Genomic DNA, 451,818 nt, shown 5'->3' with positions numbered 1-451,818 from the left:
AGCGACAAGAAGAAATAGTGCCGACCCGCTCCGGCGCGACGGCCCTCCGGCCGTCCCGCGAACACCCGGAAGGATAGCAACATGACCGCCGACAAGCGCGCAGCGGAAAATCTCTTCCGCGCGCCAAAGCCTAAAAGAGCCTCGCCCGAAAAAGCCTCCGATGCCGAAAAGCTTCAGGATATCCGCAAGCGGCTGCGCCTGAGACAGCGCGAAATCAGGCAGGACGAACGCCGCGAGCGCCAGAAAACGCGAGCGACACCGCCCGCCGCCTCGTCCTGAAATTGTCTACCACGCTTCATTCAAAGAGTTCGGCGTGGGTACCGGCAGTAACGAACACCACCAGGTTCTTCCTTTCGTCCACGGTGTAGATGAGAAGAAAGTCGCCGCCGATATGACATTCTCGATGATCTTTCCAATCACCCGTCAGTTCGTGGTCCTTCATCTCGGCAGGCAGTGGGCCATCGTTGCCGACGATCAAACCAATGACCCTCTTCAGTGCGACCATGTCATATCGGCCGGATCTGGAGAGTCGCTCCCAATCCTTTTGAAATTGCTTGGTATGGTTTGATTGTCGCGGTATCGAAGCCCGCTTGGTGGAGGCGGGCTTCGCTCGGTCCTTATCACTTCGCAAGCTTGCTGCCCTCGAGCGACTGAATCAGCTCCTCGGCACTATCGAAGTGCTTGCCATGGCCCGCCTTGATTGCTCTTGCTTCTTCCATGGCAGCGATCGTCCTGGCGTTCGGTCGAGTCAACTCGACCGGAAGAGCCTTATCTCGGGCAATTCTGGTCAAGACGATGCGGATGATATCAGAGGTGGTCAACCCAAGGCTATCAAGGACCAGGGCGGCATCATCCTTCACGGAAGAGTCGATACGGGCACGAACATACGCGTTTGCGGCCATCTTCAGCCTCCTTATCATTTCGATCTGTATGTAGCCCAATTGAGCAACATATTCAAGAAACGATAATCGACGAAGTCCGGTTCACCGACGATGTGTTCACCTCGCCCTTGGATTTCCCTCACTCTTCAAAAGGCGCCTGCGCGACAAGATCGACCGAGGATGTCGGAACCGCATAACCGGGCAGGAGACGTTCGCCGAAATCCCGCACGAAATTTGTCACTGAGGATAAGGCTGCGCGAGCCAACCCCCCATCCAGCGAAGGTTTACCCATGCCGGCAGGCGTGGACTGAGCCGCCGCGACACGGCCGCCATCCGCAGCTAGAAAGCGTCTAACTCAGAACGCTTTTGGAAGACCCGCTTGCTTCAGCGTTTCATTGGCCGTGTGCCGGGATTTGACACCATGATCGAACGTGAAATGGCGATCTGAAATCGGACTGAACCAAATTTCATGGTCGCCTTTTCCCGGCCGAACATATTTGCAGCCGGCTTTCAAAAGTAACTCTTTAAGTTCCTTGAGATAGCCGGCCATGCGGTCAGTAGGTGGGATTGGGAATGCGAACGAGCTGCTCAGCCATGATATGGACAGGGATTTCCGGTAGGTCAGACGTAAATCCGTTCAGTTCCAAAAGATCCGTTATGGCAGCGATAACCTTGGGCTCGAGAGCTTCCAGGCTATTGGCCTCGACGGCCAGTCCATCGATGTCGTTACTGCTGGCGATCCAGACGGCAGCCTCTTCATCCCACTCGGCGCGCACAATGATCGATACGTGCTTCATACGATGAGTTCTCCAAATCGGACAGGATTGTCCGACACGTACACGCGCCACCGGTGTGGCTCGCTCTGGTGTCATGTGCACATATGTAGCGGAAAGAAAGTGAATTTTTAGTAGAGCGATGTCCGCGGTCGTGATCTCCGGGCAAACCCGGCTTTCTTCGCCCGGAACGCCGAAGGCCCACCCCTCACGCCTCTGCCTCAGCCGGCAGGGTGAAGATGAAAGTGGTCCCGCGCGGCTCGTTCGTTTCCGCCCAGAGCTGCCCGCCATGCGCCTCGACGATCGAGCGGCAGATCGCGAGCCCCATGCCCATCCCCTGCTCTTTCGTCGAAAAGAACGGCTCGAATATCTTGTCCGGAAATTCGATGCCGGCGCCCCGGTCGCTGACTTCGATGCGCATCATGCCGTCGGCCTTGCGCACCCGCACGCCAAGCAGCTTGTCTCCGGCAACGGCTTCCATCGCATCCATGCCGTTGCGCATGAGGTTGATGAGGACCTGCTGGATCTGCACCCGGTCGAAAGGAACCTGCAGAACGATGTCGTCGCTGTCGATATCGAAGCGAATATCGCGCCGCGCGGCCTCCTCGGCGAGCAGATCGCCAGTCTCGACGATGACGCGGCCGAGCGTGACGCAATCGCGCTTGTCTTCGGCACGCTTGAACAGGGCGCGGACGCGCTTGACGACATCGCTTGCCGAATTGGCGCTGATGATGATGCGCTCCAGGGTTTTCTGCGCCCGCTCTAAATTCGGCGGCTCCGTCATCAGCCAGCGCCGGCAGGCGTCCGAAGAGCTCAGAATGGCCGAAAGCGGCTGATTGACCTCATGCGCGATGGAGGCCGAAAGTTCCGCGAGGCTCGCCGCCTGGCTGGCGCGCGCCAGACTTTCCTGCGCCGCCAGCAGCTTTTCCTGTGCCCGCACCTCGCCATCGATATCGAGGCAGACGACGTTCCATTGCACGATAGCGCCTTCGGCGTCGCGCATCGGTGCCGCGCGTGTCTCCACCCAGCGATATTCGCCATCGAAACGGCGCAGCCGATGCCGTCGGGCATAGGGTTCGCCGGTGGCAAGCGCATGAGCATAACGCTCCTTTACATCAGCGACTTCATCAGGGTGGATGCCGGCATCGAGCGTGCCGGCCAGCCGGGATTTTCCGCTCCCGTCCAGCGCCTCCAGATCATAGCCGAGGAATTCGCGCAGCCGCTGGCTGCGGAAGATCGGCTCGCCCTTGGGATCGGCGCAATCGATCATCGCCGGCAGGGTTTCCACCAGCTGACGCAGGAACCGCTCGCTTTCGCTGAGGGCCTCCTGGGTGGTGACCATGTCATGGATATCGGTGCTTACACCATACCAGCGAAGGATGGTGCCGGCCTCGTCCCTCAGCGGCTGCGCTCTGGTGTCGGTCCAGCGATAACTGCCATCGGCGCGGGCCTGGCGGTATCTCTGGGAATAGGGTTCACCCGTGGTGAAGGAATGCCGGATCGCCCGCCGCGCCGCCTCCCGATCGTCAGGATGGATGACGCTGAGCGACGGCAATCCGTCGGGCCCAATCATCTCTTCGAGCGTTGCGCCCGTCACCTCGATGAAGGGCTTGTTGACATAGATCGGCCGCCCGTCCGCCGACGTGCTCCAGATCAGCGCCGGCACGGTGTCGATGAGCTGCTGCAGCTGCCGCTCGCGCTCGCGCAGCGCTGCCTCGGTGCGCTTGTAGGCGTCGATATCGACAGTCACGCCATACCATCCGGTAATGCGCCCCTGCCCGTCGCGTGTCGGCCGCGCTGCGGCGCGGTGCCAGACATAGGCGCCATTGGCGCGCAGCACCCGGTATTCGAAATTCCAGTGCTCGCCGGTCTTCAGCGCATGGCGCAGCGTCGCGGCGGCCTCCTCACTGTCATCGGGGTGCACGCCGCGCTGCCAGCCCTGCCGCCCGCCCTCGATGAAGGGCTTGCCGTCGAGCAACAGGTTCAGATCTTCGAGCGCCATGGCAATCGAGGTCTGCGCCGTCGGTGTCGCATAGGTGAATTGCCCGGATGCATCCATCGCCCAGGCGCCGCCATAAAGGTTCTCGATGGCGAGTGCGGCGCGCACCGCCTCGCCGGTCTCGCCGAGCTCGCTCGCCGTCGTCCACCGCTCGTCCTGCCGCGCGACGGCCGGATCGACCGCGACGCTGGTGCCATATTTCGGCTCCACCCGGAACTCGACCCATTGGTAGCTGCCATCCGGCTGAAGCTTGCGGAAGCTGCTGACCTGCGGAATGCCGTGGAAGAAAGCTCGCGCACGCGCCTGCTCCACCGTCGCCCTGTCATGCGGGTGAACCTCTGCCATTGGCGGCAAGGTGTCTGATGCCGTCATATCGGCGGCAGAAACACCGGGATCGTCCGCAGCGAGTTCGTTGCGCGGAGGCGCGATTTCGGTATCGATGACGGTACCGTACCATCCGGTGATGACGCCGTTGCCGTCGCGCAGCGGCTGTCCCGTGCTGCGCGTCCAGCCATAGCCGCCGGTGGGGCGCAGCATGCGACTGTCAACGCTGTAATGCTCGCCCGTCTGCAGGCAGCGTCGCCACAGCGCTGCGGCAACCTCGTAATCGTCGGGATGGATGGCCCGCTTCCATCCGAATTCCTTGTTGGCCAGCGGCGCATTGAAGTCTTCCAGGGTAAGCCCCAGAAAGGCAAGGACGCTCGGCGTCACGTAGAGGAAGGCTCCGGCGGCATCGGTAGCCCAGGCAATGCCCGTCAGCCGCTCCACCGATTTCGCCGCCCGCACGGCATCGGCATCCAGCCTCTCCGCCATCCTGCCGGAAAAGATCGGCCCGAGAGACAGCGAAAGCGCACAGAAAGCCGCCCATGCCAGGGCAGCCTCGCGCATTCCGGCATCAAGCACGGCTGCCAGAAGCGCGCCCCCGAGACCCGCCGCCAGCATGACGTAAACCGGCCTGACGACACGGCCGCGCGCATACAGAAAAGCCGCGACGACAGGACCGATGAGCCCAAGCGGCGACAATGTCAGCCAGGACACCGCAAGGCCGACGAGGCAGGCGGTGACCGCAAGCCCAAGACGCCGGTGAGAGAGATCCGCCATCAGCATGGGCCCATCCCGCCATCGGGCAGAGGCTGAAAACGATTGGCGGCGCGGCCGCTATCGGCCGCTGGCGTCCGGTCGCATGGAGGCATGGTTCGACCTGATCCCATCATGTCAGAAGATTAGAATACCCTGTCTTTGTCGAGGATAGCGCCGCCGGACGCAATTGGAAGAGCACCGGCCGTCGCAGGCATTGCGGCCCGCAAGACCCCGTCCGGCACCGGTTCAGGCCCGCTTGAGGGCTGCAAGATCGCCGCTCTCCAGCGCCGGCAGATTGGCCTCGATCTTGTCGATCGGCCAGTCCCACCAGGCAAGGTCGAGGATCTCGCTGATGACCTCGACGGAAAAGCGCATGCGGATGATCGCAGCCGGATTTCCGCCGACGACGGCATAGGGCGGCACATCGCGAGTGACGACCGATGCGGCAGCGACGATCGCGCCCGCACCGATCCGGACACCGGGCATGATGACGGCATCATGGCCGATCCAGACATCGTTCTCGACCACCGTATCCTTCACCGGCAGATCCTTGTAGCCGAAGGTTTCCGGCTTGAAGATGCGGAACGGATAGGTGGTGATGCCGCCCATCGGGTGGTTGGCCGAACTGGTGATGAAATAGCTGCCGCGGGCGATCTGCACGAACTTGCCGATGATGAGCTTCTCGCGGCAGCCCGGCCCCAGATAGGGCGCGAGGATCTCGGCCGTCTCCTCCAGCTTTCCGTAATGGGTGAAATAGCTGTAATCGCCGATCTCCATACGCGGATGATCGATGACATTCTTCAGATACATCGTCGTCTTCGAAACCCGGCCATCGGGATGGGTGACCGGAAAGGCAAGATTCGCATCGAGAAGCGGCATGAAGAGACCTTTGCTGAGAAGGGAATCCGGAGGCGGGATTCCGTATACCCGATCCATCTGCAGTATCCAAAATCTCTCAAGGCCAGCACCGCCTGCCGCACCGGTCGAGATTCACGTCGGCAACTGAGGCTCGCTGCCTTCGGCCCTTCATCGCCCTCTCATATGCCGGTGGTAGCAAAGCAAATGGCGGCCGCCTTATGGACAGAGCGCCGCCGACGCCTATCTGCCGCATCTGTAAATCCAACTGGAGGGAAAGCAATGTCAGAACTTGTAGTGCTTGGTTTCGATACTGCCGACAAGGCGGATGCCGTGCTCAACCGACTCGTCCAGCTTGAAAAGGAATATCTCGTCGATCTCGAGGATGCCGTCATCGCCGTGCGCGATGCTTCCGGCAAGGTGCGCCTCAAGCAGAGCGTCAATCTTACCGCAGCGGGTGCTGCAAGCGGCGGCCTCTCCGGCGCGATCTGGGGCACGCTCGTCGGCCTGCTCTTCCTCAATCCGCTGGCCGGCATGGTTGTCGGTGGGGCGGTTGGTGCCGGCTCTGGTGCGCTCGCCGGCACGATGACCGACTACGGCATCGATGACGATCTCATCAAGAAGCTGGCAGACACCATCCCCATCAACAGCTCCGCCCTATTCCTGCTGATCCGCAAGGTACAGCCGGAAAAGGTTCTGGCCGAATTCAAGGGCGAGCACGCCACCCTCCTGCGCACCTCGCTCTCGCCGGAGCAGGAAGAGCAGCTGCGCAAGGCGCTGGCAAACGAAGCCGCTGCTACGATGCCTGCGGCGTGAGCAAGCTGATGCCGGGCGCAAAGCTTGCGGCCGGCACTTCTGTCTCCAGATTGAGGTGTCGGTCAATGCAGTGCGGCGCCTACAGTCTAAATTCGACGAATACTTCCCCTCCGTCACTCCTGTGCTTGTCACAGGAATCTAGCCACACGCGTCCGCGCGGTGAATGACTCGCTTGCCGCAGAGGAAAAAGTCTCTCCTGCCCAAGGACTTGGGCAGGCTGGATTCCTGTGACAAGCACAGGAATGACGGAGTGGGGAGGAAGCGTTGGTGCCACAAGAGAGGTTCCTGCGTAATCTGATCAGTGCACTTTCTCGTCTGCCAGCCCACCACCGTAGTCGCTACGGTATCACCACCAGAACCGGCGCCCCCATCACCAGCGTCACCTCCTCGCTCTTCCCCGCCGGGGAAACTACCCTCGCCTCGCCCGTCTTGCGGGCGCGGTCGAGCTTGGCGAGGATCTGTTTGCCGCCCTTCAGCCCGCAGATGGAGAGCGCCCCGATTGCACCTGGCTCGATGCCGTCGCTTGCCGCGAAGAACAGCACGGCATCGTCCCAGATCGAAAGCGGACCGGAAGAGGCGCGCACCTGGGCGGCGATGATGGTGTGATGGCGGCTGGCGCCGATGGCGGGCAGCGCCCTGTCGAGCACCGCCTGCGGCAAGGGCTGCGACTCGGGAAGCGGGCGGACTTCGCCATCCTCGCCGATCGTGGCGGACAGCGGGATCCTTGGCCCCAGGCCTTCGCGATCCGCGGTGATGCCGGCGTGGTGCATGACGTCGGTGACGGAAACGCCGAGGAAGGCTGCGATCTCGGCCGCCTCCTCCATCGTCATGCGGCGTTTGCCCGAGAAGGTGCGGGAAACTGCGGAGGCATCCTTGCCGAGATGGCGGGCGAGCGCGCGCAGCGACTGGCCCTTGCCCTCCAGCTGGCGATGAAACCAGTCGCCATCGATCTCAGCCATCAGCGTCCCCATGCCTATATGCAGCGTTGCTGATTTGTTGCAAAAAACGCAACGCCATGCAAGCAACCGCACCGGGCTTTTTACCGTCAACCTTTCACATGGTTGATCCGCTGTGGTTGCACCGTCATCCGCTGCTGTGCCCGGAAAACAGGCCTTTTGGCACTCGGATGCAAAAGATAGGTATTTTTTCCTATTTTGGATTGACGATGCGATTTCGACAACATAATCTCAACTCCAACAACAAGAGACGCAAGGCGGGAGGGAAGGATCGGCATGGCAAAGGCGGGAATGCCGCGGCAGACGATCGCCCCCTCGCACCCGATGCCGGAGGAGCGAATGCGTAAGGAGCCGCTTTCCATGCTGGCGCAATCGGATCTGATCGATGCGCTGATCGGGCGCTGCGTCATGCGCGGCGGCGAGTTGGCCGGCGAAACACTGCTGGTGATCGACAAGGAGGCCGTCGACGACCTCTTGCAGCTTGCCAACCGGCTGCGCCGCCTTGCGCTTTTCGAAGACCGCATCCGGGCGATGATGATGGCCGCGCCTTAAGGCTCGGCCGCGCCCGGAACCGCAATCTCAACACAGAAGACATCAGGCGGCCGCCCGATCGGACGGCGCGCGCTCCAAACATGTGAGGACCGATATGCAGACGATCACGACACGCCCGACCCCATCGGCAGCGCCCGCCCCGCTTGCCATCACCAAGCCCCTGCTCTGCCCCTGTTGCAAGCAGCCGGTCACCACGCCGCAGCCCGAGATCGTCATCGATCAATATGGATTGACGCCGATGGAAGGCCGCATCTTCCAAACGGTCTGGAAGGGCAAGGGCCTGCCCGTCATCACCGAGCGTATCTTCACCGCCATGTATATCGACGATCCCGATGGCGGCCCCTCGCCGGACAAGATGTACCTCGCCTTCAAGGTGGCGCTCTGCCACCTGCGCCAGAAGCTGGAAGGCTCCGGCATCGGCATTGCCAATGTCGGCTATCGCCGCGGCTACCGGCTGGTGCTGGAGGGCAAGTTTCCGAGCGCCACGGCCCCCTGAAACTCCCGCGAAAAGACACGATAACCATGGCCGCCGCCCGCACCGCGCCGGCCGTGTTGCGATAATTACAACATCCATTGCAAGAGCCGCAACATGCCATCAGATCTCGAACGGCTTCGCCGCGATGTGTCGCTGTCCGAGACAGCGGCGCATTATGGCTGCAGGCTGCAAGGGAATGGGCATGAATATCAGGCCTGCTGCCCCTTCCACGCCGAGAAGACGCCGTCCTTCACGATCTTCAGAGCGCAGGATGGCATCGAGCGCTTCCATTGCTTCGGCTGCGGTGCAAGCGGCGATATCCTGGATTTCGTGCAGCAGATCAAGGGCGTCGATCTGGCGGAAGCAATCCGCATCCTCGATGGCAACAGCCATATCAGCCCGAACATCGCCCCGCGCAGGCAGCCGGCGCGCGACCCCTATGAGGGCATCACTCCGGTCGCGCCGCCCTCCGAGCCGATCAAGCCGGGCATCCGCATCCGCCTCTATAATCCCAAGCGCAAGGGCGAACGCTCCGAATGGGGCTCATTCGCTCCATCCATGGTCTTTCCCTATCGCGGGGCCGATGGCGCGCTGACCGGCTACGTGCTGCGCCACGATCTTGCCGATGGGGGCAAGGAAACGCCGATGGTCATGTTCGCCCGTCTGCCCGACGGCAGCGAGACCTGGTGCCGCTATCCCTTTCCCAAGCCGCGCCCGCTCTATGGTCTGCAGACGCTCGGCAAGACGAAGCAGGTGATCGTCGTCGAGGGCGAAAAATGCCGTGACAGGCTGGCTGAGAAAACCGGCCGCACCGTGCTGTCCTGGGCCGGAGGCACGCAGGGCGTCAAGCACACCGACTGGTCGCCGCTATCAGGCCGCGATGTGGTGATCTGGCCGGATTTCGATGTGCCCGGCCTTGCGACGGCAGACGAGATCGCAGCGATCCTCTCCGGCCTCGGCGCGCGCGTGCGCCTGACAGGTTTTGCAGATGCCGGGGCCGCGTCCGATCTCAAACCCTTCACCTACCGCGACTGGCAGGGGGGCCACTCTCCCGACCGCGGCTGGGATTGCGCCGATGCGATCGATGCCGGGTGGACGCGCCTGGAGCTCGATGCCTTCATGCGCGCCACCATCCGCCGCTGCGCACCCGCCCCGGCCGGATCACCACCGGCCGAAAAGCCGGGCAAGCCGGGGCCGAAGACGCCGCCGCCGGGCGCCGATGGCATTGACCGCATGCCGGAATGGTTTCCGAGTCAGCCTTTCGGCTCCGAAGTCTGGCTGGCGCGCATCTTCAACGAGCATCTGGAGCAGGCCTGCGGCGGGCGGATCGTGCGCGCCGACGGCAAATTCTGGGCCTACGGCCCCTCCGCCTGGCGGCCCATCCCCGAGCAAAAGATCCGCCTTGCCATACATGCCTTCGATGCCGTCGGCATAGGCCCGAAGGAAAAGCCGCTGAAACTCGGCCGGCACATGATCGACGGCATCGTCAATGAGCTCGGCACGCGCGTCACCGATGCCGGTTTCTTCGCCAATCCCGTCATCGGCCTCAATGCGCGGAACTGCACCATCATCCTCGATGACAAGGGCAAGGTGATCTGTCGCGAGCATGACCCTGACGATCGTTTCCGCTTCACCATATCGGCCGATTACAACCTGCATACCGAGAGCGACCCGCCTGAGGGATCGCTGCTGCACAAGCTACTTTACGGCGCCTTTCGTGACGATCCCGATGCCGCCGACAAGATCGACCTCGTTGCCGAGATGCTGGGTGCCGCCGCCTTCGGCCTTGCCACGCGCCTGCGCCAGCCGAAGGCCTTCATCCTGCTCGGCGAGACCGCCAGAAACGGCAAATCCACCATCGCCTCGCTCTTTCGCGCGCTGTTGCCGGAAGGCTCGGTCTCCTCAGTCTCGCCGGCCTTCTTCAATGATGAGAAGCGCATCGTCAATCTCGCCGGCAAGGCCGCGAATGTCGCCGACGAACTGAGCGGGGCGGCGATCGCCGGCGAGGAATTCAAGGCCGCCGTCACCGGCAACCCCCTTGAGGGCCGCAGCCTCTACAGGAATGTCGAAAGCTTCATCCCGCGCGCACTGCATTGCTTCACCACCAACACCCTGCCCCGCTTCAACGGCGGCATCGACCGCGGCCTGCGCCGTCGCCTCGTCGTCATCCAGTTCAACCGCTCCATTCCCGATAACGAGGTCATCCCCGATATTGCCGAGCGCATTGCCGAAGAGGAGATCGAACTGCTGCTCGGCCTTGCTGTCGCCGGCGCCCAGCGGCTGAAGCGCAAGGGCAGCTACACCATCCCCGAAAGCTCCAAGGAAGCGCTGAATTCCTGGCTGCTGCTCGATCCGCTGAACGAATGGTTCGACATCCGCGTGGTGCCCGCAGAAGCCGAACCATTCGGCGGCTGGCTGCGCACCGCAAAACTGTTTGAAGATTTCCGCAAATGGGCGATCGATCAGGGCTACCGCGAAAGCTTCCTGCCGCCCGTCAACACCTTCTCCCAGCGCCTGAAAGCCATGCCCGATGTGCGCCTGGTGCGGTTTGCGGACGGCACAGTCGCGCAAGGCGTCACGCTGAAGGAAAGCGCATCTACTCCTGCGGTGAGTTATGCCGACGTGTTCTAAGCCTCTGCTTCCGCTGGGTGAAATTTCCGGCTCTACCGCTCTCGTCGCACAGGCCAACGGCGACACCGGAACTAGCCCAAAATGATTAGGAGTCATCGCGGAACGATTTTGCAGGATCGCAGTTGTTAAGCCGGCCTTCGAAGGCCGGCCGCCGCGCCCCACTCCGCCTTCCTGTTGCGGAGGCGGCGGTCCCCGCCGCGAGCCTCATCGCCCCTGCCTGAATCCCGCCCCTGACCGGCCATCATGCGACAGGCTCAACTGTTGCGAATGAAAAGTTGCTGCGATCCCATCGACAAGGACCGCGGCATGACCAGCACCAATTTCCCAGAATGCCTTTCCATCACGCTTGCATCCGAAGGCGGCCTTTCCACCGAGCGCACCGACCCCGGCAACTGGACCGGCGGCAAGATTGGCAAGGGCACGCTGAAAGGCACCAAATACGGCATCTCGGCCGCCGCCTTCCCCGCCCTCGATATCCGCAACCTGACGCTCGACGACGTCAGGCCGATCTACAAGGCGAAATACTGGGACGAAATCGGCGGCGACGCCCTGCCCGCCGGCCTCGACCTCGCCACCTTCGACTATGCTGTCAACTCCGGCCCCGCCCGCGCACTGCGCGACGCGCAGGCGGTGATCGGCGTCCCCGCCGACGGCAAATTCGGTCCGGTCACCCGCGCTGGGGCCGCAGGCGCCGGCATCAAGGAAATCAAGGCCCTCTGCGCCAAACGGCTGAGCTTCATGCAAAGCCTGGCGATCTGGAAGACCTACCGCAAAGGCTGGTCGGCACGTGTGGCGAAGATCGAGGCGAAGGCGGTGGCGATGGCCCTGCGCGCCCAGCCGGGCGTGGATGCGAAGGCGGCGCTGGCGGATGAGGCGATTAAGGCCGAGAAGACAGCCGGCACGCTGCAGAAAGCAGGCGCGGCGATTGCGGTAACCACCTCAGGTGGGGCTGGTACGGGCGCTGCACTACCATCCGAGCCGAATTTGCTGCTGCTTGGTGGGCTGATGCTGGCCGGGCTGGTCATGGCGGGTGTGCTGGTCGTGAAGGCCGTAAGAGAGAAGGAACGCGCAGAGGCATACCGGGCGGCCGGGCGGTAACGACGGAAGCTGGTCCGCCTCGAATGTGAACGCCGGTTCACCGATCAGCCCATCCAGTTTATCTCCCTTGGTTACCTCCGCAACAAGGGCGTCGCCGGCTGCCACACACAAGTCATCCAGCGACGCAATTTCAACCTAATGCAGAAAAAATAAATAGATTAAAGAACATATTTCCCGCAGCACGAGAATCAAAATAAAGATACCTCGCCAGTCACAGCATAACACGCTGTCAGCAGCACAATTGAGGGATAATCATGCGCACCTATATTTCATTGACATTGATTGCCACCGGATTGCTCACCGGCTGTGTGCCGACCGAGAAACAATATAATGCAGCTGTCAGGGTGGTGCGAGGCAGCGAGAGTCAGAGAAACGGGCTTTTGGACGAGTGCATCAGGCAGGTCGGCTTTTCCGACAAGAAGGCCCGCCATAACGCCGCTGTCGCACTGAATGTGGCAGACAAGGACGCTCCGAAAGCTGTCTGCAGCCGATACACAAATGCGATCGTTTCCGGCGACATAACCTATCAGGATACGCTCGACCTCAGAAATCACCGCTACACCCCGAGGCTGATCAAGATCTTTCGGGGCGGTTGAGGCGGACGTATTGAATGTCTTTATGCGCCCGCCCTTGCGAATGGAAAGGCGGGCGGCCGAATACCGGGAATTCGCCGGATCGGCAGCAATCAACCGGCCCATGACATGGCGGTCCTCGCCCAGATGCCGCGCTGCGCCTCCGGCACGGGATCTATCGCATTGAGCCGCATCGTTATCGAGCAAGCCTCTTCGTCGCTGAGTTCGGCAAGATTCGTCAGCTTTTGCACCTCCGCTGCGGTCACACGCAGGTGCTGTGTGATCATTTGCGAGATATCCTGCGCGGTCAGCTTCACTGCGGCGGGCGGGCGGGACTTGCCGTCCTCATAGGCCAGGCGTTTGGCTTCCATAACTTGCCAATAGCTCTCTTTGATCTGGGGAATGGCCTGTGCGGCCTGAGACACCCGCATACTCATAAGATCCTTGCAGCCCTGCGGATAATATCGCGCAAGAGCCTCGTTGAGCGCAGCCGTCTTCTTCAAGACATCGATCGCAATGGCATCGTTTGCCCGCGACAGCGCAGGATTGCCATATTTCGCCACCATCGCGGCCGCTTGTGCTCGCGGATCGATCTTGCCTCCCGAGGCTTGCGCCTGGGCAAACAACTGCCGCGTTTCATCTTCGTGATCCATGAAGACCGCGTGAACGAAAGGATTGATGCCGGCGAGGACCTTCATCTCCTTTTCGAACGAGCCGGCCTTCGTTTCCTGTGCAGCCGCGCCCGATGCGGGCTTCGCACCTGCGGCAGGCTTTTGCTTCTCCGGGGACGGACCGAGCGAGAGCAATGCCCTGCCCCAATCGCCCTGCAGCTCTTTCGGCAAAGCGCGTACGTTATAGAGTTTCTTCGCGATCGAGCACATGTCTTGGTCGCTCACCCCGGCAGGAGCCTTCAGCGCCTTGTGTATCTCACCCCCGGTCATCCCCAGGTACCGCTTCATGACGTGGTACCGCTCCTTGCCGGACATCAAGGCAATCGGAGCTCGGAATTTCCCATCCTCATAAGCATAGGTTTTCGCTCGCAGATCATCCATGCGACCATTTCTGACTTCGACAACGGAATACCAGTCAGGCATATTGCCGGTGAAGAAATATTCGCAGCCTTCAGGATATTTAGCGGCCACGATATCTGCAAGCGCGGCCGTCTTGTTCATGATTGCAATCACGGCGCTATCGCCTGCGCGAGAGAGGGCAGGAGTGCCATACGTGGCGATGACAGCCGCAAGGGTTTTCCTCTGTTCAACCCATTTTTGATGGGACGCCTCCGCATAGACTTTCAGCGCGACATCCCCGTGATCCCGGTAAATGGCCTGCAGAAAAGGATCTATCCGTCCGGTCAATCGGATCACTGTATCCAGGGGATCTTCCTTGGCATCTTGCGCAATTGCGCCGGATGCGAAGACTGTGATCGCAGCCAACAGCGACAATAACTTTTTCATGAAACCCCACCCCGATTAGTTGCAAATCTTCTATGTTTGAAATTCAAGGCCGTCTACGACCCATTCAAAAACTGGTAAAAATATCAGAGGAATAACCGAGGCACCGTCACAAGCGGCACCTCCGGTATCACGTAGCGTCAGCCACGCCGAACCTAATATCGGCAGCTCATCACTGCCGCTGGGCGTGGGTTGTGGGCTCAGCTATCCAGCTTCAGCGCCAGCTGCTGCCCGCCGAAAACCTTCAGTACATGCTTGTTGATCGGCCGCATGGCCTCGATGCGGCGCTGCTCTTCCCGCCGGCGCGCCTCGTGGCGCTCGCGGTCTGCGCGCAGCTGCGCGGCAAAGGCCATGGCCTTGTCTGCTGCTCCTGAATAACTCGGGCTTGCTGCCATCGAACTCTCCATCAGAACATAGATGAGAACGTTTTATTTGTTCTCATTTTGTTCTCTTTTCTGGATAAGTCAAGAGTATCGTTTCAGGGGGATAACAAGGGTGAGTCTTCGGCAAAGGATAAGCGGTGCCGGTAAAAGGAAGGGAAAGCACCATGTCTTTGGCGCAGCAGACTATTCTCTCGACTGAATCCAGACCATGGCGAAAGACATGAGACCGCAAAGGATGGCGATCAGAAGCAGGCTGTCCATCGAAATCCTCCTGTTTATGGCAAAAACGCGGCAGAAGGATTTTGGTTCAATCGCCTTTTATTTCAGGCGGTTCGCCCATCTACGCTGGCCTGATCACCGTCATGATGACGATATTGCCGGCTTCGTCCCGAGCGCTGTCTGTCGTGGCAATCACCTTGCCGTCAAATTCCGCCTCCGCCTCGGCGAAAGCCTCCCGCACCAGCCGGAGCGTTTCCAGATAGGCGCTATTGTCTCGCCTGGGCATGGCGAGCAATGCCTTGATCCCTGCGCTATCGTCTGCCATCAGGCTCGCACTCCTTTGCTCGATCCCGAGATCGGGAGGATGGGGGATCGTCCGGCGTTGCCTTCCTGTAAAACAACGGGTGGGTCAAGTGTACGAAATTGCTCCCGGCGGGTGGCGGCCGCGCCCTCGAACGCCATCTCGCTTTATCCCCAGCTCTCATGTATAAGCCCTCGTCCCATCGCCAAGCCCCGCTCCGGCCTTTCGCCATGGCGGGCTTGCAGGATCGGGCCTCCGCCACGACATGAGGCCACGGGACCAGATGATTGCACGAAAGAAGAATAGAGATCATGACCACGGCGAAGACGGCTGCAGCAGAGACGAACCAGCGCTATTTCAAGGCGCCGGTTTTCGCCGTTGCGCCTATGATCGACTGGACGGATCGCCACTGCCGCTACTTTCACCGCCAGATCAGCCGTAACGCCCTGCTCTATACGGAAATGGTCGTGGCTGACGCCATCATCCACGGCCCGCGCGAGCGCCTGCTCTCCTTCGATACCGCTGAACATCCCGTCGCCCTGCAGCTCGGCGGTTCCGATCCGGCCAAGCTGGCGGAAGCGGTGCGCATTGCCGAGCCCTATGGTTATGACGAGATCAACCTCAATGTCGGCTGCCCGTCGGATCGCGTCCAGTCCGGCACCTTCGGCGCCTGCCTGATGCAGACGCCGGAGACGGTTGCCGAATGCATCGCCGCCATGAAGAAAGTCGCCAAGGTTCCGGTCACGGTCAAATGCCGCATCGGCGTCGACGAGCAGGATCCGGAAGTGGCATTGCCCAGCCTGATGACCCAGGTGCTGGAAGCCGGCGCCGACGCGATCTGGATCCATGCCCGCAAGGCCTGGCTGAAGGGCCTGTCGCCGAAGGAAAACCGCGAGATCCCACCGCTCGATTACGAGATCGTCTACCGCATGAAGGCCCGCTTCCCGCATGTCTTCATCGGCATCAACGGCGGCATTCAGACGCTGGACGAGGCAGAAAGCCATCTTGCGCATGTCGATGGCGTCATGCTCGGTCGCGCCGCCTATCAGAATGCCGCTATTCTCGCTGACGTCGATCACCGCTTCTTTGGCGCCGCTGCCGCAGAGCCGGACTGGAACGCCTTGCGCGACCGCATGATCGCCTATGCTCAGCGCCATATCGCCAGTGGCGGCCGCCTGCAGCATATCGCCCGCCACATGGTCGGCCTCTTCACGGGCCTGCCCGGCGCACGCCGCTACCGCCAGATCCTGTCGACCGACGCCGCAAAACCCAATGCTGGCCCGGAAGTGATCGCTGCAGCCTTCGCAGCCGTGGATTTCGCAGGCACGGCGGAAGCCGTCAGCGCCTGAGGCGACATAGGGGCAATCCGCTCCGTTCCTTTCCGTGTTTGAACGAAGTTCGATCGAACGCGTTTATGACTATCTCCAGGAAGGAATAGGAAAGGAAACGCTCATGAAGAACCTCATGATTATCGCCGCTGCCGCCTCCCTCGGTTTTGTTCCCGTGGCCGAGGCCGCGAGTCAGCACAAGCAACCCAAACATGCCGCCCAGCAGGTGGTCGCCAACGAACCGAGGCAACGTCTCGGTACCCTCTCCTGCGAAGTCGCGGGCGGAGCCGGCATGATCATCGGCTCGAATAAGGCGGTCGATTGCAGCTTCAAGCAGAAAACCGGCAGGGTCGAACACTACACGGGCTCGATCGGCAAACTCGGTCTCGATATCGGCGTCACCGGCAAATCCTACCTCAGCTGGATCGTCCTCAACACCGCCCCCACACGCGTCGGCGATGGCGCTCTCGCCGGCACCTATGTCGGCGCCTCCGCCAATGCTGCTGTCGGCGTCGGCCTCGGAGCGAACGCCCTGGTGGGCGGAAATTCGAAGAATTTCGCATTGCAGCCGCTCAGCGGCGAAACCGGAACCGGCGTGAATGTAGCCGCCGGCGTCTCCCGCCTAGAGCTGAGAGCGACGCGTTAAATCCTGCCGGCGGCGGCCCACCCCTGTCGCCGCCGGTATTCTTCCCGATTGCCAGCCCAGATAATGCTCGTCGCGCGTTTCACCCCGGGCAAGCCGTCACGCCCCAATTCCATTGGCCTTTCACAGGAATTGTCGTAATCCGGTGCACGACCTCACGCGGAAACGAACATGCGGATCAGACAGGCAACCCGGGACGATTTCGACGCCTTGCGATCGATAGAGCTGGCCTCGTTCGAAACGCTGCGCGCCGCAGGCGCCGTCAGCGGGGAGCCTGAAGCCAGCAGCGACGAGGAACTACAGCATTATCTAGAACACGCCCTCCTCTACGCCGCCTGCGATCATAGCGACCTGCCGGTCGGCTATGCCGGAGCCTATGTCGCGGAAAAGTCCCTGCACATCGGCGAAATGGACGTCCATCCGGACTTTCAGAAAAAAGGCCTCGGCCGCAGGCTCATGGAAACGCTCCTTGCTGAGGGCCGCTCGCGGAAGCTCGCGGAAGCGACGCTGACGACAGATCGTTTTGCCCCCTTCAACGCTCCTTTCTACGTGTCGCTTGGCTTTCGGCTCCTCGAAAAAGACGAATGCTCCCCGCGTCTGCAGGCAATCCTTACTTCCGAAGCCGAAAAAGGCCTCGACCCGTTCCGCCGCATTGGTATGGTCCTGTCGTTCTGATACCGACATATAGGAGGCCATCAGCATGGAAGACGTGCTGGCCCTGGTAACCGGCGCAAGCCGCGGTGTCGGCCGCGGGATTGCGCTTGCCTTGCTCGCCGAGGGCGCCACGGTCCATGTGACCGGAAGGACGCGTTCGGAGGCGGAAGCAAACGGGAGCAAACGCACAGGCTCGCTGGAAGGGCTCGCGCTTGAGGCTGCGAACCTGCCCGGACGCCTCGTCGTTCATCCTTGCGATCACAGCAACGATGCTGAAACCGAGCAGGTCGCCGCAGAGATCAGGGCCGGCGGCAGGCTGGACATTCTGGTGAACAATGCGTGGCCCGGCTATGAAAACATGGTTGAGGACGGCGATTTCACTTGGCCTCGCGCTTTCTGGGAGCAGCCTGTGTGGCGGTGGGATGCAATGATCGGCACCGCGCTCAGGGCGGCTTTCATGATGTCGCGTGCGGTTGCACCCGTCATGGTCTCGGCCGAGCGCGGCCTGATCGTCAATATCTCGTTCTGGGCAGCGCAATTCTACGACGGCAACGCGATCTACGGCACTGCGAAAGCCGCCGCCGACAAGATGGCCGCAGACTTCGCGCATGATCTGCGTCCGCACCATGTCGCCGCCGTCGCCCTCTATCCCGGCCTGGTACGCACCGAAGCGGTCATGCAGAATGCCGAATATTTCGACCTGTCCAATTCCGAGTCGCCACAGTTCATCGGCCACGTCATATCAGAACTCTGGCGAGACCCTGCGCTGATGTCGAAATCCGGCCAAGTCTTGGTCGCGGCCGAGCTTGCTCGGGAATATGACATCGCCGACACCAATGGCTACAGGCCTGTTCCCCTCACAGCGGCTGACTTTGCGAAGAGCTAAATCACCGGCCTTTTCGAGGCCGGATGCGGATTCAAGCCATCACCAGCAGCAGCACATACGCCACGACCGTTACCATCAGCCCGCGGAACGCAATCGTCACGAAGCGGTATTTGCTGCGGGCGATATGCGAGAGAATGTCGGCATTTTCCAGATATTGATCGAAGAGATAGCGCTCGTCGCGGCGGATGGCTGCCTCGAAGAAAGTGTCGCGGTGTCTAGGCCAGGCACCCCAGAACATTGAGGTGGAGCGATCGAGCCGCCGCGGCAGCACGACGAGGATGGCCGAGAGAATCGAGAAGACCGAGGCCGCCGCCAGCAGCCCGGAAAAGAGAATGGCCTGCGGCGTGCCCTGCGCATAGCGCGCAAAGGTGAAGACCGCCCTGACCTCGGCGGAGCTCACAAGAAAGGCGAGCATGAAAGTAAAGATATACGCCGCCTTCTGATCCGATATCTTAATCTGATCGTAGAATATGTCGTTGATTTTCTTGATATGGTCGAAATATTCCGAACCGATATCCTCGCTTGATGGAGAAGCGGAGGGCAATTCCGCGTAAATCTCGAACTCGCTCACTTAAATCCCCCGGCCTGCAATAGTGTTTCCCTAATAATACACTCGAAGCTTAAAGCAAGAACACGTGTGCATCCGGCTTGACTTTTAAACCCTGCTTGGCCAAAGGGGAAAAGGATGCGGGGGTATCTGGAATGTCGGGGTGGCAGTCTTTTCTGAACGCAAGCACGTCTCTTGCGATCACATCGTTTCTGTTTGCATTTCCCGTTGCGGCCGAGCCGTTGCAGCGCCCGACGCCCGTTGCAGGCTCCGTCATTGCACGCAAGGCCGGCGAGGAAGTGCGCTTCGTCGATGTCACCAACTGGCGCGTCGTCGATCTCAATCAGGACCTGCTCGATGGTGACGTGCTGCGCACCAATGCCACCGGTCAGCTCGCCATCCTCTTTTCCGATCACACGCAGATTCGCCTCGGCCGCAATTCGGCGCTGCAGGTCAAGAAAATGTCTGCGACGGGCGACACGATCCTCAACCTGCAATCCGGTACCATCTGGGCGCGCGCCCAGCGCGGCGGCCAGGGCCTGACGGTCGAGACGCCTGCCGCCGCCGCCGCTATCCGCGGCACGGACTGGACCATGACTGTCGAAGGCGCCAAGACCTCGATGATCGTGCTCGAAGGCCGCGTTTCGCTCACCAATCCGCAGGGCAGCGTCGACGTCAACGAAGGCGAAGGCGCTGTCGCTACTATCGGGCAGGCGCCGCACAAAATTATCAGCGTCAATCCTGACGACCGCGAGCAGATGCTCTTCTATCTGGACTTGCGCGACGGCTTCGGCCTGATGCCGACCTCGCCGCTGCGCGCCGACCGCATGGCGACAGAGCGCCGCCGGCTGCTGGCACTGCCGCCCGAACGCCGCACGACGGAAGACTGGCTGGAACTTGCCGAAGTACAGAGCGCCTTCGACGGGCGTCAAGCCGCTGCTGCAACGTTGCAAAATATCCGCGGCCGCAAGCTGACAGTAGCCCAACAGGCGCGCGTCGACCTGCTTGATGCGACCATCGCCGGCTCCGAAAAGCGCTATGGCGATGCCGCGAAACTCTTCGAAAAAGCCCTGCCGCATCTCGATCCGACACGCCGCAACATGGCGCAATATGGCGGCTATTTTGCCCGCTCGCTGGCCGATCCTACTCATGCCGAACAGCCGCCAGCAAATACCGCCGGACCCTATGGCGCAATCATGCAGGCCTATACGGCAGGCTTCCTGGAAAACCCGCGCGCAGCCCTCGACATCATCAAGAAGGCGGAACAGCGCTATCCCGATGATCCGACCCTGCCGGCGATCCGCGCCCAGCTCGCGCAGCTCGTCGATGACCGCAAGCAGATGAAGGAAGCATATGAACGCTCGCTGGCGCTCGACCCCGATCATCCAATGGCGCTCGCCGCCCGCGCCGGCTACAAGGCTGCCTATGAGAGCGATATCAACGGCGCGCTGGCGGACCTGAACCGCGCCATCGAGCTGGCACCCGGCGCATCCGGCACGCTGAATTCGCTCGGCCTGCTGCAGAGTTCGCGCGATGCCAATCGCGAGGCGGAAGAAGCGTTCAAGAAGGCGATCGAGCTCGATCCGCAAGATCCAGTAGCGCATGCCAATCTGGCCATCCTCTATCTCGACCAGGGGCGCATGAAGGAAGCCAAGCGCGAGATCGATACGGCGATCGCGCTCGATCCATCCTTCGATATCGCCCTGCTCGCCCGCGGCCGCTACTATCTGCAGACCGGCGAGCGCGACAAGGCGCTGGAAGATCTGCTGGCCGCAAGCACCGCCAATCCGGGTCACTCGCAATCGCAGCTGATGCTTGCCGCCGCCCATTACGAGAAGGGCGATCGCCTCCCCTCGGAACAGGCGCTCGACAATGCCAACCGCCTGGATGACAACGATCCGGTCATCTCAGCCTTCCGCACCGCCGTTGATATCGACGACTACAATGCCGATGGCGCAATCGCCAACGCGCAGGAATTCCTGCGCCGCTCGCGCGCCCGCGGCGGTGATTTCAGCGGGCTCGGCGCCAATCAAAGCGCCGGCTCGACCCTGAACAACGCTTTCCGCCTGCAGGGACTGGATGCCTGGGGCCGCTATTATGGCGATGCCGTCTTCGATCCCTTCAAAGGCAGCGGCTATATCGACCAGTCGATCAAGGGCAGCATCTTCCCATTCGTCAATGCGACGAGCTTCAGCGATGACAATGTCATCCAGTACCGCAACAATGCGTCAAGCTATTCATCCTTCATCCAGGGTCTGCTGCTCTCCCCGCACATGCTGTCCGGCCGTTCCCGCGCGGCAACGCTGTTCGATGTGCCCTTCATCGAAGGCTCGCTCGGCGGCGGCATCAACAGCGTCGACGGCCATACGCGCCGCACCGGCGAAGCGGAAATCCAGGGCTATTCGAACGCTACCTTCCCGATCAGTTTCTACGGCAACCTGACCTGGGAAGAGCTGGCGCTGGATGGCGACTACCGCGATTTCGGTGGATTCGCGCTGGACAAAAAACTGCTCACGGGCAATGCCTACCTGACGGCCACGCTGACGCCGGATGACCGTATCGTCAGCTTCATCAATCACGGCAAAGCCTACGGGCCGCTCAACGCCCTGACGACAAGCACCGCTTTCACCGATCGCCTGAACGAAGAATTCTTTCTGCCGGTCTTAGGCGGTGTAATACCGACGTTGGAGCTGCCCCTCTATCAGAACAGATATGATGAGGGTGAGACGACGATTGGCGGTGTCGGCTGGAGCCACACCTTCGGATATCGGAATGTGCTGAATACCGCACTCCTTTATTCCGAGGGTAAGGCGAAAACCGTCTTCGATCAGACGTTTGATGCCTCCGACGCGACCGGTGCCCCCGCTCCAGATCTTATTCCGTTCATGGAAACAAGCCTGGAGAGTGCCTCCAAAACCTATATAGCGGCAATCAGCCATAGCATCGGCGATGACACCCTGACCTGGCGATACGGTATCGAAGGCGGATGGACCGATAGTAGCAGCAAAGCGATGAGGCATTTCGATACCCTCATACCGGGCTTAGTGTTGGTGGACGAGGAGACAATTGGTCCGCCCGACGAGAACAGCCGCGTCAATATCGGCCGCACCTATATCGATCTCCTGCACGAAATCACGCCTGATCTGAAGGGTGAATACGCACTGTTCGCCACACGCCTGGAAGGCGACGATACCGATGTCAGCCGGCTTGAACCGCGTTTCGGCCTTGCCTGGCAGCCCGTGCAAAATCAGTGGCTACGCGCAGCCTTCATGCGTCAGGGCCTGGACACGGGCGTACCATCATTGGCGCCGGTCGGCATCCTTGGCCTGCAGGCCAACCAGTTTTCGGTCGGAGCAGAGGGTTACGCCGATACTGTTGCCTTGCAATGGGATGCCGAATGGACGGACCGCTTCTTCACGTCGGTCGAATACCAGCATCAGGAATTGCACGATTTCTCGATTGGTCTGCCAGTCACCGGCCTCGCGCTCATCGACAGCCAGACTTACGGGCGCGGCACCATCGATCGCGCTGCCGTTACGGCCAACCTTGCTCTGGGATCCGGCTTTGGCCTCTCGGCCACCTATGCCTATATGGATTCTGAAAACGAGGATCCGACGACCTTCAATTACCACGGCGACCTGCCTTTCATTCCGCAAAACTCCGGCCAGATCGCACTGACCTGGGTCAACGAAGCCAAGGTCAAAGCGACCGTTGCTGCAAACTATATCGGCGAACGCACCGGCGATCTGGTTGGCACGAAACTCGACGATTACTGGAGCCTTGACGCCCATCTCATCTGGGAGCCTTTCGACAAGCGCATCGCGCTGGAGGCTGCTGCCTACAATCTGCTCGACGAAGATTTCGAGGTTCTGCCCGGCACCCCAGGCTGGGGCCGCGCCTTCAAGGGCAGCCTGAAGATCCGCTTCTGATGATGGCGCGCCCGGCCGCCCTGCGACGTCTTCAGGCAGAGCGGTCGCCAGAACCGGGTCTTGAGGCTGGTCGCCCGCCCGGCTGGCCTTTCTCCAGCCGCGGCATCCGTCTTCTGGTGCTGGCACTGATCACCTTGGTGACGATCTCGCTGATGTCGCGCCTGCCCGCCTGGACGCTGACGGAGCTGCGCACCTTCGACTATCTCTCCACCATCGACGACCCGTCTCCGCCCGATGGCGGGCCGATCATCGTGGCGATCGACGAGCCCTCACTTGCCGACATAAACGCCCAATGGCCCTGGCCGCGCAGCTTGCATGCCGAACTCGTGCGCCAGCTGCGCGCTGCCGGCGCAAAGGCCATCGCCCTCGATATCATCATGGCCGAGCCCTCGACGCCCGAGAACGACCAGGCGATATCATCGGTCGTTGGCCCGGATGTGGTGCTTGCCGGCGACGAGACGCTGATCAAGACACCGCAAGCCGATCAGCTGCTGCGCACCACGCCGCTGCCGCAGATGACCGAGGCCGGCGCGCGCACCGGCATCGCCTCCATCACGCTGAATGGCGACGGCGTCTTTCGCAACGTTCCATCCTATGAGGATGGCTTTGCCATAGAGCTTGCGAAGGCTACGGGCATCAAGGCGCCGCATCTGCCGGCGGGGTCGCTTATTCAGTCCTTCGGCCCGGCCCGCAGCTACCCGACGGTCTCCTACTATCAGGCGCTCGATCCGAAAAATTTCCTGCCGCCCGATATCTTCAAGGATCGCGTGGTTCTCGTTGGCCTCAGCCTGCAGAACGCCCCCGAGATCGACCAGGGTGGCGTCGATGCCTATGCCACCCCCTATACCGTTCACACCGGCAAGCTGATTTCCGGCGTCGAAGTGCAGGCCACCATCTACGACAATATCGTCCACGGCCTGGCGATTTCCGAAGCCGGCCTGCCGGTCGTCGCGATCTGCATCCTCATTGCGGTCGCCCTCGCTGCAGCCACTGTCTGGAAGGCCACGAGTTGGCGCACGCTGGTCGCAACCGCTGCTGCCGTGCTGGCCTTCGCGGCGGCAAGTTATGCCGGCATCCGCTTTACCCATATCTTCGTCTCGCCGCTTGGGCCGACCGTCGCCTTCGTCGCCGTTGCCTTCGGCCAGGCGGCCTTCGATTACGCGCAGGAGCGGCATCAGAAGCACCAGATCACCCGGGCCTTCGCCCAATATATCTCGCCCGATCTCGTCCGCCGCCTCTCCAACGATCCCTCGCAGCTGAAGCTCGGCGGCGAGCGGCGCACGCTGACCGTCCTGTTTTCAGACGTGCGCGGCTTCACCACCATCGCCGAGACGATGAAGGACGATCCCGAGCAGCTGACGACGCTGATCAACCGCCTGCTGACGCCGCTCTCGGATGTGGTGATGGATCACGGCGGCACGATCGACAAATATATGGGCGATTGCATCATGGCCTTCTGGAACGCGCCGCTGGATGATCCCGACCATGCGCTGCATGCCGTGAAGGCCTCGATTGCCATGCAGGATGCGATCGGCACACTGAACCGCGAGCTGGAGCGTGAGGCAGCCGCCACCGGCCGGCCGCTGCATGTCCTCAAAATGGGTGTCGGCATCAACACCGGCGAATGCATCGTCGGCAATATGGGCTCCACCCGCCGCTTCGACTATTCCTGCCTCGGCGATAGCGTCAACCTCGCCTCGCGCCTCGAAGGCGCCTCAAAGAATTACGGTGTAGCCCTGCTGCTCGGCGAGGAAACCGCCCGCCTCGTCGCCGACCGGTATGCCGTGGTCGAGCTCGACCGCATCATCGTCAAGGGCCGCACCGTCCCCTCGCCGATCTTCACCGTGCTCTACGGTTCGCACAGCGCGGCACTGCCGGAGCATAACGCCTTCCTGAAAGCCAAATATGCGGGCACGCTCACCATAGCAGATCCGGCCTTCGAGACCCTGCCGAAAGCCATCCCGGAGCTCTCAGCCTATTATGCTTTGATGCGCGGCAGCCTCGCACAACACGACGCAGCCCTGTAAAGCATTTCCAGCAAAGGTGTGGAGCCACCTTGCGTCCGGAACTGCGTCAGAACAAAAACATAGCGCACTTTCCCCCCGCCGCCTTTTGCGTCTAGGATATCGACAGACTCGTCAATCAGCCAAGAAGCCTCGCCATGTCCTTTCCCGCCACCGTCATTCCCCTGCCGCAGCCCGTTCTCCTGCCCGTCGAAGGCAGCGCAGATGCCTTCCCCGTGCGCCGCGTCTATTGCGTCGGCCGCAACTATGCCGACCACGCCATCGAAATGGGCCACGACCCCAACCGCGAGCCGCCCTTCTTCTTCCAGAAGAACCCCGACAATCTCTTCGCAGGCAACGATTTCCCCTATCCGCCGTTGTCGAACGACGTGCATTTCGAGGTCGAATGCGTGCTGACGCTGAAGGCCGGCGGCGCAGATATTCCCGCCGATAAGGCGCTCGATTGCATCTATGGCTATGGCGTCGGCATCGATTTCACCCGCCGCGACCTGCAGGCGGAAGCCAAGAAGCTCGGCCGTCCTTGGGAACTCGCCAAGGCCTTCGAACATTCCGCCCCGGTCTCGCCGATCGTTCCGGCAAGCCGCATCGGCCATCCCACCGCCGGCCGCGTTTGGCTGGAGGTGAATGGCGTCAAGAAGCAGGATGGCGACTTAAACCAGATGATCTGGAAAGTTCCGGAAATCATTGCAGAGCTGTCGAAACTCTTCGTTCTCGCGCCCGGCGATGTCATCATGACCGGCACGCCATCAGGTGTTGCCGCCATCAGCAAGGGCGACAGCATTTCCTGCGGCGTCGATGGCGTAGCAACGCTCTCGCTCAAAGTGATTTGAGGAACACCATGGCGACCTATGCGCTCGGAGCTTTGAAACCGAAACTGCCTTCGTCTGGCACCTTCTGGATCGCCCCCGACGCGCATGTCATCGGCAATGTGGAACTCGCCGAAGAGGTCGGCATCTGGTTCGGCGCCGTGCTGCGCGGCGATAACGAACCGATATCGATCGGCAAGGCCACCAACCTGCAGGAAGGCGTATTAGTCCACACCGACCCCGGCTTTCCCGTCAGCGTCGGCGAAAATTGCACCATCGGCCACCACGCCATCATCCACGGCTGCACGATCGGCAACAATTCACTCATCGGCATGGGCGCAACCGTCTTGAACGGCGCAAAGATCGGCAACAATTGCCTCGTCGGCGCCAATGCGCTCGTCACTGAAGGCAAGGAATTCCCCGACAATTCCCTTATTGTCGGGTCGCCTGCCAAGGCGATCCGCACGCTGGACGACGAGGCGGTCGCCAGGATCACCCAGTCTGCAAGAAACTATGTCGGCAATTGGCAGCGCTTTGCGCGGGATCTGGTGCGGATCGATTGAAACTCGACCACGAGCGGATCGACTGACGTCAGCCGCGGGCGAATCGACTAAATGGAGTGTGGCGACAGCGACGGCTGGCGCTGCCAGCCTTGACACCTTACGATGTCTGGCACGCATTGTTCGTTGGTTTTTGGCCTCACCGCTGTAGTTTTGGACGCGCGATGATTTCCACGCCTGCCGCATTCGTAACCCTCGCTTGCGCGGCCACCCGATCGAGCAGGCTCTGGCGGAAAGGCGGGGGATCGCCTGGATTGACGAACAGTTTGCCGAAGTTGACCGCAATGTGCTTGCGGTCAATCTCTCCCGCGATCCGTTTGCACTGCCTCACGTCGGCTTCGTAGGCGTCGTCCATGACCAGCTCGACTGCCATGACGCTGAGGTCTTCCGTCTGATCGTAGCCGCGGCGAATCCAGTCTTCCGGCTCCGGCGAAGGGTTCTGCGGCGCCAGCGGCGGATCGCCCACGAAGGTAAAGACGGCACGCACCTCGCCAAAGTAAATGCCGTTACCATCCTCGTTCCACACCTCCAGGACAGGACCGGCGGTACGGTACTTCAGCGTTCCGCTGCCGCCGGTGTAGAATCTCGATAGCAGGTCGTCCTGCGGCGGGCCGAAATAGTCATCCACCGGTTCGAACATGACAGTGACGCTGCCCTCGCCATCATTGAGCATATGGTTGTCAATCAGCCATCGCACTTCGGCGATTGGGCCGCCCTTCAGCAGATTAAGGGCATAGCGCGTCGTCGTCTTCAGCCGGAACGCGAACGCGTTGTACTCTTTCTCGGGAAACCAGCAGACACGCATTTTGACGGCACCCTGGCGATCGAGCCGCCGCTCGACACCGATCACAGCCGAACCCAGTTTGGCCAGATTGACCGGCGTGGCCGAGGCGTGGCCCTTTGCCAGATAGTCGGCCTCGTCGTCGGTAAACTTCATCTCGAAATCACGCGCGGCCGCGCTCAACTCGTTTCCGAGGAAAACCACAGCGTCGATGCCGAGCAGGTCGTCGGGATCGATGATCTCATCCAGGCCGGCGGCATCGGCCAGCGCGTCGCGCAGTTGGCCGGAGATTGCGTCCTTCACCGAGTTGGTGATTGCCTTGACCGCGTTCTTGCGTGCGGCCGCATCGCCCAGCCGGTCGAGGCGCGTCTGGATGTTGTCTATTGGCGCGACCACCATGTCGTTCGCATCGCGCGATAATTCGTTGTCGTACCCGCCATTGATCAGCTTCGTCAACTCGACGGATAGCGCAGGCCCGAATACCTTATTGAACTTCTTCTGTCCTGCTTCCGAAGTACTGGGCGAGAATGCGTCCTGATCCCAAAGCAGCGCGACCATTCCCCCCAGGCCTGGAAACCATCCCCCTATTTCCAGCAAGGCCGGCCGAAGGCGGAACGAACGCGTCCCCAGCGCTGCCGGAATCGGCAGCGTAGCCGGTGCATCCACGTCGCGGGACCCAAGCAGCCAGGGGCTCGCCGGAGCGCCGCCTTCGAACGTCTTTACCCCGATCGAAGGCAAGAGGCTGCCGGGCGGCGGCGCAGTGATCGTATCCGCGTCGGCCTTGAAACCGAGAATCCACATGTAGGGCTCGTCACCGCCGGAGTCCTCGGTGGCGCGGACGTCCATCTGAAAAAGAGCGAAAGTGACGTCGATTTCTGCCGGTCGCATAGCAAACACCTTTCGCAGACACGCTCTGCGGCTTGATTGGCTCATCGGATGCTTTGAATGGACGAATGCAATTGGATGCTAATGCACAGATAGCATGTACTGCTGATAAATTCCAGAAAAACGTGTATTGCCTCTTGGTGCCGCCCTACCACAGATTGCCTGAACGGCCGCTGCTATGCACCCAACGCGGTAGCATCGGAACGGGCAACCACCTGCAGTGGCACGGCGACGACCGGATCAAACAGCGTCGACCGGAAATTATTCGAGCCGCAAGCTCACCCAGGAATGCGCGGCGTCGTTATAGACGCTTTGGCTGGGCGCAAGATCGGTGACGTCGTCAAAGCAGCCCAATGCAATCGCCACTAGGCCCGGCCGAAAGCCTGGCATCCAGTAAACGGTCGAGCCGCATGACGGACAGAAATAAAAGGTCAGATCCTTGCCGCTGTCCCCAACGCGCACATAGGTGGAGGATTCTCCCGCGTAAGCGACTTCTGCAGCGTTAAAAAATACCGCAACTCCGAATGCCGAGCCGGTGCGGCGCTGACAGGATTTGCAATGGCAGGCCGACACTTTCAGCGGCGGACCGCTCGCAATGGCCGACAGGCTGCCGCAAGAGCATTTCGCCGAACGCTCCATCTTTACCTCTCCCTGAGACCTGCATCAGATCGCCGCAGACGCATGATACCCGGCTGTCCTTATGGCGCTATGACACAATGAACAGGCGGCAAACCGGGTGTTGAGATGAGCCTGCCCTCTAACCTGCATCGCCGATATCAAAACGCACGATCTTGTCGGCTTCCATACGGAAGATATGCGTCACTGTCTTATCCTTCAGGCCATGATCTTGCCCCTTCAGCGGCTGGCCATTCAGATCAAAGACCCTCTGGATCACCTCGACTTCGATGGCGCCGTCTGGCGCATGGCGAAATGCCACCGGTTCGACATGCGGGCTGATGATCGCCCATTGGCGGGTCCAGTAATCCCGAACCGCCTCACGGCCATGGACATGGCCGCCTTCCATGCCATTCGCCCAGGTGACATCATCGGCGAGCACGGCAAGTACCCCATCAATATCGCGCGCATTGAAGCGCTCATAGATGCGCTCGATAATTTGCGTCTGTTTTTCCGACATGCTGTTTCCTTACCATGGTTTAAAGCCGTTTGAGCGGGTCGGGCCGGCATTGACCAACACCACAGCTATAGATACATACGTACATATGTAACTTAGTCAATGGCAGGCAACGAGCAAATGGAATGAGTGAAGACGTGCTTTCCACGCCGGGGCATCTCATCAGCCTCGCAGCGCGAGGCTTCGCCCGCCTCAGCGAGTCACGTCTCAAACCGCTCGGCTTCGGCGTCGGGCAATTGCCGGTTCTGGTGGCGCTGAAAAATGGCAAGGCAAGCACGCAACGCGATCTCGCCCGCTTCGCGAAGGTGGAACAGCCGCCAATGGCGCAGATGCTCGCCCGCATGGAGCGGGATGGCTTGATCCGGCGTACACCCGACCCTGCCGACCGCCGAAGCAGCCGCATCGTGTTGACCGAGGACGCGCAGACACGCATGCCCGAGGCGATAGCAACCTTGTTTCAGGGCAACCGCGAAGCCTTGGATGGCTTCACACCATCAGAAGCGGAGCAATTCGTCGCCATGCTGGCGCGATTGATCGTAAATCTGGATAAAATCGCCGCTGCCGATCCGCCGTGATCATTCGTACCGTCATCAAGATCCTCAGCGCGTCGTTGTCTCCACCTTCCGCGCAAACGGCACCCATAGCAGCGCGCACCCCGTCAGCACCGCAACCACCATCCATGCCTCGTTGATCGCCTGAACCGTCGCGGCAGTCTGCACCAGCGGATCGAGCATCGCCGTCGTGTCCGCGTCGAATTCGCCCTGATACCCGGCAATCGCCTGCAGCGGCGCGCCGACGAAGGCGGCAATATCCACATCCCCCGCCTTCAGCCGGTCCCAGATACCTTGGCCGAGTGGGTCCGAGCGGGTGTAGATGACGGTGTCGATGAGCGCGATGCCGATCGCGCCGCCGAGATTGCGCATCAGATTGAACAGACCGCTCGCATCGGGAATATGCTCCGGCGGCAAGGTGCCGAGCGCCAGCCGCGTCGGCGGCAGCAGGCAGAACATGATGGCACTGCCGCGAATGACCTGCGGCCAGAACATCGCATCATAATCGGTCTGCGGGTCCTGAAAGGCGCTCATGCCGATACCAACGGCAAAGAGCGCAAAGCCGGCGGCAGAGAGCCATCGCGCATCCGTCCGCTTTTCGAGCGCCACCGCAATCGGCGCGGTGATGAGCTGGGCAATGCCCGTCACCAGCATCGTCATGCCGATCTCCAGCGCATCGTGTCCGCGCACGAAGGCGAGGAAGACGGGCATGAGATAGACGGAGCCGAAAAGGCCGATGCCGAGAATGAAGCTCATCGCCGAGCCGGCCAAAAAGTTCCTGTCACCGAAATTGGCGAGCTCGACCACAGGCATTGCCCTGTGCAATGTCCGCCAGGCAAACGCGCATCCGCAAATCAGGAACAGGCCGAGCAGGCCGGTGACGATGAGTGAAGTCCAGCCGCTCGTCGGCGCCTCCTTCAGGCCGATCTCCAATGCGGCAAGGCTTACCGCCATCAGCAGCAGGGAGATGATATCCAGATGCCAGAGTTCGGCGAGGTTGACGCTCTCTCGGGGAAGCGAGCGCATGGCAACGAGCGCGGCCAGAATGCCGGGCACGATATTGATCAGGAACAGCCAGTGCCACGAATAGGTCGCCGTCAGCCAACCGCCGACGATCGGTCCGATGGTCGGCGCAAGCACGGCGAGAACACCGGCGATCGTCGTGGCAAGCGCCTGCCGCTTATCCGCAAACAGGATGAAGACTGCCGAAAACACCGAGGGGATCAGCGTGCCGCCGGAAAAGCCCTGGACGACGCGCCAGGCAACGAGCTCGCCGAAACTGCCGCTCGCAGCGCAGCCCGCAGAAGCGGTCACGAACAGCAGGAGCGAGGCGACGAAAAGCCAGCGCATCGTCAGCAGCCGGGTCAGAAAACCCGTCAGCGGGATCGCCACCACCTCGGCGATGAGATAGGCGGTCTGCACCCAGCTCATCTGATCCGGATGAATATCGAGCGCTGACTGGATGGTTGGAAGCGAGGTCGCGACGATCTGCACGTCGAGGATCGCCATGAACATGCCGAGGCACATCGCCAGAAAGCCGATCCATCTGCGCTCTGGCGCAACTGCTGACGAAACGGGTTCAGACTGGTCGGGCATGGAATGGTCCTGCGAGAGCGACGTTCTGAGACGCGACCGGGATGGCCGGAATCGACGCGTGGCAGGCGACAATAGCAGGGCATGGCGCAGCCTGCCAAAACACAATGGCAGGAGAGCGCCGCAGCGAGCAATCACGCAGTACGGATGAGAAATTCAGCGATCAGCCGCGTTGCCACGGCCGCATGCGTTTCGAGCAGGAAATGCCCGCCATCGAGGATAGGCGCTTCCATTCTCGGCAGCGCCTCGATCCAGGACAGGGTTTCCCTGAGGTCGAAAAAGGCGTCGTGTCGCCCCACATCTTCAAGGGAAAATGCGCCCCCCGTCGGAGAAACGAAATATCGCAGATTCTCGATCTCGCCTCTTGCAATCCGGGCCGACACGCATCATATCACGGCTTCACCTGAAAACGAACTTGCGCTTGGTATCGACGTTGGTCGAGCCGCGTTCGAGCTTCACAGGACAAGGGCGCTCCCCGCAAGGGTCGAGCGCCCTTTTGATTCCGCCTTTTCAGGCGTAAGCCGTGCCCGCCATCGCCGCCTTCACACCCAGACTTCCCCGATCGACGAGCGCAAGGAAGACGGACTTCGCCTTCTCCGCATCCCGCCCCTGCCGGAAGCTCCGGTGCGCCTCGATGAAGGCGACGCTCCAGCTTGCGAGCAGCATGGCGGCCGCAAGCTTCGCCTTGGGATCGTCAGCGTCCTGCCCTGCGCTTTCGGCAAGCGCCACCGCCAGTTCCCCCGCAATCTCGTCCCGGATTGCCCGCGCCCTCGCCTTCAGCGTCTCGCTATTCTCCACGGTCTCGAAAAAGACCTCGCTCACCGTGGAAAACAGGAGGTAAGGCGTCTGCTGCCTGACGAGCTGATGCGCCAGCAGCCGCAATGTCTCGATGGGCGAAACCTCGGGATCGCGCTGCCGCAGGGCTTCGCGCAGCGTCTCGCGCGCCTCCTTGTCCCGATCGAAGAACATATCCTCCTTGTGCGGGAAGTGGTTGAACACCGTCATCCTCCCGACATCGGCCGCCGCCGCAATCTCATCGACGGTCACATTCTCGAACCCCTTCTCGAAAAACAGACGATCGGCGGCAAGCGAGATGGCGCGGCGCGTGGCAAGGCGCTTTCGGGCACGCCGGTCGAGCGGAGCGGCATCCGCCGTTTCCATCTCCGAAGGCGTTGCGCCCGCTACTGTTTCGTCCTTTTGTTTAGACATGCCGCTTGAATAGCAGGATTCATGTACTGAGTACACCGATGTTGACAGACAGCACCCACTTGCATATTACTGTACTGAGTATAAATTTGGATTAAGTCCGAAAAATCTGCAAATGCCGCCGTGGAACCGGGCTGCCCGCCCGTGGCCGCGAACGGCACGGCTTTGCGCCACTATCCCCACTCGCCCCCAAAAGGAAAAGCCGATGGCTCTTGCCACCAACAAACCCTTGATCGTCATCTTCATTGCGATCTGCCTCGATGCCGTCGGCATCGGCTTGATCTTCCCCATCCTTCCGCGCCTGCTGCAGGAGGTGACACACGCCGCCGACATCGCCGTCTATATCGGCCTCATGACGGCGCTCTATGCCGCCATGCAATTCGTCTTCGCCCCGGTGCTTGGTGCGCTCAGCGACAATATCGGTCGCCGTCCCGTACTTTTGATGTCGCTCGCCGGCGCGGCGGTCAATTACGTCATCATGGCCTTTGCGCCTTCCCTCTTGCTGCTCTTTGTCGGCCGAGCCATTGCCGGCCTCACCAGCGCCAACATGTCGGTCGCCTCTGCCTATATCACCGATATTTCGGCCGCCGATCAGCGAGCCCGCCGCTTCGGCCTGTTCAACGCCATGTTCGGCGCCGGCTTTATCATCGGCCCTGTGCTCGGCGGCCTGCTCGGCGATTACTGGCTGCGCCTGCCCTTTATCGCCGCAGCCGTGCTCAACGCCGCAAACCTGCTGCTCGCCCTCTTCATTCTGCCCGAATCCCGAATGCCGTCCCGACGGAAGATAAACTTCGCCGCCCTCAATCCGCTTGAGCCCTTCAAATGGCTCGTCTCGATGAAGGCGCTCATGCCGATCGTGCTGGTCTATTTCGTCTTCAGCGCTGCCGGCGAATCCTACGGCACCTGCTGGGCGCTCTGGGGCTTCGACACATTCGGCTGGAACGGCTTCTGGATCGGCCTGTCGCTCGGCGCCTTCGGCATATGCCAGACCGTTTGCCAAGCGTTCCTGCCCGGCCCCGCAACTCGCCTGCTCGGCGAGCGCTGGTCGGTCATGACAGGCATCGCCGCCGCCGCGACAGCTTTGACAGTCATGGCCTTCGCAAATCAGGGCTGGATGATCTTCGCCGTCATGCCGGTCTTCACGCTCGTCGGCATCGGCAATCCCGCCTTCCAGGCGCTCGCCACAAGCAAGGTCGCCCCCGATCGGCAGGGCGAACTGCAGGGCCTGCTCGCCTCCACCATCAGCCTCGCCTCCATCATCGCGCCGCTAGCCTTCTCATCCCTCTATTTCGTCACGCGGGAGAACTGGCCGGGCGGCATCTGGCTTTCGGTGATTGCGCTTTATGCGCTTGCGGTGCCATTGGTGCTGATAAGCACGAGAACCCGTGGCAACGTACAGACCGCAAGCGCCTAGAGGTCCCGCGAACATTGCATCTCCTCGAACTGCCGTCAGCGCTGGGGCAGTCCCGCCTGCCGCAGGCCCTCGGCAGTTCGGGCTGCCCATTCCGGAACACCTTGAAACACCGGTCTCGCCAGATACCGCTCGATCGTAAAGTTTGGCTCAATCTGCATGAGCTTCCGCGCAGCCCATCGCGCCGTCTCCAGGTCGCCATTCATCGCCGCCCAGGCAGCCGTCATTCGATAGGGCCAGGTGACATCAGGATGTTTGTTGATGACCTCCCGGGCGATAGCAACAGCCTCGGAAAGGGAACCTGCCATGGCCAGCGAAAGGGCCATGCCCATTCTCATATTGAATGCCAGCGGGTCGGCCGGGCTGAGCATCAGCGCCCGCTCGAACCGCTCCGTGGCACCAGTCTCACCCTTGTAGCTCGCAACCCAGCCGTAGCGCGCCCATGCCCAGGCATTGTTCGGATCGAGCGCCAAAGCGCGCTCGAGATAGGCGGCCGCACGCTCCTGATCGCCACAATGGCTCAAGGCGCCGCCGACAGCCGTCAATGCGGTCGGATCATCATCGATGCGACCCGCCGCAGCCTCGACCGAGCGCAAGACCAGTTCCAGGTACCGCTCCGGTTCTTCGGTCCAGATGTAGCCGAGGTGCTGTGCGTAACACCATGCCAGAAATGCGTGAGCCCGGCCATAGGCAGGGTCGATCGCGATGGCATCCTGAAGCAATGGTATTGCCCGCTCGTTGGTCGCCTTGCTCTGTCCCCAGAGATAAGGGTAAGCGCGCATGACGAGATCATAGGCCCGCAGGCTGTTTGGCGGCTTGCACATCGACAGCTCGATTTCGGCGCTGCGGATGGCTGGATGGATTGCGCCGGCAACCTGCGCCGCAATCCTGTCCTGAAGCTCGAATATGTCCTCGGCCGCTCCTTCATAACGCTCGGACCAGAATTGCGTGCGTGTCTCGGCATCCACCAGTTGCACGGAAATCCGCAGCCGGTCTCCTCCGCGGCGAACGGTCCCCTGGACGACATAATTGACGCCGAATTCCTTGCCGACATCACGCACGTCGACAAAACGGCCCTTGTAGGTAAAGGCGGACTGCCGCGCGATGACGAAGAACTCCCGGACGCGCGAGAGGGCCGCAGTGATCTCCTCCACGACGCCATCGACGAAATACTCGTCGCCCTGACCGCTGAGATTGTCGAAGGGCATCACCACGATCGACGGCTCGTCTCTGCCGAAGCGGTCGCCAGGCGATGGCGCCGGCCCGGCATCCGCCTTTTCCGGCGCCTCCTGCCGCCAGTCGACCCGAAAGACGGAAATCGGCCTCGGGATATTCTTCAATTCTCGTTCGCCGAGGCTGGTCAGCGCAAACGGCACCTTCCCATAGAGGTGCTCGCGCACCGACCCGGAAATGCAGATGCCTGACGGGGGCGCCATCGCCTGCAGGCGCGCGGCGATATTGACGCCGTCGCCTAGCAGATCGTCGCCCGACACGATGACGTCGCCCAGATTGACGCCGATGCGGAACTCAAGGCCGCGATCCTGGAGGGTATCTTCCGGATTGCCGGAGAGGCGGCGCTGGATTTCGACAGCGCACCTCGTAGCCTGAACAGCGCTTGCGAACTCGGCGACGAAGCCGTCACCCGAGGTGCCGAAGATGCGGCCGTCATGCTCGCGCACGATGTCGCCGATCTGGCTGAGGCACAGGTTGAGAGCATGAATCGTGCCCTCCTCGTCCAGCGCCGCAAGGCGGCTGAAACCGGCAACATCGGCGGAAAGGATGGCTGCGAGCTTTCGATCCACGGCGGTGGTTGCTCCTGCGGCATGGAATAACCTTGCATGAATATGCGCGGATTCTGACAAATTCATAGGGTTTTGTCGCAGCGGAACGGATGAACGACCGCCTTTGGTACAATCCGCGGTCGCGGCGCCGAAAGCACGTGGAGCGGGCATTCAGTGGCAAGTCCAATCGCTTCGTGATAACAGGCGGGATACGCACCCACGTCTCGTATCCCTATGCCCGATGCTTCAACCTTCCTGACTTTTTTCGTCGCACTCGCCGTTCTCGACATAACGCCAGGGCCGGACATGATGCTCATCATCGCTCGCGGCGTGGGACAGGGGCGCAGGATTGCCTTGCTCACAGTAGTGGGCATGGTTCTTGTGGCTGGCGTGGTCCAGATCGGCCTTCTGGTTCTCGGGCTGGCGTCTTTTCTCAAAGCCTATCCGTCGGCTCTGATCGTCATTCAATGGGCGGGAGCGGCTTACCTTCTCTATCTCGGCGCCAGGATGATCCGGGCAAGCTTCCGGCATCAACGGGACGGCGGTTTGAAGACAAAGCCTGTTTCGGGATGGACGGCGGTGCGCGAGGGCGCGCTCAACAATCTGACGAACCCTAAGTCGCTTCTCTTCATGTTCACCTTTCTTCCGCTCTTCGTCGATCCCAATGCAGGCCCGGTCTGGCTTCAGCTTCTGGTGCTGGGTTCGATCCAGAAACTGACCGGCATCATCTCGCTTGGTGGAGTCGCTCTGGCATCCGGCTCGGTGGGTCAGTTCCTGCATCGCTGGCCGAAATTGCTTGCATGGCAGGAGCGCTTTACCGGGTTCGTCCTGATCGGTCTCGGCATCAGGCTGCTCATCTCCGGCAATCCTGCGCCCGCGCCGGCAGTGGCTCGATAAGGAAGCTTTCGGCCATCGCGCGATGAGCCAAAATGCGTCACATATCCTTCACCCTCCTCCGTTAGGCAGGCCGAAACCCGGAGACTGAACATGCACTCGGCCCCCCAGCCAAACCGCCCCAAGATCGCCGAAACCGTTATCCATCCGACGGCGAGCCTGAGGGATTCCAGCATCGGCAAATGCTGCGAAATCCTGGAGAATACTTCGCTGCACACGGTCGAGCTCGGCGATTACTCCTATCTCGGCCAGCGCTGCATCGTCGGCGATGCAAAGATCGGAAAATTCTGCGCCATTGCCGCAGAGGTCAGGATCGGCGCGCCCAATCACCCGATGGACCGCCCGTCCATGCATCGCTTCACCTACTGCCCGGAATATTATTCTGAAGATGCCGTGCGCGACCATGCCTTTTTCGCCGATCGAAAGGCCGATCGCGCCATCATCGGCAATGACGTCTGGATCGGTCACGGCGTCATCGTGCTTCCGGGTGTCACGGTTGGAGATGGTGCCGTGCTTGCCGCCGGCGCTGTCGTCACCAAGGATGTCGAGCCGTACACCATTGTCGGCGGCGTTCCCGCCAAAGTCCTGCGCGAGCGTTTCTCGCGGGATATCGCGCAAAAGCTTGCCTCCATCGCCTGGTGGGATTGGCCCTTCGAGACCATCATGGCGCGGCTCGCCGACTTTCAGTCCAGTGACATCGAGGCCTTCTGCGAGCGCTGGTCCTGATCCAGCCCGCATCGGCCCCATTGACGACGGAAAACGAGGCCCGGCTATCGCCGGACCTCGCCGAATGAACCGGACCTGGGACAGCTCCGGTTATCGCATTTCTCGCAAATGCCCGGCTCGCTTGACGCGAGCGGGCGTGCTTCAGGGCTAGCCCGATTGCGGTCAGTAGTCCCAGAAGACCGGCACCCAGCGAAAGCTGTCGCCATCGACCGCCACCCGGCCGACGGAGGGAAACGGCAGATGGGTCGCCACCAGCTGTTCGCCGTTCGCCGCCAGCTCGCGCAAGAGATTGATGCGGACGCGGGCCGCTTCCTCGGGGTCGTGTTCGAACCCGTTGAACCAGTCCGGATGCTCGAATCCGACCGCGAACACGGCATCGCCGGCGAATGTCAGCTTCTCGCCACGCGAGGCCAGGCGGACCACGCTGTGCCCGGGCGTGTGGCCGCCGGTGCGACGGACAATCACGCCCGGCGCCAGCTCGTATTCATCATCGAACAGCCGCAGATGGCTGCCGTATTCGGCGAGGAACCGCTTTGCGGTCGCCCGAAGCGCGTCGGGAAAGCCCGGCGGCATGGCGACGTGGCTGAAATCGGGCGCTTCCCAGAACTTGGCTTCGGCCGCCGCCGCGTGGATCCGCAGGTCCGGACGCAGCCGCTCCTTCACGCCGTCGACGAGCAGCCCGCCGATATGGTCCATATGCATGTGGGTCAGCACCACGTCGGTGACCGAGCCAAGATCGATGCCGGCAGCCTCCAGTCGCTTGATCAGCTGACCGGCCCGCGGCAGGTTCAGGTCCGGATCCAGGCCGAGCCCGGCGTCGACGAGGATGGTTTGCCCGCCGCTGCGCACCAGCACAACATTCAGCGCCCAGTCGAAAGCGTCCTGCGGCAGGAACATATCGCCCAGCCAGGCTGCCCGGTCGGCCTCGGCGGCATTGTGTCCGAGCATCTTCGTCGGAAGCGGCAACACGCCATCGCTGATGATCAGCACCTCGATATCGCCGACCTGCACTGCATAACGCGACGGAACCAATTCTTCGGGGCCCGATCTACCGGAGTGTGAACTATTCTCTGGGGGACGGATTTTGGTTTCTAACTGCGACATGACGCGCTCCTGTGTTGCGTGGACACCAGCCCGCCACTTTCCATTCGGTCTTGCACTGACGTTGCAGACCGTCATGGAACCGCGCCCGAACATCATGTTTCAATGCTCGAGCGCCTCTTTGGTGGCGGCGCTGAAGGAGTACAGCCACCAGCGACCGCCGGTAATCCAAACATAGGTTCTATGGGCTGCCGACGCCGTTCGAACGGCCTAACCCGGAAACGGCTCCAGCGTGCCGAGCCAGGCAACGAGCGCGATAATACCGGTGGCGACGATCATTTCCGCGACGGTTCCGGCGGCCAATGCCCTGTCGGCGGTGGGCGAGCGGCCTATGCGCGGCACCAGCTCGTAGCGGTTGAAGATCGCCATCAGCACCATGATCGCGACAAGGCAGATCTTCAGCGAAAGCAGCCGCTGATAAGGCACGCTCCAGTCGAGCGGCAGACCGCCCGTTATCAGCAGGCTGTTGGTGAGCCCGGAGAGAATGACCAGCGCAACAGCGACATGCCCTGCCCTCGAAAAGCGGATGAGCGCCATCAGTGCCTCGGCGCCTTCAGTGCGATCGCCAAGCCGGGAAAGCACGAGCGCCACGGGAGCGAGCGCCCCGATCCATGCGCCGCCGGCAAGCACATGCACCATATCGTTTGCCCGGTGCAGCAAACCCAGCCCGCCATCGTTCATCGCCGCATGGCCGGTCAACGCCAGCCCGCAGAGCAGCAGGCCGGAGATGATGGCGGTCGCCGCCATTTTCCGCCGGACCGGCATCCATGTCACCGCCAGGAGAACAGCTGATAACGCGGCCTGCCATGCCCAGGCAGTGCCGATGGAAGTCCCCGTCAGCACGGCGATCGTCGTTTCCGCATCCAGCCCGTCCGCCCAGCCATTGCCGAGCATGGCGCTGCGCACCGGCAGAAGTGCTGCGGTGGCGATCACCGCCAGCACGACGGCGACGGCATGCGCCCGCCGGAGTTTCGCCGCGATATGGCTGCTCAATCCCCTTGGTACGAGCAGCCACAAATAGACGGCGCTGCCCCAGAGAAACAGGGCAGCCCCATCAAAGACGAAGCGGCAAAGGATGAAAGCCGTATCCGGTGTCATCACGGCCAAACTATCAGGGGTTGACGGTAAAGCTGAATGTGCCGTTGGACTTGTGCCCGTCCGTCGAGAGCACATACCAGTCGACTGTATAGCTGCCAGGGGCCAGCTTGCCCGAGACCGGCACCATCAGCTCCTTGTTTCCTTCCATCAGCATGCCCTCGCCGAGCTTGATCTGCTGCTTGTCCGGACCGGTCATGGCGACGCCGCTGAACTTGAGGTTCACCTCTTCGGTAAAGGTGAGATCGAGTTCGGTGGGCGCAGCGACAGCGGCCTTGTCGGCCGGCTCGGAGCTTTTCAGATGCGCATGGGCGAAGGCCTGGCCGGCAAGGGCGATGCTGGCAAGGGCGGTGACGGAGAGAATGCGGATCGTCGGGGACATCAGATCATGCCTTTCGGTTCATTGGGACGGGCGATGGCGCATCTGGCCGTCGCTTGATTAGACAGTCGGAAAGCGGAATTATTCCGCGCCCTCTCGTAATTCAGTGGCGGGCTTCGCTCATTGCGCTGGGTCATCTGCCTCCCTCGTCATCCGCCCAGCAATACATCGCGGATCTTCGCGAGTGCGGCGTCACGATCCGCGCCGTAGGGAATCAGCCCCTTCAGCCGCCCGTCGGCGTCGATGAGCAGCAGCGAGACCGTATGGCTCATGTGATAATTGCCGTCTTCCGAAGGCAACCTGGCCGCATGGATGAACCAGCCGTCGGCGACCTTCTTCATCTCTGCCGGATCGCCGGTAATGCCGGTGATGCGGCTGGAGAAGGCGGTGACGTAATCATGCATCACCTCCCGCGTGTCGCGCTCAGGATCGATCGAGAAGAAATAAGCCTTTAGCGCCCTGCCCTGATCGCCGAGCGTCGTCAGCCAGTCCGCCACCTCGTAAAGCGTCGTCGGGCAGGCCTCAGGGCAATGGGTGTAGCCGAAATAGACGAGTGCCGGATGTCCCCGGAAGATCGACTGGTCGACACCATTCCCCCGGTCGTCGACGAGCGAGAACTGCGTATCGAACGGCCCGGGGCGCGGCTGCGAAAGATAGAGCGAGATCATCAGAGCGATCAGCGCGCCGACGAAGACGGCACTTGCCGCAAAGCCTGAAATGGCAAGGGTGCGCGTTCTCATTGGCCATGCCCCTCATGGCCGCCGTGCCCGCCACCAGCCTCTCCCGCCATCATGACGGTGCCCTCGAAGCTCGCAAAACGCGCCAGCACGTTCGGGTCGAGCCCGGCTTCGACCTTCGCCAGTTCTGCCGCCAGCACGCTGGCATCCTCAGCCGAAAGCCCGGCCTTTTCCAGGGCCGCCGCCTCCCTGATCCCATCGCCGCTGCAGAGCACGATGCTCCAGCCATGATGGTTCTTCTTGAGGAGCGCCCGCCCGCCACGGCCATCCTGCTGCCAGCCGGCAATCGCCCAATCGTTCTGCACCACGACCGGCAGAATGGTCAGCGGCTTTTCCGGCGTCTCGAACATGGTCTTCAGCGTTGCAGGTATCGCCTCTTCCGGCGGCGGCCCGGACATATCCATGTCCATCCCCTGCATGCCGGGCGTCTCCATCGCGCCATGATCCATGGAGCTGTGACCCATAGCGCCATGATCCATGCTGCCACCGGCTCCGCCGACATCATCGAGCGGCCCGGCGATCCTGCCGACGGTAAAATCCACTGTGACCTCGCCGGCCTTCTCGAAGCTCAGCACCGCCCGGATCGTCTCGCCCTGCTGGAAGGGCTTGCTCACATCCTGGAACATCAGGTGGTAGTTGGGTTCAAGCGTCACCGTCTGCCCGGCGGGAATGGCAAGCCCGCCCTTCAGCTCACGCATGGTCATGATGCCATTGTCCATGCTCATCTGATGCAGCTGCACCTTCCCCGCCCGCTCCGAGCGCGCGCCCACCAGCCGGTCCGGCTCGCTGCCCGTATTGGTGATGACAAGGTAGCCGTCGCCGACCTTGGCGCCCGGCACCATAGAATGCGAGGCGGCATGATCGATGCGGATCGTGTCCTGCGCTGCCGCAGCCGTCGCGATCAGCAGGCCGACAAAAAGCGTGATAATCGTCTTCATCATCCCCTCCTCAGGCAAAGGCGCGCTTCAGCGGCGGCACGAAACGGATCACCATCTGGTCGACGGCGATCATCAGCAGGATCGTGAGCCCGCTCATCGGGAAGGCGACGGCGAAGGCGAGAACGATGGTCCAGAGCCCGAGATAGACCGAACGCCGCGGCGGCATCGGCGGCACACCGATCCGCCCCGCGGGCCGCCGCTTCCACCACATGACGATACCGGTCACACAGGAAAGGATGACCGCCAGGCAGGTCGCCAGCATCAGCAGCTGGTTGACACGCCCGAACTCCTGCCCCTGATGCACATTGATGCCCCATTCGATCGCCTGGCCGAGGAACGGATATTGCCCGAAGGAGAGATCGATCAGCGGCTTGCCGGAATATTGGTCGATATGGAGAGTGCGCTCTTTGGCGAGATCGTCGGGATAAACAGCCGCCGTATAGACGCCCGTCTCGCTGCCGGGAATGGCGAGATCGAAGCCCGGCGCCATGCCGAGTCCCCTCGCAATCTCCACCGCACGATTAAGTCCGATCGGCTTCTTCGATTGCGCCTCTGCGATCTCCGACAGCGGCACCGGCGCCTTCTCGACGATCCAGCCGGTTTTCGGCAAGATATCGTCCGTCACCTTCTGCGATTTCGGCACCGCGTCCCAGAGCTGCGCGGGATAGCCGAGATCATGGCTTGTCAGCCATGCATTGACATTCGCGCCCCAATATCCCGACCAGGGCATGCCCGTGATCGCCATGAAGAATATTAGGATACCGGCAAACGCGCCCGTCACCGCATGCAGGTCGCGCCAGAAGATGCGTCGCGCCGGCGTGCTGCGCACGGTCACGACGCCGCCCGCCTGCCGCCGCGGCCACCAGAGATAGATGCCGGTCACGACCAGCACCATGGCAAAGCCGCCGGTAATCTCGATCAGCTTGTTGGTGATATCGCCGAAGAGCGCCAGGCTATGGATACGCTTGATGACATAGTTGAACTCGTCGGTCGTGCCCACCGTATCGAGCACCTTGCCGTCATAGGGATTGACGAAAACCAGGCTCGCGCCGGCATCGGTGGAGACGGTCACGATTGCCGAGCGGTCGAGCCCGGCGGGATCCTTGTAGGAACTCGCGACGGAGCCCGGCACGGCAGCGGCTGCAACATCGGCAATCTTTTGCGGCGAAAGCGGCTCGCCCGACGGCTGAACATGATAGCGATAGGCAAAGACCGTATCGTTGATCTCGTCCTTGAAGAGATAGAGCGAGCCGGTGATTGCGAGATTGAGCAGGAAGGGAATGATGAGCAGGCCGGCAAAGAAGTGCCAGCGCCAGATGGCGCGATAAAGCGAAACGCCTGTTACGGCGCTCTCCGCCGGTTCGGCGGCAATGGTGGTAGACATGAAACTGGATCCGAATCCCCGGCCGGCAGCGGCAATGCAGCCCGGCCACGATTGCAAGACGCATCACGGCGCCTCGCCGCAATGCGGGTTCAGGTAAGGGTCGGTGTGGCAGGCGGAGCGCGCGGCCCCGTATTCGGCGGGAAAAGCTGGCGGTGGAAGGCTTCGGCGCGGCGCGGCAGCAGGGCGGCAACCGCAAAGCCGATCCGCGCACCGGTGATATCGGCCGGCTGCGGCAGCACCACGGCGGCGCTGATGCGGCAGGCTTCGCACGGATTGAGATGCGCGATCTTGCCATGTTCCTTGCCGCTGTCGTCGACAACGGTAACGCAGAGCGTCGGCAGCGTGCCGTCAGGCAGCACGTATTGGGCAAATGCGGCAGGGCTGAGAGCGTCCTCGGCTGCCGCCGGAACCTGATGCGCAAAGCCGACGAAGACGAGCGCGATGGCGCACAGAATGCGCACGATCAATTGCTCGATTCTATCAAGACGGTGTTGCATCTTTCCCCAGCGGCCCAAGACCCGTGCCTCAGCATCGAATCCGTGATAGCGGCATCTCGACCAAAGCTCAATGCGACATTCGTTCGCCCACGCTTGGCATGAGGCTGAGCCCGCCCCTGCGCTGCTCTGCCGGGCCGTCTGGAGTCGAGCAAGGTTCACCCCCCTCTGTCCTGCCGGACATCTCCCCCACAAGGAGGGAGATCGGCTAGAGGCACGAGCTTCGCACATCTCTGACGGCGCGCAGATTGTAACATCAGTTGTTTGGGGAAACCGGCGCCCCCAGCCAATCTCCCTCCTTGTGGGGGAGATGCCCGGCAGGGCAGAGGGGGGGGTGAAACCTTGCTTGACAGTTGTCGATCGCAGTGCATCGTCCAGCGGATCACGCCGGCACGGTGCAGGATCTGTCATCCCGCAGACGAGGACACTGTTCACATGCGATGCGAGAGCGTGTGCTGATGCCGTTCGTAAGCGTGTCGTGCCTCGGCCAGCGCCTCGTCGATACTATGCGACCGGCCTGCCAGCGGCGTATCGCCCAGCGTGCCGTCGCCAATCTGCAGCCGCCATCCCCAGGGTTTTGCCGCCGATAGGGTGTCGCCATCGCTGGCAATGGTTCCGACATATTTGCCGTCGACGGTCAGGTGGAAAACATTCGGCTCGCCTGACGGCACAAGCGCGAAATTCGCGCCTTCCTGACGTCCAGTCATGGCTTTGCTCCAGCTGCTGATGATGACGTTTCGAACCGCCTCGTTACGCCTTTGTTCCCGAAGCCCGTCGCCGCCGGAAGCCTGTCACCGTGCGGCGACGAGAGATCCGACCGTGATGATCACGGCGACAAGCAATATCAGGCCGATATAGATCGACATGTACTTGACCTGGTATTTCGTCGCCGGCGTCACGGCGCGGCCTCCGGAGGAATCTCGTCTTCGCCAGGATCAGGCGCCGGCTCGTCGCTGCCCTGCTTGTCGGGCATCGGCTCCTTCACGGGCGGAGCGGGTTTTCCAGGCGGCGGAACGGGCACCGACGGAGGTTCGGGCGCCAGGATCCTGATCGCTGCAACAGGACGTGTCATGGTCTTGTCCTCCTGAGGAAACTCAACGAGCCCGGACCAGCAATGTTCCAGAGACAAAACCTTTTTCCCGCCGGCGGGAACCTTGGCGCTCACATCAGGTTTGAAAGTCTCTTCGAAAGGGAAAATCATGCCGGATCGATCCCAAATCCTGATGCCTGCCAATTTTCAGGACATGAACGACGAGCTTGCCGATCGCGGCTTCATCGTGACGTCGGCAGACGATCTCATCACCTGGGCACGCACCGGTTCGCTGATGTGGATGACCTTCGGGCTCGCCTGCTGCGCCATCGAGATGATGCAGGTCGCCATGCCCCGTTACGATATGGAGCGCTTCGGCGTCGCACCCCGCGCAAGCCCGCGTCAGTCCGATCTGATGATCGTCGCCGGCACGCTCTGCAACAAGATGGCGCCGGCGCTGCGCAAGGTCTACGACCAGATGCCGGAGCCCCGCTACGTCATTTCCATGGGCTCCTGCGCCAACGGCGGCGGCTATTACCACTATTCCTACTCGGTCGTGCGCGGCTGCGACCGCGTCATCCCGGTAGACATCTACGTCCCCGGCTGTCCGCCGACTGCCGAGGCGCTGCTTTATGGCGTACTCCTGCTGCAGAAAAAGATCCGCCGCCAGGGGTCGATCGAACGCTAGGCCGGCAGCGAGCGCGTCGAACGTCCAGTGTGTATCGTCACCCCTCTCTCCCAATCATTCTTTCCGAGCGCATAGCTTCGTCCTTCATCAACTCTTGCGAATCACATAAGTCTGTGCTTATGTGTTATTCATGATGGAACACGATATTTTCCGCGCGCTCGCCGACCCGACCCGCCGCACGATCTTCGAGAAGCTGGCGGCCGGCAGCATGAATGCCAGCGCGCTGCGCCAGGGCATGGACATCAGCCAGCCGGCCATGTCCCAGCATCTCGCCGTGTTGCGGGCAGCAGGGCTGGTGCGCGAGCAGAAGGAGGGCCGTTTCGTGAATTACGAAGTCGATCCGGACGGGCTTGCCCTCATCGCGGAATGGCTGGCGAAATATCGCGCCTACTGGCCTGCCCGCATCGACGCTCTCAGGCTCTTGCTGAAGGATATGGACCAATGAACGACGTGAAGGCCAAAGTGCAGGCCAGGCAACAACAAAGCGGCTTCGAACAGACGTACGAGCTGGATGCTCCGCCGGAAAAGGTCTGGCGGGCAATCAGCATCGCCGAGTTCCGGGAAAAGTGGCTGCCGAAGGAAGCGCTGGCCGAGGCGCAGTCACTATCCGAGATGCCGGGCCGGGAAATCCGCTACAAGCTGCGCGACGATACTCCGCCCTATCTCGAAAGCACCGTCACCTTCGCGATCGCGCCGAATGCATCGGGCGGCACCAGCCTGCGGATCATCCACGAGCTGACCGGCGCCACCTTCGAGCGGCTTTCAAAAACGGTCGCCAACAGCAACAGCCCGACGCTCATGCTCGCCGCCTGAGGCGGCAGCCTGTCCCTGTCAAAAACTGGAAGATTGGAGTTCGCCAATGCGCGAAGCGATGCAGCTCGTCCCCATGGTCGTAGAGCAATCCTCAAGAGGGGAGCGCTCTTTCGATATCTATTCCCGCCTCCTGCGCGAGCGGATCATCTTTCTGAACGGCGAGATCAACGATACGGTTTCCGCCCTCGTCTGCGCCCAGCTTCTGTTTCTCGAAGCCGAAAACCCGAAAAAACCGATCAATCTCTACATCAATTCGCCGGGCGGCGTCGTGACCAGCGGGTTTGCCATGTATGACACGATGCGCTTCATCCGCGCGCCGGTGCACACGCTCTGCATGGGAACGGCCCGCTCGATGGGCTCGTTCCTGCTGATGGCGGGCCAGCCCGGAGAGCGCTATGCCCTGCCGAACGCCAGCATCCTCATCCACCAGCCGCTCGGCGGCTTCCAGGGCCAGGCCTCGGATATGCTCATCCACGCCGAGGAGATCCGCAAGACCAAGCAGCGCATGACGAGCCTCTATGCCGAGCATTGCGGCCGATCCTACGACGAGTTCGAGCGGGCGATGGATCGCGACCGTTTCATGACAGTCGAGGAGGCCTTGGAATGGGGGCTGATCGACCGCATCCTGCAGGGTCGGGAAGAAATGGAAGACGCTATCTCGTACTAGATCTCGTCAAGGTCGCCGGCGGTCGGCGGACAGCGCATCCAGGGAAATCATGTCCGCGGCCCTCTCCGCTCCGTGTGAGATTAGGGCCGCGGCTCAATTCGCGGATAACAGGCAGGGCTGGCTTACGCCTCAGCCACCGGCCTTGAGCGCCGTATTGCAAAGGCTCCAGAAACCGCCGCCCTTCTGGATCCATTTCAGATCGCTGAGCGTGCCTGCATCCTTGTTGGCATGATAGCTGTCGACGCAGGTATGCAGGCGGCCCTTGGCGGGCGTTTCGTTCGCATATTTCTTGTCGATCGCCTTCGGCATGGTCACGCTCTTGGGAGCCTTGATCGTCGGCTTTTCGGGTTCCTTTTCCGTCGTCGCGGCAACGGCCTTGTCATCGGCGGCGTCTTCGGCGGCAGCATCGGCGCCGCAGAACTTCGCCCGGAAGTCGTTCCACTTCATGTCCTTGGCCGAACCATCGGCCTTGGCCGTCTGATATTTGGCGCTGCATTCCTTCATGGTCAGCGCGGAGGCCGGAGAAACGAAGGCGGCGGCAGCAATCAGCGCTCCGACGGATGCTGGCACAAGCAATTTTGCAATCATGGGATATCCTCGGTTGGGGCAGTCAAGGCATGCACGTCTAAGAGGCTTGCGAAAGGGTTCCGCCAGGCGTCGCGGCATCGACCGCTTTCGGCAGATGCTCGGCGAGCAACTTGGCCACGTCGTCGGTATTGACGCCGAACTTGGCGGCGAGATCGCGGAGTTGATCCGAGGACAAGGCTTGCTCGATCTGCTCTGCCGATACGGGAAGATTGTGGCCGGTGCCGATCCAGGATGAGACCTGCTCACCGAGGCCGGCCGAATTGAGCTGGGAAACAATGCCCTGCAGCCCGCCGGCATTGTCGAATATTCGGGTCGCGACTGCGACGTAATCGACTTGCCTGCCGGCAAGCACATCCGAGAGAACACTGCCTAAGCCGTCGAAAATACTCATAGTCTCTCCTCCACCAGTGGATATCCATTTAGCACGAAGTCAAATTCGTGTCATCGCTGATTTGCGAAAGCGAAGGCGTTGCCACCGCAATCGGCACCCATCTTGCGAGCACCCTTTACCCTGCCTTAGATATGTGAACGGCGCATCACAGCGGTCAAACCATTCATGAAGGCAGGTCAGAAATGAAACGTCACGATTTCGATGATCTCGCCGCCTTCGTCATCGTCGCCGAGGAGAAGAGCTTCACCCGCGCCGCCGCCCGGCTTGGCATTTCCTCCTCGGGCTTGAGCCACATGATGCGTCAGCTGGAGGAGCGGCTCGGCATGCGCCTGCTTGCCCGCACCACCCGCAGTGTGGCGACGACAGAGGCCGGCGAACGCCTTCTGCTCACCCTCCAGCCGGCCTTCGCCGAGATCAACCGCGGCCTGCAGGAACTCGGCAATTTCAGAGAAAGACCCTCCGGGACCGTGCGCATCACGGCAGGCAAACATGCCGCCGCCTCGCTCGTCATGCCCATCTTGCCGGAATTTCACCGCACCTATCCCGATATCCGTGTGGAGCTCATCGTCGGCGACCGTTTCGAGGATATCGTCGCCTCGCGCTTCGATGCCGGCATCCGTTTCGGCGAGCGCATCGACAAGGATATGGTGGGCTTGCGCATCGGCCCCGATATCCGCGCGGCGATCGTCGGCTCGCCCGATTATTTCGCCCGCTATCCGCTGCCGAAACGGCCTGCCGATCTCGCCGACCATGATTGCGTTACCTATTACATGGCCTCGATGGGCGGACCCTATGCCTGGGAATTCGAGGAGAATGGCCGCGACATCGAGGTGAAGGTCTCGGGCAGCTTCATGGTCAATGATTCCGAGATGATGATCGAGGCGGCCCTTGCCGGTTCGGGCCTCGTCTATGTCTTCGAGGATTTCGCCGCCGAACATATCAAAAGCGGTCGGCTGATCCGCGTGCTCGAGGACTACTGCAAGCCGTTTACCGGCTATTCCATCTATTATCCGAGCCGGCGACAGATGCCGCCGGCCCTTTCGGTCTTCGTCGAGGCGCTGCGGGCCATCCCGAAACGCCACCCAGATTAGCAATTTTGGGAGATCAGGCGGCCTGTGCAGCCGGCATCGTCGCCATGTCGATGACGAAACGGTAGCGCACATCGCCCCGCTCCAGCCGTTCGAAGGCTCTGGCGATATCGCCCATGGCGATCATCTCGCATTCCGGCAGGATATTTCTGCGGCCGCAGAAATCCAGCATCTCTTGCGTCTCTTTGATCCCGCCGCTCGGCGTGCCCGCGATGCGCCGGCGCCCCTTGATCAGCGGCAGGTTGCTGAATTTGGGCGTATCGACCAGCGAGCCGGCAATGACAAGCGTTCCGTCCGAATCGAGCAGGTTGAGATAGGGGCCGAGATCATGCTCATAGGGCACGGTATCGATGATCACGTCGAAGGCAAAGGCGGCCGCCTCCATCTGCGCCGCATCGGTCGACAGCAGCACCTTGTCGGCGCCGAGTGCGCGCGCCGTGCCGATCTTGCCCTCCGAGCGCGTCAGCACCGTCACTTCGGCGCCCAGTGCAGAGGCGAATTTCACCGCCAGATGCCCGAGCCCGCCAAGCCCGATCACGCCCACCCGGCTGCCCGGGCCGACATTCCACGTGCGCAGCGGCGAATAGGTGGTGATCCCCGCGCAGAGCAGCGGCCCGACGCGCGCAAGATCCAGCCCATCCGGCACCCTGAGCACGAATTCCTCGCGCACGACGATATGATCGGAATAGCCGCCATAGGTGGTCTCGCCCGTCACCCGATCCCGGCCGTTATAGGTGACAGTGACGCCCTTGTAGCACATCTGTTCTTCATTGCGCCGGCAGTTGGGGCACTCCATGCAGCTGTCGACGATGGTGCCGACAGCGACATTATCGCCCGCCCTGAAGCGCGACACAGCACTGCCGACGGCCGAAACACGCCCGACGATCTCATGCCCCGGCACGACCGGATAGGCTGAAAAGCCCCAGTCGTTGCGGGTCATGTGCAGGTCCGTGTGGCAGACCCCGCAATAGAGGATGTCGATCGCCACGTCCTCGGGACGCAATTCCCGGCGATCGAAGGAGAAAGGTTGCAGCGGCGTATTCGCATCGGTTGCGGCATATCCTGAGGTTCTCAATGGCTTGTCCCTTGCAGAAGCTGTTGGAAACAGAGAGCGCGGGAGGCCGCGCCGACGGGGATATAGCGCCGCCGGATTATCCGGATTAGCGGCCGAATGCCGGAAAGGCTTGTGAGTTGGGCTCAGGAATTGTCCGGCGCTTGTAATCGGGAACGAACGTTACATTTACAGTTGCGTACTTGCCGGATGCCTGCGCCGTCCAGGATGATCGTAAACCCGCGCGAGCAGTTCACCATCGGCAGGTTCTGCGTCTGCATCAGCGGCGAGACGAGCAGGCGGCGATCGTACGGCAGCCTCTGAATACCGGAGCCATAAGACGGGGAAGGGTTCATGACAGCGAATACTCCGCACCCGCCAGGCAGGAAGAAGCACGGCAGGCTGACGGCTGTCATGGCGGTCTTTCTCATCTGTTTGCCTGCATGTCTTCCCCGCAGTGCCCCTGCCGCCCCGGCCGAGTTTCCGGACCGCGAACTGGTAATCGGCACCAAGCAAGCCCCGCCCTTCGCGATCAAGGGGCCGGATGGCGCCTGGACGGGCCTTTCGATCGATCTATGGCAACAGGTCGCCGGCAAGCTCGGCGTCAAATACCGGCTGGTCGAGGAGCCCTCCGTCCAGAGCCTTCTCGATGCGACGAAGCGCGGCGACTATGACGTCTCGGTCGCGGCCATCACCATCACCGCCGAACGGGAGCGCAATGTCGATTTCTCGCAGCCCTTCTACGACACCGGCCTCGGCATAGCCGTCTCCGTCCAGAGCATTTCCGTCTGGCACGAGATCATCCGGACGATGACCTCGCTCGGCTTCTTGCAGGCGGTTGGCGCCCTGATCGGCATTTCGCTGGCCGTGGGAGCCTTGATCTGGCTGTTCGAGCACCGCCACAACGAGGATTTCGGCGGCGGCGCGGCCCGGGGCCTCGGCGCCAGCATCTGGTGGTCCGCCGAAGCGATGACGCAGGCAAGCACCGGCCATCGCGGGCCGAAGACACTTGCCGGACGCATGTTGGCGATTATCTGGATGGTCGTCTCGATCATCACCATCGCGGTCTTTACCGCAAGCGTTACATCAGCGCTGACCACGCGTCAGATCAGGGGACTGGTGAATGGCGTCGAGGATCTGCCAAGGGTGCGCGTCGGCGCGGTCGCGGGATCGGCAACGACGGGATATCTCGACGGCGAACGCATCCGGCACCGGGATTTCGACAAGGTGCAGGACGGCTTCAGGGCTCTCGCCTCCGGTTCCATCGACGCCTTCGTCTACGACAAGCCGCTGTTGGCCTGGACGGCCGCGCAAGAGTTTGCCGGAAGCGTTAAGGTGCTGGACACGGTCTTCGAACCGCAAAACCACGGCATGGCCATGCCGGCCGGCAGTCGCTACCGCAAGGCGATCGATGTCGCCATTCTCGAAGCGATCCATGACGACGCGTGGAAAGAGACCCTGTTCCGATATCTGGGCGAGAAAAAGTGATGGATACCGCCCGGCCGGCCTACCAATTACCAGGATCAGCGGTGTGATCGGCAGCGGCAAATTCATCTGCCTTTTCCCGATCCAGCGTCAGGCCGGTTGCCCTCTTCGTCTCGTCCATGATCAGGTAGTGAAGGGGCGGCGCTTCCCTGGCGAGCTCCTGATAGAGGAGAAGCGCGGCTTCCTCCGCGGTATCGGCCTCGATCTCTCGGGTGATGGACACAGTGAATTTGTGCATGGCATCTAGCCTTCTCGATCGTCGCGTTCACAGCCGGACAATAGGCTGAGAGCGAAAGAGTTCAAGCCGTCGCGCCCAGCCGCCCGACCGGCCCGTTTCAAACCGACCGCATCAACCCGCCGTCCACCTTCAGGCTCTGCCCGGTAATGTAGCCCGCCCCGTCCGACACCAGAAAAGCAATCGTGGCCGCCACTTCGGCACTCGTTCCATAACGCTTCATCGGCACGTTCTCGCGCCGCTCCTCGGTTGCCGGCAGGCTGTCGATCCAGCCGGGCAGCACGTTGTTCATGCGAATATTTTCGGCCGCATAGGTGTCGGCAAAGAGCTTTGTATAGGCGGCAAGGCCGGCACGAAAGACCGCCGAGGTCGGGAACATCGTCGACGGCTCGAAGACCCAGGCCGTCGAGATATTGACGATCGCGCCCTTTTTCTGCGCCTGCATGATCGGCGTCACCAGCCGCACCGGACGGATGACGTTCATCAGGTAGACATCCATGGCCGTATGCCACTGCTCGTCGGTGATCTCATTCAGCGGTGCGCGCGGCCCGTGGCCGGCGCTGTTGACGAGAACGTCGATGCGCCCCCATTCCTTCATGGCCGCATCGACCAGCCGTTTCAGGTCGTCATTCGACTGGTTGGAGCCGGTCACGCCGACACCGCCGAGTTCCTTCGAAAGCGCCTCCCCCTTGCCCGACGAGGACAGGATCGCGACCTTGTAGCCATCGGCTGCAAGACGCCTTGCGCTCTCGGCCCCCATGCCGCTGCCGCCTGCGGTGATAATAGCCACTTTTTCTACTGACATGCAGATGCCCTCCACGATTCGCGACCTTGATTGATCGCTGGAAAGCAGCAAGGTACCATGTCCGTAACACATCGACGAAACAGTTCTCCTTCTCTTTACCAGTAGAAAAACTATCCCTAACGACAAGAATATCGAATGAGCGATGTCATCGGAAATCTTCCCTCCCTCAACGGCCTTAAGGCTTTCGAGGTCGCCGCGCGCCACCTGAACTTCCGGCTGGCAGCCGAGGAACTCGGCGTCACCCAGGGTGCTGTCGCCCAGCAGGTTCGCGGTCTCGAAGCACAGCTCGGAATGAACCTCTTCGAACGCCTGCCGCGCACGCTGGCGCTGACATCAGAAGGCCGCCGCTATATTGCCGATATCAGGCGCGCCTTCGAGATCATCGCGCGGGCAACCGGCGAATTGAAACCGCAGGCGATCAAGCTGACGATCAGCACGACGCCGACCTTCGCCTCCAAATGGCTGATCCCGCGTCTGCCCGATTTCACCGCTCTGCACCCCGATCTTGACCTTCACATCCTCGCTGTCGAGCGCCTCTCGAACTTTCAGGTCGATGGGGTGGATCTTGCAGTGCGCTATGGCCGCCCGCCCTTCGGACCGGGTCTCAACGCCGAGCTTCTCTTCGAGCAGGAGATCGTCGCCGTCTGCAGCCCCCTGCTGCTTGCCGGAAGGCCGGCGCCGCGCACGGGGGAAGAACTGGCTGCCTATCCGCTGCTGCATGACGCTCATAATTTCTGGCCGGAATTCGTCGAACGCTACTTCGCCAACAGCAAAAGCCCTTACTTCAAGGGCATCAGCTTTTCACAAACCTCACACGCGATCGAAGCGGCCATTGCCGGCCAGGGCATCGCCCTTGCAAACCGCGGATTCGTCGCCGACGATCTTGAGAAAGGCCGGTTGCAGCGCGTCTTCGAAGGCACGCTGCGCGGTCCATCGGACTTCTATCTCGTCTGGCCTCGCTACCGGAAATCCCCGGCCCTCGATACCGTCATAGACTGGCTGCTCATCGAGGCGCAGAAGCAAGGCTGAACCCATCGGTTCCGGCGCGAAGGATATGTTGGAGACAGCGAGCCCCGGAATACCTGACAAAAAGCCTCGCTTGCATGTGGCGCTCCGAGGTCTCAGAAAGGTCCTTGCGCAGCCGGCTCTAGACACCCACATTCCCCAAATCATCGGATTCATTCTCTTCACTCCGGCCCGTAACCCAGGATAATCACAGGCATATTTACATGTTTCATGTTGTCCTCGGGCTCCCCTGGCTGTTGGTCGTTCTCCGCTTTCTTCTGCCCCTGCCTTGGATATGGCCCGCCAAGGTCCTCGCTGCCGGAGTGCTCCTAGTCGGCTCCCAGCAGGTCCTGCTGAACCGTATCTCGTCAGGTTCCGTCTTCGCGCCCGAATATCCGCGCCCGCTGATTATCGTGCTGAATTTCCTCTTCGGCGCGACGCTCCTGCTGGCAGTCTTCCAGATCGCGCTCGATGCCGCCTCACTCGTCCTTGCTCTCGTGGAGGGGCAATTGCCGGCAGTGCCCCCCGAGATCCGCTATGGCATCGGGCTCGCGGCCTTTGGCCTGGCCGCTTTCGGCGTCGCTGGAGCCGTGCGCATTCCGCCCGTGAAGAATGTCGAGATACCAATCAAGGATCTCCCCGAAAGTTTTGACGGCTACCGCGTCCTGCAATTGACCGACCTCCACCTCAGCCGCCTCTTTCCGGTCTCCTGGGCGGAAACTGTCGTGAAGAAAGCCAATGAGCTGGACGCCGATCTGATTGTCGTGACCGGCGATTTCATCGACGGCCGCCTGGAGAGGCGCCGCGGCGATATCGCCCCGCTGGCGAGGCTCCAGGCACCCGACGGCATTTTCGCCATCCCCGGCAATCACGAATATTATTTCGGCTATGACGACTGGATAGAGCACAACGCCAGCCTTGGCATGCGCATGCTGACGAATGAACATGCGGTCATCGCGCGCGGTGCTGATCGCATCGTCATTGCCGGCGTGACGGATCTTGCGGCTTTCGGGAGAATCATGCCGAATCCCGATCTTGCGGCGGCATTGAACGGCGCTCCGCCCGGAGCCCCGGTCATTCTCCTCGATCATCAGCCGAGAATGGCAGCTGAAACGGCAAAGCGAGGCATCGCGCTGCAACTGTCCGGCCATACCCATGGCGGCATGATCCTCGGCCTCGATCGCCTGGTCGCCCGCGCCAATGGAGGCTTCGTCTCCGGCCTCTACGAGGTCGGCGGCATGTATCTCTACGTGAATAATGGAACTGCACTTTGGCCCGGCTTTGCGCTGCGGCTCGGCCGGCCTTCGGAACTGACGGTGTTCACGCTGCGCAGGCGTGCCTAGTACGTCCGAGCCGATCGCCTTTGATCCTGGCGCAAAGATGCTCGCCAGAATGCCGCAATCTAACCAGGAAAGGCTCTAAAGCGCCCCGCGGTCTTTCTCCTCCGCGACCAGCTTGCGAATGCGCTTGGCGACATCGGGATCGACGGGATTGTAGACGACCATATTGAGATCCGGCCGGCCGTCGATGGCAAAGCTCGAATATTCCAGCGCGATATCGCCAAGAACGGGATGTCTCAGCCGTTTGGTACCCTCGCCATGGGAGATCACGTCGTTCTCCTGCCAGATCCTCTTGAATTCGGGACTGGCGAGGCTGAGCTCCTCGACCAGCGCTGATATCTCCGAGGTCGCGCCGGCGCGCGCTGCATCCGCCCGAAAGGCGCCGACGACGAAGCGGGCCATGGTTTCCCAGTCATGCTGGACGTTGCGGACATTGGGGTTGCAGAAGAGCAGACGCAGGACGTTGCGGTCTTCGGGTGCAAGCTTGCCGTAATCGGTCATGACGACGGTCGCCGCCCGGTTCCAGGCAACGATGTCCCAGGCGGGCGTGCGCACCAGCGCCGGGCTCACCTCCAGCGTATCGATGAGACGCTGCAGGCGTGGGCTGATGCCCTCCACCGCGCGGTAGCGCACCTCGGGCGGCCGGCCGAGGCCGAGGATGAAGAGATGCTCGCGCTCCGGCTCGGTCAGCATCAGGCCATTGGCGATCCGGTTCAGGACGTCGGCCGATGGCGCTCCGCCCCGTCCCTGCTCCAGCCATGTGTACCAGGTCGGGCTGATATTGGCGCGCTGTGCCACCTCTTCCCGCCTCAAGCCCGGCGTGCGCCGGCGCCCGGAAAAACCGAATACGGCCGGATCGAGGCGCGTGCGGCGGTCGCGAAGGAAGGTGCCAAGAGCGTTGGCGTCAGTGCTCATACTGTTCCTGTTAGCCATTATAATAGGATAAAGTCACTACTTTAACAGCATAAAACATAGCGCAATAGTGGGCTTCTTCGCAATAAGGAGACACGACATGCGCATATTCCTCACCGGCGCCACCGGCTTCATCGGCTCGGCCATCGTGCCGGAACTCCAGAAGGCAGGCCATCATGTCATCGGCATGACCCGTTCCGACGCCGGCGCGAAAACGCTCGAAGCAGCCGGCGTCGAGGTCCACCGCGGCGTGCTGGAAGAGCCCGAAAGCGTGCGAGCCGGCGTCGAGAAGGCCGATGCCGTCATCCATACGGCCTTCGACCATGATTTTTCCCGCTTCGTCGAGAATTGCCAGAAGGACGGTCGCGTCATCGCGGCGATGGGCGAGGCCCTGAAAGGCTCGAACCGCCCCCTCCTCATCACCTCCGGCACCGGCATCGGCAATGCCCATCTCGGCGAACCGGCGAGCGAGGATGTCTTCAACATCGAGCATCCGAACCCGCGCATCGCTTCCGAGCTTGCCGGCAATGCCCTGCTTGATCAGGGCGTCAACGTCTCCGTCATGCGCCTTCCGCAGGTCCACAACACGTTCAAGCAGGGCCTCGTCTCGCCGCTCATCGAAATATCGAGAGCCAAGGGCGCATCCGCCTATGTCGGCGAAGGCCGCAACCGCTTCCCGGCAGCCCATCTGCTCGATGTCGCCCTGCTCTATCGCCTTGCGATCGAACGCGGCGAACCTGGTGCCCGCTACAATGCCGTCGACGAGGAAGGTGTGACGATGCGCGAGATCGCCGAGGCGCTGGGCCGCGGCCTGAAACTGCCCGTTATCTCGCTTGAGCCGGAAAAGGCAGCCGAACATTTCGGCTGGATGGCAATGTTTGCCGGTCTCGACTTCCCGGCATCGAGCGAAAAGACCCGCCGCATCCTCGGCTGGCACCCAACCGGACCCGGCCTGATCGCCGATCTCGACGCGATGGACTACGGCAGCCTTGCGGCCTGACCGGTCTCACAAGACGGCCGCCTGCGGAATTTCTCAGCTCCGCAGGCGGCAGGCCGTTTTGATTTCAGACCTGCAGCCCGCCGGAAATGTCGATCACGCCGCCGCTGATATAGCCGCCATTCGGCCCGGCCAGGAAACCGATGGCCGCCGAGACTTCCTCCAGCGTCGCGATGCGCCGGATCGGATGCAGGTCCATGACCGCGTCAGGCAGATTGTCGCGCACATCGGCCGCCATATCCGTCGGCATGATGCCGGGCTGAACGACGTTGACGGTAATGTTGCGCCGGCCGAGATCACGCGCCACACCCTTCGCATAGCCTGAAATCGCAGCCTTCGTTCCCGCATAATCGGCAACTCCCGAGAACGGCACGCGGCTGCCGAGCAGCGAGCCGATGAAGATGATCCGCCCGCCATCGGAGATCACCTGTGCTGCTGCCCGCGTCGTCGCCACCGCACCCATGACGTTGACCTGCCACTGGCGATCGAGATTGACCGTATCGAGCTCGGGATCGTCGACCGTCCGGCCCTGCACGGCAATCGCCGCGTTGTTGACGAGGATGTCGAGCCTGCCGAAATAGGCGAGGACCTTGCCGACCAGCGGCTTGGCCGCTGCCATATCCGCCTGATCGCTCTGGATCGCCAGCGCCCGCACACCCCTCGCCCGCAGCTTTCCGACGACAGCTTCCGCCTTCTCGGCCGAGGCGACATAGCTGATCGCGACATCCGCCCCCTGCTCCGCCAGCGCCTCTGCCGCAGCAGCACCCAGCCCGCGCGAACCGCCGGTCACGAGTGCGACCTTTCCCTTCAAAATGTCAGACATATCAGTCCTTTCCATACCCATCGAGCCACCACGGGACCCTACTGTCCGGCAGGGCGCTAATTTCGTAACGATCGTTACGATAACGATTGGTATGAAATCTGGACAAAGGCTGTCAAGTAGTTTAATAACGATCATTATGAAATTCATTTGAGTCGATCTGATGGGACGCCATCGCGAGTTTGATGTGGAAAAAGCGCTCGATGCCGCGCTTTGCGTCTTCTGGCGCAAGGGCTATGAAGGCGCGTCCTATGCAGATCTGACCGAGGCGACCGGCGTCGAACGGCCGGCGCTCTATTCCGCCTTCGGCAACAAGGAAGCGCTCTTCCGCCAGGTGCTGGATCGTTATTACGAGCGGTACCTGGATTATATCCCGAAAGCATTGGAGCTGCCGACATCGCGGGAGGTCGCTGCGTTCATCCTATCCAACGCGATTGATCTCCACACGCGTTTTCCCACCCACAGGGGCTGCCTCGGCATCAATGGCGTGCTGGCGGGATCGGATGAATCCGAACCGGTGCGGCAGGCCCTGATCGAGGCCCGTGCGGTCGGCGAAAGACAGCTTCGTGAGCGTTTCGAACGGGCAAAGACCGAAGGCGACCTGCCCGAGACCGCCAAGCCCGCTGCGCTGGCGGCATTCCTGTTGGCAGTCGGACACGGCATGGCCGTGCAGGCCAAGGCCGGTTTCAGCCGCGAGATGCTGGAGGCCGTTGCCGAACAGGCGCTTTCGACTTGGCCTTCGAAATCTTCCTGAGCTTCAGCAGCCAGAATTTAGCTCGCCGGCGCATCCATCTTCGCCCGCACTTCCAGAAACGCCGCCGTCAGCCGCGCCAGAACCGGCGATTTGACCGTGCCATTCGCCCCGCCGATCGGATCCTCGATATGGATCCGACGCAGGTCCGCCATGAACTCGTCCCAGAGCGGCTGCCCGCCCTCTTCCAGCAACTCGGCGCGGATGCTTAGATCCTCGCTGACCGGCAGGTGCCGGCGGCCCCAGGCGCCGATCATCGCGAACATGGGCACGAGCTGGATGGAGGCTTCCGTCAAGCTGTAGATCGCCTTCTGGCTATGGGAGGGATCGTCGAGTTTGCTGATCAGCCCGTAGGACATCAGCCGCTTCAGCCGTGCCGCCAGAATGTTGGAGGCAATGCCTTCCTCCGACCGGTTCAGAAGTTCGCGAAAATGACGCCGGTTGCCGAACATGATATCCCTGATGATGACGAGGCTCCATCGGTCGCCCAGCACCTCCATCGTCAGGTTGATCGGGCAGCCCGACCGTATTTCGATATCCATATCCGACTCCGCACGAAAACCAGTTGCATTATAGGATCGGTAATGCAACAACTCAACTAGTTTCAAAACGCAATCAGATGGAGGCTGATATGACCCGTGTACGCGTCGCTGCATTTTCTCTTTCGATCGATGGTTTCGGCGCCGGCCCCGACCAGAGCATCAACGATCCCCTGGGCAAACGCGGCATGGAACTGCACCAGTGGTTCTTCGGCACGCGCACCTTCCGCACCATGATCGGCAAGGACGGCGGTTCGACCGGCGTCGATGAGAAATATGCCTCTGCCGGCAATACCGGCTTCGGCGCCTTCATCCTCGGCCGCAACATGTTTGGCCCGATCAGGGGCGAATGGCCGGATGAAGAGTGGAAAGGCTGGTGGGGGCCGAACCCGCCCTATCACGCGCCGACCTTCATCCTCACCCACTATGCCCGCGAGCCCATCGTCATGGAGGGCGGCACCACCTTTCATTTCATCACCGGCGGCATTGAGGAAGCGCTGGAAAAGGCGAAGGCCGCAGCCGGCGACAAGGACGTCAAGATCGGTGGCGGCGTCAGCACCGTGCGCCAATATCTGAAAGCCGGCCTGATCGACGAAATGCAATTCGCGATCTCCCCCGTTGTCCTCGGAAAGGGCGAAGCCATGTTCGAAGGCATCGACCTGCCGGCGCTCGGCTTCTCCGTCAAATCCCACGAGATGACCGAACTGGCAGCGCATATTATTCTGTCGAAATAAGGCCCGCATGATTGGCCGATGTCCCCGACACCGGCCAATCGGACCGACGCTCAGACCAGCCCCTGGCTGAAGCCGAATACGCCTTCCGCTTCCGCCGCACGCACATCCTCGCCGAACAGCATGTCATTATGCGGCCGGCCGCTGCGGACCATCGGATAGACATTTTCGAGCGCCGCGACCCGGCAATCGAAAAGCACCGGCCGGTCGATCGCGATCATCTCCCGGATCTTCGCATCCAGTTCATCCGGTTTCTCGCACCGGATGCCAACCGCCCCGTAGGCTTCCGCCAGTCTGACGAAATCCGGCAGGGAGGCGGAGTAGGATCGGTCCCGGCGGTTGCCATGCAGGATCTGCTGCCATTGCCGGATCATCCCGAGCTGCGCATTATTGAGGATGAAGATCTTGACCGGCGCCTGATGCTGCATCGCCGCCGAAAGCTCCTTCAGCGTCATCTGTACCGAGCCATCGCCGACAATGCCGAGAACCAGCCGTCCGGGATGGGCGATCTGCGCCCCGATTGCCGCCGGCAAACCGTATCCCATCGTTCCGAGCCCGCCTGATGTCAGCCACCGGTTCGGCCCCTCGATGCCGAAGAGCTGCGCCGCCCACATCTGATGCTGGCCGACATCGGTCGTGACGATTGGATCCAGATCGGTCGTCAGCGCATGCAGCCGTTCCAGCGCATACTGCGGCATGATCTCGTCCCGGCGCATCTCATAGGCAAAGGATTTTCGCGCCCTCCACCCCTCGATCTCCGCCCACCATGCATCGAGCCGTTTCCGCTGCGGCGCCTCGGGCAGCGCCCGCCATGCCTCGATCATCTCCGCAAGGACCGCAGCGGCATCACCCGTGATACCGATATCGACAGCGACATTCTTGTTGATCGAGGACGGATCGATATCGATATGGATCTTCCTCGAGCCCGGCGAGAACTTGTCGGTGCGCGAGGTGACGCGATCGTCGAAACGCGCACCGATCGCGATCATCAGGTCGCAATCATGCATCGCCATATTGGCCTCGTAGGAGCCATGCATGCCTGACATCTTCAGCCAGTTCGGCCCGCTCGCCGGATAGGCTCCGAGCCCCATCAGCGTGGAGGTAACCGGGAAGCCCGTCAGTCCCACGAGTTCCCGCAGCAGGCGCGACGCCTCCGGCCCCGAATTGATGATGCCGCCGCCGGTGTAGAGGACCGGGCGTTCAGCCTGCGCCATCAGCCCGACCGCCGCCGCAATCGCCTCGCGATCAACACCCCGCCGTGGCTGGAAGCGCGCCGGCATCGAAACCTCCTCTGGACCGATATAGACACCGCTCGCAAACAGCACATCCTTCGGCATATCGACCAGAACGGGCCCCGGCCTCCCCGATGTGGCGATCCGGAAAGCGAGATGGATTGTCCTCGCCAGATCGTCGATATGGCTGACGAGGAAATTATGCTTGGTGCAGGGTCGCGTGATACCGACGGTATCGCATTCCTGAAAGGCATCCGTGCCGATCAGCGTCGTCGGCACCTGCCCCGTCAGGCAGACGAGCGGAATGGAATCCATCAGCGCATCCTGCAGCGCCGTCACCGCATTGGTGACACCTGGCCCTGACGTGACCAGCATGACGCCGACCTTGCCGGTTGCCCGCGCATACCCTTCGGCCGCATGTCCGGCGCCCTGCTCGTGGCGAACCAGGAGATGCCTGATCTCGTCCTGCTGAAAGATTTCGTCATAGATCGGCAGCACGGCAGCGCCCGGATAGCCGAAAATATGCTCGACACCATTGTCGCGCAGCGCCCGCAGCACGATTTCGCCGCCGTTCATCAGAAGGCCGAAAGAAGAAGGATTAGGGGAATTTCGGGTAAAGCTAGCCTTATCGCCGGTCATACGGGAATCGCGGTAATCACAGGCAAAACAGGCGCAACTACAACTAAAGGATGCGCTACAACTATCTGAGTAATTTTCCTGCGTGTTCTTCCCTGCTAGAGCAACCGAAAATTGCCGAGCCCTGGAGGAAGTCTCGATGCCTATATCTTCAAGATCAAAGTATTTTGATAAGCAATGGTGGAAAGCCGCTCTGTATTCGAGGTGGAAAGACGCAGTAACCTCGTTCGGATTTCAACCTTATGAGGCGAAACTGGCGGTCAATGATATATCGTTCATCTTTGCGGTAACAACGCCCCTTGCGAAAAACTGGTACGCACAAAGAGAGAATGATCATTCCCACGAACTCGATGCATTGATGGCACTTGGCCTGAAGGGCGCAACGGTTTTCGAATGCGGCGCTCACCATGGTCGCGATTGCACGCTGCTGGCGAAGATCGTCGGGCCCGAGGGTCGCATCATCAGCTTTGAGCCGCATCCGGACAATATTCGCGTGCTACGGCGGAATGTGGAGCTCAATCGCCTGCAAAATGTGATCGCGGTCAACGCCGCTGTCGGGTCGAAGCCCGGCTCGCTTTCCATAAAATCCCGTTCGAACGCGAAAGTCTCGCATAACGGCGGAATTGAAGTCCCGGTCGTCACCCTGGATGAATGGGCAGAAGCGAACGGCATATGGCCTGATCTGATCAAGATCGATGTGGAGGGCTACGAGTTCGAGGTTCTGCGCGGCGCCAGGAAAGTTCTGGAGAGGACGCCAACCGTCTTCGCCGAGGTTCACTGCAATATCGTCGGCGAGTTCGGCGCAACGCCCGAAGAAATCTGGAAACTCATCGACCTCTCAAAATACGAGGCCTGGATCCAGCCGCATGACGGAGTAGCAGTCGAACCCCTCGCCGGTAGGACACAGCTCAATGGGCGTCCGCACTTGTTGTTCGTGCCTCGCCACCGGGCTTCGGCTCACCGCCTCACTCCGCCAGTTCCCGCATCACCTTGATGAGATCGGACTTGCCCTCGAAGCCGATGCCCGGCAGCTCCGGCATCGTAATGTGCCCGTCGATCACGGCAACGCCATCAGGGAAGCCACCATAGGGCTGGAAGAGATCCGGATAGCTCTCATTGCCGCCAAGGCCGAGGCCGGCGGCGATATTGAGCGACATCTGGTGGCCGCCATGCGGAATGCAGCGCGAGGGCGACCAGCCGAACTGGCGCAGCACATCGAGCGTGCGCAAATATTCGACGAGACCATAGGAGAGCGCGCAGTCGAATTGCAGATAGTCGCGGTCGGCGCGCATGCCGCCATAGCGCAAAAGGTTTCGGGCATCCTGATGCGAGAAGAGGTTCTCGCCGGTTGCCATCGGCGCATCGTAGAATTCCGAGATCGCCGCCTGCAGCGAATAATCCAAGGGATCGCCGATCTCCTCGTACCAGAAGAGCGGATAGTCGCGCAGCATCTTGGCATAGGCGATGCCGGTCTCCAGATCGAAACGACCATTGGCATCGACGGCGAGCTGCGCTTGAGAGCCGATCTCCTCCAGCACGGATTCGATGCGGCCGCGATCCTCATCGATCGAAGCCCCGCCGATCTTCATCTTGACCACGGTATAGCCGCGGTCGAGATAGGTGCGCATCTCTTTGCGCAGCGCGCTATTGTCTTTGCCGGGATAATAATAGCCGCCGGCAGCGTAAACGAAGACTTTGGGATCGGCCTCCCTGCCCTTCATCTCGGCGAGCAGCCGGAAGAGCGGCTTGCCCTCGATCTTGGCAACGGCGTCCCAGACCGCCATGTCGATCGTGCCGACCGCAACCGAGCGCTCGCCATGACCGCCGGGTTTCTCATTCTTCATCATCGCCGCCCAGACCCGGTGCGGATCGAGATTAGTGCCGGCATCATTGACGAGGCCTTCCGGTGCCGCCTCCAGAATGCGATCCCGGAAACGCTCGCGGATGAGACCGCCCTGCCCGTAACGGCCATTGGAATTGAAGCCGTAACCGACCACGCGGCGGCCGTCTTTCACGACATCGGTGACGACGGCCACCAGGCTCGCCGTCATCTTGCTGAAGTCGATATAGGCGTTGCGGATCGGCGAAGCGATCGGCTTTGTGACTTCGCAGACATCGATGATACGCATTGTCGTCTCCATTCCGGGCCTGAGGCCACTGCCTCGCATGATCCTGTCCTAGAAAAATCCGCCCCGGCCGTCCAATGCCGTTCCGGGCTCATTGAATGCCGTATCAGCATAGTCAATTCCTCGATTTCCGGCTAAACATCTTGAAATTGCAAAGGAGATACCGTTTTCTCAATGCCTTCAAGGCATTGTGATACGAGGTGAAATATCGTGGAAACGGCCTGGCTCTCCGATCTCAAGGCGCTCGCGGAAACGCTGAATTTTTCGCGGGCCGCAGAGAAGCGCCACATCACCCAACCGGCCTTCGGCCGTCGCATCAAGTCGCTCGAAGACTGGTGTGGTTCAGAACTCGTCGACCGCTCGACGCATCGATTGAAGCTGACGCCTGCCGGCGAAACCATGCTGGAGGCGGCAGACGATATCGTCGCAAGGCTGGAGCGCGTCAGTCGGGATCTCGAGCAGATGCGCACGGCGACCTCGACCGTGACCTTCGCCGCCACCCACGCGCTCTCCTTCATCTTCTTCCCCGGCTGGATTCAGGCTCTCGGCCACGAGGCATCGACGATGCCGATCCGCCTGCTCTCCGACAATATGAACGAATGCGAGCGGATCATGACGGAAGGCCGCGCCCAATTCCTGCTCTGCCACGACCATCATGACAGCAGGATCCGCCTGGACAGGACCGCCTACCGGCAGCTGCGGCTTGCAACCGACCGCCTGATCCCCGTCAGCGGGCGCGACCAGGGCGGCCAGCCGCTCCACAGTATTTCCGAAGCGGCCGACCGCGCAGTCCCGCATCTCGCCTTCGAGGAAACATCCGGCATGGGCCGCATCCTGTCATCGGCGCTTGCCGCCCGCGCACATCAGCTGCACCTCTCGACGGTCTTCACCTCGCATCTGGCAATGGCGCTGAAGGCGCTTGCGATTGACGGTAAAGGCATCGCCTGGATACCGGAAAGCCTCGCGGCCGGCGAGATGGGGCCGGCTGGAAGACTGGCCTCGGCCGGACCGGACGATTGGGCCATCGATGTCAGCATCGTCCTGATCAGACCGCGAGCGCGCATGACGGACATTGCGGAGAGCTTCTGGAGCCTGGCGCAAACCGCCGCGGCCCAGATGCCGGCCACTATTTCATGAGCGCGGACTGTCTCAACGCGGCGTGGATATCGCTGACGACGGCAGCACCCTCGCCGACCGCCGCCGCAACCCGTTTCGTCGACCCGGCGCGCACGTCGCCGATCGCAAAGACGTTCGGCACGCTGGTTTCAAGCGCGAGCGAGGCCCGCCCGAGTTCCATTTCCACATCGGGAGCAAAACCCGCGCCGGTCCTGATGAAGCCCTTGTCATCCGTCTTGATGCGGCACTTGATCCAGTCGGTATTGGGGTCGGCGCCGATGAACATGAAGACCTTGCGAAGGTCGTAGGTTGTCTCGCTTCGCTGCTGAAAGTTCGTGACCGTGGCCGTCAGGCGGCCATTCTGGCCCTCGGAGAGCGCCGTCAGCTCGCACCCCACATGCATTTCCACATTTGGCAGCGCGGCTATGCGTTCGATGAGATAGGTGGACATGGTCTCCACCAGGCTTCGGCGGATCACCAGATGCAGGTGCCGCACCCGCGGTGCCAGAAAGGCGACGGCCTGGCCGGCCGAATTGCCGCCGCCGACGAGCGCGATATCGTCATTTTCGCAAAGCTTCGCTTCGATTGCCGAGGCCCAATAGGAAATGCCAGCTCCTTCGAAACGGGCGATGTTGGGAATGGCGGGCCTGCGATATCGGGCGCCCGACGCGATGACGACGGTTCGCGCCTTCACCGTCCTGTCTCCATCGAGACGCAGCATTATCGGATCGATTCCCAGCCGGTCTGCTGGCGCAGGGACCAGCTCGCTGACATCGAGCGGCAGCGCGATCTCCGCGCCGAACTTGAGCGCCTGATTGAAGGCGCGGCCGGCGAGCGCCTGGCCCGAAATTCCGGTCGGAAAGCCGAGATAGTTTTCGATGCGCGAGGAACTGCCGGCCTGCCCGCCAATTGCGCGGGCATCGATGGCGATGACGCGCAGCCCTTCGGAGGCGGCATAGACGGCGGCCGCAAGCCCCGACGGTCCGGCGCCCACGATCGCCACATCGTAGAGGATGGCCGGATCGAGCTCCGGCATGATGCCGAGGCAGCAGGCGGCTTCCGCATCGGTTGGGTGTTTGAGTACGCTGCCGTTGGGGCAAACCATCAGCGGCAGCTCGTCGGGCAAGATGCCGAGCCTCCCCACCAATGCCCGGCCCTCATGGTCCGAGGCGGCGTCGAGCACGACATGCGGATAGCCGCTCCGGGACAGAAAACCCTGAAGCCGCGTGAGATCGCGCTCGCCGGGATGGCCGATCAGGGTCGAGCCGGCGCCGCCGAACTGGATCAGTTCCACGCGCCGCAGGATGTAGGCGCGCATGATGATCTCGCCGATCTCGGCCGAACCGATGATCAACGCCTTCAGATGGGCGGCATCGAAGGCCAGCGCCACACATCCTTCCGGCCCCGCACGCCCGCCGGCAAGCAGCGGCCTCCCGGAGAGCTGGCTGACCTCTCCCGAAAACTGCCCCTCACCATGGCTGGTAATCAGGGCTTCCGGCATCGACAATCCGTCATGCCTGAAAGCATCCAGACGGCCGGAAAGGACCAGCCATGCGGGCGCATTCCGGTCACCGATCTGGTAGACAAGCTCGCCGGGGGCAAAGCTGTGCGGCCCGCCGCTGGCAAAGCGCCTCGCCATCTGAACCTGCGCGGCACTCAGCACCGGAAACATCTGATAGCGGCGGGATTCCAGATTATCGGCGCTCATGGGTGCTCTCAGTAATAATGTGGGATCGGGCCGCGCTGCGGCGTCTGATCGGGAAGCTCCACCATTATCTCGTCGAGATAGCACCAGCCCCAGCCTTCAGGCGGATCATAGCCCTCGATGATCGGATGTCGGGTGGCGTGGAAATGCGCCGTCGCATGCTTGCCTATCGATTGATCGCAGCATCCGACATGGCCGCATTCCCGGCAAAGGCGAAGATGCACCCACTCCTGGCCAATCTCCAGGCACTCTTCGCAACCAAGTGTCCGTGGCGTGACGGATCGAACACTTGCGACATGCTTACATCCCGACATCTGAATCTCCGGTGGTGATTGAAGTTTATTCATGCCGGGTGAACATAGATCACGAGGCGATCTTCTCCATCTATACGCAAGGATAGAAACCCACGTTCGCGCTCGATGCAATCAAACCGTTCCCGTCCCCCCGTAAACCGGCTTATTTTCTCATAGCGTGAATCGGCGAAGACGAATGCGAGGCAGGAATGACCGACGACACATTACAGGACGTAGCGGCGCGGTGGGATGACAATGCCGATCAGTGGGCCCATGACGTGCGCAATGGCTATGACACCTATCGCGAGCTCTTCACCTTCCCCGCTTTCATCGATTTCCTGCCGCCGCTGGCCGGGCTCGATGTGATCGATTTCGGCTGCGGCGAAGGAACGAACACCCGTCTCTTCGCGCAGATGGGCGCACGCATGACCGGCATCGATCTTTCCGAACGCATGATCGGCCACGCCCGCAAGGCCGAGGAGGAGAATCCCCTCGGCATCGCCTACAAGGTGGCCTCCTACAGCGCCGACACAGGTTTCGCGGAAGGTTCTTTCGATGCGGTTGTCTCCACCATGGCGCTGATGGATGGCCCGGATTTCGAGGGCGCCATGCGGCAGGCTTTCCGCCTCACCCGCCCGGGCGGCTTCCTCGCCTTCAGCGTGCTCCATCCCTGCTTCATCACGCCCGGCCTTGCCTGGCAGAGGAATGAGACCGGCATTGCCACCGCCCTCTGCGTCTCGCGCTATTTCGACCACGCGAGTTTCACCGAAGAATGGCGTTTCGGCAGCCGTCCGGCAGACGAAGAGGTCAAGCTCTTTGCCGTCCCGCGTTTCCCCCGCACCATGTCCGATTATCTGAACGCGATTGCCGCTGCCGGTTTCCGCATCCGCAAGATCGGCGAACCGCAGCCGAGCAGCGAGATCTGCGAAGCCTCGCCGCGCTTTGCCCGCTGGCGCGACCTTGCCGCCTTCCTCCTGCTCGTCATGGCCGAGCGCCCCTAGATGGATTCCACGAGCTCTATCGATGATAACGTGAACTTGTTCAGCTTCCGCTAGAAAATATTGGCATGCTGTGACCACGGTCACTACCCGGAGCATCCACTGCGTGTATTTTGCCCTCGCTGGATGCTGCACCTACCAGCAGGAGAAGGGTCGCCGGGCCCCACTTGGTGGCCCTTCTTATTCTCTCTCAATATTGTCTAGCGGAACCCTGTTCAGCGGAACATTGACGTCTCGCTGCCGATCCTGCCGCCTTTTTTTACGCCGATCGTCGCGACAGGCCGCGGGTCGGATTGCTCGGCATGGAGCCACGACATGATGATCAAAAGAGCCGCAACGGCAAGCAGCGGCGGACCAAGGTAGACGATCAGGAGGGAATGTAGCGGTTTCGCGGTGGTGGTGGTTTCAGGTTTCACGGCTCTTCCTAGGATCAATGCGGCAATTATGCCTGGGTGGAAATTATCGTGATCGGATGTCAGTGCCGCTTGCCAGGCATCTCCCGTGGAATGACGGATGTCTCGACCGGCCGGGAAGCATCCAAGGTCTGATAGATTTCCCGGGCACTATAATAGGCGCTACCCCACATCAGCAGGCTGACCTGACACGCGATGAAAAACAAGTAGATCCTCACGAACTTCCCTTCCGGCTAGTGCTTGAAAGTGCCAAAAGTTCAAACTTAATCTGCAGCACACTTGTACTTAATCTCAGAATATCTTCTATATCTCAAAATTTATCGCTTTACTATTATAGCCGTCACGACATAAAAGGTGAAACGATAACCCGAATGGGTGAAATTGCGAGCTATAAAAAGAACTATACTTACGACTGGGCGCAAAGGCTCGTCTTTTCATTGCCGAAACATCAGGAGCGCCGCCCCGAGACGTGGTCCCAGAGGACATCGGTCAGGTGGCTATCATAAGAGATATGAAATCATCTCAGACCGTCAGAACCAGAGATCGCGCACGCACCGCCCCTTGGAGGGAGGGTCGTCGAATGTATCCAGCCCGTCGAAATGATCGATCGGCAGGTCGGCCACGAGGTCCGGCGGCGCCAGTCGCAAATTGACTGCCATGCGCCGGCGCCAGCGTCCAGCCCGCCTTGCCGCAATGACATGAGCCGATCAGCATCAGCGCACCATCTTATCCCGCCTGTTCCGACGAGCCATCTTGCCCCACTGGCGTTCCGAAGCAAGTCCCTTCCCACTGCGCTTGACTCTCTCCAAAATGAGAACATAATAGGAACATTCGTGGCGCGGCGGCCGCCATCCCGACAATCTGAAACTGAAGTGCTCTGCAAGGAGAATGAGAACATGCGTCCGCAATTGGCCCCGAAGACATCAAACCCAACGATCGAAAACGAAGACCTGAGCTGGGAAGTCGAGGCCGTGCTCTCCTGGCATGACGAGGATGCCAAGGCCGCCATCGCCACGCTGCTGCAAGACTGCCGCCACCTGCGCGCCCAGCTGGCTCTTGCCGAGGGCGCGATGAGCCGCGGCATGGTGCGCGGCTGGCGCCCTGCCTTCGAACGCTCCCTGCTTGAACGGCCCCTCATCGAGCATCTCCCTGTCGAAAACAGATGAAACACCGCCGCAGCATCGATCTCGTCGCCAGCCATGAGGCCGTGGCAACCGACAGGGAAACACTCGCGTCCCTGCCGCAATGGTACGTGCTTCACGCCCGCTGCCCGGCCTGCCAGCGCCAGGCGATGCTCGACCGGCGGGAGCTCGCCTACCACTATGGCAAGAATCTGATACTGGCGAGGATCGGCATCCGCCTGATATGCAAGAGCTGCGGCAACCGCAGGACAAACCAGCTGCTGATCGGCAAGCTGCCGCGGGATTGACGATGGCCCGGTTACGAACCGGCTGCCGCAACAAGCTGCCTTGCGGTCACCATCGCCCCGTCCGTCCGGATCATCCGGCTGACGGATGACGCGCGCTGACAGATCTCGGGTGCGAGTGCTGCCGCAAGCGCACCGGAAAAGCTTTCAAGCGTCGGCGTAGCCCCTTCATGCGCCACGCCGATACCGAGCGCGGCAACGCGGCCAGCCCAATAAGGCTGGTCGGCGATCTGCGGCACCACCACCTGCGGTACGCCAGCCCGCCCGGCTGCTGCCGTCGTTCCTGCCCCGCCATGATGGACGACGGCAGCGACCCGCGTGAACAGCGCCTGATGATTGGCCTCGTCAATGACGAAACAATCGCTGCCGTCGTCGTCCGGCAGCAGGCCGGCCCAGCCTTGCGACAGGACCGCCCGCCGCCCCTGCTCGCGGATAGCAGACAGGATCAGACTGACGGCATCCCTCAACGCATGCATCGGCATACTGCCGAAACCGACATAGACCGGTGGGTCGCCGGCATCGAGAAAGGCTTCCAGCGCCGGTGGCAGCCGCCGATCGTCATCAAGCATCCACGCCCCAGTCTGCACCGCATCGATCAGATCCGTCTTCAGCAATGGCCCAAGCACCGGATCGGCCGCAAGCAGGGGCCGGCGGGTCAGAACGAGATCGCGCACATTCTCCACCGGCGCCATGCCCATGGAGCTGCGCAGACGATTGAAAGTTCCGCCGAACATCACGTTCTTGGTTTCGATATCATAATCCCAGAGCGCCCGGTTCTCCGTCACCCCTGGCGGATGCGGCCGGCCGGGAAACGCATGCGGCTTGTGATGCTCGGACGGCAGGAAAATTGGGCAGAAGGCGGCGCCGAAATAGCCGATACCCGCCCTGTCCGCCACCAGCCGCGCCGCCGCCATCGAGGGAAAGAGACCCGCCGCGACAATCAGGTCGCAGCTTTCCGCAGCCGCCGAAAGGGCTTCGACCTGCCCTGCCATGATCCCCGCCGCCCGTTCCGAAATGCCTTCGGCGGAACGCTCGCGCGTGTCGCCCGCAGCGCTCCTCTTCATCACCTCGCTGACCCACTGCCGCACCGGCGCATTGGCTGCCGCCAGCGGCACCCCGAAACGGTCGAGCAAGGCTGCAAATTCCTCATCCGGCGGCGCGCACACGATCGCCTCTGCGCCCGTTGCCCTCAAAGCCACAGCCAGCGCGACCAGCGGCTGTACGTCTCCCCGCGACCCGTATGTGGACAATAATACACGCATGCTCTTCTCCCGATGCTGTTGATCAGGATAAGCGTTCTACGCCTCGAACCGGGTCTTGCCGCAAGTCCCCCCTGCGCCATATCTAAAGGCATAGCAGGGGCGTGATGGTTCACACCCGAAATCACCTCTCATCGCGCCACAGGTTTCAGGTCAAAAACCTGCTGAGATAGGCATAACTGCGCGCCGCAAATTCGAAGGGCTGCCTCGGATTGTCGTGTTCGACGACGAAGAGCCGCACTCCGCTTGCAACCGCCGCCCGCCAGAGCGAGGGCCAGAGGAGCACACCGGAGCCGACATTCGCCCAGCCACCCTCTTGCGGATCCCTGTCGTCGGGCGCCTGATCTTTCACATGCACCGAAGTGAGCACGCCGGCATAGTGTCTGATCCATTCGCCGGCATTCGGCTGGGCGCGGGCCAGCCAGGCAATATCCGCCTGCCAGACGAGCGGGCTGCCCCTCGCTGCCTCGAACATCAGCTCGAAACCGTAGCGCCCGCCGATGGTGCGATTGAAGCCCGCCATCATATTGTGATAACCGAGCACGATGCCATCGGCTTTCATCCGCTCGGCGAGCGCGCCGAGTTCATGGCCGACCCGCTGCCATCCCGCTTTCGTATCCTTCACCAGCGAAGGCCCCGGATGCGGAACGAACAGCTGACCGATACCGCACTGCTCGCAAGCCTCGACAAAGCGTTGCCGCTCCCTGCGCAGCGCCTCCAGCCCGACATGCGCCGACGGTGCCGTCAGCCCGTTCGCGGCAAGCCCGGCCCGCAGAGTATCGACATCCCGCAGATGCCCCTCGAGCGGCTCGACCGCGCCAAATCCGGCGCTTGCGGCCTTTTCAAGCTGCGTGCCGAAATCTCCAAGGCCGCGCATCGAGAAGAGTTGCAGCGAAAGCATCGGCTTGGTCGTCATTGTCATCAGCCGCTCACATCATGCCATTGCCGCCATCGCAGGCGGCTCGAATCCCCTATAGCATTGAATGACCGGATTTTCTCGGTGCAGCGATCGATGTCGCCTCAACCCGATGCCGGCAGGGCGCCTTTCGGCAGCAGCTTGCGCTTCAGGTTGACGATATGGCGGCCGAAAGATCTGTCGATGCGCTTCACGTCGATGAGCGTCAGGTCGCCGCAGGTGGAAAATGTGTGCAGCCCGTCAGGATAATCGGCAGCGGCCAGATCCCCCGTCAGCTGCACCGGCAGATGCTCTGAAATCACATGCGTTTCACTGAGCAAGTCAAAACGCAGGAAGCGCAGGCTGCCGCCATAAGTGATGCTGCAATCCTGAACCGGCAGCACGATCTTGCCGCAGGCATCGACAAAAGGCGTGCCGCCCGGCCGGGCGCCGGAGCGATCGACGAGAACAGGATTTTGCGGATGAGTTTTCCACGGGCCGGTCAGGCTGTCGGCAAAGGCGACATGCAGCTCGCGCTGGTCTCGCGCGCCGGAACCGACCACCGTGTAGAACATCCACCATTTGCCCTGATACTCGACAAGGCAGGCCTCAGCCGCGGGAATATCCCGCAGAAGCACGGTCTCGCGCACCCAGTCGTCCGGAAAGGCGCGCGCCCGGTAAAGCGCCACTTCACCCGCCTTATGGCTTTCCGGCATCATCAGCACCTCACCTTCCCGCTCGATCAGGAACGGATAGGAGAGATGGAAAGGCCGCGAAAGTGCTGCCGCCTTGCCGCGCCAGCCGAGATCCGGCCCCAGTTCATGGCGCTCGATGAAGCCATGCTTGGTGCGATAGTCATAGGCCTCGACGAAGACATGCAGGTTCTCGCCCCTTTTCACGGCGAAGGGATCGGCGAGGTAGCGCCACGGGCCGGGATCGGGCAGCCATGTGATACGGCGGGCGCAATCGGCAAGCGTCTCGGCATCGAGCAGCGCTTCGGCCGGCGCCGGCACGATGCCGACCTGCCAGAAATCACTCTTGGGCCTTAGTCGCATAGATCAACCGTGGCTGGCCGATGGCAGTAGCGGTCTGTCCTGCGGCCCCGGCCAGAACCCGGGAATAGAAATCCAGAACATTGCCGATACCCGCCGATCGAGAGAAGGGAGCCAAGTCGTAGCTTACGCGCGACAGACGGACAACAGACTCTTCCCTCAGCACGTCGGCAAGTGCGGCCGACAGCTTCTCGACCGAGCCGGGCTCGACCAATGTCACCGGGTGGCGACTGAGATATTCCGAGGGTCCCTCGGCGGCCGTGGCGATGATCGGCAGCCCCTCATGCATGGCTTCGAGAATGGCAAGGCCTGCCGATTCCTCACGCGAGGGAGACACGAAGAGATCCAGGTTCCGCAGGAACCCCGGCACGTTGTTGCAATGGCCGGGCAGATGGATGCGGCTATCACCCTTGGCAAGCTTTTCCAGCGCAGCGCGATGCGGCCCCTCGCCGGCGATGACGAGAGCGGCATTATCGGGCGCCGTCTGCCGGAAGGCCGACACCAGCACGTCATAACCTTTGCTGAGATGCAGACGCCCGACGCTGCCGATAAGCCGTGTGTCGCGCGGCAAATTCAGCTGCGCACGCAGGTCGAAGCTTTCGGCGGATTTGACATCGGGCAGCCAGTTGGAAATCAGCGCCGACTGGCCGTCATATGTGCCGAGCCGCGTTGCCTGAGCGGAGTTGACGCAGATCACCCCGTCGAGGCAGGCGTGCTGCCTGGTCTTGTACCCGACATGAAGCGTAGCGATCCTGGCGACGTTGTCGGGCGTCATGGCAAGCGCCTTGCAGCCATGGCTGAGATGCCCATGCGCGACCTCGATTCCCTCCCGCACCGCCAGTCGCCGCAGCCTGAGACCGCGTAGAAACGGCACGCCAAAGCCATGGAAAATAACCTCTCGGGAGAGCAGTTTCGCCATCGGCGAGCCGTATCGTCCAGCGACATGCACCTCGTGCCCGAGAGCCGCCTGCCCGTTGGCGAGATCGACGCAGTACCGTTCCGATCCCGCAACTCTGGAAGAGAATAAGACATGCAGAATTTTCAACTTATGAAGAGCTGCCGGATGGGCAGCCTCATAGGCACGCGGGTGCTCATCACCCACGAAATGATTTCGAGCGCTCAAGATACACCTCAGACCAATGGCCGATCGAGTTGAGATGTTGCAAAAACACTGCTCGATAGCTTCTGGCCATGGTCTACATCGCCGGACAGTCGCGGACAAGACTGCATAACTATACGGAATCGTAAGGTTTTACGTCACAGAAAGAACATCTTTGAGGTAACTTTCTGAAGTAGCTCTCGAAAAATTGCAGCAGGATCAGGCAATACTGAAACAGCTCGCGAAAGTGCCGCAATAAGTCTTGAGCCGGACTTGGCCGGCGACAGACAAGCCGCTCCTCTTCACGAGCAGGCACCCTGGCGGGGAACATCAGCTTTTCAACGCGTAGTTGATCCGTCTGATCGTCTCGGTGATGCGGATTGCATAGGTCGGCAACCGCCTCCACCAGGGAAATTTGGTGGCCTTGTAAACGGATCGCGTACCGATATTGGAGCTGCCCTCGTTTATATCGGTCACGTTCCGGCGCGTCGTATAGATCTGCGCACGCGATGCCCAGCCCCGCTCCAGTTCCATATCCCAGGGAAACCGCATGACGGCCATCTGCTTGAGGAGCTTCAGCGCTCCGATCCGCGTCACAGCATAGCAGGCGGCCGACCCTTGCGGACCATGCGTCGCCCGGCCGATTTCATCGCCGGCGTGGGAGGTGGCGACAGCCCTGAAGCCGACGATGCGGTGGTTGACGAGCTTGATCACATCGGCGCCGGGCACGGCTGCAAGTGCCGCCTCGGAGCGCGCAACGAGATCGGCGCTGAGCACAATATCGTCCTCGACGATGATGCAGGCGGCCGCGCCCGTTTCCAGAAAGGCTGCAAGCGCCTTCAGATGGCTCCGGTAGCAGCCATATTCTCCCGCCAGCAGGGTGCGCCCATTGTTGCGCTGAAAGGCACGCTCATCCAATCCGCTGCGCTGATCTGCGGGAACCTCTCGCCCATCGACGCCGGCAATGCGAACGAGATCGAACTGCAAGGCTTTGGCCTGATCGGAAAGCGCCTTCCACCGGTCAGCAGACCGGTCGAGATTGATCACATAAATGCTGATGCTCATCGTCCAACCAGGGTTTCTGCTGCTCGAGGCCGCCATGGGCACCTTGCATCGGGATTGCGCATCCCATCGAAAAACGCTCGCCTAGCACTTCCCCCGGCGGCTGTGCAACCTGCTGTCTCGGCATCGCAGCGTTACCGGGCAAAATTTTCTTCAGTCCGTAGCTTGGTCGACAACCCGCTCATATCACCTTGAATTGCCGGCCCGGAGCCTCTAGCACTCGTAACCTGCCGATCAGACTTCAGGACTCACAAGCTTGCCCGCCTTCCCCTTCTCCTTGAACGATCCCATTCAGCATCATGGCCCGCTTCCGAAAACTTCCGACGTCGTGATCGTCGGCGCCGGCGTCATCGGCGTGACGACGGCGCTGTTTCTGGCGAAGCGCAGGATCTCCGTGACGCTCGTCGAGAAGGGACGTATCGCGGCCGAACAGTCCTCCCGCAACTGGGGCTGGATCCGTAAGCAGGGCCGCGATGCCGACGAGCTTCCCATCGTCATCGAAGCCTGCCGCCTCTGGAAAGAGCTGGCGGAAGAATGCGGCGAGGACATCGGTCTGAACCAGACCGGCGTCACCTATCTCGCCAACTCGGACAGGGAGATGGCCGGCTTCGAAACCTTCATGAAGCTCGCCGGCGCCTACAATCTCGACACCCGCCTGCTCGACAGCGGGCAGACCTCGGCGCTCTTCAAGGGTATCTCCCGTAAATTCACCGGCGCCATGACCACGCCGTCCGATATGCGCGCCGAGCCTTGGCTCGCAGTCCCCGCTCTTGGCCGACTGGCCGCCCGCCTGGGCGTCACGATCGTCGAAAATTGCGCCGCCCGAACCCTCGATATCTCCGCCGGCAAGGTAAGCGGTGTGTGGACCGAGGCAGGCCGCATCGAAACTTCGACCGTTCTCGTCGCAGGCGGCGCCTGGTCGTCGCTCTTTCTCAGAAACCACGGCATCTCCATCCCGCAGCTCGCCGTCCGCGCCACCGTCGCCGCAACCGAGCCCATGGCCGAAGTCCATGGCGGCGCTGCCGCCGGAGCGGAGGTCGCCTTCCGCCGCAGGCAGGACGGCGGCTATACGCTGGCGCCGGGAAGCCACCGCCTCCATCTGGGCCCCGACGCCTTCCGCCACGCCACAAAATACCTGCCGGCGCTCATGGCTCACCCCCTCGGCACGCACTATTCGCTTGCAGCCCCCGAAGGCTTTCCCGACAGCTGGTCGACCCCGCGCCACTGGACGGCGGATGCTGAGAGCCCGTTCGAACGGATGCGCGTCCTCAACCCTGCGCCGGAGAAATCCGGCCTCGCAGCGATCGAACGCGGTTTCAAACGCCTGTTTCCGCAATTCGAAACCGTTCGGCTGAAGGCGAGCTGGGCCGGCATGATCGACGCCATGCCCGACATCGTACCGATCGTCGATCGCGCACAGACAATCCCCGGCCTCTTCGTCGCCACCGGCCTGAGCGGCCACGGCTTCGGCATCGGCCCGGGCATCGGCCGTGTGGTCTCCGATCTCATCCAGGGCAACGCCCCCGGCCACGACCTCAACCGTTTCCGGCTGTCGCGCTTCAACGACGGCAGCCGCATTCGGCCGGGGCCGGCGATCTAGGGGGCGCGAAACCCGCTCCCTTATGGGGCGTCCGCCCGCCTGCGCCTCGCGACAAAAACCGACGTCGTCATGTTCCTGGTGACGATGCCGCCGAAATCGTCCCTTGCCAGATCTTCCAGCGCGTCCAGCAATTTCTCACGCTTCCCCGCCTCCAATGCCACGACATTCGAATAGGTCGCATAGAGCCGCCGCACTGCGGGCGGATCGAGTGTCAGCGTCCACTCGAACATAGAGGGCGGCTCGCACTGGAATGAAGCCGCCTCGAAATCCCTGAGCCGCGCCTCGCTATCGAGCCCGTAGGGCGTCTGCGTCGTTCCTCCGCCGGACGGGCTTGGGCGATGCCCGGCGAATAAATGCGCACTCGCCTCATGAAATGGATCAGGCCTGCTGTTGTCGCCAAAAACGTTCCAGATCAAGGCGACAGCGCCGCCATCGCGAAGCAGAGCATGGATGCGCCGCAGCGCCGGGATGGCATCGAGCCAGTGAAATGCAGTGGCGCTGACGACCAGATCGTAGGATTGCGGAGCCTCGTTCAGCTCTTCGAAGGGCTGCTCGATCACTTCGAGTTCGGGGCAAAGCAACCGGGCGCGCAGAAATTCGGCAAGCCGAGAATCCGGTTCGACGGCCAGAAGCCGTTGCGGGTCATGCGCCAGAAGATGTTCGGTGGCGAGACCCGTGCCTGCGCCGATCTCCAATACCGAGATGCCGGCTCGCAATCCGGCCCGCCGCCGCAAGAGCTCCCAAACCGCCGGCGGATAGGCCGGTCGGGCCAGGTGATAATTTTCTGGACTGAGCCCAAAAGCTTTCCGACCAAACGATCGGGCAAGCGTCTCACCGGACATGACGATCTCCGTGCTGATCGGCCCAGACCTAGCCGCGATTGCCGCACTCAACAAGCATCCCTGTTTCACCGACTATGCCGCAGCCAGTCACATCAGCTAAGGCCCGCGCAATCGTCGTCTTCCCACTGCCCGGCAAACCGCCGAAAATGATCAGCATGAACAGGCGCCTCCCTCAAAACCGCGCTTAGATCGGAACGCAGAGCCCCACCTTGATCCTGTCCATGGCAACGAATGTTCGAAACCGCTTCACATTGTTGTTGCCGAAGAACAGGCGCCGCGTCAGCGCTTCGTAATCGGCCATCGAAGGCACGATGATGACGAGCACGAAATCGGCCTCCCCTGTCACGTAATAGCATTGCTGGATTTCCGGCGCCGCAGCGAATTCGCGCTTGGCCTGCTCGATCTGCTCCGCTGTCTCGCTGATGACCTCCACCTCCACGAATATGGTGATCGCCTGGCCGACGGCGGCGGGATCGACGACCGCGATATTTTCCCGGATGACGCCCTCTTCCGTCATGCGCTTGATGCGCCGCTGCACCGCCGGGGCCGAGAGATTGACGGCCTCGCCGATCGTGCGCTGCGGCGTGGTATTGTCGCGCTGCAGGATCTCGAGGATCTTGCGGTCGAAAGCATCGAGTTGTGCCGGCATGAGGGGCTCCGCGAAACAAACTTGCAAAACAACGGTCAAATATCAGCGCCTTTTTTCGTGCACGCTGCAATATCTTTCCGCCAGACAGCAAACGAGGCGCAAATGTTCATCCTCAACAGCAATGCAGATTACAGGCAGCCGCTCACGCCGGGCGATGCGGAAACGCTTGGGCTGGCCGCAGCCGAAGGCGTGGAGCACCACCTGCGCTACCGCGAAAACCATGCCGAAACCCCGCTGATCTCCCTGCCCGGCCTTGCCGCCGCATCCGGCGTGGCCGCCATCCATGTGAAGGATGAGGGAAAGCGCCTCGGTCTCGGCAGTTTCAAGGCGCTGGGTGGCGCCTATGCCGTCATCCGCATTGTCCTCGAAGAGGCCGAAGTTAGGCTCGGGCGGCCAGTCGACATGGCCGAACTGCACGCGACCGATATTAGGAAGATCGCCGAAACCATGTGTTTTGCCTGCGCCACCGATGGCAATCACGGTCGCTCGGTCGCCCAAGGCGCCGGCCTCATCGGCGCGCGGGCGGCGATCTTCGTGCATGCCGGCGTCAGCGACGAACGCGTCGCGGCCATCGCCCGCTTCGGCGCCGAGATAATCCGCGTCGCCGGAAGCTACGATGACTCGGTGCGGGAGGCCGCGCGCGTCGCCAAAGAGCGCGGCTGGACCATCGTCTCCGATACGTCCTGGCCGGGTTACGAGCGCATCCCCGGCCTTGTCATGCAGGGTTACACGGTGCTGGTGCGCGAGGCGTTGAGGCAGTTGCCCGCCCCGCCGACACATGTCTTCATCCAGTCCGGCGTCGGCGGCATTGCCGCTGCCGTCGCCGGCCATCTGGCAATCGCGCTTGGGGCGCAGCGTCCGATCTTCACGGTCGTCGATCCCGCCCGCGCCGCCTGCCTGTTCGAGACGGCCCGCGCCGGCCATCCGGTCACCGTGCCGCATGCCGAACCGACCGTCATGGCGATGCTCGAATGCTACGAGCCGTCGCTGGTCGCCTGGCGCATCCTCTCGCGCGCCGCTGATGCCTTCATGACCGTTGACGAGGAGGATGCCATTGCCATCATGAAGCGCCTTGCCAACCCGGTCGGCAATGATCCCGCCGTCATATCAGGCGAAAGCGGCGGCGTCGGTCTTGCCGGCCTCCTGAAGGCCGTTGCCGACCCCGAGATAAAGGCGGCCCTTTCCATCGATCCGTCGTCCCGCATCTTCGTCGTCAACACCGAGGGCGCCACCGATCCCGGCAAATATCGCGATATTGTCGGGCTCTCGCCCGAAGACGTCCTGTCGCGAGGTGCAGCGTGAACAATCTTTCGATAGACAGCGCGCGGCTGCTCGGCCGGCTCCGTGAACTTGGCGCGATCGGCCGCGATGCCGAAGGCCGCCTCACCCGCCTTGCCGCATCCGATACGGATAGGGAGGGCCGCGACCGGCTCGCCGCCTGGATCAGGGCGGCAGGCCTCGAACTCGCGATAGACCAGATCGGCAATATGTTCGGCATCTGGACGCCCGATGGCACGGAAGGCCGTGCGCCGCTGATGCTCGGTTCGCATATCGACACCGTCATCAATGCCGGCATCTATGACGGCTGTTACGGCGTGCTCTCCGGCCTCGAAGTCCTGGAAACGCTGAAGGAGGCTGGCTTCGCGCCCGCCCGCCCGATCGTCCTTGCCGCCTTCACCAATGAGGAAGGCGTTCGTTATGCACCCGACATGATGGGCTCGCTGGTCTATGCCGGCGGGCTCGATATCGATGTAGCGCTTGCGACCATTGGAACCGACGGGTCACTGCTCGGTGATGAGCTTGGGCGCATCGGCTATGCCGGCGAGAAACAGCCCGGTTTCCTGACGCCGCACGCCTATATCGAACTGCATATCGAGCAAGGCCCGGTGCTGGAGCGCGAGGGCATTCCCCTCGGCGCCGTCGAAAACCTGCAGGGCATTTCCTGGCAGAAAGTGACGATCGAAGGCGATGCCAATCACGCCGGCACGACGCCGATCTCCATGCGCCGCGATGCCGGCCACGCGGCTGCCCGCGTCATCACCTTCCTGCGTGAGCGCGCCAAGGCCTCGAACACGCCGACGGTCGCGACCGTCGGCTGCATGGAATTCCAGCCGAACGCCATCAACGTCATCCCCTCGAAGGCAATCTTCACCGTCGATCTGCGCGATCCCGACGAGATCAGGCTCAAGCAGGAAGAGGCTGCCCTCGCCCGCTTCCTCGAAACACTCGCCGTCGAAGAGGATGTGACAATCTCGGTGGAGCGCCTGGCCCGCTTCGAACCCGTTACGTTCGACGAGCGCATCGTCACGGAGATCGAGAGAGCCGCCAGGGCGCGTGCGCTCCCCTGCCGGCGCATGACCTCCGGCGCCGGTCACGATGCCCAGATGATCGCCCGCATCGCCCCGGCAGCGATGATCTTCGTGCCGAGCCAGGCCGGCATCAGCCACAACCCCAGGGAATTCACTGCCGATGATGATATGATCGCCGGCGCGAACATCCTGCTCGATGTGGCGAACAGCCTGACGCGGGAGGAATAGCCGATGGATCTCGATCGCCTGGTCTGCGAGATGCGCGGCTGGCGCCGCCACCTGCACGCCCATCCGGAATTCGGTTTCGAAGAACGGCAGACGGCCGCCTTCGTCGCCGATAAGCTGCGCGAATTCGGCCTGGACGATGTCGCGGAAAGCGTCGGCGGCACCGGTGTCGTCGGCACGCTGAAGCGCGGCAGCGGCAATCGCTCGGTTGCGCTCAGAGCCGATATGGACGCGCTGCGCATTCCCGAACAAGCCGACCGGCCCTACGCCTCGCGCAACCCCGGCATCATGCATGCCTGCGGACATGACGGCCACACCGCCATGCTGCTCGGTGCCGCCAGGATGCTCGCCGAAGACGGCGGCTTCGACGGCACGGTGCGCTTCGTCTTCCAGCCCGCCGAGGAATGGGGCAAGGGCGCACTCGCCATGATCGAAGACGGCATTTTCGAACGCTTTCCCTTCGACGAGATCTACGGCATTCACAATCTGCCCGGCCTGCCGACAGGCCATTTCCAAACGCGCGCCGGTGCGCTTATGTCTGCGGAGGATAATTTCGAAATCGTGCTCAAGGGCATCGGCGGCCACGCCGCCCGCCCGCATGCGACGAACGAAGTCCTGGTCGCCGCCTGCGCACTGGTCATGAACCTGCAGACCATCGCCGCCCGCCGCCTCGATCCAACCGCTATCGGCGTCGTCTCCGTCACAGAACTCCTGACCGACGGGACCCGCAATGCGCTGCCAGGCCTCGCCCGCATCCTTGGCGATTGCAGGAGCTTCCACCCCGATGTCAGCGCCGAGATCGAAAAGCAGATGCGCGTCATCGCCGAGGGCACCGCGCTCACCTACAATCTCTCAAGCGAGGTCACCTATACCAGGGAATTCGTGCCCCTTCTGAACGATCCCGCCCTGACCGAAGAAGCCTTCGCAGCTGCTCGCGACATCTTCGCGCCCGAGAGCATCGAGATCCGCAAGCAGCCGATGACAGCATCGGAGGATTTCGCCCGCTTCCTTGCTCTGAAGCCCGGCTGCTACGTCTTTCTCGGCAACGGAAAGGATTCGGCGCCGCTGCATAACCCAACCTTCGATTTCAACGATGACGGGTTGCTCCATGGAGCGAAGTTCCACGCCAGCATCGTACGCCGGCGGCTTCCGCTGGTGACTGCGAGTTGAAACGACAGGCCCGCTTCAGATTGCTCGACATCGGCTAAATCCAGGTCGGCGGCAGTCTTGCTCCCGAAACCTCCTGCCCTAATTCTTGGACGACTATGGAGGCAGTATGGATAAAGTTCTGAGCAAGAAAGCCGAAACCGGTATAGCCGGTTTGGACGATGTATTATTCGGAGGGTTTACACGCCGGCATGTATTCCTGGTGGAAGGCTCGCCCGGCACTGGAAAAACCACCATTGCCCTGCAATTTTTGTTTGAAGGCGCAGCTCTGAATGAGCGCTGTCTCTATATAAGTCTTTCCGAAACCGAGGAAGAGCTGCGCGATAGCGCCGCCTCGCACGGAATGAAGCTCGGCGACCGCATCGAAATCTTCGAGCTCGTGCCCCCTGAAAGCCTGCTCGATGCAGATCAGCAGCAGAGCCTTCTTTATTCCTCCGATCTTGAGTTGGGCGAAACCACCAAGCTGATCTTCGAAGCTTTCGAGCGGGCAAAACCGCAGAGGGTCGTCATTGACAGCCTCTCTGAAATCAGGCTGCTTGCCCAAAGCTCGCTGCGTTATCGCCGGCAGATCCTTGCGCTGAAGCATTTCTTCGCCCGGTCGGATGCTACGGTCCTGCTCCTCGACGACATGACCTCGGATATTCTCGACAAGACCGTCCACAGCGTCGTTCATGGGGTGATCCACCTCGAACAGCTTGCACCGAATTACGGCTCGGAGCGTCGGCGACTGCGGGTCGTCAAGTATCGTGGCCAATCCTTTCGTGGCGGCTACCACGATTTCGTCATCAAAACCGGCGGCGTGTCTGTCTTTCCGCGGTTACGGGCGATCGAGCACAAGAAGGGCTTTGACAGATCGACACTTTCAAGTGGCATCGAGGAATTGGACCATCTTCTGGGCGGCGGAATCGAGCGTGGCTCCAGCACGCTGCTGATCGGCCCAGCCGGCACCGGCAAGAGCCTGTTCGCCCTGCAATTTGCCTATGCTGCAGTCAAGCGTGGCGAAAAGGCGGCTATTTTCATCTTCGATGAAGAGCTTGGACTGTTGTTTACGCGGACGAAATCGCTGGGCATTAATCTGGAGAAAATGAGCGATGAAGGGCTGATCCACATCGAGCAGCTGGATGCGGCCGAGCTGTCCCCCGGCGAATTTGCTCAGCGCGTCAGGGATCGGGTCGCAAGCTACGACGCCAAGACCGTCGTCATCGACAGCATCAATGGTTATCAGGCATCGATGCCGGAGGAGAATGCTCTTATCCTGCACATGCACGAGCTTCTTCAATATCTGAATCGCCAGGGCACAAATACCTTTCTCACCGTCGCGCAGCATGGCCTCGTCGGAGACATGAAGGCACCGATCGATGTCACCTATCTCGCCGACACCGTCATCCTTCTGCGATATTTCGAGGCGCTAGGAAAAGTGCGCCGAGCGATTTCCGTGGTCAAGAAACGAACCGGCGGTCATGAGGAGACCATTAGGGAGTTCCGGATCACAAATGCCGGGCTGACGCTCGGTGAGCCGCTTTCCGGATTCCAGGGTGTGCTTCGCGGCGTTCCGACATTCGTCGATGAAAAACGACCGCTTCTTGATGTGTCAGAAGAGGATAGAGACAATTCCTAACAGAAACGCCATCGGCCTGATCCATGCCCCGATCGGCCGCGATGCGCAGATCGCCGCGTCGCTTCTGCGGGAAGTGGGCATACCGACAAAAACAGCGCCGGATCTCTCCTCTTTCGCCGAAGCCCTTAATGACGACGTTGCGTTTGCCGTCGTCACCGAGGAGGCGTTGCGATCGGCCGATCTGCGCGCTATCTCCGCCTGGATCGAGCAGCAGCCGAGCTGGTCCGACCTGCCTTTCATTGTTCTGACCAACAGAGGCGGTGGCCCGGAACGCAATCCCGCAGCCGCCAGGCTTTCCGAAGTCCTGGGCAATGTCAGCTTCATCGAACGGCCGTTCCATGCGACGACGTTTGTCAGCGTGGCTCGTTCCGCCATGCGCGGACGGCGGCGTCAATACGAGGCCCGGTTGCATATCGAGGCCCTCGATGAAGGCGAGCGCCGGCTTCAGACCGCCCTGGAAGCAGGGCGGCTCGGCGCCTGGGAACTTGATCTTGCGACGGGAATGCTGACGACCTCGGCAACCTGCAGGACCATTTTCGGCCGGCGCCCCGAAGAACCCTTTACCTATGAGGATCTGCAGCGGTCTGTTCACTCTGATGACCGGATACGTGTGCAGGCTGCAATGGACGCGACTGTCGAAACCGGCGCGGACTATTCCGTCGAATACCGGACGGTCTGGAGGGACGGCTCTGTTCATTGGGCCGAAATGCGGGCGCAGCTCCACAGGGACCGGTCGGGAAAAGGCATCAAGCTGGTTGGCGTCTCAGCCGATATTACCGCTCGGCTGCAAGCCGAGGAACACCAGCGCCAGCTCAATGAAATCCTCGAGGAAAAGGTCGCCGAACGCACGCGCGAGCTGGAACGGGCACACGCCGCGGTCATGGCGGAAGTCAGCCAGCGCGAACGTGCCGAAGAGCAGCTCCGCCAGGCCCAGAAGATGGAGGCGATCGGCCAGCTCACCGGTGGCGTGGCGCACGACTTCAATAATCTCTTGATGGCCGTGCTCGGCAATCTCGAACTGCTGCGCAAGTATGTCGGAAACGACCCCAAGGCCTGCCGCCTCATCGATGGCGCTCTGCAGGGGGCCAAGCGCGGTGCCTCTCTCACTCAGAGGCTGCTCGCCTTTGCGCGGCGACAGGACCTGCACATCGATCCGGTCGACCTGCGCGCGCTCGTGCTCGGCATGACGGACCTCTTGAAGCGCTCCGTCGGCTCGACCATCATGATCGAAACCACGGTTCCCGATGATCTTCCTCTGGTGTCGGCAGACGCCAACCAGGTCGAGTTGGCCCTGCTCAATCTTGCCGTCAACGCTCGCGATGCAATGCCTGATGGCGGCACGATCCGCATTGCGCTGAGGCAGGAGAAGCAGACTGCACCGACCGATGAACTCGCCGCCGGCAGCTACGTCGTCCTGACCGTGGCCGACCAAGGGCATGGCATGGACAAGGAAACGCTGCAAAGGGCCATAGAGCCTTTCTTCTCGACAAAGGAATTGGGCAAGGGAACGGGCCTCGGGCTCTCCATGATCCATGGCCTCGCCCTGCAATTGAAGGGTGACCTCAAACTGGAAAGCGCCCCGGGCAAGGGCACGACGGCCGAACTCTGGATCCCCGTCTCCACATCGGCCCGAGCCCGTACCGAATCTGATCATCCGCTGCCGGCTGACGCTGACAAGGTCCAAAGCCCGAAGCGCATTCTGCTCGTCGACGACGACGTTCTCATCGCTATGAGCTCGGCCGACATGCTCACCGATCTCGGCCATGAAGTGGTCGAGGCTCACTCGGCAAGAGAAGCGCTCGAGTGCCTCGGCAACGGTGGGAACTTCGACCTGATGATCACTGATTACTCCATGCCCGGCATGACCGGTGGAGACCTCGCCAAAGCCGCCCGTAGGATCGCACCCGGCTTGCCTATCCTCATTGCCTCAGGATATGCCGAACTCCCGCCCGGGCTGGACCTCGACGTCGCCAAGCTTGGAAAGCCCTACACCCAGGATCAGCTGGCTCTGGAAATCGGCAAACTGATGGTCGCGCCTAAATCGAGTCCTGCCCGGCCGCCGGCAGACCCACACCCGTTGTCTTAGCCTATCGGTTATTTTCCGCGAGACGCCCCATCTCTTTCGCGCTATGAAGATTATCGATAATTCCGCCACTTCCGAACCGAGGTCTCCCACATGGCTCTGAAAATCCTTTTCATTGGCGGCACCGGCCAGATTTCCTACCCCTGCGTCGAGCGCGCCGTCGCCGAGGGCCATGATGTCAGCGTCTTCAACCGCGGCCTGAGAGGCGATCCGCTGCCCGCGGGTGTCACCTCGATTGTCGGCGAGCTTGGATCATCAGCCTATGCCGATCTCGCCAAAGCCAATTACGACGTCGTCGCCCAGTTCATCGCCTTCACGCCCGACCAGATTGCCCGCGACATCGAGATCTTCTCGGGCCATTGCGGCCAGTACATCTTCATATCCTCGGCCTCGGTCTATGAAAAACCGGCACGCCATTACGTGATCACCGAGGAAACGCCGGCGATCAACCCCTACTGGCCCTATAGCCAGGCCAAGATTGCCTGCGAAGAATTGCTGAAGAAGGCCGATAATCTCGCCTGGACGATCGTGCGCCCCAGCCACACCGTCCGCACCGGCCTGCCGATCATGATGGGCGATAGCGATATCATGGCGCGGCGTATGCTGGATGGCGAGCCAACCATCGTGGCCGGCGACGGCCACACCCCCTGGACATTGACCCGCTCGGCGGATTTCGCCGTGCCCTTCGTCGGCCTGTTCGGCAAGCAGAAGGCGCTGCAGGACATTTTCCACATCACCAATGATCGTGCCCACATCTGGGACGATATCCAGAAGGCGATCGCCCGCCTGCTCGGCGTCGAGGCAAAGATCGTGCATGTGCCGACGGATACGCTGGTCAAATACAATCCGGAATGGATCGGCCCGTTGACCGGTGACAAGGCCTGGACGGCGATTTTCGATAATTCCAAGGTCAAGAGCGTCGCCGGCGACTTCACCTGCGCCGAAAGCCTCGACGAAATCCTCGCCGAGCCGATCATGCATCTCAAACAGCGTTTCGCCAAAGGTCGTCCGCCGAAGGGCGCGTTCGATGCCCTGATCGACCGCATCTGCGCCGAACAAAGCGCGCTGGGCTAACCGAAGGCACTTCATGACCTCGCGCAGTCCCTTCGTCAGACGTTTGTCGCGGCGGCGAGGACCGAGGTCAACAAGTCGTGGTTCTGGGGATAGCGGCCGCTGGGCTTTAAATAGCGCGCCGGGGCTGGCGAAAACCGGTTCACCCCTTATGTCACTGCGGGACGAGACAAACGGCAAAGGACCGCACCATGCAAAAGAACACGATCTGCGTCTGGTATGACAAGCACGCCGAGGAAGCAGCCCGCTTTTACGCCGAAACCTTTCCGGACAGCAGCGTCGGCGCCATTCATCGAGCCCCCGGCGACTATCCGGCCGGCCAGCAAGGAGACGTTCTGGTTGTCCATTTCACGGTCTGCGGCGTTGCCTGCATCGGCCTGAATGGCGGACCTGAGATCAAGCACAATGAAGCCTTCTCCTTCCAGATCTCGACGGAAACTCAGGAGGAAACCGACCGCTACTGGAACGCCATCGTCAATAATGGCGGCGAGGAAAGCGCCTGCGGCTGGTGTAAGGATAAATGGGGCGTCTCCTGGCAGATCACCCCGCGTGTCCTGATGGAAGCGCTTGCCGCCGGTGGGCCTGCGTCAAAGCGGGCCTTCGACGCGATGATGACCATGCGCAAGATCGACGTTGCAGCGATCGAAGCGGCCCGCCGCGGCTGAGGCAGCGGGTCCTTGCAATAGATCGCGGCACTCGGGCAGCCGATCGGTCCGATCCTTCGAAAACAGCCGGACCTGTTCCACAGGTGCCGGCTTTTCGCTAGAGCCGACAATTCTTCAAACTTCGTCGATTTCCGCGTTTTAAAGTCAATCGCTGAGAGAAATTTAGATTTTGCCGTCCGGTTCTACTCCTGATAATTTGAGCAGCAGGTAATCGCTTCGGCATATCCTTTCACGGCATGTTCAGCTGGATCTTTCGCGGCACCTTCAAGAATAGCCGCAGCTGATAGCAACCGCCGTCGTTTCAAGGCGTGCGTATCCGGTTGGGCGCCCGGCATCTTCCATAAAATCCCGAAATCTTCCCCCATCGCAAAAGGAGTATCCCGATGGCCAATGCCCGATGCAGCTGCGGTGCACTCAGATTGACGCTGCCGGACGAACCAAAAGCGGTGATCGCCTGTCACTGCATCGAATGCCAGAGGCGAACAGGCGCCCCCTTCGGCGCCGGCGCCTTCTACCCAGCCGAAGCCGTCACCATCTCGGGAACGGCCAGGCAATACACGCGCGATGCGGCGAGCGGCGGAAAGGTGCATTCCTATTTCTGCCCGGACTGTGGCTCATCGGTTTGTTGGAAAACGGACAATCTTCCGACGATGATCGGCGTGGCGCTCGGAGCGCTGGATAATACCAGCCTGCTGCCTGTTCCCGCCAAATCGATCTTCGAGCGGTCGAAGCACCATTGGGTGCGGATCGAAGACGCCGGCGAGCATTTTCAGCAGGGCAGCGTTATCAGGCACGCAGATTGAAGCCTCGCCATCCTTACCCGCCTTGAAAGCGGAACTGGCCTGCACCTCACACGGTTCGGTACAGGCCCAATATCACCGCAATCGCCCCTTCGCGGGACAGGGCGCTTATCGAGAGCTATTTCCTGAAGCCCCCATCAGCTCGTAACGGGCACGGCTCAGGCTGACCAGACTTGCAATCGCCGCGCAGCCGGCGGAGATGACCACTGCAAATTCGGGCGCGGCGGAGAGCGGCAGCGTTGCGAAGATGATTGACATCGAGATTCCGCCCAGAGCCTGGCCGAGAAGTCGCGCCGTGCCCTGCACCGCGCCTGCCGCGCCGCTTCTGGCTTTCGGTGCCGACAGAAGCAGAATACGGTTGTTCGGCGTCTGGAACAGTCCGAAACCCAGGCCGGCGATGACAGTGCCGGCTACAAACGCGATGCCTCTAGGATCGGCCGGGCCGAGAACGGCCACAAGCAGGCCGGCACTTAACAGTGCGCCGCCTGTGGCGCAAAGCCATGCTGTCTTGACGCGGTTTGCCAGACGTCCCGAAACCGGCGCGATGATCGCGGTCGCAACAGGCCAGGGCATCATGTAGAGACCGGCCAGAACCGGTGTCATGTGCAACCTGTGTTGAAGATAAAACGGCAGCGCGATGTAGCTCAGCATCTGGCCGCAGAAGCAGGATATGGAGGCAATGACCGCCACGCGGAATGCCGGTGCCGCCAGCAGATCCGTCGGAATGATCGGGGCAGCGCTGTTGCGTTCCAGGCGCAGCAGGATGAAAAGGCAAACGATCGATGCAGCGATGAGGACCGTGCCAACTGCCGGCGCATTGGCTATCTGGTCGGTGCCGCAGAAGAAGAGGATGAACATCAACGTGTTGGCCAGCAAGGCCTTGGCGTTCAGCTTCCGGTTCGTGCCCTGCACCTTGCCCAGCAGGCCGCCGCTGAGCAAGACAATGATGCCGAGCGGTATATTGACCGCAAACAGCCAGGGCCAGCTCGTGACTGAAAGGATCGCGCCTGCAATGCCGGGGCCGGCAGCGGAAGAAATGGCGATGACCATGGCATTGACGCCGATGATCGGACCGAGCATGTGCTGCGGCAAGGCTGAGCGCAGGTTCATCATCGCAAGCGCCATGATCGCACCCGCGCCAAGGCCCTGCATGAAACGGGCAAGGATCAGCAAGGAGAGGTCGCCCGCGAAGGCGCAGGCAGCTGAAGCCGCGGTGAACAGCGCGACGCCGATCAGAAAGACCCGCCGCGCGCCATAGATTTCCCCGAGCGCGCCGCACGGCAGAAGGGCGACCAGCACGGCCAGCTGATAGGCAGAGACGACCCATACGGTGCTGCCGGCTTCCGCATGCAGCGAGAGCGCGATCGACGGCAAGGCGACGTTGGCGATCGCTCCGTCCAGAACGACGAGAACGATTGTCGAAAGTATGAGTGCGATGGCCAGATACCGTCGAGGCGATGCCAGGCCGTCCTCAGAGATCGGTGCGGTGGAAGCAAGGGACATTGAGAAACTCCCAATAATTGTCGGACGGCCGAATAGGTAGACTCTTCCTGATAACCGCGCCAGACGCAACAGAATCAACTGACTATTGCGCGTAACGCCACACATGATACAAGAAAGTCATGTCCGATCTCGATCTCAACCTTCTGGTGGCGCTGGATGCGCTGCTGCGCGAGAGAAGCGTATCTGGCGCCGCGCGCCGTCTTGGCCTTAGCACCTCCGCCATGAGCCGGACGCTGTCGCGCTTGAGGATCGCACTCGGCGATCCCATCCTTGTGCCGGCCGGGCGCGGCATGGTCGCCACTCCGCACGCCCTAGCGATTGCCCAGGAAGTGCATTCGTTGAACGAGGCTGTGAAGGCGGTGCTCAGTCCGCCGTCATCAGTAGAAATCGGCCAGGTCCAGCGTGATTTCACGATCCGTGCCAATGAGGCATTCGTACTTATCTTTGCCGCGCGCCTGAGCGCCGCCGTCGCGAACGCGGCGCCAGGGATAAGGCTTCGGTTCGCGCCGAGATCCGACAAGGATGTTCAATCCTTGAGAGACGCGGCCGTGGATCTGGATATCGGCGTCCTGCCGACGAACAGCGGGGAACTGCGTTGCCAGACCCTTTTTGAAGATCGATATGTCGGTCTCGCGAGGGTGGGACATCCGATTTTCGACGCCGATCAGATCACGGTCGAAAACTATGCCGCATGGGGCCATGTCCTCTTCTCACCGCAAGCGGATTTCGCCGGTCCGGTTGATAGGGCGCTCGCCGAACTCGGCGTTTACCGCGATGTCAGATTGATCGTGCCAAGCTTTCCAGCTGTCATCGCGGTTGCGGCGGCTTCCGATTTGATCGGCGCGATTCCGAATTCCTATCGCAAATCCGTCGAGACAAACCAGATCGAGACATTTGACCTGCCGGTCGCCGTGCCTGGTTTCAACGTCGTACAGGCGTGGCATCCTCGAATGGACGCAGATCCTGTTCATCGCTGGCTGAGAGCGCTGATTTTTGAAACGTTCAAGACAATGAACTGAATGCACGTTCTGATCGAAGAATGGCCGCTCTGGCGTATCGCGGCCAGATCGCGTTACCGGAGCGCAGGGAGATCTCCAAAATTTCTAATTGAGATTGCAGCCGGAAGGTGATTCCATGCAGTCCGCGTAGCCGAGTCCTCCACCTTCCCGATTTCCGATCCGAGAGGCTCAAGTCGATCATGTCGATTTCAGATGCGATCTACCGTCCCTTCGAAACGCTGATCCGGCCGCTCGATATTCCCTACCGGCCGCTGCCGTCGAAGGGGCCTTTGACGGTGCTCCTGCACTTCATCTCGATGTTCCGTGGCGTGCTGATTGCGCTCGCGCTTTCAACTATGGCGATCGAGGCCATGAATCTGACAATCGTCTGGGGGCTGACGGTCATCGTTGATGGCGTAACGCAGCAGGGCGCACCTGCTTTCCTGCACAACGAATGGCCGCTGCTGACTTTTCTCGGCCTGCTGCTCTTTCCCGGCATTCCAATAACCTCCTTCCTGGTCAACACGCTGACTTCGCACACGCTCGGCATCGGCATGCCCGCAGCCATTCAGTGGCAGGGCCACAGGGCCGTAGAGCGCCAGGATCTCGCCTTCTTCCACGATCTCTATGCCGGACAGGTTGCCTCGCGCCTGCAGCAGGTGGCTACAGCCGTCCAGCAGCAGGTCATTTCAGCGTTCCAGTCCATTCCGCGCTTCGTGATGCAGATGGTCGGCTCCGTCATCCTTCTGAGCGCGCTATCTTGGCCGCTGGCCCTGCCGTCCATCGTTTGGATCACGCTCAATATCCTGCTTGCCGTCAGGCTGGCTCCGGTCTTCACCGAGCGCTCGCGCCGCTCCGCCAAACGACGCAGCCTGATTTCCGGCGCGATCACCGATCTCTACGCCAATATGCAGATGGTGAAGCAATTTGCCGCCGAAGACAGCGAAGCCGGCGCCATCCGCGGCATCATCGGCAAAGCGATCAAGGCACAGCAAAGCGAACAGCGCATCTATCGCACGGCGGAACTGACCGTTGTCGTCCTCAATATGATGCACTGGCTGGCAATCCTGTCGATCGGCTTTACGGGGCTTGTCGACGGGTTCGTCACGATCGGCGAGTTCACCGGTGCGGTCTACGTTCTGAACCGCTTGTCCGGCCACACCTTCACTTTCCTGCAGATGGGCCAGCAAATCTTCCAGGCGATCGGCACCATCAAGGACGCCATGCCGGTCATGACGACGCCGCCGACCATTATCGACCGGCCGGATGCGAGAGAGCTTGCCGTGCCATCGGGGGAAATCTGCTTCGAGCACGTCAGCTTCGCCTACAAGTCCGGCAAGTCCGTCATCGACAATCTGTCGCTGACGATCCGGCCCGGCGAAAAAGTTGGGCTCGTCGGCCTCTCCGGTGCGGGCAAGACGACACTCGCCAATCTGCTTCTGCGCTTCTACGACATCAAGGACGGTGCCATCCTCATCGACGGCCAGGATATCCGCACTGTGACCCAGTCGAGCCTGCGCCGCGCCATCGGCGTCATCGCCCAGGATGTGGCGCTCCTGCACCGCTCGGTCGGCGACAACATCCGCTACGGCCGGCCGGAGGCGACACAGGAGGAGATTGAGAGCGTGGCGAAGATGGCGAGCGCCGATCTCTTCATCGCCGATCTCGCCGATAGCGAAGGCCGCAAGGGCTACGAGGCCTATGTCGGCGACCGCGGCATCAAGCTGTCGGGCGGCCAGCGCCAGCGCGTGGCGATCGCCCGCGTACTCCTCAAGAACGCGCCGATCCTCGTGCTCGACGAGGCTACATCGGCGCTCGACAGCGAATCCGAAGCCGCCATCCAGGAACGGCTGAACCTGGTGATGGAAGGAAAAACCGTCATCGCCATCGCCCACCGGCTCTCCACAATTTCCAGCATGGACCGCATCGTCGTGCTCGACCACGGCCGCATCATCGAGGAAGGCCGGCCGGAAGACCTGATCGAAGGCGACGGCCTGTTCGCGCGCCTGTGGCGGCGGCAGACGGGTGGGTTTATCCCGGAGGAGATTGAAGAGGATCCGCCGGGTTAGCACATGGCAGCGGACGCCGGGGGATCAAGCCTCTCGTTGCCGACCGGCCGGCTCGGATACTTGACGACAGGCCCATTCGAACGCTTCGTCGATGGCGGCAAACTTGACCGCCTGCCAATGTCGATAGTCACGGATCAGCCCTGCCCCAATCCAGAAACCACTGCGCTCACCGGCGAGGTCCCATCCACAAGCCTCAAGCAGCTGAGCGCGATCGAAAAGGCGCCGCGCGTGGGTTCGGGAGATGGCGTATCGCTTGAAGAATTCTCCGATGCGCAAAGGGCCAACAGACATGCGCGTTTCCAGCTCTTGCTCCGGCGAAACTCGAGACATCAGATCGTGCAGGATGTTGCTGCCGGAAGCAGTTCGAACGAAAGCATCCACCGTTTGCGGCGGGCTGGCCCAGTCTGGATCGTGAAAGAGGCTCTCCGACATTCTTGGCTGCGCATACCAGAGCAGGCGCCGATCGGCCGATGATCGTGAGAATCGCGTGCCCCGATCGAGCATGTCGAGTGATTTCAGATGTTCGTCGAACCATTCGCGGATCAAGGCTTCGGCGGTGTCGGAAATTCTGAGCTGGCGAACGCGCCTGTCTCCGCTTTCATGAGTATCAACCAGGAGACCGTAATTGCGCATCTCTGCGAGATGCGCGAACGCCGTGTTCTTTGAGGCAACTTCGCTCTCGGCGATGAGGGCGTTCAGCTTGGCGGCCGTAAGGCCCGGATGAGACGGCGATGTAACGCGCTGAAAATGAAAAGCCACAATCGACTGCGTCAGCAGCCATCGTTTCATATCTGCGGTATAGCGGACGATACGAGGCGCGGCGTCGTGCATGGCAATGAGCTTCAGCGCGGCATCCCTTAAGGCGAACGCATAAAGGCGATTTTCCACAATGGCTTCGACGGTCAAAACCTTCGCTGCATCCGGGGCGAAACGCATTGCGGTTGATATGGAGGTCACGGATCTCTCCAGGCAAGGTTGAATTAAGCAAGCTACGGCCTGAGCGATCTGCACTATGTCTCTTAAAATAGAATTGCAACGGGGCGAAAGCCTCCGCAAAACCCTAAGCCGGAGGCTCTGTCGCGCAGATCGCGAAGCGGTCCTGCATCATGCCGCGGCAATTCGGCGATCACGCATCCGATGCCGGCGGGCCGAAAAGGCCCTGAGCGATATTCTCCAGCTCGATCGGTTTTTCGCAGAGAATATAGCCGCCGAACCGCCCCGGGATGACGGAGGGATCGTAAGCGGTGGCGAACACGAAGGGTATGTCGAGCTCTTGGAGGCGCTCTGCCACGGGAAATACCAGCGTGTCTGACAAGAAAACATCGAGGATGGCAGCGTCGATCTGCTCATCTTCGATCAGGGAGAGCGCATGGTCGACGCGTGGTGTCGGACCGATCACGATCGCGCCGAGCTTCGTAAGCTCCGCGCGGGCTTCCTCTGCGAGCAGAAACTCATCCTCGACGACGAGCACGCGCTTTCCGGCAAAGAGGGAACTGTGGGGAAAGCTGGATTTCAACGGCTCATTCCACCTAGTTGCTAGTTGACCGGGAAAGAGAGATTGACGGTCAAACCGGCGGTAGCGAAATTAGTTTCAACCTGTTCACCGAGCCGAACCAATTTCCCCGGGCATCAAGGACATTCCATCCGCCTGCGGTTTCTTGACAGTCGGACTGCTATCGGTTGCAAATATCTTTACTCTCGGTAGCCGTGACAGTCTCTCCATGTGCTCGCCCATGAAAATGGCGATCGAGTAGACTTCCTCGCCCGTTGCGCAGCCCCAAGACGCGCTGCGTGTCGGTCGCGTCTCTCAAAGGTGCCGCTGGCATCAAAGCCTGCCGATTCCCGCGAAATAGCCGGATTGCTCGCAAGCCTCAAGGGGCATCAGGCACTTCGATGACCGCGGGCGCGGGTAACGCAGTTCCGCGCCTTCAGCGGAAAACCTAAGCCAGAGGCTTCGTCGCACAGATCGCAAAACGATCCTGCACCATCCGCTCCAGTCCGCGCAGGAAAGGCATCTTGCGCGCCTGCGCCCAATGGATATCCGAGAGCTTGCGGTCGACGACGATATTGTCGAAGCCGGCCTGCCGCAGCAGCTCGACGATCGCTTCGGCCGGCATCTGGTCGGAGAAATAGACGCGCGAGCGAATGGCCTGATGGCGGGCCATCATCTCCGGCTTCATGTGGCTCGCTGGCGCCTTGCCCGTCAGCTTCGTCCAGAGCTTCTGCAATCCCTTCACCCAGGTCTCCTTGCCCATGTTGCCGTCGACGATCAGCACCTTGCCGCCGGGCTTCAGCACGGAAAACCATTCGCGGAAGGCCGAGGGCGGATCGACCAGCGTCCAGACGAGGTGCCGGTTGGTGATCACGTCGTAGCTTTCTTTCGGCTCCATGGTGTTTTCCGCATCGCCTGAGACGAAGCGGATATCGGTGCCGCGCTTCTTCGCCTTGGCGCGCGCCTGCGCCAGCATCGCATCCGACCAGTCGAGCCCCGTCACCTTGAAGCCTGCTCCATTCATGAGATGGGAAATGACCGCCGTGCCACAAGCAAGATCGAGCGCCGCACGCCCCTGTCCCTCGCCGAGATGCTTGCGGATCAGGCGCTGCCAGCCTTTTCGTTCCGCTTCGGAAAATATTTCGTGGCCGACACTCTCGTCGAACGTCGCCGCCCTTTCCGACCAGAAATCCCGGATTTCATCGCGAATGGAGTAATTCGTGTTCATCGTATTCATCATCTTCACCCCGGCACCAGACTTACTTTGGAAAAGCTCTAAAACATAAAACTTGATTCCAAAACTCAGTTTTTCTATGCCTCGGGAAATAACCGAGGACGGGGAGAGTTTCCAGATGAATTTTATGAAATTGCTTGCGCTAATCGCCGCCGCAGTTGCGGTACTGTTGCCGTTCTCGGTCTCTGCCGATCCCTTCACCATCAAGGATGTCGCCGGCCGCGAAGTGACTTTCGAGAAGCCGGTCGAGCGCGTGATTCTCGGCGAAGGCCGCATGCTCTATGCCGTCGCCCCGATCGAGAAGGATGATCCCTTCGCCAAGATCGTCGGTTGGCGCAACGACCTCTGGACGACCGACAAGGACGGTTTCAACGCCTATGTCGAAAAGTTTCCCAAGGCCAAGGACCTACCCTTCCTCGGCAACCTGACCGATGGCACGCTGCAGACCGAAACGGTCGTAGCACTCCACCCCGACCTCATGCTGCTGCCGATCGGCAACAAACAGGCCGCCGACGAGGTGAAGCTCGAGGACATGCTGAACAAGATCGACGTGAAGATCGTCTATATCGATTTCCGCGAGCACATTCTCGCCAATACCGAGCCGAGCCTGAAAATCCTCGGCAAGCTCTTCGGCCACGAAGACCGCGCCGAAGCCGTCGCCGCCTATTGGAAAGAGCAGATGGCGCGCGTTACCGACAAGCTGAAGGAAGCCAACCCCAGGAAACCAAACGTCTTCATGTATCGCGCCGCCGGCCTCGTCGAATGCTGCGGTACCTTCGGCCCTGATAATTTCGGCCTGATGGTGGATTGGGCCGGCGGCCACAATCTCGGCTCCGATTTCCTGCCGGGCTATACCGGCTCGATCAATGCCGAACAGGTCGTCGCCTCCAATCCCGATGTCGTCGTCGTGACAGGCTCGAACTGGAGCCAGACCAAGGACGCCAAGGACTATGTCAATGTCGGCCCCGCTGCCGCTGGCACGATCGACGACAGCCGCAAGGCGCTCGATGCGCTGATGCAGAACCCGGCCTTCACCGGCTCCGAGGCCGTTGCCGATGGCAATGTGCATGCGATCTGGCACCAGTTCTACACAAGCCCCTACCAGTTCGTCGCCGTCCAGCAACTGGCCAAGTGGTTCCACCCGGATCTCTTTGCCGACCTCGACCCGGATGCCACCTTCAAGGAATTCCACGAAAAATTCCTGCCCGTCGCCTATCAGCCGGGTTACTGGGTCGACGCCAAGGCTGGAAAGTAAGATCAATGGCAGAGATCGCCGCCATGCCGATCGAAGCCGAGGAAGGCAGGGCGCGCTATCGCGCCCTCGCCCGCCGCAAGCTTGTGATTCTCTTTGCCATGACGGCAGCGCTCTGCCTGTCCTTCGCCGTCGATCTCGCCTGGGGGCCGGCCCGCTACGGCCTCGACGAGGTCGTCACGGCCCTCTTCGATCCCGACTCCGTCTCGGCGCAGATCCGCGCCGTCGTCTGGGATATTCGCATGCCGGTCGCCGTCATGGCGATCGTCGTCGGCGCCTCGCTCTCCGTTGCCGGCGCGCAGATGCAGACGATCCTTGCCAATCCGCTGGCAAGCCCCTTCACCTTAGGCATTTCCGCCGCCGCAAGCTTCGGCGCGGCCCTTGCGATCGTCACCAGCGTGCCGATCCTGCCCGTCGCCGCCGGCCTGCTGGTACCGGTCAACGCCTTCGTCATGGCGCTGATCGCCACCCTCTTCATCCATTTCATCTCGCAGGCGCGCGGCGTTTCGGTGCAGACGGTCGTGCTGCTCGGCATCGCGCTGGTCTTCACCTTCAATGCGGCTCTCGCCTTCCTGCAATATCTCGCCTCCGAACAGGCACTTTCGGCCGTCGTCTTCTGGACCATGGGCAGCCTGACCAAGGCCACCTGGCCGAAGATCTGGATCACGCTTACCGTGCTCCTGATTTCCCTGCCGCTGTTTGCCCGCCACGCCTGGGCGCTGACGGCAATCCGCCTCGGCGAGGACAAGGCGGCAAGCTTCGGCGTCAACGTGCGCCGCATCCGGCTGGAGACCATGCTGATCATCTCGCTGCTGGCAGCCGTTCCCGTCAGTTTCGTTGGCACGATTGGCTTCGTCGGCCTCGTCGGCCCCCATATCGCCCGAATGATCCTCGGCGAAGACCAGCGCTTCTTCCTGCCCGGCTCGATCCTTTCGGGCGCGCTGCTGCTCTCGCTGACCTCGGTCGTCTCGAAGTCGATCATTCCGGGCGTCGTTTTCCCGATCGGCATCATCACCGCGCTCGTCGGCGTGCCCTTCTTCTTCTCGCTCATCCTCTCGAACAGGAGCCGCTCATGGTAGCGCTTCAGCTGCAATCGGTCGGTGCCTATCACGGCCGCAAGCTCTTCGTCGAAGGCGTATCGACCCCGAAACTGAGTGCCGGCGAGCTCGTCGCCGTCATTGGCCCCAACGCCGCCGGCAAGTCCACCCTCTTCAAGCGCATTACCGGCCTCCTGAAAGGCCCGGGAAACGTGCTGGTCGAGGGCGCGAAGACCAGAAACGCCATCAGCTACATGCCGCAGGATACTTCGGCCAACGCCGTGCTGACGGTCTATGAATCGATCCTGCTTGCCCGCAAGCAGGGCCAGTCCTGGGGCGTCGGCGATCAGGATCTCAGGCTGATCGACGATATCATGAAGGCGCTGAACATCGAGGCGATCGCCTTCCGCGATCTCGGCGCGCTCTCGGGCGGCCAGCGCCAGCTCGTCTCCATCGCCCAGGCGCTGGTGCGCGAGCCCGAGATCATGCTGATGGACGAGCCGACCAGCGCGCTCGATCTTCACCGCCAGGTGGAGGTTTTGGATTTCATGCAGCGCCAAGCCCGCAAGCGCGGCATGATCGTGCTGATTGCCATCCACGACCTGAACCAGGCGCTGCGTTTCGCAGACAAGGTGCTGGTGATCCAGAACGGCCGCATGCGCGCCTGCGGCAAGCCGCGCGATGTCGTCACCGTCGACATGCTGCGCGAGGTCTACAGAATCCACGCTCGTATCGAGAAATGCTCTATGGATTATGACCACGTCATCGTCGACAGCACGGCGCATTAAAGCATGTCGCGCAAAAATGTGCCGCGGTTTGGCGGAGCATCCGATGCTCGATAAAAACCTGAAGCGCCGGAGGCCCCGACGCCTCTGTTTCATACCGTTGCTGATTTCAGCCCGTTATCGGCCACGCGGTATAGTCTGGTCCTGCTTCATCGCGTCGACATCTTGTGCCCGACGGAGCTCCCGCTCGGCATCTTCGTTGGCTTCGTCCACCGTGCGGTGGTGGCCGGTCGGCAGGATATCGTCACGCAGTTCCGGATCGAGCAGCGGCTCCTCATCGAGATCGTAGCCACGAGTTCTATATCGCGATGCTGCGAGAGCTTCGTTCGACTTCCGGGCATCCCAGCCCTCCGCCCGCCAGAGGTCTGCACGCTCGTCCATGTCGATCGAGCCTTCGTCGTCGAGAATGTCATGGGCGATGCCGTAGGTCGCGTCGTCGACCTCGACGGAGATCAGAAAGCCGCCACGGCGCAGGCCTTCGGCATATACAGAGCGGTCCTCATCCGGAAAAAGCCAATCCTCCAGCTTCGCCCAGAAACCGCCACGGTCGTCGCCGGCAACACCGGCCTTGTCGCTATCCGCCTCATATCCCGGCATCATTCTGACGCTGGTGATGCCCAAATTCCTCAGCCGGTCGATAGCATTCTCCGCATCATCACGGCTGTCGAAGAAAGCAGTCAGCGTGCTGCGGCCCTCGCCGCCTGAAAATTCGGGGGCGCTGTCGTTATGGAGATTGCTCATGGGACTCCTCCTCGATGTCATCCTCTCCGCAAACGGACGAAGAAGCCCGAGGTTCCCGATGATACCCGCAGCCGTCAAAATGCTGCTCAGACGAGCAGTTCCACTCGATCCCCCGGAAAGCGGGTGACAAGAAACTGGATCGGCCCTCCGCATCGATATCGATGCCCTCGGCCCTCAAGAGCGCCGCCGCGCCTGGCGATATCAGCAGCTGGACAATCTCACCGGCCTCCGCATGCTGGGAGGTGATCCGAGTCGAATGACGGTGTAAATCTCCACACCGAAGGCCTGCAGAGCCGTCGTGATCGGGAGCGGGGTTTATCTCGATGAGGTGGTCATCGATGATACGGCCGACGGATATTGCCTTTTGGACACGGACAATAGCGACAATAACCGGAACCCTGAATGAAAACCGTCCGCATCGCCGCCGCCCAGACCTTGGAATATCGCGAAAATGTCGAGGCCGCCCTGACATACGCGCTCGATGTGATCCGTCACGCCGAAGCTGAAGGCGCCCGCCTCCTCATCTTTCCCGAAGGTTTTCTGCAGGGTTATCTGACGGAGGCCGGAGCGGCACGAAGAGCCGCCATGGATCTCGGATCCCTGGCATTCGCCGCCGTCAAAAGCCGGCTCGCCGATGCCGCCCCCATGATCGTCATGGGCATGATCGAGGCTGAAGGCGAAGCACTGTTCAACACCGCCGTCGTCATCGAAAAAGGCAAGCTGATCGGCCGATATCGCAAGGCGCATCTGCTCAAGGGAGAAAGTTTCTTCCAGCCGGGAACCGAGACGCCAGTCTTCACGGTCGATGGCCTGCGCTTCGGCATCAACATCTGCTACGACACCGGCTTCCCCGAGGCCGCCCGCAAGGTCGCACTCACAGGCGCATCCCTGCTCGTCTGCTGCGCCAACAACATGATGCCGCGCGCCAATGCCGAGGAATTCAGGGACATACACAATGCTGCGAGAGGCGAACGCTGCCGGGAGACGGTCTGTGGCTGATATCGGCCGATGTGACGGGAGAACGCGAGGGCCGCATTTCCTGGGGGCCGACGGCGGTGTTGAACCCGGCGGGAGAAGTGGTGGCGCAGTTGCCGTTGGAAGTGCCGGGGTTGCTGGTGTTTGATATGGCGATTGAACGGTAAATCGCAGTGGCTGAGGGCAATAAACCCCTCTCCAAAGAGGGAGGGCCTAAGCTGGAGCACCACCTCGCTCCTTTTGAAACATCGAAGATCTGGAAAGCCAGGCGCGGCAGGTTAAGCCCCTCCCCTTGTGGGGAGGGGTTGGGGTGGGGTCTTCTGTCTCCAATCTCCATCACGCCTTCGTTACCACCACGTCTGTAACAACCCGCTTTCCCGTTGCGAATACCCGACGTGCCCCGCTGAAACAGGGGCGTTTCAAGCAACGGAGACTACCAATGTTGAAGACTTCCATCAGCACCGCCCTTCTTGCCGGCGCAATCACATCCGCTCTTGCCACGATGGCAAGTGCCGCCCCGCTGACCAAGGCCGAGGCCAATGCTGCCATCGCCGCCCACAAGGAAAAGTGCTTCGGCGTCGCACTGAAGGGCCAGAACGATTGCGCCGCCGGCCCGGGCACGACCTGCCAGGGAACCTCCGTGAAGGACTTCCAGGGCAATTCCTGGAAATTCGTCCAGGGCGGCACCTGCGCCTCGCTTGAGCTGCCGGGCGGCCGTCACGGCTCGCTGAAGCCGCTGACGCGCGACATCTAAGCCGAAAATCGGGCTGATATCAGGAAAGCGGAGGCGCCTATGGCAAACGTCACCTTGACGACCAACCTTCTGATGGAGACGGAAAGCACCCTCCGCTTCCCGACATATTCACTCGCCGGCCAGGCCGGCACCAGCTTCAAGCCGGAGCATCTGGCGGCCATTGCTGCGCAGACCGGGCCCCAAGCATTGGGTCCCCGGAATTTCTTCGAAATCCACGCCGAAAATTATATGGGCGCCGGCGGCCCGCCGCATCGCGCGCTGGAACGCGTGCGCCGCGACCACCCGATTTCTCTGCATGGCGTGTGCATGTCGCTCGGCGGCCCGCAGCCGCTCGACCGCGAGCATCTCGGGCGTTTCAAAAGCCTCGTCGACCGCTATGAGCCGGCGCTGGTCTCCGAACATCTCGCCTGGTCGACCCATGTCGATACCTATCTGAACGACCTGCTGCCATTGCCCTATACGGCGGCGACACTGGCCCATGTCTGCGATCACATCGACGAGATGCAGAATGCCATCGGCCGGCCGATCCTGCTCGAAAATCCCTCCACCTATGTGCTCTTTGCGGAATCCTCCATCAGTGAGACGGATTTCATCCGCGAGATATCGAGACGTACGGGCTGCGGTTTGCTGCTCGACATCAACAATGTCTTTGTTTCCGCCACCAATCACGGCTTCTCGGCGCTGGAATATCTGCGCGATTTTCCCCTGGCGAAAGTCGGCGAGATCCATCTCGCCGGCCATGCCGAACAGGAGGATGACGAAGGCGAGCTGCTGTTGATCGACAGCCATGACGGCCCGGTCGCCGATGCCGTCTGGCAGCTCTATAAGATCGTGATCGCCCGCTGTGGCCCGATCCCGACGCTGATCGAATGGGACAGCAAGATTCCCGACTGGCCGGTGCTGCGCGCCGAAGCGCTGGCGGCGCAAGCCATTCTCGATCGCCATGCGAGCGACAGGAAGACATCCCATGCACTCGGCTGACATCCTGCCGATCCGGCCAATGGCATCAAATTTCGCCGGGCAATTTTCCGCAGCCCTGCTTTCCCCCGATGCCCCCGCCCCTGATCTGGTAACCGGCCCGCGCGGCAAGCGGGCCGAGAAGCGCTACAATGTCTACCGCAATAATGTCACCGTCAGCCTGATTGCGGCGCTTTCTTCGATCTTCCCGGCAGTCGAGCGCATTACGGGCACGGATTTCTTTCGCGCCATGGCCCGTTTCCACGTGCGCGAGACGCCGCCTGCCTCGCCGCTCCTCTTCGAATACGGACGCGACTTCGCCGATTTCATCGACCGTTACGAATATGCCGCCGATATGCCCTGGCTTTCGGATGTGGCGAGGATCGAGCGTGCCTGGCTGGACGCCTATCACGCGGCCGATGCACCGGCCTTCCGCGCCGAAGCGCTCGCCGCCGTGCCGCAGGAAGATCTCGGTGCGGTGATCTTCCGCCCGCACCCGGCGACGCGGGTGATTTCATCTGACCATCCCGCCGTCACTATCTTCGCCATGAATCGCGGCCCAGGCCCAATCGGTCGCGTCGAGGATCGCCCTGAAGACGGACTGATCACTCGCGCCGACGACGAGGTCACGGTGCGCCTCCTGCCGCCTGGCGGAGCCGCTTTCTTCAACGCGCTTCTGTCAGGCGAATGCCTTGCCGCCGCCGTCGCAGCCGGGCTCGACACCTGCCCCGCATTCGATCTCTCAGCCGCCATCGGCGAGATGATCGCATCGGGCGCCTGTTCCGCTATCGAACCGGAGATTTCCAATGTCTGATATGCTCGACTCCGTACCTCGCAATGGGCCTCGCAACGGCGCTCTCTCCCCGCTCGCGAGGCTTGTGGCGGCGGCTGACGGACTTGTCCGCGCCGTCGCCCAACCCGATTTCGTCCAGGCCGTCATCCGCGTGGCGCTCGCCGTTCCCTTCTGGCGCTCAGGCATCCTGAAATGGGATGGCTTCCTGCAGCTCAATGATACGGCGATCGATCTCTTCACGCAGGAATTCATGCTGCATCTGCCGGGCGGCCCCTATCCCTTCCCCATGCCGGCGGTGATGGCCTTCCTCTCCGGCTGCGGCGAGATCACCTTTCCGATCCTTCTTGTGCTCGGTCTCGCCACCCGTTTTGCCGGTCTCGGCCTGCTCTTCATGACGCTCATCGTGGAACTCACCGTGCCCGATGGCTGGCCCATCCACATCACCTGGGCGGCGATGGCACTTGCCATCATGCGCTATGGGCCGGGCCGCCTATCGCTCGACCATCTGATTGCGCGGATGTCAGGCGCTGCCAACCGCTAGAACACATAGCAGCAGTCATCGACACGAACGCCCGCCCGGCTCCGCATCGAGCCGGGCGGCTTTTGCGCTTTGTTGCCGCACTACTCTTGCCGTTTGCCCGCCGATGCGCTCAATAGGCGCCGACGCCGGCCTTGCCTCACGTGCCGCGTCATCAAAATTCTCAGGATGACGGTAATAAACACGTGGGTCCGTGCGTAGAGGATAGTGGCGGATGAAATATTCGGCCCGCGAAGAGGAATGGGCGGCCTGGATGCGCGCGGCAATCGCCGGCGACGCGCTGGCCTATGACCGTTTCCTGAAGGCCGTGACACCCTATCTGCGGTCGATCGCGCGCCGGCGCTGCGACCAGTTCGGTGCCCCGCCGAGCGAGGTGGAAGACGTGGTGCAGGAAGTTCTGCTGGCTGTGCACCTGAAGCGCGGCACCTGGGATATGTCCCGGCCGATCGGCCCGTGGCTTTCGACCATCGTGCGCAACAAGCTGATCGACAGCCTGCGCCGGCGCGGCCGTCATGTCAGCGTGCCGATCGAGGACGTGATGGAAACGCTGGAAGCCGACCGCCAGGAAGACGGCGCCGATCGGATCGATGTCGACCGCATGCTGGAAGGCCTGCGCGATCCGCAGCGCGAAATCGTCCGCTCGATCTCGCTCGGCGGCGCCGGTATCCGCGAAACCGCCGAGAAGTTACATATGACGGAAGGCGCCGTGCGAGTGGCGCTGCACAGGGCACTCAAAGGATTGGCGGCCCTCTATCGGAGCAATACGCGTGAAAACGGATGACCTGATCAACCTGCTGACAAAAGATGCGCGCGTGCGCGTCCGCTTCGGTCGCGTCTTTCTGATCGCGCTTGCCATCGGCGTGGTGTTCTCCGCCGGCCTGCTGCTCTCCACCATCGGCATTCGCAGAAATATGGCCGAAATGATCGAGACGCCGCGCGTCCTCTTCAAGCTCGGCATCACCCTGTTGCTCGCCATATCAGCCACCCGCCTCGCCTTCCTGATCGGCAAGCCCGGCGTGTCGCTGCGCTCGGCGGCCATGACGCTCGCCCTGCCGCTGGCGGTTCTGGTCATCGGCATCGCCACCGAACTGCTCGTCGTGCCCCAGGCAGCCTGGGCAAGCAGCATGGAGGGCCATTTCTCCGCCTTCTGCCTGTTCTTCGTCCCCACGCTGTCGATTGCCCCGCTTGCGGCGATCCTCTATTCCGTCCGCCAGGGCGCCCCGGAAAATCCGGGCACGGCAGGTGCTGTCGCGGGCCTTGCCGCCGGCGGTATTGCAGCCGCCATCTACGCCTGGCACTGCCCGGACGACAGCCCGTTGTTTCTGGCGACATGGTATTCGATCGGCATATTGGTCGCGACCGCGGCGGGATTTCTCCTTGGCCGAAAAATCCTTCGCTGGTAGCGCCGGTTATCGCCGATATCGATATTCCCCGCCCAGGAGGAAGCCGGCGGAACAAGAGCAGAATATTCATCAGGCTGCGGGAACTTTTGATCTCGATTTCAGTCTGGCATGCGGACCGTACGGCGCACTTCCTTTGACGGAACCATGCACCTCACGGCGCGTCATGCGGTCCAGCCTGTATTACCCAAAAAACAGCAATTTGGCCCGCTTCGGCGGGCCTTTTTGCCTCTGTGACCGGAGCCCATGCGCAATCATGTCGACACAAAGACCTGGCGATCGCGACACGCTTTAGCGCGTCCGCTTTCCCGTCAGCGCCTGCCAGGCAAACCGCAGCGTATCGAGGCGGGAGCGAATGCGCTCCTGTTGCGGGATGGCGAGCCGGTTGCGGAAATCGGCAAGTGCCTGGGCTTCGAGCCTGCTTCCGAGTTTTTCCGGCAGATGCGGCACGGGCGCGCCGGTCTGGCGGTCGATCACAATCCAGTCGTCTTCGTTCCGGCGCTCGATGTCGTAACGGTTCATGGCGGTCAGGATCTCTAAATTAGGGATATGGACGACAAAAGAGCGGCTTTCTCATTCACATGCAATCGGCAAAATGTGAGCAAACGTCAGAAAATGCAGTCATGGTCAAAATAGCGTTGCCAAGCCTGATATTACACATCCGGTTTCGTCGCTCTCGTCTTGCCGAAATGCTTGCGGATCTTGCCCGGCCTGGCCTTCAGTTCTGCCTGCGCATATTTCAGGTCCATGAGAGGCAGCGGCCGGGCGTTGATCGCGGCAATCTCGGCTTTGAGCGCGGCCGGCTCCACCGTGATCTCGTCGAACATTCTGGCTTCCATCTGCCCGTCCTCCGCTGTGGTTCTCCCGGCTGTCAGGCTAGCATCCGATAAATTGGCAGGCCAATGCCACATTGGAGCTAGCCCGAATGAACCTCGTTTGCCGTCTTTTCGCCATCGCCGCGACATGCATTCATAGCATTACAGATGTAAAGTACCGCAAGCGTCGGAAACCAGTCACCGGAGGACAACCATGCACGAGATGACCCCATCGGAAATGCTGAGAGATCCGTTGATCCGCCAGATGCTTCATGCCGACAAGGTCAGCCTGGCCTCATTTGCGAACCTGCTCGACACGGCGGTCCGTCAGAACGCCCGTCCAGCAAGCGACAGGAGCTTTGCGCTCCCGAAGAGGCCGGACAGCTGGAACCTTGATGCGGCGGCCCATATCTAAGCGTTTTTCCTATGCCCGTCCGACTCCGGGCACCCCTGAGGCCCGCTCCCTGGTGAGCGGGTCCTTTTTGTTGGAGAGAACGCCAGCTGCCGATTTGCCTTTCATTCCGGGCGATGAAGGCGGCAGGCCCTCATGAATGCCTGCCGCCTCCCACCTCCGAGCGTCCGCCGCCCAGCGCTCAAGGAGGGAGGGACAAGATAGCCGGGCATTGTGGCCGTTAGGTCAGTTTCCCGGAAGATATCCCTGGTGTCATCGGGCGGTCACATCACCCATCTGGGGCAGACCGACCACTTAGAAGCATATGTCGTTGAAAGCGTTGGGGGAGAATTCAGCAATACCTGTGGATAACCTGTGGAAATAGTGTGGATCGAAATCCGTGGAGGCGCAATTTGGCGTCGGAGGTTGCCATTTCGTTCCAGATACCATCCTCGGGTCCAGCCGCCCGCCGTCCGCAGGAACAAATAAGTCACTTGCTCAACATTCACGCATTCCGCAATTCCGAATTTCATAATTCGCGCGTATAGTGTGTTTACGGGTCTTAATCTCCGTGCCTTGAGGGGTCCAGGACAATGAGCTGGAACACATCGTCGGCATTCGCGCCGGTCGGGCTGGTTTTGCGCGGTCGGGAAACGCACACGGTCGTGCGTACGCTCGGCGATGCGGCATATCTGCTGATAAAGGACTGGCCTTTTGATGACGGAGAAGAATATATGATCGCCGTCAAGGCGTGTATCGACGCCATCACCGGAGAGGTTGCCCCGGAGAAGTTCCGTGAGGCATTTTTGCGCGCCGCCGATGAGGCGGGCATTGCCGCGTTGACCATCGTTCATTGAAGCCAAAGGCATAGCTGCGGTAATTTCCGGGCGAAGCCTCCATCTCCGGCGGCGCGAACGCACCCATTTTCCGTGCCTCCCCGCAAAAATCGCCTTGCATCCTACCGACCGCATGAAGACATAGAAAATAACCATGCCGCCTGTCGCAAAAGGCGCGGCACGTTCGTCTTAAGGCAGAACCACTTCTTTCAGACATGGATACAGGAACACCATGACCAGTGAACCCTTGCTTTCAGAGATTGAAGAACAGGCCGAACTGCCGGTCGAAGACCATAGCGCCCGTAACCGGCTGGTGATCGGCCTGCTGCTCGTCTCCGCCTTCGTGGTCATTCTCAACGAAACCATCATGGGTGTGGCGATCCCGCACCTGATGAACGATCTGAAGATTCCGGCTAGCTCCGCCCAATGGCTGACCTCCGCCTTCATGCTGACAATGGCCGTCGTCATACCCGTGACGGGCTTTCTCTTGCAGCGGCTGAACACGCGGCCGGTCTTCATCCTCGCCATGTCGCTCTTTTCCGCCGGTACGCTGGTCTCCGCCCTCGCTCCCGGCTTTCCCTTCTTGGTCGTCGGCCGCATTGTCCAGGCATCCGGCACGGCGATCATGATGCCGCTCCTGATGACGACAATCATGAATCTCGTTCCGCCGCATTCGCGCGGCCGGACAATGGGCAATATCTCCATCGTCATCTCGGTGGCGCCTGCCATCGGCCCGACGATCTCCGGCCTCATCCTCTCCACGCTCGACTGGCGCTGGCTCTTCCTTCTGGTGCTGCCGATCGCGCTTGCGGCCCTTGCGCTTGGTGCGGCGAAAATCGAAAACGTCACCGTGCCGTCAAAGGCGCCGCTCGATGTTGTCTCCGTCGTGCTGTCGGCCATCGGCTTCGGCAGTTTCGTCTTCGGCGTCAGCGAACTCGGCGCCCCGCCCGAAGCGGGTGCGACGCCATTCGATCCGCGCGTCATGCTTCTTGCCGGTGCCGCCGTTATCGCCATCTTCGTCTGGCGGCAGATCCATCTGCAGAAGCGTGAGCGGGCACTGCTCGATCTGCGCACCCTGCAGACGAAGACCTTCACGATCGCTGCGGGCATGATGGCGATCCTGATGATGTCGATGTTCGGGGTCTTCATCCTGCTGCCGATTTATCTTCTGTCGGTGCTCGGCCAGACGACGCTCACGACCGGCCTCCTCCTGCTGCCGGGCGGCCTCATCATGGGCCTCTGCGCCCCCTTCGTCGGCAGGCTCTTCGACCGCTACGGGCCTGCCCGCCTCGTCATTCCCGGCGCCGTCCTCTTCAGCGGCGTCATGTGGAGCCTGACCTTCATCTCCACGACGACCCCGGTCTGGATGGTCCTCGCCATCCACATCGTGCTCAGCATCGGCCTTGCGCTGATGTTCACGCCGCTCTTTACCGTCAGCCTCGGCTCGCTGCCGCCGAAACTCTATTCCCACGGCAGCGCCATCATCGGCACCACCCAACAGGTCGCCGGCGCCGCCGGCACGACGCTCTATGTCGCCATCATGACCTGGCGTGCCGGAATCCTGACTCAAGGGAAAGCAGATGCCGCAACGGCAACCGTCGGCGGCATGCAGTCCGCCTTCTTCGTCGGCGCGCTGATTTCGCTGGCGGCCGTTGTCGCATCCTTCTACGTCCGCCGCCCGCCCAGCCAGCCCAGCCAGCCCAGCCAGCCCGAGGGGCAGCCACTCGGCCATTGAGGCCCATCACGCTGGCTTAGTGGAATGTCACGATGGGATCGAACATCCTTTGCAGAAAGGAGCGCTGCGCCATCTGCGCATATTCCCGGGGAATGTCGTGCCCGCATTCGAACACGTGGAGCGTCACCGGCACTCCGGCCTCAGAGAGCGCATCCGAGAACCGTTCGGCCTGGGCAACGGGCGCTCGCTCGTCGAGCCTGCCGTGCAGCAACAGGGTTTCTGCCCGCATCCTCTGTGCGTGATACAGGGCCGAGCGGGCGAGAAAGGCGTCGCTCGTAAGACCGGCTTCCTGCTCGATCGCCCACCGCAGACCTTTCGAACCGGTCTCATAGGCAGCCTTGAGATCGTAGACGCCGCTGCGCAGAATGACGGCCCTGAGATCGGGAGCCTGGGTCGCCACCATTGCCGAAGCGACCGCTCCCCTGCTGTTGCCGTAGAGAACGATGCGGGACGGATCGACAGCAGGCTGCTCCCGCAGGAAGGAGAGCGCCGCGACGATCGCCCGCTGCGTGTCCGGGCCGCAGAAATCCGCCGGTCCATCAGAACCTCCGAAACCCGGTTGCGAGACCGCCGCCGCGGTAATCTTCAAACCGGAGCAGAACCGAACCAGCGCGCCAGCATCGACGGCCTCCTTCGCGCCAATGAGCCGACCGCCCTGATTGCCGTGGACAAAGAGGATCGCTCCAACCGGCGTTTCACTCTCAGGCCGCGCTTGAAAAAGCTCCACACTCGCCCCGTCGCCCCTGTCGATGAGATGTCGCGTCACATCCTTCGCATCTCAGGCAGGAGGCGCGCCACCGGCCAGCCTCTCCTCCCTCCAGATTGGAGAAAATCGCACGTCGAAACCGGCAAGTCTTCCATAAATTCCCTGGGAATTTGTCGGCATACTGTCGCGTGCTTCGTCCTCAGGTCGAGATCCAGCCCTGATGGCGCGGATCGCCAAGAGGAGAAACATCCATGAGAAAGATCATCGCCTCCACGTTCGTCAGCCTCGACGGCGTCATGCAGGCACCCGGCGGCCCTCACGAGGATCCCGTCAACGGTTTCAGGTTCGGTGGCTGGGTATTCCACTACTGGGACGAGGCAACGGGAGCCGTGATCAACGAGCTCTTCGCAAAGCCCTTTGCCCTGCTGCTCGGCCGCAGAACCTACGACATCTTCGCCGCCTACTGGCCCTATCAGAACGACGACATCGCCAAGGCCTTCAATCCGGCAACGAAATATGTGGCAACACACCGCCCGGACTCGCTGACCTGGCAGAACAGCCATGCGCTCGGCCCCGACATCGTCGCAAGTCTCAAGAAAATAAAACAGGAAAACGGGCCTGACCTGCTGATCCAGGGCTCCGGCGATCTCATCCAGACCCTGCTTGCCAATGATCTGATCGACGAAATGACCGTGCTGACCTTTCCGCTGCTCCTCGGCAAGGGCAAACGGCTGTTTGCCGACGGCAGCGCGATGCCGCGCGCGCTCCATCTCACCAGATCGCTGATATCGAGCAAGGGCGTCATCGTCGCGACCTATGAGCGGAACGGCGAAGTGCCGACGGGTTCGTTTGCCGATGATCAGCCGTCCGAGGCCGAACTCGAACGCCGTCGGAACTGGCACTAGCCATGCCCTGATCGCAGCAGCGGCGGGTAGCTCGATCCCGCCGCTGTCGGAATGATGCCACTGCTGTCGAAAAAGTGATTTCGTTCCAACAGCTTCTGTCATCCGTGGGCTTGCCAGAGACGATGAATGCCCATCTTCTGCCCGAATGTTGGGGTTCTAGTCGGGCTTCACCCACAAGGATTGCCCACACCGGGCAAAATGCGCGCCGCGACAGTATTTTTATCGAGTTTCGAGGACATCAGAATGCCGCTTAGACCATCTTCCCGCTGGATTGCGCCGCTGGCCGGTCTTCTGGTGCTCTCGGGGAGTGCAATTGCCGTGCGCGCCGAGCCGCAGCCGGCGGCCCCACCGGTCACTCAGGCAAGCCCGAAGCCCGGCTACACGGTTCCCGCCCGTCGCCCCGTCCATATCGTCCGACAGGATACGGGCACGTCGCTGTCGGCTTTTTTTGATTCAGCCAGCGGCAATCAGGCCAAAGTGCTGAACGAAATGGACAGCCTCCAGATCTCGATGAACAACGACATCGCCGAGGCGGTCGAGGCTTATTATGCCCAGCCTAAAGCGAAGCTCATCTGGGTCAATGGTAAGGGGCCGACAGCGAAGGCCGCACAGGCCCTCGACCTCCTGAAACAGGCCGATGACTGGGGATTGAATGCCGGCGATTACGCCGTTGCCCCTCCTCAGGGAGGCGACCGCGGCAAGGCTCTCGCTGCGTTCGAAGTGTCTCTTTCCAGCAAGATGCTGATGTTCCTTCAGGATAATTTCCGGGGCCGCATCGATCCCAACAAGCTCTCCAACTACTATGATTTCAAGCGCAAGCCGGTCGACCTGAAGGGCACCATTGCCCAGCTCGCCGCCACGCCGGACTTGATGGTGGTCTTCGACCGCCTGCTGCCGAGCAACCCGAAATTCGCCCAGCTCGCCGCCGAACTGCACTACCTGCGCACGTCAGGCCAGGGCGGCGGTAACTCCGCCAATATCAACAAGGTGATCGTGGCGATGGAGGAAATGCGCTGGCTGCCGCAGGAATTTCCGGAGCGATACGTCTTCATCAACCAGCCGGCCTACATGGCCTATTATTATGAAAACGGTACGCTGACGCTCTCGATGAAGGCCGTGATCGGCCAGCAGGACCACCAGACGAATTTCTTCGACGCCTCGATCAAGACGGTGGAATTCAATCCGGACTGGGGCGTGCCGCAATCGATCATCCGTAACGAGATGCTGCCGCATCTGAAGCGCGACCCCGCCTATCTGGACAAGGAAGGCTACGTCGTCTCGGTCAAGGGCAAGACCATGCCGTCAGCCAAGGTGGACTGGTCGCAGCCGCTTGAGAATATCGGCGTCGTCCAGCCCCCAGGCCCGGACAATGCGCTCGGCCAGTTGAAGATCCTCTTCCCGAATTCGCACGACATCTACATGCACGATACACCGGCACGCGGTAAGTTCGCCTCGCAGGACCGCATGTTCAGCCACGGATGCGTGCGCCTGGAGAATCCGAAGGCCATGGCCGCTGCGGTTCTGAAGGCTCCGGTCGAATTCGTCGATCAGCAGATCTCCGATGGCGTCAAGAAGGACATGCCGGTGCCGGAAGAGGTGCCTGTCTACGTCTCCTATTTCACCGCCTGGCCGACGGATGACGGCGTCATCCACTATTTCGACGATATCTATGGCCGCGATGCGCAGACGCTGAACGCGATTTCGGCAACGACCGCGAGCCGGACGTAATCTTAGACGGAACCCTCACCTGTGCGGCGCCCGAAAACTGTGGCATAACTAGCCAATGGCGATCCATGTCTTGGCAGTCCATCGTGATACTGTCGGGACGGAACAGGCGGCAGGCGGTTCGCTTGCAGGAGCCTATTCCGTAGGTGTCCTCTGTTGGCTGCTGTCGGCCGGGGTTTACATCGCCGCCAAATGGGTTTCCGCAGAAATGCCGCCCTGGGCGCTCTGCTTCTGGCGCGTACTGATCGCCTTCGCAATCCTGCTGCCGATCGTGCATCACCATTTTTCCGATATGCTTGCGCTGGTGCGAAACCGCGGCCTGGAGCTGCTTTTTATCGGTGGCATGGGCCTGGCCGTCTGCCAGGGCCTGATCTTCGTCGGCCTCCAGCATGCCGATGCCACCACCGCCGGCATCATCATCGCGCTGATCCCGATCATCACCATGATCCTCGCTCGCCTGATGCTCTCAGAGCCGATGGGAAGCTGGCAGGTGGCTGGCTCGATCCTCGCCTTCCTCGGCATCGTCGTCATCATCGTCAAGGGCAGCCCGGACGTGTTGCTGCGCCTCGATCTCAATCCCGGCGAACTCTGGATCGTCGCCGGCGCCTTCTGCTTCAGCCTCTACACCGTGCTGCTGCGCCGCGCGAAGTTCGATCTGAATCGCCTGGCCCTGCTGGCCTGCTTCTCGGCGCCGCCGCAGTGACTGCTCTTCCCTTCTATCTCTACGAACTCGCCTCCGACGAACGCTCGACGCTCAACGCCGGCGGCCTCATCGCACTCGCCTACGTCGCGATCCCCGGCGGCGCGCTGATGTATTACCTCTTCAATCGCAGCATCGAGGCGCTTGGTGCCGCCCGCGCCGGCGTGCTGCTCTACATCCAGACGATCTTTATTGCCGTGCTCGCCTATTTCATCCTCGGTGAAAAGCTGCAGACCTACCACCTCGAAGGTGCGGTCCTCATCATCGCCGGACTGCTGCTGATTATTCTGCTGAAGCCGAAGACGAAGGCCGCAGCCGCCGCCTGAAGGCGGCGCGCGCAAACCCTAGTCTTTCGCCCCCGCCCCATAACGCAGCCCGTCCACCAGGAGCGCGATCATCCGCCGCGTCGTCGCCGGATCATCCCCCTGCCCGAGATTGGAAAGCTGCGCGCCGGCGCGCAAGAGTTCGCTCGCCTCCACATCGCCGCGTGCAGATCCAGCCGCAACGGCTCGATCCAGCAGTCCCTGCAAGGCGGGGATCATGCGCTCATCAAAATAGGCCGGCAGCGCCTGATAGGCCGGATCGCCGGAGTGGAGTGCCGCGGCAAGGCCGCGCTTGGCCATGATGAAATCGGCAAAGCGCTGCATCCAGCGCGACAGCGCCTCGCCGGGCTCATGTTCGGCCGCAAGCGTCGTAGCTGCATCGGCGCAGGCATCCACCTCGTTGCGCATTACCGCCTTGATGAGATCGGAGCGCTGCGGAAAGTGGCGGTAGACCGTGCCGACGCCGACGCCGGCTTTCTCCGCGATCTCGCGCACCGGCGCATCCACGCCCGATGTCGCAAATACCGCCAGGGCGGCCTTCAAGAGCAGATCCAGATTGCGCCGCGCATCCGCCCGCACCGGCCTTTCATGGCCGCCATCGGCCTCACGCGCCTCGCCCGGGCTGTCCATCCCGTCCATCACATCAACACCCCTTGCAAAGCGGAACATTGTTCCGTATAAACGGAACCGCGTTCCGGATGCGCTTTTATACCCTGTTCGGCAGGTCTTTGCCAGTGGCAAGGCCTGTCCGCCGGGGCTTTTACCCGATTCAAAAACCTGCCCGCGAGGGTAGCGCGTTCAAAAGGAAACGAAGATGCAATACCGTCCCCTTGGCCGCACTGGCATCAAGGTCAGCCCCTATTGCCTTGGCGCCATGATGTTCGGCGCGATCGGCAATGCCGATCATGACGATTCCATCCGCATCATCCATAAGGCACTTGATACCGGCATCAACTTCATCGACACCGCCGACATGTATAGCCACGGCGAATCCGAGGAAATCGTCGGCAAGGCGCTAAAGGGCCGGCGCGACAATGTCGTGCTCGCCACCAAATGCTTCATCCCAATGGGCCAGGATCCGAACCAGCAGGGCAGCTCGCGCCGCTGGATCTATCGCGCGGTCGAGGACTCATTGCGCCGTCTGCAGACCGATTATATCGATCTCTTCCAGATGCATCGCCCCGCCCCCGATACCGATATCGAGGAAACGCTGTCGGCGCTGACAGACCTGATGCGCCAGGGCAAGATCCGCGCTATCGGCTCCTCCACCTTCCCTGTCTCCGAGATCATCGAGGCGCAATGGGTGGCCGAAAAGCGCGGGCTCGCCCGCTTCCGCACCGAGCAGCCCCCCTATTCCATCCTGCACCGTGGCATCGAACGCGAAGTCCTGCCGGCCCTCGAACGCTACGGCATGGGCGCGCTGGTCTGGAGCCCGCTTGCCATGGGCATGCTCACCGGCCGCTATCGCCGCAATGCAGCACTCCCCGAGAGCGGCCGCGTTGCCTATTTCCCGAAGCAGATGTCGAACGAAAACAGTCTCGATGCCGTTGAGCAGCTCATCCCGATCGCGGAAGGCGCCGGCATCTCGCTCACCCACATGGCGCTTGCCTTCGTCATTGCACATCCGGGCGTCACGTCGGCCATCCTTGGGCCGCGCACCATGGAACAGCTCGATGATCTCCTGGCCGGCGCGCAGGTGCGGCTGAGCGACGAACTGCTCGATGCCATCGACGCCATCGTGCCGCCAGGCACCGAGACCGGCCCGCTGGAGGCCAACTACCGGCCCCCGGCAATCCAAACCGCGAGCTTGCGCCGCCGCCCGCCCGCCGAGCGCGCCGCCGCCTGATCGGCAAGACAGCATCGAAGGCGCCGCTATTCCCGCGGGGCCTTCAGCACATCGGCAACATAGTCGAGACCAATACGCCTCTTCGGGAGCCGAGCGGGTCCGGGGAAGCGGCTTCTGCCGAGGATGGCGAATCAAGCCCCTTCGCCAGTCAATCGCTGCAGCTTGCGTTGCGCCTCCTCCACCTCGGTGGCGAGTTCTTCCAGGCGCTCGTCCCACATATCGAGCGCCCTCAAGCCTTCTCGAGTCCGAAACAGGTAGTCGGCCGAACTGCCGATGCTGCCCGAAGCCGTGGCAAGCCGTTGAATGATCACCTCCCGGGAAAGCCCGCCGGCATAGGTATTTGCAAGCGGGTTCATGGTGAACGTGATGCCCCGTCCAAAAGGCGCGCCCTCCTGATCAAGCAAATCGACCCAACGGGGAATATAGGCCTCGGCCACCATCTCCCGCCGCCACAGCAGCTCGAGTTCGTGCAGAAGACCCTCCTCTTCCAGGCGCAGGGCAACGCCATCACAGCTCCCGCCGGCATCAAGCCCGAGCACGAGACCTGGATTGTCCGGCGAACCCCTCCCGGAAACGGTGGTCAGGCAGAAGGACCGGCTCCAGCCCTCGATGCGGGCTTTCCGGCTCTCCACGCTGAGAATGATCGGATTCCAGATCAGCGACCCATACGCAAAAATCCAGACATCGCCCGCCGGCCGTTCGGCAAGTATCGATGCGAGGGATGCCTGTCGCTCCTCGTCACTCAACAGGCGGAGCGTCGGCGCTTCCGTGGCAAGCAAGCCGGCAAAGGTGCCGCTCAGCAGCAGCTCACGTGAAAGGATTTCCTCGCCGCAGCAGGCGATGGCATCGCAGGTTTTGGTATTGACGGTCATGACACTCCGATTCCCTGGGCCAGGGACATCAGCCATGGCTCCGTTCTGCCGCCATCATCCATGCCTCGCGCGCGGAATAAAGCCGGCCGCCACGGACACACTGTCTCCATTACCGGAACAATCGGGTCCGATGATCTTGTCGTTCCTGAGCAGGCGGCTACACTTTCCGTTCCCGAAATCAGCACCACATCGCTCTGAATACAACCATGAGGCGGGGGAACTGACATGAGCGAAATCGGCCGTCTGCTCGGCGCCGGCAAGGAAGCGGAAGTCTATGAACATGGGACGCTGGCGCTGAAGCTTTACAGGCCTGGCCGGCCGAAGGCCCCGGCCTTCCGCGAGGCCGCCAATCTGGCAATCGTCGAGCGGCTTTCCCTACCCGCGCCCCGGATTCACGTCGTCGGCGATTACCACGGCCGCTGGGGCCTGCTGATGGACCGCGCGACCGGCTCGAGCCTTGCCGATGAGATGACGCCGGAACCGCCGCTCACCGCCATCAAGGAGATGGCCGCCCTCCACCTGCGCCTGCACCGCGAACCGGGCACCGGCCTGCCCTCGCTGAAATCGAGACTATCGGCCAATATCGAAAGCGCCGAAGTCCTGTCATCGGACCTGCGCGACCGGCTGCTTCTGACACTTGCCGCCCTGCCTGATGACAACTGCGTCTGCCACGGCGATTTCCACCCCTGGAATATCCTCGGCTCCGGCCAAGACACTGTGATCGTCGACTGGCTGGATGCCTGCAGCGGCAACCCTGCCGCCGATGTCTGCCGCACCTATCTCCTGATGCGCCGTGTGCTGCCGGCAATCGCCGAAGCCTATGTCGTCACTTATGCCAAGGCGGCCGAGTTGACCTCGGACGAGATCTTCACCTGGTTGCCGGTCATCGCCGCCGCCCGCCTTGCCGAGAATGTGCCTGAGGAAAACGAGGACCTGCTGCACCTTGCGGCGCTGGCGCCCGCTTGCGGATAGGCAGATCGTCGCTTCCGAATTTGGTCAGAATGCAAGACTGAGGCCGGTTACATTCTTGATAGCTGTCTTGAGAAGATCGAATACTGCCGACAATATCTTCTGGGCGGCGGCATAGGCCAGAAACTTGAACTCGACGAGCGCACTAGGCGATAACAACGCGGAACAGCGTCAAGCCGCACAAGCTTCGCAGGTGCCGCGGATTTCGATCGTCGTCTTCGCCGGCTTGAACTTTTGGCTGCGCACCCAGCCCATCAGGCGGTGATCCACTTCATGATCGTGGAATTCGATCACCTGTCCGCAGCTTTCGCAGATCGCGAAGGCAACGATGCCGTGGCTGTGGCAGTCTTCGCCCGGATGGGCGCAGGCGACGAAGGAGTTGATGCTTTCCAGCCGATGCACGACGCCATATTCCAGCAGCTTGTCCAGCGCCCGGTAGACCTGCAGCGGTGCGCGAAAACCCTGGTCGCGCAATTTGTCGAGGATCGTGTAGGCGCTGAGCGGCCCCTCGGCTTTCTCCAGCACATCGAAAACGAGCGCCTGATTGCGAGTGAGTTGAGGTGCGTTCATGAGCCTTGTCCTTGCAGGTTCCTGCGCCCGCGCCAGGCGGGAAGCAGGCTCAGAATGAAGAGAATGAGGGCGGCCACCACGATCGACGGGCCGGAGGGCGTATCATAGGTCAGCGAGCCGAACAGCCCGCCGACAACGGCAACCGCGCCGATCAGCGAAGCGAGCACGGCCATCAGCTCCGGCGTCGAGGAGAAGCGCCGGGCGGTCGCTGCCGGAATGATGAGAAGCGATGTGATCAACATGATGCCGACGATCTTCATGGCAATGGCGATGACGACGGCCATCAGAAGCATGAAGAACAGCCGCGCCCGCTCCGGCCGCAAGCCTTCGGCTTCGGCGAGTTCCGGATTGACGGTGGCGGCCAGCAGCGGCCGCCACAGCCAGGCGATCGCCGCCAGTACGAAGATGCCGCCGCCCCAGATGAGCGCGATATCGGTTGTCGAGACGGCGAGGATATCGCCGAACAGGAAGGCAATGAGATCGATGCGCACCCAGGTCATGAAGGCGACCATGACGAGACCGATCGCCAGCGTCGCATGCGAGAGAATGCCGAGCAGCGCATCGGCCGATAGCGCCTGACGCTTCTGCAGGAAGAGCAGCAGGATCGAGACAACAGCCGCAACGACGAAGACGGCCAGCGTCAAGTTGAGTTCAAAGAGCAATGAAAGCGCCACGCCCAGCAATGCCGAATGGGCGATCGTATCGCCGAAATAGGCCATGCGCCGCCAGATGATGAAGCAGCCGAGCGGCCCCGTCGTTAGAGCCAGGCCGACGCCGGCGAGGATCGCGCGCACGAAGAAATCGTCAAGCACGACTGTCCTCCCCGCTTTTGGCCCCGCTCTGGAAATGCGTGTGCGTATGGGCGTGCGCTTCTGCATGCGCATGCTCGGAATGATTGACGTCGGCATCAGCGCGAGCATGGGCCTCGGCATGATCGTGCGCATGCGCATGCGGGTGATCATGTTCATGATCGTGATCGTGATCGTGGTGATGCCCATCCTCGGGATGGCAATGATCGGTCACCGATCCATCTTCATGCAGCACGCGCCCGTCGGGCAGATGCGTATGGTCGTGATGGTGGCTGTAGACCGCAAGCGTCTGCGCCGCGCGGCTGCCGAAAAGGCGGACATATTCCGGGCTCTGGCTCACCGTCTGCGGTGTGCCGCGGCAGCAGACATGGCCATTGAGACAGATGACGGTATCCGTCTCGGCCATCACCACATGCAGGTCGTGCGAGATCAGCAGGATGCCGCAGCCGGTCGTATTGCGGATCGACTTGATGAGGTCATAGAGCGCGATCTCGCCGGCAAAATCCACGCCCTGCACCGGCTCGTCGAGAACCAGAAGATCCGGCTTGCGAGCAATGGCGCGCGCCATCAGCGCCCGCTGGAATTCGCCACCGGAGAGGTGCTGCACCTGGGCATCCAGCATATGCGCCATACCGGACGCTTCGAGTGCCGCCATGATATCCGCCTCGGGCAGCGGCCCGGTCAGCGTCATCAGCCGGCGCACGGAAAGCGGCAAAGTCCAGTCGATCGCGAGCTTCTGCGGCACATAACCGACCTTGAGGCCGGCCTTTCTCATCACCTTGCCCTCATCGGCCTTCAACACGCCGATCGCGGCTTTCGCACTCGTCGATTTGCCGGAACCGTTCGGGCCGATCAGCGTGACGATCTCGCCGCGCGAAACGGAGAAATCCACACCGCGCACCAGCCAGCGGCCACCGCGGCGCACACCGACATTCTCGAGCGAAACCAGCGTTTCGGCCCTGCTATTGTCGGGACTATTTGCGGGAGAGAGCATCAAATTTTCCGAAAGTGCTGTTGCGTCCTGCTATTGCACACGTTATAGCATAACGCAATTGATGTAATAACATAACGACTGCAATTCAAGCGGAGCATTCTGATGAAACTGGCGACGGGCCTTACCCTCGCAATTCCGGCTCTTCTTTTCGCCGGGTCTCTCCAGGCGGCCGATGCCCCTGTCGTCGTCACCTCGATTAAGCCGGTCCATTCGCTGGTCTCAGCCATCATGGAAGGCGTTGGCAAGCCGGAACTGATCGTCGATGGCGCCGCCTCCCCGCACACTTATAATCTGAAACCCTCCAATGCCCGCGCCCTGCAGGATGCCAAGGTCATTTTCTGGGTCGGCCCGGGCCTCGAAGCCTTCCTCGAAAAACCGCTGCAATCGCTGGGTTCCGACGCGATTGTCGCTCGGCTCGACGAAGCCCCGGGTCTGGTGAAGCTGCCCTTCCGCGAAGGCGGGGCTTTCGAGGCTCATGATGATGCCGATGAACATGCTGAGGCCGATCACGATCACGATCATGAAACGGCCGAAGCCGGACATGACCACGATCATGAGCACGGCGCCTTCGACACTCATCTCTGGCTCGACCCCATGAATGCCGAGGCGATGGCAACCGAGATCACCACGACGCTGGTCGCCGCCGACCCGGAGAATGCGCTGACCTATGAGGCCAATGCCAAGGCGCTGGATGACAGGCTCGACGCGCTCGACAAGGAAATCGCCGCCACCGTGTCACCGGTGAAGGACAAGCCCTTTGTCGTCTTCCATGATGCCTATCAATATTTCGAGCACCGCTACCATATCCGCGTCGCCGGCTCGATCACCGTCAGTCCCGAGACCATTCCGGGCGCCGAGCGCGTCTCGGAAATCCACAAGAAGATCGGCGATCTCGGCGCGACCTGCGTCTTTGCCGAACCGCAATTCCAACCACGCCTCGTCAACGTCGTCATCGAGGGCACCAAGGCCAAGTCGGGCGTGCTGGACCCGGAAGCCGCCACCCTGCCCGCCGGCCCGGATCTCTATTTCACCCTCATGCGTGGCATTGCCGCCAGCATGAAGGATTGCCTCTCCAGGGCTGCCTGATCGGAGGCCGGTTTTCCGAAAGGAGCCGGCACCAGTTGGCGAGGATGCCTCGGCGCGACCTGCCGAACTTGCAGCCTCCCCGCGAGCGCTGCGGCGAAAGAAGGCGGTGACACCCCCGTACCGCCTTTTTTGTCAAATAAGCATGTTACGTTATAACATAATAGGAGCATATCATGGATAAGCGACTTCCCGTCACCGTCCTCTCCGGCTTCCTCGGCGCCGGCAAGACGACGCTGCTCAACCACGTCCTCTCCAACCGCGAAGGTCTGCGCGTCGCCGTCATCGTCAACGACATGAGCGAGGTGAATATCGATGCGGCGCTCGTGCGCGATGGCGGCGCCAATCTCTCGCGCACCGAAGAGCAGCTGGTGGAAATGACCAATGGCTGCATCTGCTGCACGCTGCGCGATGATCTGTTGAAGGAAGTGCGCCAGCTCGTCGAACAGGGCCGCTTCGACTACCTGCTGATCGAATCCACTGGTATTGCCGAGCCGCTGCCCGTTGCCACCACGTTCGAATTCCGAGATGAGAATGGCCACAGCCTCTCCGACATCGCTCGCCTCGATACGATGGTCACCGTCGTCGATGCGGCCAACCTGCTCGCCGATTATGCTTCCGCCGATTTCCTTGCCGACCGCGGCGAAATCGCCGGCGACGGCGACAACAGAACCATCGTCGATCTCCTCGTCGAACAGATCGAGTTCGCCGATATCGTCGTGCTGAACAAGGTCAGCACCGCGAGCGAAGACCAGCACGCCGCCGCCCGGAGGATCATCACCGGCCTCAACCCGGATGCCCGCATCATCGAGACCGATTTCGGCATGGTGGCGCTGAAGGACGTGCTCGGCACCAACAGCTTCGATATCGAAAGGGCCGAGACGCATCCGCTCTGGTACAAGGAACTGCACGGCTTCAGGGACCATGTTCCGGAAACCGAGGAATACGGCATCCGCTCCTTCGTCTACCGCGAAAGGCGTCCCTTCCACCCGGCAAGACTGCAGACCTTCCTCGACAAGAGCTGGCCGGGCGTGGTGCGCGCCAAAGGTTTCTTCTGGCTCGCAACCCGCCCCCATTATGTCGGCGAGATCAGCCAGGCCGGCCCCATCGTCCGCACCGGCAAGATGGGCCTCTGGTGGACTGCCGTGCCGCGGAATCAATGGCCAGACGCGCCCGGCTTCCTCAGCGCCATCGATCCCTATCTCGACCCCATCTGGGGCGACCGCCGCCAGGAAATCGTCTTCATCGGCGCTGATCCGATGGACGAAAGCTGGATCCACGCGGAGCTCGACGCTTGTCTGGTGGAAGCCGATGCATTCACGCCCGAGCGCTGGCGTAACCTGCATGACCCCTTCGTCAGCTGGAGCCGACAAGCGGCATGAAGGCGATAACGATCCGACCCTACCGGTGCCTCTGCATAGAGTGCGAGCCCCTGCCGCCGATCGAGGGGCTGCATCCTTTGACCTATGGAGATGAGAGGCAGGATGAAGCGCGCAAACCGAAGGGCTTTCTTGCTGTTATCGCCGCGCGGGTAACGTCGCGAGGGCGAGACTAAGAAATTGCGGCCCAACCGCTCTCGAGATGAATCTTTATGCAGCTCTGCTTGATGATCTTTTTTTCATCATCCGGAATTCAATAAATGGGCAAGGCGAGACGAAGCCCAATGCCTCGCCGGCCCGATCTCCTGCAATCACAGGGTTCCCCTGCAATTCCCGCGACTGGCATACCGCTTGCACCGGTTTCACCGAAAACCACCGGATGCACCATGCCGCCTATCCTCACTGATCTCCTGCTCGCAGCCACCCTCGCGCTCAGCCTGCGGCGCTTCATCCTTCCTTATGTGGTGGAGGATGACATCGTCAGGGCTTCAGCCCCGGTGACAATGGTCGCAAGCGCAGTGTTTCTCGCCGCACTCGCGCTCACCTGCTCGGACAAGACATTCTGGAGCGCGGCGGTCACGCTCACGGGTGGAGCGTTGCTGGCCTTCATCCTTGACGACAGATGGCCAAAGCTCGCCGTTGCCGCCGCAGCCGCCTGCCTTCTCGCGTACCTGAGTATGCGCTAAGCTGCGGCATCCTCCCGCTTGCCGCTCTTCGGCAATGCGCGCGCAACAGCGCTTAGCAGATCCGTCTGCGAAATTACCCCCCGGATTCGCCTCTCCTCATCGACGATAATGACTGCATGCGTGCGCCCGTCCGTCAGATCCGGCAGCAGTCCCATCGCCACGTCATCAGCATGGGCCGTCGTCGCCGGCGAGACCAGCCGCTCCACCGAGCCCGAGGCAAGCGCAAGCTCTCTCAAGCCCACCGTACCGATCAGCTTTCCGGCCTCATCGCGAACCGGCAAAGTCCTTATGTTGTGATTCAACAGCAGCCAACGCGCCTGCTCAACCGTCGCATCGGCATCGATGGCGATCACATCACGCGACATGATATCGGCGCAGCGAATCTCGGCATTCGAGCGCGCTACAGCCTCAAATTCCACCTGGCGCAACAGCCGGGCGAGATCGGCGCGGTCGATATCGAACGTCTCGTTGAACTTGGCGAGTGCCGCATCGAGATCCTCTTCCTGGAAACCGACGCGTTCAGTCGGCGGTCGGTCCGCCGTCTGGTGCGTGTTGACGGGCGCTGCCGCCACATGCGGATAATTGTGCCGCGACAGCTTGTGGAAGACGAGGCCGAGCGCCACCAGCAGGCAGGAATTGAGCGCCACCGGCACGAAGGGAAAGAGCATGCCCCAGCTGGCGACGACAGGGCCGCCGAGCACGGCGGTCAGCGCCGCCGCCCCGCCCGGAGGATGCAGGCAGCGGGTAAAGGACATGGCGGCAATCGCCAGCGATACGCCAACCCCGGTCGCAATAATCGGATCATGGATCAGGCTTGCCGCCGCAACGCCCATGATCGCCGAAATCGTATTGCCGCCGATGATCGACCAGGGCTGCGCGAGCGGGCTTGCCGGCACCGCAAAGAGCAACACGGCCGAAGCCCCCATGGGCGCCACGATCAGCGGCAGATGTGAACCCTCGCCAAAGAGCGCGCCGCATAGCAAGCCGGTCAGCGCAATGGAAACGAGCGCGCCGAGACAGGCGAGCAGCCGGTCGCGCAGCGTCGCGCCCGCAAGGATCGGATGAAACAGCCGCGAGATGGAGAGCCGGCGGGGCGTCTCGTCTGGATTTGGTATGCGCATGAAGAACTCTTTGAAGTCGGCTAGGGAGGCGGATGGAGGACGCCGCTATTGCAGCGTGGCGGGAGGATTGGCGGACATGAGCATGATCTGCTCGAAGACCTGCAGCGGCTTGGATCGCCGCTCGCGTCGGGAAATCAGCAGAGTATCGACGGGACCGAGCCGATGAATCGTGACCTCGGCTCTCCAGGGCAGCATGTCGAGCACCGAGCGCGGCATGACGCCGACGGCATTGCCGGCGACGACTTGCGCCAGGATCGCATGATAGGAGGTCATTTCCACCGTCGGCAGGCTCGCGCCGGCCCTGATCCATCGCTCGGCAATCTGCCGGTAGGTGCAGCCAGGCTCGAGCGCTGCAAGCGCCGGAAGACGGATATCCTGCGGTGCGGCGACGGAGGCATGATGCGGCGGCAGCACGAGCAGCAGATCCTCCTCGCAGACGCGCGCCCGATGCAGGTCATCGGCGTCGACCCCGGCAGACGATAGCCAGCCGGGCTCGCCCTGTGGTGTCGCAATCAGCGCGCAATCGAGCTCGCCGGATATGACGGCTTTTGTCAGCTCCCGCGTGGCGCCGAGTGTGAGCTTCAGGGAAATATCGGGGTTCTCGTCGTTGAAGCGGGCAAGCACGGGCGGAAGCCGGCTCGCCGCCGTGCTTTCCATCGTGCCGAGACGTAAGATCGGCTGCGGGCGGGCGCTCTTCAGGGCAAGCCGCGCTTCTTCCGCCAGCGCCGTCAGCCGCTTCGCATAGGAGAGGAAGAGCTGCCCTTCGGGCGTCAACGTCATGCGCTTGCCATCGCGGCTGAAGAGCACGGCATGCATCTGCCCTTCCAGGGCCTGAATACGGGTCGTCACATTGGACGGCGCACGCGAAAGCCGCTTGGCCGCGCGCGTGACGCTGGCCTCTTCGGCAACGACAAGGAAAATTTCCAGGGAAGACAGATCCACATCGATCTCGCTTGATGAACGAATTCATCCAATATTCCAAAATGGAGAATGATCGCAATCGCGGAAGCGTTCAAAATCGTCGCAGGAAGTGAAAACTTCTTCCGGTCAAGCAGCCGGATGCAGAAAGACGAACCAGACGCCTTGAATATGGGCTTAGAGGACGATGGAATCCGGCCGGTCGTTTCCCTGCGTTCGACAGAAGGAAACGAAATCCCGGAGGAAGCGTTCGGCGGCGTACCGGTTGGCGGGACGATTTAGAATCTCCCGGATCGATTCCGGCGTCTCGTTCATGACGGGAAGTCGGAAGAACAGGTTTTCGTTGAAATTGGCGCTGATGGTCGAAAGCACGGTTCGCAGAATGGTCAGCATGTCGTCTCCCCGGTGGGAGGCGTGCGCGAGAGCGATCGGCTTGCCCACGACCTGATCTCCGGAAACGAGCCAGTCAATCGCATTTTTCAGACCGCCGGGAATGCTGCGAACATATTCGGGGCTGGAGATGAGAAGTCCGTCACAGTCGGAAATCATTCGCATGAAGGTCCGAACGCTGTCGGGCAGATCGGGTCCTTCCAGATCAGGCGAAAACACGGGCAAATCGCCGACACCGTCGAAAACATCGATGGTGATGTCGTCAGGGGCAATGGTTTGCATTGCCCTCAACAATGCCGTGTTGGTGGACGCGTGTCGCGCACTGCCGGAAATCGCAAGTATCTTCATCATGTGACGTTAGCGCCCCGGGTATACACCGGCAATCCGTCGTTTCGCGATTGCCAGAATTCTCGGCGACTGCCGCAAAACTCCTGATTTTCCCAACATTGGATCTGGCTGTGTTGCGTCGACGGAGATGACGGCGAGGAAGCTTCTCTCCGCCGCAGCCATCACCAACTGCGCGCAGCGGATTGGGGCAGTCAGCAATCCAGCCAAGCTTCGAGGCCATCCAGCGTCTGCAGCCCGTATTCGACCGCGCCGAAGCCGATGACGAACCGGCGCCGCTCGGGGCTGGGATGAAGCTGGCGCATGGTCAGCACCGTCTTGCCGTCGGACTGCTCATCGAAAGTGACCGTGACACGGAAACGGTCGGGGTCGTTGGGATCGGGCGTGCCATAGTCCATCACGATCCGCTCGTTCGGCACGATCTCCCGAAAGCGCATGAGGTTCGGGAAGCGCCTCTCCTGGCCCTCGAACACGCCCACCATATCGAAGCGCCAGATCCCACCTTCGCGGATATCGGCTTCGTGGCTCTCGATTCCAAGGCCGGTCGGGCCGTACCATTCGGCAAGCGCCTTGGGATCCATCCAGGCCGCGAAAACCTTCTCGCGTGGGTGATTCAGCAGCTTGACCAGCACGATCTCGCGATCGAGCGACCAGGTGTCAAACAGGTTTGCCATGTCCTTCATCATCCTCTTCGGTCTTGTCCAGATAGGCTTCCAGCCGATCCAGCCGCTCGGTCCAGCGCCGCCGCTCCGCTAGCATCCAGTCCGCCGCCTCGTCGAATCGCGCCTGCACCAGCCGGCACCAGCGGCTACGTCCGCGCTTCTCGCTGGCGATCAGCCCGCAGTCCTCCAGCACCTTGAGATGCTGGGCGAAGGAGGGCAGCGCCATGTCGAAAGGCTCGGCCAGGACGCTGACCGGCACCTCGCCCTCAGCCAGCCGCGACACCACCGCGCGGCGGGTCGGGTCGCTAAGAGCATGAAAGGCAAGGTCGAGGGGAGTCGAGTGGTGAGGCATGTGATCTATTAAAACGAGTTCAGCCGCGGGTCAAGGACAATAAGGTAGTTGCCTTAGTGTCGAAACTCGATATAAAGGCACTTACCTTAGTATCGACCCCGACCAACCCTCCTAAGGAGAGTTTCAATGGCAGTACGTGTTGATCTAATGATTTCGCTCGATGGTTTCGCAACAACGACGGACCAGACCCCTGAAGTCCCGTTCGGCGAGGATTGGCCGCGTCTCGTCGGTGCCTATGTCGCAACGCGAACGTTCCGGGAGCGGGTATTCAAGGATACCAGCAGGGCTGGGACCACCGGTCTCGATGACGATTACGCGAGAGACTACTTCGCTAATGTGGGTGCCGAGATCATGGGCGCCGGCATGTTTGGCCTCCACAATTTCCCCGACGATCCGAACTGGCGCGGATGGTGGGGCGAAGAGCCGCCCTTTCGGGTTCCGGTCTTCGTTCTCACCCATAAAGCTCGCCCCTCCATAGAGATGGCTGGTGGCACGACTTTCCATTTCATCAACACCACTCCGGCTGAGGCGCTGCAACAGGCTGCTAAAGTGGCGGGCGGCAAAGACGTGCGCATTGGCGGCGGCCCAACAGTCGTTCGCGATTTTCTGAAAGCAGGTCTTGTCGACCGCCTGCATGTTGCAATCACGCCGATTCTGCTTGGGCGCGGCATATGCCTGTGGAACGATCTGCGTGGCTTGGAAATTGGCTACACAGTCAGATCGGAAACGGCGCCGAGCGGCGTCATCCACATTACCTTCCAACGCTAACCCGTGACTTGCTGAGATCATGGACTGTCGACAAGTGGTCCATGATCTCGGCGTCTCGAGCGCTTCCAGCGGGCGAAGGAAGTGCTCTCGCTGCTGCTCGGCGTCTTCGGCACCATCGTCGGCTATTATTTCGGTTCGGGAAACCCCGAGACCTCCGGCCGGTACCCTTCGAACTGCCGAGCCCGGATCTGTCGCCCTGCCGGTCGGACCGGCGGGCCAAAGGGCGGCCGTACCCGCCCTCTCCGGGTCTCGCGTGAGATCAGTGATTGGCGGCGATGATGCTGGTGATCAGGCCGGTGGCGACGCCGACGAGAAGATAGTCGTTATCGGCCTTCACCCAATGATAGCCGCGCGGCGGCGGTGCCAGGCGGTAGCGACGGTAGTCGCGAACTTCGCCGTAGCGGCCGCGCTCGGCAGCCGACATGCGGTAGCCCTTCGACCAATGATGCGGACGGACCACGACCTTCTCATGGACGACCTTCTTGTGGACCACGACCGGCGGACGATGATGATCGGCGGCGCTGGCCTGCGATGCGATAATCGGCGAGAGCAGGAAAGAAGCGGAAAGAAGAGCTGCAAAAATCTTTTTCATGAGGGGTTCCTCGTGTTGAACACAGCCCGAAATTACGCCTACGAAAATGAACGAAAACTGAAAATAAAATTAAAAATATGTAACAGAATCGGTATCTTATTACTATTTTCTAAAGTTATAATCGCGGGCTAACGAAGCGTGGTGACATCATGGCATCGGGGATCACATCTGCGTAATTGGTCGTGATGAGGATTCGACAGAGGCGGCGCAGCGTCCCTTCTCCCCAGCGGGGAGAAGGGAGATCACCAAAAGATCATCGCCATATTGATGACGTCGGTATAGTGCCCCTCGACGCAGAAAGCATCGCGGCTCACCCCTTCCCGCACGAAACCCACCCTCTCATAGAGCCGGATTGCCCGCACATTATCCGCATGCACGCCCAATTCGATGCGGATCATACCTGCTTCCCGCGCCGCCTCTATCGCCGCCTCGATCAGCCGCCGGCCGAGCCCTTTCTCGCGATAATCCGACAGCAAGCCCATGCCGAGAGAGCCGCAATGGGCACGCGAGGGAAAGAAATGCCGGCGGATATCGCACCAGCCGACCAGCGCGTCGCCATCGAGAGCGACGAGATGCACGTTGCCGTTCGCCATCGACGACAACGCGAACTTGCGTGTGTCCTCAAGCGGCGGGGCTTCCAGCAGGGTCAGGTATTTCCGCTCCCGCGCTACGATATCGAGAGCCCGGTGAAAGCTCTCGATATGTGCTTCGGTCATCCGCTCGATACGGATATCGTCCATCGCCCTTCTCACAGTTCCTCGTAGTTGAACCAGTCGAAATCGGCCGTCCTTGCCCGGCCCGACGTATCGAAGGCGAAGACGCCGGCAAAGGCGCCGGTAAACGAGCCATGCTCGCCGCGCCCGCCCTCATCCGAGACGACGCCGGCGTCGAGCACCGGGCCGATCGGCTGCCAGGCGCCCTTGCCCTCCGTCTGCCAGAAGAATTGCAGGTCGTTGTCGCGGATTTCCATGGCCAGCTGCACGCGGCCATCGGCCGGGATCGCCACGCCGGCATCCGCCGGAAAGGTCATCCGTCCGTTCGGATAGTCGCCATCGCAGGAGAAGATCGTGACACAGCGGCCGAGCTTCTCATGCAGCGTCACGACGACGGCATGGAACTTGTGGCGATTATAGTAATGTGTCAGGCCGGCCACCTGCTGATAGGTATCCGGCGTGAACTCGACCACCGTCTCGGCACGGAAACTGTGGTGTTCCTGCCGGCGGGCGACCAGCGCCTGTTCGAACCAGGAGCCGATGCTTTCACGGCCGATCAGGCGCAGGTGGCCGGGACGCTCCGTCAGGTTGAAGATGCGCTCGGGCTGCGGCGTGCGCAGCCACTGGAAATCGGCCGGCAGCGTGCCGCCATCGAAATTATACTCGCTGCGAACAGGCTTTTCGGTCCGCTCGGCACCGCCGAGACCCGGCACCTCGACATCGGGAACAACAGTTCCGTTTTCCAGATAGAGCCACCCATCCTCGCGCCACTGACACTTCTGCAGCGCGGTTTCGCGCCCCAGCGTGCAGCGGCGCTTCGGCGGCAGCGGCCGGCCGCAGAGATGCGTGTGATAGACCTGGCCATCGGGCGTCTCGACATATTGCCCATGCCCTGCCCGCTGCAGCACCGCTTCCGGATGATCTTTTGAGGTGATCAGATGCCGGTTCGGATGCAGTTCATAGGGGCCGTCGATATTGCGGGAGCGCGCCATCGTGACTGCGTGGTCGTAGCCGGTGCCGCCTTCGGCGGTCGTCAGGTAGTACCAGCCGTTCTTCTTGAACAGATGCGGGCCTTCGACGAGACCGAGCGGGCTGCCGGCGAAGATGTTCTTGATCGGGCCTTTCAGCGACTTTGTCTGAGCATCCCATTCCTGCAGGAGGATGCCGTCGAAAGCCGGCGACTTCGGCGAGCCGCCATAGCTTTCCGTGCGGTGGTTCCACTGCATGTTAATGAACCATTTGCGCCCGTCATCGTCATGGAAGAGCGACGGGTCGAAGCCCGAGGAATTGACATAGACCGGCTCCGACCATTCACCCTCGATAGTGGGCGAGGTCACGATGTAATTATGCGCATCCTTGAAGTTGCCGTCGAAACGCTTCACGTCGGTATAGACCAGCCAGAACTGTCCGTCCGCATAGGAAAGACATGGCGCCCAGATGCCGCAGCTGTCGGGGTTGCCGCGCATGTCGAGCTGCGAAGCGCGCTCCAGCGGCCGGCGCACCAGCTTCCAGTTCACCAGATCGCGCGAATGATGGATCTGCACGCCAGGATACCATTCGAAGGTGGAAGTCGCGATGTAATAATCATCGCCGACGCGGCAAATGGACGGATCGGGGTTGAATCCGGGCAAGATGGGATTGCGGATCATGGCGGCTCCTCCTCTGAGCAACAGTTTCTGCTGCACGTACATCAAATTATACCTGGAAAACGCCCGGGGTTTTGCCCCGGGCGTTGAAACTCATTCCAGCTCAGCCGACTTGGCCCAGAGATTGATGTCGGCTTCCTTGGCGTAGACATCGATTTCCTTGAGCTCCTCGGCGGTGAAATTGAGATTGTCGAGCGCTGCGACGCAATCGACGATCTGCGAGGAACGGCTGGCGCCGATCAGCGCCGACGTCACGCGCCCGCCGCGCAGCACCCAGGCGATCGCCATCTGCGCCAGCGTCTGGCCGCGCTTTTCGGCGATCTCGTTGAGCTTCCTGATATTGTCGATGATCGCGGAGCGAATGAAATCCTTCTTGAGGAAGTGGTTCTGCGCCGCGCGGCTGTCGGAGGGAATGCCGCCGAGATATTTCGTCGTCAGCATGCCCTGGGCAAGCGGCGAGAAGACGATCGAGCCCATGCCGACTTCGTCAAGCGTATCGAGCAGCTTGTCGTCCTCGACCCAGCGGTTGAGCATGGAATAGCTCGGCTGGTGAATGAGGCACGGCGTGCCGAGATCCTTCAAAATCGCGGCTGCTTCGCGGGTGCGCTGCGAATTATAGGAGGAAATGCCGACATAGAGCGCGCGGCCGGAGCGTACGATATAGTCGAGCGCGCCGCAGGTTTCTTCGAGCGGGGTGTCCGGATCGAAACGGTGCGAATAGAAGATATCGACATAGTCGAGGCCCATGCGTTCCAAGCTCTGGTCGCAGGAAGCGACGAGATACTTGCGGCTGCCCCACTCGCCGTAAGGACCCGGCCACATATCGTAACCCGCCTTGGAGGAGATGATCAGCTCGTCACGCAACCCGGCAAAATCGGTGCGCAGGATTTCGCCGAAGGCAGTCTCGGCGCTGCCGGGAGGCGGGCCGTAATTATTGGCGAGATCGAAATGGGTGATGCCGAGATCGAAGGCCGTGCGGCACATGTCGACCTTGCGGTCATGCGGCGTGTCGCCGCCGAAATTGTGCCAGAGGCCGAGGGAAACGGCCGGCAGCTTCAGGCCGGAACGGCCCGTGCGATTATACTTCATCTTCGAATAGCGGTCTTCGGCGGGTTGCCAGCTCATCTTAGGTCTCCTCAACCTATAAAGTGCTTCTCTTCCGTATCCGCGCGGGGCGGCGGTCGAAAGCTGAAAACGTCGCTGCCCCTCGTGTGGGGCCGGGCGCGACGGCACTATTGGATCAAGCACGCCGATACGGCAAGCGCGTAGCGCGTGTTCTCGACGACTTCACGTAAGACGTTGGGCCCTGCCCTCACACGCCGTCATGTCTGGGCAAGCCCTGTCCGCATATGCCGTCATGCTCGGCCCTGTGCCGAGCATGTGCTGAGCCCTCGGCAGATGTCAAAGACAAGCCCGAGGATGACGAGACCATTGAGCAAGCGCGCCGCACGACAAGCATACGGCGCACTCCTCGCCTTACTTCAACAGCGCCAGAGCCTCTTCGATACCGAGAGCGGCCGGCTGCGTGCAGGTGGTCGTCAGATCGACGAACCGGCCTTCCGCGCCCGACTTCAGGATCGAGGTCATGATATCGACGCCATGAAGCGTACGGTCGAGCGAGCAGCGTGCATCGCGGCCCTCGATCAGCGACATGGCCATGTCGGCAAGACCGGCCGTGCGGTAATTGGCGCGCGGGCCATTTGGGCTTTCCTGGTTGAACTTGCCGAAGGGGTGATCCCAGCCAGTGACCTCTTTGATGTCCTTGTTGCGGCCGCTGGCCTCGACGACACCGCCGAAAAAGTTCGGGTCCGGCACGTAGAGAGAACCATCGGTGCCGTAGAGCTCCATATTGGCATGGCGGTGTGACCAGACATCCCAGCTCGCCGTCAGCGTGACCGTGGCGCCCGAGACGAATTCGAGCAGCGCCTGGATCGTCGTCGGCGTCTTGACCGGGATCACCTCGCCGTTGCGCGGCTGGCTGGTGATGGTGCGGGTTTCCGACGCCATCGAGGTCATGGCGCCGACGCGCTTCACCGGTCCGATCAGGTTGATCAGGTTGGCGATGTAATAGGGACCCATGTCGAGAATCGGGCCGCCGCCCGGCAGGAAGAAGAAGTCAGGGTTCGGGTGCCACATTTCCATGCCCGGACCCATGACATAGCAGGCGCCAGACGTGATGCGGCCGATACCGCCGTCATCGACGAACTTGCGGGCAAGCTGATGCGCGCCGCCGAGGAAAGTATCCGGCGCGCAGCCGACGGCGAGCCCCTTTTCCTTCGCGATGCGGCGAAGGTCTTCGCCCTGCTCCAGCGACAGTACGAGCGGCTTTTCCGAATAGACGTGCTTGCCGGCTTCGAGCGCTGCTTTCGATACCGGATAATGCGCGTCCGGGATCGTCAGGTTGACGACGACGTCGATCTCGTCATTAGCAAGAAGCTCTTCAATCGTCTGTGCCGTCACGCCATATTCTTCGGCGCGAAGCTTGGCTGCCTGCGCGTTGATATCGGCGCAGGCGAGCACCTTCAGCCCCTTGAAGAGCGGTGCCAGCGAAAAATAGGTGGTGGAGATATTGCCGCATCCAATGATGCCGACGCCAAGTTCCTTGGTCATGGTCTGCCTCAGTAGCTCTTGAAGGAAGCGATCGAGCGCGTGATGTTACGGTCGATATCGTTGGGATTGTCGTGCTCGACGACGAAATGCCGGGCCTTAGTCTTTGCCTTGACCACCGGAAGCAGTTTCGCCCAGCCGATCGTGCCGTGGCCCACATCGGCCCAGCCGCCTTCGTCGGTCGCTTCGCCTGCCGGCGCGATGTCCTTGACGTGGACTGCGCTGATGCGGGGCCCAAGCTTCTCGACCCATGCATAGGGGTCCGCACCGCCGCGAACGACCCAGGCGATATCCGCTTCCCAGGAAATATCCGGCGCGCCCTCGAAGATGCGCTCGATCGGCAGCGACCCGTCGGAGAGCTTCACGAATTCGAAGTCGTGATTGTGCCAGCCGAACTCATAACCCGCATCCTTGTAGGGCTTGCTCATTTCCTGCAGGCGCTTGCCAAAGGCGAGCCAGCCGGCCGCATCCGTCGGGCGCTGGTCGGGCATCAGGTGCGGCGCATAAATCGAATCCATGCCGAGAATCTTGGCAATCTGCAGCGACTTCTCGACGCTGCCCTCGAGGAAGTCGGGGCTGAAATGGCCGGTTGCCATCACGAGGCCGTTCTTGTCGAGATCCGCGCGCAGGCCCTTCAGGCCGGCCTCGTCCAGTTCGGCATAGATGCCGCCGAAACCTTCGACTTCGGCATAACCGGCCTTGCCGAGCTTTTCGAAAATCGCCGACAGCGGCGGGAAATTGCGGGCGCTATAGAGCTGATAGCTGAGCTTGGTCATGTCATCCTCCTCGGGCCTCGTGCCCGTTCTCACGTAAGATCAATCTGCCGACTGGCAGGAATGCAGGTCGTAGAAGCGGAATTCCGGCAGCTTATCCCCCTCTAGGGGCTTTGCCGGGGTAAAGGTGATGCGGCGGCTTTCGCCCGCCGCAAGGTCGAAAGCATTGTCGGAATATTTGCCGTCCGTATCGGTCTCGATCATCACGAAGAGCGCCAGTCCCTTAGCGGTGACGGTGAGATCGACTGAGCCGTTCTCCTCGACAAATTCGCGGATCACCGAGAGACCCGCCGGCTCCAGTTCCAGAGCCTTGTAGGTGCCGTTGACATAATGTCCCTCGCCGCCCATGCCGTTGGACGCGGTGAAGTGCCAGGCAAGCAGCGTGCCCTCGGGTATCTCGGACATGTCGAGCGTCGCTGCAGTGCAAGCCGCATCCGGCGCGCACATGGCCTGGACGTTCTTCAGATGCTTGCGCTCGCCCTTCATCGTCAGGATGGAAATTGCGAGATCGACGCTGACATCGGCAAGCGTATCGTTGACCAGCGAGAAGCGGATCGACTTGCCGTCATCGGAGGGGATCGCGGCAACTGCCACCGGCTGGAAGAAGCGCTTGACGAGATAGTGCATCGCCTTCCAGCGACCGCCGTAATCGAGGCTCGACCAGGAGGCGACCGGCCAGGTATCGTTGAGCTGCCAGTAGATCGTGCCCATGCAATGGGGTTTGAGCGATCGCCAATATTCCACGGCCGTCTTGATCGCCAGGCCCTGCTGGATCTGAGAGAGATAGACGAAATTCGGAAAATCCTTGGGGAAGCGGAAGTAGCGGAACATCGTGCCGGCAATGCGCTCATTGCCGCCGGCGTTCTTCTGGTGCAATTCCATGACGGGCGATGCCACGTTCATGTCCTTCGGGTCGGCATAGGTCTTGATGACCGGCAACGACGTATAGGACTGGAAGCCGAATTCCGAGCAGAAGCGCGGACGCACCGAGCGGTAATTGTCGAACGACTTGTTTTCGTGCCAAACCGACCAGTAGTGCATGTCGCCGGAACCATCGGCATGCCAGGCATCGCCGAAATCGAGATAGCCGGAAGCCGGGCTGGACGGCCACCAGATGGCGCCCGGCAGCGCCTTCTTCACCGCCTGTTCGATCGTGCGGTTCAGGCGGTCGTAGGAAACGAGATAGCGATCGCGATCCCTACGGGACTCCTCGAACCATGTCAGCGCGCCGACCAGCTCGTTATCGCCGCACCAGAGCGCGATCGAGGCATGCGAGGACAAGCGGCGAACCTGGTAATCCACCTCGACGGCAACATTCTCCAGGAAGTCGTCGGTCGAGGGATAGAGGTTGCAGGCGAACATGAAGTCCTGCCAGACCATCAGGCCGAGCCGGTCGCAGATATCGTAGAACCAGTCGTGCTCGTAGAACCCGCCGCCCCAGACACGGATCATGTTCATGTTGGCGGCCTTGGCCGACTGCAGCAGATCCTCGGTCTTTTCCTGAGACGATAGCGAGAAGAGCGCATCGGCCGGGATCCAGTTGGCGCCGCGGCAGAAGATTTCGTGTCCGTTGACCTTGAAGGCAAAACGACTGCCGGCAGCGTCCGGCGTGGTGATGAGTTCGATGGTCCTGAGGCCGATCTGCTTCGTCACGCTGTCGGACGGCAGTTCCACGGTCAGCGTGTAGAGCGCCTGCTCGCCGCTGCCCGAAGGCCACCAGAGGCGCGGATTATCGATCTGGAAGACGTGATTGACATTCGTCTCGCCAGTAGCGACGCCGACATCGAGCCGCACGCGCTCGCCATCGAGATCGAAATGCAGCTGGGCGATGCCGGGATCCCTAGCAAAGAGCGTTGCCGTGACCTGTAGCTCTACCGAACCGTCGGCATTATGCGTCTGGCGCGTCAGCACATGCTCGATGCGCGCCGTTTCCAGCTTCTTCACCGCAATCGTGCCGTAAAGGCCGAGCGGCGCAATGGCGATATTCCAGTCCCAACCGAAATGGCACTGCGGCTTGCGCAGCATGTTACCATCAGGGATCGGCGAGTTACCCGTGCTGTAGGGAATGTAGAAAGGCTGCTGCTTCTGCCGCGCAGCACCAACGGCAACGTTCGAGGCAAAGACGATGCGTATCGAATTGTCGCCTGATTTCAGCATGCTCGACACATCGGGCCGGTAGCGACGGAAGCTGTTATCGGCTTCGAGCGCCAGAAAGCCGTTGACGTAGACGCTGGCGACCGTGTCGAGATAGTCGATGTCGAGATACCAGTCACCCTCTGCATCAACAAGCGTAAAGTTCCGCTCGACGATCCATTCGCGATGCGCCACCCATTGGACCACCTGCTCATTGCGCCCGAAATAGGGATCGGGAATGAGATTGGCCCGGTGCAGCGCCGTATGCACGTCGCCCGGAAGCGTGATCGCGCATTTCGCTTCGCCGTCGCCGGAAGAGAGTTGCCAGGAGCCAGATAGGTCAATGGAGGTCGTGGACTGGGTCATTGCTTGATCTCGATCTTGGACGAGGGACGGCGCCCTCCTGATGATTGAGCCGGAACAGAGGATGTCCCCGCCGGTGCCGGAGCAAGTCCCGCACCCTGCCCCTCCCCGTGAGCCGGCATAGGCCGGTGGGGAGAGGATGGTCTTTTCATTCTGCGTTGCCGCCAGGCCGGGCAGTGTCGGCGGACTCAGGCGAAGATGCCACCACCCTCGCCTTCACTAGGCTCTGGTCAAGGTCTCAGATGCGGTTTTCCGTCGTCGCGTCGAAAAGTGACGCAAGCGACATGTCGAAATTGAGCTTCACCTTGGCGCCGACATTGAAGCGTCGCGCACCGTTGACGCGCACCGACATCGTGTGGCCGGCGTGCTTCAGCCAGAGCAGATTATCCGCGCCCATGGGTTCCTCGATATCGACGGTGGCATCATGTTCTTCACCACCCGTATTCTCGTTGACCTTGATGTGCTCGGGGCGAACGCCGAGCACCACCTTGCGGCCGGGCTGCAGCGTTTCACCGGCGTCGTAGCCGGCGAGCGAGAAATTGACGCCGTTGGCCGTAAAGGCCATCCCGCCGCCCATGCTGACCAATTCGCCGCGCAGGAAGTTCATCGACGGCGAGCCGATGAAGCCGGCGACGAACAGATTGCGCGGCCTGTTGTAGATCGTCGTCGGATCGTCGAGCTGCTGAATGATGCCGCTCTTCATGATGGCGATACGGTCAGCAAGCGTCAGTGCCTCGATCTGGTCGTGCGTGACATAGATCATGGTGTTCTTCAGCGACTGGTGCAGACGCTTGATTTCGACGCGCAATTCCGAGCGCAGCTTGGCGTCGAGGTTCGACAGCGGCTCGTCGAAGAGGAAGACGTCGACATCGCGCACGAGGGCACGGCCGATCGCCACACGCTGGCGCTGACCGCCGGAAAGCTCGGCCGGCTTGCGCTTCAGAAGCGGCTGGATCTGCAGGATCTCGGAGGCACGCGCCACCCGCTTGTCGATCTCGGCCTGCGGCACCTTGGCGACGCGAAGCCCGAAGGAGAGGTTCTTTTCGACGGTCATCTGAGGATAGAGCGCGTAGGACTGGAAGACCATGCCGATGCCGCGGTCCTTCGGCTCCTCCCAGGTGACGTTCTTGCCCTTGATGAAGATCTGGCCTTCAGAAGCATCGAGCAGGCCGGCGATGCAGTTGAGCAAGGTCGACTTGCCACAGCCGGAGGAGCCGAGCAACACCAGGAATTCGCCGTCGTTGATGTCGAGGTTGAGATCCTTCAGCACGCTGACCGATCCGAAATTCAGCGATAGATCCTTGATGGAGACGCTCGAATTGGAGACAGTTGAATTCATGTTCATGTGATCACCCCTTCACTGCGCCGGCGGCGATACCGCGAACGAAAAGCCGCCCGGAGACGAAATAGACGATCAGCGGCACCAGGCCGGTAAGGATCGTTGCTGCCATGTTGACGTTGTATTCCTTCACACCCTGGACGGAATTGACGATGTTGTTGAGCTGCACGGTCATTGGGTAGGTATCCGGCCGGGTGAAGACCACGCCGAACAGGAAGTCATTCCAGATGCCGGTCACCTGCAGGATCATCGCCACGACGAAGATCGGCAGAGACATAGGCAGCATGATCTTCAGGAAGATCTGCCAGAAGCCCGCCCCGTCGACGCGCGCCGCCTTGAACAGTTCCTCCGGCAGCGAGACGAAATAGTTGCGGAAGAGCAGCGTCAGGATCGGCATGCCGAAGATCGAATGGACGATGACGAGGCCGGTCAGCGTGCCGTAGATGCCGATCTCGCGCAGGATGATGACGATCGGATAGATCATCACCTGATACGGAATGAACGCGCCGATGATGAGGATAGAGAAGAAAAACTCGGATCCCTTGAAGCGCCAGTTTGCAAGCGCATAGCCGTTCACCGAGGCGATGGCGATCGAGATGATCACCGACGGCACGGTAATGCGCACCGAATTCCAGAACCCACGCGACAGGCCGTCGCAATTGAGCCCGGTGCAGGCTTCAGCCCAGGCTTTCACCCAAGGTTCGAAAGTGATCTCCATCGGCGGCGAGAAAATGTTGCCGAGGCGGATCTCCGGCATGCCCTTCAGCGATGTCACGACCATCACGTAGAGCGGCAGCAGGTAATAGAGCGCCGCGACGATCAACGTTCCGTAGAGCATGATATTGCGTGCCGACAGCGTCGGGCGCGGCTTCGGCCCGCTCGGGCCATCGCCGAGCCTTGACGAGACCGCATCGATGCCGGCGGCGGTAGTGTTGAGAGTTCCTATATTAGCCACGCTTGCGCCCTCCTCCGAATTCCAGGTAGGCCCAGGGAACGACAATGATCGCGACCGTAACGAGCATCATTGTCGATGCGGCGAAGCCCTGACCCAGATTCTGCGCCTGGAACATGTAGTCGTAGACGTATTTTGCTGGCACTTCCGACGAGATACCGGGGCCGCCCGATGTCTGCGCCACGACGAGGTCGTAAACCTTGACGATCCCGGAAGCGATGATGACGATCGTCGTGATGAAGACCGGCCGCATCATCGGAATGACGACGAGCAGATACGTCTTCCACATCGGGATTCCATCGACGCGCGCTGCTTTCCAGATATCCTCGTCGATGCCGCGCAGGCCGGCAAGCATCAGGCACATCACGAGCCCGGTTCCCTGCCACAGCGCCGCGATCAGAATGCCGTAGATGACGATTTCGGGCGTATAGAGCGGATTGAAGGTAAAGCTCGTCCAGCCGAGCGAGCGCACCACCGACTGAATGCCGAATTCCGGGTTCAGAACCCACTGCCAGACAAGGCCAGTCACGATGAAGGACAGCGCGAAAGGGTAAAGGAAGATAGTGCGGAAAGTGTTTTCGAAACGGATCTTCTGATCCATCAGCGCAGCGAGCACGAAACCGATGACCAGGCTGAAGATCAGGGAGAGAATGCCGTAAACGGCGAGGTTCTCGATCGCCGTCACCCAGCGGGGCGCTGCCCAGAGACGATGATACTGGTCGAGACCGACGAAGCTCAACCGTGGAAGCAGCTTGGAATTGGTGAAGGAATAAACGACCGTCCACAACGTGCCGCCGACAAAAATCACCAGCGCTGTCAGGATCATCGGTATGGATGCAATCTTGGCATTCAGATTGCGCAGTAACTTGATTGGCCGGCCTGCTTGCGCTTGACCCGTCATGAACACTTCTCCTCAAATCGCAACTGCGACCCGCGGCAGAACGGCATGAGGCCGTCTGCCATCCCTGCCCCGGATTTACCGGGACGCCGCAGAGACGCCGCCATCCGCCCATTCATCGGGAAGGATCCGGCTCTTGCGGAGCCGGATCGCAAAGGCAGCGAATCTATCGATCAGTCAGCCGAAGCGATGATCTCGGCGAAACGCTTCTGCGCAGCTTCCGGCGTCATCGACGGATTAGCGAAGAATTCGGAGAAGAGATCCTCCTTCTGCTTCTGGCTGTCGGCCGAGAGCAGCTGATCGGTGCCCTCGATGACGTTGCCCTTCGCCAGGATATCGAGACCCTTCTTCATGCAGTCGTTGGCGGCAGCAAGATCGACGTCGCCGCGAACCGGCAGAGAGCCTTTTTTCAGGTTGAAGGCAACCTGGGTCTTGGGATCGAGCAGGGTCTTGGCGAGCACGGCCTGAGCCTTGGACTTCTCCGCGTCCTTCAGGAGCGGGAAATAGAAGGCATCGCCGCCGGTCGAGATGATCTCGTTCACACCGAGGCCGGGCAGGCAGGTATAGTCAGTGCCAGCCTTTTGCCCGGCAAGCGCGAATTCGCCTTGCGCCCAGTCACCCATGATCTGGCCGCCGGCCTTGCCCGTGATGACGAGGTTGGTCGCCTGGTTCCAATCCTGAACGTTGCTGCCCTTGGACATGCGGCGGGCATCGTCGGCAGCCTTGAAGACCTTGGCGATCTCGGGACCGGCGGCAGCTTCCGCATCCTTGTCCTTGAAGACCTTGTTGAAGGTATCTTTGCCCGCAATGGCAACCATCAGCACGTCAAAGGCACCAGCGGCCTGCCAGGGCTGACCGCCCACTGCGAGAGGAATGATGCCTGCCTTTTCGAGAGCCGGAGCAGCGGCGACGAACTCGTCCCAGTTTTTCGGAACTTCAACGCCAGCCTTCTTGAAGGCCGCATTCGAAAGCCACAGCCACTGCCAGGAGTGGATGTTCACCGGCGCGCAATAGATCTTGCCATCGATGGTGCAGGAATCGAGCAGGCTCGACGGACGAACAATGTCCTTCCAGTGCTCTGCGGTCGCCACGTCGGTCAGGTCGCGCATCAGGCCAGCCTGGACGAGTTCCTCGGCCTGGCGGCCATGGTTGAACTGGGTGGCGCCCATTGGATCGCCGCCGGTGATGCGGCTGATCATGATCGGGCGGGCGGTGCCCCCGGAACCGGCGATAGCGCCATCGACCCAGTGGTTGCCGGTGGCGTCGAATGCCTTTGCCAGCTCGGCGACTGCAGCGGATTCACCGCCCGAGGTCCACCAGTGTGTGACTTCGAGATCGGTAGAGTTGGCGGCGCCGAACGGAAGCGCGACGGAAGCGGCAAGCACGGCCGCCATCATACGAATTTTCATGAGTTCTCCTCCCTCACTGAAACGTTGCCGGAAAAACTTAGAGCAATCGATTTATCCGCGCAACCGCCCGCTCGCAAAATTTTCTTCGAAAGGCGGCATTGCAGCCTTTGCGGGTAATCATCTGTTCCATCTTTGCTCAATAAGAGAAGTACAAGCAAGCGGTTTTGCAACTGCCATTTTTATCTATATGCCTGTTTTCGCGGATTAATTTTCAATCAATCCGACAATTTCAATCTTCGTAAATTTCGCAATTGCAAAAAATCGTCAGCCGGATTGACGATTCAACCGCAGAGGGTTGCTAAGCAATCCCGGCCAGAAAAAAGGCTCGACATTTATCCTGTATCGTTACAGATTGGCTCGCTTAGGGAGGAGAGCTTTTTCGGCGCCGGCGTACTTACAGCGCACCAAAAAGCTTCTATAAGGCGAAGCAAATCGCGCGAGGCAGGCCTAGAGGGATGGAAAACAACGGAAATTTCGGGGGAGCGGCGTCCGGTTCCATTCAACGCGAGCGCCCGACATTGAAGACGATTGCCTTCATGACCGGCCTTGGCGTGACGACAGTGTCGCGGGCACTGAAAGATGCACCGGATATTGGCGCTGAAACGAAGGAACGGGTGCGCATGGTCGCCCGTCAGCTCGGCTATCAGCCGAACAGGGCCGGCGTACGCCTCAGAACCGGCAAGACCAACGTCATTGCGCTGGTCCTCAGCATCGACGAGGAGATCATGGGCTTTTCCAGCCAGATGGTCTTCGGCATTTCGGAAGTTCTGACCGGCACGCCCTACCATATCGTCGTCACCCCGCATTCACACAGCAAGGATCCCATGCTGCCGGTGCGCTATATCCTGGAAACGGGTTCGGCCGACGGCGTTATCATCTCGCGCGTCGAGCCCGACGATCCGCGCGTGCGCCTGCTTGCCGAGAGCGGCATGCCGTTCACCACCCACGGCCGCACCGATGGCGGGCTCTCGCACCCCTATCACGACTTCGACAACGAGGCTTACGCCCATCAGGCAGTGGAAAAGCTCGTCAACCGCGGCCGTAAGCGTGTCGCTCTGCTCCAGCCGCCAAGCAAACTCACCTACTACACCCATACCCGCATCGGCTTTCAGACTGGCTTGCATGACTACGGCGCGGAAGAAGTGCCGCTGCGCGTCAACATCGATGCTCCGCTTGCCGAAATCCGTGACGCCGTAGAGCAGCTGATGCGCTCGCCGGGTGCGCCTGACGGTATCGTCTCGTCCGCTGGCAGCGCCACCATCGCCGTCAACGCCGGCATCGAGGCCGCCGGCAAGCGCCTCGGCCATGACGTCGATCTCGTCTCCAAACAATCCGCCCCGATTCTCAACTGGATTCGCCCGGAAATCATCGCCGCCTACGAAGACGTGCGCCACGCCGGCCGCGAGATGGCAAAACAGGTGATCGCGCGGATCGATGGGGTGGATGCGGAGCTGCTACAGAGTATCAGCAAACCGGAATGGCCTGCGGGGCGGTAAGCATCCGAACTGCCGTTTGGCGTTCAAGCGCGAGAACACATGCGGGAAATCGAAATACCGACGGCACGCACGATCCTCCGCTCCTTCAGGCCGGAGGATGCCAGCGAAGTCTTTGCCTGCATCTCCCCCGAGATCACCCGCTTCACCGCCTGGAAGGCGCCAACGAGCGAGGAAGCCTTTGCCGAAGTCTGGCAAAACTGGCTGCCTGCAATGGAAGATGGATCGGAACTCACGCTCGTCCCCCGCAGCCGTGATGATCGCCGGTGCCTTGGCATTCTCGGCGTGCACGCCATCAACTCCGAGACCCCAGAGCTTGGAATCTGGCTGCGCCGCGATGTGCATGGCAAGCGGTTCGGCCATGAGCTGATCGGTGCCGTGGCGAGATGGGTGAGCAAGACGCAGCCGGTCCGATATTTCGAATATCCGGTTGCCGAGGAAAACGTTGCCAGCAGGCGGATTGCCGAGGCTTACGGCGGCGAGGTCAAAGAACGCCGCCAGAAGCCTAAATATGGTTGCGTCGTCTATCACATTCCGCCGATCTTGCCGTGAACGGGTGTTCTCGGGGCGAGGCGCTTGAGTGCGTGCACCCCTAACCCCTCCCCGCCCGGTAGAGAGGGGACTTTCCGCACGAGATCTTTGAGATTGCGGAGACACTCGCTGCATACGCTTTCTCGCCAGCGAGGAGAAGGTGCCCGAGGGGCCTGTTCTCCAGAGTCAACTTTACTCAGATCGCCTGATTGAATGCCGCCTCGATCCGATACCCATCCGGATCGATGACGAAAGCTGCAAAATAGTTCGGTCCATAATGCTGCCTCAGCCCCGGCGCACCATTGTCGACACCGTCATGCGCAAGCGCCGCCGCATGAAATCCAATCACCGACTGCCGGTCAGGCGCCGCAAAGGCAAGGTGAAAACCTGCACCCGGTGCTGCCTGGCCCGCCTCGACCAACTTGATCGCCAGCTTGTCTCCGCCACCCGGCGGTCCATAACCAACAGCCTGTCCGGTCTCGCCCGGCCGCAGATCCTCCCAGACTCTGATATAGCCGAGCGCGCCAAGCGCAGCATCGTAAAACCGTGCCGCCCGCTCGATATCGGTCACCCCGAAGGAAGCGTGGTGAAGCATGTCGAAAACCTCCCGTTCGCCATTAGCCTTATAACAAAAAGCCCGACACTATGGCCGGGCTCTTCATCTCCATTATCGCAAACCTCAGAAGGTCGATGCACCGCTGCCCCACGGGCCGTGGTGGAAGTCCTTGCCGTCGAGGCGGTCGAAGCCATGGGCGCCGAAGAAGTCGCGCTGCGCCTGAATCAGGTTGGCAGTGCCGCGGGCCTGGCGGTAGGCGTCGAAATAGGTGAGCGCCGAGGTCAGCGCCGGAACCGGCAGGCCGGCGGTAAGCGCTGCAGTCACGACGCGGCGAAGCGCCGGGATCGATTCCTTGACCATAGAAGAGAAGGCCGGCGTGACGATGAGGTTTGCCGCATCGGGCGCATCGGTGAACGCCTTGGTGATCTCGTCGAGGAACTGCGAGCGGATGATGCAGCCGGCACGCCAGATGCGGGCGATCGTCGGCATCGGCAGCGACCAGTTGAACTCCTTGGAGGCTTCGGCCATGACAGCAAAGCCCTGCGCATAGGCGCCGATCTTGCCGGCAAAGAGCGCCAGTTCCAGATCCTTGTTGAAGTCAGGGCCATAGGCGACGGGAAAAGCCGCACCAAGATCGCCGAAGATCTTCTGGGCGGCTTCGCGCTGTTCCTTCATCGACGACAGGCTGCGGGCGGCAACCGCGGCTTCGATGCCGGTTGCCGGAATGCCCATGTTCTGCGCTTCGATCGCCGACCACTTGCCGGTGCCCTTCTGGCCGGCCTTGTCGAGGATCATGTCGACCATCGGCGTTTTGGAGATCGGATCGGTGGCGGCCAGAACCTTCTCTGAGATTTCGATCAGGTAGGAGTTCAGGCGGCCCTTGTTCCATTCGCCGAAGATGCCGGAGATTTCCGAAGCGCTCTTGCCGAGGCCATCGCGCAGGATGCCGTAAATTTCGGCGATCATCTGCATGTCGGCATATTCGATGCCATTATGGATCGTCTTGACGAAGTGCCCAGCGCCGTCATTGCCGAGCCAGGCGACGCAGGGATCGCCATTGTACTTGGCGGCGATCGAGGTCAGAACCTTCTCGACGCGCTTCCAGGACTCTTCCGTGCCGCCGACCATGATCGACGGACCGTGGCGGGCACCTTCCTCACCGCCGGAAACACCCATGCCGATGAAGGTCAGGCCCGTATCCTTGAGGCGGTCGAAGCGGGCAACCGTATCGCGGAAGTTGGCATTGCCGGCATCGATCATGATGTCGTTCTTTTCCAGATGCGGGCGCAGCGCCTCCATCTGCTGGTCAACCGGATCGCCGGCCTTGATCATGATGATGATCGGACGCGGCGGGCGGATCGCCTCGACGAACTCCTCGATCGTCTTGCAGGGAATGATCTGTTTCTTCAGATCGCCGGCGCTTTCGTAGAATTCATCCGTTTTTTCAGGAGTGCGGTTGAAAACCGCGATCTTGTTGCCTTTTTCCGCAATATTGAGCGCCAGGTTGGAACCCATGACGGCAAGGCCGATCAGTCCGATTTCTGCCTTTTCCACGACAAACCTCCGATGAGTGAAATGGTGCGATGTTGTGGCACTCTCTCGGCCAAACGGCAAGGTCGCCAATGGCGATTCGGGTCGAAAAAGGCAGTCGGAACAGGCTTTTCGAATGGCCTTCACAGCACCATATGATGCAGTTTGGGAGGCCGGAATGACGGTCAGCACTGCCATGCAAAGCGATATCAGGCCGCTCTTGGCAAAGACAGCCGGGCGCTACCGCGAATACGCGCCTTCGTCCGCCCTTGCTCCGCATTTTCGCTGTCTCTGGTCACACGAGCTGCTGACAGCAGGCCCGCTCGCCATCGTCCCGGACGGCTATTGCGATCTGCTCCTCGTCGATGGCAGGATATATGTTGCCGGACCGGATCGCACGGCTGCCTTTCCCCCGATTGCGCCGGGCATGCATGTTCTTGGTGCCCGTTTTGCGCCGGGTGCCGGTGCCAACTGGCTGACGGTCCCGCTCTCCGAAATCACCGGCCTCTCCATTCCCTTGCGTGATCTCGCGCCTGAAAAGGCCGTCTTTCTCGAATCGCGCCTGTCCGACTGTGTGGATGGAGCCGCAGCGCGTTCGCTCTTCGCCAGCCTGCTGACCGAGCTGGCACGAGATGAAAGAGAAGCCGAGCCCGAAGCTCGCCTGATCTTTGCCGCTGCCGATAGCGGAGCGGGCCGCATACGGGATCTGCAGCAGAGGCTCGATATCGGCGAGCGGCAATTGCGCCGTCGCGCCCACCATCATTTCGGCTATGGCATCAAGACGCTGGAGCGCGTGCGCCGCCTGCAGCGTTTCATGGCGCTCTGCCGGGCTGACAAGAGCCTGCCGCTCGCCGTCCTCGCCCTCGAAGCCGGCTTTTCCGATCAGGCGCACATGACTCGTGAGATCGCCGACCTGACGACGTTGACGCCCGCCGCCATGCATAATCAACTGATTGGCAACTGTCCGGCCGCTGACCGTTTCGTTCAAGACGCAAGGAACGGGCCTGCTAGTCTGGCACAGAATAATGGACAGACCGATGACCACAATGCCCGCCCGTATCGTTCACATCTCGATCGATAGAGACTGGCGCGATGTCTATGACTTCGCCGGCAGACCGGAAAACATGCCGCTCTGGGCATCCGGCCTTGCGACCGGCCTCAAACCTGACGGTGAGGACTGGATTGCCGAAGGGCCTCTCGGCACGATCCGTGTGAGTTTCGTACCGGCAAACGAGTTCGGCATTATCGACCATACCGTGATGATCGAATCCGGCCTGCGCGTCTATAACGCACTGCGTATCGTGCCGAATGGCGATGGCTGCGAGGTGATGTTCACGCTGCTTCGCCTACCCGGCATGACCGACGATCAATTCGCCGCCGATGCCGCCCATGTGCAGAAGGACCTGGCGACGCTGAAATCGATGATGGAGAAATAAGATGGCCAGCAACGACGCTGAAAATGACCGCCGTATCGACTATGTCGAGTTTAACGTTAGCGATATCGCCGCAACCAAGGCCTTTTATGGCGCTGCCTTCGGCTGGCGCTTCACCGATTATGGCGAGGAATACTGCGAGTTCGACGATGGCAGGCTGAAAGGCGGCTTCACCACCCTCGGCCCGGTGCGCACATCGGGCGGCCCGCTCGTCATCCTCTACGCGGAGAAGCTGGAAGACGTTCTTGCGGGCGTCGAAAAAGCCGGCGGCACGATCGCCAAGCCGATCACGCCCTTCCCCGGCGGCCGCCGCTTCCATTTCCTGGACAAGGACGGCTACGAGCTCGCCGTCTGGAGCAAGGATTAGAACCTCCCCGGTCAGGCGTCAGCCGCTGCCGGGCCGCCGAAATCTGGATGGTGATGAGCGCTCCCAGCACCTTGTTCGATGCGTCGTTGAGCGGCACCATACGGCAGCGGTTACGCCGCTCATTGTGCTCGTAGACGTAATCGATCGCCGCTCCGCCAAAACAGGCATCGAGCTTTTCCTTCACCCCGTCGGCAAAGCGCTTTTCGCCGATGAATTCGACGATATGGCGGCCGATGAGCTGCATGGCATTCTTGCCGAGATGGGCGCAATTGGCGGGATTGGAATAGAGATAACGATAATCCTTCGTCAGCACCGCCACGCGATCCGGCAGCGTCTGCAGGATCGCCGCATTGAGGAACTGACCGTTATCGGTGTCGGGAATATAGGCGGGCGGCTGCCTGAGCTTCATGTCCGGCAACGGCACGCGCCAGTCCGGTGCATGGGCGCCGAAATAACGATCGAGCAGGTAGGAGAGCACAGCGGCATATTGCGCCACGAAAGCCCCGTCATCGGCATCCTGGCCGATGAGGTAGCTTACAAATTGAAGCTGCATATATACTTCAACGAGGCTGGACGCCCTGCATGCGAGAATCGCCTCGACCAACGGCTGGATATCGCCGTCGAGCGCCGCCACGCGCTCATCATCCCCTAGCCTTATCGCTTCCTCAATCTGCGCACAGCGCAAGGAAAAGGCCCTGAACAGCTCAAGCAAGATACCCCCATATCCATTTCCTGAGAAACGTTCCGAAACCGGTCGAGGCCTATGCTTAACAAGATTACGCCTTACGGTTGACGCTTTGCGCGCCCTAGTAGAGACGCGTAACATGGACTGCTAATCGTTTCAACCAAAGCAGACCTGTCGCTTTTCACCGATCATAAATCGGGAGCAAAATCTTGCAGGCACAATCTTATAGGCTGACGGAACGCTTGATATCCCAACGGTCGTGATACCACAGCCATTGAGCCGGGTATTCGCGCACCCAGCTTTCCACCTTGTCATTCATCATCTGCGCCGTGGCGGTAAGGTCCAGATTGCCCTTCGCGTCGCGCGGCATCTCCATCTTCGGCTCGATCTCCAGCCGATAACGATTGCCGGGCAAACGGATGCAGCGGGCCGGATAGACCTCGCAATTGAATTGCCGCACCAACTTTGGCAGCAGCGGGTTGGTTTTGGTGTCGAGCCCGAAGAACGTCGTCTTCAATCCGCGGCCAAACTTCTGGTCGACGAGCACGCCGACGCCCTGCCCTACCTCGAGCTGCCGCGCCAGCGCAAAGGAAGAACCCGCATGCGAGGGTACCAGCTTGCCCATACGGCCGCTGCGGAAATCGAAGACCTTCTGGGCCACGTAAGGATTGTTCGGCGGCCGGAAGAGCACAGTCACGCTGAGACCGAAGGCATTGCCCGCAACCGGCAGCAGCTCGAAATTGCCGGTATGGCCGGTAAAGACGATGAAGGGGCGCGGATTGTCGCGCAGCTCCAGGAAGATCGGAATGCCGGACACTTCCACCCTGCCCGGCTCGGAGCTTTCAGGATCGAAATCGAAGAGCTGGTCGAGGAAGACATATTCGGCCGCAAGCCGGCCCATATTGCCCCAACTCTCCAGCGCAATCTCTTCCAGCTCGGCATCGCTCTTTTCCGGGAAAGCCCGGCGCAGATTATAGAGCATCAGCTTGTGGCGCTTCAGCCGCTTGCCAATCTGGCGCGTCATCCAGTCGGCGAAGCGCATAGCGCCATCGGCCGGAAACAGCTTCAGGAAGTTCAGGAAGCCGAACATCAGCTGCGCCACCAGCCATTGCTGGAAATGGCGCAGCGCCAGAACGATCCTGGTAATGAAAAGCTTCACGCCGATCAGTCCATCTTCAGGATGATCTTGCCGAAGATTTGCCGGCCTTCCATGCGCTCCAGCGCGCGGTCGATATCGTCGAAGCCGACTTCCGTATCGATGACGGGATGAACGAGGCCACGGCCCATCTTCTGCATGGCGTCAGCCATGTTCTCCATGCGGCAGCCGAAGGAGCCGAGCAGCTTCAACTGCTGTTGGAAAAGCATCATCAGGTTCATCTCGGTAGAGACACCAGAGGTCGAACCGCAGGTGACGAGACGCCCGCCCCGCTTCATGCAGAGCATCGAGCCTGCCCAGGTATCCTTGCCCACGTGTTCGAAGACGACGTCGACGCCCTTCTTCTTGGTGAGCTTGCGCACCACGCCCTCGAAGCGGTCGGTGCGGTAATTGATGACGTGATCGGCGCCGAGCGCCTTCGCCTTTTCGATCTTGTCGTCGGAGCCGACGGTGGTGATCACGGTGCAGCCGATCTTCTTGGCAAGCTGGATCGCTGCCGTGCCAATGCCGGAGCCGCCGGCATGCACGAGAATGGTTTCACCGGGCTCGAGCTTGGCGTTGTCGAAGAGCATATGTTCGACCGTGCCGAAGGTGACCGGCGCAAGTGCTGCACCGATCGCATCGACGCCGGGAGGAGCCGGGACGAGCAGCCGCGCCGGCAGGTTCACCTTCTCCTGCGCAAAGCCATCCAGATGGAAGCCGTGTACGCCGGAGACATGTTCGCAGAGATTGTCGCGGCCTTCGCGGCACGGACGGCAGAGGCCGCAGGTGCGCGCGCCATAGATCGACACGAGCTGCCCGGGCAGAACGTTCGCCACGCCGGGACCAATCGCTTCGACCACGCCGGAGGCTTCGGCACCGATGACGAGCGGCATCTTGCGCTTGGCGAAAGCCATGCCGCGCCAGCCCCAGACATCGATATGGTTCAGCGCAACCGCCTTGACGCGCAGCGTCACTTCGCCGGCGGCAGGCGCCTCCGGTTCCGGCAGGTCGGTGATCTCAAGCTTGCGGTCATCGATCAGTTGCAAAGCGCGCATGGCAAAACCTCTCGCCTTGAAGGCGTTCTTTTTGTCTCAGTGTTGTCGGGAACCGCTTATGCCGGTTCGAGCGCCATGACAAGGCTGGCGTTCTGTCCGCCGAAGCCGAAAGAGTTGGAAAGCACGGCCGAAACCTGGGTTTCCCGTTTCTTGTTCGGCACGACATCGAGAACGATCGACGGGTCGGGATTGTTGTAGTTGATCGTCGGCGGCAGCGTGCCGGTCAGCATCGTCTGCAGCGAAAAGACGGCCTCGACGGCTCCTGCCGCCGTCAGCGTATGGCCGATCATCGACTTGTTCGAGGAGACTGGGATGCCGACCAGCTTCTCACCGAAAACGGCAGACATGGAACCATATTCCATCTTATCGTTCTCGGGCGTCGAGGTGCCGTGCGCATTGATATAGCCGATATCGTCCTCGCTCATGCCGGCATCGGCAAGCGCCGCGCGGATCGTCGCAATCGCTGGACCGCCGTCGGGCGAAGAACGCGTGCGGTGGAAGCTATCGGCCTTGTCGCCTGCCCCCTTCATGATGCCGAGCACCTTGGCGCCGCGGGCAATTGCCGATTCCAGCGATTCCAGCACCAGCGTCGCCGCGCCCTCGGCGATGACGAAACCGTCGCGATCCTTGCTGAAAGGCTTGGAGGCCTTGGTCGGCGGATCGTTCTGCGTGGAGAGAGCAGACAGCAGCGAAAAGCGGATCAGCGCTTCCGCGCTCAGCGAACCATCGGTCGCAACCGTCAGCGCCCGGTCGGTGCGGCCCTGGCGGATCGCCTCGATGCCGAGCTGAATCGCCGTCACACCCGATGCGCAGGCCGTCGACAGTGTGACCGGCAGGCCACGCGTGCCGAAACGGTCGGACAGACGCTCGGAGATCGCGCCGAAAAGTGCTGCCTCATGGAAAGCGGGATCGGGACGCTGGCGCATGGCAGCCAGGAACCGCTCATAGGCATCGCCCGGATGGTCGGCGGCCGGCGAACGGTCGGCAAGTTCGAAACGAGCGCTCCATTCCGGCTCGATCGGCGGTGCGGCCAGGAACAGCGGGCCGTTGAAATCGCCGGAAATTCCGGCATCGGCGAGCGCTTCGATCGTTGTTTCGCGGGCAAAGGCATAGGACCGCTCGACGGCGTTCGGCGCGGGAATGTCGATGAAATCGACCGTGCCGGCGATGCGCGTCGAAAGCCCCTCGGTCGGGAAGCGGCTGATCTCATGGATGCCGGACGTGCCGGACGAAAGAGCTGCCCAATTGTCCTTCAAGCCCTGACCGAGCGAAGTAATGATGCCCATGCCGGTGACCGCAACGATTGGCCGGCCGAGATGATCCCTGTAAGCGGACGCTGTCATTTCAGTCACTCCTCACGCTTCTGCGGAAAGAACGGCGACGCCTTCGCCGCGCTGATGGCCAACGGTCGTGACGACGGCGGCCTTCGCGCCGGCCGTCATCGGTGCCTCACTCGCGGCATCGAAGGGCGGAACCTTGGCCGCGACATCAACGGCAAGGGCTGCCAGCGCGAGACCAAGCGTGAACTGCGCCTCGATCGTGTGGCCGGAAACGCCGCCGAAGCCGCGGATCGCAGCTCCCGGAAGCTGATGCTCCAGCACCGCCTTTTCACGGGCCGCAATCTCATGCATGCCGGTCGAGCCGGAGAAGATCGCCGTGGTTTCAGCCGCAAGGTCGGCGGCAGGCTTCAGAAGCCGCTCCATGCGCTTTTCGAAATTCCCAGCGCCGCGATTGCCGCGATCGCCCTCGACAGCGTCGATTGTCGCATAGATATGCGCGCCGCGCTCTTCAGCATGCTTGCGCGATTCCAGCACCAGAAAGGCGCCGGCCGAACCGGTGATCATGCCGCCGCCTTCGAGGCCGGAGCGCGACCAGAGTGGCGCCCAGTCGCCGCGCGTATGGGCGCCGATTGCTTCCGTCAGCAGGATCATGTCCGGACGCTCGGCAGCAAAGGCACCTCCGACAAGCGCATGGGTGGATTCACCGGACTTGATGCGCCAGAAAGCCGTCTCGACGGCGGAAACGCCGGAGGCTTCTTCACCCATGAAGGTGCGCGAGGAGCCGGTGACCTTGTGAACGATGGAAATATTGCCTGCGAGCAGGTTGGACAGCTGCGCTAGGAACAGCGTCGGACGCAGTTCCGTCGTCAGTTTCTCATTCAGCAGCAGTTCGCGGTCATTGCGCTTCAGGCCCTCGTCGACGATCAGCGTATCGACATTGATGTCGCGCTCGCCGCCGCCGGCCGCCACGATCATGTCCATCGTGCCGCAGGCTTCCAGATCGTCCTTGAAGCCGGCATCGTCGAGCGCCAGACCGGCTGCGAAAACGCCGATGCGCTGCCAGTTTTCCATCTGGCGCTGGTCGCCACGCTTGGCGATCTGCTGCGACCAGTCGATCTCAGGCAGCGGATGAACAGGATAGGGCTTGAATTTCTCGGTTTCGACGACAGGCTTCGGCGCGGCATCGGCTGTCAGTAGCGCGATATGCGCATCCTTGCCGACACCCTGACAGGTCACGATGCCGATGCCGGTGATGACGACGTCATTGGCGGCCTTGCTCATCTATTCACTCCCCTGGGCCTTGGCCCCCTGCTGAGCGATGGCGGCCATGAGGCCCACCTCTTCAGCACGTTTCCTAACGATATCGCCGAGCGGAACCTCACTGAAAGGCATGGTGCGCAGCTTGAGCTGTGCATCGCAAACCTTCTTGCCGCCGCTGGTAATCTTTGCCTTGGTGACGGCAAAACCGGAGCCGTCGTGTTCGAGAAAAGCCTCGATGTCGAGCACCGCTTCCGGCTCGACGAAGGTGCGCATCTTGGCGCCATCGACCGACATCAGGAAGGGCATGGATGTAAAATCGGTCGCCGCCAGCACCAGCATGCCGGAGGCCTGCGCCATGGTTTCGATAAGAAGCACGCCGGGAACGAGCGGCATGCCTGGAAAATGCCCCTCGAAAACGGGGCTCTTGGCCGGCACGACCGAGCGCGCAACCAGCGTGCGCTTCTCGAGGTGCACCGCCTCGACGCGGTCAATCATCTGGAAATATTCCAGCAGCATCAGTCTTCTCCGGCGCGACGCGCAAAAGCCCGTCGGAAGGCCTACTTAGGAACAAAATCGCCCGGCCGCCATATCAACGGCGGCAGGGCGTGAAAAAAACCGATGATGTTGCTTCAAGCCTTTGCGGCGCGCAGCTCGTCGATCTTGGCACAGAGGTTCTTCAGCACGAAATACTCTTCGGTGGAAACCTTGCCCTCGTTGACTTCCTGCGTCCACTTCTCGAGCGGAATCTTGATGCCGAATTCCTTGTCGATGGCAAAAACGATATCGAGGAAGTCGAGGCTGTCGATACCGAGGTCGTCGATCGTATGGCTTTCCGGCGTGATCGTTGCGCGGTCGATCTCGCTGGTTTCAGCAATGATGTCGGCAACTTTATCGAATGTAGCGGTCACTCGCTCTACCTCTTGGAAATGAAGATTCTCCCCCTCATAGGCAAATCCATTTCAAAAGCCAATGCTTTCGTCCCGCTTGCAAGCCAAATTGGCGCGAAAGTGTTGCCTAAACAGCAATGGAATGACGCCCTTTGGCCCGCACCAGATAGGCATCGAAGCGCGAAGCGACCACCCGGCTAAAGGCTTTTGCGGCCTCCTCGATGGCGCCGAGACCGCCCTGATCCAGACTGCAACGTTGCGCGCCTCTGATATCGGAAGCCAGTTTGATCTGGATCAAACTGGCTTCCGTCGAAATTGATAAACATCAAGATGCAACGCAAGAAATCGGGATAGATGACGACAGGGCCGCGGCGTAACACGCAGGCAGGCCATATGGGATAGAGGCATCGAACATGGATATCGCGCGCAGTGAAGATCCTGACATTACAATTCCGGCGACCTGCCGCATTTGCGAGGCGCGTCATGGCGTCGTCTGCAGCGCGCTGACGTCGGCACAGCTGCGCGAGCTCTGCAGGCATTCGATGCGCCGAAAGCTCGACGCCGGCAGCGAGATCCTTGCCCAAGGCGAAGATGTCTCCTCCTATTCCAACATCGTGAACGGGGTGGTGAAGCTCTGCAAGGTGATGCCGGACGGGCGCCAGCAGATCGTCGGCCTTCAATTTGCCCCCGATTTCATCGGCCGTCCCTTCGTCCATGAGAGCACACTGTCTGCCGAAGCCGCCACGCCGACCGAAATCTGCGTCTTCCCTCGCCGGCTGCTTGACCGGATGATAGCGGATACGCCCGACCTGCAGCATAACCTGCATGCTCAGGCGCTGAAGGAGCTGGATGCTGCCCGGGAATGGATGCTGACGCTCGGCCGCCGCACGGCCCAGGAAAAGGTCGCAAGCCTTCTTTTTCTCATCGCCACGAATGCAGAGCCGGAAACGACCTACGGCACCGCCTTCGACCTGCCACTCTCACGCGCCGAAATCGCCGATTTCCTGGGGCTGACGATCGAGACCGTCAGCCGCCAGATGACGAAGCTGCGCAAGCTTGGCATCATCCGCATTGAGCATAACCGTCATATCGTCGTGCCCGACATGGATGACCTGGAGCGCCTGATTACCATGTGATTTGATCACTGCGTGATCACAACGCGGGTATTGGCAAGGCCGTTTTCCTGCGTCAGCGAGAAGAATTGCGCCGCATTATTGGGATCGAGACGAACACAGCCATGCGAAGCCGGCGTGCCGAGCCGCTTGCGGTCGAAGGTGCCGTGCACGGCATAACCGCCGTTGAAGAAGACGGCGAAGGGCATCGGCGCATTGTCGTATTTCCTGGAGCGGTGATCGCGCGACAGCCACTTCGCACCCCACGAACCGGTCGGCGTGTAGTAACCCTTGCGCGCCGTCGAGACCTTCCAGCGATATTTCACCCAGCCGTCCTCGGTAACGGTCATCGTCTGCTTGCTGAGGCTGATATTGGCGACCAGCGTTGCCGCCTCGGCAGCAACGGGAGAAAACTGCAATAATAATACTGCGGTCGCAGCCGCTAAAAACGTCTTCATGATCGTCCCTTTGTCGAATCTTTAAAAGGCTTGTTTTCGCCAACGAGAAGAGACTACGGCAATACTTCCTATTTTGTTTTAAGACGAATGGTAATCACATTTTTAAAGATGAGGGCGAACTGCGGCACGAAATGTCACTCCGGAAAACCGGCCTTGCGGTATCCGTCGACGAAATGCGCAAGGGTTGCAGCGTCGCGGAATGGTTCCATCTCAGCCCAATGGCTGATCGAAAATTGCGGATTGGCAACGAGGAACAGATCCGCCTCCACGCGCGCCTCGTCAAACCGGCCGAGCTGCGCAAGGCCGGCTGCCAGGAACCGGCGTGAACTCGTACGATAGGTCTCCTCTCGACGCAGCGTCTCCACAACGGCTTCGTAGTCGCGGGCGGCATATTGCGCCTGTCCGAGCGTCAGGTAATACCAGCTGGCCGGAAACGGGTTCAGCCGGAAGGCCTTGCCGATATGTGCAAGGCCCTCATCGATCCGCCCGGCGAGCACCGCGATGTCCGACATGGCCGCCCAGGTATCGGCCTCGTTTGGATCGAGTTCGATGGCTTTTTCAAATTCCGCATCGGCCTCGGCAAAATGGCGCTCATAGGCAAGCAGGTAAGCCAGAACCCAGCGGCAGCCGGCATCGTTGGGATCAAGCGCGACAGCCTTTCGCGCCAATTCCAGCGCTGTCCCGCGATCGGCCTGCGATGGCCCGCCGGAATGCACCCAGCCCATCCACTGGTTCAGCGCAAGCCAGCGATGGGCCTCGGCATAATCGGGATCGAGCGTAATCGCCCGCGTCAACATCAGCTGCGTTTCCCGCGCGGTCTGCGGCGCATCGTCCATCAGCGTGCGTGCCCGTACGCAGAGATCATAAGCTTCGAGGTTCTTGGGTCGATTGCGGGGCGGCAGCGGACGCAGCCGCCCTAGCAGTGCCTCGACGATCCTGCCGGTCACCTCGTCCTGGACGGCAAATATATCGTCCAGGCTGCGATCATAACGCTCTGCCCAGAGATGCTCGCCCGTGCGCGCGTCGACCAGCCGGGCATTGATACGCACACGTCCGGCCGCGCGCCTTGCGCTGCCGTCGAGCAGGTAGCGCACGCCAAGCTCCTCAGCGATATCACGCACATCCATCGCCTTCCCCTTATAGGCAAAGGCCGAATTGCGGGCGATGACGAACAGGCCCGATATGCGCGAGAGATCGGTGATCAGATCCTCGGTTAGCCCGTCCGCAAAGAAGTTCTGCTCGGGATCGCTGCCAATGAAGGGCAGCACCGCAATCGACGGCTTGTCGGGCAGCGGCAGGGATTTTCGCTTTGCTTCGGCAAGCTGCCTGATCGTCCCGGTGAAGCGATAACCGATGCGCGGAACCGTGGAAATCCATTCCCCACCATTCTCGGCAGGCCCCAGAACCTTGCGCAGCTGAGCGATCTGGACGGTGAGGTTGCCTTCTTCGACAGCCATGCCCGGCCAGGCCGCGTCCATCAACTCGGCCTTGCCGAGGATTTCGCCGGGCCGCCCGACGAGCGCGGCAAGCAGCTTTATCCCGCGATGACCGACGCCAACGGGATCATCATCCCGAAGCAGCGTTCCCGCTTTCGGATCAAGCACAAACGGACCAAAGGCGAAGCGCGCTCCCTGCATGGCGCGCATCCTAGAGATTTTCAGATGCGGTTGAAACCTTGCGGCGGCGAAGTGGTAAATGCCTCAAGAGAACACCTGGTCTCAGTCCTGCCGGACGATGGCGCCGATCGCATTGACGAGCAGGCGGGATGCCGTCAGCGCCGACAGGCCGTCAATGTCGGCCTGAGGATAGAGCTCCACGAGGTCGAAGCCGGCAATGCGCGCCCGCCTGCCAAGGCCGGCGATCAGGTCGATCACCTGCGTGTAGGTGAGCCCGCCCGGTGTGCGCGCTGCCACCCCCGGCATGATGGAGGGATCGAGGCCGTCGCAATCGAGAGTGACGACCACGCGCGCGCCCTCAGGAATATGCAGCAAGGCGGCTTCGACGCCGGCGGCGCGGATTTCGCGGGCGGTAACGAGATGGCTGCCATAGCGCAGCGCGGCTTCGATCTCGCTCAGGCGCGCGCTGCCGACGCCGCGCATACCAACCTGCACGATGCCGGCGACATGCGGCATCTCGCTGACCCGCCGCATCGGATTCGAATAGCCGTAGCGCTCCCCGTGGAGTTCGTCGCGCCAGTCGATATGGGCATCGATCTGCAGGACCCAGACCGGCCCATGATCCGCAAAGCCGGCAAGAAAGGGAATGGGCACGGAATCATCGCCGCCGAGCAGGATCGGTACAGACGACAAGGCCAGCACCTCACGCGTCTTCGCCTCGATCCGCGCCCGGTTGCCTTCATTGTCATGCATGGTGGTCTCGATCTCGCCCGCATCGACGCAGGAGACCGGCCCGCCGGCAAAGACCGGACCACCGAGATCGAAATCCCAATGCTCGATCAGATCGGCATCCTCCCGGCTCGCGGCGCGAATGGCATTTGCGGCGAGCGCATAGCCGCTGCTGTCCTTGCCGGGATAGGTGCTGCCGTGAGCTGCCGAGAAGATCACCGCTTGCGGCGTGCGGCCGTCGGCGAGGCGATCGGGAAGGCCGAGAAAGGAAAGCGAGCCGGTCATATCCTGTTGTCCTGATGAATCACGCCGTTAGTTTGGTATCCGTCGCCAGAAAGTCCTCCAGCGCCTTGAGCAATGCCGTCCATCCGTGCTTGCGGCCTTCGGCACCGTCACTTGGAGGAATGACACACATTTGTTCGGTATAGGTCAGTCGGGTACCGCCGCCATGATCCGCAAAGACGACGGTGGCGAGCGAAACCGAGTGAATTCTTCCATTCAGCGCCATTGAATAGGCAAAGACGATCCGTTCACGGTCCTTGATCTCGAAATACCGGGTTTCGTTCGTGTGCGTGCCCATATCGGAGACGTGCGTGAGATGCTCAGCCCCGCCTGGCCAGAACTCCAGTTTGGTCATGCCTTGGCCGAGCCACGCTTTCTTCTTTTCCATCAACGCCCAGGCAGACCAGACATGGTCGCGACAATTCGGCAGGATGCGTTCGATCACGATCGTTTCGTGAACTTGCTTTGGATTTGTCATCTCATTGCTCCTGATTAAGAAACGTTGCCAGGCGATCAAGGCTGCCTTCCAGGGCCCGGCGGTGCTCGTGCACCCATGACTCGACCCAACCCAGTGCATCCGGCGCGAGGCTGACGGTTCGAACCCTGCCCGATTTGACGGATGTGACAAGCTCGGCCTCCTCGAGAATCCGCAGGTGCTTGAGAAACGAAGGACGCGCCAGATCAAAGGGTTCGGACAACTCCGAAACCGACGCGGGCCCTTTCACGAGCCTTTCGACGACCGCGAGACGCGTCGGGTCTGAGAGAGCGCCAAAGATGCGCGGCAGGCTTGGTTCATACGTAGCCATATGGCTACCTGACCACAGAAGCACCCCGCCGTCAAGATAGGTAGCCAAATGGATACCTTTCGCTCGCTTTGGAAATAATTGAGAACTTTTTGGAAGCGCTTAAGTACCGCGCTCGCCTCCTCCTCCAGACTCCGGGCTCGTTCGATGTCGAAGGTCCCGAAATTTCAACCCAATGGAGGTCATCATGAGCGATTGCTGCGCCCCTGCACGCGTCTCACATCGCAGACCATCACACCGGCATCACGGCCTGATCGTCCTGCGAAGCGTGATTGCACGCTGGTTCTGGCGCATCCGTATCCGTCGGGAGCGGAAGCAAAGATCGAAGATCAGCCCCGTCCTGATCGATGATCTCGGCCTGACGGAACAGCAGGCCGGGAGCGAAACAGCCGGATTCTTCTGGCACGTGTGAAGGCGGACGAAACAATGACGGACGATCGCCAGTTCCAGTCTGCCGCGGCGCTTCACCAGCCCGTGCACAGTACGACATCACCGCAAGGAGCCCCTGTCCCCTGGGCAGCAATGGCGGGCATCATCACGACGGTCACGGTCTTTGCTGTGGCGCAGGGGCTGACCTATCCGCTGCTGAGCTTCATCCTGGAGCGGCGGGGCACGACATCGGGGCTGATCGGCCTGTCGGCCGCGATGACACCATTCGGTTTCATCGTCTCGGCGCCACTCGTTCCCGCACTCTCAGGGCACATCGGCGCAGCGCGGCTGGCGGTTCTCTGTTCTGTCCTTGCCGCCCTCACCCTCGCCGCCATTGCCTCGATGCAGAATGTCTGGGCCTGGATGCCGCTGCGCCTCCTGCTCGGCGTCTTCGCCAATCCGCTTTACGTGATCAGCGAGACCTGGCTGGTCTCGCTCACGCCGGCGTTGTACCGGGGCCGCATCATGGGCCTCTATTCGTCGATCGTTTCGGCAGGCTTCGCGCTCGGCCCGCTATCCCTTGGCCTCGCCGGCACCGAAGGCTGGCCGCCCTTCCTGATCGGCATCGCCGCCTTCCTCTTCTGCGGCCTGATCGTGCTCGCAGTCGTCGCACGCCTGCCCGCCATGCCGCAGGAGAGAGAGGCAATCTCGGTCATCAGCTTTTTCGCGCTTGCGCCGCTCCTCCTGTTTGCAGTCTTCACCGCTGCCGCTTTCGAGCAAGTTCTGCTCTCGCTGTTTGCGGTTTATGGCGCAGCATTCGGCAGCGATGAACAGCGGATTGCCTCCCTCATCACCTGTTTCATCACTGGCAATGCAATCCTGCAGGTCCTGCTTGGCCGTATGGTTGAACGGTTCGGCTCGCGGCGAACCCTGCTCTTCTGCGTCCTCACCTGTCTCGCTGCCTGCCTGCTGCTTTCGCCAAGCTTCGACACGTGGCTGATCTGGCCACTGTTCTTCGCTTGGGGCGGCGTCTCCTTCGGCCTTTACACCCTGTCGCTGATCCAACTCGGCGAGCGCTTCACAGGCCCGTCCCTCATCGCCGGCAACGCCGCCTTCGCCTTCGTCTGGGGCCTCGGCGGCATCCTTGGCTCGCCCGCGACGGGCATGGCGATGCAGATGATCGGCCATCACGGTCTGCCGCTATCGCTTGGCCTGCTGAGCTTAACCCTTACGGTATTGTTGATGGTGGAGAGACGGCTAGCCTAGAGCAGGCAGACAAAGGCCACGAAGGCAAGCAGGGTCAGCGACATACAGCTGGCCTGGAAGACCGAAATCCCGTCCTCGACATCACCTGCCGTCGCCACATCCCGGCCGGTGCCGTTGATCATCGGCTCGCGCACGACGACACCCGAATAGACGCGTGGGCCGGCCAGCTGCAGGTCGAGCGCGCCGGCCATGGCCGCTTCCGGACGGCCGGAATTCGGCGAGCGATGCAGCTTGCCGTCACGCAGGCCTACACGGAAGGAATCGCTGAAGGCGGTCGTGCCGCGGCGGATGCCGGCGCCCATGGCGATCAGCAGGATCGACAGGCGCGCCGCCGGCCAGTTGGCGATATCGTCCAGCCGGGCCGAAGCCCAGCCGAAATCGACATATTTCTCCGAGCGGTGGCCGATCATCGAATCCGCCGTATTCAGCATCTTGTAGAAGAACAGGCCCGGCAGGCCGAAAATCGCATACCAGAGAGCCGGCGCCACCACGCCATCGGAGAAGTTTTCCGCAAGGCTCTCGATCGCCGCGCGGCAGACACCCGGCTCATCTAATGTTTCCGGGTCACGTCCGACGATCCGCGACACCGCCTTGCGCCCACCGACGAGACCTTCGGCCCTCAGCGCCGTTGCCACCGCCGCGACATGATCCGACAAGCTCTTCTGCGCCAGGAAGATCGCCACGCAGAAAACTTCGAGCAGAATACCAAGGGGGCCGAAGAGCATGAAGAACCAGTGCAGCACCAGCCCAGTGACGACGGCGAGCACCGAAAGCGCCAGGATCGCCACGACGCCATTCTGTTTGCGCTGCGCCTTGCTCAGGCTCTCGCGATTGAAATGCTGATCGAAATAGCCGATCGCCCGGCCGAAGATGGCAACTGGATGCGGCACGCGCACCCACAGCCATTGCGGATCGCCGATGATGCGATCAAGCAGCAAGGCCAGAACCAACACGAGAGAATGTTCGTCCAAATTCATCGATCAAAGCTCCGAAGGGCCGCAGCCAGTCTCGCGTCGTCAGCGGCGTCCGGCGCAAGGCCGAAGCGCAGCCAATCCGGCGCGTAGTCGAACCGGCGGACGAGAATATGATTGCGGCAAAGAGTCGTGTAAATGCCGGGGGCTCTGCCGTCGACAACAAGAGTGAAAAGCGGCGTGCCGCCTGCCACCGTAAGGCCGGCGTCGACTAGCACGGCATGAAGGGCAGCCTGCCGCTCGGCGATCGAGCGGAGAATAGCGGAAACATCCGAATTCAGCAGCGAACCGGCAAGAAAAAGCGCCGGCCCCGACACGGCCCAGGGGCCGAGCCAGTCCTCGAAACGCGCAAGAATATCGCTCCGCGCAATGGCAAAGCCGAGCCTCAGCCCCGCAAGCCCGAAGAATTTGCCGAAGGAGCGGAGGATGATGAGGTTGGAAAGCGCAGCCGCTCGCGGCGCGAGGCTCGTTTCCGGGCTCGTATCGCCGAAAGCCTCGTCGACCACGAGAAAGCCGCCATTTGCCTTGAGCCGCTCGTGCAGCGCCTCCAGCCGGCCGGCAGTATAGACCCGGCCATCAGGATTGTTTGGATTGACCACCACGGCAAGCCCATGCTCCGGGCCGATATCATCGATATCGCTGACCGTATCGACGGCAAAACCCGCGGCGCCGAAGGCCCGTGCATATTCTCCATAGGTCGGAGACAGGATCGCCACCCGCCTGCCCGGCTGCGGGAGCCGCGGCAGAAGCTGGATCACGGACTGCGTGCCGGGAACCGGAAGCGGCAGGATCGCGCCGCTGCGATAATGATCGCGCGCAGCATAGCGCGCCGTCTCGACCAGATGCCGGTCCGGCAGCCGCTGCCAGACCCTCGTCGGGATCTCCGGCAGCGAAACCGGATTGGGATTGATACCGGTCGAAAGGTCGAGCCAGTCTTCCACGCGTCCGCCAAAGGTCGCCGCCGCCGCGGTAATGCCGCCGCCATGAATGATCGGCGCATTCACGATGCGGCTCCCGCAAGGTCGATCAGATGCATATAGGAGCCGGCCACCTGCCCGCGCCGCAGGCCTGCCTGGCCGAGATCGTTGCCGAGCGCATCCTCGGCGGCAAAGAGCCGATCGGCCTCGCCTTCGGAGACGATGGTGGAATAATGAAACTCGTGCGCCGTCATCACCTTGTCGAAGAAGGCGCCCTCAAGTGGCGTCACGCGGCGATAGCCGAGATGCCGCTGCCGCGCCTGGTAGCTGGTGACGACAGGCAAGAGGCCGAGCATTTCATGGCGCGCGCCTCCCGCGTCGATCAGCCCGTCGCCGAGCACCATGTAGCCGCCGCATTCGCCATAGATGCGCACGCCGCGTGCTGCCGCAGCCTTCATCGCCGCGGCAAAATTCTGCGCCGCCGACAGCCTGCCCGCATGCAGCTCGGGATAACCGCCCGGCAGATAGATCGCATCGGCATCCGCTGCCGGCGCTTCATCGGCCAGCGGCGAAAAGAACGAAATCTCCGCGCCGCGCCGTCGCCAGCCGAGCAGCATATGCTCGTAGCAGAAGGCAAAGGCGATATCGCGGGCAACGGCAATACGGCTGCCGAAGGGCATCAGCCGGGCGATATTGGCGGCCGACGGCCGGTTCAGCCCCTGGCGTGCGATGCGCATCAGGAATTCGAAATTGCACTCTTCGGAGACGGCATCCGCGGCGTAATCGATGAATTCCTCGAGCGCCGCATGTTCGCCCGCCTGCACCAGCCCGAGATGTCGCTCCGGCAGGGCGAGCATCGCATCCTTGCGGATGACGGCGACGACAGGCATGCGGATCTTGTCCAGTGCCTGCCGCAACATCGCCTCATGCCGGTCGCTGCCGACTTTGTTCAGGATGACACCGGCAATGCGCACATCGGCGCGGAAACCGGCAAAACCGCTGACAAGCGGCGCAACGGATTGCGACAGGCGCGAGGCATCGACGACGAGAACGACGGAAAGCCCGAGCTGCGCTGCCAGTTCCGCCGCCGTGCCACGCCCGTCCGCAGCGCCATCGAACAGGCCCATCATGCCCTCGATCAGCAGGATCCGGTCGCCGGAACGGTGCAACGTCGCATTGGCCGAAATCAGCTCCGGCCGCATGCCCCAGGGATCGAAATTGAGGCAGAGCGCGCCGCTTGCCGCCGCATGAAAGGCTGGATCGATATAGTCAGGCCCCGTCTTGCCGGGGGCCACACCAATACCGCGCCGTCGCAATGCCCGCAGCAGCCCCAGGGTAACGGTGGTCTTGCCGGACCCGGAAGACGGTGCGGCGATCAGAAGTCCGCTCATGCCGTCTCCTTTCCCCGACCTTCCGCATGCTTGAAGGGATCGGGCTGCAGGCGCCGCCCGCCAAGCGCACCCAGCCAGTCGAGCGAGCCGCGCAGCCGCACCACCTCACCGACCACGACGACCGCCGGCGGCTCCAGCCCGGAGGCCGCAACGGCCTCGGTCGCCTGCCCGAGCGTCGTCTCCAGCACCTGCTGCGCGCCGGTCGCCGCATTGCAAACGAACGCCACGGGTTCGGATGCCGAACGGCCGGAGGCAATGAGATTGGCGCTGATCTGGGCGATATGCTTCATCGCCATATACATGACGATGACGGGCGAACCCTTGCCGATCGCTTCCCAGTTGATCGCATCGGGCACGATGCCGGAAGAGTCATGTCCGGTGAGGAAGGTCACGGCATGATTGATCTCGCGATGGGTCACCGGAATGCCGGCATAGGCAAGCCCGCCGATGCCGGCGGTAATGCCCGGCACGATGCGGAAAGGAATATTATGCTCGACCAGCGTCAGCGCCTCTTCCCCGCCTCGCCCGAAGACGAAGGGATCGCCGCCCTTCAGCCGCAGCACGCGCTTGCCGGCCCGCGCCAGCTCCACCAGTCTCAGCGAAATATCCCGCTGCTTGGCGGAGGGCTTACCGCCGCGTTTACCGGCATATTCAAGCTCGGCGCCGGAGCGCGCAAGCTTCAGACAGTCCTCGTTGACCAGCGCGTCATGGACGATCACATCGGCCTCGGCGAGCCCCTTGGCAGCAAGCAGCGTCAGCAGACCAGGATCACCCGGACCGGCGCCAACGAGCCAGACGCTGCCCGGCTCCAGCGCCGGCAGATGTGAGAATGTGCTGTCGATCATTCCGCTGATCTAGGCCCGCTAATAGACGAGGTCAACGCTCTCGCTTGCCGTGCACTGGAACTTGACGAAATCGACTTGAATCAACTTCGCAAGAACCGGAATTTCTTTCGAAGAAAATGCACTCAACAGATTGATTGGATTCCAAAATACGGAACGGGCCGACAGCGAGGTGTAATGCCGGCCCGTTGAAACGATCAGGCGCGCAGAAGCGTATCACGGATCAGGTCGATCACCTTTTCCGACTCGATGCCGGTGGCAACGACCTGACTCGGCAAGCCATCCCAATGCCCTGGCGGGAAGCGGCGGCCATCCGGCTTGACGATCGTCTGGCCATCGGCAATGCCGCCGCAGACGACGCGCACTGCACCCGTGATCGTGGTGAACAGTTCGGGCGCTACGACATAGACGCAAGCGCAGCTGTCATGCACCATCATGCCGTCCTCGACCGCATGCTTGTAGAAATCGATGTAGAACTGCGAGAGCTCGTCGAGCTGCTTGACAGCCTTGTCGCCCTTGGCGGCCATGTCGCGCAGATAGCCGCGGCTCATCGTCGTGATCGCCGTGACATCGAGGCCGATGACGACCACCTTCCACGGCGCGGTCATGATAATATCGGCCGCTTCCGGATCGCCATGAATATTGGCTTCGGCAACCGGCGAGACGTTGCCCGGCAGATAAAAGTTGCCGCCCATGATGACGACTTCCTTCACCAGGCCCGCAATCTCCGGATCTTCCTTCAGCGCCAACGCCAGGTTCGTCATGCGGCCGACAGCAACCAGCGTCACCTCGCCCGGATTGGCGCGCACTGTGTCAATGATGAAGCGATGCGCCGGACGCGGGTCGAGCGGCAGGTCGATTGTGTCAGGCACCGGCATGTTGCCGAGGCCGTTATCGCCATGCACCATGGTCGGCCACGGGCGCTCGTGGCGCGACGGGTCGATGGTGACACTGGCGCCCTTGGCGACCGGTGCCGCAATATCCCACTCCCGCTTCAGGAACAGCGCATTGCGCGTCGTCGTTTCAACCGAAGCATTGCCGAAGACAGTGGTGATACCGATCAGGTCGATCTCCGGATGGCGATGCAGGAAGAGAAGCGCCATGGCGTCATCGACGCCCGGATCCGTGTCATAAATGACCTTGTGCATGTGTTTCCTCTGGATGTGGATTATGAAATGGAGCAAATTCAGATCACGATCTGAACGTGGGGGTTCTTGCCCATGCCACTGAGAACGCTGATAAAGTGACAATGTCAACCTTATCGGTCCTTCTGCCTCGCGAGCAATGTGGTGCGCCGGCTTTCAAGCCGGGCGATCAGGCACTGCCGGTCTTTTCGGGCGGCGCATATGAGAAGCGGACTTCACGCGTGGAAGCGGCGTCAGCCTGCGGCTGGACGATAATTTCGTACAGATCGGGCCGCCTTACCCTGAGCCACCGCCGCCCCTGGCTCATGGGCAGCAGGTCCAGGTCCATATCGGCAACCACCATCTCGTCGCGGGCCGCCCATGTCTCGGTCAGAACGCGTCCGTAGGGATCGATGATCATGGCGTTGCCGGTGCGCACTTCGCCATTGTCCTCGCCGATGCCGTTGCTGAAAACGACGAACATCCCGTTGTCGCGGGCGCGCGAAGGAAGCCAGCGCATCAGCCATTCGCGCCCCTTCGGCCCCAGGATTTCCTTTTCGATCGCTTCGGGATCGCGCTCGCGGTTCCGCCAGATATCGACATCGATCAGGCCCAGTGCATGCGGACTGGCCGAATGGCAGCCGCCAGTCTGATGAGGGGCAAGCAGGATGTCGGCTCCCATCAGGGCCGTTGCCCGGGCATTTTCGAGGATGTTGTTGTCGTAGCAGATCAGAATACCGATGCGCACGCCCCAGGGCGTATCGAAGACTGTATATCTGTCGCCACTCAGGATCGCATCGTGTTCGAACGCATGCAGTTTCCGGTGAACGTGAACGGTGCCGTCCGGTAGCGCCACGAAGTAGCTGTTGTAGAGTTTTCCATTCTCCGAGCGCTCAATGAGCCCTGCCCCGATGCCGATGCCGAGATCGGCCGCAAGCTGGCGGACATGACGGCAGGAGGGACCGTCAGGCAAGGCCTCGCTCAATGCCTCCAGTTCGTTCACGCTCAAGCCGGGCACATGCCAGTAGCCGGTGATGCACATTTCGGGCATCGCGATCAGCGCCGCCCCCTCTTCTGCCGCCTTCGCGGCATAGGCCTCTATCCTGCCCATATTATAGGCCTTGTCGCTCGCCCTGTGCTGAAACTGAACGCTGGCGACACGAAGCACATTTTTCATCGCACCGATCCTCCTTTATGATCCGGCTGGGCCTTCAATCCGAGACAGGTCATTGCTGCCACAGTGAGCCCGGTACGTCACGCCTGTTACGAACCGATGCGGGCTATTGCCGCTGTCGCATGTGCGGATTTGATCTTGCAGAGCATCAGCTGTGCCTCTGCTCCGATAGCCGCAAGCGCCGCCGATTCCGCCACTCCATGGCAGCCGACGCGGGCAAAGACGATCTCGGAGGGATTTTTCAGCCGCGGCGTTTCCTCTTCCAGCCTTGATGCGTCAAAGAAGACTGCCGGAACGTCGAAATGCTCCGCAACGGCGAGAATGGCCGGTTCCTGCCTGCGGCTGTCGATCGAGCCAATGGCGGCAAGCTCCGCGCTCTTTATGCCGGCCGCCTCCAGCGCCTCGATGGCAAGCGCCAGAACCTCGGCAGGCAGCGCGCCGCGCTCGCAGCCGAGCCCGAGCACATGCCGTCTTGCGCCATCGAAAGTGATCTCGCTCATTCCCATCTGTTGAATAGGCCCCGCTGTTTCTTCGGAGCCATTGCAGCTTGTGGCGGGAAATGCAACAAGGCCGCCCGAACGCCCCCGCACTCGCCCTCGAATGCTCCTCCCGGACTAGCATCTTGCCTGACATTGCCTTCCATCTGCTTCTGCTGCTCTGCGCGGCCGCCTTCTTTGCCGGTTTCGTCGATTCCATTGCCGGCGGCGGCGGCCTCATCACCGTCCCCGCCATGTTGATCGCAGGCATCCCGCCGCTGCAGACGCTCGGCACCAACAAGGTGCAATCGCTCTTCGGCGCCGCTTCGGCAACCATCGCTTATGCCCGCAAGGGCCATGTGAAGCTTTCGGAACAATTGCCGATGGCGCTGATGGCCGTCTTGGGCGGGTCGCTGGGTGCGGCCCTTGCCACGCTCGTTCCCGGCCAGGTGCTGCAGGCCGTCATGCCGGTGCTGTTGGTGGCGATCGCCATCTTTTTCGCCGTCAAGCCGAACCTCAACGATTCTGATACGCACCGCCGGATGACGCCCTCCCTTTTCGGCCTGACGCTGGTTCCGGTCATCGGCTTCTACGACGGCGTCTTCGGCCCCGGCACCGGCTCCTTCTTCATGCTGGCTTTCGTCACACTCGCAGGCTTCGGCATGCTGAAGGCGACGGCTCACACCAAGCTTCTCAATCTCGGCTCGAACTTCGGCGCACTCGTCGTCTTCGCGAGCTTCGGCGCGACCCTCTGGAAGATCGGCCTCCTGATGGGCGCCTGCCAGTTCCTCGGCGCGCAACTCGGTTCCCGGCTTGCCATGCGCATTGGCGCAAAGCTCATCAAGCCGCTGCTCGTCATCGTCTGCATCGCCTTTGCGGTGAAGCTGCTTTCCGACCCGGCAAACCCGCTGCGCGTCTCGCTTGGCGTTTAATTCCGGCACATCAGAAATCGAATACCGTCACTCTCCTTAAAGGCGATTAAGGAAGCGCACACAATCTTGGCGGGACCTATCTTGCCCGGCAAATCAAAACCCGCTTAGATAAAACGGCAGACGGCGATCGAAATCGCACCACGGCATCGGGCATTCAGCAAAAGCGCCCAGCGGTTTTGCGCCTGAAACTGCTTAAAACAAAGAGATGGAGCATTTTCGCGATTTGAAGAAGAGCGGAAATACGCCCGTCCTGTAAAGCATATCCATCATAGCCGTACTACCGACAGCAGAACGTTTTTACTGATCAGTTCCTCAATCCGGAAGCAGGTGGGGTATGACTGGCATTGACGAACCTTCCTATTTGAGCCTTTTCATAACAGATCCGGTAAGCGGACGCCCTACATCAGGGCTCCCAGTCTACGCCGAACTCATCGTGCCCTTCACGCCGGCGGCACGGGCACCCAGTCGCCGGCTGCGGGAGCCGGTCTTTTCTGCGGTCACCAATTTCGACGATTCCATTCCAGAGGCGGAACGTGCCCGGATAGTGGACATGATACTTGCCGCGCTGGCATCGATCCTCACGGAAGAGGCAGAATTATCGCTTGCGGCCGATCCCAACGAAGCGCGCGAGCTGGTTTACGCTGTGCTGAAACGCGTATTCGACACGGCCGGCGTCGACAGCCTGCAGGATATAACGCAGGCCAAACTCAGCGTCCTCATCAAGCAAGGCATGAAAGACGTTGCCGAAGAACACGATCTGGAACTCGCAGCGGAAGCGGAACCGCAGGAGGTCGTCTACGCCGAGCCGCTCGGCATCCTCACCACCGATCATGTCGGCTATCTGTCCTTCGATCTCATGCGGCTTCAGCCTCAATCGCGCCTCATGCTCTCCCTTGCAATGGCTGAGCGGCGCGCCGATAAAAACGCACCGCAGAAGGTGCAGATCCTGGTCCAACCCTTCGGGCAGGAAGCCGCCGTCGACGTCTTCGGCCAAGCCCGCTTTGCCGCAAACGCTATCGTCGGCCGCGTCATGGCTCCCAAAGCGGACCTGCCCGCGGCGCTCGTCAACATGGGCGGCCGCGCGCTTCAAAATCCAGGCCTGACCGACTGGCAGCTCTCGCCTGCCTCCTTTGCGGCCAGTCCGAAATCGTTGCTTGGCGAAGACGGCTGCGAGCAGCTCCTGCCTGCAAATCTCGCGCTGCAGGAATTCATGCTGCGGCAGGTGGTCCGCGTGGCCGACCCGCCCGCAGGGCAGAATCTGCCCGCGGATACGCGCTTCGCCTATGTCGACGACTACAAGGTTTCCTGGTTCTCGATCGGTCATTCCCTCGGCGAAATTCTCTACAGCCTGCCGCTCGCGCCGGCCGAAACGGTCAAGCTCGCCGTCATCGACTGGTCATGGGACAGCCTCACAGAGCGGCAGGAGGACACGAAGCTGACGGAGAACCTGCTGCACCAGACCCATCGCGACCGGCTCATTTCCGAAGTCGTCAAGGCGGGCGTGAAAGAACTTCAGCACGGCTCCTCCTTCATGGCCGGCACGGCCAATTCCGTCGGCGGCAGCTTCGGCGCCAATCTGGGCATTGTCGGCGTCGGTGCGGCTGCCGGCAATACCATGGCGCTTGGCGGCTCGACGGCAAGCAGCGAAGGCAGCCGTGATCTCGCCGCCGACAATGTGCAGCGCATCAACGACAGCTTTTCCCAAGCCTCTTCGGCCGTGCGGGAGCTGACCTCCACTGTCGTCATCCAGGCCCGGCAGGAGGAGAAGGAGAGCATCCAGACCCGCACCTTCACCAATTACAATCACAGCCACACGCTGACCATTCTCTATTACCAGGTTCTCCGGCACTACCGCGTCACCGTGGAATGGATGCGCCGGCGGGCCGCGGTACTGGCGAAGATCCCCGCACGTATCGCCACCTTCGACGCCAAGACCCTGCTCGCCTATCGTTCGGTGCTGGAAGCCAATCTGCTGGATGCAAGCCTGAAGCCCGGGTTCGACGCGCTTGCCAAGCAGGAATCGCTGCGCGATTATCAAACCACTCAGAACATCGTGCCCGGCAATGTCTGGACCTTCCCGCCCTGGGAGGGCGATGAGGAGTTCACAACCTTCGAAATCGGCATAAAGACGACCGAGAGCGATCTCTCGGATTCGACTATCGTCATTTACGTGATCACGTCGGACGAATGGGTGCAGGAGAAACGCCACGAGCTGCACTATGTCTATCGCGGCGGCCATATGGGTGAAGGTGAAAATCAATTTCACAACGTGAACAGCGGCGAACGCTTCGGCGAGAAAGGTTCCGTTCAGTGGACTTTCTGCAAGATCTTCGATCAGATCACGGGGAAAGGCACAACCGTCAAATGGAAAGATATCATCGGCTTCCAGTTCGAAAAATGGGGCGATGACGACTGGCGCATCGACGCCCTGTGCATCAACGCCTTCGGGCAGAACGGCATCTGCCGCTGGCTGACCTCCCCCGAGGGATTACGGGATGTCGATCTTTATTTCCGGGGAGAAGAACCCTCCTCGCAAAGCTTCACCTGGCTGAACAGGCCGGGGCCGAGGCCGGCCGGATTGCCACCGGTCGTCGGGCCGGAGCAGAGCCTTACGCTGGAAGAACTCGGCGCGGCAAAGCGGCTTTCGAACCATTTCGAGAAGAACAACGCCTATTACAATCGTGTTATCGCGCTGACGACCGACGAAAGCGAACTCGCTATCCAGTTCGAGGGAAAGGCCTGGACCACGCCGGGACAGAATATGGCCGATCACGCCGATCCGACACCGCTCGAACTGTTTGGCAGCTATGTCGCCTATCCGCTGGCCCGGCCCGCCGATGCGGCAAACGATGCGCTTTACGTCGATCTTGCTGCAGCAATCAACAGCGGCGACCCTGCACGCCAGAAATGGGTCCAGGACAAGCTCGCGGCCATGAACGAGGACGACCGCGCGAAAGCGCTCGAGGGAATAGCGCTTGCCTCGGCCAAATCCGAACGGCTGATCACCCTGCCGACCCGCGGCGTCTTCGCGGAAGGCAAACTTGGCCATTGCAACATTTCCGAAGAGATCGACAACACCCGTTTCTGGAAATGGGAAGAACATCCGATACCGATTGAGGCGCCCGAGATCGGAACCGTCACGCCGGTGCAGCCGACACCGCAGGCGGTCAATCCGACGCCGACGCCATTCCCGCAATCGCTCATCAATATCGTCACCCCCTCTCCGGTTCCGGACCCGACGGGCCTCGGCGCAGCGCTCAACCTGCTCGCTACGCCCAACCTCTTCCGCGACATGTCCGGCCGGCAGGAGGTCGCCGATCTCCTGAAGAAACTGTCGGACAACTCGATCAGCATCGCCGAAGCGGCCAACAAGGCGCGCGAAATTCAGGCCAAATATGGGACCGATCTCGACAAGCAGCAGAAGGATTACGATCTTGGGGTAACGAAGGCCGCGGCGGAAACGGAGGGCAAAGCCATAGAAGCGGATGCTCAGGTTCAGATGGCAAAGGCCAAGTCGGCCGATGCACAGGCAGCGAAAGACGAGGCAGAAGCCAAGAAAGCCACCGTGGAAGCCGCCTCCAAACAGGCCGATGCCGCCAAAGACGTGCCGAAAGCCTATCGGGCGCCGATCTACGCGGATTCCGCCGCCACCCTTGCGGGAAATCCGACGAAGACCAAGGTCGTCGTTTTCAAGACCAAAGCCTTTGACGGTCAGGACATCCCAGGCGAATTCTCGCTTTACGTCCACGAAGTGGGCAATATGCCGATCATTAATGGCGACAAGGTAGTGAGCTACGGCGCCAAATCTGTCACCTTCTCGACGGCAACGCCGGTCATCAACGCTCGTGCGATACGCGCCGCCTTCAATCTGAAATTCGGCGACATCGATCTCAGCATGCCGGCCATATCAATCACCAACGAAGGAAATTCCTATGAAGTGGGCAAATCCCACAAGACCGTAGACCTGCTGTTGAAGCAGGACGCCATGGCCGTCTCCTTCAAGGCGAAATCGACCAATGGCGCCGTAGACGAGCTGATGAACAAGTGGGGCGTCGAACTCGGGGTCGACAAGACCGTCGCTGCCAAGATTGTCGCCGATTATGAGAAGAAGAACAAGATCGAGCACACGACCGAAGAGGAAAAATCCTATTCCTTCAATGTGCCGACCCAGACCTACAAGCTCTCGATCACAAGCCACTAAAGCATGTCACGCAAAAAGACTGAAGCGCGGCCAGTAAATCCCGGTACTCGCGACACGGTTCGGGGCAACTCGTAACATCGCCATGTCCGCTCCGGAGCATCACTTGCCGAACTTGATCTCATCGATCGAGGTCAGCGTCGTCTTGGCCGAAACACCCGGCGCATTCGCAAAGTGCCAGGCGACATACTGCTCGGCATAAGGATCGGTCGAGGACATGCCATCGACGGGCAGAATGACGTTCATGCCTTTCAGCGCCGCGTAAGCCGCCGTGTTCAGCACCGCGCCTTCCGACGCCGTGCCAGTGACGATCACGGTCTTGATGTGCTTCTCCGCCAGGATCCTTTCGAGATCGGTATTGATGAACTTATTGGCGCCCGACTGCACGACGGCATCGCCCTCTTTCGGCGCGAGCACGCTGGCGATATCACCCTTCGTCGCGCCGCCCGTGATGCTGTAGACGACGGGCACGCCGCTCTTGCGCGCCTCTTCCATCAGCTTCTCCACTTTCGGCAGCGAGGCAATGCAGCGCGGCTTGTTCTTCGTGTTGCACGGTCCCTTCGACGGGTCCTGCGCACCGTTGAAATCGAGGAGCAGCAGCGCCGTATCCAATGTATTCACCCTAACCGGCTTCAGCACTGGTGCAGCAGGGGCCTTGATCGTATTCCATTCGTCGATAACGGTTGCCTGCGCCGCAGATGCGCCGAGGATGGCGACAGCCAGGGCGGCAAAGGCTTTGTACCTACGGGTTTTCATGGCATGTCTCCTCCGAAGCAAAAGGGTCGCCGCAAATCTCCGGGCTCCCTCTCCGCCTGTCAAATCACCAAGGCGCGACCTGAACTTGATCTCGAACGGATCAGGCTTCCATTACCTCCGGCGTAATTGATAGGCTGCACCGCATTCGCCCATGATCGCCCTGCCTGGAATTGACCGGCGATCAAAAGGAGATGACCCGATGAACGACGCAAATACCAACGCCAAGCTCTATCTCGCCATCTGGAACGAGACGGATACCGCCCGCCGCCGCGCTCTCATCGCCGAGAGCTGGACGGAGGACGCTACCTATATCGATCCGCTGATGCGCGGCGAAGGCCATGAGCAGATCAACTCGCTGGTCGAGGCCGTGCAGAACCGCTTCCCCGGCTTTCGCTTCGAACTGATCGGCACGGCGGATGGCTACGGTGATGTCCTGCGCTTCTCCTGGGGCCTCGGCCCTGAGAATGGCGAAGCACTGATCAAGGGCACGGATTTTGCCGAACTCGAAGGCGGCAGGCTGAAATCCGTCCGCGGCTTCATCGATCAGCTGCCGGAAGCCGCGTGATGACGCCGACCGCCCGCTCTCTTGGAGATTGCCTGCGCGAATGGCGCCAGCGCCGCCGCATGAGCCAGCTGGACCTCGCGCTGGAAGCCGATATCTCGCAACGGCACCTGAGCTTCATCGAGAGCGGGCGCTCGACCCCGAGCCGCGAGATGCTTCTGCATCTGGCCGAACGCCTCGGCGTCCCCCTGCGTGACCGGAACCCGCTATTGCTGGCGGCGGGTTTCGCCCCCGTCTTTGCCGAACGCAAGCTCGACGATCCCGCCCTTGAGCCGGCGCGCCGCGCCATCGATATGGTGCTGAAAGGCCACGAGCCCTTCCCGGCGCTTGCCGTCGATCGCCACTGGACGCTGATTGCCGCCAATGCAGCGCTGGCACCTCTCATCACAGGCGTTGCCGATCCAGCGCTGTTGGAACCGCCAGTCAATGTGCTGCGCCTCGGGCTGCACCCACGGGGCCTGGCGCCCCACACCGTCAATCTCGCGGAGTGGCGCACCCACCTCATCGACCGGCTGCGCCAACAGATTTCAGCCTCGGGCGACCCCGTACTGGAAAAGCTGCTGAAGGAACTGCTCTCCTACGCCGCGCCCGAAGATACTGGGGAGACCCATGCCGACCACGCCGGCATCGCCGTTCCCCTGAAGCTTTCGACCAGGGCCGGCCTGCTTTCCCTGATCTCGACGACCACGGTCTTCGGCACGCCCGTCGATATCACGCTGTCGGAACTGGCGATCGAATCCTTCTTCCCGGCCGACGAGGAAACCGCCGCGATCCTGCGCAGCCTTGCACTGAACTAAGGGCTTTGTTTCTCCGCAATTCCGGATGCTGAAACTGCTCTTCTTTCACACAAGTCCGGACGCAAACAGCCACGCACTTTTGCTGGAATTGCTTTAGAACTCCACGCCCGGCTGCCCCTTGATACCGGAGCGGAAGGGATGTTTGATCAGTTCCATCTCGGTCACCAGATCGGCGATCTCGATCAGCTCTTCCTTGGCATTGCGACCCGTCAGCACGACATGCGTCATGTAGGGCTTCTCGCTCTTCAGGAATTCCACCACCTCATTGATGTCGAGATAGTCATAGCGCAGCGCGATATTGATCTCGTCGAGCAGCACCATGGAATTGCGCTCGTCGCGGATCAGCTCCTTGGCCTTTTCCCAGGCAGTGCGGGCAGCCGCCACATCCCGCGCCCGGTCCTGCGTCTCCCAGGTGAAACCCTCGCCCATCGTATGGAACTGGCAGACGTCGGAGAAATGCTTCTCGATCAGATCGCGCTCGCCGGTCCACATGGCGCCCTTGATGAATTGCACGACGGCAGAAGGCTTGCCGTGGGCGATATGCCGGAAGATCATGCCGAAAGCGGCAGACGACTTGCCCTTGCCCTTGCCGGTATGGACGATGACGAGCCCCTTCTCGTCCGTCTTGGTCGCCATGATCTTGTCGCGGGCGGCCTTCTTCTTCGCCATCTTCTCGGCGTGACGGGCATCATCCTTTTCGGCTGGTACGACGGGCTCTTCGCTCATGATAGGCTGCCTGCTCTTTTCTTGGTTCGTTGATGTCAGTAAGATCGAATTGCGCCGAGTTGCTGCGCGGCGTCCAGAGCTTGCGCTCGATCGCCTCCATCAGCCGCTCCTTCATTTCGGAAAGCGCGGCCGGGTTCTTCTCGGCCATGAAATCGCGCACCTTGGGATCGGCGAGGAAGGCCTGATAGACCGCTTCGAAATGATGATTGCCGACGGCACCGGTCGTCGCCGCAAAGGCAAAGAGATAATCGACGGTCGCCGCAATCTCGAAGGCACCCTTGTAACCGTGGCGCATGACGCCCTCGATCCATTTCGGATTGACGACGCGCCCGCGCACCACCCGCCCGATTTCTTCTTCGAGCGAACGAATGACCGGCTTTTCCGGCCGTGAATGATCATTGTGGTAGATCGCCAGCCGCTCACCGCCGAGTTCTTCGGCCGCCGCCGCCATGCCGCCTTCGAACTGGTAGTAGTCGTCGCTATCGAGCAGGTCGTGTTCGCGATTGTCCTGGTTCTGTACGACGGCCTGGATGGAACGCAGCCGCTCCTCGAAGACGCCGCGCTCGGCCCGCCCTTCCTCGCCCGCACCATAGGCATAACTGCCCCAGACGAGATAGGCTTCGGCAAGATCAGCCCGCCGCTCCCATCCCTTCTCGTCGATCAGCGCCTGCAGACCCGCACCATAGGCACCGGGCTTGGAACCGAAGATACGATAACCCGCCCGCTTCGCCGCCGCCTTCTCATCGAGCCCGGCCTCGGCAAGCCGCGCCGCCTCGCCACGCATGCGCCCGGCTATCGGATTGTCGGCCGCATCCTCATCCAAGGCGCCAACAGCGCGGATCGCCTTGTCGAATAGGGCGATCTGCTCGGGAAAAGCGTCACGGAAAAAGCCGGAAATACGCAATGTCACGTCCACTCGCGGCCGCCGCAGCATAGCCGGTGGGATGATCTCGTAGCCCGTGACGCGCCGCGAAGCCATGTCCCACACAGGTTTGACGCCGATCAGCGCCAGCGCCTGGGCGATGTCGTCGCCGCCAGTGCGCATGTTGGAGGTTCCCCAGGCCGTCAGCCCGAATGAGACGGGCCATTCGCCGTGATCCTGTGCGTAACGGCGGATCAGCAGTTCCGCGGATTTCCGGCCGAGCTCGTAGGCCGCCGGCGTCGGCACCGCGCGGCTGTCCACGGAGTAGAAATTTCGCCCCGTCGGCAAGACATCGGGCCGCCCGCGCGTCGGCGCCCCCGATGGACCGGGCGGCACAAAACGGCCATCGAGGCCACGCAGCAGGCTGGCGATTTCGGCCGGGCCGCAGGCAAGGATGGAGGGCTTGAGGCGGCCTTCGATTTCATCGAGCACGCATCTGGTTCGGGACCAGAGGGTTGGGCAGGCGAGTTCACCGGAAACCAGTTTTGCTGCGAGCAGCTCGATGCGCTCTACCGTGTCGCCGTTCGTGCGCCAGGGGGCATCAATGATATCTGCGAGGATAGCCGGGCGTGGGCCAATCCAGGGGGCAGCCATGTCGCAATTGAGAGGGTCAAAAGAAGACCCCTCCCCAACCCCTCCCCACAGGTGGGAGGGGCTTGCTGGGCGCACCGTTGCGCCGTCGGCTTTGATCTCGGCGACGGCCGTAAGCTCAACGGTAAGTCCCTCCCCCTTGTGGGGAGGGGTTGGGGAGGGTTTTTTCAACACATCCCCCGCAATCGCCCGCTGCAAACTCGCATCCCCACCCTCGCCAAGCCCGCGCGGCACGCGGGCCAGCGCCACGGTGAGATCCGTCAACAACCGCCCCTCTGGCGACACTCCGAATACATGCAGCCCATCACGGATCTGCATTTCCTTGAGATCGCAAAGATAGGCATCAAGCTTCTTCAGCGCCTCGCCTTCGGCCTCGCCCTGGGCAATCCCCGCATCCCGATCCAGCCCGATATCGGTAACAAGCTCCAGGATCTGCCGGGACAGCAATCGGATGCGCCTGGGATCGCCGCCGGAAGCCTCGTAATATTCATCGACCAGCGCCTCCAGATCCTTGAGCGGCCCATAGCTTTCGGCCCGCGTCAGCGGCGGCGTCAAATGATCGATGATGACGGCAGCGGTACGGCGCTTGGCCTGCGTGCCCTCGCCCGGATCGTTGACAATGAAGGGATAAAGATGCGGCAACGGCCCTAGAATGGCCTCCGGATAGCAGGCTTCCGACAGTGCCAGCGCCTTGCCCGGCAGCCATTCCAGATTGCCATGCTTGCCCATGTGAATGACGGCATCGGCACTGAACTCCTGGCGGAGAAAAGCGTAGAAGGCGAAATAGCCGTGCGGCGGCACGAGATCGGGCGAGTGATAGCTTTCCTTGGGATCGATATTATAGCCCCGCGCCGGCTGGATACCGACGAGCAAGCCGCCGAACCGGGCAAAGGACAGCGCGAAACTGCCCTCGCGCACATAAGGATCGGCCTCGGGATCGCCCCAGCGGGCCGTCACCTCATCCTGAATCTGAACGGGAAGAGAGGCGAAGAAGCGCTTGTATCGACTCAAGGAAAGCGTCTCGCGCACCACCTTGCCTTCGAAACCGGAATTGGTCGGCCCCGCCATCAGATGCCGCATCAGGTGATCGCCATCGGCGGGAATATCGGCGACCGAATAACCGGCCTTCTCCATCGCCCGCATCACCTCGATCGTCCCGGCGGGCGTATCGAGCCCGACGCCATTGCCGAGCCGTCCGTCACGATTCGGGTAATTTGCTATGACGAGCGCGATGCGGCGCTCCGCTGTCACTTTCCGCCGCAGCCGTGCCCAGTTGGCGGCAAGTGCGGCCACGTATGTCATGCGCCCGGCATCCGGTTCGCTGGAAACAATATTGGTTTCAACCGCAGCATCGTAACGCGCCGCCGCCTTGAAAGAGACGGCGCGCGATAGCACGCGGCCATCCACCTCCGGCAGCGCGACATTCATGCCGAGATCGCGGGCCGAGAGCCCTTGGGACGAGGCAGCCCACGCATCTCGCGACGAAGCGGAAAAGATCGCCTGCAGCACGATGGCGTCATTCGCCTCCAGCACGGTCGGTTCGCGATCGGCGCCGGGTGCGGAAACGGCAAAGCCTGTCGTGTTGATGACGATATCTGGCTTGAGTTCGGCGAAGATGGATTCGAGGATGCCTTTGGAGACCGGGTCCTTGAGGCTGTAGGCGAAGACCGGCAGCGGGCGCAGGCCTTGCGCCTGCAAGGCTTCGATTAGGGCTTCGACAGGGCGGGTTTCGCCGCTTTGGACAAGGGCACGATAGAAAGCGATGGCGACGACTGGGGGTTCAAACCCCTCCTCCGCTACCATACCCCCCTCTGCCCTGCCGGACATCTCCCCCACAAGGGGGGAGATCGAATCGTGGAGGGCTTCTCCCCAAACAACCGACGTAGGGCGATGGTCCTGCCGCTTGCCGATCTCCCCCCTTGTGGGGGAGATGTCCGGCAGGACAGAGGGGGGTGCCACGCTTTCACTGGCTACGGAATAAACGCCCGAAACAAGCCGCCGCCACTCCTCAACTCCGACAAGCCCCCGCCCCGGCCACCATATTCCGGCTTTCATCAGCGGCGCGGCCGGTGCGGGCTTCTCCGCTCCCGAGAGCATCGCTGCCGCATAGGCCAGAAAGCCCCGCGCATTGGCGTCCCCGCCCTCGATCAGGTATCTCCAGAGCGCGTTGAGATCGTCGAGCGCCACATTGGAAAACGGTGTCAAGCCCGCATCCGGCTTGGCATCGCCCGGCAGCACCGCAATCAGCGCCCCATTGCGTGCCGCAACCGCATGCAGTGCCTCCAGCGCATAGTGAAAATAGCTCGCCCCGCCGAGCGCCCGCACGATGATCAGCTTCGCATGCCGCGCGGTCCGCTCCGCATAGGTGTCGACCGACATTGGATGCTTCAGGCTCATCAGGCTCGCAAGCCGGAGCGTAAGCCCCGTCGCTCCGCCGGCATGAGCCGCGGCAATCGACGCGAGTTCGGTGTCGGCAGCCGACAGGAACAGGATGTCGCCCGGCGACTGGCCGAGGTCGATCGCCTCTTCCCCGTCGCTGATCGTTCCCTGCTGGGCGAGAAGCAGATGCATTCGATGTCCTCAGATGAGCGCCTCGATCGCCTTGCGCATCGCGTCCTGATCCATCTCGTGCAGACCGATGACGACGAGGCGCGTGTTGCGCGCTTCGCCCGGGGCCCAGGCGCGGTCGAAATACTGGTCGATGCGGGCACCCACGGCCTGCAGCTGCAGGCGCATGGGCTTGCCCGAAACGTCGATGAAGCCTTTCAAGCGCAGCACGTCGTGTTCGGCAATGATACCCTTCAGCTTCTCGACGAAACCGGCGGTATCCGAGACAGCGCCAAGCTCGATGACGAAACTGTCGAATTCATCGTGGTCGTGCGGCTCGCCATCCTCATGCTCCAGCTCGTGATGGGATTTGCGGTTGACGATATCCTCTTCCGTGCCGATACCGAGGCCGAGCAGCACGCTTGCCGGCACCTCGCCGTTCCTGGCTTCGATCATCACGGGCTTGCGGGCAATGCGCGAGGCGACTTCGCTCTTCACGCGGCCGAGGCCGTCGGCGTCGATGAGATCGGTCTTGTTGAGCACGATCAGATCGGCACAGGTCAGCTGATCCTCGAAGAGCTCCTCGATCGGGCTTTCGTGATCGAGCGATTCATCCTCGACACGGCGCGCATCGACGGCATCGTGATCGTCGGCAAAACGGCCGGCGGCAACAGCCGCGCTATCGACCACCGTGATGACGCCGTCGACGGTGACTTCGCTTCTGATATCCGGCCAGTTGAAGGCGGCGACCAGCGGCTGCGGCAAAGCGAGGCCCGACGTTTCGATGACGATATGGTCGGGGCGTTGGTCGCGCTCCAGAAGCTTGGTCATGGTCGGAATGAAATCGTCGGCGACCGTGCAGCAGATGCAGCCATTGGTGAGCTCGATAATGTCGTCCTCGGTGCAGTTCTCCGCGCCGCAGCCCTTCAGCACGTCGCCATCGACGCCGAGATCGCCGAACTCATTGATGATGAGCGCGATCTTCTTGCCGCCGGCATTGGTGAGCAGGTTGCGGATCATGGTCGTCTTGCCGGCGCCGAGAAAGCCGGTGATGACGGTTGCGGGAATCTTCTGCTGCATGGAACTAACCCTTCATTTTCAGCGGCAGACCCGCTGCGATAAAATAAACATCTGTGGCCGAAGCCGCGATCATCTGGTGCAATCGGCCGGCATGGTCGCGAAACTCCCGCGCCATGCGATTGTCAGGCACGATGCCGAGCCCGACTTCATTGGAAACGATGACGAGCTGTGCCCTTGCCGTGGGAAGAAATGCGGCAAGCGCGGCAGACTGGGCGGCGATATCGCGCCCGTCCATCATCAGATTGGTAAGCCATAAAGTCAGGCAATCGACGAGGATTGCCCTGCCCTCTGCATCGATGGCCGCAAGGCGCTCGGCGAGATCGAGCGGCTCTTCATGCGTAGTCCAGGACGGGCCGCGATCGGCCTTGTGCTTGATGATGCGTGCCTGCATCTCTTCGTCCCAGGCGCGACCGGTGGCAATGTAATGGCGCTCGAGGCCACCTGTGGTGATGAGGTTTTCGGCGAAACGGGATTTGCCGGAGCGTGCGCCGCCGAGGATGAAGGTGACGGTCATAACGACACCGACCGTTGAGGATGGGCACGGCCTTCCCCACACCCCTCATTCCTGTGCTTGTCACAGGAATCCAGCCTGCCCAAGTCCTTGGGCGGGAGAGACTCATTCTGCGATAGCGCTGATTCATTCACGGCGCAGACGCGCGGTGGCTGTATTCCTGCAAGCACAGGAACGAGGGGGGAGAAAACAACACGTCCCGAGGTCCCCTCATCCGGCCCTTCGGGCCACCTTCTACCCGCGGGGGAGAAGGGGAAACCCATGCGCACCACACGACGCAGTGCCGAACCATATCCTTCAGCCAAGACAACCTCCGTGCTGGCAGCGGGCAAATGCCCAATTTGGGCTTGATGCCCGGCACAGATGGCAGGTCTCCTGGCTCGCAGTTATCGGCCGCGACCGGGGCGACCTGATGCGGTCGCCCCTGATCGTGCCAGCGGATCTGCCTCGCCTTCCCGGCTGCGTCTCGTGAAAAGGCGGACGATTCGTAGAAATAGAGGCGTCCTGCCTCGGCTGATCACGATGCATTTCCAGTGGCTTTTCCGGCACTTGCCCGCTCTGCCCGCCTGCACCACGCAGGCTGTCAGCTTAACGGCCCAAATGCCGGCCGGAAGACCCTGACTGCTCTACAGTCGCGGGGTCGGCTGTGATGAAGGCGCCCGGCTTGGGTCCGCCCCGTCACATTCCCTTTTCATCCGGAAGGCGTAAGGCCGATCCGGAACCATCCATTATGTGGTTTCATGGTTAGGCGCGTGCAACCCCCATGTCAATTGCCGTGCAACGAGCCAAAGCCGTTCATCTCGACTTACACTACCAAGATTATCGTGTTTATTCAAAAACTTACGTCATAAAAACTTTACTGCTCGGCCGGTATTTTGCCGCAATTGGCAAGCATGCGGATGCCGCCCGTCACCTTGACCGTTCCTCCTGCCGCCTAGTTCTCCTATGATGCTCTCCCGAATGGATATCCGCCGCTTCCGGCCCCTCACCACCATTTTCGATTTGGGGCGTCTGCGTGCCCTCGTAAGACAAAGCGAAATGGGCTTGGTCTTTGCTGGCGCGCTGGTTGGCATCGCTGCAGGACTGGCGGTCAGCGCCATGAGTTTTATCTCCGAGGAGATGCACAAGCTGATCTTCGGGATCGCGACCGAGACCCGGCTCAGCGCTTCGCAGATCGACAATCAGTTTCTGCTGATGACGGCGCCTTTCGCAGGCGGCATCCTGCTTGGCCTCTTGATCTTCATTCTCGCCAAGTGGCGCAAGAAGCCGATGGTCGACCCGATCGAGGCCAATGCGCTGCATGGCGGCCGCTTGTCGCTGACCGACAGCATCCTCGTGGCCGTCCAGAACGTCGTCTCCAACGGCTTCGGCGCCTCCGTCGGTCTCGAAGCCGGCTATACGCAGCTTGCCGCCGGCATCGCCTCGAAATTCGGACTGAAGCTGCAGCTTCGCCGAGCGGATCTTCGCATTCTCGTCGGCTGCGGTGCGGCCGGCGCCATCGCCGCCGCCTTCAATGCGCCCCTGACCGGCGCCTTCTACGCGTTCGAACTCATTATCGGCACCTATGCCATCGTCTCGCTGACGCCGGTCGTCGTCGCAGCCCTCGTCGCCACGCTGGTTGCCCGCCTGCTGGCCGGCAGCGATTTCGTCATCGATGTCGGCAGTTTCGGCGCTGTCCAGCCGGCCGATTACGTGCCGGCGATCGCCCTTGGCGCCTTCTGCGCCGGCATTGGTATCCTCCTCATGCAGGGCGTCGCCTTCGTCGAGGAACTGGCGCGCAAGAGCTCCGTCCCGCTGCCCTTCCGCCCGGCGCTTGGTGGCATCGTCGTCGGCCTGCTGGCGCTGATTTCACCGCAGGTTCTGGCCGCCGGCCATGGCGCGCTGCATCTGAACCTCGCTAATGAAGTGACGATCCCCGCGCTCGTCGGCCTGTTCCTTTTGAAATCGATCGCGTCCGCCGTCTCGATCGGCTCCGGCTTCAGAGGCGGCCTCTTCTTCGCCTCGCTCTTCATGGGCGCCCTGCTCGGCAAGCTCTTTGCTTATTCGGCCCCCTATTTCGCCGATGCGACGCTGACGCCGGTCATCTACGCTGTCGTCGGCATGAGCTCGCTCGCCGTTGCCGTCATCGGGGGACCGCTGACCATGACCTTCCTGGCGCTGGAGATCACCGGCGACTTTCCGATCACCGCCTTGGTGCTCGCGGCTGTGATCACGTCATCGCTCGTGGTGCGCACCACATTCGGCTACTCCTTCGCCACATGGCGCTTCCACCTGCGGGGTGAGAGCATTCGCAGCGCCCATGATGTCGGCTGGATCAGAAACCTGACCGTCGACAAGCTGATGCGCGCCGATGTGAAGACGGCCAAAAAAAGCATGACGCTCGACGACTTCAAGGCGGCCTACCCGATCGGGTCGACGCAGCGCGTCATCCTCGTTGACGACAGCGACAAATATGCGGGTCTCGTGCTCGTCCCGGAAATCTACGCCAATCCCACCAGTTCGCAGGACGAAGCCCAGAACCTTGCTGATTTCATCCGCTACAAAAACGACTTCCTGCAGCCGCAGATGAATGCCAAGCAAGCGGCCGCGATTTTCGACAAGACCGAAAGCGAAGCGCTCGCAGTCGTCAACAATCTGATCGAGCGCAAGGTGATCGGCCAGCTCAGCGAAAGCCACACGCTGCGTCGCTACAGCGAAGAGCTCGACCGCCGCCGCCGCGAAGTTTCGGGGGAAATCTAGTCGCCGAGGAGGCCGGCAAGAAAACGCTCATCGAGGGCGTGTTCCAGCTCGCCAGCAACCTCGTCCAGTGCCTGATCGACGCTTTGGCGATAATTCGCCCGCTCCCCCGAAAGCCCGAAGCTTTCCAGAAGCCTGGCCCGATAGGCATCCGAACCGAACAGCCCGTGCAGATAGGTGCCCATGATACGCCCGTCCGCCGAAACCGCCCCATCAGGCAGGCCATCGACAATAACCGCCGGGCGCTCGCAATCCGTGCCTCGTGTGATGCCGAGGTGGATCTGATAACCCGAGAGCGGCACCTCATACTGGCAAGAGCGTGCGCTGCTGTTACGCACGGTCTTTTCCGGCGCCATCTCTGTATCGACATCGAGCAGGCCAAGCCCTTCGATATCAGTTACCGCCCCTTCGATGCCTAGCGGATCGCGCACCCTTTGGCCGAGCATCTGGTAGCCGCCGCAAATGCCGATCACCCGGCCGCCGCGCCTGACATGCGCGGCAAGGTCACGATCCCATCCCTGCGCCCTGAGATCACTGAGATCCGATATCGTCGATTTCGAGCCTGGCAGGATGATGAGCCCGGCATCGCCTGGCAGCCGCTCGCCTGATCGCACGAAGACGAGTTCGATATCAGGCTCGGTGCGCAACGGATCGAGATCGTCGAAGTTGGCAATGCGGGGCAGAACAGGCACGGCGATCTTCAGCGCGCCAGCTGGTCCTTTTGCAAGCCGCTCCAACACAACGGAATCCTCAGCCGGCAGCCGCCCAGCCGCCTTCAGCCAGGGCACGACGCCGAAGCAGGGCCAGCCGGTAAACGCCCTGATCGACGCGATCCCGTCGTCGAACAGGCTCACATCGCCGCGGAACTTGTTGATGATATAGCCTGATATCATCCGCCGGTCCTCTTCCGTCAGGATCGCATGGGTGCCGACGAGCGAAGCGATCACCCCGCCGCGGTCGATATCCCCCACGAGTACGACCGGCACGTTCACGCGCGTCGCAAAGCCCATATTGGCGATATCGCCGGCCCGGAGATTGATCTCGGCCGGCGATCCCGCCCCTTCGACGATGACGAGGTCGGCATCTTCCGACACCCTGGCGAAACTCTCCAGCACGGAAGAGAGGAGCTGCGGCTTCAGCCGCTGATAATCGCGCCCCTTCGCCTGCCCGAAGACTCTGCCCTGCACGATGATCTGGCTGCCATTCTCCGACTGCGGTTTCAGCAGCACCGGGTTCATATGCACCGAGGAAGGTGTCCGCGCGGCCAGCGACTGCAGCCACTGCGCCCGGCCGATCTCGCCGCCGTCGTCGGAAACTGCCGCGTTGTTCGACATGTTCTGCGGCTTGAAGGGGCGCACTTTCAGCCCGCGATTGGCAGCCAGCCGGCAAAGGCCCGCCACCAACACCGTCTTGCCGACATCCGAGCCGGTTCCCTGCAGCATGATGGCTCTGGTCATTGAGGTCTATCCGTGAAGCGTTTCCCGCAGGCCTACAATGAGCGTTGCGGACCGGTCAACAGAGAGCCAGAAATGCGAAAACCGCGATCAGGCCATAAGCCCAACGCGGTTTGCCATAAAACGCTGACGCCCTCACCATTACGCGATGAAGCTCGCTTTCTCCGGGACGCTCTACCTGATCCGGAGAAGCAGCGGTTGTCCCCCGCCGCGTCACAAGTGATAACGGCACATTCTTACTGGATGGTTATTGAACGCCCGCCTTAACGCGAATTTCGACCTTTTTTGCACTTTTTCTAATTTCTCTCATTTGAAACCGCTTTCAGCTCATCCCGAGGGGCGCATCTGCCTCCGTCGCGTATAGGGTCGCACCGCCATGGATGCCGGCATAAATTCTTCGGATTCAATAATTTAGTGACTGAGGGAAGACAGAAAAGGGAGTTGATTTCTTATCGTAAATCCTTAGGCTTGCTCATAATCAACCATCGATAGAAATGGCCAGCGACGAGCCGCCGGAAAACCAGACGAACGGCGCCGCAGACAGGAAGGCCCGCCGAGCATGTTCCGGCCGGGCGATGGGCACCTGAAGCGGCGGAGAGATTTGTCGGCTAATTGCCCCCGGTGCATGCACGTTCGATCCTATAAAATTTCGGGGACTTATAATGAAGACATTTTTCACGTCGCTCATCCTTGCCGTCTGTCTTTATGCGGGAACTGGTGAGGCGCAGGCTGCCGAATGCGGCAAGGTCTCGATTGCCGAAATGAGATGGGGCTCCGCGGGCATTGCCGCGAGCTTCGACAAGTTCATCCTCGAGAAAGGCTACGGCTGCTCGGTCTCGATCGTCGACGGTGACACGCTGCCGACTTTCGCCTCCATGAATGGCACGGGCACCCCCGATATCGCCTCGGAATTCTGGACAAAGGCCGTCCAGCCGCAGCTCGATACCGCCATCAAGGAGGGCCGGCTGGTAGAGGGCGCCGAAATCCTTGCCGACGGGGCGATCGAAGGCTGGTACATTCCCAAATTCATCGCCGATGCCAATCCCGATATCGGCTCGGTACAAGATGCACTGAAGCATCCGGAACTTTTTCCCGATATCGACGATCCCTCACACGCCGTCGTCCATAATTGTCCGGGATCCTGGGCCTGCGAGATCTCGACCCGCAACCTCTTCAAGGCACTCAATGCCGGCAAGCTGGGGTTTGCGCTGGTCGACAGCCGCACCCCCGACGATTTTAACGATTCAATTGCCCGCGCCTTCGACAACAAGGTTGGCTGGCTCGGCTATTACTGGTCGCCAACAGCAGTCATCGGCAAGTATGACTTGAAGAAACTCGGTTTCGGCGTGCCGCATGACCAGGCCGAATGGGACGCCTGCACCTCTGTTCGCGGTTGCGCCAATCCCAAGGTGAACGCCTATCCGGTGTCGCAGGCCTTCACGCTGATGACCCGGTCCTTTGCCGACCGCGCCGGCCCCGTCATGAACTACCTGAAGGCGCGCAGCTGGGATAACGAAACCATTAGCCAGGTGCTGGCCTGGCAGGACGAAAACGGAGAGAACAACGAAAATGCCGCCCTTTATTTCCTGCAGAATTACGAGGAACTCTGGAGCCGCTGGGTTCCGGCCGATGTAGCCGAGAAGGTCAAGGCCAGTCTATAAACCGTCCCGGCAACAAGAATTGGACGATTCGTTATGACTGGCACGGTACCCTTCCCCGATCGCGATACCGTCGCGGAAAAACTTGCGGCGCTTTCCGAAGCCGACACATCCTATCTGTCGCTGCTGATGGAAAATCCTGTTCAGGACGATAACCTGCTGGAGGGCCTGCACCGTCATCTGGACCTTGCCTCTACCTCTCGCTTCCTCAATTCGCTGAAGCTCGAAACCCTCGGTAAGTGGCTCGGGGAAGCTGCACCTGCCCGGCTGCAGATCAGGCTAATGGAAGCGGCGTGTTCCAGCCAGCACCCGGCCTATGCCGCATTCCGGACCGGGCTGACCCGATCCGGCGGGCTGGAAAAAGCCTATCCTGCTTCGAAGATCTGAAATCGATTACCTCTTCGCGGCCCGATCGACACTGCGGCCAGCATCCTGTGTGGCATTGACGGCATTTGCCGTATCCCTGCCCACGCCACGGATCGTGTTGGCGCAAGAAGAAAGCGCAAGAAGGATCATCAAGGCGGATGCTATTTTACCCGTGGTCGTCATGTGCGAAATCCTTTTTTGAAATCAAGCCCGAACGGCTGAAGCCGCCCGGGCGGGATAACGCATTCGTGAGCGAAAAGTTCACCGGCTAAGCGAAATCAGGCAGCCGCTGCTTTAGACCTCTCTGCGAAGGATGCGCGGATGCTGTCGGCGACCGTCTCGATCGGCCCCGTCATCTGCGATGCCGTCAGCAGCTGGATATCGAACGAGCCCAGTTCCGGAAGCCCTTCCTGGATGCCGAGGATCGCCATGTCATCGCTGACATAAGAGAGCGGCAGAGGCGCGATGGCGAGATCGGAGACCACGGCGGCGCGCTGCGCCATCGTGTGGGCGCTGAGATAGGCCACACGATAGGGCCGCTTATTGCGCTCGAGCTGGGTGATCGCTTCCTGCCGCCAGATGCAGCCGTCTTCCCAGATCGAGATCGGCAGCGGATCGCGGCGATGGGCCGAACCGCACTTGGCGCCTGCCCAGACGAGCCGCTCACGATAGACGACCTCGCCATTGGTCGGGAACGGCCGCGTCGCGCAGTTGATGAGTGCGAGATCGAGGCGCTGCTCCTCCATCCGCTTTTTCAGGCCGATGCTCATGTCGATCGTCACGTCGACCATGATGCCCGGATAGGTCTCTGCGAAACTCTTCAGGATCTGCGGCAGCAGTCGTTCGCCAATATCCTCGGGCGCGCCGAGCCGCACAACGCCACTGAGCTCGGGCATGATAAAGCGCGATACCGCCTCGTTGGAGAGCGCCAGGATGTTACGCGCATAGGACAGCAGCATTTCGCCATGCTGCGTCAGCGTCACAGAGCGCGCATCGCGGCGAAACAGCGTCACGCCGAGCTGTTCTTCCAGTTTCTTGATCTGCATGGAAACCGCGGACGGCGTGCGAAAGACGGTTTCGGCTGCGGTCGAAAAATTTCCGGTTTCTGCAATGGCGACGAAGGTGCGCAGCACGTCATTGTCGAGCAACGGAATGGGACGGCGAAACGGGATGGTCATCGTCACATCTTTCAATTTTTCTGAATGACAAAGCATTATCATTCTATTTGATTGAAAGTCAACCGAACCCCTGTTTTTGGAGGGGCGATCATTGCGATGTCGCCTGATCTCATCTCTCTTGCTGAATCATCCCTCGGTGCCGAAACGGCTGGTCTTAAAGCTCTTTCCGGCAGCGCCGGCCGCAACCGCCCTGCCCTCGCCGCGGCTATCAGGATAGGTCGTGCCGATCATGGCCGGCGCCGTCAGCTCGACCGTGGCCTCCGGAGATCGTACGGCCCATGCGATCAGCGCCCGTGCAGACATCTCGCCGACGCCGCCCGAGACATGCCGCGACGCGGAGACCGGCAGCACCGCGATCTGCTCCGCCGTCGGCGCCGGATGGATGAGCCTGTCGGCAACGAGCGCAGCATTGGCGGGCTTGCGGCCGATGACGAAGCGCGTGAAGTCGGCCTGAGCCCGCTGGACGGATGCCGACGCCGGTGCAATTGCAGGAACCGGCGCAAGGGCTGGTATTGGCGTCTCGCTCTCGATGGCCTCGCTGTCAACGGGCCGCAGCGCGGGAAGCGGAACGGTAAGCGAGGCGAGATCGGCAAAGCCGCGATCGGCCGCCTCCTGGTCCTCCGGTTTGGCCAATTGCCGCGTCAGTCCGAGATCGGCCCGTTTCTGCGGCGTCGGCAACATGGCCGTGACCAGGCTTCCGGTGACGACAGGGTCCGGCTTCTTGACCGCGGCGGGCGCGTCGTCGTCCTCTTCCTCGTTGGCGGCAATCAGGATCGGCGCGGAGCGAATGCCCTTCTTGCGTTCGGCAAGCGCCTGCTGATAACCCGGCAGCGGACGTCCATCCGCCGGCAGATGGATGGTACGTCCATCCGGGAACAGTCGCGCCAGTTCCTGGCGCGACATGCGCGGCCAGGCGCGCACATTGCCGACATCGAGATGCACGAAGGGTGAGCCCGATGTCGGGTAATAGCCGACGCCGCCCACCTGCATTTGCATGGCAATCGCGCGCAGCGTCGCGAGCTTGACGCCCGGAATATAGAAATCCATCGCCTTGCCGAGCATGTGCTGGCTATGTTTGGCAACACCGGTATTGCGCGAGCGGGTGCGCAGCATATTGTTGGTCGCCGGCGAACGATAGGCTGAGACAACGTGGATCGTCTCCTTCGCCCCGCTCTTGCGATAGACTTCCCACACGAGATCGAGCAGGCGCGGGTCCATTTTGGCGGGCTCGTTACGCCGCCAGTCGCGCAGGAAGCGATTGATCTGGGCGAGCCCGCGCTGATCGTACCTGCCGTTGCGCTTGAAAACGATCGTCGCCCGCTCCCCCGTATGCGTGAAGAAGAGCTTCAGCGCCCGATCCTCCGCCGTTGCCTCGCTCGATCCGGCAATGATGGCGAAAACAAACGCCACGGCAAGTGCCATGCGATGGGCGACGAAAGACAGAAACCAGGCTGACGCGGTCGCCGGAATGGCGGCGATGGCTTGATGAAGGGACACAGGCTTCGTCCTTGGGCGAGACACGAAAACATCACAGGCACCGCATACGCGGCGGCGTTAAGCCTTCATTATGGTCAACAGATTCTTAAGAGGGGGTTTATGAGCCCCAGATACTAGCAAGCACCGGGACGGAAGGGGCGGCGTGCAAATTCTCAGGCCATTCCGGCCGGGAGAAGTTTTGCCGTAATTAACTCGCTCACGGGCATGATCTTCGACAGGAACCCTCGCAAAGCGAGACGAGATCGCATAGTTTCGATGCAGCATTATCAGCGAAACAGGCCAAAGTTTGTATACCGAAATAGCCATCGTCGTCCTTCTCACCATTCTCAACGGCGTCCTTGCCATGTCGGAGCTCGCGATCGTCTCCGCCCGCCCGGCACGCCTCAAGGTCCTGGCGGACCAGGGAAGCAGAGGAGCGCGACTGGCCCTGCGGCTTGCCGAAGACCCGGGCCGGTTCCTGTCGACGGTGCAGATCGGCATCACCCTCGTCGGCGTCCTCTCCGGCGCTTTTTCCGGTGCGACGCTGGGTGCGCGATTCTCCGCCTGGCTCCTGGCACAGGGGCTTCCCAATGCCTGGGCAGACGGGCTCGGCGTCGGTTCGGTCGTCGTGATCATCACCTATCTCTCCCTCATCATCGGCGAGCTGGTGCCCAAGCAGATGGCGCTGCGCGCGCCCGAAGCGCTCGCCGCCAGGGTCGCTCCGACGATGACCTATCTGTCGAAGGCTGCACTGCCGCTCGTCTGGCTGCTCGACGGCTCGGGCAAACTCATTCTCGCCCTACTCGGTCAGTCCGGAAAGAACGCCGATGGCGTCACCGATGAGGAGATCAAGACGGTTCTTGCCGAAGCCCAGAGCGCCGGCGTGATCGAGAGCGGCGAATCCGCCATGATCACCGGCGTCATGCGCCTTGCCGATAGAACGGCGCGCGCGCTCATGACGCCACGGCGCGATGTCGAGCTGGTCGATATCGAGGATTCCGCTGAAGAGATCCGCAAGACCATCCAGTCGACGTCGCGGACGCGACTGCCAGCCCGCAAGGGCAGCTCCGACGAGGTTCTCGGCGTTCTCGCCGTCAAGAATTACTACGACGCCCTCGCTGCCAGCCGATCGGTCGACATTATGACGCTTGTGCAGGAGGTTCCGATCATCTCGGACCTCGCTCCCGCCTCCTCGGTGATCGACGCGATCCGCAAGTCGCCGCAGCATATGGTTCTGGTTTACGACGAATATGGTCATTTCGAGGGTGTGATCACCTCAGGCGACATTCTGGAATCGATCATGGGCGTCTTCGGCGAAGCGGCCTCCGGCGAGGAGCCGGCGATCAAGCGACGCGACGATGGCTCCTACCTCGTTTCCGGATGGACGCCGATCGACGAGTTTTCCGAATTCATGAATTTTCCGCTCGACGAGGACGTCGAATATCAGACTGTCGCCGGCCTCGTTCTGGAAGAGTTGAAGCATCTGCCCGAACTTGGAGAGACCTTCGTCAAGAACGACTGGAAATTCGAGGTGATCGATCTCGACGGGCGGCGCGTCGACAAGCTGCTGGTCAGCGCCCTGACAAAGGATGAAGCGCGGGCGGAAACCTGATTGGAGACCGGATGTGTCCGGCCCCGGCCCTTGCGCCCCCGGCTTGCGTCCGACGTGCCATTCTCAGGTTGTGCCCCATATCTTTCATTCCGAGCAGCAATCCAGGCCAGACAACAATCAGTGCCCACAACGATCAGGAAGCGTCCATGTCCGCAACCGCTCACGACGCAGACCGGTTCCATCCAGGCCAGCAAAAGTTTGCCGCCCTCGTGCTCGGGGCGATCGGTGTGGTCTATGGAGATATCGGCACAAGCCCGCTCTATGCCTTCCGCGAAGCGCTTCGCCCCTTCGTCCATGACGGCGTGACGCCGCAGGAAATCATCGGACTGATCTCCCTGATGATCTGGACGCTGACGTTCATCGTAACGTTCAAATACGTGCTGTTTCTTCTGAGGGCAGACAACGAAGGCGAAGGCGGAACCCTTTCCCTGCTCGCCCTTCTCATGAAGAAGACCAGCCGGCACGCTACCATCTTCTTCTTCGCAGGCATCATTGGTGCCGCGCTGTTCATCGGCGACGCGATGATCACACCTGCCTTGTCGGTGCTGTCGGCGCTCGAAGGGCTGAAGCTCGTAACCCCTGTTTTCACGCCCTATGTCCTGCCAATCGCCGTCGCGATCATGCTGGTCCTGTTCCTGATACAGTCGGTCGGCACCGCGTCAGTATCGAAGCTCTTCGGCCCGATAACGCTCCTTTGGTTCGTGGTAATGGGCATTGGCGGGTTGGTCCACATCGCAGACGATCCCGCGATTTTCGCCGCGCTCAATCCACTCTACGCGTTCAACTTCATCACCCATGCCGGCCTGGTCGGTCTGGTGGTCCTCGGTGCCGTCTTCCTGACCGTGACGGGCGCAGAGGCGCTCTATGCCGACCTCGGCCATTTTGGCAGGAAGCCGATCCAGGCCGCCTGGTTCGTAGTGATTTTCCCCTCCCTTCTGTTGAACTATCTCGGCCAGGGCGCGCTGGTGCTCGCCAACCCCCGGGCCGCGTCCGATCCGTTCTTCCTGCTGTTTCCGGAATGGGCGATCCTTCCAGTGGTCCTCCTTGCCACGGCTGCCACGATCATCGCCAGCCAGGCGGTCATCACCGGGGCGTTCTCGCTTGCCCGTCAGGCGATCCATCTCGGCTTCCTTCCGCGGCTGGAGATCTGCTTCACCTCTGCCGCCAACACCGGCCAGATTTATGTGCCGGCGGTGAATATGGCGCTCCTGTTCGGCGTTCTTGCCCTGATCTTCGCCTTCGGTTCTTCCGAAGCCCTTGCAACGGCCTATGGAATTTCGGTCACGGGTGCAATGGTCGTCACGACGATCCTGTCCTTCCAGTTTCTCCGCGTCGTCTGGGGCTGGACGGTGATGAGCGCCCTTGCCGTTCTCCTGCCGCTCTTCGTGCTCGAGGGCGTCTTTCTCGGTGCCAACCTCCTGAAGATCCACGACGGCGGCTACGTCCCCGTGCTGATCGCCGGCGCGCTGATGATAATGATGTGGACCTGGAAGAAGGGAACCCTGCTCATCCGCGACAGGTCGTCGAGAAACGACATACCGCTGATACCGTTCCTGAGGTCGATCGAACGGCCATCGGATCACGCGCCTACCGAGGTCCCGGGCACGGCAGTCTTCCTGACCAGCCTTCCCGATAGCGTCCCGGGCGTGCTTCTGCATAACCTGAAGCACAATCGCGTCCTGCACGCCCATAATGTCATTCTCACCGTGAAAACCGCGCCGCGCCCCTATGTGGTGGAGACGGAACGCGTGACGATCGAAAAGCTCTCGGAGCGCTTCATCAAGATCCAGCTCCTCTTCGGCTTCATGGAGGATCACGACGTTACCAAAGCCCTGCCGCTCTGCCGCAAGGCGGGCTTCGATTTCGAGATCATGTCGACCTCCTTTTATGTCGGCAGGCGCAAGCTGATCAGTGACCCGAATGTCGGCCTTCCCGCCTGGCAAGACCGGCTCTTCATCGCGATGGCAAGCTTCGCCATCGATCCCTCGGATTATTTCCAGCTTCCCAACAACCGCGTGGTGGAGCTTGGCGAGCAGATGGTAATTTGAGACTGCGCCCCGCGCCCTCTACTTTCAATTTCGCTGAATCTAAAGGCCAGTTCATTTCATTTGTTTGAATCAACCTGCGGACCTATATTTATCTTGTGACGATGAGGCTGAGAAAAAGGAGGCCGAACATGTCGCAAGTAGCAGGCTTCAACATCCTCCAGGCTTTCTTCGCGTTTCGCGCACGCATGTTTCGGGTGGCGGCACGCGAACGGATCAGGCAGGAAATGAAGCATTATCCGCCGCATCTTGCGGCCGATATCTGCGCCCTGCCCGCTCTCGACGAGCAGCAGCGATAGTTCAAAACCGCTTATGGTACTCATAAAATCTATTCGTTTGAATGATGAGTGCCGCAAGCGCATATTTCATCTCAAGGATACGGGAATCCCGTGTCCTGCCAGGAAAGGAAACGGCAATGACCTCAATGACCTACAGAGATGGCGGCAAGAGCCTGTCATCCTATGGCAGACATCTTTCGCTCGGTTCCTATGCCGACAAGCTCGTGCGCGCATGGCGCCGCTGGCAGACGGAGCGGCAGATCGAATCCATGCCCCTCGACATCCGCAAGGATATCGGCTGGCCGAGCGCCGATGAGACCGGCAAGAACAGAGCTCACTAAAGACAGGGCTCCTTGATGCAAATATATGCAATGAATGCGACATACCTCCCAAGCTAAGGCGGTGCCTGCCCCACGCAGCACCGCCTTTTTCATATCCGCCACATGCTTTTTCCCCATTAAATTTCGTCGAACTTCCGCACCGCAGCGACATCTGTCGCTCCTCGCGCGCCGCAAATCACGAACAATGTCGCAGATTTGCTCTTCCTAGCCGCATTTATCCATGCCAATGTCGCTTTTAGAACATCGGAACGACGCTTTCCAAGCAACGAATATGGCGTAGCCCTCGAGCATGGATTTTCCAATGAACAAGATGCAGCTCAAGAAACGTTCCGTAGTCTTCTTCATGGTTCCGCAATTCACCATGCTGCCGTTTTCGGCGGCAGTGGATACGTTGCGTATCGCAAACCGCATGCTCGGCTATCAGGCCTATACATGGCGCCTGAGCTCCGTCGACGGCGAAAAGGTCTATTCCTCCTGCGGCATCGGCGTGGAGGCCAATTCCTCGCTCGCCGAAGAACGCCGGCATCTCGCCGGCGAAAACCGCCCGGGCATGGTGCTCGTCTGTTCCGGCATCGATGTCGAGACCTTCAACAACAAATCCGTCAATGCGTGGCTCCGCGAATCCTACAATCGCGGCGTTGCCGTCGGTTCGCTCTGTACGGGCGCCCACGTGCTTGCTCAGGCGGGTCTCCTGAACGGCAAGCGCTGTGCGATCCACTGGGAAAACCTGCCGGGCTTCTCCGAGGCCTTCCCGCAGGCCGAGGTCTATGCCGATCTCTATGAGGTCGACAACAATCTCTACACCTGCGCTGGCGGCACGGCCTCGCTTGACATGATGCTGAACCTCGTCGGCGAGGATTTCGGTGAAAGCCTCGTCAACCGCATCTGCGAGCAGCATCTGACCGACCGCGTGCGCAACCCGCATGACCGCCAGCGCCTGCCTCTGCGTGCGCGCCTCGGCGTCCAGAACGCCAAGGTGCTCTCGATCATCGAGCTGATGGAAGGCAATCTCTCCGAGCCGCTGTCGCTCCTGGAGATCGCCGAAGGTGCCGGCCTGTCGCGCCGCCAGATCGAGCGCCTCTTCCGCCAGGAAATGGGCAGGTCCCCTGCCCGCTACTATCTGGAAATCCGCCTCGATCGCGCCCGCCACCTGCTGGTTCAGTCCGCTATGCCGGTCGTGGAAGTGGCCGTCGCCTGCGGCTTCGTCTCTGCCTCGCACTTCTCCAAGTGTTATCGCGAACTCTACCATCGCTCACCGCAGCAGGAGCGCGCCGATCGCAAGATGACCATGGCGACGGCCCGCCAGCAGGCAGTTGCGGCTTGAGCCGTCACTTCCGCCATGCTCGGGCTTATCCCGAGCATCTGCCGCCGGTCTTGTTTTGATATGTGTAGATCCTCGGGGAACAGGCCGGAGGATGACGACAGAGCGGTTCTACTGCGCCGCCTCCTCCGTCATCTTGGCATCCGAATAGACCAAATTTCGTCCTTTGTGCTTGGCCATATAGAGGAACTGGTCCGCCGCATTCAGATAGTTCTCGAACGTCTCATAACCGGCGATCTCGGCCACGCCGATCGACACTGTCACCGCCAGTTCCTCGTCGTCGGCCGTCACTCTCAGTCGCGATATATCCGAGCGGATCTCGTCGCAAAGCTTGGTGGCGGCCAGCGAATCCATTTGCGGAAAGAGAATGGCGAATTCCTCGCCGCCAAGGCGTGAGAGAAGATTGTCGCTGCCTTCGAAGATCGTGTGCAGCCTGTCTGCGACGGCCTTCAGCACCCTGTCGCCGATCTCATGGCCATATGTGTCGTTCAGCCGCTTGAAATGGTCAATATCGAGAATGGCGACAGCGCTCGGCATCTTCAGCCGCAGGCACTCGTTCACCAGCTTCGGGCCGTTATCGTAGAAATAGCGGCGATTATAAAGGCCGGTCAGGTAATCGCAGGCCGCTGCAGCGCGCAGTTGCTTCATCTGCGTCAGCGTCTCTACATTGTTGGCGATACGGCATTGCAGCTCTTCGGCGACGAAGGGCCGGTAAACGAAATCGCTGGCGCCGGCCTTCAGGAAACTTGCCGACAGCATGCGGTCGTTCGAGGAGGAGACGCCAATGACGCGCATCTTGTCCGAGCCGAACCGGTGGCGGATGCGCCGCGTCAGCTCATAACCGCTCATGTCGGGCATGTGATGATCGGTGACGACGAGTTCGATATCGCCGAAGGCTTCCAGCGCCGCGAGCGCCTCCAGGCCGGAATTCGCTTCGACCACCAGATATTGCTGGGCCTTCAGGAGATCGACCAGCACCTGGCGGGCAGACGGCACGTCATCGACGACGAGCACCCGCGTCTTGCGGTTCATGATCGCCCGGCGCACGGTTGCGACCAGATTGTCGAGCGCGAATTCATTGTCCTTCAGCACATAGTCGATGACATTGCGCTCGAGGATGCGGGACCGCGTGTTGAGATCGAAGGTCGCGGTGAAGACGATAGTCGGAATATCGTGCTCGATCGTGCAGTCGAGCGCCTCGCCATAGGGTGAATCCGGCAGGTTCAGATCGACGACAGCGATGCCGTAGCCATGACCTTCCCGCGAGAGTTCCGCACGAAGCGCCTTCAGCGAAGAGCAGCAGACAACGCTGAGGTTGAGTTCCGTTTGGAACCGATGGCAGAGCACGGCCGAAAACATCCGGGAATCCTCAACCAGAAGTATGCGGACTCCTCCGAACCGAGGACCTGCGTTCTCCCGCTGAAAATCCGCCTGGAATGTCACAGCTGTCTATCCCCCCCACATGCCCGAGGGGGTCGACTCGCCCCCTGCTGCAGTGTGCCGGACGATAACCGAGGCCTTCCCTTCCGTGAAGGGGCGAATGGCGGAAACAACACCTGTGATTGCAAAAATATGATGTTCCGTCATATTTTTTCGGTGTACGCCGATCACGGAGGTGCTTCCCCCCACCCGATCTTCGCGGCCGGGTCAGGCAACTGCCCGTTCCCTGCGCATCGACTGGATCTGCAGGAGCGTATCCAGGTTCTGGTTGACGCGGCAATAGAACTCTTCGTCGATGAACGGCCGCAGCATGAAGTCGTTGCCGCCGGCCTTCAGGAATCGCGCCGAAAGCAAGCGGTTGGAAGAGGAGGAAACGCCGATAATGCGCAGCTCGTGTGAGCCGATCGAGGCACGGATACGGCGCGTCAGCTCGAAACCATCAATATCGGGCATGTTATAGTCGGTGACGACAAGGCCGATATCTCTGTTGGCCTTGAGGATCTCCAGTGCCTTTGCGCCACTCTCCGCGGTGCTGACGCGGAAATTATAGCGCTTCAGACGGCTCGACAGCAGCGCGCGGGCCGTGGCGCTATCATCGACGATCAGTACGTGATGGCGATGGTTGGTCAGGAAGCGGCAGATCGATTCAGCAAGGAGGTCGACGGCAAAGACATTGTCCTTGAGGATATAGTCGACGATATCCTTCGCGAGCAGCTTGTCGCGCATGCCTTCCTGGAACGTGCCGGTGAAGACGATCGTCGGGATCGACAGGTCGACCAGATATTCCAGCGCCTCGCCGTTTTCGGCGCCCGGCAGGTTGATGTTGGAAATCGCCAGCGTAATCGGATCGGAAGACTTGTCGTAGGATAGCTGCAGATCTTCGAAGGTACGGCAGATCTCGACGTCGATATCGAAGAGTTCCTTGAGCCGCTTTCCGATCATCGAGGTGAAGACGTTTGAATCTTCAGCGAGGATAATACGCGCGCCGGCAAACATTTCTCCGGAATATTGCATTCCCGAAATACCTAGAAACGCCATGACAAACCTTTAAATGGAAATTGTGCCCCCGAACGAAACGGTTACATGAATTCATTTGCATAATTATTAATCGGCAAGCCGTAGGCAGCTATCAAAAAGGCGGCCGGTGGTGCGGCCGCCTCTTTCTTGACAATATGCTTAAAAAATCAGGCACGAAGCGCGGCGTTTTCGGCATCGAACGGGCTCTCGCCGACGACGGTCGCGTTGTAGGTCGTGCCGAGGATCTTGATCTTCAGCTTGGTGCCTTCCTTGGCGTAATCGGGGCGTAGCATGGCAAGCGCCAGCGAGCGGTTGACGCGGAAGCCGAACGTGCCGTTGGTGGCGCGTCCGACAAGCTCGCCGGCCTCGTTGTAGATCGCCTCCGAACCACGCGCATCGACATCGTTGCCGGTTTCGACGACGAGTGTCGCGAAGTTCCACTTCAGACCCTTTTCCTTGTAGGAAAGCAGGCCTTCGCGACCGAGGAATTCCTTCTCCGGCTTGATGAAGCGGTCGAGCCCGGATTCATAGGCATTGTATTCGATCGACATTTCGCGCGGGATCAGGCGGTAGGATTTTTCCACCGACATGGAGAGCATGGCGCGGATGCCGAAAGGCTTGATGCCGAATTCGGCGCCAGCTTCCATCAGCTTATCGAAGATGTAGTTCTGCATCTCGATCGGGTGATGCAGCTCCCAGCCGAGCTCGCCGACGAAGTTGACGCGCAGCGCGTGGGCATTGGCCGCACCGACGGAGATCTCCTTGCCCGAAAGCCAGGGGAAATCCTTGTTCTCCAGGCTGGTGCGCGTCAGCTTCTTCAAGACGTCGCGCGATTTCGGTCCGGCGAGAACCAGCACGCCATAGGCCTGGGTAATCGGAGTGAACTTCACGCTGCCGTCTGAGGGCAGCAGCTTGCGCATATAGTCATGGTCATGCGCTTCATAGGCTCCGGCCGAGACGAGGTAGAAGGTGCCGGGCGCGCTTTCGTAAACGGTGAATTCCGAGCGCACGCCGCCTTCCTTGGTCAGCATATGGCAGAGCGCGATGCGGCCGCGCTTCTTCGGAATGGCATTGGCGAAGATCGAATCCAACCATTCGCGCGCGCCGGGACCGGTCACCAACGCCTTGGCGAAGGCCGACATGTCGAGCACGCCTACATTCTTATGAACGTTCATGACTTCATTGCCGACATGCTCGAAATAGTTCGAGCGGCGGAAGGACCACTTTTCCAGGATGCGTCCGTCTTCGGTCGGCTCCGAGTGATTGTGGTTGGTCAGGACGTCCGCTCCAACGCCGATCTGGTCCTTCGGCAAATCGTAGCCTTCGGGCGCAAACCAGTTGGCACGCTCCCAGCCATAGACTGAGCCAAAGACGGCGCCCAGCTTCTTCAGCCGGTCATAGACGGGCGTCGTCTTCAGCGGACGGGCAGCAGCGCGCTCCTCGTCCGGATAATGCATGGTGAAGACGTTGGCATAAGCTTCCTCGTTCTTGGCGATGAGGTAGCCCTCCTTCGCGTAAGGGCCGAAGCGACGCGGATCGACGCCCATCATGTCGACCGTCGGCTCGCCATCGACGATCCATTCGGCAAGCTGCCAGCCAGCACCACCGGCAGCCGTGATGCCGAAAGAATGGCCTTCGTTGAGCCAGAAGTTCTTCAAGCCCGGTGCGGGACCGACAATCGGATTGCCATCAGGCGTATAGGCGATAGCGCCGTTATAAACCTTTTTGATGCCAACTTCGCCAAAGGCCGGCACGCGGGCGATCGCGGTTTCGATATGCGGCATCAGGCGCTCCAGCTCTTCCTGGAAAAGCTCGTATTCGCTGTCGTCGGACGGACCGTTGACATAACAGACCGGTGCGCCATGCTCGTAAGGGCCAAGCAGCAGGCCGCCATTCTCCTCGCGCATGTACCAGGCGCTGTCGGATTCGCGTAAGACTCCCATTTCCGGCAGGCCCTTGGCCTTGCGGGCGAGAATGTCGGGATGCGGCTCGGTGACGATATACTGATGCTCGACCGGGATGACCGGAATGTTGATGCCGACCATCTCGCCGGTCTTGCGGGCAAAATTGCCGGTGCAGGAAATGACGTGTTCGGCAGTGATCTCGCCCTTGTCGGTCGTCACCTTCCAGAGCCCGTCCGCCTGCTGCTCGATCGCGGTCACGGTCGTATTACGATAGATGGTGGCACCACGGTCTCGCGCGCCCTTGGCAAGCGCCTGGGTGAGGTCCGCCGGCTGGATATAACCATCGTCCGGATGCTGAATGGCGCCAAGCAGGCCGTCCGTCTCACAGAGCGGCCAGATCTCCTTCACCTGTTCGGGGGTGAGGATATTGACCTTCACGCCGATCGTCTCGGCAATGCCGGCATAATACATGTACTCGTCCCAGCGATCCCTGGTGCGAGCCAGACGGATATTGGAAACCTGGCTGAAACCGACATTCATGCCGGTTTCCTCCTGCAGTTCCTGATAGAAGCGCACGGAATATTTATGGATCTGGCCGACCGAGTAGCTCATGTTGAAGAGCGGCAGCAGACCCGCCGCATGCCATGTGGAGCCAGAGGTCAGCTCCTTGCGCTCAATGAGCACGCTGTCACCCCATCCCTTCTTCGCAAGATGATAGAGCGTCGAAACGCCAACCACGCCGCCGCCGATGACCACTGCCCGCGCATGTGACTTCATGGAGAAAATACCCTCTTTTATCTGATGTCCGGCAGCCAACCGGACGAACTCCCGATATCCGGCGGTTTACGCCGGACGAACTCTTGTCATGAAATATGCAGCGAGGCCTGCGTCATGAGAGGCCTGTTTACGACATGGGAAAAGCTTGACGCGACGAGGCGCAAATAGACAAGCGTCAAAAGCCGTGAGGCGCGAAAATTCATGAAAATCGGCGATAGCGGGCCTGAAGCGCCGTCACTTGATGACGGCGGAACCCTTGACGATCTCGATCGTCTCGTCGCCGGAAAGCCCGATGCGGTCGCCATCGGGCGTCGTCATGAAGCAGCCGGAGGGGCAGACCGGTTCGGATGCACCGGCATCGACGACGACTTCCACGCGATTGCCACCTTCCGTAACGGTCAGTACGACGGGTGCCCCATCCTTATTCGTGACGGAGGCCGCCAGTGCTGAAGGTGCGGCGGAAAGGAGAAGAAGAAATGCGACTGCAGAACGTGCCACGGTATGCGACATGGGCTTTACGCCCTCCCCTCAAGCGCTCGTCGCCGCCACCCGGCAGCGATCGATTGCATGAAGTTATAGCGCGATAGCCGTGAATGAGTGCTGAATGATCCGTTCAGCCTTTGAGCTTGCCGTCTGCCGTCCTGCCGCGCAACTGGCGCACCGGCTGCTCGTCGTCAACCATTTCATTGTCCCTGGTTTCATCTTCAGCCGAGGCATCCTCGGGCTCTGTCGGCTTTTCGACGAGCACCTTCTCCATGTCGGCGTTCGCCTGTCGGTGGATGGTCAGATCGCTCTGCGGCAGCGGGATCTCGATGCCCTCAGCCCTGAAGCGCTTGAGGATCTCGATCCTCAGATCGTTGCGCACCGTGAGCCCATCGCCCATGTCGGCGAGGAAGAAGCGCAGCTCGAAATCGAGCGAGTAAGGCCCGAAGCGCAGAAATTCCACATGCGGTTCCGGATTGCGCAGGATAAGCGGTACGGCCGCCGCCAGTTCCAGCAGGATACTCATCACTTTGCGCGGGTCGGCCTCGTAGCTGACGGAAACCGGGATTTCTGAACGCCCCAGCTTATTGCGATGCGTCCAGTTGCCGACGAGCCCGTTGATGAGCTCCGAGTTCGGTACGATGATCGACTGCTTGCGAAAGGTCTCGATTTCGGTGGCGCGCACTGAGATGCGTTTGACGATGCCTTCGGCCGTTCCCGAAACGACATGGTCGCCCACCTTAAAGGGGCGTTCCACCAGCAGGATCAGGCCGGAAACGAAGTTGGACACGATATTCTGCAGGCCGAAACCGATACCGACCGACAGTGCCGAAGCGACGAGCGCGAGGTTGGAAAGGTCGATGCCTGCTGCCGAAATGCCGAAGATGGCGGCCACACCGACGCCGAGATAGCCGATCCCGGTCTTGACAGAGTTGCGTACGCCAAGATCGACATGGCTGCGCGCCATGACATTGCTGTCCAGCCACTTCTGCACCCAGCGCGTCGCCAGATAACCGCCGGCAAAGAGCAGAATGCCCGTGAAGATGCCGAGCAGCGAAATGCTGATGCCGCCGAGCCGCACCTCGGTGAACAGTCGGTAGGCGAGCAGCTGCAGGTCCTGCACATGGAAGCCCCAAAGCAGCAGGATGAGCGGGATGCCGGTCAAAAGCGCCACCGCATAGATCAGCAGCCCGACGACCAGGCCGACCTGGTCGATTGCAACATCGCCGAGGTTGAAGCGGCTGCGCAGGAAGCGCCCGAGGAAAGTTTCGCCAAAGTTGTCCTGACGCGAGACCGCCTTGCCGAGCAGCAGGCCGATATAGGTGGTGACGATGATAGCACTGGTGATGATGAGCTGCGTCGCAACGAAGCGCGCCAGGCCGACATAACCCGACAGCGCCGCAAGGATCAGCCCCGCGCCGAAGACACGCAGCAGGATCGCCATACCGCGCGGCCAGTGGCGGCCCGGTGCATCCGGATCGCCATTCCTGGCCAGCATCGGTTTGCCGAAGGATCCGGCAATCAGAATGACACCGATGATCAGCGCCGCAAGCAGGCTGCGCACCACCGTCAGAACCAGCGGTGACCCCATCGCCTCGCCGATGGCGCCAAAGAGATAGTCGAGCGCGTTGACGACGGCCATGGCAATCAGGCAGTAGCCGACCGACCGAGCGCCGAGATTGGAGAGGCGCACCAGACGCCAGGACGGATCATTCGGCGCAAAGACCGCATTGACGAAGCGGCCCACGAAGTAGACGAGGCCGATCGAACCGAAGAGCGCAGTAACGACAGGCGTGATGTCGCTCCTCAGCACATTGAAGCCGTCGAGAAAGATCAGCGACGTCACCAGCAGCACGTCGAGTGAGGCCGTTCGGATCAGCGTCGACCAGAAGGCAAAGGAAAGGCGGCTGATATAGGAGGGCTCCTCGACATGGACATCGCGCCGTAGATACTGGCCGAAAAGCCGGTAGCCGCCGGAGAGCAGGATCAGGGCCGTTGCGAGCGACAGGAAGATCGCTGCAAACAGCTGCAGGCTCTTGAACTTCCAGACGAAGGTGATCCAGCTTGAAAGCGTCTGCGAAAACTCGCTCGCCTCCTGGACAAAAGCGCCCGCCGCATCGTCGATGACAGAGATGGAAATTTCAGTGCGCCGGAACAGCGTATCGGCAAAGAGCTGGCGCCGCGTCGCCGTAATCACGTTGGAAAGCTTGGTGATCGCGATCGACAGGTTTTCCGCATCCCCCGTGACGGCATTGATCTGCGAGCGTTCCGCCGTCAGCGCATTGCGCTCGTCAGTGACGATCTGCGCTTCCGGGGGCTGGCCGTCCTTCGGCGGCTCGCCAAGTTCGGCAAGACGGTTCTTGATCTGGTCGAAACGCGGGCGAAGGCTGACGGATGTCGCGATAACGCCGCGGCCGAGCTCGTCCGCCTGGCCGGCAAGCTCCACGAGGGCGTCGTCATTGTCGGCGTTCTGCTTGACGCGGTCCTGCAGGGAGACAAGCTGGTTCTTTGCCTTGTCGATATCCTTCAGCGCCTGGTCGAGCGTGCTGTTGGCAAGCGGTGCCTCGGACGGAGCTGCCTGCGTCTGCACAGGCTGCGTCTGGGCCTGACCCGCCGGCTGCGGGGCCTGCGCGAAAGCGGCGTTTCCATCGAGATGCAGGCCGGCAATAGCCAGCGACAGCAGAAGAACGGTGCGAAGCAGCCAGTGTATCAAGCGCAAGAAGCCCCCGCGTGGATTCGTCTCATCATTTAGATGACCGCTTTTATAGGAAAGAAAGGCGACAGAAAGGCGGAATTTCCGGACGGCAGCTCAGAAACCTGAGCCGGGAAGCGCCAGATAGGCAAGTTCGGCCTCGCTGGACTCCCGCCCGACAATGGCGTTGCGATGCGGAAAGCGCCCGTAAGTCGCGATCACCTGGCGGTGGCGAAGCGCGTAGTCACGGAACTCTTCGTCGCCGAGCGCCGTAAAGAGCGCCACCGAGCGGTCCTGCTCGACGAGGTCTTCCGCATGCTCGAACGGCATGTAGAAAAAGGTCTTCTGGATGCCGTCGACGGCGTGATCGGCGCCAACGGCAAGCGCCATTTTCGCCTCGCGCAACGCCAGCCCGTCGGTCGCAAAGGCAAGCGGCGTGGCCCGATAGATATTGCGCGGAAACTGGTCGAGCACGATGACGGCTGCAAGCCGGCTCTCGGGGCTGGAGCGCCATTCCTCGGTCACGCCGCGGGCAAGCGCGAGGTGGGTTGCACGAAATCGTGCCCGGATTTCCTCGTCCAACTCGGCAGTCGATTCGAACCATTCCTTCCGGCCGCAGCGGACGAACCAGAAATCATGGACCTCCCCGGGCGTGCAGACGACATCGCTATTCATGATGCTCCTTCCGACGCGTCAGCTCACGGAAAAAACCAGTATCGCCTTCGTGCCGCGATGCTCCGGATCATATGTAAGTTCAGATTTCAGACTGCCGGCCATAGCGTTCAATATCCTCGTGCCGAGACCGGTTCCCTTCGCCGAATCCGATGGGTCGAAGCCCTGGCCACTATCTTCCACAGTGACCCTGAGCACATCACCTTCCTGCTCGGCGATGACCTTGATCTCGCCCGGGTTGCCCTCCGGATAAGCATATTTGAAAGCGTTGGTGACGAGTTCGCTGACGATCAGGCCGAGCGTGATGACCTTATCTGTCGCAAGATTGGTCGGCTGGGCGGTCAATACCACGTGATGCGGCCGTTTTTCGTCTCGCATCGAGGCTTCCAGCTCGGTCAGCAGGCTACTCAGATACTCATCTACCTGCACCATGCCGACCTGCCGGTTGGTGTAGAGACGGCGGTGGACGCTGGCGATCGCATTGATGCGCATCTGCGTTTCCTGCAGCGCGTCGATCGCCACCTGATCCCTCGTCACGGAGGACTGCATGCGGATCAGTGCGCCGACGAGGCCGAGGCTGTTGGCGATGCGATGATTAACTTCGGCAAGCAGCATCTCTGCATGGTCGCGCTGCTGGCGGATCACCTCCTGCGCCTGTGCCGTGTCCCGCAGGAAACGAGCGCGCTCCAGCCCCTGTTCGAGGGCAGCGGCCAGAAGATCAAAATAATCGGGCGAAACGCCCTTGAGGACATAGTCGTCGGCGCCGGCTTTCAGCGCTGCGACCGCAACGCTCGTATCGTCCGAGCCGGTGGCATAGATGACGGGCGGATGATCCGGCATCGCCACGATGCGCGGCAGGATATCGAGCCCGGTTTCAGTCTTCAGGGAATGTTCGAGAATGACGGCTTCGATACCTCCTTCGGCGAGCAGCGCAAGGGCGGACGCCCCGTCGCTCGCCCATTCGAGCGTAAAGCCGCGCCTGCCGAGATTTTCCTGCATCAGCAGCGCCAGCGCTTCGTCATCGTCTATATAGAGGATACGGATGGGATCGCCCGTATTGCCGCTGGACCCGCTCATTCTGCCTCCGGGCTTGTTTCCGCAGCAATACCGGCTGCGAGGCCGCCGATTCCTTCTGCATGAAACTGTCGTACATGGACAGGCGCACGTAGACTACACCTATCATTTGGCATGAGAAGACGCCAAATGATAGGCAGATCGAAGGAGAGTAGCATCGAGAATATCGCCCCTTCCCGGCTGCAGCCGGAACCCCTCTAAAAATTGTGAACACGGATACTGAAATTCATGCGTTAACGCAGGGGAGTGCAAATGGTTCCGCGGTCAGTCAACTTTTTTGAAAGCGCCGGTGATGAGAAACTTCAGCACCCGCATCGGTAGCAAGCTGCAGGAAGCGCAGGCAGGATAAAAAGCCGATCATGCCGACCACGAAGAAGGCCCAGCGGAAATCACCGAGCATCGGGTCCGCAGCCCCGCGAAGCCCGGAGGAAATGTTGAGCACTGCCGCCGCAACCGCAACGCCGAGCAGCATGGAAATCTGTTGCAGCATGCTGGACAATGTCGAGGCCGAACTCCTCTGCGACGGGCCGATATCGGCAAAGGATAGCGTATTGAGCGCGGTGAATTCCATCGATCGCGAGAGGCCTGCAATGAGGAGCAGCGCCGAGATGACGACTTCAGGCGTTTGCGGCGTCAGAAAACCGCAGGCGACAATCGAGCCGGCGGCGATGAGCCCGTTGAAGAAGAGCACGTTGCGGAAGCCGAAGAAGCGCAAAAGCGGCGTCGTAACCACCTTCATGCCGAGATTGCCAAGAAAATAGACCAGCAGATAGGTGCCGGCGGCAATCGAGCTCAGGCCGAAGCCGAGCTGGAAGAGCAGCGGCAGGAGGAAGGGCGTCGCATTGATCGAGACGCGGCAGGCCGTACCCGCCGAAAGCGTCGTCATCGAGAATGTCTGCACCTTGAAGGCGGCGAGATCGAGCAGCGGATTGTCGACCCGCAGAAAGTGCCGCGTCGCCATGACGGAAAGCACCAGGCCTGCGGCAAGCATGACCAGGAGCGGCAGGAAGCCACCCTGCCATTTGACCGATAGTTCGAGCCCGGCAAGCAGAAAGGTCAGCCCTGCGGCGCTCAGGAAAAATCCCTTGATATCGAGCGGCCCGACGCGTTCCTCGCGCTGCTCCGGTACGAAGCGCAATACCAGCGCGATGCCGACAAGGCCGATCGGAATATTGATCAGGAAGTTCCAATGCCAGCTGGCATAGGTGGTGATGAAGCTGCCGAGCACCGGGCCGACGACCGGGGCAGTCAGCGCCGGCCAGGTGATCAGAGCAATCGCCTGTACCAGCTCGGACTTGCGGGCATTTTTCAACACGATGATGCGCCCGACCGGCGTCATCAGCGCACTGCCGACGCCCTGCACCGCTCGCGCGATAACGAATTCGGTGAGGCTTCCCGACAGGCCGCAAAACAGCGACGCTCCTGTGAAGATGGCGATCGACAGGAGGAAGACGCGCCGCGCCCCAAACCGGTCTCCGAGCCAGCCCGAAAGCGGAATGAAGGCCGACATGGTCAGCATGTAGACAGTGATGCCAATGCTCATGGCGACCGGCTGTACGCCGAAAGTCGTCGCCATCTGCGGCAACGAGGTTGTGACGATCGTCCCGTCGAGAATCTGCATGAAGAAGGAAACGGCAACGACCAGCGCTACGATCTTTGCCTGGCGGGCGCCTGCCGCCTCATCTGTCTTGTTACTCGTCTGAACTGCGGTCATCGATCTGCCAATGCGAATTTCGGGTGCGCGGGCAAAGGCGGGAGAGTTGAAGGGCAAACCGCGCGAAGGGATATGCAGCCTGCATACGCCGCTTATCCCGGATCGGAAAGGTCAAATGCCGCAGAAGTCGAATCTTTTGTCAACATGTTCGGCAGCAATCCGATATCAGCGGCCAACAGCGGCCTCGGTCGGCCTTGCAATCACGCCTGCTTGCGGAAGCTTGCCGAGCTCGGATCTGCGTCTGGCCGTATCGAGCTCGGAGAAATCGTCGGGCAATTCGGATGTAAATTCGCCCTGCACCACACAGTCGATCATGAACATCGGCCGGCGCTTGTGCTCCTGTACGAGGCGGCCGACATATTCGCCGAGCGTGCCGAGCGCGATGAGCTGGATCGCACTCAAGGCGGAAATCGCCGCCATGATGCTCGACCAGCCGGTGACGACATTACCCTCGAACCATTGCACGAGCGTATAGATCAGCAGCCCCACCGCAAAGACGGCGGCGACGAGCCCCATCCAGGCGCTGACCCGCAGCGGAATGATGGAGAAACTGGTAATCGCATCGATCGCAAAACGGATCATCTTCTTCAACGGATATTTCGTCGAGCCGGCATAACGGGCGTCTCGCGTATAACGCAGCGCCACCTGCCTGCCGCCGATCCAGCTCACCATGCCGCGGATGAAACGATGCCGCTCCGGCATGTTGAGCAGGATATGAACGATGCGCGCCTTCATCAGCCGGAAATCGCCGGTGTCCTGCGGGATCGAAATGGATGTCAGCCGCGTCAGCAGCCGATAGAAAACGGAGGCGGTGATGAGCTTGAATCGGGTCTCGCCTTTGCGCTCGTTCCGCTGCCCGTAAACGACATCGGCGCCCTGATCCATGATCGCCATCATCTGAGCCAGCAGCTCCGGCGGATCCTGCAGGTCGGCATCGATAAGTAGGACACGTTCGCCCCGCGCCACCGCAAGGCCCGAAGTCGCCGCGAGCTGGTGGCCGTGATTGCGCAGAAGCTTGACGCCGAGCACCTGTGGAATGTCTGCCGCAAGCGCCGATATGACGTCCCAGGTATCATCGCTGGAGCCGTCATCGACGAGGATGATCTCAAAGGATCGGCCGACAACTGCCTCCGCCGCTGCCCGCGCGCGCCGGCAGAACTCGTTCAGCCCCAGGGCCTCATTGTAGCAGGGCGCCACGATGGAAAGCTTCGTCGTCACATCGCCGTCATCAACGGATTTGCCCATTTCCACCGAATCTCCCAATCCCCGCAGGAAAGCATGCCCAATCGCCGGATGGCACACAAGCAGAGCCCTGGCCTCGAAGGCAGAACCCGCGCCGCCGGCAATGGTTTGATATCATGCGCCTGCTTTGCATATCCTAAAGGCAAAGCGGTAAATGGATTGCAGAGCGTGAGCGGAGGGAGGAGTCATGCAGACTGTAGCACCCGATCTCGGCCGCAGGGCCGCCGAAGCCAATGCCAAGTTTCTCGTGGCCCTCGCCGTCATGGTCTTCCTGGCGGCGGGTACGCTCGCGTACTGGCAAGGCTGGCTCTTCGTCGCCCATTTTGCCGCCTGGGCGGCTGGCACCTCGATCTATTTCTATTATCGCGACCCGGCACTTCTGGAAAAGCGCATGCGCGGCGGGCCGGCCGCCGAAACCGAACCGGTGCAGAAACGCATCCAGATTTTCACCAGCATCGTCATGGTCGCACTTATCATCGTCTCGGTACTGGATTACCGCTTCCACTGGTCGGCCGTTCCTTTATGGGCGGTCATTGCAGGCAATCTGCTGATCGCCGCAGGTTTCCTGTTCGTCGTTATCGTCCTGCGGGAAAATACCTTTGCCTCGGCCACAATCGAGGTCTCCGAAGGCCAAAAGGTCGTCTCCACCGGCCCTTACGCGTTTGTACGCCACCCCATGTATGCCGGCGTCCTGCCGCTCGCATCTGGCATCCCGCTGGCGTTAGCCTCCGTGTGGGGCCTTCTCTTCGTGCCACTGATTTTCGCCGGCCTGATCCTGCGACTCCTCGACGAGGAAGGCCAGTTACGCCGGAACCTACCCGGCTACGAGGATTATTGCCTTAAGGTGAGATACCGGCTGTTTCCCGGCATCTGGTGACAGACGATCGGGCTCACGGTTCGTAACGGCTGATCTCCAGCCCCGATCCGACCGGCAAAAGCACGCTGGTAATGCCGGGCTTGCCTCTGATGGCCCGGGCATAGATCCTCACATCTTCAGTGACAGGATAAATCATGTTGTCGGCAACGATGACAGCGCCCGTATTGAGCTTCGGATAGAAGGCTTCGAGGCAAGGCAGATAGAGATCCTTCCAGAGATCGACGAGCACGAAATCCACCTTGCCTCGCAATTCGCGGATCATGGCGACCGCATCTCCCACCCGGAAATCGATATGCTCGGCAAGCCCGGCCTTTTCGGCCATCGCCTGCGCGTAGGCGGATTTATAGCCATGCACTTCCATGGTGATCAGCCGCCCGCCGGTCGCCCGCGCGGCCTCGGCAAGCCAGATACCGGAATAGCCGAAGGACGTGCCTAGTTCGAGAATGGTCGGCGCCGTCAGACCGCGGACGAGAATGTTGAGAAATCGGCCGGTTTCAGGACCGACAGCTCGCATCCGCTGATCCTGCCCCCCATCGCGTCCTCCCGGCGCATCCTGGCGCGAACTGCGGCGCTCCTCATCGATTCGCCGGTGGTAGGAATGCAGAACATCGAGAACTTTCTCATCCAGCCGATGTTCGTCGACCAAGGTGGGATGGTCCTGCTTATCATTGCGCATCGACACTCCTCCAGGGTTTGGCCAGCGGCGGCAGATGCCGCGGCAATGACCTCGGCCCACGAGTTAAATACCGAGCGAGATTTCCGGCAAGCGCAGAATGATGAGGGCAAGGCCGCCGATGATTCCCGCTGGCGGAATCAGCGGAATCGAAAAAACAGAAAAAGCCGACAAGCCCCGGATATCAAAGGCTTTATCTGCGACGTTCATTCTCATTGAAGGAGAAATTGGTGGGTGATGTAGGGCTCGAACCTACGACCCGCTGATTAAGAGTCAGCTGCTCTACCAACTGAGCTAATCACCCGTCCGCGCTTGGCTGCGCGGTGTGACGGGGCATATAAATAGGATCGTCCGGCTTGTCTAGCGCCCTGTCGAAAATTCTTTGGTTAATTGCAAAGTTTTTTTGTCAGGTGCCGGAAATCCAATGAAATCAAAGGTCGAGCGTGCCGGTTGCTATCCGCACCGCCTGACCGCCGATCCGGGCGTTCGAGATGGCCCCGCCTTCGATATCCATATGCAGGTGGATGAAGGACGGCCGGCCCATTTCCACGCCCTGCTCGATGAGAACAGGGTGATGCCCGTCCGTCAGCCGGTCGAAATGGTTGATTGCGCCGGAGAGAGCGGCGGCTGCAGAGCCTGTCGCCGGGTCCTCGGAAATGCCCATGCCGCTTGCAAACATGCGGGCATGGAACTTCGCGACATGGTTGACGCCGCCGCGACAGTAGACATAGGCCGAGGCGAGCGCGCCATCGACGAAGGGAACGGTCTTTTCCCAGAGCTGCGGATCGAATTCCATACGCCTCGCCGCGCCGACATCGTGAACCGGTACCATGAGGAAGGGAACGCCGGCGCTCCAGATCGACGGCACGTGATTCTCGAAGCCGATTTCCGTCGCCTTCAGCGACAGCGCGTCGGCGATGCCGGCTTTGTCGAGCGACAGGTGGATCTGCTGGGATTTGCGCGGCAGGTCGAATTCGGCAAAGCTCGCCTCGCCTTCCCGAAGCCTGACGGCGCAGCGCACCGGCCCGACATTTTCCTCCAGCACCGAAACGAGGTCGAGTGTCCCCGCCGGGTGTGCCTTTTCCGCCAACGCAATCGCGGTACCGACGGTCGGATGGCCGGCAAAGGGCAATTCACGACCGGGCGTGAAGATGCGGATACGAGCCGTATAGGCCGGATTGTCGGCCGGCTGCACGAAAACCGTTTCGGACAGGTTCGTCTCGCGAGCGATCGCCTGCATGGCGGCGTCGCCAAGTCCTTCGCCGTCGAAGATCACTGCCAGCGGATTGCCGGCAAGCTTGGTGTCGGTGAACACGTCATAGACGCTGTAGCTCAACGCCACATTGGCCTCCCTGAATCGGTCATCGAAGAGCCAACCTGCCCGACAGGACGCCGGAGTGCAAGATTACCTGTTGAAATACCAGTCGATGATTGGAAGCATAGCGACGTTGTAAGGCTGCGCAGCCGGATCGGCAGAACGAATTGCGACAGCGCCCGATATTTCCTTGTCATCGGCAACCAGCATATGCCGGCTAATGAAATCGACCATGTCATCTGCCGTCATATCGAAACGGAACAGCTTGAAAATCGAAACCGACCGGCGGATGTGGCTGGCATGAAGCCCCTCGCCTGCAACGGCATCGGCGAGATCGAGTCCGGTCTCCTCCATCACCTCGCGGGCCATGTTACCGTGGATATCGCAACGTCCATCAACGACATCATCGGGCTCCAGCGAGCCGGCGGCGAAATAGACCTGGCCGGCATTGGCTGTATGCGCGCCCATGCGAATCGCAACCAGCGCGCCGTCGGATGATTCCAGCACCGGATAGGCAAAAAGATGGATGGCGCCCTTCCGCTCCGGCTGCCTGCGCCACCACATGAAGGTCGAGAAGGGAACGGTGTGGGCCTCGCTCACAATCCCTTCTTCGGAAAGCTTCAGCCGATGCTGTAGCACCATGCGGCCGTCGAAGAGCGCCGGGTTGGCGGCGATTTCCCTTTCCCAATTCTCGCGGATCGATGTCCGGTTGGCCGTCAGCAGCGGATGATCGCCGTCAAGCACGCGCAGATCCGTGCCGGCGATCGGAAAAACCGTCTGTTCCGGCGGAAAGGCTGAAAGGTCCTCTGAAAAATCTGAGGTCATAAGAGATCCAGTGTCATGACAACGGGGCAATGATCGGATGCCTTCGGCCTGTCCCAGCCGGTGCGTGGGTAGCGCTCCACCTCCTGCCCCGGCGGGAATATCGTGCGGTAGGGTTGTCCGAAGCGGATGATTTCGGGGATGCGCTTGGCATTGGCGGCGGCAAGAGCCGGCGATATCAAGAGATAATCGAGTTGGCAGAGCCACTGCTCCTCCGGGCCGCGCGCATGATAGAGCGTCCAGCGGTCGAGCGGGGGGCGCCGGCGCACGACGTTTTCGGCAAATCCGTCATGGCTGAAGACATCGAGGGCGCTCTCGTCCTCGTCCCGATGCTCGAACCGGTAGCCGGTGCCACGCCGGCCGATCACATCGACACGCTCCTGATAATCGTTCATATCGCCGCAGATGACGAAGTTTTTCTTCGCGGTATGGCCTGCGCCGAATCGATCTTCAATGATACGGCGAACGGCTCGCGCCTCCGCCCTGCGGATCGGCAAGGTCGATTGCCGTCCATCGAGCCCGTCATGCGCGCCACCCATCGATTTGAAATGCACGACATAGAGCGTCAACGGCACGCCGCCGATCCTCAAGTCCAGTTCCAGGCAGTCGCGCTTGAAGATCTTGTCGTCGAGCCGGTTGGTCTTGGCGATATCGTCGTCGAAAAGACCGAAATCGCGATAGGTCAACATCGCATGGCTCTTGATGTCCTTCAGATCGATCTTCTGTCCGTCGCGCGTCTCCTCGCGCATCAGAACGGCGACATCGATGCCGCGGCTGTCATTGCCTTCGACGAGGTATTTCTGCCGGTAGCCGTTGCCGACCATGCGGTAGAGATAGCCATATTCAAAGGCCTGAAGTGCCGCCATACTGTCGATTTCCTGCAGGCAGAGAATATCCGCGTCCGCATCGGCAATGGCGAGCGCCGTCATCTGCCTCGTATCGTCGGTCGATGCGATCACCCGCGCCTGCTCCAGCTGCTGGTAGACCCCCTCGTTATTGACTTCGAAGAGCTTGATGACACGGTCCTGCCGGAGCTGGTTGCGATAGCCTGTGAAATCGAAGCGGGTCAGCAGGTTCTCGACATTGAAGGTGGCAAGGCGAAGCGACATCAGGCATTCCCGGTTGGCATCAGCGCCATTACTAAAGCAATTCCAGCAAAAGTGTGCAGCGGTTTTTGCGTCCGCAATTGCGTGAGCATTCCAGAAGACGAACAGGCGCTTTGCAAAGCCGTTTGTCCCTCATAGCCGCCAGCCGGCGCGGATGACGACGTGCACCGCCTCATCAGGCACGACCGCCACACGGCTGTAGGCGCGCAACATCTGACCGTTGCCGAGCGCCAGCTTCACCGCGTAACGCTCACCTTCGAAGAGCACGGATTGAACGGTCGCAGGAACTCCCTCGCCGCCGATGACAACGTCTTCCGGCCGAACAAGAATATCGACGCCATCAACATTGGCAGCATGCAGCGCTCCCTCCAGCTCGTCCCACTCCAGCTGGCGCTCGCCGCCCATGACCGGCAGCGTGATGATCGCGCCGCGGCCGATCAGACCGCCGACCATGGGCCCCTCCGGCCGCGCATAGATTTCCGCCGGCGGCGCCACCTGCAACAGCCGCCCCTCGGACATGACCGCGACATCGGTCGCGAGCGCCATTGCCTCGCTCTGATCATGCGTCACATAGATCATCGTGGCACCGGAGCGCTGATGGAACTCGCGGAACGTCTCCTCCATCTCCTGCTTCAGGTGCCGGTCGAGATTGGCGAGCGGCTCGTCGAGCAGCACGACATCCGGCGATGTCACCAGGCAGCGGGCGAGCGCCACACGCTGCCTCTGGCCGCCGGAGAGATCGGCCGGTCGCCGCTCGGCATAATCGGCGAGGCGCACAGTCGACAGCGCCCTACGCACCTTGATCTTGTAGGCCTCGCCGGAGATGCCGCGCACCTTTAAGGGATAGCCGACATTATCGGCCACACTCATATGCGGCCAGAGCGCATAGGACTGGAAAACCATCGCCATGTTGCGTTTTTCCGGCGGCAGCGATCGTGAAGCGTCTGCCAGCAGCCGCTCGCCGAGATGGATGGAGCCGTCGCTCGGCGTCTCAAAACCGGCGATCATGCGCAGCACCGTGGTCTTGCCGCAGCCGGAGGGACCAAGCAGCGCCAGGAAACCGCCTTCGCGCACATCGAGCGAAAAGCCACTGACAACAGCCCTGCCCGTGCCGAAATCCTTGGCCACCTGATTGAGGATCAGCTTCGCCACGGCACCACTCCCTTGGGCAGATGTTTCGCCAGAAGCTCCAGAAGCAGCATCATGGCGACGACCATGAAGACGACAAGGACGGAGAGCGCCGAGGCAAGATCGGAACTGCCGCTGTCATCGAGATTATAGATGGCGACTCCGAGCGTCTGAGTGCCTGCCGACCAGAGCAGCGCTGAAATTGTCAGCTCATTGCAGGCAATCAGGAAAACGAGGATCACGGATGCGCCTGCCGCCGGCGCGATCAGCGGCACGATAATATCCTTCAGCCGCCGGAAGAAGCCAGCGCCCGAAAGCCGAGCCGCCTCCTCCAATGCCGGATCGAGCTGGTGAAAGGCACTGACCACAGGCTTCAGGCTGACGGCGAAGAAAGAGGAGAAATAGGCGACGAGAATGATCCAGACCGTGCCGTAAAGCGTCACGTTCAGCACCGGGATCGGAGCTGCGAACACAAGGATGAAGCAGACTGCCACGACGATGCCCGGCAGCGAATAGGGTATTTCGACTAGGCTGGAGACGATGCGCGACAGCCTGTCTCTGCGCCGCGTCAATGCATAAGCCGCCAGTACCGTCACGCAGAGCAGGCCGACCGCCGCGCCGCTTGCGAGAGACAGCGAATTGATAAAGGCGGTGCGCGTCACCGCCTGCCGGAAGAGGATTTCCTCGAAGGCATGGAACGTCATGGTCTTGAAGGTGAGCGGCACGCCATAGGCCGGCACCAAGGCACCTGCGACGAGCGCAAAGAAAGGTGCCGCCAGCATGAAGAATAGGATGATCCAGAGGAGTGGTGCAAAGAAAAGCTTCCACCGGCCGAGCTCGAAGGCGGCCGCGGCGCCTGAAAGACCAATGACGCGATAGTCGCGCCCGCGCAGCGCCCGGTCCTGAATAGCTAGCCCGGCGACAGAGATCAGTGCGATGATCGCCGACAGCAGCGCCACATCGCCAAAGGTGCGGCTGGAGAAGGCGGTGAACTTGGAAAAGATCAGCGTCGGCAGGGTGAAGATCGAAGCCGGGATGCCGAGAATGGCGGGAATTCCGAAATTGCCGGTGCATGAGACAAAGGAGATGGCCGCACCCGCAATGATGCCCGGCAGCGACAGCGGCAGGATAATATCGCGGAACACCCGAAGGCTCGACGCACCCGACAGCCGCGCCGCCTCCACCCCGTCGCGCGGCAGGGTCATCAGCCCTGCCCTCAGCGCCAGATAGACGAGAGGCGCGTGCTGCACGCCATAAAGCAGCGCAATGCCGCCGACCGAATAAAGCGGCTGCGGCGATCCCATCGGCGGGGCGATATGCAGCGCCTTCAGAAGCGGGCTCGACGGCCCTGACATCTGCACCCAGGCAAGCGCGGTGACCTGCGGCGGGATCATCATCGGCAGCACGAAGAAGAAACTGAGCGGCCCCTTGGCCGGTATATCGGTCAGCGTCAGCAGATAGGCAAAGGCGCAGCCTATGAAGAGCGAAATGATGGTACCCAGGATCGCCGTAAGGATGGTGTAATAGACGGCCGACCAGACCATGGGATCGGACAGAACCACCATGACACCGCCATTGGCAAAAGCGGAAATGCCGACGATCGCGAGCCGCGCCAAAGGCAGCACGCTGAGGAAAAGCACCACACAAACAATAAAAGGAAACAGCCAGACGGGCTGACTGTTTCCTGGACGTACATAGCCCTGCATGGGTCTATTATTTCGAACCGAACAGATCCGTAAAGGTCTTCAGATCCTTGTCGGTATTCTCTAGCGCTTGGGCAGCATTGACCGGCAGAACCTTGATCGTGTCACGTGCCGGGAAGCCATCGGGCAGCTTCATGCCGTTGCGGGCCGGGATGTAGCCGAGTTTCAGGAAGCCTTCCTGGCCCTTTTCGGAGAGCACGTAATCGACGAACTTCTTGGCGGCGTCGACATTCTTGGCGCTGGCGAGAATGCCGACCGGCTCGGTGACGGCCGAAACGCCTTCGCTCGGGAAGACGAACTCGAGCGGAGCGCCCTTGGCCTTTTCGCGGATCGGCAGGTAATCGACGACCATACCGTAAGCCTTCTCGCCCGAAGCGACGGACTTCAGGACGACGCCGTTGCCGCCGGAAGCGACAGCGCCGTTATCGGCGAGCGACTTGTAGAAATCCCAGCCGAGCCCCGGAACGGCAGCAAGCGTCTGGGCGTGGATGAGAGCGGCACCCGAAGCAAGCGGGCTCGGCATGGTGACGAGGCCCTTGGCTTCCGGCTTGGCAAGATCCTTCCAGCTCGTCGGCTTCATGGCAGCCGAGGTGTTGTACATGATGCCGGTCGTGATCAGCTTCGTGGAATAGTAGTAGCCGTCGGCGTCGTAGAGAGCGGCGTCGTAATTGGCTGCTTCCGGCGACTTGTAGGCGAGCAGCTTGCCGTCTTCCTTGAGGCGCTCGAGCGTCACGACATCGGCGATCAGGAGAACGTCGGCAACCGGGTTGCCCGCCTGGATTTCAGCCTGCAGCTTCGCCATGATCTTCGGCGTACCGTCGCGCACCCAATCGACCTTGATATCGGGATTGGCGGCCATGAAGCCGTCAACGGTCGCCTGCGCATCTTCATTCGGCTGGCTGGTGTAGAGGACGAGGCTGGCAGCGGAAGCCGGGATCGCGAGAAGGCTCGCGGCGAGCAGTGCAGCGGCAGAAACTAGAGTTTTCATGGAAGGTATCCTCGGATGGTGATGCCCCTCCTTATTCGGGGTGTTTTACAGCGGTGTGACAGGGAACGGTAGCTTCGATCTGGCCGACGATGCCATTGATTGGCCATACCTTCCCATCTTTCTTTCCGACAAAAATGCGTACTTTCCCGGTAGGGTTTAAACCAAAACCATATTAACTTAAGATTGTATCATTTACCTCTGCAACGCCGATCCATTTTCACTATCCTGGAGTTTGCATGAAGATCCGAATTGTGACCCTGCTTGCCTGCGCGAGTCTCGCCGCATGTCAGACGACAGCCGGTAAACCGTCCAAAGATTTGAAGGATTATCCCGAGGGTGTCGCCTACAACGACTGCCTCTTGTCGCGCGCAGTTGCGTATGCCCCGCAGAGCGGCTCGCCATTGGAATTGGGATTGATCGCTGCCAACTCCTGCAGTTCTTCACGTCAGGCCTTGCTCGACGCCGTCAGCAAAAATGAAAGCCCGGGCTTCGTCCGCGAATTGTCGCGCAGGATGGAGCGAAGCCAACCGCTCGTTGCAGCGGATATGATCATCGCTTTGAGGACAAAGAAATAGCGCTTGTTACGGGCTACATACGTCGCGCTCGCATAGAAACCCATTGTCTAATATCCTCGCACAGGCGTCGGCAAAGGCGTAAATACGCAGGCGTGAACGGCATCGAGCTTGCCTCGGCATTGCGTTGCGGTACGTCAGTCAGGCCATTTTCATGAGGAGGAATTTCAATGGAATATCGTTTGCTCGGCCGATCCGGCCTTAAAGTTTCCACCGTGACCATGGGCACGATGACCTTCGGCGGCGTCGGCTGGGCAAAGACCGTCGGTGACCTCGGCGTGCAGGAAGCCCGCCGCATGGTCGATATCTGCCTCGATGCCGGCGTCAACCTGATCGATACGGCCAATGTTTATTCCGATGGCGAATCGGAGCGCATCATCGGCGAAGTGCTCGGCGGCAAGCGCCCGAACGGCGTGCTGCTCGCGACCAAAGCTCGCTTCGGCATGGGCGATGGCCCGAACGACCGCGGCCTGTCGCGCTACCATCTGATCCGCGAGTGCGAGGCGAGCCTCCAGCGCATGAAGACCGATGTCATCGATCTCTATCAGGTCCATGAATGGGATGGTGAAACGCCGCTCGAAGAGACGATGGAAGCGCTCGATACCCTGATCAGGCAGGGCAAGGTGCGTTATGTCGGCTGCTCGAATTATTCCGGCTGGCACATCATGAAGGCGCTCGGCATCGCCAACGAATACAAATACCAGCGCTTCGTCAGCCAGCAGATCCACTACACGCTGGAAGCCCGCGACGCCGAATATGAGTTGCTGCCGATCTCTATAGACCAGGGCCTCGGCGTGCTCGTCTGGAGCCCGCTCGCCGGCGGCCTTCTCTCCGGCAAGCATCGCCGCAATGCCGTAGCCCCCGAAGGTACCCGCCAGTTCGCCGGCTGGACCGAACCGCCGATCCGCGACGAAAATCGTCTCTGGAATATCGTCGAGACGCTGGTGGCGATCGGTCGGGAACGCGGTGTTTCGGCAGCACAGGTCGCACTTGCTTGGCTGATCGGCCGCAGGGCGGTCACATCGGTCATCATCGGCGGTCGCACCGAGGCGCAGTTCAAGGACAATCTTGCCGCCGCCGACCTGAAACTCTCGGATGAGGAGCGCAAGCGCCTCGACGATGTCAGCGTACCGCCGGTGATCTACCCCTACTGGCATCAACTGAACACGGCAAACGACAGACTGAGCGAAGCCGACATGGAACTCTTTGCGCCGCACGTGAAGAAGTAAATTCTCTAAAGCGTTGCATGGCGGAAAACCAGCGTCACAAAAGCTGCGTTTCGCCATGCTATCGTGGCACCTCGTCCCCCCACCACGAGTTCACCATGCTCCGGAATTACAAGGTGCTGAAGGGCACGGCTTCGGCGCTCGCCCTTGACGACGACAACGATCCTCATATCGAAATCCGCATCGAGGCCGGCGGCACAAGCTATCGCATCGCCCTCAACGTGCGCTCGAAGGAATCGCCGCACGACTTGCTTTACGCCAATGTCACGGATTTCCAGCACGCGGAGCTGACCGCAGAGCTTGCCGCCCTGCCGATGGGTCTTACGGACATCAGGGGAGACCGCAAGGATCTCGCTATCGACTATGTGCGCGGCGGCATGATCGAGCGCGAGGACATGAATGTCGCCCCGTTCCAGCTCGACGGGCCGAAGAACGACCTGCGCGATTTCATCGAGCCGATCGTGCAGGAGGGCATCGCCGACAAATCCATCCACTTCTATGCTTTCGGCGAAGCCTGGGGGCCGGAGCAGAACAAGCCGGATGAATATTTCGGCTTCGAGCCCGGCAACGGCATCCACGACATCCATATGAACCAGGGTGACAGCGGCAGCTTCAGCGCGACCAGCGGCCCCAATCAGGACGGGGCGCTGCTGATCCAGTTTTCCGATGAAGACCATTGGGCAGCGATCTTCCTCGGCTTCCAATCGCAGAACTGGAATACCGACGCCAATACAGGCCGCCCCGTCGGCGACAACAGAGGCGGTCAGGGCCGCGGCGAAGGCACCCGCCGTCCGCAGCCGATCGTCGCTTCGTCGCTGCGCATCGTCGCTGCGATGATCAATCCGGTGAACCATCCCGACGGCACCGAAGATGAGACGGTGACGCTGGTCAATCGCTCCGACGTTACGACATCGATCGAAGGCTGGTCGCTGGAAGATGGCGAAGGCCGCCGCCAGAAGCTCTCGGGTTCGCTCGCTCCAGGCGAATTCCGCACGATCACACTCGACCCGGAAAATGGCGGTCCGCAACTCGCCAACAAGGGCGGCGATATCATCCTCATCAATGCCGATGGCGCGGTCGCCGACCGTGTCGGCTACGGCAAGAGCGAAACCGCGAATGAAGGCTGGACGACGATTTTCTGATCGCCGCCCATTCTTGAATTATATCAGCCGATCTCGCTGGCAATCAGTTTGCCGAGACGGCTGATGCCCTCGTCGATCATCTTTTCGTTGGCGCAGGAGAAGCTGACGCGGAATGTGTTGGCGCCCGAACCATCGGCAAAGAAGGCCTTGCCCGGGACGAAGGCGACCTTGGCGCTTTCGAGGGACTTCGCAAGCAGCTCGGCACCGTCCATGCCCTTGGGCAGCGTGACCCAGATGAACATGCCGCCTTCCGGCTTCGTCCAGCTTGTGCCCGCAGGCATGTATCTTTCGAGGGCTGCCAGCATGCAGTTGCGGCGATGGCTGTAGGCGGCCCTGATCTTGGCGACCTGCGCATCGAAACCGCGCTCGGCGACTTCCGCAATCGCCATCTGGTTGATGGTCGAGGAGTGCAGGTCGGCTGCCTGTTTCATCAGCACCAGTTTGCGGATCACGGGCGCGTTGGCGACGATGAAACCGACCCGAAGGCCAGGCGCCAGCGTCTTGGAGAAGCTGCCGCAATAGATCGTGCGCGTATTGTTGATATGGCCCTTCTCGACAATCTCCAGCGCGAGGATCGGCGGGATCGGATCGCCATCGTAGCGCAGCGACTGGTAGGCCGCATCTTCGATGACCGCGATGTCGAGCTCTTCAGCAAGCTTCAGGAGCTTTTCGCGGCCATCGCGGTCGACGGTTTCGCCGGTCGGATTGGAGAAGTCTGCCGAAAGATAGGCGAACTTTACCTTGCCGCCCTTCTGGGCGGCGGCTTCGCGGTAGGAGGCCGGCGTGCGGTTGCCGCCGGGCGTCAGCTGGTCATAGGCAGGCTCATAGGCATTGAAGGCCTGCAGCGCGCCGAGATAGGTCGGCCAGGTGACGAGTGCCGTATCGTTGGGCGAGAGGAAGAGCTTGCCGAAATAATCGAGGCCCTGCTGCGAACCGGAAACGATGAAGACATTGTCGAGCCCGCAGGGAATGCCGAGAGCGGCCATCTGCTTGACGAGCCATTCCCGCAACGGCTTGTAGCCTTCGGAAACCGAATATTGCAGAGCAGAGTTGACGGCCGAACTGTCGAAAATCTCCGCATAGGCCTGCTTGAACTCCTTGTCCGGAAACAGCGCCGGATCCGGAATACCGCCGGCAAAGGAGATGATGTCAGGCCGGTCGAGAAGTTTCAGGAGCTCGCGGATCTCCGAAGCGCGCATCCTCGAAGAGCGCGTCGCAAACATTGCGTCCCAGTTCAGCATGGATGTTTCCTCATTTTTTGTAATGCCTGCAGCTCACCATGGGGGAGAAATTATGTCAATAATACTGACCTATTTTCTTTTCACTGTGACAAGTTTAGGATCCTATAATTGAAAGCCTTGAGGCCGATCGGGCTGACATCGGAGATTTCACCCAACCAGATCGAATGGCTTGCCTCGCTTGTGAAGGTTCGCCACATCAGGCGTTTATTCCTCTGATCAAAAAGCCGAAACCGGCTGATTCAGACCTTTCCAAAACCGGCCCGGCGGCAGTAGTGTGCCGGCCATTATTCAATGGACTATCAAGGTGCCAGCAATGACCGCGACGTCGACCTCTCCTGAAATCACAATCGAATTCCACAAGTCTCCCGTCCCCGACGCCGACCGCATCAAGGCACTGGAAACGCCCGGCTTCGGCAAGATCTTCACCGATCACATGGTTTTGGCACGGTGGACGGCCGACAAAGGCTGGCACGATGCGAAGGTTACGCCGAGGCGTCCTCTGGAGCTCGATCCCGCGAGCGCCGTGCTCCACTATGCCCAGGAAATCTTCGAAGGCATGAAAGCCTACAAGGCAGACGATGGTCGGATCCTGCTCTTCCGACCTGAAGAGAATGCCCGCCGCTTCGCGAAATCGGCTGCCCGCATGGCAATGCCTGAAGTGCCGGAAGACCTTTTCCTGAAGGCGGTCGAAGAGCTTGTTCGCGTCGACAAGAACTGGATTCCCTCCGGCGACGCCAGCCTCTACCTGCGCCCCTTCATGTTCGCCAACGAGGCATTCCTCGGCGTTCGCCCGGCCCAGGAATATATCTTCTGCATCATCGCCTCCCCGGTCGGCGCCTATTTCAAGGGCGGCGCCAAGGCCGTCTCGCTCTGGGTCGAGACCACGTATACCCGCGCAGCCGCCGGCGGCACGGGCGCTGCCAAGTGCGGCGGCAACTATGCAGCCAGCCTCGTCGCACAGGCAGAAGCAGCAAAGAAGGATTGCGACCAGGTCGTCTTCCTAGATGCTGCCGAGCATCGCTGGGTCGAGGAACTCGGCGGAATGAACGTCTTCTTTGTCATGAATGACGGATCGGTCGTTACTCCGCCGCTCGGCGGCACGATCCTGCCGGGCATCACCCGCGCCTCGGTGATCGTGCTCGCCAAGGAAAAAGGCCTGCGCATCGAGGAACGCCCCTACTCCTTCGAGGAATGGCAGGCAGATGCTGCCAGCGGCAAGCTGGTCGAAGCCTTCGCCTGCGGTACGGCCGCGGTGCTCGCCGGCATCGGTCTCGTGCGCCACGCCGGCGGCGAGTTCAAGGTCGGCGACGGACAGACCGGCAAGCTGACCACGGATCTGCGCCAGCAGCTCGTCAGCCTGCAGAAGGGCATCACGAATGACGAGCGCGGCTGGACGCGCCGCGTTCTGTGATCTGAACTCCGGATAGCGGGATCGCGATGGCGACACAGACTTGACTCTAAAAAGATATCTTGAAACCGGGCGTACTGCCCGGTTTTTTTGCGGTAAGAGATCCTACGAAAGCCAGGAAGCTCTTGCTTCAATCGGAGCTTGAGAAATGCTAGTTTCCTCCCGGGATAGCTCGCACTGGAACTTACTGACGGTATCGATTCAATGACGAAGATGACGATTTCACTTCCGGATAGTCTGGCAGACTACATCGCTGTCCGTGTGACCAGCGGTAAGTACAGCGACGCCAGCGCGTTTTTTCGCGATCTCGTCCTCCGCGATCAGGAAAACCACAAGTTCGATGATGACGAACTGCGAGACATCCTGAAGAAGGCCGAGCAGAGCGGCCGGAGCGATAGACGCATTCCGGACATTCTGGCAGACAAGAAGGCAAAGTTGCGTGGCCGCATATAGGCTTACTCAAACCGCAGACGCCAGGCTTTCAGGCATTTACGAATATTCCCATCTCACCTTCGGCGAAGCGCAGGCCGACGCCTATTTGATTGACCTGCACAGGATTTTCGAACTTCTCGCAGAAACGCCTTTCATGGGAAGAGACTGCAGCGAACTCGGCACCGGCCTTCGCCGCATCCTTCATAGACGGCATGTCGCCTTCTATCGCATAATGCCGGAAGGCGTGCTCATCGTCTATATTATCGGAGCTGACCAGCTCCCAGAAAAACATCTTCGGCCCGACCAATAATTAGGATCGATATTTTTCTCATGTCCAACAATGATACGTCCGCTTTCTACCACGACAATGCGGAAACTTACGCGACGCGCGATCGTAAGCCACCCACAACAAGGCTCGACGCCTTCCTCGCTGCCCTCCCCGAGCAGGCGCGCATTCTCGAACTCGGCTGCGGCGGCGGACAGGACTGCGCCTACATGCTGTCGAAGGGCTTCGAAGTAACACCGACCGACGGCTCGGCCGAGCTTGCCCGGCAAGCCGAAAAACTGATCGGCAGGCCGGTGAAGGTCATGGGCTTCGAGGAGCTTGCCGCATACGAAGAATTCGACGGCGTTTGGGCCGAAGCGAGCCTCCTGCATGTACCCCGCGCCGACCTCGCCGGCGTTCTTGCCCTCATCCGCAACGCTCTGAAGGAAGACGGCATCTTTCATGCGAGCTTCAAGGCCGGCACCGCCGAAGGCCATGATGGTTTCGGGCGTTACTACAACTATCCTTCAAGGGAATGGCTGCAGGACTTACTCGTTGCCGGCGGCTGGAGAGACGTCACGATCAACGAAGCGGATGGCGGCGGTTACGACGGTAAGCCGACCCGCTGGCTATATCTTGCCGCCCGTAAATGAAAAGGCCGGAGCTTTCGCCCCGGCCTTTCGCAATGCCACTATGAGAACCAGTTAATTGACGTCTCTATAGTCGAATGGGTTGAAAACCTGGACAGGAAAGGCCTCGAAATCACGGGTATTCCGGGTCGCTACGGTCATATTGTGCACAATCGCCGTTGCAGCGATCAGACAATCCTCGATCAAGTCGTCCGACGACCGATCCATCAACTCGGCCCATTTTCGGAAGACAGCCGCGGTAGCAGGCAAGACCGGCAGGGAAAGCAGCAGGCCGTCCAACCACGCCTCAATTTCTCGAGCCTTCGCGGCATCCTGCCGGCGCGTCATCTCGATGCCGGCCTGGATTTCGCCAGCAGTGACCGCCGCAATATGAAAGCTTCCTTCCGCAAGACCGTTGAACCAGCTCAAAACAGCCCCGTGCGGCTTCCTGCGCCGAAGTTCAGATATGACATTGGTGTCGAGGATATACATTACTCGAATACGACAGGCTTGCGCCGCTTCAGACCGCCTCTCGGTGGAATATCGAGTTCAAATCTCGGCTCCGGTGCAAGAAGCACCTCTTTCGCCGTCGGCCTTGCCCTTTGCTTGAGCCTTTCCCATTCGTCGACCGAGATCAGCACAGCCTTCGGCTCGCCACGCTTGGAAACGAGCTGCGGTCCCTCTTCAAGCGAGGCATCCAGCATTTCGCTGAAACGCGCCTTCGCATCCTGCACCTGCCATTGACGCATCGACTTTCTCCTGACTAGTCAGAAACCTAGTCTTTTAGCGGCCAAATAACAAGGCCGGAGCTTTCGCCCCGGCCTCTCGCAAGCACAGTCCGAGAACCGCTTAGTTGACAGCCTTGTCGACCAGCTTGTTCTTGCCGATCCACGGCATCATGCCGCGCAGCTTGGCGCCGACTTCTTCGATCTGGTGAGCGTCGTTGTTGCGGCGGATGCCCTTGAAGCGGGCCATGCCGGAACGGTATTCCTGCATCCACTCGGAGGTGAACTTGCCGGTCTGAATGTCCTTCAGCACGCGCTTCATCTCGGCCTTGGTTTCTTCGGTGATGATGCGCGGACCGGTGACGTATTCGCCCCACTCGGCCGTGTTGGAGATCGAGTAGTTCATATTGGCGATGCCGCCTTCGTAGATCAGATCGACGATCAGCTTCACTTCGTGCAGGCATTCGAAATAGGCCATTTCCGGCGCGTAACCGGCTTCAACAAGCGTTTCGAAACCGGCGCGGATGAGCTCGACGAGACCGCCGCAGAGAACGACCTGTTCGCCGAAGAGGTCGGTTTCGCACTCTTCGCGGAAGTTGGTTTCGATGATGCCCGAACGGCCGCCGCCGACGCCGCAGGCGTAGGAGAGGGCGAGTTCAAGTGCATTGCCGGAAGCGTTCTGGTGAACGGCAACGAGGCAGGGAACGCCGCCGCCCTTCTGGTATTCACCGCGAACGGTGTGGCCCGGGCCCTTCGGGGCGATCATGACGACGTCGACCGAAGCCTTCGGCTCAATGAGGCCGAAGTGAACGTTGAGGCCGTGTGCGAAGGCGATGGCAGCGCCGTCGCGAATGTTCGGAGCGATATCGGCCTTGTAAATGTCGGCCTGCAGTTCGTCCGGGGTTGCCATCATCATCAGGTCCGCCCAGGCGGCAGCTTCGGCAACCGTCATGACCTTGAAGCCGTCGGCTTCGGCCTTCTTGACCGTCGGCGAACCGGCCTTGAGTGCGATGACGACGTTCTGGGCGCCGGAATCCTTGAGGTTCAGCGCATGTGCGCGACCCTGCGAACCATAGCCGATGACGGCGACCTTCTTCGACTTGATGAGGTTGAGATCGGCATCACGATCGTAATAGACGCGCATTGAAATTCCTTCCCTTTTGCTTGTCTTGTTGACTGTATAAAACGGGTCAGCCGAGGATCGGCATCTCCGCCAAAACCTTTTCCGTACCGTATAGGCGCAGGAAAGCGGTCACTGCCTTCTCCGCCTGACGCGCGGTATCCTTCAGGCCCGGCTCGCCGAGCAGCATGCGTACATGCAGATCGGAAACGACGAGACCGTAAAGCGTATGGTAGGCTTCGTCGGCATCCATGAAACGCAACAACCCTGCCCTCTTGCCGGCATCGATCAGCGCCATGGCACGGCGGTCGATCTGCCGGCGGCCGCGCTCGAGCAGGAGCTTGCCGAGCTTGGAGCCGTCGCGATGCGCCTCCGTCTTGTTGATTTGGCCGATCGCCAGCCGGTTCAGCGCCAGCGACACGTCGCCGGCGAGAACTTCGAGCAGGTCACGGGCGAAAATCACGAGATGGTCGTGCAGGCTCGTATAGGTCAGCCGCTCGCCGCTGCGCTCGAAGGTGCGCACCTTGCTCGCCTGATAGGCGATCATCGCCGACAGCAGACCGTCACGATCGCCGAACCACTTGTAGAGACTTTCCTTGGAGCAGTTGGCAGCGCGCGCCACACCCGAGGTCGTCAGCGCCTTCTCGCCGCCATCGACGAGTAGCTGCAGCGCCTGCTCCAGAACAGCGTTCTGGCGTGGCGAAAACTCGCTTGGCTCTGCGACATCGACTGACACGGTTCCAACTCCCCATTTACGTACCGTACGGTACGGTTCGTGGCGTTTATGCGCCAGAACGCAGGCTCCCGTCAAGAAGCATCAGCAGATTTTTTCATCTCATATGAAACAGCGGAATTCGACTGTTCGAAGGCGAGCAAATGGGTGAGCATTCGGCCTCAAGGAGAATCGCCATGAAGAGAACAGCATTTGCCGCCGCCTTGTCGCTCGCCCTCGCCGTTCCGGCTATTGCCGCCGAGACGCGCTGCGGCTGGCTCGAGAACCCGACGCCTGCCAACTGGTGGCTGGACGACGCGGAAAACACCTGGACGATCATGACGCAGGGAGCCGACGACGAGCCCCAGGGCATGGACCTGATCCCTGATATTTCCGAGCACGACTATGTGCGCACCAACGGCAATTACGGCTATGCCTGCGCCTGCCTGAGCGTCGAGACAGACGGCAAGGAACGCATCACCCGCATCCTCTCCTTCCGCCAGCTGGCACTTGCCAAGTGCCGCAACGACAAGGCGCTGAAATTTCCGGGCTGAGCCTATTCTGCAGCGATGGCGTCTCGCGCGCCGTCGACATCGCGCGCCGGCGATGCGCCATAGAGGCGACTATATTCGCGGCTGAACTGTGACGGGCTCTGATAGCCGACCTGATGGCCGGCCGTACCCGCATCGAGCCGTTCCACCAGCATCAGCCGCCGCGCCTCGTGCAGGCGAAGCTGCTTCTGATACTGCATCGGCGTCATTGCCGTCACCGACTTGAAGTGGTGATGGAAGGAGGACGCACTCATGCTGACGTGATCGGCAAGATCCTCGATGCGCAGCGGTCGGGCGAAGTTTTCCTTCAGCCAGGCGACGGCGCGCGCGATCCTGTTGCTGTGGCTGTCGGCCGTCGCGATGTTGATCAGCCGCTCGCCATCGGGCCCGGTCAGTATCCGATAGAGGATTTCCTGCTCGATCAGCGGCGCCATGGCCGGAATGTCATTTGGACGATCGAGCAAGCGCAACAGGCGCAGGGCAGCGTCCAGCAGCTCCGGCGGCGCGACGTTGACGGTCATGCCGCGCTGGCCGTCGGTGTGGGACGCTGGGCGCGGAATATCAATGCGGCTCAAGAGCTCCAGCAGCTTTTCGGAGTCGATCGCGAGCCCCAGACAGAGATGCGGCACTTCCGGGCTTGCTTCGGCGATGCGCCAGGCGACCGGCAGATCGAGCGAGGTCAGAAGATAGTCTCCGGTTCCGTAACTGATGAATTCATTCCCGAGGCGCAGGCTCTTGGCGCCCTGCAGCACAAAGGCAAAGCAGGGCTTGTAGCTGCTGTGCAGCGGATCGCTCGGGTTCGAGCGCCGGCTGATGTGGAGATTGCCGATTGCGGTCCGAAACTCGCCATCGCCGGGCGCAAAGCGCATCGCGATATCGACGATTTCCCGATAGGGATTGAAAGGCAATGTCATCGGCAATTCTTTCTGTCTGGCGCCAGCGATACCGTCTCTATGTAAAGACGCTTTTTCATTTCGCAAACAGGTGTCCGGCTCACTTTTGCAGGATCGTGCAAAAAGCTGAGAGTATCGCTCTAACGCTTTGACGTCGTTCGGCGCGATAGTCCGCTCACCCTCTCACCCACCCCTCCCAAATCGAAAAAGGATGGTTCCCATGCCTATCGCTAGAGGCTACGCCGCGACTGACGCTTCCAAGCCGCTGACGCCCTTCACCTTCGAACGCCGCGATCCAAATCCGGATGATGTCGTCATCTCCATCAAGTTTGCCGGCATCTGCCATTCGGACATCCACACCGTCCGCAACGAGTGGAAGAACGCCGTTTATCCGATCGTACCGGGCCATGAGATCGCCGGCATCGTGACTGCCGTCGGTTCCGAAGTGACCAAGTTCAAGGTCGGCGACCGGGTCGGCGTCGGCTGCTTCGTCGACAGCTGCGTCGGCTGCGCCTCGCGCGACGTCGATCTGGAGCAGTATATGCCGGGCCTCGTCGGCACCTACAACGAGTTCGAAGCCGACGGCAAGACCCGCACCCAGGGCGGCTATTCCGACTCGATCGTCGTCAAGGAAGGCTATGTCATGTCCATTCCGGACAACCTTCCGCTCGATGCGTCCGCACCGCTGCTCTGCGCCGGGATCACGCTCTATTCGCCACTGCGCCACTGGAAGGCCGGCCCCGGCAAGAAGGTCGCGATCGTCGGCATGGGCGGCCTCGGCCATATGGGCGTCAAGCTCGGTGCCGCCATGGGCGCTGATATCACCGTCCTCTCCCAGACCCTCTCCAAGAAGGAAGACGGCCTGAAGCTCGGCGCCAAGGAATATTACGCCACCAACGACGCGGAAACCTTCACGAAGCTCGCCGGCACGTTCGACCTCATTATCTGCACGGTCAGCGCCGAGATCGACTGGAATGCCTATCTCCGGCTCCTGAAGGTGGATGGCGCCCTCGTCGTGGTCGGCATTCCCGAGAATGCGATCCCGGTCCACGCTTTCTCGCTGGTTCCCGGCCGCAAGAGCATTTCCGGCTCGATGATTGGCTCGATCAAGGAAACCCAGGAAATGCTCGACTTCTGCGGCGAGCACAACATCGTCTCCGAAATCGAGAAGATCAACATCCAGCAAGTCAATGAAGCCTACGAGCGCGTGCTGAAGAGCGACGTGCGCTACCGCTTTGTCATCGATATCGCCTCACTGGCAGCGTAACGAAACAGAGAGGGCGGCTCCCGGGCCGCCCTTTTTCTTTACAGCTCATTCGCGCCCTACCCGTCGTCGCGCATCGTCTCGCGCTGGGTGATCAGACGGGCGCTGTGCTGGCCGCTGAGATAGATCCACAGCCAATTCCAGGCGACCGTGAAGCGCGAGCGCGTGCCGATCAGGAAGTAGATATGCGCAAGGCCCCAGATCCACCAGGCGATCCAACCCTTGAGCTTGATCCGGCCGAAATCGATGATCGCAGCACTCTTGCCGATCGTCGCCAGGCTCCCTTGATGAAAATATTTGAACGGCGCCGGCGCCGGCTTGCCCGATATGCGGGCGCGGATCACCTTTGCAACATAAGCGCCCTGCTGCTTGGCGGCCGGCGCAATGCCCGGCACCGGCTTGCCGTTCTCCTGGGTCACGGAGGCGGTATCGCCGATCACGAACACATCCGGCAGACCGGGCGCCGTCAGATCCTTCTCGACAATGGTTCGCCCTGCCCGATCGGCCGGCACACCGAGCCACCGCGCTGCATGTGAGGCCTGCACGCCCGCCGCCCAAACAATCGTCCGGCTTGGAATGAAGGTCTCGCCAACAGTCACGCCATCGACGGTGCATTGCGTCACCGGCGTTCCCGTCAGCACCTCGACGCCGAGCTTTTCCAAGGCTGCTCGCGCATAGGCCGAAAGCTCCTCGGCAAAGGCCGGCAGGACGCGGGCGCCTGCCTCGATCAGCACGACGCGAGTCTTGCGCGTGTCGATGTTACGGAATTCTTTTGGCAGCGTGAAATGCGCAAGTTCGGCGATGATGCCCGCAAGTTCGACGCCTGTCGGGCCTGCGCCGACGATGGAGAAGGTCAGGTATGCATCGCGCACGGCCGGATCGCTTTCCACTTCCGCCCGCTCGAAGGCGAGCAGTACACGACGCCGGATCGTTGTCGCATCTTCGAGTGTTTTCAGGCCGGGCGCGACGGGCTCCCATTCGTCATGGCCGAAATAGGCATGCGTGGCGCCGGTCGCCAGCACCAACGTATCGTAGTTCAGCACCATGCCGCTGCGCAGCGAAACACTCTTTGCTTGCGGGTCGACGCCATTGACTTCGCCGAGCAGCACGGTCACTTCGGGCCGGTCGGCATAGAGATGGCGGATCGGCCAGGCGATCTCGGACGTGGACAGAATGGTCGTTGCCACCTGATAAAGAAGCGGCTGGAAGAGATGGTGGTTACGCCGGTCGATGAGCGTGATCCTCACGCCCGCACCTTTCAATCCGTTGACGAGCTGCAGCCCGCCAAAACCGCCGCCGACAACGACGACGTGATGTTCGCTCATGACCCTACCCTTTCGTCATTGCGCTGCAACAAATGTCGCCTTTCGAACGAAGGATTCAACCACCGTTTCGGCATGTCTGCCCACAGCGTCAGGCATAGGAAACGGGTATGGACGTACCCTGTTTCAGGAGTTCCATAGAGATCGAAGCCGACACGTCGAAAAGCTCGATCCGCCGCACGATCCGTTTGTAGATGACATCGTAATGCTCGACGCGCGGCAGCACGACCTTCAAGATGTAATCGTAATTGCCAGTCAGCCGGTGCGCTTCGACGATCTCGGGTATATCGCTGATCGCCCGCCGGAAGCTCTCCGTCCATTCGTCGGAATGATGCGCCGTCTTGACGAGCGCGAAAACTGTCGTCGGCACGCCCATGCGCTCCCGGTCCAGCACGACGATGCGTCGCGCTATATGACCGGTCTCCTCCAGCCGCTGGATACGCCGCGAGCAGGCCGAAACCGAAAGCGCCACCTGTTCGGCAAGATCGGTCACGGAGATGCCTGCATTCTCCTGCAGCATATCGAGAATCCGCCTGTCGCGATCGTCGATCATGATTGCACTCCTCACGCCCGAAATTTGCGAGATACCGAAAAACGACGCGAAACATTAGCATATATCGCGATAAGAGCACAAACTTTGCAAACAAACGGCGCCCGATTTACCGCATCATCAGCGCATCTTAGAACACCAGAGGGAGCGACCATCCATGAAAACAATCGGCCTGATCGGCGGCATGAGCTTTGAGAGTTCGGCAGTCTATTACCGCCTCATCAACGAAATGGTGCGCGAGCGCCTGGGCGGTCTCGCTTCCGCCGAACTGACCATGCATTCGGTGAATTTCGAGGAGATTGTCGCCCTGCAGAAGGCCGGCGCCTGGGATATGGCCGCTTCGCGCCTCGGCGACATCGCACTGCGCCTGCAGATCGGCGGCGCCGATTGCGTGCTGATCTGTACCAACACAATGCACCTGATCGCGCCGGAAGTTGCTACACATATCTCCGTGCCGCTGATCCACATCATCGACGAGACCGCGAAGACGATCCACGCCGCCGGCTGCAAGCGCCCGCTGCTGCTCGCCACGCGCTACACAATGGAGCACGGCTTCTATAGCGGTCGCATGAAGAGCCTCGGCCTCGACATCGTCGTGCCTGATGCCGCCGACCGCACGACGGTCCACGACATCATCTTCAACGAGCTCTGCGCCGGCAAGGTGCTCGACAGCTCGCGCGAGAAGCTGATGGCCGTGATCGAACGCGCCCGTTCCAAGGGTGCCGACAGCATCATCCTCGGCTGCACGGAGATCTGCCTGATCCTCGATCCCGACCACCTGCCCCTGCCCGGCTTCGACACGACGGCGATCCATGCCTGCGCCGCCGTCGATTTCGCACTCGAAAGCGAGATGACCGAGGATGAAGAGGATGCAGCCTAAGTCATCAAATTAGTTGACTCAGTCAATTAAAAGCGGCAGGGTATCTATCAGGAGACCCTGCCATGACCCAACTCGCCCTCATCGAATCCGCCCGAGATTTCAACCGCTTCTACACGAACTTCCTCGGCCTCTTGAACAAGGCCTATCTCGACACGCCCTTCACGCTCACCGATGCCCGCGTGCTCTTCGAGATCGGCTCGCATGACGGCGTCAATGCCGGTTTGCTCGCCCGGGACCTGCACCTCGACCCCGCCTATCTGAGCCGTATTCTCAAGCGCTTCCGTGAAGAAGATTTCATCGAGACATCGCCCGATCCGACCGACCAGCGCAGCCAGATCATCACTGTCACCGGCAAGGGACGCGCCCAGTTCGAAGAGCTTGGCCAGCGCTCCAATGCCCAGATCGCCGCCCGTTTCGACACTTTGGCCGATGGCGAAGCGCAGGCAGCCGTTGCCGCCATGCGGACCATCCGTTCTATCCTGGATCCGCAGGCAAAACCCGCCGCCGCGATCATCCGCCCGCATCGCGCCGGCGACATCGGCTGGATCGTCCAGAGCCAAGGGCGTTTCTATGCCGAGGAATATGGTTGGGACCTGCGCTTCGAAGGGCTGGTCGCCGAAGTCGCCGGCAAGTTCCTCGCAAATTTCGATCCCGAGATGGAATATTGCTGGATCGCCGAGCGCGGCGGCATCAATCTCGGCTCCGTGCTGATCACCAATGGCGGCGACGGCGTTGCTAAACTCCGGCTGCTCTATGTCGACAAGGCCGCCCGTGGTCTTGGCCTCGGCAGGCAACTCGTCGATGAATGCATCGCCTTCTCGCGCCGCAAAGGCTACCGGCAGATTTCGCTCTGGACCAACGACATCCTGCATGCGGCCCGCGCCATCTACCAGAAAGCCGGTTTCCGGCTTGTCTCCGAGGAGAGACACAGGATGTTCGGTCCGGAGGCCAACGGCCAAACCTGGGTGCTCGATCTCTGATTTTGCTGCGTCGCGAAAATTTCACTTGATTTGGAAACGATCATTTCCTAATTGATCGGCATGACACTTGCCGACCCTACGACACCCGACACCAAAACCCGCAGCCGTGGCCGCCCGCGCGCGTTCGACATGGACGCTGCACTCGATGCTGCGCTGCGCGTCTTCTCAGAGCGCGGCTATCATGCTGCCTCCATCAGCGAACTCACCGAAGCCATGGGCCTTGCCTCAGGCAGTGTCTATAAGGCGTTCAAGGACAAACGCGGTATCTTCCTTGCCGCCTTCAAGCGCTATCGTCAGCTCGGCCGTGGCCGCCTGGAAGCCAGGATTGCAGCCGCAAAGACCGGCCGCGAAAAGGTTTTCCAGATGGTGCTGTATTATGCCGAGCTTTCCCATGGCGAAGCCGGCCTCAAGGGCTGTCTCGTCGTCGGCGGTGCGAACGATATTTCCCTGCTGGACCAGGACACGGCGGAGCACGTGGCCGCCGCCTTTTCCGCAGACGAAAAGCTGATGGCCGATCTCATCCGCATCGGTCAAGCCGATGGCACCATTCCGCTTGGCGTGGACGCAGATGCCACGGCCCTCACCTTTCTCTGCCTTACCAAGGGCTTCCGCGTCATCGGGAGGACGGGACGCGGCGAGGAAGAGATGATGGCTGCGGCCGAAGCTGCGATGCGGCTCGTGACGTGACGACATAAATATCGGCATCCGATCAGGGATCGGGTGGCGACAGACGATTAAATTGCATTCAATCCTCCCGATCATTGCCTATTGGAGTTTCTGATGAGTGTTTCAGCCACCACGCCGGATGCGGCCATGCCCCGAGCCCTATCCCCCTGGCTAACCTTCCTTTTTGCAGCCTCGTGCGGCTTCGTGGCCGCCAACCTCTATTACGGCCAGCCGCTTGCTGGCCTGATCAGCGCCGATCTCGGCTTCTCGCCTGCCGCAACCGGCCTGATCGTCACGCTGACGCAGATCGGCTACGGTCTCGGCCTTCTGCTTCTGGTGCCGCTTGCCGACCTCTTTGAAAATCGCCGTCTCATCCTGACGCTGACGGTCGGCTCCGCACTTGCGCTCATCGGTGCGGCCTTCTCCTCCACGCCCGGCATGTTCCTGACAGCGTCGCTTTGTATCGGCCTCGCCTCGGTCGCAGCGCAGGTCCTCGTTCCCTTCGCCGCCAGCATGGCGCCGGATGCGACACGCGGCCAGGTCGTCGGCAATGTCATGAGCGGCCTGCTCTGTGGCATCATGCTCGCCCGCCCCTTTGCCAGCCTCGTTGCCGAAGCCTCGTCCTGGCACATGGTCTATTACGTCACCGCCGCCGTCATGATTGCGCTCGGCATCGTCCTGCGCGCCAACCTGCCGGTCCGCATCCCCCATACCAAGCTGCGTTATGGTGAACTGCTGGCCTCAATGGGCCATCTGGCGCTGAACTCACGCGTGCTGCAGCGCCGTGCTCTCTATCAGGCAGGCATGTTCGGCGCTTTCAGTCTGTTCTGGACGACCGCACCACTGCTGCTCGCAAGCCCCGCTTTCGGCATATCGCAGAGTGGCATAGCCCTCTTCGCTCTGGCGGGCGCTGCCGGCGCCATCGCCTCGCCGATCGCCGGCCGCCTGGCCGATCGAGGCCTGACGAAAGTCGCCTCCACGCTCGCGATGCTGCTTGGCATGGGGTCCTTCCTCATCAGCCAGTTCGCCACCGACGGCTCACTGATGGCGCTGGTCCTGCTGACGGCTGCTGCGATCCTTCTGGATTTCGGTGTGACGACCAACCTCGTCTGCGGCCAGCGCGCCATCTACGGGCTGAGCCCGGAACATCGCGGCCGCCTGAACGGTCTGTTCATGGCGACTTTCTTCACCGGGGGCGCGATTGGCTCTGCACTCGGCGGCTGGGCTTATGCAACCGGTGGATGGAACATGGCAGCGTGGATCGGCTTCTGCTTCCCGGCCATCGCCTTCCTATTCTTCCTGACGGAAGGCCGCGAGAAGTAATCAAATCCGGATCAGGCGGAATGCCCGCCTGATCCGGTCTCTCATTCTTCTGAGTCGAACCGCAGCCGTGCGGCGCGAACCTCGTCATGGTTCGCCTCCGCCCAGTTCAGAAGCTGCGACAGCACTGTGTAGAGCGACCGCCCAAGCTCGGTCATCCGGTATTCGACACTCGGCGGCTTCGTCGGAAAAACCTCCCGCTCGATATAGCCGTCCCGCTGCAGGTCGCGCAGAGACTGCGTCAGCATGCGCTGGGAAATATCCGGGATCATCCGGCGCAATTCCCCGAAACGATAGGGCTGCTTGGCCAGCGCCTCGAGCAGCAGCGTCGACCATTTGCCGCCAATCTTCTGCAACACGTCTCTGACAGGGCAATTAGTAAAATCCAGACCGGCAAGGTCGATTTCGCGCCGCGCACCCGACGTTCTCGCCTTGAGATTGAGAATGGTTCCGGCCACGAGCTGGTTCCTTTTTAGTAACGAACTCCCGAAAAACTGCCTTCTTTACAGGCTGAAGTCAATTCCTATTCTAGTGCTACTCTCTTTTTGAGACCACCTATCAACCACTAGAGGATACTATGAGCGAAACCATTCTCGTCACCGGCGCTGCAGGCCAGCTCGGCCAGCGCGTCATCCATCACCTGATCGAAAACTACAGGGTCGCCCCGGCCAATATCGTCGCCGCGACCCGCAGCCCGGAGAAGCTCGCCACCCTCGCCGCCAAAGGGGTCATCACCCGAAAAGCGGATTTTGATGACGCCGCCAGTCTCGAAGCAGCCTTTGCCGGCGTCGACCGCCTGCTGATCATCAGCACCGATGCGCTGGATACGCCCGGCAAGCGCCTGACGCAGCACAAGGCAGCCGTTGCCGCTGCCGTGAAGGCCGGCGTGAAGCACATCGCCTACACTTCCATGCCTTCCCCGGATAATTCGCTCGTCACCTTCGCGCCCGACCATCTCGGCACCGAAAACGCCATCAAGGAGAGCGACATCCCTTACGCGATCGTCCGCGACGCCTGGTATCACGATAACTACCTGCACAGCATGCCGCACAATCTGCAGGCCGGAAAATGGTTCACCTCGGCCGGCGACGGCAAAATCTCGACCATCTCGCGTGATGACTGCGCGCTCGCCATCGCCTCGGTCCTCGCCGCCGGAAGCACCGGCATCTATACGCTGACGGGCAAGCAGTCGCTGACTCCAAAGGAAATCGCCGCGATCGCCACCGAAGCCACCGGCAAGCCGCTGGACGTCGTTCCCGTAAACGACGAGCAGCTCGGCCAGGGCATGCGCGGTGCCGGCCTGCCGGGCTTCGTAGCCGACATGCTGGTCTCCGCCGACGCCAATATCCGCGCCGGCAAATTCGATATCGTCACCGACGATTTCACGAGGCTGACGGGCAGAGAGCCTCAGACGCTCAAGGATTATTTCGTCGCCAACAAGGCCGCGCTGTCAGCCTGAGCCGACCCCGCCCGAGGTGACTTTGGGCCTGCCCTGCATCCACCGCGGCAGGCCTCTTCTTTCAGATTTTCTGGCCGCAGGCCCGGCAGAAGCGGCGCACCGTTTCCGCCATGCCGTATTCCAGCGCATCGGCCGTCAGCCCGTGGCCGATCGATACTTCCGCAAGGCCGGGAATACGCTTCACCAGCGCAGGCAGGTTTGCCACCGTCAGGTCATGGCCGGCATTCACCGCCAGTCCCAAGGCAATCGCCGCATCTGCAGTCTTACCGAGCCCATCGAGGATCGGCCCAACCCTTTCGGGCGCATCATAGCAGCCGCCATAGGGCCCGGTATATAGCTCGATTCGATCGGCACCCGTCGCCTTCGCGAGCTTCACCGCCTCTGCGTCGCCGTCACCATCGGCAAAGAGCGAAACGCGGCATCCCATCTTCTTCAGCCGCGACACGACATCGGTGAGGAACGCCTGATGCTTGCGAAAATCCCAGCCGTGGTCGGAGGTCGCCTGCGAGGGATCATCGGGTACCAGCGTCACCTGCTCCGGCGCAGCAGCAGCGCAAAGCTCCAGAAACTCCTCGGTCGGATAGCCCTCGATATTGAATTCGGCTTCCGGGAATTCGTCGTCGATCAGGTTGCGGATCACAGGCAGGTCGGAAAAGCGGATATGCCGCTGATCCGGCCGCGGATGCACGGTTAGACCTGAGGCCCCCGCCTGGAGCGCGATGCGCCCGAGCCCTTCCACGCTCGGCCAGGGCAGATCGCGACGGTTGCGCAGCATGGCGATGGCATTGAGGTTCACGGAAAGTTTGGCAGGCATGGCATGATCCATCAGCGGTGGAGACTGAGCCTGCTTTTAAGCCAAGCCGCCTGTGAAGGCCAATGAGATTCGCACATGCATCCACGCCGAACGGTAATGGCTGCGCCCTTCATAGCCACTCGCGTCACATGCGTACCGGAAACAATAATTCCCGTTTGCTGCGAAGATCATCCGTCAGCGGCGGCAAACCATATGGTGCGTCTATACCACATGTCAGACGAGGGGATGGATGGAGGCGTCAGAACGTTGCTATCCCATTTAAAAACGGTTATTTTTAGCACTTATAAAAGAGACCGTCCGCGCATAGTGTGGGCGCTGCGTAACGAGTAAGTACGCCGAGTCCTGCTTCTTCCAAGAATTAAGAACGCTTGAGGAAACCCCACTCGCTGCGCTCCGGAAGCAATTGGCAAACCGCATGAGGTGCAACTAGCTGCCCCAGGAGGGTTCATGCCAGACGGTTCCAAACGCCTGTTTGCTGCCGCCGGTATCGCTTCGGAGGCCCGGTCGAAATACCGGTTCCTGCCTTCGGCCGCTTTGCCGCCGGATCTCCCACAAGGTCAAGTGCCCATCGCCGACATGGCAAATGCTTTCGGTGTCACCCACCGGACGTTGCATTTCTACGAGGAAAAAGGCCTGATTTCCGCAAACCGCATCGGCCTGATGCGCGTTTACGATCAGGATGACGTCATGCGCATGGCGGTCATCACCGTCTGCCGCGAAACCGGCATGCCGATCGCCGTCATCCAGGAATTGATGGACGTTTTGCGCGGTGCAGCCTCACAGGAAGAGGCCGAATCGATTTTCCATGACGCCCTTTCCCAACGCAAGCGGGAGCTGACGGCCGAAATGTCGACGCTGCACCGGCAGCTGCAGCAGGTGAGCGACCTTCTCGACTACGACGCCAGCCTCGACCTGCCGCCGATCAACGACAACAGGGATCCGGCAAACCTGACCGATCAGGAGCGTCAGTGCCTGGAGCTGATGGCCGAGGGATATTCAACGCCGCGCATCGCCCGCGCGCTCGACCTCAAGCATGAGGAAGCGCGTGCTCTGGAAGCTGATATCATCCTGAAGTTCCACGCCAACAACCGCTTCCAGGCAATTGCCAAGGCGGTTCTCCTCGGCGTCGTGCAGGCCTGATCTCCCCGGCCGCCACCGGTTGCCTGCGCGCGGGAGCAGAAATACTCAACGGACGATCGTCAGCGTCTCCGCCGCACGTGTGATCGCCGTATAGAGCCAGCGCTCGCGTGTATCTCGGAAGGCCCAGCTTTCGTCGAACAGCACGACATTGTTCCACTGCGAACCCTGCGCCTTGTGGACCGTCAGCGCATAGCCGTAATCGAATTCGTCATAGCGCTTGCGAGTATTCCAGGGGATCTCGCCTTCGACATTTTCGAAAGCCTGCTTGAGCAGCTTGATCTTGGCGGCACCTCGATCCATGTCATCGTCTTCGGGGCGAACAAGCAGATTGATGCCGGGCTTCGTCGTTTCCTTCGAAGAGGTCATGACCTGCCAGAGCGAACCGTTGAGGAGGCCCTTGGCTGGATCGTTGCGCAGACAGACCAGCTTGTCGCCCGTCTGCGGATACTCGGTGGTAAAGCCCTTCAGCTCGCGCAGGCGCTGATTATAGCGGCGGCGTGTCTTGTTGGTGCCGACGAGCACCTGGTCGGCATCCATGACGAGCGGCTGCGTCACCTCGTTTTTCGAAATCACCTGCGCCGTGCCGTAATCGCCATACATGATCTCGTTACCCTCACGCACCTGCATGGCAAGCTGGATGATCGGATTATCTCGCGCCTGCCGGTGGATATCGGTCAACAGATAATCCGGCTCCTGATTGGTGAAGTAGCCGCCGCCCGATACCGGCGGCAGCTGGCCGGGATCGCCGAGCACGAGGATTGGTGTGCCGAAGCTCATCAGGTCCTTGCCCAGCGCCTCGTCGACCATCGAGCATTCGTCGACGATGATGAGCGCCGCTTTGGCGACCGGGCTTTGGCGGTTAATCGAAAACATCGGCGCAATCGAGGTCTTGCCGGTCTCCTCGTCCTCCACCTCTTCCTCGCCACGTGGCCGGTAGATCAGCGAATGGATGGTCTTCGCATTCGATGCCCCGCGGGAGCGCAGCACCTGTGCGGCCTTGCCGGTGAAGGCGGCGAACAGCACGTCGCCATCCACATGCTCGGCAAAATGCTTGGCAAGCGTCGTCTTGCCCGTTCCGGCATAGCCGAACAGACGGAAGAGCGGCGACCTGCCCTCCTTCAGCCAGTTCGAAACGGCCTTCAGGGCTTCATCCTGTTGAGGGGCGAATTGCATGAAAGCGACTTGGCAGGATTCGCCTCGCATAGGCAAGGCGGAAATTCACCGCTACCGCTGACGTGCCGGAGCGGAAAGTCCGGCACGTCTCGATTCGATCTGGCTCATGCGAGCCGCATCATTGACTAGTTGCTTGCAGCTGCCTTTTCGATCAGCTCCGCGACCTTGTCGGGATGCGAGACCATGACGACGTGGGATGCGCCAGGCACGACGACCGTGTCCTTCGAGTGAGCGCGGTCGGCCATCCACTGCAGGGCCTTTGCGGGAATGTTCTTGTCCGCATCGCCGTAGACGAAATAGGCCGGGATCGTCTTCCAGGCGGCCTTGTCACTTGCCTCATTGAGCGCCGCATCGGTGATCGGACGCTGCGTCGCCGCCATCAGCCGGGCCTCGTCTTCCGGCACATCGGCTGCGAACTGATCATGGAACTTGGTCTGATCGATATAGAGGTCCTTGACGCCGCTATCGAGCGCAACGGGTTCGGCAAGCGCGGAAGCCAGCGTGCCTCCCGGAAATTTGCCCGACAGCGATGCAGCCGTTTCCCCGCTATCCGGTGCAAATGCGGCCACATAGACCAGGGATTTCACATTGTTTGCCGAAGAGGCAGCCTCCGTGATCACAGAGCCGCCATAGGAGTGCCCGACGAGAACGACAGACGTTTTGACACCCGCAACGACGCGCCTCACATAGTCGCCATCGGACTTGACTCCGCGAAGCGGATTGGCGACGGCGATGACAGGATAACCATCCTTTTCCAGCTTCTCGATGACGCCGTTCCAGCTCGACGCATCGGCGAAAGCGCCATGCACCAACACTACGGTTGGCTTCGAATCTGCCGAGAACGAGGGATAAGCCATTGCCGAAACTGCGCCGGCAACCAGTGCCATCTTCAGAAAATTACGCATGTTGTGTTCCTTTCGATTACCAATGGCGAGTTCAATAATACACAATTTAATTGTGCGCAATTAAATTGAAACGAACCAGGGCTTCACTCTTCCGTGAGATCTGAATGAAGGATAGCAATCCCTTCGATTTCGTTGAGCTAGCCTTTGGCGGCTTCTCTGATGATCCGCTCGCGCAACAACCCGACGAGATAAAGCGAACCCGTTAGGATCACCCAGGCGCCGGCGGCGGCAGCCCGCTCGAGCGCTTTCTCATAAGCTTTCTGCGGATCTTCGATCACGTCGCAGGAAAGACCGATCGTATCGGCAAGCTTCCGCAATTCGGCAGGCGAGCGGAAACGGTCCGAAACCGAGGTGAAGATCGGCGAAACACCGTAACGGCCCATCACCTCGAGGAGCCCAGCCGCATCCTTATCCGCCGCAATCGCAACGACCGCGATGCCCGGTCCGGCAAACCCATCCATGCCGGAGAGATCGTCGAGTACGGCTTCGAGGTTGAAGGGCACATGCGCCCCATCGAGCGCGACGGAAACGCCCCTGCCCGCGACGGGCACGACGAAGCGCTCCAGCCGTCCCGGCAATTGCGATTCCTGCTCGGCTGCCCTGTCGATCAGCCATCCTCCAACCTTCCGGCCGTCCTGCCCTTCGACACCGAGTTCGCGGAGCACGTCGAGTGCGGCACCCGCAACCGCGACGTTGCGCTCGGCAATCGTTTTCAGCCCGGAAAAATCCGGTCGGACAAGCCGCGCTTCGATTTCCGCAGCGCGCTTGGCAATGACCGCGCCCGCCTCGTCGTCGGCCTCAAGCGGTGTCACAACGGTCGAATGTGGCTTGATGATGCCGGCCTTTTCGAAGGCGATGGCAGCCCGCGTCTTGCCCAATATCTCCGTATGTTCCAGGCCGATATTCGTGATGATGGAAACGTCGCTCGCAACGATATTGGTGGAATCCAGCCGCCCGCCGAGACCCGTCTCGACCACGGCCCATTGTAAGCCCGCGTCCCGGAAGATCAGGAAGCCGGCCGCCGTCAGCATGTCGAACCATGTCGCAGCCTCCGCCGCTGACCCCTCCGTCCTTGCGGCGCGCAAGGCATCGAGCGCCAGGAAGAGCGCCTCGGCCAGTGCAGCCTCCTCGACGGGCCGGCCGTTGATGCTGACACGCTCGGAAATGTGCTCCACATGCGGCGAAGCATAACGCCCGACGGAAATGCCGGCATGGCGCAGACCCGCTTCGAGCAGTGCGGAGGTCGAGCTCTTGCCCTTGGTGCCCGCAACATGGATCGAGCGAAAGGCCCGATGTGGATTGCCGAGACGGGCGGAAAGATCGAGAATCGGCTCCAGCCCCACGCGCATTTCGCCGCGCGGACGCTGTTCCCAGTTGGTGAGCTGATCAAGCTGCGAAAGGGCTTCGATAAGGCGGGGATTCTGGTTTTGCATGGGCATGGCACACGGGTATCGGGGTTCATTTTGTGCCCAGGCGAGCGGCATCGGCAGCCTGCGCTTCGCGATGGTTCTCCATCTGTCTCGCCAGTCACGCAGGCCGCGAGACACTAGCATATTCCGAGGCTCTGCCTAGCCTTCGAAGCGTCATCGAAACCACTCCGCCACGACTCGCTCGATGCCGCCCGTCATGACGACACCCGAAGGCCGCGTTGCTATAGGGTTTCGCCGGAAGCTGAGAATGGTCAAAGGAAACGGGAATAAAACAAACGGCTGCCGTGTCTCATGTCCGGTATCGCAAAAATGCGTGCCTAACCGAGGAGAGAGACCATGAAGTCCGTGAAATTCCTGTCCGTGCTGGCAGTTGTTGCTGCCACCGCCACTGCAGCCTTCGCCGCGCCTGCCGTTACCACCGTCGAAACGGCCAAGGGCAAGGTTCTTGCCGGCGAAAAGGGCATGACGCTCTATACCTACAAGAAAGACGAAAAGGGCGTCTCGAATTGCTACGACAAGTGCGCCACCAATTGGCCGCCCTTCCTCGCCCCTAGCGACGCCAAGGCCGAAGGTGCATACTCGCTCGTCGAACGCAAGGATGGAAAGAAGCAGTGGGCAAAGGACGGCATGCCGCTCTATTACTGGGTAAAGGACACCAAGTCCGGCGACACCACCGGCGACGGCGTCGGCGGTTCATGGGAGGTCGCAAAGCCCTGATGAGGCAAGCGTGAAGACGCCTCCACCCGATACGTTCGAGGGCCAGATCCTGGCCCTCCTTCCCTCGCTCCGCCGCTATTCCCGCAGTCTCACTCGTTCGGATGCCGAAGGTGAGGATCTGCTGCAGGATTGCGTGGAAAAGGTTCTGGCCCGGCGCGGCCAGTGGCGCGGCCTCAATCTGCGCGGCTGGGTGCTGACGACGATGACCAATCTCTACCGCAATAACCGCCGCGCAAGCCCCCGCGACAGGATGGTCGAGCTCGATGCCGCCGAAAAGATGGCCGTTCCGGAAGCTCAAGCCGATCCGCTGGAGCGCCTGCGTCTGGAACAGGCGCTCGACAGCCTGTCGGAAGAACACCGCTCTGTGCTGATGCTCGTCGTCATCGAGGGCTATAGCTATGGCGAAGTGGCCGCCATGCTGGAAATACCGATCGGCACCGTCATGTCGCGCCTGTCGCGCGCCCGCCAGCGCATGAGCGAGCATATGAAAGCCGATAATGTGATTGCGCTTCGGAGACCGAAATGAACGAAACCAACCCCACCGTGACCGAAGCGGACCTGCACGCTTACGCCGATGGGCAATTGCCGGAGGCAGCCCGCGCCCGCGTAGAAGCCTACCTAGCCGAAAACCCTGATGAAGCTACCGCGGTCGCCGGCTGGCAGATCCAGAATGCCGGCATCAGATCCCTGTTTGCAAGCTACGAGAAGAGCCGCGACACCGATCTCCAACTGGTGACACCGGAAGAGCCGGCCTCCCCCTGGAAGATGCGCTCCGCGTTTGCTGCCGCCGCTGTCGCACTCTTCGCGCTCGGCGCCGTCAGCGACCGGTTGATCCCGCCGCTCTTCGAACGTCCGCCGCTGCAGCTTGCCGAAACTGAAACGCTGCCGAAACAGGCCGAAACCGCCTTCCTCGTCTATGCCAGCGAAGTGCGCCACCCGGTCGAAGTCTTCGCCAATGAGGAGGCCCATCTCGCCACCTGGCTCGGCAGGCGGCTGGCAATCCCCGATCTCAAGGTGCCGGACCTCAAATCCCTCGGCTTCCACCTCGTCGGCGGCCGCCTGCTGCCGGTCGATGGCAGGCCCGGCGCCATGTTCATGTATGAGGATCAGGGCGGCGAGCGGCTCACCGTCATCGTCGGCCGCAACAAGGAAAACAAAACCACGAGCTTCCGCTTCGCCTCCGCCAAAGATGTCGAGACCTTCTACTGGATCGATGGCGAACTCGGCTATGCGGTAACAGGTGAAATCTCCCGCGATATGCTGCGCAAGGTGGCGGAGGAATGTTACCGGCAGTTCCCGTCCTGGTGAGGGGACACGGTCGACTCAGCGCAGCGGACCGTTGGCGAGCTCGATCGGCTTGCCGTGCGGCGTCGCCTCAGCCGCCCGCTGCCAGCTCTTCTGCAGCTCGAAAATAACGGCGGCATCCGCCACACCTCGATTGACGAGCAGATCCGAAAGGGCGGCCACCCAGCAGTCGAAATAGTCGCTGCCATCCTCGGCCCGGCCCGGCTTATGCAACTCCTTCGACAGGGTTTCCGCCCATTCGCCCCAGGCAAACAGACCCTTCTCATGAAGGTGTACGGTCATGGCGAAAGCCTCGGCAGCCCAAGGTTCCGGAAAGATCGGGTCACCCTTCGGTGACTTCGGCAGACCGGGCGATTGAGCCAGTTGGAAACGCGCCTCACATACGCTCAAGATAGCTCTCCCACGCATCGATCGAGACCGTCAGCGTTGGATCGGCCCCTTCGCCCCATATTTCTCTCCCATCAAGGACGACGGTATAGAGCCATTGCGGATTCTCACCCTTGCCGTGGGCATTATCGTCAGGAAAGACGAAAGAGCCCTGCACCGCCTCGATGACGCCGGGCTTGGCGCGCGCATAACGCGGCAGCCGCGTATGGGTGGTCAGGTTGAAATTCTTCGTCTTCACCGTCTCCCCGACGACGAAGAGCGGCGCAGTCTCGACCGGCCGGTCGCAGGGACCGCCCTTGGCAAGCACGCCGGGCACCATCTCCGCCTTCAGCACCCGCTTCGGCACCGCCCCATCCTGCAGCTTATGGCCGGAGAGCAGCTCTTCGTGCGTCGCGAAGCCATGGCGCTCCAGCAGCATGTCGATGCCGCGGATCCAGATCTCATAATAGCTTGCCGCAAGGTAATCGGCTGGCGGGATGTTCTCCCGCGCATGCCGGCTTTCGTCGATCGTCCAGGCGCCGAAAGCGCCGCAGGAGAGCGTGATTCCGAGCGCCCGCTTTTCCCATTCGGCATGGAAATAGGGCTCGTTCCTTTCAGGCGCGACTGGGCCGAAACCCATCTGTCCCCCGAGATCGTGCGGCCCGTTCACGTCGGCACCTTTGTGCCGGCAATTGCCGTGCCGATCATCGCGTCGCGGCTGACGAGATCGGCAAGCGCCTCCTCATCCAGGCCTTCAGTGCCCTCGGGCCGCTCCGGAATGACGAGATAGCGAAGCTCCGCCGTCGAATCCCACACGCGCACCTTCTTGCCTTCCGGCAGCGTCAGCCCGAATTCGGCAAGCACGCCGCGCGGATCAATGACGGCGCGCGAGCGATAAGCCGGCGCCTTGTACCAGACCGGCGGCAGACCGAGCACCGACCACGGATAGCAGGAGCAAAGTGTGCAGACGATGAGATTATGCGTTTCGGGCGTATTGAAGACGGCGCGCATATGCTCGCCCTGTCGGCCCGTATAGCCAAGACTGGCGATTGCCTCCGTCGCATCCCGCTTCAGCCATTCGGCGAAGTCCGGATCGCTCCAGGCCTTGGCGACGACACGCGCGCCGTTGCGCGGCCCGACCTTCGTCTCATAGGTCTCGACGATCGCATCGATCGCCGCCGGGTCGATCAGCCCCTTTTCCGTCAGCAGCGTTTCCAGCGCTTTGACGCGCGCCTGCATGTCGGAATAGTGGTTGTCGTGGTGGTGATCGTGGCTATGGCCGTGATCGTGGTGATGATCGTCGTCGTCGTGATCGTGGTGATGATCGTCGTCGTGGTCGTGCAAACTAATGTCCTCCTCCCCTTCTCCCCGGCGCGGGTCCGAAGGACGGGTTGAGGCCAGTGGCTCAACTCCGGTTAGTGGCTCGAAGCGTCGGCAACAGTTTTAAACATATGTCAGAAAGCCGCCAAGCCCTTAAGCATTCTGCGCTAGGCTCGACCCATGAACATCCTGATTCTTGGCGCTACAGGTTTTATCGGTTCCGTCATCGCGGCGCGTCTCGCCGTCGAAGGCCACGTCGTCACCGGCCTTGGACGCAACGCCGCCCGTGCCGCAATCAAGCAACCAGCAATCCAATGGCGCCGCGCCGATCTCTCCCAGATGACCCGACCTGATGACTGGCGCGATATCCTCAAAGGCCAGCACGCCGTCGTCAACTGCGCCGGCGCACTTCAAGATGGCCTCTCGGACGATCTCTCGGCAACGCAAACCGAGGCTATGCTCGCCCTCCACGCCGCAGCAAAACCTTCCTCGATACTCATCGTCCAGATCTCCGCTCGAACGGACGGCGCCGGCAGCCATCTCCCCTTCCTCGCCACCAAACGCGCCGCCGATACCGCACTTGCATCGTCGGGCTTGCCTTACGTGATCTTGCGCCCCTCTCTCGTCCTCGGCCGCAATGCCCATGGCGGCACGGCGCTGTTGCGCGCACTCTCAGCCTTTCCCTTCGTCCTGCCGCTCATCCACGCCGACAGCTCGATCGAGACCGTCGCCGCTGAAGATGTCGCCGCCGCCGTCTCGGCCGCAATCTCAGGCTCACTCCCCTCCGGCAGCGATATCGAACTGGCGGCCGAGGAACGGCACACGCTCGCGAGCCTCGTCAGATTGCACCGCGCCTGGCTCGGCTTGCCCGATGCTCCGGTCTTGCCCATTCCCCCTGTCCTGGCAAGGCCGGTCACATGGCTTGCCGATATCGCCGGCCATCTCGGCTGGCGCTCTCCGCTGCGCTCCACTGCCATGACCATCATGTCCGAAGGGGTCAGCATGAACAGCTCGACGCCATCAGGCCTCCCGATCCTTTCAGCCGCCGCAACGCTCGCGGCCAATCCCTCCGGCGTTCAGGATCTGTGGTTCGCTCGCCTCTATCTCTTGAAGGCGCCCGTTATCGCTGGCCTGTCGCTCTTCTGGCTCCTGTCAGGCCTGATCCCACTTCTCGCTCCGGGCCGGGCAAGCGCCCATTTCCTGCCCTTCATGCCCGCGGGCGCGGCCATGACACTGACAATGACAACCTGCCTGATCGATATAGCGCTCGGCGCCTCTGTGCTTTTCCGGCCCTTCGCCCGCCGCGCCCTCGTCGGCATGATTGCCGTCTCGCTCGCCTATCTAGCGGGTGGCACAATCCTGGAGCCCGCCCTCTGGCTCGATCCGCTCGGTCCATTCGTCAAGGTGCTACCGTCGCTGCTTCTGACACTCGCCGCCCTTGCGATTCTGGATGAACGCTGATGCTCGCCGAATTGCTATTACTTGCTCATGTGGTCGGCGCGACCGTGCTCTTCGGCACCGGCGCCGGCATCGCCTTCTTCATGGTCATGGCGCACCGAACCGGCAATCCCGTGCTGATTGCTCATGTCGCCGGCACGGTCGTCATCGCCGATACGATCTTCACCGCCACAGCAGCTATTCTCCAGCCGGTGACAGGCTATCTGCTTGCCAGGATCATCGGCTGGGAACTGAGGGAAAGCTGGATTGCGCTATCGCTGGTGCTCTATGTGGTGACTGGCATTTTCTGGCTGCCGGTCGTTTCGATCCAGATCCGGCTTCGCAATCTGGCGCGCGCCGCTGCCGCTTCGGGTACAGGCCTGCCGCCGGCCTATTTCAGCCTCTACCGTGTCTGGTTCGCCTTCGGCTTCCCGGCTTTCTTCTCAGTCCTTGGCATTCTTTGGCTGATGCTCACAAAGCCGACATTATTTTAGCATCGGCCAGAGGCTGAGAACGAGCAGCAGCGCCATGGTGATGTTGAACCATTTTAGGCGCACCGGGTCGGACAGCCATTCCCTGAGAGCCGAACCGAAGCCTGCCCAGGTGGAAACCGAGGGAACATTGACCGCCGCAAAGGCAAGTCCGACCAGCAGCACACTGATCATATAGAGCTGCGGATTGGTATAGGTCGCCATGGCCGTGATCGCCATCACCCAGGCCTTCGGATTGACCCATTGGAAAGCGGCAGCGCCGAGAAACGACATGGGCTTCACGCCGCTCTTTCCTTCGCTGAGCGACCGCGAACTCGCAATCTTCCACGCGATCCAGACGAGATAGGCCCCACCCGCGAATTTCAGCGCCGTATAGACCGCCGGCATCGTGTGCAACAGCGCGCCCAGCCCGAGCCCGACGCCGAGCAGCAGCGACAGGAACCCCGCCCCGATGCCGATCATATGCGGGATCGTGCGGCGGAAACCGAAATTCACGCCCGACGCAAACAGCATCATATTGTTCGGCCCCGGCGTGATCGAAGTCGTGAAGGCAAAGAGCAGCAGTGCCAGAAACGTATCCAGCGGCATGAAACCTCCCCAGACTGACTGTATTGATGATGTTGCGGCTCATTGGAATTGGGTCAGCATAATTGCCCTAAACTGCCGCCGCCATAACATGATTGTCATGGTGACAGGATTACCTGATAGTCTGCGGAGCACGCAAAGGACCAGAACTGCCATGGACGATCCGATCCCCATCATCACCTTCCGCAATGGCACCGAAGTCCCCGCGCTCGGCCAGGGCACCTGGGGCATGGGCGAGGATGCCGGCCATGCGAGCCAAGAGATCGCCGCCCTCCAGGCCGGCCTCGATCTCGGCATGACGATGATCGATACCGCCGAAATGTATGGAGACGGCGGTGCCGAAGAAATCGTCGGTCGAGCGATCAAAGGGCGCCGCGACGAGACCTTCATCGTCAGCAAGGTCTATCCCTGGAATGCCAGCCGCAAGGGTACGATCGCAGCCTGCGAAGGCAGTCTCGAGCGCCTCGGCACCGACCACATCGATCTCTATCTCCTTCATTGGCGCGGCAACTATCCGCTCGCCGAGACGGTCGGGGCCTTCGAGCAGCTCAAGGCCGCCGGCAAGATCCGCGCCTGGGGCGTCTCCAATTTCGATGTCGACGACATGCAAGAACTGCTTTCCGTGCCTGGCGGGCAGAATGTCGCCGCCAATCAGGTTCTCTACAATATTTCCCGCCGCGGCATCGAATATGATCTCCTGCCCTGGTGCCAGAGCCGCAACATCCCGATCATGGCCTATTCGCCCATCGAACAGGGCCGGGTCCTGCACCATCCCGACCTGATCCACATGGCAAAGGCCTATCAGGCCACACCGGCGCAGCTGGCGCTTGCCTTCCTGCTCGAACGCGAAGGTGTCTTCGTCATCCCCAAGACGTCGAACATCGAACGCGCCCGCGAGAACCGCGGCTGCGTCTCACTCGACATTACCGACGAGGATTGGGAAGCCCTCGACGAGGTCTTCCCGCCGCCGGCAAAGAAAACGCCGCTGGAGATGCTCTGACCCCCGGCGGCGCAAACTGTTTTGCACTATGAATATTACATGCCCTGCGCGCCGCGGTTCATCGCGGCTATGCCGGTGCGGCAGACTTCGATGAGACCGAGCGGCTTCATAATCGCGATGAACTGATCGATCTTGGAGGATTTGCCGGTGATCTCCAGAATGAAGTGATCGACCGTCGCATCAACCACCTTGGCGTGGAAGGCGTCGGCAAGACGCAGCGTTTCCGCCCGCGTTTCGCCGTTGCCGATCACCTTCAAGAGCGCCACCTCCCGCTCGATCGGCCGGTCCTGGCCGAGTTCGCGGGCGCGCACCGTCAGATCCACGACGCGGTGAACGGGCACGATACGCTCGAGCTGCGCCTTGATCTGCTCCAGCACCTGCGGCGTGCCGCGGGTGACAATGGTAATGCGCGACAAATGCGCCTGATGCTCCGTTTCCGAAACCGTGAGGCTTTCGATATTGTAGCCGCGGCCGGAAAACAGGCCGATGACGCGGGCGAGAACGCCCGGCTCGTTATCGACCAGCACCGAGAGCGTATGGCTCTCGACGGCTGCCGTTTCCGGAGAGATGAAGTAGGCAGAGCCGGTGGGTTGAAGGTGTGCGTTCATGATCCTGGGTTCCTACCTATCTATAATTATACTAGCTGACGGCCCTTGGCGTCGATCGCATTGGCGACCGCCTCGTCCGTGGCTTCATCCGGCAGCAGCATTTCGTTATGGGCCTTGCCTGAGGGGATCATCGGGAAGCAGTTGGCGAGATTGGCAACGCGGCAATCGAAGATGACGGGCTTCTTGACGTCGATCATCTCCTGGATAGTCGCATCGAGATCGTCAGGCTTCTCGCAGCGCAGACCGACCGCACCGTAGGCTTCGGCGAGCTTCACGAAGTCGGGCATCGCTTCCGTATAGGAGTTGGACAGGCGGTTGCCGTGCAGGAGCTGCTGCCACTGGCGCACCATGCCCATATACTGGTTGTTCATGATGAAGATCTTGATAGGCGCATTGTGCTGGATCGCCGCCGACATTTCCTGGATGCACATCTGGATCGAGGCGTCGCCGGCAATATCGATGACAAGACTTTCCGGATGCGCGATCTGCACGCCGAGCGCTGCCGGCAGGCCGTAGCCCATCGTGCCCAGGCCACCCGAGGTCATCCAGCGGTTCGGCCGTTCGAAGCCGTAGAACTGTGCCGCCCACATCTGGTGCTGGCCGACTTCGGTGGTGATGTAGGTGTCGCGATCCTTGGTCAGCTCATAGAGACGCTCCAGCGCATATTGCGGCATGATCACGTCATTGCTCTTGGTATAGGCAAAGGAGTTGCGCGCGCGCCAGCGGGCGATATCGCCCCACCACGCGTCCAGGCGCCCCTTCTCCGGCTTCTTCGGGAGTGCCCGCCACAGGCGGATCATGTCTTCCAGGATGTGGCCGACATCGCCGCGAATGCCGAGATCGACACGAACGTTCTTGTTGATCGAGGACGGATCGATATCGATATGGATCTTCTTGGAATTCGGCGAGAAGGCGTTGAGGCGGCCGGTAATACGGTCGTCGAAACGGGCGCCGATGCACACCATGACGTCGCAGTCATGCATCGCCATGTTGGCTTCATAGGAGCCGTGCATTCCGAGCATCTTCAGCCAGTTCTTGCCGGAGGCCGGATAGGCGCCCAACCCCATCAGCGTCGAGGTGATCGGGAAATCGGTGAGCTCGACCAGCTCGCGCAGCATGCGGGAAGCTTCCGGGCCGGAATTGACGACGCCGCCGCCGGTATAGAAGATCGGCTTGCGCGCATTCGCCATCAGTTCGATCGCCGCATGGATCTGGTTCAGATCACCCTCAACCTTCGGCTGGTAGCTCTTCTGGATCGCGTGATCGGCCGGCGGCGTGTAGGTGCCGGTGGCAAACTGAACATCTTTCGGAATATCGACGACGACAGGGCCCGGACGACCGGACTGCGCAATGCGGAAGGCTTCATGGATGACGGCGGCGAGCTCGTTGACATCCTTGACCAGCCAGTTGTGCTTGGTGCAGGGGCGCGTGATACCGACGGTGTCGCATTCTTGGAAGGCGTCCGAACCGATGAGCGTGGTCGGAACCTGGCCGGAGAGGCAGACGAGCGGAATGGAATCCATCAGCGCATCCTGCAGCGGCGTGACCGCATTGGTAGCACCCGGACCCGAGGTTACCAGCATGACGCCGACCTTGCCGGTGGAGCGCGCATACCCTTCGGCCGCGTGACCGGCGCCCTGCTCATGGCGAACGAGGATGTGCTTGATATCGTCCTGCTGGAAGATCTCGTCATAGATTGGCAGAACAGCGCCGCCGGGATAGCCGAAGACATGCTCGACGCCATTGTCCTTCAGCGCGCGGAGTACGATTTCCGCTCCCGTCATCCGATTGCTGTCCGCTTGATTATCCGTGCTCGCCATGTGTCTGTTCCGTTGATGCTGGGGATTTGAGTTTGTGGCCGGAAGCCCTGATTTCGGGCATAAAAAAAGGCCCCTGAGGAGCCTTCGTCTAGCGCATGGGTGGCTATCGCCGGATGGTTACACCATCCTGCCCATGCGCTTTCCCACCACGATAAGAACGTTCGAAATTATCATGGGCGGAAGTGATAGACAGAAAATTTCGCAGCGTCAACGCAGTCCGCAATAAAAATTCCACGGGGCCTGGAAACGTGGCCGACAACACGTCGCATCGCCCAAATCTCGGATTGAAGGTTTTGTTAAAGGATCAGTCATATTCTGCAGTTTAATGCAGGGAGTAGCCCTTTGCTCGATAACGACATGAGAACGTCCGGCAGGGCGGGCGAACAGGATCGCCGCGACAGCCTTACGCCAGGGAACAGGTTTCTCGGGCGCGTCGTTGCATGCAGCGGATCGCGAGCAACCATTGCAGCTGTGGCGGAAGCCGGCGGCACCGACCTCACGGAATTGTGGTCCGTCGGCCGCTTGATTTCCATCAGCGTCGGCAGGAACCGCGTAGTCGCCCTCGTCTTCTCCATGAATACCGGCAACCAGGGCTGGGGCGAAGGTCAGGATAATATCTTCCGCATCGAGACCGAACTGCTTGGCGAAGTCCGCGTCGATGAAGACGGCCGCGAGGAATTCTCGACCGGCATTTCGCGCTACCCCTATCTCGGCGCCATCGCCCACCGCATCCGCGCTGCCGACCTGATGCGCATCTATGATGCCGGCAAGGGCGCCACCGCCGTCATCGGCACCCTGACACAGGATGAAAGCATCGACGCGGCGATCCACGTGCCCTCGATGCTGTCGAAGCATTTCGCCGTGGTCGGCTCCACCGGCGTCGGTAAATCGACCGCCGTCTCACTGCTCTTGCATAAGGCGATCGAGGCCGATCCGAAGCTGCGCGTGCTGATCCTCGATCCACACAATGAATTTGCCGCCGCCTTTCCGAAACACGCCGTCACCATCGATACCGATACGCTCGATCTGCCCTTCTGGCTGATGCGGCTCGAAGAATTCGCCGAGGTCGTCTTCCGCGGCCGCCCACCGGTGCCGGAAGAGCTCGACATGTTGCGCGATATCCTGCCGGAGGCCAAACGCGCTTTCCGCGGCAGCGACAGTTCGCTTGTGCGCCGCGCGACGGAAAAGAGCTCGATAACGGCGGATACGCCGGTACCCTACCGCATCGCCGATCTGCTCGCCCTCATCGATGAGCGCATCGGCAGGCTGGAGGGCCGCGCCGAAAAACCATCCCTGCGCTCCTTGAAGATGCGCATCATCGCCGCGATCAACGATCCGCGCTATCACTTCATGTTCTCCAACAATACGATCAGCGACACGATCACCGATACGATTGCGCAGATCTTCCGCATCCCCGGCGACAACAGGCCGATCTGCACCTTCCAGCTTGCCGGCATACCCTCGGAGGTCGTCAATTCCGTCGCCTCGGTGCTCTGCCGCATGGCCTTCGAAATCGCGCTATGGAGCGAGGGCGCCATCCACATGCTGGTCGTCTGCGAGGAAGCCCACCGCTACATTCCCTCTGACCCGACCTTAGGTTTCGTGCCCACGCGGCAGGCGATCGCCCGCATTGCCAAGGAAGGCCGCAAATACGGCGTTTCGCTCGGCATCATCACCCAGCGCCCTGGTGAACTCGACCAGACGATCCTCTCGCAGTGCTCGACGCTCTTTGCGATGCGCCTTGCCAATGACCGCGACCAGGAAATCATCCGCTCCGCCATTCCCAATTCCTCGATCTCGACGACGAGCTTCATCTCCTCGATCGGTAACGGAGAAGCGATTGCCTTCGGCGAAGCGATCCGCGTGCCGATGCGCATGCGCTTCCTGCGCGTCGATGAAAGTCTGCTGCCGAAGGCCCATAGCGCCATCAGCATACATGCCGAGGAAGATCCCGATACCGTCGATCTGCGCCGCATCGTCACCCGTATGCGGGCGATCACGTCAGGTCCCGATATCTCCACGTTTCAGCAGAGCTACACGTCGGCCATGACAGACAGTCATGAGCCGCAAGACGATTTTGCCGACGAAGCAGCCGATCCGTTTCGCATCGTCTCGCCGGCATCGGCGGCGCTCGAACCCTATCATCCTGACCTCCTGCCGCAGAGCCGCCCACAGCAAGCCGAGCTTTCACAAAACCGTGTCGTGCCCGAGCCGCCGCCGCTCTCGCCGCAGACCTCGATCGACGCACGACTCGAGGCCCTCCGCCGCGAAATGCGCCGCGATGATCAGCCGAAACCGGCCTTCGGTGAGCAGATATCACAGCCACGCCGCGAGGGTGGAATGTCACTGCGTGAAAGTATCCTCAAGAAGCCGCTGAGCAGCCTCTATAAGAAGGATTGAGGGCCGCTCATGAACGCGGCTGGCGCGTTGCCGCCGCTATTTCCGCGAGATGACGCTCGATCAGCGTCAGGAATGCAACCGTGCCGCAGATGAGCGCCGCAACGACGATGCCAGCAATGGCACCCAGGATCGCACCGATCACGAACATTCCTGATCCGCCCTGCACCGACGCTCCGGTCGCGCCCGAAAGCGTGAAAAAGGCAAGGATGACGATCGCAATCAGTGCGTTGATGGAAGAAAGTGTCTTGGCGAGAAAATTGTTCATGCCGCCCCGAAGCTCCGCTAGCTATGATTCGAAATCATTCTAGCGCCTTGCAGGCCAGGGCGCTGCTGGCGCCTTGTCAGGAAGAAAGCCTCTCCCAGCTTTCATCCATCTGATTGCGGAACCACGTCATCTGCCGCTTGGCATATTGCCGCGTCGCCGCCGCGCCACGCTCGATCACCTCTTGCCGGCTCATTTCGCCACGCAGCATGGCGGTAATCTGTGATACGCCGATCGCCTTCATGACCGGCATTTCAGGGGAGAGATCAAGCGCCAACAGCGCCTTCACCTCCTCTTCCGCCCCCTGCTCCAGCATCTTCTCGAAACGCCCGTTGATGCGCTGATGCAGCACGGCGCGATCCGGCAGCACAACGATCTTGCGTGCGGTTTCGGGATCGACGATCACAGGCCCCGCCTGCCCCTGGAATTCTGCGATCGACTGGCCTGTCGCCCCGAATACTTCGAGCGCACGCACGATCCTTTGCCCGTCTTGCGGGTTGAGGCTTCCGGCGACGGCGGGATCAGCCCTGGCAAGCTCCGCATGCAGGGGCTCCGAGCCCTCTTCCAGCAGTCGCGCCCGCAACCGCTGGCGGATCTCTTCGGGGATGACGGGCATTTCCGAAAGCCCACCCGTCAGCGCCTTGAAATAGAGACCCGTGCCGCCGACGAAGACAGGCAGCTTTCCTTCGGCGCGGATGCGCGGCAGGAGCGCGGTCACATCCCGCAGCCAGGCGCCCGTCGAATAGGCCGCTCCCGCCGGCACGTGGCCGTAAAGGTGATGCGGCACGCCTCCCATATCTTCCTGCGAAGGCCGAGCCGTCAGCACCCGCAATGTGTCATAGACCTGCATGCTGTCGGCATTGACCACCACCCCGCCATGCTGCTTAGCCAATTCCACCGCGAGCGCGGACTTGCCGCTGGCGGTCGGCCCGGTTATCAGGATCGCGTTCACAGAGCTCAGAAGGTTTTCCATCATGGCCCTCGTTGCCACGCTTGTTGCCAATCCGTCAAACCCCGTTCTTTCGCCTGCGATCGCCGAACGTGCGGCGGACGCCGTCAGGGCATCCGGGCTGTACTGGCTGGCAGACGGCATTGCCTGCGATATCGTGCTCGCCGACGGCTCCGACAGACAGGCGGCCGAGGCCAATCTGCTTGCCGTCATCGCAGATGGCCCGATCGATCTTGTCATCCAGGAACAGGAAACCCGCCGCAAGAAGCTGCTGATCGCAGACATGGATTCCACCATGATCGGTCAGGAATGCATCGACGAACTCGCCGCCGAAGTTGGCCTGAAAGAAAAGGTTGCCGCGATCACCGCCCGCGCCATGAACGGCGAGATCGCCTTCGAGCCGGCGCTGCGTGAACGCGTCGCCCTCCTGAAAGGTCTGCCGATCTCCGTCGTCGACGAAGTCATTTCCAAGCGCATCACGCTCACCCCGGGCGGCCCCGAACTGATCGCCACCATGAAGTCCAAGGGTTACTACACCGCCCTTGTCTCCGGCGGATTCACGGTCTTCACGAGCCGCATCGCTGCCGTCATCGGCTTCGACGAAAACCGCGCCAATGTCCTGCTGGAAGAAGACGGCCTTCTGTCTGGCCACGTCGCCGAGCCGATCCTCGGCAAGCAGGCCAAGGTGGACGCCCTCAACGACATCGCCGCCCGGCTAGGCATCTCCCCTGAAGACGCCATCGCTGTCGGCGACGGCGCCAATGACCTCGGCATGCTGCATCTGGCCGGCTCCGGCGTCGCCCTTCACGCGAAGCCGACTGTGGCCGCCGAAGCCGACATGCAGATCAACCACGGCGACCTCACGGCGCTGCTCTATATCCAAGGTTATCGCAAAACGGATTTCGTGACCGCCTAAAGTTTCGAGCACTGTTGAAATGAAGAAAGGAGCGGCTAGCCGCTCCTTTTGTTTTTGCGCCCCAGGTTGACGGCTGTCATTCCATCGGCACCGCGACAAACCGCAGGTCGCCGTTCGCCGCAGCGATCATCATCTGCGCGTTGCGCCGGCCTTCCTGCTTCAGCGACTGCACCTTGCTGGCAACCGCATCCGGCGATTTCATGAATTCCTGCGCCACTTCGACGATCACGTCGCCGGGCTTCAAGCCCTTCTCCGCGGCTGCCGAACCCGGAGAGACTTCAGTCACGACCACGCCATCGACGCTTTCGGCAATGCCAAAGGCCTTGCGGGTTTCCGGGCTGAGCAGCGAGAGCGAGAGACCAAGCACATGCTTGGGCGTGGCCTGATCCGTCGTCGCCTTATCCTGTCCCTGCTGATTCTGCCCATGCTGGTTCGGGCCCTGATGATTTTGACCTTGATCCTGCTGCTGCGGACCCTGTCCATCAGGCGCGGTCTGGCCCTGATCGCCGTCCTGATCCGGCTGGTCCATATCGTTGTTCTCGCCGGGATCGGGATTGATGACGCCGTCATCGTCTGAATTGTCCCCAGCCGCAGCCTGGTCGCTATCCTCGAGACGGCCGAGCGTCACCTTGACGGTCTGCTCCTTGCCGTCGCGCAGCACCACCACGTCGACTTGCTTGCCGACAGGGCTCTCGGCGACCACGCGCGGCAGGTCGCGCATCTCGCTGACGGGCTTGCCGTCGAATTTCAGGATGACGTCGCCCGCCTTGATCGAGCCGTCATCGACCGGTCCGCCCTTGATGACGCCGGCGACGAGCGCGCCTCTGGCGCTGTCGAGACCGAGGCTGTCGGCCACTTCGTCGGTGACGGGCTGGATGCGCACGCCGAGCCAGCCGCGGCGCGTCTCGCCATATTCGCGCAGCTGCTCGACAACGCCGGACGCAAGTTCCGAGGGCACCGCGAAGCCGATGCCGATCGAACCGCCCGACGGAGAAATGATCGCGGTGTTGATGCCGATCACCTCGCCCTTCATGTTGAAAAGCGGTCCGCCGGAATTGCCCTTGTTGATGGCAGCATCCGTCTGGATGAAGTTGTCATAGGGGCCGGCATTGATGTTACGTCCGCGCCCCGAAATAATGCCGACCGTCACTGAACCGCCGAAACCGAACGGATTGCCGATCGCCATCACCCAATCGCCAATGCGCATGACGCTGGAATCGCCGAACTTGACAGATTTCAGCGGCTGCTTCGGCTCCACCTTGAGCACCGAAAGGTCGGTCTTGGTATCGGTGCCGATCAGCTTGGCCTTGAGCTTGGTGCCATTGGCGAAATTGACCTCGATATCATCGGCGCCCTCGATCACGTGGTTGTTCGTGACGATATATCCAGAGGGATCGATGACGAAGCCGGAGCCGAGCGAGCTGACATTGTGGTTCGGCGCGCGATTGCCCTGCTGCTTGTTGAAGAAATCGTTGAAGAATTCCTGGAAGGGCGAGCCGTCGGGAGCGCGTGGCGCCGGGCCTGCGCCCTCGTCATCCTTCACATTCTGCGAGGTCGAGATATTGACCACGGCATCGAGCAGCCCTTCGGCGAGATCGGCAACCGAAGCCGGACCATTGGTCGGAGCCGTCATCTGCAGGGGCGGAGCCGCAGGCGCGACTGCAGCCGGAGAAAGCGGCGTCGGTTGAGGCGCTGCAGGGGCCGGTGCCGCCTGTTCAGGTACAGCGGGCGCCGGGGTGGTTTGCGCATGCGCAATACCGCCTGCGCCGACATTCGCCAGGAGGGCTGTGCCGGCCAGGAGCGCGAGCGTTCGTCTGAAGGGCGAGCGATTCGTGGGGGCCATCAAGCTTCCTCGTCTGGGATAAAAACGCACATACAACACCAGCATAAGGCGGAATGATGGAGGGCGAAATCACCTTTTCGAGAAATCCCCGTGCGAATGTGATCTAGGCTCGCAAAAGCCAGACACCTCCGGCACCAAGTGCCATTGCCACAAGTCCGAAGGTCCTGAGTTGGCGCTCCGGGACAGTTGGAAGAACCTTCGCCATCTCGATAAAAAAACGAGGGGCTCGTGCATAAACGAGCCCCTCGATGATGAGGAAGAATGCAAGCCCGGTGAGGAAATCCTGCATTCGTCCTGTCGTCAGTTCGCTGGTGCGGGCTGCGCCGCCGGCGGCACGAGGCCACCGGTCTGGCCGGGCGCAGGTTGATTGCCGTTCGCATTCTCGAAGTAGCGGAAGAACTGCGAGGTCGGCGACAGAACCAGCGTCGTATCCTGCGAGGAGAGAGCCGAGGAATAAGCTGACATCGAGCGGTAGAACTCGAAGAACGCCGGATCCTTACCGAAGGCGTCGGCGAAGATACGGTTGCGTTCTGCGTCACCCTGGCCGCGCAGGATTTCGGAATCGCGCTGCGCATCGGCAGTGATTTCGACGACCTGGCGGTCGGCAACAGCCCGGCGACGCTGGCCTTCTTCGTTACCTTCGGCGCGGATGCGCTCGGCCTCGGCCAGACGCTCGGAGCGCATGGCGTTGTAGGTATTCGGAGCCACTTCCGGCGACAGATCCGTCCGACGGATACGGACGTCATCGATATGCAGGCCGAGGTTTTCGGCATCTGTGCGCAGATCGTCGCGGATTTCGAGCATCATCGCCACGCGCTCTTCCGAAAGCGCTGCGTTATAGTCACGCAAACCGTAGACACGGCGGAGCGAGGAATCGAGCTGCGCACGCAGTCGCGCCTCGGCAGCGTCGCGATCGCCCGACACCGTTTCGCGGAAACGGCGCACATCCGCGATATTATAGATCACGAAGGCGTCGACATCGAAGGTCTGGCCGTCCTGAACCTGAACACGGATATTGTCGAGGTCGAGCCTCAGCGCCCGCCGTTCCACGAACTGCACACGGTCGGCATCCATGAAGCCGAATGGCAGCTTGAAATAGATGCCCGGCTCGCTCTTCACCGACTGGATCTGACCGAAACGCACGACGATCGCCTGTTCACGCGCATTGACCACGAAAACCGACGAGTAAAGGATGAGGAGAAGGATCGCAAAGGCGATCAGGATTACGGGAAGTCTGTTCGATACCATTGTCAACCTCACCGCTGCTGCGCCGACTTGCCGATCTCATTGAGCGGCAGATATGGCACGACGCCCTGCTTCTCGTCGATCACGACCTTCTTGGAGTTCCTCAGGACCTGCTCCATCGTTTCCAGGAACAGGCGCTTGCGCGTCACATCGGGAGCCTTTGAATATTCGTCGTTGATGGCGCTGAAGCGCTGGGCCTCGCCTTCCGCTTCCTTGACGACGCGATCCTTGTAGGCGGCGGCATCTTCACGGATGCGGGCGGCATCGCCTCGCGCCTGGCCGAGCTTCTGGTTCGTATAGCGATTGGCGTCCTCGATAGTGCTGTCGCGGTCACGGCCGGCGCGCTGCACTTCTTCGAAGGCATCGGCGACCTCACGCGGCGGCGCCACGTTCTGGATCGTCACCCCAGTCACGGTAATACCCGCGCCATAACGATTCATCGTATCCTGAACGATGTTGAGAACCTGCGTCTCGATCGGCTGACGATTGCTGCGGAAGGCGTCCTGTGCAGGACGGCGGCCGACGATCTCACGCATGGCGCTGTCGGAAACCTGCTGCAGCGTCTCCGCTGGATTTTCCACGCCGAAGAGATAAGCCTTCGGATCGCTGATCGTATAGAAGACCGCAAACTGCACGTTGATGACGCTCCTGTCACCCGACAGCATCAGCCCGCTGGACGATCCTGCCGAGGTTGCGCCGATATTCTGCTGCTGCACCGTCACCTTGACGGTCTCGACGGTCTCGAACGGCCAGAAATGAAAATGCAGGCCCGGCATGGAAATTTCTTGCTTAGGATTACCAAAGCGCAGCTCCACGCCGCGCTCGTCCGGCTGGACGACGTAAATGCACTGGAACAGCCAGAAGATCGCAATGATCGCGACGATAATCGCAACGACACCGCCGTTGAAACCGCCGGGAATGAAACCGCGCAACTGATCCTGCCCGCGCCTGATGATATCTTCCAGGTCGGGCGGCCCCCCTTTGCCGCCGCCGCGTGGGCGGTTCGGCCCCTGCCCCCATGGCCCCTGATTGTTACCGCCGCCGCCCCAAGGGCCGCCGCCGCCATTCTGATTACTCCAGGGCATCAAAACCTCGTTGTTCGTTAGCTCCACACATCCGACCGCCGTGGGGGCTGCCGGCGGATGCGATCCGACCGTTATAGGTATCGCCGCACCGGCTTTCAACGCGGTGTCAGGAACTTGGTCAATATAATTGGAAAATAGTTCCTTTTCAGGCGTCTCGGCGTTCGTAAACGACGAAACGGGTGGGATAGGTATCCTTTTCCCCTGAGGGAATATCGAGGGCCTCAGTTGCCACCCAGATGGTCGGATCGATGTCGGGAAAAGCGGTATCGCCATCCACATCAGCTTCCACATGCGTGATGCACATGCGGTCGACAAAATCCATCGCCTGCGCATAGATCTGTCCGCCGCCAAGGACGGAAATCTCGTTCTCGCCCTGCTTGCGAGCAAGTTTCTCCGCCATGCCAATTGCCTCGTCCAGTGAACGGGCCATATGCACGTCGGGGTGATCGATATCGGCACCGCGCGAAATCACCACATGCTGGCGTCCTGGCAGCGGCTTCCCGCCGAAGCTCTCGAAGGTCTTGCGGCCAACGATAACCGGTTTGCCAACCGTCATCGCCTTGAAGCGCTTGAGATCAGTCGAAAGCCGCCAAGGCATATCGCCGTCACGGCCGATAATACCGTTGCGGGCAACGGCGGCAAAAATGGTCTTGCGGATATCGGACATCAGGCTTCCGGTCTTAAAGCATGTCGCGCAAAACTGTGCAGCGGTTTTGCGATAACAACATGCGAAATAAAAGTTTAAAACGTGGCAAGCGAATCTTGGAGATCGCGACGCACCTTAGACGGCGATCGGCGCCTTGATATTGGCATCGGCGTCGTATCCCACGAGTTCGAAATCCTCGTAGACGAAGTCGAAGATATCCTTCACGTCACGCTTGATCAGCATGCGCGGCAAAGGCTTCGGCTGGCGTGTCAGCTGCAACTTCGCCTGTTCGAAATGGTTATGGTAGAGGTGCGCATCGCCGAGCGTATGGACGAAGTCGCCATATTTCAGCCCGGTCACCTGCGCCACCATCATCGTCAAGAGCGCATAAGAAGCGATGTTGAAGGGCACCCCGAGGAAAATATCGGCCGAGCGCTGGTAGAGCTGGCAGGAGAGCTTGCCGTCGGCCACATAAAACTGGAATAGGCAATGGCAGGGCGGCAGCGCCATATTATCGACCTCAGCCGGGTTCCAGGCCGAGACGATGTGGCGGCGGGAATTCGGGTTCTTGACGATGCCCTTCACGAGATTGTCGATCTGATCGATATGCCCGCCATCGGGTGCCGGCCAGGAGCGCCACTGCGCTCCATAGACCGGGCCGAGATCGCCGTTTTCGTCGGCCCATTCGTCCCAGATGGACACACCATTCTCGTGCAGATAGCGGATATTGGTCTCGCCCTTCAGGAACCAGAGCAGCTCATGGATGATCGAGCGCAGGTGCAGCTTCTTCGTCGTCAGCACCGGAAAACCGACATCGAGATCGAAGCGCATCTGATGGCCGAAGACAGAGCGCGTGCCGGTACCGGTGCGGTCGCCGCGATCGGTGCCGTTTTCCATCACTTGGCTCAAGAGGTCGAGATACTGCTTCATGGCGTCAGCTGATTCCTTTTGCCGCTAATTTAAGGCCAAAGCGGTTCAAAACCAATGCTTGCAGCTGATTATCCAAGCAAAACTGGCGATGACCACGACGCTTTTATGACGTATCCCCTTCCCTTGCGATCACAAAAACACTATATCCCTCTTGCCGGCTTTCGGGCCGGCTATGGCGATAAACGGGCGATGGAATAAACCTATTGGACCCGGGGGCGGTACCCGGCGCCTCCACCAAAAACAGGCCTACCTCTTTCGAGGGAAATGGCCTGCTTTTGATGGGGGCGAAATAGGATCGACAAGGGTGTAAAGATCGACTTTTCGCTCGGCATGATACCGCCGTTATCGGGTCACAAGTGTAGTTGCAAACGACAACAACGCTAAGGAATACGCTCTCGCTGCCTAATGGCGGTGCGGGAATTCCGCTCTAAGTCCTTACGGCTAGCCCCGTAAGGCGGGGTCCGAAGGCACCTGGCAACAGAAGCCTTCACCTTCTCCCCTTTCTCGACGAAATCATGTATGCTCGATAAACGCATGAATCGGCTTGCGCCTTTCACAAAGCGCCCGGACGTGCCATACAAGTTCGTGAAAAGACTTCTAAACCGACGAAAGACAGGAAAAGCATGGGGCAGGATCACATCCGCTACGACATTCTGGCACAGGACGCGCTGCGCGGCGTGATCCGCAAGGTCTTGGCCGAAGTCGCAACGACGGGCCGACTGCCCGGCGACCATCACTTCTTCATCACGTTTCTCACGGGCGCTCCCGGTGTGCGCATCTCGCAGCACCTGAAGTCGAAATATCCCGAACAGATGACCATCGTCATCCAGCACCAGTTCTGGGACCTGAAGATCACCGAATCTCATTTCGAGATCGGGCTGTCCTTCTCCGACGTGCCTGAAAAGCTTGTCATCCCCTTCAATGCCATCAGAGGCTTCTATGACCCCTCGGTCAATTTCGAGCTGGAGTTCGACGTGCCGCTGAGCGACGGCGAAGAGCAGCCGGCTGCCGAGATCACCGCCTATCCCGTTGATGCCGTCAAGACGGAGGATGCGGCTGCAAAACCACCCGCAGAAGGTGAGGAAAAGAAGCCAGGCTCCGTTGTCTCGCTCGATTCCTTCCGCAAAAAACAGTAGTGTCGGAGGAGGCGAAAGCCTCCTTTTTCATGATGGAGGCAACCGCGTGAGCGCCGAAATCGTCAACTTGCGTCAGTTTCGAAAGCAGCAGGCCCGCTCCGAAAAGGAAAAGCAGGCCGAGCAGAATCGCATCTCTCACGGCCGTACCAAGGCCGAGAAGCAATTGACTAAAGCCCGCAACGAGAAGGCTGAAAAGGCGCTCGATCAAGGCAGGATCGAGAAGGACGAGACTTGATCGCGCCGATATAAAAGCTTTGGCGATCAAGCAGCTAAGATTCCCGCTTGAATCGCTTTCTCAACGACGAAGAAGCAGCCCGATGATCCGTAAACATTCGGCGACATTGCATGGGCACCGAACCAGCTTCTCTTTGGAAGACGAATTCTGGATCGAGCTGAAGTCTATTGCCGCGTGCCGCGGCATACCGCTAGCAACCCTGATTTCCGAAATAGACGATGATCGGCCGCCGGGGAGCAACCTCTCTTCGGCGCTACGCCTGCATGTGCTCCGCTGGCTGAAAAGCGGCATCGCCACAGCTGATCAAGCGTCCAGGAGCCTGACCAAGTAACCGACCCTTTCACTGAGCGCGGACACCGGGCACCTGGTTGAAATTGAGCTGTCCGGGCGGCAGGGGTTGCTCTGCTCGCCGCGCAGCTTCAGCCTCTGCAGCAGCCTTGGCCCTTGCCTCGGCCTCAGCCTTGGCGCTTGCTTCCGCTTCGGCAGCCGCCTTCGCCTCGGCTTCCGCTTTGCGCTGAGCTGCCTCTTGCGCCAGCACCCTCAGCCGCTCCTCCTCGGCCTGCCGCTGCCGCTCGATCTCGGCGGCTTTAACGCGTTCGGCATCGTTGAAACGATAGAGCGCCACCTCGCGCCGCAGCCGCTGCTTTTCCAGCACATTGGTCTGCAGCCGTTCAACGCGCCGCCGCTCGCGCTCAAAGGCGCGCAGCGAGAGGAAGCCGGTGATATCGGTCACATCCATCGTCTTGCCGGGCGAAGCCAGCAAGCCGGAGAAGTTCAGGCGGATGCCGGGCTCCGCACCCGGCAGCGCTTCCGCGCCGGGATTGAGCCCGATTCCGAGCGTGGCGCTGATGCGTTGCTGCGGCAGCTCGATCTGCGCATCGGCGGTCAGGTGCGCCAGGTCATTGGCGACGCTGACATTCTGGAACCTAAGCGTGCCATCCGTCACGTTGAAGGGAATGCCAAGCGGTGGCAGCTTCGCCTCACCATTGTTCAGCAGTGTCTCGACGATCGGATGTATCTTGCCGGCATTGATCTGCTCCTGCATCGGATCGGTGGCAGCCAGCAGCGGCGCCAGGATCGCGAGGTTCAGCCCGCGAACGCTCGTCTCGCCGAGCTGAATCTCGCCCGAGCCGTTCAGCGAGCTCGCAATCTCCGCAACCGTCTTGCCCGAGGCTTCGAGCGAAAGCGACATGCCGAACTTGCCATTGGCGACGGGCGCACCGTCGCGCGGCCAGACGACGCCGCCGAGATCGGAATCGGCAAGCGTCAGTCGCGTCTGCATGAAGCCCGTGCCATTGGCATTGGTAAAGAGCATATTGCCCGAAAGCGCGCCTCCGTCCCAATTGCCAGCCATGTTGTTGAGCTGCAGTTCGTCGCCCTTGTAGGCAACATCGGAGGTGAAGTCATTGACCGCCGTGTTGAAAAGCCCCGGCCAGAACTGCTTGGCGGTGAGCTTCAGATTGACATCGAGATCACGAAAGAGCGGCTGGCCGAGTGCAGCCGTCGTCAGCTGGCCGTTGGCGGGGTCTTTGATCTGCCCGAATACAGCCTCGCCAAGCCAGCCGAGATCGGCCTGGGAAAGCGCAAGCGTGCCGCTTGCCGCCGTCTTTGCCGCCTTGCGGTCGAAGGTTAGAGCACCCTTGAATTCATTGTCGGCCGCGTGCCCGTTGAGATCGGCCAGCACCACCTTGTCGGCATCGATGGTCGCATTAGTCTGCAGCTTGAACGGCAGCCCGGCCCCGAGTTCCGGGAGCGCGATGCCGTTCATGACGAGATACGGGTCGAGATCGGTACTCTCTAGCGAGACCGCGACATTACCGTCCATGAACGTGTCGGGCCGTACGTCAACCTTGCCATTTGCGGTAAACGAGGTGCGGTCGGTCGCGAAGGTCAGTGCGGCATCGGCAGGATCGTTGCCTGCCGCCGTCACCTTCAGCGTCATGCGGCCGTTGGCGCCGGCATCGACCGGCAGCGGATCGAGTCCCGCCTGGCCGAAGAGGATCGACGGAACGGCATTGTCGAGTGTCGCCTCCAGCGTCGTCGTGCCGTTGCCGGTCAGCGCCAGAAGGTCGGACATGCGGTAATCGAGATTGACGCGGCTACCGTTGGAAACGCCTGCCAGCGTCACTGCCAGCGCATTGCCGTCGTCGCCGCCGAGCGTCAACGCACCGCGCAGCGCCGTATTGCCATACCAGCCGGCATTGCGCACCAACCGGTCCATCACAGGGTGATGCGGCAGATGCTCGCGCAGCATGGCGAAGAAGGGGCCGGGATCGGCCGCCTTGAAGGTGATCTCGCCAGTGCCCTTATAATCAAGCAACGATCCCTCGGCCTTGCCCGTCGCCGTCAGTTCGGCGCCCGCAAGATTCTTGATCGACAGATGGTCGACGGAAAGTGCGCCATCCGCGAGCGTGAAGGTCGTTTCGACATTGTCGGCCTGCACGCCGAAAGCAGTGAACTTATCCGCTCTGAGCTGTGCGGCGATCTTGTGGTCGAGCACGTTGTCGCCGGCATCCTGGCCGGTAAAGAGGCCGGTCAGGGCGCGCAGCGCATCGAGGTCCAGCGCGTCGCCGGCAAGCGCGACGGACAGCGACGGCGTCTGGCCGTTGGTCGTCTGCCGCTCCAACCGGCCTTTCAGCGTTGCCGCACCAATCGCGATCTCCAGATTCTCGAAGCGTTGCAGATCATGCGTCAGGCTGACATTGGCCGAAAAGCCCGCCTGCCGCAGCTGGCGGATCGCCGGATCGACCGAGCCGGATAGCCAGGACGCAAGCCCGGTCGGCTGGTTGGAGGCAACGACCATCTGGCCATTGAAGGAGGGTTCCCCCTGCAGCGTCAGCTTGCCCTTGCCTTCCACCTGCGTGCGGCCGGGCAATGTGCCGACGGCATTGTCGATCATCCAGCCATTGCCGGCCGGCCGTAGTTCCAATGCCACGTCGCGGATCGTCGTATCGCCGGCAACGATAGCAGGCAGGCGCACGGTCGCCTTGCCCGGCACCTGCGGAATCGGCACCTGGCCGACGATCTCGATCAGCGAATTCAGCCGCTGGCGCGCCGAAACCGCCGGGTCGCGGTTGGTCTTGCCGGCCGCCCCCTGGTTGCCGATACGGTTGACATCGATCTGTTGGCCATCGGCAGTCAGCAGGAATTCCGGCGCCGTGCCGGTATCGAGTGTCGCCTCGCCCGTGATCACATAGGGGTCGTCGGTGGAGCCGACTTCCATTCGATATTCGGGAATGCGGATGCGGTCGTTCGTAAGCTCGAAACGGCCCTTGAGGCGTGGCGGCGGCGCCTCGCCCTTTTCGGTCTTGCCCCCACGATTTTCGATCGCCGCAGACAATGTCCCCTGATAGTTTGGTCGGCTATCGACCAGCTTCAGCTCGCCGTCGAGATCGACGGTGACAGGATGTCTTTCCGGAGCAAGCCGGGTGCGCATGCGCAACACGCCGTTCTCATCAGGCTGATTGCTGGAGATCGAAAAGCTGCCATGTTCGCCGTCGAGCGCGCCGTCGCCTTCGATGCGCCATGGACCGGCGAGCGACTTCGCCGACATCTCGGCGTTGAGCCCCGTCACATGCCGGGAACGGCCGGACTGGTCGTCGACGAACTCGATCTCACCGCCATTGACATGCACATTTTCGAGAACCACGTTCCGGGCCGGAATTACCGGCTGGCTGCCGCGCATCCAGTCCAGCGATCCGTCCTTGAGAAGCCGCAGCCGCACCTTCGGATTGACGACACGCATGTCAAAAATCAGCGCTTCGCCCGAAAGGAACGGCGCAAGCTCGGCGTCCATGGAGAACTGCTCGACCTGCACGATCGGCTTGCCGTCTTCCTCCTGGCCGACGCGCACGTCATGCAGCGTCACGGACGGAAACGGCAGAAGCCGCGCGTCGACCGTGCCATGCACCGTCACCTTCTTGCCGATGATGCGGCTTGCCTGATCCTCGAAATTCTTGCGGAAATCCGTCCAGTCAATGAATAGCGGAGCCAGTAGCGCCACGAAGAGCACTACGACGATCAGTCCTCCTAGAAAGACGAGGAACCGGCCTATCAAATCAGGGATTCTCCATTCGGAATTCTGTTGCCGACACTAGCGCTATTCATGCTGGGGGCAAGGGCCAAGATCATGAGATTGTTCCATTTTCAGCCCAGATGAAAAATCTTGCCGGGATTGAGGATATTGTCCGGATCGAGCGACCGCTTGATCTGACGCATCAGATCCACCGTACCCCCGAGTTCCTGCTCCAGAAATGCCATCTTCCCCTGCCCAATCCCGTGTTCGCCGGTGCATGTGCCATCCATGGCGAGCGCTCGCGCATTCAATCGGGCAACGAACTCTTCTGCCGTGGCAATTCCCGCGGCACTCTTGTCGTCAAACAACAGCTGCACATGGAAGTTCCCGTCGCCCGCATGGCCGACGATTGGCGCCAGCAAACCGTTTGCTTCGATATCGGCCTGCGTTTCGGCAACACAATCCGCGAGCCGTGATATTGGAACACAAACATCGGTCGAAAGTACGGCAAGGCCGGGCGCCAGTGCCCGCACCGACCAATAGGCATCATGGCGGGCTTTCCAGAGCTTGGTGCGCTCCTCCGGGCTTGCCGTCCACTTGAATTCGCCGCCGCCGCATTCGGCCGCGATTTCGGCAAAGGCGGCCGATTGCAGCGCTACCGTCTCATCCGTGCCGTGGAACTCGAGGAAGAGTGCCGGGCTCTCCTCATAGGGCAGATTGGCGTAGGCGATGCTGGCCCGCATCTGCAGCGCATCGACGAGCTCGATGCGGGCGACCGGAATGCCCATCTGGATCGTCATGATGACCGCGTCGCAGGCAGCTTTCACACTCGGGAAGGCACAGACCCCGCCAGCAATCTTCTGCGGAATACCGTGCAGGCGCAGTGTCACCGAGGTCAGGATGCCGAGCGTACCCTCCGCCCCGACGAAGAGCCGCGTCAGGTCGTAACCGGCCGAAGACTTGCGGGCGCGCCGCGCCGTACGGATTTCCTCGCCCGATGCGGTGACTGCCGTGACGGCAAGCACATTGTCTTTCATCGTGCCGTATCGAACGGCGTTGGTGCCGGAAGCCCGCGTCGAGGTCATGCCGCCGATCGAGGCATTGGCGCCGGGATCGATCGGGAAAAACAGACCGGTATCGCGCAGATAGGTGTTCAACTCCTCCCGCGTGACGCCCGGCTCGACCGTGCAGTCGAGATCCTCGGGATTGACCTCGATCACTTTGTTCATCCGGCTGAAATCGATGGAAATGCCGCCGTTCGGCGCATTGACCTGCCCCTCGAGCGAGGAGCCGGTGCCGAAGCCGATGACCGGCACCTTGTGATCGGCACACGCCCGGACGACGGTCTTCACGTCGTCGGCCGTCTCGGCAAACAGCACGCCATCGGGCAACTGTGCAGGAATGTAGGTGGTCGTGTGCGCATGCTGGGCGCGAAAGGACTGACCCGTTTGGAACCGCTCGCCGAAGCGCTGCTTCAAAATGCCGGTAACCGCTTCGATCCCCGCTTCGTTTCGCACTCCAGCCTTTGCGTCGCGCAGTGCCATGCCCTTGATCTCCCTGCATTCCACAGCCTGCTACAGCATCTGTAGCAGGCCGGGTATGAGGCAAGTCAAAGCGGCTGTCCAGCCAAGATTCGGGAAGATTTCATCCCATCTTTATTGCAGGAACCGCCGGCGCATTGAGCCGCGCAAAGCCCTCCTGCCGATAATAGGGGAAATAGGGGTAGGGCGGCGTCACGGCACTAACGGCATCGAGCCGCTCGATCTGCTCCTGCGTCAGGCTCCAGCCGACGGCACCGAGATTTTGCCTGAGCTGCTCCTCGTTGCGCGCGCCGATGATGACGCTTGAAACGGTCGGCCGGCCGATCAGCCAGTTGATGGCGATCTGCGGCACGGTTTTGCCAGTCTCGGCGGCAATTTCGCCCAGCACATCGACGATATCGAAGAGCTTCTCGTTATCGACGGGCGGACCGTATTCGGCCGTCTGATGCAGCCGACTTCCCTCCGGCAGGGGCGCACCGCGGCGGATCTTGCCCGTCAGCCTGCCCCAGGCAAGCGGGCTCCAGACCAGCGCACCGACCTTCTGGTCGGCGGCAAGTGGCATCAGTTCCCATTCGTAGTCCCGCCCGGCGAGCGAATAATAGACCTGATGGGCGATATAACGCGGATAACCGTAGCGTTCGGAAATCCCGAGCGATTTCATCAGCTGCCAGCCAGAGAAATTGGAAACGCCAACATAACGCACCTTGCCGGCGGCAACGAGCCCATCGAGCGCCGAAAGCACCTCCTCCACCGGCGTCGAGGCATCGAAGGCGTGAAGCTGCAGCAGATCGATATAATCTGTGGCGAGCCGGCGCAGCGCATCATCGGTGGCGCGGATCAGCCGCGCTCGTGACGTGCCCCAGTCATTCGGCCCCTCGCCCATCGGCAGAGCCGTCTTGGTCGAGATCAGCACGGCATCGCGCCGGCCCGAGATCGCCTGCCCCAGCACCTCCTCGGAGGCACCGGCCGAATAGACGTCAGCCGTATCGAACAAAGTGCAACCCGCCTCCAGGCAGATATCCACCATGCGCCGCGCTTCCTGCGCATCCGTCGTGCCCCAAGCGCCGAACAACGGCCCGCTGCCGCCGAAAGTGCCGGCCCCGAAGCTCAGCACCGGCACCCTAAGGCCCGATGCACCGAGATTTCTGTATTCCATGATCCAAACTCCTGTTCTCCAAGGAGAGATAGACCCAGCCGCTACGATGATATAGATTGCCTAAGATCATATCATCTGTGATTTAAATTCATCGTGAGCCGTCAGGACATCAATCGATCCGGAGAAATGGAAGTTTTCGTCAGCGTCGTCGAGCGCGGCGGTTTTTCCGCTGCCGCGCAAGCGCGACGCATGACGCCGTCGGCCGTCAGCAAGCTGGTCGCCCGGCTGGAGACAAGGCTCGGCGCGCGCCTCGTCAACCGCTCGACGCGCAAGCTGCAGCTCACACCGGAGGGCTGCGCCTTCTATGAGCGCAGTGTCGCTATCCTTGCCAACATATCGGAGGCGGAGCGTTTCGCTTCGGCAGGAGAACAGGCGGCGGGCCGCATCAGCATCAATACCAGCGGCTCCTTCGGCAATCATGTTCTGGCCCCGCTCGTCCCCGCCTTCATGGCCGAGCACCCGGGCGTGACACTCGATATCACCCACACGGACAAGGTCATCGACCTGCTGGAAGAGCGTGCCGATGTGGCGATCCGCGCCGGCCCGCTGAAGACATCGAGCCTGATCGCCCGCAAGCTCGGCGCCGCCAGGAAGATCATCGTCGCGTCGCCCGATTATCTCGCGCAATATGGCGAACCGCATTCGGCCGCCGAACTCCATGACCATCGCCGCATAGGCTTTTCCTATGCCCGGGCGCTGGAGGGCTGGCCGATCCTGGAGAACGGCGTGGAGATCACCATTCCGCTCACGCCCGGCTTGCAGGTCGGCGATGGCGAGGCCATGCGTTATCTGGCGCTCTCAGGCGCCGGCCTCGCCCGCATGACGGAATTCACCGTGCGCGCCGATATCGCCGCTGGGCGGCTCGTTCCGGTGCTCGAAGCGCTCAATCCCGGCGACCTCGAAGAATTTTACGCCGTCTATATCGGCCAGGGCGGACCACTGCCGGCGCGTGTTCGCGCCCTGCTTGATTTCCTTGCGAAACACGTCAGGCTTTAGATCGATTAGGTCAGATTCCACAATTGACCCAATGCCATCAGCACGCCTATACCGGATCTGAGCCTGCCGGCCCTCGCAGCCGGCCTCTTCATTCATACCGGGGCCTCCTCCCACCTTTGCCTTCGGGCCTGCTCCGGTCGAAAAGTTCGGGGACTACAGTTTTGGACGCAAGCAGCTTCCTTCAAAAAGCGAGCCTGCCCAAATGGGCATTGCTGCTCGCCTTGTCGGCCATATCAGTCCTTTTCCTCGAACTCTTCGCCCTGCCCGCCTCGCTGCTGATCGGCCCGATGGTCGCGGCCATCATACTGGCGCTCACCATCGGCAAAGGTCAGCTGCGCGTACCCTACTGGCCGCTGCAATTCGGCCAGGTGCTGGTCGGTCTCCTGATGGCTCGCAATATCACGCCCGATATCCTCGGCACCATGGCCAAGGACGCGCCCCTCTTCATCCTCTTCATTTTCTCGGTCATCGCCATTGCCGCCGGCCTCGGCTGGCTTTTGACACGCTGGCAGGTGCTGCCCGGCACGACGGCGGTCTGGGGCTCCACGCCCGGCGGCGCCTCGGCCATGGTCATCATGTCGGAGGCCTATGGGGCCGATGCGCGCCTGGTCGCCTTCATGCAATATCTGCGCGTCGTCTTCGTAGCGGTCGGCGCTTCGGTCATCTCGCGCCTCTGGGTCGCCGCCGATGGCGAGACGCCGCCGCCGGTCATTTTCTTCCCGCCGGTCGATTGGCCGGCTTTCGCCATGACGGTCATCTTCGCCGCCCTCTGCTGCTACACCGTCTTCCGCTTCCGCATCCAGGGCGGCAATATCGTGGTGCCGCTTTTTGCCGGAGCCCTGCTGCAGGGTTTCGGTCTCTTGAAGATCGAGTTGCCAACCTGGATCCTGGCGCTGAGCTACGCGCTGATCGGCTGGAGCATCGGCCTGCGCTTCACCCGCTCGATCCTCAAACATGCCGCCCGCGCCCTGCCGCGCGTCTCAGCCTCCATCATCATTCTGATGGCGCTCTGCGGCTGCATGGCATTCGCCCTTCACGCATTCGCCGGCATCGACCCGCTGACCGCCTATCTCGCCACCAGCCCCGGCGGCGCCGATTCTGTCGCTATTATTGCAGCCTCAAGCGATGTCGACGTGCCCTTCGTCATGGCCATGCAGACCGGTCGTTTCCTGATCATATTGCTGATCGGCCCGGCACTCGCCCGCCTCATCGCTCGCCGCTCCGGCCTTGCGGAAAACGCTGCTTAGCTAATGCGTCAATAGCTATAACCGCATATTCGCCACCATGAACCCTGCCTGAGTGCAATGACTCACGGCCATAAGCCGCCGCTTGCTCAGCAAAAATTTCGCAGAGCAAGCGAAGAGAAGCACCGGAACGTCAGCGCCCGGTGCCTCGGCTCATGCCACCAGACCCTTGGTCAGTTCGAGCGCCTGCCGCTCGAACAGCCGACGATAGATGCCGTTGTTGAGCCGGATGAGCGCTTGATGGTCGCCTTCTTCGACGATCATGCCCCTGTCGAAGACCAGCAATCGATCCAGCGCTCGCACCGTCGACAGGCGGTGGGCGATGACCAGCGTCGTGCGGCCATCCATCAGGCGCTCCATGGCCTGCTGGATCTGCACCTCACTTTCACTGTCGAGGCTGGAGGTCGCCTCATCCAGGATCAGAACCGGCGCATCGGCCAGGAAAGCGCGGGCGATGGCGACGCGCTGACGCTCACCGCCCGATAGCTTGACGCCACGCTCGCCCACCATGGTCTCATAACCCTTCGGTAGGTCCATGATAAAGCCGTGCGCGCTAGCCTGTTTTGCCGCGTTCTCGATCTCGCGCCTGGACGCATTCGGCCGGCCATAGGCGATATTTTCGGCGAGCGTGCGGTGAAACAGGATGGGCTCCTGCTGCACGATGGCGATCTGGCTGCGCAGGCTCGATTGCCTGACGTCAGCGATATCCTGTCCGTCAATCCGGATCGAACCCGATTTCACGTCATAGAGGCGCTGGATGAGCTTGACGAAAGTGGTCTTGCCCGAACCGGAATGCCCGACCAGTCCGACCCGCTCCCCCGGTTTGATGGTGACCGAGAAATCCTCATAAAGGGGAGTCGGATGAGCACCATACTGAAAGGTGACGCGGTCGAACACGATCTCGCCCTCGCCGATCGCGATGGCCTTCGCATTCGGCTTATCCTCGATGCCGAGCGGCGTCTTGTCGAGCAGCACGAGTTCTTCCATGTCGTTAACGGCGCGCTGCAGGTTTCTGATATCCTGGCCGACCGAGCGCAGATACCCCTGCAGGACGAAGAACATCGCCAGCACGAATGTGATGTCGCCAGGCGTCGCAAGCCCTTGCTGCCATATGATGAGGCCTGTGCCGAGAATGCCGGCCTGCATGGAAACCATCATGAAGCCCTGGATCGTGCCGTTCAGTGTCCCGCGTTTCCACGTCCGCCGCGTGCGGCTGTCCCATTTGGAGAGCACATGGCGCAAGCGCTCCTCCTCGCGCCTTTCGGCACCGAACGCTTTCACCACTGAGTTGCAGCTGATGGCATCAGCCAGCGCGCCGCCGAGCTTGGTGTCCCAGGCATTGGCAAGTTTCGCCGCCGGCGACACGAAACCAATGGAAAGCAGGACGGTCACGCTGATATAAACAAGCGACCCCGCAGCCACGATCAGGCCCATGATCGGCCAATAGGTGCCGAGCACGATGCTGGCACCCACCAGCATGACGACAGACGGCAGCAAGGCGATGAGAAGCAGGTCGTTGAGCGCGTCAAGCGCCCACATGCCGCGGGTGATCTTACGGACCGTCGAGCCGGCAAAACTATTGGCGTGCCAGTCGGTCGAGAAGCGCTGCACCTTATGGAAGCCGTTATTGACGACGTCAGCCATTATGCGCAGTGTCAGCCGGATGATCCCGCCGAAGATAAACCAGCGCAGGGCAACGCTGGTCAGGCCAAGGACCACGACGACAGCGAAAGCCCTGATGGCACCGCCAGCCGCATTGCCGCCGGCAATCGCGTCGACGATCTCACCGGAAAACACCGGCACCATGACTTCGGCCAGCGTGCTGGCGATCACCAGCAGGATAATGACGCCCACCAGTGCGGGCCGATGGGTCCATTGACGAAAAACAAAGCCGAGTACGTTGCGATACGCATCGGCACGGAAATCGAGCTTTTTGCGAGCCATTTTAACCAGTCCGACCCCGTGTTTCGGCAGCCGGCCCCAAAATGAAGAGTTGATGAACACAGTCGGAACGGGAGACGGATTCGTCTCGGCAGATCGGTCGAACTGTGAAAGAAATTAAAACCGCATCTCGCGCTCCCCTGGAGGGCCGCGAATTGGAATGACCTAGTGTCGCATCATTCCAGACGGGAGGACTTCGATGAATGCTGATGTCATACAACGCCTCCTTTGATTGATCTGCAGCGGTGGAGTTTTTGTACCGGACAAATTCAACTTTGCCAACCGATGTTTTCTACTTTGCGGAGAATGATGCGCGAATGACACAACAACTCGGCTCAAAAAGAGCCGCGTCGATCACCCGCCTTGCTTGGGTCCGCTCCTGAAATCAGGCGTGTAACGGCATGTTTTTATTCGCCTTACCGCGTAAAAATCACAGCCAGGCCTCGCAAATTCCACTTAAATCGGGAATGATCACATGCGGGACCACCGGAAGAATCTCCGCCGTTCTGGCCACGCTTGGCTAGCCGCAGGCTCAGTTATCCCCTACATTGACCTAATGAATATCATTGTACTGAAAAATGGATAATACCGGGCTGTCTCTCGACAGAATGCGCACTTTTGTTCGCGTTGCCGAACGAGGCAACCTATCTACGGTGGCAATGGAACTCGGCGTCGGTCAATCGACCGTGACACGGCACCTCAACGAACTCGAGGGCGCAGTCGGTGTGCCTCTCCTCAGTCGAACCACGCGTCGCGTGACCCTCACCGACGAAGGCAGCCGCTATTATGCCAACTGCCTTCAGGTATTACGCCTGGTCGAACAGGCTACCGAGGAAGCCAGAAATGCCCGTCGTGCGGCCGCGGGCGCTGTCAGGATTTCCTGTACTGCAGCGCTTGGCGTGATGCACATCACGCGACTCATCTTCGAGTTTCAGGACCAGCATCCGGACATCAGCGTCGATCTCAACTTGACCGACGAGCGCATCGACCTGGTTCGTGAAGGCGTTGACCTGGCACTCCGGCTCGGACCTCTCGCCGACAGCTCGATGAAGCTTCATGCGCTCGGAAAAAGCCACCGGCTGCTGGTCGGCGCTCCGGCTTATTTCTCCGTCCACGGGCGGCCGGAGTGCCCGGACGATCTCTCGCGATACGAAACCGTCATAATGTCCAATGTGGCCGGGAGCGATCAGATCGCTCTCTCCTCCGTCCATGGCGCGAATTTGACGGTTTCAGTCAATGGGAAGCTGCGCGTCGATCACGGGCTCGCGGCGCGCGAAGCCTTGGCCGCAGGACGCGGCATTGGTCCCGCCCACCTTTGGCTGGTTCACGATCTCTTGGAAAACGGTCGGCTCGAAGCCGTGCTCGAAGACTATCGTCCATCGCCGGTCCCGCTGAGCTTGCTCATCGTGCCCGAGCGCTCCGCCATTGCCCGCGTTCGTCTCCTTACCGACTTCCTTGTCGCCGAGGTTTCCAAACTGCCGGGGATCCGGCCATCCTGACTTTAGAGCCTTTCCCGGTCAGATTGAAGCATTCTGTTGGCTCAAACGGAGTCGAACGGTCAACCGGCCGGCGCGCGTCGTAGCCCAGATCTACGGCCAAGCCGGCCGGTCGATCAGGCGGCCCGTTTCGGCCAACCCCGGTGGTTTGCTTGCAAACCAGCTAGGGCCGGGCATCTTTGCGCCAGGATCAAAAGCGATCGGCTCGGACGTACCTTGGGTACGCCTTTCGCCAATTGCCTTTGCCCTGACACAAACCTGCTCCGGCAGAATGCTTCAATCTAACCAGGAAAGGCTCTAGAGCCCGAAAGATCGCTTGTCGCCGCGCCAGCCCGTCGTCCGAAGATACTGTTCCCAGTCGAGCGTGTCAGGATTCAGGCGACGGCTCCATTCCAGATCATGCTCCCTACCGAAAAAACCATATTCTACAGCGTACTCGACCATCCCCAGAAGTTCTTGCACGAAAAGCTCGTTGGCGGCGAACTCCGGAAAATACTGCAGCAGGCCACCCTTGGTGAAAGCATTTCGATATTCTGCCTTGAGGCCGGTTACCTCTCGGAAAGTTTCGACCATCTCGCGCGGAGAGATGACATCGCCGACGATCGGTAGCGTTTTCCCGTTGTAGCGCTCGGGATTTGAGAAAATTTCGAGCACGGCCGGCCCGGTCGCCGTCAGTGGATCGACAAAAGGCGCTCGAAAATCCGCGGGAAGATAGATCGGCAACACGAGCGTGTCGTCTTCCATGCGCGGCGGATAATATTCGAGAAGATTCGTGTAGAAGAATGCCAGCATGACGAAGGAATGAGAGATCGGCAGACCGCGAATATAGTCTGCAACGCGCGCTTTGTCGGTGAAATGCGGAGCAAACTTCGTTCCGCCGGAGATGGCGTCGACATTCTCGAGTGTGCTGAAAACAATATGTCCGACGCCTGCCTCGACCGCCGCATCCGCAAGTTGGCGGCCGATAGGAGCCTCTATTGTCTCCGGCGGCATGACGGGCGGCGTCATCAGAAATGCCCCGTCCGCGCCTTCGAAAGCGGTAACGAGATCCTTCCGGTAGCCGAGCTGGAGAGGGACGGTGACAATCTCGGCTCCAAGTTTCTCCAGATTTACAGCCTCGGGTGAATCCTTTTTCCGGGTCAGGGCGCGCACGCGGAAACGTCCGCTGCGAAGGAGCGTCGCTGCAACGCTGCGACCCTGTTTGCTGGTTGCGCCGACAATTGCGATAAGTGGCTTATCATTTGCAGACATAGTTGTACCTTGAACCTTTTTCCTATCACTGACCGGCGCCGCCGCGTAGCCATTCGGCCGATGCCTGAAAGCAGGTTATTCCATCAAACTTAATTGCTGTAGGCATGGGAAATGCATATGATAATGCCATTTTATGGATAAATGTACGCGCCGCTGAGCGCGGACGGGATCAAACTCCACGTAGGAAACGAGATCACGTCGGACCACGGATTGGGCTTCTGTTTAAGTCCGCTCTCCGAACGAGGACTGTGACAGCCCGCCATCGCGGGCATTCACCGCATTAAATCGCTGAAGCCCCACCCAGCGACCAGGCGTCACGCCATAGGCCTTCTTGAAATGCCGGATGAAATGCGCCTGGTCGGCAAAGCCCGTCGCCGCGGCCACATCAGCAAAACTCTCCCCCTCGCCCATCAGCGCCTTCGCCTGCTGCAGCCGTCGCATCAGCATGTAGCGGTGCGGGCTGGTAGCGAAAGCCAAGCGGAAATGCCGTGACAGGGTGAAACGATCGAGGCCGGTAATATTCTCCAGTTCGCCGGAGCGCACGGGCCTCAGCGCATGCGCCTCGAGATAATCACGTGCCGCCCGCACCTGCTTCCAGGCAACAGTGCCCAGCGCCCGCCTGCGCACCTGTGAATGCCGCGACAGGCCGCCCGCGACACGGCTGACGAAATCGTCGACGAATAGCTCGTCCAGCTCCCGGTCGAGCTCGCCGAGGGCGGCGAGCAGCACCTGCGCCAGCGCCCCATCGTCAATGACGGGCTGGTCGACAAAGGGCAAGCCGATCTTCTCCGCCGCCAGACATTCCATCAAAAGCGCCGGCTCCATGTAGAGCATGCGGTAATGCAGCCCGTCCTCGGTGGCCGCCCCGCCATCATGCTCCTCGTCGGGATGCAGCACGATCACCTGGCCCGGCATGCTGAAGCGCCGTTCGCCGCGATAGGTGAAGGTCTGCACGCCATGCAGCGTCACACCCAGCGCATAGGTATCATGCCGGTGCGGCTCGAACATATTGCCTGAAAATTGCGCCTCGATGCGCTCGATACCGGGAAAGGCAGGCGCAGTCAGGATGCCAGTGCCCGCCTGCGGCTCGCACAAACGTTCAAGACCCTCGAAGACCTGTGACGTTAGATCCTGGCTCAATGCCCTGTCACTACCTGATGAAAGAGACTGAAATGTTTGATACCAAAATTGCGATCGTCCTGCGAAACAATCTTGCCGGCTGGCAGAAGCTGAATGTCACCGCTTTCCTCTCGACAGGCATTGCCGGACAATATCCTGAGATCATCGGCGAGCCCTACAAGGACCGCGCCGGCAACCTCTACAACCCGCTATCCATCCAGCCGATCATCGTCTTGTCGGCCGACGAAGCGACGATATCGACGATCCATCGCCGCGCGCTGGAGCGCGACGTGACCTCCTCCGTCTTCATTGAAGAAATGTTTGCAACCGGCCATGACGCAGCCAATCGCGCCGTCTTCGCCGAATACGCCCCCGATGACGCCAAGGTCGTCGGCATTGCGCTCAGGGCCGACAAGAAGATCGTCGACAAGATCACCAAGGGCGCGACGATGCAGCATTGAGACGAATTCGCCGAAACAAAAAGGCCGGGCAATTGCCCGGCCTCCTGTTGCCTGGAAGTAGCCGATCAACCCTGGGTGATCGGCGCGATCTGGATTTCGACGCGGCGGTTCTGGGCGCGACCGGCTTCGGATGCGTTGGAAGCGATCGGCTGCGATGGGCCGAAACCGACGGCCGAAACGCGGCGGCCATCGATGCCCTGGCCCTGCAGATAGCTGGCAACCGACGAAGCGCGGCGTTCCGAGAGATCCTGATTATGCTGCAGGCTGCCCGTCGAATCCGTATGGCCGTTGATGTCGATGAGCGTGCGGTTGAACTTGCGCAGCACGATTGCCACCGAATTCAGCGTCGGATAGAAGCCGGGTTTCACCGCATCCTGGTCGACGTCGAAGGTGATGTTCGACGGCATGTTGAGGATGATGTTGTCACCCTGGCGGGTGACCGAAATGCCCGTGCCTTCGAGCTGGGCGCGAAGCTCGGCTTCCTGCTGGTCCATGTAATTGCCGATCGCGCCGCCGGCGAGCGCGCCGATGCCGGCGCCGATCAGCGCCGCATTGCGCTTGCCGTGGCCGCCGCCACCGACAGCGACACCGACGAGAGCGCCGCCGAGCGCGCCAAGGGCAGCACCGCCGGCGGTGTTCGATACCTTCTGCTCACCAGTATAGGGATCGGTCGTCGTGCAGGCTGAGAGGTAGCTCGCCGCAACGGCCAGAAGGATAAATTTCTTAATCATGGACAGGAGGTTCTCCGTTCGAAGCTGGTGCGAGCAGATATTAAGGAATGCGGCAACAAGATGAAGACACTAATCTGATAATCCAAATTCCCCATAGGAAACATCGGCCTGTTGCAGCCGTGCCCCGATATCACCAGCTTTCTTGTCAGGAATGCGCTACCCGAGCCCGCGACGCTTGGCATAGGCAGCCCGCGCCTCGTCCATGCGTGCCGAGTTTGCAACGACCCATTCGGCAAGCCCCCGGACCGGGTCCAGGAACTCCCGGCCGAGATCCGTCAGCGCATATTCGACCTGCGGCGGCGTTGTGGGCGTGACGGTCCGGGAAACGAAGCCGTTCTCCTCCAGCTCCCGCAATGTCGATGCCAGAACCTTCTGGCTGATTTCGCCGACTTCGCGGCGCAAGGCGTTGAAGCGCAGAGGCCCATGACCCAGCACGCGCACCACCAGCAGACTCCACTTGTCACTGATACGTGCCAGCAGGCGACTAATGTGATCGCAGGCGTGGACCTGTTCGCAATCGCCGATGTCCTCGCAAGCGGCGGTTTCCTCGCGGTTATCTGGTTTCAATAAAGTGCCTCCTTGTGCGATTCCGCAAACCATCCGTAATCTGGTTACCGTTGGAAACCAGCATACAGGAGGTTACTTTGAATTCTAAGCCCCGCATCGCCGTTATTATCGGCTCTACCCGCCCCACCCGATTTGCCGATGCCCCGGCACAATGGATATTGAAACAGGCCCAGGCCCGCGAAGATCTCGATGTTGAACTGATCGACCTGCGCGATCATCCGCTCCCCTTCTTCGACGAAATGGCATCGAACCTGTGGATGCCGAGCCAGAACCCGGAAGCAGTGCGCTGGCAGCAGACGGTTGGTCGCTTCGACGGTTACATCTTCGTCGTTGCCGAATATAACCACTCGATCACGGCCTCCCTGAAGAATGCGCTCGACCAGGCCTATAAGGAATGGAACCGCAAGCCTTTCACCGCCATCGGCTATGGCGGCACCGGAGCGACGCGCGCCGTCGAACATCTCCGAGGAATCGGCGTGGAACTGCAGATGGTCTCCACCCGTGCTGCCGTTCATATCGGCGGCGGCGATTTCATGGCTGTGCATCCGGCCTTCGGCAACAAGCCGATCAGCGAGATCGAAGCAAACCTCCTCCAGACGGCAAAGACCGCCCTCGACGAACTGGCATGGTGGGCAAAGGCGACGATGGCTGCCAAGGCCGCCGAGGCCTGAGCCAGGAAAACCGCGCGGCAGGCATGACCCACCGCGCGGTTACAGGATTGAACCGGGATTAGAAGTTCTGGAAGAGCTGGCGAACCTTGTCGTAAGAGGCGTTGGCGATATTCAGCGCCTGGAGGCCGAGCTGCTGCTGGGTCTGCAATGCTTTGAGCTTGCTTGATTCGGCTTCCATATCGGCATCCACGAGGCGGCCGATACCCGAGGTGATATTGTCGGACAGGTTCTTGGCGAAGTCGTCCTGTATGCTGATGCGCTTTTCGAGCGCGCCGAAGGCCGAGCCGACGGTCGTCAGTTGTCCGAGCGCCGCATCGACGACGCTGATCATGTCGTTCAAATCCTGTTTGCTGGTCGTCGCGGTGAGGCCGATTTCCGTCTGGCCGGCGGTATTGCCGTTCTTGCTCTTCGTCAGCACCCAAGTCTGCGTCGTGCCGAGTTCGGTGGCGAAATAGGCGGACGTCAGCACACCATATTCGCCGGTACCGCCTGCCCGGTCGTCGATCACATAGCGCGCATCCTTAGAAGAGGTCGCGCCGCTCGGCGGGATGTCGATATGGTAGCTCAGCATGCCGACGGATACCGTGCCGTCCGAATTGCGGATGAAGGAGGCCGGGATCTGGCGCGGCTGCGTCGGCGTGGTGGTATTGTCGAGGATGATCCAGTTGTCGTTGTTGAAGCCCGCGCCTTCGGAAACGCTGCGTAGCTGCGCTTTCAACTGTTCCAGCTCTTCGCCGACCTTGGTCTTGTCGACGCCCTGCTCCGTCGCGGCGACAAGCTTTGCCTTGATCTCGGTGACGACGTCAATGACGCTATCGACGCCGGCGGACGCCGTTCCCATCGTGGCCGCCGCCATGCCGAGAGCATCCTGAACGGCAGACAGGGCCTTGTTGTCGGAACGCGCTGTCGTTGCGACCGACCAATAAGCAGCATTGTCCTGGGCCTTTTCGACGCGCAGACCCGTCGTAACGTGGTTCTGCGTCACCGTCATATTCCGATTAATGTCACGCAACACATAAAGCGCCGCATCCACGGAGGTGCGCTGATAAATACTCACGGTACGAACTCCAAAACACAACAGGACGCAACTAAACAGGATGTACCGAAATCACGCGGACATTCATGTCCGCCGTCGCCGGAAAATCGGCGCAATGGCCTTCGGAAAACTGGAGAAGACCGACCGGTTACTGAGCGCAATCATTGCCTGTTACGCTTAACAAACGGCTAAAGTTCAGAAGTAATTTATCTTATTCCACAAGACTTCATTCACCATAAAAAACCCGCCGGAGATATCCGGTCGGGCTTTTCGAGAATATTGAAAAGGCTTACTCGCCCCTCTTACTCAGCAGCCTGAAGCTGTTCCTCCGACACCGGTTTCGGGCGCGTCGCATGCGTCATTTCCTCGTGCAGGCGGGCTTCCTCATGGGCATGCGGCTTGGCGAAGCGGGCAATCAGCAGATAGGCGACGGGCGTGATGAACAGCGTCACAAGCGTTGCAAAGCCGAGGCCGCCAACGATGACCCAGCCGAGTGCCACACGCGCTTCCGCACCGGCACCATGGGCAAAGACCAGCGGAACACCGCCAAGGATGGTGGCGATCATCGTCATCATGACCGGGCGCAGGCGAAGCGCGCAGGCCTTCTCGATCGAAGAGCGCACATCCTCGCCATGATCGCGCAGCTGGTTGGCGAATTCCACGATCAGGATACCGTTCTTCGCCATGACGCCGACAAGCAGCACGAGGCCGATCTGGCTGTAGATGTTGAGGCTGGACCCGGTGATGACAAGCGCGAAGACGGCGCAGGCAAGACCGAGCGGCACCGTCGACATGATGATCAGCGACGACAGCACGCTTTCAAACTGAGCGGCGAGCACCAGGAAGATGATGACGATCGCAAAGCCGAAGGTGAGCGCCATGCCGCTCGAATTCTCCTCCAGCGTCGCGGCTTCGGCGAGCGGCAGCAGGCGGGCGCCGGGCGGCAGCAGCGGCGCTGCCACCTGCGTGACGTTCTTCACCGCATCGCCGAGCGACATGCCGTTCTTGAGGCCGGCAGTGATCGCGACGGAAGCGAGCTGCTGCTCGCGGTTCAGCTGCGGCGCAACCGAGCCTTCCTTCAACGAGGCGATAACCGACATCGGCACGATCTTGCCGTCGCCGGTTTTCAGGAAGACGTTTTCGAGATCGGTCGGATCGTCGATCGGCCGCATCGTCGAGGTCAACAGCACCGGATAGGATTCGCCGTTGACGAAGACGTCGACCACAGAGCGTCCCTCGAGCAGCGACTGAATGGCGGTGGAAAGCCCGGTAATGTCGATTCCGAGATCGGAGGCCCGTTCGCGGTCGATAGCGACGGAAACCTGCGCCTGCGACGGCTCGTTGCTGAGGCGCGGCGTATCATACTGGCCGCTCGCATCGAGTTGTTGCACGAGCCTAGCAGCCGCCGCCGTCAGTGCCTCGTGATCGTTGCCGATCAGCGCCATCTGCAAGCCGCTGCCGGCCCCGCGGATGCGCAGGCTGTTCGAGGAGATCGCGTTGCCGCGCAGTGCTGGCACCTTGAAAGCCGCCTGGTTGATATCACGCACGATATCGGCTTGCGTGCGGTGACGTTCGCCCCAGGGCGCCAGCGTCAGCACCATGAAGCCGCTATTGGACGAGCCGCCCTGGCCGGAGATCGAGAAGACGTTACGGATCTCGCCGCTATCGACGAGCGGCTGCAGATATTCTTCCACCAGCTGCATCTTGTCGCGCGTATATTCGAGGCTGGAGCCCTGCGGCGTCGTCAGCCGCATCATTACCATGGCGCGGTCTTCCTCTGGCGTCAGCTCGCTCTTGACCGTACCGAAAGCGATTACCGCAGCGCCGCCGAAGATGAGCGAGAAGACGATGACGACGACGGGGGCGTTCAGACAGGCATGCAGCGCCCATTTATAGGCGCCGGCGAAAGCCCCGCCAAAGCGGCCGAGCAAACCGTGATCCTCGATCATCGGCTTGGTCAGCATCCGCGAGGCAAGCATTGGACACAGCGTCAGCGCGACGATCGACGACAGGCCGACCGAGAAGGCAAGCACGAAGCCGAATTCGCGGAAGAGGCCCCCCACCTGCCCCGGCAGGAAGGAGAGCGGGATGAAAACGGCAGCAAGGGTGGCCGTCGTCGCGATAACAGCGAAGAACACCTCGCGCGTACCGAGCACGGCCGCCGCACGCGGCCCCATGCCCTCGGAACGCCTGCGCACGATGTTTTCGAGAACGACAATGGCGTCGTCGACCACGAGGCCGGTTGCAAGCACGATCGCAAGCAGCGTCAGGATGTTGATCGAGAACCCGACCATGTAGATGGCGGCAAGTGTACCGATCAGCGCCACCGGCATGGAGACCGATGGAATCAGCGTGGCGCGCCAGTCGCGCAGGAAGAGATAGATGACAACCGTGACGATGACGGCAGAGAGCAGCAGCGCCAGTACCACTTCGTGGATCGCGCCCTGAATGAACACGGCGTCGTCACTGGTAATCGCGATCGTCGTGCCCTTCGGCAGCGTCTTGGAAAGCTGGTCGACGGCAGCGTGAATGCCGGCGGAAATATTCAGCGTATTCGACTGCGCCTGGCGGATGATGCCGAGACCGATGCCCGGCTTGCCGTTGGAACGCAGCGCCGTTTCGCCGTCTCGTGGCCCGAGCGTTACGGTCGCAACGTCGCCAAGACGCACATTGTCCTGCAGGATGACGTTCTGAAAATCTTCCGGAGTCTGCAGGCTCGCAGTGGCGCGCACCACGATATCCTGCATCATGCTCTTCAGCGATCCGGCCGGCACGTCGAGCGCCGCATTGGAGAGTGCCTTGGTCAGATCCCCGACGGTCAGACCGCGGCTGGCGAGCGCGCCCTGATCGACATCGACACGGAAGACCTTTTCCTGATCGCCATATTCCTCGACATCGGCAACGCCGTCGACGGAGGCGAGACGGTCCACCACCTCGTTTTCGACGAGCTGCGTCAGGTCGTCCATGTTGAGCGTATCGGACGTCACCGCAAGGCGCATGATCGCCGAGGAATCAGAATCCGCCTTGACGATCTGCGGCGCATCCGCCTCGTCAGGCAGGTTCTGAGTGATGCGGCCGATCGCGTCGCGCACGTCGTTGGCGGCAACCGCCAGATCGATGGAATCGGAGAATTCCAGCGTCACGCGGCTCTGACCGAACGAAGAGCTGGACGAAATGGACTTGAGACCGCTGACACGAGCAACAGCGCCTTCGATGACCTTGGTCAGCTCCTGGTCGATCGTCTGCGGCGAAGCGCCGTCGAAGGTGGTACGAACCGTCACGACAGGCCGGTCGACGTCAGGCAGCTCACGCACTTCGACGCCGACATAGGCTGCGAGACCTGCCACCACCATCAGCGTGTTGAAGACGAGCGCCAGGATCGGGCGCCGCACGAAAAGCGCGGTGAAGGTCGCCTTGTTGGATTCTGGCTTGCCGGGGTGGATCTCGGTCACGCTCATTGGGCGCTGACCTTGTCGTTGGAGGCGACGTCGGTCGCCACCCGCACCGCGCCGTTCTCGCGCACGCGCTGCAGACCCTGCGTGACGATCTGATCGCCATCCTTCAAGTCAGCCTTGACCAGCACGTAGTCCGGATTGCGCTGCACGACGGTGACACGAACCTTGTGCGACTTGTCATCGGTCACCCGCCAGACGAAGGAGCCTTGCGAATCCCACTGCACCGACAGCGGATTGACGGCCGGGTACTTGTCACCAGCGAATTTCATGCTGACGGCAAAGGACATGCCAGCGCGCAGTTCATCCGAACTATTGTCGATACGTCCGCGCAGGCGCAACGTGCGGCTCGCGGAGTCGATGCGGTTATCGACCGCCTCCAGCACGCCGGAGAAGATCTTGCCCGGCCGGGCCACCGAAGTGGCCTCGACCGCCTGACCGACGGAAACTGTATTGGCGAAGCGCTCCGGCACCCAGAAGTCGACGAGGATTTCCGTGCGGTCATCAAGCGTCACGATCGGCGTCGAAGTCGTGACATTGTCGCCGATATTGACTGGCACGATGCCGACGATGCCGTCGATCGGCGCCACGATATTGCGGCGCTGGAGATTGAGGTCGGCAGCCTGCAACTGCAGCCTTGCATTCTGCTCGGCGATCTCGGAATCAAATACGTCCATGCGCGACACACTGGACTTGATGTTGTGATAGAGGTTGGACTTCTCAAGCGCACTGTTCAGCGCCACCTGCGCCTGACCCTGGGCGATCACCTGCTCTTCGCTGTCGAGCTTGGCGAGAACCTGGCCCTGCTTGACCGTATTGCCCGACTTGATGAGGATTTCGCGGATCGTGCCGGTTGCCTGCGGCGTAACCGCGACGGAGCGGATCGCATCGCCCGTGCCGATCGCGTTCAGCCGATCGTTGACGGTGCCCTGCACCACGGCCTGTGTGACGACGAGAACAGCCGAATTGCGGCCGCCGCCTGCGCCGTTGCCTCCGCCACTGCGACGGTTCTGCCCCTGCCCACCCTGGTTTTGTCCACCCTGGTTTTGTCCGCCCTGGCCTTGCGCGCCGGCATCGGCCGTTTCTTCAGCCGTGGGCGCGATCATGGAAACGATATTGTCGGGAATTCCGGCATTACGCATCGTTTCGCCAGCACCAGGCACAAAATAAACCCACGCGGCAAAGCCGGCGACAATCGCGACGATGCAAAGTACAAACTGCTTCCAAAAGGGCATTCACGTCTCCGGGAGGGACTCGAGGTTGTCCAGGGTCGGTCGAGAGAGGCGTGCGAGACAAAGAGTCTCGCCTGGTGCGACAATATCGCATCTTTACCCGGCCGGCAGCAAGCGTAACCACCCGTCATTACAGATTTGTAATATCAGCAAACTTTGAAAATAACCCGTCTGCTCACTTTTACTTGAGCAATGCTGGGGGCCAGTTCCAGCAACCGTGCTCCGATCGAGCGAATACGGAAATGCTCTAGATGCGGCGCTCCCGGCGCCACGTTCCCGGCGAAACACCATTCAGCGCCGTAAAAATGCGTGTCAAATGGCTCTGGTCGGCAAAACCGCAGGCAACCGCGATCTCGGCGATTGACGCCGTGCCAAGCAGCATCTGCCGCGCCTTCTCCGCCCGGTATTCCATGAGCCAGCGATGCGGCGTGCGGCCCGTCGATTTTTTGAAGGCGCGGATGAAATAGCTGGTCGACAAGCCGCATTGCGCAGCGACATCCGATATCGTCGCCTCCCGCGCCGTCAGCGAGGCAAGGAAGGCGGTCGCCGTGTTGAGCTGGCGTGCCGAAAGCCCGCCGCTGCGCTCGGTGGGCAGGTTGACCTTGCCGTAGCGCGTTACCAGATGCGCCTGCAGCGCCAGCAGGACGTGATCGACGAAAAGCGCGCTGGCATGCGCTGGCTGGCTGAGCGCCGGCAGAAGTGCCATGGCTAGCCCCTGCACGACCGGATCGAGCTGGCCCTGCCCGCAATCGAGCCCGCTAAAGCCGGAACGCCCCGCCTCGTAGCTGAAATCGGAAAGCCCTTGCCGAGATATATTGAAGCGCATGTTATCGAAAGAGGAGCGATGATGGCAGCGCCATTCCTCTGCGAGATCGGTGATCGCCAGCGCACCTGCCGGATGGCCGCCGTCATGGATGAGCTTGCCGCGGCGCCACAGACGATGGTTGTCGAACGGCTTCAGCTGCGCGATGACGCTAAAGGCATCGGCCTGGGGAATCGGCCCGCTCTCGTCATGATCGGCGCTGTTGCTGCGCATGCGCACAATCGACACCGCACCGGCTTGAAGCAATGAAACCTGTGGCCGAGACGCCAATTCAATCACCCCCGTTTTCGAATTGCCTCCCGCTGTCCCAATGACATCATTTCCCCTCAAAATCCACTGGGAGAATTAAACCGGCAGCCCCTCTCCGGGGCCGCCGTCCGCTCTGTTCATTCTGCTTTACGGGATTCAGGCCGCTTCCTGGAAGGCCTTTTCCAACGTTGCGACATCGAGCTTGACCATCTGCAGCATTGCCTCGGTCATCTTCTTGGCATTGCCTTTGCGCGCGCCGCTCATCATCTCGGCTAGCGCCTTGGGCACGATCTGCCAGGAAAGACCCCAGCGATCCCTAAGCCAGCCGCATTGTTCTGCCGTACCTCCGTTGCCGATGAACCCATTCCAGATACGATCGACCTCCGCCTGATCTTCGCAGATGATCTGCACGGAATAGGCATGGTTGAACGGCTCGAACGGCCCTGCCTGCATGGCGATGAAATTCTGGCCACCGAGCGTGAACTCCACAATTTCGACACTGCCTGGAGGGCCGCTCGGCGTTTCCGCCGGCACGGTGGTGATGTCGCCGATTGCTGAATTGGGAACCAGCGAAACATAGAATTCCACCGCCTCGCGGGCACCTTCGGCAAACCAGAGATGCGATATGACCTTGACCATGAAACATCCTCCTTTTGGTCGTCGTTCATGCCTCTAGGACGCGCGAACGCTGACCACCCCGACAGCGCCGCGCAAAAATTTCTGGGTGGCTCTTTGGCTGCTCCGATACCTGCCTGCCACCTCTGCACCTGGAAGCAATTTTTGACAAAAGAGGGTGAGAACCGACAATCTGATTTGGCTTTTGCCAAGTAGGTTCCCGTCAAATCGCGGCCTCGCACGTCGGGGAAAGCGATTCACCGCAAGCTTCCGAAGCGGCGCTTGACGGTCCAATCCTTGCCTTCAAGGCCTCATGACTAGGGAGAACGAGAATGTCGAAATATCTTGAAGTCCTCACACCGCAGAACAGCCAGCTGATCTTCATCGACCAGCAGCCGCAGATGGCCTTCGGCGTGCAGTCCATCGACCGCCAGACCTTGAAGAACAACGTGGTCGGTCTCGCCAAAGCTGCCAAGACGTTCAAGGTGCCGACAACGATCACCACGGTCGAGACCGAGGCCTTCTCCGGCCATACCTATCCGGAACTGCTGGCCGTCTTCCCGGAAAACACCATTCTCGAGCGCTCCTCGATGAATTCCTGGGACGATCAGAACGTCCGCGATGCCCTGGCGAAGAATGCCGCCAGCGGCCGCAAAAAGGTCGTCGTGTCAGGCCTCTGGACGGAAGTCTGCAACACGACATTCGCACTCTCCTGCATGCACGACACCGACTATGAGATCTACATGGTCGCCGATGCCTCGGGCGGCACATCGGTCGATGCTCATAAATATGCGATGGATCGCATGGTGCAGGCCGGTTGCGTTCCCGTCACTTGGCAGCAGGTGCTGCTGGAATGGCAGCGCGACTGGGCACGCCGCGAAACCTATGACGCCGTGACGACAATCGTGAAGGAACATTCCGGCGCCTACGGCATGGGCGTGGATTACGCCTATACCCATGTCCACAAGGCACCCGAACGCGTCAAACATGGCGAGCGCATCGGCCCGAACCCCGCCAAGTAAGCCTGATCGGCGAGAGCGGCGCAGCCGCTTCCGCTCTCCTGCATGCCGCAATGAATCGAGGCCCCAAATGAAAATCTATCTCCTCTCCCTCGGAGCCGGCCTTCTCGTCGGCATTGTTTACAGCCTGCTCAACGTCCGCTCGCCGGCCCCGCCGGTCGTGGCGCTCGTCGGCCTTCTCGGCATCCTGGTCGGCGAACAGGTCATCCCGTTCGCGAAGACCTTGATCAACAGGGAGCCGGCAGCCGTCTCATGGCTGAACCAGATAAAGCCGCATATGTTCGGCCATCTGCCGAAGGGCAACGCCCCCTCCGAAGTCAAGCCTTCCGACAAGGTCTGATACCGCTCGCGCTCGAGGACGAAGACAATGGAAAATACGACCGCCGACCTCATCTTGCATCACGGCCTGATCACCACGCTCGACCGTTCCAAGCCGGCTGCCAGCGCCGTCGCAATCAAGGACGGAAAGTTCCTCGCCGTCGGCCACGACGCCGAGATCATGGCGCTCAAGGGCCCGGATACGAAGGTCATTGATCTCAAGGGCAGGCGCGTCCTTCCCGGCCTGATCGACAATCACACCCACGTCGTGCGCGGTGGCTTGAACTTCAACATGGAACTGCGCTGGGATGGTGTGCGCTCGCTTGCCGACGCCATGGACATGCTGAAGCGCCAGGTGGCCATTACACCGCCGCCGCAATGGGTCCGCGTCGTCGGCGGCTTCACGGAACATCAGTTCGCCGAAAAGCGCTTGCCGACCATTGAGGAGATCAATGCGGTCGCCCCCGACACCCCGGTCTTCATCCTGCATCTCTACGACCGCGCGCTGCTGAATGGCGCCGCGCTGCGTGCCGTCGGCTACACGAAGGACACGCCGAACCCGCCCGGCGGCGAGATCACCCGCGATGCGAACGGCAACCCGACCGGCCTACTGCTTGCCAAACCGAATGCCGGCATTCTCTATTCGACACTTGCCAAAGGTCCGAAACTGCCCTTCGACTATCAGGTCAATTCCACCCGCCACTTCATGCGCGAACTGAATCGCCTCGGGGTAACAGGCGTCATCGACGCCGGCGGCGGCTTCCAGAACTATCCTGATGATTATGCCGTCATCCAGAAACTCGCCGATGATGGCCAGATGACCGTGCGCCTCGCCTACAATCTTTTCACTCAGAAGCCGAAACAGGAGAAGGAAGACTTCCTGAACTGGACGTCTTCGGTGAAGTACAAGCAGGGCACGGATTACTTTCGCCACAACGGCGCCGGCGAAATGCTGGTCTTTTCCGCTGCCGACTTCGAGGATTTCCGCCAGCCGCGCCCCGACATGCCGCCGGAAATGGAAGGCGAGCTGGAAGAGGTCGTGCGCGTGCTTGCGGAAAACCGCTGGCCCTGGCGCCTGCACGCCACCTATGACGAGACGATCAGCCGCGCTCTGGATGTCTTCGAAAAGGTCAACCAGGATATCCCGCTCGAAGGCCTCAACTGGTTCTTCGACCATGCCGAGACGATTTCCGAACGGTCGATCGACCGTATCGCCGCGCTCGGCGGCGGCATCGCCGTACAGCACCGCATGGCCTATCAGGGCGAATATTTTGTCGAGCGTTATGGCGTGGGTGCGGCCGAAGCGACCCCGCCCGTCGCCCGTATGCTGGAAAAGGGCGTAAAGGTTTCCGCCGGCACCGATGCCACCCGTGTGGCCTCCTATAATCCGTGGGTCTCGCTCTCCTGGATGATCACCGGCCGTACTGTCGGCGGCATGGCGATCTATCCGCGCCGTAACTGCCTCGACCGGGAGACGGCGCTACGCATGTGGACCGAGAATGTTACCTGGTTCTCCAACGAGGAAGGCAAGAAGGGCCGCATCGAGAAGGGCCAGTTCGCCGATCTCATCGTGCCCGACAAGGATTTCTTCGCCTGCGCCGAAGAAGAAATCTCGTTCCTCACCTCGGAGCTCACAATGGTCGGCGGCAAGATCGTCTATGGATCAGGCACCTTCGCGAGTTTCGACGAAAACCCAGTCCCGCCCGCCATGCCCGACTGGTCGCCGGTGCGCAGTTTCAAGGGTTATGCCGCCTGGGGCGAACCTGAAGGAGCGGGCAAGAACTCGCTGCACCGCCGCCTGATCTCTTCCTGCGGATGCGCCAACGATTGCAATGTCCACGGCCATGCGCACGCCAATGCCTGGAGTTCGAAGGCGCCCGTCTCCGATCTCAAGAGCTTCTGGGGTGCGCTCGGCTGCGCCTGCTGGGCCGTCTGAGGATAGATGCATGCATGCCCTTGAAATCCGACTTGCGTCCCTCGCCCGCCCTCTCTTTGGCGCGGCCTTTGTGCGCTTCATCGCCTATCTCGGCCTCTGCGCCGCCTATCTGCAGGGCGGCCTCAACAAGGCAACGGATTTTGCCGGCGCGATCGGCGAAATGACCCATTTCGGCCTCTCGCCCGCGCCAGTCTTTGCGATGATCGTCATCGCCCTGGAGCTTGCCGCCTCGCTCATGATTCTCGCCGGGTTTTTCCGCTGGCTCGGTGCGCTCGCGCTCGGCGGCTTCACGCTGCTTGCAACCTTCCTCGCGCTGCGGTTCTGGGAGTTGCCCACGGGAATGGAGCGCTTCATGGCCGCCAATTCCTTCTTCGAACATCTGGGCCTCGTCGGCGGCTTCCTGCTCGTCGCCTGGCTCGATCTCAGGGAAAAAGCATAGGGCAACCTGCACCTAAGCATCACTTACGCTGACACCGGCAAAAATGTTTCCTGCCCCTGCCAGCACCACGGTGCAACCCATCCGCCTCCAGGGCGCAGACCCTGCCAACCCCCAGCATAGGACAATTTCAATGCCGACCATCACTACCAAAGACGGAACAACAATTTACTATCAGGATTGGGGCAGCGGTCAGCCGATCCTCTTCTCCCACGGCTGGCCTCTGTCGGGCGATGCTTGGGAAGTGCAGATGCTCTATTTCGCTCAGCAGGGCTACCGCGTCATCGCCCATGACCGCCGCGGCCATGGCCGGTCCTCGCAGCCGTGGAACGGCAACAATATGGATCAATATGCCGATGACCTCGCGGGGTTGATCGAGAAGCTCGATCTCAAGAACCTCATCATGGTCGGTCATTCCACGGGCGGCGGCGAAGTCGCTCATTATATCGGCCGCCATGGCACCAGCCGCGTCGCCAAAGTCGTGCTCGTCGGCGCCGTGCCGCCGCTGATGCTGAAGACGCCCGCCAATCCCGAGGGCACGCCGATCGAAGTCTTCGACGGCATCCGCAAAGGCACAGCCGGCGACCGCTCGCAATTCTACCGCGATCTGACCATGCCCTTCTACGGCTTCAACCGCGATGGCGCCAAGGTCAACGAAGGTCTGCGTGAAACCTTCTGGCTGATGGGCATGGCCGGCGGCATCAAGGGCCATTACGACTGCATCCATGAATTTTCCGAGATCGATTACAGCGAAGATCTCAAGAAGATCGACGTTCCGGCCCTGCTCATCCATGGCGATGACGACCAGATCGTGCCGATCAAGGCGGCCGCCGAAAAGGGCATCAAACTCCTGAAGAACGGCACGCTGAAGGTCTATCCGGGCGCCCCGCACGGCCTCGCCCAGACAGAGGCCGATAAGTTCAACGCCGACGTTCTTGCTTTTATCAAGGCGTAAACACCGCCGGTCTTGGCGTCTCCTTCGACTTACCAGGTCCGCGCCGCCTTGGACGACGCGGACCTGCCGTGATGGAATTGCACGGCCGCCATATTGCCGAAATCCACGCCGTCGCGGCAGAGTGAGCCAAGCGGCCAACAAAAGGAGAAAAGATGATGCGCCCAGCCCTGCCCGTGCTTCTGAGCCTTACCGGTGGTTATGTCGATACGGCAGGCTTCCTGGCGCTTGGCGGCCTCTTCCCCGCCCATGTCACCGGCAACTTCGTGACCCTCGGTGCAGCACTGACCCACGGCACATCAGGTATCATCGCCAAGCTTCTGGCGCTGCCGGTCTTCTGCCTGACGATCCTTGCACTGCGTTACCTCACCCACAATGTGCCGCCGGGCGACGAGAAAGGCCTGCGCATCCTGCTCGTGATCAAGCTTGTCTTCCTGATTGCCGGCGGTGCCTGCGCCATCTGGCTTTCGCCCTTTACCAACCCGGATGGTCTGCCTCTGGTCGCGACCGGCATGCTGCTCGTCATCGCCATGGCGATCCAGAACGCCGCTCACCGCATCCATCTCGGCGCGGCACCTCCGAGCACGCTCATGACCGGTACCACGACGCAGATCATGATCGACCTTGCCGATCTTGCCCATGGCAGCGCCGGCGACCAGGCAAAGCCAATAAGGACCCGCCTGTCGCGCATGGCGGTTGCTGTATTCGCCTTTGCGCTCGGCTGCGGCCTTGCCGCCCTGCTCTATGCCACCGTCGGCACCTGGTGCTTCGCGCTACCGCCGCTCTTTGCGCTCGTGTCAGTCTGTCTCGCTTTCGCCGGCCCGCAGGCCGCTTGAAAGCAGCGCCTAGCCGCTGACGTCATTGCCGGCGGCCTTGGCCTCCGCCTCGGCAATACGCTGCCGCAGCGTCATCTTCCGGGCTTGGATCTCAAGCGAAATGAGTTCCGAAATCGATCCATTGCGTCGCAGCAATGCGACTATGCTCAAGACAGGAGCCGCAATGGCAGCCGCAAGGATTCCGAGCCCTGCTCCACCGTCCGGCAAGCCGTTGCCTGCGACCAACGTCATAACGACGACCATGAGAATCAGGTTGGCAAGAATGGCGATGATATGCATAGAGCTCCCCCCGAGGCTGGCGCGAGACCATAATTGAGGTCCGGTATGACCACAACTCCAAGGCGGAGTTCAGATTAGGCTAGGCAAACCGCCTGAGGATAGCTGAGCCGCCGGGAATGAAAGCAGAACAACTTTCTGGTCTTTCCTTCCCGAATCACTACATTACGCGCCATGAGCAATAGTTTCGACGATATGCCCTTCTTCGACGAAGAACCGGGCGAAGCGCCGCGTAAGCCGCAGCAGCCTGTGGCACCTGCCCCAAGGGCGCCCGCTGCCGGCGGCGGTATTGCCGCCCGCGCCATGGCGGCCCGTGATGGTGCCCGCCCCGATTATCTCGCCGGCCTCAATCCGGAACAGCGCGAAGCGGTCGAGACTCTGGAAGGCCCGGTCCTCGTGCTCGCCGGTGCCGGCACCGGCAAGACGCGCGTACTCACCACCCGTATCGCCCATATCCTCTCAACCGGCCGCGCCTTCCCGTCGCAGATCCTTGCGGTGACCTTCACCAACAAGGCCGCCCGCGAGATGAAGGAGCGCATCGCGCTTCTCGTCGGCGGCGCCGTCGAAGGCATGCCCTGGCTCGGTACGTTCCACTCCATCGGTGTCAAGCTCTTGCGCCGCCATGCCGAACTCGTCGGCCTGCGCTCCGATTTCACCATTCTCGATACCGACGACGTGATCCGCCTCATCAAGCAACTGATCCAGGCCGAAGGCCTCGACGACAAGCGCTGGTCGGCCAAGCAGTTCGCCGGCATGATCGATACCTGGAAGAACAAGGGCCTCGGCCCCGCCGATATTCCGGAAGGCGATGCACGCGCCTTCGCCAATGGCCGCGGTCGCGATCTCTATTTCGCCTATCAGAGCCGCCTTTCGACGCTGAACGCCTGCGATTTCGGCGATCTCCTCATGCATCCGATCGCGATCTTCCGCAAGCAGCCGGATCTGCTCAAGGAATATCACCAAAAGTTCCGCTATATCCTCGTCGATGAGTATCAGGACACCAACACCACCCAATATATGTGGCTGCGGCTTCTCGCCCAGCGCCCCAAGGGCGAGCCGCAGAATGTCTGCTGCGTCGGCGACGACGACCAGTCGATCTATGGCTGGCGCGGCGCGGAAGTGGACAATATCCTGCGCTTCGAGAAGGATTTTCCGGGCGCCAAGGTGATCAAGCTGGAGCGCAACTATCGCTCGACGGCCCATATCCTCGGTGCCGCCGCCCATCTCATCACCTATAATGAAGGCCGTCTCGGCAAGACGCTCTTCACCGATCGATCCGACCCTGACGACGTCAAGGTGCAGGTCCATGCATCATGGGATTCCGAGGAGGAAGCCCGCGCCATCGGCGAGGAAATCGAGCGCTTGCAGCGCGGCGATGCCGACGGCAAGAAGCATTTGCTGAACGACATGGCGATCCTGGTGCGCGCCTCCTTCCAGATGCGCGAATTCGAAGATCGATTCGTCACGCTCGGCCTGAACTACCGCGTCATCGGCGGCCCGCGCTTCTATGAGCGCCTCGAAATCCGCGATGCCATGGCCTATTTCCGCCTCGTCGCCCAGCCCGCCGACGACCTCGCCTTCGAACGCATCATCAACACACCGAAGCGCGGCCTCGGCGATACGACGGTGCGCGCGCTCCACGATTATGCGCGCGCCCGCGACATCCCGATGCTGGCGGCCGCCGCGGATATGATCGAGACGGACGAGCTGAAGCCGAAGGCCCGCAAGGCCCTTTTCGACGTGGTTCAATCTTTCCGCCGATGGCAGGAACTGCTTGAAAACACACCGCATATCGAGCTTGCGGAGCAGATCCTGGAAGAGTCCGGCTACACCGACATGTGGAAGAACGACAAGACGGCGGAAGCGCCAGGCCGGCTTGAAAACCTCAAGGAACTGATCCGTTCCATGGAAAGCTTCGAATCCATGCGCGGCTTCCTGGAGCATGTCTCGCTGGTCATGGATGCCGAGCAGAACGAGGATCTCGACGCCGTCTCCATCATGACACTGCACTCGGCCAAGGGTCTGGAATTCGACACCGTCTTCCTGCCCGGTTGGGAAGAAGGCCTCTTCCCGCATCAGCGCTCCCTCGATGAATCCGGCCGCGCCGGCCTCGAGGAAGAACGTCGCCTCGCCTATGTCGGCATCACCCGCGCCAAGCACCATTGCCACATCTGGTTCGTCTCCAATCGCCGCATCCACGGCCTTTGGCAGTCTACCATTCCCTCGCGCTTTCTCGATGAACTGCCGGAAACCCATGTGGAAGTCGCCGAGATGGAGCAGAATTATGGTGGCTACGGCCGCGGCGGCGGTTACGGCCAATCGCGCTTCGACAAGGCCGACCCCTTCTCCAACTCCTATTCCACCCCCGGCTGGAAACGCGCCCAGCAGAACAAGACCGACGCCACCCGCGACAATTGGGGCACCCGCTCCGGCCACGCCGTGGAACGCATCGGCTACGGCGAAAGCGGCCCGCGCGGCCGCACCATCGAGGGCGAGCTGGTGGCCAAATCCACCGCGACCGAACCCTCCCGATTCTCCATCGGCGACCGCGTCTTCCACATCAAATTCGGCAACGGCTCCATATCAGGCATCGAAGGCAATAAGCTGACGATCGATTTCGACCGCGCCGGCCAGAAACGCGTGCTCGACGGGTTTGTGGAGCGGGTCTGACCGCTCCACTGTCTTGGCCCGTCGTCAGGAATCGCAGGCCCAGCCACATGCACTTCCCCAGATGACAAAACGCCGCTTTGACCCGACTCACAAATCGGCCTAGCCCGGTCAATGCCCGCCCATGAAAGGTGGGCTTCACAAGACCTTCAAAGGAGGTTCAAGTGACCAGTGTTTCGACCCTGGGCAGCACGCTGACCCAGTATCAAGCCCCCCTCAATCCACTCGATAAGAACGGTGACGGCGTCGTCTCGGCGGACGAGCTCGCTGCCGCCTCACAGTCCTCGACGGCGAGTAACTCGTCCACCGGCGACGACGATTCCTCGGGCGCCGATGTCGTCCGGAAGATCGCAGCCGATATTCTGGCGCTCATGCTCTCGCTCCAGAAAACCGATGACAGCGACAGCCAATCCGGCACCGATGCCAATGGCGACAATGCCAAGGGCGCGCTTTCTGCCCTGGATTCAAATGGCGACGGCAAGTTGACCACGTCGGAAATCCTGTCCGCCGACCCGCAGAAAATTGCCGCCGCCGGCGGCGGCGACGATGACGGCGGCCTGATGGCCAAAGTGATGACCGACATGCAGACTGCGCTTCGTGCATACCAGACCACCTATGGCACTTCGCCTGCCGCCACCGGCGACAGCGACCAGACGGCCTGATCTCATGAGGCTCCGCCGGGGGAGCCTCGATGACAGACCGCTTAATCGCTCACAAAGCCCCTCCCTTCGCCGCTGCTTGTGCTGGCGCCGTGCCGGACGCAACTGCAGCACGCCAGGACGGTGATCTCGACGATCTGGTTTTCAGGCACCCGATCCGATAGCCTTGCACGAATCCGTATAGGATGGGTGAGATACTCGCGCTACTCCCGCATAGGATGAACGCCAGCGGAAAAATATGCCGATGCTGCCATTTGCCACTCTCCATACGAGAAATAGTACTTGCGCCTTGCCCCCCGGAAATCCACTAGTTGATAGCGCTGACATCGGTTGGCATTTTGCGGTGCGACATGCGTAAGGGATAACGTGATGAAGGCGTTGCTGCTGGTCGATATTCAGAACGGTTTCTGTCCCGGAGGTAACCTGCCGGTTCCCGATGGCGACAAAGTCGTCCCTGTGGCAAACAGCCTGATCGACAGCGGCAGGTACGATCTCATCGTCGCTTCGCAGGATTGGCACCCGCCCGGCCACGGCAGCTTCGCCTCATCCCATCCCGGCAAAAAACCCTTCGAAATGGGCGTGCTGTCGGGCAAGCCGCAGATGATGTGGCCGGATCATTGTGTGCAATACACACGCGACGCCGAGCTGCACCCCGATCTTCGCTCGGCGCAGATCGACCTCATCCAGCAGAAGGGTGAGGACAAGAGCGTCGACAGCTACTCCGCCTTCCGTGACAATGATCAGTATGCCGCGACCGGCCTTGCCGATTTTCTAGAGGGCCAAGGTGTGACCGAGCTCGACGTCTGCGGGCTTGCAACTGATTATTGCGTGAAATTTTCCGCCCTCGATGCACTGGCCATGATCCCGGGCGTCAAAGTCCGCTTCATCGAGGATGCAAGCCGCGGCATCACACCTGAAGGTGTTGCCGCCGCCATCGATGAGATGCGCGGACACGGCATCGATATCGTCAAAAGTACGGACGTTTTAAGCGAATAAGCGGTTCGTCATCGCCCTATTTCAGCAGATAGGCGTCGAATGTCTCATCGCTTCCGGCAGTCGGTCCGAAGCGCTTCAGCAGGCTTGTCGCATCCTGAAAAGCAAAAATATTCTCCGGCGTGAAAGACAATTCCCAGACGTAGCTTTCCAGGACTGAGGTCGGCGCAGCAACCTGGTCAAGCCGTTGCGAAAGAAGGATGACGACAGGCACACCCTCACTTTGACGCAAGTGGCTGGCCGTCTGCAGTATATCGGCAAGGCTGAGCGACAGGCGTGCGTTGCGGGTAAATCGCACGGTGTTGCCGAAACGCTGTTCACGCATGAGATAGGTGCGATTGGAGATGTAATAGGGCAAGGGTTCCACAAGGTAATCAGGATCCGCGATCACAATCGCATCCCTGAGATCGGGGCGCGATTGCATGAACGCGCCGAAATCCTTGCTTCGGCTTAATGGTGTGTCAGTGATAACGGTTTGATAGATCTTTTCGAAACCGGATATGACCTGCAGCGACAGCAATATCAGAAAGCACAGCTGCCCGATCCTTGCGATCCGGCTAGCTGCGTCGTTGCCGGCAACGCCCGACGTCCTGAGCGGCGAGCTTGAAGTCAAGGCGGTTATCGCGATCGTGAAAACCAGCCAGAGCGCCTGATGCCTGTATCCGCCTGGATAGACGAAGGTAAAAAGCAGGCAAAGTCCGAGCAGCACAAGCCCCGAGGCTATCATCGCCGGTAGCCGGTTCGCCAGTCCCAACAAGCTGCCATAGAGGAGGACGGACATCAACGATACGAAAATGCCGTAGAGCGTCGGGTGCGCACGCATCAGATCCAAAACAAAGGCGGGATAAAACGCCATAAAATTTGAGCCGGGTGCGACGATATCCCCAAGGGCGAGCGAGACGAGATTCTGTCCATCGAGATCAATCGCCGCGGCATCGTTGAACGTCGGATAGACCGTCAAGATGCATAGGATGACACCGACGGTGGCAATTGCAACACTTGCTGCGAAGGCCCGGCGGTCCGTTGATGTAGACCCTTGCCGCTGCTGAACGAGCTCGAAAAACCAGCAGGCGAAAAAACCGCCAATCAGGATGACTGAATGGACATTGGTGTTCGCCAGCAAAGCAAATAATAGACCGAGCAATATTCCGTTGCTCTTTCCCTTCTCCCAGCTCACTGCAATCAGGAAGACGAAGAGCATGCTGATGCCGTAATTTCGCGACATCGCCGCATACTCGAAAATCGAAAAGTTTCCGAACAATGCCAGCAGCATCATCGGAAGCGGAAGTTCCAGCCTAAAAACAAGGAGATAGCTGGAAATCGTCGCAATCGTCAGCGCGAGAATCTTCAGGATGATAGGTGAGCCACCTATGCTATAACCGGCACGCAGCAGGATATGCCAGAGTGCGGGATGTCCGTCACCGCGTACTTGGCGAAGCATGCCGAGCAAGTTCTCGCCCTGAAGGGCAAAAGACAATGCGCGAACCTCATCGCGCCACACGACTTCGGACCAGCAAAGCGTTGACGCCAACGCAAACCAGACGACAAAGATCACAGCCTTGCCGACTGTGGCTGAGCGGGAACCGTCGATATCGGAGACAGTCGCAGCCAAACAACCCGAAACCCAATGAACGAATGCGCTGGCACGATACTGTTGCGGCGATAATTTAGCGTTAAGTGAAAAGCAGACCCAAGCAGCCTTTGGCCAATCTAAAACTTCTCCTCCCTCTCGAGAAGGTGAATGTCGTCGGCCACATCTTCCATCCTCTTCAGAAATGCGGCCTGCGCATCTCTGATGCCTCGATTGTAGAAGTACGGCCCAATCTTCTCGGCGAAGAAATCGAGCAGGAATTCGGCCGGCAGCATGCCGATCGGGTCGAGTTCGCGATCGAAATACTGGCGGATGTGTGAAACGATTTCCGCCTTTTCCTCTTTCGAAAATTCGATCTTCTTCATGGCTCCCTCGTCTTGGCGGTGACGTAAACCGGTAACGCTTCAGCAAAATCGATTGGTGAATCAAGGAAATTCAATTGCCGCAGCAAGTGAGACACCATAGAGGGAAATTTCAATTCCAACAGGATTAATCCCATGAATCGCGCCGACTTTGTCGAAGGTTTGCGAGGCGGCTTTACCGTGGCGCTTGCCTCTGCCCCCTTCGGAGCCCTGTTCGGCGCCCTGGCAGCCGAACAGGGCATGTCGCTCCCGGAGATCACCTTCATGAGCGCGACCGTCTATGCAGGCGCCAGCCAGTTGGTCGGCATCGAGCTATTCGGCCACAATGTGCAGGCCTGGATCATCGTCCTGTCGATCCTCGCTGTGAATTTTCGGCATGTGCTTTATTCGGCGGCAATCGCCCGGTACATCGGGCATTTCACCGCCCTCCAGAAGTTCTTCACCTTCTTCCTGCTGGTCGATCCGCAATTTGCCGAAACCGTCAAACGCGGTGAGGCAGGTCAGCGCGTCACCTTCATCTGGTATCTCGGCTTCGGCATCGTCATCTATATTCCCTGGGTCATCATCAGCCTGATCGGCGGCATGCTCGGGTCCCTCATTGGGGATCCGAAGACCATCGGCCTCGACATCCTGCTGCCAGCCTATTTCCTCGGCATCGTGCTCGGCTTCCGCAAGCGTGACAATTTCCTGTCCGTGGCGCTGACGAGTGCCATCGCCTCGGTCGTTGCCTATCACTTCGTTGGTTCCCCCTGGCACGTGAGCCTGGGTGCTGCGGCCGGGATCATCCTTGCTGCGCTAATGCCCCTGCCCGCGGAGGAGCCGGACCTCGAAGCCGACGCCCTCAACACCGAAAACCACGAGGTCTGAGATGGAATTCGATCTCCACATGGCTCTCGTGATCCTTGCCGCCGCGGTCGCGACCTACGCGACCCGCATCGGCGGCTACATCATGATCACCAAGATGAAGCGCATTCCCCCGCGCATGGAAGCGGCACTGAATGCCGTGCCGGCCGCGGTACTGACGACGCTCGTCGCACCCGCCTTCTTCATCGGCGGCTGGGATTCGAAGCTGGCGCTCGCCGTCGCCCTCATCATCGGCCTGCGCTTCTCGCATACGTGGATGCTCGTTGCCGCCTGGATCATCGTGATGATCTGGCGGCACACGATCGGTCTTTAAACCAGAATCCCGTTATCCCTCGGCTCAGTATTCCAGCGGCAGCGTCGCATTCTCCAGCCATGCCTTGACGTCATGGTCGTGGATCAGCGGCATCAGCGCTTCGCGCGTGCGGTGATGGTAATCGTTGAACCAGTGCAGTTCGTCATGCGTCAGCAGTTCGGGGATGACAAGACTGCGGTCAATCGGGCAGAAGGTCAGCGTCTCGAAGCCGAACATCGGCATGTCCCCGCCCTCGATGTCTTCGGCCTCCCGTACATAGATCAGGTTCTCGATGCGGATGCCGAAATGGCCGGGCCGGTAATAGCCCGGCTCATTGGAGAGGATCATGCCCGGCAGCAATTCTTGAGTCGACAGCCGTGAGATGCGTTGCGGCCCCTCATGAACCGAGAGATAGGAGCCGACGCCATGGCCCGTGCCATGGGCGAAATCGGCTCCTGCCCGCCACAGCGCGATGCGCGCCAGCGGATCGAGGTCGCAACCGCGCGTACCCTTGGGGAAGCGCGCCGTGCTGATCTGGATCATACCCTTCAGCACCAGCGTGAAGAAGCGCTTGTGCTCTTCCGTAACGGCGCCGATGCCGACCGTGCGGGTGATGTCGGTCGTGCCGTTGACATACTGCGCGCCGGAATCGATCAGGAAGAGCTCGCCCGGCTGGATATGCCGGTCGGTCGCCGTGGTCACCCGGTAGTGCATGATGGCAGCGTGTTCACCTGCGCCGGAGATCGTATCGAAGGAAATGTCCTTCAGCGGATTCTGCATGCTCTGGCCGACCTTGGCGCGGGCCGATTCCAGTCGCTCGGCAGCACCGATCTCGGTGATCGTGCCGGGCTTGCTCTGCGACAGCCAATAGAGGAATTCCACCATCGCCGCGCCATCCTGCAGATGCGCAGCCGCCGAACCGTTGATCTCGACATTGTTCTTCACTGCCCGCGGCAGCTTTGCCGGATCGGCGCCCTCGACCACTTCGCCACCCGCCTTGCGGATGATCTCGGCAAGCGCATAGGAGGCGATATCGGGATCGATGAGGATACGGCCGCCATCTTTGGCCACCGCCGCAAGCTTCTCGTCGAGCAGCGACGGCGCAAGCTGGTTGGCAATCTGCGCCAGATAGGCTTCCAGCTCGATACCGGTCTTGCGCTTGTCGAGGAAAAGTTCGGCCCTGCCGTCGGCGTGAATGATGGCGCGCGCCAGCGGATGTGGTGTATGCGGCACGTCGGCGCCGCGAATATTGAAGATCCAGGCAATCGAGGACGGATCGGCGATCAGCACGGCCCTCAGGTTTTTCTTGCCGAGATCGGCCGCGATGGCTGCGATCTTGTCCTTGGCGAGGACACCGGCCTGGGCCACGTTCTGAATGGTGACGGCGCCAAGCGGTTCAGCGGGTCGATCGACCCAGAGCTTATCAAGCGGATTGTGCGGCAGAAAAACCAACGCACCGCCGATCTCGTCAAGCGCCTTTTCGAGCTTGCGCACTTCGGCACCCGTATGCAGCCACGGATCGATGCCGAGCTTCAGCCCCTTCTTGCCATGCGCCGGCAGCCAGACATGCGGCGGTTCGTTCACGAGATCGCCGCCGGTAAAGACCGAACCGTCCACCTGCTCGGCCAACTGCGTGACGTAACGTCCGTCCACATAGACGATCGCCTCCGTGCGGGTAATCAGTGCAACGCCCGCCGAGCCGGTAAAGCCCGTCAGCCATGACAGCCGCTCCGCGCAAGCCGGCACGTATTCGCCGTTGAATTCATCGGCGCGTGGCACGAGGAACGCATCGATGCCGAGCGCGTCGAAACTGGCGCGAAGCGCGGAAACCCGTTCCCTGCCGAACTGTGGCGTGGAGGTGACTTCGAAAGACTGGAACATGCTGGAAACCCGAATGAGGAAACGAATCCGGTTAATGGGATAGCGGCCATGTTAGCGAAATTTCAGTCATTGGGGAGAAAAAGCGACGCGAAGCGTCTGGAAGGCTCCAGCAGCCCAATAATTTGGCAGGAATATGTCTCGATGTGGGAAACTGGCACGCTTCATGCATTGCACGCATGGCTGCAATGAAACAAACCCTCTGCCGCTGCATGCCGGAATAGCTATATAGGGCGCATCGAACGGTTCACGACGAGCCATTAACAAAGGATTTTTTGAAATGACCGCCTCTCTCTCGCGCTTCGCTTACAGCAGCCCGGTACAGGCTGGCGAACGCCAGACTGTGCGTCATGTCATCGGCGCCCGCCGCCCGCAGAATGAGGACAGCCTCAAGGTGCTCGCAGCCGGCCAGCGTTCCACGCGCCACAAGGGCGCACCGAGCTACGCATTCTGAGCTTAAAGCCTGTCCGCTCCTCCTCCCTCCACCGGACCGGCCTATCGGAATGAAGTAGAGCCCGCTTGAGCACCTCCTCCTTCGGCTCGCGGGCATGACCGGAATTAAACGCCGGTCCAAGGGCGGTGCCATTGGCACCGCCTTTTTTCTTGCCTGTATCCCTTTTCCTTATCTGTAGCCTGGGAAAATTACGGACGGTCGAGGTGGATCGTCACCCAGCCATTGCGCCAGATCGTGCGCACATGGCGCAGCTTCGCACCATTATACGCGGCGAGTACCTTCCAGCGCTGCGCGGCCAGAATGCCGGAGAGGATCACTGATCCGCCCGGCGCCAGATTGGTCACAAGCTGCGGCGCCATCTTGATCAGTGGCCGCGCCAGGATGTTGGCGATGATAAGGTCGAATGGCCCATGCTCGGAAAAAGCGGTAGAGTGGAAGCCCGGTGCCGTTACCGTGGCGATGCCGGTGGCAATGCCATTGCGGCGCACGTTTTCGGCTGCGACGCGAATGGCGATCGGGTCGATATCGGTCGCCAGGATCGGAATATTGCGTAGCTTGCGCACGGCAATTGCCAAGACACCGCTGCCCGTCCCGAGATCGAGCGCATTGCGCACCGTGCGTGCTCTTAGCACCCGGTCGATGACTTCGAGGCAACCGGCCGTCGTGCCGTGATGGCCGGTACCGAAGGCCTGGCCGGCATCGATCTCGATCGCAATATCGCCGATCCGGACCTTATCGCGATCATGCGAACCGTGCACGAGGAAGCGCCCTGCCCTGACGGGCTTCAGCCCCTCCAGCGACTTGACTACCCAATCCACATCCGGAATGACCTCCCGCGACAGCACGGCATCGGGAAACGTTTGCTTCAGCGCCGCCGCCACGCGCGAGCGCACATCAACCTCGTCCTCCGCCATCATATAGACGGAGGCTTCCCAGACATCGTTCTTTTCGTCGATCTCGGTTGTGCCGATGGCAAAATCTTCTTCGCCGAAGACCTCGCTCAGGAGATCGAGGATTTCCTCGGCCTGCTTTTCAGTCGTCGACACATAAAGGCGGATTTCACTCACGATAGGCGATCTTTCCGGTTGCGTCGGCCGCGACCGGTTCCAATATCTTTAATGGCCGGTCATCCCTTGGCGACGAGATTCTCAAGCTTCTTTATCGCCGTATCCGGGTTTTCGCCATAGGAGATCGTTCCGGCAAAACGCCCGGCTGAATCGAGAAGGAAGACCGAGGCCGTGTGGTCCATCGTGTAATCCCCATCAGGATTTTTCTCGTCGACAGGCACCTTCTTCGCGTAGACGCGGAAGCCCTTGATGACGTCGGCAATCTTGTCCGGCGGGCCGGAAATGCCGGTTATGCGCTTTGAAACGTTGGAGACATACTCGTTCATGATTTCGGGCGTATCGCGCTCGGGATCGACGGTGACGAAATAGGCCTGCAGCTTGTTACCCTGAGGATCGACCTTTTCCATCCAGCCGTTGAGCTCGAAAAGCGTCGTCGGGCAGACTTCGGGGCAATGTGTGAAGCCGAAGAACAAGGCGGTGGGCTTGCCGCGCAGCGCCTGCTCCGTGATCGGCTGCCCCGTCTGCGATACCAGCGTGAACGGCACGCCGAAAGGCCCCTCGGCCACTACGTTCCTCGTCCGGCTCTGGTCCAGCGTGAACCATCCGAGCACGCCGGCAAGCGCTAACACTGCGATCCAGACAGCGATACGGAAATTTTTCATTGCGTGATCCCTACAAGCAATTCCGGCAATAATGCTTGAGCGTTTTGCGTCCAGAATTGCGTAAAAACAAAAGCGCGGATGCCCCATCCGTTCGATCAGGTGATTATAGTCGCGATCGCGAGTGCGCAATTCAAGAATGCGTTTTCTCACCCGTGATTAATTGCCCCAGCTTGATGAACGCCAAATGCCGGCCACCGCCATCGGAAAAAGTCGCGGAAAATGGAATTAGCCCGCTTTTCTAAAGGCTTGCTCCGAGCGATGCGATGCAACGCCAAGAAATACATCGTTAGGAAAGGCTTAAGCGCGGATATCTATATTTAGTAATGCACACAGTGCTTCGGCGCTGTCCTGACATGACGTCGGCCGGGCCATGAACCGGATCAGCCTGAAAATCGAGGGAACGCAACCGCCTGGGGCGGAGGGTGGCTTTATGACAAATTCGACGGTTCGCAGGAATCTTTCAGTCGGCCAGCGGCTTTGGACGCTGGGCGGTGCGGCATTCATCGGTTTCGGCTCGATGCTCGCGATCGGTTGGTACGAGAATATGCAGGTCGACACCGGCTTGCGCCGCGCTGACGAGATCCAGCAGAGCGTCAATCGCATCAACGATATGCGCCTTGCCAATCTGACCCTCGTCCTCGCCGCCATGGACACGATCGTCGACAAGGATGAGAAGACCGTCCAGCCCGACCGCCTGAAGCTCGTTGCCGACTCCGTTGCCGCCCTCTCCAGCGGCTCGAAGGAAATGGCCATGCTGGCCGAGGAACTGAAGGCCGGCGATCTCTTGAAGAGCTACGATGCCGATGTCGCCGCACTTCGCCAAGCCATCCAGGTGGACCTCAAGGCGCTCGTCGAACAGGGTGCGCCGGATGCCGAATTCGACAAGATCGACGATCGCATCGACGCTGCCGGTGACAAGCTCACTGCAACCCTCGACAAATTCGCCAATGATGGCACGGACGTCGCCCGTCGGCGCGTCGAACACGCCGATGAAATCTCGCACAACTCTCTGCTTATCCAGATCGCTCTCGGCATCATCGCCATTCTCACCATGGCCGTGCTGCAATATGTCCACGGCGGTTCCATCCGCCGCGGCATCGCCGCCGTGCGCGAAAGCATGCTGCGCATTCTGAACGGCGATCTTACAAGCAACGTCACCGGCAAGGAACGTGGTGATGAGATCGGCGAAATGGCCCGTGCTGCCGAGAGCTTCCGTCTTGCCGCCATCGAAAAGATCGATCTGGAAGCTCGCACCGAAACCGACCGCCAGCGCAGCGATGCCGAGCGCCGCGAGCGCGAAGCCGCCAAGCTCGCAGACGCTGAAGCGCTGAGCGCCGCCGTCATGGCGCTTGCGCAGGGTCTCACCCGCCTTGCCAATGGCGATCTGACGGCAAGCATCGACCAGCCCTTCCGCGAAGAGCTGGAAAGGCTGCGTCAGGATTTCAACCAGACGGCCATGCGCCTGTGCAATGCGATGAAGGACATTGCCCAGAACAGCACCTCGATCCAAGCCAACAGCCACCAGATGCGTGCCGCCGCCGACGACCTTGCCAAGCGCACCGAGCAGCAGGCCGCCTCGCTGGAGGAGACATCAGCGGCTCTGGACGAAATTACCTCCACTGTCCGCAACGCCACCAGCCGCGCCGAGGAAGTCGGCCAGATGGTCGCTCATACCCGCCAGAATACCGAGAAATCCGATGCCATCGTCGGCGATGCGATGGCCGCGATGGAGCGAATCGAAAACGCCTCCCGCGAGATCGGCACCATCATCAACGTCATCGATGAGATCGCTTTCCAGACGAATCTCTTGGCGCTGAACGCTGGCGTCGAAGCAGCGCGTGCGGGCGAAGCCGGCAAGGGCTTTGCGGTCGTCGCCCAGGAAGTGCGCGAACTCGCTGGCCGCGCGGCCGGAGCAGCCAAGGATATCAAGGCCTTGATCAGCAAATCCGGCGCCGAAGTAAAGACTGGTGGTGAATTGGTGACGGCAGCCGGCGAGGCTTTGCGTCAGATAGGCGAGGATGTTCTGCGCATCGATGGCCATGTTAAATCAATCGTAACCTCTGCGCGCGAACAATCGGTTGGACTGAACGAGATCAATACAGCCATCAGCCAGATGGATCAGGTGACGCAGAAGAATGCGGCCATGGTGGAAGAAACGAACGCCGCCAGCCACACTCTCGCAACGGACGCAGAAAGCCTGACGAAACTGGTTCGGCAGTTCAATATCGGCGAGGGCATGAGCGCCCGTCCAACGCCGCGAGAAGCCTCCGCAGCCTCGCATCCGAAACCCTCACCCGCACGAAGCCTGATTGGCAAGGTCGCGGGCGCATTCACGGGCGGCACTGCCGCCAGGACAATCGCCTCCTCTCCGGCCGGAGACAACTGGGAAGAATTCTGATCATGAGCAACGCCATCAAGCAGTCGGGCGCCTACCTCGAAATCGTCTCGTTCCACCTGGGCGACCAGGAGTTCTGCATCGATATCATGGCGATCCGCGAAATCCGCGGCTGGGCGCCGGTAACCCCGATGCCGCATACCCCGCCCTACGTCCTCGGCCTCATCAACCTGCGCGGCGCCGTGATCCCGGTCATCGACATGGCCTGCCGCCTCGGCATGAAGATGACGGAACCATCCGAGCGTTCCGCCATCATCGTTACCGACATCGCCGGCAAGTTGGTCGGCCTGCTGGTCGAACAGGTCTCGGACATGATGACCATCAAGAGCGAAGACCTGCAGCCGCCGCCAGAAATCATCCCGGAAGCCCAGCGCGCCTTCTGCCGCGGCATCGTGGCACTGGAAAAGACTATGGTCTGCTTCCTCAACCTCGATACGGTCATCGCCGACGAACTGGCGCGCGAAGCTGCTTGATAGATTTTGAAATCTGGAATGTGGAGGCCCGGCTTGTCCGGGCCTTTCTCGTTTTGGACGGCATGATTTCAAGCTTACCGTAAAAACCGCTCCCCGACCCCTCGCCACAAGGGGGCGGGGCTAACCCGCTGCAACGCTCCGTTCCGTTCAAAACGCTGAAGATGTCGAGAGCAGGATCGGCTGGGTTTGGGGGGCTTCATCACGGCTCAAAAGCCCTCAAGGCTTCCCATTTTTCCACACCACATCCTGCCCATAGAGCGGAATGGTCGAAATCGACATCTTCGCCGAACCATCCGTCACCTGCCGCGAATGGGCGAGATAGATCAGCGTATTGTTGGTCTTGTCGTAGATGCGGTTGACCGCAAGCACCTTCCAGATCAGCGACATGCCCTGCCGGAACACTTCGCTGCCATCCTTGGACATATCAATATTGCCGATCTCGATCGGCCCCGTCTGGCGGCAGGCGATGGAGTTGTTGGAAGGATCTTCGAACCAGTTGCCGTTCTTGAAGCGGTCGATCAGGCTGCGGTCGAAATAGGTGACATGGCAGGTGATGCCTTTCACCTCGGGGTCCGATACCGCCTCGACGATGATGTCATTCCCGATCCAGTCGACCCCGACCTTGCCGACGACCTCCGCTGATGTCACGCCTGCGGATGCGGCAAGGAATGCTGAGCCAAGAAAAAGATTGCGGAACGTGGACATGGCAACTCCCGTGTTAATCCGGAAGCTAAGATAAGAATGGCCTGGATCTTTACAACACGGGACTCAGGCTTTGCGGCAGGTGCAAGGCTCGTAGCCGCTTGGTGTCAACCTGCCTGGCTTCATGCCGATGACATCAGGAATGGCGGCGACCGTTGCAGCCTTGACCGCCCTCGCCATCTCGATTGCCGCTGAGGCACAGACGGCGGCGTCTTCGGCCGCATTGTGATGGAGGAAACGCAGGCCGAGATGCTCGGCAATCAGGTTCAGCCGGTGCGACAGGAAGTGCGGCCAGATGCGTTGCGCCATTTTCAGGCTGCAGAGATAGGTGAGCTCCGGATAGGACTGCCGATAGAGATCGAGGCTCGCCCGCCAGACGCTGAAGTCGAAGGCGGCATTATGGGCGATCATCGTCGCGCCCCGGAAGTCCTCATGGAACTCGTCCATGACCTCGGGAAATTCCGGCGCATCCTCCACATGCTCGGGGCGAATACCGTGGATCGCGATATTCATGCCGGAGAAGCGCATATCGCGCGGCCGGATCAGCCGCTCCTCCACCCGCGTCACCCGGCCGTCCTCGATCCAGGCAAGACCGACCGAACAGGCGCTGCCGCGCTGTTCGTTGGCTGTCTCGAAATCGATCGCGATTGTCTTCACGGGCAAATATCCGAATCGTCTACCCTTACCGGAATAAAGATAGCCGCATCCGAAGGCAAATTCTGGCCTGTTGACATCTGCACGCGAATGGCGAAACTTCCACCCATGATCAGCTCTGTGAACCACAATATGCATCTTATTGCCACGACCCTTGCAGGGTACGCGGGAGCGATGGTGCGTCACTAGCAGTCCGATCATCCCGACAACCCTGCCGAGGAAAGCAGGGTTTCGGAACTCCGCTCTCCTCTAGAAACACAAGGAGAGCGTAATGCCAGCCAATCAGGATACCCCACCCGAAAAGCCTTCTTTGCAGGGGCTCACCGTTCGCGCCTTGCGTATGAGCGATGCCGAAGCCGTCACCGAGCTGATGAACCTGCCGGGCTACCGCGCCGGCACGCTGCGGCCGCCCTTTCAAAGCATCGACACGGTGCGCAAGCGCATGGAAAACCCCTCGCCCGAAGCGCTCAATCTCGTCGTCGAACTCGACGGCAAGCTTGTCGCCAATGGCGGCATGACCCGCTTCGAAGGACGGCGCCAGCATGCCGCAAATCTCGGCATGGGTGTACACGACGATTTCACCGGCCGCGGCATCGGAACCTTCCTGTTGGCCGCCATGCTTGACGCCGCCGATAATTGGCACGACATCAAGCGCATGGAACTGACCGTCTACACGGACAATGACGCAGCCATCCGCCTCTACGAGAAATTCGGCTTCGAGAAGGAAGGCCTGTTCAGGTCCTACGGCTATCGCGACGGGCAATATGTGGACGCCTACACGATGGCGCGACTGAGGGCATGAAATCTCTCCTCCGTCATATCAGGGCTTGTCCCGAGGATCTGCTGCCATTTGTATATTGATACGTGGCAGATGCTCGGGACAAGCCCTGATATGACGCCGAGTGAAAGGCAAGCTGTCGAAAAAAACAGAAACGCGATGTCTAGCGCAAGGCTCCCTTACCCACCAATCAGCGCCAGCCACTCGTCCTCGTCCATCGTCTGGACGCCGAGTTCGCGGGCCTTGTCGAGCTTAGAGCCTGCGCCGGGGCCAGCAACAACGATATCGGTCTTCTTGGAGACGGAGCCAGCTACCTTGGCGCCGAGGCTTTCGGCACGCGCCTTGGCTTCTTCACGGGTAAATTTCTCCAGCGAGCCGGTAAAGACAACGGTCTTGCCGACAACCGGGCTGCCTGTCGTGACCGGCCGCTCGGCCTCCTGTGGTGTCACCTCGTCGAGCAGGCGGCCGATCACCTCGATATTGCGCGGCTCCTTGTAGAATTCGACGATGGCGCGCGCCACGACTTCGCCGATACCCTCGATGGCGTTGAGATCGTTCCAGGCGTCACCGGAAAGCGTTGCCGCTTCCTTCATCGCAGTCGCAAAGGCCTCGTAGCTATTGTAGGAGCGCGCCAGCAGCTTCGCCATCGTCTCGCCCACATGGCGAATGCCGAGCGCATAGATGAAGCGGTGGAGCGCAATGCTGCGCCGCTCGTTGATCGCCGCATAGAGCTTGCCGACGCTCACCTTGCCGAAGCCGTCGATGTTTTCCAGCTTGGTGATCGACTGCTGCTGACGCTTCTCCAGCGTGAAGATGTCAGGTGCTGTGCGGATCTGCAGCGCCGGATCGTCGCTTTCGAAGAAGAAGTCGATCTGCTTGGAACCGAGCCCTTCGATATCAAAAGCATTGCGCGAGACGAAATGCTTCAGCTCTTCCGTCGCTTGCGCGCGGCAGATGAAGCCGCCGGTGCACCGGGTGACCGAATCGAGCTTGCCGGTCTTTTCGTGGCGTTCGCGTACGGCATGCGAACCGCAGACTGGGCACACTTTCGGAAACTGATAGGGTTGCGCATCGACAGGGCGCTTTTCCATGACGACATCGAGCACCTGCGGGATCACGTCGCCGGCGCGCTGCACGATGACCGTATCGCCGATGCGGATATCGTGCTCCTCCTCGCGGATGCGTTCGCCGCTATTGCCGATGCCCTTGATGTAATCCTCGTTATGCAGCGTCGCATTGGTGACGACGACGCCGCCGACGGTGATTGGCGTCAGCCGGGCGACCGGCGTCAGCGCCCCGGTACGTCCGACTTGAATGTCGATATTTTCGACGACGGTGAAAGCCTGCTCGGCCGGGAATTTGTGCGCGGTCGCCCAGCGCGGACTGCGCGAGCGGAACCCGAGACGCTGCTGCAGCTCAAGGCTGTCGACCTTATAGACGACGCCATCGATATCGTAATCGAGGTCGGGCCGCTCAAGACCGATCTCGCTGTAATGGGCAAGAATATCGTCGACCGAACTCAGCCGCTTCATCAGCGGATTGACGGGGAAGCCCCAGCTCTTAAAGGTCTCGACCATGCCCATCTGTGTATCAGCGGGCATGTCCGACATCTCACCCCAGGCATAGGCGAAGAATCTCAGCTTACGGCTTGCCGTCACCTTCGCGTCGAGCTGCCGCAATGACCCAGCGGCAGTATTGCGCGGATTGACATAGGTTTGCTTGCCTTCGGCCTCCATCTGCGCGTTGAGTGCCATGAAGTCGCTTTTGGCCATATAGACTTCGCCGCGTACTTCAACGATGGATGGAGCTCCCTTCGGCAGCTCGTTCGGAATTTCCTTGATGGTGCGGATATTGGCTGTGACATTCTCGCCGGTCGTACCGTCGCCGCGGGTCGCGGCCGTCACCAGCTTGCCGTTCTCATAGCGGATCGACATCGAAAGCCCGTCGATCTTCGGCTCGGCCGTGAACGCGATGGAGTTGTCCGGCAGGCGACCGAGGAAGCGATAGACGCTGGCCACGAAGTCGCGCACGTCCTCCTGTGAGAACGTATTGTCGAGCGACAGCATCGGCCTTGAATGGACAACCGGCGCGAAGGTGGCCGACGGCGCGGCGCCCACGTGGCGCGATGGGCTGTCTTCACGAATCAGCTCTGGAAAGCGCGCTTCGATCGCATCGTTGCGCCGCTTCAGCGCGTCGTAGTCCGCGTCCGAAATCTCCGGCTGGTCTTTACCGTGGTACAGCGCGTCATGGTGCGCGATTTCTTTGGAAAGCCGCCTCAGTTCGGCAGCGGCATCTTCAAGCGTCAAGTCCTCAACAGCGACGGATTCGGTCGACATGCAGCTTCACTCCAGAGAATCTGCAATGGTTTTAGAGCAAAATTCGGCGATTGAAATAGTACCGACGTTTTGAATTTATGGCCGGGCGTTGCGGAGTCTGATGGCGCTCACATGTAATGTCGTATGCTGCAGGGCCTTCACCGGCGTAAGACTGTCGACGCCTTAAGCTCGATACCGCGTGAGGCAAATTCTCGGTCGAGCTCAAACAGAGCCGTGAGCGCTAGTGGTACGACATTCCTTCGCGACACCCACATTCACGCGTCCTGCAGATCCTCGAAACATTCCGTCGGCATCTCATAGCGGTGGATGGTCTCGGCCCGCAGTCGCTCCAATCAAGCACGCTCGATATAGGCGAAACCCGCGCCAGTCCCCGAGCCGGCGGCGATCCTCCTGCGATGTCTCCGGTTTTGCCCAAACAAGGATGCGCGGGCAATCGCGCGGGAAGAGATACATGAAGTCGTGGATGTCATCGATCGCCCAGACGAGCGGCCCGTTCAGCCATTCCCGACCCGGGGGCGTTCGGACGGAATGCGAACAGGACGGCAATGGCGGGATTATCGCTGAAATGAAAAAGTCTCATGGATCGACCTCGCCGGCGAGCCAAGTCAGATAGCGCAACACCTGCCGCTTGTCACCGCCAGCAAACCCCTAGCCGTTTCCGGCCAGTAGCCGAGCCGCCGCCGCCCTCGCCTCTTCCGTCACGGAAGCACCGGCAAGCATGCGGGCTATCTCTTCCGTGCGGTCCTTCTGGGCCATGGTGGCAACGCGCGTGGCGATCTTGTCGGAGCCGTCGCCGGACGGTCCCTTGGAGATCAGGAGATGCGTGGCAGCTCGTGCCGCCACCTGTGGAGCATGGGTGACGGAGAGAACCTGCACACGCTCGGAGAGCCGCTTCAGCCGCTGGCCGATCGCATCCGCCACGGCGCCGCCGACACCGGTGTCGATTTCGTCGAAAACGAGCGTCGGCGCCGAACCGCGGTCGGCAAGCGCCACCTTGAGCGCCAGCAGGAAGCGCGAGAGTTCGCCGCCCGAGGCGACCTTCATGATCGAGCCCGGCCGTGTTCCCGGATTGGTCTGAACGTGAAATTCGACGATGTCGATGCCTTCGGCTGTCGGCTCCTCCACATCCGTGGTGATTTCCACCATGAAGCGGGCGCGCTCGAGCTTCAGCGCCGGCAGCTCGGCCATCACGGCCTGCGCCAGCGCGTCGCCGGCATGGTGCCGTTTCTCGGAGAGCGAGCGAGCCGCCGTATCATACTTCGCCTTGGCAACACCGACTTCCGCCTCAAGCTTCGACAACCGTTCTTCACCTGCATCAAGATCGGCAAGATCGTTGATCATGCGCACGGCAAGTGCGGGCAGCTCGGTGACGGGAACGGAATATTTTCGGGAGGCCGCGCGCAGTGCAAAGAGACGCTCTTCGACGCGCTCCAGTTCCTTCGGATCATATTCGGTCTTGCGCAGGGCTGCTTCCACTTCCATCTGCGCGTTGGAAAGCTGGTCCAGCGCGGCATCTAGCAGCGCTACAGTATCTTCCAGCAGGCCGGGCGCCTCGTGGCTTTTGCGCTCCAGACGGCGCACCAGCGAGGCGATATGGGGCACGGGAGAGGCATTGCCGTTCAGGAATTCCGAAGCCTCGGCAATATCGCCGGCAATGCGCTCCGCCTTCATCATCTTTTGGCGGCGGTCGGCGAGCTCATCCTCTTCGCCGTCACGCGGCGAGAGCTTTTCGAGTTCGTCGACGGATGACCGCAGGTAATCCGCCTCGCGGGCGGCAGCCTCCACCCTCTCGCGATGTTTCTTCAGCGTACGCTCATTATCGCGCCACTGGCGATAAAGCGTGGCCACAGCCTGTACATCCTCGCCGATACCGGCGAAGGCGTCCAGCAGCGTCCTGTGGGCATTGGTATCGACAAGCGCCCGATCGTCGTGCTGGCCGTGGATCTCGACCAGCATCTGACCGGCCTGGCGCATGAGCTGCACGCTCACCGGCTGGTCGTTCACATAGGCCTTGGTGCGCCCGTCAGAGGACTGCTGGCGGCGGAAGATCAGGTCGCCTTCGTCGTCGATACCGTTTTCGCGCAGAAGTTTGCGGGCGCCGTGATCCATGCCGACATCGAAGACGGCCGTCACCTGCCCCTTGTCCTCGCCGTGGCGCACGAGACCACCATCGCCGCGCCCGCCAAGGGCCAGCGAAAGACTGTCGAGCAGGATGGATTTGCCAGCGCCCGTCTCACCCGTCAGCACGGAGAGGCCGGTCTCGAAGGCGAGATCCAGCCGCTCGATCAGAACGATATCGCGGATCGAAAGCTGGATCAGCATTGGCCTCAGGAACCGAGAAGGAGTTTCTTGCCCGCTGCGGCGATCCACGAACCCTTGTTCTCACGAGGCTCCGCGCCACCCGACTGCAGTAGCTTATAAGAATCGGCATACCACTGGCTGTCGGGATAATTGTGACCGAGAACGGCAGCAGCGGTCTGCGCTTCGTCGACGATGCCCATCGCATAATAGGCCTCGACGAGACGGGCGAGCGCCTCTTCGATTTGATTCGTGTTCGGATACTTCTCGACGACGATGCGGAAACGCGAGATCGCGGCGAGATACTCCTTGCGCTCCATGTAGTAGCGGCCGACCTGCATTTCTTTGCCGGCGAGCTGGTCGCGCGCAAAGCGGATCTTGGCCTGCGCATCGTCGACATATTCGGAATCAGGATAATTGTCGACGACGGCCTGCATGGCATCGATCGTCTTCTGCGCCGCGCGCTGGTCCTGCGTCACGTCGACGATCTGCTTGGAATAGGTCAGGCCTACGAGATATTGCACGTAAGCGGCATCCTTCGATTTCGGATACTGCGCCATATAGCGGTTGCCCGATGTGAGCGCATCGTCGAAGCGGCCCTGGCGGTACTTGACGAAGGTACTCATCACAAGCGCCTTGCGCGCCCATTCCGAGAAGGGATTCTGTGCATCGATCGCATCGAACTTTCGCGCCGCCTCGGCCATGTTGCCGGCCTTCATGTTCGCGAGGCCCTGCGTGTAGAGCACGTCAGGCGGATCAGTCTCCAGGCCGAGCTTGGTGATGTCGATATCAGGGTCCGACTGGCAGCCGGAAATCAAGGCGCCTGCGCTCAGCACCATCACGGATGCGAGCAAAGCGCGCGCTGTCTTCATCATCATGTCAGACCTTGCATAAGCCATTCGAAAGAATCCCACCGCCGCCGTCCACTCCACAGCAGCCATGCCTAGCTGGCGTTTCTATCCACAAATGTGCATCGAGAGCAACGCAATGATCACGCATTAACGCATTTTTGTGGCAGCACGGCCGAGAATGTCGGGCTTTTCAACGCCATTCTAACCTGCCGTGGCTAAATAGATGCGGCAACACATCTGTCGGCGTGCCATCCGCCCCTTCCCCATAAAAAAACCGCCCCCGTTGGGAGGCGGCCCTGGCCTTAATTGGTATACTGGAGGTCATGCCGACCAGGGGGCGAATTCCGGAGCGTTGACTGCAATGAATTCACGAACTGTGACGCGCTGGCGCGGCGTCGACGTCTCGACCACTTCATAGGCAGTCGGGTCGCTGAGCAGCGCCTTGAGGGCGTTGGCGTTCATCTTATGGCCGCCGCGATAGGAACGGTAGCAGCCGATGAACTGTGCGCCGGCAAGCGCCAGATCGCCGACGGCATCGAGCGTCTTGTGACGGACGAACTCGTCCTTAGCGTAGCGCAGGCCTTCGACATTGATGACGGTGTTGTCGTCGGAGATGACGACGGAATTTTCCAGCGATGAGCCGAGGGCATGGCCAGAAGCCCAGAGACGCTCGACATCGCGCATGAAACCGAAGGTACGCGCACGCGACAGCTCGGTCTTGAAAACGGCGGCCGTGAGATTGCCTTCCCACTTCTGGCGGCCGATCAGCGGGCATTCGAAATCGATCTCGACTTCGAAGCGCGTGCCGTCATAAGGGCGGAACTCGCTCCAGGAGCCGCCATGCTCGATACGAACCGGCTTGGTGATGCGGATGTAGCGGCGCTTGACGCCGAGGGAAACGAGGCCGACCTGCTCGATGGCTTCGACGAAGGGAACCGAGCTGCCATCCATGATCGGCATTTCGGCGCCGTTGACTTCGATCACGACATTGTCGAGGCCGAGAGCATAAACTGCTGCCATCACATGTTCGATCGTCGCGACGGAATGTGCCGGCGAGAAGCCGAGAACGGTGCAGAGATCGGTGTTGCCGACCTGCGAGGAAACGGCTTTCAGCTCGGTAATGTCACCGTTTTCATGGACACGCTGGAAAATAACGCCCGTGCCGGCTTCGGCCGGATTGAAGGTGATCGAAACGTCGGCACCCGAATGCACGCCGATGCCCGAAAGTGTCACCGGACGTGATACCGTCGTTTGAAAGCCCAGCAAGCCAAGTCCCATAAAATTCTGCCTTTATTCTACCGTACCCGTTGCTGCCAAGCGGCCGGGTCTCATCTTCTGCACTGCCCAAGCCGCCCGAAGCGGACTCATAGGGCAGTTCGCTTGCTTCATACTTACGTGGACCGGCGCTGCAATCCAAATCACTGTTCGTTTCGGTTTGTTACGAAATCCGCAAGGACAAAAGCATTTAGAATTCAAGCATATAGAAATGCAAACGCCCGGGATTTCGGTCCCGGGCGTTTTCTGTGGAGAAGCCACCTTCTCAGTTCGACTGACGGCGCAAGAAGGCCGGGATTTCCAGCTGATCGTCTTCCTGCATCATGCGGGCCTGCGGGACGGTACGGCCCTGGTCATCGAGGTTGCCGCGGCGCGGTGCATAGAGACTTGCTTCCGGCGACAGCGGACGGCGCTGCTGCGAGGCCGCGGCCGGGGCAGACGTCATTTCCGGAGCGACTTCCTCTTCGCGACGGCCGAGCGAATTGGTGATTCGCTTCAAAAGCCCCATCGGGCCGCGCTCTTCCTGCACATGTGCCGCAGCAGGCTGCGTGCGATGGTCGATCTCAGCCTGCACGACCGGCGGAAAATCCTCGACCTTCGGCATACGGACCTGCTCAGGAGCCTGACGGATGACGGGCTCATGACGGACCGGTTGCTGCATGACCGGCTGCGGAGCCGGCTGGTGCATGACGGGAGCCTGCTGCTGGACTGGAGCCGGGCGGATGACCGGGGTTGCTTCCGGCGCAGGAGCGAAAATCTTGCTCTGCGGGCGGAAGGTTTCCTGCATCACCGGCTGCTGTGGGGCGGGAGCAGCAGCACGCAGGGTCTGGATTTCCAGTTCACGTTCCATCTCGACTTCAGCCTGACGGATGGTCTGCGCGATGTGATCGGCCTTCGGTGCCTGCATTACCGGAGCAGGCTGAACTGCGGCCGGTGCCGGAGCAACGGCCGCGGAGGGACGGATCGCCGGCTTTGCTGCGGGCTGGAATACACGGTCGGTGCCCTCACCCATGGCACGGTCGATGCCGGTGGCGACGACCGAGACGCGGATGATGCCTTCGAGCGATTCGTCGAAGGTTGCGCCGAGGATGATGTTGGCATCCGGATCGACTTCTTCGCGGATGCGGGTCGCAGCTTCGTCGACTTCGAAAAGTGTCAGGTCGCGACCGCCGGTGATGGAGATCAGCAAGCCCTGTGCACCCTTCATCGAGGTTTCGTCGAGCAGCGGGTTGGCGATCGCCGCTTCGGCTGCCTGCATGGCGCGGCCCGAACCGGAAGCTTCGCCGGTGCCCATCATCGCACGGCCCATTTCGCGCATGACCGAGCGGACGTCGGCGAAGTCGAGGTTGATGAGACCTTCCTTCACCATCAGGTCGGTGATGCAGGCAACGCCCGAGTAGAGAACTTGGTCGGCCATGGCGAAGGCGTCGGCGAAGGTCGTCTTGTCGTTGGCGATACGGAAGAGGTTCTGGTTCGGAATGACGATGAGCGTATCGACAGACTTCTGCAGTTCCTGAATGCCGGATTCAGCCAGACGCATGCGGCGTCCGCCTTCGAAGTGGAACGGCTTGGTGACGACGCCGACCGTCAGGATGCCCTTGTTGCGGGCGGCCTGTGCGACGACGGGAGCAGCACCAGTGCCGGTGCCGCCGCCCATGCCGGCGGTGACGAAGCACATATGCGTGCCGTTCAGGTGATCGATGATCTCGTCGATGCACTCTTCGGCAGCCGCACGGCCGACTTCCGGCTGCGAACCGGCGCCGAGCCCCTCGGTGACGTTGGCTCCGAGCTGGATGACCCGTTCTGCCTTCGTCATCGTCAATGCCTGGGCATCCGTGTTGGCAACGACGAAGTCGACGCCCTGGAGGCCGGCCGAAATCATGTTATTGACGGCATTGCCGCCGCCGCCGCCGACGCCGAATACGGTGATGCGCGGCTTCAATTCGGTGATGTCAGGCTTCTGCAGCTTGATAGTCATGGTACCTGTTCCTTCTCTTTATGGCCGCATCGCCACGCCGGCCAATTCACTCAATTTCAAAAGCTTTCCTTCAGCCACTGGCCCATGCGGGCGATGCGGCTGTTATTACCCCCAAGCGACATGAGCAGGCTGCTCTGTGACGCATGTGTTTCCATGTCCGCGACCTGCGGATAGATCATCAAACCCACGGCCGTCGAAAAGGCCGGTCCCTTGGCAGCCGTCGGCAGACCCGAGACACCCATCGGACGGCCGATGCGGACGTTGCGGGCAAGAATGCGCCGCGCCACTTCGGCAAGGCCGGTGAGCTGGCTTGCGCCGCCCGTCAGAACGACACGCTTGCCGACGATCGGGCTGAAGCCCGAACGCTGGATGCGGTCGCGAATCAATTCCATCGTTTCCTCGATACGCGCCGAAACGATGCGCGAGACCAGAGCCCGCGGCACTTGCGTCGGCTGATCGCGGTCATCCTCGCCGATCGGCGGAATGGAGATCAGTTCGCGCTCGTCGGAAGAGTTGGTCAGCGCCGAAGCGTGGACCACCTTCAAACGTTCAGCATCCTCGATCCGTGTGGAAAGGCCGCGTGCGAGGTCGGTCGTCACGTGATGACCGCCGAGGCCGACAGCATCGGTATGGACAAGCTTGCCTTCGGCAAAGACCGAAATCGTCGTCGTGCCGCCGCCCATGTCGATGGCCGCACAGCCAAGTTCGACTTCATCGTCGACGAGTGCGGCAAGACCCGATGCATAAGGTGTCGCAACGATTCCTTCCACCGAAAGATGCGCCCTGTTGACGCTGAGCTCGAGATTTTTGAGCGCCGAGCGTTCCGCCGTCACCACATGCATGTCGACACCGAGCGTATCGCCATACATGGCCAGCGGATCGCGGATGCCGCGCTCGCCGTCGAGCGAGAACCCGGTCGCCAGCGAATGCAGGACAGCACGGTCCTGGCGCAGAGACTGCTGGCAGGCTGCCGACAGCACCTTCTTCAGGTCATTCAGCTCGACTTCCTGGCCACCAAGATCGATGGTCGCCGTGTAAATGTCGCTGCCGAGGCGGCCTGCCGTCAGGTTGACGATCAGGCTTTCGACGGTAAGGCCTGCCATGCGCTCGGCCGCATCGACGGCGAGACGGATGACGCTTTCGAGCGCGTCGAGATCGGCAATGACACCGGTCTTGATACCACGCGAACGCTGATGGCCGATGCCGATGATCTCGATATTGTGCGTGCGGCCAGGCAGAATCTGGCTTTCCTCGCGCGGCGTCAGCCGGCCGATCATGCAGACGACCTTGGTCGAGCCGATGTCGAGCACCGAAACGATATGCGACCGCTTCGACGAAAGCGGCTTCAGGCGCGGCAATCCGAAATGGGATGAACCGAACAAGCTCATATATTCTGCCCCGCCTTCTTCAATTCCTTGGTGCGCGTCGCGACCACCGCCTGCCGGCGAGCTGCCGCCTCCGGGGTCAGCTGGATCGTCGTGCGATCCGGCAGCCTGAGATCGACTGCAGCGATATCGCGCTCCAGAAGCTGTTGTTCTTTATTGAATTTCGAAAGCGTTGCGAGTGCCTGGTCGACATCGTCTTCCGGCAGCTTGACCACAACGCCGTTATCCATGTGCAGATCCCAGCGACGGCTGGAAACCCAGACATAAGCCTTCACGCGCGCCTTGATGTCGGGCCACTTGGCGAAGACGTCCTGAAGCGAGGCCGCAGCCGTTTCGGCATCACGACCGACGACGAGCGGCAGAGTCGAATACTTGTTGTCGCGAAGCGGCGCGATCACGCTGCCGTTCTTCTCGATGAGCGAAAGCTCCTGGCCGTGCTGCCAGATCGCATAGGCGGCACGTTCCGAGAGCTTCACCTCGATCGTTTTCGGATAGACCTTGCGGACTTCGACGTTCTCGACCCAGGGAAGGCGCGCAATCTTCTGGCGTGCGGCATCGACATCGAGGGAGACGAGCGACGTCGCACCATCGAGACCGAGAAGCTGCAGGATTTCGATTTCGGAGGTCTGGTTGTTGCCGGAAACCTTCACGTCCTCGATAGCAAAACCGACCGCACTAGTCGTTGCTTGGGCGACAGCTTCCGTGTGTCCGCCCAGCGACATGCCATAAAGCCCGGTCGCAGCCAGGAAGCCGAACGCCGAAACCGTGCCCGTATGGGCCGGGATATGGATACGGCCCGTACCGAGACTGACGAGGAAGCGGACGACACGGCGCAACGGACGCGGCAGAACGCGGCGTTCGTCGGCTTCCGAAGCAGGAAGCTCGGCATAACGGCTGGGGCGCCCTATCCTTTTGACCGTCAACGCAAACAAGAAGCGTCCTCCACCATCCACCGGAGAAATGCACCAAAGGAATACCCGGCATGGCCGGCCATTTCGGGCACAAGGGAGGTCGGCGTCATGCCTGGCTGGGTATTGACCTCCAGCCAGATAAGCTCGCCATCTTCGGAGAAACGATCGTCATAACGAAAGTCGGAGCGACTGACGCCACGGCAACCAATTGCTTGATGCGCCCTTAACGCCAATGTTTGTATTTTTTGGTAAATTTTCGGTGAAATTTTAGCCGGCAAGACATGTTTTGATCCACCGGCCGCATACTTGGAGTTGTAATCATAGAAATTGTGTCCCTGCGGCACCACCTCGATGACATCCATGGGTTGATCGCCCATGACGCCGCAAGTCAGTTCACGACCATGGATATAGCGCTCAACGATGACCTCCTCGCCATAGCGCCACTCGGCAGAACTGATGACCTGCGGCGGATGGGTCTGATCCTCACCAACGATGACAACACCGAAGCTGGAGCCTTCGCGCACGGGCTTGACCACGTAGGGCACCTTCATCGGATGTTCCGATGGAAAAGAGAAGCGGTTCAGAACCTGCGATTCGGCAACCGGAACGCCGGCGGCAGCGGCGACGCGCTTCGCCCTGCTCTTGTCCATGGCGAGCGCAGAGGCAAGCACGCCCGAATGCGTATAGGGGATCTGCAGATATTCGAGGATGCCCTGGATGGTGCCATCTTCGCCAAAAGGCCCATGCAGTGCATTGAAGACAACATCCGGCTTCACGGCCGAGAGCTTTTCGGAAACGTCGCGCTCGACATCGATACGCGTCACCTTGAAACCTTCAGCCTCGAGCGTATCGGCGCACGCCTTTCCCGAGGAAAGGCTGACAGGCCTTTCCGAGGAAAACCCGCCCATCAGGACAGCAACGTGCTCACGACTCATCAACACCCCCAAAAATAACTTTCACTCTGCAGAACCGAGGCTTGCGCGGAGCTGTCTCCGCAGGTTGCGGCCTTTGTCTGATCTGGGTGCATTAGAACATCATTATGGTTAACGAACCGTTTACTTTCGTTAACTCTGCCTTGCCGCTTGCTTCATTTTCTGCCCTTGCGGCTGCAGGAATATCGCAACGAACAGGACGCAAGCACCATGGAAAACGAAAAACCCGCGTGGAAAAACCACGCGGGTTCAATGACATGCCACAATGTCTTGCAGTCAGTCCTTATCACCGAAGAATTTCCAGACGAGGCCGCCGATCGCCCCGCCCACAAGCGGCGCGATCCAGAACAGCCAGAGTTGCTGCAGGGCCCAACCGCCGACGAAAAGCGCCTGCCCGGTCGAACGCGCCGGATTGACCGAAGTGTTCGTCACGGGAATCGCGACGAGGTGAATCAGTGTCAACCCAAGGCCGATCGCAAGCGGCGCAAAGCCGGCGGGCACCCTGCTGCCGGTCGATCCCAGGATGATGATCAGAAAGAACATGGTCAGCAGAACTTCGATCAGCAGCGCCGAAAGCAGTGAATAACCGCCCGGAGAATGTTCGCCATATCCGTTGGCGGCAAACCCGCCGAGTTCGAAACCCGCCTTGCCGCTGGCGATGAAATAGAGTGCCGCTGCGGCGACGATCGCACCGATCACCTGCACAATAATATAGGGAATGAGGCGTGCAGCGGGAAAACGTCCCGCAACAACGAGGCCGAGAGAGACGGCCGGATTGAAATGACCGCCTGAAATACCGCCCACGGCATATGCCATGGTGAGGACCGTCAAACCAAACGCCAGCGCCACGCCGACAAAACCGATGCCGAGTTCAGGATAAGCGGCCGCGAACACAGCACTGCCGCATCCGCCGAAAACCAGCCAGAACGTGCCGAAAAGCTCGGCAGCAAGACTTTTTTGCATAGGTATTTGCATATGTGTCCCTCCACTCTCTCAACCAGAGAGTTCTTTAGAGATCAAATACAATTTGATTCCCGTCAAGTTCGCCGCCGGCCCCACGACAAGCCTGAGAGACGGATACCCGCATCAAGACAGCCGCCACACCGGCGGATAATCTCGTTTGCGCCATATTCTTGCGTGGCGGGCATTTTCTCAGCCTTAAAATTACGTTAAGAGCGGCAGCCTCCCAAGGAAATCGATAAAAATACTGATTGGAATGAACATGACAGAAGCGATCTCCGTATCGCCGAGCCCTTCGAGCAGCACGCAAGTCAATTCTCCCGCACGCGTCCTGATCGCCAGCCTCATCGGCACCACCATCGAATTCTTCGACTTCTACGTCTACGCGACGGCAGCCGTCATTGTTTTCCCGCACCTCTTCTTCCCATCGAGTGATCCGACCTCAGCCCTCCTCCAGTCGCTGGTTACCTTCTCGATCGCCTTCTTCGCCCGCCCCTTCGGCGCCGTGGTCTTCGGCCATTTCGGCGACAAGATCGGCCGCAAGGCGACGCTGGTGGCGGCGCTGATGACGATGGGCCTCTCGACCGTCGTGATCGGCATCCTGCCCGGCTATGACGCGATCGGCATCGCCGCTCCGCTGCTGCTTGCGCTGTGCCGCTTCGGCCAGGGTCTCGGCCTCGGCGGCGAATGGGGCGGCGCCGTGCTGCTCGCAACCGAAAATGCTCCTCCCGGCAAGCGCAGCTGGTATGCCATGTTCCCGCAACTCGGTGCGCCCATCGGTTTCATCCTCTCCTCCGGCTTCTTTCTGATCCTGGCGGAAACCATGAGCAACGAGGATTTCCTCGCCTATGGTTGGCGCATTCCCTTCATTGCCAGCCTAGCGCTGGTCGCCGTCGGCCTGTATGTCCGGCTGAAGATCGCCGAAACGCCGGAATTCCAGAAAGCTGTCGAAAAGCACGAGCGCGTCGCCGTCCCGGTCGCGACCGTCTTCCGCGGCCACCTGCGCAGCCTCATCCTCGGCACCTTCATCGCGGTCGCCACCTTCGTACTCTTCTACCTGATGACAGTCTTCACGCTGTCCTGGGGCACCACGAAACTCGGCTTTACGCGTGAGCAGTTCCTGATCATCCAGCTCGTCGGCGTCGTCTTCTTCGGCCTGACGATCCCGCTTTCCGGCTGGCTGTCGGACCGCTATTCGCGTCGCCTGATCCTGATCCTGACGACGATCGCCATCGCTATCTTCGGCTTCTTCTATGCAAGCCTGCTGACTGCAGGCCTCACGGGCGCTGTCCTGTGCTCCATCATCGGCCTTGCACTGATGGGTTTCACCTACGGTCCGATCGGCGCTGCACTTGCGGCCCCCTTCCCGACCATGGTGCGCTACACCGGCGCCTCGATGACCTTCAACCTCGGCGGCATCTTCGGAGCATCGCTTGCGCCCTATATCGCCACCTGGCTTGCGACCAACTACAGCCTCGACTTTGTCGGCTACTACCTCGCCGCCTCCGCTGCGATCTCGCTGATCTGTATCCTGCTGTCGGGTCACGAAGAAGTCTGAGACTTTGCCAGCTGGATAAGAAAGCCGCGACGCAACCCGTCGCGGCTTTTTTTATTGATGCGATCGACACTTCCGGCTAGCCAGACTACCTGGCCGATTGAACGGGGAATGTAACATGCACTGCCTGATTACGGGAGCGTCCGGCTTTATAGGTAACGCCCTTGTAGAAAAATTGCGCGACGACGGCGATGTTACGCTGACGACAGTAACCCGCTCAAACGATAGGATTTTTCCTGAAGGTATCGTGCATCTTCCCGTGGCAATCACGCCGGAAACCGATTGGTCCGAAGCGTTAAAATCCGTCGACGTCGTCGTGCATCTCGCCGCTCGCGCGCATGTCCTGAAGGACGATTCCGCCGATCCTCTTGCCGTGTTTCGAAGCGAGAATACCGCATCGGCACTGAACCTGGCGGAACAGGCTGCAAAAGCCGGTGTCAAGCGACTGGTCTTCATCAGTTCGATCGGCGTCAACGGTATGCAGAGCATTCGCCCCTTCCGGCACGATGATCCACCCGCCCCAACGGAACCCTATGCGATTTCAAAACATGAAAGCGAGATTGCGCTCAAGGCCGTTGCCGGAAGGACAAGAATGGAGCTTGTGATCATCCGCCCGCCATTGGTCTATGGGCCTAATGCGCCGGGCAATTTCGCAAGACTAGTGAACCTCGTGCTCAAGCGGCTTCCGCTGCCGCTCGGCTCTGTGAGGAACCGCCGAACCCTGGTGGCTCTTGCCAACCTGGTGGATTTGATCGCTCTCTGCATGCGGCACCCAGCCGCAGCCGGCGAAGTTTTTTTGGCAGGGGATGCCGAGGACCTTTCCACGCCCGACCTGATCCGCGCTATCGCCGATGGTCTTGGCATCAAGCCTGCCCTCTACCCCTTCCCCGTCTCGATCCTGCGAGGAGCACTTGCCATCGCCGGCAAGCAGGACCTATTCGACCGCCTTTGCGGCTCGCTGCAGGTCGACATTTCCCACGCCCGCGACGTGCTCGGCTGGTCGCCCGCCATCACGCCGCGCGAAGGCCTGAGGCTTGCAGTAACGCCTATTCTGAAGTGACGCCCTGGAAAGGATGGACCTCACGGTCTGGCATGAAGAGGCCGAGACGCTTGATTTCCCACTCGAGCTTAATGCCGGCCATCTCGAATACCTTGCGGCGCACTTCCTCGCCCAGATATTCGAGATCGTAGCCCGTCGCCTGCCCCATATTGATCATGAAGTTGCAGTGAAGCGCCGACATCTGCGCGCCGCCGATAACGAGACCACGGCAGCCCGCTTCATCGATCAGCTTCCAGGCCGAATGCCCCTCCGGATTCTTGAAGGTCGAACCGCCAGTCTTTTCGCGAATCGGCTGTACCGTCTCGCGGTGATTGCGCACAGCATCCATCTCGGCGCGGATCTTGGCCCGGTCATCAGAATAACCCTCGAACAGCACCGAGGTGAAGATCAGATCGTCAGCGGCATCGGAGTGGCGATAGGTATAGCCCATCTGGGCATTCGACAGCACATGTTTGTTGCCCTTGCGGTCGATCGCCCTCACCTCGACAACGCGGTCCTTGGTCTCGGAGCCATTGGCGCCGGCATTCATGCGGGCAGCACCGCCGATGCCGCCGGGAATGCCGTAATAGAAGGCGAAACCGCCGATGCCGTTATCCATCGCCATCGCCGCCACATGCTTGTCCGGGCAGATGGCGCCGGCGAGAATGCGGTTTTCGCCGGTAAGCTCGACAGAACCGAAGCCCTTGGCCGATAGGCGCAGCACGACACCGGGGATACCGCCATCACGCACCAGGATATTCGAGCCGACGCCGACCACCGTCAGCGGCACTTCGTCCGGCAATATCTTAAGGAAAGCGACGAGATCTTCCTCGTCATGCGGCTGAAACATCAGTTCGGCAAGGCCGCCGGCGCGGAACCAGGTGACTCGATCCATGGGGGCATCCGGCGTCAGTCGGCCGCGAATGTCCTTTACGCCATCTCCGAGAGAGGCAAGAAGCTTTTCCCCATTAACCTGTTTCATGCGGATTTTCCTGAAAGGTCTTCCAACTGCTTCGGCAGCGCCGCTGCCCAATATGTAATGCTACCAGCACCCAGAAGAACCACAAAGTCCCCGGGTTTTGCAATCTCTGCTACCATCTGCGGTAGAGCTTCCGCCGAAGGAAGGAAGCGGGCGTCACGATGGCCACCCGATTTAATCCGGGAAACCAGCGATTCTGAGTCGGCCCCCTCAATTGCATCCTCGCCGGCGGCATAGACCGGGGCGATGAAAATGCTGTCTGCATCGTTGAAGCAGGCCGCGAATTCCTCGAAGAGGCTCGACAGGCGCGTATAACGGTGCGGCTGGTGCACGGCGATGATCCGGCCCTTGCAGGCCTCGCGGGCGGCGCGCAGCACCGCCTTGATCTCAACCGGGTGATGACCGTAATCGTCGAAAATCTGGACGCCGTTCCATTCGCCTGTCAGCGTGAAGCGACGCTTCACGCCGCCGAAGGAGGCAAGCCCCTTGGCGATATCTTCCTTGGAAATGCCGAGCCGGTTGGCGACGGCAACGGCCGCAGTGGCGTTCGAGATATTGTGGCGGCCGGGCATCGGCATGACGAGATTGTCGAGCCGGATGACTTCGCCCGTGCGGCGACGGCGAATCTCCACATCAAAGATCGATCGCGTACCTTCGATGCGCACATTCATGAAGCGCACGTCGGCCTGCGGATTCTCGCCGTATGTGATGACCTTGCGATCCTCGATGCGGCTGACGAGCGCCTGCACCTCGGGATGATCGAGGCACATGACGCCGAAGCCATAGAAAGGCACGTTTTCGACGAACTGCCGGAAGGCGGCGCGAACGGCATCGAAATTGCCGTAATGGTCGAGATGTTCGGGATCGATATTGGTCACGACGGCCACGTCGGCCGGCAGCTTCAGGAAGGTGCCGTCGGATTCATCCGCCTCGACCACCATCCACTCGCCCTCGCCCATGCGCGCATTCGTGCCATAGGCATTGATGATGCCGCCGTTGATAACGGTCGGATCGAGCCCGCCGGCTTCGAGTAGTGTGGCGACGAGCGAGGTCGTCGTCGTCTTGCCGTGCGTGCCGCCGATGGCAATCGCATTACGGAAGCGCATTAATTCGGCCAGCATTTCGGCGCGGCGCACCACAGGCAGAAGTTTTTCGCGCGCGGCAATGAGCTCCGGATTGCTCTTCTTGATCGCCGTCGAGACCACGACGACTTCGGCATCGCCGAGGTTTTCCGCCTTGTGGCCGACGAAGACCTCGATGCCCTTGTCACGCAGGCGCTGGACATTGGCGCTGTCGGATTGATCCGATCCCTGCACCCTGTGGCCGAGATTGTGCAGCACCTCCGCGATACCGCTCATACCGATACCGCCAATGCCGATGAAATGGACGAGACCGATCGCCTTCGGCAGCTTCATGCGCGTGCCCCCTTGAATTCTGCAACTGTCTTGCCGGCGGCAATAGCCTCAACCATGTCGGCAAGCAAGTTCGCTGCGTCAGGTTTTCCCGCAAGCTTGGCCGCAGCCGCCATCTCGGCGAGCTTTTGCGGATCGTTCATTACATGCGTCAGGATAGAGGCGATGCGCTCGGGCGACAGCTCCGACTGCGCGATTACCTTGGCGCCGCCGGTTGCCGCAAGCGCGGCCGCATTGGCCGCCTGATCATGGTCGAGCGCATGCGGATAAGGCACCAGCACGGCCGGACGGCCGATGACCGAGATTTCCGAAACCGTCGAGGCGCCGGAGCGGCAGATCACCAGATGTGCCTTGGCAAGGCGCTCCGCCATGTCGTTGAAAAACGGTGCGATATCCGCGCCCATCTGCAACTGCACCACGCAGTCGCGCACCATCGCCATATCCTCGGCGCGAACCTGCTGGGTCACCCGCAGCCGTGCACGCAGCGCATCGTCTAGCAGGCTGATTGCCGTCGGCATCGCCTTGGAAAAATATTGTGCGCCCTGGCTGCCGCCGAAGACCACGAGATTGAAATCCTCGCCCGGACGCGAGGGCACGTAAGGCTGCTCGGCTGCGGCAAGGATCGCCGGACGCACCGGATTACCGGTCGCAACCGTCTTGTTCGAAAATGGCCCGCCGCTTTCCGGCAGGAAGCCGCCTGCAATAGCCCTGACGCGTGATGCGAGCGCCTTGTTGGCACGGCCCATCACGGCATTCTGCTCGTGCAGCATGGAGGGAACTCCAAGGCGCGTGGCGGCCAACAGCGGCGGCACGGTCGGATAACCGCCGAAACCGACGACGATAACCGGCTTCAGGCGTTGGATCAGCCGCTTTGCGACGCGCATACCCGACCAGAGCTTCCAGAGCGAGCGGGCGACAGCGACTGGGTTCTTGGAACCGATCGTCGCCGACGGTACGACATGGATTTCATCGGCAGGAAATTTGCCGGCATAACGTTCCGCACGGCTGTCGGTCACGAGATGCACGGAATAACCACGCTCCCTCAGCTTGAAGGCCAGCGCCTCCGCCGGAAAGACGTGGCCGCCGGTTCCCCCGGCGGCAAGAAGGACGACGCCCTTGCTCATAATTCCTCACTCCGCCGGCATGCCGTGCGGCACCCGGAAAAGGCTCCGGTCCTGCGCACGCTTTTCCGGGCGATGGCGGGTCAGCGCCAGAATGAAGCCAGCCGTCACGCAAATCGCCACCATCGACGAACCACCATAGGAAATCAGCGGCAGCGTCATGCCCTTGGCCGGCAGCAGTTCGAGATTGACACCGATATTGATGATCGACTGGATGCCCATCTGCAGCACGAGGCCGGCGACGGCAAAGCGATTGAAGTCGTTGCGTTCGCGATAGGCGTGCGACAGGCCGCGCAGAACCAGCACCGTAAAGATGGCGACGAGTGCGATGCAGAAGACGATGCCGAACTCCTCGGCCGCGACCGAGAAGATGAAGTCGGTATGGGCGTCCGGAATAATGCGCTTGACGATGCCTTCGCCCGGTCCCTGCCCGAACCAGTCGCCGCGGATGATCGCCTCGCGGGCGGTATCGATCTGGAACGTGTCGCCTTCGCCGGTGAGGAACTTGTCTATTCGGCCGGCCACGTGCGGGAAAACATAATAGGCGGTCACGAGGCCGCCTGCCCCGCCGACGCCGAGGACGATGATCCAGAGCCATGGCATGCCGGCCATGAAGAACATGCCGCCCCAGACGGCCGTCGTCAGGATCGTCTGGCCAAGGTCGGGCTGCGCCACCAGAAGAGAGGCGACCATGCCGAACAGAATGATGGCAAAGAGATTACCCGGGATTTCCGGCTGACGGGCATGTTCGGAAAAGAGCCAGGCACAGACGACGACGAAGGCCGGCTTCATGAATTCGGAGGGCTGGATGGAGATGCCGGCTAGTGTCACCCAACGGCGAGAACCCTTGACCTCGACACCGAAGAACAGCGCCAGAAGCATCATCGCGAGCGCCACGATCAGCAGGATGATTGCTGTGCGTCGCACCTGGCGCGGCGTCAGGAAGGATAGGCCGAGCATGACCGCGATCGACGGGATCATGAAAGCGGCGTGTCGCTTGACGAAATGGAAGGGTTCGAGGCCGATGCGCTCGGCAACTGCCGGCGAAGCCGCAAAGGACAGCATGAAGCCGATGCCCATCAGGAAGAGGAACAAGGCCAGGAAAAAGCGGTCGATGGTCCAGAACCAATCGGCCAAGGCTCCACGTTCCGCGCGGCTCACCATGTCATTTGCCTCCTGTTGCCGAGTTGATCAGCATCGTCACACCGTCAAGGGCAGCCACATGGCTGACAAAGGCATCACCCCTGACTTCAAAATTCTTGTACTGGTCGAAGCTTGCGCAAGCCGGGGATAACATCACGGCCACCGGACCGGTCTCATCCTTTTCGGCATCAGCTGCCGCATGCGCCACAGCCCGTTCCAACGTGCCTGATATTTCGTAGGGTGCTGCCTCACCGAGCGTCGCAGCAAATTCCGCTGCCGCCTCGCCGATCAGATAGGCCTTGGCAATACGCGGGAAATAGGGCGCAAGCGTCGTGATGCCGCCAGCCTTCGGCAAGCCGCCGGCAATCCAGTAGATGCGGTCATAGCTCGACAGCGCCGGTGCCGCGGCATCCGCATTGGTTGCCTTGGAATCATTGACGAAGACGACGTTGCCACGCCGGCCGACCGGCTGCATGCGATGCTTGAGGCCGGGGAATGATGCAAGACCTGCGCGAATATCCTCAGCCGACACGCCAACAGCAAGGCAGGCGGCGACTGCGGCAGCAGCATTCTGCGCATTGTGGCTGCCGCGCAGCGTCTGGATACCGTCGAGATCGACAAAGGGTAGCATCGCCCCACTTGCCGCGTGGATGAGCTTCGTGCCCTCGGCATAGATACCGTCGGCCAACACGTTTCTGCGGGAGATCCTGATAACCTTCACCCCTGCCCGCTCGATGCGGTCGGCAATCAGCGCCGAATGGCTGTCATCGATGCCGACGATTGCAATATTGCTGCCGGCCACCAACCGCTCTTTCACGTCGGCATAATGCTGCATCGTGCCATGGCGATCGAGATGATCCGGCGTCAGGTTGAGAAGAATACCGGCGGACGGATTGAGCGTCGGCGCGAGGTCGATTTGGTAAGAAGAGCACTCGACGACGAAATAACGTTCGGCCTTCGGCGGATCGAGCGTCAGCACGGCCGTGCCGATGTTGCCGCCGAGCTGCGTGTCACGGCCGCTCGATTTCAGGATATGGGCAATCAGCGCGGTCGTCGTCGATTTGCCGTTGGTGCCGGTGATCGCAATGAAGGGGCAATCGGGCGCATGAGCGCGGCGCTCACGCACGAAGAGTTCGACGTCGCCAACAATATCGACGCCGGCAGCGCGCGCAAGATCAACTGTCCAATGGGGTTTCGGGTGGGTGAGCGGCACACCGGGCGAAAGCACGAAGAGCGCCTGAGCGCTCCAGTCGATGCCATGCAGATCGGCAGTGGTGATGCCCTCTGCCGATGCCTTGGCGATGCTGTCAGGATTGTCGTCCCAGGCCACGACATCGGTGCCACCGGCGACCAATGCCTTGGCCGTTGCCAGGCCGGAACCACCGAGACCGAAGAGAGTGACTTTTTTTCCTGCAAGCGTCGTGACCGGAATCATGATCGCCTCACCGCAGCTTCAGGGTGGAAAGGCCGATCATCGCAAGGCCGACGGCAATAATCCAGAAACGGATCACTACTTGGCTTTCCGTCCAACCCTTCTTCTCGAAATGGTGGTGAATCGGCGCCATGAGGAAAACGCGCCGGCCGGTCATCTTGAAGAAGCCGACCTGAATAATGACCGAGAGCGTCTCCATGACGAAGAGGCCGCCGATAATCGCCATAACGATCTCGTGCTTGGTGGCAACGGCAACCGTACCGATCGTGCCGCCGAGCGCCAGCGAACCCGTATCGCCCATGAAGATGGCGGCCGGTGGCGCATTGAACCACAAAAAGCCGAGACCTGCGCCGATGACAGCGCCGAGCACGACGGCAAGCTCGCCGGTACCGGGCACGAAATTGATCTGCAGGTAATTCGCAAAGACCACGTTACCGGCGAGATAGGCGATGATGCCGAATGCGGCAGCCGCAATCATGACCGGCACGATGGCAAGCCCGTCGAGCCCGTCGGTCAGGTTCACGGCATTGCCGGCGCCGACGATGACGAAACCGCCGAAGACGACGAACATGATGCCGATATTGATCAGGAAGTCCTTGAAGAAGGGAAAAGCGATCGAGGAGCCGAAAGTCGAGCCGGCGGGACCGGAGGCAAGTGCTGCCCGCATCATGAAATAGACGGCGATGCCGGCGATGATGAACTCGATGCCGAGGCGCGCCTTGCCCGAAAAGCCCTTGTGGCTCTGCTTGGTGACCTTGAGATAATCGTCATAGAAGCCGATGGCGCCGAAGCCGAGCGTCACGAGCAGCGTCGCCACCACATAGACGTTGGAAAGATCGGCCCAGAGCAGCGAAGCCCCGACGATGCCGGCAAGGATCATCAACCCGCCCATGGTCGGCGTACCGGCCTTCTTGAAGTGCGTCTGCGGTCCGTCGGCGCGGATCGGTTGGCCTTTGCCTTGCCGGATGCGCAGCGAATTGATGATGGTCGGCCCAAAAAGGAAAACAATGAGAGCGGAGGTGAAAAGAGCGGCGCCCGCCCGGAAGGTAATGTACCTGAACAAATTCAGAAATTTGAAATATTCCGATAGTTCGACTAGCCAAATCAGCATTCAGGGCCCCTTTACCCGATCATAGTTCGCGTTGCGTGTCTGAAACTGGGGGGTACTTGTCAAGGAGCGCGGCGACAATCTTGCCGAAACCGATCCCCAGGGACGACTTCACCATCAACACGTCGCCAGGTGCGACCGAGTTCAATACGAATTCCAATAATTCTTCTGTTTTCTCGCGATGCTCGACCGCGACGCTGTCGGGAAGCGATTCTTGCAGCGCCACCATCTCGGGCCCCGCAAGCCACACATGTTCGAGGCCGGCCGCCAGCAGCGGCCCGGCGAGATCCGCGTGAACCTGTGGAGCAAATTCACCCATTTCCAGCATGTCGCCGAGCACGGCGATGCGGCGCCCCCGGCCGGTTGGCTCGGCTGTCGCCAAGAGCGCGATTGCCGCGCGCATGGAGGCCGGATTGGCGTTGTAGCTTTCATCGATCAGTGTGAAGCTGCCATTGCCGATCGGCAGCGTATAGCGCTTGCCCCTGCCCTTTTCCGGCTTCAGTGTCGCCAGCGCCTCGATGGCCTTGTCGAGGCTGGCGCCCACGATCGTCACGACGCCCAATGCGGCGAGCGCATTTTCAGCGATGTGACGGCCGGGCGCACCGATGCGCACTTCCTTGGTCTCGCCCCGAACCGTCATCCACAGGGTCGAGCTTTCGTCCGAGCCGTTGAATTCCGCAAGACGGAATTCCGCCTTGGCATGCTGCCCGAAGGAATGGATCCTGGTGATGCCGAGCGCCTGGGCGGTCTGCTCCAGCAAAGCGAACTGATCATTGTCGCGGTTGAGGACAACATCGCCACCGGGCTCCAGCCCTTCGAAAATTTCGGCCTTGGCGGCAGCGATTTCCTCGATACGTTTGAAATTGCCGAGATGGGCGGGTGCGATCGTTGTGATGACAGCGACATGCGGACGGATCATCTTGACCAGCGGCCGGATCTCATCCGGATGGTTCATTCCGACTTCGAAGACGCCGAAATAGGTATCGATCGGCATGCGTGCGAGCGTCAGCGGCACGCCCCAGTGATTGTTGAAGGAGGCCACCGACGCATGCACCTTGCCCGAGGGCGACAGCACATGCCGTAGCATCTCCTTTGTCGTCGTCTTGCCGACCGAACCGGTGACGGCAATGATTTTAGCGCGCGAACGATCGCGGGAAGCCTGCCCCAGCTTACCGAGGGCTGCAAGCACGTCCTCGACCACAATCATCGGCACCGTCAGGCGCCCCATGGCCGGCAGGCGGGCCTCGCTGACGACCAGCAGAGACGCACCGTTGGCGACGGCCATGGAGGCGAAGTCATGCCCGTCGACACGGTCGCCTTTGATGGCGAAGAACGCTTCACCAGGGGCAATCGAACGGCTGTCGATGGAAATGCCAGTGATACCCTGCGGCAGCGAGCCGAACGGACGGCCCGCCATCGCAGCAATCATGTCCTCAGTGGTCCAGAGCCAGTTCACGGTACCCGCTCCTCCAAAGCCTTGCGCACTTCTGCATGATCGGAAAACGGCAGTGTGACGCTCCCGATCGTCTGCCCCTCTTCATGTCCCTTGCCGGCAACGATCAGAGTATCGCCGGATTTCAGCTGCAGAACCGCCTCGCGGATCGCTTGAGCGCGGTCGCCGATCTCGGAAGCGCATTTCGCGGCCGCCATGATCTCGGCGCGGATCGCAGTCGGCTCCTCCGAGCGCGGATTATCGTCTGTGACAATGACGACATCGGCGAGCCGGCAGGCAATTTCACCCATGATCGGCCGCTTGCCGCGATCACGGTCGCCGCCGCAGCCGAAGACGACGATGACCCGGCCCGTCGTGAACGGACGCACCGAGTTTAGCACGTTTTCCAGGGCATCCGGCTTGTGGGCATAATCGACATAGGCGAGCGCGCCATCTTTCGTATGGCCGACGAGTTCGAGACGGCCGGAAGCCCCCTGCAGCTTTTCGAGCGCTGCCATCGCGAGGTTTGCCGAAACGCCCGTCGACATGGCAAGCGCTGCGGCAACCAGCGCATTGGCGATCTGGAAATCGCCGGCAAGCGGAATATCGACCTCGAAGATCTCGCCTTCCACATGGATTTCCGCAACCTGCTTGTGACGGAAATGCTCGACCCGCTTCAACGAGAGATAGGTGCCCTTGCGCCCGACCGTGCGCACATCGTGACCTGCAGCTGTCGCAGCCTTGATTGCCTGTTCCGACCAGGGATCATCCGCAAAGATGACGGCTGGCGAACCCTTCGGCAGCACCCGGTCGAAGAGGTGCATTTTGGCGGCCATATAGTCTTCGACCGTCGGGTGGTAATCCATATGATCGCGGCCGAGATTGGTGAAGGCAGCAGCCGCGAGCGTCACGCCATCGAGGCGATACTGGTCGAGCCCGTGGCTGGAGGCTTCCATCGACGCATGCGTGACGCCTTCATCGGCAAGTTCCGACAGCAGCTTGTGCAGCGAAACCGGATCGGGCGTCGTCAGCGAACCATATTCGTTGCGCGTAGGCGAGATGACGCCGGTCGTGCCGATCATCGCGGCGGCATGGCCGGCATGCGCCCAGATCTGTCGCGTGAAGGAGGCAACCGACGTCTTGCCGGCCGTACCCGTCACCGCGACCATCGTCGCCGGTTGACGGCCATAGAAGCGCGAAGCCGCGACGGAAAGGAAACGCCGCGGCTCTGCAACGACAAGAACCGGCACAGAGGTTTCGGTTGCGTGGGCCGCGATGACGACGGCAGCACCTTTAGCAACCGCATCGGCAATGAAGCCCGCGCCATCAGCCTTGGAACCGGCAATCGCGATGAATGCCATGCCGGGCGCGATCTTGCGGCTGTCCGAAGACAATCCTGCTATCTCCAGCGCGCCGGCCAGTCCTTCGAGTTCAGCTTTGAGTTCCGGAAACGTATCTCCGGCGAGGTCCCGCAATTTCATCGAATGCACTTCTCTGGTTCAGGTCGATCGCCCCTTACGAATCGACGCTGATATTGATTCACACTCAATAAGACACCAACAAGGCCGAACCGTCTTCGCCAAATTCCGGTTCGACACCGAGGATGGGTGCAGCGCGGCGTACGATATTCTTGACCATGGGCGCCGCCGTATAAGCGGCGATGCGCTGATGCTGCTCGCCGTCAAGCGGTTCGTCGCAGAAGGTCAGCACTACATATTTCGGATTATCGATCGGGAAGGCCGCCAGAAACGCGTTGAAATTCAGATTGCTGGCGTAACGGCCGTTGACGACCTTGTCGGCCGTGCCGGTCTTGCCGCCGACATTGAAGCCCGGCACGTCGGCATTGCGGCCGGAACCCTTTTTGCCGTTCAGCTTGAAGAGATAGCGGATATCGTCGCTGGTGCTTTTCTTGACGACGACTTCGGCCACTTCGTCAGCCTGTTCGCGGCTGCGCGGCAGGAATGTCGGCTCGATCAGCTTGCCGCCATTGATGAGCGCAGCACCGGCAACGGCCGTCTGCAGCGGCGTGGTAGCGACACCGTGGCCGAAGGAAATCGTGATGGAGTTGATCTTCTTCCAGACACGCGGCTGGCTCGGCATCTTCACTTCCGGCAGCTCGGTCTGCATCTTGGTGAGCAAGCCGAGGCGGGTCAGATAGTCCTTCTGCAGCTCCATGCCGACGATATCGATCATTCTCGCCGTGCCGATATTGGAGGAATATTCGAAGATTTCCGGAACCGTCAGCCAGCGGCGTTGACCGTGGAAATCGTGAATGGTGAAACCACCAATGCGGATCGGGTTGGTGGCATCGAAACTGTCCTTCAGAGAAACCTTGCCGCTGTCGATCGCCATCGCGGTGGAGAAGGTCTTGAAGGTGGAGCCCATTTCGAACGTGCCGTTCGACATGCGGTTCAGCCAGCCGTCCTTGGAGCCTTCCTGCGGATTGTTCGGATCGAAGTCCGGCGCGGACGCCATGGCGATCACTTCGCCCGTATGTGCATCGAGAACGACGGCACCCGCGCCCTTGGCCTTGTAGTTGACGACGGCATTGGCAACGACATCGCGCACGATCGCCTGCACGCGTACATCGATCGAAAGGCGCACCGGCTCCAGCGGCTGGTCGCTCGTCATGCCGACAGAAGCGAGATCGGCAAGCCCCTGATCGTCGATATATTTCTCCATGCCGGCAACGCCGCGGTTGTCGATATTGACGTAGCCGAGGATATGCGCGGCTGTCGGACCACCCGGATAAAAGCGGCGCTTCTCCGGACGGAAGCCGATGCCGGGAATGCCGAGCGCCAGGATCTGGCTCTGCTGTTTCGGCGTCAGCTGGCGGCGCAGCCAGGCAAAATGCGAGGTGCGGTTCGCGAGTTTCTTGTAGGTGTCTTTCGCATCGAGATCGGCAAGCACCGTCTGGAGCTTCTCGACCGCCTCATCGGGATCGACGATCTTGTTCGGCTCGGCAAACAGTGAGACGGTGCGGATATCGGTCGCCAACACTTCACCATTGCGGTCGATAATATCGGGGCGCGAGGCCATCAGCCGGTCGGGCGGCAGGATGGAGGAGACCGATTCCGGCTCCTTCATCGCATATTCGACGAGACGTCCGCCAATGACGGCATAGAGGGCGGTAAAGCCGATGATCAGCAGACCGACGCGGCTGCGCGCCTGCCCCGACTTACGCTTGCGCGAGCCTTCGATCGCCATGCCGGAGGGAGCCCCGAAACGGTTGTAGACGCCGGCGGAAAAATGCGCCTGGCTCTTCAGCACCATGATGCGGGAAAGAAAAGACATTATTCCAGCGCCCCCGTTTCGATCTGGTCGTCGTCTTCAACCTCGCGTGGCGCCGGCTTCGGAATCGGCTGGCCCTTGGCAGCAACACTCGCGCCAGGCTTGGCGCCGGCCTTGGCTTCGGTGACATCAGGCGGGGGCACCTGCGATTTCAGCATCGGCAGCTCGCGTGCGTGGGCAAGCGCCGTCGAATCCGTCGGCTGCAGCTGCAATTCGCTATTGTAGGCATTAACGAGGCGCTCCAGCCGGTTCGGCTGCGACTGCAGGGCCCAGTCGGCCTTCAGGAGGTCGATCGTATCCTTTTCCAGCTTGATCTCCGCTTCGAGGCGACGAACCTCCTCGAACTTCAGCTCGGCGCGGTGCTTGATCGTGTAGGTAACAGCGGCTGCCGCCGTCATGACGCCGATGAGCACAAGATCGAACGTTCTCAGCATATCAACCTCCAAGCTTTCCGAGGCTGGCAAGATTCGGGAATCCGAAGAGCGACATGTCGTCGGCTTCAGCGGGAGCAAGGGTACGCTGACCAGCGCGGAGCTTGGCGGAACGGGCGCGCGGATTGGCCTGGGCCTCTTCCTCGCTGACAGACACCATCGACCTTCCAACCGGCTCGAAAGTCGCGGCCCGCTCGTGGGCAACGGGCAGGTGGCGGGAACCGGAAGCCTTGCCGGCGCGGTCGGAGAAGAATTTCTTGACGATACGATCTTCCAGCGAATGGAAAGTGACAACGACGAGGCGGCCGCCAGGCTTCAACGCCCGCTCGGCTGCAAACAGCGCATGCGCCAACTCCCCTAGCTCATCATTGACGAAGATGCGTAGCGCCTGGAAGACGCGCGTTGCAGGATGGATCTTGTCCTTCATCTTGCGCGGCGTCACGAGCTCGATCAGCCCGGCGAGATCGCGCGTCGTTTCGAACGGCTTTTCGGCGCGATGCTTTTCGATCGCATGGGCAATGCGCGGCGCCTGATTTTCCTCGCCGAGATAATGAAAAATGCGAATGAGATCGGCGACCTTGGCGCGATTGACGACATCGGCAGCCGAAACGCCTGCAGCCGACATGCGCATGTCGAGCGGACCGTCCTTCTGGAACGAGAAGCCGCGATCGGCTTCATCGATCTGCATCGAAGAAACGCCGATATCGAGCACGACGCCATCGAGCCCGCCATCAGGCGCATGATCGGCAAGTTGCGAAAACTGCGAATGGACGAGCTTGAGATGGCCGCCATGGGCCGCGACCAGCGCCTGACCGGCGGCAATCGCCGTCGGATCGCGATCGAGCGCAATCACATCCGCGCCGGCAGCGAGAATGGCGGAGGTGTAACCGCCCGCACCAAAAGTACCATCAAGGATGACTTTGCCGGAAGAAGGCTCCAGCGCCGCAAGCACCTCTTTGAGAAGAACCGGAATGTGGCGAACCGGTCCGCCACCGGCTTCAGTTGAACCTCCGCCAGGATTCGCCACAATTCCGCTCCCTCGTTCTCTCAGGAACGCCTGCCCGCCAGCCTGCGCTCCTCTCGTGCCTGCGCCTGCGCGGCCGCGAATGCTTGCGGCTGCCAGAGCTGAAAATGATCCGCCCGACCGACGAAGGCCACCTCGTCCGTGATGCCGGTAAAGTCGCGGATGAAATCCGTGACCATCAACCGACCCTCCGCATCGAGCTTCATGAAGACCCCACCCCCATGAATGAGGAGCGACATCTCGTTCGCATCCGGCGAAAACGGATCTTCCGCAGCAATCTGCCGCTCGAATCTTTCCAGAAGATCCGGACCGCCGACGCTGATCGCCGGAAACACAAAATCCTGGAAGCAATAAAGCTCCGGGATACTGCGCTGCGCCAGCACGGAACGAAACGCCGCTGGCACGGAAACCCGTCCCTTGGCATCGATCCTGTTGGTCGCATTCGAAAGGAAGCGGCTCATGACACGAAACATCCGTTTCCGAAAGAGCCCGGAGAGCTTTTTGCCGCCCGAAACCCTCAAAATCAGGCACAGCATCGCAAGCCGAAAGAACCAAAGTCCCTCCGACGCTTCCGATCCGGAAGGCGCCTTCGCTTTGCGATTGATGGGCAGATGATTGCCCTGATGCAGTGCGCATTTGGGATAGCATGGGACCATATGGGCGTCAATGGGATGAGCCCATTTGAGGTGGGCACAGTATCAAACATTTATAAGCTGTTAAGTTTAACAAAGGGTTAGGAAAGCGATTCTCCGGCGCCGTCTGAACACCCCATGGGGACAGGAAATCCGGTCAGGCGAGATCCACGAAACCTTGCCTATATTGACGCCATTTCAACGGCTTGCGAGGAAGGAAAAGAGAATTCCTCTGCTATGCGGATATCGCTGAGGATTAATAGCCAGTTGGCCTGTAAGCCGGGTTCTGTATGGCTCCGGCGAACCGGAACGTGGCAGCCATTCATCTGGGACAACGCTTGCACGCTGCCTCACGCAACCCACCCGGATGACTGGCCTGGAAACCGGCCGGCAAGGCTTTCGCCCGCCGCGTCATCCCTATTCGGTTTTGCTCCCGGTGGGGTTTACCGTGCCATATCCGTTGCCGGAGATGCGGTGGGCTCTTACCCCACCCTTTCACCCTTACCTGTCATGACAGGCGGTTTGCTTTCTGTGGCACTTTCCCTGAGGTCGCCCTCGCCGGACGTTATCCGGCACCGTGTTTCCGTGGAGCCCGGACTTTCCTCACCTTACCGCCTTTCGGCATTGGTAAAGCGCGGCTGCCCGGCCAACTGGCAGGGCTCCCTTAAACGAGGAAGCCCGCAAAAGCCAATAAAATATAGGCGGCAGGCTTAACGGAAATAAGGTGTGAAATCCGTGGAATAGCCCTGGTCCTCGATTCTGCCTGCCAGAATGAGTTCAGCTCCCAGTCTGCCGATTTCATCGGAGCTCTTGGCAGATGTTCCCATGCAGCCGGTGAGCACGGCAATAAGCGGCGAAGCCGTGTAGCCGATCATCGGATAACGGCTCTTCGTGTAGGAGACGACACAGGATGTGGAAGAAATGGATCGCGCTCGGAGCTCCGGCACAATGCGATCGACGATGCGCTTCAGATAGTCGCGCGCAACCTCGCGTCCGTCGGTCCGAAACCAGGCGCGCATCTCCGTATCGTTGTTCAGCACGAGGTTATCGGGATCACCGCCGATTTTCAGATAAAGCTTGCCATCGGGATAGCGGATCGGCGGCAGCAGATAAATGTCGATGCCGGGCGCATCGAGGATGAGCGACGGCATGCCGGCAAAGCGATCGGCATCCTCTTCCGCCACTTCAACGAGGGCAACCGTGCGCCCATAAACCGTCATATCAACGGATTGCGGCAAGAGATTCTGCGAAATGGAAAAACCGCCAGCCGCGAGCAGCGCTTTCTCGGCGCGATAGATCTCACCGCCCGCCGTCGTGACGACAGCCGCCCCGCCTTCTTCGCGGGCCGAGACGACATGATCGCGGATGACAGTCGCGCCAGCCTTTTCCGCAAGTAGCGACTGCGCCCTCACCAGTTTGCGTGGCCTGATGTGCCCCGCCCCTTTCGCCTCGAAAATCCCGGCGCTGCCGGAAGGAAATGCGAAATACGGAAATCGCGACTTCAATCCGGCTTCGTCGAAGGGTGCCGTCTCGACACCAAGCGAGGCAGCAGCCTGGCGTGTAGCGTTGAGATAATCGCTCTCGGCGGGCGCCACGCCGACGCAGCCTGCTTCCGTATAGAAGTCGACGCCGCTTTCCCTGGCGATCTCGCCATATCGCGCGATCGAGCGATTGGCGAGCAAGGCCCAGTCGCGATCCGGATCGATGGTGCGGGTGATGCGGCCCTCATCATAATGGCTGGCGAAAACGCCTTCGTGCGCCTTACGGTCACCTGGCTCGTCCGGGCCGATGACCGCGACGCCATCCGTCTGGCGTGCCAGATATTTTGCGGCCGCAGCACCCATCATGCCGCGGCCGATAACGATGAACCTGAAATCGACTGCCATATCCCACCTCGCTTGAGACTAGCGATAACATGGCAATCACGCTGAATCATCCAGCTATTCTCAGGGAAAGCGATCGCCGCTCAGAGCATCGCAAGAACCTTGCCGCAATAGGACTTGGAGACCGGGTTCATACGCGTTGCGCCATGGCCGGCATTGTATTTCAGGATCGTATTGCAGGTCTCGCCACCGCCGAGATCATGGGCGGCCGCCAGGTATTTCATGCCGAACTTGATGTTGGTTTCCGGATCGAACAGGCCCTTGGCGCTGCCCGTATAGCCCATCATGCGGGCCGTGGCAGGCTTGATCTGCATCAGGCCGATTTCGCCATGGCTGCCGCGTGCCATCGGATTGAAATTGCTTTCGACGCGGATGACCGCAGTCGCAAGAGCCACCGGCACGTTGTATTGCCGGGCATATTTGCTGATCAGTGCGGAATAGGAGTTGCCGGAAACATTGGCGACGGGATAGCCGCTCTGGCGCTCAACTGGCTTTAGCGGGCGCTGTGCCGTTTTCACCGGGGGCTGCACCTTGACAGGGCGCTCCACTTTCTTGACGGGCGCATCGGCTCGTACACCCCAATCATTTGCGAAGGCAAAGCTATTTCCCGCCAGCACCATGCTAACGCATGCTGCAGCAACAATAATCAGTTTTCTCATGTAGTCTTGAACACTCCGACCCAAAGAACTGCCGGACTGCGCGCCTCGCGTCCTGGAAAAACCCTGATCAAGGACTGATCAGGCTTCGCAGCAATTCTTATCGTTTCACATGACGCCTGCGATTTGACTTGGGAACAACCTCAGGCGCCGTTTAACGGGAGCTCTTAGACCATCGTAATGAGGAGATAATAGGGAAATGATGTGGCAGGCCGAATTTCACTCCAAGTGTGAAAAATCGGTAATGGCGGAAACGACGAAAGATCAGGAATAACGCGGCAGCGCAGACAGGAGGCGATGCAACGTATCGATCGTCGAGAAATCCGCGATCCCGTCCACCCGCTCGGGGCGGAAATGGCGCTGGAAAGCTTCGACATCGCCAGCCGTCTTGTCGCTGAATTCACCCGTGATTTCAGTACTGTAACCATAAAGCGACAGCATGGACTGCAACGCCTCGATCGGCTGACCGCGGTCACCGCGCTGGAAGAAGCGCCCGCCGGTAATGGCAGCCGGCTCCACCCAATGGCCGACGCCCGCTTGATGCAGGGCGCGCCAGGGGAATTTCTCACCCGGATCGACCTTGCGGACCGGGGCGACATCGGAGTGGCCAAGCACCCTTTCGGGCGCGATTGACCAGCGATCGCCGCAATCGCGACATAATTCGATCACCGCAGCGATCTGCTCTTTCGGGTAGTCCGGAAGCCCGCCTGGATGGCCGGCATTGGCGATCTCGATGCCGATCGAAAGCGAGTTGATGTCCGTCTCGCCGTGCCAGAAACTCTTGCCTGCGTGCCAGGCGCGTCGGCTCTCCGGCACGAGCTGCACGACCTCGCCGTTCGTGTGGACGAAATAATGACTGGAAACCTGGCTCTCGTCGCGACAGAGCCAGTCGAGCGCGCCTTCGGGGCTCGGCATGCCGGTATAATGCAGCAGGATCATATCGGGCTGACGGCCGTCTGCGCGTTCGCCATGGTTCGGCGAGGGTTGGACGCGCGCCTTGCTGTAGTCGGCCTCGAATGAGGTCATGCGGCGCGACGTTCCTTTTCGATCGCGGCATAGGCGTCATTCAGCGCTGCCATGCGTTCATTGGCGATCGCATGGAACTCTTCCGGCACGCCGCGCGAAATCAGCCGATCCGGATGATGCTCGCTCACTAGCACATGGTAATGGCGGCGAATCGTTGGGAAATCATCTGCCGGCGAAACGCCGAGAACCTTGTAGGGGTCGCGACCATCAGAAACGTGGCGTGCAGCGATCTGATCGAAGCGGGCCCCGCTCATCTGGAAGATCTCGGCGATATGACGCAGGAAATTCATTTCCTTCTCATGGATCAGCCCATCCGCCTTGGCGATATGGAACAGACCGTCCAGCACATCTTCCAGTACCGGGCAATTGGCGGCGCAGGTCGAGCAGAGGGTCGACAGCTTCGCGGCATAGGCCTCGTAACCGGCAACATCCTGGCGCGCAAGATTATAAAGGCGCGCGACATTCTTTGCTTCGCTTGGAGGAAACTCGAAGATATCGCGGAAGGCCTGCACTTCCTTCTCGCTGACAATGCCGTCAGCCTTCGCCATTTTGGCAGACAGCGCAATGACGGCCACCGAAAAGGCAACCTTGCGGCGTGTCTCCGGATCACCTTCGAAAACCGTGCGAATAGCCTCGACCACCGCGGAGAGCGCATTGCCCGCGGTATTGCCAATGGCATTCACCAGTTTTTCCCAGAAAGACATCGTCATCTTCTCGCAATGCAGCAAGTTTTGGAAGAAACACCTTGACCAAATAATCGTTGCCATTGCAAGGCGACTATTGGTCGTAAGTTTGAAAACAGTTTTCACAATTCGGCAACAGCCGCATGAGCGTGACCATCCGTTGTGTCCGCCGTGTCCGCCATCTCCAGCACTATCCCACATGGGGCCATGCGATTTCCACAATACTTATGGATGGGTGGACAGGCATTGAAACGATTATATCCGCACTTCCGGCTCCCATTCCGCCGAAAGGCGCGTTTTTCGTAAATTCTTTACTTTACAGGGCACTTTCCCTGCCGCATCCATGCGTTACCTAAGCTGCACTTAGTCGCGCATCAGGCGCCAAAGGAGGGATTATGGCCAAACAGAAAGTCGCAATGCTGACCGCTGGAGGCCTGGCGCCCTGCCTCTCGTCTGCCGTCGGCGGCCTCATAGAGCGCTATAGCGACATCGCTCCCGATATTGAACTCATCGCTTACAAGTCGGGTTATCAGGGCGTATTGCTCGGCGACAGCGTTCAGATCGATGCTCAGATGCGCGAGAAGGCACCGCTCCTGCACCGCTACGGCGGATCGCCGATCGGCAACAGCCGCGTCAAGCTCACCAACGCCGCCGACTGCGTGAAGCGCGGTCTGGTCAAGGAAGGCGAAAACCCGCTGCGGGTGGCCGCTGAACGGCTTGCCAATGACGGCGTCACCATCCTCCACACGATTGGTGGTGACGACACCAATACTACAGCCGCGGATCTGGCCGCCTATCTCGCAGCAAACGGCTACGACCTGACCGTCGTCGGTCTGCCGAAGACTGTTGATAACGACGTCGTACCGATCCGCCAGTCGCTCGGCGCCTGGACGGCTGCCGAGGTCGGCGCGCACTTCTTCGACAATGTCAGCAACGAGCAGACTGCCGCTCCGCGCACGCTCGTCATCCACGAGGTCATGGGCCGCCACTGCGGCTGGCTGACGGCTGCCACCGCCCGTGCCTATCTTCAGCGCACCAAAGGCAATGAATATGTCGATGGCCTGATGATGAACGAGCATACGAAGAGCATCGATGCCGTCTACCTGCCGGAAATGGCCTTCGACCTCGATGTCGAAGCTGCGCGCCTTAAGGAAATCATGGATCGCACCGGCCATGCCACGATCTTCGTGTCGGAAGGCGCCTGCCTCGACGCCATCGTCGCCGAGCGCGAAGCCGCCGGCGAAACGATCAAGCGCGACGCCTTCGGTCATGTGAAGATCGACACGATCAATGTCGGCGCATGGTTTCAGAAGCAGTTCGCAAGCCTGCTCGGCGCCGAGCGCTCGCTTGTCCAGAAATCAGGCTATTTCGCCCGCTCAGCGCCGGCAAACGGCGAAGATCTGCGTCTGATCCAGAGCATGGTCGACCTCGCCGTCGAAAGCGCCCTCAACAAGGTTTCGGGTGTTACCGGCCACGATGAAGCGCAGAATGGCAAGTTGCGCACAATAGAATTTCCGCGCATCAAGGGTGGCAAGCCGTTTGATCTTTCAACCGGATGGTTTGGCGAAGTAATGAGTCAGATCGGGCAAAAATACAGGGCCGCCTGATTGACGGATGGTTAATATGGTGTCTTTGCTTATTCTCTGGGAATAGGAGGAGATTCCATGTCGCTCGAAGCCTGGTTCGCTTTTGCGGCCGCATCCGCCATCATGCTCGCCATACCGGGACCGACCATTCTTCTGGTCGTTTCTTATGCGCTTGGCCATGGCCGGAAGACGGCGCTTGCGACCGTTTCGGGCGTGGCGCTCGGCGATTTCACGGCCATGACCGCATCGCTTTTCGGCCTCGGCGCCCTGCTCGCCGCCTCCGCGACGCTGTTTACCGTGCTGAAGTGGATTGGCGGTGCCTACCTGATTTGGCTTGGAATCAAGCTCTGGCGGGCACCGATTGTCGGCGGCCATATCGCCGATAATGATAACTTGCCGGAAGAAAAGTCCCTGCGGATTTTCCTGCATGCCTATGTAGTGACGGCGCTGAACCCGAAGAGCATCGTCTTCTTTGTCGCCTTCGTGCCGCAGTTCCTTAACCCGGCCCTTCCCTTCTTCAACCAGATGCTGATCATGGAGGCGACATTCCTCGTGCTCGCCACCATCAACGCTTCCTGCTACGCGCTGGCCGCCCATGCCGCTCGCGGCCTGATTCGCAAGGCAAGTATTCAGCGCGCGGTCAACCGCACCGGCGGTACTCTGCTCATCGCAGCAGGCGCCGTAACCGCCGGATATCGCCGTATTGCAGCTTAGTAATAATCCGTGGTTGCCGGAAAGCCACGAATAAGTTAATGGCTATCCTCGGGCTTAAGGTATTTGATAACTTTTAAGACGCTGCCGGGGCGGCGCGAGTCACGAAAGTGAGAGAATGGTAGCGATCGGATTTTCCGGCCTAAAGCGCGGTTTCATGGTCTCTACCATGCTCTGCGGCATCATTTCCGGATGCGCGAGCGTCGAATACACCTCTCAGGCAGAATTGACTGCAGCACAAACCGTCATTCCCATGCCGAAGCCGGGTGAGGACGCGACGCTGGCTGCTATCCCGACCGCCGAAGGCGTAAGCGGCCCGGCCGTCGCCATGATCGCATCGCAGCCGCAGGCCGCCTCCCCCGTTCTGACGGGCACAGCCATGCCGACCGTTGTCTCGCCAGTCCAGCAACAGGCGGGCCGCCTAGCGATGCAGACTGGCGTCCAACAGGTTGCCATCAACGGCTATGCTCCCATTCCGCTGACGCCCGAGATGACGGCGATCCAGTCCGTCATTCCAACGCCGCGTCCGGCCACACCCGCAAGCCCCTCGACGCAGCTCGCTTTCGCAGCCACGACGCCGCAGAATGGCGCGCTAGCAGCCCTTGCCGCTGTCGACACCACTCCGCGCTTCACCATGGATTACGGCTTCGACGAATCCGGACCGATCGATCCGCCGGCAGCCCCGCCAATGTTCAGCGATGACGACGGCGACGATGCGCCGACCGTCGAAAAGAGCGTCGTCAGCAAGCTCATCACCAAATATTCCAAACTTTACGAAATTCCGGAATCACTGCTCCATCGCGTCGTCCATCGCGAGAGCCGTTACAATTCCAAGGCCTACAACAAGCGCGGCTACTTTGGTCTCATGCAGATCAAGTACAACACCGCAAAGTCGATGGGCTACGACGGCAACCCCGCCGGCCTCTTCGACGCAGAGACCAATATCAAATATGCCGGCAAATACCTGCAGGGCGCCTGGCAGGTCTCCGACAAGAAGGAAGACGACGCCGTTCGCCTTTACGCGCGCGGCTATTATTACGATGCCAAGCGCAAGGGCATGACCGACATCGCCCAGGGCAATTACTGAATCACAACATCATCAGTGAAAGACCTCAGCCGGCTTTTGCCGACTGAAGCGTATTGAGAATTTCCTTCAACATCACCTGCGGCCGGTAACGCAGCCAGCTCGGCGTCAGTCCCATGCGGACGAAGACGAGATTGGCCGAAGGAACGATCGCGACCGTCTGCCCGTCGTGGCCCTGCAGCCAGAACGTATCCTGCGGCAATCCGAACTCCGCGCTCGTGCCGCCGCCCGGCCCGGCAAGCCAGGCCTGACCTTGCGTATATTGCCCGCCGGAACTCCCAGTTGGCGTCCGCATCATCGCAACAAACCCCTCGGGCAGCAGCCTCTGCCCGTTCCATACGCCATCCTGCAACAGGAACTGGCCGAAGCGTGCCCAATCGTGTGCCGTGGCATAGAGATAGGAACTGCCGGCAAATGTCCCCCGTTCATCGGCCTCGAAAACGGCGCTGCTCATGCCGAGCGGACCGAAAAGCGCATCGCGGGGATAATCAAGGGCGGCCCGTGGATCGCCGACCTTGTTCATCCAGATGCGCGACAGAAGCAGGGCCGTACCGCTGGAATAATGGAAATTCGTGCCCGGTGCGGCCACGAGAGGCGCGCTCGCCGGCAGCGAAACCATATCGGGATCGAGATAGAGCATGCGTGTCACATCGGCGACGGCGCCGTAGTCTTCGTTGAAAGCGAGTCCGCTTTCCATGCCCATCAGGTCGGAAAGCCTGATGTTACCGCGTGGATCGTTCGCCCATTGCGGCAAAAGATGTGTGTCATCATAGGAAATCTTGCCTGACAGCATCAGCCGGCCGATCAGCGCTGCATTGACCGTCTTCGTCATCGACCAGCCGATGAGTGGCGTGCTGGCACTGAAACCCGGTGCGTAGCTCTCGGCGATGATATGGCCGTCCTGTACGACCACCATCGCCCGCATCGCCGGCCCGGCAAGCCTGGCATCGGCCAGAAGTGCTGCAATCTTCGCATTGCCGGTTGCTTGATCGACGCCTTCTCCATCAGGCCAGACTGCGTCGTTGTCGTCCACCCGCGGCGCCGGCAGAAGCGGCACGGCCTTGGCTGCGGCGTCGAAATCGCCATCAGGTACGCTGGTGCAACCGAATGCACCGCGATAAAGCGCGTAGCTTGCTGCAAACAAGCCCATGAAGCGTGAGGTCACCCGTCCGCTGTCGCGATCGACCTCGACGCGCAGCAGCCGCAGCAATGGGTTTCCGGGCGCCTGAACATCGTCATAGAGCACGGCGTCGGGATCACGGCCGGCGATGAAGACATTGGAGCAGACGATCTTGGCGGCATAGCCATTGCCCACCCTCAGGAGTTCCGGCGGGCTGACGGAGAGCCATGCGCCACCGCTAATGGCGACGAGAATGACGAGCAGGGCCAAGCTCTTGAAGATACGCAGAACAACTCGCATGCAATCCTCCACGCAATGGAGAGAAGCAGGAAACGCGCTCCGCGAAAAGAGAGAAGCGAAAAGAAGCGTTTCGATCCACTTCAAATTTCGCTGAAATCCCCGCCGCTCTCCCGGAAGCCTTGGCCCACAGGGCCCGTCATCAAACTGTAGCAGAGGCGCGTTACACGCCCTGAACGCTAAAAAGGTGACAGACTCATGTCGGAATTTGCACCGGATACCGGCTTCCGCAAGAACCGGAAACTCAAGGCAGCGCTTCTCCGCCACAAGGCTTTTTCCAAGGAAGGCTTCTCCGAGCGCCTCTTCGGGCTTCTCTTTTCCGGCCTCGTCTATCCGCAGATCTGGGAAGATCCGGATCTCGATATGCAGGCGATGGAGCTGAAGCCCAATCACCGTATCGTCACGATCGGCTCCGGCGGCTGCAATATGCTCGCCTACCTTTCCAAGGCGCCAGCTTCGATCGACGTGGTCGACCTCAATCCGCACCACATTGCGTTGAACAAGTTGAAGCTTGCCGCCTTCAAGAACTTGCCAAGCCATTCCGATCTCGTGCGCTTCCTGGCAATGCCGAACGAGAAGTCGAACAGCAGGCTTTTCGACAGCCTTCTGTCGTCCAATCTCGATGAGACCACCCGCGCTTACTGGAACACCCGCAAGTTCGGCCGCCGTCGCGTCACCGTCTTCAACCGTAACATCTATGAAACCGGCCTGCTCGGCCGGTTCATCGGTGCTGCTCACCTGCTCGCCCGCCTGCACGGCGTGAAGCTGCAGGAAATGACCAAGACCCGGTCGATCCGGGAGCAGCGGCAGTTCTTCGACGACCAGATCGCTCCTCTCTTCGAAAAGCCGGTTGTTCGCTGGATCACCAACCGCAAGAGCTCGCTCTTCGGCCTCGGCATCCCGCCGCAGCAATATGACGAGCTGGCAAGTCTTGCCGCCGACAATTCCATCGCGCCGGTTCTGAAGCACCGTCTGGAAAAACTCGCCTGTCATTTCCCGATGCGCGACAATTACTTCGCCTGGCAGGCTTTCGCACGCCGCTATGCGGATGGTGAGGAAGGCCCGCTGCCGACCTATCTGAAGCCGGAGCACTACGAAGTGATCCGCGCCAATGTCGACCGCGTCAATGTCCATCATGCAAGCTTCACTGAGCTTCTGGCCGGCGAGCCTGCCGCCTCGCGCGACCGTTACATCCTGCTCGACGCACAGGACTGGATGACCGACCAGCAGCTCAACGATGTCTGGCGCGAGATCACCCGCACGGCCCGCGAAGGCGCCCGCGTTATCTTCCGCACGGCAGCCGAAAAGAGCATCATCGAAGGTCGCCTCGCGCCTGAAATTCGCGACCAGTGGCACTATTTCGAAGACCAGTCGCGTGAAATGACCACCCAGGACCGCTCGGCGATTTACGGCGGCTTCCACATTTACGGGAAGAAAGCGTGAGCGAAGCCAGCGAGATGACCGTCAAGAGCGAGGAACATGCCGACCTGATGGATGGCATGTACCGCTACCAACGCCATTTCTACGATCTGACCCGCAAATACTATCTTCTCGGCCGGGATCGCACGATCCGCAACCTCGACGTTCCCCAGGGCGGCACGCTGCTTGAAGTCGGTTGCGGCACCGGCCGCAACATGGCGCTCGCGCACAAGCACTTCCCGACCGCCAGGCTCTACGGCCTCGACATTTCCCAGGAAATGCTGATTTCCGCTCGCAAGACTTTTGCCACAAAGGCGACGATCCCGGACTTTCGCGTGGCGGACGCCACTTCCTACACGCCGCGCGAATTCGGCACCACCGGCTTTGACCGCATCCTCATTTCCTATGCACTGTCAATGATCCCGGATTGGGAACGTGCGGTGGATGCATCCATCGCCGCACTCAATCCCGGCGGCCAGCTCCACATCATCGATTTCGGCCAGCAGGAAGGCCTGCCGGCTTGGTTCGGCAGCCTGCTGCACGCCTGGCTTGCCAAATTCCACGTCACGCCCCGCGCCAATCTGCGCGAGGTTTTGGAAGCGCAAGCTACTGAAAACAATGCCAGATTGTCGTTCGAAACGATCGGCGGCGGTTACGCTTGGCGGGCCGCGATTATCAGCAAGCGCTCATAATTCGCTTGTAAATAACGTTTTTTTTACGTTGATATTAGAAAAGAGGGTCATTCCCTCTGCTGGGCGCGTGTTTTCGAAGGTCAGGCTGTGGGGCAGATCCATCATTCGGTTCACGACGGAACGTTCATGCGTCGGCTTCTGTATTGCGTCCTGCCGCTTGCCCTGATGCTCGCCGGTTGCAGTTCCACGGGTTATGATTATCTCGAAACCGCTTCCGTAAAGCCGAAGAGCCGATTCAAGGATACCGATCCGCAGGATTTCGGATCCAAGCAGCCGCAGCAAAATGCAATCCACGGTATCGACATCTCCAAATGGCAGGGCGATATTGACTGGCAGACTGTGCGCAAGTCGGGCGTCGCCTTTGCCTTCATCAAGGCGACCGAAGGCAAGGACAGGATCGATCCTCGCTTTGACGAATACTGGCGCGAGGCATCTGCATCAGGCATCCCGCATGCACCCTATCACTTCTATTATTTCTGCTCTTCCGCCGACGAGCAGGCCGACTGGTTCATCCGCAACGTTCCCAGGGAATCCATGCGCCTTCCGCCGGTGCTGGATGTGGAATGGAATGCAGAATCGAAGACCTGTCACTTCCGCCCCGATCCCGCAACGGTCCGTTCCGAAATGAAGCGCTTCATGGATCGGCTGGAAGCCTATTACGGCAAACGGCCAATCATCTATACGTCAGTCGATTTCCACCGCGACAACCTCGCTGGTTACTTTCAGGACTACCATTTCTGGGTCCGCTCCACCGCCAAACATCCCGACGTGACCTATGCTGACCGCCGCTGGGCCTTCTGGCAGTACACATCGACAGGCGTGGTCCCCGGCATTCAGGGTCCGACCGATATCAATGTCTTCGCCGGTTCGGCCAAAAACTGGAACAACTGGGTGGCTGACGTTTCCAAGGATAGAAATTCTTAGTAACGTGCCCCGATCTTTCTTGCTTCCGTCACATTCCTTTGGGAAAGCAACGAAATTCTATGTGATTTTACGAGGATTGTTTCATGCACCGCCCGCTTAAAGGCCGCTCTGCACTTGCTTTTCTGTTTGCCTGCGCCATTGCAACAGGTGCTGCCGCCCAACAGGCCCCGGATGCGGCAGCTTCGGCCCCGACAGCCCCCTGCGGAGGCGATCTCTCCGCCTTTCTTGAGGGCGTCAAGAAGGACGCCATTGCGGCCGGCGCGAGCGCCGAAGCAGCAGAACAGGCACTCGCCGGTGCGCAGATCGATCCCAAGGTCATCAGCCGTGACCGCGCCCAGGGTGTCTTCCGCCAGACTTTCCTCGAATTCTCGCAGCGCACCGTCAGCCAAGCCCGCCTCGATATCGGCCGCCAGAAGATGAAGCAGTATGCCGATGTCTTCGCTCGCGCCGAACAGGAATTCGGCGTACCCGCCGGCGTCATCACTGCCTTCTGGGCAATGGAAACGGATTTCGGAGCCGTGCAGGGCGATTTCAACACGCGCAACGCGCTTGTTACGCTTTCCCACGACTGCCGCCGCCCGGAATTGTTCCGCCCACAGCTGATCGCCCTCATCGAAATGGTGCAGCATGGCGACCTCGATCCGCAGACTAATACTGGCGCCTGGGCCGGCGAAATCGGCCAGGTTCAGATGCTGCCGCGCGATATCATCGCCTACGGCATGGATGGCGATGGCGACGGCCATGTGCGCCTCAAGCAGAGCGGCCCGGATGCGATCCTGACAGCCGCCAAATTCATCCAGCATCTCGGCTTCGAGCGTGGCCAGCCCTGGCTGCAGGAAGTCACCGTGCCGGATAACCTGCCTTGGGAGAAATCCGGGCTCGGCGGCGCCATGACCGCAGGCGAGTGGTTCAACCTCGGTGTCAAGCCGCGCGACGGCAATACCGGCTTTGCCAATCTCCAAGGCGATCTCGTGTTGCCGCAGGGCCGGCTCGGACCGGCCTTCATCGCCTACCCGAATTTCAAGATCTATCTCGAATGGAACAAGTCGTTCATCTACACGACGTCAGCCGCCTATTTCGCGACCCGCCTTTCCGGCGCCCCGACCTATCTGAAGGGCACACCTGAACAGGGCCTTTCCAATGAAGAGATGAAGCAACTGCAGACCAAGCTCGATTCGCTCGGCCATGATGTCGGCGAGATCGATGGCATCCTCGGCTCCGGCACCCGTGTCGCGATCCAGAAGGAGCAGCTTCGTCTTGGCATACCGGCCGACGGCTGGGCAACTCCCGCCCTGCTGAACGCACTCTAATTCCCGGCACCATTCCATCAAAAGTGCACAAGGGTTTGTGCACGGAACCGTCGAAGAAACATAGGCAATTGCTCTCCCGCCACCCGGCTGCATAAATCGGGTGGCGGCTCCCTGCCGATAGGATAAAACTTTCCTCAACGGCAGGAGAAAGCGGCATGGAACAGAGAATGAGCGCGTTGACCTGGGGGCTGCTTGTCCTCCTCGGTCTGATCTGGGGCGGCTCCTTCTTCTTTGCCCGCGTCGCTGTTGCCGAGGTGCCGCCGCTCACCCTCGTATTCCTGCGCCTTTCCATCGCGGCTCTTGCGCTTCATGTCTATATCGGTGGACGTTTCGGCATCTACCCGTTGCTGAAGAGCCGCTGGCGCGAATTCCTCGTTCTCGGCATCCTCAACAACGCCCTGCCCCATGCCTTGATCTTCTTTGGCCAGACGCGCATCGGCGCCGGCCTCGCCTCGATTCTCAACGCCACGACGCCGATCTGGACGGTGCTGATCGCCAATTACCTGACAGCGGACGAGAAACTCTCCTCAGCGAAACTCATCGGCTGCCTCACTGGCCTTCTCGGCACCGTCGTTCTCATCGGCCCGAGCATCACCGATAGCAGGAACCTGCCCCTCTGGGCGCTCGTCCTGCCCGTGATCGCCGCGGTCTCCTATGGATTTGCAGCAACCTACGGCAAACGTTTCAAGGGTGTGGCGCCGCCCATCATTGCTGCCGGCCAATTGACGGCATCCTCGCTCGTCACGCTGCCGCTATCACTCGTCCTCGATCACCCCTGGGCGCTTGCCACGCCGTCGATCAATTCCATCGCGGCCATTCTGGCGATTGCTCTGCTTTCCACCGCCTTCGGCTATATTCTCTATTTCCGTATCATGGCCGCAGCCGGTGCGACCAATGCCTCGCTGGTGACCCTGCTCGTGCCGCCGAGCGCGATCCTCCTCGGCTTCCTGTTTCTGGGCGAGGCACTGGAAGTGGCCGAGATTGCCGGTATGGCACTGATCGGCGCGGGGCTCGTCATATTGGATGGCCGCATCTACCGCCGCTCCAGCGCGATAGCCTGAAATGATTATGCTGCGGTGCGCCATCCTTCTGCCGAAAGCGTGAATCGCGGCCACCGGACTGTAACGAATCGTTAAATTCTGTGAAATTTATTTTCCGATTTTATTTCAGAAGCTTACAGAATGGTCGCCAGACTTATCCACTGCCCTCTTCGGCGGCGCAGCACAAGAAGTACTTCCCAACGAACACATTTCCGACATATTATTAGCCGGTTAACGCGAGGAGACAGACATGGGACTTACGCAATCCTTGAATGTCCTGTTGGTCAGTGCAGCGTTCGCATTCGTCTTGTCCATGCTCTTCATTTGAGCCGATGCGAAGTGTCAAGAACTGAGATACCTACACTCCGGAATAACGAATAACCCCGAACACTGAAAAGCGCATGCCCCGCCCGGCCATGCGCTTTTCTTTTCTCGAAGTCGGTGTCGACTCAGGCAGCCGCGCCGGCCCGTCTGGCGCCTTGGCGCGAGAGGCCGAGATTGTCGAGAACTGCCGAAACCAGCGGCGCACGGTTCATCGTATAGAGATGGAACTCGTGGAGGCCCCGGCGGATGAGATCCTCGATCTGCTCGGCGGCAACCTCGGCGGCAACCTTGGCGCGCTCTTCCGGCTTGTCGTCATATCCGGCGAAACGCTCATCGAGGAAAGCGGGAATGACCGTGCCGCAGGCGCCGGCAAAGCGCTTCAGCTGCGTCAGGTTCTGGACGGGCATGATGCCCGGCACAATCGGAATTCTGACACCAGCGGCGCGCACCTTCTCAAGATAGCGCTCAAAATTGTCGTTGTCGAAGAAGAACTGCGTCAGCGCACGGTCGGCACCGTTCTCTGCCTTCTGCTTCAGCATGTCGATATCGGCAGCCTGATCACGACTTTCCGGATGCTTTTCCGGATAGGCCGATACGGAGATCTCGAAATCGCCGATCTGCTTGAGACCGGCCACCAGTTCCGCCGCATTGGCATAACCGCCAGGATGAGGCTGGTAAGGCGCACCAACGCCGCCGGGGGCATCGCCTCTCAAAGCCACGAAATGCGTGACACCCGCCTTGCGGAAGCTGTCGACGACCTGATGCGTCTCCTCCTTCGTGGCACTGACGCAGGTGAGATGCGAGGCGGTCGCAAGCGGCGTATCGGTCAGGAAACGCGTGACCGTGGACAGCGTCGGCGCCTTGGTGGTGCCGCCGGCACCATAGGTCACGGACACGAATTCCGGATTCCAGTCCTGCAGATCGCGGACTGTGTTCCAGAGCTGCCCCTCCATCTCCTCGGACTTCGGCGGGAAGAATTCGAAGGAGATCCTGATATCGCGGCGGCGAGCGTCGTTTGTCTGGCTCATTTATTCTCTCCCGGCAAATGTAGGTACGGCGCCTTCGCTCTCCAGCGTGGCCATGAGGCGCTTCGGGTCGCGCGCGAGCCAGATCGTAACCGTGAGGCCCTTCTCGCCTTGCTGACCCGGATGAAGATCGACGACCTGCTCGACATCCAGCCCCGCCTTGCGCACCCAGTCAGACATGGCCTGGTGCGAGAAGCCGAGACGGACATGGGCATGTTCGTCGCGAAGATATTCGAGGCTGTGCGGCGCGAGGTCGATGATGACGAGACGCCCGCCCGGCCGCAGCATGCGCGCTGCCTCCGCAATGGCGATTTCAGGCTGATCGAAGAAATGCAGCACCTGATGGATCGTCACCAGATCGAAATCCTGTCCCTCGAAAGGCAGGTTCAGGATATCGGCATGGCGCACCGAAGCCGTGGTGATATGGGCCTTATCGAGATTGGCGCGCGCGACGCTCAGCATGTCACGGCTGGCATCCACACCGATCGCCCGGCGATAACGGCCGGAGAGAAGCTCCAGCATGCGGCCGGTACCGGTGCCCAGGTCAAGCAGGGAATCGATCGGGTTGGCGCCGAGCAGCCTGATGATGGCAGCATCCACCTCTTCGTCTGCTGCGTGCAGGCGACGAAGCTCGTCCCATTCGGCCGCGTTGCGGCTGAAATAGGCCTGAGCTCGTTCGGCGCGTTGGCGTTTGACGGCGGCAAGACGCTCGCCGTCACGCTGGACCACGGGGTCGTTTTCCGAGACATGCTTCAACAAAACCCGCACGACAGCGGCAGCCTTGCCTTCATGCGCCAGCCGGAAATAGGCCCAAGCGCCTTCCTGATAGCGGTCGATCAGTTCCGCTTCGCCGAGCAGCTTCAGGTGCCGGGAGATGCGGGGTTGGGATTGACCGAGAATTTCCGTAAGATCGGTGACGGTGAGATCGCCCGCCGCCAGCAGCGCCAGCAGCCGCAGGCGCGTCGGTTCGCCGGCCGCCTTCAAGACGTCCACCAGCGCATCCAGTCCAAGCCTTAAGGGTTCGCTCATACTCTACCCAATCAAGATATAAAGATATCTTTATGTGATTTGGGTAGCTGAAGCAAGCGGCATTTCAACACTTTGCGAACTTGCCTGTGGTGAAAACGACAGCAGGCAGCAAAAAGCCCCGGACGAGCCGGGGCTTGCGAAAAGCATGAAAAGCCGATCAGCGCGTCAGGCGCTTGTGAGCCTGACTGCCCGGGTTCAGTGCGTCAGGACCGAGTCGGCGGATCTTGTCCTGTTCATAATCTTCGAAATTGCCTTCGAACCACTCGACATGCCCCTCACCTTCAAAGGCGAGGATGTGGGTGGCCAGACGGTCGAGGAACATGCGATCATGGCTGATGATAATGGCGCAGCCGGCGAAATTCTCCAGCGCGCTTTCAAGCGCACCCAGCGTCTCGGTATCGAGGTCGTTGGTCGGTTCGTCGAGCAGCAGGACGTTGCCGCCGGCCTTCAGCATCTTGGCAAGGTGCACGCGGTTGCGCTGCCCGCCCGAGAGATTGGCGACCTTCTGCTGCTGATCACCGCCCTTGAAGTTGAAGGCGCCGCAATAAGCACGCGAGTTCATGTCGAACTTGCCGAGTTTGATCACTTCGGCACCACCGGAGATTTCCTCCCAGACCGTCTTGCTGCCGTCCAGCGCATCACGGCTCTGGTCGACATAGCCGAGATGCACGGTCTCGCCGATGCGGATCGAGCCGGCGTCCGGCTTTTCCTGGCCGGTGATCATCTTGAACAGCGTCGTCTTGCCAGCGCCGTTCGGGCCGATGATGCCAACGATGCCGCCCGGCGGCAGCTTGATCGACAGATCGTTGATCAGCGTGCGACCTTCGAAGCCCTTGGTGATGCCTTCCATCTCGATGACCACCTGGCCGAGACGCTCGCTGACCGGGATGATGATCTGAGCGTCGCCGGGACGCTGCTTTTCGGCGGCTTCTACCAGCTGCTCGTAGGACTTGATACGCGCCTTAGACTTGGCCTGACGAGCCTTCGGGCTCGAAGCGATCCATTCCTGTTCGCGGCTGATCGCCTTCTGGCGTGATGCTTCTTCGCGGTTTTCCTGCAGCATGCGCTTGGCCTTCGCCTGCAGATAAGCCGAGTAGTTTCCTTCGTAAGGAATGCCGCGGCCGCGGTCGAGCTCCAGGATCCAGCCGGTGACGTTATCCAGGAAGTAGCGGTCGTGGGTGATCATCATCACGGCGCCCGGATAGTCGCGCAGGTGCTTTTCGAGCCAGGCGATGGTTTCGGCGTCCAGATGGTTGGTCGGTTCGTCAAGCAGCAGCAGATCCGGCTGCGACAGCAGCAGACGGCAAAGCGCGACACGGCGACGCTCACCACCCGACAGCGTCGTGACATCGGCATCGCGCGGAGGGCAGCGCAGGGCTTCCATGGCCATTTCGACCTGGCTTTCCAGATCCCACAGGTTCTGGCTGTCGATGATGTCCTGAAGCTTTGCGCCCTCTTCCGCCGTCTCGTCGGAATAGTTCATCATCAGCTCGTTATAGCGATCCACGATCGCCGTCTTGGAGGCGACGCCTTCCATGACGTTTTCGAACACAGTCTTGTTCGGATCGAGCTGCGGTTCCTGCTCGAGGTAGCCGACCGTCGCGCCTTCGGCGAGCCAGGCTTCACCCGTATATTCCTTGTCCCGGCCGGCGATGATGCGCAGCACGGTGGACTTACCCGCACCGTTCGGACCCAGAATACCGATCTTGGCATCGGGATAGAAGGAAAGATGGATGTTCTCGAGGATCTTCTTGTTGCCATAGGCCTTGTTGAGGCCGGACATGTGGTAGATGAACTGACGTGCCATACTGGGGTGCTCCGGGCGGAAACTTCAAATCGTGGCCGCTATGTAGGCGAAACCACGCCCGCGGGCAACGCCGAAACCCTGTTTCGTCAGGATTTCGGCATGTTTCCCGTCAGAAACCGGCAGCGTCCACCAGGCCTTCGTCGCAGCCGAAGGAAGTCTGTCCCGCTCCCTGGATCAGGCCGCCCAGCCCCTCCTCGTTCGCAGAGGCTGAAACGGCATCCTGCGAAAGCCCGATCGTCAACTCGCTGATCACGCGCTTGTTGCCGACGCGGCGGCAGCTCATCTTCACACGCTCGCTGGCGCCGGCGCCAAAGCTTTTGTCGAAGGCCGCCTTTATCGCGTCGGCCTTCAGCACCTTGCCGACATTGGCGGCAAATAGATCGCGCACTGCCGAAGCATTAAGATCGTCGATCAGGTGAACGGCGGTGGCGAAATAGTCGTCGGCACTCATCTTCGTGCACGTGCCGTGCTTAATCCATTCATGCCGCTCGAGCCCCGATTGCGTACCCGGCATCGCCTTGTCGAGCGCAGCCTTCGTCTCGGCCGAGAGCGTCACGGCCGGCAGGCTCTTCCAGTCGCTGTCCTTATCGGCAGCCTTCTGATCATCAGGTACGCCGCAATAGTCCTGGCGCATCGGCCAGAGGCCGTGGAGGGAAAAATTGGTGGCATCATAGCGGTCACCGCTCTGGGTGGCGCATTCGGCCTTCTTCTGGTTGGTCTGGCAGAATGCCGGCTGCCAGCTTGCAGCAAGGATGAAGCGTGTGCGCCCGCTTTCCTGCGCGGAAACGGAACCGATTGACGACAGCGAGAGAAACAGGATGGAAACCGAGAGAAATAACTTGCCCATTGATAGCCCCGACAAAGAACATTACAGGAACAAACAAGCATGAAGCCGAAGAATACGCAACCCTGAATCGTAGGTAAAAACACGCTTTCATGCATGAGCGAAACCACAATGTTGCATTTGCCTGGATATCTGGTCTTTTTGGGCGGAGGAGGAATGCATGTTTTCCGAGACGTTGCGGCTTGAAAACGCCGGGGCTTCGCTTGCCTGTCATCATCAGCCCGCGGAGGGACTAGCGCGGGCTATCCTGATGATTTCGCACGGGCTTGCCGAACATTCCCGTCGCTACTGGCGCTTTGCCGAAGCCATGGCCGCAAGAGGCTGTCACGTCTATGCGCATGATCATCGCGGCCATGGCGAGACGACCGCAGCCGACGCGCCACTCGGCCGCTTCGCGAGACGGGATGGCATCGAGCACGTCGTCAGCGATATCGCCGCGGTACACGACTTTGTCACGTCCCGCCATCCCGGCCTTCCGGTCATCCTCCTTGGCCATTCCATGGGCGGCCTGATCGCGCTGAATGCCGCGGCCGATCTTCCCGGCCGCTTCGCAGCGCTTGCCGTCTGGAATTCGAATTTCGCGGTTGGTCTTTCCGGTCGCCTCGCACAGGCGATCCTGCTTGGAGAGCGCATGCTGAAGGGCTCGGATGTGCCGAGCGACATGCTGCCAAGGCTGACATTTTCCGCCTGGGGCAAATCCATTTCCGATCACCGCACGGAATTCGATTGGCTGTCGTGCAATCCAGCCGAGGTCGATGCCTATATTGCCGATCCGCTCTGCGGCTTTGATGCGTCCGTGTCGCTCTGGCTCGACGTCTTTGCCCTCACCTTCCGCGGCATCGAGAAGGAACAGCTTGAAAAGCTGCCGAAAGAGCTGCCGATCCACCTGGTCGGCGGCGGCAAGGATCCGGCAACATCTAAGGGAAAAGCCATTCTCTGGCTGTCAAAGCATTTGAAAAGCCGGGGCTTCTCTCGTATCAGCACGGAGATATATCAGGACATGCGGCACGAAACCCTGAACGAGATCGGCGCGCAATCGGCAATCTCGGATTTCGCCGGCTGGTGCGACGAGGCCCTCCGCACGGTCCCTAGCGAAAGGACCTGAGATGACGAGCATGAGTTCCACACGCCATCCCGCTGCTGCCGAGGTGACGTTCGGCCTGCTCTTCATGCTGCTCTCGGTGCTGATCTCGCCGCTGATCGACATCTTCTCGAAGCTTGCGACGGCAACAATCTCCTCCACCGAAGTGGCCGGCTTCCGCTTCGTGATCCAGGCGCTCACCATGCTGCCTTTCATCTTCCTGCGCGGCGCAAAGATCCAGTTTTCGCTCAAGCAGAGCTGGTATCACGCCGTCCGTGGCGCGATGGTTACCATCTCGATGATCTGCTTCGTCACCACGCTGAAGGTCATGGCCGTTGCCGATGCTATCGCCATCTTCTTCGTCGAGCCGATCATCCTGACGATCCTCGGCAGCATCTTCCTGAAGGAAACGATCGGCTGGCGCCGCTACGCCGCCTGTGCCGTCGGCTTCCTAGGCGCCATGCTAATCATTCAGCCGAGCTTCGAACAGGTCGGCTACGTCGCTCTTTTGCCCGTCGTCAGCGCCTTCTGCATCGCCGTCTTCGCGCTGATGACACGCGTGCTATCGCATCGGGAAGATCCCTGGGCCATGCAGTTCCAAACCGGCCTCTGGGGTATCTTCTTCTGCGCGGTCATCCTGTACGTCGGCTATGGCAGCGGCTCCGACATTATCGGTACGGCCATGCCCGATCTCTCCGCCTTCGGTTATCTGCTCGGCACCGGTATTGCCGCCGCAATCACCGGCATTCTCGCGGCCTACGCCTATCGCGCCGCCCCGGCCTCGACGCTTGCTCCACTGCAATATCTGGAAATCGTCTCGGCCACGGTCTTCGCCTGGCTGGTCTTCAGCGACTTTCCGGATGCGCTGAAATGGCTTGGCATCCTCATCGTCATCGCGTCCGGCCTCTACATCATCTGGCGCGAGCAACGCTTTGCTTCCAAACCTGTATCCGATACATCTGAAGTAACGCGGGCACCCTGAAAATCCGCCGCCCGCAGGAGGAGTTTGGGAGGGACTTGGGAGGAATATGACGCAAGACCTGCAGAAGAAGCCGCCGCTTGCGGGCATCAGGGTCATCGAGCTTGCGCGCGTCCTAGCCGGCCCCTGGGCGGGGCAGATGCTGGCCGATCTCGGCGCCGATGTCATCAAGGTGGAAAATCCTGATGGTGGCGACGACACGAGGCACTGGGGACCACCGTTCGTGGAAGGCGCTGACGGAGAAAACCTCTCGGCCGCCTATTACCACTCCGCCAATCGCGGGAAGCGCTCAATCACCGCAGACCTGAAAAGCGATGAAGGCCAGTCGCTGGTGCGTCGCCTTGCCGCCACAGCCGATGTGCTGATCGAGAACTTCAAGCTCGGAGGCCTCGTGAAATATGGGCTCGATTATGAGAGCCTGAGGGCCGTCAATCCGCGCCTCGTCTATTGCTCCATTACCGGCTTCGGCCAGACCGGCCCTTACGCGAACCTTGCCGGTTACGATTATATCGTCCAAGGCATGTCGGGTTTCATGTCGATCACAGGCGAGCCGAATGGCCAGCCGATGAAGGCAGGCGTGGCGATTGCCGATATCTTCACCGGCATCTACGCTGTATCGGCCATCGAAGCCGCCCTCATCCACGCACTGAAGACCGGCGAAGGTCAGTTGATCGACATGGCGCTGCTCGATGTGCAATCTGCCGTACTCGCCAACCAGAACATGAATTACCTCGTTTCCGGCCGCGCGCCCGTTCGACTCGGCAATGCCCATCCGAATATCTCTCCCTATGAGGTCGTGCCGACGGCTGACGGTTATCTCATCCTTGCCATCGGCAATGACGGCCAATTCCGCCGCCTCTGCGCGATCCTCGGCCTCGTCATCGGTGATGACGAGAACTTTGCGACCAACAAGGCCCGCGTCGCCAACAGAGATGCAGTGCGCCGTCTCGTCTCGACCGAAACGCTGAAATGGCAGAAGGCCGATCTCTTGAAGGCCTGCGAGGACAATGCCGTGCCGGCAGGCGCCATCAATACGATCGAGGAAATGTTTGCCGATCCGCAAATCGTCGCACGCGGCTTGCGCGTCGATCTTCCGGATGCAGCCGGCACGATGATCCCCGGTGTGCGCACCCCGGTCATGCTGTCCAAGACGCCGCTGCGCTACGAACGGCCGAGCCCGCGCCTCGGCGAACACAATGCCGAAGTTCTGGCCGAACTTGAGCAATGGGAGAGGAAGACATCGCCATGAAAGGGATGGGGCTATGAAGAGGACGGGAGGACAATTGATCGTCGAGGCGCTCAAGGCGAACGGAGTCAAGCGTCTTTCCTGCGTACCGGGAGAGAGCTTTCTCGCGGTGCTCGACGCCCTGCATGACAGCGATATCGATGTAATCGTCTGTCGTCAGGAAGGTGGTGCTGCCATGATCGCCGATTGCTGGGGCCGGCTGACCGGCGAACCCGGGATCTGTATGGTCACCCGCGGCCCCGGCGCCACCAACGCCTCCGCCGGCCTGCACATTGCCAGGCAGGATTCGATCCCGATGATCCTCTTCATCGGCCAGGTGCAGCGCGAGGCACGCGAGCGCGAAGCCTTCCAGGAAGTCGAGTTCCGCCGCGCCTTCACCGAATTCGCCAAATGGGTCGGCGAAATTGATGACGCCGCCCGCATTCCGGAATTTGTGACCCGCGCCTTTGCGATTGCCACATCCGGCCGCCCCGGCCCAGTCGTGCTGACATCACCCGAAGACATGCTGCGCGACGAGGTCGAAGCCCCCAAGGCGAAACGTTACACCCAAGTCGAGGCCCATCCTGGCCGCAGCCAGATCGACGATCTCTACCTGCGCCTTCTGAAGGCCGAGCGGCCAATGCTCATCCTCGGTGGCACCCGCTGGGATGCTGATGCGGTCGCCGATTTCCAGACCTTCGCAGAACGTTTCAGCCTGCCTGTCGGCTGCTCCTTCCGCCGCCAGATGCTATTCGATCACTTGCATCCCTGTTACGCCGGCGACGTCGGCATCAGCATCAATCCGGCGCTGGCGAAAGAGATCAAGGAAGCCGACCTGCTGATCCTGCTCGGCAGCCGCATGTCGGAAATGCCCTCCTCGGGCTATACGCTGCTCGACATCCCCTACCCGGCACAGTCCCTCGTCCATATCCATCCGGATCCGTCCGAACTCGGTCGCGTTTATCGTCCTGACCTCGCCATCTGCGCCAGCCCCGCCGATTTCGTCAGGGCACTCGCCGATCTCGAAGCGCCGGCCGAACCGCGCTGTGCCGAACGTACCGAGCGCATGCACCAGGCCTATCTCGCCTGGTCGAAGCCGCCGGCCACAGGACCGGGCGCGGTGCTGATGGGACCGATCATGGAATGGCTGGAGGCCAACACCAAGCCGGACACGATCTTCACCAATGGCGCCGGGAATTATGCCACCTGGGTGCACCGCTTCCACCGCTTCCGCCGCTTCAATACACAGGCGGCCCCAACCTCAGGCTCCATGGGCTATGGCCTGCCGGCCGCAGTCGCCGCCAAGCGGCTCTTTCCCGACAGGGAGGTCATCTGCTTTGCCGGCGACGGCTGCTTCATGATGCATGGGCAGGAGTTTGCCACTGCCGTGCGCTACACCCTGCCGATCATTACCATTGTCGTCAATAACGGCATCTACGGCACGATACGCATGCATCAGGAGCGTGAATATCCTGGCCGCGTCAGCGCAACCGACCTCACCAATCCGGATTTTGCTGCCCTTGCACGCGCCTATGGCGGCCACGGCGAGACGGTGCAAAAGACCGAGGAATTCCCATCCGCCTTCGAACGGGCGCGCGACAGCGGCAAGCCGGCGATCATCGAAATCAAGCTCGATCCGGAAGCGATCACACCGACCCGGACGCTCTCGGAAATCGCACAAACAAAAAGCCGGTGAGTACGTGAACTAGTCCAATTCACCACTCACCGGCTTCGATTTTTCGCTACAGGGTGCTGTTAGTCGAGAGCAGCCGTAACGATGAACTCAACCTTGTACTTCGGCGCGGCGAGCTTGGCTTCGCTCGTGGCACGGGCCGGCGGGTTTGCCGGATCAATCCAGCCTTCCCAGACGGCGTTCATCTCTGCGAAGTAAGCGATGTCGGAGAGATAGATGATCGTCTGCAAGATCTTCGACTTGTTGCTGCCGACAGCAGCCAACAGACGGTCAACTTCGCCGAGTGCCGACTTGCACTGATCGGTAACACTTTCGCCTTCACCGACCTGACCTGCGAGATAGACGGTGTTGCCGTGAATAACGGCACCGCTCATGCGGGCGCCTATGTCGATACGCTTGATGCTCATCATGTTCTCCTGTTGATCAAATGAAAGACGCCGCTTGAGAGCATCGGACCGAAATTATGGAGCGGTTTTCGGGTAATCCGATGCTTGAACAGAAAAGCTGAAGCGGCGGAGGTGATTCCGTTTTCTTCCCACCGCGGCCGACGTTTGATTATGTCCGGGCCAAGCCGGATCAGGCGCGGATGTGGTGCGTCTTCTGATAGATCGCCGTCGACCGTGCGCCGGAGCGGCAATAGCCGAGCATCGGGCGATCGAATTCATCGAGCGCGTCGACCATGCCCTGCACGGCTTCTTCGGTCACGCCCATAGGGCCGACAGGCACATGGCTGATCTGGAGGCCAAGCTCCTTGGCACGAGCTTCGATCACGGCAAAGGGCGTCTGGTCCGGGCTTTCGCCATCCGGACGATGGCAGACGATGGACTTGAAGCCGAGTGCCTTGATCTGGTCGAGCTCGTCAACCGTGATCTGGCCGGAAACGGAGTATTCATCGTCGATCTGGCGGATATCCATCGTCTCAATCTCCTCGAAAATGGTGGGCTGAAGGTCTACGACGCGCCCTGACTAGCGTCAACACGTCTTCGCCCGATCGCTCCGGAATAGACCAGGCAAAGCTTAAACGAACGCGAAACGCAGGCCGTAGCTGCGGCTTTCACCCGGCTTCAGCCAGTTGAATTCGCCGGCCGCTTCCAATTCATCGCGCAATACCCAGCGGTGCGATACGGGCTCGATGCCGATGATGTGGGCCGGCGCCTTCTGGTTTCGCCAGATCTGCAGATACGGCAGTGTATTGGCGCGGAAGCGCACCCTCAGCGTCTTGCCATTGATGGCTGCCACCGGCCCGAGCCGGACCTCTGCAAAACCATCCTCAGTAGCAGGAGACTCGACGCAGAAAATGCCGCCCGGCTCCTCGCCGAAAGTCCAGGGAAAACCGCCGCCTTCCAGCATCCGGCCTTCAAGCCGCGTTCCCGCGTCCAGCCATCTGCCGCCGGTATTCATATGGTACATCAGGAAGATCGGCACGGTCTTGTTGCTCGTATTGACGATGCGATCGTCCAGCGAAACTTCACCGGTGGCCCCTTCGATCCGCCAAAGCCGCTCGATACGCTGCGGCAGACCTTCGACGGTGGTGATATCGATATCGGCGCGGCATTCGGCGTTGCCGTTCTCGAAGGTCGTCCAGAGGATCTTGGCCGCATGGCCGGAGGCCGAACCGTGCAGCGGATAGATCTTGCCGTCCGTGCCGGGAATTGGCTGACGATGGCGGATATGATCCGGGCCGCAGGTAAAGAGAAAGCCCTCCAGCGAATGATCGATTCGCGGATCGCCATCGTCAGGAATGGCGCGCTTGGGCGCGATATCGACGCCCTCGACGATGCAGCCGCCTATATCCAGCACCGATGTTTCGTCCAGCATCAGGCGCGGCCCGCGCGTGGCGGCAAATTCAATCATCGGATTATCCTCCCCCGGAATCTCGGTTGCCGTAGGGTTAGGACGCCTCGCCACCCTCGTCAATCAGAGGACAGGAATGGCGGCATGTACGACCGCAACCCGCGACTTCACGGGAACGTCACCTTGGCGCAAGCGTTTACGACTAAAGGCAAAATGCCAGCGTTTTTATCTTTTGTTCAGCATGGCTTAAGAAATTCCACACTAGCGTCAAAATTAGCAGGTGTGTGTCTGCCGAGCCACTGATCGAGGTGTGAGTCGTGAATCGCTTTATGAAATCGGCCTTTTCCCTTTCGGCCATGCTTTTGGCGCTCGCTGCCTTCACACCGCAGCAGGCCGATGCGCAGCAATATGGCCGCAACAGAAGCGATATCGTGCTGGTGACCCCGAGCGGCGAAATCCTTGATTATGTCCCGCCGGGCCGCGGCTTCGTCTATGCCCGTGACTATAGCGGCAACCGCGTGCTGATCGATCGTTACGGAAACGTCGTCGCGACCGAAATGCGCGCCCGTGGCTACTATTCGCCGCGTACGAACCGCGAAGTCTATAACGACGCCTACAACGATCCCTATTCCCGCGACCAGAACCCCTATGGCGATACGCGCTATTCCGAGCGCGGCCCGGTAACGGGCGCCATCCCGCGTGACATTGCTATCGAGCGCCAGCCGCTCGAGGATCAGCCCTATCCAGGCGATCCGCAGGTTCAGGATGATTACGCAGCGGTCGAGCCCGACCAACAGTTTCCGCCGGCCGACGAGCCCCGCCCGGCACCGCAGGAACCCGTCATCACGCTCAAGGACAAATCCAAGCCGGAGATCGTGGCCCTTCAGGTGTTTCTGGATCGCGCAGGCGTTTCGCCCGGCGTCATCGACGGCCATATGGGCTCCAACGTCACCAAGGCGATCTACGCCTACGAGCAGATGACCGGTACCAAGCTCGACCCGAACAATACGGACGCGATCCTTGAAGAACTGCGCATGAATGGCGGGCTGCCGGTCGTCAATTATACGATTACGGATGCGGATGCGGCCGGCCCCTATGTCGCGCAGATCCCGGAAGACTACTCGCAGAAGGCGCTGCTGCCCTCCCTCGCCTATACATCGGTGACCGAAGCCTTAGCCGAACGTTTCCACATGGATGAGAATTTCCTGAAGGAAATGAACCCCGGCGCAGATTTCACCATTCCGGGTACCGTGATCAAGGTCGTCAATCCCGGCCAGAACAAGACCGGCACCGTCGCGAAAATCCTCGCGGACAAGGCCCGCAAGCAGGTTTTCGCTTATGACGATGCAGGCAACCTCGTCGCCGCCTACCCCGCCTCGATCGGCTCCACCGACACGCCTTCGCCGTCGGGCACGGTGACGGTCGAGCGCGTCGCCTTCAATCCGGGCTACACCTATAATCCGAAGATCAATTTCCAGCAGGGCGCCAACGACAAGATCCTTGACATTCCGCCCGGCCCGAACGGCCCGGTTGGCACCGTCTGGATGGCTCTTTCAAAACCCACCTACGGCATCCACGGCACGCCCGACCCGTCGAGGATCGGTCGCACGCAGAGCCACGGCTGCATCCGCCTGACGAACTGGGACGCGACGGAACTTGCGAAGATGGTCAAGCCGGGCGTGACGGTCGAATTCGTCGATTGAGGATGTCTATTGGCTCGGCGCCTCCGCCGGGTTGTTCACCTGCTTCTCAGCGCTGGCTTCATAGAAAAATGCCCCGGCGCAAGCCGAGGCATCAATTTCTTCATTAAGATGTTGCGATCAGGCAGCGCTCCGTATCGCGTTTGCCAGCCGAACGGCGACCGGAAGCCGGCCCGGGACCTTGAGCATGATTTCCTCTGCGAAACGGAGGGCATTTTCACGGGCCTTGTCCAGGTTGCTGACGCGCATCGGATCCATCGTATGCAGCGTGCCGCCGCAATCGAAAATGTCGCGGAAGGCCGACCGTTCGATAATAGCCGTATCGAGAACCGGCACGTGGCGCTCGTTGAGCAACGCCTTGACGATCTGCAGCGCGCGCGTGGTGACCATGGAATTGACACGCGTCAGGACGACCGAATGGCCGATCTTGATGCCGGCTTTCTCTTCCAGATACTGCAGGAGTTCGAGAACCTGAGCACCGCCGCGGGCATCCATGGCACAGCCCTGGATCGGAATCAGCACATGATCGGAGAGTCCGACGGCCGTTGCCAGCAGCGGATTACGCGCGCCCGGCAGATCGATGATGAAGTAATCGGTATTTTGCCTGTTTTCGCTAATGTGCTGCGGTAGTGAGGCCGTCGTTACGAAATCGATGACGCTGATATTTTCCACATGACCGGAGATTTCGTGCCAGCGCGAGATCCAGTGCTGCGGATCGGCGTCGAGGATGGTGACCCGATAGCCCTGACGGGCAAGCTCGGTAGCAAGCAGCAATACGGCTGTGGTCTTGCCGGCGCCGCCCTTGGTATTTGCGAATGTGATGACTGGCATATCTGGATCCTCGAAGGAGAATGGCGCGCGAGCCGGCATCGCTCGTGTTAATCGCACCGTCGGAGCATTGTGCGGTTAACCCATCCTTTCCAATCGTGGTTAACAAATTGTTAAACGCACCTGCTCAAAATGCGGCCTGCATTTTTCGCATCATCAGAAATAAGGATGCCCGAAAATCCAAAGCCAAAAAGAAAGCCCGGAAAACCAGAGTTTTCCGGGCAAATTGATAGGTCCGCCTTTATCTGATCAGAAGCAATCCTTAAACAGGGCCTTGGTATTTTCGAGCGTCATTGCCACCGGGTTACCGCCGGCGCTCGGGTCTTCAATCGCCATCGCCGCCAGTTCGTCGATCCGATCCGGGGTGATTCCCATCGCCGTCAGATTGTCGGGGACGTTGAGTTCGGAACGCAGCTTCAGGACGTAATCGTAGAAACCGTCAAAACCGCCAGAAATTCCGAGATAGGCAGCCGCACGGGCGATCTTCTCTTCGATGGCCGAGCGGTTGAAGCGCAGGACAGCCGGCATGACGACGGCATTGGTCATGCCATGATGCGTGTTGTAGACGGCGCCGATCGGGTGCGAGAGCGCATGGATGGCGCCGAGGCCCTTCTGGAAGGCGACAGCGCCCATGGCGGCTGCCGACATCATGTTGGCGCGGGCTTCCAGGTCCGTGCCTTCACGGTAAGCGCGGGGCAGGAATTCCTTGACGAGACGCATGCCCTCCAGCGCGATGCCGGCCGACATCGGATGATAGAAGGGCGAGGAATAGGCTTCCAGGCAATGGGCAAAGGCATCCATGCCGGTGCCGGCAGTGATGATCTTCGGCATGCCGACCGTCAGCTCCGGATCGGCGATGACGACACCCGGCAGGAACTTCGGATGGAAAATGATCTTCTTCACGTGCGTCACGGAATTGGTGATGACGCTGGCGCGACCGACTTCCGAGCCCGTGCCGGCCGTCGTCGGCACGGCAACGATCGGCGCGATGCCTTCAATGCTCGCCCGTGTCCACCAGTCGCCGATATCCTCGAAATCCCACACCGGTCGCGTCTGACCGACCATGAAGGCAACGCATTTACCGAGGTCGAGGCCCGAGCCACCGCCGAAGGCGACCACGCCGTCATGGCCGCCATCGCGGAAGGCCTTAATGCCCGCTTCGAGGTTCTTCTCGTTCGGGTTCGGATCGACATCGGCAAAGATCGCCCGACCGAGGCCGGCGTCTTCGAGAATGTCGAACGCATTCTTGGTGATAGCCATCGCGGCGAGGCCGCGGTCGGTGACGAGCAGCGGCTTTTTCATGCCGAGGCTCTTGCAGGCGTCGGCCAGTTCCTTGATGCGGCCCCGGCCGAGCTTGACCGATGTCGGATAGCTCCAGTTGGCGGTGATGTTGGCGCTGCTCATGCTGTAACCTTCTTGAGATGGTAGGATTTCGGGCGCGTCAGATTGTGGAAGCCGATGATCGACAGCGAGCCGCCGCGGCCGGTTTCCTTGACGCCGGTCCAGCACAGGGCTGGATCGAGATAATCGGCGCGATTCATGAAGACGGTGCCGGTTTCGATTTCGCGGCCGAGCCGCCCTGCCCGCTCCGCATCCTTGGTCCAGAGCGAGGCGGTGAGTCCGTACTGGCTGTCGTTCATCAGCGCCAGCGCTTCATCGTCGTTCTTGACCTTCATGATACCGACGGCCGGGCCGAAGGTTTCTTCGCGCATGAAAGCCATGGAATGATCGACATTGACGAGGATCTGCGGGGCGAGATAGGCGCCGCCGTCATCGGCCGGAAAAAGCTTCGGATCGACGAGCGCCTTGGCGCCCTTGGCAACTGCATCGGCGACCTGCTCGCGCACCACCTTGGCGAAACGCTTGTGTGCCATCGGCCCGAGCGATGTTTCCGGATCAAGCGGATTGCCGAGCTTGTAGTTCGAAACCCAGGCCACCGACTTTTCGACGAAGGCGTCGTAGAGCGATTCATGCACATAGATGCGCTCGATGCCGCAGCAGCACTGGCCGGAATTATAGGTCGCGCCATCCATCAGCGTATCGACGGCAGCATCGAGATCGGCATCGTCCATCACATAGCCGGGGTCCTTGCCGCCGAGCTCGAGGCCGAGCCCGGTGAAGGTGCCGGCAGCAGCGCGCTCCATCGAGCGGCCGCCTTCGACCGAACCGGTGAAATTGATGAAGTTGAAACTGCCGGCGGCGATCAGCGCCGAGGTCGTCTCATGATCGAGGAAGACGTTCTGGAACACATCCTCGGGCACACCCGCCTCGACGAAGGCCTGCACCAGCCGCTCGCCGACGAGCAGCGTCTGCGATGCATGCTTGAGCACGACGGTGTTACCGGCCATCAAGGCGGGAGCAATCGTATTGATCGCCGTCATATAGGGATAGTTCCAAGGCGCCACGACGAAGACGACGCCATGCGCTTCGCGCTCGATGCGGCGTTCGAACTTGTCGCTCTCCTCGACGACGAGCGGCGCCAGCGCATCCGCGGCGATCGAGGCAACATAGTTGGAGCGCTCGTTGAAGCCGCGATATTCGCCGCCATACTTGATCGGCCGGCCCATCTGCCAGGCAAGCTCGGGCACGACGACATCGGACATCTCATTGAGACGGGCGACACCCTTCAGCACCAGTTGAACACGATCTTCGAGCGGGCGCCTGGCCCAGGGTTTCTGCGCCTTGCGTGCACGCGCCACGGCTTCCTTGGCCGCTTCGAGCGAAAGCGCCGGACGCTCCGCATAAACCGAGCCGTCAACCGGCGAAATGCATTGGATCATTGTCATGATCTGAATCCTGTTTTCTTCTGAGCCGCAGGGAAAGACGCCGCGACTCGCCCTCCGTAGGAGAACCAGTCGCCGGCCTTCCGCTTCGGATATGTTCTTAAGCTCTCTCGAAGCCGCGCGCCACTTCCCAATCCGTCACGCGGCGGTCGTATTCTTCCTGCTCCCATTCGGCGGCGCGTGTATAGTGGTCGATCACCTCGTCGCCGAAGGCCGCGCGCAGCATCTCCGATTCCGTCATTGCCTTCGTTGCAGCGCGCAGCGTGCGCGGAATTTCGCGAATATCCTTGCCGAAATAGGCGTCGCCCACATAAGGCGCTTCCAGTTCCAGCTTCTTCTCAATGCCGTCGATGCCGGCAGCGATCAGTGCTGCGAAGGCAAGATACGGATTGAGATCGGAGCCGCCGACACGGCATTCGATGCGGATCGCCTTGGTCTCCTCACCGCAGAGGCGATAACCCGCCGTACGGTTGTCCTTGCTCCAGATGGCCTTGGTCGGCGCAAAGGTGCCGGCCATAAACCGCTTGTAGGAATTGATGTAGGGCGCCAGGAAATAGGTGATCTCGCTCGCATGGCTGAGCAGCCCGGCAATATAATTTTGCATCAGCGGAGACATGCCGTAATGGCCGGTATGATCGAAGAAGAGCGGCTTTTCTTCCAGGCTCCAGAGCGATTGATGGATATGCGAGGAGCTGCCGGCAGCATTGTAATGCCACTTGGCAAGGAAAGTGATCGCCTTGCCCTTCGACCACGCAATTTCCTTGCAGCCGTTCTTGATGATCGCGTGGCGGTCCGCCATCGTCAACGCATCGGCGTAGCGCACGTTGATTTCTTCCTGACCAGCGGATGCCTCGCCCTTGGAGTTTTCGACCGGAATGCCCGCACCCTGCAGACCCTTGCGAATTGCCCGCATCACCTCTTCTTCCTTGGTCGTCTGGAAGATGTGGTAATCTTCATTATAGGCGCTCGCGAGCTTGAGATTGCGATAGCCGGAAGCCTGCGCGGCATCATAGCTCTGGTCGAAGAGGAAGAATTCGAGCTCCGAAGCCATGTAGGCTTTCATGCCCATCGCCTCCAGCCGCTTCACCTGCTTTTTCAGGATCGCGCGCGGCGAATGGGCCACTTCCTCATGCGTATGATGATCGAGCACGTCGCAGAGCACGAGCGCGGTGCCTTCGAGCCAAGGAATGAGCCGGAGCGTCGAAAGATCCGGCTTCATCGTATAGTCGCCGTACCCCTTCTCCCAACTCGTCGCCTTGTAGCCGGAGACGGTTTCCATCTCCATGTCCGTCGCCTGCAGATAGTTGCAGCTGTGCGTCTCCTTCCAGGCGCTTTCGAGGAAATATTCAGCCTGGAAACGTTTGCCCATCAGGCGCCCCTGCATGTCCACCTGGCAGGCTAGCACCGTATCGATGCGCCCGTCGGCAACGTCCTGTCTGAGATCGTCGAGAGTGTAGCTGCTCATGATTTATCCGCCTGAAAGTGAAACCGGGAAATCGGGACAACGAAACGACATGCGACCACCGGGACCGACCCGACCATACCCTTTCATTGAACCGTGAGGGGGCCGCATGGTGCGGCCCCGCCATTGAGAGGGAAGCCTCGATGTTCAGCGTTCGCCGACAGCCCTTTCAGCCGCTGCGATTTCGGCCTGGCGCCTTGCCACTTCGTCGCCAATCGGCGGCCCCTTGAAGCGGCGGCTTTCGAAGCCGAACCAGACGATGCCCGTCAGCACCAGGAAACCGACGGTGATGTAAAGCGCCCAGTCGTTCGGCGGCTGGATACCGAGGACGAAGATCAGGATCATTGCAAGGATCGAGAGAACCGCGAAGAGCTTGAACGTGCCCTCGCCAAGATTCCACGGACCCATCTTGTCCCACTTCGATGTCCCCCAGGCTAAGAGGCCGAGCGTGATCGGGATCGCGAAGGAGAAGAACAGGAAGATGACCGTGCACGATACGACGATCGTGTAAACCGGCGTCTCGCCGATAGAAACGAGCGAAGAACCCCAGACGAAGAGCACCGAAAGGATCGAACCCGTCCAGATAGCCGCAACCGGCGTGCGATGCTTAGGGCTGACCTTCGACAGCGCCTTGGAAGCCGGCAGGCCACCATCGCGCGAGAAGGCAAAGATCATGCGCGAGACCGAGGTGACGGTCGCAAGCCCGCATAACCACTGGCTGACGAGGATCGCGAGGTAAAGGATATCCTTCACGACCGAATTGACCTGCGTATCCATCGCCCAGAAGAATACGTTCCAGCCCTGCTTTGCCGCATCGTCCATGTTCGGCAGCATGAGCACGAAAGCGCACAGCATAATGTAGCCGAAGAGCGCCGACCAGAGCACGGAGGAGACCATGCCGCGCGGTACGGAATGCGCTGCCTTGACCGTTTCTTCCGATGTATGGGCGGAAGCGTCATAGCCCGTTATCGTGTAGATCGGCAGCAGCAGACCGAGCAGAAATACCCAAATGCCCGATGTCGACGGCCAGACGTTGCCGCCGGCTTCGCCGGAATAATTGGCGAAGGTGAAGAGCCGTCCGAACTCATAGGACGGAGCTGACAGCAGACATACGGCCGCGAGCGCGATCGAGGTTGCGAAGATCAGATAGCCCGAAAAGTCCGTGAGCTTGGCAGTCAGGCCGATGCCCATGTGGTTCACGAGCGCCTGCGCGCCGGTGATGATCACCAGGAAGATGATACGCACCGTCGTCGTGTCCGTCAGGCCGAGATAGCTCGTCCCGAAGGCACCCATGAAGAAGTAATAGGTGCCGACATTGATGGCGCCGAGAACGGTGACGAGACCGAGCAGGTTGAACCAGGCAGTCAGCCAGCCGGTGAAGCGGTTGCCGAGGATCGAGCCCCAATGGTAGAGGCCGCCGGCCGTCGGATATGCGGAGCTGATCTGCGCCATCGCGACCGCGAAGACGAGCGAGACGAAGCAACCTAGCGGCCAGCCGATGCCGATCGCGGCACCGCCTGCACCTGCGGTTGCTTGCGCGAGCGAGTTGATCCCACCCGACAGGATGCAGATGATTGAGAAGGAAACGGCAAAGTTCGAGAACGAGCTCATTCGCCGTTCAAGTTCCTGGGCATAGCCCATGGAATGCAGGATACTCATATCCTGCTTCTTATCACTTTCGGAATAGTCCGACATGACTTCCCCCTGTTGACAATCGCCCGCGGGATTGCGGTCGATCCTGTGCCAATAGTGCCCGCGGCTTTTCGCCTTGCGGACTGTTCGCAGTTAAACTGCTCCCCGGGGTCTTTTTATTCAGCCATCCAGACTTTGCTGGAGAAGCCTTGTGAGATAGTCGGCCACGACCCCTTGGCCGGTATCGTCTGCGATGAGGTCGTTGCGGACCTCGATCATAACATTGCGAAGCCCGTTGGAAATGCCATGCAGGATCAGCGTGTGCGTCACGCCGTCGGCAGGACCATAGGGTTCGTTGCGTTCGGTACGGTAGAGCGGCGCGTTGGCAGCAAAACCCAGCATGCGGTCGGCAAGACGGCTGTCCTCATCATGGAGGATGCCGAGCTCCACGGTCCGCTGCCAGCCATTATAGACCGGCGTGAAACTGTGGATCGTCACGATGACGCTATCCTGCCCCCTCGCCTGCCGCTCGCGGATCAGGCGGCGCACCTCATCATGGAACGGCAGGTAGAGCGCTTCCGTGCGGGCATTGCGCTCGCCTTCCGTCAAATCCTTGTTGCCGGGAATCGAGTAGATCTCGCTGACCTCAGGCATTGCGCCCGGCGAGTTTGGCGGCCGGTTGCAGTCATATATCAGCCGCGAGAACCGCTGGTAGATGAGCGTCGCATCCAGAGCCGCCGAGATATTGCGGGCAACGGCCAGTGCGCCAGGATCCCAGGCAATATGGCTCGAAAGCGCTTCTTCGGAAAGGCCGAGATTACCGAAATGTCGGGGAAGCGTGCGGGATGCGTGCTCGCAGATAAGGAGCACGGGGCTCTTGCCGTCGACGCGATCGATTGCGACGCAATCGCCGTCTGCCTCGCTGAGAATTTGGGCCTGAGCCAGCACCAAAGGCGCTTCCCCCATCGCTTAATAAATCCTTTATAAGAAAAGAATTCTTCAGCTTCATCGCAGTGTCAAGCTCGCTCTGAAAATTTCTTTTCATGACAGTCATTGACATGGATTGTGACAGCGTTGTTAACTTTCGATGGGAAAGTGGCGCCAGACCATCCCGGGGAGCAAAATCAAGTGAGTGTCGCGGCTAAGACCGTTTCGGATGTCATTCATTCGCATTTAGGCGTGCTCACGCGCGCCGAAAGGCAGTTGGCCGAAAGCCTGCTCGATAACTATCCCGTCTCCGGTCTCGGCAGCATCACCACCATCGCCGAGAATGCCGGCGTCTCCACGCCGACAGTCGTGCGCATGGTCCAGAAGCTCGGCTACAAGGGCTATCCGGATTTCCAGCAGCATCTGCATCAGGAAGTCGAGGCGACGATCTCCAACCCGATCGCCAAACATGACCGCTGGGCCCAGAATGCGCCGGGCACGCATATATTGAACCGCTTCGCCGATGCCATCATGGGCAATCTGCGCCAGACGCTGACAGATCTCGATACCGCTACCTTCGATAATGTCGCGGCCCTGCTCTCCGACCGCAAGCGCACGCTTTATTTCGTCGGTGGGCGCATCACCGGCGCGCTCGCTGAATACTTCTTTACCCATATGCAGGTCATTCGTCCGAACACCGCGTTACTCTCGTCCAATTCGTCGAGTTGGCCGCAATATGTTCTCAATATGAATCCGGGCGACCTGCTGATCATCTTCGATATCCGCCGATACGAGCAGGAAATGGCGAGCCTTGCCACTGCAGCCCGCAAGCGCGGAGCCGAAATCATCGTCTTCACCGACCAATGGGGCTCGCCCGCCGCCAAGCTCGCCCGTCACGCCTTTCGCGTGCAGATCGAGGCGCCGTCAGCATGGGACTCCTCCGTCGTCACGCTCTTCATCGTCGAAGCACTGATCGAAGCCGTGCAGAACTCGACCTGGGACGAGACGAAGGAGCGCATGAAAACGCTGGAAGGGCTGTTCGAACAGACGCGGCTTTTCCGCAAACCCGGCTAGGAGGGACCAGTAAAAATAAGGGCAAAAACAACGACGGATCACGCGGAAACAGAATAGCCTGTCGCAAACGAAACATCTGCAGCTAACGCCCGCTATTCATGGCAAAATTAGCGTCATCCAACTGTCATACAAGCTTCATCTAACGCCAGTAACAGCACATCGGACACTGAAAACCCGAAGGAGAACAACAGTGATCTCTAACATTTCTCGACTGCTCTCGCTTTCTACTGCGATGATCGTTGCTTCGACTGCGATCGCAGCCGCTGAGCCGAGCGCCGATCTTATCGCAGCCGCCAAGAAGGAAGGCACGCTGACGACAATCGCTCTGCCGCACAGCTGGTGCGGTTACGGCGACCTGATCTCCGCTTTCAAGGCAAAGTACGGTATCGAAGTCAACGAACTGAACCCGGATGCCGGTTCGGGCGACGAAATCGAAGCCATTAAGGCAAACAAGGGCAACACCGGCCCGCAGGCTCCTGACGTCGTCGACGTTGGCCTTTCCTTCGGCCCGTCCGCCAAGAAGGATGGCTTGCTCCAGCCCTATAAGGTTTCCACCTGGGATTCCATTCCGGACTCTGCAAAGGACGCTGAAGGCTACTGGTACGGCGATTACTACGGCGCTCTGACTTTTGTCGTGAACACGGACATCGTCAAGAACGTCCCGAAGGACTGGGCCGACCTGAAGAAGCCGGAATACGCAAACACCGTTTCGCTCGCTGGCGACCCGCGCGTTTCCAACCAGGCTTATCAGGCTGTTTATGCCGCTGGCCTCGCAGCTGGCGAAAAGGAGGCCGCCAAGGCTGGTGAAGCTGGTCTGAAGTTCTTTGGCGACCTCAACAAGGCCGGCAACCTCGTTCCGGTTATCGGCAAGTCCGCTTCGCTTGCTCAGGGCTCCACCCCGATCGTCATCGGCTGGGACTACAACGGCCTCGCATGGCGCGACAGCCTCAACGGCAACCCGCCGGTTGAAGTCGTCGTTCCGCAGACGGGCGTTGTCGCCGGCGTTTACGTCCAGGCAATCTCCGCTTTCGCTCCGCATCCGAACGCTGCCAAGCTCTGGATGGAGTACCTGTACTCGGACGAAGGTCAGATCGCCTGGTTGAAGGGCTACTGCCACCCGATTCGCTTCAACGACCTCGCCCAGAAGGGCAAGGTTCCGAAGGAGCTGCTCGACAAGCTGCCGCCGGCCGAAGGCTATGCAAAGGCTGTATTCCCGTCTGTTGAAGAACAGAACGCTGGCGCTGCCGTCATCACCAAGCAGTGGGACAGCGTCGTTGGCGCCAACGTCAAGTAATTGACTGACCCGGCCTCTCCGTCTCTAATCGACGGAGAGGCCTTTCTCGTTCCTTGGCCCCAGGAAGAGCTTTTCCATGAGCACAGTTTCAACGCCAATGGTCAGCGCCATGCCCTTGATCAACAAAGATAAAGTGATCGACTGGCTGGGCATTGCGCCTTTCATTATATTTTCGCTGTTATTCCTGATCATACCGACGCTCTACCTGGTCGTGGGCGCGTTCTTTACGCCCGACGGACAATTCACGTTCCAGAACATCGCCGACCTTTTTACGCCGTCGATCCTGAGCGCTTACTGGATCAGTATCCGTGTTTCCGTCGCCTCCGCTCTCGGCGGTGCGCTGATCGGCTTCTTCCTCGCCTGGGCCGTGGTGCTCGGCGGCCTGCCGACCTGGGTCCGCTCCACGCTGCTCACCTTCTCCGGTGTCGCCTCGAATTTCGCCGGCATCCCGCTCGCTTTCTCGTTCCTGGCGACACTGGGCCGCACCGGCCTCGTGACCATATTCTTGCGTGACTGGTTCGGCATCAATCTCTACGCCACGGGCTTCAACCTGCTGTCCTTCACCGGCCTGACCATCACCTACATGTATTTTCAGATCCCGCTGATGGTGCTGATCCTGACGCCGGCTCTTGACGGCATGAAGAAGGAATGGCGTGAGGCTTCCCAGATCCTCGGCGCCACCAACCGTCAGTACTGGACCATGGTCGCCTTGCCGATCCTGTGGCCGAGCCTGCTTGGCACGACGCTTCTGCTCTTCGCCAACGCTTTCGGTGCCATCGCCACCGCGTATGCGCTGACCGGTTCATCGCTAAACATCGTGCCGATCCTGCTCTACGCTCAGATCCGCGGCGATGTTCTTCACAATGCGAACCTCGGTTACGCGATCGCGCTCGGCATGATCGTCATTACTGGCGTATCGAACGTTCTCTATCTCATGCTGCGCATGCGCGCTGAACGGTGGCAGAAATGACGGGACAACGTATCGGCGCCTGGATCGCCATCATTATCGGCGCGATCTACTTCTTCGTGCCTCTGCTGGGTACGCTGGAATTCTCGCTGCGCATGCGCCGCGGTGTCTACAGCTTCGATGCTTACCGCTCAGTCTTCTCCGATCCAGACTTCCAGGCAACCTTCGGCTATTCAATGCTGATGGCGCTCCTCACCATTGTCTTCGGCATGCTGCTCGTCGTGCCGACGGCTTATTGGGTGCGCCTGCGCGTGCCGCAGATGCGTCAGATCGTCGAATTCATCACGCTGCTACCGCTCGTCATTCCGGCGATCGTCATCGTGTTCGGCTATCTGCGCATGTACAACTCATCGTCGATCCTACCGCTGACGGGCTTTACGACCGGTACGAACATCTTGCTCGTCATCTCCTATATGACGCTTGCGCTGCCCTACATGTACCGCTCCGTCGATACCGCCATGCGCGCGATTGACGTGCGAACGCTGACGGAAGCAGCTGAGAGCCTCGGTGCCAGCTGGCCGACGATCATGTTCAAGTGCATCTTTCCGAACGTCATGAGCGGCGTGCTTTCGGGTGCCTTCATAACGCTCGCGATCGTCATGGGTGAGTTTACCTTCGCAGCCCTGCTGAACCGCCCGGCCTTCGGCCCCTACCTGCAGCTCGTCGGTGCGAACAAGGCCTATGAGCCGTCCGCGCTCGCGGTTATCGCATTCTCGATCACATGGCTCAGCATGGGCCTGCTCAACCTCGTTTCGCGCTTTGGCAAAGCCCGCCCGGCTAAAGCATAAGGTATTTGGCTCATGTCTTTTCTTACCCTGACCAATATTCAGAAATCTTTCGGCCAAACCCAGGTCGTCAAGAACTTCAACATGGACATCGAGAAAGGGGAATTCGTCTCCTTCCTCGGCCCGTCTGGCTGCGGCAAGACGACGGTTCTGCGCATGATCGCTGGCTTCGAAGCGCCGACCGGCGGCACGCTGACGATCAACGGCAAGGACCAGCGCGCGCTGAAGCCGAACCAGCGCAATATCGGCATGGTCTTCCAGGCCTACGCCCTCTTCCCGAACATGACGGTGCATGACAATGTTGCCTTCGGCCTGAAGGTCGCAGGTGCGCCGAAGCCTGAGATCGACAAGCGCGTCAAGGAAATGCTCGGCCTCATCAAGCTCGAGCATCTGGCCGACCGCTTCCCCTACCAGATGTCAGGCGGCCAGCAGCAGCGCGTAGCACTCGCCCGCGCCCTTGCCGTCAAGCCGCAGGTTCTGCTGCTCGACGAGCCGCTGTCTGCTCTCGACGCTAAGATCCGCGTTTCACTGCGCGAGGAAATCCGCCAGATCCAGCAGTCGCTCGGCATCACCACCGTTTTCGTCACGCACGACCAGGAAGAAGCGCTGTCGATCTCCGACCGCATCGTCGTCATGAACGCCGGCAAGGCCGACCAAATCGGCACGCCCTTCGAGATCTACAACACGCCGGCAACGCGCTTCGTCGCCTCCTTCGTCGGCACGCTGAACCTCATCGAAGCCAAGGTGGTCGATCCCGACAGCAACCGCATCCAGATCGGCGATCAGAGTGTCACACTGAAGCAATCAGTTCAGGCCTACAAGGCCGGCGACACCGTACAGCTCGCGCTTCGTCCGGAAGCCGGATCGCTGGCTGAAGGCGCTCGCAGCGATACCGCACTGACCGGTCAGGTCGTCTCCGCACACTTCCTGGGTTCGGTCATTCGCACCCGTATGGATGTCGGCGGCAACGTGATCTCCTTCGACATGTTCAACAGCCCCGGCATCACCCCGCCATCCGCGGGCGAAACCGTCACGCTTCGCTTCATGGCCGCCGATCTGCTCGTCATCCGCGACTGACTGGTGGCAATTGAATTCGTCAGAAAGGCGCCGGCGATGCGGCGCCTTTTTCGTTTCAGCCGGGAGATCATCAGCAATCGTGATCGCGCCATCAGCAAGCTCGGCTTGAAGGGACGGAACGCGCCGCATAGAAACAGGCCCGCCACTACAAACGGACATGTCGATGATTACCTGCTATCTGCGCTATGTGATCGATCCCTATAAGCTCGCCGAATTCGAAGAATATGCCCGGCTCTGGATTCCCATCGTCAACAGGATGGGCGGTACCCATCACGGCTATTTCCTGCCGTCGGAAGGCGCCAACAACATTGCCGTCGCACTGTTTTCCTTCCCGAGCCTTGCAGCCTACGAGGACTACAGGACGCGAATGGCAAGCGATCCGGAATGCCAGGCCGCTTTCGAACTCGACAAACGCAATCGCAGCATCGTCAGCTACGAGCGCAGCTTCATGCGACCGGTTCTCGGCTGAAGATATTCTCTAGCCGGAAACCAAGGGCCCCGCTTTTTCGTTCGATCGACGGTCAGCGGATCGCCTTGCCGTTGGCATCGAAGCGATGGATATGCGTGCCATCCGGAGTCGCATAGACGATCTCGTCCGGCTCATACTTATGTTCGCCGAAGAGACGCGCTGTGACGAGGCCGCACTGCTCTGATTCCAGATAGACGATGGTGTCGGCACCGAGATGTTCGACATGCACGGTCTTCGCCTTCCACGTGCCGCTGTCGCGGGACAGCGTCAGATGCTCGGGGCGGATGCCGACCGTCTTTGCATTGGCATCACCGAGCTTGTCACCGGGGATGAAGTTCATCTGCGGCGAACCGATGAAACCGGCGACGAAGACATTGGCTGGGCGATTGTAGAGTTCCATCGGCGAGCCGATCTGCTCGATTGCACCGGCATTCAGTACCACGATCTTGTCGGCAAGCGTCATCGCTTCCACTTGGTCGTGGGTGACGTAGATCATCGTCGCCTTCAGGCTGCGATGCAGACGGGCGATTTCCAGACGCGTCTGCACGCGCAGCGCCGCATCCAGGTTGGAGAGCGGCTCGTCGAACAGAAAGAGTTCCGGCTCACGCACGATGGCGCGGCCGATCGCCACACGCTGGCGCTGGCCGCCCGAAAGTTCGGACGGGCGGCGGGCGAGATATTGTTCCAGCGAGAGCATCGACGATGCCTTGGTGACGCGCTTTTCGATCTCGTCCTTCGCAGTACCCGCCTGCTTGAGGCCAAGCCCCATATTGTCCTTCACCGTCAGGTGGGGATAGAGCGCGTAGGACTGGAAGACCATGGCGATGCCGCGCTTGGCAGGCGGCGTCAGCGTCTCGTCGCGGCCGTTGATGATGACGGCGCCCGAGGTGACGTCTTCCAGGCCGGCAATGCTGCGCAGCAGGGTCGATTTCCCGCACCCTGAGGGGCCGACGAAGATGACGAATTCGCCGTCCTTGACCTCAAGGTCGATGCCCTTCAGCACGTCATGAGTGCCATAGGCCTTGCGGATGGATTTGAGTTGAAGCGATCCCACTAGTCTTTCCTTATAGTCTAACCGGTCGGCCGGTGCGCACGCTTTCGTCAGCGGCAAGGCAGATGCGCAGCGAGGCCACGGCATCATCCATATGGCGGGTAAGGTCCAGATCCTCACGGACAGCACGCAGCATGAAGGCCTGCTCTAGGTCGCAAAGCTCTTGATGGCCCGGCTCGCCCGCCATGGTCATGTCCTGATCGGGACGGATGAACTTGCCGTCTGGCCCGGTCTCTGCCGAATGAAGGCGAATGACGGAAGTTTTGGTGTGAGTGTCGATATCGTCGGACTTGGCCGTCGGATCCATGACGATCGAGACAGCGCCATTCGGCGACATGACGTCCTTCACGAAGAAGGCAGTTTCGGAAATCATCGGCCCCCAGCCGGCCTCGTACCAACCGACGGAACCGTCTTCATAGAGCACCTGCAGATGGCCGTAATTATACATGTCTGGCGCGATCTCATTCGACAGGCGCAGGCCCATGCCGCGAACTTCGATGGCCTTGGCATCGGTGATCTGGCACATGACGTCGACATAGTGGACGCCGCAATCGACGATCGGCGAGGTCGTTTGCATCAAAGCCTGGTGCGTATCCCAGGTCGGGCCGCTGGACTGCTGATTGAGGTTCATGCGGAAAACATAGGGGCCGCCGAGCTTCCGCGCTTCCTCGATCAGCTTCTTCCAGGAAGGGTGGTGGCGGAGGATGTAACCGATGACCAGCTTCTTGCCGGCCTTCTTAGCCGCCGCCACGACGCGCTCGGCATCGGCAACCGTTGTTGCCAACGGCTTTTCGACGAACACATCACAGCCGGCCTCGAAGGCGGCAACGGCGTAATCGGCATGGCTGTCCGAATAGGTATTGATCGAGCAGAGATCCGGCTTCAAGTCGGCAAGCGCCGTCATGAAATCGGGATGGATCGTATATTGCTCCAGTTCCGGCGCCAGATGCGCCGGTTTGGAGCGGTTGACGAGACCGACGATCTCGTAGCCAGGATTGTTGTGATAGGCGAGCGCATGGCTGCGGCCCATATTGCCAAGTCCTGCAACGAGGACGCGGATCGGCTTGTCGGATTGGCTCACTTGACGGCTCCCGAGGTAATGCCGCGGATCAGTTGCCGCGAGAAGATGACATAGAGGACGAGGATCGGCAGGATCGCCAGCGACAGCGCTGCCAGAACCGCATTCCAGTTGGTGACGAATTGGCCGATGAAGATCTGCGAGCCGAGCGTTACGGTCTTCGTAGCTTCGGACGGCGCCAGGATCAGCGGGAACCAGAGGTCGTTCCAGATCGGGATCATTGTGAAGACGGCGACCGTCGCCATAGCCGGCCGCACCAGCGGCAGCACGAGGCGGAAGAAGATCGCATATTCCGAGAGTCCGTCGATCCGCCCGGCATTCTTCAGGTCGTCGGAAACGGTGCGCATGAATTCCGACAGGATGAAGATCGCGAGCGGAATGCCCTGCGCCGTATAGACGAGGATCAGCGCCGTCAGCGTGTTGACGAGACCGGTCGCGACCATGCCCTGCAGGATGGCGACCGTGCCGAGGCGGATCGGGATCATGATTCCGATCGCCATATAGAGGCCCATCAAGGTATTGCCCTTGAAGCGATATTCCGACAGCGCGAAGGCGGCCATAGCTCCGAACAGCAGCACGAGGAAGATCGCCACGATCGTCACAATAAAGCTGTTCTGGAAATAGGTGGCGAAGTCACCCTGCCCCAGCACAGTCTGATAGCCGATCAGGCTGAAAGTCGAAGGTGTGGGCACCTGCAGCGGCGAGCGGAAGATCGCATTGCGGTCCTTGAACGAATTCACGATCGTCAGGAACACCGGGAAGATCGCAATCAGCGTATAGGCGATCAGCGCCAGATGCACGAGGCCGGTGCGAATGGGGGATGTGCGCGCTCTGTTCGACATGGGCTCACACTCCTCAGAACTGATAGCGGCGCATGCGCCGCTGGATGGCGAAAAGGTAGAAGGAGACGCCGGCAAGGATGATCAGGAACATGACCGTTGCGATAGTCGCACCCATGGACCGGTCGCCGAGCTGGAGCTGGAAACCGAAGAAGGTGCGATAGAGCAGCGTACCCAGAATATCCGTTGACATATCTGGGCCGGCAAGCGCGCCCTGGACCGTATAGATCAGGTCAAAGGCGTTGAAATTGCCGACGAAGGTCAGGATCGAGATGATACCGATTGCCGGCAGCACCAGCGGCAGCTTGATCTTCCAGAACTGCGCCCAGCCGGTAATGCCGTCGCATTCCGCAGCCTCGATCACCTCCTCAGGGATGCTCAGAAGCGCCGCATAGATCAGCATCATCGGGATGCCGATATATTGCCAGTTGGAGATCAGCGACACGGCGATCAGCGCAGGACCGGACTGGCCGAGCCAGGGCGCAAATGCCCATTTCAAACCGACGAAGCTCATCAGCCAGGGTGCCACGCCCCAGATCGGCGAAAGGATCAGCTTCCAGATAAAGCCGACGATGACGAAGGAGAGCAGCGTCGGCAGGAAGATTGCAGTGCGATAGAAGGCGACAAAACGCAGCCGCGGCGTCGACAGAAGCGCAGCCAGCGCAATGCCGATCGGATTCTGCACGCACATATGGATGATGAAAAAGATCACATTGTTGCGCAGCGCATTCCAGAAGTCATGCACCCACCGCGGATCGCCGAAGAGAACTTGATAATTGGCGAAGCCGACGAAGGCCGGGGCGCCATCAACCGTATTGTAGAAGGAAAGCCGGAGCGTTTCGATCAGCGGCAGGATCATGATCGCCGAATAGACGATGAATGCCGGAAGAAGGAAGATGCCGATATGCCAGCGTATGGGACGCTTGATCGGGATCACGTCGACTGCGTTGTCGGCTTCGCTCATGGCTTTTGCCTGTTCTTATTGGCTGGGCCGACAGGCGCAGCTCAGGTGAAAATCTTGCCCCTCACTCCTCCTCACTCTGTCCGGAGAGCAGGATCGGGCCCATACCTGAAAACAACGGGCCAAGAGGCGGCTGCGAGTCTCCTGCCCTTGCGAGACAAGATGGCCGGCAGGCCGGTAAGGGCCGGCTTGAAGCCGCCCCTTACCTTGAATGACAGGCTTACTTGCCTGGCTTGTACCAGCTGTCGAGGCCCTTCTGCAGCTTCTCGGCAGCAGCGGCCGGCGTATCCGTGCCGTTGATGACGTTTGCCGATTCAACCCAAGTCTCGTTTTCAAGGTTCGGCGTGCCGCGCGACAGGATTTGATAGGTGGAGCGGACGGTCGACTTGTACGGGCCGCGCCAGGAAACGAACTCCTGAGCGAGCGGATCGCTCATCTTGACCGGGTTGGAGTTCAGGCTGAAGAAGCCCGGTAGCGCATTCGCATAAATGTCTGCGAACTCGGGTGAAGCGACCCAGGTGAGGAACTTCTTGGCTTCCTCCTGGTGCGTGCTCTTGGTGTTCAGGCCGACGCCGATATCCGGATGATCGGAGATGTAGCCCTGGTCGCCAGACTTCGGAACCGGCGGCGGGAAGGCACCCATCTTGAACTGGGCCTGCGTGTTGAACAGGGCGATTTCCCATGAACCGGCCGGGTAGATTGCGGCGCGGCCGAGCGTGAAGAGGTTCTGACTGTCCGAGTAGGTCTGGGCTTCGAAACCGTCACCGAGATAGGGCTTCCACTTGGCAAGTTCCTCGAAGGGCTTGACCCAGGCGGGATCCGTCAGCTTCTGCTTGCCAGCGATCAGCGCTAAGCGGCCCTCTTCACCTTTCCAGTAGTTCGGACCGATATTCTGGTAGCCCATGGTTGCGGCTTCCCAGAGATCCTTCGTGCCCATGGCGAGCGGAATGTAGGTACCGTCAGCCTTGATCTTGTCGAGGGCTGCGAAGAATTCGTCTTCCGTCTTCGGAACAGCAATACCGAGCTTGTCGAAGGCATCCTTATTGTAGATGAAGCCGTGAATGACCGAAGCCATCGGCACGCAGAAGGTCGACTTGCCGTCATCCGTCGACCAGGCAGCCTTGGCGACCGGCGAGAAGTTTTCCATGCCGGACAGGCTGGTAAGGTCGGCAAGCTGCTTCTTGTTGAAGAGTTCGAGCGAAGCGTCGAATGGACGGCAGGTGATGATGTCGCCTGCAGAGCCGGCATCGAGTTTGGCGTTCAGCGAAGCGTTATATTCAGTCGGAGCGGTTGGCGAGAAGACGATCTTGATGCCCGGGTTCTTGGCTTCGAAAGCCGGGATGATCTTTTCCTGCCAGATCTGCAGGTCGTCGTTACGCCAGCTTTCGACTGTGAGCGTCACGTCAGCGGCATGTACGAGGCCGGCTGACGACAGCAGGCTGGAGGCAAGCAGCAAGCTTTTCAGAGCAGTGTTTTTCATTTCCCTCTCCTGTTTTGAGCGCCGCTAGGCGCTGTTTTCGGTCTGAAACAAGCAGTTGGCGTGCCTGAGGAAACACCCAACGCCCCTTTTTGGAGCCGCCAGGATTGCCGGCCCCGAAGCTCGACCGACGCGGAAACTGGCGTCTCCGGTCGGATGGCGCGCCCTCCCGATACGCTGAACCGGGCGCTGAAAAATAAAGAAAAAGCGTGGAGAGATGGCTTGCGCATCCATGAGCCGAGCCGGCCCTGCGGATCGCTGTCTGCACCTTCCTCGAAACCTGTCCGGCCTTGTTTTTCTTTGCCGGTTTCTACATGCCTCGATACGCTGTTCCCTTTTTCGGAATTAAGGCCAAAAAAATACCAATTGTCCAGCCGAAATTAACTTTTGGGCCAGAGAAAATTGATTAAAAAATTTTATCACGCAAAATCAATAAGATAAAAAGACCACATTTCGCGATCATTTCCACTTGGTAAATGGTATTTTTTTGGTATTGTACTAAAAACACAAGGGAACGGCGTATCCGGAGGTCCGATGACGGAGCTTGCAATCGGCATAGACGGCGGCGGAACAAGCTGCCGGGCCGCAGTTGCGGACAGAATGGGTAAGGTCATCGGTCACGGCAAGGCTGGCCCTGCTAATATCCTTTCCGATCTGGAAAACTCTCTGATCAACATCGTCGAATCTGCCCGTGCGGCCCTGCGCGATGCAGGATTCAAAAGTGAAGCCGTTTCCACGGTCTCTGCCGTGCTCGGCGTTGCCGGCGCGAATGTCGGCGACTACGGCAAGCGGATCGAAAAGGCTCTGCCCTTCAAAAACGGCCGCGTGGTTACCGATGCGCTTATTTCACTGCAGGGCGCGCTCGGCGACGCCGATGGCGTCGTCGGCGCCTTCGGTACCGGCTCCGTCTATTATGCGCGACGGGACGGCAAGCTTCGTGGCATTGGCGGCTGGGGCTCAATCGTCGGCGATCAGGCGAGCGGCGCCCGTCTCGGTCGCGACCTCCTGGAAAAATCTCTCCTCGCCTATGACGAGGTTCGCCCCGCCTCCCCCCTAACGATCAAAGTCATGGCCGAATACGGCAATGATCCGGAACGGCTCGTCGAATTCGCCCATACGGCCCGGCCCACCGATTTCGCTCGTTATGCTCCCGCCGTCTTCGAAGGTGCTGCGGCCGGCGACGCCACCGCAATCGAGATTATCAAGGATGCAGCGCTTGCCATCGATCAAAGCCTCGATGTGCTCACTTGGCCGAGATGCCCATCGGTCTGCCTGCTCGGCGGCCTTGCCAAAGCCTATGATCCCTGGATCGCTGATCGACACAAGGCATTGCTGTCGGAGCCGAAGGCAGATGCGCTGCAGGGTGCCGTCGATCTCGCAGTCAAACTCTTGAACGAACAGCAGAGAGGCGCGGCATGACCGATGATCTCGCCTCTATTCTCTCCCCCGAACGCCTTCAGGCCGGCGGCACCGGTCCACTTTATGTGAAGCTGCGCCGCACGTTGGAAGACGCTGTCCGCACCGGAACCCTCGCCTATGGCGACGCCTTGCCGCCCGAACGCGACATCGCCGAATTCGCCGCTGTCAGCCGCGTCACTGTGCGCAAGGCGATCGACGAGCTTGTGGCCGACGGCCTGCTGGTACGCCGCCACGGCTCAGGCACCTTCGTCACAAAGCCGGTATCCAAGGTCGAGCAGCGCCTGTCGCAACTCACTTCTTTCACCGAAGATATGGCCCGGCGCGGCATGACCGCCCGCTCTGAATGGCTGCATAAGGGCGTCCATACGCCCTCGCCCGATGAAATGATGATCCTCGGCCTCGGCACCGACATCAAGGTCTCACGCCTCTCGCGCCTGCGCATCGCCGACGACCAGCCCCTGGCGATCGAAAATGCGAGCGTGTCAGGCGAATTCCTGCCCGATCCTTCCGCCGTCGGCAACTCGCTCTATGCCGAGCTGGAGCGCCTCGGCGTGCGTCCCGTCCGCGCTGTCCAGCGCATTTCCGCGACCAACATGAAGGAAGCCGACGCCCATTTGCTCGGCGTCCCCGTCGGCCAGGCCGGGCTTTCCATTGAGCGTATTTCCTATCTCGGCTCCGGCCGCGCGGTGGAATTCACGCGCTCACTCTATCGCGGCGATGCCTATGATTTTGTGGCCGAACTGACGATCGGGGCCAACTGAAATCTCATTCACTTCAAAAAGTTAAAGCCGGAAAGTGAATCACTTTCCGGCTTTTCCGTTCATTAGATCGATCACTGAGCGCCTAGCCTGAAGTGACGGAATAGATTCGGCAATCAGGCCGCGTCTTCGATATCCTCATCGGCCTTACGCGGCACATAATTGAGAACCGGTCCGAGCCAGCGCTCGACCTCGGATATCTCCATGCCCTTACGCTTGGCATAGTCTTCCACCTGATCGCGCTCGACCTTGGCGACGCCGAAATAATAGGAGTCGGGGTGGGCGATATAGATGCCGGAAACCGAGGAGCCCGGCCACATCGCATAGCTCTCCGTCAGCTTCACGCCGGCAGTGTTCTCTGCGTCGAGAAGGGAAAACAGCGTCTTCTTCTCAGTGTGATCGGGCTGCGCGGGATAGCCGGGCGCCGGACGGATACCGGCATAGGCCTCGGTGATGAGCTCCTCGTTGGAGAGGTGCTCATCCCTGGCATAGCCCCAATACTCGCGGCGCACACGTTCGTGCATGCATTCGGCGAAGGCTTCAGCGAAGCGGTCGGCAAGCGCCTTGACCAGAATCGAGGAATAGTCGTCATTCGAGCGCTCGAAACGCTCGGCAATGGCGATCTCCTCGAAGCCGGCGGTCACGACGAAGCCGCCGACATAATCCTGCACGCCGCTATCGACGGGCGCTACGAAGTCCGACAACGCTACATTCGGACGGCCGTCGCGCTTCGAAAGCTGCTGGCGCAACGTGTAGAAGGTAGCCAGTTTCTCCTTGCGGGCATCATCCTTGAAGAGGCGGATATCGTCGCCGACAGTGCCGGCCGGCCAAAAGCCGATAACGGCGCGGGGACGGAACCACTTCTCGTCGATGATCTTCTTCAGCATCGCCTGAGCGTCGGCCCAGAGGGCGCGTGCTGCTTCGCCCTGTTTCTCATCCTCGAGGATCGCCGGGTAGCGGCCGCGCAGCTCCCAAGTCTGGAAGAACGGCGTCCAGTCGATGTATTTCGCAAGCTCTGCCAGATCGTAATCTTCGAATACCTTGCTTCCAAGGAAGCTCGGCGTGGTTGGCTTGTAAGCCGTCCAGTCGATCTTCTGCGCATTCTCGCGAGCACGCGCGAGCGGCAGGCGCACCTTCTCGGCTTCGCTGCGCGCATGGGCGGCGGCGACCTTGGCATATTCCGCCTTGATCTCATCGATATAGGTCTGGCGGCCCTCCGGCGACAGCAGCGACGAGACAACACCGACGGCGCGGCTCGCATCCGTCACATAGACCGTCTGGCCCTTGTTATAGCCTGGATGTATCTTGACGGCCGTGTGCACGCGGCTGGTTGTGGCGCCGCCGATCAGAAGCGGAATATCGAGGCCCTGCCGCTCCATTTCGGCCGCGACATGCACCATCTCGTCGAGCGATGGCGTGATGAGGCCCGAGAGACCGATGACATCGACCTTCTCGGCAACCGCCGTTTCCAAGATCTTCGTCGCCGGCACCATGACGCCGAGGTCGATGATCTCGTAATTGTTGCAGGCGAGCACGACGCCGACGATGTTCTTGCCGATATCGTGCACGTCGCCCTTGACGGTCGCCATCAGAATCTTGCCTGCGGACTGACGTTCATCGCCGCCATTCTGGCGCTTCTCTTCTTCCATATAGGGAAGAAGAACGGCAACGGCCTGCTTCATGACCCGGGCGGACTTGACCACCTGCGGCAGGAACATCTTGCCAGAGCCGAAGAGGTCGCCGACGACATTCATGCCGGCCATCAGCGGGCCTTCGATGACGTGCAACGGGCGCGCGGCCTGCTGGCGAGCTTCTTCGGTATCGGCTTCGATATATTCGGTAATACCGTTGACAAGCGCGTGTTCGAGACGTTTTTCGACGCTCCACTCGCGCCAGGAAAGATCCTGCGCCTTGGCTTCCTTGGCGCCGGCGCCGCGGAAGCGTTCGGCAACCTCGAGCAACCTCTCGGTCGCGTCGGCGCGGCGGTTCAGCACCACGTCTTCGCAGGCCTCGCGCAGTTCCGGATCGATCTGGTCGTAGACGGCCAACTGTCCGGCATTGACGATGCCCATGTCCATGCCCGCCTGAATGGCGTGGTAGAGGAAGACGGCGTGCATCGCCTCGCGCACCGGCTCGTTGCCGCGGAAGGAGAAGGAAAGGTTCGACACGCCGCCGGAAATATGCACGAGCGGCATGGTCTTTCGGATCGTGCGCGTGGCCTCGATGAAGTCGACGCCGTAATTATTGTGTTCTTCGATACCGGTCGCGACCGCGAAGATGTTCGGATCAAAGATGATATCTTCTGGCGGAAAGCCGACCTTTTCCGTCAGCAGCTTATAGGCGCGCGTGCAAATCTCGACCTTGCGCTCGTAGCTGTCCGCCTGCCCCGTCTCATCGAAAGCCATGACGACGACGGCCGCGCCATAATTGCGCAGCAGGCGCGCCTGGGCGAGAAAGTTCTCCTCGCCTTCCTTCAGTGAGATCGAGTTGACGATCGGCTTGCCCTGGACGCGTTTCAGGCCGGATTCGATGATCGAGAACTTCGAACTATCGATCATCACAGGCACGCGGGCGATATCCGGCTCGGCGGCGATCAGGTTCAGGAACTCGACCATCGCCTTCTCGGAATCGATCAGGCCCTCGTCCATGTTGATGTCGATGACCTGCGCGCCGTTCTCGACCTGGTCGCGGGCGACATCGAGCGCTGCCGTGAAATCGGCGTTGGTGATCAGCTTGCGGAACTTGGCCGAGCCGGTGACGTTGGTACGCTCGCCGACATTGACGAAGGGAATGTCCTTGGTGAGCTGAAAGGGCTCGAGACCCGACAGCGACATCAGCGGCTTGTGTTCCGGGATCGGGCGCGGCTTGTACTTGGAAACGGCCTGCGCGATGGCACGGATATGGTCCGGCGTCGAGCCGCAGCAGCCGCCGACGATGTTGACGAGACCGTCGCGGGCAAAGCCCTCGATCTGAGCCGACATGGATTCCGGCGTTTCATCATACTGGCCGAATTCGTTCGGCAGGCCAGCGTTCGGATAGGCGCAGACGAACGTGTCGGCGACACCTGAAAGCTCCTGCAGATGCGGGCGCATCGCATTGGCGCCAAGCGCACAGTTCAATCCGATCGTGAACGGGTTGGCGTGACGCACCGAATTCCAGAAAGCGCTCGGCGTCTGGCCGGACAGCGTGCGGCCCGAAAGGTCGGTGATCGTACCGGAGATCATGACAGGCAGACGAATGCCCTTGGCCTCGAAACGCTCCTCGCAGGCGAAGATTGCCGCCTTGGCGTTCAGCGTGTCGAAGATTGTCTCGATCAGGATGATATCGGCGCCACCATCGATCAGGCCGTCGATCTGCTCGGCATAGGCTTCGCGCAGGTCATCGAAGGTGACGGCGCGGAAGCCCGGATTGTTGACGTCAGGCGAGATGGAGGCCGTGCGGTTCGTGGGGCCGATGGCACCGGCAACGAAACGGCGCTTGCCGTCTTCGCGCTCCGCCCGCTGGGCGGCGCGGCGCACGATCTCGGCCCCTTCCTTGTTCAGCGCATAGACCTCGCCTTCCATCTGGTAATCGGCCTGCGCGATGCGGGTCGAGGAGAAGGTGTTGGTTTCGAGGATATCGGCACCGGCCTTGGCGTATTTATAGTGGATTTCCTCGATCGCATCCGGCTGCGACAGGATCAGCAGGTCATTATTGCCCTTCTGATGGCAGGCACAGCCGATGAAGCGGTCGCCGCGAAAATGGTCTTCATCGAAGCCCAGGCCCTGGATCTGCGTGCCCATGGCGCCGTCAAGAACGAGGATGCGTTCGCTGGCAGCGTTCTTCAGCGCCGCAAAAACTTCACTGCCATCACGCTTGCCCCCTTCGGGACCAAAGAGATTGTCGAACACGGGAAGGCTCCTTGACGTCATAAGATCGGAAACGACAAATCACATAAAGATATCTTTATGTCAACATATGCCGATTGCTTTAGAGCATTGCAAGCCTTGGCGGATGACAGACTCGCCTGACCCCTATATAGGCGTTTCCCAAGGCATTGTGCACGAATTCGGAGGAGTATCATGGCATCTGCACTCGGCAACTGGTCCACCCGCACCTATCACCGAGACTGGCTGCTTTCGCAGGCCAACGGTCTCTTCGATTTCTTCCAGCACAATTCCATTAATCCCAATGGCGGCTTCTACGACCTCGACGACGCTGGCAAGCCGCTCGATGCCGAAGGCCAGGTGCGCCCACTCCATATCGCTTCACGCGCCGTCCACTGCTTCTCGATCGGCACGCTGCTCGGCCGCCCGGGTGCGGCCGATGTCGTCGATCACGGCATGAACTACATCTGGAACCAACACCGCGACCGCAAGAATGGCGGTTACGTCTGGTCAGTGAATAACAACGGTCCCGTCGATTCCAACAAGCAGGGCTACGGCCATGCCTTCGTTCTCCTTGCTGCGTCCTCAGCCAAGACGATCGGCCACCCGCTCGCCGATGGCATGCTCGCCGATATTACCGAGGTTCTGAACACAAAATTCTGGGAAGCCAAGCACGGCGCCATTGCGGAAGAATTCACCGCCGACTGGCAACCGCTCGACGGCGGCACCTATCGCGGCCAGAACTCCAACATGCATCTCACCGAAGCGCTGATGGCTGCCTTCGAAGCGACCGGCGATCGGGAGTATCTGACCAAGGCCGAGAGCATTGCCGATCTCGTCATTCGCCGTTCGGCTGGTTCCGTCGACTGGCGTGTCGCCGAACATTTCGATGCCGAATGGAACCTCGATAAGGATTACTATCATCCGAACGAAATGTTCCGCCCGGCCGGCACAACGCCGGGTCATTGGCTGGAATGGACCCGCCTGATCCTGCAGCTCTGGGCGCTCGGCGGCAAGAAAATCGAATGGATGCCGGATGCCGCCAAGGCCCTTTTCGAGCAATCTATGGTTCTCGGCTGGGATAATGACAAGGGCGGCTTCTTCTACACGCTCGATTGGGCCGACAAGCCCGCCAAGCGCAACAAACTCTGGTGGCCCGCCTGCGAGGGTGCCGCGGCCGCGCATTTCCTCAACGAGCACCTGCCGAGCGATTATCACGAGGAATGCTACCGCAAGATCTGGAACGTGATCGAGCGCGCGTTTATCGACCACAAGAATGGCGGCTGGCATGAGGAACTGACGGAAGATCTGGTGCCCTCACACTCGCTCTTTCCCGGCAAGGGCGACATCTACCATGCCCTGCAGGCCTGCCTCATCCCGCTCTTCCCGGCAACGGGCAGCCTGACCAAGGGTATTATCGAAGCCGGCGGCAAGCTCTGAGGCGAAAGCCTCAGTAGCCTGGCATGACCGGCGGCGCGGCGTTCGGGTTCTGCTGGAACCACTGCACCTCGGCGCTGGTATTGTCGAGTTCGTCCTGCACATCTCGCTGCTCGCGGCGAATGCGGCGCAGATCGTCTTCAAGATCGTCAATCCGCCGACGGATATCGCGCCGGTTCGCATCCGGAGCATCTTTGAGCTTGCGTGACAGGTCGTCGATCTCGGTTTCCTTCGACATATAGTCGCTCTGTAGCGAGTTCAGCCGCGACTGCTGCGAGTTCTGACGGTTGCCGAGCGTATAGCCGCGCAGGAAACCGGGTGCCGTTTCGGGCGGGCAGACATTGGAGTAGCCGTGACCCGCCTGCCCATGCATCAGACCGCTCATCGGCGTACAATAGCGCACGAGGCCCGCCTGATAGCCCTGATACCAGATGGTCTGATCGGGCACGATCTTTATCCGCTCGCAGGACTTGGCGTGGGCGGCAAAACGCTCCTGCGGCTCGTAACCGGCAGCGCCATCGGATTGACCGATCACCCGCCAATCGGCGGCGACGCATTCTTCCTTCGAGAGCGTATTGCAGGAGACGAGGAAAAGACTCGAGACCAGTAGCAGCAAAGGCAAAGAGCAAACGTAACATGGTGTCCCGGCGGCAAGTCACAAAACCGGGCGCACCTTATCGTCACGAAATACAAGGGTCACCGAGAACGGACCGCGATTTTGAAGATTCCGTGGCCTTTATTTGTCAACAAAGAGGCGGCTTTATGCAAGCCGCAACATATCGAGATCCTTCGCCAGGATCAGCGCCAGCGCCTCGACAGCGAGATTATGATCGTCCCGCTGCGGTAGACCGGAAACGGTGACGGCACCGACACAGCCCGTGCCTCTGACATTGATTGGGAAGCTCCCGCCATGCGGCGCATAATCGGCGGCAGAAAGACCGTTGTCCTCCACCGTCTTACCTTCCTTCTGCAGCTTCAGGCCGGAGGCATAGCTGCTGCGAAAATAGCGGAAGACCATATTGCGCTTTCGACGCACCCAGTTGACGTTGTCAGGCGTGACACCCGGCAGCGCCGCATAGAAGACGGGCATGGAATGCAGCGTGATATCGATCGCAATGCCGAGGCCGCGTTCGGTGGCCAACTCCTGCAGGAGCTTGCCGAGCTGCCATGCAGTCGTCAGATCGAACGCATCGAAGCTCAAAGCCTTTTCCTGCTCGGCGATACGGATCAAATCCTCGTCGATAGACATGGCACGGCCCTCCTCTGGCGCGATGATCGGCTGTGACCATTCTCACGCGAAGGGAAAAAGTAAAGTCAAAACTTGGCGCTTTGCACGGCTTAGAGTTTCGGCGTCAGCATCTCGAAGCGGTCGCGGATGGTCGAGCAGGTATCGCCGCCAAGCCGTGCGATGGCATCGACCATGGCTGGATCCACATGCAGCCGCTCGGGATCGACCACCCCGTCGCGGTAATGTGCATAGACGATCTCGCCCATGATGATCTGCCGCGATTTGCCGAGTTCGAGCGTCACATGCCGACGGCATTCGAAGGCCGCCGGCGCCTCCTCGATCCAGGGCGATGCGACCTTCACGCCCGGCATCGCCGTCAGTCCTGCCTCCTTCAACTCGTTGACGCCACGCGGATATTTGGCGCCGCAAATATGCATGGCCTTGGCGATCGCGAAGGAGACGATATTGACCGTGAAAACCTCGGTTATGCGGATATTATGGCCGGTATCCTTGAACGACATATCCGGGTGGTTTTCGACGCCGATGGCCAGGATCGGCGGATCGGCCGACAGGCAGTTGAAGAAGGAGAAGGGTGCGGCATTGACGCGCCCCTCCTCATCAACAGTCGTTACCAGCGCGATCGGCCGGGGAATGATCGTGCCAATCATCAGCTTGTAGCGTTCGCGTTCGCTGAGGGCGGCGAAATCGAAGGAAACGGCCATGCTCAGCCAACCGCCCGGATCGGTGCAAAGCCGCTCATCGCGCCCGTGAAAGCCTTCGGCAGCGGCGAGGCATAGGAGCCACGCTTGCTCGTGGAAAGACCAAGCGAAACCAGCGCTTCAGCCTGCTTGACCGCTGCCGCCACACCATCGATGACGGGCACGCCATAGAGCTCCTGCAATTCGCGCGCCAGAGCGGTCATGCCGGCACAGCCGAGCACGACGGCTTCCGCACCATCCTCCGAAAGCGCCCGCTCGATTTCCGCTTTCAGTTTGCCGATCGCCCCTGATGTTTCGTCTTCGAGTTCCAGCACCGGAATATCCGATGCCCGCACCTTCGCCCGCCCGCCCATGCCATAGCGGCGCACGAGATTGTCGATGAGCACACGGGAGCGCTCCAGAGTGGTCACGACCGTAAAGCGCTGGGCGAGGAAGCCCGCGGTAGCGACAGCGGATTCACAAAGTCCGAGAACCGGAACATTTGCAAAGGTACGCGCTGCATCGAGCCCGGTATCGTCGAAACAGGCGACAATCGCGGCATCATAACCTGCCGCCTGCCGCTCTCTCAGCTCCGTCAGCAGACCGGGGATAGCTAGCGCCCCGTCATAATGTCCCTCAATTGAGACGGGCCCCATGCGTGAGGTGGCTGCAATGATCTCGGTGCCGGCGGCGGCAACCGCACTGGCAGCGGCTGCCGCTTTCTCGGTCATGGAGGCGGTCGTATTGGGATTGATGATCAATATGCGCATGTCAGCTGGTCTTTGCCTGCCGCCGGCCGAGCATCGTCATAATGCCGAGCGCGACGAGAATGATGGTGAAGGAGAAGAGCGTGGTGACCGTGCCGAGCGCATAGAGCACAGGCGTCGTTACGTTCGTGGTCATGCCGTAGATTTCGAGCGGCAGCGTATTGTAGGTGCCAGACGTCATCAGCGTGCGGGCGAATTCGTCATAGGAGAGCGTGAACCCGAACAGGCCAACGCCGATGAGACTGGGCGCGATCATCGGTAGCACGACATGGCGGAAGGTTTGCCACGACGTTGCGCCAAGATCGCGCGCGGCCTCCTCGTATGCCGGCGAGAAACGGTTGAAGACGGCAAACATGATCAGCACGCCGAAAGGCAACGTCCAAGTCAGATGCGCCCCGAAGGCCGAGGAATACCAGGCGGGCCGCAGGCCGCCTTGCTGGAAGACCACACCGATGCCGAGTGAGATGATGATCGACGGTACGACGAGGCTCGCGACCGTCGCGTAGAACAGCACCGACGAACCGCGGAAACGCCGGCGGAAGGCAAGGCCCGCCATCAGCGAGACCACCACCGTGACGACCATCACCATCAGGCCGAGGATGAAGGAGCGCTGGAAGGAGGCGCCGAAGTCGCCGACCGCCTGCTTCTCGAAGAGGTTGAAAAACCAGTGCAGCGAAACGCCGTTCAGCGGAAAGGTCAGGCCACCGTCCGGCCCCTGGAAGGAAAGAATTACGATCGCCGAGAGTGGCCCGTAAAGAAAGAGCACGAAGATCGCGAAGAAGACGGCGAGCACGTAGAATTCGCGGGAGCGTTTTTCGCGGTACATCCTAAAGCTCCTTGCGGATATCGACGACGCGCAGGATCGCGGCAACCATCATCAGCACGACGACCAAAAGCACGACCGCATTGGCGGCAGCGGCCGGATATTGCAGCAGCGACATCTGGTTCTTCATCATCAGCGCCACCGAGGCGCTCTGGCCGCCGGACATGACCTGCACGGTGGAAAAATCGGCCATGACCAGGGTGACGACGAAGATCGTGCCGATCGCCATGCCGGGCTTGGCGAGCGGAATGATGACATTCCACAGTACCTGCCAGCCGGAGGCCCCGGCATCGCGCGCCGCCTCGAACAGCGAGCGATCGATGCGCATGAGCGTGTTGAAGATCGGCGTCACCATGAAAAGCGTGTAGAGATGCACCATGGCGAGAACCACGGCAAAATCCGAATAGAGCAGCCATTCCACCGGTTGCGGCACGATGCCCATCTCTACCAGCGCCGAGTTGACGAGGCCGTTACGGCCGAGCACCGGAATCCACGAGATCATGCGGATGATGTTCGAGGTCATGAAGGGCACGGTGCAGACAAGAAAGAGGATCATCTGCGTCGAGGTCCTGCGGATATGGAAGGCGAGAAAATAGGCGACCCAGAAACCGATGAAGAGCGTCAGCGCCCAGACGACAACGGTGAACTTCAAAGTGTTGAGATAGGTTTTCCACGTGACCCACGAACCGATCGTGTCGGTATAGTTCATGGTCAGGAAGTCGGGATAGAGGCCGGCAAAGTCATAGTCCCAGAAGCTGACGACCGCGATCATGGCGATCGGCAGGATGAAGAAGAAGCCGAGAATGGCGATGAGTGGCGCAGCCTGCAGGTAGGAGATCGCCCATGGCGCAAGCCGGAAGGCGCGTTTGGGCGTCTCCGCTGCCGGTATCGTCTGCTCTGAAGCGATCGTGGCCATTCTTCCCCCTTCGGAAATCTGTCCTTGTCCGAATAGAGAGGGATCAAAAGACCCCTCCCCAACCCTCCCCACAAGGGGGAGGGAGAACGGTACCGTACCCTCGATAGGTTCCTTTCCCCTTGTGGGGAGGGTTAGGGAGGGAAAAACGGCAAACGCCGATCTGCCTTACGCCGCGATGAACTCGTTCCAGCGGCGAACCATGTAACGGTCTTCGTCCATGACGGAGTTCCAGCAGGCGATATGACCGATACGGTCTTCGAAGGAGCCGCCGTCACGAACCGAGCCGGCCTTCTCCATGACCTTGCCTTCCGGCGAGAGGATATCGCCCTGAGCGGCTTTGCCTTCCATCCAGTAGCCCCACTCGTCGGCAGTCATGAATCCCTTGGCGGTTTCAAGGCATGCCGAATAGTAGCCTTGCCGGTTGAGATAGGCGCCGACCCAGCCGGACGTGTACCAGTTGATATACTCGTAGGCTGCATCGAGCTGCGCACCCTTGAGATGCGCCGCAAGGCCGAGACCGCCGCCCCAGGCGCGATAGCCTTCCTTCAGCGGCTGGAATCGGCAGGCGATGCCCTTCGAGCGGACGGCGGCGACGGCCGGCGACCACATGGACTGGATGACGACTTCGCCCGATGCCATCAGATTGACGGACTCATCGAAGCTCTTCCAGAAGGCGCGGAACTGGCCGTCACCCTTGGTCTTGATCAGGAATTCGATCGTCTTGTCGATCTCTTCCTTGGTCATATTGCCCTTGTCGGCATATTTGATCTTGCCGGAAGCTTCGGCAATCATCGCTGCATCCATGATGCCGATCGACGGCACGTTGATGATTGCCGTCTTGCCCTTGTAGGCCGGATCGAGAATGTCGGCCCAGGAGGTGATGTCGCGGCCGGTCAGATCAGGACGAATGCCGAGCGTATCGGCATTGTAGATGGTCGGCATCATCGTGAACCACTGGGTCGGTTCCTTCGCGAACTTCTTGGAGTCCTGCGCCTCGACGAAGCCGACCGTATGCGGCGCCGTCCCCTGCGCGATCGTGCTGTCGGCCTTCAGCTTTCCGGTCGTGAAGATCGGCACGACCTTGTCAAAATACTTGAGCTTCTTGACGTCCATCGGCTGCAGAACACCGGTCGGGAAGACCTTCTTGCAGATCCAGTATTCGATATCGGCAATATCGTAGCTGTCGGGCTGGGTCACGGCGCGCTGAGCGGCAGCGTCGGAATCGGTCGCCGTCATCTCCAGCGTGATGCCGAGATCCTGCTTGCACTTCTCGGCGATGGCATTGATGTTCGAAACGCCGGTGCCGAACTGGCGAAGCGTGATGTTGGACTGCGCCCAGATGGTCGGGAAGCCGGTGATGGCGCCCGAGCCGGCAATGGCGCCGACGGCGGCAGCCCCAGTCTTCAGAAGCGAGCGGCGGGAAATACCCTTTTCCGCTTTGGTGGTATTCGTTTCAGTCGTCATGGCAGTTCCCCTTTTTTTGATGCTGAAGGTCATGCGGAAACGCGGCCAAGGAGGACGGCATCCTCCAGAGCCCAACTCAGAGATACCGCATCGCCGACCGAGACCGGCTTTGCGAAGTAATCGCTGTCACTTGCGATGACGGTGAAGTCGTCGCTGCCGGCGCCGAAAACGGTGATTTTCACCGAGGAGCCGCGATATTCAATGTTGGAAACGATACCGGAGAAACCGAGCGTCTTGTCCTCGGCGGCCGTCAGGCGGACGCGATCGGTGCGGATGCCGATATCGACAGCTTCGCCGACCTCCCTGCCCGTCCCGCGCACCGAGAAACTTTGTCCCTCCGGCACGACCAGCGTGAGAATGCCGCCTTCGCTCGATGTGACGCGGCCGGAGAGAACATTGTGATCGCCCATGAACCGGGCGACAAAAGCGGTCGCCGGCTTTTCGAAGACCTGACGCGGCGAAGCGGCCTGTTCGATCCGCCCGTCGTTCATGATGACGATGAGATCGGCAAGCGCCATCGCCTCTTCCTGGCTGTGCGTCACATGTACGAAGGTGATGCCGAGTGTCTTCTGCAGTTTCTTCAGTTCCGCCCGCATGCGGATCTTCAGGAAGGGATCGAGTGCAGACAGCGGCTCGTCTAGCAGCAGTGCTTCCGGACCGGTGATCAGCGCACGCGCCAGGGCGACACGCTGCTGCTGGCCGCCAGAAAGCTGCGCCGGCCGACGGGATGCATAGGCATCCATTTGCATCAGCTTCAGCATCTCCAGCGCCTTGGAGCGGCGCTCATCCTTGTCGACGCCCTTCATCTTTAGACTGAAGGCGACGTTGTCGACGAGGTCGAGATGCGGAAACAGCGCATAGGATTGGAACATCATCGCCGTGCCGCGTTTTGCCGGCGGGAAATCGGTGACGACGACATTGCCGAGACGGATGTCGCCCGACGAGATGCTCTCGTGACCGGCGATCATGCGCAGCGTCGAGGTCTTGCCGCACCCTGACGGCCCCAGGAAGCAGCAATAGGAGCCGGCCGGGATTTTCAGGCTGATGGCATGGACCGCCGTGGTCGCGCCATAGACCTTCGAAACGGATGCTATATCGATCTCTGCCGCTTTCGACATCGTGTCTTCCCCTGTTCGAGAAAGACGATGCATCCGCCGTGCCAGTTCGCAGGCAGCGCTCCAAGCCCTTACAAATCATGAGCTTTTCATGACATGATGCACATTGGCGAAAGGTAGAGCATTTTTCGCGCTGCACACAAAATGAGCTTTCGTGCTCAATTTGTGCAGAAGATCGTATACAATAAGAGCTGCTTTATGCGCGCAAAATCATTTAACTTTTGAGACGAAGGCAGCTATTGTTTGCTGACACCAAGGAACCGATTTCATGAAATCCGCTGCCAGCGCCATGAGACACGACGACACCCAGGAAACGGGCGTCCCGCAGATCCGCGATGCGATCAGGGACGCTATCGTCGAGCGGCGGCTATCACCCGGCACGAAACTGTCAGAAAGCGACGTCGGCAATCTCTTCAATGTCAGCCGCACGCTGGCGCGCGCTGCCCTGCAGGCGCTTTCCTATGAAGGTCTCGTCAGCGTCGAGAAAAACCGCGGCGCCTTTGTCGCCTACCCCTCCCCGGAAGAAGCCCGGCAGATCTTCGCCGCCCGAAGGCTGGTCGAGCCTGGCATTCTGCGGGAGGCGGCCGACCGTATGACGTCGTCGGACATTCAGCACTTGAAGCAGCTGCTTTTGGAAGAAGGCCGGCTGATGGGCGAGCGCGGCCAGACGGCCAGACGCGCGGAGATCAAGGCATCGGGCGATTTCCACCTGACGCTCGCAGCCATATCCGGGAATGCGATCATGCAGCGTTTCATGGAAGAACTCGTCGCCCGCTCCTCCCTGGTGATCGCTCTTTACGGTCAATCGACGGTCTCAAGCTGCGGACACGCCGAACACGGTGACATTATCGAGGCGATCGAGCGCAAGGAACTCGATCGCGCCTGCCAATTGATGCTGCATCACATCGCCCATATCGAGGCTGACCTCGACCTGCGCGAACGCAAAAGCTTCGGCCTCAGGGAAGCATTCGAGCTTTAATGACTGGGCGAAGAGATATCGGCAGCGCGGCTGATTTCTTCTGCGCTCATTGGTTCGCTTGACCGCAGTTTGATCTTGCCGTCAGTGCCGATCAGTACCAGTCCGAATTCGCCGCTGATCGGCCCCTGAAGCTGTTCGCGCACATCGTCGGCATCGAGATCATATCCATCCTCGAACAGGGAAAACGCTCCGCCACCGGCGATGGTGAAGACCTCGATATCGTCCTCGATCAGCCGCATCTGCGACTTACGCAGCAGTTCGTCCTGAATGATCGGCCTGTCATCCTCAGAATCCGCGAAGACGATCAAGACGTTCTTCTCGCCAAGAAACTGCTCGAGCGATCGCGGCAGATGAGGCTCGCGACCCGTTCCCATGATTTCGTGTAAAATGGATCTCAACATGGTGCTCATTCCTTCTCTGCCTTTTCAACGGCTGGAAATGAGCGGGGTTCCCAGAAGTAGAATAGGATCGCGACTGGTGCCGCGATCCCGCATGTCTATTCGCGGGGTTCAGCTTCGGATGCTCGCGCCGAAAGTGCGACGATGTCAGGCGTGCCGTTGGCAAGAAGGCGCTTGCGCACCAGAACGCGCAGGACGCGCGCTGCCGTGGAAAAAGTCATCTGGTCCAGCGGCCCCTCGCCTTCCCAGGGTTTAGTCAGACGTTCGGTGACGGCACCGACAATATTGGCCGGGACGATATCGGTGCATTCACGCATTGCTTCAAAAACGAAGCTGATCGGAATGACCCTGCCTTCATGGGTGACAATCGGCTCCGTCAGCTCGCCGTCCCATTCCTCATAGGCATAAAGAGCCTCACGGAACAGCTGTTGCAGGGTAAACGGGGCATGTCCGTTGTGAAGTGGCGGCAGTGCATTCATCATGTCTGTCTCCTCTGATGGATTAAGCCAGCTTCCTCAGACCCGGCCCGGATCAACGCGGAAACAAAAGCTCGGCTCCTCCTTCGGACCGGATACACGATTCATTTTATAGAGTAACACACGCGTGATAAAGCCATTTCTGCCTCCTCAGTCGGCCTGAACATCTAACCGATTGAAATTCATTGAGACTTGTCAGCATTTTTTTGCCGTTGAGCTAGGCTCGTCAGCGTTTTCGCCTGTAAGACGGTATCAGAAGGCCAGTTTTGGAACCTTTAGCGCGTTGGCCGGTTTTGCCCCCGCAAGCAGTCTGGGGAGATCAGCAATGACGCACATTCACCAACCTGAACGACGCAGCCGCACTCTGCGTGGCCGTCCTTACAGCCTTCGCGAGTTCGCAGCCAAATACGGCCTTAAGGACGAGCAGGCAGAAAGCCTTTTTACCCGCTTCGGTCCGTCTTCCATCGAACTGGACTTGCTGATGGCCGCCAAGCGTCGTCCCCCTGTTCGGCCCGATCAGGTTCGCGAGTAGGACAGGATCATGAGCGATAAAGACAAAATCCGCAAAGATGCCGAAGGACAATTCGCCCGTACGGACGAGGGCCGCCGCAACAGCGGCGTCTCCGGCGCTAAGCCCCGCGACATCACTCATTCCGATGACGCCACCATCCATCGCACACCGCCCGGCGAGAAATCACACAAGGACTGGAGCGTCAAACATGACGAAGCCAACAGCGAGCGGTCACGCCCAGCGTGACCGCTCCTCCTTGGAGCGAAATTTCACACAATATGTCGGGAACACATATCAGGTGAAATCGTTCTTCCGGTGAGCATGGCAACACGCCGTGCGGCCCCCATCGAAATGCCGGCATATTACCGGCTCCTATTACAAGATCAGCTCGAGGTACCGCCCGTGGCGGAAGGCCAGTCGTGTGGAATCGATCGCGGGGAAGAAGATCGGCGCAAGAAGGACGGAACAATGAGCAACACCTCCCGGCATGAGTGGATATGCAAGCGAGCCTATGCGATCTGGGAAGCGGAAGGCAGGCCGCATGGCCGCGACGCCGAACATTGGCTGCAGGCAGTAGCCGAACGCGAGAGGCTGGAACGCACGCGTGCCTCAACGGATGGCAATGAAGTTCTCATCAAATTTCGCCCGAAAGCGCCGAAACCACGCAAGCCGGCCGCGCTTGGCAACCATCGCCAAAAGCTGTCGCAAGCAGGTTGAACGCACCGCTATTCCAGATTGATCCGGAAACGGGCCGAGAAATCACCTTCCCACCACAGGGGGAAGTTGGTTCCCCATTTATTGTTGTGCAGGTTGAAGCGGATACCCTCTTCAAAAGAAGGCAAGCTTTTGCAGAAGCGCATGAAATCCCAGCCCTGCGGCGCGACCAGCGGCGTGTCCAGGGGCACAACGACGAGCGCCCCTGCGTTACCGAAATCGCCGCGAACCGCAGTGACGGCCTGAAGCTGTGCACCACCGGACCTGGCGAAATCTCCAGATTGGTGCCAGAGACCCATCTTCTTGAAGGCCCAATCCCCAGCGATCTCGGGCGTAAAGGAAAGGAAACTCGCTTCCGGCATGCGATTCGCCGGCTTCTCGTGCAGCGAAAGGCGCAGTTGCAAGGCATCGCCATCGGCCGAAAATTGGATGGCGAGTTGGCGCGGTGCGCCGAACCGCTCGACGGCTTCGGCGGGCATGGAAAGCAGAATCCCGTCCTCGCCGGCACTCTCGAGATCGGGCGCGAAAATATTGGAGAACGCAGCGCCCGAACCGCCAAGCCCCGGCTTGTCGTGATCCAGCACAGACCATTCCTGGCGATGCGTGAGATAACTGTCCAAATGCCTGTTGACGTCGGCCGCGTCATAGCTCTCATAACGATAGGCAATCAAGGAGCCGGCGCGGCCGGCGATCCGACGGCCCTGCGGTGATGCAAGCGCCGTGATATCGCCCGTCACGTCATTCAACTCGATCGACCAACCGCCGGCACTGAGACGGGTCTCGCGACGCGTGCGATCGACGAGCGCCGGCGCGAAAAGCTGCACGAGCTCGGCCTGTGCTTGCCGCTGATCGTCGGCATCGAGTTCGGCAACAGCCTGATCTATATAGCCCCGTTGCTCGTCCCACGATGCCTCGGTATAGGCGAACCGGTAATCCGTTTTGCGCGCGGCTTCGAAATCGGCCCTTGCCCAAGCCTTGTCATCGCGCAGATAGGATTTGATATCCACTCCGCATGTATGCTCCGCCACCATGGCGAGCCCGCGGCCGAAGGCGAGCCGGCGCTTGTTGAGCCCTTCGCCTGCAAAACGATCATAGAGCCGCTGTAGCGCCAGAAACTTCGCCGTCTTTAAGGGATCGGTGGCGCTGCCATGAATCCAGCTATCGCCCAGTTCCAGCTCCAGCACCGGAAAACGTTCCCGCTGCTCCCAAAGGAGCGCGCCATAATCTTCCAGTGTCGCCGCGCGGATGATTGCACCAGGCTCGAGGCGACGCATGTCCCGATAGGCTTCCGCAGTCTGCGGCACGCTCTGCGGACCGATATTGTCTTGCGTATGCGCAAAGCTCAGCCCGTCGTCGAAACCTTCGGGGAAATAGGTCTCGCCATAGGAGCGCTGATACATGACGACGACTTCAGCGCCATCAGGCGCGCGCCAGCGGAAAACATCGGGTACATCAGGCGGCGGGGAAGCAGTGTTGACGCCGAGATGCAGGAAGCGGATGCCGGCCTCTGCCAGCAGCGGCACCATGCCAAGTGTGTGGCCAGGAACGTCGGTCATCTTCGCCGCAATCGTCTTTTTGCCGAAACGGCGGTCCAACTCCTGCGAATAGGAAAGACCGGCGCGGAACAGGTCAGGCGACATCAGTTCGGTGTGGGTGGTGAAAGGCAGGCCGTGCCAGCGGATTAGCCCGCGTTCGATCGCCTGCTCAAGTGCTGCGACCTCGGCAGGCGAACGCGAATTTAGATGATCCCAGATCAGCCAGGCGCCCGTCGTCCAGATGAACTTCGGCTCTTCAGAATTTTCGGCATAGAAATGCGCACCAGTCTCGATCGCCTGCGGGATAAAGCGTTCGTGATATTGGCGGCGAACTTTTTTGGCATGATCGGTAAAGCCGATGTCGAGATGAGTCTTAAAGACCAGATGCACGCGCTTTTCGGTCATTTCCATTCCATTGGGCCGTTCCTGCCGCCACCCTGCGGCTCACGTAAGGCGCCGTGCATCCCAACGCAGGACCAGCCATCCCTCCCGATATGATACAACTGCGGCTGTGTAATCGTTTCCACAAGCACCTTTGCGCTTCGCGGTAACGATCCGTCAAGCATAATTGAGAGAGATATCGGAATAGGCTGGATATTTTGTCCGTCCTGCCCTCGCATGTCTTGCTTGGAATATGAGACCTTCATTAATTGACGGCCGAAAGTGAAGACGTGTTCATACGCCATTTTGCTCGGATGGCCGATGCGATACGTTCGCGATATGCCTGTCATCTTGCTGCTTTACACGACGTATCCGAACCTTGCCGATGGGCTTTTCGATGACCGAACTCACCGTCCATGTCACACGTGCCGACCAGGTGAACGATCCCTATTTCTACGTGCACTTCGATATGTCCGAAGGTACCACCCGCCTCCACGTGACGACGGACTATGAAAAGGCCGAGGATTGCATCATCGACCTCGGCATCGTCAGGCGCCGACATTGTGCTGACGCTCGCTCACGACGCGAGCCCTCGCGAGCTGCGGCCGCAGCCGGTGCTCACCCTGCCCGTGCGCAAGGGCGCGCCGGCTTCGAACCGGCGCAGCAGCCGATCCGAGCGCTCAGCAATCCCATCTATACAGAAGGAATTCGTGACTGATGTAATGATAAAGGAGCGATTATTTCTCTTCGCAGAGCGTCCGGTGAACCTCTGTCCAGAACAAGGCAAGCAACGTATCGCCGTTGCGTTCAGCGACGAGCGCGCGGATCAGCGCCTCGGAGCCGGCCATATCCTGCCAGCTTGATTTCAGCCCTTTGGCTGCCTGATGGCATTCGGCGATGTCGAACGTTCTCTTGCTATCCATCTGGAGCCTCCTCGAAAAAGGCGCTAACAGACGGATCTGGAAAAGTCATTCCCCGCATATGTGGGGATGCCTTGTATTGTTGACATTACTCGCGATAAAATTGAACGATTTAAGGCAGGCGGCACGATGACGGAAAATAGCCATTCGCAAAAATTCGAAGCCGTTTTCGAACAGATCAAGGCTGCGGAAAATGTCGATGCTTCCATCCGCATTTTCCAAGCGGGATACGCCGTCGACTACGTCACCTATCACCTCGCACAGACCATTGCGGCAAAGATCGATTCCCCCTTCGTGCGCACGACCTATCCCGATGCCTGGGTGTCGCGCTACCTGCTCAACAGCTATGTGAAGGTCGATCCGATCGTCAAACAGGGCTTCGAACGCCAGCTGCCTTTCGACTGGAGCGAGGTGGAACCGACGCCCGAAGCCTATGCCATGCTGGTCGACGCCCAGAAGCACGGGATTGGCGGAAACGGCTATTCGATCCCGATTGCCGACAAGGCGCAACGGCGGGCGCTGCTTTCAATCAACGCCCGTATTCCGCTCGATGATTGGAACACCATGGTCAAGACCTATCGCAATGAGTGGATCGAGATCGCCCACCTCGTCCATCGAAAGGCCATCTACGAGCTGCATGGCGAGAACGACCCGGTTCCGACACTTTCCCCGCGCGAAATCGAATGCCTGCACTGGACGGCACTCGGCAAGGACTACAAGGACATCGCCGTCATCCTCGGCATTTCCGAGCATACAACCCGCGATTACCTGAAAACCGCCCGCTTCAAGCTCGGCTGCGCCACCATTTCCGCGGCCGCCTCGCGAGCCGTGCAGCTGCGCATCATTAATCCCTAAAGCTCTTCCTCGACAGCTCCAATCATTCTGGGGCGCAAGCGGAGTCGGATGCTCGTCCGGCCGGTGCACGTCGTAGCCGAGGCCTACGGCCGGCCCGGCCGGTCGATCAGACGGCCCGGTTCAGCCAACAGAATGACTTGAGCTGACAAGAAAACGCCCCCCCTCATATGCGGGGGCTCATCTGTAGGCGCCCATATGAGGGAATTTCCGACACCGCCTTCCTGAACCATTCTGCCCTCACGAACCCAACACGCTGGAGGGAAAAATGTTCGTTATCATTCAGGCTCATGAGTATCAAAAATACGCTTTCATACTCGACCAGATGTTCCGCCTGCGTAAGAAAGTCTTCGCGGACAAGCTTGGCTGGAACGTTCCGGTAATCGGCCCCTTCGAGCGCGACAGCTACGACTCGCTCTGCCCGGCCTATCTCGTCTGGTGCAACGAAACCCGTACCCGCCTTTATGGCGGTATGCGCCTGATGCCGACGACCGGACCGACCCTCCTTTACGACGTCTTCCGGGAAACTTTCCCGCAGGCAGCCGATCTCGTCGCCCCCGGCATCTGGGAAGGCACCCGCATGTGCATCGACGAGGAGGCGATCGCAGCCGATTTCCCCGATGTCGATGCCGGTCGCGCCTTCTCGATGCTGCTTCTGGCACTCTGCGAATGCGCCCTCGATCACGGCATTCACACCATGATCTCCAATTACGAACCCCATTTGAAGCGCATCTACAAGCGCGCCGGTGCCGAGGTTGAAGAACTCGGCCGCGCCGATGGCTACGGCAAGTATCCAGTCTGCTGCGGCGCCTTCGAAGTTTCCGAGCGCGTGCTGGACAGGATGCGCGCTTCCCTTGGCATCGACACCCCCCTCTACATCCGCTACGTCCCGACGCGTTCCGTCGTGACCCAATTCCTGGAGATGGCAGCATGAACCGCTTGAGTGAAACCGCAGTCCAAAAAGAGATCGGCGCGTTGGAAAAACATATCCTGGCTTCCCGCGATATCGCGACACAGATGGGAGACCCCTTCCTCTCCTATCTGCTCTCGATGGCTCTCTTCACGATCTACGAGAAGAAGGCGCATCAGGAAACCGAGCTGCTGAAGAGCAGCTATAATTGACGGTTTCCCGAGGCAGCGGCCGGGCCAGAAGCAGACCTCCCCTTCGGGCCCGGCTGCGCCGTTCAAATCTCCGATTTCCGGCCGGAACATTCCACTTCTCGGCCGGTTTATCGGTATTCGGAAAGCCACGGGAGGCACACATGACGGACCGAAACGAGGACCGCGTGCGCGAGCGCGCCTATGCAATATGGGAAAAGGAAGGCAGGCCGGATGGCGAAGATTTGCGCCACTGGAGTGCTGCCGAAGCTGAATTGCGCGGCGAAACGACAAATGAACAAGCCCGCAAGCAAATTGAAGAAACCGAAGCCGCGACCAGGGCTACGGGCGTTCCTGTCCCGCCACCGTCGCTGGCAAGCCCTGATTAGACCCTGAGGGCACTACCGGATCATGGACGCGATCGCCGAAATCAAAGCCTCGTGCTGATAGGGTTTCGGCAGGAAAGTCGCGTTGGCAGGCAGCGAAAGAGGATCGAGCCGCACCAGGCCCGAGGTGATGATAATACCAATATTCGGCCGCATCGCCCTCACCCGTTTGGCAAGCTGGATGCCGTCCATCGAACCGGCCATGTTGACATCCGTGAAGAGGACATCGACATCGCTGCGCGCTTTCAAAAGCACCAGTGCTTCGTCAGCGTTTCCGGCTTCGAGCGCCACGTGCCCTACCTCCTCGAGCACATCCAGAATATTGAATCTGATCAGCGGCTCATCTTCGACAATGAGCACCACGGCACCCTGGGAAGCCACCATTCTGCGATCGCCCTCTTCAGATCTAGTCTGACAGCTGTAAATGTGGCCGGCGTGCGAAGGTTCCATAGGGCAACCAGCAAATATGCATCGTCCACAGATGCTTGCGCTCATGGCTTGTGACCGCCCTAAATTTGCGTTAAGCGGACAAAAGCCGCGGGTGCCATTGCCCCGGCTGACAGCACCTTAGGTGCCGGGCCTGTAGCTCAATGGTTAGAGCCGGCGGCTCATAACCGCTTGGTTGGGGGTTCGAGTCCCTCCGGGCCCACCATCTCCTTCCAAAGCGAAAAACCTGATAAACTGTAGCGCGCCCAGAAGATCTGGCACGCAGTTAAAGATCAAGCCGTGTTGGACTCTTATTCCGCGTTGGCTCGGCAGGCGCCGGAGTCGGTGGTGCTGGGCTTGCCGGAACTGAAGGCTGCTGTTGAAGTGGCCCGAGTGTTATGGTTGGCGCTCCATCTGCAGGCCCCGTTCCGTCAGCTGGACCAGTCTCGTCTGCCGGCCCGGTTCCATCATTTTGCAGCACGCTTTTAAGTTTGTTCGCGCACTCGATTGCTTTGTCCAATGCGTCATAGGACCCCGGCAGATTGAGCGTGGCCAGAATATTTCCCTGGTATCCAAACGAGATTGAACTGCTCTTGGCAATGGCCATGATGGCGTCCGGCGACAGATCTGAAAATGCCAGCCCACCATCGGAATAAGCAACCGCCAGCAGACGGTTTGGTTTGCCGTTATCGAAGCTGACATTGACCCAGTACTTGCGGCCTTCCGTGTACAGATTCGCCCACGGCGGGGAAAAAACCAGAAGCTCAGCGCTGCCGTCGATGTAAGCATCAAAGGCCAAGTTGAAGAGCTGTCCGCGCTTTGAAGTATAGGTCACGTCTGCCAGGCATTTTCGGGTCGCTGGTATGGCCTCAACTTTCCAGCGGCCGTTACCCCAATAGGGTATTGTGTCCACCGCAGCCTGGGAGGCTCCGCTCGCCAGCACCATGGCCATTGTGGCCAGACTTAAAAATAGGTTGCGGATCATCCCGACAGCCCTTCCCCCGAAACGCTAGCCCCCTTTCAATCTAAGCATGCATCCAAGGATGCTGCTATCCCCCGTGGAATAAAAAGGGGCTTTCGAGCTCTGCAAATCACTGAAAACGGCAGTTCCTCGCTTAGACGGCCATAGCTCACGACATCGGCAATCAGAACGGCTGCAAGTCGGCCCTCCGAAAGGACGACAGCGGCATCTTACAGTACCGCTATGGCCGATACCATCGGGCACAGGAGGAAGCGTCGCACGTCGGCGAAACGCGAAACCGCGCTAATGTCATATCACTGTCACATTATGCATAGGTGGCATGCTAAAATGCCCATTGTTGCAGCATCACGCACAAATTATATGCTCGCCAGCTAACAAAAATAAAAAAAGTGAGCTTGCTATGCCCTTGATTTTTAAACGCCGCAAAGGCGGCCTTATGAGACGACTTGTTAATGGAATCGGTTCTGCCCAGCAGCGCTATCGTGATGCGCGCGAGGCAAGGAAGACTGCCATCCATCCTTCGTTTCTGGACGATTTCGGCATCTGACAACGCGGGCGCTCCAACTTGGGAGCGCTCGGCAGTCCCTCTTGGGCTGAGTTTCTGCCCCCTCACGCGGCTTTTTGATCACCCACGATCATGTTGGCCCCTTGCTTGATCTCCCCCTTCTTCAGCATAAGCCCGCAGGCAAATGCGACAGCGGAGAACACGAAGAAGAACGATTCGCCGATCGCCAGCCGGTTGTTAGAGTTGGACAGGATCGTTCCGAGGAAAAACAGCGTGACCATGGTGTAGGCCAGTAATGCGCTGAGGCTGATTAGCTTTTCCTTCCTGGCGGCCAGCACCCGTCTATACATGGCGACCGCCAGAACGCTGAAAACGATGATGCCAAAGAGCCCGTGGCGGACAAGCATTTCGAAGTAGCCGTTGTGAAGCAGCGTATAGGGCACGCTGGCATAGGTGGTCGAGCCCCAGATCGTAAGCCAGTGATTGCCGGCCCCAAAGAGAGGTGCCTGGGCAATCACTTCCGAAGCATTCGCCCAGAGTTGCAGCCGTTCACTCATCGATTCCGGCGTATCTTTCGACGCAATCGCATCAGCGACCGCATTCCATACACCATGCGCCGAGATTTCGGTCTCGATCCGTGCTGTTGCCTCGTAGGTTGGGCCGGCAAACCGCCAGATATCGTCGCCACCGACAAAAAGTGCGGCTGCGATGAGAGCGACGACAGCAGTTCCCACTAGCGCAGCCCGGCGTCTGTCTGCATAAAGCAGCAGCGAGGCGAGCATGAGAGGCCCGACGAGGACGAGGCTCAGCCAGACGCCTTTCGCCTTGGAGCCATATATATTGAAAAGGCAGAGCGCGATGACGAGCGTCGCGACAGCTATGATCCAGCTGCCGGAACGGCGCGCGAGCTTGCCAGTCTCCCAGGCGTGCAGCAGCCAGTAAAAGGCGCCGATCGTCAGGAAGCCGCAACCAATCGCGCCATGGATCAGGTTGTTGTGGTAAAGCGGCGAAATACGGTCGTTGCCTGCAAGGATCAGCCGGTAGTCGGTGGAGATCAGCAAGGCGGCAAGCGCCACAGGGAAATAGATCGCAAAGACCGTTTCGATATGCTTCCGGCTGCAATAAAGCGCGATTCCGACAGCTGGAAAGAACAGCGGAAAGGCGTAGAGCCAGTCGGATGCTCCCTTCTCGCCGTAGACGATCAGGCCAAAAAGGAAGCGCAGCAGCGCATAAGTGCCCCATGCAACGCAGGCGTTCGCCAGCCAGTCACGCTTCAGCAGCTGATAATTCGGCTTAAAAAACGCGAAAGTCGTGCCGATCAGCAGCAGTGCGGCATAGCGATAGGTATCGCTTTCCACAATGGGAGCCGATATCAACAGCAGCCACAGGATGACAAGGACGGGCTTGAGGCGTGGGGGCGTGGCAATCGGCTCTTCGCTCGCTACCATAGAGAATACTGTACCCTTCTAGCATAATCAGCGGCGCGAAGCAGATGCGTGACGGAGCGGCGCAGTCCCTTGAATTTCTGCCGTCTGTAATCGAGCTTCGTCGCGATCGCCGTTTCGTGACTGTTCGGCCCTAGCTCTATCAGATTGTCCCTGACCGTAAAGGTATTAACCTCGGTCGACCAGCCGCGCTCTAACGCCACATCGAAGGGATAGACCATGACGGCCATGCTCCGCAGTAGCTTCTTTGCGCCGGAGCGGGTGACCAGATAACAGGCGGCCGAACCTTGTGGCCCGTGGATGCAGCGGCCCACCGCATCGCCGAATTTCGTCGTCGCCTTCTGCAGGAAGCCCTTGGACCGATGGTTCAGGAGCTTGACCAGTTCCGCTTTGGGGACCGCGATCAGCACAGCCTCTGCCCGTTCTATCAGATCGGCCCGAAGCTCCACGTCATCTTCCATGATGATTGCCGCATCGTTGCTGCTGTCGAGAAATTCCGCGAGCGCCTTGACGTGGCTGCGATAGCAGCCGTGCTCGCCTGGCAGATAGTTCCTGCCATTGCGAAGAAGAAACTGCCGCTTGTCAATATCCGCCTTGTCGTGCGGCTGGATCTCGGAGCCATCCACTCCCGATATCCTGACGACTTTGAGCGCCAGCGAGTTAGCCTTCTGCGAAAGCCCTTCCCACCGGGTGACCGACCGGTTCAGGTTGATGACATAGGCACCGATTTTCATAAAGGCTAAACTTCAGCATGAGACAGAAATGCGGTTCTTTATAAGTCGAGGCTTAAGCCCGGGCAACAGCCATAAGCCCGTATTACCTACCATGCGTTGATTGCCCCCATACATCCTTTAGTCGAAAATACTCGCCCACAGTAAAGTATTTCGCTTACCGGTTTCTGCCGCAATAGCTTCACAATCAGCAGACACAAAGCTCGCAGGGACGCAAACAGCCGAGGAACGAACATGGCGCCGAACTACACCAAGACTGCCCTTCTGACAGCCTTTCTGAGCCTGCCGCTTGCAGCAGCCGCTCCACTTCTGGCGCAGGAGAATCGGCCGCGCGAAGCGGTCATCAACGTGTCCGCAGAAGGCGAATCGGCACTGGCTCCCGATATGGCCGTCGTCAATCTCTCCGTGGTCAAACAGGCAAAAACTGCCCGCGAGGCACTCGATGAGAACAACAAGGCCATGAACGAGGTTTTGGCTGCCCTGAAGAAAAGCGGCATTGCCGAGCGCGATCTGCAGACGTCAGGCTTTTCGATCCAGCCGCAGTACAATTATCCGCAGCCGATCGATAACCAGCCGCAGCCGCCTGAGCTGATCGGCTACCAGACCAGCAATTCGGTCACCGTGCGCGTCCGCGACCTTTCCAAGCTCGGGGAGATCATCGACCAGTCCGTCACTCTCGGCATCAATCAGGGCGGCGACATCCAGTTCACCAACGATAAGCCGGAAGCAGCCCTCGAGGCAGCTCGCAAGAACGCCGTCGCCAACGCCGTCAAGAAGGCAAGGACGCTGAGTGAAGCCGCCGGCGTCAAGGTCGGCCGGATCATCGAGATCACCGAAAACGTCATGCGTCCGATGCCACAGCCGGTTTATCGTGCAGCGATGATGAAGGAAGCATCCGATGTTGCGGCCGTGCCGGTTCAGGGGGGCGAAAACAACTATAATGTCACCGTCAACATGACATTCGCGATCGAGCAGTAAAGCGACAGGGCGCTTCGGCGCCCTGTCCCACGCCCGTACCCTATTCAAAAGAAAACCGCCCCTGCAGACTGCAAGGGCGGTTTTGTAATAAACGATAGCGCTTGATTATCGACGCATCATCGGGCACCCGCGAACGTTGCCGAAGACCATCTGGTCGGGACCACGACGGCTCCAGCCCTGCACCACGACACGGCGGGGCGAGACATCGACGATACGCGTGCGGCGCAGGCCGTAATCCTGGGCGATATTTTCCGCCATGCGCGGATCACAACCGCCACGCGGCGGACGGCCATAACCGTAGCCCGGCGGTGGCAGTGGCGGACGGCCGTAGCCTGGAGGCGGTGGCGGACGACGGTCAGGTTCGCCGATAATGATATTCACCTGTGCGGCAGCCGGCGCAACCGTGCCGGCCAGCGCAGCTGCGGAAAGAAGGGCGGCAAGCCCCGCCTTCGCCAGAAACTGCATCATGAAAAAGATCCTCGTGTTTAGTAGCCGCGTGGGCAATGCCGACGCCTATTTCGGAATCACTGACATACAGTTCCGACAGAAGACCGGTGAACGTGTCGCGGTCAAGGCAAAGTGCTCCAAAGCCGGATTTTCCTGCCTACGAACCGAAGGAATTAGCGGTACATGAGCGGGCAGCCGCGCACATTAGCAAAAGTCATGCGGTCCCAGCCATGGCGATACCGGCCGGCAACGACGACGCGGCGCGGCGTGATATTGGAAATGCGCACGTCACGAAGGCCGGAATAGCGGGCTTTGCGGATGGCTTCCACAGGCGAGCAGCCACGAACCGGCGGACGGTGGTAGTACTGTGCCTTGACGACGAAATCCGTCTGCGGCGCCGCGAAAGCGGCAGAGCCCGCAAGCGGGATGGAACTGAGAGCGATCAGCGCGGCAAGCGAAGCCTTGGCAAGAAAATGCGACATGGGATGGTCTCCTCGTGAATAGTTCCTCGATCTCCCCTTCTGGGATTGTCTCGAGACTAAACGCGTGAAGCTGAATGCCGTTCGAACCGCCCATTCAGTTGACATTCAGAACGGTTAATGACGCGGCAGCTGGTTTCGCCCAGATTTGGTTAGACCAATTATCCGCTGAGATGCAGGACGACATCGCGTCGATGCGGCCTGTCACGGTGCTCGAAGAGATAGATGCCCTGCCAGGTGCCGAGTACCAGCCGGCTGTTGCTGACGGGGATGCCGATCGAAACCTGCGTCAGCGCCGCCTTAATATGCGCCGGCATGTCGTCCGGCCCTTCCGTCGTGTGAACGACCCAACGCATAGACGGGTCGGAAGACGGCGGCACGAGACGGCGGAAGAAATTGTTGAGGTCAGTCTTCACATCAGGATCGGCATTTTCCTGGATGAGCAGCGAACAGGAGGTATGGCGCACGAATATCGTCAGCAGCCCCTCCTGCATACTAGACTGGCGCACGAAGGCATTGGCCTGATCGGTGAATTCGTAGAGGCCCTGGCCGCGCGTGGAAAGCGTTACTATTGTCTGGGGCAAGGCGGTCTCCGTCGCAACTGTCTGTGCGAGGTGGCGCGCCTTGCCTTCGAAGTCAATGGCACGGTCACGATATCAGAGTCGCAGCAATTCCTCGAAACCGCCATAGATCATGCGCTTGCCATCAAATGGCATTTTCCATTTGTCGCTCGAAAGGCGCGGATCGGCCATGACCTTCGAATTGATCTCGTCACGCTTCTCCTTGGATCCGTAGAGAATCCAGGAAAAGACCACCACCTCGTCGTCCTTGGCCATGACGGCGCGAGGAAACGAGGTCAATTCGCCATAGGGCACGTCATTGCCAAGGCATTCAACATATTCGAGCGCGCCGTATTCTTTCCAGATCGATCCGGCATAAGCCGAAAACTCCTTATAGGCATCGACATTCTCGCGGGGAACGGCGACGATGAAACCATCAACATAGGACATTGCACTTCTCCTCTTGCGTTAACGTCCGCAGGACGTTCGGCGCAGCCCACATCCGACATTGCCACGTCAATTAACGCCCGCCGCCGATGCGGCAAGGTGAGAGCCCATCAGCCCTGCAGCGTCTTCACCTTGAGAAGATCGGGGAAAAACCGCGTCCACATGAGCACGACTGCGATCGTGCCCACTCCACCGACAATGCCCGCCACGACCGGCCCGAGCACGCCGGCAAGCATGCCGGATTCGAATTCGCCGAGCTGGTTCGAGGTGCCGATGAAGAGCGAATTGACGGCATTGACGCGCCCGCGCATTTCGTCCGGCGTCAGAAGCTGCACCAGCGAGCTGCGAACCACAACGCTCACGGTATCCGAGGCCCCGACGACGAGCAGCGCGACGACGGAGAGCGCAATGTTGGTGGAAAGCGAGAAGATGATGGTGGCCACGCCGAAGACTGGGACGGCCAGCAACATCTTGCGACCGACATCTGCTGTCAGCGGCCGTCGGGCAAGCACAATCGACATGCAAAGCGCACCGATGGCGGGGGCAGCGCGCAGCATGCCGAGCCCCCACGGACCAGCATGCAGGATGTCGCTGGCAAACATCGGCAGCAGCGCCGTGGCGCCGCCAAGCAGGACTGCAAACAGATCGAGCGAGATCGTGCCGAGCATTACCGGCCGGCTGCGAATGAAGGAAACCCCGGCGAAGACGGACGACAAGGTCACCGGCTCGCGCTTCGATGGCGTCCACTCCATGCGGATCGAGATCACGTTGAAGCTCGCCACAGCAAAGAGCACAGCCGACATCGCGAAGGGGGCTATGGGACTCACGCCATAGAGAAGACCGCCGAGCGACGGGCCGATGATCAGCGCCGTCTGCATCATCGAGGTCGAGGTAGCAACGGCGCGCTGCAGCATCGAGGCCGGCACGATATTCGGCAAGAGTGCCGCCATGGTCGGCCTTTCGAAGGCGACAACCGCGCCCATGATAGTGACCGCAACAAGCATTCCAATCGGCGAAAGCCACTGCTGCCAGGTTGCTATCGCCAGAACCAGCGAGGTAATCGCTTCGATGAGCTGGCAGACAAGTCCAATCCGTCGGCGATCGAACCGATCGGCGACATGGCCGACGACGAAGGTCAGCACGGCCATCGGCAGAAACTGGCAGAAGCCGACGAGCGCAAGCGCAAAGGCGCTGTGCGTCTGTTCGTAAATCATCCATCCCATGGCGATAGCCACGGCCTGAAAGGAAAGCGAAGAGAAGACTCGGGAGGCGGCGAAGTTCAGATAGCCGGGATGACGCAGAACGCTTTCCCGCTCTTTCACTGATATGTCCATTGTTCAATCACCGGCGTGCGGCCCAGCCACAGGCACTTATTGGAATCTTATAAAAGCGGAACGGTGTTCTGCTGGAAAATGATTGATGTCAACCCGAATGTGCTCCGGCGCGCAATTGCCGCATCAATTTGCTGGCTGACTGCAGGCGACCATCTCGCAGGCGGCATAATGGAGCTGGTCGCGCATGGCGAGCAGCCACATGGTCTCTTCTATAATATCCAGGATTGCCGAACGCAGATCCGGATCGACAAGGGCCAGTAGTTCATTCTGAGAACTGCCTATGGTCGCCGTACTGCTCAAAAGTTTCTTCATCTGCTCGGCAGAGGGAGTGGTGGTAATCCCGACCGTGTTCAGAACGTCCGGAGACGGAATGCCCATCCAGGCAAGTGCTGAAGCAACCAGCAATTTGGAGAGCGCCCGGGACATCGGCCCCGATAGTTCCCCTGATGTAACGGCGATCTTCCGCCTGAAGCAGGCGATCGTCGCCCGGACCTTGCTGTTGACGGCCGCAAACATGCCGACCGCAATCCTCCGGGCAGCTTCGGCAGGTCTCACAATATAGACTCTTTGGCGGCCCCGGAGTGACGCAGCGGCACTATTTTCCTCATCGAAACCCTGAACAAGGAAATCGCCCCTTCCCGCCAGTATTTCCAGAAGGATCAGAACGTATCCATTATCGCGAGAGACGTCGAATTCGAGATTGAAAGAACCATCGCCGATGCTTTCTATAATACGAATATCCAACACTTCGGAGCGAAGTTCCACTTGATCCAGTTTCATGAGGTTCCCGGCCTGCATAATCCTTGCGCGTGGCGAAGATACTGCGACCTGAGGGAGTTTCATATTAGCCCAAAACGCTTACGCATCCGGCCCACCTTGCCGGTGCGATTGATCGGAAGAAGGAGGCTAGTTAGCCCTTAGAACTGCCCCGCCTCGGGAGACGGCAACTCCTCGATGGAATCGACCCTGTCAGGGTAAAAGGCCATATAGCCCTTGATGTTGGCAACGGCGGGATTGGGCGTCTCATACGTCCAGATCGCATTCTTCGAACGCTCGCCGCCAGCGGGAATGCTGTAATAGGAGGCATCCCCCTTATAGGGGCAATGGCTCTCGTGGTCGGTGCGCTCCAGCGACGACATATCCACATCCTTGCGCGGAATATATTGCACCGGCGGATAGGAAGCCTCGCGCAGCGTCAGCGCATCGTGCGTATCGGCGATCACGCGGCCGCCGAGCTTGACGACGACGCGGGAAGGATTGTGTTCGACAGTGATCGGATGATCCGGTCCGGGAATCTTGATCGGCTTGCCTGACATGGATGTCATCTCCGAATGGATGTCTCTTCCGAAGACATAGGGTGCCGAAGCGGCCATCCCAAGGGGTCAGCAGCTTCGATATCGCGCAACAGCGAAATCGTGAGGGGCGAGCCGGCCGGCGGCATCATGACGCGAATGCGTCGCTTCTGCATCAAGGCAAAAAAGCCGCGGAAGAGTTCTTCTCCGCGGCTTGTGATCTTCTATCGTCTTACCAGCGGTCGAGGCCGAGCAGCTTGCGGCCAAGCGGCGTCAGTTCCGCAGTCCTGGCATTGTGCTTTTCCCATTCGCGCGGATCGCCGGGGAAGGCATCGCGTTTCGGATGATCGAGCTCACGCCACAAGCGGATACGCTCTTCACGCTCCTCGGCATTGTCGTATTCGGCCGGATGCATAGAAATATATTGCGCCATGCGTACACGGTTATCCGAATGGTTGGGACGAACGCCGTGGGCGAGAAGTGAATTGAAGATCATCAGGTCGCCTGGCTCCATGTCGATATTGACGACGGAAAGGCCGGTCATATCGGGATGCATCGGATCGCGATCCTCGGGCTGCGTCTTCACCCATTCCTCGAAATGCTCGAAGAGGTAGGGCACACACTGGAAGCCACCGACATCGCCATCCTGCTTCTTCAGGCTCAGGACGCCCTGCACGCCGATCGGCAGCGGCCGGATCGACGTATCGACATCCCAGTGGATGAAACCGTTCGGGTTGCCCTTCACCTTCTTCGGCGGGTTGAGGTTGGCGCGGTCGATCGTCACCCACAGGTCTTCGCGGTCCCAGATATCGACGAAGACGTCATAGACGCGCTGTTCCATCCGGTTATCCCAGAGCGCCTGGTGATTGTAGATCTCAAGCATGCCGGTATTGTTGAGCTCTTTCATCTTGTGCTCACGGCGCTGCGGCGCATACCAGGTCGAAGGGTCGTTCGGATCCTTCTCGTCAAAACGCCAGAGCACCTCCACAAGCCGCTCGACATTCGCCGCAGGAACGGCCTGACGAACGATGACATAGCCCTTCTTTGTCCAGTGCTGCCAGTCCGCTTCCGAGAGCACCCGCAGCGGCAGCTTCTTCTTGATGTCCTTGAGCTGCGTGGTGACCGACGAGGCCGTCGGATGCGCGTCGCGTTTCACTGCCAGTTCCATGAGATCCTCCCATTATTCGATCCATTCCTGTCGTTTCAGGCAATGATGGGAGTGTAACCTCGCATCGCGGTCCATGTTGTGCCAGCTTGGCAGATTATGATACTATTCTGGCGTCAATGGTCTAGAAGGCGCCTCATGAGGCCTTATCTCGAAATCCTGCCACGCCATGCCGATGCGTCCTGGAGCATGCTGAACCGGCGGCTTGACGAGGCGATCCCTTTTCAATGGCATCACCATCCCGAATTCGAGCTGACACTGACACTGAACTCTATCGGCCAGCGCTTCATCGGCGACCATACCGGCGAATATCAGGACGGCGACCTCGTGCTTGTCGGCCCCAACCTTCCCCACACCTGGGTGTCGAGGGCAAAATATGAGGAAGCGAGCCCGCATGTCGCTCTGGTTTTGTGGTTTCACCCGGACTGGATCCGTCGGGTGACAGCAGGCGCAGTCGAGCTCGCCCCGATCGAAGCCATGCTGTCGCGCGCCGACCGGGGACTGCAGTTTTCCAAGGAAACGGCGGACGCTGTGCGCAGTGAGATCGAGGCGATCTTTTCAAAGCCGCCAGCCGAACGGCTGCTGTCCCTTTTGAGCATCCTCGGACGCATTGCGACAGATCGGCAGGCATTCGCGCTTGCCAGCACGCCCGGCCAGAGTCCGGAATTGCAGGAAAGCCGCGAACGGATCGACCGAGTGCTCACCCACCTGCATCTGCATTACGCCCGCCCGATTGGCCTGGAGGAACTCGCCGATATCGCGGCCCTCAGTGTCTCGGGCCTGCACCGCCTCTTTCGCCGCCACACGGGCACAACAGTCTCCGATTATCTGATCCGCATGCGCATCGGCGATGCCTGCGCCCGCCTCTCCGCCACAAGCCAGCCCGTCGGCCACATTTCCGATGCCGTAGGCTACGGTTCGCTTGCAAACTTCAACAGGCAATTCAGGGCGCAGACCGGCATGACGCCACGAGAATATCGCAACGTCTTCCGCCGCGCCTAGCTTCTCGCCGTCCGGCTGGCGAAGCCGAGGCCTATGACAGCTGCCAGAACGCAGGCAATCCCGAAAATCTGGTTGAAAGCGATCGCCTCGCCGAGAACAACAAAGGCGAAAATAACAGAGGTTGTCGGTGCAACAGCGGTAAAAAGAGAGGCCTCCGCGCCGCTGACGCGTTCCGCTCCCGCATACCAGAGAATGAAGCCACCCACAGTCGGCACCAGCGCGTAATAGACGACCGCAAGCAAAGCCGGTTGCGAAGCGGTGCCGATATCATGATGTTCAAACAAGGCGGGCACACCCGCAACGACAAAGCCGATGGCCGTCATCAACGCCGACTGCGTCAATGGCGGAATCGACGTGCCGAGCCGCTTGTTGAGCAGGATGAACAGCCCCTCGCAGATGACTGCGCCGAAAATCATGATGTCGCCAACAAGCGACCCACGACCGGCAGCCGGCGAAAAAGCAATAGAGAAGACGCCTGCAGCCGCCAGCCCGATCGCCAGAAGCAGGAAACGCTGCGGCCTCTCGCCGAGCACGAGGATGGAGATTGCCGCTGACACGACCGGCAGCGTACCGATGATGACACCGGCATTGGCCGCCGACGTTAGTGACAGGCCCGAGATCAACAGCGTCGTATAACCGACACTTCCAGCACCGGCCTGCGTGAGAAGGATCAGTCGGTCCCGCGCAGAAAGCCGAGGCGACCGCGACCCTGTCCAGCGCATAAGGAAGAGGAAGAAGGGAAAGGCCACCGCAAAACGCAAGGCCGTAGCCGTGAAGGGTGGCAATCCGGAAGCAATGAGCTTGCTGGCGATAACGGTACTGCCGACAGTCGTCATCGCCAAAGTAAGATAGATATAACCTTGAAATTCCCTGCTCATCTGCTGCTCCTTTCGAGACGGCGGAAGCAAACAGGTTCAGAGGCCTGACGTCTTGAACGAAATTGCAAGGGAGCGAGCGTTCAGGAATGACCGCGCGCATAGACGCCGGGCGTCAGGCCATAGCGGGAAACGAAGGCGCGCGTCATGTGGCTCTGGTCGGCAAAGCCGCTTTCGAAAGCCGCTTCCGCCAGCGGCGCACCGCCGGCGATCAGCCGTCGGGCAAGATGCACGCGAGCCTGAACGAGATAGGCATGCGGCGTAAATCCCGTTGCCCTGGCAAAGGCGCGCAGCACCTGAAACCGACTAAGGCCGCTTTCGCGTGCCAGATCGGCGAGTGAGATTTCGGCTGCCGGATCGTCGTCGATCAGGCTGCGCGCATGGACAATGGAACGCGGTGCCGACGCGGGCTCTTCCTGCATCGCCGCTTCGCGCATCGCATCGGCAGCGACCGAGAGCAGCAACTCTTCGCAGCGCAGCCGCTCCTCGTTGCCCGTAACGGCAGAAAACAATGCCCGGAACCGGTCACCAAGCAACCTGTCCTTAATGACAGGCCGCGGAATCTCAGAGCGGCTGGAACCACCCTCTGCCGACTCGCGCGCAAGACCGACCATTACGGAGGGGTCAAAATAGAGAATGCTCCAGGATCGCGCCTCACTGATCGGCGCCCCGTCATGCACCTCATTCGGATTGACGGTGATGAGATCGCCGGCCTCCGCCTCGACCATGCCGCGCCCGCTCAGCGACTTTTGCGCGCCGGAAAAGATCAGGCCGATGCCGAACTGCTCATGCGTATGGCGCGCGAAACGGTGGCCTGACGTCGCCGCCACGGCCTCCACGCCCGCTACGGACGAGCGCAGCATCCTGAACTGGCTGGCGGCCATAACAATCTCCTTCGCAGCCGACTTTGCCAGCAGACAGCAAACCGGGCAAGCAATCAGAAGAATTCGTCGAGAAGCTGATAAAACTCGATCCTCTCGGGGTCGATGATGGAAAGGCCATAGGCATTGAGAAACAGCCGCACGAATTCCCCGCCGAAATTATGGGCGATGCTGCGACAGGCCAGCGCGATATCCTGATAGCGGTCGGCGACGCCGAGCCGGCAGCAGTCGATATAGCCGGCAAACCGCCCTCCAGCCGCCATGAAATTCGGCAGGCAGGCATCGCCATGCGCAACGACGAGATTTTCGCTATCGGGCCGCAGCCGCTGCAATTCGCCAAAGAGGAAGAAGGCGCTTTTGCCGAGCCGCTTCTCATCGAAATCCGTCTCGTCAACCAGTCCGGCCCGCATCCGCGCCTCAGCAGTCAGAAGACGGTTTTCCAGACGATGATCGAACGGGCAGGCGTTGACATCGAGGTTGTGGAGAGTGCTGAGAGCGGAAGCAAGAATCTCGACGCGTTCTTCCGGCAGCAGCACCGCAGCAGTGACGAGATCGGCGCCCGGCAGTGCAGTCATCAGCAGGAAGCTGCGCTCGCCATCGCTCTCATAGGCGATAACCTCAGGGCAATCGAGACCTTGACTGCGAAGCCAGACGAGCCTCTCGGCCTCATCGGCGAGTTCACAAAACGGCCCCGCCTCCTCGCCCTTCAGGTAAAGCCCGGGACGCCCCTCGCCTTCCAGGCGAAAAACACAGGCCGATGACCGGCCGAGAGCGTCGCGCCGCCACTGATAGCCGCCAAGATGGCTCCGGAGCGAAACCGGAAGCCTGCCATCCTCCTGAAGCGGAACGACCATTGATATCCCAGAAAAAGAAGCTCAATCCGGAAGCTTCGTATCGGCGCGTTAATGGAAGGTTTCTGCCGGCGCGCTTTCCAGAAGAATTTCGAAAGCTTCTTCCAGAGCCGCAACCAGAATATCGGTCAGCTCGTCTGCTTTGTTTTCCAGAAACATCAGGCTGACGGATTCTTCCTGGCGCTCGAAGAAGTGCTCGATCTCGTTCGACATATCATTTGTCCCCTTATCCACCGTAACCATCACGGCCATGGGGAAACGATAGAGATGGCTCCTTGTGCGTGGCTTGTTCCGCGAGCGAATGCGCCGACTAGTCGCGAATATCGTATTTGCCATATTGGCTGCGAGGGATCAGCCCCCCCACCTCATGGGCAAACGAAACGACTTTCATCGCATTGGCATCCACCTCACAACGGAAGCGAACATGATACCAGCCTTTGGCTGTGCCAAAGGCCGCGTCGTCGATATTGAGTAGGGTTCCTGCCCGTAATCCATATTGCGGCAATGCGTAAGGCTGATAACTCGGAGAACCATAAGCAAGCTGCGCTCGAAGCTCGCTGGCGCAAAGAACGGCAACTCTCTTGTTTCGCGGAAGACCATCGACCGCAGCCTGCGCGATGGAGTTTCCATCCTCCGTGGAGGAAAACAGAGTCTGGGCGTTCGTCAGATCACTGTTCTTCGCCACCTCTTTGGGCTTCTCAGGAGTTCTCTGCTCCGGCGGCTTGGCCTGTTCAATACTCGTTACGGCTTTATCGGACATGTCCGCTGACGATCTGTTGGGCTCCGGAGAAGCATCGGCCACCGCAACCTCCGGAAGCTTTACATCATTCGGAACAGGCTTTGATGGAGGCGCTTCGGTTTTAGCTTTTTCTACGGCCGCCTCTGTGGGCGTTTGCTCCGGCGCAACGTCGTGCTTCGGCGGCGTTGTTGCCGGCTTTGCTTCACCTTCGGACGAATTGCCCGTCAACGATTTTTTGGGACCGCTGTCCTTATCGCCAAACTCCGTGACAGCGCGCATGGGCGGCATAGGCGTCCGCTTCGTTCGCTCTGCCGTGTCCGCGGCAGGCGGAGGTGATTGCGGTGGCCGAGGTGGCGGTGGAGGCGGCTCGGCTTTTGCTTGCTCCTTCGGCTTCTCTTCCTCTTTCGGCTTTTCCTCCGGCTTCTTTTCCTCCGGCGGCGGGACGAGTTCGACCTTCACGCTCTCGTCTTCGGCGGGTTTCGCCTGGATCTTCGGAAGGCCGAAAATCAACAGCGCGACGACAGGAACATGCAGAAGCACGGACGCAACAACACCCCAGCGGGCCCGAGGCTCCTGGTGCTCCGTCTCATGATCGGTATCTGCCGGTTCGACGTCTTCTTCTGCCACAGCAGCGATGTGGCCTTTAAAACCGGCAGCATCAAGCCACAAGTCGAAAAAACCTCGTGATCTTTCCCCCTCGGCACCGTCACCCCGAGCTATTGGTCGGCCTTGCCGTCATCTGCAACCAGATTGTGCTCCTGCCAGATGTCCTTGGGAAGGGCATCGCCGATCGCAAAGGCAAAGGCGACCACTTTGCCGGCGGGGTCGACTTCGCAGTGGAATCGGATGTTGAACCAGTTCCGCTTGCTGCGAAAAGCCCCGCCCTCGACTTCGACACTACCGCCGCTGACCTTTTCCGGCTTCATGGCATAGGGCGCGACGAGATCAGCCTTCAAGCCGGGGCGAGATCGGTCGATCTGCTCTAACGCCTCAAGATTGCAGAGTTGCAGGTTGCGCTCTCCGCCCGATAACGTGGCAAGCATTTCCCGCGCCTTACGACTGCGTGGGCTGGCAAGTGTCTTTGCCGAAAACAGTTCGTTTGCTTGGGTCAGTTGCGGTTCCGGTATCACCGGCTTCGGCAGTGGCGGAAGCGTCTCTCTTGATGCTGTCTGTGCTGCCGCATCTGCCGCGGCATTGGCATTGTCTTGACGCCTGTCCGGTAGCGACCGGACGGCAGGCGGTGGCGATGTCGCGATAGTCGCCGGCGGTATGACAACTTCCACATCAACACTGTCTTCTGGCGGCGCGTGGACCGGCTCCACGTCAGGCAGGAAAGCGAGCAAGAGCACGCCGATGGACAGATGCAGGAAGAGTGATACCGGCAATGCCGGATCGAACTTTCCTCTCTGCAACAGGCCGGCATGTTCCATCGAAGGCTAGTCCATGCTCTGATTTCAAGGCGCAGCGACACTGCCAGCGCTGCGGAATAACCGCAACGCCGCATCCGGTTCATCACCAGTTATCGCCATTCTGACCTATGCGAGCGACGCGATGATATCGCGATAATTCACTTCCGGAAATGCCCTCAGGGTTTGCGTGCGCACATTGCCCGCCGAGGCAAGAGACAGCGTGAAGCGCGCCATCACCCGATCATCAGGCGCCTCGCAGACGGCCACCATGTCGTACTCGCCCATCGTAAGATAAAACTTGTCGAAGGAACCGCCCATGTTTCCGAGCAGGTTTCTTGCCGCATCCAGCCGCTTGGGGGAGTCCTTCGCACTCCGGATGCCCTGATCGGTCCAGTTTATCAGCAGAATGTACGTGGTCATGCTGCACCTCCCGGCGGAGGCCACGATCACGCGGCGCATGATACCGTTCGCACGCCGCGACCGCTCTTCTCCCCGCAACCGAAATTATAAGCCTGTCACTTCAAGGGGACAAGCAATGCGGGAACCATCAATCGGGCTAGATATGTCCCGATGGGCTAATCCAGCACGCCTCGCAGACAAAGAAAAACCCGGCCAGCAGGCTGACCGGGTTCCGATTTCGATCGTCCTCGAAGCTCTTAGCTGTGGAGGAACGAACGCAGCTTGCAGTTCTTAGCTGTCCAGAAAGCTTCTCAGCTTTCTGGAGCGGCTCGGATGCTTGAGCTTGCGCAGTGCCTTCGCCTCGATCTGGCGGATACGTTCGCGGGTGACCGAGAACTGCTGGCCAACTTCTTCGAGTGTATGGTCGGTGTTCATGCCGATGCCGAAGCGCATGCGCAGCACGCGCTCTTCGCGCGGCGTCAGCGATGCCAGAACACGGGTCGTCGTCTCGCGCAGGTTCGCCTGGATGGCGGCGTCGATCGGCAACAGCGCATTCTTGTCTTCGATGAAATCGCCAAGATGTGAATCTTCTTCGTCGCCCACGGGGGTTTCGAGGGAGATCGGTTCCTTGGCGATCTTCAGGACCTTGCGGACCTTTTCGAGCGGCATGGCGAGCTTTTCAGCCAGTTCTTCCGGCGTCGGCTCGCGGCCGATTTCATGCAGCATCTGGCGCGAGGTCCGAACGATCTTGTTGATCGTTTCGATCATGTGCACCGGAATACGGATCGTGCGGGCCTGGTCGGCGATCGAGCGAGTGATCGCCTGACGAATCCACCATGTCGCGTAGGTCGAAAACTTGTAACCGCGGCGGTATTCGAACTTGTCGACCGCCTTCATCAAGCCGATATTGCCTTCCTGAATGAGATCGAGGAACTGCAGGCCGCGGTTCGTGTACTTCTTGGCGATGGAGATGACGAGGCGAAGGTTGGCTTCGACCATTTCCTTCTTGGCGATGCGCGCTTCGCGCTCACCCTTCTGCACCATGTGCACGATGCGGCGGAATTCCGAGATCGAAATACCGGTTTCCGTGGCGAGATTCTGGATCTCCTGGCGGATATCGCGGATCGTCGTGTTTTCGCTCTTGGCGAATTCCTTCCAGCCGCGGGCGGCCAGATTGCCGATCGACTTCATCCAGTTCGGATCGAGCTCGGCACCCTGATACTGTTCCAGGAACGAGTCGCGCTTGACGCCATAGGATTCGGCCAGACGCAGCAGACGGCCTTCATTCTGCACGAGGCGCTTGTTGATGTCGTAGAGCTGCTCGACCAGCGCATCGATGCGGTTCTGGTTGAGCGACAGCGACTTCACCGCCTTGATCAGCTCGTCCTTGAGCTCTTTGTAGCGGCGCTCCTGAGCGGAAGACAGCGTGCCGGTGGCGGCGAGGCGCTGCTCGACCTGCTGGTCCTGCAGCTTGCGCAGCTTCTTGTAGGTTTCGGCAATGATGTCGAGCGTTTCCATGACCTGCGGACGCAGTTCGGCTTCCATCGCGGCAAGCGAGAGGTTGGATTCGTCCTCGTCCTCTTCTTCCTCTTCCGGAGGCATGCCTTCACCGCCGACATCGGTAATGTCGTCGTCACCGGAGCGGGCGCGCCGGGTCTTTTCCTTCTCCTCGGCAGCCTTGCGGTCGGCCTCAATCTTCTCGGGGCTCTGGAACTGCGGAGCAGCCTTGGCTTCCGGACCGGAATAGGTGGTTTCGAGATCGATGATCTCGCGCAGCAGCGTGGTACCTTCGTTCAGTTCGTCGCGCCAGATAATCAGCGCCTGGAACGTCAGCGGGCTCTCACACAGGCCTGCGATCATCGTTTCGCGGCCGGCTTCGATGCGCTTTGCGATGGCGATTTCGCCTTCGCGCGACAGAAGCTCGACAGAACCCATTTCGCGCAGATACATGCGCACCGGATCGTCGGTACGGTCGGTCGGTTCTTTTTTCTTGGTGGTCGCAAGCGCGGTGCCGCCGGAAGGCGCAAGTTCGCCGCCCTCGCCCTCGTCGTCACCGGAGCTGTCGTCGTCATCGCCGCCGGAAGCGCCGGCTTCCTCGGCTTCCTCGTCCTCGATGACGTTGATGCCCATATCGGAGAGCATCGCCATCGTGTCTTCGATCTGTTCGGACGTCACTTCCTCGGAAGGCAGGACGGCGTTGAGCTCGTCCATCGTCACATAGCCGCGCTTCTTGGCGGCCTTGATCATCTTCTTGACCGCGTCATCGGAAAGATCGAGAAGAGGGCCGTCGCTTGCGCCGTCGCGTTCGACTTCCTGGTCTTCGTTCTCTTTGACCTTCGTTGCCATTTATATCGTCGCCTTCCTGACGCTATTCATACTCGCTGTGGTGAATGGCCGTCTCGTCGCCCGGCGCGTGCGTGCGCACCGGCCTCGAATCACCTATACCCACCTAACGGGATGACATTTAAAGCCTGATTAACCACGTTCGCCGGCATCGGACAGCAAAAGTCAATTGCCATTGGATTTCCGGCCATGGTTGTGCGATCCGCCTTGACCCAGTTCACCGCTCAAGTGGAACGGTGATTCCCACAAAATTTGTTCTCGTCAAGCTTTTCCAGAAAAAAAGCCATCGAAAACCCGGAAAAAGCCTTATCCACAGGCTTTGAACCGCGCCAGCGATTGCGAAGCTTATCTAGTATGTCACCGGCAAAAGACAAGGGCTTTTGCACAAACACTAAGAGAACGGCAACTCGCTCCGACGGTACGCCATAGATTCTTCGCAAACCACTAACATGAATTGTGAAAACAAGATGTACACGGTTATGGGGAATCTCGGTGGCAAGGATCATGACGAGAAATAGGTTGATCCTTCTGGCCACCATCGCCGTCGGCGCGTTTGGCTATACGAAAGTCATGGCCAAGATCGGTTCAGGTTCGCCGCCTGCGAATGCGCCCTTGGAGCAACAAGCCAGCCTCATTCGCGTTTATAAATCCGAACGCCGCATGGTTCTCCTGCGAGGCGAAACAGCCCTTTCGACATATCGGATTTCTCTTGGAAGTGCGGCCGATGAGGGACCAAAGCAGCGAGAGGGCGACGAGAAGACCCCGGAAGGCCGCTATGAGATTGACTGGCGAAATTCCAGGTCCATGGCGCATCTCAGTCTGCATATCTCCTACCCCAGTCCGGCCGATCGGCAGAACGCTGAATTGAAGGGCTATTCTCCCGGCGGCGATATCATGATCCATGGCCTGCCCAACGGCTGGGGCTTCCTTCAGACCATGCACCTGCTTTGGGACTGGACGGATGGCTGCATTGCCGTCACCGATCAGGAGATGCGCGATATCTGGGCGCGCGTCCCCGATCATACGCCTATAGAGATCGTGCCCTGAGCTGCCGTCCTAACGTGACAACCCGTCATACGCATTCACCGTCAGGGCCGACAGATCGAGCACCGGGATGCAGCGCAAATTGACGGACGCCATCTCCATGCCATTGGGCGCCCTCGCTTCACCGAAAGGCGCGATACCGCACTTGGCGCAGAAGTGGTGTTTGATGGCGTGCGTGTTGAACGTATAGGTCGACAGGTTTTCCTCCGGAACCGTCAGGCGCAGTTTCTCGCGCGGCACGAAACTGAGCAATCCGCCGCGCCGGCGGCAGAGCGAGCAGTTGCAGTCGACCGCTTCGGTAAACGAACCCTCGACCGTGAAGGCAATATTGCCGCAGTGGCAGCTCCCCTCGTAGATCATCACCCGCTCCTCACATCCAGTCCATCACGACCTTGCCCGAATTGCCCGAGCGCATTGCCTCGAAGCCATCGCGGAAATCGTCGATCTTGATGCGATGCGTGATGAGCGGCGACAGATCCAACCCGCCCTGCACGAAGGCGATCATCTTGTACCAGGTCTCGAACATTTCGCGGCCGTAGATTCCCTTGAGGTTCAGCATCTTGAAGATGACCTTGTTCCAGTCGATCTCGAAACCGGCTGGAGCGATACCCAAAATGGCGATCTTGCCGCCATTGTTCATCTTGTCGATCATGTCGCGGAAGGCGGGTGCGGCGCCCGACATTTCAAGTCCGACATCGAAGCCCTCGGTCATGCCGATCGACTTCATCACATCGGCAAGATTTTCCTTCGAGGCGTCCACGACGTGATCGATGCCGAGCTCGCGGGCGAGATCGAGACGATGCGGGTTGATGTCGGTGATGACGACCTTGCGCGCCCCGGAGCGTTTGGCAACGAGCGCGCCCATAATGCCGATCGGCCCCGCACCCGTCACAAGCACATCCTCGCCGACGAGATCGAAGGAGAGCGCCGTGTGAACGGCATTGCCGAACGGATCGAAAATCGCTGCGATCTCATCCGGAATATCGTCAGGGATGGCAACGACATTGGCTTCGGGAATGCAGACGAACTCGCCGAAGGAGCCCGGCCGATTGACGCCGACGCCGAGTGTATTGCGGCAGAGATGCCCCCTGCCCGCGCGGCAGTTGCGGCACTTGCCGCAAACGATATGACCCTCGCCCGACACACGTTCGCCGACATGGTATTTGGTAACGGCAGAACCGATCTCGGCAATCTCGCCGGAGAATTCGTGACCGACCACCATTGGCACTGGAATAGTCTTCTGCGCCCACTGGTCCCAGTTCCAGATATGCACGTCTGTGCCGCAGATCGCCGATTTCTTCACGCGGATCAGCACGTCGTTCGGACCGACTTCCGGTACCGGCACATGTTCCATCCAGAGGCCGACTTCCGGCTTCGCCTTGACCAGTGCTTTCATCATGTTGGACATGATCTTCTTCTCCTCAAGGCCCTAGATGATGCCGAGTTCGCGGCCGGCTTCGGCAAAGGCGGCAATCGCCCGCTCGACATCCGCCTTTGAATGCGCTGCCGACATCTGCGTGCGGATGCGGGCCTGTCCCTTCGGCACGACAGGGAAGGAGAAGCCAATTACATAGACGCCCTTTTTCAGCATCAACGCCGCCATATCCTGCGCAAGCTTTGCGTCGCCCAGCATGACGGGAATGATCGGATGCCCCTCGCCGGCAAGCGTAAAGCCGAGTTTGGTCATCTCGGAGCGGAAAAGCGCCGCATTGGTCGACAGCCGTTCGCGCAGCGCATCGCCATTTTCGATGAGATCGAAGACCTTCAGCGATGCAGCCGCGATGATCGGAGCCAGCGTATTGGAGAAGAGGTAGGGACGCGAGCGCTGCCGCAGCCACTCGACGATCTCCGCCTTCGCAGAGGTGTAACCACCCGAGGCACCTCCAAGCGCCTTGCCGAGTGTGCCGGTGATGATATCGACACGGCCCTCGACGCCGCAATGTTCCGGCGAGCCGCGGCCATGTTGACCTACGAAACCGACGGCATGGCTATCGTCCACCATGACCATCGCACCGTATTTCTCAGCAAGATCGCACACGCCTTGCAGATTGGCGATGATGCCGTCCATCGAGAAGACGCCATCGGTCGCGATCATCTTGAAACGGCTGCCTTCGGCCTTCTTCAGTTCCTCCTCCAGCGCCGTCATGTCGTTATTGGCGTAGCGGAAGCGCTTAGCCTTGGAGAGGCGAACGCCGTCAATGATGGAAGCGTGGTTCAGTGCGTCGGAAATGATCGCGTCCTCTTCGGACAACAGCGTCTCGAACAGGCCGCCATTGGCATCGAAGCAGGAGGAATAGAGGATCGTGTCTTCCATGCCGAGGAAGGAGGAGATGCGCGCTTCGAGTTGCTTGTGCTCTTCCTGCGTGCCGCAGATGAAGCGGACCGAGGCCATCCCATAGCCATAACGGTCGAGCGCCTTCTTGCCGGCTTCCGCCAGTTCCTCATTATCGGCAAGCCCGAGATAGTTGTTGGCACAGAAATTCAGCACGCGTTCACCGGAGGCCACGGCGATTTCGCCGGCCTGTTTCGACATGATCACGCGTTCGGACTTGTAGAGGCCGGCATCCTTCAGCGCAGCCAGTTCGCCGCGCAGATGCGAGAGGAAATTCGAGGTCATTGAGGGCCCTTCTCTTGATGTTTCCCGTCTGAGCGTCGGTTAGCACATCGCCACCGGCTTGTCTTGCTCAACGCTCGGCCGCAACAAGCAGAAAGGTCGGCCGGTCGAGTTCCTCGGCCCATTCGGAATGATTAGCCAGATCCTGCTCGCTCGGCGCCCATTCTTCGACATGGCAGATGGCAAAACCGGCGGAAACCAGCGCATTGATCGTCGTACTCAGCCGGCGATGGTATTTGACGACGCCCTTGGCAAGCCAATCCGTCGTGCGACGCCCCTCGAGGGCATAGCTGTCGAGCGGCCATATCCGCCGCCCATCGGCATCAGCGCTCCAGCCGGGATTGCGCGGCGCCATGAAGATCGGATGTTCGATCGTAAAGACGAAACGCGAGCCGGGAACGAGCGCCCGGTGCACCATGGTGACAAGCCGTTCGAAATTCTCGATATAGTGAAAAGCAAGCGAACTATGGGCGAAATCGAACGAAGCAACAGGAAGCTCCAGTTCCTCGAGATCGGCAATCCCATAGGTGATCGCATCATCCTGCGTATCCGCTTTCGCCCGAGCGATCATGTTTTGCGAAATATCGAGCCCGAGCACGCTTGCAGCACCTGCGGAGCGGGCATGACGGGCAAACCAGCCAAAGCCACAGCCCAGATCGACCACCCGCTTGCCCGCGAGATCGGTTAGCTGCGCCCGAACTGCCGGCCATTCGGCCGCACCCTCAAGCCCTTCGATCGAGCGGCGCATGGCGCTGTATCCGGCGAAGAATTCCGCCGTATCGTAGATATTCTGGCTCATGACGATCCTCCGAATGGTCCTTATAGGACAGCACCCATCAGCATCTCAAGGATCTGATGCCTCAGGGATCCGAACCGTCACCAATCTCCACGAGGCCGAAACGCTCCTGGATCGGCAGGATAGCTTCGGGCGTCCTGGCGTCCGCCCGTTCCAGGTCCATGAAAAAATGCTCGAACCCGCCGGGCGTGACAAAGCCCATCATCCGCCCCATGCTGTCTCCGACATTGCGCCAGTGATGCGGCACGTTCGGCGGCAGGACGACGACAGATCCGACTGCCGCCTCGATCATTTCGTCACCGCACCAGAAACGATAGCTTCCCTCGATGACCCGAAAGACCTCGGTTTCCCTGGTATGCATATGCCGCGACGGCCGGTGCCGGGCGCCGAGAAAGTTTCCCAGATGCCATAGGCACCACCCGTTTCCTCTGCCGTTGCATGAATGAAGACCTGCCCGCCATGCGGATGCCTCGCAATCCGCTCGCGTCCGGGCAGTGACGCTACCGCTCTATGGAACTGTGCCATTGAAGTTCCCCCAACTCTGCGGGAACCCTAGCAGAAATCTGCGCCGATTGCAGCGGAAGGCTTGTGCAACCGCATCATTCGTCGTGCGAGAGGATGATATCGAGGAAAGCGTCGCCGTAGCGCTCGAGCTTGGACTGGCCAACGCCGGAAATACCGAGCAATTCCTTGCGGCTGCGCGGCCGCTCTGTAGCAAAGGCAATCAGCGTCGTGTCAGGGAATACGACATAGGGCGGCACACCGAGCGATTTGGCAATCGACATGCGCTCGGCCCTGAGTGCCTCGAAGAGCGCGCCATCCGCACCCGAAAGCCCCGTCCTGCGCTCCGCACGCTCGGTCTTTTTCGCCCTTCGTTCGGAAGGCGCGCGATCCTTGCGGAAAAAGACCTCGCGTTCGCGCCTGAAGACGGCGCGCGCTTCAGGCTCCAGCTTTATCGCCCCAAAGGCATCATGGTCGATGCGGATCAGCCCCATCGCCAGAAGCTGGCGGTAGACGGATTGCCAGGTACGAACAGGAATATCCTTGCCCGCGCCGAAGACTGGCATATCCACGTGTCGGAAGCGTTCGGTCTTTTCGTTGACGTTGCCCACGAGCACGTCGATGACATGGCCTGCACCGAAACGCTCGCCAGTGCGGTAGACGGCGGCCAGTGCCTTGATCGCCGCTTCCGTCCCATCCCAGGTTTCGATCGGCTTCAGGCAGGTATCGCAGCTGCCGCACTTGCCGCCATGCGCCTCGCCGAAATGCGCCAGGATTGCCTGGCGCCGGCAGGATGCCGTCTCGCAGATCGCCAGCAGCGCATTCAGCTTGCCGCGCTCGATGCGCTTGATCTCGTCTGCCGCGTTGCCTTCGTCAATCATCCGTCGGCGCTGGATGACATCCGCCATGCCATAGGCCATCCAGACTTCGGATGGCAGGCCGTCACGTCCCGCACGGCCCGTTTCCTGATAATAGGCCTCGACCGAACCCGGCAGATCGAGATGGGCGACATAGCGCACATTCGGTTTGTCGATACCCATGCCGAAGGCGACGGTGGCGACGAGGCAAAGCTCTTCTTCCTTCAGAAAAGCGTCCTGATTGGCATCGCGCAGCGCACGGTCCATACCGGCGTGATAGGGTAGCGCCCGAATCCCCTGATTGTTCAGCCAGTCTGCCGTTTCCTCCACCTTGGCGCGCGACAGGCAATAGACGATGCCGCTATTGCCCTTGTGGCCGGAGAGAAAACGCAGGAGCTGCTGGCGCGGCTGGTCCCGCTCGACAATCTCGTAGGAAATGTTCGGCCGGTCGAAGCTCGTTGTGAAGACCGCGGCATTGTCGAGCATCAGCCGCTCGATAATATCCTCCCGCGTATGCGGATCGGCAGTCGCCGTCAGTGCAATGCGCGGCACGCCGGGATATTGTTCTGCCAGCCTTCCAAGCTCGCGATATTCGGGCCGGAAATCATGGCCCCATTGAGAGACGCAATGGGCCTCATCAATGGCAAACAGCGCGATTTTCGCATTGCCGATAATCTCGCGGAATCCATCCATCAGGATACGTTCCGGCGTGACGTAGAGCAAATCGAGATTGTCTGAGGAAATGGCCCGGCGGATCGCGACATATTCCTCACGCGATATCGAGGAATTGAGGGCGGCCGCACGGATGCCGAGCTGCTTCATCGCCTCCACCTGATCGCGCATCAGGGCAATCAGCGGCGAAACGACAATGCCGAGCCCCTGGCGGCAAAGGGCCGGGATCTGGAAGCAAAGCGACTTGCCGGCACCAGTCGGGAAGAGCACGACGGCATCGCCGCCGGCAACGACATGCTCCACCACCTCCTGCTGCCGCCCGCGAAAGACGGAATACCCATAGACGCGTTTCAGCACATCGAGCGGCTGGGCAGCACCCGCAAACAGCGCGTCGGATGGGGAAAACGGCGGTTCGTCGTGTTCGGCCTGCGACATCAGTGGCTCGCAGCGCCCTTGACGCGGCCAGAGAGCACACCGAAGCCATCGATGATGGCTTCCTGGTTTTCCAGCCGCAACGCCTCGTATTGCACTTCCTGCGACGCGCGCATCAGCCGGTCGATCTCGGCATCGTCACCGGCCTCCGTCGCCTGCGCGATATCGCGCTCCAGTTCGATCTTCTGCCAGCGCAGATCCTTGGCGCGCTTGTGGAAAGCAAGTGCCTGGCGATAGCCTTCTCGCGCATCCTCCATCGCTGCCTCCTCGGTCGCCGTCCAGAGCCGGGCATTGCGCACCTGCTGATCAAGGCTCTTGAGCAGCGGGCCGAAACCCGCGACATCAAGGCATTCCAGCAGATAGTCGCGCGTCAGATGCGGTCCGGCAACGACCGCGGCCGCACCCAGCATCTCGGACCAGAGTTTCTGCAGTTCGCGATTGTCATATTCTATGGAAGCGATTTCGTCGTAGTCGTCGAGCATCAAGGCGGGGTGATTGATCACGGTAAGCGCCAGCACACATTCTCTCAGTGCGGTATTGCCCTGATGGCCACGCACAAGGCTAGAACGGGTCAGACGGTCCGACGCGGTAACGGGGGTTCGAGGCCCTCCGGGAGCACCACCTTTTTGACTGCGGAAATTGCTGCTACCGAAATTGCGCCGCTCATTTCCTCCGCGGTTCTGGAACTGCGGCTGGAAGAAGCTGTTCAGCCGGTCGCGCATGTCCTGCTGGTAATGGCGCCGCACATTCTCGTCGGCGATGACGGCGACGAGTTGCCTCAGCCGCGCTTCTAGTTCGGCCCGCGCTTCCGGGGTATCGAACTTGCCTGCTCTCGCCTCGCGGTCCCAGAGCATTTCCGAGAGCGGCTTTGCCTGCGCCATGACCTTGTCGAACGGTGCCCTTCCCTCGTGCTTGACGAGATCGTCGGGGTCCTTACCATCGGGCAACAGCGCAAAACGCACGCTGCGCCCCGGCTTCAGATGCGGCAGCGCCAGATCGGCGGCACGGTTGGCCGCACGAATGCCGGCGCCGTCGCCATCGAAGCAGAGCACCGGCTGCGACGTCATCTTCCAGAGCAGGTCGAGCTGGTTTTCGGTCAGCGCCGTGCCGAGCGGTGCGACGGCATTTTCGATGCCTGCCTGATACAGCGCGATGACATCCATATACCCCTCGACGGCAATGATTGTGCCTTCGCCATTCGCCCCCTGCATCGCGCGGCGCGCACGGGCGAAATTGTAGAGCACATTGCCCTTGTGGAAGAGCTCGGTCTCGTTGGAATTGAGGTACTTTGCCGGCGCATCCGGCGACATGGCGCGACCGCCGAAGGCAATGACCTTCTCACGGGAGGAGAGGATCGGGAACATGATGCGGTCGCGGAACCGGTCGTAGGAGACCGGCACATTCTCATGCACGACAAGACCGCAAGCTTCGATCTGCTCCTTGGTCACGCCCTTGCCGGCCAGGAATTCTTTCAGCGCATTGCGGCTGTCAGGCGCAAAACCCAGCCGGAAGGTCTCGATCGTGCGTCCCGTCAGCCCGCGGTCGCGCAAATAGGCGCGCGCCCTCGCGCCATTGGCCGTCTGCAACTGATCCTGAAAGAATTGCGTCGCCATTTCCATGACGTCGAGCAGCGAGGTGCGCTCCTTCTCGCGCTTTTCCATCTGCGGATCGGCGACCGGCATCGGTACGCCTGCCATGTCGGCAATCGTCTGCACCGCCTCTGGAAAACTCAGGCCTTCGAGTTCGGTCAGGAAGCGGAAATGGTCGCCAGTCACGCCGCAGCCGAAACAGTGGTAGCGCCCCTTGCGGTCCTCGCAATGGAAGCTCGGCGACTTCTCGCCATGAAACGGGCAGCAAGCCCAATAGTCGCCGCGCGACATGTTGGTCTTGCGCTTGTCCCAGCTCACGCGCCGCGCAATCACGTTCGATATGGGAACGCGGTCGCGGATATCGTCCAGGAAGGTGGGGGAAAAGCGCATCTCTACCTCTTGCAGAACCTCCATATAAGCAGCTTTGCCGCGCCACGCCACGAAACTTCCGCCGTAAATCCCGCTTTTCACAGGGCGGGAGACACTGTCACGAACGCCCGCAAACGCCACTCAACAACACGTTATCGAGGTCTGGCATGGGGTGCGACATTTTTGACATATCTCAACTTTCTGAGTCCCGACATCTTCCGCTCCGCGAAAACGCGCTCCTTGGATAGAAGAAGCAAAAACAACCGGTTATGGAAGATGCAGCCAACCTAATCTTCTCTCGGGACAGCGCCACGCGCGACTATAAAATCACAATCCGGAAAGCCGAATCCGGGATTATTATATTTTTGTAATTTGAATAAGCTGGGGCCTGGCAATAAGTTCTTTCTCAGAAAAGCGATCCCCAGGCGAGGCACCATCCCTACCCCCGGCGCCGCCTCGCAAGGGTGCCTTTGCAAATACCCGCCGGCATGGGTTTCGACCCTGCGTCGCTGACGGAAGCAAAGAGCAAGAAGGCAGGAGCGCCCCCAGCTCCTGCCTTCTTATTTTGGGGCAACTCCGACAAAACTGTGCAACGGCCCCGGAATTTCCTGGAAAACGGAAATGACCAGCGCCTTGGCGTCGCACCTTTATTACGTTTAACCTTGCCGGTTAACTGCCAAAATACAAAAGCATTGACACTTGCAATAGACGTGGCAAATGAATGCGCGAAACTCCTGGACAGCGCTATGGCCTACACCGCAGAAAAGCTTGCAGCCGATGATAATTTTCTTGCTGCAATTCTTCATTGTGCCAATCAGATGCTCGCGATCTACCGTGAGAGCCCGCGTATTGCATCGATATTTGCTGCGCAGCAGCGCTGGTTGATGGCGCATGCAGGTTTTGGACTCTATTACGGCTATCCGAACGATGAGAAGCGCGGCCTTTATTCCGGGCGGTTCATCGATTTCGTCATCCAGCACAAAATCGCCAGCCGCAACACGGCAGCCGCCTTCGTTCAGGAAATGCTGGCCTATCGCTTCCTGCGGCCTGTTCCGGGTGACGACAAGCGCACCCGCTATCTTGAGCCAACCGAGATGGCAGAACATCATTTTACCAAGTGGCTGGTCGCCCACCTGATGATTCTGGACAGCCTCGATTGCGGCGGCCGCGCAGAAAAGGTGACGGCTGATCCCAAGTTGATCGCTCGCCTGCAGCCCCTCATCGCAAAGAAAATCATCGAAACAGAAGCGGTGCGCGATCCCGGCGCCACTTTCAATCTCTTCAACTGGGCCAATTCCGGCGGCCTCGTCATGGATTATCTGATTTCGCGCCTGCCGGGCTTTCCGACTTCCACGGATCGCGTCGTCGTCGGCCCGTTGTCGCTGCGTGAGATTCGCGATCAGTTCATGATTTCCAATACGCATCTGAAGCGCCTGCTCACGCAGGCGGCGAATATGGGAAGCGTGGGCTGGACCGAACCGCCAAGAAAGGGCAATTTCTGGCTCTCCCGCGGCTTCGTGCTCGAATACTGGAACTATCAGGCGGAGAAATTCGCCATTGTCGATGCCTCCGCCGAAGCGGTGCTTGGGCCTGCGGTCGAAGAGCAACCGCAGGCAAGGCGTCTTATTTCAAGAGCTCTTTGACGGTGCCGGAAGCCTTGGCGAAATCCATCTGCCCGGCATAACGTTCTTTGAGCGCAGCCATGATCTTGCCCATGTCCTTCGGCCCTTCTGCGCCAACTTCCTTGATGATGCCTGCAATATTGGCACGCACTTCATCATCCGACAGCTGCTTCGGCAGAAAATCTTGGATGACGGCGATTTCGGCGCGTTCCTTCGCAGCTAGCTCCGGACGGGCATTCTCTTCGTAGATCTTGGCCGACTCATCGCGCTGCTTGACCATCTTGGCCAGGATCTGCAGCACTTCCTCATCGCCAGCCTCTTCCTTGCCGGCGCCGCGATTTGCGATGTCGCGATCCTTGATCGCGGCCTGGATGAGGCGGATGGTGCCGAGTCGGTCCATCTTTTTCGCCTTCATGGCCTCTTTAAGCTCGGTGGCGAGTTGGTCGCGCAACATGTCACTACTCCTTTTAAAATGGCGCTTTCATAAACCAGGCTGATGCGTGGGATCAAATAAATTGCGAGAATCCGGCCTATATCAGCAGGAAAAGTGCCGCAATCTGCGGTACAAAGATTGACCTAGACAAAGAGCATGGCTATCTACCGCCACCTGCACCAAAATTCGTGATCAGGCGTCAAACGCGGCCAAAGTCGCGCGCCTGCGCCTGCGAGATCAAAAGGCCGGCTCGCGTATCCCAACGCAGAAGCCCGCCGGAAACGGGATGAAGATGACCGCAACAGCACCCTGGACAACCGAAAAGCCGACAGCCCTGCTCGTTCTTGCCGACGGCACCGTCATCGAAGGCAAGGGTATCGGCGCAACCGGCAAGGTCCAGGCCGAAGCAGTCTTCAATACGGCGCTGACGGGGTACGAGGAAATCCTCACCGACCCCTCCTATCTCGGCCAGATCGTCACCTTCACCTTCCCCCATATCGGCAATATCGGCACCAACGAGGAAGATATCGAAGACCTGACGCCGGCAGCCCGCCATGGCGCGGTCGGCGTGATCTTCAAGGCCGACATCACCGAGCCCTCGAATTATCGTGCTGTCAAGCATCTCGACGCCTGGCTGAAGGCTCGCGGCATCATAGGCCTCTGCGGCATCGACACCCGCGCGCTGACCGCCTGGATCCGCGAGAACGGTTCGCCAAATGCCGTCATCGCCCATGACCCAGCAGGCAATTTCGACGTCGAGGCACTGAAGGCGGAAGCCAAGGCATGGAGCGGCCTCGAAGGCCTTGACCTCGCCAAGGTCGCTTCCTCCGGCCAGTCCTCGCAATGGTCGCAGACCCCCTGGATCTGGAACGAGGGCTACGGCGAACTCGGCGCCTCCGACGCGAAATACCATGTCGTCTGCCTGGATTACGGCGTGAAGCGCAACATCCTGCGCCTCTTCGCCGGCCTCGACTGCAAGGTCACTGTCATGCCGGCAACGACGAACGCTGAGGACGTGCTCGCCCTGCAGCCCGACGGCATCTTCCTGTCGAACGGCCCGGGCGACCCGGCTGCCACAGGCGAATATGCCGTGCCGGTCATCAAGGAGCTCATTCGCACCGATATCCCCGTTTTCGGCATCTGCCTCGGCCACCAGATGCTCGGCCTGGCACTCGGTGCCAAGACCGAGAAGATGCACCAGGGGCACCACGGCGCCAATCATCCGGTTAAAGACCACACGACCGGCAAGGTCGAGATCGTCTCGATGAACCACGGCTTCGCGGTCGACACGAAGTCGCTGCCGGAAGGCGTTGAAGAGACTCACGTATCGCTCTTCGACGGCAGCAATTGCGGCCTGCGCGTTCTCGGCAAGTCGGTCTTCTCCGTCCAGCACCACCCGGAAGCCTCGCCCGGCCCGCAGGACAGCCACTATCTCTTCCGCCGCTTCATCAACATGGTGCGCGAAAAGAAGGGCGAGCCGGCACTGGCCGAACGCTGATCTGCCAAACCTCGATTCAGATCAAGGCTCGCTCGATGCGGGCCTTTTTCTTTTGCCCGCGTATTGACCTCAAGTTAAGTTGAGGAATTACAGAACTGCCTGCGAACATCAGATGCAGGAGAAAACTGGATGAGCGGAACTTTCTATAGGATAGACAAATTCGTCGTGCCGGCTGCGGCGCGCGAGGAATTTCTGGTCAACGTCATGATGACCCATAAGGTGCTGGAGGCACAGGCCGGCTTTATCGGTCACGAGGTGCTGGAGCAGATCGCTGGTCCCGGCGAATTCAATTTCGTCACGATTGCCCGGTGGGAAAGCGCCGATGTCGTCGAACATGTGAAGGCGGCCGTTGCAGCAGCCCACAGCGCCGCCAATTTCGATCCGCAGGAGATGTTCGCGCGCCTCGGCATTCGCGCCGATATCGCCAGCTACAAGCCTGTCGCAGCTTGATGGCAAGACGGATAAGATGGCAGACTTAGGCGCCGGCCGTCGCCCCTTCCCGACGAACCAGAATGTAGAAGCGCGCGCAGAGCATGGCAGCGGCCGCGGCAAGCCCTACGAGAAAGCCGAACCAGATTCCGAGACCGCCGAATCCCAGCGGGAAGGCGAAGGCCCAGGCAAGAAAGAAGCCGATCGGCCAATAGGCGATCAGCGCCATGATCATCGGCACGCGCGCATCCTTCAGCCCGCGCAGCAGGCCGCTGGCAATCGCCTGCAGGCCATCGACGAACTGGAAGAGCCCGGCAACGACGATCAGCGGACCGGCATAAGCGAGCACCTGGGGAGCCTCCGGCAGGCTGACATCGAGGAACAGGCGCGCCAGAACCTGCGGCACGGTCGCAAAGATGATGCTGCCGACGATGGCGGCGGCACTGGCGATGATCAGAACGGTGATCGCAGCCCGCACCAGCCCGATATGATCGCCCTGCCCGTGAGCGACACCAACCCGAACGGTTGCAGCCTGGCCGAGGCCGAGTGGGATCATGAAGGCCATTGAAGCCCACTGCAACGCGATGCCATGCGCCGCGAGCTCTATCGTGCCGATGTGGCCCATCAGCAGCGAGGCTGCCGTGAAGAGGCTGACCTCGGCGAGGATGGTGATGCTGATCGGCAGGCCGAGACGGATGACTTCGAAGAAAGCATGCCAGTCCGGCTTCCAGAAACGCACGAAGATCTCGTAACGCCGCGTCTCCTCCCTACCCTGCACGAAAGCTAGGATGAACAGGAAGCCCGCCGTCTGTACCGCGACGGATACGATTGCGGCGCCCTCCAGTCCCATGACGGGGAAACCGAAATGACCGAGCACGAGGATGTAGGCGCCAATCGCATTCAACACCAGCATGGCGATGGTGACCTGCAGAATGACACCAGCCTTGCCGATGGCACTGACGAGCGCGCGCATGACATTATAAAGCAGGCCCGGCAGCACGCCGAACTGACCGATGATGATGTAGCCGTGAGCGAGCTTCGCCACATCGGGCTTCTGGCCGAAATAGCGAAGGATCGTCTCGGAATTATAGAAAGCCGGCTGCATCAGCAGCCAGTAGCAGATGACGACCCAGATACCCATGCGCAGCGACCGGCGCACCGTCACCACGTCGCCGCTGCCATAAGCATGCGCCACCATCGGAATGACGGCAATGGCAAAGCCCGAGCCGAAGATCAGGATCGTGAACAGGAACTGCGCCGAAAGCACCATGGCTGCGAGATTTTCTGCCCCGAGCTGGCCGACGATCATCACGTCAGTCATGCCGATGCCGAATTGCGCAAGCTGAGCGCCGATCAGCGGCACGCCGAGCATCAGCGTGGCGCGGAAATGCGCAGACCAGCGGTTGTCGGTTGCAGGCGCAATGGTGCGCACGTCGATCGGCGTGTCCATGACACTGTTCCTAGGGTTGAATCGATCACGGGCCGCAGTGCGGCAAAATATCATGTCGACTTAGAGTAAAGCAGCGCAAAGAACCACCCCAAAAGAGGCAGATGCTGAAAAATTCATCACAGCTTCACTGTTTTTGATGGATCATTCCGCCGCGTTGAAGACTCTGGCCGGCGCCTCCGATGTCCTCACCCGCGTCAGGAATACAACCGCGGAGACGAGAATAAAAAATGCCGCCAGGAGAAAGGGCGCACCGGCGAAGGTGACCGGCGCGTCTGGCTTGGTGAAATAGCCGAACATCTGAGTGAAGATCAGCGGGCCGATGATTGTCGTGATACTGCTGATGCTGGTGAGCGCGCCCTGCAGTTCGCCCTGCGCCGAAGGCGGCACTTTGCCGGCGGCGATGCTGCGCAATGGCGGATCGGCAACATTCTCCATGACAGTCAACACGATCACCGTGTAGACGACCCAGCCCTCCCAGGCGAAGGCATACCCTGTGAGGGCGGCCATCGAGAAGCACAGGCCGAGAAGCGCCGTCTTCCATTCACCGAGAACAGGCACGACGCGCGGCAGTATGAGCCCCATGACCAGTGCGGCGCCAATGCCGTAGATGCCGAGTGACAGGCCGATCTCACCTTCGCTCCATCCATATCGGAAGGTCGTGACGAAGGACCAGACCGAGGGATAGACGGCATGGGCGAGGAAAAACAGGAACATCACGATGCAAACCCAGCCGATGCCGGGATAGTGTCGCATCTGCCGCAAAGCGCCGAGCGGGTTTGAACGTTTCCACTCGAACCTGCGGCGGTTCTTTGCATCAAGCGTTTCCGGCAGCAGGAAACAGGCCGCAATGAAATTAACTAAAGAAAGTGCGGCCGCACCGTAGAATGGCACGCGCGGCCCAAACTCGCCGAGAAAGCCGCCAATAACCGGGCCAATAGTGAAACCAACGCCAAAGGCAATACCGATCAGGCCGAAATTCTTTGCGCGGTTCTGCTCATTGCTGATGTCAGCAATATAAGCGGAACAGGTGGCAAAGCTGCCGCCGCTGATGCCGGCAAGTACACGGCCAACGAACAGCATCCAGTAGCTCGTGGCAATCGCACAGATAAAATTGTCGAAAGCGAAGGTCAGCACCGAAAGCAGGAGGATCGGACGACGCCCGAAGCGGTCGCTCAAGTTGCCGAGCAGCGGCGCAAACAGAAACTGCATCAGCGAATAAATGAGCATCAGCCAGCCGCCGTCGACTGCGGCATCGCTGACTGTGCCGCCAGTCAACTGCTCCAGATAGACCGGCAAGACCGGCATGATGATGGCAATGCCGATGACATCCAGAAACAGGATGATGAAGACCAGGAAAAGGCCGCGGTGAACGAATTTCGGATCAAGCATGAAGCATCTCTACAGCTGATATTTTCTGAAAAGACGACCTCGTCGCCGGATATGTGACATAGCCCATTGAAACGTCCGAAACAATCCGTGAACATTTCAATGTTCTGACGGCAGGACGGCCAAAATCGATGCTTCAGACGCTCTTTCGCTGCTCCATCCGCACGAAATCCACAAAAGCCCGCAGGGGCGCGGGCATGTGATTGCGGCTCGGATAATAGAGGAACGGACCGGAAAAATCGCTGTCCCATTCGCTCAGGATCGGCACCAGGCGGCCTTCCGCAATGCGGGGCGCAAGCAGTTCTTCGAAGGTTCTGATAACGCCGAGCCCGGCAAGCGCGGCCTCGATTTCCATTTCCACCGCGTTGGCGATGACAGGGCCCGACGGCGTGATGACTACGACCTCTTCTCCACGTTCGAATTCCCAAGGAAGAGAGGCTCCGCTGAGGAAGCGATGGCGGATACAGCTATGCGCCAGCAGATCCCGCGGATGCTGCGGCACGCCTCGCCTGTCAAGATAGGCGGGAGCGGCTGCCGTAACATAGCGCTGCCGGCGTGGGCCGATCGGCACGGCGATCATGTCGCGCTCCAGCCTCTCGTCGTATCGGATGCCGGCATCGAAGCCGGCAGCCAGGACATCGATGAATGTATCTTCGGCAATGATTTCCAATGTGATTTGCGGATAGAGCGTCAGAAACCGCGCAGCAAGATCGGCCATGAAAAGCTTCACGGCGATACTCGGCACGTTGAGCCTGAGCATGCCCGCCGGACTGTCACGAAAACTATCGAGCTGACCGAGTGCAGCGGCCACTTCCGAAAGCGCCGGCGAAAGCCTTTCGAGCAATCTCTCACCCGCCGCGGTCGGCGTGACGGAGCGCGTCGTGCGGTTCAGAAGCCGGACACCGAGCCTTTCTTCCAGCCGCCGCAGCGAATCGCTCAGGGACGACGCCGAAACCCCGCGCTTGCGGGCTGCGGAGCGAAAACTGCGTTCCCTTGCAATTGCTGCGAAGGCATCCAGATCACTGAGGGGAAGGTCATCCATTGTGCATTTTTCCGTACGGCCCGTTCGAGAGTATCCGGATTATCGCACAGACTCAGCCGCGGTAAAACGGCGTCCGAGAGCGCCATCGGTGCCACTGAAGGAGAAGAAGATGCAGACCTATCGTTTGGGAAAGATCGGCCCGGAAGTCTCGGTCATTGGCCTCGGCTGCATGGGCATGTCGGGCATGTACGGGCCGTCCGACCGCGCTGAAAGCATCGCTACCATCCATGCCGCGCTCGATGCCGGTATCAACCTGCTCGACACTGGCGATTTCTATGGCATGGGCCATAATGAAATGCTGATCGGCGAAGCGCTTAAGGGCCGCAAGCGCGAAAATGCTGTTATCAGCGTCAAATTCGGCGCGCTGCGCGATCCCGCGAACGGCTGGAACGGCTATGACGCACGCCCAATCGCCATAAAGAATTTCCTCGCCTATACGCTGCAGCGCCTCGGCGTCGACTATATCGACATCTACCGCCCTGCCCGCCTCGATCCGAACGTGCCGATCGAGGACACCGTGGGCGCCATCGCCGATCTCATCAAGGCTGGCTATGTCCGCCATGTCGGCCTTTCCGAAGTCGGCGCCGACACGATCCGCCGGGCTGCCGCCGTCGCACCGATCGCCGACCTGCAGATCGAATATTCGCTGATCTCCCGCGGCATCGAGGATGAGATCCTGCCGACCACCCGCGAGCTCGGCATTTCCATCACCGCCTATGGCGTGCTGTCGCGCGGCCTCATTAGCGGCCACTGGCAGAAGGGCCAGCATGGCGCGGGCGATTTCCGCGCCTTCAGCCCGCGGTTCCAGGAAGGCAATGTCGATGAGAACCTTGCGCTGGTCGAAGAACTCCGGAAGATCGCCATTCTCAAGGGGGCCTCGGTCGCGCAAATCGCCATCGCCTGGGTGGCGGCACAAGGTCAGGATATCGTGCCGCTGGTCGGCGCTCGCCACCGCGATCGCCTGACGGAGGCACTCGGTTCCCGCGCCGTTGAGCTAAGCGCAGACGATCTCTCCGCCATCGAACACGCCGTGCCGAAAGGTGCCGCTAAGGGCGCTCGTTATCCGGAAGCCCAGCTCAAGCATATGGACAGTGAAAAGTAAGCTCTCGCGACGACCGGCACCCTGCCCTTCAGGTTGGGCGCCGGACACGCGTTCAGATCGGATTGGAGAATGTATCGCAGGCCGAAAGCTGGCCGCTGTCGAAGCCGCGCTTGAACCAGCGCACGCGCTGTGCCGACGTACCGTGATTGAAACTTTCCGGAACGACATAGCCCTGCGAACGCTTCTGCAGCGTATCGTCGCCGATCTGCTGGGCGGCGTTCAGCGCTTCCTCCAGATCGCCAGGGTCGAGAATGCCTTTCTGCTGCGTAAACTTGCCCCAGATACCTGCAAAGCAATCCGCTTGCAGCTCGACCCGCACCGACATCTTGTTGGCGTCAGCCTCGCTCATGCGCTGACGGGCCTCGTTGAATTTCGGCAGAATGCCGAGCAGGTTCTGCACATGATGGCCGACCTCATGGGCAACCACATAGGCTTCGGCGAAATCGCCGGATGCGCCGAACTGGTCGGAAAGCTGCTGGAAGAAGGCCGTGTCGAGATAGACCTTGTGATCACCGGGACAATAGAAGGGCCCGGTGGCGGCAGAGGCAAATCCGCAGGCCGACTGTGTCTGCCCGGAGAAGAGAACGAGGCGCGGTTCCTCATAATCCTTGCCCTGCGACTGAAAGATGCCGTGCCAGGTATCTTCGGTTTCGGCGAGAACCGTGCGCACGAAGGCGGTCATCTCGTCATTGGCGGGCGCCTGCGAAGAGGATTCGCTCTGCGAATAGCCGGAGCCGCCTATCTGGCCGCCGCCATCCATCACCTGAATCAGGTCGATGCCCATCGCCTTGAAGATCAGGTAGATGACGACGAGGAAGATGATCGTGCCGATGCTGAGCCCGCCACCGCGACGGCCAACGCCGCCGCCCGACGGGAAGCTGAAGCCGCCGCCGCGGCCAAAGGAATCGCCGCCACCGGACGGATCGCCGCGACGATCCTCGATATTGTCGGACTGACGCCGTCCTTTCCATTCCATCTTCGATCTCCCCGGCGATGCGCTCAAGCATGCTCTCAGGAGTCAGTTATATATCCGGTGCGAGGGTTAATTCCAGCCGCTTCCTCACGCCGCCCGGCTGCGCCGCGGCCGAAATCGGATGGTGCCGACGGTCGCGGCGGCAACCAGCCCGAGCACCGCTAAGCCCACCCAACCGTTGCCGGAGAAGGCGACGGCATTCATCAACCGACCCGGCAGCAGCGTGGCAAGGCCGGCAACGACGATACCGCCGAAATACATGCCCGATACGACCCGGAGATGCGTGCGTATGTCGTGCCGCCGCGCAGCAAGAATAGCCCGCCAGCTTCCGACAAGCACCATGACGGAAAGTAGGTGGATCGGGCTGAAGCCATAGGCCAGATTGATGCGATGGATGAAGAAGCTCGAGAGCGCCGTCATGACCATTAGCGCCATCCAGAACTTGCCGAGCAGCCGGTGCCTCGGCGTCCCCTTCGGCCAGGCGAGCAGATAAGCGCCAAGGATTGCTGCCGGCACGACGGCGAGAACATGGATCTGAATGGCAAGAGGCGCATTGAACAGTGGCTCGAGGCTCATGGTCGGCTCCGGTTGAATTCGCCCCTTGTTTCCGGCATGACTGCATTCCTTTCAACAAAGATGGCGTAAACGGCAGGAAAACTTCGTGGATCACTCATCCTTGCAATCCACGCTTCGCGAATTGCATGTCTTTTGGCGCTCTCCGCGCTTCTGGGGAACCTTTCTAGCCATCGTCCTGATCTTCGTGGTGACCGGCCCGTACGGCACGATGGAAAGCATGCCGACCGGCAAGCGCTTCGCCTACTGGTTGATCCTGCACGCCGTCGCGTGGTCGATTGCCATTCTGTTTTCGGTCTTCGCCGACGCCCTGCTGCGCAAGTCGCTGGACCGGATGTTCTGGCGCATGATGATCGGCTCGCTGGTCGCAGCCTTGCCGATCGGCTTTGCAATCGGTCTCGTCGACTATGCCTTCATGGGCGATCCGATCTCGATTGACAGCAGCCTTTACAGAGCCGTCTTCGCACTACCGCTCTGCGCCCTCTTCTGCTTCCTCACCTATCTCACGATGCATCGCCAGATCGAACAGGGAACAGCGGAACTCCGTCTATCAACCTCAATCCTCGATCGCCTGAAGCCGCAGAATCGCGGCACCCTCCTGCGTCTCTCCGTGAAGGATCACTACACGGAGGTCGTAACAAGCCGCGGCCGCGAGCTCGTGCTGCTGCGTTTTTCCGATGCGCTCCGCGAAATTGGAGGGACGCCCGGCCTTCAGGTCCACCGGTCGCATTGGGTCGCCGACGCTCATGTCGCGTCGCTGAAACGCGATAACGGCAAGATTCTCATCCTTATGCGCGATGGCACGCAGATCCCGGTCAGCCGCAGCTTTGTTGAGCAGGTTCGCCGCCGCTTCGGCTGAAGAAATACCAGCAAATGCTTGACCTGACTCCTGCTTTCCCCCTTCCTGAGTGGTGAGGAGACCTGGAGGAAACTGCCGATGAAAGCCGTGCGCTTGGAAGCGACTGGAAAATTGTTCCTGCGCGAGGTTGAAAAGCCGGAGCCTGGACCGGGCGACCTGCTTGTCCGCATAGAGGCCTGCGGTATCTGCGGCACCGATCGACATCTCTTTCACGGCGAATTCCCTTCCCGCCCGCCGCTGACGCTTGGCCACGAATTCGCCGGCATCATCGAAACCGTCGGCCCCGAAGTCATCGGCTTCCAGCCCGGCATGCGCGTGACCTGCGATCCGAACATCGCTTGCGGCCGTTGCGAGCAATGCCACAATGGCCGCGTCAATCTCTGCCGGAACCTACGAGCGATCGGCATTCACCGCGATGGCGGTTTTGCCGATTATGTCATCGTACCGCAGAAACAGGCTTTTGAACTGCCCCTTGAGCTCGATCCGTTGCATGGCGCCTTTTGCGAGCCACTCGCCTGCTGCCTGCATGGCGTCGATCTCGCCAATATAAAGACCGGCTCTTCCGTCATCGTGCTCGGCGGTGGCGTGATCGGCCTGCTGACCATTCAGCTTGCCCGGCTCGCCGGCGCGACGCGCGTTCTTCTCGTTACCCGCAATGCCGAGAAACGGGCACTTGCCGAAAAGCTTGGCGCGACAACCACCTTCGACCCTTCACATTCGGATGTCTTCAGGATCATCGATGACGGCGGGATGCTGCCCGGTGGCGCGGACATCGTCTTCGAATGCGCCGGTGTGCCGGAAACGATGATGCAGGCGCCGAGGCTTGCAAAGAGCGGCGGCACGGCCGTCATCCTCGGCGTCATGCCGCAAGGCTCGAAAATCGAGATCGAGCCCTTCGATCTGCTCTTCCGGGAAGTGAGTCTCATCGGCTCTTTCATCAATCCGTTCACGCACCAGCGGGCTACAGATCTCATCGCCTCGGGTGCGATCAAAGTCGAGCCGCTGATTTCGCGCCGGATCACACTGGAACAGGCCCCGGAGGTGATCACCAATCCGGCGCCGAATGGCGAGATTCGCGCGCTGGTGATACCCGCGAGGCAATAGGCTTTCAAAAGCCGATCCGGATTCCTGTCGATTCCATGATTTATGGGGTTCCGTTTGCAAAAACATTTGCCTATAAGCCGCTTCTAGCCTGAAAAGACCCTCAATGCGCGACCCGACCTGGTGACCTCCCACCCTGGCCGGCTTTTTGCGCAGCTAGAAACGGATATCGCCCATGCCGAAGCGCCAAGACATCAAATCGATCCTCATCATCGGCGCGGGACCGATCGTCATTGGCCAGGCTTGCGAATTCGACTATTCCGGCACCCAGGCCTGCAAGGCGCTGAAGGAGGAAGGCTACCGCGTCATCCTCGTCAACTCCAACCCGGCCACGATCATGACCGATCCGGGCCTCGCCGATGCAACTTACGTCGAGCCGATTACCCCTGAAGTCGTCGCCAAAATCATCGCCAAGGAGCGCCCGGATGCGCTACTGCCGACCATGGGCGGCCAGACGGCGCTGAATACCGCGCTTTCGCTGAAGCGTATGGGTGTGCTCGACCGCTACAATGTCGAGATGATCGGCGCCAAGCCTGCCGCCATCGACAAGGCCGAAGACCGCGCGCTCTTCCGCGAGGCCATGGCCAAAATCGGCCTCGAAACCCCGCGCTCCATGCTGGCGAACGCCACGGACATCAAGGATCTCGACCGCAAGACTCATGAGGCCGAGCGCACCAAGCTGCGCGAAAGTCTCTCCGGCGCGGATCTCGACAAGGCGCTGGACGAACTGGAAAACCAGTGGAACCTCGGCGAGAGCGATCGCAAGCAGCGCTACATGAACCATGCCATGGCGATCGCCGCCCAGGCGCTCGATCATGTCGGCCTGCCCGCCATTATCCGTCCGTCCTTCACGCTCGGCGGCACCGGCGGCGGAATCGCCTACAACCGCTCGGAATTCTTCGAAATCGTCGGCGGCGGTCTCGATGCCTCGCCGACGACCGAAGTGCTGATCGAAGAATCGGTGCTCGGTTGGAAGGAGTATGAGATGGAGGTCGTCCGCGACAAGGCGGACAATTGCATCATCATCTGCTCGATCGAAAACATCGATCCGATGGGCGTCCATACCGGCGACTCGATCACGGTTGCACCTGCCTTGACGCTGACGGACAAGGAATATCAGATCATGCGCAACGCCTCGATTGCGGTGCTGCGCGAGATCGGCGTGGAGACCGGCGGCTCGAACGTGCAGTTCGCCGTCAATCCCAAGGACGGTCGCCTCGTCGTCATCGAAATGAACCCGCGCGTGTCGCGCTCCTCTGCGCTCGCTTCGAAGGCCACCGGCTTCCCGATCGCCAAGGTCGCTGCCAAGCTCGCCATTGGCTACACGCTCGACGAACTCGAAAACGACATTACCGGCGGCGCGACGCCTGCTTCTTTCGAACCGTCGATCGACTATGTCGTCACCAAGATCCCGCGCTTCGCCTTCGAAAAATTCCCCGGCGCCTCGCCGGTGCTGACCACAGCCATGAAGTCGGTCGGTGAAGTCATGGCGATCGGCCGCACCTTTGCGGAATCTCTGCAGAAGGCGCTGCGCGGCCTCGAAACCGGCCTGACCGGCCTCGACGAAATCGAAGTCCCTGATTCCGAAGAAGGCGAATCCAGCCACAACGCCATCCGCGCCGCCATCGGCACGCCGACGCCGGACCGCCTGCGCATGGTCGCTCAGGCGCTGCGCATGGGCCTCAGCATTGAAGAGGTGCATGAAGGCTGCAAGATCGACCCGTGGTTCATCGCCCAGCTCAAGAACATCATCGACATGGAAGCTCGCATCCGCGAGCACGGCCTGCCGACCGATGCCGCCAACCTGCGCATGCTGAAGGCCATGGGCTTCTCCGACGCTCGCCTTGCAACACTGACCGGCAAGCGCCCAAAGGAAGTGGCAGAGCTTCGCAACTCGCTCAACGTCCGCCCGGTCTTCAAGCGCATCGACACTTGCGCCGCCGAATTCGCCTCGCCGACGGCCTATATGTACTCGACCTATGAGACGCCTTTTGTCGGCGCCGCCCGCTCCGAAGCTCAAGTCTCCGACCGCAAGAAGATCGTCATCCTCGGCGGCGGTCCGAACCGCATCGGCCAGGGTATCGAATTCGACTATTGCTGCTGCCATGCCGCCTTCGCACTGAAGGATGCCGGCTATGAAGCGATCATGATCAACTGCAATCCGGAAACGGTTTCGACCGATTACGACACGTCCGATCGCCTCTATTTCGAGCCGCTGACGGCAGAAGACGTAATCGAAATCCTGCGCGCCGAGCAGGAAAAGGGCGAAGTCGTCGGCGTCATCGTCCAGTTCGGCGGCCAGACGCCGCTGAAGCTTGCAGAAGCGCTGGAAAAGAACGGCATCCCGATCCTCGGCACTGCGCCCGACGCGATCGACCTTGCCGAAGACCGCGACCGCTTCCAGAAGCTTCTGATGAAGCTCGACCTCAACCAGCCCAACAACGGTATTGCCTACTCGGTCGAGCAGGCCCGTCTCGTTGCCGCCGAAATCGGCTTCCCTCTCGTCGTTCGCCCGTCTTACGTGCTCGGCGGCCGCGCCATGCAGATCATCCATGCCGAGAGCCAGCTGCAAACCTATCTGCTCGACACGGTTCCGGAACTCGTGCCCGAGGATATCAAGGCACGCTATCCGAACGACAAGACCGGCCAGATCAACACGCTGCTTGGCAAGAACCCACTCCTCTTCGACAGCTACCTGACAAACGCCATCGAAGTCGACGTTGACTGCCTCTCGGACGGCACCGATGTCTATGTCGCCGGCATCATGGAACATATCGAAGAAGCCGGCATCCACTCCGGTGACAGCGCCTGCTCGCTGCCGCCGCGCACATTGTCTCGCGAGATGCTCGACGAACTGGAGCGCCAGGCCAAGGCCATGGCAACGGCGCTGAATGTCGGCGGCCTGATGAATGTTCAGTTCGCCATCAAGGACGGCACGGTCTACGTGCTAGAAGTCAATCCGCGCGCCTCCCGTACGGTTCCCTTCGTCGCCAAGACCATCGGCGCGCCGATTGCCAAGATCGCGGCCCGCGTCATGGCCGGCGAAAAGCTGGACGCGACCTTCGCCGCCTACGGCAATAAGCCCGATCCGCGGGCGCTCAAGCACATCGCCGTCAAGGAAGCCGTCTTCCCCTTTGCCCGCTTCCCGGGCGTCGATACGCTGCTCGGCCCGGAAATGCGCTCCACCGGCGAAGTGATCGGCCTCGACAGCGATTTCGCGCTGGCCTTTGCCAAGTCGCAGCTCGGCGCCGGCGTCGAACTGCCGCGTGAAGGCACCGTCTTCGTCTCCGTACGCGATGCCGACAAGCCTCGCGTTCTGCCGGCGATCCGCATCCTCGTCGAACAGGGCTTCAAGGTGCTGGCAACAGGCGGCACCGCTCGTTTCCTTGGCGAAAACGGCATCGAGGCGGCCAAGATCAACAAGGTTCTGGAAGGTCGTCCGCACATCGAGGATGCCATCCGCAACCGCCAGGTCCAGCTCGTCATCAATACGACCGACGGCAATAAGGCGATCTCGGACTCCAAGTCGCTGCGCCGCGCCACGCTGATGCAGAAGGTGCCCTACTACACCACGATGGCCGGCGCCGAAGCCGCCGCCCAAGCGATCAAGGCACTCAAGGCCGGCAACCTCGAAGTCCGCCCGCTGCAGAGCTACTTCTGATCCTTAACAAAGAGGTCTTGCCTCCTGGTTCTGCTCATATCTCGATCTCAGCTGCTCCCTGATGGGAGCAGCCCATCGCGACTATCGTCGACAATGATCCAACGCGCTGAATCAATTTCTGCACTCAGGCCGTCAACCCCCTGATCAGATTCATGTCTTGCCGGAACCGGGCAAGCTCCTGCGCTTTCCTCTGCTCATCCGGGATCCGCAGCAAATAGGAGGGGTGCACCGTCACGAAAAGCAACCGCCCCTCTTCCATCGCAATCGGACGTCCGCGCAGCCCCTCCAGCTTCTGCTTCTCGCCGGTCAATGAGTAGAGCGCTGTCGCCCCCATCGCCACGATCAGCTTCGGCTTTATGAGATCGAGCTCCCGCTTGAGCCACCAGCGGCAATGCTGCACTTCGCCGAGATTGGGCTTCTGGTGGATACGCCGCTTGCCGCGCGGCTCGTATTTGAAATGCTTCACGGCGTTGGTGATATAGAGCCTCGATCGATTGATTCCCGCCTGCGCGATCGCTTCATCAAAGACCTTACCGGCCGGGCCTACGA

The 451,818-nt window shown here is 60.6% G+C and carries 440 protein-coding genes, 2 tRNA genes, 2 other RNA genes, 6 pseudogenes and 2 riboswitches (2 of these 452 only partly in view); of the genes and pseudogenes, 181 read left to right on the top strand and 269 right to left on the bottom strand.

Features of this window, described 5'->3' with window-relative positions:
- Together EV281_RS31170 and EV281_RS16205 are read left to right on the top strand one after the other, a co-directional pair.
- Positions 1-18, top strand: partial view of a hypothetical protein gene (locus tag EV281_RS31170; RefSeq protein WP_165911902.1) — the end only. The gene continues 120 nt to the left of window position 1, outside the view; only the last 18 of its 138 coding nucleotides appear in the window; the start codon falls outside the window, past its left edge; the stop codon is at positions 16-18.
- A 63-nt stretch (positions 19-81) separates the two neighbouring features.
- Entirely contained in the window at positions 82-279 is a 198-nt protein-coding gene (locus EV281_RS16205; RefSeq protein WP_132654086.1) for a hypothetical protein, read from the top strand.
- Positions 280-295: 16 nt separating this feature from the next.
- Here EV281_RS16205 and EV281_RS16200 read toward each other — a convergent pair whose 3' ends face one another.
- The 6 genes from EV281_RS16200 to EV281_RS16175 form a co-directional block, all read right to left on the bottom strand.
- Positions 296-631, bottom strand: a complete 336-nt coding sequence (locus tag EV281_RS16200) for a type II toxin-antitoxin system YafQ family toxin (RefSeq protein ID WP_132654085.1) — start codon at positions 629-631, stop codon at positions 296-298.
- Complete coding sequence (locus EV281_RS16195) at positions 621-902, bottom strand: type II toxin-antitoxin system RelB/DinJ family antitoxin (protein ID WP_132654084.1); 282 nt, start codon at positions 900-902, stop codon at positions 621-623. The genes EV281_RS16200 and EV281_RS16195 overlap by 11 nt, the downstream gene beginning before the upstream one ends.
- A gap of 334 nt (positions 903-1,236) precedes the next feature.
- The gene (locus EV281_RS16190; RefSeq protein WP_132654083.1) at positions 1,237-1,431 is read right to left on the bottom strand and encodes a type II toxin-antitoxin system HicA family toxin; all 195 of its coding nucleotides are present in this window, start codon (positions 1,429-1,431) and stop codon (positions 1,237-1,239) included.
- Positions 1,432-1,435: 4 nt separating this feature from the next.
- Complete coding sequence (locus tag EV281_RS16185; protein ID WP_132654082.1) at positions 1,436-1,678, bottom strand: DUF1902 domain-containing protein; 243 nt, start codon at positions 1,676-1,678, stop codon at positions 1,436-1,438.
- 184 nt (positions 1,679-1,862) lie between these two features.
- Positions 1,863-4,760: a PAS domain-containing protein gene (locus EV281_RS16180; RefSeq protein WP_245508276.1), complete on the bottom strand. Its 2,898-nt coding sequence runs from the start codon at positions 4,758-4,760 to the stop codon at positions 1,863-1,865.
- A 219-nt stretch (positions 4,761-4,979) separates the two neighbouring features.
- Entirely contained in the window at positions 4,980-5,612 is a 633-nt protein-coding gene (locus tag EV281_RS16175; protein ID WP_132654354.1) for a CatB-related O-acetyltransferase, read from the bottom strand.
- A 258-nt stretch (positions 5,613-5,870) separates the two neighbouring features.
- Between EV281_RS16175 and EV281_RS16170 the strand changes: the two genes are divergently transcribed.
- Positions 5,871-6,404 (top strand): DUF1269 domain-containing protein, encoded by a 534-nt coding sequence (locus tag EV281_RS16170; RefSeq protein ID WP_132654081.1) that lies wholly within the window; start codon positions 5,871-5,873, stop codon positions 6,402-6,404.
- A gap of 338 nt (positions 6,405-6,742) precedes the next feature.
- On the opposite strand, the gene EV281_RS16165 is transcribed toward EV281_RS16170, so the two are convergent.
- Positions 6,743-7,363, bottom strand: coding sequence for a helix-turn-helix transcriptional regulator (locus EV281_RS16165; protein ID WP_132654080.1), 621 nt, complete (start codon positions 7,361-7,363; stop codon positions 6,743-6,745).
- 273 nt (positions 7,364-7,636) lie between these two features.
- On the opposite strand from EV281_RS16165, the gene EV281_RS16160 reads away from it, so the two are divergent.
- The 5 genes from EV281_RS16160 to EV281_RS16140 all read left to right on the top strand — a co-directional run bounded on the left by EV281_RS16160 (position 7,637) and on the right by EV281_RS16140 (position 12,712).
- Complete coding sequence (locus tag EV281_RS16160; RefSeq protein ID WP_132654079.1) at positions 7,637-7,912, top strand: hypothetical protein; 276 nt, start codon at positions 7,637-7,639, stop codon at positions 7,910-7,912.
- A 94-nt stretch (positions 7,913-8,006) separates the two neighbouring features.
- Positions 8,007-8,408 carry a helix-turn-helix domain-containing protein gene (locus EV281_RS16155; RefSeq protein WP_132654078.1) on the top strand — a complete coding sequence of 134 codons (402 nt, stop codon included), beginning with the start codon at positions 8,007-8,009 and terminating at the stop codon, positions 8,406-8,408.
- 93 nt (positions 8,409-8,501) lie between these two features.
- Positions 8,502-11,018: a CHC2 zinc finger domain-containing protein gene (locus tag EV281_RS16150; RefSeq protein ID WP_132654077.1), complete on the top strand. Its 2,517-nt coding sequence runs from the start codon at positions 8,502-8,504 to the stop codon at positions 11,016-11,018.
- Positions 11,019-11,324: 306 nt separating this feature from the next.
- Positions 11,325-12,116, top strand: a complete 792-nt coding sequence (locus EV281_RS16145) for a glycosyl hydrolase 108 family protein (RefSeq protein ID WP_165911901.1) — start codon at positions 11,325-11,327, stop codon at positions 12,114-12,116.
- A gap of 254 nt (positions 12,117-12,370) precedes the next feature.
- A complete protein-coding gene (locus EV281_RS16140; protein ID WP_132654075.1) occupies positions 12,371-12,712 on the top strand; it encodes a hypothetical protein in 342 nt (113 codons plus the stop codon).
- An 89-nt stretch (positions 12,713-12,801) separates the two neighbouring features.
- On the opposite strand, the gene EV281_RS16135 is transcribed toward EV281_RS16140, so the two are convergent.
- The 3 genes from EV281_RS16135 to EV281_RS16125 all read right to left on the bottom strand — a co-directional run bounded on the left by EV281_RS16135 (position 12,802) and on the right by EV281_RS16125 (position 15,069).
- Positions 12,802-14,145, bottom strand: a complete 1,344-nt coding sequence (locus EV281_RS16135) for a hypothetical protein (protein ID WP_132654074.1) — start codon at positions 14,143-14,145, stop codon at positions 12,802-12,804.
- Positions 14,146-14,342: 197 nt separating this feature from the next.
- A complete protein-coding gene (locus EV281_RS16130; RefSeq protein WP_112706271.1) occupies positions 14,343-14,537 on the bottom strand; it encodes a hypothetical protein in 195 nt (64 codons plus the stop codon).
- A gap of 328 nt (positions 14,538-14,865) precedes the next feature.
- Complete coding sequence (locus tag EV281_RS16125) at positions 14,866-15,069, bottom strand: hypothetical protein (protein ID WP_132654073.1); 204 nt, start codon at positions 15,067-15,069, stop codon at positions 14,866-14,868.
- 287 nt (positions 15,070-15,356) lie between these two features.
- Between EV281_RS16125 and dusA the strand changes: the two genes are divergently transcribed.
- The 4 genes from dusA (at position 15,357) to EV281_RS16105 (ending at position 18,556) form a co-directional block, all read left to right on the top strand.
- Positions 15,357-16,394 carry a tRNA dihydrouridine(20/20a) synthase DusA gene (gene dusA / locus EV281_RS16120; protein ID WP_132654072.1) on the top strand — a complete coding sequence of 346 codons (1,038 nt, stop codon included), beginning with the start codon at positions 15,357-15,359 and terminating at the stop codon, positions 16,392-16,394.
- 103 nt (positions 16,395-16,497) lie between these two features.
- Positions 16,498-17,019, top strand: a complete 522-nt coding sequence (locus tag EV281_RS16115; protein WP_132654071.1) for a DUF992 domain-containing protein — start codon at positions 16,498-16,500, stop codon at positions 17,017-17,019.
- A gap of 168 nt (positions 17,020-17,187) precedes the next feature.
- Positions 17,188-17,691 (top strand): GNAT family N-acetyltransferase, encoded by a 504-nt coding sequence (locus EV281_RS16110; RefSeq protein WP_132654070.1) that lies wholly within the window; start codon positions 17,188-17,190, stop codon positions 17,689-17,691.
- Between the two features lie 25 nt (positions 17,692-17,716).
- On the top strand, positions 17,717-18,556 hold the full coding sequence (locus EV281_RS16105) for an SDR family NAD(P)-dependent oxidoreductase (RefSeq protein ID WP_132654069.1): 840 nt from the start codon (positions 17,717-17,719) through the stop codon (positions 18,554-18,556).
- A 31-nt stretch (positions 18,557-18,587) separates the two neighbouring features.
- Here the strand turns inward: EV281_RS16105 and EV281_RS16100 are convergent, their stop codons facing one another.
- Positions 18,588-19,127 (bottom strand): Pycsar system effector family protein, encoded by a 540-nt coding sequence (locus EV281_RS16100; RefSeq protein ID WP_132654068.1) that lies wholly within the window; start codon positions 19,125-19,127, stop codon positions 18,588-18,590.
- Between the two features lie 131 nt (positions 19,128-19,258).
- Between EV281_RS16100 and EV281_RS16095 the strand changes: the two genes are divergently transcribed.
- The 4 genes from EV281_RS16095 to EV281_RS16080 all read left to right on the top strand — a co-directional run bounded on the left by EV281_RS16095 (position 19,259) and on the right by EV281_RS16080 (position 26,425).
- A complete protein-coding gene (locus EV281_RS16095) occupies positions 19,259-23,032 on the top strand; it encodes a FecR domain-containing protein (protein ID WP_132654067.1) in 3,774 nt (1,257 codons plus the stop codon).
- Complete coding sequence (locus EV281_RS16090; RefSeq protein ID WP_132654066.1) at positions 23,032-25,059, top strand: adenylate/guanylate cyclase domain-containing protein; 2,028 nt, start codon at positions 23,032-23,034, stop codon at positions 25,057-25,059. The genes EV281_RS16095 and EV281_RS16090 overlap by 1 nt, the downstream gene beginning before the upstream one ends.
- Positions 25,060-25,193: 134 nt before the next feature.
- Complete coding sequence (locus tag EV281_RS16085) at positions 25,194-25,886, top strand: fumarylacetoacetate hydrolase family protein (RefSeq protein WP_132654065.1); 693 nt, start codon at positions 25,194-25,196, stop codon at positions 25,884-25,886.
- A gap of 8 nt (positions 25,887-25,894) precedes the next feature.
- Entirely contained in the window at positions 25,895-26,425 is a 531-nt protein-coding gene (locus EV281_RS16080; protein WP_132654064.1) for a gamma carbonic anhydrase family protein, read from the top strand.
- Positions 26,426-26,561: 136 nt separating this feature from the next.
- Here EV281_RS16080 and EV281_RS16075 read toward each other — a convergent pair whose 3' ends face one another.
- From EV281_RS16075 to EV281_RS16065, 3 genes are all read right to left on the bottom strand, one after another.
- Entirely contained in the window at positions 26,562-28,091 is a 1,530-nt protein-coding gene (locus EV281_RS16075; protein WP_132654063.1) for a hypothetical protein, read from the bottom strand.
- Between the two features lie 258 nt (positions 28,092-28,349).
- Positions 28,350-28,727: a GFA family protein gene (locus EV281_RS16070; protein ID WP_132654062.1), complete on the bottom strand. Its 378-nt coding sequence runs from the start codon at positions 28,725-28,727 to the stop codon at positions 28,350-28,352.
- A 118-nt stretch (positions 28,728-28,845) separates the two neighbouring features.
- Complete coding sequence (locus EV281_RS16065; protein ID WP_132654061.1) at positions 28,846-29,223, bottom strand: nuclear transport factor 2 family protein; 378 nt, start codon at positions 29,221-29,223, stop codon at positions 28,846-28,848.
- A 122-nt stretch (positions 29,224-29,345) separates the two neighbouring features.
- On the opposite strand from EV281_RS16065, the gene EV281_RS16060 reads away from it, so the two are divergent.
- Positions 29,346-29,795, top strand: a complete 450-nt coding sequence (locus EV281_RS16060; RefSeq protein ID WP_132654060.1) for a MarR family transcriptional regulator — start codon at positions 29,346-29,348, stop codon at positions 29,793-29,795.
- Between the two features lie 24 nt (positions 29,796-29,819).
- Here EV281_RS16060 and EV281_RS16055 read toward each other — a convergent pair whose 3' ends face one another.
- The 3 genes from EV281_RS16055 to EV281_RS16045 all read right to left on the bottom strand — a co-directional run bounded on the left by EV281_RS16055 (position 29,820) and on the right by EV281_RS16045 (position 32,525).
- A complete protein-coding gene (locus EV281_RS16055) occupies positions 29,820-31,367 on the bottom strand; it encodes a DHA2 family efflux MFS transporter permease subunit (protein WP_132654059.1) in 1,548 nt (515 codons plus the stop codon).
- Between the two features lie 131 nt (positions 31,368-31,498).
- The gene (locus EV281_RS16050; RefSeq protein WP_207896873.1) at positions 31,499-31,747 is read right to left on the bottom strand and encodes a hypothetical protein; all 249 of its coding nucleotides are present in this window, start codon (positions 31,745-31,747) and stop codon (positions 31,499-31,501) included.
- Between the two features lie 127 nt (positions 31,748-31,874).
- Positions 31,875-32,525: a TetR/AcrR family transcriptional regulator gene (locus EV281_RS16045; protein WP_165911914.1), complete on the bottom strand. Its 651-nt coding sequence runs from the start codon at positions 32,523-32,525 to the stop codon at positions 31,875-31,877.
- 250 nt (positions 32,526-32,775) lie between these two features.
- On the opposite strand from EV281_RS16045, the gene EV281_RS16040 reads away from it, so the two are divergent.
- Complete coding sequence (locus EV281_RS16040; RefSeq protein ID WP_132654057.1) at positions 32,776-33,984, top strand: TCR/Tet family MFS transporter; 1,209 nt, start codon at positions 32,776-32,778, stop codon at positions 33,982-33,984.
- A 35-nt stretch (positions 33,985-34,019) separates the two neighbouring features.
- On the opposite strand, the gene EV281_RS16035 is transcribed toward EV281_RS16040, so the two are convergent.
- Positions 34,020-35,783 (bottom strand): adenylate/guanylate cyclase domain-containing protein, encoded by a 1,764-nt coding sequence (locus EV281_RS16035; protein ID WP_245508275.1) that lies wholly within the window; start codon positions 35,781-35,783, stop codon positions 34,020-34,022.
- A gap of 213 nt (positions 35,784-35,996) precedes the next feature.
- On the opposite strand from EV281_RS16035, the gene EV281_RS16030 reads away from it, so the two are divergent.
- Positions 35,997-36,659, top strand: coding sequence for a LysE family translocator (locus EV281_RS16030; RefSeq protein ID WP_132654055.1), 663 nt, complete (start codon positions 35,997-35,999; stop codon positions 36,657-36,659).
- A gap of 90 nt (positions 36,660-36,749) precedes the next feature.
- Positions 36,750-37,382, top strand: coding sequence for a DapH/DapD/GlmU-related protein (locus EV281_RS16025; protein WP_132654054.1), 633 nt, complete (start codon positions 36,750-36,752; stop codon positions 37,380-37,382).
- A gap of 162 nt (positions 37,383-37,544) precedes the next feature.
- Here the strand turns inward: EV281_RS16025 and EV281_RS16020 are convergent, their stop codons facing one another.
- From EV281_RS16020 to EV281_RS31160, 9 genes are all read right to left on the bottom strand, one after another.
- Positions 37,545-38,486: an MBL fold metallo-hydrolase gene (locus EV281_RS16020; protein ID WP_132654053.1), complete on the bottom strand. Its 942-nt coding sequence runs from the start codon at positions 38,484-38,486 to the stop codon at positions 37,545-37,547.
- 207 nt (positions 38,487-38,693) lie between these two features.
- The gene (gene copD, locus EV281_RS16015) at positions 38,694-39,581 is read right to left on the bottom strand and encodes a copper homeostasis membrane protein CopD (protein ID WP_132654352.1); all 888 of its coding nucleotides are present in this window, start codon (positions 39,579-39,581) and stop codon (positions 38,694-38,696) included.
- Between the two features lie 13 nt (positions 39,582-39,594).
- Positions 39,595-39,960 (bottom strand): copper homeostasis periplasmic binding protein CopC, encoded by a 366-nt coding sequence (copC, locus tag EV281_RS16010; protein ID WP_132654052.1) that lies wholly within the window; start codon positions 39,958-39,960, stop codon positions 39,595-39,597.
- A gap of 146 nt (positions 39,961-40,106) precedes the next feature.
- A complete protein-coding gene (locus EV281_RS16005; protein ID WP_132654051.1) occupies positions 40,107-40,697 on the bottom strand; it encodes an SCO family protein in 591 nt (196 codons plus the stop codon).
- Positions 40,694-41,635 (bottom strand): copper uptake system-associated protein, encoded by a 942-nt coding sequence (locus EV281_RS16000; protein WP_245508274.1) that lies wholly within the window; start codon positions 41,633-41,635, stop codon positions 40,694-40,696. Before EV281_RS16000 ends, EV281_RS16005 begins: the two co-directional genes overlap by 4 nt.
- A 7-nt stretch (positions 41,636-41,642) precedes the next feature.
- Positions 41,643-43,016, bottom strand: a complete 1,374-nt coding sequence (locus EV281_RS15995; RefSeq protein ID WP_132654050.1) for a PepSY domain-containing protein — start codon at positions 43,014-43,016, stop codon at positions 41,643-41,645.
- A gap of 89 nt (positions 43,017-43,105) precedes the next feature.
- On the bottom strand, positions 43,106-43,513 hold the full coding sequence (locus EV281_RS15990) for a hypothetical protein (RefSeq protein ID WP_132654049.1): 408 nt from the start codon (positions 43,511-43,513) through the stop codon (positions 43,106-43,108).
- Positions 43,514-43,941: 428 nt separating this feature from the next.
- Positions 43,942-44,217, bottom strand: coding sequence for a hypothetical protein (locus tag EV281_RS31165; RefSeq protein WP_165911900.1), 276 nt, complete (start codon positions 44,215-44,217; stop codon positions 43,942-43,944).
- Between the two features lie 188 nt (positions 44,218-44,405).
- Positions 44,406-44,582 carry a hypothetical protein gene (locus EV281_RS31160; RefSeq protein WP_165911899.1) on the bottom strand — a complete coding sequence of 59 codons (177 nt, stop codon included), beginning with the start codon at positions 44,580-44,582 and terminating at the stop codon, positions 44,406-44,408.
- A 127-nt stretch (positions 44,583-44,709) separates the two neighbouring features.
- Here EV281_RS31160 and EV281_RS15980 point away from each other — a divergent pair, with 127 nt between their 5' ends.
- The 4 genes from EV281_RS15980 to EV281_RS15965 all read left to right on the top strand — a co-directional run bounded on the left by EV281_RS15980 (position 44,710) and on the right by EV281_RS15965 (position 46,708).
- Positions 44,710-45,228: an NADH-quinone oxidoreductase subunit NuoB gene (locus tag EV281_RS15980; protein WP_132654048.1), complete on the top strand. Its 519-nt coding sequence runs from the start codon at positions 44,710-44,712 to the stop codon at positions 45,226-45,228.
- Between the two features lie 130 nt (positions 45,229-45,358).
- The gene (locus EV281_RS15975) at positions 45,359-45,673 is read left to right on the top strand and encodes a metalloregulator ArsR/SmtB family transcription factor (protein ID WP_132654047.1); all 315 of its coding nucleotides are present in this window, start codon (positions 45,359-45,361) and stop codon (positions 45,671-45,673) included.
- A complete protein-coding gene (locus EV281_RS15970; protein WP_132654046.1) occupies positions 45,670-46,041 on the top strand; it encodes an SRPBCC domain-containing protein in 372 nt (123 codons plus the stop codon). Before EV281_RS15975 ends, EV281_RS15970 begins: the two co-directional genes overlap by 4 nt.
- Before the next feature lie 46 nt (positions 46,042-46,087).
- The gene (locus EV281_RS15965) at positions 46,088-46,708 is read left to right on the top strand and encodes an ATP-dependent Clp protease proteolytic subunit (RefSeq protein WP_132654045.1); all 621 of its coding nucleotides are present in this window, start codon (positions 46,088-46,090) and stop codon (positions 46,706-46,708) included.
- A 129-nt stretch (positions 46,709-46,837) separates the two neighbouring features.
- On the opposite strand, the gene EV281_RS15960 is transcribed toward EV281_RS15965, so the two are convergent.
- Both EV281_RS15960 and EV281_RS15955 read right to left on the bottom strand, forming a co-directional pair.
- The gene (locus EV281_RS15960) at positions 46,838-47,296 is read right to left on the bottom strand and encodes a hypothetical protein (RefSeq protein ID WP_132654044.1); all 459 of its coding nucleotides are present in this window, start codon (positions 47,294-47,296) and stop codon (positions 46,838-46,840) included.
- Between the two features lie 37 nt (positions 47,297-47,333).
- Complete coding sequence (locus tag EV281_RS15955) at positions 47,334-47,687, bottom strand: YidB family protein (protein ID WP_132654043.1); 354 nt, start codon at positions 47,685-47,687, stop codon at positions 47,334-47,336.
- Between the two features lie 182 nt (positions 47,688-47,869).
- Here EV281_RS15955 and EV281_RS15950 point away from each other — a divergent pair, with 182 nt between their 5' ends.
- On the top strand, positions 47,870-48,778 hold the full coding sequence (locus EV281_RS15950) for a LysR family transcriptional regulator (protein ID WP_132654042.1): 909 nt from the start codon (positions 47,870-47,872) through the stop codon (positions 48,776-48,778).
- A 13-nt stretch (positions 48,779-48,791) separates the two neighbouring features.
- On the opposite strand, the gene EV281_RS15945 is transcribed toward EV281_RS15950, so the two are convergent.
- Positions 48,792-49,850: an NAD(P)-dependent alcohol dehydrogenase gene (locus EV281_RS15945; protein ID WP_132654041.1), complete on the bottom strand. Its 1,059-nt coding sequence runs from the start codon at positions 49,848-49,850 to the stop codon at positions 48,792-48,794.
- A gap of 390 nt (positions 49,851-50,240) precedes the next feature.
- Here EV281_RS15945 and EV281_RS15940 point away from each other — a divergent pair, with 390 nt between their 5' ends.
- A complete protein-coding gene (locus EV281_RS15940) occupies positions 50,241-51,314 on the top strand; it encodes a transporter substrate-binding domain-containing protein (protein ID WP_165911913.1) in 1,074 nt (357 codons plus the stop codon).
- Between the two features lie 19 nt (positions 51,315-51,333).
- On the opposite strand, the gene EV281_RS15935 is transcribed toward EV281_RS15940, so the two are convergent.
- A complete protein-coding gene (locus EV281_RS15935) occupies positions 51,334-51,549 on the bottom strand; it encodes a hypothetical protein (protein WP_132654039.1) in 216 nt (71 codons plus the stop codon).
- 97 nt (positions 51,550-51,646) lie between these two features.
- A complete protein-coding gene (locus EV281_RS15930) occupies positions 51,647-52,351 on the bottom strand; it encodes an SDR family oxidoreductase (RefSeq protein WP_132654038.1) in 705 nt (234 codons plus the stop codon).
- 135 nt (positions 52,352-52,486) lie between these two features.
- Here EV281_RS15930 and gcvA point away from each other — a divergent pair, with 135 nt between their 5' ends.
- Together gcvA and EV281_RS15920 are read left to right on the top strand one after the other, a co-directional pair.
- A complete protein-coding gene (gene gcvA / locus EV281_RS15925) occupies positions 52,487-53,380 on the top strand; it encodes a transcriptional regulator GcvA (protein ID WP_132654037.1) in 894 nt (297 codons plus the stop codon).
- Between the two features lie 200 nt (positions 53,381-53,580).
- Positions 53,581-54,699, top strand: a complete 1,119-nt coding sequence (locus EV281_RS15920; protein WP_132654036.1) for a metallophosphoesterase — start codon at positions 53,581-53,583, stop codon at positions 54,697-54,699.
- A gap of 75 nt (positions 54,700-54,774) precedes the next feature.
- On the opposite strand, the gene EV281_RS15915 is transcribed toward EV281_RS15920, so the two are convergent.
- Positions 54,775-55,611, bottom strand: coding sequence for a helix-turn-helix transcriptional regulator (locus EV281_RS15915; protein WP_132654035.1), 837 nt, complete (start codon positions 55,609-55,611; stop codon positions 54,775-54,777).
- 97 nt (positions 55,612-55,708) lie between these two features.
- Here EV281_RS15915 and EV281_RS15910 point away from each other — a divergent pair, with 97 nt between their 5' ends.
- The gene (locus EV281_RS15910; RefSeq protein WP_132654034.1) at positions 55,709-56,608 is read left to right on the top strand and encodes an SDR family oxidoreductase; all 900 of its coding nucleotides are present in this window, start codon (positions 55,709-55,711) and stop codon (positions 56,606-56,608) included.
- A 64-nt stretch (positions 56,609-56,672) separates the two neighbouring features.
- On the opposite strand, the gene EV281_RS15905 is transcribed toward EV281_RS15910, so the two are convergent.
- Positions 56,673-57,428, bottom strand: coding sequence for an SDR family oxidoreductase (locus EV281_RS15905; protein ID WP_132654033.1), 756 nt, complete (start codon positions 57,426-57,428; stop codon positions 56,673-56,675).
- Between the two features lie 160 nt (positions 57,429-57,588).
- On the opposite strand from EV281_RS15905, the gene EV281_RS15900 reads away from it, so the two are divergent.
- Entirely contained in the window at positions 57,589-58,179 is a 591-nt protein-coding gene (locus EV281_RS15900; protein ID WP_132654032.1) for a TetR/AcrR family transcriptional regulator, read from the top strand.
- A gap of 17 nt (positions 58,180-58,196) precedes the next feature.
- On the opposite strand, the gene EV281_RS15895 is transcribed toward EV281_RS15900, so the two are convergent.
- The gene (locus tag EV281_RS15895) at positions 58,197-58,718 is read right to left on the bottom strand and encodes a helix-turn-helix domain-containing protein (protein ID WP_132654031.1); all 522 of its coding nucleotides are present in this window, start codon (positions 58,716-58,718) and stop codon (positions 58,197-58,199) included.
- An 89-nt stretch (positions 58,719-58,807) separates the two neighbouring features.
- Here EV281_RS15895 and EV281_RS15890 point away from each other — a divergent pair, with 89 nt between their 5' ends.
- On the top strand, positions 58,808-59,449 hold the full coding sequence (locus EV281_RS15890) for a dihydrofolate reductase family protein (RefSeq protein ID WP_132654030.1): 642 nt from the start codon (positions 58,808-58,810) through the stop codon (positions 59,447-59,449).
- Positions 59,450-59,499: 50 nt separating this feature from the next.
- On the opposite strand, the gene EV281_RS15885 is transcribed toward EV281_RS15890, so the two are convergent.
- Positions 59,500-61,254, bottom strand: coding sequence for an acetolactate synthase 3 large subunit (locus EV281_RS15885; RefSeq protein WP_165911912.1), 1,755 nt, complete (start codon positions 61,252-61,254; stop codon positions 59,500-59,502).
- 199 nt (positions 61,255-61,453) lie between these two features.
- Here EV281_RS15885 and EV281_RS15880 point away from each other — a divergent pair, with 199 nt between their 5' ends.
- Positions 61,454-62,308, top strand: coding sequence for an FkbM family methyltransferase (locus EV281_RS15880; protein ID WP_132654028.1), 855 nt, complete (start codon positions 61,454-61,456; stop codon positions 62,306-62,308).
- Here the strand turns inward: EV281_RS15880 and EV281_RS15875 are convergent.
- The gene (locus EV281_RS15875; RefSeq protein WP_132654027.1) at positions 62,280-63,443 is read right to left on the bottom strand and encodes a mandelate racemase/muconate lactonizing enzyme family protein; all 1,164 of its coding nucleotides are present in this window, start codon (positions 63,441-63,443) and stop codon (positions 62,280-62,282) included. The genes EV281_RS15880 and EV281_RS15875 overlap by 29 nt on opposite strands.
- Before the next feature lie 207 nt (positions 63,444-63,650).
- Here EV281_RS15875 and EV281_RS15870 point away from each other — a divergent pair, with 207 nt between their 5' ends.
- A complete protein-coding gene (locus EV281_RS15870; protein ID WP_132654026.1) occupies positions 63,651-64,577 on the top strand; it encodes a LysR family transcriptional regulator in 927 nt (308 codons plus the stop codon).
- Here EV281_RS15870 and EV281_RS15865 read toward each other — a convergent pair.
- Complete coding sequence (locus tag EV281_RS15865) at positions 64,567-66,264, bottom strand: FAD-dependent oxidoreductase (protein ID WP_132654025.1); 1,698 nt, start codon at positions 66,262-66,264, stop codon at positions 64,567-64,569. The two genes, EV281_RS15870 and EV281_RS15865, sit on opposite strands and share 11 nt — an antisense overlap.
- An 8-nt stretch (positions 66,265-66,272) precedes the next feature.
- Positions 66,273-66,575: a UBP-type zinc finger domain-containing protein gene (locus EV281_RS15860; protein ID WP_132654024.1), complete on the bottom strand. Its 303-nt coding sequence runs from the start codon at positions 66,573-66,575 to the stop codon at positions 66,273-66,275.
- A 188-nt stretch (positions 66,576-66,763) separates the two neighbouring features.
- Between EV281_RS15860 and EV281_RS15855 the strand changes: the two genes are divergently transcribed.
- Entirely contained in the window at positions 66,764-67,555 is a 792-nt protein-coding gene (locus EV281_RS15855; protein WP_132654023.1) for a class I SAM-dependent methyltransferase, read from the top strand.
- 212 nt (positions 67,556-67,767) lie between these two features.
- Here EV281_RS15855 and EV281_RS15850 read toward each other — a convergent pair whose 3' ends face one another.
- Together EV281_RS15850 and EV281_RS31420 are read right to left on the bottom strand one after the other, a co-directional pair.
- On the bottom strand, positions 67,768-67,968 hold the full coding sequence (locus EV281_RS15850) for a hypothetical protein (RefSeq protein ID WP_132654022.1): 201 nt from the start codon (positions 67,966-67,968) through the stop codon (positions 67,768-67,770).
- Positions 67,969-68,495: 527 nt separating this feature from the next.
- Positions 68,496-68,633 (bottom strand): annotated as a pseudogene (locus tag EV281_RS31420) (GFA family protein); the annotation flags it as partial.
- Positions 68,634-68,861: 228 nt separating this feature from the next.
- On the opposite strand from EV281_RS31420, the gene EV281_RS15845 reads away from it, so the two are divergent.
- Positions 68,862-69,131: a hypothetical protein gene (locus EV281_RS15845; protein WP_132654021.1), complete on the top strand. Its 270-nt coding sequence runs from the start codon at positions 68,862-68,864 to the stop codon at positions 69,129-69,131.
- Positions 69,128-69,394: a hypothetical protein gene (locus EV281_RS15840; protein WP_132654020.1), complete on the top strand. Its 267-nt coding sequence runs from the start codon at positions 69,128-69,130 to the stop codon at positions 69,392-69,394. The genes EV281_RS15845 and EV281_RS15840 overlap by 4 nt, the downstream gene beginning before the upstream one ends.
- An 11-nt stretch (positions 69,395-69,405) precedes the next feature.
- Here EV281_RS15840 and EV281_RS15835 read toward each other — a convergent pair whose 3' ends face one another.
- From EV281_RS15835 to EV281_RS15815, 5 genes are all read right to left on the bottom strand, one after another.
- Positions 69,406-70,653: a glycosyltransferase gene (locus tag EV281_RS15835; protein WP_132654019.1), complete on the bottom strand. Its 1,248-nt coding sequence runs from the start codon at positions 70,651-70,653 to the stop codon at positions 69,406-69,408.
- A gap of 145 nt (positions 70,654-70,798) precedes the next feature.
- Positions 70,799-71,572, bottom strand: a complete 774-nt coding sequence (locus EV281_RS15830; RefSeq protein WP_245508273.1) for a sugar phosphate isomerase/epimerase — start codon at positions 71,570-71,572, stop codon at positions 70,799-70,801.
- Positions 71,573-71,670: 98 nt separating this feature from the next.
- Positions 71,671-72,600, bottom strand: coding sequence for a glycosyl hydrolase family 43 (locus tag EV281_RS15825; RefSeq protein ID WP_132654018.1), 930 nt, complete (start codon positions 72,598-72,600; stop codon positions 71,671-71,673).
- Positions 72,578-73,720, bottom strand: a complete 1,143-nt coding sequence (locus tag EV281_RS15820; protein ID WP_245508272.1) for a glycosyltransferase family 4 protein — start codon at positions 73,718-73,720, stop codon at positions 72,578-72,580. The genes EV281_RS15825 and EV281_RS15820 overlap by 23 nt, the downstream gene beginning before the upstream one ends.
- Positions 73,721-74,026: 306 nt before the next feature.
- Positions 74,027-74,761 (bottom strand): glycosyltransferase family 25 protein, encoded by a 735-nt coding sequence (locus EV281_RS15815; RefSeq protein ID WP_165911898.1) that lies wholly within the window; start codon positions 74,759-74,761, stop codon positions 74,027-74,029.
- 253 nt (positions 74,762-75,014) lie between these two features.
- On the opposite strand from EV281_RS15815, the gene EV281_RS15810 reads away from it, so the two are divergent.
- Complete coding sequence (locus EV281_RS15810) at positions 75,015-76,358, top strand: FAD-binding oxidoreductase (protein ID WP_132654016.1); 1,344 nt, start codon at positions 75,015-75,017, stop codon at positions 76,356-76,358.
- A gap of 20 nt (positions 76,359-76,378) precedes the next feature.
- Here the strand turns inward: EV281_RS15810 and EV281_RS15805 are convergent, their stop codons facing one another.
- From EV281_RS15805 to EV281_RS15795, 3 genes and pseudogenes are all read right to left on the bottom strand, one after another.
- A complete protein-coding gene (locus EV281_RS15805; protein ID WP_132654015.1) occupies positions 76,379-77,200 on the bottom strand; it encodes a class I SAM-dependent methyltransferase in 822 nt (273 codons plus the stop codon).
- 91 nt (positions 77,201-77,291) lie between these two features.
- Positions 77,292-77,357: pseudogene (locus tag EV281_RS15800) on the bottom strand (adenylyl-sulfate kinase); the annotation flags it as partial.
- A gap of 27 nt (positions 77,358-77,384) precedes the next feature.
- Positions 77,385-77,849 carry an Lrp/AsnC family transcriptional regulator gene (locus EV281_RS15795; RefSeq protein ID WP_132654014.1) on the bottom strand — a complete coding sequence of 155 codons (465 nt, stop codon included), beginning with the start codon at positions 77,847-77,849 and terminating at the stop codon, positions 77,385-77,387.
- 102 nt (positions 77,850-77,951) lie between these two features.
- On the opposite strand from EV281_RS15795, the gene EV281_RS15790 reads away from it, so the two are divergent.
- The 8 genes from EV281_RS15790 to EV281_RS15755 all read left to right on the top strand — a co-directional run bounded on the left by EV281_RS15790 (position 77,952) and on the right by EV281_RS15755 (position 87,790).
- Positions 77,952-79,151, top strand: coding sequence for a diaminopropionate ammonia-lyase (locus EV281_RS15790; protein ID WP_132654013.1), 1,200 nt, complete (start codon positions 77,952-77,954; stop codon positions 79,149-79,151).
- Positions 79,148-80,386, top strand: coding sequence for a Zn-dependent hydrolase (locus EV281_RS15785; protein WP_132654012.1), 1,239 nt, complete (start codon positions 79,148-79,150; stop codon positions 80,384-80,386). The genes EV281_RS15790 and EV281_RS15785 overlap by 4 nt, the downstream gene beginning before the upstream one ends.
- Before the next feature lie 3 nt (positions 80,387-80,389).
- Complete coding sequence (locus EV281_RS15780; protein WP_132654011.1) at positions 80,390-81,553, top strand: M20 aminoacylase family protein; 1,164 nt, start codon at positions 80,390-80,392, stop codon at positions 81,551-81,553.
- 106 nt (positions 81,554-81,659) lie between these two features.
- Positions 81,660-83,168, top strand: coding sequence for an ATPase domain-containing protein (locus EV281_RS15775; protein ID WP_132654010.1), 1,509 nt, complete (start codon positions 81,660-81,662; stop codon positions 83,166-83,168).
- The gene (locus EV281_RS15770) at positions 83,137-85,254 is read left to right on the top strand and encodes a hybrid sensor histidine kinase/response regulator (RefSeq protein ID WP_132654009.1); all 2,118 of its coding nucleotides are present in this window, start codon (positions 83,137-83,139) and stop codon (positions 85,252-85,254) included. The genes EV281_RS15775 and EV281_RS15770 overlap by 32 nt, the downstream gene beginning before the upstream one ends.
- Before the next feature lie 90 nt (positions 85,255-85,344).
- Entirely contained in the window at positions 85,345-86,325 is a 981-nt protein-coding gene (locus EV281_RS15765; RefSeq protein ID WP_132654008.1) for an SDR family oxidoreductase, read from the top strand.
- Positions 86,326-86,513: 188 nt separating this feature from the next.
- The gene (locus tag EV281_RS15760; RefSeq protein WP_132654007.1) at positions 86,514-86,987 is read left to right on the top strand and encodes a VOC family protein; all 474 of its coding nucleotides are present in this window, start codon (positions 86,514-86,516) and stop codon (positions 86,985-86,987) included.
- A gap of 383 nt (positions 86,988-87,370) precedes the next feature.
- Positions 87,371-87,790, top strand: coding sequence for a GFA family protein (locus EV281_RS15755; RefSeq protein ID WP_132654006.1), 420 nt, complete (start codon positions 87,371-87,373; stop codon positions 87,788-87,790).
- A 105-nt stretch (positions 87,791-87,895) separates the two neighbouring features.
- On the opposite strand, the gene EV281_RS15750 is transcribed toward EV281_RS15755, so the two are convergent.
- Positions 87,896-89,290, bottom strand: a complete 1,395-nt coding sequence (locus tag EV281_RS15750; RefSeq protein WP_184326876.1) for an MFS transporter — start codon at positions 89,288-89,290, stop codon at positions 87,896-87,898.
- Between the two features lie 119 nt (positions 89,291-89,409).
- On the opposite strand from EV281_RS15750, the gene EV281_RS15745 reads away from it, so the two are divergent.
- Together EV281_RS15745 and EV281_RS15740 are read left to right on the top strand one after the other, a co-directional pair.
- Complete coding sequence (locus tag EV281_RS15745; RefSeq protein WP_132654005.1) at positions 89,410-90,309, top strand: LysR family transcriptional regulator; 900 nt, start codon at positions 89,410-89,412, stop codon at positions 90,307-90,309.
- A 179-nt stretch (positions 90,310-90,488) separates the two neighbouring features.
- Complete coding sequence (locus EV281_RS15740; protein ID WP_132654004.1) at positions 90,489-92,357, top strand: ABC transporter ATP-binding protein; 1,869 nt, start codon at positions 90,489-90,491, stop codon at positions 92,355-92,357.
- A 24-nt stretch (positions 92,358-92,381) separates the two neighbouring features.
- On the opposite strand, the gene EV281_RS15735 is transcribed toward EV281_RS15740, so the two are convergent.
- The 4 genes from EV281_RS15735 to EV281_RS15720 all read right to left on the bottom strand — a co-directional run bounded on the left by EV281_RS15735 (position 92,382) and on the right by EV281_RS15720 (position 95,086).
- The gene (locus tag EV281_RS15735) at positions 92,382-93,263 is read right to left on the bottom strand and encodes a hypothetical protein (RefSeq protein WP_245508271.1); all 882 of its coding nucleotides are present in this window, start codon (positions 93,261-93,263) and stop codon (positions 92,382-92,384) included.
- Positions 93,264-93,483: 220 nt separating this feature from the next.
- Positions 93,484-93,873, bottom strand: a complete 390-nt coding sequence (locus tag EV281_RS15730) for a response regulator (RefSeq protein ID WP_165911896.1) — start codon at positions 93,871-93,873, stop codon at positions 93,484-93,486.
- Positions 93,874-93,957: 84 nt separating this feature from the next.
- On the bottom strand, positions 93,958-94,092 hold the full coding sequence (locus tag EV281_RS31645; RefSeq protein ID WP_245508270.1) for a hypothetical protein: 135 nt from the start codon (positions 94,090-94,092) through the stop codon (positions 93,958-93,960).
- A gap of 205 nt (positions 94,093-94,297) precedes the next feature.
- Complete coding sequence (locus EV281_RS15720; RefSeq protein WP_132654338.1) at positions 94,298-95,086, bottom strand: methyltransferase domain-containing protein; 789 nt, start codon at positions 95,084-95,086, stop codon at positions 94,298-94,300.
- A gap of 115 nt (positions 95,087-95,201) precedes the next feature.
- On the opposite strand from EV281_RS15720, the gene EV281_RS15715 reads away from it, so the two are divergent.
- The 3 genes from EV281_RS15715 to EV281_RS15705 are packed head-to-tail and all read left to right on the top strand — an operon-like array spanning position 95,202 to position 98,160.
- Positions 95,202-96,338, top strand: coding sequence for an ABC transporter substrate-binding protein (locus tag EV281_RS15715; protein WP_132654003.1), 1,137 nt, complete (start codon positions 95,202-95,204; stop codon positions 96,336-96,338).
- Positions 96,339-96,343: 5 nt separating this feature from the next.
- Entirely contained in the window at positions 96,344-97,414 is a 1,071-nt protein-coding gene (locus EV281_RS15710; RefSeq protein ID WP_132654002.1) for an iron ABC transporter permease, read from the top strand.
- Entirely contained in the window at positions 97,408-98,160 is a 753-nt protein-coding gene (locus tag EV281_RS15705; RefSeq protein WP_132654001.1) for an ABC transporter ATP-binding protein, read from the top strand. Before EV281_RS15710 ends, EV281_RS15705 begins: the two co-directional genes overlap by 7 nt.
- A gap of 114 nt (positions 98,161-98,274) precedes the next feature.
- Here EV281_RS15705 and EV281_RS15700 read toward each other — a convergent pair whose 3' ends face one another.
- On the bottom strand, positions 98,275-98,898 hold the full coding sequence (locus EV281_RS15700; protein ID WP_132654000.1) for a hypothetical protein: 624 nt from the start codon (positions 98,896-98,898) through the stop codon (positions 98,275-98,277).
- Positions 98,899-99,300: 402 nt separating this feature from the next.
- Between EV281_RS15700 and EV281_RS15695 the strand changes: the two are divergent.
- From EV281_RS15695 to EV281_RS15665, 7 genes and pseudogenes are all read left to right on the top strand, one after another.
- Positions 99,301-100,040 (top strand): annotated as a pseudogene (locus EV281_RS15695) (carbon-nitrogen hydrolase family protein).
- Between the two features lie 272 nt (positions 100,041-100,312).
- Positions 100,313-100,627 (top strand): DUF2282 domain-containing protein, encoded by a 315-nt coding sequence (locus tag EV281_RS15690; RefSeq protein ID WP_132653999.1) that lies wholly within the window; start codon positions 100,313-100,315, stop codon positions 100,625-100,627.
- Positions 100,628-100,666: 39 nt separating this feature from the next.
- The gene (locus tag EV281_RS15685; protein ID WP_132653998.1) at positions 100,667-101,608 is read left to right on the top strand and encodes a DUF692 domain-containing protein; all 942 of its coding nucleotides are present in this window, start codon (positions 100,667-100,669) and stop codon (positions 101,606-101,608) included.
- Positions 101,595-102,398: a DNA-binding domain-containing protein gene (locus EV281_RS15680; protein ID WP_132653997.1), complete on the top strand. Its 804-nt coding sequence runs from the start codon at positions 101,595-101,597 to the stop codon at positions 102,396-102,398. Before EV281_RS15685 ends, EV281_RS15680 begins: the two co-directional genes overlap by 14 nt.
- A complete protein-coding gene (locus EV281_RS15675) occupies positions 102,391-102,918 on the top strand; it encodes a DoxX family protein (protein ID WP_132653996.1) in 528 nt (175 codons plus the stop codon). The genes EV281_RS15680 and EV281_RS15675 overlap by 8 nt, the downstream gene beginning before the upstream one ends.
- 211 nt (positions 102,919-103,129) lie before the next feature.
- The gene (locus EV281_RS15670) at positions 103,130-103,696 is read left to right on the top strand and encodes a sigma-70 family RNA polymerase sigma factor (protein WP_132653995.1); all 567 of its coding nucleotides are present in this window, start codon (positions 103,130-103,132) and stop codon (positions 103,694-103,696) included.
- Complete coding sequence (locus EV281_RS15665; protein WP_132653994.1) at positions 103,683-104,318, top strand: DUF1109 domain-containing protein; 636 nt, start codon at positions 103,683-103,685, stop codon at positions 104,316-104,318. The genes EV281_RS15670 and EV281_RS15665 overlap by 14 nt, the downstream gene beginning before the upstream one ends.
- A 288-nt stretch (positions 104,319-104,606) precedes the next feature.
- On the opposite strand, the gene EV281_RS15660 is transcribed toward EV281_RS15665, so the two are convergent.
- Together EV281_RS15660 and EV281_RS15655 are read right to left on the bottom strand one after the other, a co-directional pair.
- Positions 104,607-104,837: a hypothetical protein gene (locus EV281_RS15660; RefSeq protein ID WP_132653993.1), complete on the bottom strand. Its 231-nt coding sequence runs from the start codon at positions 104,835-104,837 to the stop codon at positions 104,607-104,609.
- 131 nt (positions 104,838-104,968) lie between these two features.
- Positions 104,969-105,154 carry a hypothetical protein gene (locus tag EV281_RS15655; protein WP_132653992.1) on the bottom strand — a complete coding sequence of 62 codons (186 nt, stop codon included), beginning with the start codon at positions 105,152-105,154 and terminating at the stop codon, positions 104,969-104,971.
- 190 nt (positions 105,155-105,344) lie between these two features.
- Between EV281_RS15655 and EV281_RS15650 the strand changes: the two genes are divergently transcribed.
- The 3 genes from EV281_RS15650 (at position 105,345) to EV281_RS15640 (ending at position 108,092) form a co-directional block, all read left to right on the top strand.
- Positions 105,345-105,545, top strand: coding sequence for a hypothetical protein (locus tag EV281_RS15650; RefSeq protein ID WP_132653991.1), 201 nt, complete (start codon positions 105,345-105,347; stop codon positions 105,543-105,545).
- A gap of 569 nt (positions 105,546-106,114) precedes the next feature.
- Positions 106,115-106,378: a DUF982 domain-containing protein gene (locus EV281_RS15645; RefSeq protein ID WP_132653990.1), complete on the top strand. Its 264-nt coding sequence runs from the start codon at positions 106,115-106,117 to the stop codon at positions 106,376-106,378.
- A gap of 211 nt (positions 106,379-106,589) precedes the next feature.
- Positions 106,590-108,092 carry a DHA2 family efflux MFS transporter permease subunit gene (locus EV281_RS15640; RefSeq protein WP_132653989.1) on the top strand — a complete coding sequence of 501 codons (1,503 nt, stop codon included), beginning with the start codon at positions 106,590-106,592 and terminating at the stop codon, positions 108,090-108,092.
- A 16-nt stretch (positions 108,093-108,108) separates the two neighbouring features.
- Here EV281_RS15640 and EV281_RS15635 read toward each other — a convergent pair whose 3' ends face one another.
- Positions 108,109-108,858 (bottom strand): prolyl oligopeptidase family serine peptidase, encoded by a 750-nt coding sequence (locus tag EV281_RS15635; protein ID WP_132653988.1) that lies wholly within the window; start codon positions 108,856-108,858, stop codon positions 108,109-108,111.
- A 191-nt stretch (positions 108,859-109,049) separates the two neighbouring features.
- On the opposite strand from EV281_RS15635, the gene EV281_RS15630 reads away from it, so the two are divergent.
- The 3 genes and pseudogenes from EV281_RS15630 (at position 109,050) to EV281_RS15620 (ending at position 112,454) form a co-directional block, all read left to right on the top strand.
- Positions 109,050-109,703, top strand: coding sequence for a dihydrofolate reductase family protein (locus EV281_RS15630; RefSeq protein ID WP_132653987.1), 654 nt, complete (start codon positions 109,050-109,052; stop codon positions 109,701-109,703).
- Between the two features lie 243 nt (positions 109,704-109,946).
- The gene (locus EV281_RS15625; protein WP_132653986.1) at positions 109,947-111,431 is read left to right on the top strand and encodes a L,D-transpeptidase family protein; all 1,485 of its coding nucleotides are present in this window, start codon (positions 109,947-109,949) and stop codon (positions 111,429-111,431) included.
- Between the two features lie 55 nt (positions 111,432-111,486).
- Positions 111,487-112,454 (top strand): annotated as a pseudogene (locus tag EV281_RS15620) (DMT family transporter).
- A gap of 18 nt (positions 112,455-112,472) precedes the next feature.
- On the opposite strand, the gene EV281_RS15615 reads toward EV281_RS15620, so the two are convergent.
- Entirely contained in the window at positions 112,473-113,090 is a 618-nt protein-coding gene (locus EV281_RS15615; protein ID WP_132654336.1) for a TetR/AcrR family transcriptional regulator, read from the bottom strand.
- Positions 113,091-113,265: 175 nt separating this feature from the next.
- Here EV281_RS15615 and EV281_RS15610 point away from each other — a divergent pair, with 175 nt between their 5' ends.
- The gene (locus tag EV281_RS15610; RefSeq protein WP_132653985.1) at positions 113,266-114,297 is read left to right on the top strand and encodes an aldo/keto reductase; all 1,032 of its coding nucleotides are present in this window, start codon (positions 113,266-113,268) and stop codon (positions 114,295-114,297) included.
- A gap of 131 nt (positions 114,298-114,428) precedes the next feature.
- Here the strand turns inward: EV281_RS15610 and EV281_RS15605 are convergent, their stop codons facing one another.
- Positions 114,429-115,169, bottom strand: coding sequence for a gamma-glutamylcyclotransferase (locus tag EV281_RS15605; protein ID WP_132653984.1), 741 nt, complete (start codon positions 115,167-115,169; stop codon positions 114,429-114,431).
- A 225-nt stretch (positions 115,170-115,394) separates the two neighbouring features.
- Here EV281_RS15605 and EV281_RS15600 point away from each other — a divergent pair, with 225 nt between their 5' ends.
- Positions 115,395-116,141 (top strand): aminoglycoside phosphotransferase family protein, encoded by a 747-nt coding sequence (locus tag EV281_RS15600; protein WP_132653983.1) that lies wholly within the window; start codon positions 115,395-115,397, stop codon positions 116,139-116,141.
- Positions 116,142-116,309: 168 nt separating this feature from the next.
- Here EV281_RS15600 and EV281_RS15595 read toward each other — a convergent pair whose 3' ends face one another.
- Genes EV281_RS15595 through znuC form a run of 3 tightly spaced genes read right to left on the bottom strand, consistent with a single transcriptional unit; the run spans position 116,310 to position 118,511 of the window.
- On the bottom strand, positions 116,310-116,708 hold the full coding sequence (locus EV281_RS15595; RefSeq protein WP_132653982.1) for a Fur family transcriptional regulator: 399 nt from the start codon (positions 116,706-116,708) through the stop codon (positions 116,310-116,312).
- On the bottom strand, positions 116,705-117,520 hold the full coding sequence (gene znuB, locus EV281_RS15590) for a zinc ABC transporter permease subunit ZnuB (protein ID WP_132653981.1): 816 nt from the start codon (positions 117,518-117,520) through the stop codon (positions 116,705-116,707). Before znuB ends, EV281_RS15595 begins: the two co-directional genes overlap by 4 nt.
- The gene (znuC, locus tag EV281_RS15585) at positions 117,513-118,511 is read right to left on the bottom strand and encodes a zinc ABC transporter ATP-binding protein ZnuC (protein WP_165911895.1); all 999 of its coding nucleotides are present in this window, start codon (positions 118,509-118,511) and stop codon (positions 117,513-117,515) included. The genes znuB and znuC overlap by 8 nt, the downstream gene beginning before the upstream one ends.
- A gap of 102 nt (positions 118,512-118,613) precedes the next feature.
- On the opposite strand from znuC, the gene znuA reads away from it, so the two are divergent.
- The 3 genes from znuA to EV281_RS15570 all read left to right on the top strand — a co-directional run bounded on the left by znuA (position 118,614) and on the right by EV281_RS15570 (position 121,659).
- A complete protein-coding gene (gene znuA / locus EV281_RS15580) occupies positions 118,614-119,597 on the top strand; it encodes a zinc ABC transporter substrate-binding protein ZnuA (RefSeq protein ID WP_132653980.1) in 984 nt (327 codons plus the stop codon).
- 173 nt (positions 119,598-119,770) lie between these two features.
- Positions 119,771-120,976 (top strand): zinc metallochaperone GTPase ZigA, encoded by a 1,206-nt coding sequence (gene zigA, locus EV281_RS15575; protein ID WP_132653979.1) that lies wholly within the window; start codon positions 119,771-119,773, stop codon positions 120,974-120,976.
- Positions 120,977-121,359: 383 nt separating this feature from the next.
- Complete coding sequence (locus tag EV281_RS15570; RefSeq protein ID WP_132653978.1) at positions 121,360-121,659, top strand: hypothetical protein; 300 nt, start codon at positions 121,360-121,362, stop codon at positions 121,657-121,659.
- Here EV281_RS15570 and EV281_RS15565 read toward each other — a convergent pair.
- From EV281_RS15565 to EV281_RS15545, 5 genes are all read right to left on the bottom strand, one after another.
- Positions 121,656-122,780, bottom strand: a complete 1,125-nt coding sequence (locus EV281_RS15565; protein ID WP_132653977.1) for an HPP family protein — start codon at positions 122,778-122,780, stop codon at positions 121,656-121,658. The two genes, EV281_RS15570 and EV281_RS15565, sit on opposite strands and share 4 nt — an antisense overlap.
- Positions 122,781-122,825: 45 nt before the next feature.
- A complete protein-coding gene (locus EV281_RS15560; protein ID WP_132653976.1) occupies positions 122,826-123,722 on the bottom strand; it encodes a LysR substrate-binding domain-containing protein in 897 nt (298 codons plus the stop codon).
- Between the two features lie 153 nt (positions 123,723-123,875).
- Positions 123,876-124,436 carry an NADPH-dependent FMN reductase gene (locus EV281_RS15555; RefSeq protein WP_132654334.1) on the bottom strand — a complete coding sequence of 187 codons (561 nt, stop codon included), beginning with the start codon at positions 124,434-124,436 and terminating at the stop codon, positions 123,876-123,878.
- Between the two features lie 191 nt (positions 124,437-124,627).
- Positions 124,628-125,116 (bottom strand): SRPBCC family protein, encoded by a 489-nt coding sequence (locus tag EV281_RS15550; RefSeq protein ID WP_184327349.1) that lies wholly within the window; start codon positions 125,114-125,116, stop codon positions 124,628-124,630.
- The gene (locus EV281_RS15545) at positions 125,091-125,447 is read right to left on the bottom strand and encodes a metalloregulator ArsR/SmtB family transcription factor (protein ID WP_132653974.1); all 357 of its coding nucleotides are present in this window, start codon (positions 125,445-125,447) and stop codon (positions 125,091-125,093) included. Before EV281_RS15545 ends, EV281_RS15550 begins: the two co-directional genes overlap by 26 nt.
- 126 nt (positions 125,448-125,573) lie before the next feature.
- Between EV281_RS15545 and EV281_RS15540 the strand changes: the two genes are divergently transcribed.
- On the top strand, positions 125,574-126,215 hold the full coding sequence (locus EV281_RS15540) for a dihydrofolate reductase family protein (RefSeq protein ID WP_132653973.1): 642 nt from the start codon (positions 125,574-125,576) through the stop codon (positions 126,213-126,215).
- Between the two features lie 259 nt (positions 126,216-126,474).
- On the opposite strand, the gene EV281_RS15535 is transcribed toward EV281_RS15540, so the two are convergent.
- From EV281_RS15535 to EV281_RS15485, 11 genes are all read right to left on the bottom strand, one after another.
- A complete protein-coding gene (locus EV281_RS15535) occupies positions 126,475-126,807 on the bottom strand; it encodes an RcnB family protein (protein ID WP_132653972.1) in 333 nt (110 codons plus the stop codon).
- A 242-nt stretch (positions 126,808-127,049) separates the two neighbouring features.
- Positions 127,050-127,547 carry a GNAT family protein gene (locus EV281_RS15530; RefSeq protein WP_132653971.1) on the bottom strand — a complete coding sequence of 166 codons (498 nt, stop codon included), beginning with the start codon at positions 127,545-127,547 and terminating at the stop codon, positions 127,050-127,052.
- Between the two features lie 8 nt (positions 127,548-127,555).
- Positions 127,556-129,169 (bottom strand): glycoside hydrolase family 43 protein, encoded by a 1,614-nt coding sequence (locus EV281_RS15525; protein WP_132653970.1) that lies wholly within the window; start codon positions 129,167-129,169, stop codon positions 127,556-127,558.
- Between the two features lie 90 nt (positions 129,170-129,259).
- Positions 129,260-130,291 (bottom strand): L-glyceraldehyde 3-phosphate reductase, encoded by a 1,032-nt coding sequence (gene mgrA / locus EV281_RS15520; protein ID WP_132653969.1) that lies wholly within the window; start codon positions 130,289-130,291, stop codon positions 129,260-129,262.
- Positions 130,292-130,642: 351 nt separating this feature from the next.
- A complete protein-coding gene (locus EV281_RS15515; protein ID WP_132653968.1) occupies positions 130,643-131,776 on the bottom strand; it encodes a Gfo/Idh/MocA family oxidoreductase in 1,134 nt (377 codons plus the stop codon).
- Between the two features lie 8 nt (positions 131,777-131,784).
- Positions 131,785-132,549: a sugar phosphate isomerase/epimerase gene (locus EV281_RS15510; RefSeq protein ID WP_132653967.1), complete on the bottom strand. Its 765-nt coding sequence runs from the start codon at positions 132,547-132,549 to the stop codon at positions 131,785-131,787.
- Positions 132,550-132,588: 39 nt separating this feature from the next.
- A complete protein-coding gene (locus EV281_RS15505) occupies positions 132,589-135,045 on the bottom strand; it encodes a glycoside hydrolase family 2 protein (protein WP_132653966.1) in 2,457 nt (818 codons plus the stop codon).
- A 235-nt stretch (positions 135,046-135,280) separates the two neighbouring features.
- Positions 135,281-136,387 carry an ABC transporter ATP-binding protein gene (locus EV281_RS15500; protein ID WP_132653965.1) on the bottom strand — a complete coding sequence of 369 codons (1,107 nt, stop codon included), beginning with the start codon at positions 136,385-136,387 and terminating at the stop codon, positions 135,281-135,283.
- Between the two features lie 4 nt (positions 136,388-136,391).
- Positions 136,392-137,336 carry a carbohydrate ABC transporter permease gene (locus tag EV281_RS15495; RefSeq protein WP_132653964.1) on the bottom strand — a complete coding sequence of 315 codons (945 nt, stop codon included), beginning with the start codon at positions 137,334-137,336 and terminating at the stop codon, positions 136,392-136,394.
- Positions 137,329-138,234: a sugar ABC transporter permease gene (locus EV281_RS15490; protein WP_132653963.1), complete on the bottom strand. Its 906-nt coding sequence runs from the start codon at positions 138,232-138,234 to the stop codon at positions 137,329-137,331. The genes EV281_RS15495 and EV281_RS15490 overlap by 8 nt, the downstream gene beginning before the upstream one ends.
- Before the next feature lie 170 nt (positions 138,235-138,404).
- A complete protein-coding gene (locus EV281_RS15485; RefSeq protein WP_132653962.1) occupies positions 138,405-139,640 on the bottom strand; it encodes an ABC transporter substrate-binding protein in 1,236 nt (411 codons plus the stop codon).
- Positions 139,641-140,095: 455 nt separating this feature from the next.
- Between EV281_RS15485 and EV281_RS15480 the strand changes: the two genes are divergently transcribed.
- Positions 140,096-141,136, top strand: coding sequence for a LacI family transcriptional regulator (locus EV281_RS15480; protein WP_132653961.1), 1,041 nt, complete (start codon positions 140,096-140,098; stop codon positions 141,134-141,136).
- Positions 141,137-141,175: 39 nt separating this feature from the next.
- Positions 141,176-141,685, top strand: coding sequence for a GNAT family N-acetyltransferase (locus tag EV281_RS15475; RefSeq protein WP_132653960.1), 510 nt, complete (start codon positions 141,176-141,178; stop codon positions 141,683-141,685).
- Between the two features lie 175 nt (positions 141,686-141,860).
- Here EV281_RS15475 and EV281_RS15470 read toward each other — a convergent pair whose 3' ends face one another.
- Both EV281_RS15470 and gndA read right to left on the bottom strand, forming a co-directional pair.
- Positions 141,861-142,259, bottom strand: a complete 399-nt coding sequence (locus EV281_RS15470; RefSeq protein WP_132653959.1) for a VOC family protein — start codon at positions 142,257-142,259, stop codon at positions 141,861-141,863.
- A gap of 84 nt (positions 142,260-142,343) precedes the next feature.
- Entirely contained in the window at positions 142,344-143,774 is a 1,431-nt protein-coding gene (gndA, locus tag EV281_RS15465) for an NADP-dependent phosphogluconate dehydrogenase (RefSeq protein WP_132653958.1), read from the bottom strand.
- Between the two features lie 154 nt (positions 143,775-143,928).
- Between gndA and EV281_RS15460 the strand changes: the two genes are divergently transcribed.
- From EV281_RS15460 to EV281_RS15450, 3 genes are read left to right on the top strand one after another with little or no spacing between them, the layout of a single operon-like run.
- On the top strand, positions 143,929-144,831 hold the full coding sequence (locus EV281_RS15460; RefSeq protein WP_245508269.1) for a helix-turn-helix domain-containing protein: 903 nt from the start codon (positions 143,929-143,931) through the stop codon (positions 144,829-144,831).
- Positions 144,788-145,186, top strand: coding sequence for an SRPBCC family protein (locus EV281_RS15455; RefSeq protein ID WP_132653957.1), 399 nt, complete (start codon positions 144,788-144,790; stop codon positions 145,184-145,186). Before EV281_RS15460 ends, EV281_RS15455 begins: the two co-directional genes overlap by 44 nt.
- Position 145,187: 1 nt before the next feature.
- Entirely contained in the window at positions 145,188-145,550 is a 363-nt protein-coding gene (locus EV281_RS15450; RefSeq protein WP_132653956.1) for a VOC family protein, read from the top strand.
- Here the strand turns inward: EV281_RS15450 and EV281_RS15445 are convergent.
- The 8 genes from EV281_RS15445 to EV281_RS31150 all read right to left on the bottom strand — a co-directional run bounded on the left by EV281_RS15445 (position 145,471) and on the right by EV281_RS31150 (position 152,153).
- Positions 145,471-146,262 carry a PAS domain-containing protein gene (locus tag EV281_RS15445; RefSeq protein WP_132653955.1) on the bottom strand — a complete coding sequence of 264 codons (792 nt, stop codon included), beginning with the start codon at positions 146,260-146,262 and terminating at the stop codon, positions 145,471-145,473. The two genes, EV281_RS15450 and EV281_RS15445, sit on opposite strands and share 80 nt — an antisense overlap.
- Positions 146,263-146,458: 196 nt before the next feature.
- Positions 146,459-147,394: a lipid A biosynthesis lauroyl acyltransferase gene (locus EV281_RS15440; protein WP_132653954.1), complete on the bottom strand. Its 936-nt coding sequence runs from the start codon at positions 147,392-147,394 to the stop codon at positions 146,459-146,461.
- A gap of 5 nt (positions 147,395-147,399) precedes the next feature.
- Positions 147,400-148,428 (bottom strand): zinc-binding dehydrogenase, encoded by a 1,029-nt coding sequence (locus tag EV281_RS15435; RefSeq protein ID WP_132653953.1) that lies wholly within the window; start codon positions 148,426-148,428, stop codon positions 147,400-147,402.
- Between the two features lie 56 nt (positions 148,429-148,484).
- Entirely contained in the window at positions 148,485-149,771 is a 1,287-nt protein-coding gene (locus EV281_RS15430) for a beta-ketoacyl-ACP synthase (protein ID WP_132653952.1), read from the bottom strand.
- 12 nt (positions 149,772-149,783) lie between these two features.
- Positions 149,784-150,989, bottom strand: a complete 1,206-nt coding sequence (locus tag EV281_RS15425) for a beta-ketoacyl-ACP synthase (protein ID WP_132653951.1) — start codon at positions 150,987-150,989, stop codon at positions 149,784-149,786.
- Positions 150,990-151,484 (bottom strand): 3-hydroxyacyl-ACP dehydratase FabZ family protein, encoded by a 495-nt coding sequence (locus EV281_RS15420; RefSeq protein ID WP_132653950.1) that lies wholly within the window; start codon positions 151,482-151,484, stop codon positions 150,990-150,992.
- A 113-nt stretch (positions 151,485-151,597) separates the two neighbouring features.
- A complete protein-coding gene (locus EV281_RS15415) occupies positions 151,598-151,876 on the bottom strand; it encodes an acyl carrier protein (RefSeq protein WP_007814022.1) in 279 nt (92 codons plus the stop codon).
- Between the two features lie 106 nt (positions 151,877-151,982).
- Entirely contained in the window at positions 151,983-152,153 is a 171-nt protein-coding gene (locus EV281_RS31150) for a hypothetical protein (RefSeq protein WP_165911894.1), read from the bottom strand.
- Positions 152,154-152,268: 115 nt separating this feature from the next.
- On the opposite strand from EV281_RS31150, the gene EV281_RS15410 reads away from it, so the two are divergent.
- Positions 152,269-152,991: a Crp/Fnr family transcriptional regulator gene (locus EV281_RS15410; protein ID WP_132653949.1), complete on the top strand. Its 723-nt coding sequence runs from the start codon at positions 152,269-152,271 to the stop codon at positions 152,989-152,991.
- A gap of 5 nt (positions 152,992-152,996) precedes the next feature.
- On the opposite strand, the gene EV281_RS15405 is transcribed toward EV281_RS15410, so the two are convergent.
- From EV281_RS15405 to EV281_RS15385, 5 genes are all read right to left on the bottom strand, one after another.
- Positions 152,997-153,425 (bottom strand): L,D-transpeptidase, encoded by a 429-nt coding sequence (locus EV281_RS15405; protein WP_132653948.1) that lies wholly within the window; start codon positions 153,423-153,425, stop codon positions 152,997-152,999.
- 134 nt (positions 153,426-153,559) lie between these two features.
- Positions 153,560-155,062, bottom strand: coding sequence for a winged helix-turn-helix domain-containing protein (locus tag EV281_RS15400; protein WP_132653947.1), 1,503 nt, complete (start codon positions 155,060-155,062; stop codon positions 153,560-153,562).
- 81 nt (positions 155,063-155,143) lie between these two features.
- Complete coding sequence (locus EV281_RS15395) at positions 155,144-156,055, bottom strand: agmatinase (RefSeq protein ID WP_132653946.1); 912 nt, start codon at positions 156,053-156,055, stop codon at positions 155,144-155,146.
- 19 nt (positions 156,056-156,074) lie between these two features.
- Positions 156,075-156,569, bottom strand: a complete 495-nt coding sequence (locus tag EV281_RS15390) for an SRPBCC domain-containing protein (RefSeq protein ID WP_165911893.1) — start codon at positions 156,567-156,569, stop codon at positions 156,075-156,077.
- Entirely contained in the window at positions 156,532-156,858 is a 327-nt protein-coding gene (locus EV281_RS15385; protein ID WP_132653944.1) for a metalloregulator ArsR/SmtB family transcription factor, read from the bottom strand. Before EV281_RS15385 ends, EV281_RS15390 begins: the two co-directional genes overlap by 38 nt.
- Positions 156,859-157,042: 184 nt before the next feature.
- Between EV281_RS15385 and EV281_RS15380 the strand changes: the two genes are divergently transcribed.
- On the top strand, positions 157,043-157,267 hold the full coding sequence (locus EV281_RS15380; RefSeq protein WP_245508268.1) for a DUF1127 domain-containing protein: 225 nt from the start codon (positions 157,043-157,045) through the stop codon (positions 157,265-157,267).
- Between the two features lie 14 nt (positions 157,268-157,281).
- Positions 157,282-158,490 (top strand): MFS transporter, encoded by a 1,209-nt coding sequence (locus tag EV281_RS15375; protein ID WP_132653943.1) that lies wholly within the window; start codon positions 157,282-157,284, stop codon positions 158,488-158,490.
- Here the strand turns inward: EV281_RS15375 and cbiB are convergent.
- From cbiB to EV281_RS15340, 7 genes are all read right to left on the bottom strand, one after another.
- The gene (gene cbiB, locus EV281_RS15370; RefSeq protein ID WP_132653942.1) at positions 158,487-159,467 is read right to left on the bottom strand and encodes an adenosylcobinamide-phosphate synthase CbiB; all 981 of its coding nucleotides are present in this window, start codon (positions 159,465-159,467) and stop codon (positions 158,487-158,489) included. The genes EV281_RS15375 and cbiB overlap by 4 nt on opposite strands.
- Positions 159,464-160,465: a threonine-phosphate decarboxylase CobD gene (cobD, locus tag EV281_RS15365; protein ID WP_132653941.1), complete on the bottom strand. Its 1,002-nt coding sequence runs from the start codon at positions 160,463-160,465 to the stop codon at positions 159,464-159,466. Before cobD ends, cbiB begins: the two co-directional genes overlap by 4 nt.
- Entirely contained in the window at positions 160,462-161,769 is a 1,308-nt protein-coding gene (locus EV281_RS15360) for a cobyrinate a,c-diamide synthase (protein WP_132653940.1), read from the bottom strand. Before EV281_RS15360 ends, cobD begins: the two co-directional genes overlap by 4 nt.
- Entirely contained in the window at positions 161,766-162,614 is an 849-nt protein-coding gene (gene cobA, locus EV281_RS15355; RefSeq protein ID WP_132653939.1) for a uroporphyrinogen-III C-methyltransferase, read from the bottom strand. The genes EV281_RS15360 and cobA overlap by 4 nt, the downstream gene beginning before the upstream one ends.
- A gap of 194 nt (positions 162,615-162,808) precedes the next feature.
- Complete coding sequence (locus EV281_RS15350; protein WP_132653938.1) at positions 162,809-163,759, bottom strand: nucleoside hydrolase; 951 nt, start codon at positions 163,757-163,759, stop codon at positions 162,809-162,811.
- Positions 163,760-163,925: 166 nt separating this feature from the next.
- Entirely contained in the window at positions 163,926-164,912 is a 987-nt protein-coding gene (locus tag EV281_RS15345; protein WP_132653937.1) for a nitrilase family protein, read from the bottom strand.
- An 86-nt stretch (positions 164,913-164,998) separates the two neighbouring features.
- On the bottom strand, positions 164,999-165,409 hold the full coding sequence (locus EV281_RS15340) for a cobalamin biosynthesis protein (protein ID WP_132653936.1): 411 nt from the start codon (positions 165,407-165,409) through the stop codon (positions 164,999-165,001).
- Between the two features lie 122 nt (positions 165,410-165,531).
- On the opposite strand from EV281_RS15340, the gene EV281_RS15335 reads away from it, so the two are divergent.
- Positions 165,532-166,317 carry a TSUP family transporter gene (locus EV281_RS15335; RefSeq protein WP_132653935.1) on the top strand — a complete coding sequence of 262 codons (786 nt, stop codon included), beginning with the start codon at positions 165,532-165,534 and terminating at the stop codon, positions 166,315-166,317.
- A 334-nt stretch (positions 166,318-166,651) separates the two neighbouring features.
- The gene (locus EV281_RS15330; protein WP_132653934.1) at positions 166,652-170,518 is read left to right on the top strand and encodes a hypothetical protein; all 3,867 of its coding nucleotides are present in this window, start codon (positions 166,652-166,654) and stop codon (positions 170,516-170,518) included.
- 99 nt (positions 170,519-170,617) lie between these two features.
- Here EV281_RS15330 and EV281_RS15325 read toward each other — a convergent pair whose 3' ends face one another.
- Positions 170,618-171,271: an isochorismatase family protein gene (locus EV281_RS15325; RefSeq protein ID WP_132653933.1), complete on the bottom strand. Its 654-nt coding sequence runs from the start codon at positions 171,269-171,271 to the stop codon at positions 170,618-170,620.
- A gap of 199 nt (positions 171,272-171,470) precedes the next feature.
- Here EV281_RS15325 and EV281_RS15320 point away from each other — a divergent pair, with 199 nt between their 5' ends.
- Both EV281_RS15320 and EV281_RS15315 read left to right on the top strand, forming a co-directional pair.
- Positions 171,471-171,836: a nuclear transport factor 2 family protein gene (locus EV281_RS15320; RefSeq protein ID WP_132653932.1), complete on the top strand. Its 366-nt coding sequence runs from the start codon at positions 171,471-171,473 to the stop codon at positions 171,834-171,836.
- On the top strand, positions 171,836-172,630 hold the full coding sequence (locus tag EV281_RS15315) for a helix-turn-helix transcriptional regulator (protein ID WP_132654328.1): 795 nt from the start codon (positions 171,836-171,838) through the stop codon (positions 172,628-172,630). Before EV281_RS15320 ends, EV281_RS15315 begins: the two co-directional genes overlap by 1 nt.
- Positions 172,631-172,723: 93 nt before the next feature.
- On the opposite strand, the gene cobO is transcribed toward EV281_RS15315, so the two are convergent.
- The 4 genes from cobO to cobU are packed head-to-tail and all read right to left on the bottom strand — an operon-like array spanning position 172,724 to position 179,010.
- A complete protein-coding gene (gene cobO, locus EV281_RS15310) occupies positions 172,724-173,356 on the bottom strand; it encodes a cob(I)yrinic acid a,c-diamide adenosyltransferase (protein WP_132653931.1) in 633 nt (210 codons plus the stop codon).
- The gene (gene cobN, locus EV281_RS15305; RefSeq protein ID WP_132653930.1) at positions 173,319-177,440 is read right to left on the bottom strand and encodes a cobaltochelatase subunit CobN; all 4,122 of its coding nucleotides are present in this window, start codon (positions 177,438-177,440) and stop codon (positions 173,319-173,321) included. The genes cobO and cobN overlap by 38 nt, the downstream gene beginning before the upstream one ends.
- A 9-nt stretch (positions 177,441-177,449) precedes the next feature.
- A complete protein-coding gene (gene cobW, locus EV281_RS15300) occupies positions 177,450-178,496 on the bottom strand; it encodes a cobalamin biosynthesis protein CobW (RefSeq protein ID WP_132653929.1) in 1,047 nt (348 codons plus the stop codon).
- Between the two features lie 4 nt (positions 178,497-178,500).
- The gene (cobU, locus tag EV281_RS15295; protein WP_132653928.1) at positions 178,501-179,010 is read right to left on the bottom strand and encodes a bifunctional adenosylcobinamide kinase/adenosylcobinamide-phosphate guanylyltransferase; all 510 of its coding nucleotides are present in this window, start codon (positions 179,008-179,010) and stop codon (positions 178,501-178,503) included.
- A gap of 344 nt (positions 179,011-179,354) precedes the next feature.
- Positions 179,355-179,748: riboswitch (cobalamin riboswitch) on the bottom strand.
- 207 nt (positions 179,749-179,955) lie between these two features.
- Between cobU and EV281_RS15290 the strand changes: the two genes are divergently transcribed.
- Complete coding sequence (locus EV281_RS15290; protein ID WP_132654326.1) at positions 179,956-181,746, top strand: chloride channel protein; 1,791 nt, start codon at positions 179,956-179,958, stop codon at positions 181,744-181,746.
- On the opposite strand, the gene EV281_RS15285 is transcribed toward EV281_RS15290, so the two are convergent.
- On the bottom strand, positions 181,743-183,200 hold the full coding sequence (locus tag EV281_RS15285) for a cobyric acid synthase (protein WP_132653927.1): 1,458 nt from the start codon (positions 183,198-183,200) through the stop codon (positions 181,743-181,745). The two genes, EV281_RS15290 and EV281_RS15285, sit on opposite strands and share 4 nt — an antisense overlap.
- 659 nt (positions 183,201-183,859) lie before the next feature.
- On the opposite strand from EV281_RS15285, the gene EV281_RS15280 reads away from it, so the two are divergent.
- Positions 183,860-184,858: a glycine betaine ABC transporter substrate-binding protein gene (locus tag EV281_RS15280; protein ID WP_132653926.1), complete on the top strand. Its 999-nt coding sequence runs from the start codon at positions 183,860-183,862 to the stop codon at positions 184,856-184,858.
- Between the two features lie 33 nt (positions 184,859-184,891).
- The gene (locus tag EV281_RS15275; RefSeq protein WP_132653925.1) at positions 184,892-185,242 is read left to right on the top strand and encodes a hypothetical protein; all 351 of its coding nucleotides are present in this window, start codon (positions 184,892-184,894) and stop codon (positions 185,240-185,242) included.
- Between the two features lie 6 nt (positions 185,243-185,248).
- Here the strand turns inward: EV281_RS15275 and EV281_RS15270 are convergent, their stop codons facing one another.
- The 3 genes from EV281_RS15270 to EV281_RS15260 all read right to left on the bottom strand — a co-directional run bounded on the left by EV281_RS15270 (position 185,249) and on the right by EV281_RS15260 (position 187,896).
- Positions 185,249-185,404: an entericidin A/B family lipoprotein gene (locus EV281_RS15270; protein ID WP_007813980.1), complete on the bottom strand. Its 156-nt coding sequence runs from the start codon at positions 185,402-185,404 to the stop codon at positions 185,249-185,251.
- 95 nt (positions 185,405-185,499) lie between these two features.
- Positions 185,500-186,399 carry a LysR family transcriptional regulator gene (locus EV281_RS15265; RefSeq protein ID WP_132653924.1) on the bottom strand — a complete coding sequence of 300 codons (900 nt, stop codon included), beginning with the start codon at positions 186,397-186,399 and terminating at the stop codon, positions 185,500-185,502.
- Between the two features lie 126 nt (positions 186,400-186,525).
- Positions 186,526-187,896, bottom strand: a complete 1,371-nt coding sequence (locus EV281_RS15260; RefSeq protein WP_245508267.1) for a DUF882 domain-containing protein — start codon at positions 187,894-187,896, stop codon at positions 186,526-186,528.
- Positions 187,897-188,182: 286 nt separating this feature from the next.
- Here EV281_RS15260 and EV281_RS15255 point away from each other — a divergent pair, with 286 nt between their 5' ends.
- The 5 genes from EV281_RS15255 to EV281_RS32060 all read left to right on the top strand — a co-directional run bounded on the left by EV281_RS15255 (position 188,183) and on the right by EV281_RS32060 (position 193,475).
- A complete protein-coding gene (locus tag EV281_RS15255; RefSeq protein ID WP_132653923.1) occupies positions 188,183-189,487 on the top strand; it encodes a hemolysin family protein in 1,305 nt (434 codons plus the stop codon).
- Between the two features lie 146 nt (positions 189,488-189,633).
- Positions 189,634-191,535, top strand: a complete 1,902-nt coding sequence (locus EV281_RS15250; RefSeq protein WP_132653922.1) for a potassium transporter Kup — start codon at positions 189,634-189,636, stop codon at positions 191,533-191,535.
- A 128-nt stretch (positions 191,536-191,663) separates the two neighbouring features.
- Entirely contained in the window at positions 191,664-191,831 is a 168-nt protein-coding gene (locus EV281_RS31145; RefSeq protein WP_165911892.1) for a hypothetical protein, read from the top strand.
- Between the two features lie 116 nt (positions 191,832-191,947).
- Positions 191,948-192,151 (top strand): hypothetical protein, encoded by a 204-nt coding sequence (locus tag EV281_RS15245; protein ID WP_132653921.1) that lies wholly within the window; start codon positions 191,948-191,950, stop codon positions 192,149-192,151.
- Between the two features lie 301 nt (positions 192,152-192,452).
- Complete coding sequence (locus tag EV281_RS32060) at positions 192,453-193,475, top strand: GlxA family transcriptional regulator (protein ID WP_132653920.1); 1,023 nt, start codon at positions 192,453-192,455, stop codon at positions 193,473-193,475.
- A 108-nt stretch (positions 193,476-193,583) separates the two neighbouring features.
- On the opposite strand, the gene EV281_RS15235 is transcribed toward EV281_RS32060, so the two are convergent.
- The 9 genes from EV281_RS15235 to EV281_RS15195 all read right to left on the bottom strand — a co-directional run bounded on the left by EV281_RS15235 (position 193,584) and on the right by EV281_RS15195 (position 206,490).
- Positions 193,584-194,915: a diguanylate cyclase gene (locus EV281_RS15235; protein ID WP_132653919.1), complete on the bottom strand. Its 1,332-nt coding sequence runs from the start codon at positions 194,913-194,915 to the stop codon at positions 193,584-193,586.
- A 204-nt stretch (positions 194,916-195,119) separates the two neighbouring features.
- The gene (locus EV281_RS15230; RefSeq protein WP_132653918.1) at positions 195,120-195,950 is read right to left on the bottom strand and encodes a response regulator; all 831 of its coding nucleotides are present in this window, start codon (positions 195,948-195,950) and stop codon (positions 195,120-195,122) included.
- A 146-nt stretch (positions 195,951-196,096) separates the two neighbouring features.
- Positions 196,097-198,610, bottom strand: a complete 2,514-nt coding sequence (locus EV281_RS15225; RefSeq protein WP_132653917.1) for an FAD-dependent oxidoreductase — start codon at positions 198,608-198,610, stop codon at positions 196,097-196,099.
- Between the two features lie 234 nt (positions 198,611-198,844).
- The gene (locus EV281_RS15220; protein ID WP_132653916.1) at positions 198,845-199,120 is read right to left on the bottom strand and encodes a hypothetical protein; all 276 of its coding nucleotides are present in this window, start codon (positions 199,118-199,120) and stop codon (positions 198,845-198,847) included.
- Positions 199,121-199,223: 103 nt separating this feature from the next.
- Positions 199,224-201,812, bottom strand: a complete 2,589-nt coding sequence (locus EV281_RS15215; RefSeq protein WP_132653915.1) for a mechanosensitive ion channel family protein — start codon at positions 201,810-201,812, stop codon at positions 199,224-199,226.
- A gap of 90 nt (positions 201,813-201,902) precedes the next feature.
- Positions 201,903-202,460: a DUF924 family protein gene (locus EV281_RS15210; RefSeq protein ID WP_132653914.1), complete on the bottom strand. Its 558-nt coding sequence runs from the start codon at positions 202,458-202,460 to the stop codon at positions 201,903-201,905.
- 18 nt (positions 202,461-202,478) lie between these two features.
- Complete coding sequence (locus EV281_RS15205; RefSeq protein ID WP_132653913.1) at positions 202,479-203,534, bottom strand: histidine kinase dimerization/phosphoacceptor domain -containing protein; 1,056 nt, start codon at positions 203,532-203,534, stop codon at positions 202,479-202,481.
- A gap of 265 nt (positions 203,535-203,799) precedes the next feature.
- A complete protein-coding gene (locus EV281_RS15200) occupies positions 203,800-205,245 on the bottom strand; it encodes an MFS transporter (protein ID WP_132653912.1) in 1,446 nt (481 codons plus the stop codon).
- A gap of 165 nt (positions 205,246-205,410) precedes the next feature.
- Positions 205,411-206,490, bottom strand: coding sequence for a glycosyltransferase family 2 protein (locus tag EV281_RS15195; protein WP_132653911.1), 1,080 nt, complete (start codon positions 206,488-206,490; stop codon positions 205,411-205,413).
- Between the two features lie 184 nt (positions 206,491-206,674).
- Between EV281_RS15195 and EV281_RS15190 the strand changes: the two genes are divergently transcribed.
- A complete protein-coding gene (locus tag EV281_RS15190) occupies positions 206,675-207,364 on the top strand; it encodes an isoprenylcysteine carboxylmethyltransferase family protein (protein ID WP_132653910.1) in 690 nt (229 codons plus the stop codon).
- A 13-nt stretch (positions 207,365-207,377) separates the two neighbouring features.
- Here the strand turns inward: EV281_RS15190 and EV281_RS15185 are convergent, their stop codons facing one another.
- From EV281_RS15185 to EV281_RS15150, 9 genes are all read right to left on the bottom strand, one after another.
- Complete coding sequence (locus tag EV281_RS15185; protein ID WP_207896876.1) at positions 207,378-207,992, bottom strand: DUF1442 domain-containing protein; 615 nt, start codon at positions 207,990-207,992, stop codon at positions 207,378-207,380.
- Positions 207,993-208,103: 111 nt separating this feature from the next.
- On the bottom strand, positions 208,104-208,247 hold the full coding sequence (locus EV281_RS31140; protein WP_165911891.1) for a hypothetical protein: 144 nt from the start codon (positions 208,245-208,247) through the stop codon (positions 208,104-208,106).
- Between the two features lie 18 nt (positions 208,248-208,265).
- Positions 208,266-208,341, bottom strand: a tRNA-Lys gene (locus EV281_RS15180).
- Positions 208,342-208,467: 126 nt separating this feature from the next.
- On the bottom strand, positions 208,468-209,379 hold the full coding sequence (locus EV281_RS15175) for a PhzF family phenazine biosynthesis protein (RefSeq protein WP_132653908.1): 912 nt from the start codon (positions 209,377-209,379) through the stop codon (positions 208,468-208,470).
- Between the two features lie 63 nt (positions 209,380-209,442).
- Positions 209,443-210,177 (bottom strand): NUDIX hydrolase, encoded by a 735-nt coding sequence (locus tag EV281_RS15170; protein ID WP_132653907.1) that lies wholly within the window; start codon positions 210,175-210,177, stop codon positions 209,443-209,445.
- Positions 210,174-211,283: an endonuclease/exonuclease/phosphatase family protein gene (locus EV281_RS15165; protein ID WP_132653906.1), complete on the bottom strand. Its 1,110-nt coding sequence runs from the start codon at positions 211,281-211,283 to the stop codon at positions 210,174-210,176. Before EV281_RS15165 ends, EV281_RS15170 begins: the two co-directional genes overlap by 4 nt.
- A gap of 129 nt (positions 211,284-211,412) precedes the next feature.
- Positions 211,413-212,432 carry an ABC transporter ATP-binding protein gene (locus EV281_RS15160; RefSeq protein WP_132653905.1) on the bottom strand — a complete coding sequence of 340 codons (1,020 nt, stop codon included), beginning with the start codon at positions 212,430-212,432 and terminating at the stop codon, positions 211,413-211,415.
- A complete protein-coding gene (locus EV281_RS15155) occupies positions 212,420-214,114 on the bottom strand; it encodes an iron ABC transporter permease (RefSeq protein WP_132653904.1) in 1,695 nt (564 codons plus the stop codon). The genes EV281_RS15160 and EV281_RS15155 overlap by 13 nt, the downstream gene beginning before the upstream one ends.
- Before the next feature lie 7 nt (positions 214,115-214,121).
- Complete coding sequence (locus EV281_RS15150) at positions 214,122-215,099, bottom strand: ABC transporter substrate-binding protein (protein WP_132653903.1); 978 nt, start codon at positions 215,097-215,099, stop codon at positions 214,122-214,124.
- Between the two features lie 236 nt (positions 215,100-215,335).
- Between EV281_RS15150 and EV281_RS15145 the strand changes: the two genes are divergently transcribed.
- The 3 genes from EV281_RS15145 (at position 215,336) to EV281_RS15135 (ending at position 218,039) form a co-directional block, all read left to right on the top strand.
- Positions 215,336-215,674 (top strand): hypothetical protein, encoded by a 339-nt coding sequence (locus tag EV281_RS15145; RefSeq protein ID WP_132653902.1) that lies wholly within the window; start codon positions 215,336-215,338, stop codon positions 215,672-215,674.
- 167 nt (positions 215,675-215,841) lie between these two features.
- The gene (locus EV281_RS15140) at positions 215,842-216,900 is read left to right on the top strand and encodes an aldo/keto reductase (protein WP_132653901.1); all 1,059 of its coding nucleotides are present in this window, start codon (positions 215,842-215,844) and stop codon (positions 216,898-216,900) included.
- A gap of 95 nt (positions 216,901-216,995) precedes the next feature.
- Positions 216,996-218,039, top strand: coding sequence for a DUF2278 family protein (locus tag EV281_RS15135; protein WP_132653900.1), 1,044 nt, complete (start codon positions 216,996-216,998; stop codon positions 218,037-218,039).
- A 23-nt stretch (positions 218,040-218,062) separates the two neighbouring features.
- Here the strand turns inward: EV281_RS15135 and EV281_RS15130 are convergent, their stop codons facing one another.
- Positions 218,063-219,280: a PLP-dependent aminotransferase family protein gene (locus EV281_RS15130; RefSeq protein ID WP_132653899.1), complete on the bottom strand. Its 1,218-nt coding sequence runs from the start codon at positions 219,278-219,280 to the stop codon at positions 218,063-218,065.
- 313 nt (positions 219,281-219,593) lie between these two features.
- Between EV281_RS15130 and EV281_RS15125 the strand changes: the two genes are divergently transcribed.
- From EV281_RS15125 to EV281_RS15110, 4 genes are all read left to right on the top strand, one after another.
- Complete coding sequence (locus EV281_RS15125; RefSeq protein WP_132653898.1) at positions 219,594-220,691, top strand: branched-chain amino acid aminotransferase; 1,098 nt, start codon at positions 219,594-219,596, stop codon at positions 220,689-220,691.
- A gap of 201 nt (positions 220,692-220,892) precedes the next feature.
- Positions 220,893-221,141, top strand: a complete 249-nt coding sequence (locus EV281_RS15120) for a type II toxin-antitoxin system ParD family antitoxin (RefSeq protein WP_132653897.1) — start codon at positions 220,893-220,895, stop codon at positions 221,139-221,141.
- The gene (locus tag EV281_RS15115) at positions 221,128-221,430 is read left to right on the top strand and encodes a type II toxin-antitoxin system RelE/ParE family toxin (protein ID WP_132653896.1); all 303 of its coding nucleotides are present in this window, start codon (positions 221,128-221,130) and stop codon (positions 221,428-221,430) included. Before EV281_RS15120 ends, EV281_RS15115 begins: the two co-directional genes overlap by 14 nt.
- A 20-nt stretch (positions 221,431-221,450) precedes the next feature.
- Entirely contained in the window at positions 221,451-222,038 is a 588-nt protein-coding gene (locus EV281_RS15110; protein ID WP_132653895.1) for a class I SAM-dependent methyltransferase, read from the top strand.
- A 51-nt stretch (positions 222,039-222,089) separates the two neighbouring features.
- Here the strand turns inward: EV281_RS15110 and EV281_RS15105 are convergent, their stop codons facing one another.
- From EV281_RS15105 to EV281_RS15090, 4 genes are all read right to left on the bottom strand, one after another.
- Positions 222,090-222,506 carry a type II toxin-antitoxin system VapC family toxin gene (locus EV281_RS15105; protein ID WP_132653894.1) on the bottom strand — a complete coding sequence of 139 codons (417 nt, stop codon included), beginning with the start codon at positions 222,504-222,506 and terminating at the stop codon, positions 222,090-222,092.
- Positions 222,506-222,763, bottom strand: coding sequence for a type II toxin-antitoxin system Phd/YefM family antitoxin (locus tag EV281_RS15100; protein ID WP_132653893.1), 258 nt, complete (start codon positions 222,761-222,763; stop codon positions 222,506-222,508). Before EV281_RS15100 ends, EV281_RS15105 begins: the two co-directional genes overlap by 1 nt.
- Positions 222,764-222,863: 100 nt before the next feature.
- Positions 222,864-223,883: a ketol-acid reductoisomerase gene (gene ilvC, locus EV281_RS15095; protein ID WP_132653892.1), complete on the bottom strand. Its 1,020-nt coding sequence runs from the start codon at positions 223,881-223,883 to the stop codon at positions 222,864-222,866.
- Between the two features lie 46 nt (positions 223,884-223,929).
- Positions 223,930-224,595, bottom strand: coding sequence for a TetR/AcrR family transcriptional regulator (locus EV281_RS15090; protein ID WP_132653891.1), 666 nt, complete (start codon positions 224,593-224,595; stop codon positions 223,930-223,932).
- Positions 224,596-224,768: 173 nt separating this feature from the next.
- Between EV281_RS15090 and EV281_RS15085 the strand changes: the two genes are divergently transcribed.
- Complete coding sequence (locus tag EV281_RS15085; RefSeq protein ID WP_132653890.1) at positions 224,769-225,125, top strand: DUF4087 domain-containing protein; 357 nt, start codon at positions 224,769-224,771, stop codon at positions 225,123-225,125.
- Positions 225,126-225,127: 2 nt separating this feature from the next.
- On the opposite strand, the gene EV281_RS15080 is transcribed toward EV281_RS15085, so the two are convergent.
- Complete coding sequence (locus tag EV281_RS15080; RefSeq protein ID WP_132653889.1) at positions 225,128-226,036, bottom strand: AraC family transcriptional regulator; 909 nt, start codon at positions 226,034-226,036, stop codon at positions 225,128-225,130.
- A 199-nt stretch (positions 226,037-226,235) separates the two neighbouring features.
- Here EV281_RS15080 and EV281_RS15075 point away from each other — a divergent pair, with 199 nt between their 5' ends.
- On the top strand, positions 226,236-227,282 hold the full coding sequence (locus EV281_RS15075; protein WP_132653888.1) for an NAD(P)-dependent alcohol dehydrogenase: 1,047 nt from the start codon (positions 226,236-226,238) through the stop codon (positions 227,280-227,282).
- Between the two features lie 56 nt (positions 227,283-227,338).
- On the opposite strand, the gene EV281_RS15070 is transcribed toward EV281_RS15075, so the two are convergent.
- Together EV281_RS15070 and EV281_RS15065 are read right to left on the bottom strand one after the other, a co-directional pair.
- On the bottom strand, positions 227,339-228,604 hold the full coding sequence (locus tag EV281_RS15070; protein WP_132653887.1) for an NAD(P)/FAD-dependent oxidoreductase: 1,266 nt from the start codon (positions 228,602-228,604) through the stop codon (positions 227,339-227,341).
- An 88-nt stretch (positions 228,605-228,692) separates the two neighbouring features.
- On the bottom strand, positions 228,693-229,154 hold the full coding sequence (locus EV281_RS15065) for an Lrp/AsnC family transcriptional regulator (RefSeq protein ID WP_132653886.1): 462 nt from the start codon (positions 229,152-229,154) through the stop codon (positions 228,693-228,695).
- 154 nt (positions 229,155-229,308) lie between these two features.
- Between EV281_RS15065 and EV281_RS15060 the strand changes: the two genes are divergently transcribed.
- The 4 genes from EV281_RS15060 (at position 229,309) to EV281_RS15045 (ending at position 233,000) form a co-directional block, all read left to right on the top strand.
- On the top strand, positions 229,309-230,031 hold the full coding sequence (locus EV281_RS15060; protein ID WP_132653885.1) for an aspartate/glutamate racemase family protein: 723 nt from the start codon (positions 229,309-229,311) through the stop codon (positions 230,029-230,031).
- Between the two features lie 62 nt (positions 230,032-230,093).
- Complete coding sequence (locus tag EV281_RS15055) at positions 230,094-231,011, top strand: helix-turn-helix domain-containing GNAT family N-acetyltransferase (protein ID WP_132653884.1); 918 nt, start codon at positions 230,094-230,096, stop codon at positions 231,009-231,011.
- A gap of 60 nt (positions 231,012-231,071) precedes the next feature.
- Positions 231,072-231,698: a TetR/AcrR family transcriptional regulator gene (locus tag EV281_RS15050; protein WP_132654322.1), complete on the top strand. Its 627-nt coding sequence runs from the start codon at positions 231,072-231,074 to the stop codon at positions 231,696-231,698.
- Positions 231,699-231,791: 93 nt separating this feature from the next.
- A complete protein-coding gene (locus EV281_RS15045; RefSeq protein ID WP_132653883.1) occupies positions 231,792-233,000 on the top strand; it encodes an MFS transporter in 1,209 nt (402 codons plus the stop codon).
- Between the two features lie 41 nt (positions 233,001-233,041).
- Here EV281_RS15045 and EV281_RS15040 read toward each other — a convergent pair whose 3' ends face one another.
- The gene (locus EV281_RS15040) at positions 233,042-233,455 is read right to left on the bottom strand and encodes a helix-turn-helix domain-containing protein (RefSeq protein WP_132653882.1); all 414 of its coding nucleotides are present in this window, start codon (positions 233,453-233,455) and stop codon (positions 233,042-233,044) included.
- A gap of 119 nt (positions 233,456-233,574) precedes the next feature.
- Between EV281_RS15040 and EV281_RS15035 the strand changes: the two genes are divergently transcribed.
- Complete coding sequence (locus EV281_RS15035; RefSeq protein ID WP_132653881.1) at positions 233,575-234,456, top strand: SDR family oxidoreductase; 882 nt, start codon at positions 233,575-233,577, stop codon at positions 234,454-234,456.
- Positions 234,457-234,517: 61 nt separating this feature from the next.
- Here EV281_RS15035 and EV281_RS15030 read toward each other — a convergent pair whose 3' ends face one another.
- Positions 234,518-235,270, bottom strand: a complete 753-nt coding sequence (locus EV281_RS15030) for a pyridoxine 5'-phosphate synthase (protein ID WP_132653880.1) — start codon at positions 235,268-235,270, stop codon at positions 234,518-234,520.
- Positions 235,271-235,717: 447 nt separating this feature from the next.
- Between EV281_RS15030 and EV281_RS15025 the strand changes: the two genes are divergently transcribed.
- Positions 235,718-236,410, top strand: a complete 693-nt coding sequence (locus tag EV281_RS15025) for a MerR family transcriptional regulator (protein ID WP_132653879.1) — start codon at positions 235,718-235,720, stop codon at positions 236,408-236,410.
- A 45-nt stretch (positions 236,411-236,455) separates the two neighbouring features.
- On the opposite strand, the gene EV281_RS15020 is transcribed toward EV281_RS15025, so the two are convergent.
- The 3 genes from EV281_RS15020 to EV281_RS15010 form a co-directional block, all read right to left on the bottom strand.
- Positions 236,456-237,583, bottom strand: a complete 1,128-nt coding sequence (locus tag EV281_RS15020; protein WP_132653878.1) for an ATP-dependent RecD-like DNA helicase — start codon at positions 237,581-237,583, stop codon at positions 236,456-236,458.
- 125 nt (positions 237,584-237,708) lie between these two features.
- Positions 237,709-238,488 carry an alpha/beta hydrolase gene (locus EV281_RS15015; RefSeq protein WP_132653877.1) on the bottom strand — a complete coding sequence of 260 codons (780 nt, stop codon included), beginning with the start codon at positions 238,486-238,488 and terminating at the stop codon, positions 237,709-237,711.
- 137 nt (positions 238,489-238,625) lie between these two features.
- Positions 238,626-239,921 carry a Mur ligase family protein gene (locus tag EV281_RS15010; RefSeq protein ID WP_132653876.1) on the bottom strand — a complete coding sequence of 432 codons (1,296 nt, stop codon included), beginning with the start codon at positions 239,919-239,921 and terminating at the stop codon, positions 238,626-238,628.
- A gap of 27 nt (positions 239,922-239,948) precedes the next feature.
- A riboswitch (ZMP/ZTP riboswitch) is annotated at positions 239,949-240,029 on the bottom strand.
- A 225-nt stretch (positions 240,030-240,254) separates the two neighbouring features.
- On the opposite strand from EV281_RS15010, the gene EV281_RS15005 reads away from it, so the two are divergent.
- From EV281_RS15005 to EV281_RS14995, 3 genes are read left to right on the top strand one after another with little or no spacing between them, the layout of a single operon-like run.
- On the top strand, positions 240,255-240,635 hold the full coding sequence (locus EV281_RS15005; RefSeq protein WP_132653875.1) for a hypothetical protein: 381 nt from the start codon (positions 240,255-240,257) through the stop codon (positions 240,633-240,635).
- 10 nt (positions 240,636-240,645) lie between these two features.
- Entirely contained in the window at positions 240,646-241,161 is a 516-nt protein-coding gene (locus EV281_RS15000) for an RNA polymerase sigma factor (protein ID WP_132653874.1), read from the top strand.
- Positions 241,158-241,943, top strand: a complete 786-nt coding sequence (locus EV281_RS14995) for an anti-sigma factor (protein WP_132653873.1) — start codon at positions 241,158-241,160, stop codon at positions 241,941-241,943. Before EV281_RS15000 ends, EV281_RS14995 begins: the two co-directional genes overlap by 4 nt.
- Before the next feature lie 15 nt (positions 241,944-241,958).
- On the opposite strand, the gene EV281_RS14990 is transcribed toward EV281_RS14995, so the two are convergent.
- From EV281_RS14990 to nthA, 3 genes are read right to left on the bottom strand one after another with little or no spacing between them, the layout of a single operon-like run.
- Positions 241,959-242,330: a nitrile hydratase accessory protein gene (locus tag EV281_RS14990; protein WP_132653872.1), complete on the bottom strand. Its 372-nt coding sequence runs from the start codon at positions 242,328-242,330 to the stop codon at positions 241,959-241,961.
- Positions 242,317-242,976, bottom strand: coding sequence for a nitrile hydratase subunit beta (nthB, locus tag EV281_RS14985; RefSeq protein ID WP_132653871.1), 660 nt, complete (start codon positions 242,974-242,976; stop codon positions 242,317-242,319). The genes EV281_RS14990 and nthB overlap by 14 nt, the downstream gene beginning before the upstream one ends.
- On the bottom strand, positions 242,973-243,545 hold the full coding sequence (gene nthA, locus EV281_RS14980) for a nitrile hydratase subunit alpha (protein ID WP_132654320.1): 573 nt from the start codon (positions 243,543-243,545) through the stop codon (positions 242,973-242,975). The genes nthB and nthA overlap by 4 nt, the downstream gene beginning before the upstream one ends.
- Before the next feature lie 261 nt (positions 243,546-243,806).
- Here nthA and EV281_RS14975 point away from each other — a divergent pair, with 261 nt between their 5' ends.
- A complete protein-coding gene (locus EV281_RS14975; RefSeq protein ID WP_132653870.1) occupies positions 243,807-245,087 on the top strand; it encodes an SDR family oxidoreductase in 1,281 nt (426 codons plus the stop codon).
- Complete coding sequence (locus tag EV281_RS14970; protein WP_132653869.1) at positions 245,087-245,557, top strand: DUF2269 domain-containing protein; 471 nt, start codon at positions 245,087-245,089, stop codon at positions 245,555-245,557. Before EV281_RS14975 ends, EV281_RS14970 begins: the two co-directional genes overlap by 1 nt.
- Here the strand turns inward: EV281_RS14970 and EV281_RS14965 are convergent.
- Positions 245,549-246,142 carry a LysE family translocator gene (locus EV281_RS14965; protein WP_132653868.1) on the bottom strand — a complete coding sequence of 198 codons (594 nt, stop codon included), beginning with the start codon at positions 246,140-246,142 and terminating at the stop codon, positions 245,549-245,551. The genes EV281_RS14970 and EV281_RS14965 overlap by 9 nt on opposite strands.
- 151 nt (positions 246,143-246,293) lie before the next feature.
- Here EV281_RS14965 and EV281_RS14960 point away from each other — a divergent pair, with 151 nt between their 5' ends.
- Positions 246,294-247,139, top strand: a complete 846-nt coding sequence (locus EV281_RS14960) for an aldo/keto reductase (RefSeq protein WP_132653867.1) — start codon at positions 246,294-246,296, stop codon at positions 247,137-247,139.
- A gap of 35 nt (positions 247,140-247,174) precedes the next feature.
- Here the strand turns inward: EV281_RS14960 and ilvN are convergent, their stop codons facing one another.
- Both ilvN and EV281_RS14950 read right to left on the bottom strand, forming a co-directional pair.
- Positions 247,175-247,747, bottom strand: coding sequence for an acetolactate synthase small subunit (ilvN, locus tag EV281_RS14955; RefSeq protein WP_132653866.1), 573 nt, complete (start codon positions 247,745-247,747; stop codon positions 247,175-247,177).
- A gap of 26 nt (positions 247,748-247,773) precedes the next feature.
- Entirely contained in the window at positions 247,774-249,567 is a 1,794-nt protein-coding gene (locus EV281_RS14950; protein WP_132653865.1) for an acetolactate synthase 3 large subunit, read from the bottom strand.
- A gap of 342 nt (positions 249,568-249,909) precedes the next feature.
- On the opposite strand from EV281_RS14950, the gene EV281_RS14945 reads away from it, so the two are divergent.
- On the top strand, positions 249,910-251,967 hold the full coding sequence (locus EV281_RS14945) for an ATP-binding protein (RefSeq protein ID WP_132653864.1): 2,058 nt from the start codon (positions 249,910-249,912) through the stop codon (positions 251,965-251,967).
- Between the two features lie 7 nt (positions 251,968-251,974).
- Here EV281_RS14945 and EV281_RS14940 read toward each other — a convergent pair whose 3' ends face one another.
- Positions 251,975-252,232 carry a hypothetical protein gene (locus EV281_RS14940; protein WP_132653863.1) on the bottom strand — a complete coding sequence of 86 codons (258 nt, stop codon included), beginning with the start codon at positions 252,230-252,232 and terminating at the stop codon, positions 251,975-251,977.
- 76 nt (positions 252,233-252,308) lie between these two features.
- Entirely contained in the window at positions 252,309-253,205 is an 897-nt protein-coding gene (gene miaA, locus EV281_RS14935; RefSeq protein WP_132653862.1) for a tRNA (adenosine(37)-N6)-dimethylallyltransferase MiaA, read from the bottom strand.
- Here miaA and serB point away from each other — a divergent pair.
- Positions 253,204-254,094 (top strand): phosphoserine phosphatase SerB, encoded by an 891-nt coding sequence (serB, locus tag EV281_RS14930; RefSeq protein WP_132653861.1) that lies wholly within the window; start codon positions 253,204-253,206, stop codon positions 254,092-254,094. The genes miaA and serB overlap by 2 nt on opposite strands.
- Positions 254,095-254,170: 76 nt before the next feature.
- Here serB and EV281_RS14925 read toward each other — a convergent pair whose 3' ends face one another.
- From EV281_RS14925 to EV281_RS14900, 6 genes are all read right to left on the bottom strand, one after another.
- Entirely contained in the window at positions 254,171-255,937 is a 1,767-nt protein-coding gene (locus EV281_RS14925) for a Do family serine endopeptidase (RefSeq protein WP_132653860.1), read from the bottom strand.
- A 103-nt stretch (positions 255,938-256,040) separates the two neighbouring features.
- On the bottom strand, positions 256,041-256,226 hold the full coding sequence (locus EV281_RS14920; protein WP_132653859.1) for a DUF2065 domain-containing protein: 186 nt from the start codon (positions 256,224-256,226) through the stop codon (positions 256,041-256,043).
- Positions 256,227-256,237: 11 nt separating this feature from the next.
- Positions 256,238-257,185, bottom strand: coding sequence for a protease modulator HflC (locus tag EV281_RS14915; protein WP_132653858.1), 948 nt, complete (start codon positions 257,183-257,185; stop codon positions 256,238-256,240).
- A gap of 8 nt (positions 257,186-257,193) precedes the next feature.
- Positions 257,194-258,267 carry an FtsH protease activity modulator HflK gene (gene hflK, locus EV281_RS14910; protein ID WP_132653857.1) on the bottom strand — a complete coding sequence of 358 codons (1,074 nt, stop codon included), beginning with the start codon at positions 258,265-258,267 and terminating at the stop codon, positions 257,194-257,196.
- A 145-nt stretch (positions 258,268-258,412) separates the two neighbouring features.
- On the bottom strand, positions 258,413-258,934 hold the full coding sequence (locus EV281_RS14905; RefSeq protein ID WP_132653856.1) for a dihydrofolate reductase: 522 nt from the start codon (positions 258,932-258,934) through the stop codon (positions 258,413-258,415).
- A 114-nt stretch (positions 258,935-259,048) separates the two neighbouring features.
- The gene (locus tag EV281_RS14900; RefSeq protein ID WP_132653855.1) at positions 259,049-259,843 is read right to left on the bottom strand and encodes a thymidylate synthase; all 795 of its coding nucleotides are present in this window, start codon (positions 259,841-259,843) and stop codon (positions 259,049-259,051) included.
- A 114-nt stretch (positions 259,844-259,957) separates the two neighbouring features.
- Between EV281_RS14900 and ssrA the strand changes: the two genes are divergently transcribed.
- From ssrA to EV281_RS14880, 4 genes are all read left to right on the top strand, one after another.
- Positions 259,958-260,335, top strand: a transfer-messenger RNA (tmRNA) gene (gene ssrA / locus EV281_RS14895).
- 131 nt (positions 260,336-260,466) lie between these two features.
- The gene (locus EV281_RS14890; RefSeq protein ID WP_132653854.1) at positions 260,467-260,979 is read left to right on the top strand and encodes an SspB family protein; all 513 of its coding nucleotides are present in this window, start codon (positions 260,467-260,469) and stop codon (positions 260,977-260,979) included.
- Between the two features lie 46 nt (positions 260,980-261,025).
- On the top strand, positions 261,026-261,214 hold the full coding sequence (locus EV281_RS14885) for a DUF4169 family protein (RefSeq protein ID WP_132653853.1): 189 nt from the start codon (positions 261,026-261,028) through the stop codon (positions 261,212-261,214).
- 82 nt (positions 261,215-261,296) lie between these two features.
- Entirely contained in the window at positions 261,297-261,545 is a 249-nt protein-coding gene (locus EV281_RS14880; protein ID WP_132653852.1) for a ribbon-helix-helix domain-containing protein, read from the top strand.
- 9 nt (positions 261,546-261,554) lie between these two features.
- Here EV281_RS14880 and EV281_RS14875 read toward each other — a convergent pair whose 3' ends face one another.
- The 3 genes from EV281_RS14875 to EV281_RS14865 form a co-directional block, all read right to left on the bottom strand.
- The gene (locus tag EV281_RS14875; RefSeq protein ID WP_132653851.1) at positions 261,555-265,271 is read right to left on the bottom strand and encodes an AsmA family protein; all 3,717 of its coding nucleotides are present in this window, start codon (positions 265,269-265,271) and stop codon (positions 261,555-261,557) included.
- Between the two features lie 89 nt (positions 265,272-265,360).
- The gene (locus EV281_RS14870; protein ID WP_132653850.1) at positions 265,361-266,773 is read right to left on the bottom strand and encodes an FAD-linked oxidase C-terminal domain-containing protein; all 1,413 of its coding nucleotides are present in this window, start codon (positions 266,771-266,773) and stop codon (positions 265,361-265,363) included.
- A 100-nt stretch (positions 266,774-266,873) separates the two neighbouring features.
- Positions 266,874-267,926: an aldo/keto reductase gene (locus tag EV281_RS14865; protein ID WP_132653849.1), complete on the bottom strand. Its 1,053-nt coding sequence runs from the start codon at positions 267,924-267,926 to the stop codon at positions 266,874-266,876.
- A 93-nt stretch (positions 267,927-268,019) separates the two neighbouring features.
- Here EV281_RS14865 and EV281_RS14860 point away from each other — a divergent pair, with 93 nt between their 5' ends.
- Together EV281_RS14860 and EV281_RS14855 are read left to right on the top strand one after the other, a co-directional pair.
- Entirely contained in the window at positions 268,020-268,922 is a 903-nt protein-coding gene (locus EV281_RS14860) for a LysR family transcriptional regulator (RefSeq protein WP_132653848.1), read from the top strand.
- 161 nt (positions 268,923-269,083) lie between these two features.
- A complete protein-coding gene (locus EV281_RS14855) occupies positions 269,084-270,169 on the top strand; it encodes an AbrB family transcriptional regulator (protein ID WP_132653847.1) in 1,086 nt (361 codons plus the stop codon).
- A 150-nt stretch (positions 270,170-270,319) separates the two neighbouring features.
- Here EV281_RS14855 and EV281_RS14850 read toward each other — a convergent pair whose 3' ends face one another.
- Positions 270,320-272,110, bottom strand: coding sequence for an ABC transporter ATP-binding protein (locus EV281_RS14850; protein WP_132653846.1), 1,791 nt, complete (start codon positions 272,108-272,110; stop codon positions 270,320-270,322).
- A 575-nt stretch (positions 272,111-272,685) separates the two neighbouring features.
- Here EV281_RS14850 and EV281_RS14845 point away from each other — a divergent pair.
- Complete coding sequence (locus EV281_RS14845; RefSeq protein WP_132653845.1) at positions 272,686-273,606, top strand: LysR family transcriptional regulator; 921 nt, start codon at positions 272,686-272,688, stop codon at positions 273,604-273,606.
- Between the two features lie 294 nt (positions 273,607-273,900).
- On the opposite strand, the gene EV281_RS14835 is transcribed toward EV281_RS14845, so the two are convergent.
- Both EV281_RS14835 and EV281_RS14830 read right to left on the bottom strand, forming a co-directional pair.
- The gene (locus EV281_RS14835; RefSeq protein WP_132653844.1) at positions 273,901-274,854 is read right to left on the bottom strand and encodes an NmrA/HSCARG family protein; all 954 of its coding nucleotides are present in this window, start codon (positions 274,852-274,854) and stop codon (positions 273,901-273,903) included.
- A gap of 222 nt (positions 274,855-275,076) precedes the next feature.
- Positions 275,077-275,994, bottom strand: a complete 918-nt coding sequence (locus EV281_RS14830) for an AraC family transcriptional regulator (protein ID WP_132653843.1) — start codon at positions 275,992-275,994, stop codon at positions 275,077-275,079.
- 32 nt (positions 275,995-276,026) lie between these two features.
- On the opposite strand from EV281_RS14830, the gene EV281_RS14825 reads away from it, so the two are divergent.
- On the top strand, positions 276,027-276,434 hold the full coding sequence (locus tag EV281_RS14825) for a DUF2000 family protein (protein WP_112541292.1): 408 nt from the start codon (positions 276,027-276,029) through the stop codon (positions 276,432-276,434).
- A gap of 65 nt (positions 276,435-276,499) precedes the next feature.
- Here EV281_RS14825 and EV281_RS14820 read toward each other — a convergent pair whose 3' ends face one another.
- The gene (locus tag EV281_RS14820; RefSeq protein ID WP_132653842.1) at positions 276,500-277,165 is read right to left on the bottom strand and encodes an OmpA family protein; all 666 of its coding nucleotides are present in this window, start codon (positions 277,163-277,165) and stop codon (positions 276,500-276,502) included.
- A 156-nt stretch (positions 277,166-277,321) separates the two neighbouring features.
- Positions 277,322-277,732 (bottom strand): helix-turn-helix domain-containing protein, encoded by a 411-nt coding sequence (locus EV281_RS14815; protein WP_132653841.1) that lies wholly within the window; start codon positions 277,730-277,732, stop codon positions 277,322-277,324.
- Between the two features lie 77 nt (positions 277,733-277,809).
- Here EV281_RS14815 and EV281_RS14810 point away from each other — a divergent pair, with 77 nt between their 5' ends.
- Entirely contained in the window at positions 277,810-278,403 is a 594-nt protein-coding gene (locus EV281_RS14810) for an NAD(P)H-dependent oxidoreductase (RefSeq protein ID WP_132653840.1), read from the top strand.
- Between the two features lie 58 nt (positions 278,404-278,461).
- Here the strand turns inward: EV281_RS14810 and EV281_RS14805 are convergent, their stop codons facing one another.
- The 5 genes from EV281_RS14805 to EV281_RS14785 form a co-directional block, all read right to left on the bottom strand.
- A complete protein-coding gene (locus EV281_RS14805) occupies positions 278,462-279,460 on the bottom strand; it encodes a flagellin (protein ID WP_132653839.1) in 999 nt (332 codons plus the stop codon).
- Between the two features lie 281 nt (positions 279,461-279,741).
- Positions 279,742-282,897 (bottom strand): efflux RND transporter permease subunit, encoded by a 3,156-nt coding sequence (locus EV281_RS14800; protein ID WP_132653838.1) that lies wholly within the window; start codon positions 282,895-282,897, stop codon positions 279,742-279,744.
- On the bottom strand, positions 282,894-284,126 hold the full coding sequence (locus EV281_RS14795) for an efflux RND transporter periplasmic adaptor subunit (protein WP_132653837.1): 1,233 nt from the start codon (positions 284,124-284,126) through the stop codon (positions 282,894-282,896). Before EV281_RS14795 ends, EV281_RS14800 begins: the two co-directional genes overlap by 4 nt.
- A 244-nt stretch (positions 284,127-284,370) precedes the next feature.
- Positions 284,371-285,159, bottom strand: coding sequence for an AraC family transcriptional regulator (locus tag EV281_RS14790; protein WP_132653836.1), 789 nt, complete (start codon positions 285,157-285,159; stop codon positions 284,371-284,373).
- A gap of 192 nt (positions 285,160-285,351) precedes the next feature.
- On the bottom strand, positions 285,352-285,834 hold the full coding sequence (locus tag EV281_RS14785) for a VOC family protein (RefSeq protein WP_132653835.1): 483 nt from the start codon (positions 285,832-285,834) through the stop codon (positions 285,352-285,354).
- A gap of 308 nt (positions 285,835-286,142) precedes the next feature.
- On the opposite strand from EV281_RS14785, the gene EV281_RS14780 reads away from it, so the two are divergent.
- The 6 genes from EV281_RS14780 to EV281_RS14755 all read left to right on the top strand — a co-directional run bounded on the left by EV281_RS14780 (position 286,143) and on the right by EV281_RS14755 (position 291,307).
- A complete protein-coding gene (locus EV281_RS14780; RefSeq protein WP_132653834.1) occupies positions 286,143-286,832 on the top strand; it encodes a hydrolase in 690 nt (229 codons plus the stop codon).
- A gap of 67 nt (positions 286,833-286,899) precedes the next feature.
- Entirely contained in the window at positions 286,900-287,169 is a 270-nt protein-coding gene (locus tag EV281_RS14775; protein ID WP_132653833.1) for a XapX domain-containing protein, read from the top strand.
- 27 nt (positions 287,170-287,196) lie between these two features.
- Positions 287,197-289,083, top strand: coding sequence for an amidohydrolase (locus EV281_RS14770; protein ID WP_132653832.1), 1,887 nt, complete (start codon positions 287,197-287,199; stop codon positions 289,081-289,083).
- 10 nt (positions 289,084-289,093) lie between these two features.
- Positions 289,094-289,522 carry a DoxX family protein gene (locus EV281_RS14765; RefSeq protein WP_132653831.1) on the top strand — a complete coding sequence of 143 codons (429 nt, stop codon included), beginning with the start codon at positions 289,094-289,096 and terminating at the stop codon, positions 289,520-289,522.
- Between the two features lie 130 nt (positions 289,523-289,652).
- Complete coding sequence (locus EV281_RS14760) at positions 289,653-290,474, top strand: alpha/beta hydrolase (protein ID WP_132653830.1); 822 nt, start codon at positions 289,653-289,655, stop codon at positions 290,472-290,474.
- 155 nt (positions 290,475-290,629) lie between these two features.
- Positions 290,630-291,307 carry a YoaK family protein gene (locus EV281_RS14755; RefSeq protein ID WP_132654318.1) on the top strand — a complete coding sequence of 226 codons (678 nt, stop codon included), beginning with the start codon at positions 290,630-290,632 and terminating at the stop codon, positions 291,305-291,307.
- A gap of 9 nt (positions 291,308-291,316) precedes the next feature.
- Here the strand turns inward: EV281_RS14755 and EV281_RS14750 are convergent, their stop codons facing one another.
- A complete protein-coding gene (locus tag EV281_RS14750) occupies positions 291,317-291,586 on the bottom strand; it encodes a hypothetical protein (protein WP_132653829.1) in 270 nt (89 codons plus the stop codon).
- 171 nt (positions 291,587-291,757) lie between these two features.
- Between EV281_RS14750 and EV281_RS14745 the strand changes: the two genes are divergently transcribed.
- From EV281_RS14745 to pncA, 3 genes are all read left to right on the top strand, one after another.
- A complete protein-coding gene (locus tag EV281_RS14745) occupies positions 291,758-294,253 on the top strand; it encodes a UvrD-helicase domain-containing protein (RefSeq protein WP_132653828.1) in 2,496 nt (831 codons plus the stop codon).
- 161 nt (positions 294,254-294,414) lie between these two features.
- Positions 294,415-294,912 (top strand): hypothetical protein, encoded by a 498-nt coding sequence (locus tag EV281_RS14740; protein ID WP_132653827.1) that lies wholly within the window; start codon positions 294,415-294,417, stop codon positions 294,910-294,912.
- Between the two features lie 366 nt (positions 294,913-295,278).
- Positions 295,279-295,905, top strand: a complete 627-nt coding sequence (gene pncA / locus EV281_RS14730) for a bifunctional nicotinamidase/pyrazinamidase (RefSeq protein ID WP_132653826.1) — start codon at positions 295,279-295,281, stop codon at positions 295,903-295,905.
- A gap of 16 nt (positions 295,906-295,921) precedes the next feature.
- Here the strand turns inward: pncA and EV281_RS14725 are convergent, their stop codons facing one another.
- Both EV281_RS14725 and EV281_RS14720 read right to left on the bottom strand, forming a co-directional pair.
- Entirely contained in the window at positions 295,922-297,514 is a 1,593-nt protein-coding gene (locus EV281_RS14725) for a hypothetical protein (RefSeq protein WP_132653825.1), read from the bottom strand.
- Positions 297,515-297,612: 98 nt separating this feature from the next.
- Entirely contained in the window at positions 297,613-297,858 is a 246-nt protein-coding gene (locus tag EV281_RS14720; RefSeq protein ID WP_132653824.1) for a DUF2164 domain-containing protein, read from the bottom strand.
- A gap of 132 nt (positions 297,859-297,990) precedes the next feature.
- Here EV281_RS14720 and EV281_RS14715 point away from each other — a divergent pair, with 132 nt between their 5' ends.
- Both EV281_RS14715 and EV281_RS14710 read left to right on the top strand, forming a co-directional pair.
- Entirely contained in the window at positions 297,991-298,722 is a 732-nt protein-coding gene (locus EV281_RS14715) for an AzlC family ABC transporter permease (protein WP_132653823.1), read from the top strand.
- A 1-nt stretch (position 298,723) separates the two neighbouring features.
- The gene (locus EV281_RS14710; protein ID WP_132653822.1) at positions 298,724-299,032 is read left to right on the top strand and encodes an AzlD family protein; all 309 of its coding nucleotides are present in this window, start codon (positions 298,724-298,726) and stop codon (positions 299,030-299,032) included.
- 24 nt (positions 299,033-299,056) lie between these two features.
- On the opposite strand, the gene EV281_RS14705 is transcribed toward EV281_RS14710, so the two are convergent.
- Entirely contained in the window at positions 299,057-300,892 is a 1,836-nt protein-coding gene (locus tag EV281_RS14705) for an aminopeptidase P family protein (protein ID WP_132653821.1), read from the bottom strand.
- Positions 300,893-301,169: 277 nt separating this feature from the next.
- Here EV281_RS14705 and EV281_RS31130 point away from each other — a divergent pair, with 277 nt between their 5' ends.
- Positions 301,170-301,343: a hypothetical protein gene (locus tag EV281_RS31130; RefSeq protein WP_007814367.1), complete on the top strand. Its 174-nt coding sequence runs from the start codon at positions 301,170-301,172 to the stop codon at positions 301,341-301,343.
- 188 nt (positions 301,344-301,531) lie between these two features.
- On the opposite strand, the gene EV281_RS14700 is transcribed toward EV281_RS31130, so the two are convergent.
- Entirely contained in the window at positions 301,532-302,410 is an 879-nt protein-coding gene (locus EV281_RS14700) for a 50S ribosomal protein L11 methyltransferase (protein ID WP_132653820.1), read from the bottom strand.
- 59 nt (positions 302,411-302,469) lie between these two features.
- Positions 302,470-303,072, bottom strand: a complete 603-nt coding sequence (locus EV281_RS14695; RefSeq protein ID WP_132653819.1) for an SCO family protein — start codon at positions 303,070-303,072, stop codon at positions 302,470-302,472.
- Between the two features lie 430 nt (positions 303,073-303,502).
- Between EV281_RS14695 and EV281_RS14690 the strand changes: the two genes are divergently transcribed.
- Positions 303,503-305,470 (top strand): methyl-accepting chemotaxis protein, encoded by a 1,968-nt coding sequence (locus EV281_RS14690; protein WP_132653818.1) that lies wholly within the window; start codon positions 303,503-303,505, stop codon positions 305,468-305,470.
- A 2-nt stretch (positions 305,471-305,472) separates the two neighbouring features.
- Complete coding sequence (locus EV281_RS14685) at positions 305,473-305,940, top strand: chemotaxis protein CheW (RefSeq protein WP_112568976.1); 468 nt, start codon at positions 305,473-305,475, stop codon at positions 305,938-305,940.
- Positions 305,941-306,156: 216 nt separating this feature from the next.
- On the opposite strand, the gene EV281_RS14680 is transcribed toward EV281_RS14685, so the two are convergent.
- Together EV281_RS14680 and EV281_RS14675 are read right to left on the bottom strand one after the other, a co-directional pair.
- Entirely contained in the window at positions 306,157-306,645 is a 489-nt protein-coding gene (locus EV281_RS14680; RefSeq protein ID WP_132653817.1) for a CreA family protein, read from the bottom strand.
- Positions 306,646-306,708: 63 nt separating this feature from the next.
- Entirely contained in the window at positions 306,709-307,299 is a 591-nt protein-coding gene (locus tag EV281_RS14675; protein WP_132653816.1) for a 3'-5' exonuclease, read from the bottom strand.
- A 268-nt stretch (positions 307,300-307,567) separates the two neighbouring features.
- On the opposite strand from EV281_RS14675, the gene EV281_RS14670 reads away from it, so the two are divergent.
- On the top strand, positions 307,568-308,098 hold the full coding sequence (locus EV281_RS14670) for a GNAT family N-acetyltransferase (protein ID WP_132653815.1): 531 nt from the start codon (positions 307,568-307,570) through the stop codon (positions 308,096-308,098).
- Between the two features lie 155 nt (positions 308,099-308,253).
- Here EV281_RS14670 and ligA read toward each other — a convergent pair whose 3' ends face one another.
- The 10 genes and pseudogenes from ligA to aqpZ form a co-directional block, all read right to left on the bottom strand.
- Positions 308,254-310,410, bottom strand: coding sequence for an NAD-dependent DNA ligase LigA (gene ligA, locus EV281_RS14665; protein ID WP_132653814.1), 2,157 nt, complete (start codon positions 310,408-310,410; stop codon positions 308,254-308,256).
- Between the two features lie 75 nt (positions 310,411-310,485).
- Positions 310,486-310,990: pseudogene (locus EV281_RS31625) on the bottom strand (DUF6886 family protein).
- A gap of 68 nt (positions 310,991-311,058) precedes the next feature.
- Entirely contained in the window at positions 311,059-312,732 is a 1,674-nt protein-coding gene (gene recN, locus EV281_RS14655; RefSeq protein WP_132653813.1) for a DNA repair protein RecN, read from the bottom strand.
- 5 nt (positions 312,733-312,737) lie between these two features.
- Positions 312,738-313,607, bottom strand: a complete 870-nt coding sequence (locus tag EV281_RS14650; RefSeq protein WP_184326846.1) for an outer membrane protein assembly factor BamD — start codon at positions 313,605-313,607, stop codon at positions 312,738-312,740.
- A gap of 273 nt (positions 313,608-313,880) precedes the next feature.
- Positions 313,881-314,837, bottom strand: coding sequence for a UDP-3-O-acyl-N-acetylglucosamine deacetylase (gene lpxC, locus EV281_RS14645; protein WP_132653812.1), 957 nt, complete (start codon positions 314,835-314,837; stop codon positions 313,881-313,883).
- 262 nt (positions 314,838-315,099) lie between these two features.
- Complete coding sequence (ftsZ, locus tag EV281_RS14640; protein ID WP_132653811.1) at positions 315,100-316,812, bottom strand: cell division protein FtsZ; 1,713 nt, start codon at positions 316,810-316,812, stop codon at positions 315,100-315,102.
- 56 nt (positions 316,813-316,868) lie between these two features.
- Positions 316,869-318,200, bottom strand: coding sequence for a cell division protein FtsA (ftsA, locus tag EV281_RS14635; RefSeq protein WP_132653810.1), 1,332 nt, complete (start codon positions 318,198-318,200; stop codon positions 316,869-316,871).
- A complete protein-coding gene (locus tag EV281_RS14630; protein WP_132653809.1) occupies positions 318,197-319,129 on the bottom strand; it encodes a cell division protein FtsQ/DivIB in 933 nt (310 codons plus the stop codon). Before EV281_RS14630 ends, ftsA begins: the two co-directional genes overlap by 4 nt.
- Positions 319,117-320,043, bottom strand: coding sequence for a D-alanine--D-alanine ligase (locus EV281_RS14625; RefSeq protein WP_132653808.1), 927 nt, complete (start codon positions 320,041-320,043; stop codon positions 319,117-319,119). Before EV281_RS14625 ends, EV281_RS14630 begins: the two co-directional genes overlap by 13 nt.
- 273 nt (positions 320,044-320,316) lie before the next feature.
- Positions 320,317-321,003 carry an aquaporin Z gene (gene aqpZ, locus EV281_RS14620; RefSeq protein WP_132653807.1) on the bottom strand — a complete coding sequence of 229 codons (687 nt, stop codon included), beginning with the start codon at positions 321,001-321,003 and terminating at the stop codon, positions 320,317-320,319.
- A gap of 259 nt (positions 321,004-321,262) precedes the next feature.
- Between aqpZ and EV281_RS14615 the strand changes: the two genes are divergently transcribed.
- Together EV281_RS14615 and EV281_RS14610 are read left to right on the top strand one after the other, a co-directional pair.
- On the top strand, positions 321,263-322,558 hold the full coding sequence (locus EV281_RS14615) for an MFS transporter (RefSeq protein ID WP_132653806.1): 1,296 nt from the start codon (positions 321,263-321,265) through the stop codon (positions 322,556-322,558).
- 115 nt (positions 322,559-322,673) lie between these two features.
- Positions 322,674-323,615 (top strand): NAD-dependent epimerase/dehydratase family protein, encoded by a 942-nt coding sequence (locus EV281_RS14610; protein ID WP_132653805.1) that lies wholly within the window; start codon positions 322,674-322,676, stop codon positions 323,613-323,615.
- Here the strand turns inward: EV281_RS14610 and murB are convergent.
- The 17 genes from murB to EV281_RS14525 form a co-directional block, all read right to left on the bottom strand.
- Complete coding sequence (murB, locus tag EV281_RS14605) at positions 323,602-324,576, bottom strand: UDP-N-acetylmuramate dehydrogenase (protein WP_132653804.1); 975 nt, start codon at positions 324,574-324,576, stop codon at positions 323,602-323,604. The genes EV281_RS14610 and murB overlap by 14 nt on opposite strands.
- Entirely contained in the window at positions 324,573-325,988 is a 1,416-nt protein-coding gene (murC, locus tag EV281_RS14600; RefSeq protein ID WP_132653803.1) for a UDP-N-acetylmuramate--L-alanine ligase, read from the bottom strand. The genes murB and murC overlap by 4 nt, the downstream gene beginning before the upstream one ends.
- Positions 325,985-327,109, bottom strand: a complete 1,125-nt coding sequence (murG, locus tag EV281_RS14595) for an undecaprenyldiphospho-muramoylpentapeptide beta-N-acetylglucosaminyltransferase (protein ID WP_132653802.1) — start codon at positions 327,107-327,109, stop codon at positions 325,985-325,987. The genes murC and murG overlap by 4 nt, the downstream gene beginning before the upstream one ends.
- A gap of 6 nt (positions 327,110-327,115) precedes the next feature.
- Positions 327,116-328,270: a putative lipid II flippase FtsW gene (gene ftsW, locus EV281_RS14590; protein ID WP_132653801.1), complete on the bottom strand. Its 1,155-nt coding sequence runs from the start codon at positions 328,268-328,270 to the stop codon at positions 327,116-327,118.
- Between the two features lies 1 nt (position 328,271).
- Entirely contained in the window at positions 328,272-329,684 is a 1,413-nt protein-coding gene (gene murD, locus EV281_RS14585) for a UDP-N-acetylmuramoyl-L-alanine--D-glutamate ligase (RefSeq protein WP_132653800.1), read from the bottom strand.
- A gap of 7 nt (positions 329,685-329,691) precedes the next feature.
- Complete coding sequence (mraY, locus tag EV281_RS14580; RefSeq protein WP_132653799.1) at positions 329,692-330,792, bottom strand: phospho-N-acetylmuramoyl-pentapeptide-transferase; 1,101 nt, start codon at positions 330,790-330,792, stop codon at positions 329,692-329,694.
- Positions 330,793-330,811: 19 nt separating this feature from the next.
- Entirely contained in the window at positions 330,812-332,245 is a 1,434-nt protein-coding gene (locus EV281_RS14575) for a UDP-N-acetylmuramoylalanyl-D-glutamyl-2,6-diaminopimelate--D-alanyl-D-alanine ligase (protein WP_132653798.1), read from the bottom strand.
- A complete protein-coding gene (locus EV281_RS14570; RefSeq protein WP_132653797.1) occupies positions 332,242-333,702 on the bottom strand; it encodes a UDP-N-acetylmuramoyl-L-alanyl-D-glutamate--2,6-diaminopimelate ligase in 1,461 nt (486 codons plus the stop codon). The genes EV281_RS14575 and EV281_RS14570 overlap by 4 nt, the downstream gene beginning before the upstream one ends.
- 64 nt (positions 333,703-333,766) lie before the next feature.
- Positions 333,767-335,515: a penicillin-binding protein 2 gene (locus EV281_RS14565; protein ID WP_132653796.1), complete on the bottom strand. Its 1,749-nt coding sequence runs from the start codon at positions 335,513-335,515 to the stop codon at positions 333,767-333,769.
- Complete coding sequence (locus tag EV281_RS14560; protein ID WP_132653795.1) at positions 335,515-335,946, bottom strand: hypothetical protein; 432 nt, start codon at positions 335,944-335,946, stop codon at positions 335,515-335,517. The genes EV281_RS14565 and EV281_RS14560 overlap by 1 nt, the downstream gene beginning before the upstream one ends.
- A gap of 1 nt (position 335,947) precedes the next feature.
- Positions 335,948-336,973, bottom strand: a complete 1,026-nt coding sequence (gene rsmH / locus EV281_RS14555) for a 16S rRNA (cytosine(1402)-N(4))-methyltransferase RsmH (RefSeq protein WP_132654314.1) — start codon at positions 336,971-336,973, stop codon at positions 335,948-335,950.
- Positions 336,974-336,990: 17 nt separating this feature from the next.
- Positions 336,991-337,428: a division/cell wall cluster transcriptional repressor MraZ gene (mraZ, locus tag EV281_RS14550; protein WP_165911890.1), complete on the bottom strand. Its 438-nt coding sequence runs from the start codon at positions 337,426-337,428 to the stop codon at positions 336,991-336,993.
- A gap of 430 nt (positions 337,429-337,858) precedes the next feature.
- Positions 337,859-338,253: RNase P RNA component class A (gene rnpB, locus EV281_RS14545), an RNA gene on the bottom strand.
- Between the two features lie 56 nt (positions 338,254-338,309).
- The gene (locus tag EV281_RS14540) at positions 338,310-339,485 is read right to left on the bottom strand and encodes an FAD-dependent oxidoreductase (RefSeq protein WP_132653793.1); all 1,176 of its coding nucleotides are present in this window, start codon (positions 339,483-339,485) and stop codon (positions 338,310-338,312) included.
- Between the two features lie 80 nt (positions 339,486-339,565).
- The gene (locus EV281_RS14535; protein ID WP_132653792.1) at positions 339,566-340,141 is read right to left on the bottom strand and encodes a lytic transglycosylase domain-containing protein; all 576 of its coding nucleotides are present in this window, start codon (positions 340,139-340,141) and stop codon (positions 339,566-339,568) included.
- A 261-nt stretch (positions 340,142-340,402) separates the two neighbouring features.
- Positions 340,403-341,164 carry an N-acetylmuramoyl-L-alanine amidase gene (locus EV281_RS14530; RefSeq protein ID WP_132653791.1) on the bottom strand — a complete coding sequence of 254 codons (762 nt, stop codon included), beginning with the start codon at positions 341,162-341,164 and terminating at the stop codon, positions 340,403-340,405.
- Entirely contained in the window at positions 341,161-341,868 is a 708-nt protein-coding gene (locus EV281_RS14525; RefSeq protein ID WP_132653790.1) for a DnaJ family molecular chaperone, read from the bottom strand. Before EV281_RS14525 ends, EV281_RS14530 begins: the two co-directional genes overlap by 4 nt.
- Positions 341,869-342,242: 374 nt before the next feature.
- Here EV281_RS14525 and EV281_RS14520 point away from each other — a divergent pair, with 374 nt between their 5' ends.
- From EV281_RS14520 to EV281_RS14510, 3 genes are all read left to right on the top strand, one after another.
- Entirely contained in the window at positions 342,243-343,454 is a 1,212-nt protein-coding gene (locus tag EV281_RS14520) for a pyrophosphate--fructose-6-phosphate 1-phosphotransferase (RefSeq protein WP_132653789.1), read from the top strand.
- A gap of 57 nt (positions 343,455-343,511) precedes the next feature.
- A complete protein-coding gene (locus tag EV281_RS14515) occupies positions 343,512-344,147 on the top strand; it encodes a LysE family translocator (RefSeq protein WP_132653788.1) in 636 nt (211 codons plus the stop codon).
- Positions 344,148-344,262: 115 nt separating this feature from the next.
- On the top strand, positions 344,263-345,231 hold the full coding sequence (locus EV281_RS14510; RefSeq protein ID WP_132653787.1) for a lytic transglycosylase domain-containing protein: 969 nt from the start codon (positions 344,263-344,265) through the stop codon (positions 345,229-345,231).
- 25 nt (positions 345,232-345,256) lie between these two features.
- Here the strand turns inward: EV281_RS14510 and EV281_RS14505 are convergent, their stop codons facing one another.
- On the bottom strand, positions 345,257-346,648 hold the full coding sequence (locus EV281_RS14505) for a serine hydrolase (RefSeq protein ID WP_132653786.1): 1,392 nt from the start codon (positions 346,646-346,648) through the stop codon (positions 345,257-345,259).
- A gap of 195 nt (positions 346,649-346,843) precedes the next feature.
- On the opposite strand from EV281_RS14505, the gene EV281_RS14500 reads away from it, so the two are divergent.
- The 5 genes from EV281_RS14500 (at position 346,844) to EV281_RS14480 (ending at position 352,051) form a co-directional block, all read left to right on the top strand.
- Positions 346,844-348,088 carry a DUF3419 family protein gene (locus EV281_RS14500; protein ID WP_132653785.1) on the top strand — a complete coding sequence of 415 codons (1,245 nt, stop codon included), beginning with the start codon at positions 346,844-346,846 and terminating at the stop codon, positions 348,086-348,088.
- 14 nt (positions 348,089-348,102) lie between these two features.
- Positions 348,103-348,756 (top strand): class I SAM-dependent methyltransferase, encoded by a 654-nt coding sequence (locus EV281_RS14495; RefSeq protein ID WP_132654312.1) that lies wholly within the window; start codon positions 348,103-348,105, stop codon positions 348,754-348,756.
- A 126-nt stretch (positions 348,757-348,882) separates the two neighbouring features.
- A complete protein-coding gene (locus EV281_RS14490) occupies positions 348,883-349,680 on the top strand; it encodes a GH25 family lysozyme (RefSeq protein WP_132653784.1) in 798 nt (265 codons plus the stop codon).
- An 83-nt stretch (positions 349,681-349,763) separates the two neighbouring features.
- Positions 349,764-350,990, top strand: coding sequence for a lytic murein transglycosylase (locus EV281_RS14485; protein WP_132653783.1), 1,227 nt, complete (start codon positions 349,764-349,766; stop codon positions 350,988-350,990).
- Positions 350,991-351,145: 155 nt separating this feature from the next.
- A complete protein-coding gene (locus tag EV281_RS14480) occupies positions 351,146-352,051 on the top strand; it encodes a DMT family transporter (RefSeq protein WP_132653782.1) in 906 nt (301 codons plus the stop codon).
- Between the two features lie 428 nt (positions 352,052-352,479).
- Here EV281_RS14480 and metF read toward each other — a convergent pair whose 3' ends face one another.
- From metF to EV281_RS14460, 4 genes are all read right to left on the bottom strand, one after another.
- Entirely contained in the window at positions 352,480-353,382 is a 903-nt protein-coding gene (gene metF, locus EV281_RS14475; RefSeq protein WP_132653781.1) for a methylenetetrahydrofolate reductase [NAD(P)H], read from the bottom strand.
- On the bottom strand, positions 353,383-354,408 hold the full coding sequence (locus EV281_RS14470; RefSeq protein WP_132653780.1) for a metalloregulator ArsR/SmtB family transcription factor: 1,026 nt from the start codon (positions 354,406-354,408) through the stop codon (positions 353,383-353,385).
- 157 nt (positions 354,409-354,565) lie between these two features.
- Positions 354,566-356,215, bottom strand: coding sequence for an energy-dependent translational throttle protein EttA (gene ettA, locus EV281_RS14465; protein ID WP_132653779.1), 1,650 nt, complete (start codon positions 356,213-356,215; stop codon positions 354,566-354,568).
- A 109-nt stretch (positions 356,216-356,324) separates the two neighbouring features.
- A complete protein-coding gene (locus EV281_RS14460; RefSeq protein ID WP_132653778.1) occupies positions 356,325-357,062 on the bottom strand; it encodes a ribonuclease in 738 nt (245 codons plus the stop codon).
- Between the two features lie 157 nt (positions 357,063-357,219).
- Here EV281_RS14460 and EV281_RS14455 point away from each other — a divergent pair, with 157 nt between their 5' ends.
- The 4 genes from EV281_RS14455 to EV281_RS14440 are packed head-to-tail and all read left to right on the top strand — an operon-like array spanning position 357,220 to position 362,040.
- A complete protein-coding gene (locus EV281_RS14455; protein ID WP_132653777.1) occupies positions 357,220-358,164 on the top strand; it encodes an alpha/beta hydrolase in 945 nt (314 codons plus the stop codon).
- Between the two features lies 1 nt (position 358,165).
- On the top strand, positions 358,166-359,122 hold the full coding sequence (locus tag EV281_RS14450; RefSeq protein ID WP_132653776.1) for a DMT family transporter: 957 nt from the start codon (positions 358,166-358,168) through the stop codon (positions 359,120-359,122).
- 46 nt (positions 359,123-359,168) lie between these two features.
- The gene (locus EV281_RS14445; protein ID WP_132653775.1) at positions 359,169-360,368 is read left to right on the top strand and encodes a CaiB/BaiF CoA-transferase family protein; all 1,200 of its coding nucleotides are present in this window, start codon (positions 359,169-359,171) and stop codon (positions 360,366-360,368) included.
- Positions 360,369-360,381: 13 nt separating this feature from the next.
- A complete protein-coding gene (locus tag EV281_RS14440) occupies positions 360,382-362,040 on the top strand; it encodes a thiamine pyrophosphate-binding protein (RefSeq protein WP_132653774.1) in 1,659 nt (552 codons plus the stop codon).
- A 59-nt stretch (positions 362,041-362,099) separates the two neighbouring features.
- Here EV281_RS14440 and EV281_RS14435 read toward each other — a convergent pair whose 3' ends face one another.
- The 3 genes from EV281_RS14435 to EV281_RS14425 form a co-directional block, all read right to left on the bottom strand.
- Positions 362,100-362,444, bottom strand: a complete 345-nt coding sequence (locus tag EV281_RS14435; protein ID WP_132654310.1) for a RidA family protein — start codon at positions 362,442-362,444, stop codon at positions 362,100-362,102.
- Between the two features lie 169 nt (positions 362,445-362,613).
- Complete coding sequence (locus tag EV281_RS14430; protein WP_132653773.1) at positions 362,614-362,952, bottom strand: TIGR01244 family sulfur transferase; 339 nt, start codon at positions 362,950-362,952, stop codon at positions 362,614-362,616.
- A gap of 102 nt (positions 362,953-363,054) precedes the next feature.
- On the bottom strand, positions 363,055-363,891 hold the full coding sequence (locus EV281_RS14425) for a DUF4432 family protein (RefSeq protein ID WP_132653772.1): 837 nt from the start codon (positions 363,889-363,891) through the stop codon (positions 363,055-363,057).
- 257 nt (positions 363,892-364,148) lie between these two features.
- Here EV281_RS14425 and EV281_RS14420 point away from each other — a divergent pair, with 257 nt between their 5' ends.
- Positions 364,149-365,534 carry a L,D-transpeptidase gene (locus tag EV281_RS14420; RefSeq protein ID WP_132653771.1) on the top strand — a complete coding sequence of 462 codons (1,386 nt, stop codon included), beginning with the start codon at positions 364,149-364,151 and terminating at the stop codon, positions 365,532-365,534.
- A gap of 117 nt (positions 365,535-365,651) precedes the next feature.
- On the opposite strand, the gene EV281_RS14415 is transcribed toward EV281_RS14420, so the two are convergent.
- From EV281_RS14415 to EV281_RS14390, 6 genes are all read right to left on the bottom strand, one after another.
- Positions 365,652-366,362 (bottom strand): ParA family protein, encoded by a 711-nt coding sequence (locus EV281_RS14415; RefSeq protein WP_165911889.1) that lies wholly within the window; start codon positions 366,360-366,362, stop codon positions 365,652-365,654.
- A 246-nt stretch (positions 366,363-366,608) separates the two neighbouring features.
- Positions 366,609-367,763: an iron-containing alcohol dehydrogenase gene (locus tag EV281_RS14410; RefSeq protein WP_132653769.1), complete on the bottom strand. Its 1,155-nt coding sequence runs from the start codon at positions 367,761-367,763 to the stop codon at positions 366,609-366,611.
- On the bottom strand, positions 367,760-369,145 hold the full coding sequence (locus EV281_RS14405; protein ID WP_132653768.1) for an aldehyde dehydrogenase family protein: 1,386 nt from the start codon (positions 369,143-369,145) through the stop codon (positions 367,760-367,762). Before EV281_RS14405 ends, EV281_RS14410 begins: the two co-directional genes overlap by 4 nt.
- A 97-nt stretch (positions 369,146-369,242) precedes the next feature.
- Entirely contained in the window at positions 369,243-370,607 is a 1,365-nt protein-coding gene (locus EV281_RS14400; protein WP_132653767.1) for a glutamine synthetase family protein, read from the bottom strand.
- Positions 370,608-370,751: 144 nt separating this feature from the next.
- Positions 370,752-372,299: an amino acid permease gene (locus tag EV281_RS14395; RefSeq protein ID WP_132653766.1), complete on the bottom strand. Its 1,548-nt coding sequence runs from the start codon at positions 372,297-372,299 to the stop codon at positions 370,752-370,754.
- A 117-nt stretch (positions 372,300-372,416) separates the two neighbouring features.
- Positions 372,417-373,187 carry an N-formylglutamate amidohydrolase gene (locus EV281_RS14390; protein WP_132654308.1) on the bottom strand — a complete coding sequence of 257 codons (771 nt, stop codon included), beginning with the start codon at positions 373,185-373,187 and terminating at the stop codon, positions 372,417-372,419.
- A 177-nt stretch (positions 373,188-373,364) separates the two neighbouring features.
- On the opposite strand from EV281_RS14390, the gene EV281_RS14385 reads away from it, so the two are divergent.
- From EV281_RS14385 to EV281_RS14360, 6 genes are all read left to right on the top strand, one after another.
- On the top strand, positions 373,365-374,237 hold the full coding sequence (locus EV281_RS14385; protein ID WP_132653765.1) for a MurR/RpiR family transcriptional regulator: 873 nt from the start codon (positions 373,365-373,367) through the stop codon (positions 374,235-374,237).
- Positions 374,238-374,427: 190 nt separating this feature from the next.
- Positions 374,428-375,531 carry an ABC transporter substrate-binding protein gene (locus EV281_RS14380; protein ID WP_132653764.1) on the top strand — a complete coding sequence of 368 codons (1,104 nt, stop codon included), beginning with the start codon at positions 374,428-374,430 and terminating at the stop codon, positions 375,529-375,531.
- 76 nt (positions 375,532-375,607) lie between these two features.
- Positions 375,608-376,501 (top strand): ABC transporter permease subunit, encoded by an 894-nt coding sequence (locus EV281_RS14375; RefSeq protein WP_132653763.1) that lies wholly within the window; start codon positions 375,608-375,610, stop codon positions 376,499-376,501.
- Entirely contained in the window at positions 376,498-377,286 is a 789-nt protein-coding gene (locus tag EV281_RS14370; RefSeq protein WP_132653762.1) for an ABC transporter permease, read from the top strand. The genes EV281_RS14375 and EV281_RS14370 overlap by 4 nt, the downstream gene beginning before the upstream one ends.
- A 12-nt stretch (positions 377,287-377,298) precedes the next feature.
- Entirely contained in the window at positions 377,299-378,360 is a 1,062-nt protein-coding gene (locus EV281_RS14365; protein WP_132653761.1) for an ABC transporter ATP-binding protein, read from the top strand.
- A gap of 163 nt (positions 378,361-378,523) precedes the next feature.
- Entirely contained in the window at positions 378,524-378,829 is a 306-nt protein-coding gene (locus tag EV281_RS14360) for an NIPSNAP family protein (protein ID WP_132653760.1), read from the top strand.
- Positions 378,830-378,881: 52 nt separating this feature from the next.
- Here the strand turns inward: EV281_RS14360 and EV281_RS14355 are convergent, their stop codons facing one another.
- The 5 genes from EV281_RS14355 to EV281_RS14335 form a co-directional block, all read right to left on the bottom strand.
- Positions 378,882-379,883: an ABC transporter ATP-binding protein gene (locus EV281_RS14355; RefSeq protein WP_132653759.1), complete on the bottom strand. Its 1,002-nt coding sequence runs from the start codon at positions 379,881-379,883 to the stop codon at positions 378,882-378,884.
- A gap of 10 nt (positions 379,884-379,893) precedes the next feature.
- On the bottom strand, positions 379,894-380,961 hold the full coding sequence (locus EV281_RS14350; RefSeq protein WP_132653758.1) for a Gfo/Idh/MocA family oxidoreductase: 1,068 nt from the start codon (positions 380,959-380,961) through the stop codon (positions 379,894-379,896).
- Entirely contained in the window at positions 380,958-381,800 is an 843-nt protein-coding gene (locus EV281_RS14345) for a carbohydrate ABC transporter permease (RefSeq protein ID WP_132653757.1), read from the bottom strand. Before EV281_RS14345 ends, EV281_RS14350 begins: the two co-directional genes overlap by 4 nt.
- Positions 381,801-381,813: 13 nt before the next feature.
- A complete protein-coding gene (locus EV281_RS14340) occupies positions 381,814-382,761 on the bottom strand; it encodes a sugar ABC transporter permease (protein WP_132653756.1) in 948 nt (315 codons plus the stop codon).
- A 217-nt stretch (positions 382,762-382,978) separates the two neighbouring features.
- On the bottom strand, positions 382,979-384,238 hold the full coding sequence (locus EV281_RS14335) for an ABC transporter substrate-binding protein (protein WP_132653755.1): 1,260 nt from the start codon (positions 384,236-384,238) through the stop codon (positions 382,979-382,981).
- 531 nt (positions 384,239-384,769) lie between these two features.
- Between EV281_RS14335 and EV281_RS14330 the strand changes: the two genes are divergently transcribed.
- Together EV281_RS14330 and EV281_RS14325 are read left to right on the top strand one after the other, a co-directional pair.
- Entirely contained in the window at positions 384,770-385,654 is an 885-nt protein-coding gene (locus tag EV281_RS14330; RefSeq protein ID WP_132653754.1) for an N-acetylglucosamine kinase, read from the top strand.
- Positions 385,651-386,415, top strand: coding sequence for a GntR family transcriptional regulator (locus EV281_RS14325; protein WP_132653753.1), 765 nt, complete (start codon positions 385,651-385,653; stop codon positions 386,413-386,415). The genes EV281_RS14330 and EV281_RS14325 overlap by 4 nt, the downstream gene beginning before the upstream one ends.
- 113 nt (positions 386,416-386,528) lie before the next feature.
- Here the strand turns inward: EV281_RS14325 and metH are convergent, their stop codons facing one another.
- Positions 386,529-390,302: a methionine synthase gene (gene metH, locus EV281_RS14320; RefSeq protein ID WP_132653752.1), complete on the bottom strand. Its 3,774-nt coding sequence runs from the start codon at positions 390,300-390,302 to the stop codon at positions 386,529-386,531.
- A gap of 171 nt (positions 390,303-390,473) precedes the next feature.
- Here metH and EV281_RS14315 point away from each other — a divergent pair, with 171 nt between their 5' ends.
- Positions 390,474-391,718, top strand: a complete 1,245-nt coding sequence (locus tag EV281_RS14315) for an AGE family epimerase/isomerase (RefSeq protein ID WP_132653751.1) — start codon at positions 390,474-390,476, stop codon at positions 391,716-391,718.
- Between the two features lie 10 nt (positions 391,719-391,728).
- Here EV281_RS14315 and EV281_RS14310 read toward each other — a convergent pair whose 3' ends face one another.
- The 8 genes from EV281_RS14310 to EV281_RS14275 form a co-directional block, all read right to left on the bottom strand.
- On the bottom strand, positions 391,729-392,337 hold the full coding sequence (locus tag EV281_RS14310; protein ID WP_132653750.1) for a DUF2799 domain-containing protein: 609 nt from the start codon (positions 392,335-392,337) through the stop codon (positions 391,729-391,731).
- A 138-nt stretch (positions 392,338-392,475) separates the two neighbouring features.
- Positions 392,476-392,964: a heme-degrading domain-containing protein gene (locus EV281_RS14305; protein ID WP_132653749.1), complete on the bottom strand. Its 489-nt coding sequence runs from the start codon at positions 392,962-392,964 to the stop codon at positions 392,476-392,478.
- Positions 392,965-393,053: 89 nt separating this feature from the next.
- The gene (locus EV281_RS14300; protein WP_132653748.1) at positions 393,054-393,665 is read right to left on the bottom strand and encodes a flavin reductase family protein; all 612 of its coding nucleotides are present in this window, start codon (positions 393,663-393,665) and stop codon (positions 393,054-393,056) included.
- Between the two features lie 2 nt (positions 393,666-393,667).
- Positions 393,668-394,411, bottom strand: a complete 744-nt coding sequence (locus tag EV281_RS14295) for an aspartate/glutamate racemase family protein (RefSeq protein ID WP_132653747.1) — start codon at positions 394,409-394,411, stop codon at positions 393,668-393,670.
- A 1-nt stretch (position 394,412) separates the two neighbouring features.
- Positions 394,413-395,234 carry an ABC transporter permease gene (locus EV281_RS14290; RefSeq protein ID WP_132653746.1) on the bottom strand — a complete coding sequence of 274 codons (822 nt, stop codon included), beginning with the start codon at positions 395,232-395,234 and terminating at the stop codon, positions 394,413-394,415.
- A 1-nt stretch (position 395,235) separates the two neighbouring features.
- On the bottom strand, positions 395,236-396,147 hold the full coding sequence (locus EV281_RS14285) for an ABC transporter permease (RefSeq protein WP_132653745.1): 912 nt from the start codon (positions 396,145-396,147) through the stop codon (positions 395,236-395,238).
- 165 nt (positions 396,148-396,312) lie between these two features.
- Entirely contained in the window at positions 396,313-397,611 is a 1,299-nt protein-coding gene (locus tag EV281_RS14280) for a PotD/PotF family extracellular solute-binding protein (protein ID WP_132653744.1), read from the bottom strand.
- Between the two features lie 29 nt (positions 397,612-397,640).
- A complete protein-coding gene (locus EV281_RS14275) occupies positions 397,641-398,729 on the bottom strand; it encodes an ABC transporter ATP-binding protein (RefSeq protein WP_132653743.1) in 1,089 nt (362 codons plus the stop codon).
- A 265-nt stretch (positions 398,730-398,994) separates the two neighbouring features.
- On the opposite strand from EV281_RS14275, the gene EV281_RS14270 reads away from it, so the two are divergent.
- A complete protein-coding gene (locus tag EV281_RS14270) occupies positions 398,995-399,705 on the top strand; it encodes a GntR family transcriptional regulator (RefSeq protein WP_132653742.1) in 711 nt (236 codons plus the stop codon).
- Here the strand turns inward: EV281_RS14270 and EV281_RS14265 are convergent.
- Positions 399,702-400,106: a DUF4174 domain-containing protein gene (locus EV281_RS14265; RefSeq protein WP_132653741.1), complete on the bottom strand. Its 405-nt coding sequence runs from the start codon at positions 400,104-400,106 to the stop codon at positions 399,702-399,704. The two genes, EV281_RS14270 and EV281_RS14265, sit on opposite strands and share 4 nt — an antisense overlap.
- Before the next feature lie 95 nt (positions 400,107-400,201).
- Positions 400,202-400,585 (bottom strand): hypothetical protein, encoded by a 384-nt coding sequence (locus EV281_RS14260; RefSeq protein ID WP_132653740.1) that lies wholly within the window; start codon positions 400,583-400,585, stop codon positions 400,202-400,204.
- 319 nt (positions 400,586-400,904) lie between these two features.
- Here EV281_RS14260 and EV281_RS14255 point away from each other — a divergent pair, with 319 nt between their 5' ends.
- The 3 genes from EV281_RS14255 to EV281_RS14245 all read left to right on the top strand — a co-directional run bounded on the left by EV281_RS14255 (position 400,905) and on the right by EV281_RS14245 (position 401,807).
- Positions 400,905-401,111 (top strand): hypothetical protein, encoded by a 207-nt coding sequence (locus EV281_RS14255; protein WP_132653739.1) that lies wholly within the window; start codon positions 400,905-400,907, stop codon positions 401,109-401,111.
- A gap of 9 nt (positions 401,112-401,120) precedes the next feature.
- Positions 401,121-401,336, top strand: coding sequence for a hypothetical protein (locus EV281_RS14250; protein ID WP_132653738.1), 216 nt, complete (start codon positions 401,121-401,123; stop codon positions 401,334-401,336).
- Between the two features lie 222 nt (positions 401,337-401,558).
- Positions 401,559-401,807, top strand: a complete 249-nt coding sequence (locus EV281_RS14245) for a DUF2934 domain-containing protein (RefSeq protein ID WP_132654306.1) — start codon at positions 401,559-401,561, stop codon at positions 401,805-401,807.
- 8 nt (positions 401,808-401,815) lie between these two features.
- Here EV281_RS14245 and EV281_RS14240 read toward each other — a convergent pair whose 3' ends face one another.
- The gene (locus tag EV281_RS14240) at positions 401,816-403,744 is read right to left on the bottom strand and encodes a DUF5054 domain-containing protein (protein ID WP_132653737.1); all 1,929 of its coding nucleotides are present in this window, start codon (positions 403,742-403,744) and stop codon (positions 401,816-401,818) included.
- Between the two features lie 373 nt (positions 403,745-404,117).
- Between EV281_RS14240 and EV281_RS14235 the strand changes: the two genes are divergently transcribed.
- Positions 404,118-404,438, top strand: coding sequence for a hypothetical protein (locus EV281_RS14235; protein WP_132653736.1), 321 nt, complete (start codon positions 404,118-404,120; stop codon positions 404,436-404,438).
- A 19-nt stretch (positions 404,439-404,457) separates the two neighbouring features.
- Here EV281_RS14235 and EV281_RS14230 read toward each other — a convergent pair whose 3' ends face one another.
- Entirely contained in the window at positions 404,458-404,643 is a 186-nt protein-coding gene (locus tag EV281_RS14230) for a hypothetical protein (RefSeq protein ID WP_113300036.1), read from the bottom strand.
- A 126-nt stretch (positions 404,644-404,769) separates the two neighbouring features.
- Here EV281_RS14230 and EV281_RS14225 point away from each other — a divergent pair, with 126 nt between their 5' ends.
- From EV281_RS14225 to EV281_RS14210, 4 genes are all read left to right on the top strand, one after another.
- On the top strand, positions 404,770-405,495 hold the full coding sequence (locus tag EV281_RS14225) for a LuxR family transcriptional regulator (RefSeq protein ID WP_132653735.1): 726 nt from the start codon (positions 404,770-404,772) through the stop codon (positions 405,493-405,495).
- 265 nt (positions 405,496-405,760) lie between these two features.
- Positions 405,761-406,426, top strand: a complete 666-nt coding sequence (locus EV281_RS14220) for an acyl-homoserine-lactone synthase (protein ID WP_132653734.1) — start codon at positions 405,761-405,763, stop codon at positions 406,424-406,426.
- Positions 406,423-406,614, top strand: coding sequence for a hypothetical protein (locus tag EV281_RS14215; RefSeq protein ID WP_132653733.1), 192 nt, complete (start codon positions 406,423-406,425; stop codon positions 406,612-406,614). Before EV281_RS14220 ends, EV281_RS14215 begins: the two co-directional genes overlap by 4 nt.
- Positions 406,615-406,754: 140 nt before the next feature.
- Positions 406,755-406,979 carry a DUF2934 domain-containing protein gene (locus EV281_RS14210; protein WP_132653732.1) on the top strand — a complete coding sequence of 75 codons (225 nt, stop codon included), beginning with the start codon at positions 406,755-406,757 and terminating at the stop codon, positions 406,977-406,979.
- Between the two features lie 12 nt (positions 406,980-406,991).
- Here EV281_RS14210 and EV281_RS14205 read toward each other — a convergent pair whose 3' ends face one another.
- Complete coding sequence (locus EV281_RS14205) at positions 406,992-407,360, bottom strand: response regulator (RefSeq protein WP_132653731.1); 369 nt, start codon at positions 407,358-407,360, stop codon at positions 406,992-406,994.
- Between the two features lie 192 nt (positions 407,361-407,552).
- Here EV281_RS14205 and EV281_RS14200 point away from each other — a divergent pair.
- A tRNA-Ile gene (locus tag EV281_RS14200) sits at positions 407,553-407,628 on the top strand.
- A 60-nt stretch (positions 407,629-407,688) separates the two neighbouring features.
- Here the strand turns inward: EV281_RS14200 and EV281_RS31415 are convergent.
- From EV281_RS31415 to EV281_RS14185, 3 genes are all read right to left on the bottom strand, one after another.
- A complete protein-coding gene (locus EV281_RS31415) occupies positions 407,689-408,387 on the bottom strand; it encodes a hypothetical protein (protein WP_184326839.1) in 699 nt (232 codons plus the stop codon).
- A 606-nt stretch (positions 408,388-408,993) separates the two neighbouring features.
- A complete protein-coding gene (locus tag EV281_RS14190) occupies positions 408,994-410,337 on the bottom strand; it encodes an O-antigen ligase family protein (RefSeq protein WP_132653730.1) in 1,344 nt (447 codons plus the stop codon).
- Positions 410,331-411,068, bottom strand: a complete 738-nt coding sequence (locus tag EV281_RS14185) for a glycosyltransferase family 25 protein (RefSeq protein ID WP_132653729.1) — start codon at positions 411,066-411,068, stop codon at positions 410,331-410,333. Before EV281_RS14185 ends, EV281_RS14190 begins: the two co-directional genes overlap by 7 nt.
- 231 nt (positions 411,069-411,299) lie before the next feature.
- Here EV281_RS14185 and EV281_RS14180 point away from each other — a divergent pair, with 231 nt between their 5' ends.
- Positions 411,300-412,043 (top strand): SIMPL domain-containing protein, encoded by a 744-nt coding sequence (locus EV281_RS14180; RefSeq protein ID WP_132653728.1) that lies wholly within the window; start codon positions 411,300-411,302, stop codon positions 412,041-412,043.
- Between the two features lie 105 nt (positions 412,044-412,148).
- Here the strand turns inward: EV281_RS14180 and EV281_RS14175 are convergent, their stop codons facing one another.
- The 8 genes from EV281_RS14175 to EV281_RS14140 form a co-directional block, all read right to left on the bottom strand.
- Positions 412,149-412,511, bottom strand: coding sequence for a hypothetical protein (locus EV281_RS14175; RefSeq protein WP_132653727.1), 363 nt, complete (start codon positions 412,509-412,511; stop codon positions 412,149-412,151).
- Positions 412,512-412,663: 152 nt separating this feature from the next.
- Positions 412,664-412,972 carry a hypothetical protein gene (locus tag EV281_RS14170; protein WP_132653726.1) on the bottom strand — a complete coding sequence of 103 codons (309 nt, stop codon included), beginning with the start codon at positions 412,970-412,972 and terminating at the stop codon, positions 412,664-412,666.
- 158 nt (positions 412,973-413,130) lie between these two features.
- The gene (locus tag EV281_RS14165) at positions 413,131-413,553 is read right to left on the bottom strand and encodes a secondary thiamine-phosphate synthase enzyme YjbQ (protein WP_132653725.1); all 423 of its coding nucleotides are present in this window, start codon (positions 413,551-413,553) and stop codon (positions 413,131-413,133) included.
- A 72-nt stretch (positions 413,554-413,625) separates the two neighbouring features.
- Positions 413,626-413,979, bottom strand: coding sequence for a DUF1428 family protein (locus EV281_RS14160; RefSeq protein WP_132653724.1), 354 nt, complete (start codon positions 413,977-413,979; stop codon positions 413,626-413,628).
- Between the two features lie 107 nt (positions 413,980-414,086).
- Positions 414,087-415,310: an MFS transporter gene (locus tag EV281_RS14155; protein WP_132653723.1), complete on the bottom strand. Its 1,224-nt coding sequence runs from the start codon at positions 415,308-415,310 to the stop codon at positions 414,087-414,089.
- Between the two features lie 123 nt (positions 415,311-415,433).
- On the bottom strand, positions 415,434-416,090 hold the full coding sequence (locus tag EV281_RS14150) for a hypothetical protein (protein WP_245508265.1): 657 nt from the start codon (positions 416,088-416,090) through the stop codon (positions 415,434-415,436).
- 137 nt (positions 416,091-416,227) lie between these two features.
- A complete protein-coding gene (locus EV281_RS14145) occupies positions 416,228-416,626 on the bottom strand; it encodes a DUF427 domain-containing protein (RefSeq protein WP_132653721.1) in 399 nt (132 codons plus the stop codon).
- A gap of 208 nt (positions 416,627-416,834) precedes the next feature.
- A complete protein-coding gene (locus EV281_RS14140; RefSeq protein WP_132653720.1) occupies positions 416,835-417,770 on the bottom strand; it encodes a phytanoyl-CoA dioxygenase family protein in 936 nt (311 codons plus the stop codon).
- Between the two features lie 135 nt (positions 417,771-417,905).
- Here EV281_RS14140 and EV281_RS14135 point away from each other — a divergent pair, with 135 nt between their 5' ends.
- Positions 417,906-418,769 carry an AraC family transcriptional regulator gene (locus EV281_RS14135; RefSeq protein WP_132653719.1) on the top strand — a complete coding sequence of 288 codons (864 nt, stop codon included), beginning with the start codon at positions 417,906-417,908 and terminating at the stop codon, positions 418,767-418,769.
- Here the strand turns inward: EV281_RS14135 and EV281_RS14130 are convergent.
- The 8 genes from EV281_RS14130 to rpoD all read right to left on the bottom strand — a co-directional run bounded on the left by EV281_RS14130 (position 418,766) and on the right by rpoD (position 426,269).
- Positions 418,766-419,647 carry a DMT family transporter gene (locus tag EV281_RS14130; protein ID WP_132653718.1) on the bottom strand — a complete coding sequence of 294 codons (882 nt, stop codon included), beginning with the start codon at positions 419,645-419,647 and terminating at the stop codon, positions 418,766-418,768. The genes EV281_RS14135 and EV281_RS14130 overlap by 4 nt on opposite strands.
- Positions 419,648-419,727: 80 nt before the next feature.
- The gene (locus EV281_RS14125) at positions 419,728-420,528 is read right to left on the bottom strand and encodes an AraC family transcriptional regulator (protein ID WP_132653717.1); all 801 of its coding nucleotides are present in this window, start codon (positions 420,526-420,528) and stop codon (positions 419,728-419,730) included.
- A gap of 53 nt (positions 420,529-420,581) precedes the next feature.
- A complete protein-coding gene (locus EV281_RS14120; protein WP_132653716.1) occupies positions 420,582-421,379 on the bottom strand; it encodes an APH(3')-II family aminoglycoside O-phosphotransferase in 798 nt (265 codons plus the stop codon).
- A 48-nt stretch (positions 421,380-421,427) separates the two neighbouring features.
- On the bottom strand, positions 421,428-421,589 hold the full coding sequence (locus EV281_RS31125; RefSeq protein ID WP_165911888.1) for a hypothetical protein: 162 nt from the start codon (positions 421,587-421,589) through the stop codon (positions 421,428-421,430).
- Between the two features lie 97 nt (positions 421,590-421,686).
- Complete coding sequence (locus EV281_RS14115; protein WP_132653715.1) at positions 421,687-422,784, bottom strand: DUF930 domain-containing protein; 1,098 nt, start codon at positions 422,782-422,784, stop codon at positions 421,687-421,689.
- Between the two features lie 47 nt (positions 422,785-422,831).
- Positions 422,832-423,545 carry a DUF930 domain-containing protein gene (locus EV281_RS14110; RefSeq protein WP_132653714.1) on the bottom strand — a complete coding sequence of 238 codons (714 nt, stop codon included), beginning with the start codon at positions 423,543-423,545 and terminating at the stop codon, positions 422,832-422,834.
- A 105-nt stretch (positions 423,546-423,650) separates the two neighbouring features.
- Positions 423,651-423,944 (bottom strand): GYD domain-containing protein, encoded by a 294-nt coding sequence (locus EV281_RS14105; RefSeq protein WP_132653713.1) that lies wholly within the window; start codon positions 423,942-423,944, stop codon positions 423,651-423,653.
- A gap of 270 nt (positions 423,945-424,214) precedes the next feature.
- A complete protein-coding gene (rpoD, locus tag EV281_RS14100) occupies positions 424,215-426,269 on the bottom strand; it encodes an RNA polymerase sigma factor RpoD (protein ID WP_132653712.1) in 2,055 nt (684 codons plus the stop codon).
- A gap of 501 nt (positions 426,270-426,770) precedes the next feature.
- On the opposite strand from rpoD, the gene EV281_RS14095 reads away from it, so the two are divergent.
- The gene (locus tag EV281_RS14095) at positions 426,771-427,313 is read left to right on the top strand and encodes a L,D-transpeptidase family protein (protein WP_132653711.1); all 543 of its coding nucleotides are present in this window, start codon (positions 426,771-426,773) and stop codon (positions 427,311-427,313) included.
- A gap of 9 nt (positions 427,314-427,322) precedes the next feature.
- On the opposite strand, the gene EV281_RS14090 is transcribed toward EV281_RS14095, so the two are convergent.
- From EV281_RS14090 to dnaG, 7 genes and pseudogenes are all read right to left on the bottom strand, one after another.
- Complete coding sequence (locus tag EV281_RS14090; protein ID WP_132653710.1) at positions 427,323-427,670, bottom strand: GFA family protein; 348 nt, start codon at positions 427,668-427,670, stop codon at positions 427,323-427,325.
- Positions 427,671-427,680: 10 nt separating this feature from the next.
- Positions 427,681-428,718, bottom strand: coding sequence for an L-threonine 3-dehydrogenase (gene tdh, locus EV281_RS14085; protein ID WP_132653709.1), 1,038 nt, complete (start codon positions 428,716-428,718; stop codon positions 427,681-427,683).
- A gap of 21 nt (positions 428,719-428,739) precedes the next feature.
- Positions 428,740-429,927 (bottom strand): glycine C-acetyltransferase, encoded by a 1,188-nt coding sequence (locus EV281_RS14080; RefSeq protein WP_132653708.1) that lies wholly within the window; start codon positions 429,925-429,927, stop codon positions 428,740-428,742.
- A gap of 67 nt (positions 429,928-429,994) precedes the next feature.
- Positions 429,995-430,723 (bottom strand): class I SAM-dependent methyltransferase, encoded by a 729-nt coding sequence (locus EV281_RS14075; protein ID WP_132653707.1) that lies wholly within the window; start codon positions 430,721-430,723, stop codon positions 429,995-429,997.
- Between the two features lie 61 nt (positions 430,724-430,784).
- A pseudogene (locus EV281_RS14070) lies at positions 430,785-431,245 on the bottom strand (cupin domain-containing protein).
- 74 nt (positions 431,246-431,319) lie between these two features.
- Positions 431,320-433,185 (bottom strand): DNA helicase RecQ, encoded by a 1,866-nt coding sequence (gene recQ, locus EV281_RS14065; protein ID WP_132653706.1) that lies wholly within the window; start codon positions 433,183-433,185, stop codon positions 431,320-431,322.
- Positions 433,185-435,161: a DNA primase gene (dnaG, locus tag EV281_RS14060; RefSeq protein WP_132653705.1), complete on the bottom strand. Its 1,977-nt coding sequence runs from the start codon at positions 435,159-435,161 to the stop codon at positions 433,185-433,187. The genes recQ and dnaG overlap by 1 nt, the downstream gene beginning before the upstream one ends.
- A 725-nt stretch (positions 435,162-435,886) precedes the next feature.
- Between dnaG and EV281_RS14050 the strand changes: the two genes are divergently transcribed.
- Positions 435,887-436,783, top strand: coding sequence for a hypothetical protein (locus tag EV281_RS14050; protein WP_132653704.1), 897 nt, complete (start codon positions 435,887-435,889; stop codon positions 436,781-436,783).
- Here EV281_RS14050 and EV281_RS14045 read toward each other — a convergent pair.
- Positions 436,764-437,216 (bottom strand): GatB/YqeY domain-containing protein, encoded by a 453-nt coding sequence (locus EV281_RS14045; protein WP_132653703.1) that lies wholly within the window; start codon positions 437,214-437,216, stop codon positions 436,764-436,766. The two genes, EV281_RS14050 and EV281_RS14045, sit on opposite strands and share 20 nt — an antisense overlap.
- Positions 437,217-437,487: 271 nt before the next feature.
- On the opposite strand from EV281_RS14045, the gene carA reads away from it, so the two are divergent.
- Both carA and EV281_RS14035 read left to right on the top strand, forming a co-directional pair.
- On the top strand, positions 437,488-438,693 hold the full coding sequence (carA, locus tag EV281_RS14040; RefSeq protein WP_132654304.1) for a glutamine-hydrolyzing carbamoyl-phosphate synthase small subunit: 1,206 nt from the start codon (positions 437,488-437,490) through the stop codon (positions 438,691-438,693).
- Between the two features lie 129 nt (positions 438,694-438,822).
- The gene (locus EV281_RS14035) at positions 438,823-439,143 is read left to right on the top strand and encodes an antibiotic biosynthesis monooxygenase (protein ID WP_132653702.1); all 321 of its coding nucleotides are present in this window, start codon (positions 438,823-438,825) and stop codon (positions 439,141-439,143) included.
- 25 nt (positions 439,144-439,168) lie between these two features.
- Here EV281_RS14035 and EV281_RS14030 read toward each other — a convergent pair whose 3' ends face one another.
- From EV281_RS14030 to EV281_RS14020, 3 genes are all read right to left on the bottom strand, one after another.
- The gene (locus tag EV281_RS14030) at positions 439,169-440,572 is read right to left on the bottom strand and encodes an MATE family efflux transporter (RefSeq protein ID WP_132653701.1); all 1,404 of its coding nucleotides are present in this window, start codon (positions 440,570-440,572) and stop codon (positions 439,169-439,171) included.
- 141 nt (positions 440,573-440,713) lie between these two features.
- Complete coding sequence (locus EV281_RS14025; RefSeq protein ID WP_132653700.1) at positions 440,714-441,961, bottom strand: TCR/Tet family MFS transporter; 1,248 nt, start codon at positions 441,959-441,961, stop codon at positions 440,714-440,716.
- 133 nt (positions 441,962-442,094) lie between these two features.
- Complete coding sequence (locus EV281_RS14020) at positions 442,095-443,000, bottom strand: LysR family transcriptional regulator (RefSeq protein WP_132653699.1); 906 nt, start codon at positions 442,998-443,000, stop codon at positions 442,095-442,097.
- A 109-nt stretch (positions 443,001-443,109) separates the two neighbouring features.
- Here EV281_RS14020 and EV281_RS14015 point away from each other — a divergent pair, with 109 nt between their 5' ends.
- Positions 443,110-444,102, top strand: coding sequence for an aldo/keto reductase (locus EV281_RS14015; protein ID WP_132653698.1), 993 nt, complete (start codon positions 443,110-443,112; stop codon positions 444,100-444,102).
- Positions 444,103-444,154: 52 nt separating this feature from the next.
- On the opposite strand, the gene EV281_RS14010 is transcribed toward EV281_RS14015, so the two are convergent.
- Together EV281_RS14010 and EV281_RS14005 are read right to left on the bottom strand one after the other, a co-directional pair.
- Complete coding sequence (locus EV281_RS14010) at positions 444,155-445,078, bottom strand: neutral zinc metallopeptidase (protein WP_132653697.1); 924 nt, start codon at positions 445,076-445,078, stop codon at positions 444,155-444,157.
- Positions 445,079-445,162: 84 nt separating this feature from the next.
- Entirely contained in the window at positions 445,163-445,651 is a 489-nt protein-coding gene (locus EV281_RS14005; RefSeq protein WP_132653696.1) for a DUF2306 domain-containing protein, read from the bottom strand.
- Positions 445,652-445,736: 85 nt separating this feature from the next.
- Between EV281_RS14005 and EV281_RS14000 the strand changes: the two genes are divergently transcribed.
- From EV281_RS14000 to carB, 3 genes are all read left to right on the top strand, one after another.
- Positions 445,737-446,507, top strand: coding sequence for a LytTR family DNA-binding domain-containing protein (locus EV281_RS14000; protein WP_132653695.1), 771 nt, complete (start codon positions 445,737-445,739; stop codon positions 446,505-446,507).
- Positions 446,508-446,585: 78 nt separating this feature from the next.
- Positions 446,586-447,611 (top strand): zinc-dependent alcohol dehydrogenase family protein, encoded by a 1,026-nt coding sequence (locus tag EV281_RS13995; protein ID WP_132653694.1) that lies wholly within the window; start codon positions 446,586-446,588, stop codon positions 447,609-447,611.
- A 172-nt stretch (positions 447,612-447,783) separates the two neighbouring features.
- Positions 447,784-451,269, top strand: coding sequence for a carbamoyl-phosphate synthase large subunit (gene carB / locus EV281_RS13990; RefSeq protein ID WP_132653693.1), 3,486 nt, complete (start codon positions 447,784-447,786; stop codon positions 451,267-451,269).
- 124 nt (positions 451,270-451,393) lie between these two features.
- Here carB and EV281_RS13985 read toward each other — a convergent pair whose 3' ends face one another.
- Positions 451,394-451,818: the 3' portion of a UdgX family uracil-DNA binding protein gene (locus EV281_RS13985; RefSeq protein ID WP_132654302.1), read on the bottom strand. It continues 1,021 nt past the right edge of the window; the window shows 425 of its 1,446 coding nt (coding positions 1,022-1,446); its start codon lies beyond the right edge, outside the window; its stop codon occupies positions 451,394-451,396.

The organism is Rhizobium sp. BK418, from assembly GCF_004341105.1.
Classification (GTDB): domain Bacteria; phylum Pseudomonadota; class Alphaproteobacteria; order Rhizobiales; family Rhizobiaceae; genus Rhizobium.
This window is presented reverse-complemented; position numbering and strand designations above follow the sequence as displayed.

Excerpts from the sequence above, each read along its gene's own strand:
- EV281_RS16205 (WP_132654086.1), top strand. The coding sequence starts at position 82 with ATGACCGCCGACAAGCGCGCAGCGGAAAATCTCTTCCGCGCGCCAAAG.
- EV281_RS16195 (WP_132654084.1), bottom strand. The coding sequence starts at position 902 with ATGGCCGCAAACGCGTATGTTCGTGCCCGTATCGACTCTTCCGTGAAG.
- EV281_RS16190 (WP_132654083.1), bottom strand. The coding sequence starts at position 1,431 with ATGGCCGGCTATCTCAAGGAACTTAAAGAGTTACTTTTGAAAGCCGGC.
- EV281_RS16185 (WP_132654082.1), bottom strand. The coding sequence starts at position 1,678 with ATGAAGCACGTATCGATCATTGTGCGCGCCGAGTGGGATGAAGAGGCT.
- EV281_RS16180 (WP_245508276.1), bottom strand. The coding sequence starts at position 4,760 with ATGCTGATGGCGGATCTCTCTCACCGGCGTCTTGGGCTTGCGGTCACC.
- EV281_RS16175 (WP_132654354.1), bottom strand. The coding sequence starts at position 5,612 with ATGCCGCTTCTCGATGCGAATCTTGCCTTTCCGGTCACCCATCCCGAT.
- EV281_RS16170 (WP_132654081.1), top strand. The coding sequence starts at position 5,871 with ATGTCAGAACTTGTAGTGCTTGGTTTCGATACTGCCGACAAGGCGGAT.
- EV281_RS16165 (WP_132654080.1), bottom strand. The coding sequence starts at position 7,363 with ATGGCTGAGATCGATGGCGACTGGTTTCATCGCCAGCTGGAGGGCAAG.
- EV281_RS16160 (WP_132654079.1), top strand. The coding sequence starts at position 7,637 with ATGGCAAAGGCGGGAATGCCGCGGCAGACGATCGCCCCCTCGCACCCG.
- EV281_RS16155 (WP_132654078.1), top strand. The coding sequence starts at position 8,007 with ATGCAGACGATCACGACACGCCCGACCCCATCGGCAGCGCCCGCCCCG.
- EV281_RS16150 (WP_132654077.1), top strand. The coding sequence starts at position 8,502 with ATGCCATCAGATCTCGAACGGCTTCGCCGCGATGTGTCGCTGTCCGAG.
- EV281_RS16145 (WP_165911901.1), top strand. The coding sequence starts at position 11,325 with ATGACCAGCACCAATTTCCCAGAATGCCTTTCCATCACGCTTGCATCC.
- EV281_RS16140 (WP_132654075.1), top strand. The coding sequence starts at position 12,371 with ATGCGCACCTATATTTCATTGACATTGATTGCCACCGGATTGCTCACC.
- EV281_RS16135 (WP_132654074.1), bottom strand. The coding sequence starts at position 14,145 with ATGAAAAAGTTATTGTCGCTGTTGGCTGCGATCACAGTCTTCGCATCC.
- EV281_RS16130 (WP_112706271.1), bottom strand. The coding sequence starts at position 14,537 with ATGGCAGCAAGCCCGAGTTATTCAGGAGCAGCAGACAAGGCCATGGCC.
- EV281_RS16125 (WP_132654073.1), bottom strand. The coding sequence starts at position 15,069 with ATGGCAGACGATAGCGCAGGGATCAAGGCATTGCTCGCCATGCCCAGG.
- dusA (WP_132654072.1), top strand. The coding sequence starts at position 15,357 with ATGACCACGGCGAAGACGGCTGCAGCAGAGACGAACCAGCGCTATTTC.
- EV281_RS16115 (WP_132654071.1), top strand. The coding sequence starts at position 16,498 with ATGAAGAACCTCATGATTATCGCCGCTGCCGCCTCCCTCGGTTTTGTT.
- EV281_RS16110 (WP_132654070.1), top strand. The coding sequence starts at position 17,188 with ATGCGGATCAGACAGGCAACCCGGGACGATTTCGACGCCTTGCGATCG.
- EV281_RS16105 (WP_132654069.1), top strand. The coding sequence starts at position 17,717 with ATGGAAGACGTGCTGGCCCTGGTAACCGGCGCAAGCCGCGGTGTCGGC.
- EV281_RS16095 (WP_132654067.1), top strand. The coding sequence starts at position 19,259 with ATGTCGGGGTGGCAGTCTTTTCTGAACGCAAGCACGTCTCTTGCGATC.
- EV281_RS16090 (WP_132654066.1), top strand. The coding sequence starts at position 23,032 with ATGATGGCGCGCCCGGCCGCCCTGCGACGTCTTCAGGCAGAGCGGTCG.
- EV281_RS16085 (WP_132654065.1), top strand. The coding sequence starts at position 25,194 with ATGTCCTTTCCCGCCACCGTCATTCCCCTGCCGCAGCCCGTTCTCCTG.
- EV281_RS16080 (WP_132654064.1), top strand. The coding sequence starts at position 25,895 with ATGGCGACCTATGCGCTCGGAGCTTTGAAACCGAAACTGCCTTCGTCT.
- EV281_RS16075 (WP_132654063.1), bottom strand. The coding sequence starts at position 28,091 with ATGCGACCGGCAGAAATCGACGTCACTTTCGCTCTTTTTCAGATGGAC.
- EV281_RS16070 (WP_132654062.1), bottom strand. The coding sequence starts at position 28,727 with ATGGAGCGTTCGGCGAAATGCTCTTGCGGCAGCCTGTCGGCCATTGCG.
- EV281_RS16065 (WP_132654061.1), bottom strand. The coding sequence starts at position 29,223 with ATGTCGGAAAAACAGACGCAAATTATCGAGCGCATCTATGAGCGCTTC.
- EV281_RS16060 (WP_132654060.1), top strand. The coding sequence starts at position 29,346 with ATGAGTGAAGACGTGCTTTCCACGCCGGGGCATCTCATCAGCCTCGCA.
- EV281_RS16055 (WP_132654059.1), bottom strand. The coding sequence starts at position 31,367 with ATGCCCGACCAGTCTGAACCCGTTTCGTCAGCAGTTGCGCCAGAGCGC.
- EV281_RS16045 (WP_165911914.1), bottom strand. The coding sequence starts at position 32,525 with ATGGAAACGGCGGATGCCGCTCCGCTCGACCGGCGTGCCCGAAAGCGC.
- EV281_RS16040 (WP_132654057.1), top strand. The coding sequence starts at position 32,776 with ATGGCTCTTGCCACCAACAAACCCTTGATCGTCATCTTCATTGCGATC.
- EV281_RS16030 (WP_132654055.1), top strand. The coding sequence starts at position 35,997 with ATGCCCGATGCTTCAACCTTCCTGACTTTTTTCGTCGCACTCGCCGTT.
- EV281_RS16025 (WP_132654054.1), top strand. The coding sequence starts at position 36,750 with ATGCACTCGGCCCCCCAGCCAAACCGCCCCAAGATCGCCGAAACCGTT.
- EV281_RS16020 (WP_132654053.1), bottom strand. The coding sequence starts at position 38,486 with ATGTCGCAGTTAGAAACCAAAATCCGTCCCCCAGAGAATAGTTCACAC.
- copD (WP_132654352.1), bottom strand. The coding sequence starts at position 39,581 with ATGACACCGGATACGGCTTTCATCCTTTGCCGCTTCGTCTTTGATGGG.
- copC (WP_132654052.1), bottom strand. The coding sequence starts at position 39,960 with ATGTCCCCGACGATCCGCATTCTCTCCGTCACCGCCCTTGCCAGCATC.
- EV281_RS16005 (WP_132654051.1), bottom strand. The coding sequence starts at position 40,697 with ATGAGAACGCGCACCCTTGCCATTTCAGGCTTTGCGGCAAGTGCCGTC.
- EV281_RS16000 (WP_245508274.1), bottom strand. The coding sequence starts at position 41,635 with ATGATGAAGACGATTATCACGCTTTTTGTCGGCCTGCTGATCGCGACG.
- EV281_RS15995 (WP_132654050.1), bottom strand. The coding sequence starts at position 43,016 with ATGTCTACCACCATTGCCGCCGAACCGGCGGAGAGCGCCGTAACAGGC.
- EV281_RS15990 (WP_132654049.1), bottom strand. The coding sequence starts at position 43,513 with ATGCAACACCGTCTTGATAGAATCGAGCAATTGATCGTGCGCATTCTG.
- EV281_RS31165 (WP_165911900.1), bottom strand. The coding sequence starts at position 44,217 with ATGACTGGACGTCAGGAAGGCGCGAATTTCGCGCTTGTGCCGTCAGGC.
- EV281_RS31160 (WP_165911899.1), bottom strand. The coding sequence starts at position 44,582 with ATGACACGTCCTGTTGCAGCGATCAGGATCCTGGCGCCCGAACCTCCG.
- EV281_RS15980 (WP_132654048.1), top strand. The coding sequence starts at position 44,710 with ATGCCGGATCGATCCCAAATCCTGATGCCTGCCAATTTTCAGGACATG.
- EV281_RS15975 (WP_132654047.1), top strand. The coding sequence starts at position 45,359 with ATGATGGAACACGATATTTTCCGCGCGCTCGCCGACCCGACCCGCCGC.
- EV281_RS15970 (WP_132654046.1), top strand. The coding sequence starts at position 45,670 with ATGAACGACGTGAAGGCCAAAGTGCAGGCCAGGCAACAACAAAGCGGC.
- EV281_RS15965 (WP_132654045.1), top strand. The coding sequence starts at position 46,088 with ATGCGCGAAGCGATGCAGCTCGTCCCCATGGTCGTAGAGCAATCCTCA.
- EV281_RS15960 (WP_132654044.1), bottom strand. The coding sequence starts at position 47,296 with ATGATTGCAAAATTGCTTGTGCCAGCATCCGTCGGAGCGCTGATTGCT.
- EV281_RS15955 (WP_132654043.1), bottom strand. The coding sequence starts at position 47,687 with ATGAGTATTTTCGACGGCTTAGGCAGTGTTCTCTCGGATGTGCTTGCC.
- EV281_RS15950 (WP_132654042.1), top strand. The coding sequence starts at position 47,870 with ATGAAACGTCACGATTTCGATGATCTCGCCGCCTTCGTCATCGTCGCC.
- EV281_RS15940 (WP_165911913.1), top strand. The coding sequence starts at position 50,241 with ATGGCGGTCTTTCTCATCTGTTTGCCTGCATGTCTTCCCCGCAGTGCC.
- EV281_RS15935 (WP_132654039.1), bottom strand. The coding sequence starts at position 51,549 with ATGCACAAATTCACTGTGTCCATCACCCGAGAGATCGAGGCCGATACC.
- EV281_RS15930 (WP_132654038.1), bottom strand. The coding sequence starts at position 52,351 with ATGTCAGTAGAAAAAGTGGCTATTATCACCGCAGGCGGCAGCGGCATG.
- gcvA (WP_132654037.1), top strand. The coding sequence starts at position 52,487 with ATGAGCGATGTCATCGGAAATCTTCCCTCCCTCAACGGCCTTAAGGCT.
- EV281_RS15920 (WP_132654036.1), top strand. The coding sequence starts at position 53,581 with ATGTTTCATGTTGTCCTCGGGCTCCCCTGGCTGTTGGTCGTTCTCCGC.
- EV281_RS15915 (WP_132654035.1), bottom strand. The coding sequence starts at position 55,611 with ATGAGCACTGACGCCAACGCTCTTGGCACCTTCCTTCGCGACCGCCGC.
- EV281_RS15910 (WP_132654034.1), top strand. The coding sequence starts at position 55,709 with ATGCGCATATTCCTCACCGGCGCCACCGGCTTCATCGGCTCGGCCATC.
- EV281_RS15905 (WP_132654033.1), bottom strand. The coding sequence starts at position 57,428 with ATGTCTGACATTTTGAAGGGAAAGGTCGCACTCGTGACCGGCGGTTCG.
- EV281_RS15900 (WP_132654032.1), top strand. The coding sequence starts at position 57,589 with ATGGGACGCCATCGCGAGTTTGATGTGGAAAAAGCGCTCGATGCCGCG.
- EV281_RS15895 (WP_132654031.1), bottom strand. The coding sequence starts at position 58,718 with ATGGATATCGAAATACGGTCGGGCTGCCCGATCAACCTGACGATGGAG.
- EV281_RS15890 (WP_132654030.1), top strand. The coding sequence starts at position 58,808 with ATGACCCGTGTACGCGTCGCTGCATTTTCTCTTTCGATCGATGGTTTC.
- EV281_RS15885 (WP_165911912.1), bottom strand. The coding sequence starts at position 61,254 with ATGAACGGCGGCGAAATCGTGCTGCGGGCGCTGCGCGACAATGGTGTC.
- EV281_RS15880 (WP_132654028.1), top strand. The coding sequence starts at position 61,454 with ATGCCTATATCTTCAAGATCAAAGTATTTTGATAAGCAATGGTGGAAA.
- EV281_RS15875 (WP_132654027.1), bottom strand. The coding sequence starts at position 63,443 with ATGCGTATCATCGATGTCTGCGAAGTCACAAAGCCGATCGCTTCGCCG.
- EV281_RS15865 (WP_132654025.1), bottom strand. The coding sequence starts at position 66,264 with ATGAGCGCCGATAATCTGGAATCCCGCCGCTATCAGATGTTTCCGGTG.
- EV281_RS15860 (WP_132654024.1), bottom strand. The coding sequence starts at position 66,575 with ATGTCGGGATGTAAGCATGTCGCAAGTGTTCGATCCGTCACGCCACGG.
- EV281_RS15855 (WP_132654023.1), top strand. The coding sequence starts at position 66,764 with ATGACCGACGACACATTACAGGACGTAGCGGCGCGGTGGGATGACAAT.
- EV281_RS15845 (WP_132654021.1), top strand. The coding sequence starts at position 68,862 with ATGCGTCCGCAATTGGCCCCGAAGACATCAAACCCAACGATCGAAAAC.
- EV281_RS15840 (WP_132654020.1), top strand. The coding sequence starts at position 69,128 with ATGAAACACCGCCGCAGCATCGATCTCGTCGCCAGCCATGAGGCCGTG.
- EV281_RS15835 (WP_132654019.1), bottom strand. The coding sequence starts at position 70,653 with ATGCGTGTATTATTGTCCACATACGGGTCGCGGGGAGACGTACAGCCG.
- EV281_RS15830 (WP_245508273.1), bottom strand. The coding sequence starts at position 71,572 with ATGACAATGACGACCAAGCCGATGCTTTCGCTGCAACTCTTCTCGATG.
- EV281_RS15825 (WP_132654018.1), bottom strand. The coding sequence starts at position 72,600 with ATGCGACTAAGGCCCAAGAGTGATTTCTGGCAGGTCGGCATCGTGCCG.
- EV281_RS15815 (WP_165911898.1), bottom strand. The coding sequence starts at position 74,761 with ATGAGCATCAGCATTTATGTGATCAATCTCGACCGGTCTGCTGACCGG.
- EV281_RS15805 (WP_132654015.1), bottom strand. The coding sequence starts at position 77,200 with ATGTCCGGTGAGACGCTTGCCCGATCGTTTGGTCGGAAAGCTTTTGGG.
- EV281_RS15795 (WP_132654014.1), bottom strand. The coding sequence starts at position 77,849 with ATGCCGGCACAACTCGATGCTTTCGACCGCAAGATCCTCGAGATCCTG.
- EV281_RS15790 (WP_132654013.1), top strand. The coding sequence starts at position 77,952 with ATGTTCATCCTCAACAGCAATGCAGATTACAGGCAGCCGCTCACGCCG.
- EV281_RS15780 (WP_132654011.1), top strand. The coding sequence starts at position 80,390 with ATGGATCTCGATCGCCTGGTCTGCGAGATGCGCGGCTGGCGCCGCCAC.
- EV281_RS15775 (WP_132654010.1), top strand. The coding sequence starts at position 81,660 with ATGGATAAAGTTCTGAGCAAGAAAGCCGAAACCGGTATAGCCGGTTTG.
- EV281_RS15770 (WP_132654009.1), top strand. The coding sequence starts at position 83,137 with ATGTGTCAGAAGAGGATAGAGACAATTCCTAACAGAAACGCCATCGGC.
- EV281_RS15765 (WP_132654008.1), top strand. The coding sequence starts at position 85,345 with ATGGCTCTGAAAATCCTTTTCATTGGCGGCACCGGCCAGATTTCCTAC.
- EV281_RS15760 (WP_132654007.1), top strand. The coding sequence starts at position 86,514 with ATGCAAAAGAACACGATCTGCGTCTGGTATGACAAGCACGCCGAGGAA.
- EV281_RS15755 (WP_132654006.1), top strand. The coding sequence starts at position 87,371 with ATGGCCAATGCCCGATGCAGCTGCGGTGCACTCAGATTGACGCTGCCG.
- EV281_RS15750 (WP_184326876.1), bottom strand. The coding sequence starts at position 89,290 with ATGTCCCTTGCTTCCACCGCACCGATCTCTGAGGACGGCCTGGCATCG.
- EV281_RS15745 (WP_132654005.1), top strand. The coding sequence starts at position 89,410 with ATGTCCGATCTCGATCTCAACCTTCTGGTGGCGCTGGATGCGCTGCTG.
- EV281_RS15740 (WP_132654004.1), top strand. The coding sequence starts at position 90,489 with ATGTCGATTTCAGATGCGATCTACCGTCCCTTCGAAACGCTGATCCGG.
- EV281_RS31645 (WP_245508270.1), bottom strand. The coding sequence starts at position 94,092 with ATGGGCGAGCACATGGAGAGACTGTCACGGCTACCGAGAGTAAAGATA.
- EV281_RS15720 (WP_132654338.1), bottom strand. The coding sequence starts at position 95,086 with ATGAATACGATGAACACGAATTACTCCATTCGCGATGAAATCCGGGAT.
- EV281_RS15715 (WP_132654003.1), top strand. The coding sequence starts at position 95,202 with ATGAATTTTATGAAATTGCTTGCGCTAATCGCCGCCGCAGTTGCGGTA.
- EV281_RS15710 (WP_132654002.1), top strand. The coding sequence starts at position 96,344 with ATGGCAGAGATCGCCGCCATGCCGATCGAAGCCGAGGAAGGCAGGGCG.
- EV281_RS15705 (WP_132654001.1), top strand. The coding sequence starts at position 97,408 with ATGGTAGCGCTTCAGCTGCAATCGGTCGGTGCCTATCACGGCCGCAAG.
- EV281_RS15700 (WP_132654000.1), bottom strand. The coding sequence starts at position 98,898 with ATGAGCAATCTCCATAACGACAGCGCCCCCGAATTTTCAGGCGGCGAG.
- EV281_RS15690 (WP_132653999.1), top strand. The coding sequence starts at position 100,313 with ATGTTGAAGACTTCCATCAGCACCGCCCTTCTTGCCGGCGCAATCACA.
- EV281_RS15685 (WP_132653998.1), top strand. The coding sequence starts at position 100,667 with ATGGCAAACGTCACCTTGACGACCAACCTTCTGATGGAGACGGAAAGC.
- EV281_RS15680 (WP_132653997.1), top strand. The coding sequence starts at position 101,595 with ATGCACTCGGCTGACATCCTGCCGATCCGGCCAATGGCATCAAATTTC.
- EV281_RS15675 (WP_132653996.1), top strand. The coding sequence starts at position 102,391 with ATGTCTGATATGCTCGACTCCGTACCTCGCAATGGGCCTCGCAACGGC.
- EV281_RS15670 (WP_132653995.1), top strand. The coding sequence starts at position 103,130 with ATGAAATATTCGGCCCGCGAAGAGGAATGGGCGGCCTGGATGCGCGCG.
- EV281_RS15660 (WP_132653993.1), bottom strand. The coding sequence starts at position 104,837 with ATGAACCGTTACGACATCGAGCGCCGGAACGAAGACGACTGGATTGTG.
- EV281_RS15655 (WP_132653992.1), bottom strand. The coding sequence starts at position 105,154 with ATGGAAGCCAGAATGTTCGACGAGATCACGGTGGAGCCGGCCGCGCTC.
- EV281_RS15650 (WP_132653991.1), top strand. The coding sequence starts at position 105,345 with ATGCACGAGATGACCCCATCGGAAATGCTGAGAGATCCGTTGATCCGC.
- EV281_RS15645 (WP_132653990.1), top strand. The coding sequence starts at position 106,115 with ATGAGCTGGAACACATCGTCGGCATTCGCGCCGGTCGGGCTGGTTTTG.
- EV281_RS15640 (WP_132653989.1), top strand. The coding sequence starts at position 106,590 with ATGACCAGTGAACCCTTGCTTTCAGAGATTGAAGAACAGGCCGAACTG.
- EV281_RS15630 (WP_132653987.1), top strand. The coding sequence starts at position 109,050 with ATGAGAAAGATCATCGCCTCCACGTTCGTCAGCCTCGACGGCGTCATG.
- EV281_RS15625 (WP_132653986.1), top strand. The coding sequence starts at position 109,947 with ATGCCGCTTAGACCATCTTCCCGCTGGATTGCGCCGCTGGCCGGTCTT.
- EV281_RS15615 (WP_132654336.1), bottom strand. The coding sequence starts at position 113,090 with ATGGACGGGATGGACAGCCCGGGCGAGGCGCGTGAGGCCGATGGCGGC.
- EV281_RS15610 (WP_132653985.1), top strand. The coding sequence starts at position 113,266 with ATGCAATACCGTCCCCTTGGCCGCACTGGCATCAAGGTCAGCCCCTAT.
- EV281_RS15605 (WP_132653984.1), bottom strand. The coding sequence starts at position 115,169 with ATGACCGTCAATACCAAAACCTGCGATGCCATCGCCTGCTGCGGCGAG.
- EV281_RS15600 (WP_132653983.1), top strand. The coding sequence starts at position 115,395 with ATGAGCGAAATCGGCCGTCTGCTCGGCGCCGGCAAGGAAGCGGAAGTC.
- EV281_RS15595 (WP_132653982.1), bottom strand. The coding sequence starts at position 116,708 with ATGAACGCACCTCAACTCACTCGCAATCAGGCGCTCGTTTTCGATGTG.
- znuC (WP_165911895.1), bottom strand. The coding sequence starts at position 118,511 with ATGCTCTCTCCCGCAAATAGTCCCGACAATAGCAGGGCCGAAACGCTG.
- znuA (WP_132653980.1), top strand. The coding sequence starts at position 118,614 with ATGAAACTGGCGACGGGCCTTACCCTCGCAATTCCGGCTCTTCTTTTC.
- zigA (WP_132653979.1), top strand. The coding sequence starts at position 119,771 with ATGGATAAGCGACTTCCCGTCACCGTCCTCTCCGGCTTCCTCGGCGCC.
- EV281_RS15570 (WP_132653978.1), top strand. The coding sequence starts at position 121,360 with ATGCCGCCTATCCTCACTGATCTCCTGCTCGCAGCCACCCTCGCGCTC.
- EV281_RS15565 (WP_132653977.1), bottom strand. The coding sequence starts at position 122,780 with ATGCGCATACCAAATCCAGACGAGACGCCCCGCCGGCTCTCCATCTCG.
- EV281_RS15555 (WP_132654334.1), bottom strand. The coding sequence starts at position 124,436 with ATGAAGATACTTGCGATTTCCGGCAGTGCGCGACACGCGTCCACCAAC.
- EV281_RS15550 (WP_184327349.1), bottom strand. The coding sequence starts at position 125,116 with ATGAAGGACATGGCAAACCTGTTTGACACCTGGTCGCTCGATCGCGAG.
- EV281_RS15545 (WP_132653974.1), bottom strand. The coding sequence starts at position 125,447 with ATGCCTCACCACTCGACTCCCCTCGACCTTGCCTTTCATGCTCTTAGC.
- EV281_RS15540 (WP_132653973.1), top strand. The coding sequence starts at position 125,574 with ATGGCAGTACGTGTTGATCTAATGATTTCGCTCGATGGTTTCGCAACA.
- EV281_RS15535 (WP_132653972.1), bottom strand. The coding sequence starts at position 126,807 with ATGAAAAAGATTTTTGCAGCTCTTCTTTCCGCTTCTTTCCTGCTCTCG.
- EV281_RS15530 (WP_132653971.1), bottom strand. The coding sequence starts at position 127,547 with ATGGACGATATCCGTATCGAGCGGATGACCGAAGCACATATCGAGAGC.
- EV281_RS15525 (WP_132653970.1), bottom strand. The coding sequence starts at position 129,169 with ATGATCCGCAATCCCATCTTGCCCGGATTCAACCCCGATCCGTCCATT.
- mgrA (WP_132653969.1), bottom strand. The coding sequence starts at position 130,291 with ATGAGCTGGCAACCCGCCGAAGACCGCTATTCGAAGATGAAGTATAAT.
- EV281_RS15515 (WP_132653968.1), bottom strand. The coding sequence starts at position 131,776 with ATGACCAAGGAACTTGGCGTCGGCATCATTGGATGCGGCAATATCTCC.
- EV281_RS15510 (WP_132653967.1), bottom strand. The coding sequence starts at position 132,549 with ATGACCAAGCTCAGCTATCAGCTCTATAGCGCCCGCAATTTCCCGCCG.
- EV281_RS15505 (WP_132653966.1), bottom strand. The coding sequence starts at position 135,045 with ATGACCCAGTCCACGACCTCCATTGACCTATCTGGCTCCTGGCAACTC.
- EV281_RS15500 (WP_132653965.1), bottom strand. The coding sequence starts at position 136,387 with ATGAACATGAATTCAACTGTCTCCAATTCGAGCGTCTCCATCAAGGAT.
- EV281_RS15490 (WP_132653963.1), bottom strand. The coding sequence starts at position 138,234 with ATGACGGGTCAAGCGCAAGCAGGCCGGCCAATCAAGTTACTGCGCAAT.
- EV281_RS15485 (WP_132653962.1), bottom strand. The coding sequence starts at position 139,640 with ATGAAAATTCGTATGATGGCGGCCGTGCTTGCCGCTTCCGTCGCGCTT.
- EV281_RS15480 (WP_132653961.1), top strand. The coding sequence starts at position 140,096 with ATGGAAAACAACGGAAATTTCGGGGGAGCGGCGTCCGGTTCCATTCAA.
- EV281_RS15475 (WP_132653960.1), top strand. The coding sequence starts at position 141,176 with ATGCGGGAAATCGAAATACCGACGGCACGCACGATCCTCCGCTCCTTC.
- EV281_RS15470 (WP_132653959.1), bottom strand. The coding sequence starts at position 142,259 with ATGCTTCACCACGCTTCCTTCGGGGTGACCGATATCGAGCGGGCGGCA.
- EV281_RS15460 (WP_245508269.1), top strand. The coding sequence starts at position 143,929 with ATGACGGTCAGCACTGCCATGCAAAGCGATATCAGGCCGCTCTTGGCA.
- EV281_RS15455 (WP_132653957.1), top strand. The coding sequence starts at position 144,788 with ATGACCACAATGCCCGCCCGTATCGTTCACATCTCGATCGATAGAGAC.
- EV281_RS15450 (WP_132653956.1), top strand. The coding sequence starts at position 145,188 with ATGGCCAGCAACGACGCTGAAAATGACCGCCGTATCGACTATGTCGAG.
- EV281_RS15435 (WP_132653953.1), bottom strand. The coding sequence starts at position 148,428 with ATGCGCGCTTTGCAACTGATCGATGACCGCAAGCTTGAGATCACCGAC.
- EV281_RS15430 (WP_132653952.1), bottom strand. The coding sequence starts at position 149,771 with ATGACAGCGTCCGCTTACAGGGATCATCTCGGCCGGCCAATCGTTGCG.
- EV281_RS15425 (WP_132653951.1), bottom strand. The coding sequence starts at position 150,989 with ATGAGCAAGGCCGCCAATGACGTCGTCATCACCGGCATCGGCATCGTG.
- EV281_RS15420 (WP_132653950.1), bottom strand. The coding sequence starts at position 151,484 with ATGCTGCTGGAATATTTCCAGATGATTGACCGCGTCGAGGCGGTGCAC.
- EV281_RS15410 (WP_132653949.1), top strand. The coding sequence starts at position 152,269 with ATGGATATCGCGCGCAGTGAAGATCCTGACATTACAATTCCGGCGACC.
- EV281_RS15405 (WP_132653948.1), bottom strand. The coding sequence starts at position 153,425 with ATGAAGACGTTTTTAGCGGCTGCGACCGCAGTATTATTATTGCAGTTT.
- EV281_RS15400 (WP_132653947.1), bottom strand. The coding sequence starts at position 155,062 with ATGCAGGGAGCGCGCTTCGCCTTTGGTCCGTTTGTGCTTGATCCGAAA.
- EV281_RS15395 (WP_132653946.1), bottom strand. The coding sequence starts at position 156,055 with ATGACCGGCTCGCTTTCCTTTCTCGGCCTTCCCGATCGCCTCGCCGAC.
- EV281_RS15385 (WP_132653944.1), bottom strand. The coding sequence starts at position 156,858 with ATGGCTACGTATGAACCAAGCCTGCCGCGCATCTTTGGCGCTCTCTCA.
- EV281_RS15380 (WP_245508268.1), top strand. The coding sequence starts at position 157,043 with ATGAGCGATTGCTGCGCCCCTGCACGCGTCTCACATCGCAGACCATCA.
- EV281_RS15375 (WP_132653943.1), top strand. The coding sequence starts at position 157,282 with ATGACGGACGATCGCCAGTTCCAGTCTGCCGCGGCGCTTCACCAGCCC.
- cbiB (WP_132653942.1), bottom strand. The coding sequence starts at position 159,467 with ATGAATTTGGACGAACATTCTCTCGTGTTGGTTCTGGCCTTGCTGCTT.
- EV281_RS15360 (WP_132653940.1), bottom strand. The coding sequence starts at position 161,769 with ATGAGCGGACTTCTGATCGCCGCACCGTCTTCCGGGTCCGGCAAGACC.
- cobA (WP_132653939.1), bottom strand. The coding sequence starts at position 162,614 with ATGATCGACAGCACATTCTCACATCTGCCGGCGCTGGAGCCGGGCAGC.
- EV281_RS15350 (WP_132653938.1), bottom strand. The coding sequence starts at position 163,759 with ATGCACAAGGTCATTTATGACACGGATCCGGGCGTCGATGACGCCATG.
- EV281_RS15345 (WP_132653937.1), bottom strand. The coding sequence starts at position 164,912 with ATGAAAAATGTGCTTCGTGTCGCCAGCGTTCAGTTTCAGCACAGGGCG.
- EV281_RS15340 (WP_132653936.1), bottom strand. The coding sequence starts at position 165,409 with ATGAGCGAGATCACTTTCGATGGCGCAAGACGGCATGTGCTCGGGCTC.
- EV281_RS15330 (WP_132653934.1), top strand. The coding sequence starts at position 166,652 with ATGACTGGCATTGACGAACCTTCCTATTTGAGCCTTTTCATAACAGAT.
- EV281_RS15325 (WP_132653933.1), bottom strand. The coding sequence starts at position 171,271 with ATGAAAACCCGTAGGTACAAAGCCTTTGCCGCCCTGGCTGTCGCCATC.
- EV281_RS15320 (WP_132653932.1), top strand. The coding sequence starts at position 171,471 with ATGAACGACGCAAATACCAACGCCAAGCTCTATCTCGCCATCTGGAAC.
- EV281_RS15315 (WP_132654328.1), top strand. The coding sequence starts at position 171,836 with ATGACGCCGACCGCCCGCTCTCTTGGAGATTGCCTGCGCGAATGGCGC.
- cobO (WP_132653931.1), bottom strand. The coding sequence starts at position 173,356 with ATGAGCGAAGAGCCCGTCGTACCAGCCGAAAAGGATGATGCCCGTCAC.
- cobN (WP_132653930.1), bottom strand. The coding sequence starts at position 177,440 with ATGCATCTGCTTCTCGCCCAGCAGGGAACGATCAGCGACGGGGAAGAG.
- cobW (WP_132653929.1), bottom strand. The coding sequence starts at position 178,496 with ATGCAGCAGAAGATTCCCGCAACCGTCATCACCGGCTTTCTCGGCGCC.
- cobU (WP_132653928.1), bottom strand. The coding sequence starts at position 179,010 with ATGACCGTCACCTTCATCCTCGGCGGCGCACGCTCCGGCAAATCCCGT.
- EV281_RS15290 (WP_132654326.1), top strand. The coding sequence starts at position 179,956 with ATGCTCTCCCGAATGGATATCCGCCGCTTCCGGCCCCTCACCACCATT.
- EV281_RS15285 (WP_132653927.1), bottom strand. The coding sequence starts at position 183,200 with ATGACCAGAGCCATCATGCTGCAGGGAACCGGCTCGGATGTCGGCAAG.
- EV281_RS15280 (WP_132653926.1), top strand. The coding sequence starts at position 183,860 with ATGAAGACATTTTTCACGTCGCTCATCCTTGCCGTCTGTCTTTATGCG.
- EV281_RS15275 (WP_132653925.1), top strand. The coding sequence starts at position 184,892 with ATGACTGGCACGGTACCCTTCCCCGATCGCGATACCGTCGCGGAAAAA.
- EV281_RS15270 (WP_007813980.1), bottom strand. The coding sequence starts at position 185,404 with ATGACGACCACGGGTAAAATAGCATCCGCCTTGATGATCCTTCTTGCG.
- EV281_RS15265 (WP_132653924.1), bottom strand. The coding sequence starts at position 186,399 with ATGACCATCCCGTTTCGCCGTCCCATTCCGTTGCTCGACAATGACGTG.
- EV281_RS15250 (WP_132653922.1), top strand. The coding sequence starts at position 189,634 with ATGTCCGCAACCGCTCACGACGCAGACCGGTTCCATCCAGGCCAGCAA.
- EV281_RS31145 (WP_165911892.1), top strand. The coding sequence starts at position 191,664 with ATGTCGCAAGTAGCAGGCTTCAACATCCTCCAGGCTTTCTTCGCGTTT.
- EV281_RS15245 (WP_132653921.1), top strand. The coding sequence starts at position 191,948 with ATGACCTCAATGACCTACAGAGATGGCGGCAAGAGCCTGTCATCCTAT.
- EV281_RS32060 (WP_132653920.1), top strand. The coding sequence starts at position 192,453 with ATGAACAAGATGCAGCTCAAGAAACGTTCCGTAGTCTTCTTCATGGTT.
- EV281_RS15230 (WP_132653918.1), bottom strand. The coding sequence starts at position 195,950 with ATGGCGTTTCTAGGTATTTCGGGAATGCAATATTCCGGAGAAATGTTT.
- EV281_RS15225 (WP_132653917.1), bottom strand. The coding sequence starts at position 198,610 with ATGAAGTCACATGCGCGGGCAGTGGTCATCGGCGGCGGCGTGGTTGGC.
- EV281_RS15220 (WP_132653916.1), bottom strand. The coding sequence starts at position 199,120 with ATGTCGCATACCGTGGCACGTTCTGCAGTCGCATTTCTTCTTCTCCTT.
- EV281_RS15210 (WP_132653914.1), bottom strand. The coding sequence starts at position 202,460 with ATGAATAGCGATGTCGTCTGCACGCCCGGGGAGGTCCATGATTTCTGG.
- EV281_RS15205 (WP_132653913.1), bottom strand. The coding sequence starts at position 203,534 with ATGAGCGGGTCCAGCGGCAATACGGGCGATCCCATCCGTATCCTCTAT.
- EV281_RS15200 (WP_132653912.1), bottom strand. The coding sequence starts at position 205,245 with ATGACCGCAGTTCAGACGAGTAACAAGACAGATGAGGCGGCAGGCGCC.
- EV281_RS15195 (WP_132653911.1), bottom strand. The coding sequence starts at position 206,490 with ATGGGCAAATCCGTTGATGACGGCGATGTGACGACGAAGCTTTCCATC.
- EV281_RS15190 (WP_132653910.1), top strand. The coding sequence starts at position 206,675 with ATGCAGACTGTAGCACCCGATCTCGGCCGCAGGGCCGCCGAAGCCAAT.
- EV281_RS31140 (WP_165911891.1), bottom strand. The coding sequence starts at position 208,247 with ATGAACGTCGCAGATAAAGCCTTTGATATCCGGGGCTTGTCGGCTTTT.
- EV281_RS15170 (WP_132653907.1), bottom strand. The coding sequence starts at position 210,177 with ATGACCTCAGATTTTTCAGAGGACCTTTCAGCCTTTCCGCCGGAACAG.
- EV281_RS15165 (WP_132653906.1), bottom strand. The coding sequence starts at position 211,283 with ATGTCGCTTCGCCTTGCCACCTTCAATGTCGAGAACCTGCTGACCCGC.
- EV281_RS15155 (WP_132653904.1), bottom strand. The coding sequence starts at position 214,114 with ATGCAGGGCTATGTACGTCCAGGAAACAGTCAGCCCGTCTGGCTGTTT.
- EV281_RS15150 (WP_132653903.1), bottom strand. The coding sequence starts at position 215,099 with ATGAAAACTCTAGTTTCTGCCGCTGCACTGCTCGCCGCGAGCCTTCTC.
- EV281_RS15145 (WP_132653902.1), top strand. The coding sequence starts at position 215,336 with ATGAAGATCCGAATTGTGACCCTGCTTGCCTGCGCGAGTCTCGCCGCA.
- EV281_RS15140 (WP_132653901.1), top strand. The coding sequence starts at position 215,842 with ATGGAATATCGTTTGCTCGGCCGATCCGGCCTTAAAGTTTCCACCGTG.
- EV281_RS15135 (WP_132653900.1), top strand. The coding sequence starts at position 216,996 with ATGCTCCGGAATTACAAGGTGCTGAAGGGCACGGCTTCGGCGCTCGCC.
- EV281_RS15130 (WP_132653899.1), bottom strand. The coding sequence starts at position 219,280 with ATGCTGAACTGGGACGCAATGTTTGCGACGCGCTCTTCGAGGATGCGC.
- EV281_RS15125 (WP_132653898.1), top strand. The coding sequence starts at position 219,594 with ATGACCGCGACGTCGACCTCTCCTGAAATCACAATCGAATTCCACAAG.
- EV281_RS15120 (WP_132653897.1), top strand. The coding sequence starts at position 220,893 with ATGACGAAGATGACGATTTCACTTCCGGATAGTCTGGCAGACTACATC.
- EV281_RS15110 (WP_132653895.1), top strand. The coding sequence starts at position 221,451 with ATGTCCAACAATGATACGTCCGCTTTCTACCACGACAATGCGGAAACT.
- EV281_RS15105 (WP_132653894.1), bottom strand. The coding sequence starts at position 222,506 with ATGTATATCCTCGACACCAATGTCATATCTGAACTTCGGCGCAGGAAG.
- EV281_RS15100 (WP_132653893.1), bottom strand. The coding sequence starts at position 222,763 with ATGCGTCAATGGCAGGTGCAGGATGCGAAGGCGCGTTTCAGCGAAATG.
- ilvC (WP_132653892.1), bottom strand. The coding sequence starts at position 223,883 with ATGCGCGTCTATTACGATCGTGATGCCGATCTCAACCTCATCAAGTCG.
- EV281_RS15085 (WP_132653890.1), top strand. The coding sequence starts at position 224,769 with ATGAAGAGAACAGCATTTGCCGCCGCCTTGTCGCTCGCCCTCGCCGTT.
- EV281_RS15080 (WP_132653889.1), bottom strand. The coding sequence starts at position 226,036 with ATGACATTGCCTTTCAATCCCTATCGGGAAATCGTCGATATCGCGATG.
- EV281_RS15075 (WP_132653888.1), top strand. The coding sequence starts at position 226,236 with ATGCCTATCGCTAGAGGCTACGCCGCGACTGACGCTTCCAAGCCGCTG.
- EV281_RS15070 (WP_132653887.1), bottom strand. The coding sequence starts at position 228,604 with ATGAGCGAACATCACGTCGTCGTTGTCGGCGGCGGTTTTGGCGGGCTG.
- EV281_RS15065 (WP_132653886.1), bottom strand. The coding sequence starts at position 229,154 with ATGATCGACGATCGCGACAGGCGGATTCTCGATATGCTGCAGGAGAAT.
- EV281_RS15060 (WP_132653885.1), top strand. The coding sequence starts at position 229,309 with ATGAAAACAATCGGCCTGATCGGCGGCATGAGCTTTGAGAGTTCGGCA.
- EV281_RS15055 (WP_132653884.1), top strand. The coding sequence starts at position 230,094 with ATGACCCAACTCGCCCTCATCGAATCCGCCCGAGATTTCAACCGCTTC.
- EV281_RS15050 (WP_132654322.1), top strand. The coding sequence starts at position 231,072 with ATGACACTTGCCGACCCTACGACACCCGACACCAAAACCCGCAGCCGT.
- EV281_RS15045 (WP_132653883.1), top strand. The coding sequence starts at position 231,792 with ATGAGTGTTTCAGCCACCACGCCGGATGCGGCCATGCCCCGAGCCCTA.
- EV281_RS15035 (WP_132653881.1), top strand. The coding sequence starts at position 233,575 with ATGAGCGAAACCATTCTCGTCACCGGCGCTGCAGGCCAGCTCGGCCAG.
- EV281_RS15030 (WP_132653880.1), bottom strand. The coding sequence starts at position 235,270 with ATGCCTGCCAAACTTTCCGTGAACCTCAATGCCATCGCCATGCTGCGC.
- EV281_RS15025 (WP_132653879.1), top strand. The coding sequence starts at position 235,718 with ATGCCAGACGGTTCCAAACGCCTGTTTGCTGCCGCCGGTATCGCTTCG.
- EV281_RS15020 (WP_132653878.1), bottom strand. The coding sequence starts at position 237,583 with ATGCAATTCGCCCCTCAACAGGATGAAGCCCTGAAGGCCGTTTCGAAC.
- EV281_RS15015 (WP_132653877.1), bottom strand. The coding sequence starts at position 238,488 with ATGCGTAATTTTCTGAAGATGGCACTGGTTGCCGGCGCAGTTTCGGCA.
- EV281_RS15010 (WP_132653876.1), bottom strand. The coding sequence starts at position 239,921 with ATGCAAAACCAGAATCCCCGCCTTATCGAAGCCCTTTCGCAGCTTGAT.
- EV281_RS15005 (WP_132653875.1), top strand. The coding sequence starts at position 240,255 with ATGAAGTCCGTGAAATTCCTGTCCGTGCTGGCAGTTGTTGCTGCCACC.
- EV281_RS14995 (WP_132653873.1), top strand. The coding sequence starts at position 241,158 with ATGAACGAAACCAACCCCACCGTGACCGAAGCGGACCTGCACGCTTAC.
- nthA (WP_132654320.1), bottom strand. The coding sequence starts at position 243,545 with ATGCAGGCGCGCGTCAAAGCGCTGGAAACGCTGCTGACGGAAAAGGGG.
- EV281_RS14975 (WP_132653870.1), top strand. The coding sequence starts at position 243,807 with ATGAACATCCTGATTCTTGGCGCTACAGGTTTTATCGGTTCCGTCATC.
- EV281_RS14970 (WP_132653869.1), top strand. The coding sequence starts at position 245,087 with ATGCTCGCCGAATTGCTATTACTTGCTCATGTGGTCGGCGCGACCGTG.
- EV281_RS14965 (WP_132653868.1), bottom strand. The coding sequence starts at position 246,142 with ATGCCGCTGGATACGTTTCTGGCACTGCTGCTCTTTGCCTTCACGACT.
- EV281_RS14960 (WP_132653867.1), top strand. The coding sequence starts at position 246,294 with ATGGACGATCCGATCCCCATCATCACCTTCCGCAATGGCACCGAAGTC.
- ilvN (WP_132653866.1), bottom strand. The coding sequence starts at position 247,747 with ATGAACGCACACCTTCAACCCACCGGCTCTGCCTACTTCATCTCTCCG.
- EV281_RS14950 (WP_132653865.1), bottom strand. The coding sequence starts at position 249,567 with ATGGCGAGCACGGATAATCAAGCGGACAGCAATCGGATGACGGGAGCG.
- EV281_RS14940 (WP_132653863.1), bottom strand. The coding sequence starts at position 252,232 with ATGAACAATTTTCTCGCCAAGACACTTTCTTCCATCAACGCACTGATT.
- serB (WP_132653861.1), top strand. The coding sequence starts at position 253,204 with ATGGCCCTCGTTGCCACGCTTGTTGCCAATCCGTCAAACCCCGTTCTT.
- miaA (WP_132653862.1), bottom strand. The coding sequence starts at position 253,205 with ATGATGGAAAACCTTCTGAGCTCTGTGAACGCGATCCTGATAACCGGG.
- EV281_RS14925 (WP_132653860.1), bottom strand. The coding sequence starts at position 255,937 with ATGGCCCCCACGAATCGCTCGCCCTTCAGACGAACGCTCGCGCTCCTG.
- EV281_RS14920 (WP_132653859.1), bottom strand. The coding sequence starts at position 256,226 with ATGCAGGATTTCCTCACCGGGCTTGCATTCTTCCTCATCATCGAGGGG.
- EV281_RS14915 (WP_132653858.1), bottom strand. The coding sequence starts at position 257,185 with ATGGTATCGAACAGACTTCCCGTAATCCTGATCGCCTTTGCGATCCTT.
- hflK (WP_132653857.1), bottom strand. The coding sequence starts at position 258,267 with ATGCCCTGGAGTAATCAGAATGGCGGCGGCGGCCCTTGGGGCGGCGGC.
- EV281_RS14905 (WP_132653856.1), bottom strand. The coding sequence starts at position 258,934 with ATGTCCGATATCCGCAAGACCATTTTTGCCGCCGTTGCCCGCAACGGT.
- EV281_RS14900 (WP_132653855.1), bottom strand. The coding sequence starts at position 259,843 with ATGAAGCAGTATCTCGACCTCTTGAGCCAAGTGATGGAAAACGGCACC.
- EV281_RS14890 (WP_132653854.1), top strand. The coding sequence starts at position 260,467 with ATGGGGCAGGATCACATCCGCTACGACATTCTGGCACAGGACGCGCTG.
- EV281_RS14880 (WP_132653852.1), top strand. The coding sequence starts at position 261,297 with ATGATCCGTAAACATTCGGCGACATTGCATGGGCACCGAACCAGCTTC.
- EV281_RS14870 (WP_132653850.1), bottom strand. The coding sequence starts at position 266,773 with ATGGCACTGCGCGACGCAAAGGCTGGAGTGCGAAACGAAGCGGGGATC.
- EV281_RS14865 (WP_132653849.1), bottom strand. The coding sequence starts at position 267,926 with ATGGAATACAGAAATCTCGGTGCATCGGGCCTTAGGGTGCCGGTGCTG.
- EV281_RS14850 (WP_132653846.1), bottom strand. The coding sequence starts at position 272,110 with ATGGCTCGCAAAAAGCTCGATTTCCGTGCCGATGCGTATCGCAACGTA.
- EV281_RS14845 (WP_132653845.1), top strand. The coding sequence starts at position 272,686 with ATGGATAATACCGGGCTGTCTCTCGACAGAATGCGCACTTTTGTTCGC.
- EV281_RS14835 (WP_132653844.1), bottom strand. The coding sequence starts at position 274,854 with ATGTCTGCAAATGATAAGCCACTTATCGCAATTGTCGGCGCAACCAGC.
- EV281_RS14825 (WP_112541292.1), top strand. The coding sequence starts at position 276,027 with ATGTTTGATACCAAAATTGCGATCGTCCTGCGAAACAATCTTGCCGGC.
- EV281_RS14820 (WP_132653842.1), bottom strand. The coding sequence starts at position 277,165 with ATGATTAAGAAATTTATCCTTCTGGCCGTTGCGGCGAGCTACCTCTCA.
- EV281_RS14800 (WP_132653838.1), bottom strand. The coding sequence starts at position 282,897 with ATGAGCGTGACCGAGATCCACCCCGGCAAGCCAGAATCCAACAAGGCG.
- EV281_RS14795 (WP_132653837.1), bottom strand. The coding sequence starts at position 284,126 with ATGCCCTTTTGGAAGCAGTTTGTACTTTGCATCGTCGCGATTGTCGCC.
- EV281_RS14790 (WP_132653836.1), bottom strand. The coding sequence starts at position 285,159 with ATGCGCAGCAACAGCGCCGATCATGACGAGAGCGGGCCGATTCCCCAG.
- EV281_RS14785 (WP_132653835.1), bottom strand. The coding sequence starts at position 285,834 with ATGGTCAAGGTCATATCGCATCTCTGGTTTGCCGAAGGTGCCCGCGAG.
- EV281_RS14780 (WP_132653834.1), top strand. The coding sequence starts at position 286,143 with ATGTCGAAATATCTTGAAGTCCTCACACCGCAGAACAGCCAGCTGATC.
- EV281_RS14775 (WP_132653833.1), top strand. The coding sequence starts at position 286,900 with ATGAAAATCTATCTCCTCTCCCTCGGAGCCGGCCTTCTCGTCGGCATT.
- EV281_RS14770 (WP_132653832.1), top strand. The coding sequence starts at position 287,197 with ATGGAAAATACGACCGCCGACCTCATCTTGCATCACGGCCTGATCACC.
- EV281_RS14765 (WP_132653831.1), top strand. The coding sequence starts at position 289,094 with ATGCATGCCCTTGAAATCCGACTTGCGTCCCTCGCCCGCCCTCTCTTT.
- EV281_RS14760 (WP_132653830.1), top strand. The coding sequence starts at position 289,653 with ATGCCGACCATCACTACCAAAGACGGAACAACAATTTACTATCAGGAT.
- EV281_RS14755 (WP_132654318.1), top strand. The coding sequence starts at position 290,630 with ATGCGCCCAGCCCTGCCCGTGCTTCTGAGCCTTACCGGTGGTTATGTC.
- EV281_RS14750 (WP_132653829.1), bottom strand. The coding sequence starts at position 291,586 with ATGCATATCATCGCCATTCTTGCCAACCTGATTCTCATGGTCGTCGTT.
- EV281_RS14745 (WP_132653828.1), top strand. The coding sequence starts at position 291,758 with ATGAGCAATAGTTTCGACGATATGCCCTTCTTCGACGAAGAACCGGGC.
- pncA (WP_132653826.1), top strand. The coding sequence starts at position 295,279 with ATGAAGGCGTTGCTGCTGGTCGATATTCAGAACGGTTTCTGTCCCGGA.
- EV281_RS14720 (WP_132653824.1), bottom strand. The coding sequence starts at position 297,858 with ATGAAGAAGATCGAATTTTCGAAAGAGGAAAAGGCGGAAATCGTTTCA.
- EV281_RS14715 (WP_132653823.1), top strand. The coding sequence starts at position 297,991 with ATGAATCGCGCCGACTTTGTCGAAGGTTTGCGAGGCGGCTTTACCGTG.
- EV281_RS14710 (WP_132653822.1), top strand. The coding sequence starts at position 298,724 with ATGGAATTCGATCTCCACATGGCTCTCGTGATCCTTGCCGCCGCGGTC.
- EV281_RS14705 (WP_132653821.1), bottom strand. The coding sequence starts at position 300,892 with ATGTTCCAGTCTTTCGAAGTCACCTCCACGCCACAGTTCGGCAGGGAA.
- EV281_RS31130 (WP_007814367.1), top strand. The coding sequence starts at position 301,170 with ATGACCGCCTCTCTCTCGCGCTTCGCTTACAGCAGCCCGGTACAGGCT.
- EV281_RS14695 (WP_132653819.1), bottom strand. The coding sequence starts at position 303,072 with ATGAAAAATTTCCGTATCGCTGTCTGGATCGCAGTGTTAGCGCTTGCC.
- EV281_RS14690 (WP_132653818.1), top strand. The coding sequence starts at position 303,503 with ATGACAAATTCGACGGTTCGCAGGAATCTTTCAGTCGGCCAGCGGCTT.
- EV281_RS14685 (WP_112568976.1), top strand. The coding sequence starts at position 305,473 with ATGAGCAACGCCATCAAGCAGTCGGGCGCCTACCTCGAAATCGTCTCG.
- EV281_RS14680 (WP_132653817.1), bottom strand. The coding sequence starts at position 306,645 with ATGTCCACGTTCCGCAATCTTTTTCTTGGCTCAGCATTCCTTGCCGCA.
- EV281_RS14670 (WP_132653815.1), top strand. The coding sequence starts at position 307,568 with ATGCCAGCCAATCAGGATACCCCACCCGAAAAGCCTTCTTTGCAGGGG.
- ligA (WP_132653814.1), bottom strand. The coding sequence starts at position 310,410 with ATGTCGACCGAATCCGTCGCTGTTGAGGACTTGACGCTTGAAGATGCC.
- recN (WP_132653813.1), bottom strand. The coding sequence starts at position 312,732 with ATGCTGATCCAGCTTTCGATCCGCGATATCGTTCTGATCGAGCGGCTG.
- EV281_RS14650 (WP_184326846.1), bottom strand. The coding sequence starts at position 313,607 with ATGGCTTATGCAAGGTCTGACATGATGATGAAGACAGCGCGCGCTTTG.
- lpxC (WP_132653812.1), bottom strand. The coding sequence starts at position 314,837 with ATGGGACTTGGCTTGCTGGGCTTTCAAACGACGGTATCACGTCCGGTG.
- ftsZ (WP_132653811.1), bottom strand. The coding sequence starts at position 316,812 with ATGACTATCAAGCTGCAGAAGCCTGACATCACCGAATTGAAGCCGCGC.
- ftsA (WP_132653810.1), bottom strand. The coding sequence starts at position 318,200 with ATGAGCTTGTTCGGTTCATCCCATTTCGGATTGCCGCGCCTGAAGCCG.
- EV281_RS14625 (WP_132653808.1), bottom strand. The coding sequence starts at position 320,043 with ATGAGTCGTGAGCACGTTGCTGTCCTGATGGGCGGGTTTTCCTCGGAA.
- aqpZ (WP_132653807.1), bottom strand. The coding sequence starts at position 321,003 with ATGCAAAAAAGTCTTGCTGCCGAGCTTTTCGGCACGTTCTGGCTGGTT.
- EV281_RS14615 (WP_132653806.1), top strand. The coding sequence starts at position 321,263 with ATGACAGAAGCGATCTCCGTATCGCCGAGCCCTTCGAGCAGCACGCAA.
- EV281_RS14610 (WP_132653805.1), top strand. The coding sequence starts at position 322,674 with ATGCACTGCCTGATTACGGGAGCGTCCGGCTTTATAGGTAACGCCCTT.
- murB (WP_132653804.1), bottom strand. The coding sequence starts at position 324,576 with ATGAAACAGGTTAATGGGGAAAAGCTTCTTGCCTCTCTCGGAGATGGC.
- murC (WP_132653803.1), bottom strand. The coding sequence starts at position 325,988 with ATGAAGCTGCCGAAGGCGATCGGTCTCGTCCATTTCATCGGCATTGGC.
- murG (WP_132653802.1), bottom strand. The coding sequence starts at position 327,109 with ATGAGCAAGGGCGTCGTCCTTCTTGCCGCCGGGGGAACCGGCGGCCAC.
- ftsW (WP_132653801.1), bottom strand. The coding sequence starts at position 328,270 with ATGGTGAGCCGCGCGGAACGTGGAGCCTTGGCCGATTGGTTCTGGACC.
- murD (WP_132653800.1), bottom strand. The coding sequence starts at position 329,684 with ATGATTCCGGTCACGACGCTTGCAGGAAAAAAAGTCACTCTCTTCGGT.
- mraY (WP_132653799.1), bottom strand. The coding sequence starts at position 330,792 with ATGCTGATTTGGCTAGTCGAACTATCGGAATATTTCAAATTTCTGAAT.
- EV281_RS14570 (WP_132653797.1), bottom strand. The coding sequence starts at position 333,702 with ATGAAATTGCGGGACCTCGCCGGAGATACGTTTCCGGAACTCAAAGCT.
- EV281_RS14565 (WP_132653796.1), bottom strand. The coding sequence starts at position 335,515 with ATGTCTTTTCTTTCCCGCATCATGGTGCTGAAGAGCCAGGCGCATTTT.
- EV281_RS14560 (WP_132653795.1), bottom strand. The coding sequence starts at position 335,946 with ATGCTGAGAACGTTCGATCTTGTGCTCATCGGCGTCATGACGGCGGCA.
- mraZ (WP_165911890.1), bottom strand. The coding sequence starts at position 337,428 with ATGAGCCGCTTCCTTTCGAATGCGACCAACAGGATCGATGCCAAGGGA.
- EV281_RS14540 (WP_132653793.1), bottom strand. The coding sequence starts at position 339,485 with ATGGCAGTCGATTTCAGGTTCATCGTTATCGGCCGCGGCATGATGGGT.
- EV281_RS14535 (WP_132653792.1), bottom strand. The coding sequence starts at position 340,141 with ATGAGAAAACTGATTATTGTTGCTGCAGCATGCGTTAGCATGGTGCTG.
- EV281_RS14530 (WP_132653791.1), bottom strand. The coding sequence starts at position 341,164 with ATGACCTCATTCGAGGCCGACTACAGCAAGGCGCGCGTCCAACCCTCG.
- EV281_RS14525 (WP_132653790.1), bottom strand. The coding sequence starts at position 341,868 with ATGTCTTTCTGGGAAAAACTGGTGAATGCCATTGGCAATACCGCGGGC.
- EV281_RS14520 (WP_132653789.1), top strand. The coding sequence starts at position 342,243 with ATGGCCAAACAGAAAGTCGCAATGCTGACCGCTGGAGGCCTGGCGCCC.
- EV281_RS14515 (WP_132653788.1), top strand. The coding sequence starts at position 343,512 with ATGTCGCTCGAAGCCTGGTTCGCTTTTGCGGCCGCATCCGCCATCATG.
- EV281_RS14510 (WP_132653787.1), top strand. The coding sequence starts at position 344,263 with ATGGTAGCGATCGGATTTTCCGGCCTAAAGCGCGGTTTCATGGTCTCT.
- EV281_RS14505 (WP_132653786.1), bottom strand. The coding sequence starts at position 346,648 with ATGCGAGTTGTTCTGCGTATCTTCAAGAGCTTGGCCCTGCTCGTCATT.
- EV281_RS14500 (WP_132653785.1), top strand. The coding sequence starts at position 346,844 with ATGTCGGAATTTGCACCGGATACCGGCTTCCGCAAGAACCGGAAACTC.
- EV281_RS14495 (WP_132654312.1), top strand. The coding sequence starts at position 348,103 with ATGACCGTCAAGAGCGAGGAACATGCCGACCTGATGGATGGCATGTAC.
- EV281_RS14490 (WP_132653784.1), top strand. The coding sequence starts at position 348,883 with ATGCGTCGGCTTCTGTATTGCGTCCTGCCGCTTGCCCTGATGCTCGCC.
- EV281_RS14485 (WP_132653783.1), top strand. The coding sequence starts at position 349,764 with ATGCACCGCCCGCTTAAAGGCCGCTCTGCACTTGCTTTTCTGTTTGCC.
- EV281_RS14480 (WP_132653782.1), top strand. The coding sequence starts at position 351,146 with ATGGAACAGAGAATGAGCGCGTTGACCTGGGGGCTGCTTGTCCTCCTC.
- metF (WP_132653781.1), bottom strand. The coding sequence starts at position 353,382 with ATGAGCCAGACAAACGACGCTCGCCGCCGCGATATCAGGATCTCCTTC.
- EV281_RS14470 (WP_132653780.1), bottom strand. The coding sequence starts at position 354,408 with ATGAGCGAACCCTTAAGGCTTGGACTGGATGCGCTGGTGGACGTCTTG.
- ettA (WP_132653779.1), bottom strand. The coding sequence starts at position 356,215 with ATGGCACGTCAGTTCATCTACCACATGTCCGGCCTCAACAAGGCCTAT.
- EV281_RS14460 (WP_132653778.1), bottom strand. The coding sequence starts at position 357,062 with ATGGGCAAGTTATTTCTCTCGGTTTCCATCCTGTTTCTCTCGCTGTCG.
- EV281_RS14455 (WP_132653777.1), top strand. The coding sequence starts at position 357,220 with ATGTTTTCCGAGACGTTGCGGCTTGAAAACGCCGGGGCTTCGCTTGCC.
- EV281_RS14450 (WP_132653776.1), top strand. The coding sequence starts at position 358,166 with ATGACGAGCATGAGTTCCACACGCCATCCCGCTGCTGCCGAGGTGACG.
- EV281_RS14445 (WP_132653775.1), top strand. The coding sequence starts at position 359,169 with ATGACGCAAGACCTGCAGAAGAAGCCGCCGCTTGCGGGCATCAGGGTC.
- EV281_RS14440 (WP_132653774.1), top strand. The coding sequence starts at position 360,382 with ATGAAGAGGACGGGAGGACAATTGATCGTCGAGGCGCTCAAGGCGAAC.
- EV281_RS14435 (WP_132654310.1), bottom strand. The coding sequence starts at position 362,444 with ATGAGCATCAAGCGTATCGACATAGGCGCCCGCATGAGCGGTGCCGTT.
- EV281_RS14430 (WP_132653773.1), bottom strand. The coding sequence starts at position 362,952 with ATGGATATCCGCCAGATCGACGATGAATACTCCGTTTCCGGCCAGATC.
- EV281_RS14425 (WP_132653772.1), bottom strand. The coding sequence starts at position 363,891 with ATGATTGAATTTGCCGCCACGCGCGGGCCGCGCCTGATGCTGGACGAA.
- EV281_RS14415 (WP_165911889.1), bottom strand. The coding sequence starts at position 366,362 with ATGCCAGTCATCACATTCGCAAATACCAAGGGCGGCGCCGGCAAGACC.
- EV281_RS14410 (WP_132653769.1), bottom strand. The coding sequence starts at position 367,763 with ATGAGCAGCGCCAACATCACCGCCAACTGGAGCTATCCGACATCGGTC.
- EV281_RS14405 (WP_132653768.1), bottom strand. The coding sequence starts at position 369,145 with ATGACAATGATCCAATGCATTTCGCCGGTTGACGGCTCGGTTTATGCG.
- EV281_RS14400 (WP_132653767.1), bottom strand. The coding sequence starts at position 370,607 with ATGAGCAGCTACACTCTCGACGATCTCAGACAGGACGTTGCCGACGGG.
- EV281_RS14395 (WP_132653766.1), bottom strand. The coding sequence starts at position 372,299 with ATGTCGGACTATTCCGAAAGTGATAAGAAGCAGGATATGAGTATCCTG.
- EV281_RS14375 (WP_132653763.1), top strand. The coding sequence starts at position 375,608 with ATGAGCACAGTTTCAACGCCAATGGTCAGCGCCATGCCCTTGATCAAC.
- EV281_RS14370 (WP_132653762.1), top strand. The coding sequence starts at position 376,498 with ATGACGGGACAACGTATCGGCGCCTGGATCGCCATCATTATCGGCGCG.
- EV281_RS14365 (WP_132653761.1), top strand. The coding sequence starts at position 377,299 with ATGTCTTTTCTTACCCTGACCAATATTCAGAAATCTTTCGGCCAAACC.
- EV281_RS14360 (WP_132653760.1), top strand. The coding sequence starts at position 378,524 with ATGATTACCTGCTATCTGCGCTATGTGATCGATCCCTATAAGCTCGCC.
- EV281_RS14345 (WP_132653757.1), bottom strand. The coding sequence starts at position 381,800 with ATGTCGAACAGAGCGCGCACATCCCCCATTCGCACCGGCCTCGTGCAT.
- EV281_RS14340 (WP_132653756.1), bottom strand. The coding sequence starts at position 382,761 with ATGAGCGAAGCCGACAACGCAGTCGACGTGATCCCGATCAAGCGTCCC.
- EV281_RS14335 (WP_132653755.1), bottom strand. The coding sequence starts at position 384,238 with ATGAAAAACACTGCTCTGAAAAGCTTGCTGCTTGCCTCCAGCCTGCTG.
- EV281_RS14330 (WP_132653754.1), top strand. The coding sequence starts at position 384,770 with ATGACGGAGCTTGCAATCGGCATAGACGGCGGCGGAACAAGCTGCCGG.
- EV281_RS14325 (WP_132653753.1), top strand. The coding sequence starts at position 385,651 with ATGACCGATGATCTCGCCTCTATTCTCTCCCCCGAACGCCTTCAGGCC.
- EV281_RS14315 (WP_132653751.1), top strand. The coding sequence starts at position 390,474 with ATGGCATCTGCACTCGGCAACTGGTCCACCCGCACCTATCACCGAGAC.
- EV281_RS14305 (WP_132653749.1), bottom strand. The coding sequence starts at position 392,964 with ATGTCTATCGACGAGGATTTGATCCGTATCGCCGAGCAGGAAAAGGCT.
- EV281_RS14300 (WP_132653748.1), bottom strand. The coding sequence starts at position 393,665 with ATGGCCGTTTCCTTCGATTTCGCCGCCCTCAGCGAACGCGAACGCTAC.
- EV281_RS14295 (WP_132653747.1), bottom strand. The coding sequence starts at position 394,411 with ATGCGCATATTGATCATCAATCCCAATACGACCGCCTCCATGACCGAG.
- EV281_RS14290 (WP_132653746.1), bottom strand. The coding sequence starts at position 395,234 with ATGTACCGCGAAAAACGCTCCCGCGAATTCTACGTGCTCGCCGTCTTC.
- EV281_RS14285 (WP_132653745.1), bottom strand. The coding sequence starts at position 396,147 with ATGGCCACGATCGCTTCAGAGCAGACGATACCGGCAGCGGAGACGCCC.
- EV281_RS14280 (WP_132653744.1), bottom strand. The coding sequence starts at position 397,611 with ATGACGACTGAAACGAATACCACCAAAGCGGAAAAGGGTATTTCCCGC.
- EV281_RS14275 (WP_132653743.1), bottom strand. The coding sequence starts at position 398,729 with ATGTCGAAAGCGGCAGAGATCGATATAGCATCCGTTTCGAAGGTCTAT.
- EV281_RS14270 (WP_132653742.1), top strand. The coding sequence starts at position 398,995 with ATGAAATCCGCTGCCAGCGCCATGAGACACGACGACACCCAGGAAACG.
- EV281_RS14265 (WP_132653741.1), bottom strand. The coding sequence starts at position 400,106 with ATGTTGAGATCCATTTTACACGAAATCATGGGAACGGGTCGCGAGCCT.
- EV281_RS14260 (WP_132653740.1), bottom strand. The coding sequence starts at position 400,585 with ATGATGAATGCACTGCCGCCACTTCACAACGGACATGCCCCGTTTACC.
- EV281_RS14255 (WP_132653739.1), top strand. The coding sequence starts at position 400,905 with ATGACGCACATTCACCAACCTGAACGACGCAGCCGCACTCTGCGTGGC.
- EV281_RS14250 (WP_132653738.1), top strand. The coding sequence starts at position 401,121 with ATGAGCGATAAAGACAAAATCCGCAAAGATGCCGAAGGACAATTCGCC.
- EV281_RS14245 (WP_132654306.1), top strand. The coding sequence starts at position 401,559 with ATGAGCAACACCTCCCGGCATGAGTGGATATGCAAGCGAGCCTATGCG.
- EV281_RS14240 (WP_132653737.1), bottom strand. The coding sequence starts at position 403,744 with ATGACCGAAAAGCGCGTGCATCTGGTCTTTAAGACTCATCTCGACATC.
- EV281_RS14235 (WP_132653736.1), top strand. The coding sequence starts at position 404,118 with ATGACCGAACTCACCGTCCATGTCACACGTGCCGACCAGGTGAACGAT.
- EV281_RS14230 (WP_113300036.1), bottom strand. The coding sequence starts at position 404,643 with ATGGATAGCAAGAGAACGTTCGACATCGCCGAATGCCATCAGGCAGCC.
- EV281_RS14225 (WP_132653735.1), top strand. The coding sequence starts at position 404,770 with ATGACGGAAAATAGCCATTCGCAAAAATTCGAAGCCGTTTTCGAACAG.
- EV281_RS14220 (WP_132653734.1), top strand. The coding sequence starts at position 405,761 with ATGTTCGTTATCATTCAGGCTCATGAGTATCAAAAATACGCTTTCATA.
- EV281_RS14215 (WP_132653733.1), top strand. The coding sequence starts at position 406,423 with ATGAACCGCTTGAGTGAAACCGCAGTCCAAAAAGAGATCGGCGCGTTG.
- EV281_RS14210 (WP_132653732.1), top strand. The coding sequence starts at position 406,755 with ATGACGGACCGAAACGAGGACCGCGTGCGCGAGCGCGCCTATGCAATA.
- EV281_RS14205 (WP_132653731.1), bottom strand. The coding sequence starts at position 407,360 with ATGGTGGCTTCCCAGGGTGCCGTGGTGCTCATTGTCGAAGATGAGCCG.
- EV281_RS31415 (WP_184326839.1), bottom strand. The coding sequence starts at position 408,387 with ATGATCCGCAACCTATTTTTAAGTCTGGCCACAATGGCCATGGTGCTG.
- EV281_RS14190 (WP_132653730.1), bottom strand. The coding sequence starts at position 410,337 with ATGGTAGCGAGCGAAGAGCCGATTGCCACGCCCCCACGCCTCAAGCCC.
- EV281_RS14185 (WP_132653729.1), bottom strand. The coding sequence starts at position 411,068 with ATGAAAATCGGTGCCTATGTCATCAACCTGAACCGGTCGGTCACCCGG.
- EV281_RS14180 (WP_132653728.1), top strand. The coding sequence starts at position 411,300 with ATGGCGCCGAACTACACCAAGACTGCCCTTCTGACAGCCTTTCTGAGC.
- EV281_RS14175 (WP_132653727.1), bottom strand. The coding sequence starts at position 412,511 with ATGATGCAGTTTCTGGCGAAGGCGGGGCTTGCCGCCCTTCTTTCCGCA.
- EV281_RS14170 (WP_132653726.1), bottom strand. The coding sequence starts at position 412,972 with ATGTCGCATTTTCTTGCCAAGGCTTCGCTTGCCGCGCTGATCGCTCTC.
- EV281_RS14160 (WP_132653724.1), bottom strand. The coding sequence starts at position 413,979 with ATGTCCTATGTTGATGGTTTCATCGTCGCCGTTCCCCGCGAGAATGTC.
- EV281_RS14155 (WP_132653723.1), bottom strand. The coding sequence starts at position 415,310 with ATGGACATATCAGTGAAAGAGCGGGAAAGCGTTCTGCGTCATCCCGGC.
- EV281_RS14150 (WP_245508265.1), bottom strand. The coding sequence starts at position 416,090 with ATGAAACTGGATCAAGTGGAACTTCGCTCCGAAGTGTTGGATATTCGT.
- EV281_RS14145 (WP_132653721.1), bottom strand. The coding sequence starts at position 416,626 with ATGTCAGGCAAGCCGATCAAGATTCCCGGACCGGATCATCCGATCACT.
- EV281_RS14140 (WP_132653720.1), bottom strand. The coding sequence starts at position 417,770 with ATGGAACTGGCAGTGAAACGCGACGCGCATCCGACGGCCTCGTCGGTC.
- EV281_RS14135 (WP_132653719.1), top strand. The coding sequence starts at position 417,906 with ATGAGGCCTTATCTCGAAATCCTGCCACGCCATGCCGATGCGTCCTGG.
- EV281_RS14130 (WP_132653718.1), bottom strand. The coding sequence starts at position 419,647 with ATGAGCAGGGAATTTCAAGGTTATATCTATCTTACTTTGGCGATGACG.
- EV281_RS14125 (WP_132653717.1), bottom strand. The coding sequence starts at position 420,528 with ATGGCCGCCAGCCAGTTCAGGATGCTGCGCTCGTCCGTAGCGGGCGTG.
- EV281_RS14120 (WP_132653716.1), bottom strand. The coding sequence starts at position 421,379 with ATGGTCGTTCCGCTTCAGGAGGATGGCAGGCTTCCGGTTTCGCTCCGG.
- EV281_RS31125 (WP_165911888.1), bottom strand. The coding sequence starts at position 421,589 with ATGTCGAACGAGATCGAGCACTTCTTCGAGCGCCAGGAAGAATCCGTC.
- EV281_RS14110 (WP_132653714.1), bottom strand. The coding sequence starts at position 423,545 with ATGGAACATGCCGGCCTGTTGCAGAGAGGAAAGTTCGATCCGGCATTG.
- EV281_RS14105 (WP_132653713.1), bottom strand. The coding sequence starts at position 423,944 with ATGACCACGTACATTCTGCTGATAAACTGGACCGATCAGGGCATCCGG.
- rpoD (WP_132653712.1), bottom strand. The coding sequence starts at position 426,269 with ATGGCAACGAAGGTCAAAGAGAACGAAGACCAGGAAGTCGAACGCGAC.
- EV281_RS14095 (WP_132653711.1), top strand. The coding sequence starts at position 426,771 with ATGACGAGAAATAGGTTGATCCTTCTGGCCACCATCGCCGTCGGCGCG.
- EV281_RS14090 (WP_132653710.1), bottom strand. The coding sequence starts at position 427,670 with ATGATCTACGAGGGGAGCTGCCACTGCGGCAATATTGCCTTCACGGTC.
- tdh (WP_132653709.1), bottom strand. The coding sequence starts at position 428,718 with ATGTCCAACATGATGAAAGCACTGGTCAAGGCGAAGCCGGAAGTCGGC.
- EV281_RS14080 (WP_132653708.1), bottom strand. The coding sequence starts at position 429,927 with ATGACCTCGAATTTCCTCTCGCATCTGCGCGGCGAACTGGCTGCGCTG.
- EV281_RS14075 (WP_132653707.1), bottom strand. The coding sequence starts at position 430,723 with ATGAGCCAGAATATCTACGATACGGCGGAATTCTTCGCCGGATACAGC.
- recQ (WP_132653706.1), bottom strand. The coding sequence starts at position 433,185 with ATGTCGCAGGCCGAACACGACGAACCGCCGTTTTCCCCATCCGACGCG.
- dnaG (WP_132653705.1), bottom strand. The coding sequence starts at position 435,161 with ATGCGCTTTTCCCCCACCTTCCTGGACGATATCCGCGACCGCGTTCCC.
- EV281_RS14050 (WP_132653704.1), top strand. The coding sequence starts at position 435,887 with ATGGCCTACACCGCAGAAAAGCTTGCAGCCGATGATAATTTTCTTGCT.
- EV281_RS14045 (WP_132653703.1), bottom strand. The coding sequence starts at position 437,216 with ATGTTGCGCGACCAACTCGCCACCGAGCTTAAAGAGGCCATGAAGGCG.
- carA (WP_132654304.1), top strand. The coding sequence starts at position 437,488 with ATGACCGCAACAGCACCCTGGACAACCGAAAAGCCGACAGCCCTGCTC.
- EV281_RS14035 (WP_132653702.1), top strand. The coding sequence starts at position 438,823 with ATGAGCGGAACTTTCTATAGGATAGACAAATTCGTCGTGCCGGCTGCG.
- EV281_RS14030 (WP_132653701.1), bottom strand. The coding sequence starts at position 440,572 with ATGGACACGCCGATCGACGTGCGCACCATTGCGCCTGCAACCGACAAC.
- EV281_RS14025 (WP_132653700.1), bottom strand. The coding sequence starts at position 441,961 with ATGCTTGATCCGAAATTCGTTCACCGCGGCCTTTTCCTGGTCTTCATC.
- EV281_RS14020 (WP_132653699.1), bottom strand. The coding sequence starts at position 443,000 with ATGGATGACCTTCCCCTCAGTGATCTGGATGCCTTCGCAGCAATTGCA.
- EV281_RS14015 (WP_132653698.1), top strand. The coding sequence starts at position 443,110 with ATGCAGACCTATCGTTTGGGAAAGATCGGCCCGGAAGTCTCGGTCATT.
- EV281_RS14010 (WP_132653697.1), bottom strand. The coding sequence starts at position 445,078 with ATGGAATGGAAAGGACGGCGTCAGTCCGACAATATCGAGGATCGTCGC.
- EV281_RS14005 (WP_132653696.1), bottom strand. The coding sequence starts at position 445,651 with ATGAGCCTCGAGCCACTGTTCAATGCGCCTCTTGCCATTCAGATCCAT.
- EV281_RS13995 (WP_132653694.1), top strand. The coding sequence starts at position 446,586 with ATGAAAGCCGTGCGCTTGGAAGCGACTGGAAAATTGTTCCTGCGCGAG.
- carB (WP_132653693.1), top strand. The coding sequence starts at position 447,784 with ATGCCGAAGCGCCAAGACATCAAATCGATCCTCATCATCGGCGCGGGA.